This window comes from Streptomyces sp. SCPE 10, from assembly GCF_051980735.1.
In the GTDB taxonomy this organism is placed as follows: Bacteria; Actinomycetota; Actinomycetes; order Streptomycetales; family Streptomycetaceae; genus Streptomyces; species Streptomyces misionensis.
Genome location: NZ_CP197069.1, coordinates 674,823 through 1,127,777, shown reverse-complemented (window position 1 = coordinate 1,127,777; position 452,955 = coordinate 674,823). Strand labels below are relative to the sequence as shown.

The 452,955-nt window shown below is 73.4% G+C and carries 410 protein-coding genes, 1 tRNA gene and 9 pseudogenes (2 of these 420 running past the window's edge); 199 read left to right on the top strand and 221 right to left on the bottom strand.

The window, feature by feature from the left end; translation table 11 throughout:
- From ACSP97_RS05280 to ACSP97_RS05270, 3 genes are all read right to left on the bottom strand, one after another.
- Positions 1–934, bottom strand: partial view of an acyl-CoA synthetase gene (locus ACSP97_RS05280; RefSeq protein WP_440556501.1) — the 5' portion only. It extends 578 nt beyond the left edge of the window; 934 of the gene's 1,512 nt are visible here — the first part of the coding sequence; the start codon lies at positions 932–934; its stop codon lies off the left edge, out of view.
- A gap of 126 nt (positions 935–1,060) precedes the next feature.
- Positions 1,061–1,945, bottom strand: coding sequence for an amidohydrolase family protein (locus ACSP97_RS05275; RefSeq protein ID WP_355154956.1), 885 nt, complete (start codon positions 1,943–1,945; stop codon positions 1,061–1,063).
- A gap of 15 nt (positions 1,946–1,960) precedes the next feature.
- Complete coding sequence (locus ACSP97_RS05270) at positions 1,961–2,863, bottom strand: SDR family oxidoreductase (RefSeq protein ID WP_440556498.1); 903 nt, start codon at positions 2,861–2,863, stop codon at positions 1,961–1,963.
- Between the two features lie 317 nt (positions 2,864–3,180).
- Between ACSP97_RS05270 and ACSP97_RS05265 the strand changes: the two genes are divergently transcribed.
- The 8 genes and pseudogenes from ACSP97_RS05265 (at position 3,181) to ACSP97_RS05230 (ending at position 8,744) form a co-directional block, all read left to right on the top strand.
- Positions 3,181–3,969 carry a PaaX family transcriptional regulator gene (locus ACSP97_RS05265; protein WP_440558555.1) on the top strand — a complete coding sequence of 263 codons (789 nt, stop codon included), beginning with the start codon at positions 3,181–3,183 and terminating at the stop codon, positions 3,967–3,969.
- A gap of 141 nt (positions 3,970–4,110) precedes the next feature.
- Positions 4,111–4,242 carry a hypothetical protein gene (locus tag ACSP97_RS05260; protein WP_355329975.1) on the top strand — a complete coding sequence of 44 codons (132 nt, stop codon included), beginning with the start codon at positions 4,111–4,113 and terminating at the stop codon, positions 4,240–4,242.
- 65 nt (positions 4,243–4,307) lie between these two features.
- The gene (locus tag ACSP97_RS05255; protein WP_355330052.1) at positions 4,308–4,667 is read left to right on the top strand and encodes an SDR family NAD(P)-dependent oxidoreductase; all 360 of its coding nucleotides are present in this window, start codon (positions 4,308–4,310) and stop codon (positions 4,665–4,667) included.
- A pseudogene (locus ACSP97_RS05250) lies at positions 4,577–4,891 on the top strand (SDR family oxidoreductase); the annotation flags it as partial. The gene ACSP97_RS05255 and the pseudogene ACSP97_RS05250, both read left to right, overlap by 91 nt.
- A 373-nt stretch (positions 4,892–5,264) precedes the next feature.
- The gene (locus ACSP97_RS05245) at positions 5,265–6,329 is read left to right on the top strand and encodes a Rieske 2Fe-2S domain-containing protein (RefSeq protein WP_440556495.1); all 1,065 of its coding nucleotides are present in this window, start codon (positions 5,265–5,267) and stop codon (positions 6,327–6,329) included.
- A 17-nt stretch (positions 6,330–6,346) separates the two neighbouring features.
- Positions 6,347–6,580 (top strand): hypothetical protein, encoded by a 234-nt coding sequence (locus tag ACSP97_RS05240; RefSeq protein ID WP_440558554.1) that lies wholly within the window; start codon positions 6,347–6,349, stop codon positions 6,578–6,580.
- On the top strand, positions 6,580–7,548 hold the full coding sequence (locus ACSP97_RS05235; RefSeq protein WP_358276348.1) for a PDR/VanB family oxidoreductase: 969 nt from the start codon (positions 6,580–6,582) through the stop codon (positions 7,546–7,548). The genes ACSP97_RS05240 and ACSP97_RS05235 overlap by 1 nt, the downstream gene beginning before the upstream one ends.
- A 419-nt stretch (positions 7,549–7,967) precedes the next feature.
- The gene (locus tag ACSP97_RS05230) at positions 7,968–8,744 is read left to right on the top strand and encodes an IclR family transcriptional regulator (RefSeq protein ID WP_074995881.1); all 777 of its coding nucleotides are present in this window, start codon (positions 7,968–7,970) and stop codon (positions 8,742–8,744) included.
- A 655-nt stretch (positions 8,745–9,399) separates the two neighbouring features.
- Here the strand turns inward: ACSP97_RS05230 and ACSP97_RS05225 are convergent.
- A complete protein-coding gene (locus ACSP97_RS05225) occupies positions 9,400–10,386 on the bottom strand; it encodes a helix-turn-helix domain-containing protein (RefSeq protein ID WP_355154973.1) in 987 nt (328 codons plus the stop codon).
- 365 nt (positions 10,387–10,751) lie between these two features.
- On the opposite strand from ACSP97_RS05225, the pseudogene ACSP97_RS05220 reads away from it, so the two are divergent.
- Positions 10,752–10,886: pseudogene (locus ACSP97_RS05220) on the top strand (IS5-like element IS4811 family transposase); the annotation flags it as partial.
- A gap of 18 nt (positions 10,887–10,904) precedes the next feature.
- Here the strand turns inward: ACSP97_RS05220 and ACSP97_RS05215 are convergent.
- The 3 genes from ACSP97_RS05215 to ACSP97_RS05205 all read right to left on the bottom strand — a co-directional run bounded on the left by ACSP97_RS05215 (position 10,905) and on the right by ACSP97_RS05205 (position 13,651).
- Positions 10,905–11,405: a DUF6924 domain-containing protein gene (locus tag ACSP97_RS05215; RefSeq protein ID WP_355154975.1), complete on the bottom strand. Its 501-nt coding sequence runs from the start codon at positions 11,403–11,405 to the stop codon at positions 10,905–10,907.
- Between the two features lie 589 nt (positions 11,406–11,994).
- A protein-coding gene (locus ACSP97_RS05210; RefSeq protein ID WP_259332577.1) for an IS5 family transposase occupies positions 11,995–12,794 on the bottom strand; the annotation gives its coding sequence in 2 pieces (ribosomal slippage) (positions 11,995–12,456 and positions 12,459–12,794; 798 coding nt in all).
- A gap of 57 nt (positions 12,795–12,851) precedes the next feature.
- A protein-coding gene (locus ACSP97_RS05205; RefSeq protein WP_259332577.1) for an IS5 family transposase occupies positions 12,852–13,651 on the bottom strand; the annotation gives its coding sequence in 2 pieces (ribosomal slippage) (positions 12,852–13,313 and positions 13,316–13,651; 798 coding nt in all).
- Between the two features lie 163 nt (positions 13,652–13,814).
- On the opposite strand from ACSP97_RS05205, the gene ACSP97_RS05200 reads away from it, so the two are divergent.
- Together ACSP97_RS05200 and ACSP97_RS05195 are read left to right on the top strand one after the other, a co-directional pair.
- A complete protein-coding gene (locus ACSP97_RS05200; protein ID WP_440556493.1) occupies positions 13,815–14,663 on the top strand; it encodes an oxidoreductase in 849 nt (282 codons plus the stop codon).
- Complete coding sequence (locus ACSP97_RS05195; protein WP_355154981.1) at positions 14,663–15,277, top strand: TetR/AcrR family transcriptional regulator; 615 nt, start codon at positions 14,663–14,665, stop codon at positions 15,275–15,277. The genes ACSP97_RS05200 and ACSP97_RS05195 overlap by 1 nt, the downstream gene beginning before the upstream one ends.
- Positions 15,278–15,564: 287 nt before the next feature.
- On the opposite strand, the pseudogene ACSP97_RS05190 reads toward ACSP97_RS05195, so the two are convergent.
- From ACSP97_RS05190 to xylB, 9 genes and pseudogenes are all read right to left on the bottom strand, one after another.
- Positions 15,565–16,016: pseudogene (locus tag ACSP97_RS05190) on the bottom strand (transposase); the annotation flags it as partial.
- Between the two features lie 57 nt (positions 16,017–16,073).
- Positions 16,074–16,844, bottom strand: a complete 771-nt coding sequence (locus ACSP97_RS05185) for a transposase (protein WP_440556491.1) — start codon at positions 16,842–16,844, stop codon at positions 16,074–16,076.
- A gap of 105 nt (positions 16,845–16,949) precedes the next feature.
- The gene (gene adh, locus ACSP97_RS05180; protein WP_355154983.1) at positions 16,950–18,473 is read right to left on the bottom strand and encodes an aldehyde dehydrogenase; all 1,524 of its coding nucleotides are present in this window, start codon (positions 18,471–18,473) and stop codon (positions 16,950–16,952) included.
- Positions 18,474–18,529: 56 nt separating this feature from the next.
- Entirely contained in the window at positions 18,530–19,837 is a 1,308-nt protein-coding gene (locus ACSP97_RS05175) for a GAF domain-containing protein (RefSeq protein WP_355154985.1), read from the bottom strand.
- A 102-nt stretch (positions 19,838–19,939) separates the two neighbouring features.
- Positions 19,940–20,539, bottom strand: coding sequence for an N-acetylmuramoyl-L-alanine amidase (locus ACSP97_RS05170; RefSeq protein ID WP_358272543.1), 600 nt, complete (start codon positions 20,537–20,539; stop codon positions 19,940–19,942).
- A 147-nt stretch (positions 20,540–20,686) separates the two neighbouring features.
- Positions 20,687–21,700 (bottom strand): acetamidase/formamidase family protein, encoded by a 1,014-nt coding sequence (locus ACSP97_RS05165; protein ID WP_358674253.1) that lies wholly within the window; start codon positions 21,698–21,700, stop codon positions 20,687–20,689.
- Between the two features lie 112 nt (positions 21,701–21,812).
- Positions 21,813–23,297 (bottom strand): APC family permease, encoded by a 1,485-nt coding sequence (locus tag ACSP97_RS05160; RefSeq protein WP_440556488.1) that lies wholly within the window; start codon positions 23,295–23,297, stop codon positions 21,813–21,815.
- A gap of 279 nt (positions 23,298–23,576) precedes the next feature.
- On the bottom strand, positions 23,577–24,785 hold the full coding sequence (locus tag ACSP97_RS05155) for an ROK family transcriptional regulator (protein ID WP_355330004.1): 1,209 nt from the start codon (positions 24,783–24,785) through the stop codon (positions 23,577–23,579).
- 34 nt (positions 24,786–24,819) lie between these two features.
- Positions 24,820–26,265: a xylulokinase gene (gene xylB, locus ACSP97_RS05150; protein WP_355330007.1), complete on the bottom strand. Its 1,446-nt coding sequence runs from the start codon at positions 26,263–26,265 to the stop codon at positions 24,820–24,822.
- Positions 26,266–26,463: 198 nt separating this feature from the next.
- Between xylB and xylA the strand changes: the two genes are divergently transcribed.
- Positions 26,464–27,630 (top strand): xylose isomerase, encoded by a 1,167-nt coding sequence (gene xylA / locus ACSP97_RS05145; RefSeq protein WP_440556486.1) that lies wholly within the window; start codon positions 26,464–26,466, stop codon positions 27,628–27,630.
- Between the two features lie 197 nt (positions 27,631–27,827).
- A pseudogene (locus ACSP97_RS05140) lies at positions 27,828–28,031 on the top strand (IS481 family transposase); the annotation flags it as partial.
- Here the strand turns inward: ACSP97_RS05140 and ACSP97_RS05135 are convergent.
- A pseudogene (locus ACSP97_RS05135) lies at positions 28,011–28,361 on the bottom strand (IS5 family transposase); the annotation flags it as partial. The pseudogenes ACSP97_RS05140 and ACSP97_RS05135 sit on opposite strands and share 21 nt — an antisense overlap.
- Positions 28,362–28,439: 78 nt before the next feature.
- On the opposite strand from ACSP97_RS05135, the gene ACSP97_RS05130 reads away from it, so the two are divergent.
- The 3 genes and pseudogenes from ACSP97_RS05130 (at position 28,440) to ACSP97_RS05120 (ending at position 29,658) form a co-directional block, all read left to right on the top strand.
- On the top strand, positions 28,440–29,009 hold the full coding sequence (locus ACSP97_RS05130) for a hypothetical protein (protein WP_355330009.1): 570 nt from the start codon (positions 28,440–28,442) through the stop codon (positions 29,007–29,009).
- A 170-nt stretch (positions 29,010–29,179) separates the two neighbouring features.
- Positions 29,180–29,299: pseudogene (locus ACSP97_RS05125) on the top strand (IS5/IS1182 family transposase); the annotation flags it as partial.
- 176 nt (positions 29,300–29,475) lie between these two features.
- Positions 29,476–29,658 carry a hypothetical protein gene (locus tag ACSP97_RS05120; RefSeq protein WP_070026425.1) on the top strand — a complete coding sequence of 61 codons (183 nt, stop codon included), beginning with the start codon at positions 29,476–29,478 and terminating at the stop codon, positions 29,656–29,658.
- 34 nt (positions 29,659–29,692) lie between these two features.
- On the opposite strand, the gene ACSP97_RS05115 is transcribed toward ACSP97_RS05120, so the two are convergent.
- Positions 29,693–30,553: a hypothetical protein gene (locus ACSP97_RS05115; protein WP_355154697.1), complete on the bottom strand. Its 861-nt coding sequence runs from the start codon at positions 30,551–30,553 to the stop codon at positions 29,693–29,695.
- Between the two features lie 289 nt (positions 30,554–30,842).
- On the opposite strand from ACSP97_RS05115, the gene ACSP97_RS05110 reads away from it, so the two are divergent.
- Entirely contained in the window at positions 30,843–31,748 is a 906-nt protein-coding gene (locus ACSP97_RS05110; RefSeq protein WP_358674244.1) for an oxygenase MpaB family protein, read from the top strand.
- On the opposite strand, the gene ACSP97_RS05105 is transcribed toward ACSP97_RS05110, so the two are convergent.
- On the bottom strand, positions 31,725–32,258 hold the full coding sequence (locus ACSP97_RS05105) for a PadR family transcriptional regulator (RefSeq protein ID WP_355154700.1): 534 nt from the start codon (positions 32,256–32,258) through the stop codon (positions 31,725–31,727). The genes ACSP97_RS05110 and ACSP97_RS05105 overlap by 24 nt on opposite strands.
- 116 nt (positions 32,259–32,374) lie before the next feature.
- Here ACSP97_RS05105 and ACSP97_RS05100 point away from each other — a divergent pair, with 116 nt between their 5' ends.
- Positions 32,375–33,130, top strand: coding sequence for an alpha/beta fold hydrolase (locus ACSP97_RS05100; RefSeq protein WP_440558553.1), 756 nt, complete (start codon positions 32,375–32,377; stop codon positions 33,128–33,130).
- Positions 33,131–33,134: 4 nt separating this feature from the next.
- Here the strand turns inward: ACSP97_RS05100 and ACSP97_RS05095 are convergent, their stop codons facing one another.
- Both ACSP97_RS05095 and ACSP97_RS05090 read right to left on the bottom strand, forming a co-directional pair.
- The gene (locus ACSP97_RS05095; RefSeq protein WP_355154704.1) at positions 33,135–33,734 is read right to left on the bottom strand and encodes a class I SAM-dependent methyltransferase; all 600 of its coding nucleotides are present in this window, start codon (positions 33,732–33,734) and stop codon (positions 33,135–33,137) included.
- A gap of 118 nt (positions 33,735–33,852) precedes the next feature.
- Positions 33,853–34,281, bottom strand: a complete 429-nt coding sequence (locus ACSP97_RS05090; RefSeq protein ID WP_355154706.1) for a PPOX class F420-dependent oxidoreductase — start codon at positions 34,279–34,281, stop codon at positions 33,853–33,855.
- 91 nt (positions 34,282–34,372) lie between these two features.
- Between ACSP97_RS05090 and ACSP97_RS05085 the strand changes: the two genes are divergently transcribed.
- Positions 34,373–34,786: a roadblock/LC7 domain-containing protein gene (locus ACSP97_RS05085; RefSeq protein ID WP_070026431.1), complete on the top strand. Its 414-nt coding sequence runs from the start codon at positions 34,373–34,375 to the stop codon at positions 34,784–34,786.
- Between the two features lie 126 nt (positions 34,787–34,912).
- On the top strand, positions 34,913–35,992 hold the full coding sequence (locus ACSP97_RS05080; RefSeq protein WP_440556481.1) for a DUF6397 family protein: 1,080 nt from the start codon (positions 34,913–34,915) through the stop codon (positions 35,990–35,992).
- Between the two features lie 31 nt (positions 35,993–36,023).
- On the opposite strand, the gene ACSP97_RS05075 is transcribed toward ACSP97_RS05080, so the two are convergent.
- Together ACSP97_RS05075 and ACSP97_RS05070 are read right to left on the bottom strand one after the other, a co-directional pair.
- Entirely contained in the window at positions 36,024–36,893 is an 870-nt protein-coding gene (locus ACSP97_RS05075) for an acyl-CoA thioesterase (RefSeq protein ID WP_355154710.1), read from the bottom strand.
- 19 nt (positions 36,894–36,912) lie between these two features.
- Positions 36,913–39,426 (bottom strand): DEAD/DEAH box helicase, encoded by a 2,514-nt coding sequence (locus tag ACSP97_RS05070; RefSeq protein WP_355154712.1) that lies wholly within the window; start codon positions 39,424–39,426, stop codon positions 36,913–36,915.
- Between the two features lie 145 nt (positions 39,427–39,571).
- Between ACSP97_RS05070 and ACSP97_RS05065 the strand changes: the two genes are divergently transcribed.
- Positions 39,572–40,366 (top strand): metal-dependent hydrolase, encoded by a 795-nt coding sequence (locus ACSP97_RS05065; RefSeq protein WP_355154714.1) that lies wholly within the window; start codon positions 39,572–39,574, stop codon positions 40,364–40,366.
- 14 nt (positions 40,367–40,380) lie between these two features.
- Here ACSP97_RS05065 and ACSP97_RS05060 read toward each other — a convergent pair whose 3' ends face one another.
- The 6 genes from ACSP97_RS05060 to ACSP97_RS05035 form a co-directional block, all read right to left on the bottom strand.
- The gene (locus ACSP97_RS05060; RefSeq protein ID WP_355154716.1) at positions 40,381–40,644 is read right to left on the bottom strand and encodes a type B 50S ribosomal protein L31; all 264 of its coding nucleotides are present in this window, start codon (positions 40,642–40,644) and stop codon (positions 40,381–40,383) included.
- Positions 40,645–40,704: 60 nt separating this feature from the next.
- The gene (locus tag ACSP97_RS05055; protein WP_355154718.1) at positions 40,705–41,175 is read right to left on the bottom strand and encodes a DUF5709 domain-containing protein; all 471 of its coding nucleotides are present in this window, start codon (positions 41,173–41,175) and stop codon (positions 40,705–40,707) included.
- Positions 41,176–41,385: 210 nt separating this feature from the next.
- Complete coding sequence (locus tag ACSP97_RS05050) at positions 41,386–43,167, bottom strand: ABC transporter ATP-binding protein (RefSeq protein ID WP_440556479.1); 1,782 nt, start codon at positions 43,165–43,167, stop codon at positions 41,386–41,388.
- Positions 43,164–44,975: an ABC transporter ATP-binding protein gene (locus ACSP97_RS05045; RefSeq protein WP_440556476.1), complete on the bottom strand. Its 1,812-nt coding sequence runs from the start codon at positions 44,973–44,975 to the stop codon at positions 43,164–43,166. Before ACSP97_RS05045 ends, ACSP97_RS05050 begins: the two co-directional genes overlap by 4 nt.
- A 280-nt stretch (positions 44,976–45,255) precedes the next feature.
- A complete protein-coding gene (locus tag ACSP97_RS05040) occupies positions 45,256–47,289 on the bottom strand; it encodes an N-acetylmuramoyl-L-alanine amidase (RefSeq protein WP_440556474.1) in 2,034 nt (677 codons plus the stop codon).
- 229 nt (positions 47,290–47,518) lie between these two features.
- Positions 47,519–48,847, bottom strand: coding sequence for a M1 family metallopeptidase (locus ACSP97_RS05035; RefSeq protein ID WP_440556473.1), 1,329 nt, complete (start codon positions 48,845–48,847; stop codon positions 47,519–47,521).
- A gap of 561 nt (positions 48,848–49,408) precedes the next feature.
- On the opposite strand from ACSP97_RS05035, the gene ACSP97_RS05030 reads away from it, so the two are divergent.
- Positions 49,409–51,019: a peptide-N4-asparagine amidase gene (locus ACSP97_RS05030; RefSeq protein WP_440556472.1), complete on the top strand. Its 1,611-nt coding sequence runs from the start codon at positions 49,409–49,411 to the stop codon at positions 51,017–51,019.
- Between the two features lie 82 nt (positions 51,020–51,101).
- Here the strand turns inward: ACSP97_RS05030 and ACSP97_RS05025 are convergent, their stop codons facing one another.
- Positions 51,102–51,551, bottom strand: a complete 450-nt coding sequence (locus ACSP97_RS05025) for a MarR family winged helix-turn-helix transcriptional regulator (protein ID WP_355154729.1) — start codon at positions 51,549–51,551, stop codon at positions 51,102–51,104.
- Positions 51,552–51,665: 114 nt separating this feature from the next.
- On the opposite strand from ACSP97_RS05025, the gene ACSP97_RS05020 reads away from it, so the two are divergent.
- Both ACSP97_RS05020 and mltG read left to right on the top strand, forming a co-directional pair.
- Positions 51,666–53,471: an ABC transporter ATP-binding protein gene (locus ACSP97_RS05020; protein WP_355532743.1), complete on the top strand. Its 1,806-nt coding sequence runs from the start codon at positions 51,666–51,668 to the stop codon at positions 53,469–53,471.
- 70 nt (positions 53,472–53,541) lie between these two features.
- Positions 53,542–54,414, top strand: coding sequence for an endolytic transglycosylase MltG (gene mltG / locus ACSP97_RS05015; RefSeq protein WP_355154733.1), 873 nt, complete (start codon positions 53,542–53,544; stop codon positions 54,412–54,414).
- Between the two features lie 40 nt (positions 54,415–54,454).
- Here the strand turns inward: mltG and ACSP97_RS05010 are convergent, their stop codons facing one another.
- Entirely contained in the window at positions 54,455–55,534 is a 1,080-nt protein-coding gene (locus ACSP97_RS05010) for an NAD(P)-binding domain-containing protein (RefSeq protein ID WP_440556470.1), read from the bottom strand.
- A 71-nt stretch (positions 55,535–55,605) separates the two neighbouring features.
- Between ACSP97_RS05010 and ACSP97_RS05005 the strand changes: the two genes are divergently transcribed.
- A complete protein-coding gene (locus ACSP97_RS05005) occupies positions 55,606–56,028 on the top strand; it encodes a secondary thiamine-phosphate synthase enzyme YjbQ (protein WP_355154734.1) in 423 nt (140 codons plus the stop codon).
- Positions 56,029–56,233: 205 nt separating this feature from the next.
- Here ACSP97_RS05005 and ACSP97_RS05000 read toward each other — a convergent pair whose 3' ends face one another.
- The 3 genes from ACSP97_RS05000 to ACSP97_RS04990 all read right to left on the bottom strand — a co-directional run bounded on the left by ACSP97_RS05000 (position 56,234) and on the right by ACSP97_RS04990 (position 57,948).
- Positions 56,234–56,599 carry a DUF6221 family protein gene (locus tag ACSP97_RS05000; protein ID WP_382012770.1) on the bottom strand — a complete coding sequence of 122 codons (366 nt, stop codon included), beginning with the start codon at positions 56,597–56,599 and terminating at the stop codon, positions 56,234–56,236.
- 163 nt (positions 56,600–56,762) lie between these two features.
- Positions 56,763–57,275, bottom strand: coding sequence for a hypothetical protein (locus ACSP97_RS04995; RefSeq protein ID WP_355330046.1), 513 nt, complete (start codon positions 57,273–57,275; stop codon positions 56,763–56,765).
- Positions 57,276–57,348: 73 nt separating this feature from the next.
- Positions 57,349–57,948 carry a hypothetical protein gene (locus ACSP97_RS04990; RefSeq protein WP_355154739.1) on the bottom strand — a complete coding sequence of 200 codons (600 nt, stop codon included), beginning with the start codon at positions 57,946–57,948 and terminating at the stop codon, positions 57,349–57,351.
- A gap of 660 nt (positions 57,949–58,608) precedes the next feature.
- Here ACSP97_RS04990 and ACSP97_RS04985 point away from each other — a divergent pair.
- Positions 58,609–59,415: an ABC transporter ATP-binding protein gene (locus tag ACSP97_RS04985; protein ID WP_355154741.1), complete on the top strand. Its 807-nt coding sequence runs from the start codon at positions 58,609–58,611 to the stop codon at positions 59,413–59,415.
- 518 nt (positions 59,416–59,933) lie between these two features.
- Here ACSP97_RS04985 and ACSP97_RS04980 read toward each other — a convergent pair.
- Positions 59,934–60,326 (bottom strand): DUF5997 family protein, encoded by a 393-nt coding sequence (locus ACSP97_RS04980; protein WP_440556467.1) that lies wholly within the window; start codon positions 60,324–60,326, stop codon positions 59,934–59,936.
- A 328-nt stretch (positions 60,327–60,654) separates the two neighbouring features.
- On the opposite strand from ACSP97_RS04980, the gene ACSP97_RS04975 reads away from it, so the two are divergent.
- The gene (locus ACSP97_RS04975) at positions 60,655–61,479 is read left to right on the top strand and encodes a LysR substrate-binding domain-containing protein (RefSeq protein WP_364732765.1); all 825 of its coding nucleotides are present in this window, start codon (positions 60,655–60,657) and stop codon (positions 61,477–61,479) included.
- Between the two features lie 33 nt (positions 61,480–61,512).
- Here the strand turns inward: ACSP97_RS04975 and ACSP97_RS04970 are convergent, their stop codons facing one another.
- Together ACSP97_RS04970 and ACSP97_RS04965 are read right to left on the bottom strand one after the other, a co-directional pair.
- A complete protein-coding gene (locus ACSP97_RS04970) occupies positions 61,513–62,988 on the bottom strand; it encodes an MFS transporter (protein WP_440556465.1) in 1,476 nt (491 codons plus the stop codon).
- A gap of 228 nt (positions 62,989–63,216) precedes the next feature.
- The gene (locus ACSP97_RS04965) at positions 63,217–63,693 is read right to left on the bottom strand and encodes an Lrp/AsnC family transcriptional regulator (protein WP_355154750.1); all 477 of its coding nucleotides are present in this window, start codon (positions 63,691–63,693) and stop codon (positions 63,217–63,219) included.
- A gap of 239 nt (positions 63,694–63,932) precedes the next feature.
- Here ACSP97_RS04965 and ACSP97_RS04960 point away from each other — a divergent pair, with 239 nt between their 5' ends.
- Positions 63,933–65,414 (top strand): FUSC family protein, encoded by a 1,482-nt coding sequence (locus ACSP97_RS04960; RefSeq protein WP_355330729.1) that lies wholly within the window; start codon positions 63,933–63,935, stop codon positions 65,412–65,414.
- 158 nt (positions 65,415–65,572) lie between these two features.
- On the opposite strand, the gene ACSP97_RS04955 is transcribed toward ACSP97_RS04960, so the two are convergent.
- A complete protein-coding gene (locus ACSP97_RS04955; RefSeq protein WP_440556462.1) occupies positions 65,573–67,057 on the bottom strand; it encodes an MFS transporter in 1,485 nt (494 codons plus the stop codon).
- Positions 67,058–67,182: 125 nt separating this feature from the next.
- Between ACSP97_RS04955 and ACSP97_RS04950 the strand changes: the two genes are divergently transcribed.
- Both ACSP97_RS04950 and ACSP97_RS04945 read left to right on the top strand, forming a co-directional pair.
- Entirely contained in the window at positions 67,183–67,746 is a 564-nt protein-coding gene (locus ACSP97_RS04950) for a TetR/AcrR family transcriptional regulator (RefSeq protein ID WP_440556460.1), read from the top strand.
- Positions 67,747–67,848: 102 nt separating this feature from the next.
- Positions 67,849–68,889: a lactonase family protein gene (locus ACSP97_RS04945; protein WP_355154757.1), complete on the top strand. Its 1,041-nt coding sequence runs from the start codon at positions 67,849–67,851 to the stop codon at positions 68,887–68,889.
- 67 nt (positions 68,890–68,956) lie between these two features.
- Here the strand turns inward: ACSP97_RS04945 and ACSP97_RS04940 are convergent, their stop codons facing one another.
- The 4 genes from ACSP97_RS04940 to ACSP97_RS04925 all read right to left on the bottom strand — a co-directional run bounded on the left by ACSP97_RS04940 (position 68,957) and on the right by ACSP97_RS04925 (position 72,843).
- Entirely contained in the window at positions 68,957–69,883 is a 927-nt protein-coding gene (locus ACSP97_RS04940; protein ID WP_107409079.1) for a sirohydrochlorin chelatase, read from the bottom strand.
- Positions 69,884–69,894: 11 nt separating this feature from the next.
- Positions 69,895–70,938, bottom strand: coding sequence for an N-acetylglucosamine kinase (locus tag ACSP97_RS04935; RefSeq protein WP_440556458.1), 1,044 nt, complete (start codon positions 70,936–70,938; stop codon positions 69,895–69,897).
- The gene (locus ACSP97_RS04930) at positions 70,935–71,612 is read right to left on the bottom strand and encodes a uracil-DNA glycosylase (protein WP_355154761.1); all 678 of its coding nucleotides are present in this window, start codon (positions 71,610–71,612) and stop codon (positions 70,935–70,937) included. Before ACSP97_RS04930 ends, ACSP97_RS04935 begins: the two co-directional genes overlap by 4 nt.
- 142 nt (positions 71,613–71,754) lie before the next feature.
- Complete coding sequence (locus ACSP97_RS04925) at positions 71,755–72,843, bottom strand: WD40/YVTN/BNR-like repeat-containing protein (RefSeq protein WP_440556457.1); 1,089 nt, start codon at positions 72,841–72,843, stop codon at positions 71,755–71,757.
- A gap of 253 nt (positions 72,844–73,096) precedes the next feature.
- Between ACSP97_RS04925 and ACSP97_RS04920 the strand changes: the two genes are divergently transcribed.
- Positions 73,097–73,672 (top strand): Rv1733c family protein, encoded by a 576-nt coding sequence (locus tag ACSP97_RS04920; protein WP_440556455.1) that lies wholly within the window; start codon positions 73,097–73,099, stop codon positions 73,670–73,672.
- 390 nt (positions 73,673–74,062) lie between these two features.
- Here the strand turns inward: ACSP97_RS04920 and ACSP97_RS04915 are convergent, their stop codons facing one another.
- Positions 74,063–75,724, bottom strand: coding sequence for an acyl-CoA dehydrogenase family protein (locus ACSP97_RS04915; RefSeq protein WP_391869438.1), 1,662 nt, complete (start codon positions 75,722–75,724; stop codon positions 74,063–74,065).
- A 71-nt stretch (positions 75,725–75,795) separates the two neighbouring features.
- Here ACSP97_RS04915 and ACSP97_RS04910 point away from each other — a divergent pair, with 71 nt between their 5' ends.
- The 3 genes from ACSP97_RS04910 (at position 75,796) to ACSP97_RS04900 (ending at position 81,824) form a co-directional block, all read left to right on the top strand.
- The gene (locus ACSP97_RS04910) at positions 75,796–76,557 is read left to right on the top strand and encodes a PaaX family transcriptional regulator C-terminal domain-containing protein (protein ID WP_440556453.1); all 762 of its coding nucleotides are present in this window, start codon (positions 75,796–75,798) and stop codon (positions 76,555–76,557) included.
- Positions 76,558–76,735: 178 nt separating this feature from the next.
- Positions 76,736–77,251, top strand: a complete 516-nt coding sequence (locus ACSP97_RS04905) for a hypothetical protein (protein WP_364732739.1) — start codon at positions 76,736–76,738, stop codon at positions 77,249–77,251.
- 19 nt (positions 77,252–77,270) lie between these two features.
- Positions 77,271–81,824 (top strand): HAD-IC family P-type ATPase, encoded by a 4,554-nt coding sequence (locus ACSP97_RS04900; RefSeq protein ID WP_440558552.1) that lies wholly within the window; start codon positions 77,271–77,273, stop codon positions 81,822–81,824.
- 25 nt (positions 81,825–81,849) lie between these two features.
- Here the strand turns inward: ACSP97_RS04900 and ACSP97_RS04895 are convergent, their stop codons facing one another.
- Complete coding sequence (locus ACSP97_RS04895; protein ID WP_440556451.1) at positions 81,850–83,184, bottom strand: FAD-dependent oxidoreductase; 1,335 nt, start codon at positions 83,182–83,184, stop codon at positions 81,850–81,852.
- Between the two features lie 194 nt (positions 83,185–83,378).
- On the opposite strand from ACSP97_RS04895, the gene ACSP97_RS04890 reads away from it, so the two are divergent.
- A complete protein-coding gene (locus ACSP97_RS04890; RefSeq protein ID WP_382012429.1) occupies positions 83,379–83,876 on the top strand; it encodes a DUF6214 family protein in 498 nt (165 codons plus the stop codon).
- Positions 83,877–83,939: 63 nt separating this feature from the next.
- On the opposite strand, the gene ACSP97_RS04885 is transcribed toward ACSP97_RS04890, so the two are convergent.
- From ACSP97_RS04885 to ACSP97_RS04870, 4 genes are all read right to left on the bottom strand, one after another.
- On the bottom strand, positions 83,940–84,611 hold the full coding sequence (locus tag ACSP97_RS04885) for a TetR/AcrR family transcriptional regulator (protein ID WP_355154776.1): 672 nt from the start codon (positions 84,609–84,611) through the stop codon (positions 83,940–83,942).
- A gap of 147 nt (positions 84,612–84,758) precedes the next feature.
- Complete coding sequence (locus ACSP97_RS04880; RefSeq protein WP_358297229.1) at positions 84,759–85,445, bottom strand: HAD family hydrolase; 687 nt, start codon at positions 85,443–85,445, stop codon at positions 84,759–84,761.
- Between the two features lie 40 nt (positions 85,446–85,485).
- Positions 85,486–86,421 (bottom strand): M56 family metallopeptidase, encoded by a 936-nt coding sequence (locus tag ACSP97_RS04875; RefSeq protein WP_355154777.1) that lies wholly within the window; start codon positions 86,419–86,421, stop codon positions 85,486–85,488.
- Positions 86,422–86,505: 84 nt separating this feature from the next.
- The gene (locus ACSP97_RS04870; RefSeq protein WP_358272604.1) at positions 86,506–87,090 is read right to left on the bottom strand and encodes a DUF5134 domain-containing protein; all 585 of its coding nucleotides are present in this window, start codon (positions 87,088–87,090) and stop codon (positions 86,506–86,508) included.
- Between the two features lie 198 nt (positions 87,091–87,288).
- Between ACSP97_RS04870 and ACSP97_RS04865 the strand changes: the two genes are divergently transcribed.
- Positions 87,289–88,953: an FUSC family protein gene (locus ACSP97_RS04865; RefSeq protein WP_440556448.1), complete on the top strand. Its 1,665-nt coding sequence runs from the start codon at positions 87,289–87,291 to the stop codon at positions 88,951–88,953.
- The gene (locus tag ACSP97_RS04860) at positions 88,950–89,501 is read left to right on the top strand and encodes a MarR family winged helix-turn-helix transcriptional regulator (RefSeq protein WP_355330700.1); all 552 of its coding nucleotides are present in this window, start codon (positions 88,950–88,952) and stop codon (positions 89,499–89,501) included. The genes ACSP97_RS04865 and ACSP97_RS04860 overlap by 4 nt, the downstream gene beginning before the upstream one ends.
- 22 nt (positions 89,502–89,523) lie before the next feature.
- Here the strand turns inward: ACSP97_RS04860 and ACSP97_RS04855 are convergent, their stop codons facing one another.
- The gene (locus ACSP97_RS04855; protein WP_355154781.1) at positions 89,524–89,916 is read right to left on the bottom strand and encodes a VOC family protein; all 393 of its coding nucleotides are present in this window, start codon (positions 89,914–89,916) and stop codon (positions 89,524–89,526) included.
- Positions 89,917–89,988: 72 nt separating this feature from the next.
- Here ACSP97_RS04855 and ACSP97_RS04850 point away from each other — a divergent pair, with 72 nt between their 5' ends.
- The gene (locus tag ACSP97_RS04850; protein ID WP_355154782.1) at positions 89,989–90,531 is read left to right on the top strand and encodes a GNAT family N-acetyltransferase; all 543 of its coding nucleotides are present in this window, start codon (positions 89,989–89,991) and stop codon (positions 90,529–90,531) included.
- 14 nt (positions 90,532–90,545) lie between these two features.
- On the opposite strand, the gene ACSP97_RS04845 is transcribed toward ACSP97_RS04850, so the two are convergent.
- On the bottom strand, positions 90,546–91,229 hold the full coding sequence (locus tag ACSP97_RS04845) for a glycerophosphodiester phosphodiesterase (RefSeq protein WP_355154784.1): 684 nt from the start codon (positions 91,227–91,229) through the stop codon (positions 90,546–90,548).
- Between the two features lie 397 nt (positions 91,230–91,626).
- Between ACSP97_RS04845 and ACSP97_RS04840 the strand changes: the two genes are divergently transcribed.
- The 4 genes from ACSP97_RS04840 to ACSP97_RS04825 all read left to right on the top strand — a co-directional run bounded on the left by ACSP97_RS04840 (position 91,627) and on the right by ACSP97_RS04825 (position 95,572).
- On the top strand, positions 91,627–93,024 hold the full coding sequence (locus ACSP97_RS04840) for a DUF6421 family protein (RefSeq protein ID WP_355154786.1): 1,398 nt from the start codon (positions 91,627–91,629) through the stop codon (positions 93,022–93,024).
- Positions 93,025–93,068: 44 nt separating this feature from the next.
- Positions 93,069–93,833, top strand: a complete 765-nt coding sequence (locus ACSP97_RS04835) for an SDR family NAD(P)-dependent oxidoreductase (RefSeq protein WP_070026485.1) — start codon at positions 93,069–93,071, stop codon at positions 93,831–93,833.
- Complete coding sequence (locus ACSP97_RS04830; RefSeq protein WP_440556445.1) at positions 93,830–94,900, top strand: threonine aldolase family protein; 1,071 nt, start codon at positions 93,830–93,832, stop codon at positions 94,898–94,900. Before ACSP97_RS04835 ends, ACSP97_RS04830 begins: the two co-directional genes overlap by 4 nt.
- A gap of 78 nt (positions 94,901–94,978) precedes the next feature.
- Positions 94,979–95,572: a transglutaminase domain-containing protein gene (locus ACSP97_RS04825; RefSeq protein ID WP_355532633.1), complete on the top strand. Its 594-nt coding sequence runs from the start codon at positions 94,979–94,981 to the stop codon at positions 95,570–95,572.
- A gap of 314 nt (positions 95,573–95,886) precedes the next feature.
- Here the strand turns inward: ACSP97_RS04825 and ACSP97_RS04820 are convergent, their stop codons facing one another.
- Positions 95,887–96,615, bottom strand: a complete 729-nt coding sequence (locus tag ACSP97_RS04820) for a lysophospholipid acyltransferase family protein (protein WP_358272614.1) — start codon at positions 96,613–96,615, stop codon at positions 95,887–95,889.
- 226 nt (positions 96,616–96,841) lie between these two features.
- On the opposite strand from ACSP97_RS04820, the gene ACSP97_RS04815 reads away from it, so the two are divergent.
- From ACSP97_RS04815 to ACSP97_RS04790, 6 genes are all read left to right on the top strand, one after another.
- Positions 96,842–97,231 carry a thioredoxin family protein gene (locus ACSP97_RS04815; RefSeq protein ID WP_355532637.1) on the top strand — a complete coding sequence of 130 codons (390 nt, stop codon included), beginning with the start codon at positions 96,842–96,844 and terminating at the stop codon, positions 97,229–97,231.
- A gap of 83 nt (positions 97,232–97,314) precedes the next feature.
- On the top strand, positions 97,315–97,395 hold the full coding sequence (locus ACSP97_RS04810; protein ID WP_355154798.1) for a putative leader peptide: 81 nt from the start codon (positions 97,315–97,317) through the stop codon (positions 97,393–97,395).
- A gap of 44 nt (positions 97,396–97,439) precedes the next feature.
- A complete protein-coding gene (locus ACSP97_RS04805; protein ID WP_355154792.1) occupies positions 97,440–97,949 on the top strand; it encodes a flavin reductase family protein in 510 nt (169 codons plus the stop codon).
- A 228-nt stretch (positions 97,950–98,177) separates the two neighbouring features.
- Positions 98,178–98,963 carry an electron transfer flavoprotein subunit beta/FixA family protein gene (locus ACSP97_RS04800; RefSeq protein WP_070026491.1) on the top strand — a complete coding sequence of 262 codons (786 nt, stop codon included), beginning with the start codon at positions 98,178–98,180 and terminating at the stop codon, positions 98,961–98,963.
- A 54-nt stretch (positions 98,964–99,017) separates the two neighbouring features.
- Entirely contained in the window at positions 99,018–99,980 is a 963-nt protein-coding gene (locus ACSP97_RS04795) for an electron transfer flavoprotein subunit alpha/FixB family protein (protein WP_440556442.1), read from the top strand.
- Positions 99,981–100,138: 158 nt separating this feature from the next.
- Positions 100,139–101,437, top strand: coding sequence for a DUF6986 family protein (locus tag ACSP97_RS04790; RefSeq protein WP_440556440.1), 1,299 nt, complete (start codon positions 100,139–100,141; stop codon positions 101,435–101,437).
- 45 nt (positions 101,438–101,482) lie between these two features.
- Here the strand turns inward: ACSP97_RS04790 and ACSP97_RS04785 are convergent, their stop codons facing one another.
- Positions 101,483–102,217 carry a hypothetical protein gene (locus ACSP97_RS04785; RefSeq protein WP_355155628.1) on the bottom strand — a complete coding sequence of 245 codons (735 nt, stop codon included), beginning with the start codon at positions 102,215–102,217 and terminating at the stop codon, positions 101,483–101,485.
- Between the two features lie 7 nt (positions 102,218–102,224).
- Positions 102,225–103,310: a LacI family DNA-binding transcriptional regulator gene (locus tag ACSP97_RS04780; RefSeq protein ID WP_355155630.1), complete on the bottom strand. Its 1,086-nt coding sequence runs from the start codon at positions 103,308–103,310 to the stop codon at positions 102,225–102,227.
- A gap of 187 nt (positions 103,311–103,497) precedes the next feature.
- Here ACSP97_RS04780 and ACSP97_RS04775 point away from each other — a divergent pair, with 187 nt between their 5' ends.
- The gene (locus ACSP97_RS04775) at positions 103,498–104,445 is read left to right on the top strand and encodes an ROK family protein (protein WP_355532645.1); all 948 of its coding nucleotides are present in this window, start codon (positions 103,498–103,500) and stop codon (positions 104,443–104,445) included.
- 351 nt (positions 104,446–104,796) lie between these two features.
- Here the strand turns inward: ACSP97_RS04775 and ACSP97_RS04770 are convergent, their stop codons facing one another.
- A complete protein-coding gene (locus tag ACSP97_RS04770) occupies positions 104,797–105,147 on the bottom strand; it encodes a hypothetical protein (protein ID WP_440556438.1) in 351 nt (116 codons plus the stop codon).
- Between the two features lie 150 nt (positions 105,148–105,297).
- Here ACSP97_RS04770 and ACSP97_RS04765 point away from each other — a divergent pair, with 150 nt between their 5' ends.
- Together ACSP97_RS04765 and ACSP97_RS04760 are read left to right on the top strand one after the other, a co-directional pair.
- Positions 105,298–105,492, top strand: coding sequence for a hypothetical protein (locus ACSP97_RS04765; RefSeq protein WP_355155635.1), 195 nt, complete (start codon positions 105,298–105,300; stop codon positions 105,490–105,492).
- A 147-nt stretch (positions 105,493–105,639) separates the two neighbouring features.
- On the top strand, positions 105,640–106,683 hold the full coding sequence (locus ACSP97_RS04760; protein WP_355327122.1) for an NUDIX hydrolase: 1,044 nt from the start codon (positions 105,640–105,642) through the stop codon (positions 106,681–106,683).
- Between the two features lie 2 nt (positions 106,684–106,685).
- Here ACSP97_RS04760 and ACSP97_RS04755 read toward each other — a convergent pair whose 3' ends face one another.
- Both ACSP97_RS04755 and ACSP97_RS04750 read right to left on the bottom strand, forming a co-directional pair.
- Positions 106,686–107,435 (bottom strand): MBL fold metallo-hydrolase, encoded by a 750-nt coding sequence (locus ACSP97_RS04755; RefSeq protein WP_440556436.1) that lies wholly within the window; start codon positions 107,433–107,435, stop codon positions 106,686–106,688.
- 138 nt (positions 107,436–107,573) lie between these two features.
- Positions 107,574–108,191, bottom strand: a complete 618-nt coding sequence (locus tag ACSP97_RS04750) for a TetR/AcrR family transcriptional regulator (protein ID WP_355155641.1) — start codon at positions 108,189–108,191, stop codon at positions 107,574–107,576.
- Between the two features lie 110 nt (positions 108,192–108,301).
- Between ACSP97_RS04750 and ACSP97_RS04745 the strand changes: the two genes are divergently transcribed.
- Positions 108,302–109,210, top strand: a complete 909-nt coding sequence (locus ACSP97_RS04745) for a carbon-nitrogen hydrolase family protein (protein ID WP_440556434.1) — start codon at positions 108,302–108,304, stop codon at positions 109,208–109,210.
- Positions 109,207–110,562, top strand: coding sequence for an APC family permease (locus tag ACSP97_RS04740; RefSeq protein WP_440556432.1), 1,356 nt, complete (start codon positions 109,207–109,209; stop codon positions 110,560–110,562). Before ACSP97_RS04745 ends, ACSP97_RS04740 begins: the two co-directional genes overlap by 4 nt.
- 255 nt (positions 110,563–110,817) lie before the next feature.
- Here the strand turns inward: ACSP97_RS04740 and ACSP97_RS04735 are convergent, their stop codons facing one another.
- Complete coding sequence (locus ACSP97_RS04735; RefSeq protein WP_440556430.1) at positions 110,818–112,170, bottom strand: dipeptidase; 1,353 nt, start codon at positions 112,168–112,170, stop codon at positions 110,818–110,820.
- 170 nt (positions 112,171–112,340) lie between these two features.
- Here ACSP97_RS04735 and ACSP97_RS04730 point away from each other — a divergent pair, with 170 nt between their 5' ends.
- The gene (locus ACSP97_RS04730) at positions 112,341–113,609 is read left to right on the top strand and encodes a geranylgeranyl reductase family protein (protein ID WP_440556428.1); all 1,269 of its coding nucleotides are present in this window, start codon (positions 112,341–112,343) and stop codon (positions 113,607–113,609) included.
- On the opposite strand, the gene ACSP97_RS04725 is transcribed toward ACSP97_RS04730, so the two are convergent.
- The gene (locus tag ACSP97_RS04725) at positions 113,599–114,057 is read right to left on the bottom strand and encodes a nitroreductase family deazaflavin-dependent oxidoreductase (protein WP_355532649.1); all 459 of its coding nucleotides are present in this window, start codon (positions 114,055–114,057) and stop codon (positions 113,599–113,601) included. The two genes, ACSP97_RS04730 and ACSP97_RS04725, sit on opposite strands and share 11 nt — an antisense overlap.
- 150 nt (positions 114,058–114,207) lie before the next feature.
- Between ACSP97_RS04725 and ACSP97_RS04720 the strand changes: the two genes are divergently transcribed.
- Together ACSP97_RS04720 and ACSP97_RS04715 are read left to right on the top strand one after the other, a co-directional pair.
- Positions 114,208–114,894: a TetR/AcrR family transcriptional regulator gene (locus ACSP97_RS04720; RefSeq protein WP_440556426.1), complete on the top strand. Its 687-nt coding sequence runs from the start codon at positions 114,208–114,210 to the stop codon at positions 114,892–114,894.
- 286 nt (positions 114,895–115,180) lie between these two features.
- The gene (locus ACSP97_RS04715) at positions 115,181–115,576 is read left to right on the top strand and encodes a MarR family winged helix-turn-helix transcriptional regulator (protein WP_355155653.1); all 396 of its coding nucleotides are present in this window, start codon (positions 115,181–115,183) and stop codon (positions 115,574–115,576) included.
- A 7-nt stretch (positions 115,577–115,583) separates the two neighbouring features.
- Here ACSP97_RS04715 and ACSP97_RS04710 read toward each other — a convergent pair whose 3' ends face one another.
- The 3 genes from ACSP97_RS04710 to ACSP97_RS04700 all read right to left on the bottom strand — a co-directional run bounded on the left by ACSP97_RS04710 (position 115,584) and on the right by ACSP97_RS04700 (position 118,992).
- Positions 115,584–116,336, bottom strand: a complete 753-nt coding sequence (locus ACSP97_RS04710; RefSeq protein WP_440556424.1) for a maleylpyruvate isomerase family mycothiol-dependent enzyme — start codon at positions 116,334–116,336, stop codon at positions 115,584–115,586.
- A gap of 41 nt (positions 116,337–116,377) precedes the next feature.
- Positions 116,378–117,607 (bottom strand): tryptophan--tRNA ligase, encoded by a 1,230-nt coding sequence (gene trpS, locus ACSP97_RS04705; protein WP_440556423.1) that lies wholly within the window; start codon positions 117,605–117,607, stop codon positions 116,378–116,380.
- A gap of 221 nt (positions 117,608–117,828) precedes the next feature.
- On the bottom strand, positions 117,829–118,992 hold the full coding sequence (locus tag ACSP97_RS04700) for an MFS transporter (protein WP_440556421.1): 1,164 nt from the start codon (positions 118,990–118,992) through the stop codon (positions 117,829–117,831).
- Between the two features lie 152 nt (positions 118,993–119,144).
- On the opposite strand from ACSP97_RS04700, the gene ACSP97_RS04695 reads away from it, so the two are divergent.
- Entirely contained in the window at positions 119,145–119,579 is a 435-nt protein-coding gene (locus tag ACSP97_RS04695; protein ID WP_355327102.1) for a nuclear transport factor 2 family protein, read from the top strand.
- A 179-nt stretch (positions 119,580–119,758) separates the two neighbouring features.
- Here the strand turns inward: ACSP97_RS04695 and ACSP97_RS04690 are convergent, their stop codons facing one another.
- Entirely contained in the window at positions 119,759–120,706 is a 948-nt protein-coding gene (locus ACSP97_RS04690) for a TIGR03564 family F420-dependent LLM class oxidoreductase (RefSeq protein ID WP_355327099.1), read from the bottom strand.
- A gap of 145 nt (positions 120,707–120,851) precedes the next feature.
- Between ACSP97_RS04690 and ACSP97_RS04685 the strand changes: the two genes are divergently transcribed.
- Complete coding sequence (locus ACSP97_RS04685) at positions 120,852–121,418, top strand: TetR/AcrR family transcriptional regulator (protein ID WP_440556419.1); 567 nt, start codon at positions 120,852–120,854, stop codon at positions 121,416–121,418.
- A gap of 105 nt (positions 121,419–121,523) precedes the next feature.
- Here ACSP97_RS04685 and ACSP97_RS04680 read toward each other — a convergent pair whose 3' ends face one another.
- Positions 121,524–121,844: an MmyB family transcriptional regulator gene (locus ACSP97_RS04680; protein WP_440556417.1), complete on the bottom strand. Its 321-nt coding sequence runs from the start codon at positions 121,842–121,844 to the stop codon at positions 121,524–121,526.
- A 9-nt stretch (positions 121,845–121,853) separates the two neighbouring features.
- On the bottom strand, positions 121,854–122,597 hold the full coding sequence (locus tag ACSP97_RS04675) for an SDR family oxidoreductase (RefSeq protein WP_440556415.1): 744 nt from the start codon (positions 122,595–122,597) through the stop codon (positions 121,854–121,856).
- A 98-nt stretch (positions 122,598–122,695) separates the two neighbouring features.
- On the opposite strand from ACSP97_RS04675, the gene ACSP97_RS04670 reads away from it, so the two are divergent.
- Both ACSP97_RS04670 and ACSP97_RS04665 read left to right on the top strand, forming a co-directional pair.
- A complete protein-coding gene (locus ACSP97_RS04670; protein ID WP_440556414.1) occupies positions 122,696–123,598 on the top strand; it encodes a LysR family transcriptional regulator in 903 nt (300 codons plus the stop codon).
- 174 nt (positions 123,599–123,772) lie between these two features.
- Positions 123,773–124,168 (top strand): luciferase domain-containing protein, encoded by a 396-nt coding sequence (locus tag ACSP97_RS04665; RefSeq protein ID WP_355149099.1) that lies wholly within the window; start codon positions 123,773–123,775, stop codon positions 124,166–124,168.
- 23 nt (positions 124,169–124,191) lie between these two features.
- Here the strand turns inward: ACSP97_RS04665 and ACSP97_RS04660 are convergent, their stop codons facing one another.
- On the bottom strand, positions 124,192–124,971 hold the full coding sequence (locus ACSP97_RS04660) for a DeoR/GlpR family DNA-binding transcription regulator (RefSeq protein ID WP_355149097.1): 780 nt from the start codon (positions 124,969–124,971) through the stop codon (positions 124,192–124,194).
- 149 nt (positions 124,972–125,120) lie between these two features.
- Here ACSP97_RS04660 and ACSP97_RS04655 point away from each other — a divergent pair, with 149 nt between their 5' ends.
- Positions 125,121–126,023, top strand: a complete 903-nt coding sequence (locus ACSP97_RS04655; RefSeq protein WP_355327084.1) for an SIS domain-containing protein — start codon at positions 125,121–125,123, stop codon at positions 126,021–126,023.
- Positions 126,024–126,062: 39 nt separating this feature from the next.
- The gene (locus ACSP97_RS04650) at positions 126,063–126,923 is read left to right on the top strand and encodes a class II fructose-bisphosphate aldolase (protein WP_355149093.1); all 861 of its coding nucleotides are present in this window, start codon (positions 126,063–126,065) and stop codon (positions 126,921–126,923) included.
- A 144-nt stretch (positions 126,924–127,067) separates the two neighbouring features.
- Here the strand turns inward: ACSP97_RS04650 and ACSP97_RS04645 are convergent, their stop codons facing one another.
- Positions 127,068–128,201 (bottom strand): methyltransferase, encoded by a 1,134-nt coding sequence (locus tag ACSP97_RS04645; protein ID WP_440558551.1) that lies wholly within the window; start codon positions 128,199–128,201, stop codon positions 127,068–127,070.
- Positions 128,202–128,297: 96 nt separating this feature from the next.
- Here ACSP97_RS04645 and ACSP97_RS04640 point away from each other — a divergent pair, with 96 nt between their 5' ends.
- Both ACSP97_RS04640 and ACSP97_RS04635 read left to right on the top strand, forming a co-directional pair.
- Positions 128,298–129,020, top strand: a complete 723-nt coding sequence (locus ACSP97_RS04640; RefSeq protein WP_440556411.1) for an alpha-ketoglutarate-dependent dioxygenase AlkB family protein — start codon at positions 128,298–128,300, stop codon at positions 129,018–129,020.
- Between the two features lie 47 nt (positions 129,021–129,067).
- Entirely contained in the window at positions 129,068–130,303 is a 1,236-nt protein-coding gene (locus tag ACSP97_RS04635; RefSeq protein ID WP_355149089.1) for an ROK family protein, read from the top strand.
- A gap of 18 nt (positions 130,304–130,321) precedes the next feature.
- Here ACSP97_RS04635 and ACSP97_RS04630 read toward each other — a convergent pair whose 3' ends face one another.
- From ACSP97_RS04630 to ACSP97_RS04610, 5 genes are all read right to left on the bottom strand, one after another.
- Positions 130,322–131,230 carry a phosphotriesterase family protein gene (locus ACSP97_RS04630; RefSeq protein WP_358674119.1) on the bottom strand — a complete coding sequence of 303 codons (909 nt, stop codon included), beginning with the start codon at positions 131,228–131,230 and terminating at the stop codon, positions 130,322–130,324.
- Complete coding sequence (locus ACSP97_RS04625) at positions 131,227–131,436, bottom strand: hypothetical protein (RefSeq protein WP_355149085.1); 210 nt, start codon at positions 131,434–131,436, stop codon at positions 131,227–131,229. The genes ACSP97_RS04630 and ACSP97_RS04625 overlap by 4 nt, the downstream gene beginning before the upstream one ends.
- A 14-nt stretch (positions 131,437–131,450) precedes the next feature.
- A complete protein-coding gene (locus tag ACSP97_RS04620) occupies positions 131,451–132,029 on the bottom strand; it encodes a TetR/AcrR family transcriptional regulator (RefSeq protein ID WP_355149083.1) in 579 nt (192 codons plus the stop codon).
- Between the two features lie 81 nt (positions 132,030–132,110).
- Complete coding sequence (locus tag ACSP97_RS04615) at positions 132,111–132,755, bottom strand: ATP-binding protein (RefSeq protein ID WP_440556407.1); 645 nt, start codon at positions 132,753–132,755, stop codon at positions 132,111–132,113.
- Between the two features lie 327 nt (positions 132,756–133,082).
- Entirely contained in the window at positions 133,083–133,406 is a 324-nt protein-coding gene (locus ACSP97_RS04610) for a hypothetical protein (RefSeq protein ID WP_355149079.1), read from the bottom strand.
- Positions 133,407–133,717: 311 nt separating this feature from the next.
- Here ACSP97_RS04610 and ACSP97_RS04605 point away from each other — a divergent pair, with 311 nt between their 5' ends.
- Both ACSP97_RS04605 and ACSP97_RS04600 read left to right on the top strand, forming a co-directional pair.
- Entirely contained in the window at positions 133,718–134,842 is a 1,125-nt protein-coding gene (locus ACSP97_RS04605) for a PLP-dependent cysteine synthase family protein (RefSeq protein ID WP_355149077.1), read from the top strand.
- Positions 134,843–134,889: 47 nt separating this feature from the next.
- Complete coding sequence (locus ACSP97_RS04600; RefSeq protein ID WP_355527048.1) at positions 134,890–135,513, top strand: class I SAM-dependent methyltransferase; 624 nt, start codon at positions 134,890–134,892, stop codon at positions 135,511–135,513.
- Positions 135,514–135,604: 91 nt separating this feature from the next.
- Here the strand turns inward: ACSP97_RS04600 and ACSP97_RS04595 are convergent, their stop codons facing one another.
- The 12 genes from ACSP97_RS04595 to ACSP97_RS04540 form a co-directional block, all read right to left on the bottom strand.
- Positions 135,605–135,811: a hypothetical protein gene (locus tag ACSP97_RS04595; RefSeq protein WP_355149073.1), complete on the bottom strand. Its 207-nt coding sequence runs from the start codon at positions 135,809–135,811 to the stop codon at positions 135,605–135,607.
- Entirely contained in the window at positions 135,789–137,645 is a 1,857-nt protein-coding gene (locus ACSP97_RS04590) for a carbamoyltransferase family protein (protein WP_440556404.1), read from the bottom strand. Before ACSP97_RS04590 ends, ACSP97_RS04595 begins: the two co-directional genes overlap by 23 nt.
- Before the next feature lies 1 nt (position 137,646).
- The gene (locus tag ACSP97_RS04585) at positions 137,647–137,853 is read right to left on the bottom strand and encodes a hypothetical protein (RefSeq protein ID WP_355327060.1); all 207 of its coding nucleotides are present in this window, start codon (positions 137,851–137,853) and stop codon (positions 137,647–137,649) included.
- A gap of 11 nt (positions 137,854–137,864) precedes the next feature.
- Positions 137,865–138,782, bottom strand: coding sequence for an SGNH/GDSL hydrolase family protein (locus ACSP97_RS04580; RefSeq protein ID WP_388290405.1), 918 nt, complete (start codon positions 138,780–138,782; stop codon positions 137,865–137,867).
- Between the two features lie 40 nt (positions 138,783–138,822).
- Complete coding sequence (locus tag ACSP97_RS04575) at positions 138,823–139,758, bottom strand: NAD(P)/FAD-dependent oxidoreductase (protein WP_355149065.1); 936 nt, start codon at positions 139,756–139,758, stop codon at positions 138,823–138,825.
- Positions 139,759–139,761: 3 nt separating this feature from the next.
- A complete protein-coding gene (locus ACSP97_RS04570) occupies positions 139,762–141,054 on the bottom strand; it encodes an MFS transporter (protein WP_440556401.1) in 1,293 nt (430 codons plus the stop codon).
- On the bottom strand, positions 141,047–141,949 hold the full coding sequence (locus tag ACSP97_RS04565; RefSeq protein ID WP_358296861.1) for a phytanoyl-CoA dioxygenase family protein: 903 nt from the start codon (positions 141,947–141,949) through the stop codon (positions 141,047–141,049). The genes ACSP97_RS04570 and ACSP97_RS04565 overlap by 8 nt, the downstream gene beginning before the upstream one ends.
- Before the next feature lie 34 nt (positions 141,950–141,983).
- Complete coding sequence (locus ACSP97_RS04560) at positions 141,984–143,861, bottom strand: carbamoyltransferase C-terminal domain-containing protein (RefSeq protein ID WP_355149059.1); 1,878 nt, start codon at positions 143,859–143,861, stop codon at positions 141,984–141,986.
- A 109-nt stretch (positions 143,862–143,970) separates the two neighbouring features.
- Positions 143,971–145,557, bottom strand: a complete 1,587-nt coding sequence (locus tag ACSP97_RS04555) for a radical SAM/SPASM domain-containing protein (protein WP_355527063.1) — start codon at positions 145,555–145,557, stop codon at positions 143,971–143,973.
- A gap of 152 nt (positions 145,558–145,709) precedes the next feature.
- A complete protein-coding gene (locus ACSP97_RS04550; protein ID WP_180332364.1) occupies positions 145,710–145,877 on the bottom strand; it encodes a hypothetical protein in 168 nt (55 codons plus the stop codon).
- Positions 145,878–146,141: 264 nt separating this feature from the next.
- The gene (locus tag ACSP97_RS04545; protein ID WP_440556398.1) at positions 146,142–146,603 is read right to left on the bottom strand and encodes an SRPBCC family protein; all 462 of its coding nucleotides are present in this window, start codon (positions 146,601–146,603) and stop codon (positions 146,142–146,144) included.
- Positions 146,604–146,699: 96 nt separating this feature from the next.
- Positions 146,700–147,596 (bottom strand): DeoR/GlpR family DNA-binding transcription regulator, encoded by an 897-nt coding sequence (locus tag ACSP97_RS04540; protein ID WP_382012607.1) that lies wholly within the window; start codon positions 147,594–147,596, stop codon positions 146,700–146,702.
- Between the two features lie 275 nt (positions 147,597–147,871).
- Between ACSP97_RS04540 and ACSP97_RS04535 the strand changes: the two genes are divergently transcribed.
- On the top strand, positions 147,872–150,358 hold the full coding sequence (locus ACSP97_RS04535) for a hypothetical protein (protein ID WP_440556396.1): 2,487 nt from the start codon (positions 147,872–147,874) through the stop codon (positions 150,356–150,358).
- On the opposite strand, the gene ACSP97_RS04530 is transcribed toward ACSP97_RS04535, so the two are convergent.
- The 4 genes from ACSP97_RS04530 to ACSP97_RS04515 all read right to left on the bottom strand — a co-directional run bounded on the left by ACSP97_RS04530 (position 150,328) and on the right by ACSP97_RS04515 (position 155,079).
- A complete protein-coding gene (locus ACSP97_RS04530) occupies positions 150,328–152,766 on the bottom strand; it encodes a right-handed parallel beta-helix repeat-containing protein (protein WP_388290394.1) in 2,439 nt (812 codons plus the stop codon). The genes ACSP97_RS04535 and ACSP97_RS04530 overlap by 31 nt on opposite strands.
- Positions 152,767–152,987: 221 nt before the next feature.
- Complete coding sequence (locus tag ACSP97_RS04525; RefSeq protein WP_440556394.1) at positions 152,988–153,593, bottom strand: Rv1733c family protein; 606 nt, start codon at positions 153,591–153,593, stop codon at positions 152,988–152,990.
- Positions 153,594–153,756: 163 nt separating this feature from the next.
- Positions 153,757–154,596, bottom strand: a complete 840-nt coding sequence (locus ACSP97_RS04520) for an MOSC domain-containing protein (RefSeq protein ID WP_355527079.1) — start codon at positions 154,594–154,596, stop codon at positions 153,757–153,759.
- A gap of 42 nt (positions 154,597–154,638) precedes the next feature.
- The gene (locus ACSP97_RS04515; protein ID WP_355149045.1) at positions 154,639–155,079 is read right to left on the bottom strand and encodes a DUF6643 family protein; all 441 of its coding nucleotides are present in this window, start codon (positions 155,077–155,079) and stop codon (positions 154,639–154,641) included.
- Between the two features lie 305 nt (positions 155,080–155,384).
- Here ACSP97_RS04515 and ACSP97_RS04510 point away from each other — a divergent pair, with 305 nt between their 5' ends.
- Positions 155,385–156,557: a TerD family protein gene (locus tag ACSP97_RS04510; protein WP_388291010.1), complete on the top strand. Its 1,173-nt coding sequence runs from the start codon at positions 155,385–155,387 to the stop codon at positions 156,555–156,557.
- Positions 156,558–156,564: 7 nt separating this feature from the next.
- Here the strand turns inward: ACSP97_RS04510 and ACSP97_RS04505 are convergent, their stop codons facing one another.
- Positions 156,565–157,740 (bottom strand): glycosyltransferase, encoded by a 1,176-nt coding sequence (locus ACSP97_RS04505; RefSeq protein ID WP_358272676.1) that lies wholly within the window; start codon positions 157,738–157,740, stop codon positions 156,565–156,567.
- 57 nt (positions 157,741–157,797) lie between these two features.
- On the opposite strand from ACSP97_RS04505, the gene ACSP97_RS04500 reads away from it, so the two are divergent.
- The 5 genes from ACSP97_RS04500 (at position 157,798) to ACSP97_RS04480 (ending at position 162,247) form a co-directional block, all read left to right on the top strand.
- Positions 157,798–158,592: a glutamate racemase gene (locus ACSP97_RS04500; protein ID WP_388312673.1), complete on the top strand. Its 795-nt coding sequence runs from the start codon at positions 157,798–157,800 to the stop codon at positions 158,590–158,592.
- Positions 158,593–158,685: 93 nt separating this feature from the next.
- Complete coding sequence (locus ACSP97_RS04495; protein ID WP_355149039.1) at positions 158,686–159,231, top strand: hypothetical protein; 546 nt, start codon at positions 158,686–158,688, stop codon at positions 159,229–159,231.
- Positions 159,232–159,304: 73 nt separating this feature from the next.
- Positions 159,305–160,921 (top strand): apolipoprotein N-acyltransferase, encoded by a 1,617-nt coding sequence (lnt, locus tag ACSP97_RS04490; RefSeq protein ID WP_440556391.1) that lies wholly within the window; start codon positions 159,305–159,307, stop codon positions 160,919–160,921.
- A 10-nt stretch (positions 160,922–160,931) separates the two neighbouring features.
- A complete protein-coding gene (locus ACSP97_RS04485; protein WP_355149035.1) occupies positions 160,932–161,411 on the top strand; it encodes an NUDIX hydrolase in 480 nt (159 codons plus the stop codon).
- 41 nt (positions 161,412–161,452) lie between these two features.
- Positions 161,453–162,247, top strand: a complete 795-nt coding sequence (locus ACSP97_RS04480) for a 3-hydroxybutyrate dehydrogenase (RefSeq protein WP_355149033.1) — start codon at positions 161,453–161,455, stop codon at positions 162,245–162,247.
- A 33-nt stretch (positions 162,248–162,280) separates the two neighbouring features.
- Here the strand turns inward: ACSP97_RS04480 and ACSP97_RS04475 are convergent, their stop codons facing one another.
- Together ACSP97_RS04475 and ACSP97_RS04470 are read right to left on the bottom strand one after the other, a co-directional pair.
- On the bottom strand, positions 162,281–162,691 hold the full coding sequence (locus ACSP97_RS04475; RefSeq protein ID WP_355149031.1) for a pyridoxamine 5'-phosphate oxidase family protein: 411 nt from the start codon (positions 162,689–162,691) through the stop codon (positions 162,281–162,283).
- Between the two features lie 62 nt (positions 162,692–162,753).
- Positions 162,754–164,709, bottom strand: a complete 1,956-nt coding sequence (locus tag ACSP97_RS04470; RefSeq protein ID WP_388291007.1) for a PAS domain S-box protein — start codon at positions 164,707–164,709, stop codon at positions 162,754–162,756.
- Between the two features lie 512 nt (positions 164,710–165,221).
- On the opposite strand from ACSP97_RS04470, the gene ACSP97_RS04465 reads away from it, so the two are divergent.
- On the top strand, positions 165,222–165,935 hold the full coding sequence (locus tag ACSP97_RS04465; protein WP_440556389.1) for an FAD binding domain-containing protein: 714 nt from the start codon (positions 165,222–165,224) through the stop codon (positions 165,933–165,935).
- A gap of 28 nt (positions 165,936–165,963) precedes the next feature.
- Here the strand turns inward: ACSP97_RS04465 and ACSP97_RS04460 are convergent, their stop codons facing one another.
- The 3 genes from ACSP97_RS04460 to ACSP97_RS04450 all read right to left on the bottom strand — a co-directional run bounded on the left by ACSP97_RS04460 (position 165,964) and on the right by ACSP97_RS04450 (position 172,467).
- Positions 165,964–168,042 (bottom strand): SpoIIE family protein phosphatase, encoded by a 2,079-nt coding sequence (locus tag ACSP97_RS04460; RefSeq protein WP_355327033.1) that lies wholly within the window; start codon positions 168,040–168,042, stop codon positions 165,964–165,966.
- A gap of 105 nt (positions 168,043–168,147) precedes the next feature.
- On the bottom strand, positions 168,148–170,670 hold the full coding sequence (locus ACSP97_RS04455) for an FUSC family protein (protein ID WP_440556387.1): 2,523 nt from the start codon (positions 170,668–170,670) through the stop codon (positions 168,148–168,150).
- 69 nt (positions 170,671–170,739) lie between these two features.
- Positions 170,740–172,467 carry a carbohydrate binding domain-containing protein gene (locus ACSP97_RS04450; RefSeq protein ID WP_440556386.1) on the bottom strand — a complete coding sequence of 576 codons (1,728 nt, stop codon included), beginning with the start codon at positions 172,465–172,467 and terminating at the stop codon, positions 170,740–170,742.
- A gap of 290 nt (positions 172,468–172,757) precedes the next feature.
- On the opposite strand from ACSP97_RS04450, the gene ACSP97_RS04445 reads away from it, so the two are divergent.
- The 4 genes from ACSP97_RS04445 (at position 172,758) to ACSP97_RS04430 (ending at position 178,140) form a co-directional block, all read left to right on the top strand.
- A complete protein-coding gene (locus ACSP97_RS04445; RefSeq protein WP_440556385.1) occupies positions 172,758–174,416 on the top strand; it encodes a sigma-70 family RNA polymerase sigma factor in 1,659 nt (552 codons plus the stop codon).
- A 137-nt stretch (positions 174,417–174,553) separates the two neighbouring features.
- Positions 174,554–175,075, top strand: coding sequence for a peptide-methionine (S)-S-oxide reductase MsrA (msrA, locus tag ACSP97_RS04440; RefSeq protein WP_355149017.1), 522 nt, complete (start codon positions 174,554–174,556; stop codon positions 175,073–175,075).
- 91 nt (positions 175,076–175,166) lie between these two features.
- Complete coding sequence (locus ACSP97_RS04435; RefSeq protein ID WP_440556383.1) at positions 175,167–177,821, top strand: LuxR C-terminal-related transcriptional regulator; 2,655 nt, start codon at positions 175,167–175,169, stop codon at positions 177,819–177,821.
- A 121-nt stretch (positions 177,822–177,942) separates the two neighbouring features.
- Positions 177,943–178,140 (top strand): hypothetical protein, encoded by a 198-nt coding sequence (locus tag ACSP97_RS04430; protein ID WP_355149013.1) that lies wholly within the window; start codon positions 177,943–177,945, stop codon positions 178,138–178,140.
- Positions 178,141–178,150: 10 nt separating this feature from the next.
- Here the strand turns inward: ACSP97_RS04430 and ACSP97_RS04425 are convergent, their stop codons facing one another.
- Entirely contained in the window at positions 178,151–178,699 is a 549-nt protein-coding gene (locus tag ACSP97_RS04425; protein ID WP_382015068.1) for an ion channel, read from the bottom strand.
- Between the two features lie 233 nt (positions 178,700–178,932).
- On the opposite strand from ACSP97_RS04425, the gene ACSP97_RS04420 reads away from it, so the two are divergent.
- The 4 genes from ACSP97_RS04420 (at position 178,933) to ACSP97_RS04405 (ending at position 181,372) form a co-directional block, all read left to right on the top strand.
- Positions 178,933–179,685: an HdeD family acid-resistance protein gene (locus ACSP97_RS04420; protein WP_388312666.1), complete on the top strand. Its 753-nt coding sequence runs from the start codon at positions 178,933–178,935 to the stop codon at positions 179,683–179,685.
- Between the two features lie 98 nt (positions 179,686–179,783).
- Entirely contained in the window at positions 179,784–180,236 is a 453-nt protein-coding gene (locus tag ACSP97_RS04415; RefSeq protein WP_355149007.1) for an SHOCT domain-containing protein, read from the top strand.
- Positions 180,233–180,664 carry a DUF7144 family membrane protein gene (locus tag ACSP97_RS04410; RefSeq protein WP_180332387.1) on the top strand — a complete coding sequence of 144 codons (432 nt, stop codon included), beginning with the start codon at positions 180,233–180,235 and terminating at the stop codon, positions 180,662–180,664. The genes ACSP97_RS04415 and ACSP97_RS04410 overlap by 4 nt, the downstream gene beginning before the upstream one ends.
- 30 nt (positions 180,665–180,694) lie before the next feature.
- On the top strand, positions 180,695–181,372 hold the full coding sequence (locus ACSP97_RS04405; protein WP_440556380.1) for an ankyrin repeat domain-containing protein: 678 nt from the start codon (positions 180,695–180,697) through the stop codon (positions 181,370–181,372).
- A 72-nt stretch (positions 181,373–181,444) separates the two neighbouring features.
- Here the strand turns inward: ACSP97_RS04405 and ACSP97_RS04400 are convergent, their stop codons facing one another.
- Both ACSP97_RS04400 and ACSP97_RS04395 read right to left on the bottom strand, forming a co-directional pair.
- Positions 181,445–182,515: an NAD(+)/NADH kinase gene (locus ACSP97_RS04400; RefSeq protein WP_358296922.1), complete on the bottom strand. Its 1,071-nt coding sequence runs from the start codon at positions 182,513–182,515 to the stop codon at positions 181,445–181,447.
- 165 nt (positions 182,516–182,680) lie between these two features.
- On the bottom strand, positions 182,681–182,875 hold the full coding sequence (locus ACSP97_RS04395; RefSeq protein WP_355149003.1) for a DUF2795 domain-containing protein: 195 nt from the start codon (positions 182,873–182,875) through the stop codon (positions 182,681–182,683).
- Between the two features lie 183 nt (positions 182,876–183,058).
- On the opposite strand from ACSP97_RS04395, the gene ACSP97_RS04390 reads away from it, so the two are divergent.
- The 4 genes from ACSP97_RS04390 to ACSP97_RS04375 all read left to right on the top strand — a co-directional run bounded on the left by ACSP97_RS04390 (position 183,059) and on the right by ACSP97_RS04375 (position 186,589).
- The gene (locus ACSP97_RS04390; protein WP_440556378.1) at positions 183,059–183,220 is read left to right on the top strand and encodes a hypothetical protein; all 162 of its coding nucleotides are present in this window, start codon (positions 183,059–183,061) and stop codon (positions 183,218–183,220) included.
- Positions 183,221–183,352: 132 nt separating this feature from the next.
- Complete coding sequence (locus ACSP97_RS04385; protein WP_440556376.1) at positions 183,353–184,867, top strand: purine-cytosine permease family protein; 1,515 nt, start codon at positions 183,353–183,355, stop codon at positions 184,865–184,867.
- Positions 184,868–184,982: 115 nt separating this feature from the next.
- Positions 184,983–185,381, top strand: coding sequence for an SseB family protein (locus tag ACSP97_RS04380; protein WP_355327006.1), 399 nt, complete (start codon positions 184,983–184,985; stop codon positions 185,379–185,381).
- Between the two features lie 128 nt (positions 185,382–185,509).
- Positions 185,510–186,589 (top strand): hypothetical protein, encoded by a 1,080-nt coding sequence (locus ACSP97_RS04375; RefSeq protein ID WP_440556374.1) that lies wholly within the window; start codon positions 185,510–185,512, stop codon positions 186,587–186,589.
- Between the two features lie 116 nt (positions 186,590–186,705).
- On the opposite strand, the gene ACSP97_RS04370 is transcribed toward ACSP97_RS04375, so the two are convergent.
- On the bottom strand, positions 186,706–187,122 hold the full coding sequence (locus ACSP97_RS04370) for a MarR family winged helix-turn-helix transcriptional regulator (protein WP_355527125.1): 417 nt from the start codon (positions 187,120–187,122) through the stop codon (positions 186,706–186,708).
- A 43-nt stretch (positions 187,123–187,165) separates the two neighbouring features.
- Positions 187,166–187,522: a VOC family protein gene (locus ACSP97_RS04365; RefSeq protein WP_358297241.1), complete on the bottom strand. Its 357-nt coding sequence runs from the start codon at positions 187,520–187,522 to the stop codon at positions 187,166–187,168.
- A gap of 215 nt (positions 187,523–187,737) precedes the next feature.
- Between ACSP97_RS04365 and ACSP97_RS04360 the strand changes: the two are divergent.
- The 9 genes and pseudogenes from ACSP97_RS04360 to ACSP97_RS04320 form a co-directional block, all read left to right on the top strand.
- Positions 187,738–187,836 (top strand): annotated as a pseudogene (locus tag ACSP97_RS04360) (DNA-binding response regulator); the annotation flags it as partial.
- Between the two features lie 192 nt (positions 187,837–188,028).
- Positions 188,029–188,493 carry a fluoride efflux transporter CrcB gene (gene crcB, locus ACSP97_RS04355; RefSeq protein ID WP_440556372.1) on the top strand — a complete coding sequence of 155 codons (465 nt, stop codon included), beginning with the start codon at positions 188,029–188,031 and terminating at the stop codon, positions 188,491–188,493.
- Positions 188,490–188,870 (top strand): DUF190 domain-containing protein, encoded by a 381-nt coding sequence (locus tag ACSP97_RS04350; RefSeq protein ID WP_355148989.1) that lies wholly within the window; start codon positions 188,490–188,492, stop codon positions 188,868–188,870. The genes crcB (ACSP97_RS04355) and ACSP97_RS04350 overlap by 4 nt, the downstream gene beginning before the upstream one ends.
- A complete protein-coding gene (crcB, locus tag ACSP97_RS04345) occupies positions 188,867–189,235 on the top strand; it encodes a fluoride efflux transporter CrcB (protein WP_440556371.1) in 369 nt (122 codons plus the stop codon). Before ACSP97_RS04350 ends, crcB (ACSP97_RS04345) begins: the two co-directional genes overlap by 4 nt.
- 93 nt (positions 189,236–189,328) lie before the next feature.
- Positions 189,329–190,165 (top strand): undecaprenyl-diphosphate phosphatase, encoded by an 837-nt coding sequence (locus tag ACSP97_RS04340; protein WP_355527133.1) that lies wholly within the window; start codon positions 189,329–189,331, stop codon positions 190,163–190,165.
- A gap of 169 nt (positions 190,166–190,334) precedes the next feature.
- Positions 190,335–191,012: a FadR/GntR family transcriptional regulator gene (locus ACSP97_RS04335; protein ID WP_355527328.1), complete on the top strand. Its 678-nt coding sequence runs from the start codon at positions 190,335–190,337 to the stop codon at positions 191,010–191,012.
- Positions 191,013–191,373: 361 nt separating this feature from the next.
- The gene (locus tag ACSP97_RS04330) at positions 191,374–192,372 is read left to right on the top strand and encodes an asparaginase (protein ID WP_355527136.1); all 999 of its coding nucleotides are present in this window, start codon (positions 191,374–191,376) and stop codon (positions 192,370–192,372) included.
- 160 nt (positions 192,373–192,532) lie between these two features.
- On the top strand, positions 192,533–193,939 hold the full coding sequence (gene aspA / locus ACSP97_RS04325) for an aspartate ammonia-lyase (protein ID WP_074991286.1): 1,407 nt from the start codon (positions 192,533–192,535) through the stop codon (positions 193,937–193,939).
- Between the two features lie 63 nt (positions 193,940–194,002).
- Complete coding sequence (locus ACSP97_RS04320; protein ID WP_355148977.1) at positions 194,003–194,941, top strand: glutaminase; 939 nt, start codon at positions 194,003–194,005, stop codon at positions 194,939–194,941.
- Between the two features lie 524 nt (positions 194,942–195,465).
- Here ACSP97_RS04320 and ACSP97_RS04315 read toward each other — a convergent pair.
- On the bottom strand, positions 195,466–196,689 hold the full coding sequence (locus tag ACSP97_RS04315; protein WP_440556369.1) for a D-alanyl-D-alanine carboxypeptidase family protein: 1,224 nt from the start codon (positions 196,687–196,689) through the stop codon (positions 195,466–195,468).
- Positions 196,690–196,781: 92 nt separating this feature from the next.
- A complete protein-coding gene (rho, locus tag ACSP97_RS04310) occupies positions 196,782–197,930 on the bottom strand; it encodes a transcription termination factor Rho (RefSeq protein ID WP_440556368.1) in 1,149 nt (382 codons plus the stop codon).
- A gap of 361 nt (positions 197,931–198,291) precedes the next feature.
- On the opposite strand from rho, the gene ACSP97_RS04305 reads away from it, so the two are divergent.
- Positions 198,292–199,056, top strand: a complete 765-nt coding sequence (locus tag ACSP97_RS04305; protein ID WP_440556366.1) for a class I SAM-dependent methyltransferase — start codon at positions 198,292–198,294, stop codon at positions 199,054–199,056.
- On the opposite strand, the gene ACSP97_RS04300 is transcribed toward ACSP97_RS04305, so the two are convergent.
- From ACSP97_RS04300 to ACSP97_RS04280, 5 genes are all read right to left on the bottom strand, one after another.
- The gene (locus tag ACSP97_RS04300) at positions 199,041–200,240 is read right to left on the bottom strand and encodes a serine hydrolase domain-containing protein (protein WP_358272717.1); all 1,200 of its coding nucleotides are present in this window, start codon (positions 200,238–200,240) and stop codon (positions 199,041–199,043) included. The two genes, ACSP97_RS04305 and ACSP97_RS04300, sit on opposite strands and share 16 nt — an antisense overlap.
- Positions 200,241–200,353: 113 nt before the next feature.
- Positions 200,354–201,322, bottom strand: coding sequence for an acetylxylan esterase (locus ACSP97_RS04295; protein WP_355148966.1), 969 nt, complete (start codon positions 201,320–201,322; stop codon positions 200,354–200,356).
- Positions 201,323–201,409: 87 nt separating this feature from the next.
- Positions 201,410–201,994, bottom strand: a complete 585-nt coding sequence (locus tag ACSP97_RS04290) for an Rv1733c family protein (protein WP_364730592.1) — start codon at positions 201,992–201,994, stop codon at positions 201,410–201,412.
- Between the two features lie 180 nt (positions 201,995–202,174).
- A complete protein-coding gene (locus tag ACSP97_RS04285; RefSeq protein WP_355326981.1) occupies positions 202,175–202,939 on the bottom strand; it encodes a ferredoxin reductase in 765 nt (254 codons plus the stop codon).
- A complete protein-coding gene (locus ACSP97_RS04280) occupies positions 202,932–203,537 on the bottom strand; it encodes a sulfite oxidase-like oxidoreductase (protein ID WP_422128996.1) in 606 nt (201 codons plus the stop codon). Before ACSP97_RS04280 ends, ACSP97_RS04285 begins: the two co-directional genes overlap by 8 nt.
- A 233-nt stretch (positions 203,538–203,770) precedes the next feature.
- Here ACSP97_RS04280 and ACSP97_RS04275 point away from each other — a divergent pair, with 233 nt between their 5' ends.
- On the top strand, positions 203,771–204,499 hold the full coding sequence (locus tag ACSP97_RS04275; RefSeq protein ID WP_355527163.1) for a GNAT family N-acetyltransferase: 729 nt from the start codon (positions 203,771–203,773) through the stop codon (positions 204,497–204,499).
- Positions 204,500–204,555: 56 nt separating this feature from the next.
- Here ACSP97_RS04275 and ACSP97_RS04270 read toward each other — a convergent pair whose 3' ends face one another.
- The gene (locus ACSP97_RS04270; protein ID WP_440556361.1) at positions 204,556–204,996 is read right to left on the bottom strand and encodes a MarR family winged helix-turn-helix transcriptional regulator; all 441 of its coding nucleotides are present in this window, start codon (positions 204,994–204,996) and stop codon (positions 204,556–204,558) included.
- Positions 204,997–205,239: 243 nt separating this feature from the next.
- On the opposite strand from ACSP97_RS04270, the gene ACSP97_RS04265 reads away from it, so the two are divergent.
- Complete coding sequence (locus ACSP97_RS04265; RefSeq protein WP_440556359.1) at positions 205,240–206,025, top strand: putative protein N(5)-glutamine methyltransferase; 786 nt, start codon at positions 205,240–205,242, stop codon at positions 206,023–206,025.
- A 121-nt stretch (positions 206,026–206,146) separates the two neighbouring features.
- Here ACSP97_RS04265 and ACSP97_RS04260 read toward each other — a convergent pair whose 3' ends face one another.
- Positions 206,147–208,237: a SpoIIE family protein phosphatase gene (locus ACSP97_RS04260; RefSeq protein ID WP_440556357.1), complete on the bottom strand. Its 2,091-nt coding sequence runs from the start codon at positions 208,235–208,237 to the stop codon at positions 206,147–206,149.
- A 257-nt stretch (positions 208,238–208,494) separates the two neighbouring features.
- Here ACSP97_RS04260 and ACSP97_RS04255 point away from each other — a divergent pair, with 257 nt between their 5' ends.
- From ACSP97_RS04255 to ACSP97_RS04245, 3 genes are all read left to right on the top strand, one after another.
- Complete coding sequence (locus ACSP97_RS04255) at positions 208,495–209,370, top strand: hypothetical protein (protein ID WP_355148949.1); 876 nt, start codon at positions 208,495–208,497, stop codon at positions 209,368–209,370.
- 109 nt (positions 209,371–209,479) lie between these two features.
- On the top strand, positions 209,480–209,854 hold the full coding sequence (locus ACSP97_RS04250; RefSeq protein WP_355148947.1) for a hypothetical protein: 375 nt from the start codon (positions 209,480–209,482) through the stop codon (positions 209,852–209,854).
- Between the two features lie 226 nt (positions 209,855–210,080).
- A complete protein-coding gene (locus tag ACSP97_RS04245) occupies positions 210,081–212,096 on the top strand; it encodes an FAD-dependent oxidoreductase (RefSeq protein WP_440556355.1) in 2,016 nt (671 codons plus the stop codon).
- 136 nt (positions 212,097–212,232) lie between these two features.
- On the opposite strand, the gene ACSP97_RS04240 is transcribed toward ACSP97_RS04245, so the two are convergent.
- From ACSP97_RS04240 to ACSP97_RS04185, 12 genes are all read right to left on the bottom strand, one after another.
- Positions 212,233–213,288 (bottom strand): hypothetical protein, encoded by a 1,056-nt coding sequence (locus ACSP97_RS04240; protein WP_440556353.1) that lies wholly within the window; start codon positions 213,286–213,288, stop codon positions 212,233–212,235.
- Positions 213,278–214,525: an MFS transporter gene (locus tag ACSP97_RS04235; protein WP_355326963.1), complete on the bottom strand. Its 1,248-nt coding sequence runs from the start codon at positions 214,523–214,525 to the stop codon at positions 213,278–213,280. The genes ACSP97_RS04240 and ACSP97_RS04235 overlap by 11 nt, the downstream gene beginning before the upstream one ends.
- On the bottom strand, positions 214,522–215,691 hold the full coding sequence (locus ACSP97_RS04230) for an ATP-grasp domain-containing protein (protein ID WP_355527181.1): 1,170 nt from the start codon (positions 215,689–215,691) through the stop codon (positions 214,522–214,524). Before ACSP97_RS04230 ends, ACSP97_RS04235 begins: the two co-directional genes overlap by 4 nt.
- Positions 215,692–216,852 (bottom strand): ATP-grasp domain-containing protein, encoded by a 1,161-nt coding sequence (locus tag ACSP97_RS04225; RefSeq protein ID WP_355148937.1) that lies wholly within the window; start codon positions 216,850–216,852, stop codon positions 215,692–215,694.
- Positions 216,849–217,301 (bottom strand): GNAT family N-acetyltransferase, encoded by a 453-nt coding sequence (locus tag ACSP97_RS04220; RefSeq protein ID WP_382009741.1) that lies wholly within the window; start codon positions 217,299–217,301, stop codon positions 216,849–216,851. The genes ACSP97_RS04225 and ACSP97_RS04220 overlap by 4 nt, the downstream gene beginning before the upstream one ends.
- Entirely contained in the window at positions 217,298–218,062 is a 765-nt protein-coding gene (locus tag ACSP97_RS04215) for a class I SAM-dependent methyltransferase (protein WP_355148933.1), read from the bottom strand. The genes ACSP97_RS04220 and ACSP97_RS04215 overlap by 4 nt, the downstream gene beginning before the upstream one ends.
- Positions 218,063–218,067: 5 nt before the next feature.
- The gene (locus tag ACSP97_RS04210; protein ID WP_355148931.1) at positions 218,068–218,565 is read right to left on the bottom strand and encodes a LeuD/DmdB family oxidoreductase small subunit; all 498 of its coding nucleotides are present in this window, start codon (positions 218,563–218,565) and stop codon (positions 218,068–218,070) included.
- On the bottom strand, positions 218,562–219,797 hold the full coding sequence (locus tag ACSP97_RS04205) for a 3-isopropylmalate dehydratase large subunit (protein ID WP_355326954.1): 1,236 nt from the start codon (positions 219,795–219,797) through the stop codon (positions 218,562–218,564). Before ACSP97_RS04205 ends, ACSP97_RS04210 begins: the two co-directional genes overlap by 4 nt.
- An 8-nt stretch (positions 219,798–219,805) precedes the next feature.
- Positions 219,806–220,936 (bottom strand): homocitrate synthase/isopropylmalate synthase family protein, encoded by a 1,131-nt coding sequence (locus ACSP97_RS04200; RefSeq protein WP_355148927.1) that lies wholly within the window; start codon positions 220,934–220,936, stop codon positions 219,806–219,808.
- Between the two features lie 14 nt (positions 220,937–220,950).
- The gene (locus ACSP97_RS04195; protein ID WP_355326951.1) at positions 220,951–222,303 is read right to left on the bottom strand and encodes an LLM class flavin-dependent oxidoreductase; all 1,353 of its coding nucleotides are present in this window, start codon (positions 222,301–222,303) and stop codon (positions 220,951–220,953) included.
- Between the two features lie 17 nt (positions 222,304–222,320).
- A complete protein-coding gene (locus ACSP97_RS04190; protein WP_440556350.1) occupies positions 222,321–223,169 on the bottom strand; it encodes an isocitrate lyase/phosphoenolpyruvate mutase family protein in 849 nt (282 codons plus the stop codon).
- Between the two features lie 556 nt (positions 223,170–223,725).
- Complete coding sequence (locus tag ACSP97_RS04185) at positions 223,726–224,331, bottom strand: TetR/AcrR family transcriptional regulator (RefSeq protein ID WP_355527187.1); 606 nt, start codon at positions 224,329–224,331, stop codon at positions 223,726–223,728.
- A gap of 57 nt (positions 224,332–224,388) precedes the next feature.
- Between ACSP97_RS04185 and ACSP97_RS04180 the strand changes: the two genes are divergently transcribed.
- Entirely contained in the window at positions 224,389–225,288 is a 900-nt protein-coding gene (locus tag ACSP97_RS04180) for an alpha/beta fold hydrolase (protein ID WP_440556348.1), read from the top strand.
- 200 nt (positions 225,289–225,488) lie between these two features.
- On the opposite strand, the gene ACSP97_RS04175 is transcribed toward ACSP97_RS04180, so the two are convergent.
- Positions 225,489–225,986, bottom strand: coding sequence for a hypothetical protein (locus ACSP97_RS04175; RefSeq protein WP_440556346.1), 498 nt, complete (start codon positions 225,984–225,986; stop codon positions 225,489–225,491).
- 152 nt (positions 225,987–226,138) lie between these two features.
- Here ACSP97_RS04175 and ACSP97_RS04170 point away from each other — a divergent pair, with 152 nt between their 5' ends.
- Entirely contained in the window at positions 226,139–226,693 is a 555-nt protein-coding gene (locus ACSP97_RS04170) for a PadR family transcriptional regulator (RefSeq protein WP_355326942.1), read from the top strand.
- Between the two features lie 75 nt (positions 226,694–226,768).
- Here ACSP97_RS04170 and ACSP97_RS04165 read toward each other — a convergent pair whose 3' ends face one another.
- Both ACSP97_RS04165 and ACSP97_RS04160 read right to left on the bottom strand, forming a co-directional pair.
- A complete protein-coding gene (locus tag ACSP97_RS04165; protein WP_355148914.1) occupies positions 226,769–227,338 on the bottom strand; it encodes a hypothetical protein in 570 nt (189 codons plus the stop codon).
- A gap of 182 nt (positions 227,339–227,520) precedes the next feature.
- A complete protein-coding gene (locus tag ACSP97_RS04160; protein WP_355148912.1) occupies positions 227,521–228,495 on the bottom strand; it encodes a fibronectin type III domain-containing protein in 975 nt (324 codons plus the stop codon).
- A 454-nt stretch (positions 228,496–228,949) separates the two neighbouring features.
- On the opposite strand from ACSP97_RS04160, the gene ACSP97_RS04155 reads away from it, so the two are divergent.
- Positions 228,950–229,813, top strand: a complete 864-nt coding sequence (locus tag ACSP97_RS04155) for a glycoside hydrolase family 75 protein (protein ID WP_355527330.1) — start codon at positions 228,950–228,952, stop codon at positions 229,811–229,813.
- Positions 229,814–229,836: 23 nt separating this feature from the next.
- Here the strand turns inward: ACSP97_RS04155 and ACSP97_RS04150 are convergent, their stop codons facing one another.
- The 15 genes from ACSP97_RS04150 to eccCa all read right to left on the bottom strand — a co-directional run bounded on the left by ACSP97_RS04150 (position 229,837) and on the right by eccCa (position 267,964).
- Complete coding sequence (locus ACSP97_RS04150; protein WP_355148910.1) at positions 229,837–230,247, bottom strand: PTS-dependent dihydroxyacetone kinase phosphotransferase subunit DhaM; 411 nt, start codon at positions 230,245–230,247, stop codon at positions 229,837–229,839.
- Position 230,248: 1 nt separating this feature from the next.
- Positions 230,249–230,848 carry a dihydroxyacetone kinase subunit DhaL gene (gene dhaL / locus ACSP97_RS04145; protein WP_355326939.1) on the bottom strand — a complete coding sequence of 200 codons (600 nt, stop codon included), beginning with the start codon at positions 230,846–230,848 and terminating at the stop codon, positions 230,249–230,251.
- A gap of 46 nt (positions 230,849–230,894) precedes the next feature.
- Positions 230,895–231,887, bottom strand: coding sequence for a dihydroxyacetone kinase subunit DhaK (gene dhaK / locus ACSP97_RS04140; protein ID WP_355148906.1), 993 nt, complete (start codon positions 231,885–231,887; stop codon positions 230,895–230,897).
- Between the two features lie 208 nt (positions 231,888–232,095).
- Positions 232,096–248,145, bottom strand: coding sequence for a hypothetical protein (locus tag ACSP97_RS04135; protein ID WP_440556343.1), 16,050 nt, complete (start codon positions 248,143–248,145; stop codon positions 232,096–232,098).
- Positions 248,142–248,507, bottom strand: a complete 366-nt coding sequence (locus ACSP97_RS04130; RefSeq protein WP_355148902.1) for a WXG100 family type VII secretion target — start codon at positions 248,505–248,507, stop codon at positions 248,142–248,144. The genes ACSP97_RS04135 and ACSP97_RS04130 overlap by 4 nt, the downstream gene beginning before the upstream one ends.
- Before the next feature lie 45 nt (positions 248,508–248,552).
- A complete protein-coding gene (locus ACSP97_RS04125) occupies positions 248,553–248,993 on the bottom strand; it encodes a YbaB/EbfC family nucleoid-associated protein (RefSeq protein ID WP_355148900.1) in 441 nt (146 codons plus the stop codon).
- A 121-nt stretch (positions 248,994–249,114) separates the two neighbouring features.
- Positions 249,115–252,549 (bottom strand): WXG100 family type VII secretion target, encoded by a 3,435-nt coding sequence (locus ACSP97_RS04120; RefSeq protein ID WP_440556341.1) that lies wholly within the window; start codon positions 252,547–252,549, stop codon positions 249,115–249,117.
- A 92-nt stretch (positions 252,550–252,641) separates the two neighbouring features.
- Positions 252,642–253,196 carry a hypothetical protein gene (locus tag ACSP97_RS04115; protein WP_070026592.1) on the bottom strand — a complete coding sequence of 185 codons (555 nt, stop codon included), beginning with the start codon at positions 253,194–253,196 and terminating at the stop codon, positions 252,642–252,644.
- A gap of 3 nt (positions 253,197–253,199) precedes the next feature.
- Positions 253,200–253,487, bottom strand: coding sequence for a WXG100 family type VII secretion target (locus tag ACSP97_RS04110; RefSeq protein ID WP_355148896.1), 288 nt, complete (start codon positions 253,485–253,487; stop codon positions 253,200–253,202).
- Between the two features lie 61 nt (positions 253,488–253,548).
- The gene (locus ACSP97_RS04105; protein WP_355148894.1) at positions 253,549–253,890 is read right to left on the bottom strand and encodes a WXG100 family type VII secretion target; all 342 of its coding nucleotides are present in this window, start codon (positions 253,888–253,890) and stop codon (positions 253,549–253,551) included.
- A gap of 152 nt (positions 253,891–254,042) precedes the next feature.
- Positions 254,043–257,534, bottom strand: coding sequence for a right-handed parallel beta-helix repeat-containing protein (locus tag ACSP97_RS04100; RefSeq protein ID WP_440556339.1), 3,492 nt, complete (start codon positions 257,532–257,534; stop codon positions 254,043–254,045).
- On the bottom strand, positions 257,531–261,022 hold the full coding sequence (locus ACSP97_RS04095) for a hypothetical protein (RefSeq protein ID WP_440556338.1): 3,492 nt from the start codon (positions 261,020–261,022) through the stop codon (positions 257,531–257,533). Before ACSP97_RS04095 ends, ACSP97_RS04100 begins: the two co-directional genes overlap by 4 nt.
- Before the next feature lie 4 nt (positions 261,023–261,026).
- Entirely contained in the window at positions 261,027–262,493 is a 1,467-nt protein-coding gene (gene eccB / locus ACSP97_RS04090; protein WP_355326921.1) for a type VII secretion protein EccB, read from the bottom strand.
- 13 nt (positions 262,494–262,506) lie between these two features.
- Positions 262,507–263,901, bottom strand: a complete 1,395-nt coding sequence (gene eccD, locus ACSP97_RS04085) for a type VII secretion integral membrane protein EccD (RefSeq protein ID WP_440556337.1) — start codon at positions 263,899–263,901, stop codon at positions 262,507–262,509.
- A 79-nt stretch (positions 263,902–263,980) separates the two neighbouring features.
- Positions 263,981–267,964, bottom strand: a complete 3,984-nt coding sequence (gene eccCa / locus ACSP97_RS04080) for a type VII secretion protein EccCa (RefSeq protein ID WP_440558550.1) — start codon at positions 267,962–267,964, stop codon at positions 263,981–263,983.
- 429 nt (positions 267,965–268,393) lie between these two features.
- On the opposite strand from eccCa, the gene ACSP97_RS04075 reads away from it, so the two are divergent.
- Positions 268,394–268,795: a DUF3040 domain-containing protein gene (locus ACSP97_RS04075; RefSeq protein ID WP_355148882.1), complete on the top strand. Its 402-nt coding sequence runs from the start codon at positions 268,394–268,396 to the stop codon at positions 268,793–268,795.
- 320 nt (positions 268,796–269,115) lie between these two features.
- Here the strand turns inward: ACSP97_RS04075 and ACSP97_RS04070 are convergent, their stop codons facing one another.
- On the bottom strand, positions 269,116–269,997 hold the full coding sequence (locus ACSP97_RS04070; protein WP_355148880.1) for a polysaccharide pyruvyl transferase family protein: 882 nt from the start codon (positions 269,995–269,997) through the stop codon (positions 269,116–269,118).
- A 308-nt stretch (positions 269,998–270,305) separates the two neighbouring features.
- On the opposite strand from ACSP97_RS04070, the gene ACSP97_RS04065 reads away from it, so the two are divergent.
- The 15 genes from ACSP97_RS04065 to ACSP97_RS03995 all read left to right on the top strand — a co-directional run bounded on the left by ACSP97_RS04065 (position 270,306) and on the right by ACSP97_RS03995 (position 285,679).
- Entirely contained in the window at positions 270,306–271,319 is a 1,014-nt protein-coding gene (locus ACSP97_RS04065) for an NAD-dependent epimerase/dehydratase family protein (protein WP_358673969.1), read from the top strand.
- Between the two features lie 29 nt (positions 271,320–271,348).
- The gene (locus ACSP97_RS04060; protein WP_355148876.1) at positions 271,349–272,983 is read left to right on the top strand and encodes a carbamoyltransferase family protein; all 1,635 of its coding nucleotides are present in this window, start codon (positions 271,349–271,351) and stop codon (positions 272,981–272,983) included.
- Positions 272,980–273,972: a glycosyltransferase family 2 protein gene (locus tag ACSP97_RS04055; RefSeq protein ID WP_355148874.1), complete on the top strand. Its 993-nt coding sequence runs from the start codon at positions 272,980–272,982 to the stop codon at positions 273,970–273,972. The genes ACSP97_RS04060 and ACSP97_RS04055 overlap by 4 nt, the downstream gene beginning before the upstream one ends.
- Positions 273,973–274,468: 496 nt before the next feature.
- Positions 274,469–275,011, top strand: coding sequence for a D-glycero-alpha-D-manno-heptose-1,7-bisphosphate 7-phosphatase (locus ACSP97_RS04050; RefSeq protein ID WP_355148872.1), 543 nt, complete (start codon positions 274,469–274,471; stop codon positions 275,009–275,011).
- Positions 275,008–276,018 carry a glycosyltransferase family 9 protein gene (locus ACSP97_RS04045; protein WP_440556335.1) on the top strand — a complete coding sequence of 337 codons (1,011 nt, stop codon included), beginning with the start codon at positions 275,008–275,010 and terminating at the stop codon, positions 276,016–276,018. The genes ACSP97_RS04050 and ACSP97_RS04045 overlap by 4 nt, the downstream gene beginning before the upstream one ends.
- A complete protein-coding gene (locus tag ACSP97_RS04040; protein WP_388312640.1) occupies positions 276,015–276,977 on the top strand; it encodes a glycosyltransferase in 963 nt (320 codons plus the stop codon). The genes ACSP97_RS04045 and ACSP97_RS04040 overlap by 4 nt, the downstream gene beginning before the upstream one ends.
- Complete coding sequence (locus tag ACSP97_RS04035; protein ID WP_355326906.1) at positions 276,974–278,206, top strand: glycosyltransferase; 1,233 nt, start codon at positions 276,974–276,976, stop codon at positions 278,204–278,206. Before ACSP97_RS04040 ends, ACSP97_RS04035 begins: the two co-directional genes overlap by 4 nt.
- Positions 278,203–278,898: a D-sedoheptulose-7-phosphate isomerase gene (locus ACSP97_RS04030; protein WP_440556333.1), complete on the top strand. Its 696-nt coding sequence runs from the start codon at positions 278,203–278,205 to the stop codon at positions 278,896–278,898. Before ACSP97_RS04035 ends, ACSP97_RS04030 begins: the two co-directional genes overlap by 4 nt.
- The gene (rfaE2, locus tag ACSP97_RS04025; RefSeq protein WP_440556331.1) at positions 278,895–280,340 is read left to right on the top strand and encodes a D-glycero-beta-D-manno-heptose 1-phosphate adenylyltransferase; all 1,446 of its coding nucleotides are present in this window, start codon (positions 278,895–278,897) and stop codon (positions 280,338–280,340) included. Before ACSP97_RS04030 ends, rfaE2 begins: the two co-directional genes overlap by 4 nt.
- The gene (locus ACSP97_RS04020; protein ID WP_440556330.1) at positions 280,337–281,344 is read left to right on the top strand and encodes a glycosyltransferase family 9 protein; all 1,008 of its coding nucleotides are present in this window, start codon (positions 280,337–280,339) and stop codon (positions 281,342–281,344) included. Before rfaE2 ends, ACSP97_RS04020 begins: the two co-directional genes overlap by 4 nt.
- Positions 281,334–282,386 carry a glycosyltransferase family 2 protein gene (locus ACSP97_RS04015; RefSeq protein ID WP_440556328.1) on the top strand — a complete coding sequence of 351 codons (1,053 nt, stop codon included), beginning with the start codon at positions 281,334–281,336 and terminating at the stop codon, positions 282,384–282,386. Before ACSP97_RS04020 ends, ACSP97_RS04015 begins: the two co-directional genes overlap by 11 nt.
- Positions 282,383–283,279 carry a glycosyltransferase family 2 protein gene (locus tag ACSP97_RS04010; RefSeq protein ID WP_440556326.1) on the top strand — a complete coding sequence of 299 codons (897 nt, stop codon included), beginning with the start codon at positions 282,383–282,385 and terminating at the stop codon, positions 283,277–283,279. The genes ACSP97_RS04015 and ACSP97_RS04010 overlap by 4 nt, the downstream gene beginning before the upstream one ends.
- A 317-nt stretch (positions 283,280–283,596) precedes the next feature.
- Positions 283,597–284,841, top strand: a complete 1,245-nt coding sequence (locus ACSP97_RS04005) for an ANTAR domain-containing protein (RefSeq protein WP_355148854.1) — start codon at positions 283,597–283,599, stop codon at positions 284,839–284,841.
- A gap of 80 nt (positions 284,842–284,921) precedes the next feature.
- Positions 284,922–285,110: a hypothetical protein gene (locus ACSP97_RS04000; protein ID WP_355326889.1), complete on the top strand. Its 189-nt coding sequence runs from the start codon at positions 284,922–284,924 to the stop codon at positions 285,108–285,110.
- Between the two features lie 113 nt (positions 285,111–285,223).
- Positions 285,224–285,679 (top strand): RpiB/LacA/LacB family sugar-phosphate isomerase, encoded by a 456-nt coding sequence (locus ACSP97_RS03995; protein ID WP_358272781.1) that lies wholly within the window; start codon positions 285,224–285,226, stop codon positions 285,677–285,679.
- Between the two features lie 50 nt (positions 285,680–285,729).
- Here ACSP97_RS03995 and ACSP97_RS03990 read toward each other — a convergent pair whose 3' ends face one another.
- Positions 285,730–286,095: a DUF6479 family protein gene (locus tag ACSP97_RS03990; protein ID WP_355148848.1), complete on the bottom strand. Its 366-nt coding sequence runs from the start codon at positions 286,093–286,095 to the stop codon at positions 285,730–285,732.
- A gap of 115 nt (positions 286,096–286,210) precedes the next feature.
- Here ACSP97_RS03990 and ACSP97_RS03985 point away from each other — a divergent pair, with 115 nt between their 5' ends.
- Both ACSP97_RS03985 and ACSP97_RS03980 read left to right on the top strand, forming a co-directional pair.
- Positions 286,211–286,585: a ferredoxin gene (locus ACSP97_RS03985; protein WP_355148846.1), complete on the top strand. Its 375-nt coding sequence runs from the start codon at positions 286,211–286,213 to the stop codon at positions 286,583–286,585.
- 283 nt (positions 286,586–286,868) lie between these two features.
- A complete protein-coding gene (locus tag ACSP97_RS03980; protein ID WP_435644267.1) occupies positions 286,869–288,161 on the top strand; it encodes a PP2C family protein-serine/threonine phosphatase in 1,293 nt (430 codons plus the stop codon).
- Positions 288,162–288,245: 84 nt separating this feature from the next.
- Here the strand turns inward: ACSP97_RS03980 and ACSP97_RS03975 are convergent, their stop codons facing one another.
- A complete protein-coding gene (locus ACSP97_RS03975) occupies positions 288,246–289,169 on the bottom strand; it encodes an adenosine kinase (protein WP_355148842.1) in 924 nt (307 codons plus the stop codon).
- A 239-nt stretch (positions 289,170–289,408) separates the two neighbouring features.
- On the opposite strand from ACSP97_RS03975, the gene ACSP97_RS03970 reads away from it, so the two are divergent.
- Complete coding sequence (locus ACSP97_RS03970; RefSeq protein ID WP_355148840.1) at positions 289,409–290,974, top strand: phytoene desaturase family protein; 1,566 nt, start codon at positions 289,409–289,411, stop codon at positions 290,972–290,974.
- Positions 290,975–291,076: 102 nt separating this feature from the next.
- Positions 291,077–292,576, top strand: a complete 1,500-nt coding sequence (locus ACSP97_RS03965; RefSeq protein WP_440556323.1) for a fatty acyl-CoA synthetase — start codon at positions 291,077–291,079, stop codon at positions 292,574–292,576.
- Positions 292,577–292,597: 21 nt separating this feature from the next.
- Here ACSP97_RS03965 and paaK read toward each other — a convergent pair whose 3' ends face one another.
- Positions 292,598–293,908, bottom strand: coding sequence for a phenylacetate--CoA ligase PaaK (gene paaK / locus ACSP97_RS03960; protein WP_355148836.1), 1,311 nt, complete (start codon positions 293,906–293,908; stop codon positions 292,598–292,600).
- A 342-nt stretch (positions 293,909–294,250) separates the two neighbouring features.
- Between paaK and ACSP97_RS03955 the strand changes: the two genes are divergently transcribed.
- The 3 genes from ACSP97_RS03955 (at position 294,251) to ACSP97_RS03945 (ending at position 296,228) form a co-directional block, all read left to right on the top strand.
- A complete protein-coding gene (locus ACSP97_RS03955) occupies positions 294,251–294,493 on the top strand; it encodes a DUF397 domain-containing protein (protein ID WP_355148834.1) in 243 nt (80 codons plus the stop codon).
- 159 nt (positions 294,494–294,652) lie between these two features.
- Positions 294,653–295,552 carry a universal stress protein gene (locus ACSP97_RS03950; RefSeq protein WP_355148832.1) on the top strand — a complete coding sequence of 300 codons (900 nt, stop codon included), beginning with the start codon at positions 294,653–294,655 and terminating at the stop codon, positions 295,550–295,552.
- Positions 295,553–295,730: 178 nt separating this feature from the next.
- Entirely contained in the window at positions 295,731–296,228 is a 498-nt protein-coding gene (locus ACSP97_RS03945; protein ID WP_070026621.1) for a hypothetical protein, read from the top strand.
- Between the two features lie 7 nt (positions 296,229–296,235).
- Here ACSP97_RS03945 and ACSP97_RS03940 read toward each other — a convergent pair whose 3' ends face one another.
- Both ACSP97_RS03940 and ACSP97_RS03935 read right to left on the bottom strand, forming a co-directional pair.
- Positions 296,236–298,206: an N-acetylmuramoyl-L-alanine amidase gene (locus ACSP97_RS03940; RefSeq protein ID WP_440556321.1), complete on the bottom strand. Its 1,971-nt coding sequence runs from the start codon at positions 298,204–298,206 to the stop codon at positions 296,236–296,238.
- Between the two features lie 267 nt (positions 298,207–298,473).
- Positions 298,474–299,619, bottom strand: a complete 1,146-nt coding sequence (locus tag ACSP97_RS03935) for an aminoglycoside phosphotransferase family protein (RefSeq protein WP_364730501.1) — start codon at positions 299,617–299,619, stop codon at positions 298,474–298,476.
- A 247-nt stretch (positions 299,620–299,866) separates the two neighbouring features.
- Between ACSP97_RS03935 and ACSP97_RS03930 the strand changes: the two genes are divergently transcribed.
- Positions 299,867–301,360 (top strand): DNA-binding protein NsdB, encoded by a 1,494-nt coding sequence (locus ACSP97_RS03930; RefSeq protein WP_358673937.1) that lies wholly within the window; start codon positions 299,867–299,869, stop codon positions 301,358–301,360.
- An 86-nt stretch (positions 301,361–301,446) separates the two neighbouring features.
- Here the strand turns inward: ACSP97_RS03930 and ACSP97_RS03925 are convergent, their stop codons facing one another.
- Positions 301,447–302,874 (bottom strand): PP2C family protein-serine/threonine phosphatase, encoded by a 1,428-nt coding sequence (locus ACSP97_RS03925; protein WP_440556318.1) that lies wholly within the window; start codon positions 302,872–302,874, stop codon positions 301,447–301,449.
- 351 nt (positions 302,875–303,225) lie between these two features.
- Here ACSP97_RS03925 and ACSP97_RS03920 point away from each other — a divergent pair, with 351 nt between their 5' ends.
- Complete coding sequence (locus ACSP97_RS03920; protein ID WP_355148820.1) at positions 303,226–303,639, top strand: SsgA family sporulation/cell division regulator; 414 nt, start codon at positions 303,226–303,228, stop codon at positions 303,637–303,639.
- Between the two features lie 150 nt (positions 303,640–303,789).
- Complete coding sequence (locus ACSP97_RS03915; protein ID WP_440556316.1) at positions 303,790–305,814, top strand: phosphocholine-specific phospholipase C; 2,025 nt, start codon at positions 303,790–303,792, stop codon at positions 305,812–305,814.
- Here ACSP97_RS03915 and ACSP97_RS03910 read toward each other — a convergent pair.
- On the bottom strand, positions 305,804–306,829 hold the full coding sequence (locus ACSP97_RS03910; RefSeq protein ID WP_440556314.1) for a Gfo/Idh/MocA family protein: 1,026 nt from the start codon (positions 306,827–306,829) through the stop codon (positions 305,804–305,806). The two genes, ACSP97_RS03915 and ACSP97_RS03910, sit on opposite strands and share 11 nt — an antisense overlap.
- Positions 306,830–306,908: 79 nt before the next feature.
- Entirely contained in the window at positions 306,909–308,003 is a 1,095-nt protein-coding gene (locus ACSP97_RS03905) for a baeRF3 domain-containing protein (protein ID WP_440556312.1), read from the bottom strand.
- A gap of 416 nt (positions 308,004–308,419) precedes the next feature.
- Between ACSP97_RS03905 and asnB the strand changes: the two genes are divergently transcribed.
- On the top strand, positions 308,420–310,261 hold the full coding sequence (gene asnB / locus ACSP97_RS03900; protein ID WP_440556310.1) for an asparagine synthase (glutamine-hydrolyzing): 1,842 nt from the start codon (positions 308,420–308,422) through the stop codon (positions 310,259–310,261).
- Here the strand turns inward: asnB and ACSP97_RS03895 are convergent.
- Both ACSP97_RS03895 and ACSP97_RS03890 read right to left on the bottom strand, forming a co-directional pair.
- The gene (locus ACSP97_RS03895; protein ID WP_355148810.1) at positions 310,248–310,778 is read right to left on the bottom strand and encodes a DUF4232 domain-containing protein; all 531 of its coding nucleotides are present in this window, start codon (positions 310,776–310,778) and stop codon (positions 310,248–310,250) included. The genes asnB and ACSP97_RS03895 overlap by 14 nt on opposite strands.
- Positions 310,779–310,858: 80 nt before the next feature.
- Positions 310,859–312,478 carry an alpha/beta hydrolase gene (locus ACSP97_RS03890; RefSeq protein ID WP_440556308.1) on the bottom strand — a complete coding sequence of 540 codons (1,620 nt, stop codon included), beginning with the start codon at positions 312,476–312,478 and terminating at the stop codon, positions 310,859–310,861.
- 308 nt (positions 312,479–312,786) lie between these two features.
- On the opposite strand from ACSP97_RS03890, the gene ACSP97_RS03885 reads away from it, so the two are divergent.
- From ACSP97_RS03885 to ACSP97_RS03870, 4 genes are all read left to right on the top strand, one after another.
- The gene (locus ACSP97_RS03885) at positions 312,787–313,437 is read left to right on the top strand and encodes a chaplin (protein WP_355148806.1); all 651 of its coding nucleotides are present in this window, start codon (positions 312,787–312,789) and stop codon (positions 313,435–313,437) included.
- Between the two features lie 129 nt (positions 313,438–313,566).
- A complete protein-coding gene (locus tag ACSP97_RS03880; protein ID WP_355148804.1) occupies positions 313,567–314,088 on the top strand; it encodes a hypothetical protein in 522 nt (173 codons plus the stop codon).
- Positions 314,085–314,939 carry a GNAT family N-acetyltransferase gene (locus tag ACSP97_RS03875; protein WP_355148802.1) on the top strand — a complete coding sequence of 285 codons (855 nt, stop codon included), beginning with the start codon at positions 314,085–314,087 and terminating at the stop codon, positions 314,937–314,939. Before ACSP97_RS03880 ends, ACSP97_RS03875 begins: the two co-directional genes overlap by 4 nt.
- A gap of 49 nt (positions 314,940–314,988) precedes the next feature.
- Positions 314,989–315,774: a GNAT family N-acetyltransferase gene (locus ACSP97_RS03870; protein WP_355148800.1), complete on the top strand. Its 786-nt coding sequence runs from the start codon at positions 314,989–314,991 to the stop codon at positions 315,772–315,774.
- Positions 315,775–315,780: 6 nt separating this feature from the next.
- On the opposite strand, the gene ACSP97_RS03865 is transcribed toward ACSP97_RS03870, so the two are convergent.
- Entirely contained in the window at positions 315,781–316,038 is a 258-nt protein-coding gene (locus ACSP97_RS03865; protein WP_355148798.1) for a GlsB/YeaQ/YmgE family stress response membrane protein, read from the bottom strand.
- Between the two features lie 219 nt (positions 316,039–316,257).
- On the opposite strand from ACSP97_RS03865, the gene ACSP97_RS03860 reads away from it, so the two are divergent.
- A complete protein-coding gene (locus tag ACSP97_RS03860; protein ID WP_355326859.1) occupies positions 316,258–317,724 on the top strand; it encodes a hydrolase in 1,467 nt (488 codons plus the stop codon).
- Between the two features lie 46 nt (positions 317,725–317,770).
- On the opposite strand, the gene ACSP97_RS03855 is transcribed toward ACSP97_RS03860, so the two are convergent.
- A complete protein-coding gene (locus ACSP97_RS03855; RefSeq protein WP_440556306.1) occupies positions 317,771–320,512 on the bottom strand; it encodes a glycosyl hydrolase 2 galactose-binding domain-containing protein in 2,742 nt (913 codons plus the stop codon).
- A gap of 186 nt (positions 320,513–320,698) precedes the next feature.
- Here ACSP97_RS03855 and ACSP97_RS03850 point away from each other — a divergent pair, with 186 nt between their 5' ends.
- Positions 320,699–322,153, top strand: a complete 1,455-nt coding sequence (locus tag ACSP97_RS03850; RefSeq protein ID WP_440556304.1) for an APC family permease — start codon at positions 320,699–320,701, stop codon at positions 322,151–322,153.
- 78 nt (positions 322,154–322,231) lie between these two features.
- Positions 322,232–322,762 (top strand): GNAT family N-acetyltransferase, encoded by a 531-nt coding sequence (locus tag ACSP97_RS03845; RefSeq protein ID WP_355326851.1) that lies wholly within the window; start codon positions 322,232–322,234, stop codon positions 322,760–322,762.
- A gap of 126 nt (positions 322,763–322,888) precedes the next feature.
- Here the strand turns inward: ACSP97_RS03845 and ACSP97_RS03840 are convergent, their stop codons facing one another.
- The gene (locus ACSP97_RS03840) at positions 322,889–323,326 is read right to left on the bottom strand and encodes an SPW repeat protein (RefSeq protein ID WP_355148788.1); all 438 of its coding nucleotides are present in this window, start codon (positions 323,324–323,326) and stop codon (positions 322,889–322,891) included.
- Between the two features lie 268 nt (positions 323,327–323,594).
- Between ACSP97_RS03840 and ACSP97_RS03835 the strand changes: the two genes are divergently transcribed.
- The 4 genes from ACSP97_RS03835 to ACSP97_RS03820 all read left to right on the top strand — a co-directional run bounded on the left by ACSP97_RS03835 (position 323,595) and on the right by ACSP97_RS03820 (position 327,220).
- Entirely contained in the window at positions 323,595–324,503 is a 909-nt protein-coding gene (locus tag ACSP97_RS03835; protein WP_355326848.1) for an aldo/keto reductase, read from the top strand.
- A gap of 163 nt (positions 324,504–324,666) precedes the next feature.
- On the top strand, positions 324,667–325,047 hold the full coding sequence (locus ACSP97_RS03830; RefSeq protein ID WP_440556303.1) for a BlaI/MecI/CopY family transcriptional regulator: 381 nt from the start codon (positions 324,667–324,669) through the stop codon (positions 325,045–325,047).
- Positions 325,044–325,970 (top strand): M56 family metallopeptidase, encoded by a 927-nt coding sequence (locus tag ACSP97_RS03825; protein WP_440556302.1) that lies wholly within the window; start codon positions 325,044–325,046, stop codon positions 325,968–325,970. The genes ACSP97_RS03830 and ACSP97_RS03825 overlap by 4 nt, the downstream gene beginning before the upstream one ends.
- A gap of 179 nt (positions 325,971–326,149) precedes the next feature.
- Entirely contained in the window at positions 326,150–327,220 is a 1,071-nt protein-coding gene (locus ACSP97_RS03820; RefSeq protein WP_355148780.1) for an adenosine deaminase, read from the top strand.
- Here the strand turns inward: ACSP97_RS03820 and ACSP97_RS03815 are convergent.
- Both ACSP97_RS03815 and ACSP97_RS03810 read right to left on the bottom strand, forming a co-directional pair.
- Positions 327,202–327,717: a mycothiol transferase gene (locus tag ACSP97_RS03815; protein WP_355148778.1), complete on the bottom strand. Its 516-nt coding sequence runs from the start codon at positions 327,715–327,717 to the stop codon at positions 327,202–327,204. The two genes, ACSP97_RS03820 and ACSP97_RS03815, sit on opposite strands and share 19 nt — an antisense overlap.
- Before the next feature lie 43 nt (positions 327,718–327,760).
- On the bottom strand, positions 327,761–328,657 hold the full coding sequence (locus tag ACSP97_RS03810) for a LysR family transcriptional regulator (protein WP_355326836.1): 897 nt from the start codon (positions 328,655–328,657) through the stop codon (positions 327,761–327,763).
- Between the two features lie 109 nt (positions 328,658–328,766).
- Between ACSP97_RS03810 and mgrA (ACSP97_RS03805) the strand changes: the two genes are divergently transcribed.
- The gene (mgrA, locus tag ACSP97_RS03805; RefSeq protein WP_440556301.1) at positions 328,767–329,759 is read left to right on the top strand and encodes an L-glyceraldehyde 3-phosphate reductase; all 993 of its coding nucleotides are present in this window, start codon (positions 328,767–328,769) and stop codon (positions 329,757–329,759) included.
- A 106-nt stretch (positions 329,760–329,865) separates the two neighbouring features.
- Here mgrA (ACSP97_RS03805) and ACSP97_RS03800 read toward each other — a convergent pair whose 3' ends face one another.
- Positions 329,866–330,249: a nuclear transport factor 2 family protein gene (locus ACSP97_RS03800; RefSeq protein ID WP_355148772.1), complete on the bottom strand. Its 384-nt coding sequence runs from the start codon at positions 330,247–330,249 to the stop codon at positions 329,866–329,868.
- A gap of 316 nt (positions 330,250–330,565) precedes the next feature.
- Between ACSP97_RS03800 and ACSP97_RS03795 the strand changes: the two genes are divergently transcribed.
- Positions 330,566–330,976, top strand: a complete 411-nt coding sequence (locus ACSP97_RS03795) for a hypothetical protein (protein WP_355148770.1) — start codon at positions 330,566–330,568, stop codon at positions 330,974–330,976.
- Here ACSP97_RS03795 and ACSP97_RS03790 read toward each other — a convergent pair.
- A complete protein-coding gene (locus ACSP97_RS03790) occupies positions 330,929–332,242 on the bottom strand; it encodes a streptophobe family protein (RefSeq protein ID WP_440556300.1) in 1,314 nt (437 codons plus the stop codon). The two genes, ACSP97_RS03795 and ACSP97_RS03790, sit on opposite strands and share 48 nt — an antisense overlap.
- Positions 332,243–332,441: 199 nt before the next feature.
- On the opposite strand from ACSP97_RS03790, the gene ACSP97_RS03785 reads away from it, so the two are divergent.
- Positions 332,442–332,894: an ATP-binding protein gene (locus ACSP97_RS03785; protein WP_355148766.1), complete on the top strand. Its 453-nt coding sequence runs from the start codon at positions 332,442–332,444 to the stop codon at positions 332,892–332,894.
- Positions 332,895–332,954: 60 nt separating this feature from the next.
- Here ACSP97_RS03785 and ACSP97_RS03780 read toward each other — a convergent pair whose 3' ends face one another.
- Positions 332,955–333,842: an RNA polymerase sigma factor SigF gene (locus tag ACSP97_RS03780; protein ID WP_355148764.1), complete on the bottom strand. Its 888-nt coding sequence runs from the start codon at positions 333,840–333,842 to the stop codon at positions 332,955–332,957.
- 293 nt (positions 333,843–334,135) lie between these two features.
- Between ACSP97_RS03780 and ACSP97_RS03775 the strand changes: the two genes are divergently transcribed.
- The gene (locus ACSP97_RS03775; RefSeq protein ID WP_355148762.1) at positions 334,136–334,618 is read left to right on the top strand and encodes a VOC family protein; all 483 of its coding nucleotides are present in this window, start codon (positions 334,136–334,138) and stop codon (positions 334,616–334,618) included.
- 235 nt (positions 334,619–334,853) lie between these two features.
- On the opposite strand, the gene ACSP97_RS03770 is transcribed toward ACSP97_RS03775, so the two are convergent.
- The gene (locus ACSP97_RS03770; RefSeq protein ID WP_440558549.1) at positions 334,854–335,855 is read right to left on the bottom strand and encodes a zinc-binding alcohol dehydrogenase family protein; all 1,002 of its coding nucleotides are present in this window, start codon (positions 335,853–335,855) and stop codon (positions 334,854–334,856) included.
- Between the two features lie 146 nt (positions 335,856–336,001).
- Between ACSP97_RS03770 and ACSP97_RS03765 the strand changes: the two genes are divergently transcribed.
- The 4 genes from ACSP97_RS03765 to ACSP97_RS03750 all read left to right on the top strand — a co-directional run bounded on the left by ACSP97_RS03765 (position 336,002) and on the right by ACSP97_RS03750 (position 339,210).
- The gene (locus tag ACSP97_RS03765; RefSeq protein WP_358272833.1) at positions 336,002–336,796 is read left to right on the top strand and encodes a VOC family protein; all 795 of its coding nucleotides are present in this window, start codon (positions 336,002–336,004) and stop codon (positions 336,794–336,796) included.
- A gap of 33 nt (positions 336,797–336,829) precedes the next feature.
- Positions 336,830–337,525 carry a ribonuclease H family protein gene (locus ACSP97_RS03760; protein WP_355527295.1) on the top strand — a complete coding sequence of 232 codons (696 nt, stop codon included), beginning with the start codon at positions 336,830–336,832 and terminating at the stop codon, positions 337,523–337,525.
- Between the two features lie 151 nt (positions 337,526–337,676).
- Positions 337,677–338,660: an aldo/keto reductase gene (locus ACSP97_RS03755; RefSeq protein ID WP_355148756.1), complete on the top strand. Its 984-nt coding sequence runs from the start codon at positions 337,677–337,679 to the stop codon at positions 338,658–338,660.
- Positions 338,661–338,712: 52 nt separating this feature from the next.
- Positions 338,713–339,210: a DUF6328 family protein gene (locus ACSP97_RS03750; protein WP_355326824.1), complete on the top strand. Its 498-nt coding sequence runs from the start codon at positions 338,713–338,715 to the stop codon at positions 339,208–339,210.
- An 88-nt stretch (positions 339,211–339,298) separates the two neighbouring features.
- On the opposite strand, the gene ACSP97_RS03745 is transcribed toward ACSP97_RS03750, so the two are convergent.
- The 5 genes from ACSP97_RS03745 to ACSP97_RS03725 all read right to left on the bottom strand — a co-directional run bounded on the left by ACSP97_RS03745 (position 339,299) and on the right by ACSP97_RS03725 (position 343,783).
- Positions 339,299–339,724: an SsgA family sporulation/cell division regulator gene (locus ACSP97_RS03745; RefSeq protein ID WP_355148752.1), complete on the bottom strand. Its 426-nt coding sequence runs from the start codon at positions 339,722–339,724 to the stop codon at positions 339,299–339,301.
- Positions 339,725–339,805: 81 nt separating this feature from the next.
- A complete protein-coding gene (locus tag ACSP97_RS03740; protein ID WP_440556299.1) occupies positions 339,806–340,777 on the bottom strand; it encodes an LLM class F420-dependent oxidoreductase in 972 nt (323 codons plus the stop codon).
- 57 nt (positions 340,778–340,834) lie between these two features.
- Positions 340,835–341,797: a threonine/serine dehydratase gene (locus ACSP97_RS03735; RefSeq protein WP_440556298.1), complete on the bottom strand. Its 963-nt coding sequence runs from the start codon at positions 341,795–341,797 to the stop codon at positions 340,835–340,837.
- A gap of 88 nt (positions 341,798–341,885) precedes the next feature.
- On the bottom strand, positions 341,886–342,563 hold the full coding sequence (locus ACSP97_RS03730; RefSeq protein ID WP_355148746.1) for an AIM24 family protein: 678 nt from the start codon (positions 342,561–342,563) through the stop codon (positions 341,886–341,888).
- A 59-nt stretch (positions 342,564–342,622) separates the two neighbouring features.
- Positions 342,623–343,783 (bottom strand): serine hydrolase domain-containing protein, encoded by a 1,161-nt coding sequence (locus ACSP97_RS03725; RefSeq protein ID WP_355326816.1) that lies wholly within the window; start codon positions 343,781–343,783, stop codon positions 342,623–342,625.
- Between the two features lie 310 nt (positions 343,784–344,093).
- Here ACSP97_RS03725 and ACSP97_RS03720 point away from each other — a divergent pair, with 310 nt between their 5' ends.
- Together ACSP97_RS03720 and ACSP97_RS03715 are read left to right on the top strand one after the other, a co-directional pair.
- Entirely contained in the window at positions 344,094–345,884 is a 1,791-nt protein-coding gene (locus tag ACSP97_RS03720) for a M4 family metallopeptidase (protein ID WP_440556297.1), read from the top strand.
- A gap of 325 nt (positions 345,885–346,209) precedes the next feature.
- Positions 346,210–347,430 (top strand): SGNH/GDSL hydrolase family protein, encoded by a 1,221-nt coding sequence (locus ACSP97_RS03715; RefSeq protein WP_440556296.1) that lies wholly within the window; start codon positions 346,210–346,212, stop codon positions 347,428–347,430.
- 26 nt (positions 347,431–347,456) lie between these two features.
- Here ACSP97_RS03715 and ACSP97_RS03710 read toward each other — a convergent pair whose 3' ends face one another.
- Positions 347,457–347,807 (bottom strand): UBP-type zinc finger domain-containing protein, encoded by a 351-nt coding sequence (locus ACSP97_RS03710; protein ID WP_388290193.1) that lies wholly within the window; start codon positions 347,805–347,807, stop codon positions 347,457–347,459.
- A 237-nt stretch (positions 347,808–348,044) separates the two neighbouring features.
- Here ACSP97_RS03710 and ACSP97_RS03705 point away from each other — a divergent pair, with 237 nt between their 5' ends.
- A complete protein-coding gene (locus ACSP97_RS03705) occupies positions 348,045–348,911 on the top strand; it encodes a universal stress protein (RefSeq protein WP_355527303.1) in 867 nt (288 codons plus the stop codon).
- Positions 348,912–348,928: 17 nt separating this feature from the next.
- Here ACSP97_RS03705 and ACSP97_RS03700 read toward each other — a convergent pair whose 3' ends face one another.
- The gene (locus tag ACSP97_RS03700) at positions 348,929–349,696 is read right to left on the bottom strand and encodes an MBL fold metallo-hydrolase (protein ID WP_355148734.1); all 768 of its coding nucleotides are present in this window, start codon (positions 349,694–349,696) and stop codon (positions 348,929–348,931) included.
- Positions 349,697–349,783: 87 nt separating this feature from the next.
- Positions 349,784–350,413, bottom strand: a complete 630-nt coding sequence (locus tag ACSP97_RS03695) for an alpha-ketoglutarate-dependent dioxygenase AlkB (protein WP_358272847.1) — start codon at positions 350,411–350,413, stop codon at positions 349,784–349,786.
- 144 nt (positions 350,414–350,557) lie between these two features.
- Between ACSP97_RS03695 and ACSP97_RS03690 the strand changes: the two genes are divergently transcribed.
- Both ACSP97_RS03690 and ACSP97_RS03685 read left to right on the top strand, forming a co-directional pair.
- Positions 350,558–351,202 (top strand): TetR/AcrR family transcriptional regulator, encoded by a 645-nt coding sequence (locus ACSP97_RS03690; protein ID WP_358272849.1) that lies wholly within the window; start codon positions 350,558–350,560, stop codon positions 351,200–351,202.
- A gap of 17 nt (positions 351,203–351,219) precedes the next feature.
- Positions 351,220–352,893, top strand: a complete 1,674-nt coding sequence (locus ACSP97_RS03685; protein ID WP_440556295.1) for an FAD-binding dehydrogenase — start codon at positions 351,220–351,222, stop codon at positions 352,891–352,893.
- A gap of 36 nt (positions 352,894–352,929) precedes the next feature.
- On the opposite strand, the gene ACSP97_RS03680 is transcribed toward ACSP97_RS03685, so the two are convergent.
- Positions 352,930–353,277: a DUF488 domain-containing protein gene (locus tag ACSP97_RS03680; RefSeq protein WP_364730424.1), complete on the bottom strand. Its 348-nt coding sequence runs from the start codon at positions 353,275–353,277 to the stop codon at positions 352,930–352,932.
- Between the two features lie 211 nt (positions 353,278–353,488).
- Between ACSP97_RS03680 and ACSP97_RS03675 the strand changes: the two genes are divergently transcribed.
- The 5 genes from ACSP97_RS03675 to ACSP97_RS03655 are packed head-to-tail and all read left to right on the top strand — an operon-like array spanning position 353,489 to position 358,786.
- Positions 353,489–354,913, top strand: a complete 1,425-nt coding sequence (locus ACSP97_RS03675; protein WP_440556294.1) for a M1 family metallopeptidase — start codon at positions 353,489–353,491, stop codon at positions 354,911–354,913.
- A gap of 42 nt (positions 354,914–354,955) precedes the next feature.
- Positions 354,956–355,690, top strand: coding sequence for a L,D-transpeptidase family protein (locus ACSP97_RS03670; RefSeq protein ID WP_355148722.1), 735 nt, complete (start codon positions 354,956–354,958; stop codon positions 355,688–355,690).
- Positions 355,691–355,710: 20 nt separating this feature from the next.
- Entirely contained in the window at positions 355,711–356,409 is a 699-nt protein-coding gene (locus ACSP97_RS03665; RefSeq protein WP_388312623.1) for a response regulator transcription factor, read from the top strand.
- The gene (locus tag ACSP97_RS03660; RefSeq protein WP_440556293.1) at positions 356,406–358,280 is read left to right on the top strand and encodes a sensor histidine kinase; all 1,875 of its coding nucleotides are present in this window, start codon (positions 356,406–356,408) and stop codon (positions 358,278–358,280) included. Before ACSP97_RS03665 ends, ACSP97_RS03660 begins: the two co-directional genes overlap by 4 nt.
- Positions 358,281–358,336: 56 nt before the next feature.
- Positions 358,337–358,786: a DUF6098 family protein gene (locus tag ACSP97_RS03655; RefSeq protein WP_355148716.1), complete on the top strand. Its 450-nt coding sequence runs from the start codon at positions 358,337–358,339 to the stop codon at positions 358,784–358,786.
- Positions 358,787–358,798: 12 nt separating this feature from the next.
- Here the strand turns inward: ACSP97_RS03655 and ACSP97_RS03650 are convergent, their stop codons facing one another.
- The gene (locus ACSP97_RS03650; protein ID WP_355148714.1) at positions 358,799–359,050 is read right to left on the bottom strand and encodes a WhiB family transcriptional regulator; all 252 of its coding nucleotides are present in this window, start codon (positions 359,048–359,050) and stop codon (positions 358,799–358,801) included.
- Between the two features lie 149 nt (positions 359,051–359,199).
- The gene (locus ACSP97_RS03645; protein ID WP_355327146.1) at positions 359,200–360,081 is read right to left on the bottom strand and encodes a LysR family transcriptional regulator ArgP; all 882 of its coding nucleotides are present in this window, start codon (positions 360,079–360,081) and stop codon (positions 359,200–359,202) included.
- A gap of 69 nt (positions 360,082–360,150) precedes the next feature.
- Here ACSP97_RS03645 and ACSP97_RS03640 point away from each other — a divergent pair, with 69 nt between their 5' ends.
- A complete protein-coding gene (locus ACSP97_RS03640; protein WP_355326792.1) occupies positions 360,151–360,771 on the top strand; it encodes a LysE/ArgO family amino acid transporter in 621 nt (206 codons plus the stop codon).
- A 109-nt stretch (positions 360,772–360,880) separates the two neighbouring features.
- Positions 360,881–362,179 carry an MFS transporter gene (locus tag ACSP97_RS03635; RefSeq protein ID WP_358272862.1) on the top strand — a complete coding sequence of 433 codons (1,299 nt, stop codon included), beginning with the start codon at positions 360,881–360,883 and terminating at the stop codon, positions 362,177–362,179.
- Between the two features lie 57 nt (positions 362,180–362,236).
- Here ACSP97_RS03635 and ACSP97_RS03630 read toward each other — a convergent pair whose 3' ends face one another.
- A complete protein-coding gene (locus tag ACSP97_RS03630; RefSeq protein ID WP_355527318.1) occupies positions 362,237–362,692 on the bottom strand; it encodes a cyclic nucleotide-binding domain-containing protein in 456 nt (151 codons plus the stop codon).
- A gap of 275 nt (positions 362,693–362,967) precedes the next feature.
- Entirely contained in the window at positions 362,968–363,210 is a 243-nt protein-coding gene (locus ACSP97_RS03625) for a hypothetical protein (protein WP_358272864.1), read from the bottom strand.
- Between the two features lie 125 nt (positions 363,211–363,335).
- On the opposite strand from ACSP97_RS03625, the gene ACSP97_RS03620 reads away from it, so the two are divergent.
- Positions 363,336–363,770 (top strand): ATP-binding protein, encoded by a 435-nt coding sequence (locus ACSP97_RS03620; RefSeq protein ID WP_440556292.1) that lies wholly within the window; start codon positions 363,336–363,338, stop codon positions 363,768–363,770.
- 428 nt (positions 363,771–364,198) lie between these two features.
- Positions 364,199–365,041: a SigB/SigF/SigG family RNA polymerase sigma factor gene (locus tag ACSP97_RS03615; protein ID WP_355148702.1), complete on the top strand. Its 843-nt coding sequence runs from the start codon at positions 364,199–364,201 to the stop codon at positions 365,039–365,041.
- Between the two features lie 16 nt (positions 365,042–365,057).
- Here ACSP97_RS03615 and ACSP97_RS03610 read toward each other — a convergent pair whose 3' ends face one another.
- The 3 genes from ACSP97_RS03610 to ACSP97_RS03600 all read right to left on the bottom strand — a co-directional run bounded on the left by ACSP97_RS03610 (position 365,058) and on the right by ACSP97_RS03600 (position 369,506).
- Positions 365,058–367,280 carry an FUSC family protein gene (locus tag ACSP97_RS03610; protein ID WP_355527336.1) on the bottom strand — a complete coding sequence of 741 codons (2,223 nt, stop codon included), beginning with the start codon at positions 367,278–367,280 and terminating at the stop codon, positions 365,058–365,060.
- Positions 367,281–367,512: 232 nt separating this feature from the next.
- Positions 367,513–368,889 carry an NAD(P)/FAD-dependent oxidoreductase gene (locus ACSP97_RS03605; protein WP_355148700.1) on the bottom strand — a complete coding sequence of 459 codons (1,377 nt, stop codon included), beginning with the start codon at positions 368,887–368,889 and terminating at the stop codon, positions 367,513–367,515.
- 185 nt (positions 368,890–369,074) lie between these two features.
- Entirely contained in the window at positions 369,075–369,506 is a 432-nt protein-coding gene (locus ACSP97_RS03600) for an ATP-binding protein (protein WP_355148698.1), read from the bottom strand.
- 314 nt (positions 369,507–369,820) lie between these two features.
- Between ACSP97_RS03600 and ACSP97_RS03595 the strand changes: the two genes are divergently transcribed.
- Positions 369,821–370,054 carry a DUF6480 family protein gene (locus ACSP97_RS03595; protein WP_070026691.1) on the top strand — a complete coding sequence of 78 codons (234 nt, stop codon included), beginning with the start codon at positions 369,821–369,823 and terminating at the stop codon, positions 370,052–370,054.
- A gap of 144 nt (positions 370,055–370,198) precedes the next feature.
- Here the strand turns inward: ACSP97_RS03595 and ACSP97_RS03590 are convergent, their stop codons facing one another.
- The 6 genes from ACSP97_RS03590 to ACSP97_RS03565 all read right to left on the bottom strand — a co-directional run bounded on the left by ACSP97_RS03590 (position 370,199) and on the right by ACSP97_RS03565 (position 379,100).
- Complete coding sequence (locus tag ACSP97_RS03590; RefSeq protein ID WP_358272868.1) at positions 370,199–371,287, bottom strand: glutamate--cysteine ligase 2; 1,089 nt, start codon at positions 371,285–371,287, stop codon at positions 370,199–370,201.
- Positions 371,288–371,380: 93 nt separating this feature from the next.
- Positions 371,381–373,585, bottom strand: coding sequence for a 1,4-alpha-glucan branching enzyme (gene glgB, locus ACSP97_RS03585; protein ID WP_440556291.1), 2,205 nt, complete (start codon positions 373,583–373,585; stop codon positions 371,381–371,383).
- A 4-nt stretch (positions 373,586–373,589) separates the two neighbouring features.
- On the bottom strand, positions 373,590–374,954 hold the full coding sequence (locus ACSP97_RS03580) for a maltokinase N-terminal cap-like domain-containing protein (protein ID WP_355148692.1): 1,365 nt from the start codon (positions 374,952–374,954) through the stop codon (positions 373,590–373,592).
- Between the two features lie 31 nt (positions 374,955–374,985).
- Positions 374,986–376,704 (bottom strand): maltose alpha-D-glucosyltransferase, encoded by a 1,719-nt coding sequence (gene treS / locus ACSP97_RS03575; RefSeq protein WP_440556290.1) that lies wholly within the window; start codon positions 376,702–376,704, stop codon positions 374,986–374,988.
- Entirely contained in the window at positions 376,701–378,692 is a 1,992-nt protein-coding gene (locus ACSP97_RS03570; protein ID WP_440556289.1) for an alpha-1,4-glucan--maltose-1-phosphate maltosyltransferase, read from the bottom strand. Before ACSP97_RS03570 ends, treS begins: the two co-directional genes overlap by 4 nt.
- A gap of 108 nt (positions 378,693–378,800) precedes the next feature.
- Complete coding sequence (locus ACSP97_RS03565) at positions 378,801–379,100, bottom strand: DUF5133 domain-containing protein (RefSeq protein ID WP_355151176.1); 300 nt, start codon at positions 379,098–379,100, stop codon at positions 378,801–378,803.
- 303 nt (positions 379,101–379,403) lie between these two features.
- Between ACSP97_RS03565 and ACSP97_RS03560 the strand changes: the two genes are divergently transcribed.
- Positions 379,404–379,916, top strand: coding sequence for a pep a2 (locus ACSP97_RS03560; protein ID WP_355151178.1), 513 nt, complete (start codon positions 379,404–379,406; stop codon positions 379,914–379,916).
- Positions 379,913–382,060: a glycogen debranching protein GlgX gene (glgX, locus tag ACSP97_RS03555; protein ID WP_440556288.1), complete on the top strand. Its 2,148-nt coding sequence runs from the start codon at positions 379,913–379,915 to the stop codon at positions 382,058–382,060. The genes ACSP97_RS03560 and glgX overlap by 4 nt, the downstream gene beginning before the upstream one ends.
- A gap of 57 nt (positions 382,061–382,117) precedes the next feature.
- Here the strand turns inward: glgX and ACSP97_RS03550 are convergent, their stop codons facing one another.
- The gene (locus tag ACSP97_RS03550) at positions 382,118–382,948 is read right to left on the bottom strand and encodes a VOC family protein (protein ID WP_355151182.1); all 831 of its coding nucleotides are present in this window, start codon (positions 382,946–382,948) and stop codon (positions 382,118–382,120) included.
- 129 nt (positions 382,949–383,077) lie between these two features.
- Here ACSP97_RS03550 and ACSP97_RS03545 point away from each other — a divergent pair, with 129 nt between their 5' ends.
- On the top strand, positions 383,078–383,449 hold the full coding sequence (locus ACSP97_RS03545; RefSeq protein WP_355151184.1) for an ANTAR domain-containing protein: 372 nt from the start codon (positions 383,078–383,080) through the stop codon (positions 383,447–383,449).
- Here the strand turns inward: ACSP97_RS03545 and ACSP97_RS03540 are convergent.
- Positions 383,433–384,230: an RNA polymerase sigma factor SigF gene (locus tag ACSP97_RS03540; RefSeq protein WP_355328697.1), complete on the bottom strand. Its 798-nt coding sequence runs from the start codon at positions 384,228–384,230 to the stop codon at positions 383,433–383,435. The genes ACSP97_RS03545 and ACSP97_RS03540 overlap by 17 nt on opposite strands.
- A 297-nt stretch (positions 384,231–384,527) precedes the next feature.
- Here ACSP97_RS03540 and ACSP97_RS03535 point away from each other — a divergent pair, with 297 nt between their 5' ends.
- The 4 genes from ACSP97_RS03535 to ACSP97_RS03520 all read left to right on the top strand — a co-directional run bounded on the left by ACSP97_RS03535 (position 384,528) and on the right by ACSP97_RS03520 (position 387,506).
- Complete coding sequence (locus ACSP97_RS03535; RefSeq protein WP_382072053.1) at positions 384,528–385,082, top strand: MarR family winged helix-turn-helix transcriptional regulator; 555 nt, start codon at positions 384,528–384,530, stop codon at positions 385,080–385,082.
- On the top strand, positions 385,079–385,975 hold the full coding sequence (locus tag ACSP97_RS03530; RefSeq protein WP_382014240.1) for an ABC transporter ATP-binding protein: 897 nt from the start codon (positions 385,079–385,081) through the stop codon (positions 385,973–385,975). Before ACSP97_RS03535 ends, ACSP97_RS03530 begins: the two co-directional genes overlap by 4 nt.
- Positions 385,935–386,795 (top strand): ABC transporter permease, encoded by an 861-nt coding sequence (locus tag ACSP97_RS03525; RefSeq protein WP_355151192.1) that lies wholly within the window; start codon positions 385,935–385,937, stop codon positions 386,793–386,795. Before ACSP97_RS03530 ends, ACSP97_RS03525 begins: the two co-directional genes overlap by 41 nt.
- Before the next feature lie 183 nt (positions 386,796–386,978).
- On the top strand, positions 386,979–387,506 hold the full coding sequence (locus ACSP97_RS03520) for a hypothetical protein (RefSeq protein ID WP_355151194.1): 528 nt from the start codon (positions 386,979–386,981) through the stop codon (positions 387,504–387,506).
- Positions 387,507–387,527: 21 nt separating this feature from the next.
- On the opposite strand, the gene hemC is transcribed toward ACSP97_RS03520, so the two are convergent.
- The 4 genes from hemC to ACSP97_RS03500 all read right to left on the bottom strand — a co-directional run bounded on the left by hemC (position 387,528) and on the right by ACSP97_RS03500 (position 390,912).
- A complete protein-coding gene (gene hemC / locus ACSP97_RS03515; protein WP_355151196.1) occupies positions 387,528–388,469 on the bottom strand; it encodes a hydroxymethylbilane synthase in 942 nt (313 codons plus the stop codon).
- Positions 388,470–388,487: 18 nt separating this feature from the next.
- Positions 388,488–389,444, bottom strand: coding sequence for an ATP-dependent DNA ligase (locus tag ACSP97_RS03510; protein ID WP_440558548.1), 957 nt, complete (start codon positions 389,442–389,444; stop codon positions 388,488–388,490).
- 116 nt (positions 389,445–389,560) lie between these two features.
- Positions 389,561–390,340, bottom strand: coding sequence for a helix-turn-helix domain-containing protein (locus tag ACSP97_RS03505; protein ID WP_388290143.1), 780 nt, complete (start codon positions 390,338–390,340; stop codon positions 389,561–389,563).
- A 191-nt stretch (positions 390,341–390,531) separates the two neighbouring features.
- Positions 390,532–390,912, bottom strand: a complete 381-nt coding sequence (locus ACSP97_RS03500; RefSeq protein WP_355532930.1) for an SH3 domain-containing protein — start codon at positions 390,910–390,912, stop codon at positions 390,532–390,534.
- 261 nt (positions 390,913–391,173) lie between these two features.
- Between ACSP97_RS03500 and ACSP97_RS03495 the strand changes: the two genes are divergently transcribed.
- Both ACSP97_RS03495 and ACSP97_RS03490 read left to right on the top strand, forming a co-directional pair.
- A complete protein-coding gene (locus tag ACSP97_RS03495) occupies positions 391,174–391,695 on the top strand; it encodes a MarR family winged helix-turn-helix transcriptional regulator (RefSeq protein ID WP_355151202.1) in 522 nt (173 codons plus the stop codon).
- 148 nt (positions 391,696–391,843) lie between these two features.
- A complete protein-coding gene (locus ACSP97_RS03490) occupies positions 391,844–392,311 on the top strand; it encodes a peroxiredoxin (RefSeq protein WP_355532928.1) in 468 nt (155 codons plus the stop codon).
- A 21-nt stretch (positions 392,312–392,332) separates the two neighbouring features.
- Here ACSP97_RS03490 and ACSP97_RS03485 read toward each other — a convergent pair whose 3' ends face one another.
- The 8 genes and pseudogenes from ACSP97_RS03485 to ACSP97_RS03450 form a co-directional block, all read right to left on the bottom strand.
- Complete coding sequence (locus tag ACSP97_RS03485; protein ID WP_355532926.1) at positions 392,333–392,767, bottom strand: cupin domain-containing protein; 435 nt, start codon at positions 392,765–392,767, stop codon at positions 392,333–392,335.
- Positions 392,768–392,880: 113 nt separating this feature from the next.
- Positions 392,881–393,486 carry a DNA polymerase ligase N-terminal domain-containing protein gene (locus ACSP97_RS03480; protein ID WP_440556287.1) on the bottom strand — a complete coding sequence of 202 codons (606 nt, stop codon included), beginning with the start codon at positions 393,484–393,486 and terminating at the stop codon, positions 392,881–392,883.
- 61 nt (positions 393,487–393,547) lie between these two features.
- A complete protein-coding gene (locus ACSP97_RS03475; RefSeq protein ID WP_358302594.1) occupies positions 393,548–394,378 on the bottom strand; it encodes an aldo/keto reductase in 831 nt (276 codons plus the stop codon).
- Between the two features lie 142 nt (positions 394,379–394,520).
- Positions 394,521–395,549 (bottom strand): LLM class flavin-dependent oxidoreductase, encoded by a 1,029-nt coding sequence (locus tag ACSP97_RS03470; protein ID WP_440556286.1) that lies wholly within the window; start codon positions 395,547–395,549, stop codon positions 394,521–394,523.
- 213 nt (positions 395,550–395,762) lie between these two features.
- Positions 395,763–397,007 carry an oxygenase MpaB family protein gene (locus tag ACSP97_RS03465; protein WP_355151214.1) on the bottom strand — a complete coding sequence of 415 codons (1,245 nt, stop codon included), beginning with the start codon at positions 397,005–397,007 and terminating at the stop codon, positions 395,763–395,765.
- Positions 397,008–397,092: 85 nt separating this feature from the next.
- A pseudogene (locus ACSP97_RS03460) lies at positions 397,093–397,394 on the bottom strand (DUF5701 family protein); the annotation flags it as partial.
- A gap of 6 nt (positions 397,395–397,400) precedes the next feature.
- A complete protein-coding gene (locus ACSP97_RS03455) occupies positions 397,401–398,384 on the bottom strand; it encodes an alpha/beta fold hydrolase (protein ID WP_355151216.1) in 984 nt (327 codons plus the stop codon).
- 37 nt (positions 398,385–398,421) lie between these two features.
- A complete protein-coding gene (locus ACSP97_RS03450; protein WP_440556285.1) occupies positions 398,422–398,724 on the bottom strand; it encodes a hypothetical protein in 303 nt (100 codons plus the stop codon).
- 416 nt (positions 398,725–399,140) lie between these two features.
- Between ACSP97_RS03450 and ACSP97_RS03445 the strand changes: the two genes are divergently transcribed.
- Positions 399,141–401,462 (top strand): M4 family metallopeptidase, encoded by a 2,322-nt coding sequence (locus tag ACSP97_RS03445; RefSeq protein ID WP_355328860.1) that lies wholly within the window; start codon positions 399,141–399,143, stop codon positions 401,460–401,462.
- Between the two features lie 68 nt (positions 401,463–401,530).
- Here the strand turns inward: ACSP97_RS03445 and ACSP97_RS03440 are convergent, their stop codons facing one another.
- From ACSP97_RS03440 to ACSP97_RS03430, 3 genes are all read right to left on the bottom strand, one after another.
- The gene (locus ACSP97_RS03440) at positions 401,531–402,727 is read right to left on the bottom strand and encodes a glycoside hydrolase family 64 protein (protein WP_355532946.1); all 1,197 of its coding nucleotides are present in this window, start codon (positions 402,725–402,727) and stop codon (positions 401,531–401,533) included.
- Between the two features lie 199 nt (positions 402,728–402,926).
- The gene (locus tag ACSP97_RS03435; RefSeq protein WP_355532916.1) at positions 402,927–403,682 is read right to left on the bottom strand and encodes a dienelactone hydrolase family protein; all 756 of its coding nucleotides are present in this window, start codon (positions 403,680–403,682) and stop codon (positions 402,927–402,929) included.
- A 155-nt stretch (positions 403,683–403,837) separates the two neighbouring features.
- Positions 403,838–404,458 (bottom strand): L-threonylcarbamoyladenylate synthase, encoded by a 621-nt coding sequence (locus ACSP97_RS03430; protein ID WP_355151222.1) that lies wholly within the window; start codon positions 404,456–404,458, stop codon positions 403,838–403,840.
- A gap of 281 nt (positions 404,459–404,739) precedes the next feature.
- Here ACSP97_RS03430 and ACSP97_RS03425 point away from each other — a divergent pair, with 281 nt between their 5' ends.
- Both ACSP97_RS03425 and ACSP97_RS03420 read left to right on the top strand, forming a co-directional pair.
- Complete coding sequence (locus tag ACSP97_RS03425) at positions 404,740–406,269, top strand: helix-turn-helix domain-containing protein (RefSeq protein WP_391869357.1); 1,530 nt, start codon at positions 404,740–404,742, stop codon at positions 406,267–406,269.
- Between the two features lie 352 nt (positions 406,270–406,621).
- Positions 406,622–406,795 carry a hypothetical protein gene (locus ACSP97_RS03420; RefSeq protein ID WP_355151226.1) on the top strand — a complete coding sequence of 58 codons (174 nt, stop codon included), beginning with the start codon at positions 406,622–406,624 and terminating at the stop codon, positions 406,793–406,795.
- Between the two features lie 109 nt (positions 406,796–406,904).
- Here ACSP97_RS03420 and ACSP97_RS03415 read toward each other — a convergent pair whose 3' ends face one another.
- Both ACSP97_RS03415 and ACSP97_RS03410 read right to left on the bottom strand, forming a co-directional pair.
- Positions 406,905–407,399: a hypothetical protein gene (locus ACSP97_RS03415; protein ID WP_355151228.1), complete on the bottom strand. Its 495-nt coding sequence runs from the start codon at positions 407,397–407,399 to the stop codon at positions 406,905–406,907.
- Between the two features lie 346 nt (positions 407,400–407,745).
- Positions 407,746–408,858 (bottom strand): PP2C family protein-serine/threonine phosphatase, encoded by a 1,113-nt coding sequence (locus ACSP97_RS03410; protein ID WP_440556284.1) that lies wholly within the window; start codon positions 408,856–408,858, stop codon positions 407,746–407,748.
- 223 nt (positions 408,859–409,081) lie between these two features.
- On the opposite strand from ACSP97_RS03410, the gene ACSP97_RS03405 reads away from it, so the two are divergent.
- The 5 genes from ACSP97_RS03405 to ACSP97_RS03385 all read left to right on the top strand — a co-directional run bounded on the left by ACSP97_RS03405 (position 409,082) and on the right by ACSP97_RS03385 (position 413,494).
- The gene (locus ACSP97_RS03405) at positions 409,082–409,990 is read left to right on the top strand and encodes a GNAT family N-acetyltransferase (RefSeq protein ID WP_440556283.1); all 909 of its coding nucleotides are present in this window, start codon (positions 409,082–409,084) and stop codon (positions 409,988–409,990) included.
- A gap of 294 nt (positions 409,991–410,284) precedes the next feature.
- Complete coding sequence (locus tag ACSP97_RS03400) at positions 410,285–410,821, top strand: EF-hand domain-containing protein (RefSeq protein ID WP_440556282.1); 537 nt, start codon at positions 410,285–410,287, stop codon at positions 410,819–410,821.
- The gene (locus ACSP97_RS03395) at positions 410,818–411,921 is read left to right on the top strand and encodes an isocitrate/isopropylmalate family dehydrogenase (protein ID WP_440556281.1); all 1,104 of its coding nucleotides are present in this window, start codon (positions 410,818–410,820) and stop codon (positions 411,919–411,921) included. The genes ACSP97_RS03400 and ACSP97_RS03395 overlap by 4 nt, the downstream gene beginning before the upstream one ends.
- Positions 411,922–411,926: 5 nt before the next feature.
- Positions 411,927–412,568, top strand: coding sequence for a cysteine hydrolase family protein (locus tag ACSP97_RS03390; protein ID WP_440558547.1), 642 nt, complete (start codon positions 411,927–411,929; stop codon positions 412,566–412,568).
- Positions 412,547–413,494 carry a class I SAM-dependent methyltransferase gene (locus ACSP97_RS03385; RefSeq protein WP_440556280.1) on the top strand — a complete coding sequence of 316 codons (948 nt, stop codon included), beginning with the start codon at positions 412,547–412,549 and terminating at the stop codon, positions 413,492–413,494. The genes ACSP97_RS03390 and ACSP97_RS03385 overlap by 22 nt, the downstream gene beginning before the upstream one ends.
- Here the strand turns inward: ACSP97_RS03385 and ACSP97_RS03380 are convergent.
- From ACSP97_RS03380 to ACSP97_RS03360, 5 genes are all read right to left on the bottom strand, one after another.
- Complete coding sequence (locus ACSP97_RS03380) at positions 413,491–414,378, bottom strand: Gfo/Idh/MocA family protein (RefSeq protein WP_440556279.1); 888 nt, start codon at positions 414,376–414,378, stop codon at positions 413,491–413,493. The two genes, ACSP97_RS03385 and ACSP97_RS03380, sit on opposite strands and share 4 nt — an antisense overlap.
- Before the next feature lie 35 nt (positions 414,379–414,413).
- Entirely contained in the window at positions 414,414–415,397 is a 984-nt protein-coding gene (gene tgmB, locus ACSP97_RS03375) for an ATP-grasp ribosomal peptide maturase (protein ID WP_355532904.1), read from the bottom strand.
- A gap of 18 nt (positions 415,398–415,415) precedes the next feature.
- Positions 415,416–415,607 carry a putative ATP-grasp-modified RiPP gene (gene tgmA / locus ACSP97_RS03370; protein ID WP_146468184.1) on the bottom strand — a complete coding sequence of 64 codons (192 nt, stop codon included), beginning with the start codon at positions 415,605–415,607 and terminating at the stop codon, positions 415,416–415,418.
- A gap of 119 nt (positions 415,608–415,726) precedes the next feature.
- Positions 415,727–416,593, bottom strand: coding sequence for a fructosamine kinase family protein (locus ACSP97_RS03365; RefSeq protein ID WP_388290117.1), 867 nt, complete (start codon positions 416,591–416,593; stop codon positions 415,727–415,729).
- Between the two features lie 146 nt (positions 416,594–416,739).
- On the bottom strand, positions 416,740–417,618 hold the full coding sequence (locus ACSP97_RS03360; RefSeq protein WP_391869354.1) for an SCO6745 family protein: 879 nt from the start codon (positions 417,616–417,618) through the stop codon (positions 416,740–416,742).
- Positions 417,619–417,894: 276 nt separating this feature from the next.
- Here ACSP97_RS03360 and ACSP97_RS03355 point away from each other — a divergent pair, with 276 nt between their 5' ends.
- The gene (locus ACSP97_RS03355; protein WP_440556278.1) at positions 417,895–418,587 is read left to right on the top strand and encodes a hypothetical protein; all 693 of its coding nucleotides are present in this window, start codon (positions 417,895–417,897) and stop codon (positions 418,585–418,587) included.
- Between the two features lie 225 nt (positions 418,588–418,812).
- Positions 418,813–419,481, top strand: coding sequence for a class F sortase (locus tag ACSP97_RS03350; RefSeq protein ID WP_358677071.1), 669 nt, complete (start codon positions 418,813–418,815; stop codon positions 419,479–419,481).
- Here the strand turns inward: ACSP97_RS03350 and ACSP97_RS03345 are convergent, their stop codons facing one another.
- The 3 genes from ACSP97_RS03345 to ACSP97_RS03335 all read right to left on the bottom strand — a co-directional run bounded on the left by ACSP97_RS03345 (position 419,482) and on the right by ACSP97_RS03335 (position 422,839).
- Positions 419,482–420,669 (bottom strand): GDSL-type esterase/lipase family protein, encoded by a 1,188-nt coding sequence (locus ACSP97_RS03345; RefSeq protein WP_440556277.1) that lies wholly within the window; start codon positions 420,667–420,669, stop codon positions 419,482–419,484.
- 17 nt (positions 420,670–420,686) lie between these two features.
- Complete coding sequence (locus ACSP97_RS03340) at positions 420,687–421,256, bottom strand: TetR/AcrR family transcriptional regulator (RefSeq protein ID WP_355531015.1); 570 nt, start codon at positions 421,254–421,256, stop codon at positions 420,687–420,689.
- A 137-nt stretch (positions 421,257–421,393) separates the two neighbouring features.
- Positions 421,394–422,839, bottom strand: a complete 1,446-nt coding sequence (locus ACSP97_RS03335) for a glyceraldehyde-3-phosphate dehydrogenase (RefSeq protein ID WP_440556276.1) — start codon at positions 422,837–422,839, stop codon at positions 421,394–421,396.
- Positions 422,840–423,055: 216 nt separating this feature from the next.
- On the opposite strand from ACSP97_RS03335, the gene ACSP97_RS03330 reads away from it, so the two are divergent.
- The 4 genes from ACSP97_RS03330 (at position 423,056) to ACSP97_RS03315 (ending at position 426,776) form a co-directional block, all read left to right on the top strand.
- Positions 423,056–424,264 (top strand): hypothetical protein, encoded by a 1,209-nt coding sequence (locus ACSP97_RS03330; RefSeq protein ID WP_391869352.1) that lies wholly within the window; start codon positions 423,056–423,058, stop codon positions 424,262–424,264.
- Between the two features lie 142 nt (positions 424,265–424,406).
- Positions 424,407–424,727 carry a hypothetical protein gene (locus ACSP97_RS03325; RefSeq protein ID WP_355151261.1) on the top strand — a complete coding sequence of 107 codons (321 nt, stop codon included), beginning with the start codon at positions 424,407–424,409 and terminating at the stop codon, positions 424,725–424,727.
- Between the two features lie 121 nt (positions 424,728–424,848).
- A complete protein-coding gene (locus tag ACSP97_RS03320; RefSeq protein WP_355151263.1) occupies positions 424,849–425,679 on the top strand; it encodes a PP2C family protein-serine/threonine phosphatase in 831 nt (276 codons plus the stop codon).
- Between the two features lie 74 nt (positions 425,680–425,753).
- Positions 425,754–426,776: an MASE1 domain-containing protein gene (locus ACSP97_RS03315; protein ID WP_355531021.1), complete on the top strand. Its 1,023-nt coding sequence runs from the start codon at positions 425,754–425,756 to the stop codon at positions 426,774–426,776.
- Positions 426,777–426,790: 14 nt separating this feature from the next.
- Here ACSP97_RS03315 and ACSP97_RS03310 read toward each other — a convergent pair whose 3' ends face one another.
- Positions 426,791–426,997 (bottom strand): hypothetical protein, encoded by a 207-nt coding sequence (locus tag ACSP97_RS03310; RefSeq protein WP_355151267.1) that lies wholly within the window; start codon positions 426,995–426,997, stop codon positions 426,791–426,793.
- Positions 426,998–427,716: 719 nt separating this feature from the next.
- Between ACSP97_RS03310 and selA the strand changes: the two genes are divergently transcribed.
- On the top strand, positions 427,717–429,003 hold the full coding sequence (gene selA / locus ACSP97_RS03305) for an L-seryl-tRNA(Sec) selenium transferase (protein WP_440558546.1): 1,287 nt from the start codon (positions 427,717–427,719) through the stop codon (positions 429,001–429,003).
- Entirely contained in the window at positions 429,003–430,829 is a 1,827-nt protein-coding gene (locus ACSP97_RS03300; RefSeq protein ID WP_440558545.1) for a SelB domain-containing protein, read from the top strand. The genes selA and ACSP97_RS03300 overlap by 1 nt, the downstream gene beginning before the upstream one ends.
- Positions 430,830–430,832: 3 nt before the next feature.
- Here the strand turns inward: ACSP97_RS03300 and ACSP97_RS03295 are convergent.
- Positions 430,833–430,925 (bottom strand) — tRNA-Sec (locus tag ACSP97_RS03295).
- Between the two features lie 34 nt (positions 430,926–430,959).
- Here ACSP97_RS03295 and selD point away from each other — a divergent pair.
- Positions 430,960–431,976, top strand: a complete 1,017-nt coding sequence (gene selD / locus ACSP97_RS03290; protein ID WP_440556275.1) for a selenide, water dikinase SelD — start codon at positions 430,960–430,962, stop codon at positions 431,974–431,976.
- A gap of 157 nt (positions 431,977–432,133) precedes the next feature.
- On the opposite strand, the gene ACSP97_RS03285 is transcribed toward selD, so the two are convergent.
- Positions 432,134–432,763, bottom strand: coding sequence for a TetR/AcrR family transcriptional regulator (locus ACSP97_RS03285; protein ID WP_355531023.1), 630 nt, complete (start codon positions 432,761–432,763; stop codon positions 432,134–432,136).
- Between the two features lie 70 nt (positions 432,764–432,833).
- Between ACSP97_RS03285 and ACSP97_RS03280 the strand changes: the two genes are divergently transcribed.
- Positions 432,834–433,706: a ketopantoate reductase family protein gene (locus ACSP97_RS03280; protein ID WP_440556274.1), complete on the top strand. Its 873-nt coding sequence runs from the start codon at positions 432,834–432,836 to the stop codon at positions 433,704–433,706.
- Positions 433,707–433,721: 15 nt separating this feature from the next.
- Here ACSP97_RS03280 and ACSP97_RS03275 read toward each other — a convergent pair.
- From ACSP97_RS03275 to ACSP97_RS03265, 3 genes and pseudogenes are all read right to left on the bottom strand, one after another.
- Positions 433,722–434,485: pseudogene (locus tag ACSP97_RS03275) on the bottom strand (IS5 family transposase).
- 132 nt (positions 434,486–434,617) lie between these two features.
- The gene (fdh, locus tag ACSP97_RS03270; protein WP_440556273.1) at positions 434,618–437,878 is read right to left on the bottom strand and encodes a formate dehydrogenase; all 3,261 of its coding nucleotides are present in this window, start codon (positions 437,876–437,878) and stop codon (positions 434,618–434,620) included.
- Positions 437,879–438,277: 399 nt separating this feature from the next.
- Positions 438,278–439,135, bottom strand: coding sequence for a class I SAM-dependent methyltransferase (locus ACSP97_RS03265; RefSeq protein ID WP_358272918.1), 858 nt, complete (start codon positions 439,133–439,135; stop codon positions 438,278–438,280).
- Between the two features lie 117 nt (positions 439,136–439,252).
- On the opposite strand from ACSP97_RS03265, the gene ACSP97_RS03260 reads away from it, so the two are divergent.
- Positions 439,253–439,840 carry a TetR/AcrR family transcriptional regulator gene (locus tag ACSP97_RS03260; protein ID WP_440556272.1) on the top strand — a complete coding sequence of 196 codons (588 nt, stop codon included), beginning with the start codon at positions 439,253–439,255 and terminating at the stop codon, positions 439,838–439,840.
- A 4-nt stretch (positions 439,841–439,844) separates the two neighbouring features.
- Here the strand turns inward: ACSP97_RS03260 and nrfD are convergent, their stop codons facing one another.
- The 3 genes from nrfD to ACSP97_RS03245 are packed head-to-tail and all read right to left on the bottom strand — an operon-like array spanning position 439,845 to position 442,364.
- Complete coding sequence (nrfD, locus tag ACSP97_RS03255; RefSeq protein WP_440556271.1) at positions 439,845–440,906, bottom strand: NrfD/PsrC family molybdoenzyme membrane anchor subunit; 1,062 nt, start codon at positions 440,904–440,906, stop codon at positions 439,845–439,847.
- A gap of 60 nt (positions 440,907–440,966) precedes the next feature.
- Positions 440,967–441,995: a 4Fe-4S dicluster domain-containing protein gene (locus tag ACSP97_RS03250; RefSeq protein ID WP_364725607.1), complete on the bottom strand. Its 1,029-nt coding sequence runs from the start codon at positions 441,993–441,995 to the stop codon at positions 440,967–440,969.
- A gap of 15 nt (positions 441,996–442,010) precedes the next feature.
- Positions 442,011–442,364: a cytochrome b N-terminal domain-containing protein gene (locus ACSP97_RS03245; protein ID WP_440556270.1), complete on the bottom strand. Its 354-nt coding sequence runs from the start codon at positions 442,362–442,364 to the stop codon at positions 442,011–442,013.
- A 111-nt stretch (positions 442,365–442,475) separates the two neighbouring features.
- On the opposite strand from ACSP97_RS03245, the gene ACSP97_RS03240 reads away from it, so the two are divergent.
- Complete coding sequence (locus tag ACSP97_RS03240) at positions 442,476–442,757, top strand: hypothetical protein (RefSeq protein ID WP_440556269.1); 282 nt, start codon at positions 442,476–442,478, stop codon at positions 442,755–442,757.
- Between the two features lie 3 nt (positions 442,758–442,760).
- Here the strand turns inward: ACSP97_RS03240 and ACSP97_RS03235 are convergent, their stop codons facing one another.
- Both ACSP97_RS03235 and ACSP97_RS03230 read right to left on the bottom strand, forming a co-directional pair.
- Positions 442,761–443,198, bottom strand: coding sequence for an ATP-binding protein (locus tag ACSP97_RS03235; protein ID WP_440556268.1), 438 nt, complete (start codon positions 443,196–443,198; stop codon positions 442,761–442,763).
- A 256-nt stretch (positions 443,199–443,454) separates the two neighbouring features.
- A complete protein-coding gene (locus tag ACSP97_RS03230; protein WP_070024756.1) occupies positions 443,455–443,628 on the bottom strand; it encodes a CsbD family protein in 174 nt (57 codons plus the stop codon).
- Positions 443,629–443,754: 126 nt separating this feature from the next.
- On the opposite strand from ACSP97_RS03230, the gene ACSP97_RS03225 reads away from it, so the two are divergent.
- Both ACSP97_RS03225 and ACSP97_RS03220 read left to right on the top strand, forming a co-directional pair.
- Positions 443,755–444,237, top strand: a complete 483-nt coding sequence (locus tag ACSP97_RS03225) for a MarR family winged helix-turn-helix transcriptional regulator (protein WP_355151284.1) — start codon at positions 443,755–443,757, stop codon at positions 444,235–444,237.
- A gap of 134 nt (positions 444,238–444,371) precedes the next feature.
- Positions 444,372–446,027: an MFS transporter gene (locus ACSP97_RS03220; protein WP_355328868.1), complete on the top strand. Its 1,656-nt coding sequence runs from the start codon at positions 444,372–444,374 to the stop codon at positions 446,025–446,027.
- Between the two features lie 5 nt (positions 446,028–446,032).
- Here the strand turns inward: ACSP97_RS03220 and ACSP97_RS03215 are convergent, their stop codons facing one another.
- The 3 genes from ACSP97_RS03215 to mgrA (ACSP97_RS03205) form a co-directional block, all read right to left on the bottom strand.
- Positions 446,033–446,656, bottom strand: a complete 624-nt coding sequence (locus ACSP97_RS03215) for a DedA family protein (RefSeq protein WP_355151286.1) — start codon at positions 446,654–446,656, stop codon at positions 446,033–446,035.
- A gap of 74 nt (positions 446,657–446,730) precedes the next feature.
- Positions 446,731–446,904, bottom strand: coding sequence for a hypothetical protein (locus ACSP97_RS03210; protein WP_358272929.1), 174 nt, complete (start codon positions 446,902–446,904; stop codon positions 446,731–446,733).
- A gap of 116 nt (positions 446,905–447,020) precedes the next feature.
- Positions 447,021–448,064 (bottom strand): L-glyceraldehyde 3-phosphate reductase, encoded by a 1,044-nt coding sequence (mgrA, locus tag ACSP97_RS03205; RefSeq protein WP_355328753.1) that lies wholly within the window; start codon positions 448,062–448,064, stop codon positions 447,021–447,023.
- 188 nt (positions 448,065–448,252) lie between these two features.
- On the opposite strand from mgrA (ACSP97_RS03205), the gene proP reads away from it, so the two are divergent.
- The 3 genes from proP to pgm all read left to right on the top strand — a co-directional run bounded on the left by proP (position 448,253) and on the right by pgm (position 452,569).
- Positions 448,253–449,782, top strand: a complete 1,530-nt coding sequence (gene proP / locus ACSP97_RS03200; RefSeq protein ID WP_355531114.1) for a glycine betaine/L-proline transporter ProP — start codon at positions 448,253–448,255, stop codon at positions 449,780–449,782.
- A gap of 142 nt (positions 449,783–449,924) precedes the next feature.
- The gene (locus ACSP97_RS03195) at positions 449,925–450,770 is read left to right on the top strand and encodes a chitosanase (protein ID WP_382077675.1); all 846 of its coding nucleotides are present in this window, start codon (positions 449,925–449,927) and stop codon (positions 450,768–450,770) included.
- Between the two features lie 158 nt (positions 450,771–450,928).
- Positions 450,929–452,569, top strand: a complete 1,641-nt coding sequence (gene pgm, locus ACSP97_RS03190) for a phosphoglucomutase (alpha-D-glucose-1,6-bisphosphate-dependent) (protein ID WP_355151294.1) — start codon at positions 450,929–450,931, stop codon at positions 452,567–452,569.
- 64 nt (positions 452,570–452,633) lie between these two features.
- Here pgm and ACSP97_RS03185 read toward each other — a convergent pair whose 3' ends face one another.
- Positions 452,634–452,955, bottom strand: partial view of an SGNH/GDSL hydrolase family protein gene (locus ACSP97_RS03185; RefSeq protein WP_440556267.1) — the 3' portion only. The gene runs 599 nt beyond the window's last position; 322 of the gene's 921 nt are visible here — the last part of the coding sequence; the start codon falls outside the window, past its right edge; its stop codon occupies positions 452,634–452,636.

Sequence of the window (452,955 nt, the reverse complement as noted above, 5' to 3'; positions counted from 1 at the left end):
CGTTCTCCGCGTCCAGCAGGCACACGCCGGGGGAGGCCTCGGTCATGCCGTAGCCCTGGAGGAAGCGCAGGCCGCGCTGTTCGTACGTACGGATCAGCGCCCTCGGGACCGGTGCACCGCCGCACATCATCGTCCGTACGGACGACAGGTCGGCCTCGGCGAACCGCTCCTCCGCGGCGATCTGCTGGAACATGGTCGGCACGCCGAACATCACCGTCACGCCGTGCTCCTCGACCAGGTCGAGGGTGCGCGAGGGCGAGAACGACTCCTCGAGGATCAGCGTGCCGCCCTTGAGGAACGTCGGCAGGCACGTCATGTTGAGGGCCGCCGTGTGGAACATGGGTGCGGACAGCAGGGTCACCTCGTCGGAGGCGAAGTCGGCATCGACGAGTGTGTTGATGCTGTTCCAGGTGAGGTTGGCGTGGCTGAGCACGGCGCCCTTCGCGCGGCCCGTGGTCCCCGAGGTGTACATGATCATCATGAGGTCGTCGAGGGCGACGCTCTCGTCGACAGGGGAGTTCGGGGCCTGTGCCAGCGCCTTGTCGTATGTGTCGTCGACGGCGACGAGCCGGCCGACTCCGGAGGCGGCCGCGAACGCACCGAACGACGGGGAGTGGACGAGCACGGACGTACCCGAGTCGGTGAGGCAGTGCCTCAACTCGGCTTCGGCGAGGCGGATGTTGAGCGGGACGAAGACGGCGCCCAGCCGGCCCGCCGCGAACAGGGTCTCCAGGAACGCGGGGTGGTTCGGGCCGAGGAAGGCGACGCGGTCGCCGCGGCGGACACCGAGGGAGCGGAGGCGGTGGGCGAGGCGTGTGGTGCGATCGTGCAGCTGGGCGTAGGTGTACCGGGACCCCTGGTGGACGACGGCGAGGCGGTGGGGGGTCTTGCGGGCGCGTCGTGCGGTCCAGGAGCCGATGCCGTGGTTGCGCATGAGGGAGCTCCTTTGCGTCCCTGGGTGCTGCGAGAACGGGCGCGGACGGGTCCTTGGTGAGGCGGGCCGGTCGTAGGCGGTTCGGATCAGTCCTCGGTGAAGTGGATCCGTCCTTCGTGCGTCGGATCAGTCCTTGATGAAGCCGAACAGCCGGGCCGCGTTCTCCTTGAGGATCTTCGGCCTGACCTCGTCCTTGATCGGCAGCGCGGCGAAGTCCTTCAGCCAGCGGTCCGGGGTGAGGAGCGGGTAGTCGGTCCCGAACAGCACCTTGTCCTTGAGCAGGCTGTTGGCGTACTGGACGAGCTGCGGCGGGAAGTACTTCGGCGACCAGCCCGACAGGTCGATGTAGACCTGCGGCTTGTGCGTGGCCACCGACAGCGCCTCGTCCTGCCAGGGGAAGGACGGGTGGGCCATGATGATCGGCATGCCGGGGAAGTCGGCGGCCACGTCGTCGATGTACAGCGGGTTGGAGTACTTCAGGCGGATGCCGCCGCCGCCCGGTGCGCCCGCGCCGATGCCGGTCTGGCCGGTGTGGAAGACGGCGACGGCACCGGCCTCCTCGATCGCCTCGTACAGGACGTACGCGGACCGGTCGTTGGGGTAGAACGCCTGGACACTCGGGTGGAACTTGAAGCCGCGTATCCCGAAGTCCCGTACCAGGCGGACGACTTCACGGGCTCCCGCCCTTCCCTTGGCGGGGTCGATCGAGGCGAACGGGATGATGACGTCCGGGTTCTCGGCGGCGGCCTCGGCGATCTCCTCGTTGGGGACGGCCGGGACGCCGGTCGCGGCCTCCGCGTCGACGGTGAAGACGACGCACGCCATCTTCCGCTCGCGGTAGTACGCGGCGATCTCGGGGAGCGTCGGCTTGCGGTGGCCGTCCTCCACCTTGAAGTACTTGCTGGACGCCTCCTCCAGCTCGGAGGAGAGTGAGCCCCGTCCGCGTGAGGAGACCTCGGCGTGGGTGTGCACGTCGATTGCGGTGATCGCGTCGATGTCGATGCCGGCCATCTGGCGGTCGTCTCCTTACAGCTGCGGGGCGGGGATGCCGTACGTCTCCGGGCGCTGGCCCACCGAGGTCGGCCAGGCAGCGGCGATCGCGTCCGCCGACCAGCCGCCGTCGGTGTACGCGGCCGAGACCTCCTGGGGGTGCGACCACAGCGACAGCTTGTCTCCGCCGATGCCGACGCACTGGCCGGTGACGTCCTTCGCCGCGTCGGAGGCGAGGAAGACGACCAGGCCCGCGCAGTCCTCGGCGGTACCGAAGGCGATGCCCTTGCGCAGGGAGTCGGGGAAGGGCGTGCCGTCGTTCTCGTACGCCTCGATGTAGGGGGCGAACAGCGGCATGGTCTTCGTCATCTCGGTGGCCGCGTTGGGGACGACGGCGTTGGCGGTGATGCCGGCCTTCGCCAACTCCATGGCCCAGGTGCGGACCATCGCGGCGATGCCCGCCTTGGCGGCGGCGTAGTTGGTCTGGCCGAAGTTGCCGCGCTGTCCGGCGGGGGAGCCGGCGACGATGATGCGGCCGCCCTCGCCCTGCTCGCGCATCCGGATCGCGGCGGCGCGGGCGCAGGTGAAGGTGCCGCGCAGGTGCACCCGCTGGACGGTGTCGAAGTCGTCGTCGGACATCTTCCACAGCACGCGGTCGCGCAGCACGCCCGCGTTGGTGACCATGACGTCGAGCCGCCCGAACTCGGCCACGGCCCGGTTCACCAGGGCGTCGGCGGCCTCGCTGGTGCCGACGGCGACGACCTCGGCGACCGCACGCCCTCCGTCCTCGGCGATCTGCTTGGCGGCCGCCTCGGCCGCCTCGGCATCCACGTCGTTGACGAGGACCGAGGCGCCTGCGGCGGCGAGGGCGCGGGCGTAGGCGAGGCCGAGGCCGCGCCCGCTGCCGGTGACGACGGCAACCTTGCCGGAAAGGTCCATGGGTGAATCTCCTTGAGGGCGGAGAGATGAGGGAGCGCAGAGGAAGCGGCGGGGGGCATCGCCCCACGGGGTGTGCCCCGTCCCGTCCGCTCGTTCGATCTGCGCGCAACGCTAGGCATTCTCCTTGCAGCGGTCAATAGAGTGCGTAACATTGGGTGTACGGCGGTGGCGTGAGGCGGGAGGGCGACATGGCAGGCGGCAGAAGCGGTGCGGCGGGCGGAGACGCCGCGCGGGGCGAGGGCGCGGTGTACGAGGCCACGGGGGGCGAACTCCGGACGGGTCCGGGCTCCGAGGTGACCCTGCGCCCCCAGTCCCTCATGCTCACGTTCCTCGGCAACTTCGTGCTGGGCAGCGACGTCTGCGTCTACTCCGGCAGCATCATCGAGGTCTTCGGCCGCACTGGCGTGGGCGAGCACGCCACCCGTTCCACCCTGACCCGCATGGTGGGCCGCGGCCTGCTGCAGCGCCGCCGCGAGGGCCGCCGCATGTACTTCGGCCTCACCGACCGGGCGGCGGCAATCCTCCGCGACGGCGAGCACCGTATCTGGAAGCAGGGCGCCGTCAACGACGACTGGGACGGGACGTGGACGCTGCTCGCCTTCTCCCTGCCCGAGGCCAGCCAGCGGCAGCGCCACGACCTGCGCTCCCAGCTGACCTGGGCGGGCTTCGGCCCGCTCATCGGCGGCCTGTGGATCGCACCGGGCCAGGCGGACGTCACCGCGATCACAGAGGACACCGAACTCGGCCCCCACATCAGGGTGTTCCGCTCCACCGCGGACCCCGCCACCGACATCTCCCGCATGGTGCACGAGACCTGGGACCTCGCGACCCCGTCCGCCGGCTACACCGCCTTCCTCGACCGCTGGTTCGCGTTCGCGGACGGCCGCGATGCCTCGGACGTCGACGAACTCGCCGTCAAACTCCGTCTGCTGACGGAGTGGCTCCAGATCGTCCGCGCCGACCCGCACCTCCCGATCCAGCACCTCCCGGCAGACTGGCCCGCCGCCGCGGCGGAGGACGTCTTCCGCCGCGCCAACGCCCGCGTCGACGCGGCGTCCCGGGCGCTGGCGGAGGAGGTGCTGGAGACGGTGCCGCTGCGAGCGTGACGGATGTCGGCCGGCGCCTTGGCCGGCCCCCGCCTCGACGTACCCGCACCCGGGCCCGTTGCGGCACGGGCCTGCCGGCTGGGGCGATGATCCGCCTGGCGGTGTCCGGTCTGGCAGCCCCGTCCGCGGCGGTCGATCGACGTGACGTATCCCAACGACAGCCTCGGCCCGAGCGACCCGATCGGACCGAACGACGCCCTCGCTCCGGACGACGTCCTCGACTCGAACGACGTCCTCGGCCGGGCCGACATGCATGCGGAGACCTCCAGGTGACCGCAGACTTCGACGCCCCGGACGACCCGATCGCCGCCGCAGACCCCGTCGCCGACGGCCAGTGACTGCGCGGCCGCGCCGGAGCCGGACTCACCGGACCCGAGGGCGGCGTCGGCCACGCCATCGCCCGGGCCCTCGTCCGGCACGGAGCTGCCGTCGCCGTCCTGGACCGCGACGCGGAAGCCGCCAACCGCACCGTGGACGCGATCGTGAAGGACGGCGGCGAGGCCTTCCGCGTCGACGCCGAAGCCACCCGTGACGAGGACTGCCGGCGCGCCGTCACCGTATGCGCGCGGCGCTTCGGCGGACGCCTGGACGTCTCCTGGTCAACAACGTGGCCTCCGGCGAACGCTCCGGCCTCTTCGAGGTCGGCACGGACGACTGGGACCGCCTCATGGACGTCAACCTCAAGAGCGCCTGGCTGATGACCCGGCACGCGGAGCCGAGGATGGGGGAGGGTTCCGCGATCGTCACCATCTCTTCCGTGGGTGCCCGGAGGCCTGATCCCGGCGTGGTCTACAGCGTGGCCAAGGCCGGCCTCGATCACCTCACCAAGGGCACGGCGAGCACACTGGGACCGCGCGGCATCCGCGTCAACTGCGTACAGATCGGGGCGATATGGCCATCGATGGCGGCCCGTAACATCCCAGCGGAGGCCCGCGAGGCCGCCGCCGCGCCATCGTCCTCGGCACGGAGGGGACGCCCTGAGACCCTGCGTACGCGGCCTGTTCCCGGCCGGCGACAAGGCGCGCTGGATCTCCGGACACATCCTCACCGTCGAAGGTGGCGGCATGCGCCGCCCGCCCCGTTGAACGGCCCCTGCCTCGGCCTTCCGTTCAACGGAAGGCGCCCTGTTCACGGGCCCGTGTCCGCAGCACTCTGGAAACCGCCGACCCTCCACCCCGCCCCCTCGGGGCAACCGGCAACCGAAACCCGCGAACCCCCACCCTCACTCCCAAAACCCACTCCGCAGTCCCCGATCCGTCGATGCGGCGGGTCCGCCCGACGCAAGGGAGATGACGATGACGTCATACGCGCGCAACCAGTGGTACGTGGCCGCCTACGGCAGCGAGATCGGGCGGGAACTGTTCACCCGCACCATCTGCGGCGAGTCGATCCTTTTCTGGCGCACCGAGGCGGGGGAGGCCACCGCCATGGCAGACCGGTGCGTCCACCGCCGGTTCCCGCTCTCCGAGAAGCCGAGCCGACTGGACGGCGACACGGTTGTCTGCGGCTACCACGGCTTCACCTACGGCGCCGACGGTGTGTGCGTGAGCGTGCCCGGTCAGAAGCGCGTGCCGCGCACCGCCCGGCTCACCTCCTACCCCGTCAAGGAACGGGACTCCTTCGTGTGGGTGTGGATCGGCGACAAGGACAAGGCCGACGAGGCCCTGATCCCCCGCGCCCCCTGGCTGGACTCGCCCGCCTACACCACCGTCTGTGGCATGGAGCCGCTGGCGGCTCGCTACGGCCTCCTCGTCGACAACCTGCTCGACCTGTCCCACGAGACGTACCTCCACGGCGGCTACATCGGCACCCCCGAGGTCGCCGAGACCCCCATCACCACGGAGGTCGACGACAAGGCGGGCGTCGTACACGTCAGCCGGCACATGGACGACGCGGCCTGCCCGCCGTTCTACGCCAAGTCCACCGGCATCACCGGCCGCATCACGCGCTGGCAGGACATCGAGTACCACGCCCCCTGCCTGTACCTCCTGCACTCGCGCATCGCCCCGGTCGGCGCACCCGGCCCGGACGCGGACGGCGGCGACCCGGACGCCTTCCACGTCGAGGTCGTCTACGCCATCACTCCCGAGACGGAGACCAGCACTCACGACTTCTGGGCCGTGGCCCGCGACTTCGCCTTGGACGACCAGGAGGTCTCCGACTTCCTGCGGGAGAACAACCGCACCGTCGTCCTCCAAGACGTCGTCGCACTCAACAGGCTGGAGCAGGTCATCGCCTCCGAGCCGGCCGGGACGCAGGAGCTCAGCATCAACATCGACACCGGTGGCCTGGCCGCCCGCCGCATCCTCCAGCGGCTCGTCGAGGCCGCCACGACCACACCCACCGCGGCCGTCCGATGAGCCCGCAGCCCACGACGATGCTCGAGGGAGACACGGTCTACCGGATCGTGTGGGTCCCCGGCACGGACCGGCTGCGCGGCTGGTGCTGGTGCGGCGAGCCCCGGGAGTCCGAGGACCCGGTGGAGCTGTGGGAGTGGTTGCTCGCCCATCCCGACGGGCACCCGGGCCCGGGGACCGCCCCCGCCCCGCGCCCCGCCCCCACCGACTCGTCGGCGCCTGACCCGCGTACTCGCGTACTCAAGGACCTCTGATGACCACAAGCACCACCACACCCGAGGCCGAACTCGACCTCGTCGTGGCCCGCCGCACCGACGAGGCCGACGGTGTGGTCTCCCTCGACCTGCACCGGGCCGACCACGCCCCGTTGCCCGCCTGGACGCCCGGCGCGCACATCGACCTGGTGCTCGCCCCGGATCTCGTACGGCAGTACTCGCTGTGCTCCTCGCCGGACGACACCCACGTATGGCGCGTCGCCGTCCTGCGGGAGGACGACGGGCGCGGCGGATCCCTCCAGGTGCACGACAAGTTGGCCGAGGGGAACCCGGTCCGGGTGCGCGGCCCGCGCAACCACTTCCCCCTGGAGCGCGCCGAGCGGTACCTCTTCATCGCCGGCGGCATCGGCATCACCCCCATCATCCCGATGCTGGAGCAGGCGGAACGTCATGGATCCGCATGGGAGTTGGCGTACGGAGGGCGAACACTTTCGTCGATGGCCTTCCGCGGCGCACTCGTCACCCGGTACGGGGAGCGAGTGCGGGTCCGACCCGAGGACGCGTACGGGCTCCTCGATCTCGACGCGCTCCTGGGGACGCCGCGGCCCGGCACACTCGTCTACTGTTGCGGCCCGGAACCACTCCTCAAGGCCGTCGAGGAGCGGTGCGCCGACTGGCCGCCCGGCACCCTCCACGTCGAGCGGTTCGCGCCGAAGGAGCTTCAGGCGCCCGTACGGGACGGGGCGTTCGAGGTCGAGCTGGCGCAGACCGGCATCACGGTGACCGTCCCGCCGGACAAGTCCGTGCTGCAGGCGGTCGAGGAGGCCGGTGTGCAGGTTCTCTTCTCCTGCCAGGAGGGCACGTGCGGCACCTGCGAGACGGCCGTGCTGGAGGGCACGGTCGACCACCGCGACTCCCTCCTCACCCCCGCCGAACAGGAGGCGCACGACACGATGATGATCTGCGTCTCCCGGGCGGCGTGCCCGAGACTCGTCCTGGATCTTTGACGCTCGGTGTCGTACGGGACTCGTCCGGGATCTTCGACGATCGCGTGACGGTCCGGTGCGACGGCCGGGGCGTGCTGTCAGGACGGCCCGCACAGAAGGTTTTGCGTGGCGCCCCACCGCCGACGTAGCCCGGACACTCCGGTGACGGGCAGCCGCTCCCCACCCGACATCTGAGGAGGCCGAGAGAAGGGCGGGAGCCTGCTTGCGAGGGCCCGAGACGCCCGCCCGTGCCTCCGGGGACCGCCACGCTCGTGGCCGCAGGGGCATTCCGTTCATGCCGGACCGCTCGCCATTCGACCAGTATCCCGTCGTTTCGAATACTTGCCAGAGCATTGACGGCCGTCAGCGATTTGCCTAGCTTCTCGGTGACGTGCCCGAGCCCGCTGTGGAGCGGCGAGCACCCGGACAAGGAGGTCCGCATGCAGCGCCGAGCCCCGACCGAGAACTGTTCGGTGACGGCCAGGGCTCTGCAGGTGCTGGAAGCCTTCACTCCGGACCGGTCCGTCCTGCGGCTTGCCGAGATCTCCCGCCACACCGGCCTGCCCCTCACCACCACCCACCGGCTGGTGAAGGAACTGGCCGGCTGGGGCGCGCTCGAACGCGAGCCGGACGGCGGCTACCGCATAGGGCTGCGGCTGTGGGAGATCGCCTCCCTCGCTCCGCGCGGCCTCGGCCTGCGCGAGGCCGCCCTGCCCTACCTCTCCGACCTCGGGCACATCACCCGCGAGAACGTGCAGCTCGCCGTCCGCGAGGAGCTGTCCGTCGTCTACGTGGAGCGCCTCGCCGGCCGTGACGCGGTCCGAGTCCTGACCCGCGTTGGCGGGCGCTTCGACCTCGCGCCCACCGGCGTCGGCCTCGTCCTCCTCGCTCACGCACCCCGGGAGGTCCAGGAACAGGTGCTCTCCCGGCCGCTCGTCCGGCACACGGAGAAGACCCTGTGCACCCCGGACGAGGTCCGCCGCGCCCTCGCCGAAGTGCGCCGCACCGGGGTCGCCGTCAGCGACCGGCAGGTGACGATGGACGCCGTGTCGGTCGCCGCCCCCGTGTATGGTCCGGACCACACCGTCGTCGCGGCCGTCTCGGTCGTCGCCCACGCCGACACCGTGAACCCGCACGCCCTCGCCCCGTTGGTGCAGGTCGCGGCGCGCGGGATCTCACGGTCCCTCGGGGCACGGCTCAGGTCCTCGGTCGCGTGACGGATGGACACGGACCAGGCGGCAGGGCGGATGCGGCCGGATCGCCTCACCGGCACGGTGGGGAGGCCTGGCGGATATGTCCGAGTCGCCTGACCGGCGTACTCCGACGGCCGATGGGCCCCGACAGCAGCGGACCGGCTGAGCAAGGTCTCGATGGCCGGCCACGCGCGTGCTCGGCGCTCCTGCTCCGCCACGAAGCCGCCGTGGACGATCTCGTCGACCAGACCCTCGGCGTCGATCACGGCGTCGGCCAGACGGGAGAGGGCCGCGGCGTCGTCTGGCCACGGGCTGCTCGCCGGGCGGCACCGCTCCAGCAGCGCTGGGGCGTGGTCGACGACGGTCAGGAAACGGCGCCAGGCGTGGTTGAGGAACGACGCCGTCGCGGCGCTGAGGGCGGCGACGCTCATCCGAGCGCCGGATCAGGCGCTGCGTACGCGCTGAACCCAGCGTGGGGAAGTCGATGGCCGAAACCCGGATCTGGCCCGGGTTCGCTGACAGCAGGGTGGCCTTGAAGTCGTGTGCGTGCTTGGAGGCGATGGTATGGGGCGCCAGGTCCTGAGCCACGAGCTCACAGAACCAGTCGAAGCGACCGGCGGCTGGCAGGTCGCGGTTGCGCAGTGTCATCACAGCCGGGCGGGACACGCTGTCGTCGCCTTCATCGCGGATCGTCCTGTCCGCTGGTGGAGAGACCGTTTCGATATGCCCCCGGACTGATCCCGTAGCGCTTCTTGAACGCACGATTGAAGACGGCCGCGTCGTGAAAGCCCCACTGGGCCCCGATCTGCTGGATGCTCCGCTCCGCGAAACGTGGGTCCGCCAGGTCGGCACGGCAGCGCCGCAGCCGCTCCTCCCGGATGCAGGCGCCGACGGTGGTCTCCTCGTAATTCTGGAACAGCAGGTGAAGTTGGCGTATCGACATGTGGTGAGCCGCGGCTATCGCGGGAGGTGTCAGCCTCGTATCCGCAAGGTTGCGGACGATGAACTTCTTCACCGCCCGTACGAGGACGGCCTGCCGCGTCTCGACGGGCACTTCCTTCTGGACCCCGGCCACATCCGCCAGGAAAGCGGTGGCGAGGTCCACGACGGCCGGAGCCAAGCGTGCGCGGTGAGCTTCCGTGAGGGCTGCCGCCTGATCCACCAGCCCTCGCAGGAATCCTGTCAGCAAAGCCGCGGGGCCGCTGTCCGACGGCATCTGCCGCGCGGTGAGTTCCCGCAGCCGCTGCTCTCGGATCGGCACCGCGTGCCGGGGCAGATGCAGCAGAACCGCGCACGACGGGTCGTCGGGCACGCCGGAGAAGGCATCGAACGGACGTGAGGTGTCGTACAGCACGAGGTCGCCGGGGCGGAGTGACGTTCCGTTGTGCCCCTGCTCCAGGGCCATTCCTCCGCCGGTCACGAAGGCCAGCATCCACAGTTCCGGGTCGCTTCGCCGGATGAGGCGCTGGGTGCGTTCCGACCGCAGAGCCGGGAACTCCAGCGCCGAGACCTGGATCTGCCCCAACTGCATGTGCCTCATCGACGCTGGGAAGTCGGTGCTCCGGGCTCTTGTGAGCCGGGTGGGAACCAGGTCCTGAGCTGTGAGTGCGCACCACCAGTCGAATCGATCAGAGACCGGCAGGTCGGTACTGCGTACCTCGATCATGTAAGGAATTCCCCCGAATTGCTGTGCGAGGTCCGGAGCCTCGCTCGCCCACTCCGCCTGACGACGTTCGCTGGATGCACGTGCGAAGGTGCTTGCATCGAGCCTCGCGCAACATGACCAGGGGAGGCAACACACGTTTGTGGGAATCGGCCAGTCGCGAGCCGGACAATGGGTGGCGTGGCGACAGGACGCTTCACGTTTGACCATGTCATGGTCGAATTGTCCCGGTCCACGCGCACCTGATAGGCGGTGATCCGACCATCGGTCGGAGCGGTACCGGGTCTGGTCGGCGATTCCGTGGCCACGTCGTTCACGACACTCAGGGGGTCCGAGCCACGCGTGTGGGGAGCGATCGAGGGTGAGGCCGCAACGCTCGTGACTACGAGCGCCTTCTACAGCACTCGGAAGCACGCCTGAATTGGGCACTCATCACCATGGTGACCCGGCGGCTGACGCGCAAAAGCCCGCGCACGAGTCAGTGGACGCGGAAGACGCCGGCCCTCGGATGATCATGGGTCCTACTCGGTGAAGGAGCGGAAAACTCCTTCCGAGTCCTCGTGCGCGCGCGACGAGAACGCCTCGAAGTCCATGTTGGCCAGTTCAAGGTTGGCATGGATGGAGTGGATACCGCTCGGCACCGTGCGGAATTCCCGTCCGAACTCGACCGTGGCCTCGTAATCCTCGTCGGTGTCAAAGTCCTCCCGGGTCATGGTGGTGACCGCAAGCAGGGCGTGGTGGTCGGCACGCATCGTCGTGCTGTCGGCGACGAACACCACACTGAGCTGGTCCCACAGCTCCTCGTGAGCCGATATCGCCGCCAGGATCGCGTCTGTGTCCGCGCCGTCCAGCTCCGGCGCGTCGACCACGTCATAGGAATCCGCAGGGTCGCCGTCGTAGTGGGAGGACCTCTCCAGCTCCGCCGTCACCTCCCGCCACGCAGCCTCGTCCGTAAAGTCGGTCCTGATGATCACAGCTGAGAACTCGTTGCGCTCCGACAGCCCGGACAGCGCCACCATCATCACCACTCCTCGAAGAATTCTGTCTGTAGTCCTGATCCGGGCCAGAAGGTAGCGCACGGCACTGACATCGCCGTCGGCAGACACAATCGTCCGGGGGCCGGAAAGCTGTGAGGGAAGGTGACTTCAGCGCGCGGCTACGAACGCCTGCCCCAGCGCTCCGAAGCGCATCTGAACTGGGTACTCACCCCTTGGGGCTGTGACCCACTCGACTACGGCCCGGCTGGTGACATCATCAGCCGGGCCGCAGTCGCTGAAGACCCGCGTCCGCAGTGCCGGAGCGCCGTCCGGCTCGCCGACGCCGTCGGCGCGGGATGGCGTCCTGCCGCGTCTGCACCAGGCGGGTCACCGGGTGTACCGGCCGTATCTGCGCGGCTTCGGGGACACCCGGTTCCAGGATGCCGGGCGCCTGCGCAGCGGGCAGATCGGCGCGCTCGGCCAGGACCTGAGCGACTTTGTCGAGGCTCTGTACCTGCGCGACGTGGTGATCGCCGGGCACGACGGGGGGGCTCGCGCCGGATACGTCGTCGGCGCGCTCTTTCCGGTAGGCGAGCCCACCCAGCCCCGAGGCCGGATGGCCTTAGACGTCATCTCATTTGGTGAGTCTGCGGTAGCAGATGAGGGTGCAGGCGATGCTCGTGAAGGCGAGGAAGTGTTCGGCCTTGCGCTCGTAGCGGCGGTGGAGTCGGCGGCAGCCGGCGAGCCAGGCCATCGTGCGCTCGATGGTCCAGCGGTGTCGGCCGAGCCGTTGCGAGGTCTCGACTCCCTTGCGGGCTATGCGGTGCCGGATACCCCGCTGGGATAACCATCGCCGCAGGTGGGAGTAGTCGTAACCCTTGTCCGCGTGCAGTTTGCCGGGCTTACGCCTACGGGGGCCTCGCCGGGACCGGATCGGCGGTATGCCCTTCACGAGCGGGATCAGAGCCTGGCTGTCGTGGACGTTGGCACCGGAGATGCCGACAGACAGGGGCAGACCGGTCCGCTCGGTGATCAGGTGGATCTTCGAGCCGTACTTGCCCCGGTCGACAGGATTCGGACCCGTCAGCTCCCCTTTTTCAGGGCCCGCAAGTTCACCGAGTCGATCGCGCAGCGAGACCAGTCCAGGTCTCCGCGGGCTCCGAGTTCGTCCAGGACCAGGCGGTGCAGCTTGGCCCACACGCGAGCCTTCGTCCATTCGGTGAACCGTCGGTGAGCTGTCGCTCCGGACGGTCCGAACGACGACTTCGGCAGCTGCTGCCACGTGCAGCCCGACGTCGCCACGAACACAATCGCCGCCAGCACCTCACGGTCGCCGTGCCGGCGCCGGCCGCCACCTTGAGGCCGTGATGGTGCCTCCGGCGCGACCCGCTGGAACAGTTCCCACAGCTCGTCCGGCACCAGCCGCTCAATGATCCCCACCACAGCCGACAGCCTACTCAGCCAAATGAGATGAACTCTTAAGACGTCATCTCATTTGGTGAGTCTGCGGTAGCAGATGAGGGTGCAGGCGATGCTCGTGAAGGCGAGGAAGTGTTCGGCCTTGCGCTCGTAGCGGCGGTGGAGTCGGCGGCAGCCGGCGAGCCAGGCCATCGTGCGCTCGATGGTCCAGCGGTGCCGGCCGAGCCGTTGCGACGTCTCGACTCCCTTGCGGGCTATGCGGTGCCGGATACCCCGCTGGGATAACCATCGCCGCAGGTGGGAGTAGTCGTAACCCTTGTCGGCGTGCAGTTTGCCGGGCTTACGCCTACGGGGGCCTCGCCGGGACCGGATCGGCGGTATGCCCTTCACGAGCGGGATCAGAGCCTGGCTGTCGTGGACGTTGGCACCGGAGATGCCGACAGACAGGGGCAGACCGGTCCGCTCGGTGATCAGGTGGATCTTCGAGCCGTACTTGCCCCGGTCGACAGGATTCGGACCCGTCAGCTCCCCTTTTTCAGGGCCCGCAAGTTCACCGAGTCGATCGCGCAGCGAGACCAGTCCAGGTCTCCGCGGGCTCCGAGTTCGTCCAGGACCAGGCGGTGCAGCTTGGCCCACACGCGAGCCTTCGTCCATTCGGTGAACCGTCGGTGAGCTGTCGCTCCGGACGGTCCGAACGACGACTTCGGCAGCTGCTGCCACGTGCAGCCCGACGTCGCCACGAACACAATCGCCGCCAGCACCTCACGGTCGCCGTGCCGGCGCCGGCCGCCACCTTGAGGCCGTGATGGTGCCTCCGGCGCGACCCGCTGGAACAGTTCCCACAGCTCGTCCGGCACCAGCCGCTCAATGATCCCCACCACAGCCGACAGCCTACTCAGCCAAATGAGATGAACTCTAAGCCCTCCATCCCGTGAGCACTACCAGAATCTACGCTGTGACGGCAAAAATCGACACGGTGTAGACTTTCTGGTGGAGGAACGGTCCGGCTCCTCGCAAGACCTCTCTGGAGGAACAATGCACAAGCAGAACTGGCTCATCACCGGCGTCAGCACGGGCCTCGGACGTGCCTTCGCCGAGGCCGCCCTGGCCGCAGGTCACACCGTCGTCGGCACAGTCCGCTCCGAGGAGGACCTGCGGGCCTTCGAAGAACTCAGGCCCGGTAACGCTCACGGTCGCCTGCTGGACGTGACGGACGACGACGCCGTCCACGGTGTGGTCGCGGAGGTGGAGCAGAACGTCGGCCCTTTGGATGTCGTCGTCGCCAACGCCGGCTACGGCCTGGAGGGAACCTTCGAGGAAACCCCGCTGGCCGAGGTGCGGCGGCAGTTCGAGGTCAACGTGTTCGGAGCGGTGGCCACGCTGCAGGCGGCGCTGCCCCACATGCGCCGACGTCGCCGCGGACACCTGATGGCCGTCACCTCCATGGGCGGGCTCATGGCCGTGCCCGGCATGTCCGCCTACTGCGGCAGCAAGTTCGCCCTGGAAGGCATCCTCGAGGCGCTGGGCAAGGAAGTCGCGCAGTTCGGCATCCACGTGACGGCGATCGAGCCCGGCTCCTTCCGCACCGACTGGGCCGGACGGTCCATGACGCGCGCCGCGCGGACCGTCGACGACTACGACGAGTTGTTCACCCCCATCCGCGAAGCCCGGCAGAAGGCCAGCGGCAACCAGTTGGGCAATCCGGCCAAAGCCGGGGACGCCCTCGTGCACATCACTTCGGTCGAGCGTCCGCCGGCCCACCTCGTCCTGGGCTCGGACGCACTGCGACTGGTCACCGATGCCCGCGCGGCCGTGGACGAGGACATCCGCGCATGGGAGGCACTCTCCCGTACCACCGACTTCGCCGACGGCGCGCAGCTCTGATGCCCGGCCACCACCCCGCGCGGAGCCGTCGCGCCGCCGAACGCAAGGGCGACATCCGGGAGCGGGCCATCCTCGACACCTGCGAGGCCCTGCTGGCCCACAAGGGCTACGACGCCATGACCGTCGGCGACATCGCCCAGGGCGCCGGCATCACCCGCGGCGCGCTGTACTTCTACTACGGCTCCAAGCAAGAAGTGGTCACGGCACTCGTGGCCCGGACCGTCGAGCACCTGTGGGAGCGGTCGAAGGCCACCGCGGAGGCCGACGAGCCGCGCCGGGCCATCGCGGCGGCCATGCAGCGCACGGTCGAGCTGTGGAATGAGCACGGCCTGGTCATGCGCACGGCGATCGACCTGTCGTTGACCGTGCCGGAGATCGGCGAGCTGTGGAACCACACGGCTGACCTGTTCATCGCGGCTATCACCGCCGTACTGGAACGCGCCGGCATCCAGGCCGGCACCGCACCGGACCAGGCCCCGGCGATGGCACGGGCCCTGTGCTGGATGATCGAGCGGACCTTCTACCACGCCTCACAGGAATCCCGCGAGAAGCTCCAGGAAGCGTCGGCGACATGCGAACACATCTGGCTGACCAGCGCCGGTCTGACCACCTGAGCTATCTGCCAGGGACGCAGTGAGGCGCTCGACCTCAGTGAGACGCCGAGGCCCCGTCGAGGTTTGGTGGGGCCTCCCCGTCGCTGGCCCAGGGTGCCGACGGCATCAAATGCGGGCATCGTCGAAGTCCGGTTCTCCGCTTTCGAGCACACGGAGCAAGGACGCCGTGACGACGCGCGAGCTTCGCCCCATGCGAAGCACGCGGCACGGAAACCGCCCCCTGCGGATCAGGTCGTACCCCTTCGCTCGCCCAAGCGCCCTTGCGGCGCCCTCCACGCTCCCAGGGAGAGCGATGCGAACGCGGCGAGACAGAAGGCCCGTTTGAGCTGCTTGTTACCGCGCCGTGAAGGGTGCTCGCCGCGGATGGAGGAGCCTGAGTTCCGGGTCACGGGTGCCAGGCCGGCGTAGGCGGCGAGGTGGCCGGCGGTGGCGAAGCCGCTGCCGTCACCGACGTCGATGAGGATGCGGGCTGCGGTCCTGACCCCGATGCCGTGCATCGAGATCAGGACCTGGGAAAGAGGGTGGGCCAGTGGGCCTCCAGAAGCTTTTCGATCTTTGCAGCGAGGAGTTTGCGCTGGTCAAGGACGGACGTGAGGGAACTGGCGAGGCTGGGGACGATCAGCGTGGCCACGTCGGTGCCCGGGACGACGACGGTCTGTTCGTCGAGCGCGGTGAAGATGTCCTCCGCCAGCCGCTCGGCCATCCGCGGGGCCGCCTTCGGTCGTAGCTGGCTGGCTAAAGGGTGTTGCACAAGGCCGTGATCAAGCAACCTGAGGCGGGCTGTTGGTCTGGGCGATCATGCGGCGAGGGCGAGGTTGTGCATGCGGGCCACCGCCTGGACTGCGTGATGGAGGCCGTCGCCGTGCTGCCGGCAGTCGCGGAGGATCTTGTAGTTCTTCATCCGGGAGAAGACGTGCTCGACGCGTGCGCGGACCTTGCGGTGGGCGGCGTTGTCCTCTTCCTCGCCTTTCAGTAGTGCTCGTCCGGGGCGTTTGCGATGCGGGGCGACCAGACCCGTGCTGATATAGGCGCCGTCGCCGAGCACAGTCACGCCGCGGCAGTGCTCGGCCAGAGCCGAGTCCCGCCATGCCCTGGCATTGGCGGTGTTGCCGGGCACTGGCCGGGCTGCTGCCACCACGAGGCGGGTCTCGGCATCCACGATGACCTGCACGTTCGCCGAGAACCGGTAGTTACGGGAGGAGGCGCCCACGCCACGGTCGCGCACCGGGATGAGCGTGCCGTCCACGATCCACATCCGCTCTGGGGCGTCAGAGGGGCGGGAGACGGGCTCCAGGGCGAGCAACGGTCCCAGCCGCTGGATCACACGGCACACCGCGGAGGACGAGACGCCGAACAGCGGGCCCAGCTGCCGCATGGTCAGGTTCGTTCGGTAATACACCGCGACCATCAAGACCCGCTCGCCCAGCGGCAACGACCACGGCCGGCCCCGCAAAGTGCCGTTGCCGCCCCGCTCCCGCACCACCTTCAACAGACCCGAAAACTGCGTCATCCGCAGCCCCGTGAACGTCTCCACCCACACTCGTTCAGCACGTAACACCGCGGCCATACCTAAGAGATGCCCAGCTCACGGCCTTGTGCAACGCCCTTTAGGTGTGCGCCGAGAAGGGCGCCTGCCAGACATCTCCCCTGGTCAGGCGCCCTTCGCCGGCGTCTAGAAGAAGCCCAGCTTCTTCGGCGAGTACGACACCAGAAGGTTCTTCGTCTGCTGGTAGTGCTCCAGCATCATCTTGTGGGTCTCACGGCCGATGCCGGACTGCTTGTACCCGCCGAACGCGGCGTGCGCCGGGTACGCGTGGTAGCAGTTGGTCCACACACGGCCCGCCTGGATCGCGCGGCCCGCGCGGTAGGCGGTGTTGATGTCGCGGGTCCACACGCCGGCGCCGAGGCCGTACAGCGTGTCGTTGGCGATCTTGATGGCGTCGTCGAAGTCGTCGAAGGAGGCCACCGAGACGACCGGGCCGAAGATCTCCTCCTGGAAGATCCGCATCCGGTTGTCGCCCTCGAAGATGGTCGGCTGGACGTAGTAGCCGCCCTTCAGCTCACCGTCGTACTCGATCCGTTCACCACCGGTGAGGACCTTCGCGCCCTCCTGCCGGCCGATGTCCAGATAGGAGAGGATCTTCTCCAGCTGGTCGTTGGAGGCCTGGGCGCCGATCATCGTGTCCGTGTCGAGAGGGTGCCCGTGCTTGATCTGCCGGGTGCGCTCGACCGCGGCCTCCAGGAACTCCGCGTAGTTGCCGCGCTGGACGAGCGCCCGGGACGGGCAGGTGCACACCTCGCCCTGGTTGAGCGCGAACATGGTGAAGCCTTCCAGCGCCTTGTCGCGGAAGTCGTCGTCGTGCGCCCACACGTCGTCGAAGAAGATGTTCGGCGACTTGCCGCCGAGTTCGAGCGTGACCGGCTTGATGTTCTCGGAGGCGTACTGCATGATCAGCCGCCCGGTCGTGGTCTCCCCGGTGAACGCCACCTTCGCCACCCGCGGGCTCGACGCCAGCGGCTTGCCCGCCTCGACGCCGAAGCCGTTGACGATGTTCAGCACGCCAGGCGGCAGCAGATCGGCGATCAGGCTCACCCAGTAGTGGATGGAGGCCGGGGTCTGCTCGGCGGGCTTGAGCACCACCGCGTTGCCCGCGGCAAGCGCCGGCGCCAGCTTCCACGTGGCCATCAGGATCGGGAAGTTCCACGGAATGATCTGCGCGACCACCCCGAGCGGCTCGTGGAAGTGGTACGCCACCGTGTCGTCGTCGATCTCGCCCAGCGATCCCTCCTGCGCCCGGATCGCCCCGGCGAAGTACCGGAAGTGGTCGATCGCCAGCGGGATGTCTGCCGCCAGCGTCTCTCGCACCGGCTTGCCGTTCTCCCAGCTCTCCGCCACCGCCAGGGCTTCGAGGTTGGCCTCCATCCGGTCGGCGATCTTGCGCAGGATGTCGGAGCGCTCCGTCACCGACGTACGGCCCCACCCGGGGGCGGCGGCGTGCGCCGCGTCCAGTGCCCGCTCCACGTCCTCCGCGGTGCCGCGCGCGACCTCGGTGAACGGCAGCCCGTTGACCGGCGACGGGTTCTCGAAGTACTGCCCGCGCACCGGCGGCACGTACTCCCCGCCGATGAAGTGGTCGTAACGCGCCTGGTAGGAGACGATCGCGCCCTCGGTGCCCGGCGCCGCGTAACGAGTCATCCTGAAGTGCCTCCCGGTGCAGCGCTGCCCGCCCTTGGGCAGCTCTCGGCGCGAGGCTAGGCGGGCGGACGTTGCGAGTACGTTGCGCCGCAGCTTCGCGGCCGTGTCCGGACGACGGGCGCCGCCAACTCGGTCTCCAGCGCCGCCAGCCGCTCCCGCACCGAAGCCGACGGACGCAACGCGGCGAGCGCCCGCCACACCTCTATGTCGTCCTCGCCCCACCGTGCGTGCGCCCAGTCCGCCAGCAGGTCGGGATCGCGGTGCGCGATCAGAGCCGCCCGCAGCTCCCGCTCCAGACGCTCCCGCAGCCGTACGATCGCCGGCGCCTGCGAACCGGGCAGCAGCGGTCCGGCGTACATCTCCATCGCCGCGGTCAGCGCTCCCGAGCCCAGCCGCCGCTCCACCACGGTCGCGTCCGCGTCGACCGCCGCAGTCAGCCGGTACGGTCGCGAGGCCAGCAGCTCAGGCCCCAACAGCCGTCGCAGGCGAGCCAGTTCGGCCCGCAGAGTCACCGGCGTCACCGACTCGTCCGCGTACAGCGCGCAGAGCAGCTCGTCACCCGTCAGCCCCTCGGGGTGCCGGGACAGCAGCAGCACGATCTCGCTGTGCCGACGGCTCAGCCTGATCCGCCGACCGTCGAGGGTGAGTTCGGCCTCGTCCCGGCCCAGCGCGCCCAGCGTCGGCGTGTCCGCGGCGGGCCGCACCGGGGCGAGCAGCGCCAACTGGGCCTCCGCGGCCCGTGCCACCGCCTGTACGAAGCCCAGGCTGTGCGGATGCGCCAGCCGGTCCCCGCCGGTGACGTCCACCGCGCCCAGGACCCGCCCGGTGCGCGGATCGTGCACCGGAGCGGCAACACACGTCCAGGTCTGCACCCGCCGTGTGAAGTGCTCCGCCGCGAACACCTGCACCGGCCGGCCCAGGGCGACGGCCGTTCCCGGCGCGTTGGTCCCCACCGCGGTCTCCGACCAGCGCGCCCCGGGCACGAAGTTCATCCCGTCCGCCCGCCGCCGGGCCGCCGGGTGTCCCTCGACCCACAGCAGCCTGCCCTGCGCGTCGCACACCGCGAGCAGCTGCTCGTCGTCCGCGGCGAACGTGCCCATCAGCTCCCGGAACAGCGGCATCACCTGGGCCAGCGGATGCTCCGCCCGGTAGGCACCCAGATCACCGTCGGACAGCTCCACACTCGCGGTGCCGTCCGGTACCACGCCGGCCCGCGCGCTGCGCCGCCACGACTCCGCGACCACCGACCGCACCGGGCGCGGCACCGCCCCGACCGTGGTGAACGTCTCGTGCGCCCGGCGCAGCACCCGGACGCGCTCGGCGGGATCGGCGCCTGGCTCCAGGGCAACCCACGGATCGGTCAACTCGGCCTCCCCGGACGGTGATACTTCGATGATCCGGCCGGGTCCATCGTCACGTGCCGTGTCCGCTCAGACAACCGGTGTGACGTCGGTCGGGGAAACCTGTCAGGCGAAGTTGACCAGTCTGATGTAGCGCACCCAGTCCCAGTTGGGACCGGGATCGGTGTGGTCGGTGCCGGGTACCTCGTAGTGGCCGAGGATGTGGTCCCTGTTCTTGGGGATGCCGTACTTGTCGCAGATCGCCGCCGTCAGCTTCGCCGACTGCTCGTAGAGGGCGTTGGTGAAATAGGAGGGCTGGTCCACCCATCCCTCGTGCTCGATGCCGATGCTGCGGGTGTTGTAGTCCCAGTTGCCGGCGTGCCAGGCGATGTCGCTCTCGTGGACGCACTGCGCGATGTGCCCGTCCGCGGACCGGACCAGATAGTGGGCGGACACCTGCTTCTGCGGGTTCTGGAAGATGGACAGGGTGTTGGCGTACGTCTCCTGGGTGATGTGGATGATGACGCGGTCGATGGTGTAGCTGCCGGGCCGGCTGGAGGCCGTGTAGTTGGAGGTGCTGGCGGGCTGCCACTCGGCGGCCGGGTAGTCGACGGAACCGGTCTGCGCTCCGGCGTTCGGCTCGGGCAGCAGCGCGTACGGAACGGCGGCGAGCGCCGCGCCCTTCAGGAGCCACCGTCTGCTCAGACGCGGTCTTTCCCGGTCCATGTCCATCGTCGATGCCTTTCTGGAAGGGGAGTCGGTGGGGTTGGCGAGGTGACGGAAGTACGGGAGGGCGCCTTCCTTGTGTTCGTGTTCGTGTGTGCGGGGATGTGGGCGGGTGTGACCGGTGTGTGTCGGCGGCCGGGCGGGGCGTCAGCCGCGCAGGGACCGTGCGGTCTCCCGTAGCCGTGCGTGCATACCGCGGTAGGTGTCCCGTGCGGGCAGCCACTCCTTGCGGAGCTTGGCCACGCACGTGTAGTTGGTGTCGCACACGTTCGCCAGCGGAGACTCGACCGTCTGCGTGGCGAACTGGTACGCGTCCAGCTCGCTGAACCCGTAGTCGCGCACCAGCCACTGCACCAGGTCCAGCTGCGATATCCGGAACGCGTCCTCCAGCGGGCGCGCCGATCCGGTCGAGACGATGTGCGTGTCCGACTCCAGCCGGGGCCACGGGGTCGTGACGTCCTTGAGGAGGTCCACGATCACCACGGTGTTCATGGCGCACTCCACCGCCACACCGCAGGTTTCGCCCTCGCCCTGCCGTGCGTGCCCGTCACCGAGGCTGAGCAGCGCGCCCTCCACGTTGACACCGAGGTAGCAGGTGACCCCGGCACGCATCTCGGGGGTGTCCATGTTGCCGCCGTGCGCGTCCGGGACCAGCGCCGAGCGGACCTCCAGGTTGGCTGGGGCCACGCCCACCGTGCCGTGCATGGGCTCCAGCGGCAGTTCCACCTCGAAGTCGCTGTCGCGGGCGCGGAACAGGGCGGTGCGCCGGGTGCGGTCCAGCTGCCAGATCCAGACCCGCTCCGGCAGCGGCGGCTGGAGCGAGGCGGTGGTGTGGGTGGAGGTGAGCGCCCCGAAGAGGGGGACGGTGGTCGAGGCCGCCCAGTCGCGCGCCGGCTCCACCGAAACGAAGTGCACGGCCACCGTGTCGCCGGGCTCGGCGCCCTCGATGTAAAAGGGACCCGTCTGGGGATTGAGGAAGGGGAACTCGCAGACCTCGGAAACGAGGTCCTTCTCCGAGCGGACCCGGCCGGCGAAGCAGTCCTCCGTGAACAGGTCGAGCACCGTACCGGGCGCGATGCGTGCCACGGGTTCCGCACCGCCGAACGTCCAGGCGTACTCGTCCGGTCGCGGGCGCACGGTGAGGATCCGGGGGTCGGTCATCGTGACGTGGGTCCCTTCTGATGGGGTGGTCGTGCGCAGGGGAGAGAGAGGGAACGGGGCGGGGCGTGGGGTGTGGTCGCCCGGCGCCCGATCGGCCCGGTGCGGGCGCCGGTCAGCCGGGCACGGTGCCGTCCTGGCGGGGGATCGCCGGAGCGGGCTCCTCCAGGTGGACCCGCGCGGTCTCGGCTATGCGCTCGGGGTGGCGCCGGAGCAGGACCAGCAGCACCACCACACCGAGCACCAGCCAGACGCCGACCACGGGGCCGGCATAGGACACCGGGGCCCTCAGCTTGGTCACGAAGGTGAACACCGGAAGGCCGGCAGCCGTCAGCAGCGCGGGAACGAAGGCGGCGATGCCCAGTACCGGGAACAGCAGATGCCGCACCGGCTTGAGGGCGCCGCTGCCGGTCCGTATGAAGTGGCCCGCGCAGGCGAGGTTCACCACGATGTAGACGCCGATGACGACCGTCACGATCACGGTGGCGAGGAGCAGGAACGCCGTCTCGGGGCCGTAGCCGAGACCCAGCCCCAGCACGGCGGCGACGGCCACGACGGTTTGCACCGCGATGCCCGCCACGGGGGAGCGGTGCCGGGGATGGAGCGTGGCGAGCAGATGGGGCAGGACACGGACGCGGGCCAGGGCGAAGGCCGTACGGGTCGACACGTTGGCGCACGCGTTGGCGTTGGCGATCGTGGAGTTGACCACCGCGAGGAACAGCAGCACCCAGAACAGGCCGAACGAGGCCCGGGCGACCCCCTCCCAGGAAGCCCTGTCAGAGGCTCCGAATCCGGCGAACCGGTCCGGCCCGAAGTAGACGGTCATCGCATAGGTCGTGAGGACGTAGAACAGGCCGATGCCCAGGGCGGCGCCCAGCACCGCGCGGTGCATCGTCCGCCGGGGCTCGCGCGTCTCCTCGGCGAGCGGCGCCGCCGCCTCGAATCCGGCGAACGCCAGCACGGTGTACACGGACCCCGCGAAGACGCCGCCGACACCGCTGTATCCGTCGGCGGTGTGCGAAGTGCCGAAGACCGAGAGGGTGTTGGCGCTGCCCGCCCTGTCGATCAGCAGCACCGCGAAGACCAGGAAGACAAGGACCTCGAAGGCACCGAGGACGGTGCCGAAACGGGCCGAGGCCCGGACCCCGAAGTACCCTGCGACGGCGATCACGGCGGCGCCCACCAAGGGGTAGGGCCACCACAGATCCGCCGGGTACGAGGGCCACTCGTCATGCAGGGTGCCCGCCACCGTGAAGCCCAGTTGCAGGAGCAGCAGGGGAGGAACCAGCATCTCCACGAAGACGTAGCCCCAGCCGACGAGGAAGCCGACGGCCGGATGCAGTCCACGCGCCGCGTAGGTGGCGACCGAGCCCGCCGCGGGCAGCTCCCGCGCCAGCTCCGCGACGCAGGAGGCGGTGAACAGGCAGGCCGCCAGGGCGATGAGCACCGCCAGTGGCAGGCTGCCGCCCGCGAAGGCGGCGCCGGCCGGGATCGACGCGGCCACCGCGGCGGCCGGCGCCATCGCCGTGATGCTCTGGAACAGGACTTCGCGCAACCCGATGGCGTCTTGCCGCAAAGTCCCGCTGGTCTGCCCGCGCATGTGTCCCCCGGTTTCCGTCCGTCCGCTGCCGCCCGATCTGTGTGAATGCTGCGAAGTCACGAGGGCCGAGCGGGACCTGACAGGCTGGCAGCGGGCACCTCGCGTGATTCACGGTACGGCGCGGCCGGGTCCGGCAGAAGGGTGCGCCACGGTTCCGTGGACAAGCCGAAGCGTGTGGACAACTCGGCCACCCGTTCGGGTGAGTGCCGTGCGCCGACGGGGGCGTGGACGGCACCGGAGACGCTGTCAGAGCGTCCCCGGGGCAGGGGAAAGCGGGTGTCAGGAACGCTGCGCCACGGCGGCCGGATCGTCCAGCACGGCCCGGACGACGGAGTGCGCCGCGCCCATCAGGGGGCCCTCGGGGCCGAGCGGCGACACCGCAAGAGGACAGGCCGGGCCCGCCGAACGACCCGCCAGTTCCGCCTCCAGCGAGGGCAGCAGCCAGGGCGAGAGGCCCGCCAGGGCACCGCCCAGGACCACCGTCTCCGGGTCGAGCAGGTTCACCGCCCCGGTCAGGGCGATGCCGAGCGCCGTGCCGGCGTCCCGCAGGGCCGCGCGCACCCCTTCCTCGCCCTGCTCCGCGCGCTCCGCGAGCAGGCCGACGAGATCCTGGCGCGGTTCGAGTCCCGCCGCGCGCAGCACCGCCTCCTGGCCCGCGTACTGCTCGAGACAGCCACGCCCGCCACACGCACACGGGGGCCCGTCCGGCCGTACCGGCACATGACCCAGCTCGCCTGCGAAACCCCGTGTGCCACGCAGCAGTTGCCCGTCCACCACGACTGCGGCACCGATACCGATCTCCGCCGACACGTGCAGGAACTCGCGGGGGGTGCCGGCGCCGAGCCACAGCTCGGCCAGCGCGCCGAAGTTGGCCTCGTTGTCCACGATGAGCGGCCAGTCGCCGCCCAGCAGGGCGCCGAGGTCCGTGTCGCGCCAGTCGAGATTGGGGGCGCGGACGACCGTCCGTCCGTCACGCGCCACCAGTCCCGGTACGGCGACCGCGAGTCCCGCGGGCCACAGTTCCTCACGCCCGGCCTCGGCGACGACCTGGCGGACCAGTGACATCAGCTCCGCGGTCACGGCCTCGGGTGCCCGGCCGCGGTTGGCACCCCGGTGCACGGCCCGCGCGCGGACCGTGCCGCGCAGATCGACCGCGCACACCGCCAGGTGGTCGACCCCGATCTCCGCGCCGATCCCGGCCGGACCGCGGCCGCTCACCGCCAGCGCCGACCCGGGCCTGCCCACCCGGCCCGGCCGCTCGGGGCCGAGTTCCTCCAGCAGCCCGGTGCGGATCAGCTCGTCCACCAGGGTCGACACGGCGGCCCGCGTCAGACCGATGCGCGAGGCCACCGCGGCCCGCGACAGCGAGCCTTCGGCGCTGACCGCGTGCATCACCCGTGCGAGGTTGCGCCGGCGCATGCCCTGCTGGGTGTCCGGCAGGGCTGGGCCGATCCCCTGCGGGAGGGACTGGTTCAGCGGTGCGGTCATGCCGGCGTCATTCCTCGGTTCATGGGGGCAGGGCTCAGCGGTCCTCCGTCGCCCGTTCCAGCAGCGGAGCCGCGTCGGAGAGTACCCCGCTGATCCGGGCCAGCGTCTCCTCGTCCTGGGGCACGGCCTCCAGGACCGGCCCCGCGGTCGTGTTCCAGCGGCGCGCCACGGCCGCCGGATCCTCGCCGGTCAGCAGCCCGGCTGCCTGGGCGGCCGCGCCCAGGGCGACCAGCTCCCTCGCCTCCGGGATCCGCACGGGCCGCCCCGACAGCCGGCGCACGGTCTGCTGCCAGGCCCGGCCCCGCGCCCCGCCGCCGATCAGCAGCAGCGGGCTGTCACGGTCCGCGTCCTCGTCGAGGACCAGGTCGAGGGCGCCGAGCAGTGCGTGCACGGCGCCGTCGTACGCAGCCTGGAGCAACTGGCCCGGGGTCGTGTCGTGGCGCAGTCCGTGCAGCAGCCCGGAGGCGTTCGGCAGGTTCGGGGTCCGCTCGCCGTCCAGGTACGGCAGGAGCGTGACGGAGCCGCCGGGTGCGACGGCCTCGCGGTCCAGACCGAGCAGGGTCGCGACGCGGTCGACGGCGAGCGTGCAGTTCAGGGTGCAGGCCAGCGGCAGCCAGTCCCCGTGCGCATCGGCGAAACCCGCCACCGTGCCGGTCGGATCGGCCGGGCGGTGCCGGGAGACGGCGTACACCGTGCCGGACGTCCCCAGGCTCAGCACCGGGGTGCCCGGCCGCAGCCCGAGCCCCAGGGCCGCCGCCGCGTTGTCGCCGGTTCCGGCCGCCACCAGAGTGCCTCTGGAGAACGGCAGGTCGTGGCCGTCGCGTACGGTCCCGGCCACCTCGCCCGGCCGCACCACCCGGGGCAGCAGCGCCGGGTCGAGCCCGATGTGCGCCAGGGTCTCCTCGTCGTACCGCTCCGTGCCGGACGCCCACCAGCCGGTGCCGGAGGCGTCACCGCGGTCGGTGACGGCCTGCCCGGTCAGACGCTCGGTGAGGTAGTCGTGGGGGAGCCGTACGGCCTTGGTCGCGCGGACCGCCTCCGGCTCGTGCTCGGCCAGCCAGGCCCACTTCGTCGCCGTGAACGACGCGCCGGGCACACTGCCCGTGCGCTCCGCCCAGGCCTTCGGGCCGCCCAGTTCCGCCACCAGCCGACGGGCCTGCGGCGCCGAGCGGACGTCGTTCCACAGCAGGGCCGGGCGCACCGGATCGCCGTGCTCGTCCAGGGTGACCAGACCGTGCTGCTGGCCGCCGACCGACACCGCGGCGGCCTCGTGCGCCGCTTCACCGCACTGGCGCAACGCCTCGCACAGGGCGTCCCACCACTGGCGCGGATCACTCTCCCGGCCCGCGCCGGAGGAGACGGTGTGCGGGGCCTGGCCGCTCGCCACCACGCGCCCGGTGGACACGTCGACGACCAGGGCCTTCGTGGACTGGGTGGACGTGTCCACACCGACGACGAGCGGACCCTCGGCTGCTGACATGGCGCTCTCCCTACCTCCGCGGCTCGCGGGATGTGCTGTGGCGCGCTCCCCGGGGCACCCCTTGGCTGGGCGCTTGCGGGAGACACCGGTCGAAGTCACCTTGTGGTCGAAGACACGTTGTCTCTTCCCAGGGGTGCGTCCGCATACTAATTTGTAAACGGCGATGACGAAATAGCCGCACGACCAAGGAGCCGCGCCATGAGCTACCAGCCCACCCCCGATGACAGGTTCACCTTCGGCCTGTGGACCGTCGGATGGCAGGGGAGGGACCCGTTCGGCGACGCCACCCGCCGAGCCCTCGACCCCGTCGAGACAGTGCACCGCCTGGCCGAGCTCGGCGCCCACGGTGTGACCTTCCACGACGACGACCTGATCCCCTTCGGGTCCTCCGACACCGAGCGCGAGTCGCACATCAAGCGCTTCCGCGAGGCCCTGGACGCCACCGGCATGAAGGTGCCCATGGCCACCACGAACCTCTTCACCCACCCCGTCTTCAAGGACGGCGGTTTCACCGCCAACGACCGCGACGTGCGCCGGTACGCGCTGCGGAAGACGATCCGCAACATCGACCTTGCCGCCGAACTGGGCGCCGAGGTCTATGTCGCCTGGGGCGGTCGCGAGGGCGCCGAGTCCGGCGCCGCCAAGGACGTGCGCGCGGCCCTGGACCGGATGAAGGAGGCGTTCGACATCCTGGGCGAGTACGTCACCGCCCAGGGGTACAACCTCCGGTTCGCCATCGAGCCCAAGCCGAACGAGCCGCGCGGTGACATCCTGCTGCCCACCGTCGGTCACGCCCTGGCCTTCATCGAGCGCCTGGAGCGGCCCGAGCTGTACGGCGTCAACCCGGAGGTCGGCCACGAGCAGATGGCGGGCCTGAACTTCCCGCACGGCATCGCGCAGGCCCTGTGGGCGGGCAAGCTCTTCCACATCGACCTCAACGGTCAGTCCGGCATCAAGTACGACCAGGACCTGCGGTTCGGCGCCGGCGACCTGCGGGCGGCGTTCTGGCTGGTCGACCTGCTGGAGAGCGCCGGTTACGAGGGCCCGCGGCACTTCGACTTCAAGCCGCCGCGGACCGAGGACCTCGACGGTGTGTGGGCGTCGGCCGCCGGCTGCATGCGCAACTACCTGATCCTCAAGGAGCGCTCGGCCGCCTTCCGCGCCGACCCGGAGGTGCAGGAGGCGCTGCGTGCCGCCCGCCTGGACCAGCTCGCCGAGCCGACCGCGGCCGACGGCCTGCAGGCGCTGCTCGCCGACCGCACCGCGTTCGAGGACTTCGACGTCGAGGCGGCCGCCGCCCGGGGCATGGCGTTCGAGCGGCTCGACCAGATGGCCATGGACCACCTGCTGGGCGCGCGCGGCTGACCCCCACGGGCCGGAGAGTGCGGCGCCCCCACAGGCGCCGCACTCTCCGGCCCTCCCTTCGCATCGGCGCCCTTGACCCAGGTCAGGGCGCCGACTCCGCGCGTGCTGCCCGGGCGGCCGACCCGGATCGGCGGACTCGGCCGGTGGCGCCGAGCGGCCCACTGGTGTGTTGTCCCGGGACGTTGTGACACGCGTTCGTCCGCCACGGCCTGCCTGCTCTGGCCACGCTGGATCGGGCCACCGGGGAGCCGATCCGCCGGGGCGGCACCGGATACGCCTACCTGCACGCCGCCCTGGACGACCGCTCCCGCCTCGCCTACACCGAAGACCTGCCCGACGAGACAGCTGCGACCTGCGCGGCCCTCCTGCGACGAGTAACTGCCTGGTTTGCGAGCGCCGGCCGCGTGCTGATGTGCCAGGACGATCGTGGAGTCCACAGAGACGTCCCAGTCGATCTCACCGGCCGCGTCCGCCTCAGCCTGGATCTGCTGGAGCAGGCGCTCCCAGGTTCCGTCCGCGGACCACAGCCGGTGGCGCTCGTAGAACGTCTTCCACGGGCCGAACCGCTCGGGCAGGTCGCGCCAGTGCACGCCGGTCCGCACTCGATGAAGGATCCCGTCGATCACCTGCCGGTGGTCTCGCCACCGGCCACAACGCCTGTTGCTGACCGGCAGGAACGGCCGCAGGCATCTGTCAGGCCACCCCGCCCCATGCCCGAACCAACGAGCCACATCACCCGTTCGATCCGGTCTTCACCCCAAAGAAGCATCACCTCATCAGTCCTCCGGTCGTTTCAGATACTGCTGCGTATGCCGCGGCATCTGACGGACAGAGAGGACACCATGAGGGTCAAGCGTTTTACTCGCGCCATCGCCGCGACCGTCGCCCTGGCCGCCTTCGGTCTGGTTGCCCCCGCCGCCGCGTCGGCCGATGACGGGGACACCGCCGTGGTCGGCAGTCACTGCACCCCCTGGGAGGGGGTCTACGGCCACGGCGGCACCACGTACACCGATCTCCGCACCTGCGTCGATGTCCTCGACCGCCAGGGCGACTACCACTTCACCATCGAAACCAACAGGACCACCTACCGGTATGGAGGAATCTGGTACTCCGCCAGCGACGTCTACCCGGCCGGCGCGACTGCAACGGTCCGCATCGAGCCGACCCCAGGGCAGGAGGGTCCCTCAGAGGGACGCTTCAAAGCCTGGACGCTGGTGTCCCGCAGCTACCACACCAGCCTGGGCGCCATGAACGAAGCGATCACGTGCGGGACCTACCACCTTGACGTGAATTACGAGCAGACCGGCCCCTACTACGGGCACGACCGCGTGCTCACCGCCGAGCGTTCCTTCGACAACTTCGTCATCCCCTGCTCCTGAAACCGGGCAGCCGCCGACGCATCTGACCTCCGCGCCCGAAAGGGACCTGCGTGCCGGGCGTAGGCGCCCCCGGCTACCCCGGCTCGCCACGAGTGTCCGAGCGCAGGGCCGGCCGACTCGCCGGCCGGGCCCCGGCGACGTGCTGATGGGCACGGGCGATGGTGGACACCGTCGAACGGGCCATCGACAAGCTCAAGCACGCCCGAGCCGTCGCGACCCGCTACGACAAGCGCGGATACATCTACCTCGGCACCGTCACCGCAGCAGCACTCGTCATCTGGCTCCTGCCACCGACCCCACACCGGCATCGACGGCCAACCACCAGCCAGCCGCGTCACCAACCTGTCCGGACAGCACACCTAGGGGCACCTCTCAGGGATGTCTCAGGGGCGCGACCCGGAACCGCGGGGAGCGGCAGGCCGTTCTCACTGCAGAGACGGCAGCGGCCGGGAAGGAGGCGACGTTCATGTCCAAGAACGCGAAGATCGCCGCAGGGGGTGTGGCGGTCGGTCTGATCCTGCTGATATGGCTGCCCTGGTGGGTGGCGTTCCTGATCATCGTGGGCGTCCCGGCGGCCGCCTACCTGGCGCTGGACCCCTCCCAGCGCCGCAGGCTCCGCAGGGTCACACGCAAGGAACTCGGCCGCTGAGCCGGTCCTACAGGAAGCTGCCCGCCGTACCGGCTCACAAGGGCCGTACGGCCAGTTTGTCGAGCGCCTCCAGCAGTCCGGGCAACTCGGGGCCCCGGCCGACCGGCAACACCTCGCCCGGCTCGTCGTCGAGGAGGACGAAGGCGATGTCGTCGGTGCGGGCCACCATCGACCAGCCGGGACCGTCCGCGCGCAGGGTGCGGGCGTCCCCGGAGGCGAACGAGGAGCGCACGCGGCCCAGCGGCGGTGGCGAGTCGACGTAGGCGCGCGCCTCCGCGAGCACCCGCCGTACCCCTTGGTGGCCGCCCTTCGACGAGCCCGTCGCTCCCGCGCCGCTCTCCTCGGCCCGCGCCGAAGGCCCGGTGGTGGGGGCCCGGCCGGCCGGCGCGGCGAACTCGTCGTCGTTGATCTGCTGCCGCCACGCCGCCCACTGCGAGGCGATCTCGTCGGCGCCCAGACGCCGCTGAGCGGGGCCCCACACACTCGTGTCCGGCGGACTCAGCGGAGGGCGGTCGGCCGTCTCGGGCCCAGGATCGTGCGGCGCGGGGACACCGGGGGCCGCTACGGCGACCGCCAGCGGCCAGCCGGGCAGGGCGGTCACGATGGCGTGCTCGTCCGGCGACAGCTCGTACTCCAGGCCGCAGTCCCAGGACGCGATCGCCACGGCGACCAGTGAGACGTCGTCGATGACGACCGTCCAGCGGGCGCCGTCCCCGTCCTGCCCCAGTACGAGGCCGTACCCGTCGGCGCGGGGTGCGAGTCCCAGCGCGGCGCACGCCTCCGGATAGTCGTCGCCCAGCACGCTCGGAAACTGAGCCGGCGTCAGCAGTACCGCCGTCAGCACATACAGCGCATCGTCCGCGGCGGCGACGGTCCCATCGTCCGTCCCGGCCATGCCTGCCTCCCCAGTGGCTCGTCCAACCGCGCGCACCCTAAACCGGACGGAAGGGCCTTGTCACGACTCCTCACACCACCCGGACCTGCAGCTTTCCGCCTGGACGGGGGCGAAACGGCCACGGTCTCCACGGGACTTCCCCAGACCCCGCGCACCCGGGGGAGGCCCCGGGCGCGAAACCCGTCGAACACGCGCCCCGACCGCCCTCCGAAACGGGAAGCTCGACCAAGGCCCATCTCCTCCCGTGCCCCGTAGAGTTGGAGCCCGGCGGCAGAAGGAGGACGACGCGGTGAAACGCTTCGAGAGGCTGGAGCGGATCCGCCGGCTGGACCCGGTGGCGGACGCGCAGGAGATCTACCGGCTCAGCACCGCCTACGAATTCCCCTGGGACTACACCCGTGCCCTGGAACTGGCCCTCTACCGCACCTATGCCGTGCCGAGCATCGGCCGGCTCCTCGCGCAGACGGCCGAGCTGACCGAGCGCACCCAGAAGCGCTACGACGACACCGCCCTCCTCCTCGACACCGTCGTGGAGCACGGCTTCGCCGCCGAGCAGGGGCGGGCCGCGATCCGGCGCATCAACCAGATGCACCGCAGCTACGACATCAGCGACGACGACATGCGGTACGTGCTCAGCACCTTCGTCGTGGTGCCGCGGCGCTGGATCGACACCTACGGCTGGCGCCGGCTGTCGCGCCACGAGATCGTCGCCACGACGGAGTACTACCGGACCCTCGGCCGGCACATGGGCATCCCCGATCTCCCCAAGACGTACGAGGAGTTCGAGACCCTTCTCGACACCTACGAGGAGGCCAACTTCGGCTGGGACGAGGGGGCCCGGCGGGTCTCTGACGCCACCCTCCGCCTGATGTCGTCCTGGTATCCGCGCCCGCTGGCACCCCTGCTGCGCACCGGGGTGCTCGCCCTGCTGGACGAGCCGCTGCTGCGTGCGTTCCGCTATGAGAAGCCCGGTGCGGCCACCGTCGCGCTGGTGCGGCGTGCCGTCAGGGCGCGCGGCCGGGTGGTACGGCTGCTTCCGCCGCGCCGCGCCCCGCACTTCGCGCGTCAGAACTGGGAGATCAAGGGTTACCCGAACGGCTACCGCGTGGCCGATCTCGGTACTCGCCCGGTCCCAGGGCTGCGCGGCTGCCCGGTGCGGCACCTGGACACCTCAGCGGCCGACGTCGGCGAGTGACGCGAGGGTGTCGCGCAGCCAGGCGAGTTCGGCCCGGCTCGTGGCACGCGCGATGGTGAGGATGCCCTGCCGGAAGGGATCGTCCACCTCCTCGGCGCCGATCGGCCGATCACCGTCGTAGAAGAAGCTCGTCGGCTCCTCCAGGAAGGCGAGCCGCCGGCGCAGCACCGCGGCCTGGGCGACCGGGTCCTCCAGATGCCGCAGGAAGGCGAGCAGGACGAACCACTGGTTCTCGTCGGTGATCTCGCGCTGCGCGGGGTCGGCGAGCCGGCGCCGCAGCTCCCGCCGCCCCTCCTCGGTCGGGCGCAGCACATGGCGCGGCGCGGCCACGGCCCCCGGCTCGGTGGCCCGCACCAAAAGGCCCGCCTTCTCCAGCCGCTTGATCGCCGGATACAGGGTGCTCTCCGCGACGGGCCTGACATGGCCGGTGAGCGCCGCGATGTGCCGGCGCAGGACGTATCCGTGCAGCGGGGCCTCGTAGAGGAAGCCCAGGATGGCGAGTTCGAGCATGGCCGCATTCTTCCGTACGGCGACGGTGTACAACGATGCCTGGATACCCCATGGACGCTATACATCGGCCTCGATGTATAGTCCTGGCGGTGATCAGGACGGACGGGGAGGATGCGATGCGGCAGGCCGTGTTCGACGGTGAGGAAAGCCGGATCCGCTGGACGGAGGTACCCGGAGAGGAGCCCGCCCGGGTCTATCTCCACGGACTGGGATCGATGTCCACGGCCTATCACGCGCACATCGCCGCCCGCCCGGAACTCGCCGGCCGGCGCAGCCTCTTCATGGATCTGCCCGGCCATGGCCTCAGCGACAGGCCCCGGCACTTCAGCTACACCCTGGAGGAGCACGCCGATGCGGTCGCGGCGGCGCTGGACACGGCGGGGATCGCCGGCGCCGAGCTGATCGCGCACAGCATGGGCGGTGCCGTCGCGATCGTGCTCGCGCACCGACGGCCGGAACTCGTCTCCCGGCTGGTGCTCACCGAGGCCAACCTGGACGCCTTCCCGCCCCTGACGGCGGGCAGCAGCGCGATCGCCACCTACCAGGAGCAGGAATTCGTCGAGGAGGCGTTCTGGCGTGTGCTGGACGCCGTCGGCCCGGTGTGGGCGGCCACCATGCGGTTGGCGGACCCGCGCGCCCTGCATCGCAGCGCGGTCGGCTTGCGACGCGGCTGCGACCCCATGATGCGCACGATCCTGGAGGACCTGGACATCGACCGGGTCTATCTGCAAGGGGAGAAGAGCGGTGAACTCGCGGACCGTGCGGGGCTGGAAGCCGCCGGGGTGCGGGTGCTGACGGTGCCGGGCGCCGGGCACAACGTCATGTTCGACAACCCCGACGCCTTCGCCGCCGCCGTCGCCGGAACGATCTGACTCGTCAGTCCTCGCGTACGGCGAGGGCGAGGAAGCGGGCGTCCTCGTCGGTGTACGACGTCATGCGCCATCCCGAACCGGCGAGCAGCGGGCGGAGGTTGGGCTCCGCTCGCAGGTCGTCGGGCGTGAGTCGGCGGCCCTGGCGTGCCGCCAGCGCGGACCGGCCGATGGGGTGGAACAGGGCCAGCGTCCCACCGGGCCGCACCACCCGGGCGAGCTCCCGCAGGTTCTCCTCCGGGCGCGGCAGATGCGCGATGAGCCCCGCGGCGAACACCGCGTCCAGGGACCGTGAGCGCAACGGCAGGGCCGTCACATCCGCGAGCAGCAGCAGTCCCGCCCGGTCCCGGCCCGCCCGGGCGGCCTCCGTGAGCATCGCCGGAGTCAGATCGGCGCCGAGCACGATCCCGGTGGGGCCCACGGCGGCCCGCAGCGGGGGCAGCGCGCGCCCCGTTCCACAGCCCGCGTCCAGCACCCGGTCACCCGCCCGCAACCCAAGCTCGGCCACGGCGGCCGCGTACGCGGGTCCGTCGTCGGGGAATCTGCGGTCCCAGTCGGCGGCGCGGGCGGTGAAGAACTCCTGGACGTGCCTGTGATCGTCGCTCATGTCCCGCATGATGCCCCGCTCCGGCGCCGGTGCGCGGCCCGGGTCAGGTATCCGGCGGATCCACCGGGCAGGGCACCGGGGCCGGCGGGGGGTCCGGGCGGTGGCCGGTTGAGGCCGCTCAGGCCGCCAGGTCCCGCACCGCCACCGCCTCGTCGACGGTGACCCGGACCAGCAGCTCGCCCGGCACGCCGTTGCGGGCGCCGAACTCCTCGGCCCGGTCCTCACCCATGTACCGGGCGGCGACCTTCGCGGCCCAACGGCGCAGTTCCGCCGGGTCCTCGGACAGCCGGGCGCGACCGCTCAGCATGACGAAGTGGAACGGCGGCCGGTCGTCGTCCACACACAGGGCGATCCGCCCGTCACGGGCGAGATTGCGCCCTTTTACCGTGTCCCGGCCGGTCAGGAAGACCACTTCGTCCCCGTCCAGCAGAAACCACACCGGGGCCACATGAGGGCTCCCATCGGCGCGAACGGTGGACAGCTTGCCGGTGCGGGTGCCCTCCGAGACGAACGCCCGCCACTCCTCGTCGGTCATCTTCTGTGCCATGCGCCCATCCTGCTTGCCCGGACGCCGCACGTGGGGAAGGCTGGCTGATGGTTCCTCCAGCCAGGGGGAGACGTCACACGGGGAGACGGAAATGGCGCAGAACCAGGGACTCGGCTGGCTCCTGGACGATCTGACGGAGCGTGTGGACGACGTCCGGCACGCACTCGTCCTGTCGAACGACGGACTGGTCACCGGAGCGAGCACGGGCCTACGCCGCGAGGACGCGGAACACCTGGCGGCCGTGGCATCCGGACTGCACAGCCTCGCCAAGGGCTCCGGACGCCACTTCGGCGCCGGCGCGGTACGCCAGACGATGATCGAGTACGACGACGCCGTGCTGTTCGTGACCGCGGCCGGTGCCGGCAGCTGTCTGTGCGTGCTCAGCGGGGCGGCTGCCGACATCGGACAGATCGCCTACGAGATGACCCTGCTCGTCAACCGGGTCGGCGAACATCTCGGCGTCGATGCGAGAAAGCCCGAGCGAGCACCCAGCACAGACCTCTGACCTGCAAGTTCGCAAGGATCCATGGAGTTATCCACAGGCCCGCCACGAGAAAAGCGAATCCGGCTACGGTGTGTGCACGGCGAACGCACAAGGCGTGAGCCACTCACTCCACGGGGGAGTACGACCATGTCGGCGAACACCTTCGACCACACCCGCTCCGACACCTGCACGCCGAGCCGGGCCGCCCGGGAACTGGGACTCCAGCGCGGCGAGTTCGACCTGGCGGTCCAGCTCGGCCATGTGCGGACCCTGCCCGACGCGGGCGGCGGAGGGGGCCGGCTGGTGGAGCGCGCGGAGCTCGACCGGCTTCGGGCGCAGGACGGGTTCCCGGACTCCCTCAGCGATCGGGTACGGACCGTGGGAACGGTGGACGGTGCCGCACTCTTGGACGTCCCGGCCGGCCGCTTCACCCGGCTCGCACGGCTGGGTCTCCTCGTGCCCGTCGCGTTCTACGTCAACCGGTACCGGACCGTGGTCTGGCTGTATCTCGCGCAGGAACTGAAGCAGTTCGCAGCGGACGCCGACAACGCGCACCTGCTCAAGGGACGCACACCCGAGACGCTGCGCAGCCAGCTCGCGGACGGACTGGACCTGCGGGCCCGCAACTGGCGCACGCGCCTTGTCGGCTGTCTGCTTCGACAGACCGACGACCCGTGGGCGCGAGCCGGAGCAGTGGCTGCCTTTCTCGCACCGGTCGAGGTCGCCGACGTCGTGAAGGACCCGTACGAGCGGGCCCGGGTGAACCGCTGGCGGCCCGCGCTGCCCGGACAAGCCCTTCCCGGCGCCTCGTCCGGCCATCTCGCCGAGCGAATCACGACCGCGCAGGACGCGGACGAGATCGCGTGGCTGCGCAGCGAGCTCGCCACCTTCGTCGCGGAGGCACGCGCCCTTTCCCCCGCCACACGACCGGCCCCCCGCCGCGCCCGGCTGTCGAGGCGACCGACGGCCCGTCCCATCCCGCCCATGGCACGCACGATCACGGGCGCGGTGCGCCCGCCGGGCGGAGCGGCCGCGCCGCCGGACTGGGGCGCCGAACTGCGCCGGGCAGCCGCAGGGCACATGTTGCAGTGGCCCCGTACGTCGCCCGCACTGCCCGCCCTGCCCACGACCCTCCGGAACCACGGAACCGGACCTACTCCGCCACGCTCCACTCGGCGCCTGCGCGCGTGGCTGCGGCGCGGAAGTCCCCGGCCCGCCGAGGTGTGAGCCTCGCGGCCGAACCTCGGCGGGCGGCCCGCTACAGGGTCCTGAACAGGCCCTCCTGGACGACCGACACGAGCAGCCGCCCCTCCAGGTCGTAGATCCGTCCGCGGGCCAGGCCGCGGCCGCCGGTGGCGATCGGCGATTCCTGGTCGTACAGGAACCACTCGTCGGTGCGGAACGGCCGGTGGAACCACATGGCGTGGTCCAGCGAGGCCATGTCGAAGCTCCGGCGGCCCCACAGCGGTTCGATGGGGATGCGCACCGCGTCCAGGAGCGTCATGTCACTGGCGTAGGTCAGCGCGCAGGTGTGGACCAGCGGATCGTCGCCCAGCGGGCCCACCGCGCGCATCCACACGGCGCTGCGCGGTTCGGCACCCTCGACCTCCTCGGCGGTCCAGCGCAGCGGGTCTGCGTAACGGATGTCGAAGGGCTGGCGGCGCACCATCCGCTCCAACTGCTCCGGCAGTGAACCCAGATGCTTGCGTATCTCCTCGGCCACCGTCGGCAGCGACTCGGGATGCGGCAGCTCCCGGGCCGGCGGCAGCTGGTGCTCGAACGGTCCTTCCTCAGGCTTGTGAAAGGAGGCGGTCAGATTGAAGATCGTGCGTCCCTGCTGCACGGCGGTGACCCGGCGCGTGGTGAACGAGCGCCCGTCGCGGATCCGCTCCACCTGGTACACGATCGGCACGCCCGGACGGCCCGGGCGCAGGAAGTACGCGTGCAGCGAGTGCACCGGGCGGTCCCCGTCGGTGGTGCGGCCGGCGGCGACCAGGGCCTGGCCCGCCACCTGGCCGCCGAAGACACGCTGCAGCGACTCCTGCGGGCTTCGGCCGCGGAAGATGTTGACCTCGATCTGCTCCAGGTCGAGCAGATCGACCAGTCTTTCGGCCGGGTTCGTCGTCATGGGTGGGATTCTCCTGTGGTCACAGCTGGCCGACATCGGTGACGCGTACGACCGCGCGGCCCTCGGCGTCCGAGGCCGCGAGGTCGACCTCCGCGCTGATGCCCCAGTCGTGGTCTCCGTTGGGGTCGTCGAAGATCTGGCGGACCCGCCAGAGACCGTTCTCCGGCTCCTCCTTGATGACCAGCAGCTTGGGGCCGCGGGCGTCGGGTCCGGTGCCGAGGTCCTCGTACTCGTCCCAGTACTTGTCCATCGCCTCGCCCCACGCGTCCGCGTCCCAGCCGGACTCGGCGTCCATCTCGCCCAGTTCCTCGACCTGGTCCAGCGCGGCCAGCTCCACGCGGCGGAAGAGCGCGTTGCGGACCAGCACCCGGAAGGCGCGCGCGTTGGTGGTGACGGGCTTGACCTCGTCGGCCTTCTCCTGGGCCTGCTCGGCGGTCATCTCCTCGGGGTTCGCCAGCTGCTCCCACTCGTCCAGCAGGCTGGAGTCCACCTGGCGCACCATCTCGCCGAGCCACTCGATCAGGTCCTGCAGGTCCTCGGACTTCAGGTCGTCCGGGATGGTGTGGTCGAGGGTCTTGTAGGCGCTGGCGAGGTAGCGCAGCACGATGCCCTCGGTGCGCGCCAGCTCGTAGAAGGACACCAACTCGGTGAAGGACAGTGCCCGTTCGTACATGTCGCGGACGACCGACTTCGGCGACAGCGGGTGGTCGCCGACCCACGGGTGGCTCTTGCGGTAGGTGTTGTAGGCGTGGAAGAGCAGCTCTTCCAGGGGCTTGGGGTACGTGACGTCCTGGAGGCGCTCCATGCGCTCCTCGTACTCGACGCCGTCGGCCTTCATCGCGGCCACGGCCTCGCCGCGCGCCTTGTTCTGCTGGGCGACGAGGATCTGCCGCGGGTCGTCCAGGGTGGACTCGACCACGGAGACCATGTCGAGGGCGTACGACGGCGACTCGGGGTCGAGGAGTTCGAACGCGGCCAGCGCGAAGGTCGACAGCGGCTGGTTGAGCGCGAAGTCCTGCTGGAGGTCGACCGTGAGCCGGACGATGCGGCCCTCGGCGTCGGGCTTGTCGAGCTTCTCCACGATGCCGCCGTCGAGCAGCGAACGGTAGATCGCGATCGCCCGGCGGATGTGCCTCAGCTGCTGCTTGCGCGGCTCGTGGTTGTCCTCCAAGAGATGACGCATCGCCTCGAACGCGTTGCCCGGACGGGCGATCACCGACAGCAGCATGGTGTGCGTGACGCGGAAACGGGACGTCAGCGGCTCCGGTTCCGACTCGATCAGCTTCTGGAAGGTGTTCTCCGACCAGGCGACAAAGCCCTCCGGCGCCTTCTTGCGCACCACCTTGCGCCGCTTCTTCGGGTCGTCGCCCGCCTTCGCCAGCGCCTTCTCGTTCTCGATGACGTGCTCCGGCGCCTGCGCGACGACAAGGCCGGCCGTGTCGAAGCCCGCCCGGCCGGCGCGGCCCGCGATCTGGTGGAACTCGCGCGCCCGCAGGGTGCGTACACGGCTGCCGTCGTACTTGGTCAGCGCGGTGAACAGCACGGTGCGAATGGGCACGTTGACACCGACACCGAGCGTGTCCGTGCCGCAGATGACCTTCAGCAGACCGGCCTGGGCAAGCTTCTCCACCAGGCGCCGGTACTTGGGCAGCATGCCGGCGTGGTGCACACCGATGCCGTGCCGGACGTAGCGGGAGAGGTTGCGGCCGAACTTCGTGGTGAAGCGGAAGTTGCCGATCAGCTCGGCGATCTGGTCCTTCTCCTCACGCGAGCACATGTTGATGCTCATCAGCGCCTGGGCCCGCTCCACGGCCTGCGCCTGTGTGAAGTGGACGATGTACACCGGAGCCTGCTTGCTCTCCAGCAGTTCGGTGAGCGTCTCGGTGAGCGGGGTCAGCTTGTACTCGTAGGAGAGGGGCACCGGGCGGGTCGCCGAGCGGACCACCGAGGTGGGCCGCCCGGTGCGACGGGTGAGGTCCTTCTCGAAGAAGGACACATCGCCCAAAGTAGCGGACATCAGGATGAACTGCGCCTGGGGGAGCTCCAGCAGCGGGATCTGCCAGGCCCAGCCGCGGTCGCCCTCCGCGTAGAAATGGAACTCGTCCATGACGACCTGGCCCACATCCGCGTCCTTGCCGTCCCGCAGCGCGATCGAGGCCAGCACCTCCGCGGTGCAGCAGATCACCGGGGCGTCGGCGTTCACGGAGGCGTCGCCGGTGAGCATGCCGACGTTCTCGGTGCCGAACAGCTTGCACAGCTCGAAGAACTTCTCCGACACCAGCGCCTTGATCGGTGCCGTGTAGAAGGTGACCTCGTCCCGGGCCAGCGCGGCGAAGTGCGCGCCCGCGGCGATCATGCTCTTGCCGGAGCCCGTGGGGGTGGAGACGATCACGTTCGCCCCGGACACCGCTTCGATCAGCGCCTCTTCCTGGTGGGGATAGAGGGTGAGACCGCGCTCCTGGGCCCACGACTCGAAGGCTTCGTACAGGGCGTCGGGGTCGGCGGTCGGCGGCAGCTGATCGATGAGGGTCACGCTCCCATCTTGCCTGGCCTCCTCCCCGATCGGGGAATCGGCTGTGGTCGGCAAGATCACGACGGCTACGCTGTGTCGCCGACGAAGCGTCACGGCACCAGGTCAACTGGACAGCGGCAAAACAGGAATGGGGCGGGAAGCGGCCATGATGGGACCAGCACACTCACTGTCGGGGGCCGCGGCCTGGCTCGGGATCGGAGCGGCCGCCGCCGCGGCCGATCACCCGATGCCCTGGCCGGTCCTCCTGGTCGGCGCCCTGATATGCGCCGGCGCCGCCCTCGCTCCGGACCTCGACCACAAGGCGGCCACCATCTCGCGGGCCTTCGGGCCGATCTCGCACTGGCTCTGCGAGATCGTCGACAAGCTGTCCTACGCCGTGTACAAGGCGACCAGGAAGAAGGGCGACCCGCGCCGCTCCGGCGGCCATCGCACGCTGACCCACACCTGGGTGTGGGCGGTCCTGATCGGCGCCGGCTGCTCCGCGGTGGCGTACACCGGGGGACGCTGGGGCGTGCTGGCGATCCTGTTCGTGCACATGGTGCTGGCGATCGAGGGTCTGCTGTGGCGGGCCGCCCGGGGCTCCAGCAGCGACGTACTGGTGTGGCTGCTGGCGGCGGCCACCGCGTGGATCCTGGCGGGAATTCTCGACCAGCCCGGAAACGGCTCGGACTGGCTGTTCAGCGAGCCCGGGCAGCAGTACCTGTGGCTGGGGCTGCCGATCGTGCTGGGCGCGCTGGTGCACGACATCGGGGACGCGCTGACGGTGTCGGGCTGCCCGATCCTGTGGCCCATCCCGCTGGGCCGCAAGCGCTGGTACCCGGTGGGGCCGCCGAAGGCGATCCGGTTCCGGGCGGGCAGCTGGGTCGAGCTGAAGGTGCTGATGCCCGTGTTCATGGTGCTCGGCGGAGTGGGCTGCGCTGCGGCGCTCAACGTGATCTGAGCCGGCCCAGCGCGTCAGGTGGCGTCGCCCGCGTCCGTCCCGCCGTAGCGGCGCTCGAAGCGGGCGATGCGGCCCTCGGTGTCGACCGTGCGGGCCTTGCCGGTGTAGAAGGGATGGCTCTCCGAGGAGATCTCCACGTCGATCACCGGGTAGCTCTCGCCGTCGTCCCAGTCGATGGTCTGCTCGCTCTGCGCGGTGGACCTGGTCAGGAACGCGTACCCGGCGGCGCGGTCGCGGAAGACCACGGGGTGGTAGTCGGGGTGCTTGTCCTGCTGCATGGCGGCTCCTCGTACGGGGTGGTCGGGCGGGGCGCGGACGGACCGGCGGGGGCCCGCGGGTCAACCGGAGACGGAATCCTCGTCCACGATGTGCATCGCGGCCTCCTCGGCGGAGGCGGCGGCGCCGTCGATACCGACGTCGCTGGCCACGAGGGCGGCCTCCTCGTCCTCGTGCACCCCCTCGTCGGGGGCCACCAGCCGGCCGGAGCGAAGGTCGCCGACCTCGTTGTCGAGGAGTTCCCCATCCGTGCCCTCGCAGTCACCGATGCCGTCGCCGCCCGGGACGTCGCGGTCGGGTGTCTCCTCGGCGAGCCGCTGGTCGAGGGTCTCGCCCGCATGGCGCTCCGCCGCGGTCACACCGTTGTGCTCCACCGCCCACGGCCGTTCCGGGGGAGACCAGCCGCGGTCGAGGGGGTCGTCGACACCGTCGAAGTCCAGAGTGTCCTCGACGTCGAGCACCCCCGAGTCCTCCCGGATCTCCGAGGGATCGGGCTGGTAGACGTCGTCCCCCCAGCTGTCCGCGCTGTCCACGACTACCTCCAGGTGGTGAGGACGGCCGGATGCCGCCGAAACGGGCGGTGGGCCGTCGGCACGCACGGCATGGATGCCACCCGGCGCCCACCAGGTGGTTTTCGGGTGGAACCCGATGCGGTGCCCTTCTCCAGACTTCCACTGCTGCTGACCACCGCGCAACGGCACGCTTCCCGGGCGGCTGTCTTCGAGTCCGCCCGGGCCGGATGCTCAGCCGTGCCAGGAGCTCCACAGGGCCGCGTACGCGCCGTCCGCCGCGACAAGGTCGTCATGGCTGCCCAGCTCGGTGATGCGGCCGCCTTCCACGACGGCGATGGCGTCGGCGTCGTGGGCGGTGTGCAGGCGGTGGGCGATGGCGACGACCGTGCGCCCGTCGAGGACGCGGGCCAGGGAGCGCTCCAGGTGACGGGCCGCGCGTGGGTCGAGGAGAGAGGTCGCCTCGTCCAGGACCAGCGTGTGCGGATCGGCCAGCACCAGTCGGGCCAGCGCGACCTGCTGGGCCTGCGCCGGAGTCAGCGCGAGCCCGCCGGACCCGACCTCGGTGTCCAGACCCTCGTCCAGCGCCCGGGCCCAGCCGTCGGCGTCCACCGCCCCCAGGGCCGCCCACAGCTCGGCGTCGCCGGCACCGGTGCGGGCCAGCAGGAGGTTGTCGCGCAGGGAGCCGACGAAGACATGGTGCTCCTGGTTGACCAGGGCGACGTGCGAGCGCACGCGTTCGGCCGGCATCCGGGACAGTTCGGCACCACCGAGAGTGATCCGGCCGTCCCGGGGCGCGTAGATCCCGGCGAGCAGCCGGCCCAGGGTGGACTTGCCCGCACCCGAGGGGCCGACCAGGGCGAGCCGGGTGCCCGGCGCGACCCGCAGGGACACCTCGCGCAGTACGTCGACGCCCTCGCGGTAGCCGAAGCGCACCCGCTCGGCGTGCACCTCCCGCCCGTCGGGAGCCACCGAGGCGTCCCCCGCGTCCGGTTCGATCTCCCGGACACCGACCAGGCGGGCGAGCGACACCTGCGCCACCTGCACCTCGTCGTACCAGCGCAGGATCAGGTTCACCGGGTCGACGAGCATCTGCGCGATCAGCGCACCCGTGGTCAGCTGGCCCACCCCGAGCCAGCCGTGCAGCACGAGGACACCGCCGACCATCAGGACCGAGCCGAGGACGAGGACGTGGACGGTGTTGATCACCGGGAAGAGCACGGACCGCAGCCACAGTGTGTAGCGCTCCCATCCGGTCCACGCCTTGATCCGCTGCTCCGACAGGGCGACGCGGCGGGCGCCCAGACGGTGTGCCTCGATGGTGTGTCCCGCGTCCACGGTCTCGGCGAGCGCGGCGGCGACGGCGGCGTACCCGGCGGCCTCCGAGCGGTAGGCGGAGGGTGCCCGCTTGAAGTACCAGCGGCAGCCGACCACCAGCACCGGCGCGGCGATGAGTACCGCCGCCGCGAGCGGCGGTGCCGTCACCACGAGCCCGCCGAGCAGCAGCAGCGCCCAGACGACACCGATCGCCAGTTGGGGCACGGCCTCCCGCATGGCGTTGGCCAGCCGGTCGATGTCGGTGGTGATGCGGGAGAGCAGGTCGCCCGTGCCCGCTCGTTCCAGCACGCCGGGCGGCAGCCCGACCGAGCGGACGAGGAAGTCCTCGCGCAGATCGGCGAGCATCCGTTCACCGAGCATGGCACCTCGCAGCCGCACCTGCCGGACGAACCCCGCCTGCACGGCGAGCGCCAGCACGAACAGCGCGACGGTCGGGCCCAGACGCAGCTCCCGTGCCCCGTCCGACACCCGCTGGACCAGGTCACCGAGCAGGTACGGGCCCACCATGGACGCGATCACGGCCACCGTGTTCACGCCGATCAGCAGCAGGAAGGCCCGGCGGTGCCGGCGGAACAACTCGGCGACATAGGCGCGCACGGTCGAGGCCGCGCCGACGGGCAGGGTGGTGGCGGTGGTCGGGGCCGCCGGGTCGTACCCCGGTGGCGCGACGCCGATCATGCGCTCTCCTCGATCTCTTCCAGTTCCCTGAGGGCGTTCCGCAACACACCCTCGTCGTCCGTCTCCCGGGTCACCACGGCCCGGTACCGGGGCTCGCCGTCGAACAGTTCGCGGTGCGTGCCGCTCGCCACGGCCTCGCCCTCGTGGACCAGCACGACCCGGTCAGCGCGGTCGAGCAGCAGTGGCGAGGAGGTGAACACCACCGTGGTGCGCCCCGAGCGCAGCCGGCGCAGTCCGTCGGCGATCCGGGCCTCGGTGTGCGAATCGACCGCCGAGGTCGGCTCGTCCAGCACCAGCACCTCCGGATCGGTGATCAGCGACCGGGCCAGCGCGAGCCGCTGGCGCTGGCCGCCCGAGAGGGACCGGCCGCGCTCGGTGATATGGGCGTCCATCGGGTCGGCGACGTCCACGGATCCCTCCACCAGCGCGTCCAGGACGTCCTCGCACTGCGCGGCCGCGAGGGCCTCGTCGGCCGAGACGGCGCCGGACGCCGGGACGTCGAACAGTTCCCGCAGGGTGCCGGAGAGCAGCACCGGGTCCTTGTCCTGGACGAGGACGGCGGTCCGGGCGACGTGCAGCGGGAGCCGGTCCAGGGGCGTGCCGCCGAGCAGGACCGAGCGGCCCGGTTCCGTGGGGTGGCCGCCGAGCCGTTCCGCGAGACGCCCGGCCGCGTCCGGATCGCCGCACACCACGGCGGTGAGCCGGTCGGCCGGGGCGACCAGTCCGGTGGCGGGGTCGTGCAGTTCACCCCGGGGCACCTCCGTGAGATTGCCGTCCGCCGCGGTGGCGGTGCCGCCAGGGTCGGCCGTGGCGGGTCGGCGCAGTGACAGCACCCGTGCGGTGCGGGTGGCCGAGGGGCGGGAGAAGGAGTAGGACATGGCGATCTCCTCGAAGTGCTGCAGCGGGTAACTGAGCACCATCACCGCGCTGTAGACGGTGACCAGTTCACCGACGGCGATGCGGCCCTGGCGGGCCAGCTGGACGCCGTACCAGACGACCGCGATCAGCAGCAGGCCCGGCAGCAGCACCTGGACGGCGGAGATCAGCGACCACATCCGGGCGCTGCGCACCGCCGCGTGCCGCACCTCCTGGGAGGCGCGGCGGTAGCGGCCGAGGAACAGTTCCTCGCCGCCGATGCCGCGCAGCACGCGCAGTCCGGCGACGGTGTCCGAGGCGAGTTCGGTGGCCCGGCCCGCCTTCTCGCGCTGCACATCGGCGCGGCGGGTCGCGCGCGGCAGCAGCGGCAGTACCGCGAGTGCCACGACGGGCAGCCCGGCGGCGACGACCACGCCGAGCGAGGGCTGGTAGACGAGGAGGCCGATGCAGACGATGACCACGGTCAGCGCGGCGGCGGTGAAGCGGGACACCGCCTCCACGAACCAGCCGATCTTCTCCACGTCTCCGGTGGACACGGCGACCACTTCTCCGGCCGCGACCCGCCGGGTCAGCGTCGAGCCCAGCTCGGCCGCCTTACGGGCGAGCAACTGCTGGACGCGGGCGGCGGCGGTGATCCAGTTGGTGACGGCGGCCCGGTGCAGAAAGGTGTCGCCCACGGCAACGGCCGTCCCGCACGACAGCATCAGGGCACCGGCCAGCGCCAGCCGCCCGCCGGACCGGTCGACGACCGCCTGCACGGCGAGGCCCACGCAGAACGGCAGCGCGGAGACGGCGACGAAGTGGAGCAGCCCCCAGGCCAACGCCTTCAGCTGGCCGCCCAGCTGATTGCGCCAGAGCCACCACAGAAGTCGGGGACCCGAGCGCGCGTCGGGCACGCCCGGGTCGGGATAGGGAAGGTCTTGAATCTGCATGACGTCCAGACGGCTCGTGACGGCGTGTCAGGGAAGGGCGGCAGCCGGCAGGGGCTGCCCGGGACAAGCCGTGAAAGGTTCGCGTCGTGGAGTCGGGAATTTCAAACGGTTTTCGCGCCAAACGGGCGCCATATCGCCAAGAGCGGGCGCGGGCGCGCGGACCGACCGTGACCAGTGGGATGAGCGGAAGTGTTCGGCCCTCTCCGCCGTGGACGGCCCGCTCCCCGGCCCTGGAGCGGGCCGGGGAGAGCGGTGGAGAGCGGCTGACGATCCTGCGGCGTCACTGGTCCGATGAGCGGTCCTGTGTTTCCGTCGGCGTTTCCGCGGATGTTCCCGCCGACGGGCCCGCGGTCACGGGCGCGCCGACCACGTCCACGTCGCTGGAGCGGACATAGGCGATCCGGTTGTCGAACTGGATCTGGTAGTACGTCTCGTTGCCCCTGACCACCGGCTCGGGCGTGTCGACGAAGGACGACCTCGGGACGAACGAGCTGTCGATGGTGCCCTGAGCGACATACCGCTGACCGGCGCGGAAGTGGTAGGGCAGCGGCGCCTCGGGCTCTTCCTCCACGCCCTCGGGGTAAGCCTCCTCCTCCGGCAGCGCACGGCCGAACACCGGGATCTCGTCCACGCCCTCCTTGGGCGTCACCATCTTGCCGACCGCGCCGACCGCCGTCGGGTCCTTCTTCGGGTTCTCCAGCCAGGCCTTGCGCCCCTGGTACCAGATCGCCGTCCAGTCGCCGCGGCGTTCGGCGACCGCGAAGGTCTGACCGGCCGAGGCACGCGAGCCCAGGTCGTCGACGTCCATCGTGGAGGCTCCGCCGTCGGGGTGGCGGCCCGGGTCCTGGATCAGTGGCGCCTTCTCGTCCGGACGGGTGTACAGGCGGACGGCGCTGGAGCCGTGCTTCGCACACGGCGCCCCGGCGCTGCGGCACCCCGTGAACTTGGGCGTGTGGGTGGCGTAGTCCGGCAGGATCGTCACGATGTCGCTGTCCGGCCCGGCCGTGGGCTTCAGTGGCGCCCCGAGGAGGTCGAAGTAGTGCCGCCAGTCCCAGAAGGGGCCCGGGTCGTCGTGCATGTCGGGGATGGAGTCGCCGGTCGGCGAGGGCACGTTGTCATGGCCGAAGATGTGCTGCCGGTCGAGCGGAATCTCGTACTTCTTGGCGAGGTAGCGCACCAGACGGGCCGAGGAGCGGTACATCTGTTCCGTGAACCACGTGCCCGGCTGCCTGAGGAAACCCTCGTGCTCGATGCCGATGGATCGGGCGTTCACATACTGGTTGCCGGAGTGCCAGGCCTCGTCCTTGGTCTGGACGTGCTGGGTGATGTGGCCGTCGCTGGAACGGATCGAGTAGTGCCAGGACGCCTCGGTCGGGTCCTGCACCGTCTGGAACATGCTCGACAGCCTTGCCTCGGTGTCGTGGATGACGATGTACTGGATCTTCTGGTCCCGCGGCCGGTCGGCGAGGTCGTGGTTGCCGTAGTTGCCCTCGTCGTCGATCTCCTCGTACGGCGCCGCCAGCCAGTCGCAGGAGACCTCGGCCGGGCACTCCGTCCCCTTGGCGTGCCGAGGCTTCTCGGTGCGCACGGTGTGGGCGCGCACGCCGGGGTTCGCGGGCAGGGAGACGTCCTGGCCCTCGGCGGTGGTGCGGTGGGCGCCCTTGCGGATCACGGCGAAGACGTCGTTGGCGTAGGTGGCCGCCGAGGTGATGTCGGGCGTGCCGGGGAAACGTTCCACCGCCTCCCACCAGTCGGCCGGATTGTCGCTGAGCGGCTTGCCCAGCTGGCGCTGGGTGGCGGCCAGCAGGGCCGCGCCGCCGCGCACATTGGCCTCGGCGTCGGTGCGCAGGCGCCCGGCCGGGGCGCCGGTCAGCTTCGCGGCGCGCTGCAGGTCGGCGGGCTTGACGGAACGACCGGCCAGGACGCCCTCCGGCGCCGCGGCGGGCGCTCCCGCCGCCCCCGCGCTCGGCCGCAGCGCGCCGCCGCCCTGGCCACTCGGGGAGGGCGCCGTGGCCGGGAACTGGCTGGTGTCCACCAGGTGCATCGGCCCGTAGCCGCCCGCGACGCTGGGCGAGCCGGGATGGGCGTCCCAGCGGGTCTGCACGTAGGACACGCCCATGAGCACGCTGCGCGGCACATGGAAATCGTGGGCGGCGTCGGAGAAGGCGTACTGGAGGCGCTGCTCGGGTGCCTCGTCGTCGGTCATCGGGGTGAGCAGCAGCGGCGCCAGCAGGGCGGCCGCTCCGATGGCACATGCCGTCCTGCGGCACACGCGGATGCCGTTGGGGACACGTGGGGCGGTGGGTCTTTTCATGGCACGGGTCTCCAAACATGTTCATCGCGCTCTATGCAGCCAGGACAAAGGAGTTGCCCCTGACAACCACCCCTCGTACGTTTCCGTGCCCGGCGTGTCCCGTCGCGCCAACCGTCACCGGGGTGGACCAGCGGCCCGGCAGAGGCCACCCGGTCGGCGGCAGCGGCTGCGCCCCGACGACCCGTCAGCGCGGTGGCCCGCGAGGGGACGTGACGGCGGGCCATCCGGGTCAGTCCTGGACCGGGTCGATCCGCCAGTCGGGGTGGCCTGGCATGGGCGGGGTGTGCGGCCCGTAGAGCCAGTCGGTCAGAAAGGGCCCCAGGTCCTGTCGGGCGATCCGGGAGGCGAGGTCGATGAAGTCCCGGGTGCCGGCCGCCCGGCCCCGGTAGGTGCTCACCCAGGACCGTTCGATCCGCTCGAAGGTCTCGGTGCCGACCTTCTCCCGCAGGGCGTACAGCACCAGGGCCGAGCCGTCGTAGCGCATCACCTTGAAGAGCGTGTCGGCGGTGGGTTCGGCGGGCGCACCGTCGTCGTGCCGCCACTGGTCGTGCTGCGCGTAGGCGTCGCGCATCGCGTCCTCCAGGGCGATGCCGCCGTGCGAGGCGGAGTACAGCCGTTCGTAGAAGCGGGCGTGACCCTCGCTCAGCCACAGGTCGGACCAGCGCCGGATGGCGACGCTGTCCCCGGTCCAATGGTGTGTCAGCTCGTGCACGAGGTTGCGTTCGGCGTCGACCCGGTCGCCGAGCAGGTCGTCCTTGGGCAGCACGGACAGCGACTGCGTCTCCAGCGCCACCGGCAGCTCGGTGTCCCCGACCAGCACGCCGTAGCGGGGGAACGGGTACGGGCCGAGCCGCTGTTCGAGCCAGGCGATGTGCTCCGGGGTGAGCGAGCGGTACTCCTCGGTGTCGCCGACCAGGCCGTCCGGGACCACGTCGCGGACCGGCAGCCCGCGCGGGCCGCTGCTGCTGACGATGCGGAACTTCCCGATCGCCAGCTGGACCAGCTGCGCGGCGATCGGCTGCTCGGAGTCGTAGGTCCACTGGACGCGTCCGCCGGGCCGCCGGGCGGTGCTGACGAGGCGCCCGTTGGCGACGGCGCTGATGCCCGCGGGCGTGGTGACGCGGAAGGTGATCGGAGCGCGCAGGCTCGGGTGGTCGTCCGCCGGGAAGATCATGCGGGCGCCGTCGGGCTGGGCGCACACCACGGTGCCGTCGGGTGTGGGAACCCAGCCGTAGTCCCGGATCGCGTCGTGGCGGTGGCGTTGCTGGGTGGGGTCGGCGGTGTAGGCGACGTGGACGGTGAACGCGCGGCCGCGGGGGATCGGGCGGGCGGGTGTGACGACGAGTTCGTCGCCGTCGCGCACGGCCCGCGCGGGCGCGCCGTCGACCGTGACCCGGTGCAGGGTGTTGCCCGCGAAGTCGAGGTCGAAGCGGGACAGGGCCTGGGTGGCGGCGGCGCTGATGGTGGCGCCGGCCTCGAAGGGCGTGCCGGGCGCCTGCCAGTCGAAGTCGAGCGTGTAACGCCGGACCGTGTAGCCGCCGTTCCCGGCGCCGGGCATCAGCGGGTCGCCGATGCCCGGCGCGCCGGGGGACGGCGGTGCTCCCGGGCCGCCCGCCGGGCCGGACGCGGCGGCGCGCCCGGGTGCGGGGGCCGGACCGGGCGCGGATGAGCCGCTCCCTTCGCGGGGGAACAGACCGGTGCAGACGGCGGCGCCGGTGAGGGCGAGCGCGCCGACGACGGCGAGGGCCGCGCGGCGGGGGCGACGCCCCGCTTCGGGCCCCTTTGCCGGGCCTCTCGTCGGGTCCCCTTCGGAACATCCGCCGGGCCCCCTTCCCGGGCCCTCGGCGGGCATCCCCTTCGGCTCTCTCGTCGCTGCCAGCTCGGGGTTTTCCCGGGGGTTGCGTTCGGTTCCCTTTCGGTGTCCCTTCCCGGACCCCTCGCGCGGGGTGCCCGGCGGGTTGCCTGTGGGCGTGGTCTCCATGAGCGCACTATGTCAGTTTGTTACGGTTATAGCACTAAATGTTCGTCAGGGTGACGGGGTGCCAGATGCGCCGTCCGGTGCGGTCGCCCGGCGGCGGATCGTTGCGGCCACGCCCCAACTCGCCGTAGAAATCCGCCCATGAGACAACGGATAGTCATGTCCATGCTGGCGAGCGTGGTCCTCCTGGCGGGCGCGCTCCTCGGCGCCGGGGCCGGGACCGCCCGGGCCGCCGATGTCCCCGCCGAGTTCGGCACCGACTGGCACGACCCGGTCACCGCCGCCCCGCCCGTCGCACGGCCGCACGGCACGTCCTGCCAGGTCACCCTCGCGGACGCGCAGTTCCGCGACTTCACCCCCTACCGGGGCGCGTACACCCCGCCCACGGGCTGCGGCGACCGCTGGAGCAAGGTCGTGCTGCGCCTGGACGGCACGGTGAAGGGCCGTCAGTACGACCGGCTCGGCTATCTGCACGTCGGCGGGGTCGAGATCCTGCGCACTTCCACCCCGGAGCCCTCGCCCGACGGCATCGCCTGGCACGTCGAGAAGGACGTCACCCGCTACAGCGACACCTTCCGCGGCCGGCGGGACGTGGAGATGCTGATCGGCAACGTGGTCGACGACACCTACACCGGCGTCATCGACGTCCATGTCACCCTGACCTTCTACGCGGGCCGCCCCGCCGAGCGGACCCCGGACCGCGTGCTCACCCTCGCCGACACACCCGATGGCACGACGCTCACGACCCCGCGCAACAGCGAACGGATCGTCGCCGAGGTGTACGCCACCGGCTCGGGCGGCGGCTGCGAGGAGTTCTGGTACCTGACGGTGGCCGACCCGGCGTCGTACTCCTGCAAGGCCGACCACGGTCCCTACCGCGAGGTCCAGATCAAGGTCGACGGCCGGCCGGCCGGCATCGCCGCGCCGTACCCGAACGTGTGGACCGGCGGCTGGTCGGACCCCTTCCTCTGGTACGTGATCCCGGCGCCGGGCGCCTTCGACGTCCGGCCGATCGAGTACGACCTCACGCCCTTCGCCGGGCTGCTGGACGACGGCCGGCCGCACCGGGTGGAGGTCTCCGTCGTCGGCGTGCCCTCGGGGCAGGCCGGCTGGAGCGCCCCGGTGAACGTGCTGGTCTGGCAGGACGCGCACCGCGACCACCTCACCGGCGGACTCACCGAGGACAAGGCGGGCGACATCGCCAATTCCTCGGTGTACACGCCCGGTTCGGAGAACCGGGTGGACACCCGGGCGGGGCACCGGCTCACCGTCAGCGGATACCTCGACACCTCCCACGGACGGGTGACCACCACCGTCACCCGCACCCTCGCCAACACCTCCGTCCACCGCTGGACCGACGGCGAGAACACCGACGGCCTGGACGCCACCTGGACCGACGACCAGACCGTCGTCACCGCCGGGGCCGGGCCCGCGCGCTCGACGCGCACGCTGCGGACGTACACGATGAACGGCGCCACCACCATCGGCTCCGACAGCCGGTTGCGCACCGAGCTGACCCTCGGCGACCGCGCCTCGGTGAGTGAACGGCGCGACGGCCGGCGCACGGCGTGGTCACGGCTGGACGACACCTACCGCGGCGACGCGTCGTACCTCCTCGACGCCCCGCGCGACCAGCGGCACGCGGTCGGCACCTCCTCGGAGCGCTACCGGTCGTACGGCTCGGCCGGCTGCTACGACCACTCGCTGGCCACCGCCCAGGGAGTGCTGACGCGGGATCGCAGCGGCTGCTAGCCCGCCGCGAACAGGGCTGGGGCGGCGCGGGGCGAGGTCCTGCGCCGCCCGGACCGGCCGGACGGGCCCGCGCAGCCGCGGGTCAGCAGGGCTTCGCCGCGTCCCCGTCGATCAGGGCGTCGAGCAGGACACCGAACACCTGGCGCTCCTTCTCCGTCAGCGGGGCGAGTATCTCCTCGGCCGCCGAGCGGCGCGCGCCGTGCAGTTCGCGCAGGGTCGCGCGCCCCTCGTCGGTCAGCTCGATCCGGGTCACACGCCGGTTGGCCGGATCCGGTGCCCGGCGGACCTTGCCGCTCGCCTCCAGCCCGTCGACCAGCGTCGTCACCGCGCGCGGCACCACCTCCAGGCGCTCGGCGAGGTCCGCCATGCGCGGCGGCGAGCCGTAGTGCGCGAGGGTGCGCAGCAGCCGGGACTGGGCAGGGGTGACGCCCAGGTCGCGTCGTTCCAGATGGCGTTTCTGGATGCGGTGCACCCGGCGGGTGAGCCGTAGCAACTGCTCGGCGAGCAGTCCGTCGGGATCGGGGGTGGTCATGGCGGAACAATATCAGGATGCAATTCATTGTGAGTATAGGTAACAATGAGCTACGATCCGTTCCGTCATCGTCGGCCGTCCCCGGCCGGCGCCCGTTCACCTCCGTAGGAGCCCATGCATCCCGACCGTGAACTCTCCTCCTGGACTCCGCCCGCCGACGCCGGGGAGCGCCCCCGGCAGTGGCGGCGGATCCTGAAGCTGTTCCGCCCCTACCGCGGGCGGCTCGCGATCGTCGGCCTGCTGGTCGGCGCCGCCTCGCTGGTCTCGGTGGCCACGCCGTTCCTGCTCAGGGAGACCCTGGACGTCGCGATCCCGCGGGGCCGTACCGGTCTGCTGAGCCTGCTCGCGCTCGGCATGATCCTCAGCGCGGTGCTCTCCAGCGTCTTCGGCGTGCTGCAGACGCTGATCTCGACCACCGTCGGCCAGCGCGTCATGCACGACCTGCGCACCGCCGTCTACGGCCGGCTGCAACGCATGTCGCTCGCCTTCTTCACCCGCACCCGCACCGGCGAGGTGCAGTCCCGCATCGCCAACGACATCGGCGGCATGCAGGCGACCGTCACCTCCACGGCCACCTCCCTGGTCTCCAACGTCACCAGTGTGGTCGCCACCGTCGTCGCCATGGTCGCCCTCGACTGGCGGCTCACCATCGTCTCGCTGCTCCTGCTGCCGGCCTTCGTCTGGATCAGCCGCCGCGTGGGCAACGAGCGCAAGAAAATCACCACCGAGCGGCAGAAGCAGATGGCCGCGATGGCGGCAACGGTCACCGAGTCCCTCTCGGTCAGCGGCATCCTGCTCGGCCGCACCATGGGCCGCACCGACTCACTGACCGGTTCCTTCGCGGGGGAGTCCGAGCGGCTGGTCGACCTGGAAGTACGGTCCAACATGGCCGGGCGCTGGCGCATGGCCGTCATCACCATCGTCATGGCCGCCATGCCCGCCGTCATCTACTGGACGGCCGGACTGGCCCTCCGGTTCGGCGGCCCCGAAGCCTCGCTCGGCACCATCGTCGCCTTCGTCTCGCTCCAGCAGGGCCTGTTCCGCCCGGCCGTGAGCCTGCTCGCCACCGGTGTCCAGATCCAGACCTCGCTCGCGCTCTTCCAGCGCATCTTCGAGTACCTGGACCTGCCGATCGACATCACCGAGCGCCCGCACCCGGTCCACCTCGACCGGATCAAGGGTGAAGTCCGCTTCGAGGACGTCGAGTTCCGCTACGACGCCAAGGGCGGCCCCGTCCTCGACGGCGTCGACGTCACGGTCCCCGCCGGCGGCAGCCTGGCGGTCGTCGGCCCCACCGGCGCGGGCAAGTCCACGCTGGGCTATCTGGTGCCCCGGCTCTACGACGTCACCGGCGGACGGGTCACCCTGGACGGGGTCGACGTCCGCGACCTCGACTTCGACACCCTGGCCCGCGCGGTCGGCGTCGTCTCCCAGGAGACGTACCTCTTCCACGCGTCCGTCGCCGACAACCTGCGCTTCGCCAAGCCGGACGCCACCGACGAGGAGTTGCACGCGGCCGCCCGCGCGGCGCAGATCCACGACCACATAGCGGCGCTGCCCGACGGCTACGACACCGTCGTCGGCGAGCGCGGCCACCGCTTCTCCGGCGGCGAGAAGCAGCGCCTCGCCATCGCCCGCACCATCCTGCGCGATCCGCCGGTTCTCATACTCGACGAGGCGACCAGTGCCCTGGACACCAGGACCGAGGCCGCGGTGCAGCAGGCCATCGACGCCCTCTCGGCGAACCGCACGACGATCACCATCGCGCACCGGCTGTCCACCGTCCGCGGCGCCGACCAGATCGTGGTGCTGGACTCCGGGCGCGTCGCCGAACGAGGCACGCACGAGGAACTGCTGGAGCGCGACGGGCGGTACGCGGCCCTGGTGCGCCGGGACGCGCAACTGGAGCCGGCGGGCTGAGGCGCGGGGCGAGAACCGACAAGCTGACTATATGTCGTGATTGCGGTGCTCTGCGTATTACCGTTCCCGCATGCAGACGCTCATTCCGCCACGGAGCAGGATCCGACTGACACGCCGGGGCAGGCTCGTCCTCGTCGTGGCCGGCGCCGTCATGGCCGGCACCGCCGTGGCGGTGCCGCTGCTGACGATGGCCGACGGCCGTGCGGGGTCCCGGCCGGCCGCACTGGTTATCCCGGAGGGCTGGCGCGCCAGTCAGGTCTACGACGCGATCGACAAGGCGCTCGAACTGCCGCCCGGCAGCACCCGCAAGTCGCTCGGCAAGGCGGGACTGAAGCTGCCCAAGGACGCGGCGGGCAACCCGGAGGGCTACCTCTTCCCGGCGTCCTATCCGCTGCGCGAGGGAGCGACCCCCGAGTCCCTGCTGCGGTCCATGGTGGACACCGCCCACCAGAAGTTCGACGGGGCACCGGTCGCGGCCGGGGCACAGCGCAACTCGGTCAACGTCTACCAGGCCGTCACCATCGCCAGCATCGTCCAGGCCGAGGGCGTCGAGAAGGAGGACATGGGCAAGGCCGCCCGGGTCATCCTCAACCGGCTGGCGCGCGGCATGCCGCTGCAACTGGACGCCACCCTCACCTACGCCCTCGGCCGCGCCACCCCGCCCACCACCGAGGAGGACACCCGGGTCGAAAGCCCCTACAACACCTACCAGCGCACGGGCCTGCCGCCGACGCCCATCGGCAACCCCGGCGAGGACGCGATGCGCGCCGCGATCAACCCGACGCCCGGGGAATGGCTGTACTTCGTGACGGTCAAGCCCGGGGACACCCGCTTCACCGCCGACTACACGACCCATATGCGCAATGTGGACGAGTACAACTCCCTGCGCCGCAACGGCGGACAGCGGTCCCCGTCCGCCGCACCGTCCGGCGGGGCCGGCTGAACCGGGGGACCCCATGGAGAGCGGGGTCCTTGGCGGTTCGTCACGCGGCGACCGGGCGGCCCTCCGCCAGCAGCCGCTTGATGTCCCGTACCGCCGCGCGGCCGGCCCGGTTGGCGCCGATGGTGCTGGCCGAGGGGCCGTAACCGACGAGGTGGATCCTCGGGTCGGCCACCGCGCGGGTCCCCTCCACCCGGATCCCGCCGCCCGGCTCGCGCAGCCGCAGCGGCGCGAGATGGCCGAGCGCCGCGCGGAACCCGGTCGCCCACAGGATCACATCGGCCTCGACGTGCCTGCCGTCCTGCCACTCGACGCCGTCCGGGGTGATCCGGTCGAACATCGGCAGCCGGTCCAGCACGCCGTCCGCGAGCCCCTTGCGGATCGCGTCGTTGAGCGGCAGGCCGGTGACCGAGACCACGCTCCGCGGCGGCAGACCCTGACGGACCCGCTCCTCCACCAGCGCGACGGCTGCCCGGCCCGCGTCCGCGTCGAACGGGCCCTCGCGGAAGACGGGAGGGCGGCGGGTGACCCAGGTGGTCGCGGCCGCGTAAGGGGCGAGTTCCAGCAGATGCTGGGTGCCCGAGGCGCCGCCGCCCACGACCACCACCCGCTGCCCGGCGAACTCCTCGGGCCCGGCGTACTGCGCGGTGTGCAACTGACGCCCCCGGAAACCCTCCTGGCCCGGGTAGCGCGGCAGGAACGGCTGGTCCCAGGTGCCGGTCGCGTTGATCAGCGCCCGGGTGGACCAGGTGCCCGCGGACGTCTCCACGAGCAGCCGCCCGCCGTCTCCCTCGCGTACCGCCCGAACCGCCACCGGTCGCCGTACCCGCAGGTCGAAGGCGCGCTCGTACCGGTCGAAGTACTCCCCGATCACCTCGGCCGACGGCCGCGCCGGATCGGCGTCGGTCAGCTCCATCCCGGGCAGCGAGTGCATCCCGTGCACCTTGCCGTACGTCAGCGAGGGCCAGCGGAACTGCCAGGCACCGCCCGGGGCGGGGGAGCGGTCGAGCACCACGAAGTCGCGCTCCGGCTCGAAGCCGGAGCGGCGCAAGTGGTAGGCGCTGGACAGCCCGGCCTGACCGGCGCCCGTGACGACCACCTCGACCTCACGCATTTTGTTCACGCTTCTACCAACAGCGTGCCGTGCGCCCCTCTTCCCGACCGCCGGGCGAGGCATGCGTCAGGATGGAGGGCATGTCAGATGCCTTCACCACCCGAATCGTGAACGTCTCCACCGGCTCCCGCGAGCGCGTGGTCGATCTCACCGGGGACTGCGAGGACTTCCTGCGGGAGGCGGCGGGCGACCGCGACGGCCTGCTGAACATCTTCGTCCCGCACGCCACCGCCGGGATCGCCGTCATCGAGACCGGAGCCGGCAGCGACGACGACCTCCTCGCCACCCTGCACACCCTGCTCCCCGCCGACGACCGCTGGCAGCACCGCCACGGCAGCCCCGGCCACGGCCGCGACCACGTCCTCCCCGCCATCGTCCCGCCGCACGCCACCCTGCCGGTGATCGGCGGCCGCCTGGAACTCGGCACGTGGCAGTCGGTGTGCCTGGTGGACACCAACCGTGACAACCCCGAGCGGAAGGTGCGGCTGAGCTTCCTCGGCTGACCAGGACCGTTCAGCCGGGGGGTGTCGCCGATGCTCCGTACCATGCGCGCTCGAACGGAGAGAGGAAATGTGCGGTACGGACCTCAATGCGGTCGAACGTTCTTACGGCGGATGCGGCAAGTGCCTGCTCGGAGTGCGGCGGCTGTCGCGCGTGAAGCCGGCGACGTCTTCGATGCTTGCTCGATCCCCCCGGTGAGTCCGCGACCTATGCCCGGCCGGAACGACTGAACCTTGGGTCCGGCTCGACTTCCTCCTCGTTCGGCTCCCACTCAGGCCGGAAGTCGGGGTGTGCGGCGTAAGCCGCAACAAGGTGGCGGAGCGGGAGCACAGTCGCAGAGAGCGCAATCATGGCGGGACCGTGAACCATGAAGTCGTCGTGTGCTGCGTCCTGCTGCATCCGCTCCACGAAGCGCAGGACACCTCGTTTGGCGGCGACATCGGCGAGAACCCGGGCCTTCAGCCCTGCGGTGTCCTCGGCCGTGCCGGGCTTCACGGCCTGTGCCGCAGCTTCGTCCTCGTCAGTACGAGCCCGGAGGAAGTTCGCCAGGTCTGCAATGTCGTCATTTCTCATGGGTGGTGCCCCCTCGGTGCACAGCTGAAGGGAGCATCATGCCGGACAGGTCTGACAGGGCTGCTGAACAGCGTGACTGTCAGGGCCAGGAGAATGACGACGAACAGCATCCGTATCAGGAGGCTGACGAGCGGCCCCGGTGAGGGCGCCGGGGCCGTGTTGGCTAGCCGAGGCTGCCGGCGAACTGCCCGCTCTGCGCCTCCTGGGCGGTCAGTTGGAGCGTGCCGCGGTGCGAGACTTCCACCTTGTAGAACTTCTCGCCCTTGGGTACGTCCTCGACCTTGACGTCGAACGTGCAGGTGAGTCCCGAATAGTCAGGGTTCTGGATGGCGCCGGTGGCGATGACATCTCCGCCTGCCCCGTACACGGTGACTCCGGTTCCTTCGCGGATGTCGTCGTATCCGCCGGTGCCCATGCAGCCGCCGTTGTCGTCACTGGTGGCACCCTCGGTGAGCTCAAAGGTGCCTTCGAGGGTGAAGGTACCTGGATCACCGGGGCCGTTCTCGGCGGTGACGGCCCAGGCGGCTCCGACGATGGCGGCGCCGATGGCGAGGCCGAGCAGTCCCGCGGTGAGTGGGCGGACGGGTCTCTTCGCCGGCGACGGAAGTGCGGGTACGGCCGGCGGTTCGGCGGGTGGCGGCGGGGTCGTGGGCTGCGGCGGAAGCTGGTCGGTCATCATTCCCCCTCGGGTTTTGGAGTGCGGAAGGCCCGGCCGCACCCGGGGTGTGGCCGGGCCGGCCTGGACGGGATCAGTCCCAGCCGCCGAGGAGGCCGGCGTTGAGCTGGGTCTGGCAAATGTTGTATCCGCCGGAGGCGTGGCCCTTCTTGGTCTTGTCGCCGATGGTGACGGAGCACTGGATGTCGCCGGAGCCCTGGAGCTGGGCGGTGACGCTGTAGTACATGGCGTCCTTGCTCAGCGGCAGGGTCGCGGTGAACTCGCCGTCGGCGAACTTGCCCTTGCGGTTGTCGCTGTCGGAGCCGTAGGTGATGTCGAGCGGGCCGAGGGCGCCGGCGGGAGCGGTGCCCCACACCTTGAATACGACGGTCTTCTTGTCGCTCTTGCTGTCGCCGCTGTTCTTGGTGTCGTCGGTCTTGCCGCCGCCGGCCGGCTTGTCGTCCTTCTTGGTGCCGGTCTTGCTGCTGCCGTCGGCACTGCTGCTGCTCTTGTCGCTGCTGCTGCCGCCCCCGGCCAGGGCGGCGATGATGCCGATGACGACGAATAGGCCGACGATGCCGAGGCATCCGAACCCGATGATCTTGCCCGCGCCGCGCTTCTTCGGCGGCGGAGGCGGCGGCCCCCACGGTTGCTGCGGGTTGGGCTGGTACTGCGGATTCTGCGGCTGGCTCATGGTGTCCCCTGAGGTATCTGTGAGTTGCGTGTGTGACACGTGAAGACACCGTGTGGTTGCTGTGTCAGTGGGAAAGTGACCGGCTCGTGACAACCCGTCGAATCGGCGGCCGTCACCTGCCCAACGGTTCGAGAGCAGCCCCACGATCCCGACGGCAGGCGGCCACCCCCGCCGCCTCGTCGTGCACTTGGCGGACACCGTCCGCAGCCGTCGGTGCGAGCCCGCACGGCGGCCCGATGCCGCTCCTGCTCCAGCTCGCCGTCACCACGATGGTCGTGACGGCGCGGAGATCTGCCGCCGCACGGGCGGCACTCGTACTCGGTGCAGGGGAACTCAGGGTGCTTCGGCGGGCCTGGCCAGTCCGACCGGTTCCGGTCGGCTCATGGAACTCCATGTAGCCGGTGCGAGAGTTCGGGATGTGCCGTACGCCTGGGCGGGCGTCGGCGGTGCTGGTGGTGCACGGTGGCCGGGGGCAGGCCGATCACCGAATGCCTGTGCTTGTGGTCGTGGGAGGTGCCGGTCCGGTTGGTCGGTGCTGTCTCTCGCCGGGTAAGTGCCCGTCTACGCTGAGGGTTGCCCTAACTCGCGATGCGAGAAGCGGGACCGCGGGCAGCGTGGGCACCGGGCTCGCCGGGCCGCCCGATCGCCTACCCTGCCAGCGTGACCGAAACTCAGGAGCCCCGCGCCGTCGTCGCGGTGACGGACGTCGCCGTTCACCGCCGTACCACCGGACAGGAGATCGTCCTCGACGGGATCAACTGGACCGTTCGGCCAGGCGAGCACTGGGCGCTGCTAGGGGCCAACGGGGCCGGCAAGACCACCCTGCTCCGGCTCGTCGGGGCCGTCATGTACCCCACCGCCGGCACGGTCGAAGTCCTCGGTGACCGGCTCGGCCACGTCGACATGCGCGAGCTGCGAGCGCGCGTCGGCCTGGTGTCCGCCGCCCAGAAGGTCCCGCTGGACGCCACCGCCCACACCGTGGTCCTCACCGGGGCGACCGGCACCGTGCAGCCGCTGTGGCGGGAGTACGACACCGCGATCCGCGAACGCGCCCACGACCTGCTCGCCGAGCTCGGGTGCAAGGAGTTCGCCGACCGCCGATTCGCCGACTGCTCGGGCGGTCAGCGCGCCCGGGTCCTCATCTGCCGTGCCCTGATGGCGGATCCGTCACTGCTCCTGCTCGACGAGCCGTTCAACGCCCTCGACCTCCCGTCCCGCGAGGACCTCGTGGACGCACTGCACCGGCTGGCGGCCGACCGGCCCGACCTCGCCACGATCACGGTCACCCACCACCTGGAGGAGCTGCCGCCCAGCACCACCCACGCCTTCCTCCTCAAGGAAGGCCGCGAGCTGGCCTCCGGCCCGGTCGAGGGGGTGCTCACCCCGGACAACATGACGGCTTGCTTCGGGCGCCCCATTCACGTGGCCCGCCACGACGGCCGGTGGTACGCGCGCTCGGGCCGCTGATGCCGTGACTCCGCGCGCCGGGCGCATTGTCAGTGCCCCCGGCCGAGGTCGCGGACGCGCGGCCGGCTTCCGGGGTGTCCGGCACCGTAGGGCAGCTGCATCCCTGCCGCGTCGGCCGCGCAACGCCTGATCATCTGCCGATGCCGCCTGGTCGGGGGTCGGGTGGAGGCCGGGCGGAGGTTGGGCGGAGGGTTCCCTGGCGGGGGGCCCGTTCACTGGGTGTGTGGTGAATCGGGGGTGAGCGCGGTGGACGTCGGTGGTGCGGGCGCGCCGGTCGTGGCGATCGTCGGGGTGGCCGGGACCCTGTTGTCGGCGCTGCTCACCCAGCGTGCCGCGGAGCGCAGCAGACGGCACGAGCAGGAGCGGGCCGAGCGGGCGCGGGCCCGCGACAGCGCCCGCGCGGTGCCACACCTCGCCGAACGGCCGCACGGCGCGGCGCGGTTTGAACCGGCCACCGACAGCGCCCTCCGGCGGGGCGGAGGGCGCTGGGGAAAAGCAGTGGGCGGGGCCGGGAGGGGTCAGCCCTCGGCCGACTCCTGCTCCTGCTTGCGGGCCTTGAGACGCGCGGCCTCCTTGCGGACCTCGGCCTGGGTGGCCCGCTCCTTCTCCAGCCACTCGGGCCGCTCCTGCTTGAGCGCCTCGATCTGCTCCGTGGTGAGCGGCTCGGTCACGCCGCCGCGCGCCAGACCGGCGATGGACACGCCGAGCTTCGTGGCGACCACCGGACGCGGGTGGGGGCCGTTGCGCCGCAGCTCGCTCAGCCACTCCGGCGGCTCGGCCTGGAGCTGGTTCAGCTCGGCACGCGAGACCACGCCCTCCTGGAAGGAGGCGGGGGTGGCGGGGAGGTACACACCCAGCTTCTTCGCCGCGGTCGCGGGCTTCATCGTCTGGGTGCTCTGCTGCGACTTCATGAGACAAGGGTATCGGCCACGGACGCGGGGACCGACCACAGCCGGTGACCACCGGACCCGCGGCCCCGGCCGGTGACTCCGCACTCGCGTCCCCGGCGGCTGACCACCGCACTCGTGGCCCTGGCCGGTGGCCCCGCGCCCGCGGTCTTCGCCGGTGACCACCGCACTCGCGTCCCCGACCGCCGGCCCCCGTGCCTGCCCCCGGGCCGGTGATCACCGGTCCCGCCGCCCCGCCGGTGGCCTACACCCGCGGCCCCGCCCTCCGGCCACCGCACCCCCGCTCCCGGCCGGTGGCCGCCCGTCCTGCCACGGCCGGTAACCTGGCCTGGTGACAGGCTCGGAGGAATCACCGTCGTTCCGGCTCGCGTACGTCCCCGGAGTGACCCCCGCCAAGTGGGTGAAGGTCTGGCACGAACGCCTGCCGGACATCCCGCTCACCCTCGTCCAGGTCCCCGCCGCCGAGGCGCCGGAGCTGCTGCGCGCGGGCGAGGCCGACGCGGGACTTGTGCGGCTGCCCGTTGACCGCGACTTCTTCAGCGCGATCCCCCTCTACACCGAGACCAGCGTGGTCGTCGTCCCGAAGGACCACCTGATCACGGCCGCCGACGAGGTCACCCTCGCCGACCTCGCCGACGAGGTGCTCTTCCACCCCCTCGACGACGTCTTCGACTGGGCCGCCCCGCCCGGCGAGCCCGCGTTCGAACGCCCCGCGACGACCCCGGACGCGATCGAGCTGGTCGCCGCGAACGTCGGTCTCCTGGTCGTCCCGCAGTCCCTGGCCCGCCTCTACCACCGCCGCGACCTCACCTACCGCCCGGTCGTGGACGCGCCCCAGTCCAGCGTTGCCCTGTCCTGGCCGCAGGAGGCCACCACCGATCTGGTGGAGGACTTCATCGGCATCGTCCGGGGGCGCACGGTCAACAGCACGCGCGGGCGTACGACGTCGGCGCGCGCCGGGGACGGGCGCCCCGCGGACGGTCGCGCGGCGACGTCGGCGGGCAGGTCCCAGTCCGGCAAGAAGCCCCGGCGGGCCGAGCAGCAGGGCGGCGGCCGGCAGCAGCCCGCCGCCAAGTCGTCGGGCCGCGGCCGCCAGGCCCGCGCGGGCGGGTCCGGGCCGGCCGCCAAGCGGGGCAAGCCGCGCCGCCGCTCCTGAGGGGTCCCGAGCACCCTTCCGGGCCGGACGTGCTCACGCCGCCTGGTCGGGTTCCTCCGGCCGGACCGCGCTCGGCACCGGGCTCAGCGGTTCGACCTGCCGTTCCCGCAGGTCGGCCACCGCGAGGGCCAGCGCGACGACGATGATGCCGACGGCCGTCAGCAGCCCCAGCTGAAGGGCGGTCGCGGGGCTGCCGTGATTGGCGAGGTGGGCGAAGTACACGGCGCCGACGGCGGCGATCCCGGCGGCGGAGCCGATGCGCTGGGCCGTCACCAGGACCCCGCCCGCCGCCCCCGCGCGCTGCACGGGAACGCTCGCCAGGGTGAGCGTGGTGTTGGGGGAGATGGTCACGCCCGAGCCGAGGCCCGCGATCAGCAAGGGCAGGGCCGCCGCCCAGGCCACGCCCCGCCCCGGCACCAGCTGCACCGCCGCGATCACCGTGAGCAGGCCCAGCGCGACCACGCCGAGACCGGCGATCACCAGCTTGCGCCCGTGGCGCACGACCAGCCGGCCGCTCACGGCGGCGCCGATCGCCGAACCGCAGGCGAACGGCAGGGAGGAGAGGCCGGCCGCGAGCGCGGTGTAGCCGACGCCGTTCTGGAGGAACAGGGTGTAGACGAAGAACAGCGTGGTGAAGCCCGCGAAGTAGACCAGGTTCAGCAGCACGCCGAGCGAGAAGGACCGCTGGGCGAACAGCCGCAGGTCCAGCAGCGGCGCCCGCCCCCACCAGCCCTGCCAGCGCTCCCACGCCCAGAAACCCGCCAGCAGCAGCGCGGCCACCGGCAGCAGCGCCCACTTCAGCCGCCCCGTCCACTGCTGCTCCTGCACCAGGGGCAGCATCAGCGCGAGCACCCCCGCACCGAGGAGCAGCACCCCGGGCAGGTCCATGCCCTCCCGCCGGCCCGGCGCGGGCGGGGTGCGCGGCAGCAGCCGCAGCGCCGCGCAGAAGGCGGCGACCCCGATCGGCAGATTGACGTAGAACACCCAGCGCCAGCCGTCGTCGGTGCCGAAGAGATGGATCAGCAGCCCGCCGGCGGGTGGACCGATGGCCGTGGACAGCCCGACGACGCTGCCCAGCATCCCGAACGCGCGGGCCCGCTCGGTGCCCCGGAACATCTGCTGGATCAGCCCGGTGGTCTGCGGGGCCAGGATGCCCGAGGCCACGCCCTGCGACAGCCGGAAGAACACCAGCCAGCCGGCGTCGGAGGCCAGCCCGCACGCCGCCGAGGCCAGCGTGAACAGGGCCAGCCCGAACAGGAACACCGTCCGCCGCCCGCGCAGGTCACCGAGCCGTCCGGCGGGCACGAGGGCGAGCCCGAAGGTGAGCGCGTACCCCGAGACGACCCAGGACAGATCGGCCGTGTCGGCGCCCAGGCCGCGTTCCATCGAGGGGAGGGCGACGTTCACGATCGAGCTGTCGAGCAGCGTCATGAAGCCCGCCGTCAGACAGACCCAGAGCGCCTGCCAGCGCCGCTTGTCGGCGGCCGGCCCGGCCTTGTCCATGGTCATGGGGGCCACGCTAAGCAGCGACGGGGCGCTGAGCACGCAAGAGAGGAACGCCCGGCGCGTCGGTGTCCATCCGGGTACGAGATCGTATGTACGACTATGTCCTCTGTGCGGCCTTCTGCGGCCGGGCGTACGCCGACCGCGCCCTGAACTCCGACTGGCCGCCGCGCGGCAGCAGGGCCGCGGCGGCGAGGGCACCGAGATCGCTCAGGCGCCCTCGGCATGCCGGGGTCAGCCGCGGGCGGCGCGGCCCACCGACTCCACCAGGGGGCCCAGCCGGTAGGGGACGCGCTCGCGCAGCGCCACCTCGGTGCGGGTGCGCACCACGCCGGGCAGGCTGATCAGCTTCTGGATGACGTCCTCCAGATGGGCGTTGTCCCGGCCCACCACCCGGGCGAGCAGATCGCCGCCGCCCGTGATGGAGAAGGCCTCCACGATCTCCGGTACGGCCGCCAGCGCGTCCCCGACGTCGTCGAGGTGGCCCTGGGTGACCTCGATGTGCACGAAGGCCAGCACCGGGTGGTCCAGGGCGGCGGGGGAGAGGGAGGGGCCGGTGCCCGTGATCACGCCGTCCCGCTCCATCCGGTCCAGGCGGGCCTGGAGCGTGCCGCGGGCGATGCCGAGGATCCGCGCGTACTCGCGCACACTGGTGCGCGGCTGCTCCAGGAGCAGCCGCAGGATGCGGGTGTCGAGTTCGTCCACGGCCATGATGTACGACTGTACCAATGGCCCAGTGCGCCGGGTGCCACGCGCACCGCCCGACCTGGGCCGTTGGTCATCCTCGACGCCGACGAAAACGGCCGGTGATGGTCCATTGGCCCAGCTAATCGGACTTCACTTGAGCCACTGCGGTCGAGGATGCTGTGATGGACACGTCGATGGCGCTGCGGACCCTCCGCGGCGCCTTTTGTGTTCCGGAATTCCTTTGTTCCTCGGGGAGGGCAGCAGTGCTGAAGAAGGTGTTCGTGGCTCCGGACCCGGGCCGGGCGCGTTTGCGCTGGGCGTCGCGGGCCGTCCTCGGCATCGGGGTCGCCGTGGTGGTCTGTCTGCTGGCCGGGCAGTCCCTCGCCGGCGCGATCACCGGCGGTCTCGCCGCGCTGCTGGCCCTGTTCACCGTCGCCGACGCCACCGTGCGCGGCCAGGCGCTCACCACCGCGCTGCTGCCCGTCGTGGGCCTGCCGGTGCTCGCCGGGGCGGCCGCGCTGCACCCGTACCCCCTCGCGCGGGACCTCGCCTTCCTCGCCGTCGTCGGTGCCGGCGTGTACGCCCGCCGCTGGGGACCGCGCGGCCACAGCCTGGGCGTGTTCGCGTTCATGATGTTCTTCGCGGCGCAGTTCCTGCACGCCACCCCCGGCCGGCTGCCGGAGCTGTCCGCCGCCGTGCTGCTGTCCGTGCTCGGCGCGGCCGTGGTCCGCTTCGGGCTGTGGTGCTACGAGCGCGGGCTGCCCCCGGCCCCCGCCGCGCCCGCGCCGCCCGCCGGGACCGGGCTCGCCCGGGTGACCACGCGCCAGGCGGTCCAGGCGACCGCGGGCGCGGGCTTCGCCCTGCTCGTGGGCGAACTGGTGTCCGGGCAGCGCTGGTACTGGGCCGTCGGCGCCACCTGGTGGGTCTTCGTGGCCACCGCCTCGCGCGGCGAGACCCTGGTACGCGGCTTCCGCCGGGTCCTCGGCACACTCCTCGGCATCTGCCTGGGCTTCCTCCTCGCCGTACCCGTGCACGGTGCGCCCGTGCCGACCGCCGTCCTGCTCGCCGTCGCCGTCTTCGGGATCTTCTACTCCGCCCCCGTCTCCTACACCTGGATGATGCTCTGGGTGACCGTCCTCGCCGAGCTGCTCTACGGCCTCCTCGGCGTCCTCACCCCCGGCCTGCTGGCGCTGCGCCTCGGCGAGACCGCGGTGGGGGCGGTCGGCGCGGCGCTCGCGGTGCTGCTCGTGCTGCCGGTCACCACGCACGCCACCACGGACGCCTGGATCCAGCGCGCCCTGCGCTGTGTGCACGCCTGCACGGCCGAGGCCGCGGCCCGGCTCGCCGGCTCCCCGACGGCCGACCCGGCGCCCCGCGTGGCCGAACTGGAGCAGCTGCTCGGCCGCGTCCGGCTGTCGGTGGCCCCGCTGGTGCACCCGCTGAACCCGCTGCCGGCCCGCAAGCGGCGCGCCCGCCAGGTGCTCGCGCTGCTCGACGACTGCGCCCGGGAGATCCGCGGCCTGGTCGCGGTCGCCGCCGACCCCGAAGCCTCCCACGACGCCCGGCTGGCGACGGCCTGCGGCCGCGTGGAAGCGGCGGTGGAGGCGCTGACCGGGGGCGGCGCCACGACGACGGTCGCCCCGGCGGAGCCGCCGGCGTCCCCCGCGCTCGCGCATGTGCACGGCCTGGAGCGGGCCCTGGCCGCCCTCGCGGAGCAGCTGCGGGCGCCGGCGTACGGGGTGTGAGGGCCGCGCGTGTGTCCAGCCGCCCTGCGGGGCGGCGCGGCCGCTCCTGTGGGCGCCTGCGCTCGCGCACGGACATGGACCGGGGCGGGCACCGGCGGCGCCGCCCGACCAGGGTGCGTCTCCGACCGGTCTCGCCAGGAGGCCGGGCGGCGGGGGGATCACGCGGCGTCGGGTGCCCGCGTGCGACCCTCGTCGTCCTGGGCCGTTCTCAGCAGCAGGGCCAGGGCCGCGCCGAGCAGGCTGAGGGCGGCGAGGGCGTAGAAGGCGACGCGGTAGCCGTGCACGACGGCCGCGTCGCCCGGACCGCTGCTGTGGCGGGTGACGGTGGTGGCGACGGTGACCAGTGCGGACAGGCCGAGGGCCGCGCCGAGCTGGCGGCACATGTTGATCAGGCCGGAGGCCACGCCGGCGTCGCGGGGATCGATGCCGCTGGTGGCCGCGACGATGGCGGGCATCATGATCAGGCTGGTCCCGGCGCCGACCACCACGGTGGGCGGCAGAACATGGCCGACGTAGGCGGAGCGCACGGGCAGCCGCCCCAGCCAGGCCAGTCCCGCCGCGGCGACGATGCCACCGACGACCACCAGGCGCCGGGCCGAAAACAGCCGGATCAGCCGCTGGGAGACGAACACGCCGAGGCTGACGACCGCGACCATGGGCAGCAGGGACAGCCCGGTGCGCACCGCGCTCTGCCCCAGGACCTGTTGCAGGTAGAGGGAGAGGAAGAACAGGGGCGCGGTGATCACCGCGCCCAGGCACAGCGTGAGGACGTTGCCCATGCGCACGTTGGCGACGGAGAAGACGCCCGGCGGGATCAGCGGCTCGTCGCTGCGGCGCTCGACGACCACGAACACCGCGAGCAGGACGACGCCGGCCACCAGGGCGCCGACCACCCGCGCCGCTGCCCAGCCCGCCTCGGGAGCGGCCGAGACGCCGTAGACGACCGCCGCGGCCGACAGCGTCACCGCGACCGCGCCGGGCAGGTCGATCCGGGAGCGCCGCCGCCCGGTGGCGGTCGGGGCGAGGCACAGCAGCCCGGCGATCAGCAGGCCGACGCCGATGGGCACGTTCACCAGCATCACCCACCGCCAGCTCACCGAGGCCAGCAACCCCCCGACCACGATGCCCGCGGCCCCGGCACTGGACGCGGCCACGCCCCACCACGTCATGGCCCGGGTGCGCCGGGCGGGGTCCGTATGGCCGGCGGTGATCAGGCTGAGGCTGGACGGTGCCAGCGCCGCCGCCCCCGCGCCCTGCACGATGCGGGCGGCCAGCAGCACCCAGCCGTCCTGGGCCAGCCCGCCCACCAGCGAGGCCGCCGAGAAGACCACCAGACCGGTGTGGAACACACGGCGGCGCCCGAACAGGTCACCGGCCCGCGACGCGAACAGCAGCAGGCCGCCGAAGGCGACCAGGTAGCCGTTGACCACCCACTGCTGCGCGCCGGTCGACAACCCCAGGCCGGACTTCATGGACGGCAGGGCCACGTTCACGATGGAGGAGTCCAGCACCACCATGAACTGCGCCGCACAGGCCACCGCGGCGACGGCCGAGAGCGCGACACCGGGCTTGGCCACCCCGTGCGGGGGACCGGCGGGCGCGGATGTGCCGGTATTGCCGACAGGGTCTGATCGAGTGGGCACGGATCTGCTCCTCGCCGATGGCGGATAGGCTGTCCGGCAAGCGTAAGGCGATAGCGGATAGGCTGTCCACCACTTGGTGGCGTGCCGGCTGGACGACGGGCGGACACGGGACGGTGGAGGAGTTCATGGAGGCAGGCAAGCCGGCGTTTCCGAAGAGGCGTGCGGCCGCTCAGCGCAATCGCGACAAGATCCTCGACGCCGCGCGGGAGGCGTTCGCCGCACCCGCCCCGGAGGTGTCGATGGCCGAGATCGCGCGCCGGGCCCAGGTGGGCATGGCCACCCTCTACCGCAACTTTCCCGGCCGGCGCGAACTGCTGGAGGCGCTCTACGCCGACGAGGTGGACCAGATCTGCGACGCGGCCGCCATCGCACCCGGACAGAGTCCCGACGCGGCACTCATCGCCTGGCTGCGTCTGCTGATCGCCTTCCTCCCGCACAAGCGGTTGATCGTCTCCGAGCTGCTGGAACACACCGACGGCCACGGCGTCGCCGGCCACCGCGCCCGCGCCGTCGAAGCGGGCCGCCCCTTGCTGGCCGCGGCCCAGCGGACCGGGCGGATCCGCGGCGACCTCACACTGGAGCAGATCTTCGACCTGATCGTCGCCATCGCCAAGCTCAGCGAATCCCCCGACTACCTGCGACCCCTGTTCGAGACCGCACTGGCGGGCCTGCGCGCCCCCCAGACCTAGAGTCCCGAAGAACTCCCGCCCCACGCCGCCCTCTTGGTCTAGACCGGCGCCCGGGGGCTGCTACCGTCGGCGCGGGACTGGCTCGACCGAAAGGGGACAGCGGTGGTACAGGGCGGCGACAGGGCGGGTGGACGGCAGGCGTTCATCGGCTCGTTCACGGCGGCAGGCGGACCGGGACTGGTGACGGCCGAGGTCGCGCCGGGAGGCGGCGCCCTCACCCTCGTCTCCGCCGTCAACGACGTACCCGACCCCTCCTACCTGGCCCTCTCCCCGGACGGGGACATGCTCTACGCGGTCAGCGAGACGGCCGAGGGCGCCGTCGCCGCCTTCCGGGTGGACGGCGGCCGGCCGGAGCTCGCCGGGCCGCCCGTGCCGGTGGACGGCAGCGGCCCCACCCACCTCGGCCTGTACGCCGGGCACGTGCTCACCGCCAACTACGGCTGCGGCAGCGTCACCGCCGTGCCCCTGCGGCCCGACGGCACTCTGGCCGCGAAACCGTCCGGCCGGCTCCAGCACACCGGCTCCGGTCCGCACGACCGGCGCCAGCGGGGCCCGCACGCCCATCAGGTGCAGCCCGACCCGAGCGGCCGCTGGGCCGTCAGCGTCGACCTCGGCACCGACTCGGTGCGGGTGTGCACCCTGGAGGCGGGCACCCCCACCCTGCATCGCGAGTGCGCGCTGCGACCCGGCTCCGGGCCCCGCCACCTGGCCTTCCACCCCGACGGCGAACACGCCTACGTCGTCAACGAACTGACCCCCACGGTGACGGTGTGCCGCTGGGACGCCGCGAACGGCTCGCTGAAGCCGCTCAGCGAGGTCCCGCTGCTGCCGGGTGCCCCGGCCGGCGACGCCTACCCCTCCGGGATCGTCGCGTCGCCCGACGGCCGCTTCGTGTGGGCCGCGACGCGCGGCGAGGACGTCCTGTCGGTGCTCGCCGTCGAACCGGACGGTCTCCGCCCGCTCGCCACCGTGCCCTGCGGCGGGCACTGGCCCCGCGCCCTGGCCGAGCACGACGGCTTCCTGTATGTGGCCAACGAGCGCTCCGGCGACGTCAGCTGGTTCACCGTGGACCAGGCGACCGGACTGCCCCGGTACGACGGCTCGGTGCAGGTGGCCGCCGCCTCCTGCGTCGTCTTCCGGTAGACGCCCGGGACAGGCGAAAGGGCCCGTCCCCGAAGGGAGCGGGCCCCGCTCGTCGGGCCGGGCGCGGTCAGCGCACCGGGGTGCCCTGGGGCTGCTGGGGGGCGATGCCCAGGGCCGTCGTGTACTTGGCCAGGGCCAGCTTGCCGATCGCGGGGTACGCGCCCAGCGGCTCGGCCGTGGCGCAGCCCGCCTCCTCGGCGGCGGCCGTGAGCAGCGCCGCGTCGATCTCCGGGCCGACCAGGTACGGCGCGAGCGCCAGCTGCTGCGAACCGGCGGCGCGCAACTGCTCGGCCACGGAGGAGATGGAGCCCTCCTGGTCCAGGGCCGCCGCCATCACCGGCACGGCCAGCCGCGCGGCGAGCAGCATGCCGGTGATCCCGGCCGCCTGCACGGCCTCCTCGCCGCCCACGGAGGCCAGGACGATGCCGTCGGCGGCCGTGGCCACGGTGAACAGCCGGGCGCGGTCGGCGCGGGCCAGACCCGCCTCCGACAGCCGTACGTGCAGCGCCTCGGCGAGCAGCGGGTGCGGGCCGAGGGCATCGGTCAGCTCGGCGGCGACCCGGCTGTCCATCACCGACTGCCGGATCTGCCGCAGCAGCGCGTTGTCCGGGCCGGCCAGCAGCGGGACTACCACGGCGACCGGGCCGTCGGGCTCGCTGACGCCCTCGACCCCGGCGGCGACAGCCTGCTCGTAGCGGGCCGTGCGCTCCTCGGCGGCGCGTGCCAGCACCGAGCGCAGCGCGGGGAACTCGTTGTCGTCACCGTCCAGGTAGCCGATCCGGGCGTCCAGGCCGGGCAGCTCGGAACGGGCGATGCTCACGACCTCCTCGGCGAGGCCGCGGGTGGCGGCGCTGGGCACACCGGGCACCGCGAGGACGAGCGCGGGCGCACCCTCGGGAGCCACCAGCGGTTCCGGCCGGCGGTGCCGTCCGGGCTGGCGGGGTCGCGGCATTCGAACAGGCAGGCCGGACGCGGGTCCAGTGGAGGAGCTCATGGCGCCGCATGTTACTGGCTCACCGGGCCCTCCTGTTCGGGGAGGGGGCAGGTGAGCGGTATCCGTCCGGTTTTGTCTGATCGCGTACGGGTGGCGGTGACGACGTGCAGCATCGTCGGTTCACCCGGCAGCGTGAGCCGCCCGGCCGCCAGCTCGGTCGCGATCCGTACCGCGCCGTGCAGCGGGTCGCCCTCGGGGAGCACCTGCCGGGCATGCGGCAGCCGGCGCGCCAACTCCTCGCGCAGCGGGACCAGCAGGGGGCCGCCCATCTTGGACAGGCCACCCGTGAGCGCCACTTCCGGCCGGCCGTCCGGCGGGCAGACGGCCGCGGCGGAATCGGCCATGTGCCGGGCCGCCGCGCGCAGGATGCCCGCCGCGACCGGGTCGTGCGCGGCACACTCGGCCACCAGGGGCGCGAACGAGGCGAGCACGGCGGGCCGGTCGGTCCGCGGATAGAGCCGGCCCGGCAGTTCGCGCACCGGTCCGAACCGCTTCTCGGCGCACCGCAGCAGCGGGCCGGAGCCGCCGTCGCGGCCGTCGTGGGCGCGCAGCGCTGCCTCCAGGCCGGCCCGGCCGATCCAGGCGCCGCCGCCGCAGTCGCCCAGCAGATGCCCCCAGCCGTCGGCCCGCCGCCAGGCGGTGAGGTCGGTGCCGATGGCGATCAGTCCGGTGCCCCCGGCGAGCACCGCGCCCGGCCGGGTGCCGAGCGCGCCCGCATAGGCGGTGACGGCGTCGGCGGCCAGCGCCACCCGCGTCACTCCCAGCTCGCGGGCGAGGGCGCGCGGCAGTTCGGCGCGCAGCGCGTCGCCCAGGGTGGCGAATCCGGCGGCGCCGATGACGGCCGTACCCAGTTCGGTCACGCCCGCCCGCGCCGCCAGCTCCCGGGCCAGGGGCGCCAGTTGGATCATCAGATGGCCGGGGTCGATGCCCCGCGCGCCGGTGCGGACCGGCTCCCGGGTCTCCCGCTGTGCCGACGGCGCCCGGCCCGGAACGCCGACGGCGACCCGGAGGCCGGAACCGCCGGAGTCCACGGCGAGATACCCGGCGGCCGTCATGGCAGACGCCAGTCCACGGGCTGTCCGCCCTGCTGGATCAGCAGGTCGTTGGCCCGGCTGAAGGGCCGTGAGCCGAAGAACCCGCGGTCGGCCGACATGGGCGAGGGATGCGCGGACTCCACCGCCGGCAGATTCCCCAGCAGCGGGCGCAGATTGCGGGCGTCACGGCCCCACAGGATGGACACCAGCGGCTTGCCGCGGGCCGCCAGCGCCCGGATAGCCTGCTCGGTGACCTCCTCCCAGCCCTTGCCGCGATGGGCGCCCGGGCTGCGCGGCGCGGTGGTCAGCGCCCGGTTCAGCAGCAGGACGCCCTGCTCCGTCCAGGGCGTGAGGTCGCCGTTGGACGGCTGCGGCAGGCCCAGGTCCTGCTGCAGCTCGCGGTAGATGTTGATCAGGCTCGGCGGCAGCGGCCGTACCTCGGGAGCGACCGAGAACGACAGGCCCACCGCGTGCCCGGGGGTGGGGTAGGGGTCCTGACCGACGATCAGGACCCGTACCTCGTCGAAGGGTTGCTGGAAGGCCCGCAGGACGTTGGCCCCGGCCGGGAGGTAGGTGCGTCCCGCGGCGATCTCCGCGCGCAGGAAGTCGCCCATCTGGGCGATCCGTCCGGCCACGGGTTCCAGGGCCTTCGCCCAGCCCGGTTCGACGATTTCATGCAAGGGTCGTGGTGCCACGGGCGTCACCCTACTGCCGTGAACCGGTCGGTGATCAACCGATGACCGGAACACGGCCGGACACCCGGCCCCCGCCCCGTCCGTGGGCGCCGCACGTTCTCCCCCGTTCTGCGACTGTCCGCCGTCCGCTCCCCGCCCGCCGTCAGCCGACCACCGCGGCGCGCACGCACAGCACATCCGGCAGGTGCGCGGCCACCTGCCGCCAGCTGTCGCCGTCGTCGGCCGACGCGAACACCTCGCCGTTGCGATTGCCGAAGTACACGCCCGCCGGGTCGGCGTCGTCGGTGCACAGGGCGTCCCGCAGCACCGTGCCGTAGTGGTCCCCGGTCGGCAGGCCCCGGGTCAGGGGCTCCCAGGAGTCGCCGCCGTCGGCCGTGCGGAAGACCCGGCAGCGGCGGCCGGCGGGGACGCGGTCGCTGTCCGCGTTGATCGGGAAGACGTACGCCGTGCCGCCGCGGCGCGGGTGCGCGGCCGCCGCGAAGCCGAACGTGGACGGCAGGCCCGCGCCGATGTCGGTCCAGTGCGCGCCCGCGTCGTCGCTGCGGTACACCCCCCAGTGGTTCTGGAGGTACAGCCGGTCCGGGTCGGCCGCGTCCCGCGCGACCTTGTGCACACACTGGCCGAACTCGGGGTCCGGGTCCGGCAGGAACACCGCGGACACCCCCGCGTTGGACGGTGTCCAGCTCGCCCCGCCGTCGGTGGTGCGGAACACGCCCGCGGCGGAGACGGCGACCGTCAGCGCGGCCTTGTCGCGCGCGTCCGTGAGCACCGTGTGCAGCCCCTCACCGCCGCCGCCCGGCACCCAGCGGGAGCGGGTGGGGTGCTCCCACAGCGGCCGGACCAGTTCGAAGCTCTCGCCGCGGTCCACCGAGCGGTACAGCGCGGCCGGTTCCGTGCCCGCGTACACCACGTCGGATTCGGCGGCGGCCGGGTGCAGCTGCCAGACGCGCTCCAGGGAGGCACCGGTGTCCTTGGGGAACCTGACGGCCGGCCTCGGTGGCTCGGTCCAGGTGCGGCCCAGGTCGTCGGAGTGGAACACCGACGGCCCCCAGTGGGCGCTGTCGCCGCCCGCGAGCAGTCGCGGGGTGCCGGACCGGGTGTCGATCGCGACCGAACAGACGGCCTGCGCGTTGAAGTACGGGCTTTCGTCGAACTCCCAGGGACCCTGGCCCCGCCGCCGTCCGATGAACAGGCCTTTGCGGGTGCCCACCGCCAGCAGTACCTCGGTCATGCCGATCACCTCCGGGACGCCTTTGTCCCAGTAGTCGTCAGTTGTCCGCCAGTCTGCACCGCACCACTGACAGTCTCCTCTGGAGCGGGCGTCGCCCCAGCTCACAGGGGTGTCGGCGGCCCCGGACGGAGAGGCGCCGGTTCCGTTGCCGCATATGCCTGCGGGGATCGGGTGCCTCGTGCGACCGTCGGAGTGACGGTTTGTCACGGGCGGGCGGTCCGACCGGTAGGCGAGTTCGTGGGGGAGGACGGCGTTGCGCGGTCCGAGGGTGTGGCTGTGGCGCTGGCGGCGCAACCCGCTCCGGCGCCGGGCGGACGTCGTGGAGGGCTGGGTGGTGCTGGGCGTCTGGCTGCTCACCGTGCTGGCCGGGTCGCTCACCGGGGACACGGTGGCCCGCTCGCTGTCGCACGGACTGGCCCACCAGCGCGCGGGCCGGCACCCCGCCGTCGCGCACCTGGTCGCGAAGGCCCCCCGGGTGTCCGCGGCGCACCGGAACCCGTTGCCCGGCGAACGGGTCCGGGCCGAGGTCCGCTGGACGGCGGCCGACGGCTCGGCCCGCACCGGCCGGGTCCGGGTGGTGCCCGGCAGCGCGGCCGGCACCCCGGTCACCGTCTGGACCGATCGCCGCGGCCACCTCGTCGCCGGCCCCGTCACGCCCGGTCAGGCCGCCCTGCGGGCCGCCTTCCTCGGCGGCCTGGCGGGCGCCGCCACCGCGCTCGTCCCCTTCGGCGCCGGCCTGCTCCTCCGCGCCCACCTGGAACGCCGCCGGCTGACCGCCTGGGACACGGAATGGGCCCGGCTGGGCCCGCAGTGGGGGCGCAGGGTGTGACCGGGGGGCGCTTCGGGAGGTGACTCCGCCGCCGGCAGGCGGTACGGGGGCCTTTCCGCTTCCACGGGCCACAGGGCTCCGCCCCCCCCCGCACCGCACCCCTGTGCCGCGCGCCGAGTCGCCTGCCGTCTCGGAACGAGGGCGGGACCGGCGGGGATACCGGGCGAGCGCAGGCCGCGGTCCCGCACGCCGCCCCGTCCGCGATACTGCCGACGTACGCCCTGCCGCGCGTCGGGCGGCAGGGCGTACGTCGCGGGGCGGGGCGGCAGGCGGCTGAGCGTGCGGCGGCGCGGTGTCGGCACGGGGCGGCGTGCGGTGCCGAGAGGGGGCAGGCGGTTCAGCGCGCGGCGCGCAGGGGGCGCCGTCGAGCAGCCGCGGGCCCGGGGCCCGTCAGGCGAGGCCGGGTAGTGCCCGGTGCAGGATCGTGTCGAGGTCGGTGCCGGCCGGGAGGGTGCCGAAGGTGTGGCCCCAGTCGCCGCCCAGGCGGGACGCGCAGAAGGCGTCCGCGACCGGGTGCGGGGCGTGGCGGACCAGCAGGGCGGCCTGCAGGGCGAGCGCCGTCCGCTCGACCAGCCGGCGGGCGCCGAACTGATCGGCCCCGGCCAGCTCGGCCTTGAGAGAGGCCACGGCGGCGTCGAGGCGGGCGTCCGCACCGCGCGCGAGCGCGAGCTCGGCGAACAGCGCCTCCGCGCTGCCCGGTTCCCGGCCGAGGGCACGCAGTACGTCCAGCGCGTTGACGTTGCCCGAGCCCTCCCAGATCGACAGCAGCGGGGCCTCCCGGTAGTGCCGGGGCATACCGGAGTCCTCCACGTACCCGTTGCCGCCCAGGCACTCCAGGGCCTCCGCCGTGAAGGCCGGGCCCCGCTTGGTCACCCAGTACTTGCCGACGGCCGTGGCGATCCGCCGGAAGGCGCGCTCGCCGTCGTCCCCGCGCACCGCCCGGTCCGCCGCCCCGGCCAGCCGCAGCGTGAGCGTGGTCGCCGCCTCCGACTCCAGCGCGAGATCGGCCAGCACCTGGCGCATCAGCGGCTGTTCGAGCAGCCGGGCGCCGAACGCGGTGCGGTGCCGGGCGTGGTGACCGGCCTCCACCAGCGTCTTGCGCATCAGCGTCGCCGTGGCCATCACACAGTCCAGGCGGGTGCAGTTGACCATCTCGATGATGGTCTTCACCCCCCGCCCCTCGGGGCCCACCAGCCAGGCCACGGTCCGGTCGAACTCCGGCTCCGAGGAGGCGTTGGACCGGTTGCCCAGCTTGTCCTTGAGGCGCTGGATGCGGAAGGTGTTGCGGCTGCCGTCCGGCAGCACCCGGGGCACCAGGAAGCAGGACAGCCCGCCGGGGGCCTGCGCCAGCACCAGGAAGACGTCGCACATCGGCGCCGACGTGAACCACTTGTGCCCGCGCAGCGTGTACACGCCCGGCTCGCCGGTGGGCGTGGCCGTCGTGGTGTTGGTACGGACGTCCGAGCCGCCCTGCTTCTCGGTCATCCCCATCCCGGCGAGCAGCCCGCGCTTCTCGGTCGGCACCCGCAGCCCGGGCTCGTACTCCCGGCTGGTGAGCAGCGGCTCGTAGACCTCGGCCAGCTCCGGCTGCGCGCGCAGCGTGGGTACGGCGGCGTACGTCATCGACGTCGGGCAGCCGTGCCCCGTGTCCGTGTGGCCCCACACCAGCCCGCCCGCCGTACGGGCCACATGGGCGCCGGGCCGCTCGTCCGCCCAGGCCGATCCGGCCAGGCCCGCCGTCACCGCCGTGCGCAGCAGGTGGTGCCAGCCGGGATGGAACTCCACCTCGTCGACGCGGTGGCCGTAGCGGTCGTGGGTGCGCAGCACCGGCTCGTGGCGGTTGGCCTGTTCGCCCCACTCCTGGGCCTCGGCGCTGCCGGCCCGGGTGCCGAGGCGGCGGACGTCCTCCTCGGCCCACCCGGCGCCCTCCCGGCGCAGCCCCTCCAGGAGGGCGGCGTCGTCGGAGGCGTCGTAGGGGACCAGCGGCGGGGGCTGGTTGGTGACGTCGTGGGTGGCGGACCCTGCGGGCCTCTGTACGTCTGCGGCGACCATACGGCCATGTTGCGCTTTCCCTGCGGCTGTAGCAATAGTGCAACATGGCCGCGCACGTAAGGTACGTGCCCATGCGCGTGAACGAGTCGGCCGGGCCCCGGGCGGCCGGCCTGCGGTCCCTGTCCGCACGGTCGGCCGTGCTGAGCATGCTGCTCGCCGTGCACCCGCCGCAGTTGCCGGTGAAGGACCTCGTGCGGCTGGTCGGGCCCCTCGGCGTCGGCGGCTCCACGCTGCGGGCCGCGCTGAGCCGGATGGTGGCCGCGGGCGATCTGTGGCGCACCGACGCCGTCTACGGGCTCAGCGACCGGCTGCTCGCCCGTCAGCGCCGCCAGGACGACGCGATCCACCCCGGTACCCGCGCGTGGCACGGCGACTGGGAGATGGTGGTGATAACGGCGACCGGGCGCGGTCCCGCCGAACGCGCCGAGCTGCGCGCCCGGCTGACCGCCCTGCGCCTGGCCGAACTGCGCGAGGGCGTCTGGCTGCGCCCGGCCAACCTCGACCGGCCCCTGCCGGACGAACTGCGCCGGGTGGCGGCGACGTACACCGCCCGGCCCGACGAACCGGCGCGGGCCCTGGTCGCCCGCCTGTGGCCGCTGGACGGCTGGGCGGCCACCGCCCGCGCCCTGCTCGCCCACGCGGCCGCGGCACCCGGCCCCGCCGAACGCCTCACCGCCTTCGCCGCGATCGTGCGCCACCTCCTCGGCGACCCCGTCCTCCCGTCCGCCCTCCTGCCCTCCGACTGGCCGGGCCCCGCGCTGCGCACGGCGTACGCCGAGTACCGGCGGGAGGTGGCCGCCGCGGCGGGCTGGCGGGACCGGGGCGAGGCGTGACCGCCCACTGACCGCCGCGGCGGCCGACGGCGGCCCGGACCGCGCCGGGCGGGTGGCGCGGGCGGCGCGCAGGGCGTTTGCTGGGAGTCGGTGGGAGACAGCGGGAGTCAGGAGGATGACCAGGCCGGTCGCGGGCACTCGGTGGGGCGGAGGAGGACGATCTCACCCGAGGAGAGTCATGGCTGAGCGGAACGACTCGTCGGTCCTCACGGCGCCCCTGCGCGGTGCCGCCTCGGTGCTGCGCAAGGTGCCCGGCGCCACGGCGGTGGGCAGGGCCGCGGAGGAAACCCTGGACAAGGTGGGCGCGGTCTCACCACGCGGGCGGCGCATCGCGGTGTACGCCGGCGCGGGAGTGCTCGGCGCCGCGGGCGTGGTGGAGTGGCCGGTGGCCCTGACCGGCGCGGCGGTGGCCTGGCTCACCCAGCCCCGGCCCGGCCAGCGGGAAGCGGCGGAACCGCAGGAGGAGACGGCACAGCGCCCGCACGATCTCGGCACCGCCGCACTGCGGTCCGGTCCCGAGACCCACGAACACGGACCCGAACACGGACACGGGCACCGGCAGGAACACGGACACGGCAAGAAGCACGGGCACGGGCACGCCGGTGACGACCAGGCACCCGGCGCCGCCGAGACCCCCAGGAAGATGACCGGGCCCCTCGGTCCCACCGCACGCCCCGACCGCACCACCCGCTGAGGAGGGCCCCTTGCCCGGTCTGTTCACCGTGCCGCGAGCCACCCTCCGGCTGCTGCCCGCGGCACCGCGGCTGCTCGCCCGCGCCTCCGCGCCCGCCGTGGGGGTCGCCGCCGGAGCGGCCGCGGGGACGGCGCGCGCGGGCGTGCGCGGCATGGACGCCGCCGTGCGGGTCGCCCGCGTCGCCCGCAACACCCTGCCCGGCGGCGGCGACCACTGGCGCTCCGGTACCCGCGCACACCTCGCCCTGCGCCCCCTGCCGCCCGAGCGCGGCGGCGCGGAGCCGCCCCCGGCGCACGAACGCGCGGGCGCTACGGCACCCCCCGAGCCGGGCACGACACCCACCGAGCCGGAAAGCACGGCCGGCCCGACGCCCCCCGCCGGTGAGACCGAGCCCCCCTCGGCCCACGAGCACCCGGCGGACACCACGCCCACGCCCCCCGGGCCCCTCCGGGACACCGAACCCCCGTCCCCCGAGCCCCCTCGGGGAACGGAGCCCCCGACCACCGCACCTCCTCCCGGCACGGAACCCCGACCCGCCGCAGAACGCAGCCGCGCCCGCACCGCCCACCTGGCCCGCCGTGTCGCCGCCGCCCTCGCCGAGCGGCCCGACGTCCTCTTCGCCTACTGGGACGAGGGGCTGGGCCGGCTGGTCGTGAAGGCCACCGAGGCGGAGGTCGGCGACGAGGTCGTCGCACACGCCGCGGAACTCGCCGCCCGCCACGGGCTCGAACTGGCCGCCGCGGACGTGGAGGAGACCACTCATCCGGCCGATCCCGCCGGGGTGCGCACCGCCGTGGCCACCCTGTCGGCCGACGCGCTGGGCATCGCCGTCGCGGTCGCCGGGTACGCGCTGCGGCTGCCGCCCTCGCCCCGGATGGTGACCGCCGTGGTGACGCTGCTGCGGGAGAACCCGCGCTTTCGCGGCTGGCTGCGCACCCGCCTCGGCCCAGCCCGCATGGACCTCGTCCTGGCCGCCGCCAACGCCGCCGTGCACGGCGCGGGACAGACGCCGGCCTCGCTCCTGCTCGACGGCGCCCTGCGCACCTGCCAGGTCGCCGAGACCGTCGCCCGCGCGGCCGCCTTCGACGCCGTGCACGACGACCTGTGCGCCCCCGGCCGCGTCAGCCTCGCGCCCGGCGCCGAACCCCGCCCGCCGCTGCGGGAGTCGCCCGCCCAGGAGTACGCGGCCCACGCCTCCGCGGGCAGCGTGCTGGGCGCCGCCGCGACACTGCTGGTCAAGCACGACGCGGCGGAGGCCGCCGAGGCGGTGCTCGCCGGCTCGCCCAAGGCCGCCCGCTACGGCCCCGCCGCCTTCCACGCCATGCTCAGCGCCGCCCTCTCCCGCGTCGGGGTGCTGGTGCGCGACCCGGACCGGCTGCGCCAGCTGGAGATGGCCGGCACCGTCGTGCTGCACGCAGGCGCGCTGCGCGGCCCGGACGGCGAGGCCGACCCGTGGGCCGAGCCGGTGCTGGACGCGGCCCGCCGCGCCGGACTCAGGGTGGTCCTCGTGGACGACCCCGCCCTGGAGGACTTCACCGGCCTCGCCGACCAGGTCGTGGACGCCCGCCGCCCGCTGGACGACGTGGTCTACGAGGCGCGCCGCGAGGCGGACGCCGTCCTCACGGTGGCCCGTGTGCGCTCGGCCGACGAGAGCGACGTCCTGGCCGCGCTGCGCGGCAGCGATGTCGCCGTCGCCCTCACCGACCGGGACGGCGCCGTGGTGTGGGGCGCCGACATCCTGGCCCTGCACGGACTGCCCGACGTGTGGCGGGTGCTGACCGCGATACCGGCGGCCCGCGCGGTCGGCCGCCGCGCCCAGACCCTGGCCCGCTCCGGCGCCGCGCTGTCCGGACTGCTCGTGGCCGTCGGCGAGGCCAAGGGCGGCCGGGGGCGCCTCGCCATGCTGCCGGGGCTGCGGCACGCGCCCGTCGACGCCGGCGCCGCCACCGCCCTGTTCTCCGGGGCCCGCTCCGCGCTCGGCGTGGCACTGGCCCGCTCCCCGCACCCGAGGCCCCGGGTGCACTGGCACGAACTCGACCCGGACCAGGCCCGGGACCGCCTCGAACACCAACCCGCCGACGACGGCACCCCGTTGGGCGCCCTGGGCGCCCGGGTACGCACCGCGGCCGAGGGGGTCTACCAACACCCGCTGGTGGCCCCGGTCCGCTGGAGCTACCAGCTCGGCAGCGCCGTCCGCGGCGAGCTGCACGATCCGCTCACCCCGGTCCTCGCGGTCGGTTCGGCCGCCTCCGCGATCCTCGGCTCGGTTGTGGACGCCCTGCTCGTCGTCGGCGCCCTCGACCTGAACGCCCTCGTCGGCGGCGTCCAACGACTGCGCGCCGAACGGGCGTTGTCCGGTCTGGTCGCGGACCAGAAGCGCAAGGCCCGGGTGGTGCCGACCGAGGAGGAGGCCCCGGCCGGCGGCACCCGCACCGTGGAGGCGGGCAAGCTCGCGCCCGGCGACGTGATCCAGCTCAAGGGCGACGACGTGGTGCCCGCCGACGCCCGGCTGCTGTGGCAGGACGGCCTGGAGGTGGACGAGTCGGCGCTGACCGGCGAGTCCCTGCCGGTGGAGAAGGACACCGATCCCACCCCGCACGCCCCGGTCGCCGACCGCAGCTGCATGGTGTTCGAGGGCACGACCGTGGTGGCGGGCGAGGCGCGGGCCGTCGTGGTCGACACCGGCGAGCACACCGAGGCCGCCCGCGCCGTCCACCTCGCCGCGCGCACGCCCCCGGCGGCCGGGGTCCAGGCCCGCCTCCAGGAACTCACCCGCAAGGCACTGCCGTTGACGCTGGCGGGCGGCGCCGCCGTGACCGGCCTGGCGCTGCTGCGCGGCACCCCGATCCGCGAGGCGGTCAGCGGGGGAGTGGCGGTCGCCGTGGCCGCGGTCCCCGAGGGGCTGCCCCTGGTGGCCACGGTCGCCCAGCTGGCGGCCGCCCGCCGGCTCAGCCGCGACGGCGTCCTGGTGCGCACCCCGCGCACCCTGGAGGCGCTCGGCCGGATGGACACCATCTGCTTCGACAAGACCGGCACCCTCACCGAGAACCGGCTGCGCCTGGTGCGCGTCTCGGACGCGGAGGGCACCGTGCGCGCCGTCGCCGACACCGGCTCCGCGGACACCGTACGGGCCGCCGCGCGGGCCTGCCCCCGCACCAACGGCGGCTCCGACCGGCCGGTGCACGCCACCGACGAGGCCGTCCTGGACGCCGCCGGACCCGATCCCGCGTGGACCCAGCTCGCGGGCCTGCCCTTCGAGGCCGCCCGCGGTTACGCGGCCGCCGTCGGGCAGAGCGGCGACGGACCGCGCCTCCTCGTGGTCAAGGGCGCCCCGGAGACCGTGCTGCCCGCCTGCGCCGGACTCCCGGCCGGGGCCGCCAACGCGGCCCAGGAACTGGCCGGTTCGGGACTGCGCGTCCTCGCGGTGGCCGAACGGCGCCTCGACCCCGGCGACGACCCGTCCGAGGTACTCGAACAACCCCTCCAGGGGCTGGAGTTCACCGGAGTGCTGGCGCTGTCCGACGTACCCCGCGACACCTCGACGGCCCTGGTGAAGGGGTTGCACGAGGCGGGCGTACGACCCGTCGTGCTCACCGGTGACCACCCGCAGACCGCTCGCGCCATCGCCGCCGAACTGGGCTGGCCGGAGGACACCGTGGTGGTCACCGGCGACGAACTGGCCGCGGCCGACCGGGCGTCGCGGGCCCGGATGCTGCGCGACGCGGGCGTGGTGGCCCGGGTGGCGCCCGAGCAGAAGCTGCAGGTCGTGGAGGCGCTGCGGGACGCGGGCCGGGTGGTCGGCATGGTCGGCGACGGCGCCAACGACGCCGCGGCCATCCGCGCCGCCGACATCGGCGTCGGCATCAGCGCCCGGGGCTCGGCCGCCGCCCGCAACGCCGCCGACATCGTGCTCACCGACGACGACCTGACGGTGCTGATCGACGCCATCGGCGAGGGCCGCGCCCTGTGGCACAGCGTCGCCGACGCCATCGCCATCCTCATCGGCGGCAACGCGGGCGAGGTGGGCTTCGGCCTCATCGGCACGCTGCTGTCCGGCCGGGCGCCGCTGTCCACCCGGCAGATGCTCATGGTCAACCTGTTCACCGACCTGTTCCCGTCGATGGCGGTGGCCGTCACGGAGAAGGAGGGCGAGGCGGACCTCGCCCATGTCGAGGAGGCGGCCGGGGTACTGGGCGACCCGCTGCTGCGGCAGATCCGGCACAGGGCCACGACCACCTGCCTGGGCGCGCTCACGGCCTGGCTGATCGGCCGCTTCACCCCGGGCACCGCCCGCCGCTCCAGCACCATGGCGCTGTGCGGGGTGGTCGGCACCCAGCTGGTGCAGACCCTCCTCGACCGGCGCGACAGCCGGCTGGTGCAGCTCACCTCGCTGGGCTCCGCCGCGGCCCTCGTCGCCGTCGTCCAGACCCCCGTCCTCAGCCGCGCCTTCGGCTGCACCCCGCTCGGCCCCGTCGCCTGGGGCGGCGTGATCGCCGCCATCGGCCTGGCCCTGGCGGGACAGCGGGCGCTGCCCCGGCTGGAGGAGACGGTGGTGCGGCTGCTGCCGACCTGAGACGTCCGTCGCCGGGCCGCGGGGGTCACGAGGACCGGGCCACCGCCAGCAGCGTCTCCCAGTCGGCCAGCTTCACCACGCCCCGGCCAAGCCGCGCGCCCAGCTCGGCCTCCGCCCGCTCGATCGCCAGCCAGCCGTCCCAGAGCACCGGCTCGATCCCGGCCGCCCGCAGCGCCGGGACCGGGTCGGCCGGCACGTCGGCGCCCGCCAGCGCGGGCGCGTCCCGGAGCAGGGAGGCCACCGTCTCCTTGGCGCACGGCCGGTTGGTGCCGATCACCCCCGAGGGGCCCCGCTTGATCCAGCCGGCGACGTACTCCCCGGGCGACGGGGCACCGTCGCGCACCACCCGCCCGGCCGTGTGCGGCACCGTGCCGCTCGGCTCGTCGAACGGCAGCCCCTCCAGCAGCACCCCGCGATACCCCACCGAGCGCAGCACCAGCTGCGCCGGCACCTCCTCGTACCGTCCGGTGCCGGTCACTCCGCCCCGGCCGTCCGGTGCGGTGCGCTCGAAGCGGACCGCACCCACCCGGCCGCCGTCCGCCAGCAGTTCCACGGGACGCAGGAAGAACCGCAGCCGCACGTGCCGCCCGGCGCCGGACGACGGCCGTTCCGCCCAGCCGCGCAGTACGTCCAGATTGCGCCGCTGCACCGCGGGCAGCGCCTCGGGGTCGACCGGGTCGAGCGCCAAGTCGTCCTTCTCCACGACGACTTCGGTGCCGGGCAGGGTGCCGAGCTCGCGCAGCTCCTTGGTGGTGAATCGGGCCTGCGCCGGGCCGCGCCGCGCCACCATGCGCACCTCGGCGACCCCGCTCGCCGCCAGCGCGTCCAGCGCCGCCTGCGGCATGTCCGTCGGCCGCAGCTCCGCCGCCTCGCGCACCAGCATCCGGGTGACGTCCACCGCCACGTTGCCCGCGCCGACGACCACCGCCGAGCGCACACCGCGCAGGTAGTCGGCGCCTGCCGCGTCCGGGTGCGCGCTGTACCAGGCCACGAACTCGGTCGCCGACCAGCTGCCCGGCAGTTCCTCGCCGGGGATGCCGAGACGGCGGTCGGTGGCGGCGCCCACGCAGTACACCACCGCGTGGTACAGCCCGCGGAGCACCTTCACCGGCAGCCCGCCGGGGCCGCCCACCCGGACCCCGCCGAGGAAGCGCACCCGCTCGTGCTCCAGGACCGTACGCAGGCTCGCCTGGAGGGACTTGATCTTCTCGTGATCCGGGGCGACGCCGTACCGGACCAGGCCGTACGGGCACGGCAGCCGGTCCAGCACGTCCACGTACACCTCGTCGTCCTGCTGGACGAGGTGCTGGGCGGTGTAGCACCCGCTCGGTCCGGATCCGACGACGGCGACTCGCAGCACGGCGGTGCTCCTGACGCGAAAGGAGAGTGCGCGGACGGTTCCAGCATGGCACCCGGCAAGCCCCCGGCGGCAGGGCCCGCCGGGTGACGCGGACGCGTGTCCCACCGGATGGCGGGCGAGCGCGCGGTTACGTTGCGTGGGTGCTCGAGGCATCCTTTCTTGATCTTTCCGATCGGAACGCGGAGGACGGCGCGGTGTCCGTGTGGCCCGCGTGGGAGGTGCGGGAGCACGCCGGCGCCCTGTCCTGGCTGCATGTACGGCTGGACTTCCCGGACGGCGCCCACGTGGAGGCGCTGGCCGTGGTGAGCGGCACCGGGCGCGTCTGCGTGGAGGAGGTCCGGGCCCGCCCCGCCCTCTCCCTGGACGATCTCGCGCTGCTCGCGGACTGGATCGAGGAACCGCTGCTGGAGGCGTTCCGGGCGGGGGACCGGACCGGAGACGACCGGACCGCGGACGACGGCCCGCCGCCCGGCGTCCCGCGCCGTGGAGCCCGCCGTGCCCGCCGCGCCTGGCCCCGCGGCACCGAGGGCCGGTTGCTCCTCGCCCGCGAGTACCGCGCGGCCCAGGAGGCCGGCGCCGACCCGGTGCTCGCCCTGATGCAGGCGACCGGCCACAGCCGCCGCCGCACCCTCGGCCTGATCGCCCGGGCCAGGGACGCCGGCCTGCTGACGCCGAGGCACGTCCGGCGGTAGGGGGCGCCGGGAACGCGACCGGCGCGCGGGACGGCAGGGGACGCCCGTACCGGGCAGGTCCGATCAGGAGGCCCCCGGCGCGCGCTCCCCCGTGGCGAAGAAGCGTGACAGGTCGCGTTCCGGGGTTTCGGCGCCCGCCGTGCGCTCCGGTGGTACACCCAGCTCCCAGTCCAGCCCGTACCGCTGGAACAGTTCGGCGCGCAGGGCCGGGACGGGCATCGGTACGCCCGGGACCAGGGCCGCGTAGACCGCGCCCATCAGCAGGGCCCGCAGCATCGGGTAGTCGGCCGCCACGTCCTCGGAGCCGTACCGGGACACGGTGTCGCCGAGCAGTTCCGACAGCCGCCGCTGCTCCGGGCACTCCACGAAGCCCTCGGCCTGGAGCAGCCCCGCCATGTGCTGGCGCATCAGCACCGGCCGGTCGCGGGCGAGTCCGAGGATCGCGTCGATGGCGCGGGCCAGCCGTTCCCGGCCGTCCTCGGTGCGCGGCTGCCGCTCCAGCGCCTCCTCCAGCGTGCGGTGCATCAGCCGGTGCACGGCGGACTGCACCAGCTGGCGCTTGCCGGGGAAGTAGTACGACACCAGCCCGCGGGCCGAACCGGCCCGGTCCGCGATGGCGCCCAGGGTGGTGGCCTCGAAGCCGCGCTCGTCCACCAGCTCCACGGCCGCCTGGAGCAACCGCTCGCGGGAACGCCTTCGCAATTCTTCATTGACCGAGGCGCTGCGCGGGGACATGCTGGACTCCTGCGTTGACTGGCTGCCAGCCAACTATACTCAACGCACCGGACCCCGAGGGTCCGGCTACGGGCCGCCGGCCGCCCGGGGTGACGCGGGGGATCACCTCGGGCGGCCGGTGCCCGTCGGCTCGCGCGCGGGCGCGGATCAGACCAGGTCGAGGACCGGGAGCAGCGCGTCCGGGCGGAGCGCGACGGGCAGGTGGTCCACGAAGCGCACCCGGCAGCCGAGCGCCGCGGCGCCGCCGTCCGCCTCCCTGCTGTCGCCGACCATCAGCGCCGTGCCCGGGTCGGCGCCCAGCGCCCGGCAGGCGACCGCGAACAGCCGCGGGTCCGGCTTCTGCACCCCGTGCTCGTACGACAGCACATAGGCGTCCACGTACGCGTCCAGGCCGTGCGCGCGGAAGACCGGCCGGAGGTCCCAGCCGATGTTGCTGACCACGGCCACGCCGACGCCGCGCTCGCGCAGCGCGCTCAGTACCCGGTGGGCGTCCGGGTAGGGGGACCAGGCGGCGGGGGACATGTGCCGCTCGTACAGTGCGTCGTACAGCCCGGGCGCGGGCAGCGGCACCTGCCGGGACAGGCCCGTGAACGCGGCCCGGTGCAGCCGCGCGCTCTCGTCCCGGCGCGCCCACACCCCGGCCAGCTCCGGCGGCACCCGCTCCGGTGGCGCGCCGCCCGGCAGCGCCCCGGCGGCCTCCAACGCCGCGGCCGCCGCCCGCAGTTCGGCGTCGGGCAGGTCCGTCCCGGTCTCGTCCAGCGCCGCGCGCAGCCAGGACTCGGTGGTCTCGACGCGGAACAGCGTCCCGGAGAAGTCGAACAGCACGGCGTTCACGGCATTCATGGGCCGGACCCTACAAGGGAGTCGGCGGATCTCAGCCCAGCGCCCGCAGCCCCGGCACCAGGGTCAGCAGCACCGGGAGCGCCGGCACCAGCGCGGCCGTCGCGGTCAGGCGCAGCCGGTGCAGGGCCGGGAGGCGGTCGGGCGGGGTCAGCAGTCGGTGCACCCGCTGCGGGACATGGGCCTCGGGAGTGGGGTACGGCCCGAACACACCGCGTTCCTCGTTGAGTTCGACCAGGGCCAGCGCCGTCGTCAGCCGGCCGAAGCGCCGGGAGGCCATGTCGTCGGCGGCCAGCTCCACCAGCCGGTGCATCTCGTCCCGGAACGCCGCGAACACCGGTACCTGGGGGAACCCGTCCGCGAGCGCGGACGAGCAGTGCAGCAGCCAGTCGTGCCGGGCCCGCGCGTGCCCCTTCTCGTGCGCCAGCAGGGCGTCCAGCTGCCGCCCCTTCAGGCGCCGCAACGCGGCCGTGGTGACGACCAGCCGGGGCGCCGTCCCGGGCAGCCACCAGGCGTCCGGGCGCTCGCCCTCCAGCACCACCAACCGGCCGCCCTTCGGCTCCTCGCCCGGCAACAGCGGGGCGCGCACCAGGAGTTCGGCCCGCCGCGCGCGCCGCTGCGCCCGGGACCGTACGACCTCCCGCACCAGCATGGCCGCGCTCCACAGGCCCGCGCCGGCCAGCAGCACGGCGGTGGCCGCCGCCCAGGGGCTCGCCGTGCCGAGGGCGTAGGCGTCCACGACCGCGTGCGGGGCCCGCGCGAACACCTGCCCGCGCACCGGCCGCCAGGCCGCCGCGGCGCTCAGGGTCATCGACAGCGCACAGCACAGCAGTACGGCCGCCACCACGCACTGCCACGCCCAGAGGGCGACGACCGGTTCACGGTCCGGCCAGTCGGCGCGGGCGAGCAGACGCGGGGCCACGACGGCGGTCAGGACGCCGAGCAGCAGCAGGGCCACGGGGACCATCATGGGCAGCACCCTAAGAGCGCGGGGCCGCCCGGCGGTACGGTCCTTCACGCCGAAGTGACGCAGTCAACGCGCCACCCGCGCACGTCACATCGCCAGCAGCATCGCGATCATGCCGATTCCCATCGACAACTGGCAGGCGCGCGCCAGTTCCGGGCGGTCGCCCCAGCGCGCGGGTGCGGCACCGCCCGCGGTGCCGGCGGCAGGCACCAGACGGGCGCCGGTGAGCAGCACATAGCCCGTGAAGTAGAGCAGCAGGGCGCCGGTCACCAGGGGCACCCCGGCGCCACCGGACATGCCGGCCATCTCCATTCCGCCCATGCCGTCCATGTGGTGCACGGCCGGCGGGGCCGCGGCCATCGCCACCGCCATGTAGGCCATCGCCGTCGCGCCCACCAGATGGTGCAGGTGGTGCCGGTCGCGGCGGACCGCCCACAGCGCGCGCAGCGCCGCGAGACCGAAGACGGCCGCGTACACCGGCCAGGCCCACCGCGGCGGTGTGAACACCGCCGCCGGCACGGCCATCGCCGCCATGCCGAAACCCATCAGCGCCTCGGCGCCCGCGGAGCGCCGCTGCTCCTCGACGGCGCTGCGCAGCCGCAGCAGGCAGTAGGCGCCGGTCGCCGCGCACAGCGCGACCAGCAGCCAGGCAGCCGAAACCGGTGCGTGCACGCCCACCTCCACGGCTCGACGTTCGGTCGAGGATGCGATGCCCGGGCCGGGCCGGGCGCATACGAGCGCAAGGGTGTACACGGGGAGCGCTGACCGGGGCACGGTCGGTGAGCGCGCGGGCGCCGGGCCGGAGCCGGACGGGAACGGCCCTGGGCGCGGCATATGTTTCACAGATAAAACACATGCTAAATTTGATGCATGAGCAGCGCGACCCCCTTCCGTCTTCCCTTCGCCGGGGTGCTCCGCCTCGGCCGGCCCTCGGACATCTGGTTCAAGCCCGCGCTGAGCGTGGTCGCCTCGGTCGCCCCGCCCAACCTGATCCTGCTGGCGCTCGGGCGACTCGACCTCGCGATGTACACGATGGCCGGATCGCTGTGCGCCCTCTACGCCCACAACCGCCCCTACGCGGCCCGCGCCCGGGTCCTGGTCTGGGTGGTGCTCGGCATGGTCGCCGGCGTCGCGACGGCCCTGGTCACCGCGTCCCTCACCTCCGACGCCGTCATCCTCGTGACCGTCGGCGCGCTGCTGGCGGCCGTCCAGAAGACCCTGTGCGACGCCACCCGGGTCGGTCCGCCGGCCAACGTGGTCCTCACCTTCATCAGCTCCGCCTCCCTGTTCGCCCCGCAGACCCTCGGCCAGGTGCCGGGGCACGTCGGACTGGCCCTCGCCACCGGCGCCTGGTCCTGGCTGGTCGGCATGGCGCCCGGACTTCTGCGCCCGCACGGCCCCGAGCGCCGCGCCACCGCCCAGGCCCTGAACGCCACCGCCGCCTACGCCGACACCCACGGCACCGGCGACGGCCACACCCGGGCGCGGGCCGCGAGCGCCGCCGCCATCCACGCCGCCTGGCAGTCGCTGCTGTCCGCGGGCGCCCGCCAGGACCCCACCCGGCGCGCCCTGGAACGGCTCCTCGTGCGCGCCGAGGTGGCCCTCGCCGCCCCCGCCGACGCCGACCCCGCACGGCTGCGCGCCTGGGCCGGCGAGCTGCGCGGCGGCCGGCGCACCCTCCGCCTCGACATCCCGGGCGAGGACGCCGGGGAACTCCTCGGCGTGGACACCGAGCGGGCCCGGCCGCGCCCCTCGCTGCGCCACCGCCTCGCGCCGCTCGCCCCCATCGCCGCGCGTACCGCGATCGGCTGCGCCCTCGCCGGCTACGCCTCCCTCGCCCTCGGCGTGGGCCGCCCCTACTGGGCCCTGGTCACCGCGGCCTCCCTCTACCAGGTCAACGTCACCCTCACCTGGCACCGGGGCGTCCAGCGCGTCGTCGGCAACCTCGTCGGCGTCCTCGCCTTCGCCGTGCTCGCCCCGCTCGCCCACCTCAACGCCATGGCGCTCGTCCTGTGCTGCGTCGCCCTCAACTTCGGCGCGGAGGCGCTGATCGGCCGCAACTACTGGCTGGGCAGCGTCTGCGTCACCCCCATGGCGCTGCTCATCACCGAATTCGCCCGCTTCCAGGACCCGGCCACGCTGGCCACCGACCGGATCGTGGACACCCTCATCGGCGCGCTGGTCGGCTTCGTCGCGGCGATCGCCGTCACCAACCGGCGCGCGGGCGACCGCCTGGAACACGCGCTGACCGCGGCGGAACGCGCCCGCGAGAACGCCGCCCGGCTGCTCGCCGAACCGCACCCGGCGCCCCGCGCCCTGGACGACGCCCGCCGCGCCCTCGCCGCCGCCCTCGTCGATCTGCGCGCCACCGCGGACGCCGCGTCCGGCGAGTGGTGGCAGCGCGCCCTGCCCGAGGACCGGGTCGTGCTCGCCGAACAGGCCGGACACCGTACGCTCGCGGCGACGGTTCGACGCCAGGGGCTCGCACCGCGGCAGCAGGACTCGGGCACGACGACGGAGGACATACGGCCATGACGGCGACGAACGGCACACCACCGCGGCACGAGGCGTCCACGGCCGACACGGTCGCCGCCGTCGTACGGCAGTGGCGATCCGTCCACCCCGACCTGGACACCGGGCCGATGGAGGTCATCGGGCGGATCAACCGGTGCGCCGCGCTGCTCCAGCAGTCCGAGGACGCGCCGCTGCGCCGGGCCGGGCTCAACCGTGCCGAGTTCGACCTGCTGGGGGCGCTGCGGCGCACCGGCCACGAGCTGACCCCGGGGGAGCTGGCCCGGGAGACGTTCTCCTCCGGGGCCGCCGTCACCAAGCGGATCAAGCAGCTGACCGAGCGGGGTCTGGTCGAGCGGCGCGTCGACACCCGCGACCGCCGTGTCGCCCACGTCCGCCTCACCGACGCGGGCCGCGACCTGGTCGACGGCATCCTCCCCGAACAGCTCGCCTACGAGACCGCGGTCCTCTCGGTCCTCGCGCCGACGGGCCGCGACGACCTCGCCGCGCTGCTGGGCGAGTTGCTGACGCGCCTGGAGGGCCGGATGGGCGCGCTGCGCGCCGGGGGCTGAACAGAGCCCCCGCGCACCGCCCTCAGATGCCCGCCCGGTGCCGCAGCGGATGGTCCGCCGGCACCTCCACCAGGACGATCCGGGTGCCGTCCGGATCGGCGAGCCACATCTCGACGAGCCCCCACGGCTCCCGCACCGGCGGACGCGTGATCTCGACACCCTTCGCCCGCAGTTCCTCGTGCGCCGCCCCGACGTCCTCGACCTGCAACCAGAGCGCCACCTGCGGTGAGGGCGGCGCCGTCCCGCGGCCGGACACCTCCAGGAAGCCGCCGCCGAGGAAGTACACCGTGCCGCGGTCCGGGCCCGTGCCGAACTCGCGGTAGACGGGCAGCCCGAGCAGCTCGCCGTAGAAGACGCGGGAGCGCTCGGGGTCGGTGGGTCGCAGGAGTGTCCGGCTGCTGAGCACATGCACCATGCACGCGGAGCCTAGTGGCACAGTTACCCTCGTCCCTGGCTCAGCCACGCCCGAGATGGGAGAACCGCCCTCATGCACAGCGCCGCCGCCCCCGGCCTGACCTTCCGAGACGCCACCGACGCCGATGTGGACGCGCTGGTCGCGCTGATCGAGTCGGCGTACCGCGGGGACGACAGCCGGGCCGGGTGGACCACGGAGGCGGACATCCTGGAGGGGCAGCGCACCGACCCGGAGGGCGTCGTCGAGGTGATCGAGTCGCCCGGCAGCCGGCTGCTCACCGTCGAGCGGGACGGCCGGATCGTGGCCTGCTGCCAGCTCGAACACCGCGGCGAGTACGCCTACTTCGGCATGTTCGCGGTCAGCCCCACCCAGCAGGGCGCCGGGCTCGGCAAGACCGTCATCGCCGAGGCCGAGCGGCAGGCCCGCGAGACCTGGGGCGTCAGCGAGATGCGCATGACCGTGATCTCCGTGCGCGAGGATCTGATCGCCTGGTACGAGCGCCGCGGGTACCGCCGTACGGGACAGATGTCCCCGTTCCCGTACGGCGACGAGCGCTTCGGCATCCCGCAGCGCGACGACCTCCAGTTCGAGCTGCTGGTCAAGAAGCTCGGCTGAGTCCCGCTCCGGCCCTACGCGGTGAACCGGCCCGTGCGCTTGATCTCCGGGAAGTCGGTGGTCGCCCCGTCCAGTTCGAGCGCGCGGACCAGCCGCAGCTGCTCCTGTGTGTTGACCACCCAGCCGATGATCCTCAGCCCGGCCGCGCGCGCGTGCTCGACGGTCTCCAGGGTGAGCCGGCGGATGTTCAGACAGACCGTCGGCGCGCCCACGGCGACGGCGCGCTCCACCACCTCCGGGCCGTAACGCCCAGCGATGAGCGCCGTGCGCACGCCGGGCACCAGCCGTGCGATCTCGGCGACCGCCTCGTCGTGGAACGAGGACACCTCCACCCGCCCGACCAGGTCCCGCTCCAGCATCACCTTGGCCAGCGCCCGCGCCGCCGCCACATCCTTGATCTCGGCCTGCAACGGCGTCGCCACCGCGTCCAGGACCTCCTCGAACACCGGCACGCGCTCCCCGCGCCCCGCGTCCAGCGCGCGCAGCTCGGCGAGGGTCTTCTCGGCGATCGGCCCCGAGCCGTCGGTCGTGCGGTCCACCTCGGCGTCGTGCATGACGACCAGGGCGCCGTCCTTGCTCAGATGCAGATCGAGTTCGATCAGGTCGAGGCCGGCCCGCTGCGCGGCGGCGAAGGAACGGAGGGTGTTCTCGGGCTCCACACCCATGACCCCGCGGTGACCGATGGTAAGGAAGTTCAAGGTTCGACTCGCTTCCGTCGACGGCGGCTCGGCTCGCGCGCGGCGACGGGCGGACGCCGTCGTCCGCGCGGGCAGGCTCGCAGCCTAACGGCCACGACCCGCGATGAACCCGCATGTGCGCGGGCGATCGGGGGCGCGCCCCCGGTGGCGACTGGCCGGTACCCGTCCACGACGTCACACGCGCGTGGGCGAGTCCCCGCGTCCTTGACCGGCCGGATCGTGCCCCTGACAGCCGGCCCGGCTCCGCGCTCGAAGTGAGCGCCGTCACGGTTTACGGCAGGAAAAATGTCGGCGACAGGGTCACTGGACAGAAAAATTTCCTGCGCCTCCTCTTGATGGGGGAATCGGGGTATGCATACGGTGTCCGTACGCGAGGTTCTCCCGTGGAGGATGGAAAATGACGGAAATTCTTGTGCAGTCGGGTGCGGAGGGTCGCATTCCTTCGCAGACCAGGGTGGTTGAGCACCCCGCATGGCCCGTGCTCAAGGATGCCGTGGAAGAGATCCGGCCATGGCAGTCGAAGGACGGCTCGATCGACTTCGCCGCCGAGGGTGCGCCCACCAGGGCGGACGCCGAGGCCGCCGTCCGCCGGGTGGCCGACGCGGTCGAGCGGCTGTCGCCGCTGGTGCCGCATGACGCCGCCTACCACGAGGCCCTCGTCAAGGACCTGCACCGCTGGGCCGAGGACGGCTTCCAGGCGCCGGACTTCCTGGACTCGCTGCTGGCCTTCAACCCCGCCGCGAGCCGTGCCGACGGCCTCCAGCACCTGGTCGTCTTCCCGATGTACACGCAGAACGGCAACCCGGACCGCAACTTCGAGGCGCTGGTGCTGCGCATGGTCTGGCCCGACTGGCTGGCCGAGCTGGAGCGCACCCGCTACGACAACCCGCTGTACTGCGGCATCGCCTTCGAGGACTTCACCTCGGGCTACGACACCAACTCCGCCGTCCTCTTCCCGGAGACCATCGCCGTCCGTGAGGCGCCGGAACGATTCTCCTGGGGTGGCATCTTCTGCGACCGCGAGGCCGCGCGCTTCCGCCGGGTCACCGAGGCCGCCGTCGACATCCTGGGTCTGGAGCTGCCCGAGGACATCGCCGCGATGGTGCACGACCAGAAGCGCTGCGAAGAGGCCTTCGTGCTCTGGGACATGGTGCACGACCGCACCCACAGCCATGGCGACCTGCCGTTCGACCCGTTCATGATCAAGCAGCGCCAGCCGTTCTGGATGTACGGCCTGGAGGAGCTGCGCTGCGACCTCACCGCCTTCAAGGAGGCCGTCAAGCTCCAGGCGGACGGCCTCCCGCAGGCCCGCGACGTGCAGTACGCGGTGCTCTTCGACCGCATGTTCCGCTTCCCCGTCACCGGCGACCGCGTGCGCAACTACGACGGCGTCGGCGGCCAGCTGCTCTTCGCGTACCTGCACAAGCACGACGTCGTGCGCTGGACCGACAACAAGCTCTCCATCGACTGGGAGCGCGCCCCGCAGGTCACCAACCAGCTGTGCGCCGAGATCGAGAAGCTGTACCGGGACGGCATCGACCGACCCAAGCTCGTGCACTGGTTCGCCGGCTACGAGCTGGTCTCCACCTACCTCGCCCCGCACCCCGGTTCGAAGTGGGCCAAGGGCCCCGAAGCGCTGGACCTCTCGCTGCCGCCGCGCAAGCTGGTGGACGACGTGCTTCCGGACGAGTTTCCGCTGAGCATGTTCTTTGAGGCCCTGTCCAAGAAGCTGAAGAACGTGATCGCCTCCACCAAGGGCATCACCGCGGACAGCGCCGAGCGGATCGCCGCGTGAGCGACGGCGTAGCACCACACGACACGGCTGCAGAGGGGAAGATCATGGGGAACGGGTCGAACGGGGCGCTCAGTGGTGCGGTGATCGCGGTGGCCGGCGCGGGCGGACCCGCCGGCCGGGCGGCGCTGCTGCGCCTGGCCGAGGCCGGGGCGACCGTCGTCGGAGCGGACAACGACCCGCAGCGGCTGTCGGAGGCCGTGGACGCGGCGCGCTACGCCTCCGGGGGCGCCTCGGTCACGGGCGACACGGTCGATCTGCTCGACCTTCAGTCCACCCGCGACTGGGCCGACCACATCGAGAAGGACTTCGGCCGCGTCGACGGCCTGGTCCACCTGGTCGGCGGCTGGCGCGGCAGCGAGACCTTCACCAAGACCAGCCTGGACGACTGGGACTTCCTGGAGCTGCTGCTGGTGCGCACCGTGCAGCACACCTCGCTGGCCTTCCACGAGGCGCTGCAGCGCAGCGACCGCGGCCGCTACGTGCTGATCAGCGCGGCCGGCGCGTCCAAGCCCACCGCGGGCAACGCCGCCTACTCGGCCGCCAAGGCCGCCGCCGAGGCGTGGACGCTGGCCATGGCCGACTACTTCCGCAAGGCGGGCAAGGCCGAGGGCGCCGAGGGTCCGACGTCGGCGGCTACGATCCTGGTGGTCAAGGCGCTGGTGCACGACGCGATGCGCGCCGAACGCCCCAACGCGAAGTTCGCGGGCTTCACGGACGTCAAGGACCTGGCCGAGGCCATCGAGGGCGTCTGGAGCAAGTCCGCCGCCGAAGTGAACGGAAACCGTCTGTGGCTGACCGAGAAGCCGTGAACCCTCCCAGGACCGACGCGCGTCGCCACCACGACCCGGAGGTCCGCGGTTTCGCCAGTGACAACTACGCCGGAGCGCACCCCGAGGTGCTGGCCGCCCTGGCCCTGGCCAACGGCGGCCACCAGGTGGCGTACGGCGAGGACCAGTACACCGAGAACCTCCAGCGGATCATCCGCAGCCACTTCGGTGCCACCGCGGAGGCCTTCCCGGTCTTCAACGGCACCGGCGCGAACGTGGTCGCGCTCCAGGCGGTCACCGACCGCTGGGGCGCGGTGATCTGCGCCGAGAGCGCGCACATCAACGTGGACGAGGGCGGGGCGCCCGAGCGGATGGGCGGCCTCAAGCTGCTCACCGTGCCCACGCCGGACGGCAAGCTCACGCCCGAGCTGATCGACCGGCAGGCCTGGGGCTGGGAGGACGAGCACCGCGCGATGCCGCAGGTCGTCTCGATCACCCAGTCCACGGAGCTGGGCACGCTCTACACGCCCGGCGAGATCCGCGCGATCTGCGAGCACGCCCACGCCCACGGGATGCGGGTGCACCTCGACGGCTCCCGGATAGCCAACGCGGCCGCCTCCCTGGACATGCCGATGCGCACGTTCACCGACGCGGCCGGCGTCGACATCCTCTCGCTGGGCGGGACGAAGAACGGCGCCGTGTTCGGCGAGGCGGTCGTGGTCCTCAACCAGGACGCCGTGCGGCAGATGAAGCACCTGCGCAAGCTGTCCATGCAGCTCGCCTCCAAGATGCGCTTCGTCTCGGTGCAGCTGGAGGCCCTGCTGGCCAAGGACCTGTGGCTGCGCAACGCCCGGCGCGCCAACGAGATGGCCCAGCGGCTCGCCGAGGGCGTGCGCGCGGTGCACGGGGTGGAGATCCTCTACCCGGTGCAGGCCAACGGCGTCTTCGCCCGGCTCCCGCACGACGTCAGCGAGCGGCTGCAGAAGCGGTTCCGCTTCTACTTCTGGGACGAGGCGGCCGGCACCGTGCGCTGGATGTGCTCCTTCGACACCACGGAGGAGGACGTCGACACCTTCGTGGCGGCCGTCAAGGAGGAGATGGCGCGCTAGTCCGCGAGAATGCATAGATATGCGATCACCTGAAAAGTCATTGACTGTCGGGTGATCGCATTCCTATGCTCTGCGGGCATGCAGCTGATCCAGGAAACCGCCGACCTCTCCGCATATCTGGCCGCCGACGAGGCCATCGACCACCAGCACCCGATGGTGCGGGAGACGGCCGCCCGGCTGGCCGCCGATGCCGCCGACTCGTATGCCTATGCGCACCTCGCCTATGAGTTCGTGCGTGACGCCGTCCCGCACTCCGCGGACACCGGCGATCCGCGCGTCACCTGGCGCGCCTCCGACGTGCTGGCCCGGCGCACCGGCATCTGCCACGCCAAGGCGCACGCGCTCGCGGCCCTGCTGCGGGCCGAGGACATCCCCACCGCCCTGTGCTACCAGCGCCTGCTCGACGACGACGGCGACGGCCACGTCGTCCACGGCCTGGTCGCCGTCCGCTTCCACGGAGCGTGGCACCGCCAGGACCCGCGTGGCGGCAAACCCGGCGTGGACGCCCGTTTCTCCCTCGGCGCGGAGCGGCTGGCCTGGATCCCCGACGCGGCTCGCGGCGAACTGGACCACCCGGTCCTGTACGCCGCACCCCATCCGGCCGTCCTCGACGCCCTGCGCACCGCCCCCGACCGCGAAGCCCTCGGCAGGGCGCTGCCGAGCACCCTGTAACTCCCCGGCACGACCGAGGGAGAAACCTTCCCGCGCCGAACCGCCGTCGGCGGCACGGCCGTTGGCCGACGGCCCGGCGGCGGCGACCCGCGCCCTCGCCCCCCGGGACGACACGTCCGCTGCCCCGCCGTCCGCGCACAGCTGCCGACCGGCGCACGCTGCGGGGCGGCGGCCGGACGCTCGGCGAAGGCCCGCGGCACCGCCCGCCGTTCCGCGTCGCCGATCGACTTGGCCGCCCTGACCGCGAAGTCGCCGACCCCGCCCGCGGGTTCCCGCACCGCCCCCGGCGGCAGCGCGCCGTCGCGGCCGGGGTGTCAGTGGACCTCGGCGGCCCGCGGCGCGTCCGTCGTGGGTGCCGTGCCACCGAGGTGCGCGGGGAGCCACCAGGAGTCCTCGGCGCTCTTCGGACGGCCCGGATAGGCGCGCTGGGCGGCGTCCAGCAACTCCTGGACGCGCTCGCGCAGCCGGCGGGTGATCGCCCCGGCGTACTGGTCGCGAGGTGCCTCCACGGCCTCGCCCACCCGGATGGTGACGGGCAGGTGGCTGCGCCGGAAGTTGCGTGCCTGGCCCTTGGTCCACAGCCGCTGCGTGCCCCACACCGCCATCGGGATCAGCGGCACCCCGGCCTCCTGGGCGAGCCGGGCCGCGCCCGACTTGAAGCTCTTCAGGGTGAAGGACGGGGAGATGGTGGCCTCCGGGAACACCCCGATGACCTCCCCGGAGCGCAGCGAGTCCAGCGCGTGCGCGTAGGCGGCCTCGCCCTGTCCGCGGTCCACCGGGATGTGCTTCATGCCGCGCATCAGCGGCCCGGAGATCCTGTGCCGGAAGACGGACTCCTTCGCCATGAACCGCACCAGGCGCTTCTGCGGCAGGGCGGCCAGACCGCTGAAGATGAAGTCCAGATAGCTGATGTGATTGCTCACCAGCACGGCGCCGCCGGAGCGCGGGATGTTCGAGGACCCCTGGCAGTCGATCTTCAGGTCCCAGACCTTGAACAGTGTCTTGGCGAATCCGATGACGGGACGGTAGACCAGTTCTGCCATGGGTGGAACGAACCCTTTCTGCTCTGCTCGGGAAAGGGGGGCTCCCGGCGGGAAAGCTACGCAGCCGTAGGTTTACGGCGTCTCGCAGATCGTGCCCCAAGAACGTGCGGGTAGCCAGTTCTGGTGCCCCGCCACGGCGAGATCCTCGTCACGTCGGCCGACGGCCCGCTCCGGAGGGACGGCCGGCAGCCGGGAATCCCCGCGGCCCGCCGATCGTTGACACCGGATGGCGCCGGTGCCGGCCGGCGTCCGTCGGATGCCGCACGGGCGGCGGAGCGGGAGGGCAAGGGTGAGCGGGCGCGACGACGCCGGGCGGCTGAGCGCCGCCGAACTCGGCACGGGTCTCGGCGAACGGGCCACGCTCGTCCAGTTCTCCACCGCCTTCTGCGCGCCCTGCCGGGCCACCCGGCGCGTCCTCGGCGAGGTCGCGGCCATGGTGCCCGGCGTCGCCCACGTGGAGATCGACGCCGAGGCCCGGTTGGAACTCGTACGCGCCCTGGGCATCGTGAAGACCCCCACCGTGCTGGTCCTCGACGCACGAGGGGCGGTGGTGCGCCGCGCCGCGGGCCTGCCCCGCAAGGCCGATGTCATCGCGGCGCTGGGGGAGGCGGTTTGACGGGATTTCGGCACCAGGTGAGAGGCGTCCCAGTTCCCGGGCCGCACTTGACTGCGCCCACCACCTATCGTCAGCCTGACCGCATGCCGATCGAACTCCTTCTCCACGGGCGGCCCCACGTCGACCTGGCGCGTACCGCGAGCGCCTGCTGTCCGGGCCACTGAGCAGCCACGGACCCGCTCGTTCCCCCGAACAGAAGGACAACTCCATGACGGCCCTGCCCGGACTCGGCACCCACCAGCTCGCCTCTCCCGATCTGCTGCGCTCCACCTTCCGCCGGCACGCCGCCGGTGTCGCGGTGATCACCGCGCGCGGCGCCGCCGGACCGGTCGGCTTCACCGCCACCTCCCTCACCTCGGTCTCCGCCGAGCCGCCGATGATCTCCTTCGGGGTGGGCACCGGCGCCTCCAGCTGGCCCGCGATAGCCGAGGCGGACCACGTCGGCGTCCACATACTCGGCGAGCACCAGCACGAGCTGGCCGCCACCTTCGCCCGCAGCGGCGCCGACCGGTTCGGCGCGGCCACCGCCTGGCGGGAGGGCCCCGAGGGGGTGCCGGTGCTGGACGACGTGCTCGCCTGGCTGGTGTGCCGGATCGTCACCCGGGTCCCGGCGGGCGACCACCGGATCGTGCTCGCCGAGGTCGTCCTCGGCGATCCGACGGGCGCCGGGCGCCCCCTTCTCTACCACCAGGGCCGCTTCGCGGCGCTACGCGACTGATGCGGCATTGATCACGCCCTCTTCCCCTGCGCAGCCGTCGAGTTCCGGTTACGCTGCGTTGCGAACGTCACAGTTCAAAGCGCTTGCTTAGCGGGGACGAACTGGGTGTACTGACGAGTAATATCTCGGTCGGAGCGCGTTGTGGCCCCGACCGGGATCGGCCGCTTCGGGCGCCTATGCTGCCTGCAAGAGGCAGCCAGGAAATCACGATGCAGTAGGAGAGCCGGCGTGAGCTTGAGGATCGTTGTCACTGTGAAGTACGTGCCCGACGCCACTGGCGACCGGCACTTCGCCGATGACCTGACCGTCGACCGTGACGACGTGGACGGTCTGCTCTCCGAGCTGGACGAGTACGCGGTCGAGCAGGCGCTGCAGATCGCGGAGGACGCGGACGACGCCGAGGTCACGGTGCTGACGGTCGGCCCCGAGGACGCCAAGGACGCGCTCCGCAAGGCGCTGTCGATGGGTGCCGACAAGGCCATCCACGTCGAGGACGACGACCTGCACGGCACCGACGCCATCGGCACCTCGCTGGTGCTGGCCAAGGCCATCGAGAAGGCCGGCTTCGACCTGGTCGTCTCCGGCATGGCCTCCACCGACGGCACCATGGGCGTCGTGCCCGCGCTGGTCGCCGAGCGCCTGGGCGTTCCGCAGGTCACCCTGCTGTCGGAGGTCTCGGTCGAGGACGGCACCGTCAAGGGCCGCCGCGACGGCGACGCCGCCTCCGAGCAGCTGGAGGCGCAGCTGCCGGCCCTGGTCTCCGTGACCGACCAGTCCGGCGAGGCGCGCTACCCGTCATTCAAGGGCATCATGGCGGCCAAGAAGAAGCCGGTGGAGTCCTGGGACCTGTCCGACCTCGACATCGAGGCGGAAGAGGTCGGCCTGGACGGCGCGTTCACCAAGGTCGAGGCCGTGACCGAGCGTCCGGCCCGCACGGCCGGCACCATCGTCAAGGACGAGGGCGAGGGCGGCAAGCAGCTCGCTGAGTTCCTCGCGAGCCAGAAGTTCATCTAAGGGCTCGCCCCCGCTGACCGCCCCCTCAACTTCGTTACGCAGGAGTGCAATCCCATGGCTGAAGTCCTCGTCTACGTCGACCACGTGGACGGTGCCGTCCGCAAGCCCACCCTGGAGCTGCTGACCCTGGCGCGCCGCGTCGGCCAGCCGGTCGCCGTCGCTCTGGGCAACGGTGCCGCCGACACCGCCGCCATCCTCGCCGAGCACGGCGCGGTGAAGGTCCTCACCCACGACGCGTCCGAGTACGCCGAGTACCTGGTCGTGCCCAAGGTGGACGCCCTGCAGGCCGCCGTCGAGGCCGTCTCCCCGGCCGCCGTGCTGGTGCCGTCCTCCGCGGAGGGCAAGGAGATCGCCGCCCGCCTGGCGCTGCGCATCGGGTCCGGCATCATCACCGACGCCGTCGACCTGGAGGCCGGCGACGAGGGCCCGGTGGCCACCCAGTCGGTGTTCGCCGCGTCCTTCACCACCAAGTCCCGTGTCGTCAAGGGCACCCCGGTCATCACGGTCAAGCCGAACTCGGCCGCCGTGGAGGCCGCCCCGGCCGCGGGCGCCGTCGAGGCCCTGTCCGTGACCTTCTCCGACAAGGCCACCGGCACCAAGGTCACCGGGCGCACCCCGCGCGAGTCCACGGGCCGCCCGGAGCTGACCGAGGCCGCGATCGTGGTCTCCGGTGGCCGCGGTGTCAACGGTGCCGAGAACTTCGCGATCATCGAGGCCCTCGCCGACTCCCTGGGCGCGGCCGTCGGTGCCTCGCGTGCCGCGGTGGACGCCGGCTGGTACCCGCACACCAACCAGGTCGGCCAGACCGGCAAGTCGGTCTCGCCGCAGCTGTACATCGCCAACGGCATCTCCGGCGCCATCCAGCACCGCGCCGGCATGCAGACCTCGAAGACCATCGTGGCCGTCAACAAGGACGCCGAGGCCCCGATCTTCGAGCTGGTCGACTACGGCGTCGTCGGCGACCTGTTCGACGTCGTCCCGCAGCTGACCGACGAGATCAAGACCCGCAAGGGCTGATCCCCGCAAGGGCGTACGAGGCCCCCGTGACCCGCGCGGTCACGGGGGCCTCGGTGCATCCTGGAGACGCCACGGGGGTGTTGACCAGCGGGAACCACGCCGGATAACTTCATTCTACGGATTGTTGATTCCGTAAAGCGGAAATTGGAGGGTGTGGGATGGGTCAGCAGGAGAAGGTGGCGACAAGCCTCACCGGCGCCGTCGGCGAGGAGATCAGCGCCTTGCTCGCACCGGTCGACGCGGAGCTGGCGCGCCGCTACCCCGGGGACCCCGGCACCCGGCAGCCGGTCCACACCGTCTATGTACCCGGCGACGTCTTCGCCGCCGACACCGTCCGCTCCTGGGGCGACCGGGCGCTGGCCGCGCTGGACGAACACGCCCCGGACGCCGCCTCGTTCGCCTCCGTCCTCGGCCTCGCCGACGATCTCGCCGAGCCGGTCTACTCCCGCGTCCGCGCCAAGCTGGAGCGCGAACCGATCGAGGACCTGCGGGTCGACTTCGAGGACGGCTACGGCCCCCGCCCCGACGCCGAGGAGGACGCGGACGCGGCCCGGGCCGCCCGGCTGATCGCCGAGGCCGCCGCCGACGGCACGGCGGCGCCGTACACGGGCATCCGCATGAAGTGCATGGAGGCCGCGGTGCGCGCACGGGGCATCCGCACGCTCGACGTCTTCCTCACCGGCCTGATGGCGGCGGGCGGTCTGCCCGACGGCCTGGTGCTCACCCTGCCGAAGGTCACCTATCCCGAACAGGTGAGCGCCTTTGTACGGATCCTGGAGACCTTCGAGAAGACGCACGGCCTCGGCGCCGGACGGCTCGGCTTCGAGATCCAGATCGAGACCAGCCAGGCCATCCTCGCCTCCGACGGCACCGCCACCGTCGCCCGGATGATCCAGGCCGCCGAGGGCCGCGCCACCGGACTGCACTACGGCACCTTCGACTACAGCGCCTGCCTGGGCGTCTCCGCCGCCTACCAGGCCAGCGACCACCCGGCCGCCGACCACGCCAAGGCGGTCATGCAGGTCGCCGCCGCGGGCACCGGTGTACGCGTCTCGGACGGCTCCACCAACGTCCTCCCGGTGGGCCCCACCGACCGGGTGCACGACGCCTGGCGGCTGCACTACGGCCTCACCCGCCGCGCCCTCGCCCGCGCCTACTACCAGGGCTGGGACATGCACCCCGGCCACATCCCGACCCGCTACGCGGCCGTCTTCGCCTTCTACCGCGAGGGCTTCGAGCAGGCCGCGGACCGCCTCGCCCGCTACGCGAGCCGCACCGGCGGCGACGTCATGGACGAGCCCGCCACCGCCAAGGCCCTCGGCGGCTATCTGCTGCGCGGCCTGGACTGCGGTGCCCTCGACCCCGCCGAGGTCGAGGAGCGCACCGGGCTGGCCCGCGCCGCCCTCGAGGGCTTCGCGGCGCCCCGGCGCGGCGATCTGACCGCCTCCACGCGGTAGCGGAAGCGGGCCGGTCGCAGATGCGCAGTAGTGGAAGCGGGCCGGTCACAGATGGCGTTCCAGCCCGGACGCCGTCACCCAGTCCCGTTCGGCGAACAGCCGGGTGCCCCGCGCGCACAGCCCGGCATCCCGGCGCGCCCGCGCGCTGAACTCCTCCGGGGTGGCTCCGAACAGCTCCCGCAACTCGGCGCAGGCTCCGAGGAGTTCGGCGAGCAGCGGGCGCTGCCCCGGATGGGCGCGGGGCGCTCCGGTGCCGTCGCGCAGCACCCCGCGCCGGTTGACGTAGGCGTGCACGCCCGGCAGCGCGACCCCGTCGGCCAGTTCGACCCGCACGTCCGGCGCGGGCAGCCAGGCCCGCCGGAAGTTGCCGCCCGGCAGCGGCACCCCCTCGCCGGCGTCGATCACGTCCAGCTGCCGCCGGTCCAGCCAGAGGACGAACAGCCCCACCGCCTCGCCGGGCGACTCGACCGGCGAGGCCGAGACGTAGCCCATGCGGCTGACGTGCGCGGAGACCCCCACGCGGAGGCCGGTCACGGTGGCCAGCACCATCGGCACGGGGGCGGAGCCCAGCCCGAACTCGGCCAGTTTGTGCCGCAGTTGGCCAGGGCAGGCGTTGGAGCCGACCGCGAGCAGCGGCGACCGGTCCGCGTACACCAGCCGCTGTGGCGGCAGCCACCGGTCGCCGTGCAGCACCCCGGAGGCGGCGGGCCACGCGCCCGGGTACGTCAGCGGGTCCTCGCGCGGCACCCCGGCGAGTCCCAGCTCCTCCAGCGTGGCCATGGGCGCCTCAGCGGGCCGGGGGCAGCTCGCCCGAGCCGCGCTCGACCAGCCGGGTGGGCAGCTCGATCCGCTCCGGCGCGACGAACCCGCCGTCCAGCTGCCGGAAGAGCCGCTCGGCCGCCGTACGGCCGAGGGCCGCCGCGTCCTGCGCGACGACCGTGACGCCGGGCCGCAGCAGGTCGGCCAGCTCGAAGTCGTCGAACCCGACCAGCGCCACCTGCCGGGACTGCTCGGCGAGGACCCGGACCACGGTGACCGTCACCCGGTTGTTGCCCGTGAAGATCGCGGTGACCGGATCGGGCCCGGACAGCATCTCCAGCGCCGCCGTGCGCACCCGCTCCGGGACCGTCACCCCGAGCGACATCCAGCGGTCCTCGACCGGTATCCCGGCGTCCTCCATGGCCGCCCGGTACCCACGCAGCCGCTCCGCCGCGGTGTGGATGCGGGGCATGTCGCCGATGAACCCGATCCGGCGGTGGCCGTGCGCGATCAAGTGCGCCACGCCGTCGCGGGCCCCGCCGAAGTTGTCCGACAGCACCACGTCGGCGTCGATCCGCCCGGCCGGACGGTCCACGAACACCGTGGCCACGCCCGCCCGGATCTCCGGCTCCAGATAACGGTGGTCGCCGCCGGCCGGGATCACCACCAGACCGTCCACCCGCCGCGCGCACAGCGCCAGCGCCAACTCCCGCTCGCGCTCCGGGTCCTCGGCGCTGGAACCGTTGATCAGCAGCGCGCCGTGCGAGCGGGCGACCTCCTCCACCGCACGGCTCAGCGGGCCGTAGAAGGGGTCCGCCAGATCCTCCAGGACGAGTCCTATGCTCGCCGTGCGGCCCTTGCGCAGCACCCGCGCGCTGTCGTTGCGGCGGAAGCCCAGGGCGTCGATGGCCTCCTGCACGCGGCGCTCGGTGTCCGGGGTGACCCCGGGCTCGCCGTTGACCACCCGCGACACCGTCTTCAGCCCCACTCCGGCGCGCGCCGCCACGTCCTTCATCGTCGGGCGGTTGCCGTACCGGTTCCCGGGGAAGCGTTCTGCGCGGCGGGTCGTCTCGGGCACGATGCGCTGTCCTGTCCTGTCGTCCGTGTTCCCCATGGGGGTGATGCGACGGCCCATGGGCTGATATGAGGATGTGGCGTCGAGCATAGAGCCTGGACAACGTTGTCAGGTGCGCGAGAGACTGTGCACCGCTTTTCGCGGGCCCGCACCCCCACCCCCTCCGCCACGGCCGGCCCGCCCGACCTCAGCTCTTTCGATCGTTCAACGGGGAGATCCGACTCTGATGCGCACCGACCTCGTGGCAGCCCTGGACATCGGCGGCACCAAGATCGCCGGCGGACTGGTGGACGGCCGCGGACTGATCCTGGAGCGGGCGCAGCGCGCCACGCCCGCCCGGCAAGACGGCGAGACGGTGATGCGGGCCGTCGAGGAGGTGCTCGCCGACCTCGCCGCGTCGTCCGCGTGGGGGAACGTCCGCTCGGTCGGCATCGGCAGCGCGGGCCCGGTGGACGCCGCCGCGGGCACCGTCAGCCCCGTGAACGTGCCGGGCTGGCGGGGCTTCCCGCTGGTCGAGCGGGTACGCACGGCCACCGGCGGGCTGCCGGTCGAGCTGATCGGCGACGGGGTGGCGATCACCGCGGCCGAGCACTGGCAGGGCGCCGCCCGCGGCCACGACAACGCGCTGTGCATGGTGGTCTCCACGGGCGTGGGCGGCGGCCTGGTGCTCGACGGGCGGCTGCACCCGGGGCCGACCGGCAACGCCGGCCACATCGGCCACATCAGCGTCGACCTCGACGGCGATCCCTGCCCGTGCGGCTCGCGCGGCTGCGTGGAGCGCATCGCCAGCGGGCCCAACATCGCCCGCCGTGCCCTGGACCAGGGCTGGCTCCCGGGCCCGGACGGCGACGCCTCGGCCGCCGCGGTGGCCGCCGCCGCCCGGTCGGGCGACCCGGTCGCCACGGCCTCCTTCGAGCGGGCCGCGCGGGCCCTGGCCGCCGGCATCGCCGCCACCGCGACGCTGGTCGAGATCGACATCGCGGTGATCGGCGGCGGCGTCGGCAACGCGGGCGACGTCCTCTTCACGCCCCTGCGCAAGGCGCTCACCGACTACGCCACCCTGTCCTTCGTACGGCAACTGACGGTCGTACCCGCGCAGATGGGCACCGACGCGGGCCTGGTCGGCGCCGCGGCGGCCGCGCTGCTGCGGGGTCCGGGGGCGGCGCGGCTCTAGCTGTTCACCGGCGGCGGGGGCGGGGGCGGCGGGGCGGCGGCTCGGCCGGCGCCGGTCGAGCCGCGCGGCAGCACGCGGTCCTCTTGCTGCGGTCGGCTCGCCCGCTTCCGGGGCTCGTCGGCTTCGGTCGGTTCACCGTCGCCGTCGCAGACCCGGCCCCACCCGGCCAGGCGGGCGGGGCGGGCAGGGGGAGTGCGGGCCCGTCGGCGGGGAGCCGGCCGAGGAGGCGGTGGCCCTCGCCGGTGACCGCCGGGCACGCGGCCGACACCGTCCCCCCAGGGCCCAGGAGACGTACCGGTCCGGCCGCCGGCCGGTGTGCGACGAGTGTCCGGTCGCGCCCGCTCCGGTGGTTCACCGGAACTCGTGCACGACCTCGATCGGCCCCACGATGTGCCGGTTGAACTCCGCCAACTCGTCGGCGGGCACCCACAGTTCGAGGATGGTCTCGCCGCCGGCCCGGCGTACCGGGTAGCGGCGGAGGAACTCGGCGTCGACATCGAAGCGCGTCACGAATCCCGCGCCGTCGTGCCGCACGTTCCAGTCCCGGGCGATCCGGATCGCGTAGTCCTCGTTGAGCACCGGGTAGAAGATCGGCTGTTCCGGCAGCCGGGGCGGCCACGCCCGCCACTCCAGCTCGCGCACCAGCTCCAGTTCCTTGGGGCCGGTGGGGCGCCAGAGGGTGGTGGGGCGGGCGCGGGTCATGGTCTCCCTCTTCCGGTGGGCCGGCCCGGGCTCGGGCGCGCGGGTCGGGACCCCGGACGGTACCGGCGCACCCGGCACCGCGGCCAGGGGATTTCGGTGTTCCGGCGGTATCCGCGTGACCCCCGGGCGGTTCGCGCAGTTGATCGGCGTATGAAGAAGCGCAGCATCCTCGCCCTCGCCTCCCTCGCCACCGGTTTCGTCGTGGCCGCCGTCACCCCGTCCCACGCGGCGGACCGGGGCCCGCTCGACGACCTCAACGTCTCCGGCACCCTGCACTCGGCCGGCGACCTGGTCAGCCACGAGAGTTTCGCGCCCGCCGACGCCCCGGCCGCCGACCAGGAGTAGCGGGGCCGCCGTACCCCTTCGAGAGCGCGTGCCGGCGTCCTGTCACGGGGCCCCGGCACGCGCTTTACCGTGCCCTCACCGGGACGGGGTTTCCGTGGCAGGGTGGAACGGGCAAGCCTCAGGGGGCCAACAGAAGAGGGGGAGTCCGTGACCGTCGTCTGGATCAACGGCGCGTTCGGTGCGGGAAAGACCACGACCGCACGGGAACTGATCGAACTGATCCCGCACAGCACGCTCTTCGACCCCGAGGTCATCGGCGGGTCGCTCACGCACCTGCTGCCGCCCAAACACCTCGCCGAGGTCGGCGACTACCAGGACCTGCCGATCTGGCGCCGGCTCGTGGTCGACACGGCGGCCGCGATGCTCGCCGAGCTGGGCGGCACCCTCGTGGTGCCGATGACCCTGCTGCGCCAGGAGTACCGCGACGAGATCTTCGGCGGCCTCGCCGCCCGCCGCATCCCCGTACGGCACTTGCTCCTCGCCCCGGCCGAAACGATCCTGCGTGAACGGATAGCCGGGCGGGAGGTACCGCCCGACCCGCCCGACGGCGAGATACGGGTCCGCCAGTGGTCCTACGACCACATCGAGCCGTACCACGCCGCCCTCGCCTCCTGGCTCACCGCCGACGCCCATCTCGTCGACACCAGCGCGCTGACCCCCTACGAGACCGCCGTACGGATCGCGGCCGCCCTCGGCGGCGGGGACCTCGCCCCCTGTGACATCGTGCAGACCCCCGAGCCCACCGCGGAGACCCTCGCCGCCGGGGTGCTGCTCTTCGACGAGCGGGACCGGGTGCTGCTCGTGGACCCCACCTACAAGCCCGGCTGGGAGTTCCCCGGCGGTGTGGTGGAACGGGGCGAGGCCCCGGCCCGCGCGGGCATGCGGGAGGTCGCCGAGGAGACCGGGATACGGATGGGGGAGGTGCCCCGGCTGCTCGTGGTGGACTGGGAACGGCCCGTGCCGCCCGGCTACGGCGGGCTCCGGCTGCTGTTCGACGGCGGCCGGCTGACCTCCGACGAGGCCTCCGGGGTGCTGCTGCCGGGCCCGGAGCTACGGGCCTGGCGCTTCGCCACCGAACAGGAGGCCGCGAACATGCTGCCGCCGGTGCGCTACGAGCGCCTGCGCTGGGCCCTGCGCGCCCGCGAGCGCGGCACCGTGCTGTACCTGGAGGCAGGGGTGCCGGTCGGCTGACGTCAGGGGGCGGCCGTCGCACCGCGCAGCGCCGCGGCGGCGCCCCTCGGCACCGGGTCGCCATGGCCGAAGCAGGCCACCTCGGCACCCAGCTCCGCCAAGTGCCGTACGGAATCGAGGAGCCGGGACCCGTCGAGGTTGAACACGCCCGGAACCACCGGGGGGTTCACCGAGTCCGCGGTCACCGTGCCGCCGGCGGACAGGACGCCCTCAGGGGGCAGTGAGGCCGCGGTGTCGCCGGTGAACAGAACGCCCTCGGCGGGCAGGAAGAGCGCGATGCTGCCGTCCGTGTGCCCGGGGACGTGCACCACCCGGGCGCCGCCGCCGAAGTCGAGCACCTCGCCGTCCGTCACGTCCAGGACCGAGGGCGGCGGCAGCGGTGTGCCCTTCGGCAGGCGCCCGAGGACCTCGGCCCGGATCGGCCGCTCCCACTCCTCCAGGCGCGGGGGCGGCCCGGGGAGTTCGCCCCGCACGAACGGCGCGTCGAGCCGGTGGGCCAGCACCTGCGCGCCGCTCAGCTCGGCGAACTCGCCCGCGCCGCCCGCGTGGTCCTCGTGGAAGTGGGTCAGCACGATGCGCCGTACGTCCTCGGGCGCGTGCCCCAGTGCCCTGACCGCCTCGGCGATCAATGGCCCCGAGCCGATCGGGCCCGCGTCGACGAGCGTCAACTCCTCGCCGTCACGCCAGAGATAGGCCTGGCCGACCGGGAAGCGCAGCAGATGCAACCGGGGAAGAAGCTCGATCACGTCCATGCCCCGACCGTAGGCGGGGACAGGTGCGGGAGCGAGCCCACTCCGCCGTCGGCGGAAGGCGTCCGCCCAGGGCGGAAGCCACGCGGCGGGACTTGTCGGCGGTTCCGCCTTCCGGTCGGCCTGCCGACTGGCCGGTCCTCAGCCGGCCGCGTCCGCCCCGAAGGCCGGGTTGCCCGTCACCAGGCGGGCGTGGGCGAGCAGGCGCGCCTCGATCCGGGCCGCCGTCGTGGTGCGCACCAGCAGATCCATGGCATAGCCGTCCTCGAGCGCGACGAAGGACCGGCCCACCTCCCAGGCGTCCGCGGCGAGCTGGAACTCGCCGCGGTCCCGGCCGTGTTCGAGGACCTGCCGGTACAGGTCGGTCTGCTGCTCGAAGAAGAGCCGGTGCGCCTGGGCGGCCGCGTCGTTGCGCAGCGCGAGCGGGAAGAGTTCGAACAGCAGCCGGGTGCTCTCCTCGCCCTCTCCCGGCCAGGGCACCCCGCTGCGGATGCAGGCCCGTAGCTGCTCCACCGGCCCCTCGGCCGCCGCGATCGCCTCCCTGCGGGTGCCGAAATAGGTCGCGGCGCCGTGCTCGAACACCGCCGAGAAGAGTTCTTGCAGGTCGGGGTAGTAGTAGAGCACCGAGGCCGGGGTGATTCCCGCCTCGGCGGCCACGTCCCTCAGCTTGACCGTCGTCGCTCCGACACGGACGACGGCCCGCCCGGCGGCGTCGATCAGCTGGGCGCGCCGTTCCACCTGGTTCCTCGGTCGGGGCATGGTCCACATGCTCGCACACGCGGTTTTCCCCGCCTCCGACCCATTGACCCCCTCCAGATTCGTTAACTAAATTTCGTTTAACTAATCCGACCCACACAGCTTGGTGCTCCATGTCGCGTCCCCTCCCCCTCGTCCTCGCCCAGGCCGCCCAGCGCCCCGCCGACGATCTGGACGGCTTCGCCGCCGACGTCGCCCGGCGCGTCCGGGGCCTGCTCGCGCAGCCCCTGGTCGTCTATCCCGAGCTGCACCTCGGCGGCGGGCCGGGCGGCTCCGACCTGCCCCCCGCGGAACTGCCGGAGGCCACCGCCGAACCGCTCGACGGCCCCCGTGACACCGCCCTCGCCCGGATCGCCGCCGACCTCGGCGTGTGGCTGGCCCCGGGCAGCTTCTTCGAACGCGGCGCCGACGGCCGTATCCACAACACCGCCGCGGTGTACTCGCCGGGCGGCGAGCGCGTCGCCTCCTACCGGAAGATCTTCCCCTGGCGGCCGTACGAGACCGCGGTCCCCGGCGGCGAGTTCGTCGTCTTCGACATGCCCGGCACCGGCCGCGTCGGCCTGTCGATCTGCTACGACGCCTGGTTCCCGGAGACCAGCCGCCACCTGGCCTGGATGGGCGCCGAGCTGGTGCTCAACTTCGTGCAGACCGGCACCAGCGACCGGGCCCAGGAGATCGTCCTCGCCCGGGCCAACTCCATCGTCAACCAGGTGTTCACCGCCAGCGTCAACTGCGCCGCCCCGGTGGGCGCCGGGCGCAGCCTGCTGGTCGACCCCTCCGGCCAGGTACGCTCGCAGGCCCCGGCCGACGGCGACACCACCCTGACCGACGTGATCGACCTGGACGAGGTGACCAACATCCGGCGGTTCGGCACCGCCGCCCTGAACCGCCCCTGGGAGCAGTTCCGGCCGGACGACCGGCCCCTGGACCTGCCCCTCTACCAAGGGCGCATCGACCCCGCCACCTGGCGCGGCCGCACCCGTACCGGCTCCGGCCCCGTCCCCGCGGAGAGCACACCATGACCGATCAGCCCACCCGGATGAGAGGCGACCTCGGCCTCCTGTCCATCGTCCTGTTCGGCCTCGCCTACATGGCCCCGGCGGTCGTCACCTCCACCTTCGGCGTCATCGCGGTCACCAGCCGGGGCACCGCCCCCACCGCCTACCTGGTGGCCACCGGCGCCATGCTGCTGACCGGTCTGAGCTACGCCAAGATGGCCCGGATCATCCCGTCCTCGGGTTCCGTGTACACCTACGCGCGGCGCATGCTCGACTCCCGCGTCGGCTTCCTGGCCGGCTGGGCGATGCTCCTGGACTACCTCTTCCTGCCGATGGTCGCCTTCCTGGTACAGGCGATCTATCTGCACGCGCAGTACCCGTCGGTGCCGGAGTGGCTCTGGCTGGTGATCAACATCGTGCTCGCCACGGCGGTCAACGTCATCGGCCTCAAGGTGGCCGACAAGGTCAACAAGACCCTGCTGATCGCCGTCACCGGCTGTCTGCTCGTCCTCCTGGTGCTCTGCGTCCGCTACGGCCTCGGACACGGCGGCGGCGCGGCGGCCGGACACGCCCTCTGGAACAGCGCCGCCAGTGTCTCCGCGGTCACCGCGGCGGCGGCCGTGGCCGCCTACGCCTTCCTCGGCTTCGACGCCGTCAGCACGCTCAGCGAGGAGGCGAAGGACCCGCGGCGCACCATCCCGCGCGGCATCGTCCTCACCGTACTGGCGGGCGGCGTGATCTTCGTGACGCTCTCCTTCGTGATGCAGTGGGCCCATCCCGGGGGCGCCTTCGCGGACGAGTCCTCGGCCGGGTACGCGGTCTCCACGCTCGTCGGCGGCAAGAACTTCGCGGACGTCGCGAACATCGTCTCCATGCTCGGCGGGTTCGCCTCGTGCGTGGCCATCCAGGCCAGCACCAGCCGGCTGATGTTCGTCATGGGACGCGACAACGTCCTTCCCCGTCCCGTCTTCGGCCGCCTGCACGCCAAGCTGCTCACGCCGGTGCCGAACGTGCTGATCGTGGGCGCGGTCGCCCTGCTGGCGACGAGGCTGACGCTGGCCGACGCCACCTCCTTCATCAACTTCGGCGCCTTCCTCGGCTTCACCCTGGTCAACGTGTGCGTCATCGCCCACGCCGTACGCCAGTGGCGCTCCGCGAGCCGTCCCCCGCTGTTCGGTTTCCTGGTCCTGCCGCTGGCCGGGGCCGCCGTGGACGTCTATCTGATCACCCAGCTGGGGCCCACCGCGACCCGGCTGGGACTGGCCTGGCTCGTCCTCGGCGCCGTCTACCTGGCCGTCCTCACCAAGGGCTTCCGCCGCCCCGCGCCCGAACTCAGGCTCGGCGACAAGGAGCCGACAGCGGCCACCGCCCCCTAGCGCGCGCCGGACGCGCGCCGGAAGCCGGACGGTCTGCGGGCAAGGCCCACAAGGTCCCCTGCCCGCCCGCCGGAGCATGTTCTCCACGCGCTGCTGACCCGCCGCCACCTCGGCGGCGTCCCGGCCCTGTGCCCGGCGCCGTGCGCCGTACGGCCGAGCGGCGGCGCCGATACGGTCAGGCCGTAAGAGCCACAGGACTGCGGCCACCGGGCGGGGAGCTGTGCGCCCCCGCCGGCCCGGTGTTCCGCGGTCGGTTCAGCTCGAGTAGTTGCGCAGGAACAGGGCCTCGGCCACCGACAGCCGCTCCAGTTCCTCGGGCGAGACGCTCTCGTTCACCGCGTGGATCTGGGCCTCCGGCTCGCTCAGGCCGATCAGCAGGATCTCCGCCTGCGGGTAGAGCCCGGCGAGGGTGTTGCACAGCGGGATGGAGCCGCCCTGGCCCGCGTACTGCATGGTCTCGCCCGGGTAGGCGACGGCCATCGCCTCGGCCATCGCCCGGTAGGCCGGGCTGGTCGGGTCGGCGCGGAACGGCTGGCCCTGGCCGATCTGCTCCACCGTGACGCGGGCGCCCCACGGGGTGTGCGCCTCGATGTGCGCCGTCAGCAGCTTCGTCGCCTCCGTCGCGTCCACGCCCGGCGGCACCCGCAGGCTGATCAGCGCGCGGGCGGCGGCCTGCACCGAGGGGGTGGCGCCGACGACCGGCGGGCAGTCGATGCCCATGACGGTAACGGCAGGGCGGGCCCACAGCCGGTCGGCGACCGAACCGGAGCCGGTGAGCTCCACGCCCTCCAGTACCTTGGCGTCCGCGCGGAACTGCTCCTCGGTGTACTCCAGGCCGTTCCAGGTGGCCGACGCGTCGAGACCGTCGACGGTGGTGGAACCGTCCTCCGCGCGCAGCGAGTCCAGCACCCGGATCAGCGCGGCCAGCGCGTCCGGGGCGGCACCGCCGAACTGCCCCGAGTGCAGGTTGCCCGCGAGGGTGTCGACGCTCACCCGCACCAGGGTCATGCCGCGCAGGATCGTGGTGACCGTCGGCAGGCCCACCCGGAAGTTGCCCGCGTCACCGATCACGATGGTGTCGGCCGTCAGCAGGTCCGGGTGCTGCTCGGCGTAGCGCTCCAGGCCGCCGGTGCCCTGCTCCTCCGAGCCCTCCACGATCACCTTGACGTTCACCGGGACGCCGCCGTTCGCCTTGAGCGCGCGCAGCGCGAGCAGGTGCATGATCACACCGCCCTTGCAGTCCGCGGCCCCCCGGCCGTACCAACGGCCGTCGCGCTCGGTCAGCTCGAACGGCGGAGTGTCCCAGCCCGTCTCGTCCAGCGGCGGCTGGACGTCGTAGTGCGCATAGAGAAGAACCGTTTTGGCGCCCTCGGGGCCCGGCAGGTAGCCGTACACCGACTGGGTGCCGTCGGGGGTGTCGAGCAGGGCGACGTCGACGAAGCCCTCGGCACGCAACGCGTCGGCGACCCAGCTCGCGGCGGCCTCGCTCTCGCTCTTCGGGAACTGCTCGAAGTCCGCCACGGACCGGAAGGCGACCAGCTCGGTCAGCTCCGCCTTGGCCCGGGGCAGCAGAGAGGCGACGGTCTCGGCGACCGGATTCGACGACATGGGCACGCTCCTCGTAGGTGCGACGGTGTCCTGCTGAGTGCTCCGATCCTCCCACAGCGGCGCTCGCGGCCGACGGCCGTAGGATGCGGGATACATCGGGTTACCCCCCGCTCGCGGGATGTCGTGGGCGTGGGGGAGCGGCAGCGGCTTGATCGGAGCAGTAGACCATCGTGAGCGGCGAGAACTCTTCGGCGGACGACGTGCAGCATGTGTGGGACGTCGTCGTGGTGGGCGCGGGACCCGCGGGGGCCTCGGCCGCCTACGCGGCGGCGGTCGCGGGGCGGCGCGTCCTGTTGCTGGAGAAAGCCGAGTTGCCCCGTTACAAAACCTGCGGCGGCGGCATCATCGGCCCCTCGCGGGACGCCCTGCCGCCCGGCTTCGAGCTGCCGCTGCGGGACCGGGTGCACGCGGTCACCTTCTCCCACAACGGGCGCTTCACCCGCACCCGCCGCTCCAAGCAGATGCTGTTCGGGCTGATCAACCGGCCCGAGTTCGACCAGCAACTGGTCGAGCACGCCCAGAAGGCGGGCGCCGAACTGCGCACCGGCGTCACGGTGCAGCGCGTCGAGCAGCACGGCTCGGCGGTGCCCGACCGGCGTACGGTCGCCGTCGTGCTCCAGGGCGGGGAGACCGTGCTGGCCCACGCGGTCGTCGGCGCGGACGGCAGCGCCAGCCGGATAGGCGCCCACGTGGGCGTGAAGCTGGACCAGGTGGACCTCGGCCTGGAGGCGGAGATCCCGGTCCCCGAGCCGGTCGCCGAGGACTGGAAGGGCCGGGTGCTCATCGACTGGGGCCCCATGCCCGGCAGTTACGGCTGGGTGTTCCCCAAGGGCGACACCCTGACGGTCGGGGTGATCTCCGCCCGCGGCCAGGGCGCGGCGACCAAGCGCTACCTGGAGGACTTCATCGCCCGGCTGGGCCTGGCCGGCTTCGAACCGGCCGTCTCCTCGGGGCACTTGACCCGCTGCCGGGCCGACGACTCGCCGCTCTCCCGCGGCCGGGTCCTGGTCTGCGGTGACGCGGCCGGTCTGCTCGAACCGTGGACCCGCGAGGGCATCTCCTTCGCGCTGCGCTCGGGCCGGCTGGCCGGCGAGTGGGCGGTGCGCATCGCCGAGGCGCACGACGCGGTCGACACCCGCCGCCAGGCCCTGAACTACGCCTTCGCCGTCAAGGCCGGGCTCGGCGTCGAGATGAGCGTCGGCAAGCGCCTGCTGGCGGCGTTCGAGCGGCGGCCCGGCCTCTTCCACGCGGCCCTCACCGGCTTCCGCCCGGCGTGGAACGCGTTCCGGAACATCACCCGGGGCGCCACCACCCTCGGCGAGCTGGTCCGTTCCCACCCGCTCGCCCAGCGGGCCCTGACCGCGCTGGACCCGGGCCCGGCCCGGTCGGCGCGGGCCGCGGAGCCGGCCAAGGGCGAGGAGGAGTCCGTCACTTCGTGACGGTGATGCGGAAGACGGGGTGGTCGGGGGCGCAGGCGACGAGCTCCTCGTCCGACGACTTGGCGGTCACCCCGTCGAAGTACTGGTCGACCTCCCAGCCCCACTTCTCCAGGTAGGTCCGCAGGACCGGGAGCTTCTCGGCGTCGGGAAGCTCCACCGCGGTGAACGTGCGCACCTTGCGGCCGACACGCAGTTCACCGCCGCCCGCGGCGCGCATGTTGCGCACCCACTGCGAGTGGCCGCGCGCCGAGACCAGGTACTGCCCGCCGTCACAGGTGTGCGGGTTGACCGGGATGCGCTGCATCCTGCCGCTCTTGCGACCCCGCACGGACATCTCGGCGGTGCCCGCGAGGCTGAGCCCGTGCCGGGCGAGCCAGCCGATCACGCCGTTCAGGCGCACGTTCATCGGGCTGCCCTTGAGGTAGTACGGCGAAGACGAAGACGACATGGTGACCCCCACGGCCGGATTCCGGAGCAGTGCTCTTGCTTCGCCATCAGTCTGGGGCAGATCAGTGCTCCATTGCAAGAGCGGTGCTCTGCTTTTGGTTCGGTGCTCCTTTTTGTGTGCACCGATCTCGGTCGTGGCAGACTACGGAGCATGACCACTGCGCAGGGCGCCCGTGCACGGGCCAGGAACGAGGTAACCGCGGCCATCAAGGAGGAGGCTCGCAGGCAACTGGCGGCCGAGGGCGCCGCCAAGCTCTCCCTGCGGGCCGTCGCCCGCGAGCTGGGCATGGTGTCCAGCGCGCTCTACCGGTACTTCCCCAGCCGCGACGACCTGCTGACCGCCCTGATCATCGACGCGTACGACGCCCTCGGCGCCGCCGCGGAGAAGGCGCGCGACACCGCCGCGGACGCCGCTCCCACGGCCCGCTTCACGGCCGTCTGCGAGGCGGTGCGGCGCTGGGCGCTCGACCACCCGCACGAGTACGCGCTGATCTACGGCTCGCCCGTGCCCGGTTACGCCGCCCCCGAGACCACCATCCCGTCCGCCGCCCGCACCGGTCTGGTGCTCATCGGCATCGTCCGCGACGCCCACCAGGGCCCCGGCCTCGCCGACATCCGGCTGCCCGACGCGCTGCGTCCCGAGGCCGAGCGCATGGCCGCCGACCTCGCCCCCGATCTGCCCCCCGAGGCGGCCGCCGCCCTCATCGCCGCCTGGGCCCAGGTGTTCGGCCTGGTGAGCTTCGAACTGTTCGGCCAGTTCCACAAGGTGGTCGAGGACCGGGAGCGGTTCTTCCGGCACGCGGCGACGGAGCTGGCGCGGGGAGTGGGGCTGCGCTAGATGTATTGACCCGCAGCGTTGTTCACGCGGCTGATGGGTGGCTTGCCTCCGAGTGCGGTGTGGCAGCGGTGGTGGTTGTAGGTGTGCACACCGAGGCCATCGGCCGGCCGGAGGGCGCGGAGGACCGCGTCACCGACACCGTCGTCCGGCGCGTCACCGGCCGGCCCCGGGCTCCTTCCGGGCCCTCCCGGAGCGGGAGGCGCCGGGGACCGGCTGACGGGCCGGCGCACCGGGCGGGCCGGGGTCACGGGTTTTTACCCAACCATGGTGCTGCTACGGTGCGTTGATGGCGCCGAAGACGGACGAGCAGGCCCTTGTGGAACGGTGGCGGGACATTCGCGCCCTGCACGCCAGGACCCAGTGCGAACTGGACCGGACGCTACAGGCCCACGGCCTGTGCGCCAGCGACTTCGAGGTCCTCGACCTGCTGGCCCAGAGCGGGGGAGTGGCTCGCCGGGCCCACCGCATCCAGAAGATCTCCGAGCGCGTGCACCTCACCCAGAGCGCGCTGTCCCGGCTCATCGGCCGCCTGGAGAAAGAGGGGTTGGTGGAGCGGGCCATGTGCGCGGAGGACCGGCGGGGCGTGCGGGTGGCCCTCACCGCGAAGGGCCGCGCGCTGCACGCGGAGATACGGCCGGTGCAGCGCGCGGTGCTGGCCCGGATGCTGGCCGAGACCGACTGACGAGACGTCAGATACCGGACGTCTCCCGCCACCGGGCGGCGAGCGAACGGTCCCCGGTGACCCGCGGCACCGGTTCGCGGTTCCACAGCGCCAGGTACAACCGGTCGGCGGGGCCGCAGAGTTCGGCGTCCGCGTCGCCGGCCGTCCCCCGGGTCGCCACCGGCGCGGCGTGCGCGGTGAGCCGTACGGTCCACACCGCGTCCCGTGTTCCGTCGGCCGCGTCCGTCGCGCGGACCCGCAGCACCTTCGGCTCCGGCGTCCGCACCCGGCTCCGGGACCGGGCGTGGAAGCCGAGCAGCAACTCGTCGATGCCGTCCGCCGCGAAGCCCGCGTCGACCGGGGAGGGCGCCCCGCCCCGGGCCGCCTCGGCGTCGTACCGGTGCACGGTCGTCTCGTGCGCCTGCCGCCTCGTCCAGAACGCCAGGGGCGAGAGGCCCGGCAGCGGCAGGAAGGTCCAGCACTCCAGGTCGGCGGGGGCGGCGGCCAGGGTGTCCATCAAATGCCGGTGGCTGTCGGCGTACCAGGCGACCAGCTCGGCCCCGTCGAGGTCCGGCGCCTCGCTCATGGGCCGGGGCTCGCGCCGTCCCTCGGCGACGAAGGCCGCGGCCCACCGGTGGACGGCGCCCGTGTGCCGCAGCAGATCGCGCACCTGCCAGTCGGGGCAGGTCGGCACCTTGGCGTCGGTACCGGCCCGCGCGGCGGCCGCGGCGAGCGACCGGCCCTCGCGGTCGAGGGTTTCGAGGAAGTCGGCAGTCTCCATGGGGCGAGTGTGCCCGAGCGTGCCTCGCCGGGACCACGGTCTCAGTAGTCGCCGTTCATCGCGGCGCGCACCTCGGCGAGGGTGGCGTCGGCCACGGCGTTGGCCCGCTCGTTGCCCTCGCGCAGGATGCGGCGGATCTGGGCGCGGTCCCGGGCGTACTCGGCCCGGCGCGCGCGGATCGGCGCCAGGTACTCGTTGACCGCCTCCGTCACGGTCTTCTTCAGCGCCGCCGCGCCCGCGGAACCGATGTCGCCTGCCACCTCCTCGGGCGTCCGGCCCTGGCACAGCGCCGCGAGCAGCAGCAGCGAGGCGACCTCGGGGCGGCCCGCCGGGTCGTAGGTGATGTGCCGCTCGGAATCGGTCTTGGCGCCCTTGAGCAGCCGCGCGGTCTCGTCGGCGCCGGCGGCCAGGGTGATGGCGTTGCCCCGGCTCTTGCTCATCTTGGTGCCGTCCGTGCCGAGCAGCAGCGGGGCGCTCGACAGCAGGGCCTCGGGCCGGGGGAAGACCGAACCGCCTTGGCCGTAGCGGTCGTTGAAGCGGCGGGCGATGGTGCGGGTGATCTCCAGGTGGGGGAGCTGGTCCTGGCCGACGGGGACCAGGTTGGCCTTGCAGAAGAGGATGTCGGCGGCCTGGTGCACGGGATAGGTGAACATCAGCCCGCTGACGGCGGACTGGCGGGAGTGCGCGATCTCGTCCTTGACGGTGGGGTTGCGGTTGAGCTCGGCGACGGAGACGAGGCTGAGGAAGGGCAGCATCAGCTGGTTGAGCGCGGGGACGGCGCTGTGCGTGAAGATCGTGCTGCGCTCCGGGTCCACGCCGATGGCGAGGTGGTCGAGGACCAGTTCCTCGACGTGTCCCTTGAGGTCGTCCGCGACGTCCCGGTCGGTCAGCACCTGGTAGTCCGCGACGATCACGAACAGTTCCACGCCGAGGTTCTGCAACCGGACCCGGTTGTGCAGGGTGCCGAAGTAGTGGCCGAGGTGGAGTCTGCCGGTGGGCCGGTCGCCGGTCAGCACCCGGAACCGCCCCGGGGCCTCGACGATCAGCTTCTCCAGCTCCGCGCTGCGGATCCGCGCGGCGGACGCCCCGAGCGCGGCGGACGCCCCGAGCGCGGCGGACGCCCCGAGCGCGTCGGACGCCCCGAGCGCGTCGGACGCCCCGAGCGCGGCGGACGCCCCGAGCGCGTCGGACGCCTCGGGTGCCCCGGCGGGCCCGGGCACCGCGGCGGTCCCGGTGCGCGCGGCCGGTGCGGTCTGCGGGTGGGTGTTCATGCGGTCTCCTGGTGGTGGGTCGGCAGGGCCGTCGCGGACGGCCGGACCCCTGGCTCCCAGGGACACGGAAAAGGGCCGTCCATGACGAACGGCCCCGGTTCATGCCTGTGTGGCGGCCGCTCCTAGGAGGAGCGCCACCAGGACAGACACGACGAAAGATGCATGCGCGCAGTGTACCGGGGCTCGGCCGCGCCCTGCCAGGCGCGGTCCTCCCCGACGGCTCAGCCGTTCATCACGCGGCGCGTCGCGACCCCGATCGCGGCGGCCACGGCGGCCAGCGCGGCCACGCTGGTCAGCGCGGTGGGCAGGGAGAACCAGTCGGCCATGAAGCCGATCGTGGGCGGCCCCAGCAGCATGCCGCCGTACCCCAGGGTGGAGGCGACGGCGACCCCGGAGGGCCCGGCCAGGGCGCCCGCCCGCTCCACGGCGACCGGAAAGAGATTGGCGAGCCCCAGCCCGGTGACGGCGAAGCCGGCCAGCGCCGCCCAGACCGACGGCGCGAGCGAGCCGAGCAGCATGCCCGCGGTCGCCACGGAGCCCCCGGCGATCACCGTGCGGGCCCGGCCGAGGCGCGCCAGCAGCGCCGACCCGGTGAGCCGGCCGACGGTCATGGCCAGCGCGAAGCAGGCGTACCCGGCCGCCGCCGTGCCCGCGGACGCGGTCAGGTCCTGCTTGAGGTGGAGGGCGCCCCAGTCGGCCATGGCGCCCTCGCCGTACGCGGTGCACAGGGCGACCAGCCCGAAGACGACGACGAGCCCTCGCCGGCCGCCGCGCGGTGCCCGACCCTCCCCGGCCTCCGGCGGCCTCGCGCGGTCCGCCGCGGGAGGTTCGTGCCGCAGCAGGGCGCGTCCGGCGACGGCGGTGACCAGCAGTCCGACCACGGTGATCCCGAGCAGGTGCCGGGTGGGGGAGAGGTGTGCGGCGACCAGTCCGCCGAGCCCCGCGCCGACCATGCCGCCGAGGCTGAACGCGGCGTGGAAACTGGGCATGATGGGCCGGCGCACGGCGGCGACGAGATCGACGGCCGCGCTGTTGAACGCGACGTTCACGCCCCCGTAGGCCGCGCCGAAGAGCAGCAGGACGGCGCCGAGCGCGGCCACGGAACGGGTCAGCGGCGGCAGCGCGACGCTCAGCGCCAGGACGGTCATGCAGACCACGGTCACCGGATGGCTGCCGTAGCGCCGGCACAGGCGGCCGGTCACGGTCATGGTGAGCACGGCCCCCGCGGACACTCCGAGCAGGGCGAGCCCGAGGGCTCCGGCGGAGGCGTGGGTCTGGTGCTTGATGTCCGGGATGCGCACCACCCAGCCCGAGAAGATGAACCCGTCCAAGGCGAAGAACGCGGTGATCGCGACCCGCAGCCCGACGAGTTCCCGGCCCGGCACGGCACTGTGCGTTCGGGTTTTGTTTATTAGCGGCACAAAATCAGCGTAGGGTGGGCCGGGGAGCGGGGCAAGGGGGTAGGGCCGCCGACGGCCGGGATGGTCAGGACCCGCTCCTCGGTGTGCGGTGGACCCGGGTCGTACCCTCACGTGTCATGAGCGCAGCCGCGGACACGTCCGCAGTCACGAACCTGATCGCACGGTACGCGGAGTTGGTCGACGCCGGTGACTTCGCGGGGGTCGGGGCGTTGTTCGCCGACGCCGTGTTCATCGGGAGCGGTGGTCCGGTACGGGGGAGCGAGGGCGTCGAGAGGATGCTCCGGGACACCGTGATCCTGTACGAGGACGGCACGCCGCGTACCCACCACGCCACGACCAATGTCGCCGTGGAGGTGGACGCGGCGGCGGGCACCGCCGCCGCGCGCTCCTACGTCACCGTATTCCAGGCCCTGCCCGGTCTGCCGTTGCAGCCCATCGCCGCCGGCCGCTACGCCGACCGCTTCCAACTCCGGGACGGGCGATGGCGGTTCGTGGAGCGGCGGGTGCGCATCCATCTGGTGGGGGAGGTGAGCGGGCACCTGCGCGGTTAGGTCCAGCGTGCCGTGCGTCCCGGCCGCCGAACGGGCCGAACGCGCCCGCGTCCGCGGCGAGAAGCGCGTCCGCCGGGGTGCGCCCCCCTCGCCGCGGTCCGGCCCGGCGAACCTCCCGGGACAGCACACACCTACGGCTCGCCGGACCGGCCTGCCCGGGTGACCGGTCCGGTCCCGGCTCACAGGCGCCGGGCGATGTTCCAGGTCCGTACGCGCTCCTCCCGCTCGAAGAGGTCGGTGTGGGTGAGCATGACCTCGGTGGCCCCGGCGTCGAAATAGCGTTGCAACCCGGCGGCGACGACCTCCTCGTCACCGGCGATCAGCAGGTCCGCCGCGTGCGACAGGCCCTCGGCGGTGATCACCTTCCGGTAGGACGGGATGCTGTCGTAGAAACCGAGGGCGGCCGACACCCGGTCGCGGGCCGTCGCGGCATCGTCGGTGACCACCGCGGGCACCCCGGCCACGATCTGCGGGGCCGGCCGCCCGGCCGCGGCGGCGGCCTCGGTGACGGCCGGCACGATCCGTTCGGCGAGCGTGCGCGGCCCGGCGAGGAACGGAATCGTCCCGTCGGCCAACTCCCCGGCAGCCGCCAGGGCCCGCGGCCCCATCGCCGCCACCAGGACCGGGACCGCCGGGGAAGCCCCGGCCACAGCGGTCGAGCCGACCGGACGGGACACCAGCGTCTCCCCTTCGAAGACGGTGTCGTCGCCGTCCAGCAGCGGGCGCAGCGCGGTGAGGTACTCGCGCAGGTGCCGGATCTGCGGCGGGTACGCCAGGCCGAACTGCGGCTCGAGTACGCTGCGTGCCCCGAGCCCGACGCCGAGCCGGAACCGCCCCGCGGTGGCTGCCTGCGCCGTCTTCGCCGCCGCCGCGAGCAGCAGGGGATGGCGGGGGTACATCGGCACGACCGACGTGCCGACGTGCACCCGGGGCTCCGCCCGCCCCACCAGCGCGGCGAGTTGGGGCGCGTCGTAGTCCGACGCCTGCCCGAACCACACGGTGTGCAGGCCCGCGTCGGCGACCTCGTGCGCGAGGTCCACAGCCCGGTCCACGAGGTTGGTCGTTCCGGTTGCCTGCGCGAACGTGCCTCCCAGAAACACTCCGGCCCGCTGTCCGGCAGCGTCCATCACGAACTCCTCCGTCCGATTCCCGTCCGCGAGGCGCGTCCTCCGCCCGGGAGGCGGCCCTGCCCCGCGGCACCAGAGTCATTGCAGGTGCTCAAATCACCGTACACGTTGATTGCAGAGCCTGTAATCACTACTCTGCAGTGCCATGGGACGATGGCCGGGCGGTACGCAGGAACGGCTCCAGGAAGCCGCGATCGAGTTGTTCACCGAGCGCGGCTACGAACGTACGACGGTCGCCGAGATCGCGACGCGGGCCGGGCTGACCGAGCGCACCTTCTACAACCACTTCGCCGACAAACGCGAGGTGCTCTTCCCCGGTCAGGACGTGTTCGTCGCCGGGATCCGCGAAGCGGTGACCGCCGCGCCCCCCGAGCAGTCCCCGCTCGACGCGGTCCTCGCGGCCTTCACCGCCGGCAGTGACTGGTTCGACCGGCACCGGGAGGCGGCGCTGCGCCGCAGGCAGTTCCTCGACGCACATGCCGATCTGCGGGAACGCGAACGGGCGAAGGCGGCAGCCCTGGGCGAGGCGATCGCCGACGCCCTGCACGCGCGGGGTCTGCCCGATCCGGCGGCCACGCTGACCGCCGCCGTCTGTGTCGCCGCACACCAACTCGCCGCAGCCCGGTGGCTGGCCGACCCGGAGCAGGGCACGTTCGGGCACCACCTGCGCGCGGGTTTCGAGGACCTGCGCCGCACCGCACGCACCTGGTAGTGCCAACCGGCCGCGGATCGGCACGCCCCTGGTCGGCGGCGGTGTGCGCGGTGGCCGGCTGCGGCGCCACGGCAGGCCGTGGGCGGCCTGTGCTCCCAGGACGGGTCAGCAGGGCGAGGCCATCGGCGTCGAGGATCCCGGCGGCGCGCTGAACAGGGCGCGGTGCCGGTCACGGTCGGCGAGGCTGAGCGTGTCGCAGGCGACGGTCACCTCCCCCACGGCCGGATGGCGGAAGGCCTTCGTGAGCGTCGGTGCGGCCTCCCCGTCCTGCCGTTCCCAGAGCCGGGCGAAGTCCCGGCCGGCCGCGGCCAGTTCGCCGACGAGGCCGGTCACCGCGGGATCGGCGGGATAGCGGGCGAGAGCGGCGCGGAGCTGCGCCACGACGCCCGGCCGGAACTCGGCGGCGTCGGAGACCCCGTGGAGCACGCAAAGACCCTAGAGCTGCGAAGCCCCGCCGTCGACGGGGAACTCGGCGCCTGTCGAGAAGGTCGCGCCGAACGCCAGGTACGCCACCGCCGCGGCCACCTCCTCGGACGAACCCAGCCGCCCCATCGGGTTGTTGCTCCGGTAGGTGTCCTTCATCGTCTCGGCGACGTCGGCTGGCAGGGAGCGGTCCAGGATGCCCGTGTCGATCGGGCCGGGGCTCACGGCGTTGACCCGCACCCCGCGCGGCAGCAGCTCGCGGGCCAGGGTGCGCGTTATCGACCGCAGGGCCGCCTTGCTCGCCGAGTAGACGCTGAGCCCGTCGAGGCCCAGCACGTTCACCACCGAGGTGGTGAGGACCACGCCGCCACCCTCGCGCAACAGCGGCGCCAACGCCCGCACCGTGAAGTACGCGCCCTTGACGTTGATGTCGAAGACCGTGTCGTACATCTCCTCCGTCGTCGCGTCGAGCGGCGCGGACGCGGTGACGCCCGCGTTGACGAACAGCGCGTCCACCGAGCCGAACCGCTCCCCGACCGTGCCGGCCAGCGCCTCGACGTCCTTCAGGGACGCGGCGTCGCTGCGGACGGCGACCGCCCTGCCCCCCAACCGCTCCAGTGCGGCGTCCAGCGTGGACTGTGTGCGGCCGGTGATCAGAACGTGTGCCCCGCCGTCCGCGAACAGCCGGGCCGCGGCCAGGCCGATACCGCTGCCGCCGCCGGTGATCACGATCTTCTTGTCGTCGTAAGTGGTCATGCCCCAAGCCAAATGTCCGGCCGCACACCCTGTCCAAGACCTGTTCCGCATGCCGTCATGCCCCGGGTGCATGACGACGTGCGACGTACGCTGAGCGCATGGACCTCGATCTGCGGCTCGTGCGGTACTTCACGGTCGTGGCGGAGTACGGCAACTTCGGCCGGGCCGCCACCGGTCTGCACCTGGCGCAGCCGTCGCTGAGCCGTCAGATCCAGCGCCTGGAGACCCGGCTCGGGGTCCGGCTCTTCGACCGCTCGCCCCAGGGCACCAGCCTCACCGACGCGGGGCAGGCGTTCCTTCCCCGGGCCCGTAAGCTGCTGCGTGACGCCGAGGAAGCCGCTCGCACGGCCAGAGCCGCCGGCCGGCCCCGCACCGTCACCGTCGGCTGCGCCGAGGGACTGGTCGTCACCGCCTGTGTGCAGGAACTGCGCCGCCGGCACCCCGACGTCCACGTCCGCACCCGGCACCTCGACTGGCGGGACACGCGCGCCCTCGCCGAGGGGCGCGTCGACGCCCTCATCGGCTACCGGCCCCTGCCCTTCCCCGCGGACGGCCTGCGGGTGACCGGACTCCACCGGGAACCACGGGTGCTCGCCGCGTCGGTGGCCCACCGGCTGGCGCACGAGAAGACCGTCAGCCTGCGCGCCCTGGCGGGCGAGGGACTGGTGGCCTGCGCCAGCACCCCGGTGGTCTGGAGCACGCCCAAGCCGGTCGGCGACCGTCCGGCACCGCCCCCGCCCGCGATGGACGACAGCTTCGAGGACAAGCTGGAACTCATCGCCACCGGACACTGCGTCGCGCTCTTCCCCGCCGGCGATCGACGCGCCGCGGTGCGCGAGGACATCGCCCTGGTGCCCGTCACCGACATCGACCCCTGCGAGATCGTGCTCGTCACCCGCGCCGACGACGCCGACCCGCTGCTCGGGTCGCTGGAGGACGCCGCACGGACGTCGCTCGGCCCGGCCGCCCGGCGTGAGAGCGGTGAACGGCCCGTCACCTGACCTCGAAGTGGGTGCCGGCGGCGGGGATTTCGGCGGGCGACGGTCAAGTTCCGGATGATCTGGCCAGTTTGTGCTCGTACGTGTGTATGGGTGGATGAATCCGGCGCGGACACAGGTCGGTTAATGCTTGTTCACGCGCTGGTTGCAACGGGGTGAGCGCGTCATGATGGGCCCATGACGTTGGCCTCGCGCGCGCTCGCGCAATTGGCGACCTGGCCGGACCTGAGACAGGCCGTGCCGAGCTGCGGTCAGGGACAGGCGGTGAGCTCCGCCAAGGGTGAGATCGTCCACTTCCACTCCGAGCGCGATGTCGATCTGCGGCTGACCGACCGGGCGATCCGCCGGTTCGCGAAGGACCTCAGGCACACGGGTGCGATCAGGATCGTGCCCGGCTCGCAGTGGGTGACCCTGCGCCTCGACGCCGCGAGCGACGTGGATCTGCTGCTGACCCTGGTCAGCGTGGCGCTCCAGGCGCAGCAGACCCCGTCCGACCCGGCCGAACGGCCACTGGTCGGGTGCAACGACCAGCGAGGCGCCGGGTTCGTGAAGGCGGATCTCGGGGTGTTCTGAGGCCGGCCGGGCGCGGCGCGGTGTCAGACGGTGACGACCCGGATCCCGGCCTCCTCGAAACGGCGGACCGACTCCGGGTCCGCCGCCGCGTCCGTCACCAGCGTGTCCACCAGGTGCGCGGGGCAGATCCGGGCGAACGCCCGCTGGCCCAGCTTGCTGGAGTCCGCGGCGACCACCACGCGTTCGGCGCGCTCGCACAGCAGCCGGTTGATCGCCGCCTCGGCCTCGTCGTGCGCCGCCGCGCCGTGCGTCACGTCGAAGGCGACCACCCCGAGCACCGCCACGTCCAGCCTGATCTGCCCGAGCACCCCGTCCGCGAGCGGCCCGATCAGCTCGTACGACTGCGGCCGGGCCACCCCTCCGGTGACCACGATCTTGAACTGGGGCCGTACGGCCAGCTCGTTGGCGATGTTGAGCGCGTTGGTGACCACGGTCAGCGCCGGGGAACCGGAGGTCAGATCGCCGCGCACGGCCAGGGCGCGGGCCACCTCCGTGGTGGTCGTGCCGCCGGTCAGCCCCACCGCCTCGCCCGGTGCGACCAGTTCGGCCACCGCCCGGGCGATGCGCTGCTTCTCGGAGGCGCGGCGGGCCGTCTTGTAGCGCAGCGGCAGCTCGTAGGAGACCCCGTGCACCACCGCGCCGCCCCGGGTGCGGACCAGCATCTGCTGCTCGGCCAGCTGGTCGAAGTCCCGGCGGATCGTCGCCGCCGACACCGCCAGCTCCGCCGCCGCCTCCTCGACGTCCAGCCGGCCGCGCTCCACGAGCAGCTCCAGCAGCGCCTTCCAGCGGGCGTCCCGGGACATCCGCGGCCTCCGTCCTCCGGTCCTTCTCCGAGCCGTGACCCTAGCGCACCCCCCTGATGCGCCCCCGACCCCCCGGAAATGCTTGATTGTGCTTGAAAGGTCGCTATACCTTGCAGGAACAATCAGTCAGGTCAGGGGAGGGTGCGCAGATGACCCATGTCGAGGACGAGCTGACCAGCCAGCCCGCGTGCTGGACACGAGCGGCCGAGGAGGCGGGGCGGCACCGGGACGCGCTGCCGGCGCCGGGCGAACGGGTCGCCGTCGTGGGCTGCGGGACCTCGTACTTCATGGCGCAGTCGGTGGCCGCACTGCGCGAGGGCGCGGGACAGGGCGAGACCGACGCGTTCGCCGCCTCCGAGTTCCCGCACGGACGGTCGTACGACCGGGTGGTCGCCCTGACCCGCTCCGGCACCACCACCGAGGTGCTCGATCTGCTCGGCCGGCTGAAGGGGACGGGGGCCCGGACCACGGCCGTCACCGCCGACCCCGCGACACCCGTGACGACCGCCGCCGACGATCTCGTCGTCCTGGACTTCGCGGACGAGCGCTCCGTCGTGCAGACCCGGTTCGCCACCACCGCCCTCACCCTCCTGCGCGCCCATCTCGGCCTGCACTCGGACTCCGTCGTCGCCGACGCCCGCACCGCGCTCACCACCGACCTTCCCCGGGGACTGGTCGAATGCACCCAGTTCACCTTCCTGGGCCGCGGCTGGACGGTCGGGCTCGCCAACGAGGCCGGGCTGAAGATGCGCGAGGCCTCCCTCTCCTGGACCGAGGCCTACCCGGCGATGGAGTACCGGCACGGCCCGATCAGCATCACCACGGCGGGCACGGCCGCGTGGATGTTCGGCGAGGCACCCGACGGGCTCGCCGAACAGGTCCGCGCAACGGGCGGGTTGTGGGTCGGGGGCGTCCTCGACCCGCTCGCCGAACTCGTCCGCGCCCAGCGGCTCGCGGTCGCCGTCGCCGCCGCGCGGGGACTCGACCCCGACCGGCCCCGCCATCTCACCCGCTCGGTGATCCTGACCCCGGACGCCGCCGAGACCGTCTGACCCGTTCCCGCCGTACCGCGCCCCGGAAGGACACCCGAAGTGCCCCTCGCGTCCACCGGTGAACTGGTGACCCGTGCCGCCGAAGCCCGCAGCGCCGTCGCCGCGTTCAACGTCATCACACTGGAACACATCGAAGCCGTCATCGCCGGTGCCGAGGCGGCCGGCGCCCCCGTCGTCCTCCAGGTCAGCGAGAACGCGGTCAAGTTCCGGTACGGGCGGCTGCTGCCGCTGGCCCGTGCCGCCGGCGCCGCCGCCGAACGCGCCGCGGTCCCCGTGGCGTTGCACCTGGACCATGTGCAGAGCGACGACCTGCTGCGGCAGGCACCGGACGCCGGGTTCAGCTCGGTGATGTACGACGCGGCCCGGCTGCCCTACGCCGACAACCTCGCCGCGACCCGGGCCGCCGCGGACTGGGCGCACTCCCAAGGGCTGTACATCGAGGCCGAGTTGGGGGAGGTCGGCGGCAAGGACGGGCGGCCGCCGCTGGACGCCCATGCGCCCGGTGCCCGTACCGATCCCGCCCAGGCGCGGGACTTCGTCGCCGGGACCGGGGTCGACGCCCTCGCCGTCGCCGTCGGCAGCAGCCACGCCATGACGACCCGCACCGCCGCCCTCGACCACGCCCTGCTCAAACAGCTGTCCGCCGCGCTGTCCGTGCCGCTGGTGCTGCACGGGTCCTCCGGGGTGCCGGACGACGGCCTGGTGGCGGCGGTCGCGGGCGGCATCGCCAAGGTCAACGTGGGTACGGCGCTCAACATCGCCATGACCGGGGCGATCCGGGAGTTCCTCGCCGCGCATCCGGAGGCGGTCGACTCGCGCAAGTACCTCAGCGTGGGACGGGAGGCGATGGCCGAGGAGGTGCGGCGGATCATCGGGGTGCTCGCCGCGGACCGGGGCTGACACGACTCCTCGCCCTTGCGGGGCGGCTCGGCGGGTGCCGGGGCGGCGGCGACCCGCGCGGGTCGACGTGGCAGGCCCTGGTCGGGACGGCGCCCACCCCACCGAACCCCCGTTCCGTGCCAACGACCCTCCAGGCCGGTCCGGTCAGCCCCGCTTCACCGCCCTCAGCAGCACGAACTTCGGGTCGCTGGCGACGAGTTCGCAGTTCCCGAAGATCCGCTTCAGTGTCACGTGATAGCCCAGGTGGCGGTTGCCGATCACCCACAACTCGCCCCCGGCCCGCAGCACCCGCCGTGCTCCGGAGAACATGCGGCGGGCCGTCGCGTCGGTGGTCGCCTGGTGGGAGTGGAACGGGGGGTTGTTCAGCACGAGGTCCACGCTGTCGGGGGCCACCCCGGTGAGTCCGTCGCCGACGCGGAACTCGGCGTGTCCGGGCACCCCGTTGGCCTTGTAGGTGGCCTCCGCCGAGGCCACCGCCTGGAACGACTCGTCCACGAAGAGCACTTCGGCGGCCGGGTCGGCGAGCGCCACCGCCGTACCGACCACACCGTTGCCGCAGCCCAGGTCCACCACGCGGGCCGGGCCCGGGCCGGGCAGGTGCCGCAGGAGGAAGCGGGTGCCGATGTCCAGCCGTTCGGCGCAGAAGACGCCCGCGTGGTTGACGACCGGGCGCCCCGAGATCGCGCCGACGTCGTCCGGGAGGTCGTAGACGTGCGGCCACGGGTTGGCGGGCCGGCGCAGCGCCGGGTCGGGCGTGCAGAGGATCAGCCGGGCCTTCTGGCGGGCCAGCGAGGTCCGGGTGGGGCCGAGGATCCGCTCGAAGAGCCGGAGCGTGGAGGTGTGGATCTCCTTCACCATGCCGGTGCCGATCACCACCGTGCCCGCGTGCACGGCCGGCGCCAGCCGCAGCAACTGGTCCTCCAGCAGCGCGAGGCTCTTCGGCACCCGCACCAGCAGCACATCCACCCGCTCGGGCGGCCGGTCCCGGGTGGTCAGCAGCGGCACGGCGCCGGGTTCGACACCCGCCCGCGCCAGATTGGCACGGGTCGCCTCCTGGCCCAGGAACGAGTCGGTGATCTGGCTCGGCCGGTGCGCCGCCAGCGCCGTGGCCAGCGCGCCCCAGCGGTCCCCGAGCACCACCACCCGCCCGGTGAGCGGCACCCGCTCCTCGGCCAGGTGCCGCAGCAGATAGGCGTCGGAGGCGTCCCAGGCACGCAGCCGGTCGCGGGGATCCTCGGGGAAGCGGGACAGCTCGACCTCGCCCCACGGTGTCGTCATACGGTCGCTCATCGCGCTCCAGGCTAGCGGAACCGCAGCTCAGGCCCCCTTGGGGCGGGAGGGCCCCGGGGCGGCCCGGTGGGGCAGGATGGGGAGGTGGACGCGGAACTGTTCCCCCGTTTGCGCGCGGACCTCGCGCCCGGCGCCGTGCACCTGCCGGACTGGCTGCCCGCCGAGCGGCAGCGCGAGCTGCTGGCCGCCTGCCGGGACTGGGCGCGGCCCCCGGCCGGACTGCGCACCGTGCGCACCCCGGGCGGCGGCACCATGACCGCCCGCCAGGTCTGTCTCGGCCTGCACTGGGGCGTCGTACGCGCCTGCCCCGAGTGCCGGCGGGCCGTACGGGACAACCCCGAGTGCCCCGGACCGCACTCGTACCCGTACGCCTACACCCGCACGGCCCTCGACGGCGACGGCGCCCCCGTCAAGCCCTTCCCCGACCGGCTCGGCCGGCTGGCCCGGCGCGCGGTGGCCGAGACGCTCGGCCCGGACGCCGTGCCCCGCGACCCGTACGACATCGCCCTGATCAACTTCTACGACGGCGCCGCGCACATGGGCATGCACCGCGACAGCGACGAACGGGCGGACGCGCCCGTGGTCTCGCTGAGCCTCGGCGACGCCTGTGTCTTCCGCTTCGGCAACACCGCGACCCGGACCCGGCCCTACACCGACGTCGAGCTGCGCAGTGGCGACCTGTTCGTCTTCGGCGGGCCCGCCCGCACCGCCTACCACGGGGTGCCCCGCGTGCACCCGGGCACGGCGCCGCCCTGGCTGGGGCTGGCCGGGCGGCTGAACATCACGCTGCGGGTGAGCGGGCTGTGACGGCGGCGCGGGCCACCGGGGATGCGGATCATGGGAGACTCGCCCTCATGAGCGGCAAGGCGGAACCCCGGGCGGCGGGGGAGAGGACCACCAGGGCGCGGCTGGACCGGGGGCGGGGCGCGCTCGGTCCCGCGCTGGAACTGGTGCACACCGGGCGGGCACCGACCCGGGCCGTGCTCACCGCGGAACTCGGCGTCACCCGGGCCACGGCCGGTGCGGTCGCCGCCGAGCTGGAGGCCCTCGGCCTGATCCGGGTGGACGTCCGGCCGGCCGCGGCGGCCGGCTCCCAGGGCCGCCCCTCGCACCGGCTGGACGTCGCCGAGGACGGCCCGGTGGTGCTGGCCGCGCAGGTGCACGCCGACGGCTTCCGGGCCGCGCTGGTCGGCCTCGGCGGGCGGATCGTGGCCACCGCGCCCGGCCGCCAGACCGTGGACGCCGACCCGGCGAAGGTGCTCGGCGCGGTCGTCGAGGCGGGCGCCGAACTGCTGCGCGGCACCGGCCGCCGCTGTGTCGGCGCCGGACTCGCCGTGCCGTCCGCCGTCGCCGAACCCGACGGGCTCGCCCTCAACCCCCTGCACCTGGCCTGGGCCGTGGGCGCCCCGGTCCGCCGCATCTTCGCCGAGTGCGTGCGCGCGGCGGGCATCACCGTGCCCGCCTTCGCCGCCAACGACGTCAACCTCGCGGCGCTCGCCGAACACCGGCACGGCGCCGGCCGGGGCGCCCGCGACCTGCTGTGCGTGGCCACCGGGCATCGGGGCGTCGGCGGCGCCCTGGTCCTCGACGGCCGTCTGCACACCGGCAGTTCGGGGCTCGCCCTGGAGGTCGGGCACCTCACCGTCAACCCGGAGGGCCGCCCCTGCCACTGCGGCGGCCGGGGCTGTCTGGACGTCGAGGCGGACCCGCTGGCGCTGCTCGTGGAGGCGGGCCGCGCACCGGGCCCCGAGGTGTCCCTGCTCCAGCAGGCCAACGACCTGCTGCTCAACCAGTACGACGACCCCGCCGTGCGCAGGGCCGCCGAGGCCCTGATCGACCGGCTCGGGCTCGGGCTCGCCGGTCTCGTCAACATCCTGAACCCCGACCGCATCATCCTCGGCGGGCTGCACCGCACCCTGCTGGACGCCGACCCGGGCCGGCTGCGCGCGGTCGTCGCCGACCGCAGCCTGTGGGGGCAGAGCGGCGGCGTGCCGATCCTGCCCTGCACCCTCGACCACAACAGCCTGGTCGGCGCGGCCGAGCTGGCCTGGCAGCCGGTGCTGGACGACCCGTTGGGCGCGCTGCGCTGAACTCCCTGGCGGCGCGGCCTACTTCCAGTCGACCGCGAACGCCCGCGACGGGTGCTCGGTGAGGATCCGGTCCACCAGGTCCTGCCCCAACTCCTCCGCCAGCCGCGGCCGTACCCGCCGCAGCAGGTACGGCATGCCGGGCCCGCCGTCGACCGAGCGGGCCCCGGCGGTCACCGTGTCGCCGCCGAGCAGCAGCCGGTCGCCGTACCCGGCCTCGGCGAGGGACCGTACGACGGCCGGCATCCGCCAGTCGGTCGGGTGATGGGCGCGGGACGGCCCGTCGAAGGCGAGCCAGCAGCCGGACGCGGCGGCCTGCCGGTGCACCACCGGATCGGGAAAGCGGTTCAGATGGCCGAGGACCACCCGCTCCCCGGGAACCCCCAACTCGCCGCAGAGCAGGTCCAGTACGTCGAGCGCACCGGTGCCCAGCTCCAGATGGACGGCGATGGGCGCGCCGGTGGCGCGGTGTGCCTCGGCCGCCGCCGTCATCGTCCAGCGGGCGTGCTCGTCGAGGCCGTGGAAACCGCCCGCCACCTTGATCAGCCCGGCGCGCACCCCGGTGGTGCCGATGCCCTCGGTCAGTTCGGCGACGAACACCTCCGCCAGCCGGCCCCGCAGTCGTGCCACCCGCTCCGGTGCGGTGTGCGGTGCCTGGTGCAGCCCGGTCGCGCAGACCAGGTGCACCCCCGTCGCCCGGGACAGGCCGGGGAGATCCGCCGCCCGCCGCCCCATGCCGTGCGGCGTCCACTGCACGACGGCCGCGCCGCCCGCCGCCCGGAAGGCCTCCAGCTCCGCCCGCGCGGCGTCGGCGTCGTCCAGCTCCTGGCCGGGCAACTGCCTGCTGCGCAGGAAGAGATGGTCGTGTGCGTCGCAGACGCCCAGCCGCTCGGGAGCGATGTCGCCGAGGACCGTGCGGACCCGGCTCACCACTGCCGGCCGCGGGGGAGCAGGTCGCGCCCGGGGGCGGACGGATGCGGCGCGCGGAAGAGACCGCCCTCGGGCTCGGGGGCTGCGTGCTCCCGGGGGGAGAAGTGGACCAGCTCCCAGCGGTGCGGCTCGACGGCCGTCACGGCGAGCACGGCGCCGGTGTCGTGGTCCGCGGGGAGCGTCATCTCGTACCGCATCGCGTGCATCGAGTCGCCCTCCCTCAGACGGTGCGCGGTGCGAGCAGGGCGAGGAGGCCGTCGACGGCCGTGTCGAAGGCGGCCGGGGAACCGGCGGCGCGGGCGAGGACGTAGCCGCCCTGCACGGTCGCGAGGACGGTCGCGCCGATCCGCCCGCCGTCCAGCTCCGGCGCGAACTGCCCCTGCGCCTTGCCCTCTTCGACGATCCCCGCGATCCGTTCCCGGATCCAGGTGAGCGTCTCGTCCACCGGGGCGCGCAACTCGTCGCTCGCCATCACGTCCGGGTCCATGGTCAGCCGGCCGATCGGGCAGCCGCGCAGCACCGCACGCTCACGCCGCAGATACGCCACGATGCGCTCGTAGGGCGTGCCCGGCCCCCCGAGGGCGTCCTCGGCCGCGGCCCGCAGCTCCTCGGCGGTCCGCCGGATCGCCGTCAGGGCGAGGTCCGGCTTGCCCTTGAAGTGGTGGTACATGCTGCCCTGGCCGGCACCCGCGCGTTCCAGGATCGCCTTGGGACTGGTGCCCACGTACCCGCGCTCCCACAGCAGCTCGCGGGTGGACTCGATCAGTCGTTCGGAGGTGCTCATGGGAGCAGTGTACATACTGGTAGATACAGTGGTCGGCGTGGTCCACGGGCCCGGCGGGCGGGTGTGCCGCCCGCCCGCCGGGCGCCCGGAGGCCGGTCAGCGGGGCCCGCCGCCACCGGCCGCGGTGCTCGTGGCCGAGGCCGCCGCCGGGACCGGTGCCCGGGGCGCGGTGGCGGTCCCCGCCGAGGCGGCGACCGTCGTGGCGACGGACCCGGCGGTAGCGACGGCTCCCGCCGTGATGCTCGCCCGCACCGTGGCGACGGTCTCGACCGGCACCGGCGCCGGCTGGTGCTCCTGCGCGGGGCAGGGCGCGGGGGCCGGCCGGCCGGGGGTCGCCGGCAGCGTGAACCAGACGACCTTCCCGTTGTCGCCGTCCGGCCGCGCGCCCCAGCTCTCGCTCACCGCGGCCACCATCGCCAGGCCCCGCCCGCAGGTCGCGAGCGGTGTGGCGTCGGCCGGGTCGGCGTCGTCGGCCGGTACCGGCAGGCGCGGGTCGTGGTCGCGCACCGACACCGTGAGACGGTCCGGCTCGAACTCCAGCTCGACGGTGCACGACTTGTCGGGTCTTGCGTGCCGGTGGACGTTGCTGAGCAGCTCCGTCACGCCGAGCGCGGCCCGGTCTATCAACGGGTCGAGACGCCAGTAGCGCAATTGCGCAGATACGATTCTGCGGACCTGTCCGATCCGCGACGGCAGGGCTTGGAGCTCCACCGTGCAGTGCCTGCTTGGGTAACTGATCACGGCTGCGACTCCCCGATGTGAGGTCCGGAAGGGAACCGGCAAAACACGGAGAACAACGGATCCAGCAGGCCCCCCCGGGAAAGCGGCCGCCTGCTGTCGAGGCCGGCGGGCTGGTTCGCAGCGTTATCGCCGGTAAACCCAGAGTGACGTGAGACCAGCGTGGCGCAGGGGGCATCCACGCGCAACTCGCTGCATCCGTACGGACAGGGCGGGCACCACGCGGGCGTCGCGGCGGCACCGGGCACGCCCCGTCCCGGCCGGGACGGGCGGCACCGGTGCGGAGTGCGCCGGTCCCCGCCCGGGCGCCGACGACCGGCCGCGGCGCGCTCAGTCGCCGCGTCCCGCCGCCCGGCGGACCGCCTCGATGAACCTGCGGGCCGCCGGCGGCCCCGGCTCGCCGGGAGCCGGGTCCTGCTCACCCAGGGTCAGCAGATAGCGTTCGCCGTTCAGGTCGGCCAGTGCCTTGTCGTTCGGGGCGAACCACGGCTTGGAGGCGCGCACCGCCTGCACCGGCGCGCTGTCGATCTCGCTGCCGTAGCTGTTGAGCAGCTCCACCCTGCCGTCGCTTATCCGGACCTGTCCGGCCCGGGTGAGCGAACGCATACGTTTGCCGATCCGCACGCCCATGGCAGTGAACTCCGGCTCCGCCATCCCTCGCCGCCCCCTTGTGCGCGTGTTCCCGTGTTCCGGTGTGCGCCCCCGTTCGCGTGCGGGACCATCGTCCCGCACGCGAGCAGTCTGCCGCGCCGCGGCACGGAGCACCAGTGCGCGCGGGGGGCGCGCGGAACAGCGTCCCGGAGCACGCGCAGACCGCGCCGGCCCCCTTGTACGCCTGTGCCCCAGGGTCGCTTTGAGCCCTCCAAAGATGCGTTTATGCAGGTGGGAAGCGGTGTGAAAGATGCCTATGCTCAAGGTGCCGGCCGCCGGAGGCGCCGTCGGCGCAGAGCGTAAGGAGCCCCGCCGTGAGCACCACCCCACAGATCCGGACCGGCGCCACCCTCGACGTCGACCGCAGCGACCCCGCCTACCGCGGCTGGCTGAAAGAGGCCGTGCGCAAGGTGCAGGCCGACGCCAACCGCTCGGCGGACACGCACCTGCTGCGTTTCCCGCTGCCCGAGCGCTGGGGCATCGACCTCTATCTCAAGGACGAGTCGACGCACCCCACCGGCAGCCTCAAGCACCGTCTCGCCCGTTCCCTGTTCCTCTACGGCCTGTGCAATGGCTGGATCCGCCCCGGGCGCCCGGTGATCGAGGCCTCCAGCGGCTCCACCGCCGTCTCCGAGGCGTACTTCGCCAAGCTGATCGGGGTGCCCTTCATCGCGGTCATGCCCCGCACGACCAGTGCCGAGAAGTGCCGTCTGATCGAGTTCCACGGCGGGCGGTGCCACTTCGTGGACGACTCCCGGAAGATGTACGAGGAGTCGGCCCGCCTCGCGGTGGAGACCGGCGGCCACTACATGGACCAGTTCACCTACGCCGAGCGGGCCACCGACTGGCGCGGCAACAACAACATCGCCGAATCCATCTTCCGCCAGCTGGAGTTGGAGCGTTTCCCGGAGCCGGCCTGGATCGTGGCCACGGCGGGCACCGGCGGCACCTCGGCGACGCTCGCGCGCTATGTGCACTACATGCAGTACGACACCCGCATCTGCGTCGCCGACCCGGACAACTCCTGTTTCTTCGAGGGCTGGACCACCGGCGACCCGGACGTCACCTGCGACTGCGGCTCGCGGATCGAGGGCATCGGCCGGCCGCGCATGGAACCGAGCTTCGTGCCCGGCGCGATCGACCGGATGATGAAGGTCCCGGACGCGGCCAGCGTCGCCGCCGTACGCGCCCTGGAGCGGGTGATCGGCCGCAAGGCGGGCGGCTCCACCGGGACCGGGCTGTGGAGCGCGCTGAAGATCGTCTCCGAGATGGTGGCCGAGGGCCGCACCGGCAGCGTCGTCACCCTGCTGTGCGACCCGGGCGACCGGTACCTCGACAAGTACTACTCGGACGCCTGGCTCGCCCAGCAGGGCCTGGACATCGCGCCGTACGCGGCGGCGATCGACTCCCTGCTGGCCACGGGCGTGTGGCCGGACTGAGCGGTGCGCGCCCGGAAGGACCCGGGGCGTGCGGCTACGATCGGACGGTGATCCAGAGCGCAGAGCTGGCCGGTGTCTTCGACGAACTGGCCGACAGCTACGACCACGGGCACCACGAGGAGATCGCCCGGGCCCTGATCGGCCAGGTGGCGCCGGGCGCGGACGACACGGTCGCCGACGTGGCGTGCGGAGCCGGCGCCGTCGCCCTCCAGCTGGCCCGCGAACGGCCCGCCTCGGCGAAGCCCGTCCTGGCCGTCGACCTCTCCCCGGGCATGGTCGCGGTCGGCCGGGCCCGCGCCGCCGCCACCGCGAACGCCCGGATCGACTGGCGGGTGGGCGACGCCGTACCGCTGCCGGTCCCCGATCACTCGCTCGACGTCGTGTTCTGCGCCTCCTCGCTGCACTTCCTGGGCGCCCGGGCCCTGGCCGACTGGCGGCGCGCGCTGCGGCCGGGCGGCCGGGTGGGGTTCTCGCTGCCCCTGGCCACGCACTTCCGTCCCTCACCGCGCTTCGCCGAACTCCTCGCCGGGGACGTGCCGTTGCCCGCCGGCGCGCCGGAGGCGAGCGAGTGGACCGAGGCCCGCGGATTCACCGGGGCCACCTCCCGGGTACTGGCCCTGGGCACGCGGCGGGTGGTGCTGGTCTCGGCGAGCCGCCCCGACGGCGGATGACCCCTCGGCCGGACCCGGGACCGTCCCGCGTGCCGGTGCGCCGGCCGGCCGCGGGCCGCCCGGCCGGTGCGGGCGGACACCGGGCGCGGCGTCAGCCGTCCGCGCGGGTCCGGGGCGGCCGTGCGGGCGGCCGGATGCCGGGCGGGGGTTCCAGGTAGCTCGCGCGGTCGGGGTCCCAGGCACGCCGCAGCGGGTCCCGCACCGCCCGGACGCACAGCCCCGCCGGGGTGACCACCGCGAAGTACAGGGCGGCCAGGCCCAGTCGGAGCAGCCGTTCAGTCCCTCGGGATCGTGGCACGCCAGTCGCCCTCCTCCCGCCACGCGGGCTGGTCGCGCTTGTCCAGGAGACGGTCGCCGAGGACGAGGAGATCGATCCGGGTGCGCATGAAGCAGGCGTACGCCTCCGCAGGGTCGCGCACGATCGGCTCCCCGCGCACATTGAAGGACGTGTTCACCAGCACCGGGCAGCCCGTGCGCTCCCGGAAGGCGGTGAGCAGCGCGTGGAAACGCGGGTTGTGCCCGGCCGTCACCGTCTGCACCCGGGCCGAGCCGTCGACATGGGTGACCGCCGGGACCGTCGAGCGCGGCACGCGCAGCAGGTCCAGGCCCCGCACGCCGTCGGCCTCGGCCCCGCACTCCCGTCGCCGGGCCGCGGCCACCTGCGCCGTCAGCAGCATGTAGGGGCTCTCTCCCGGCAGATCGAACCAGTCCTTGGCGTCCTCGGCCGGCACGGCGGGGGCGAACGGGCGGAAGGACTCGCGGAACTTGGTCTTGAGGTTGAGGGTGGACTGCATGGCCGGGTCGCGCGGGTCGGCGAGGATCGACCGGTTGCCCAGCGCCCGCGGGCCGAACTCCATCCGCCCCTGGAACCAGCCCACCACCCGGCCCCGCGCCAGCTCCGCCGCCACCCGCTCGACCAGTTCCCGCTCCTGCAGCCGTACGGCGGGGTAGCCGCCGCGCTCCAGGAACTCCTCGATCTCGCGGTCGTGGAAGCCGGGGCCGAGCAGTGCGCCCGCCATCGCGTCCGCGCCCTTGCGCACGTGGGCGCGGGGCGCGCCCCGGCGGTGCGATTCGGCCAGGGCCGCGCCGAGCGCCCCGCCCGCGTCGCCGGCCGCCGGCTGGACCCAGAGTTCGTCGCACACGCCCTCGGCGAGCAGCCGGCCGTTGGCCACGCAGTTGAGCGCGACTCCGCCGGCCAGGCACAGCCGCCGTTCCCCGGTGCGGCGCAGGGCGGTGCGGGCCAGCCGCAGCAGCACCTCCTCGGTGACCTGCTGCACGGACGCCGCCAGGTCGAACTCCCGCTCCGTGAGGGGCCCTTCCGGTGTCCGGCGCGGCCCGTCGAACAGCTCCTCGAAGGCTCGGCCGACCATGGTCAGCCCGTACTGGAAGGTGAAGTACCGCAGGTCAAGGCGGAACGAGCCGTCCTCCTTCACATCGATCAGCCGCTGCCGGATCAGGGGTGCGTAACGGGGGGTGCCGTAGGGGGCGAGGCCCATCAGCTTGTACTCGCCCGAGTCGACCTTGAAGCCGCAGAAGTAGGTGAACGCGGAGTACAGCATGCCGAGCGAGTGCGGGAAGCGCAGCTCCGCGATTGGGACGAGCCGGGTGTCCCGGCCGTGCCACAGGGTCGTCGTCGCCCACTCGCCCACCCCGTCGACGCAGAGCACCGCGGCCGAGGGGTAGGGGCTCGGGTAGAAGGCCGACGCGGCGTGCGAGGCGTGGTGCCGGTAGGCCACCAGTGGGGGGAGCGGCCGCCCGGGCGCCAGTTCGCGCAGGCGGGCCCGCACGTCGTCCAGCGCCCTCCGCTTCCAGCCGGCCCACTGCGGGAACGACCGCCGGAACACGGGGTAGCCGTGCGGGGCGGTCGCCAGCCAGGTGGCCAGGACCCGGCGGAACTTCAGCGCCGGATCCTCGTAGAACGCGACGGCCGCCAGCTCGTCCAGGCGCAGTCCGCCCAGGTCCAGGCAGGAGCGGACGGCGTGGGCGGGGAAGCCGGGGTCGTGCCGGCGCCGGGTGAACCGCTCCTCCTGGGCCGCCGCCACCGGGACACCGTCCGCCACCAGGGCCGCCGCGCTGTCGTGGTAGTAGGCGGACACGCCCAGGACCGGGCCGCCGCCCATGCCGGTGCCCATGTCAGAACAGGGGGTAGACGGAGGCGTCGTCCTCGGGCTGCGGGCGCAGCCGGGACGGCGGCGGTGGCGCGGGCGGGTCCGCGGGCCGCTCCGGCGGGGCGGCGGGAGCGGACGGCCGGGGCCGGCCGCGGTGGCGCAGCCAGGCGGACAGGCGGCGGGCCGCCGAGGCGGGCGCCGTCCCGCCGTCCTCGCTCATCGCATCGCGCATCGAGGGGCTCCTCATGCCAGGTCGAGGTGGTGGGCGAGCTGCCGGGCCACCAGGTCGTAGCCGAGATCGGTGCCGTGCACACGGTCGATGAACAGCCAGTCCTCGGGGGCGGCGGCCTCGCCGAGCGCCACGTTCATGTCCAGGAAGGGCACACCGAGCCGGGCGCACCCCGAGGACAGCCGTTCGGCGTAGGCGCGGCCCACCTCCATGGTGGAGATGTCGTTGTGGAACCGGCGGAAGTTGGAGACCTCGTCCAGCTCGTCGAAGAGCAGCTTCTCCCGGGGCAGCGGTTCCTCGCGGACCCAGGGGGCGAGCGGCTGGAGCACGAAGGTCAGCCGGGCTCCGAGGCCGTCCGCGAGCGTCTTCCAGCCCGCGAGATGACGTAGCGTCAGTTCGGTGCTGTGCGCGACGCGTTGCTCGGGCGGCGGGACGACCTCGGGGGCGGGGCCGCAGTCGAAGAAGGCGCCGTGCCGGCCCTGCTTCTCCTCGGGCAGCCTGCTCAGCACCAGGTTGTTGACGCCGGACAGCAGCACGATGTCCTCGATGGGCGGCAGTTCGTGCTGGAAGAGGGTGAACAGCAGCAGTTCCTGGGCCGAGTTGTGGCTCTGGCCCGACAGGTTGAGCCAGGGCAGGCGGGGCGCGTGGGCGTTCCACAGGCGGGCGGTGATCGTGGCCGCGTCCCCGGTGGCGCCCACGCCGAAGACCGCGGAGCTGCCCGCGAGGACCCGCGCCGGGCCGTCCGGGCGGTCGTTGCCGACCGTGGCCCGCTGCCCGTCGGGGCCCGGGGTGACCCGGAAGCCGTGCCGGTCGGTGGTGTAGACGGGCGTCTTCTCGTTGCCGTACTGGAAGTAGCCCAGATACGGCTGGTCCTCCAGGACGAAGGTGTAGTGCTCCATGTGCGGGGCGAACTCGGCGCGGGGTGAGGTCATCGCGAAGGGGCTCCCTGGCGTGGGTGGGGTGGGCGGGTGCTCAGCGGGCCGGGGCCGGGGGCGGCGGCTCGGGCAGGGAACCGGGGCGGTCCTCGCGGATCAGGTCGGCGTTGATGGCCATGGCGGCCAGTCCGCCGCTGGCCGCGGCCATGGCGGCCTGCTGCATGTTCCGGCCGAGGTCCCCGGCGACGTACAGGCGGGGCAGGCTGGTGCGGCCCCGGTCGTCGGTCTGCACGGACTCCAGGTCCGGGGCCGTCAGCCAGGGGCGCAGCGGGGCCACCCGGGGCTCGATGTCCAGGTGCAGGAACATCGCCCCGTAGGAGGCGGTCCGGCCGTCGGCGAAGACGACCTCCAGGCCCTCCGGGTGCGGCCGCAGTTCGCGGACGCCTTCGGTGAGGACGGGCACCTTCGCGGCGGTGAGCCGGTCCTGTTCGTCCTCCGGCAGCGCGCGCCCGTCGGCGAGGTAGGTGATGTCGTCGGACCACACGGTCAGGGTCGAGGCCAGGCACTCGCTGGGCACCCCGCCGCCGTAGACGGCGAAGCGGCGCTCGCGCACCTCCCAGGCGTGGCAGTACGGGCACTCGAAGACGGCCTTGCCCCACAGCGGGGCGAGTCCCTGGAGCGGGGGCAGCACCGAGCGGACCCCGGCGGCGTACAGCAGGGTGCGGGCGCGGACGGTGCCGGACTCCTTGGCGGTGACCACCACGTGGTCGCCGCCGGACTCGGCGGACACCACCTCGTCGTCGCGGAACGTGACGTCGTAGGAGGCGAGTTGGGCGCGGGCGCGGGCCCGGAAGTCGGCGATGGCCGCGCCGTCGTTGGTGAGGACGTTGTGCATGACGCCCGCGGCCATGTTGCGGGCGTCGCCGGAGTCGACGAGCAGGACCCGGCGGCGTGACCGGCCCAGGTAGAGCGCGCCGTTCAGGCCGGCCGGCCCGCCGCCGACGATCACCGTGTCATAGAGCTGCGTGTCCAAAGGTCATCCCTTGTCGTCAGGTTCGCTGGACGGAAGTGGTGCGGCGGGCGCCGCGGGCGCGGGGGGTTCGTCGTGCAGACGGGCGAGCAGCAGCAGGGCGCCGAGGACCAGGACGCCGCCGCACACCACGAACACCGCGGGCACGCTGAGCGCGGCGGCGAGCAGGCCGCCCAGGGTCGCGCCGACGGGCATGCTGCCCCACGAGCACAGCCGGGACACGCTCATCACCCGGCCCTGGAGGTCCTCCGGGGTGAGCCGCTGGCGCAGGGACATCACGGGGATGTTCCAGCCCATCATGAAGACGCCGTTGACGGCGAGGGCGAGCGCGGTCAGTTCGGGCCGGCGGACCAGGCCGAGGATCACGTAGGCGGCCCCGGAGCCGGCCAGGGACCAGCGGGCCAGCCGTACGGTGGGCAGCCGGTCGGCGACGCGGGGGGCCAGCCAGCTGCCGGCGACGGCGCCGACCGACCCCGCGGCGAGCAGCAGTCCGTAACCGGTCTCGCCCAGCCGCAGGGTGCGCTCGCTCAGCAGCACCAGCATCGAGAAGGTCGCCGAGAACACCAGGCCGTACAGGGCGCTCGCGGCGAGCGTGCGGCGCAGGGTGCGGTGCCCGAGGACGAAGCGCAGGCCCTGGCGGATGTCGCGCAGCACCCCGGCGCGCGCGCCGGGCGGTGCCGGTGCCGGCCGGGTGCCGGCGAGCGGGGCGAGGCCCAGGAGCAGCAGCGCGGCCAGGGCGTACAGGGTGCCGCCGGTGGCGAGGGCGGCCGCGGCGGTCAGCCCGGCGAGCAGGCCCGCCACGGGCGGTCCGACCATCTCGTTGAGCAGGATCTGGGCCGCCGACAGCCATCCGTTGGCGCGTTCCAGATGCCGTGCCTCGACCAGGCGGGGCAGCATCGCGGGCGCCGCGGTGTCGGCGAGGGTCTCGGCGACACCGAGGAGGAACGCCAGCGCGTAGAGCAGCGGCAGCGGTCGGTCGGTGGCGAGCACCAGGGCCGCGCCGAGCAGGGCCGCGCCGCGGACCACGTTGCTGACGAGCACGATGCGCCGCCGGTCCACGCGGTCGGCGAGGACCCCGGCCGGCAGGGCGAACAGCAGCCAGGGCAGCATGTTGACCGTGGTCAGTCCGGCCACCGCCGCGGGGTCGGGGTGACGGGCGACGACCAGCAGCGGCAGCAGCGTACGGGTGATGCCGTCGCCCGCGTTGGAGGCGGCCGTGGACGCCCACAGCCAGCGGAACGGACGGCCCAGGTCCGCGCTCGCGCGGTGCGGGGCGAGGGGGCGGGTGGCGCTAGCCAACAACCCTCCCCTCGGCCCAGCTGCGCAGGCCCAGGAGACGCTCGCCGAGCGCGGTCAGCGTCGCGGGTCCGTACAGATCGGCCTCGGCCTTGCGGATTCCGCCCTCGGGCGGATGCGGCGGGACGCGGTCGCGCCAGAACCGCACCCGGGCCTCCCGCAGGTCGGCGTGGTCCTCCCAGGCGGGCGCCATGGTCAGGTACTGGGCCATGCGCACCCGGTCGGCGGAGACGTTGGGGTGCACGCCGTGCGGCAGCAGGCTGTTGAAGATGATGAGGTCGCCGGGCGCGACCTCCGGGGTGGTGATCGTGTACCCGGTGATGTCCGGGGTGTACGGGTCGCGGTCGGCGGGCTGGCCGCTCACCCACTTCTCCCACTGAGCGAAGATCTCCGGCACGCACTGGAAGCCGCCGATCTCCTCGTCGCCGTGGGTCAGCGAGAGCACCGCCTGGCAGCTCACGGGCAGCGGGTCGGTGGAGGTGTCCACGTCCCAGTGGATGAACCCGTCGAAGGCGCGCGGGCCCCGGTTGGGGGGATTGACGTTGGCGAAGTCGATGGTGACCCACAGGTCGGCGCGGTCCCAGATGTCGGCGAAGGCCTCGTACACCCGTGGGGTCTGCCGCGCGTCCCACTGCGCCTGGTGGTTGTACATCTCGACCAGTCCGCTGTGGCCCGGCAGGCGGTCGTTGCCGGTGTGCGGGGAGGTCCAGGTGGCGGGGTCGTCGGGCCGCATGTCGAGGAAGGAGCACAGCCCCTCCGTGAGGGCGGCGACGGTGTCCGGCGCCACCGCCTGACGGACGATCACATAGCCCTGGTCGGTCCAGTGTTCCCAGTCGGCGGGGGACAGGACGCGCAGGGGCCGGGTCTTTCGGATGTCTCGGAGTTGGGTGGCTGCCACGGACACTCTCCAGGGTGCGGTGCGGGGGCGGGGGTCACTCGGCGATCAGTCGGCGTTCGGGCAGCGCAACGGCGTCCAGCTCGGTCTCGGTGAGCAACTCCAGTGCCTCGTCGACGTGGTTGAGGATGGGGCGGCCGCCGCCGTTGGCGCTGGTGTTGATGAGCACGGGCAACCCGGTCCGGGCGGCGACCGCGTGGCACAGCCGGTGCAGCAGGGGCTGGGTGTCCGGCCGTACGGTCTGGAGGCGGGCCGTGCCGTCGATGTGCCGTGCCTCGGCGAGGAGTTCGGCCCGGTCGGGCCGTACCCGCACGGCGAACAGCATGGTCTCCGCGTGGTCCAGCGGACCGGTGAAGTACTGGTCGGCGACCTCCTCCGGGCAGATCGGGGCGACCGGCCGGAACCACTCCCGCTGCTTGATGGTCTCGGAGACGTACCGGCGGGCGCCGGGCCAGTGGGCGGAGACCAGCAGGGAGCGGTGGCCGAGGGCCCGCGGGCCGGTCTCCAGACCGCCCTCCAGCCAGGCCACGCAGCGCCGTTCGGCCAGCAGCCCGGCGACGGCCTCGACGAACTCCTCGTCGTCGGCCGCGCCGCGCACGGACAGTCCGAGGCCGCGCACGCGGGCCACGAGGTCGTCGGACGGGGGAGCGGGGTCGAGCGGGTCCAGACCGCCGAGGGACGGACCGGCGTAGGCCAGTGACGTCCAGCCCGAGCGGCCGATCAGGGCGGGCCGGTCGGCGGGGTCGGCCACGGCGAGCGCCGCGCCGAGGGCGATCCCCGAGTCGTCGCAGCAGGTGGGCACGGACACCCGGGTGAACTGGCCGCACTCGGCGAGCCGGCTGTTGGCGGTGATGTTGAGCGCGCAGCCGCCCGCGTAGCAGAGCGTGGCGTAGCTCGGGAAGCGCCGGCTGAGGCCGGTGACCAGCCGGGTGAGGTCCTGTTCGACGGCGGCCTGGAGGGTGGCCGCCAGGTCCCGGCAGACCCGGTCGTCCGGCGAGGTGCCGATCAGGGTGGTGGCGCCGTCGGCGGTGCGGATCTCGTCGGGGAAGACCGAGCCGAAGGAGTGCACGACGTCGTCGTCGCTGGAGTCGGCCAGGCCCGCGTCCAGATAGCCGCCGCTGTCCGGGTCGTACTCCCACCAGGAGTCGGCGTAGCGCAGCGCGGTGCCGGTCAGCAGGTCCTCGTCCAGCGGCTCGTACAGGTCCGGGGAGGCACGCCGGGTGGACTGCGGCAGCAGCATGGCGCGCAGTACGGGCAGCAGGGCGGCGTCGGTCTCGCCGGTGGCGGTCAGCCCGAGCAGTTTGCCGGTGTCGAACTGGCTGCCGTGGATCCGCCGGGCGAGCGCCTCGTAGACCAGGCCGAAGCGGGGGCCGGTGCGGTTGGTGAAGGACAGCACGGGCGTGAGCTGGTCGCCGTCGCCGAGGCAGACCATGCCGCACTCGGCGTAGTTGCCCGTGCCGTCCAGGGCCAGCACCAGCGCCTTGCGGGCGCCAGAGGTGTAGTAGGCGAGGGCGGCGTGGGCGTAGTGGTGGCGCACCGCGGTCAACGTGATGTCGCCGAAGCCCTTGGCCAGGGGCCAGTCGAGGGGTTTGAGCACGCGGGTCACGGCGTCCGCGAGGCCGGTGCCCCCGGTGGCCGTCCAGCGGGCGTCCTCGCCGACGAGTTCGACCAGCGCCGGGGGCAGCACCTGGCAGCGGGGGGTGTACCAGTCGGCCACCGCGATGCGGGTGACCGGGCTCGCCGCCCGTGCGCGCAGTTCGGCCAGCCATTCGGCGGCGGCCCGCGGGAAGTCGCCGTTGCCGCCGCACACATGGCGCAGGCCCAGGCGGCGCTCGGCCTCGATGACGCGGTAGCCGCCCGCGTCGGTGAGCGCGGCGCCCGCGTCGTGGCCGAAGTGCATGCCGATCGTTGCCATGGAACCAGTCACCCTTCCTGGGCCCGGACCTGGGTCGCGGGGCCGGATCGTGGATCGGCGGCCCGCCGCGCGTGCGGGCGGGCCGTTGCGGGGAGGGCCGGGGCCCGGGTCAGGACAGGGTGGCGAGGCTCTGGGTGTGGTGGCGCTCCAGGAGGCCCTGGACCACCTCGCGCATATAGGCGCAGTAGCCGGGCGACATCACCTGGATCGAGCCGTTCTCCTCCTCCAGCGCTCCGGCGGAGCCGCCCGAGCAGGTGCCCTGCAGTTCGCAGCCCTGGCAGCCGGGGCCGTTGGTGTAGGCGCGCATGCCGTAGTCCTGGTAGGCGGGTGAGGTGAAGATGCCGCGCCAGTCGTCGATGGTGCCCAGCTTGCGGGCGGTGGCCTTGCAGGCGAAGACGCTGCCGTTCGGCTCGATGGACAGCTGGCGGCCCACCGCGGGGCAGGTCTTGTAGTCGGCCTGCTCGGCCCACTTGGCGTCGTCGATGATCATCTGGAAGGTCTGGTACCAGTAGCCGCTGAGCTGGACGCCGCGCTCGCGCCCGTAGTCGACGGCGGCCAGCAGCCGCTGCGCCACGTCGTGCGGGCTGTGCTGCTGGAAGAACTCCTTGGCCTGGAAGGAGACGATGACGTCCAGGCTGTCCAGACCGGCCTCGGCGACGAAGTCGATGAGCGGGGTGCCCCACTTGTCCCAGGTGTACTGGGAGAGCACGGAGGTGATGCTCACGGGGACGCCGGCGGCCTTCATGTCGAGGATCGCCTTGCGGACCACCGGCCAGGGGGTGCGCTGCTGCTGGCCGCCGCGGAACTCGCCGGTCTCCGGGACCAGGTAGTCGATGGAGACGGTGGTGTCCACGCGGTGTTCGGCGAGGGCGGCGAGCAGTTCGTCGTCGATCCGGGAGCCGTTGCTGGTCAGGTCGTAGGAGAGCGAGACCCCGTCGTAGCGGTCGCCGAAGGTGCGCAGGACGTGCAGGATGGTGCCCCGGGCCAGGGTGGGCTCGCCGCCGAAGAACGACACCGTCAGATGGCCGCCGCCGTTGGCCTTGCGCAGCGCGATGGCCTCCTTGACGGTCTTCTCGGCCACCTCCCGCGACATGTGCATCGAGGGGTTGCGGCCCTCGTCGGAGCCGTGGTTCCAGTCGCCCCGGGCGAGCGTCGGGCCCGAGTCCTGGTGGGCCGCGGGGCCGCCGTCCTCGCGCGAGCGGCGCAGCTCGACCAGGACCGGCCCGGGTTTGACCGACTCGCCCGAGGTGTTGCGCTCCTCCACGCCGCCGTCGAAGTTGTAGGCGAAACAGCCCTGACAGGAGAAGTTGCAGGCGTTGGTGAGCACGAGCTGGATGGAGGAGTGGAACACACCGCTGCCGAGGGCGCCGCGCCGGCTCTCCAGCAGGGAGTCGATCTCCCTGGCCTCGTCGTGCCCCGCCTCCACCAGGAAGCGGGCCGCCACGAGGTCGCGCAGGGAGTCCTCGTCGACGCGCTCCCGCAGCCGGTCCCAGCTGACGCCCCCGGCGGCCTCTTTGAGGAGTTCCACGATGTCCCGGTCGATCAAGCGCGCATTTCCGAAGAGTGAATGAAAGGCCATGGTTCGCTCGTCGTCCCCGTAGGAATCGAGCCGGCCGCCGAAAGACGTGAAATCCTGGTCGCCTGCGGTGCGAAGAGTGCGGACGTAGCGCGAGGACTGGTACATCGAATTCTGCATGGCTGAGCCTTCTCCCTGCGTCTCACGACTTCCGAGGGGTCGTGCGGTGTGCGGCACGGAGCCGTTGGGGGGGCGAACCGGCCCGGTCCGGGGCCCGGTTCGCGCAAGACCGGGGCCCGGCCCGTGGACCGGGCCCCGGAAGACGTCAGCCGTCAGGCCGACGCACACTCTTTCCGCTGCTCAGCAGGGGCAGAGACGGGCTCGGCCTCCTTGCGGACGGGAGTGATGGTCGGGGCGTTGCCCTTGTCCGGCGAGACGAACGCGCAGGGGCGGGACGACGCGGTGATCGCGGGGCGGACGACCTTCTTGACTTCGGCCATGCGGCCTCCTCGGTAGGTGCGACACAACGCGTTCCAATGAAGCAGAAGAGGAGACCGCCAATAAGTCGTCATTCGGCCATGGTTGGGAAATAGCGTCTGTTGTGCAGGCGCTCGGAAGTATTGATCTTCCGGTCTGTTGAATTTGGTTCCGGTGCGCGCCCCGCGCACACCAATGCGCCCACCCGTGTCAGCCGAATACATCGGATATCGCGTCGGTGGTGGTTTGGTTCCCGGACCGGACGGCGCACGGCCGCCGCGGCCGGCTCAGGCCAGCCGCCGGTCCAGGGCCGCGATCGCCCGCCGGACGGCGCCGCCCACGCCCGGTGCGGCCAGCCGGCAGCCCAGCCGGAAGGCGGCCGTGCCGTCGAGCGCGTAGGTCACCCGGACCCGGGTCCCCGCACCGGCCGGGGTCAGCCGCCACTCCTCCACCCAGGCGCGGGCGCCCGGCGTGTTCGTGACGTCGACACGGTAGGCGTACACCCCGGGCCCCTCGGCCACCAGAACCGTCTCCCGGAAACGGAGGCCGCCGCGCAGCCGCACCTCGCGCCCGCCCTCCGTCGGCCGGGCGGCGGTCACGGCCGGGAACCACTGCGGCAGACCGGTCACGTCCTCGGCGAGGCCCCGGTACACCGACTCCGGTGCGGCGGCCATGTCCCGGCCGAACACCAGCCGTACCGGTGCCCGGTCGACGAAGTCCGGTCCGACCGGACGCAGACGCTGGGGCATGACGAAGCCTCCTCGGTCGCAACACCCGTGCGGGGAACGGGAACCGCTCGTCTTCGGCGCGCGTGTGCCGTGCGGGGGAGGGTAGTTGACGTCGGGTCAGTTGTCGTCGGTGTCGTCGGGATTCTCGGCGTCGTCGGCTTCGTCCTCCGGGCCCTCGTCGGCCACGCCCGCGTCCTCGGTGTCCTGCTCCCCGGCCACGATCAGCCGACGCAGACGCTCCGAGACCTCGGCGCGCGCCTCCTGCGGCAGGCCCGAGTCGGTCACCAGGGTGTCCACCTGCCCCAGTGTGGCGAACGAACTGAGGCCCACCGTGCCCCACTTGGTGTGGTCGGCGACGACCACCACCCGCCGCGCCGAGTGCACCAGACGGCGGTTGGTCTCGGCCTCCGCCAGGTTCGGCGTGGACAGCCCCGCCTCGACCGATATGCCGTGCACCCCGAGGAAGAGCAGATCGAAGTGGAGGGCGGCGATCGCCTGGTCGGCCACCGGCCCCACCAGCGAGTCCGAGGGGGTGCGCACCCCGCCGGTCAGCACCACCGTGGCCCCGCCCTGCCGCTGCCCCGACAGCCGCTGCGCCGCATGGAAGACGTCCGCGACCCGCACCGAGTTCGTCACCACGGTCAGCTCGGGCACCTCCAGCAGGTGCTGCGCGAGCGCGTAGGTCGTCGTACCGCCCGACAGGGCGATCGCGGTGCCGGGGCTGACCAGCCGGGCGGCGGCCCGCGCGATGTCCTCCTTGGCCGACAGCTCCAGACCCGACTTCGCCTCGAAGCCCGGCTCGTGGGTGCTCGCCTCGACCACCGGGACCGCGCCGCCGTGCACCTTCTCCAGCACGCCCTGCCGGGCCAGCGCGTCCAGGTCACGGCGTACGGTCATGTCCGACACGCCGAGCCTGCGGGTCAGCTCGTTGACCCGGGCACCACCGCGGCGCCGGACCTCGTCCAGGATCAGGGCGCGGCGCTGCTCCGCGAGCAGGTGGTGATTCTCGCTCACGTACGCTCCGGTCCTTTCGCCGCCAGCCGTTCGTCACACCCGGCGCACCCGTCCTCGACCAGTGCTTTCGTCGGTCCGAGGGATGCGCGGGCGTCCCATCTTTTCACGGGTGGGCGGCAGGTGCGCCACCGCCTGCCCGCCGCTCGCGGCGCGGCCGCTCGCACACGCCGTCGCACGGATCGGGGAGATTCGGTGACGAGGGGTGCGCGGCGCACCGTGACAGGACATCCTGGTCGGCGCGCGGACACAGGCGTTCACGGCATCGCGAGGGAACAGTGGAACGTGCTCACGAACGGCCCGTCGGCCGGGAACCGGTCACGGACGGACCCGGTCGCACGGCCGAGTCGGTGGCCGGACTGGAACTGCTGGTGCACGGGGTCGGCGGCACCACGCCGGAGAAGATGCTCGGCGACGCGCGCACCGTCCGGATCACCGGCGACGACACGGCCGCCGTCTTCCGGCGCGCCGAGGACGTGGCACCCGCCACCGGCCCGGACGGCGGGACACCGGCCCGCTCCCGCGGCGAACCGGTGCAGGAGGCGTACGTCTGGTGCAACCTCACCTCCGGTGACTCCGGGCGCGCGCTGTGGCTGCTGTTGCTGCCGTTCATGGTGGTCAACCTCGCCCACTGGATGCGGCCCGCCGCCCCGGACCGGCCGCGCACCGTGCGGCTCTACGGCCTCCTGGTGCGGCTGATCGCGTTCACCCTCACCCTGCTGCTGGTCGCCGCCGCCTGCGAGGTGGCCCTCGACCTCGCCGCCTGGCAGTGCGCCGGCGCCTCCGCCTGTGCCAGCCGCCACTTCTGGCTGGCCTTCCTCACCCCCGACACGGCCGAGGGGACGGGGGTGCGGCGGTGGGCCGAGCTGCTCGGCGCCTCGGGCGGCTGGTGGGCCCAGCCGGGACGGCGCCTCGCGCTCGCGGCGCTGGTGCCGGGCGCTCTGGTCGCCCTGCTCTGGTACCTCGCGCACCGCACCTGGAACGCGTACGAGTCCCACCGCCCCCTGGTCCAGGTCCCCGAATCGGCACCCGAACCGGGCGGCAGCGCCCTGGCCCGGCCCGGTTTCTGGTACGGGCGCCGGCTGGTCGCCCGGCTGCGCGCCGCGCACACCGCGGCCGGCCTGCTGACGGTCGCCGCCGCCCTCGTGACACCGGCGGCCCGCTTCGACCACCGGCCCGGCGGACCCGCGGCGCTGGACGCCCTGAGCTGGCTGCTGACCGCGCTGCTCCTCGCGGGGGCCCTCGCGGCGGTGGCGGTGGTGTGCCGCCGCGGCCGTGACGAGGACCAGCTCGACCAGCGGCTCGACCGGCACCTGGTACGCCTGCTGCCCCTCGCCACCCTGGTCCTGCTGGCGCTCGCCGTCCTCTACACCGGCTGGTCCCGCCCCGGGTGGCGGTCGGCGGGACGGTTACCGGGCGACCCGGTGTTCGGCGCCCTGATGCTGGCGCAGGGGATGCTGGTGGTGGCCCTGGGGGTGGTGGCGCGCGGGCTGTACCGCCGGACGGCCGACGGCCGCCGCCACCTCGCCCCGCAAGACCGGCGCCGCCCCGACGCCGCACGCACCTGCATGCGCGGCCTGGGCGGTCCCGCGACCGCGCTGCTCGCCTGCGCGCTGGGCGGGGTGATGTCCGGCGGGGTCGCCCAGCGGGTGGCCGACTGGCTGGACGGCGACGGGGGCTCGCTCGCGGGGCCACCGGTCCTGCTGACCTGGCAGGCGTCGGTGATCCCCCCGGTCATCGTGGTGCTGCTGGCGCTCGCCGGACGGCTCCTCGCCGGCGCCGGGCGCACGGCCCGGGCCGAGCGGGCCCGGGTGAACCGGGAGTACGCCGGGGAGCCCGAGGACCCGGCGCGCACCCGGGCCATCGCCCACACCCGGGCCATGGCGGCCCTCACCGATCGCGCACCCCTCGTCCTCGGGGTGCTTTCCGTCACCACCCTGGTACTGGGCGGCGCCGCGCTGGCCGGCGCCCTGCTCACCGGGAAGACCCCGGACGGCGCGGCCCGCGGCACAGCCGACGCCGTGCGGATCGCCGCCGCCGTCTGCCAGGGGCTGGGCTCCTGGCTGGTCGGGCTCGGCTTCCTGCTGTTCGTCACCTGGGGCCGGCGCGCCTACAAGGACGCCGGGGCCCGGCGCACCGTCGGCATCCTGTGGGACGTCGGCACCTTCTGGCCGCGCGCCGCGCACCCCTTCGCCCCGCCGTGCTACGCCGAGCGCGCGGTGCCCGATCTGACGTGGCGGATGGCGACCTGGACCCGGGCCACCGGGGGCCGGCTGGTGCTGTCCGGTCACTCGCAGGGCACCGTGCTCGCCGCCGCGGCGGCCTGGCAACTGTCCCCGGCCACCCGTGGACGGATCGCGCTGCTGACGTACGGTTCGCCGCTGGAACGCCTGTACGGCCGCTGGTTCCCGGCCCACTTCGGGCCCGCGGCGCTCGCCGGCCTGCACCGCGACATCGCCTGCTGGAGCAATCTGTACCGCCGTACGGACCCCATCGGCGGGCCGGTACGGATCGCGGACGACGGCCGCCCGCCCGTGGACCACGAACCGCTGCGCGACCCCCTCGCCTACGGCCGCACGCCCGAGCACCCGCTGCCGGGCCCGATCCTCGGCCACTCCGACTACCAGGCCGACCCGGTCTTCGCGCGCGTCCGGGCCGACCTGCTGGCCCGGCTGTCCGCGGACCTGCCCGCCCCCCGCCCGGAACCGGGGGCACGGTCCGACGGCAATGGCCGTCAGGGCAGTTCCGGCAGGTCCTCGGGATAGAGCAGGGTCAGGTCGTCCGTGCTGGGGTCCGGCAACTGGGCCACCCGGCCCGCGTGGCGCTCGACCATCGCCTCGAAGGTCTGCCGGGCGGTGCGGCCGTTGCCGAAGGCGGGGCCCTTCGGCAGGTCCGCGAAGTACTTCAGCAGGGCCTCGGCCGTGTCGGGGCCCAGGCGGTACTCGTGTTCGTCGGCCTGCTGCTCCACGATCCGCAGTAGTTCCTCCGGGCCGTAGTCGCCGAAGGTGATGGTGCGGGAGAAACGGGAGGCCACACCGGGGTTGACGGACAGGAAGCGCTCCATCTCCGCCGTGTAGCCCGCGACGATCACCACCACCGCGTCCCGCTGGTCCTCCATCAGCTTCACCAGCGTGTCGATGGCCTCCTTGCCGAAGTCGCGCCCGGCGTCCTGCGGCGACAGCGCGTACGCCTCGTCGATGAACAGCACCCCGCCACGCGCCCGTTCGAAGGCCTCCTGGGTGCGGATCGCGGTCGAGCCGATGTGCTCGCCGACCAGGTCCACCCGGGACACCTCGACCAGGTGGCCGTTCTCCAGCACGCCGAGGGAGGCGAGGATCTCGCCGTAGAGCCGGGCGACGGTCGTCTTGCCGGTGCCGGGGGAGCCCGTGAAGACCAGGTGCCGCTTGACGGAGGCCGCCTTGAGGCCCGCCCGCTGCCGGCGCCGGCCCACCTCGATCATGTCGGTCAGTGCCCGCACCTCGCGCTTGACGCTCTCCAGGCCCACCAGCGCGTCGAGTTCGCCGAGCACGTCCTTGGACGTCCGCGAGGGTCGCTCCGGCTCCGGCACGGGGGCGGGTGCCTGCGGCTCCGTGCCGCGCTGCCCGGGGACCGAACCGAGCAGCCCGGCCGAGGACGGCACCGTCTGCACGGCGGTCTCCCGCGCCGCGGGGGGCCGCAGGCCGCCGCTCTCGTCGCTGGTGCAGTCCTCCACGACCGGACCCGACCCGGATCCGGCGTCCGGGCCGCCGTCCGCGAACTCGTAGCCGCCGCGCGCGCACCGCTCGGTGCGGCACCGGCGCAGGGTGGTGCGGCAGCCGTCGATCACATGGAAGCCGTAGCCGCCGCTGCCGCTGACCCGGCAGTTCAGGAAGCTGCCCCGGCCGCCCGCGGAGACGTAGAAACCGGCCTCGGCGGGGGAGTCGACGGTGCAGCGCTCGATGGTCGGATCGGCGCCCTTGGTGACGATCACACCGGTCTGGGTGCCGTCCACGGTGCAGTTGTTCAGGGTGCCGCCGCTGCCGTGGTCCCGGAACCAGGCGCCGGTCGCCGCCTCGCGGATCCGGCAGTCGTCCAGCTGCGCGGTCGCCCCGTCGCTCACCGACACCGCCGTGTTGCGCACCTGCGACAGATCGCTGTCCACCACGTCCGCGCGCGAGCCGCGGTCCAGCACGAACAGCGCGTCCGGCACGTCGTGCACCCGGCAGGAGTCGAGCACCGCGGTGGCGCCGTCGCTCACCCACACCGCCGGGTAGTCGCCGGTGCTGTCGAAGATCTCGCACTGGTTGGCGTCCACCCGGGTGCCCGGGTCCCACACCGACAGCCCGTTGCGGCCGAACCGGCGGACCGTGGTCCGGGTCAGCGTGAGCACCGAGCGCGAGCGCAGGTCGACCGCGTTCTCCGGGATGTCGTGGATGCGGCAGTCGGCCAGGGTGAGCACCGCGTCCGTGTCCAGCGTGACGCCGTCGGCGGTGGTGCGGTGCACATCGCAGTCGGTCAGGTGCGCGGTGGCCCGCTGGGTGACCTGCACCCCGGAGCCGCGCACCTCGTAGATCTCGCAACCGACCGCCTCCAGTGCGGAGTTCTCGCCGGTCACGGTGCAGCCGGTGCCCGAGGCGTGGTGCACCCGGCAGCGGTCCAGGCGCGGATGGCCGCCGCCGCGGACCGCGACGCCGGCCTGTCCGGCGGCGACGACCTCGCACTCCTCGAACACCCCGCTGCCGCCGTCGAGTACGGCGATGCCGATGCCGGCCGGGTTGTCCACGGTGCAGCGGCGCACGGTCGGCCGGGCCGCGCCGCGCACCTCGATCCCGGTGGCGGAGCGGGTGACGATCCGCATGTCCGTCAGCTCGGGTGTGCCCTCCTCGACCAGCAGCGCGGGCGCGGCCGAGTCCTGGCCCTCCACATGCAGGTCGTGCACCACCGCCGAGGCCCGCACGGTCAGCGGCACCCCGTCCACCGGCGCGATCCGCACCGAGCCGGGCGAGCCCTCGGGCCCGCGCAGGGTCACCGCGCGCTGCACGACGAGGTTCTCCCGGTAGGTGCCGGGGGCGATGGTGAGGACGTCGCCGTCGGCGGCGGCCTCCAGGGCGGCGGCGAGCGAAGCGTACTCACCCGTGCGGCGCCGCCACCGCGACGTACCGGTGTGCGTCACCTGGACCGTGCCCTGTGCCATGGCGTTGCTGTGCCCCCACCTCGTCGTACTGATGGCCGACGCCCCGTGGGGGCGGCGGTGTTGGGACCGCGAGCGCGCTCGGCCCGGAGGCCTGCCCGTTCGTGCTCCCGCGTCGCTGCGCGCCCCTGCGGTGTGCCCGCCCGCGGGTTGTCGCCGAAAGCGCTTCGGCCGGTCCACCGTAGCGTGTGCGCTCGGGGTGGTTGACCACAGCCGGCGGCCGGTCAGCTGCCGGTGCCCGCCTTGCCCCAGTCCGGGCCCACCCGGTCCCAGTCCTGGTCCCAGCGTGCGTAGCGGCGGCGGACCAGGTGCCAGACGGCGATGTGCCGGATGGTCTCGACCAGGGCCGCGGTCAGCAGTGCCGCGCCGAATCCGGCCAGGACGGCGTGTGTCGTCGCCGTGGCCGAGTCCAGCGGTCGGGTCGTTATTCGGCCGTGCCGGTCCGTCCAGAGTCCGAAGTGGTCCCCCGGGTGCGGGGACTTGAGCTCCGCGAGGGCCGCGCCATGGTGCGGTGTGCCGTCCGGCGCGGTCCAGTCGGCGACGACGCGGGTCCGGGGCTCGCGCGCGCCGGAGCTTTCCGGGTCGGTCTCCAGCGGGGAGTCGCGCACCTCGCGCACCACGGTGGCGGTGACGAGACGGCGGGCGTGGTGCTGCTGCCGCGCGGCCTGTTGCAGCGAGCCGTCGGCGGCGGCGCCGACCAGGGCGCCGGTCACCGGCGCCACCACGGCGATCAGCACCAGTGCCACGAGCGCCACCCAGGCCTCGGCCAGATCGGTCGCGCGGCACAGCGGATTGCGTCTCCAGCGCCACAGACCGGTGACTGCCCGCATCGTCCCCACCCCCATGTCCGCCGCGGCCGGTCGGGGCCGCGGCGTCTCATGCCTTTCTCATGTCACCTCAACGACGAGGAAGGGCCGCAGGGTTCCCGGATCGGCGAACCGGTTTCGGGTACCTCGCCGCACCGGACGGTCCCCGCGGATCGCCGGCCGCCGGCTACCGGTCCGTCCGCCGTTCGAGCACGCGCACCGGGTCGCCGGTGCGTATGGTGCCGCCGGAGACGGGCACGAGGTACTGGCCGAAGACCAGGCTGCCGCCGAACTTGCGGTGGCGGGCCAGCGTCCGCAGCGGCTCCCGGCCGCGCTCGGTGGTGTCCTGGTCGGTGGTGGTCACCACACAGCGGCCGCAGGTCCGCGCGACGCGGAAGACCACCTCGCCGACCGAGACGCGCGCCCAGTCGTCCTCGGCCCAGGCCTCGGTCCCGGCCACCACGACGCCGGGCCGGAAGCGGTTCATCGGCAGCGGCCCCTCATGGGCGTGACTCCCCTCGGCTATCAGGGAGTTGAGGGCGTCCAGGGAGGCCGTCGTGGTGACGAGCAGCGGGTAGCCGTCGGCGAACGCGACCGTCTCGCCCGGCAGCGCGTAGTCCGGGTCGACCGGGCGGCGGGTGGCCGGGTCGTCCAGGTGGACCAGGCGTACGTCCTGGTCGAGGTAGGCGCTGTTCCAGGCGTGCGCCTCGGGGGCGGCCGGCACCGCCTCGACCTTCGTCCCGAATATGCTCACCGGCACGGTGGCCACCGGCTCCGGCACCTCGACCGTCAGCGGCTCCCGCCCGGGCGCGGACAGACGCACACCGCCGCCGGCCAGTGGCTCGGCGGCGGCGAGTGCGAGGCGCGGCTGCTCCCGCTGGGTGACGACCTTCCCCTCGGCGTCGACCAGTGTCCAGCGCCGGTCTCCGGCCAGGCCCCAGGGCTCCACCACGGCGGACGCGGACGCGAGGCCCCGGAAAGCCTTGACCGGGTAGAGGTGGATCGACTGCACTTCGGCGATATCCATGTCGCCATCGTGCCAGGTGTCACCGACAGCGGGTGGTGCCTGTCAGTAACCGCGCTGCTGCGGGTGGTTGTACGGGTCCTGGTAGGGAGGCTGCACCGGCCGTGGCGCGGCCGGACGCATCGCCTCGTACCCGGTGCCCGGCGCCATCGGACGCTGCTGCGGGGCCTGCGGGCCGGGATAGCCGCGCGGGGCGCTCGCCTGCTGCGGGATGTACGCCGTGGGCGCCTGCTGCATGGGCATGTGAGCCTGCTGCTGCGGGTAGCCGTAGACCGGCGCCTGGGGCTGCGGGGAGGGCGCCGCCGGGAGGGCGGGCAGGGCCGACGGCAGAGCGGGCAGGCTGCCGCCGGTGTCGTAGGCGGCGGGGACCCGGATCGGGGCGATCTGCGGGGTTCCCCGCTCGGCCACCAGCGAGTCGTAGATGGGAGTGTCCCGGAAGGAGGCGGAGTAATAGCCGCCACCATAAGTGGAGCGGGGGGAGGTCATGGCACATAAGTTAAGCCCACGATGTGCTGGTTGGGGAGACCGATAAGAGGGTTGTTTTCCGTGTCGGCGGTGACCGGCGATCCTCATTTCGGAAGAACCAGCCGAAAAGGTGTAGTGATCAACGTATGGATCGTGTAAGAGCCGGATGTTTCAGCGGGGTTACCGGCGGTTGACCGGCGATCTTCCACTGTCTTTCCCCGCCCCGCGCCGAGGAGTTGAGCATGGCCGGGAACAGGCTGGGCAGGAAGGGATGATCCGGACGTCCGCGGACAGCGCGGGCCGCAGCCGAGGGGGTCCCCATGTCCATGCTGAAGGGATCGAACACACCGGTTCCGGCCACCGCGCTGCGCGTCGAACTGGGCCGGCGTCACGGACCCGGCGTACCCGGTGCCCGCGCCTCGGCGCTGCTGCTCGCCGCGGGAAAGGTGCGCTCCGCCGCCGACTTCGTCCAGCGCGACCGGCCCGCGCACCCCTCCGGCGCGGTGCGCCACGAGGGGGAGCGGACGCGGGGCCCGCTCGTCGTGGACACCCTGTCCGTCGACCTCCCGCGCGTCGAGGGCGCGATCGACCGGATCGTCTTCGCCGTGTCGGCCGACGGCGGCGCCTTCGGACAGGTCCCGGACCTGTACATCGAGGTGAGCGACCCCGCGACCGGCCGGGTCGCCGCCCGCTTCGACGACGTGGGCGCGAGCGTGGAGACCGCCCTGCTGCTCGGGGAGTTCTACCGCCGCCAGGGCGGCTGGAAGTTCCGCGCCGTCGGCCAGGGGTACGACAACGGACTCGACGGCCTGGCCGCGGCCTTCGGCGTCACCGCAGAGGAGCCCCCCACGGGCCGCCCCGCGCCCCCGGCCCGCCCCTCCAGGGTCACCCTCACCAAATCCGCGCCCTCCGTCTCGCTCGCCAAGCAGGGCGGCACCTCCGGCGTGATGCGGGTGAACCTCAACTGGCAGGCGCGGCAAGGCTTTCCGGGATGGGGAGCGCGCCGGGGCGGCGGGCCGGGCGGCCTCGATCTCGACCTGTGCGCCCTGTACGAACTCGCGGACGGCCGCAAGGGGGTCGTACAGGCGCTCGGCAACGCCTTCGGATCGTTGCACCGGCCGCCGTACATCCACCTCGACGGCGACGACCGCACCGGAGCCGTCGAGAGCGGCGAGAACCTCACCCTCAACCTCGACCACCGGCGCGAACTCCGGCGTGTCCTGGTCTTCGTCACCATCTACGAGGGCGCGACCTCCTTCGCCGGACTGCACGCCACCGTCACCCTCCGGCCGCAGCACGGCGCCCCCGTCGACTTCGCCCTGGACGAGTGCACCGTCCCGTCCACGGTGTGCGCCCTCGCCCTGCTCACCAACGACGGCGGCGACCTCGTCGTGCGGCGCGAGGCCCGCTACCTCGTGCCCGAGCGCGGGGTGAGCCCGCAGCGGACCGTGGACCGCGCCTACGGCTGGGGCATGAACTGGACGCCCGGCCGCAAGTGAGACCGGTTCAGCCCTCGTCCGGCACGGCACCGGGCCGGGTGTACGTACGGCCCTTCCAGGCGGCCCCGCGCCCCCGGTAGTGCTGCACCGCCGAGTCCACCGTCATCAGCAGGTACAGGAACGCGGTGTACGGCAGCAGCGGGGCGAGCCACAGGGGCTGCCGGTAGTAGCGCAGCATCGGCGCGTACGTGCCCGCCATCACCGCCCACGCCAGCGCGCCGGCGAGTGCCGTCGTCGCGCTGCCGGCCACCGCGCCCCAGACGACGGCCACCGGCGGCACCAGGTACACCAGCGCCAGACCGGCCACCGTGCCCAGCAACACCAGTGGGTTGTGCCGCAGTTGGGCATAGGCGCTGCGCGAGACCATCCGCCACAGGTCGTGCAGCCGCGGATAGGGCCGCACGCTGTCCACCCGGTCGGCGAGCCCCAGCCAGACCCGCCCGCCCGCACCCTTCACCGCGCGGGCGAGGGAGACGTCGTCGATGACCGCGTGCCGGATGGCGTCCGGGATCCGGGCCCGCTCCGCCATGGCGGTCCGCAGCAGCACACAGCCGCCCGCCGCGGCCGCCGTGCGCGAACCCGTACGGCCGATCCACCGGAAGGGATACAGCTGCGCGAAGAAGTACACGAACGCCGGCACCACCAGCCGCTCCCACCGGCTTTCCACCCGCAGCCGCGCCATCTGCGACACCACGTCGAAGCCGCCGGTGCCGGCCGCCGCCACCAGCTCGCGCAGGCTGTCCGGGGCGTGCGCGATGTCCGCGTCGGTCAGCAGCAGGTACTCGGGCTCGCGCGCCCGCGCCAGCGCGATGCCGTGCCGCACCGCCCACAGCTTGCCCGTCCAGCCCGCGGGGGGCTCGCCCGGCGACGTCACCGTGAGCGGCAGCCCGCCGTGCCGCCCGGACAGCTCGCGGGCCAGCTCCCCGGTGCCGTCCGTGCTGCCGTCGTCCACCAGGAAGACCTCCGCCCGCCCCGGATAGTCCTGCGCCAGCAGCGACGGCAGGCTCGCGGGCAGTACGCCGGCCTCGTCCCGGGCCGGTACGACCACGCAGACGGAGGGCCATGACGCGGGCTCCCGGCGCGACGGCAGCCTCACGTCCGTGCGCCAGAAGAAGCCCTGGCCCAGCAGCAGCCAGCACCAGGCGGCCAGCGAGACGACGGTGATCCACAGGAAGGCACTCACGGCCGCAGTCTGCCCCACCCGAGCCGTTCACATGAGCGGATCGTCTATCGTGGCCGGGTGAAGATCGCGCTCATGGACTCCGGAATCGGCTTGCTCGCGGCCACCGCCGCGGTACGGCGCCTGCGGCCCGACGCGGATCTCGTTCTCTCCCTGGACCCCGACGGCATGCCCTGGGGACCGCGCACCCCCGAGGACCTCACCCGGCGCGCGCTGGACGTCGCCGAGGCCGCCGCGGCCCGCCGTCCCGACGCGCTGATCGTCGGCTGCAACACGGCCAGCGTGCACGCCCTGCCCGCGCTGCGCGCCCGGCTGGAGCCCGGCATCCCGGTGATCGGCACCGTGCCGGCGATCAAGCCGGCCGCGGCCGGCGGCGGGCCCTTCGCGATCTGGGCGACCCCCGCCACCACCGGCAGCGCCTACCAGCGCGGACTCATCGAGGACTTCGCCGCCGGGGTGCCGGTGACCGAGGTGCCGTGCTGGGGACTCGCCGAAGCCGTCGAACACGCCGACGAGGCGGCGATCGAGGCGGCCGTGACCGCGGCGGCCGCGCTGACCCCCGACGACGTCACGACCGTCGTCCTGGGCTGCACCCACTACGAACTGGTGGCCGAACGCATTCGCGCCGCCGTCCAGCGCCCCGGCGCCGCCCCGCTGGTCCTGCACGGCTCCGCCGGCGCGGTGGCCGCCCAGGCGCTGCGCCGCCTCGGCGAACAGCCCGCCACCGGCGCCCCCGCCGACGGCGGCCTGACGGTGCTGCTCAGCGGCCGCGAGGGCGAGCTGCCGGCGGCCGCGCTGCACTACGCCGAGGGCCGGCTGCTGCCGGCGGTGGGACGGTACGCCGACCGCGGGTGAGCCGGCGCCCGGCCGCGAGGCGGACCGCCGCACGGCGCAGTCACCCTCCGGGACCCGGTACCCACGCGGCGAAACCTGAGTAACCTCATAACCATGAGGGACCAGCCCCACGCCGAGGACACCCCCACCCCCGACATCTGGACCGGACGCGCCACCAACCGTGTGCAGTGGCTGCTCGCACTGGTCGGAGCGGCCTGCCTGGCCCTGGGGATCAAGCTGGCCGTGGACTCCGCCTGGACGTCCTCCGTCCCGGCGCTCGCGATGTCCGTGGTGGGCTGCATCGCCGCCGGTCTGCTCGTCCTCTTCGGCACGCTCGCCTTCGTCCACGTGGACCTCAGGCTGGACCGCGAGTGCGTCGAGGTGCGCTGCGGCCACATCGGGCTGCCGCGCCGGCGCATCCCCCTCTCCCATGTCGCGGGCGCCGACTTCACCGCCGTGGTGACCCCGCGCCAGTGGGGCGGCTGGGGCTACCGGTGGCGTCCCGAGAAGGGCACCGCGGTCGTCGTGCGCCGGGGCGAGGGCATCGTGCTGAACCTGTGGGACGGGCACACCTTCACCATCACCGTGGACAACGCGGAGTCCGCCGTGCGGATCATCAGGGCCCGACTGCGCTCGATCACGCCGGGCACCGCGGCCTGACCACCCGGTGCGGGCGTCCGGCCCCCGGACCGCGGCTGTCAACGCCGAGGTCAGCCGCCGTACACTCACCCGGGTGACCGTCACCGCTGCTTCCGTGGACCAGCCGGACCGGCTCCGGCCGTCCTCCGCGCCCGGCGCCCTGCGACGCCGGCTGCCGGGTCTGGTCCCGGCCGTCGTCTCCGCGCTCTGCGGAGTGCTCCTCTACGCGAGCTTCCCGCCGCGTCCCCTGTGGTGGCTGGCCCTGCCCGCGTTCGCCGGGTTCGGATGGGTGCTGCGCGGCCGTGGCTGGAAGGCGGCCCTCGGCCTCGGCTACCTGTTCGGCCTCGGCTTTCTACTGCCCCTGCTGGTGTGGACCGGCGTGGAGGTCGGCCCCGGCCCCTGGCTGGCCCTGGTCGCCGTGGAGGCGGTCTTCGTCGCGCTGGTCGGCGTGGGCGTCGCCGCCGTCGCCGAGCTGCCCGCCTGGCCGGTGTGGGCGGCGGCGGTGTGGATCGCGGGCGAGGCCGTACGGGCGCGCGTGCCCTTCCGGGGCTTCCCCTGGGGCAAGGTCGCGTTCGGGCAGGCGGACGGCGTCTTCCTGCCGCTGGCCGCGGTCGGCGGCACGCCCGTGCTGGGCTTCGCGGTCGTCCTGTGCGGGTTCGGGCTCTGCGAGGTGGTCCGCCTCCTCGCGCACCGGCGCCGGTCCCGGACCGTGCGGCGGGCCACGGCCGCGGCGGCGCTGCTGAGCGTGGCCGTACCGGTGGCGGGCGCGGTCGCCGCGCGCACCCTGGTGAGCGACAAGGCCGAGGACGGCACCCGCACGGTCGCCGTGATCCAGGGGAACGTGCCGCGCTCCGGGCTGGAGTTCAGCGCCCAGCGCCGGGCGGTGCTCGACCACCACGTGCGCGAGACCCTCAAGCTCGCCGCCGACGTCAGGGCGGGCAAGGTCCCCAGGCCCGATTTCGTGCTGTGGCCGGAGAACTCCTCCGACATCGACCCCTACGCCAACCCGGACGCCGCCGCCGTCATCGACGAGGCGGTCGACGCCATCGGGGTGCCCATCTCCGTCGGCGCCGTCGTCGAGAAGAACGGCAGGCTGCTCAACGAGCAGATCCTCTGGGACCCCGCCAAGGGCCCGACGCGGACGTACGACAAGCGCCAGATCCAGCCGTTCGGCGAGTACCTGCCGCTGCGCGGGCTCGTCGGGTCCGTCAACAAGGACTGGACCGGCATGGTCCGCCAGGACTTCAGCCGGGGCTCGAAGCCCGGCGTGTTCGACATGGACGGCGCCAAGGTCGGCCTCGCCACCTGCTACGAGGCCGCCTTCGACTGGGCCGTGCGGGACACCGTGACGCACGGCGCCGAGATGATCTCCGTGCCCAGCAACAACGCGACCTTCGACCGCAGCGAGATGACCTACCAGCAGCTCGCCATGTCCCGCATCCGCGCCGTCGAGCACAGCCGCACCGTGACCGTGCCGGTGACCAGCGGGGTCAGCGCGGTCATCATGCCGGACGGGAAGATCACCCAGAAGACCGGCATGTTCGTGCCCGCCTACCTGGAGCAGAAGGTGCCGCTGCGCACCTCCACCACGCCCGCCACCGAGCTGGGCATCCTGCCGGAGATGGCGCTGGTGGTGGTCGCCGTGGGCGGGCTCGGCCTGGCCGCCGGCAACCGGCTGCGGGCGCGGCGCGCGGGCGGGGCGGCCGGTTAGGGTCGCTCCCATGGCTACTCCCGATTTCATCCGCACGCTGCGGGCCACGGCCGGCCGGCAGCTGCTCTGGCTGCCCGGGGTCACCGCGATCGTCTTCGACGACGAGGGCAGGGTGCTGCTCGGCCGGCGCTCCGACACCCGCAGATGGTCGGTGATCGGCGGCATCCCGGAGCCGGGTGAGCAGCCCGCGGACTGCGCCGTGCGCGAGGTCCACGAGGAGACGGCGGTGCACTGCGTGCCCGAACGCGTCGTCCTGGTGCAGGCGCTGCAGCCGGTCACCTACGACAACGGCGACGTCTGCCAGTACATGGACATCACCTTCCGCTGCAAGGCGGTGGGCGGCGAGGCCCGGGTCAACGACGACGAGTCGCTGGAGGTCGGCTGGTTCGCGGTGGACGCGCTGCCCGACCTGCACGACTTCGCGTTGTTCCGGATCAAGCAGGCCCTGACGGAGGAGCCCACCTGGTTCGCTCCGGCGACGCCCGGCTGAGTCGGCGCCGCCCGGCCCGCCGCTTCGCCTAGGGTCGGCTCATGACCACCAGCACCCAGCCCCCCGCCCTTGATCTCGTCGGCCGAACGGCCCTGGTCACCGGTGCCGCGAGCGGTATCGGCCGCGCCTGCGCGCTGCGCCTGGCCGCCGCGGGCGCCCAGGTCAGAGCCGTCGACCGGGACGAGGAGGGGCTGGCCCGGCTGGCCGAGGAGGCCGGGGGCGCCGCGGACCTCGCGGGCGACGTGCTCCCGCACGTCCTCGACCTGACCGACCTCGACGCCGCCGAGGCGGTCGCCGCCGGCACCGATGTGCTGGTCAACAACGCGGGACTGCAACTGGTGCGGCCCATCGAGGAGTTCCCGCCGGACGTCTTCCACACGGTGCTGACCGTGATGCTGGAGGCACCCTTCCGGCTCGTCCGCGGCGCCCTGCCGCACATGTACGCGCGGGGCTGGGGCCGGATCGTCAACGTCTCCTCGGTGCACGGCCTGCGCGCCTCGGCGTTCAAGTCCGCCTATGTGGCCGCCAAGCACGGTCTGGAGGGGCTGTCCAAGACGGCCGCGCTGGAGGGCGCCGCGCACGGCGTCACCTCCAACTGCGTGAACCCGGCCTACGTCCGCACGCCGCTGGTGGAGAAGCAGATCGCCGACCAGGCGCGGGCGCACGGCATCCCGCCGGAGCGTGTGCTGTCCGAGGTGCTGCTGAAGGACAGCGCGGTGCGCCGGCTGATCGAACCCGAGGAGGTCGCCGAGGCGGTGGCCTACCTGTGCGGCCCGCGGGCGTCCTTCGTCACCGGCACGTCCCTGGTCCTGGACGGCGGCTGGACGGCCCACTGACCGGGGGCGGCCCGCCGGCCGGGGCGGACGCGGTCACGCACCCCCGAGTTCCCGGCCGGTGACCACCTCGGACTCGATCCGGACGAGCACGTCGTCGCGCACCGGCATCCAGGAGTCCGGTCCGCCGGCGGGGCACGGCGCGCGGGCGTCCGCGTCGGCCAGCAGACGGGCGCGGCCGGTGACGACCACGCTCCAGCCGGAGCGGGTCGCGGCGTCGAACTCGTCCGCCTCGAAGGCGACCACGGCGCCGTCGATGGCGCGCACCAGCTCCGAGCCGGCCGAGGTGCGCAGCAGCACCGAGGAATCCGCGTCGAGGCAGAAGTTGACCGGGAGGACCGCGGGAAGCGCCTGCTTGGTGTACACGACCCGGCCGACCGGCACCCTGGCCAGCAGGCGCAGGCACATCTGCCGGTCGAGTGCGCGAAAGCCGTCGTTCTGGAGCACCGGTCCATCGTCCCCACGGGGACCGGGTACGGCATAGGGCCGGTCGGCCCTGGTCCGCCCGCTCACACCTTCAGGGTGAACCAGGTGGTCTTCCCCTCGTCCGTCGGGCGCACGCCCCAGCTGTCGGCGAGGGTGCGGACCAGGAACAGGCCCCGGCCGGACTCGTCGTCCCCGGTGGCGTGCCGGGGCCGGGGGAGCTGCGGGCTGCGGTCGCCGACCTCCACGGTCAGCTCCGTGGCGGTACGGCACAGCCGCAGGCCCACCGGGCCCTCGGCGTGCCGCACCGCGTTGGTGAGGATCTCCGACAGCAGCAGGAGCGCGTCGTCGGCCGGTTCGGCGCACTCCCAGGAGACCAGCGTCCGGCGCAGAAAGGCACGGCCCTCCGGGACGGCGGCGGCGGTCGCCGGCAGCTCCGTGGTGACGGCGGCCAGCGGCGCCGCCGGGAGCTGGGCGAACAGCAGGGTCACGTCGTCGTCGTGACCGTCGGCGTCCGGCAGCAGCTGGGCCAGCACATGGTCGGCGGCCGCCTCCAGGTTGGTGGAGCGCGGGAAGAAGGCGTCCAGCACGGCGGTGAGTTCACCGACCCGGGCCTCGATGTCGCTGCCCGGCGTCTCGATCAGCCCGTCCGTGTACAGCACGAGCGTGGCGCCGGGGGCGATGTGCGAGCACGACTGCTCGTACAGCACCCCGCCGACCCCGAGCGGGGCGTTGACCGGCGCGGGCAGCGCGCGCACGCCCTCCCAGGGGCCGACGACGAGGGTCGGCAGGTGCCCGGCCGAACAGACCGTGACGGTGCCGTCGTCCGGCGCGACGACCAGGTAGCAGCAGGTGACCAGCTGGTCCGGCACGTCCAGGTCGGCGACCACCGAGTCCAGGGACTGCATCAGCTGGCGCGGCTGCATGCCCGTCTTGGCCAGCGCGTGCGCCGCCGAGCGTAACTGGCCCATCACGGCGGCGGCTTCGAGGCCGCGGCCCATCACATCGCCGATGAGGACACCGACCCGCCCGGCGCCCAGCGGTATCAGGTCGAACCAGTCGCCGCCGACACCGGCGCCCTGGGTGGCCGGCCGGTAGCGGCTCGCGGTGTCCAGGCCCGGCAGCGCGGGCGGCGTGCCCATCAGGCTGCGCTGCAGGGTCAGGGCGATGTGCCGCTGCTGCTCCAGCAGGGCCGTCAGCTCCGCCTCCACCTGCTTGCGGTCGCTGATGTCGCGGACGATGGCGCACGCCCCGACGACCGTGCCGCCGGCGTCCCGGGTCGGCCACAGCGTGACGTCGACGTCCAGCAGCGAGCCGTCCTTGGTGACCCGCAGCGTCTCGAAGTGCTCGACCTTCTCGCCCTTGCGCAGCCGTTCGAGCAACGCCCAGATGTCGTCCTGGAGTTCGGCGGGCGCGAGCATGGAGACATGGCGGCCCACGGCCTCCTCGGCGCAGTAGCCGTACAGCCGGGCGGCCGCGGCGTTCCAGTACGTGATCTCCCCGTCCAGGGTCTTGGCGAGGATGGCGTCCTGGGAGGACTCCACCAGGGCGGCGAGTTCGTTGATCCGGGCCTCGGCCGCCTTGCGGTCGCTGACGTCGCGCACGGCGGCGGAGACCAGCAGGCCGTCCGCCGTCTCCAGCGGGCTCAGGCTGATCTCCACGGGGAACTCGCTGCCGTCCTTGCGCAGTCCGTGCAGTTCGAGGCCCGCGCCCATGGGCCGCACCTGCCGGTTGGCGGCGTAGCCGGCGCGGTGCCGGGTGTGGTGCTCGCGGAAGCGGTGCGGTACCAGCAACTCCACCGGGCGGCCCAGCAGTTCCTCGCGGCGGTAGCCGAACAGGGCCTCGGTCTGGGCGTTGACCAGCCGGATCGTCCCGGTGTCGTCCACGATCACCATGGCGTCGGGTGCCGCCTCCAGCAGCCCGCGGAACCGCTCCTCGGCCGTCGACGGGCCGCCCCGCGGCGGCCGGGCGCCGCAGCCGCACGGCCGGGGGGCCGCCGCGGGGCCCGCCGCACAGGCCCGCTCGTCCACGCAAGCATTCATGTCCATCCCGCCAAGTCGCTCGTGCCGCTGTGGACATCCCAGCGCAATCGGCCCACCACCGTCGTGCGTTGTCGCGTCCTGGCCGGAACACGCGGTGGCGGCGGACGAACCCGTGCAGGACCGGTCGCCGGTCGAGCACAAGCGGTCGCGACCGTCATGGTGCCCGCCTCGGGGCCGGCCGGCCCCGCACCGGGACCCTCGGGCCCCTGCCCGCCGCGCGGCGCCGGAGCGAGGCTTCAGGGGTCCCGCGGGGGATGCCCGAGAACGGGGCTTCCGGTCCTTCCGGTCCTCACGGGCCGATCGTTCGGTGCAGCGCCCTCAGCCTCCCGCGTGCGCCGCCCCCGGCCCCAGGGCCGCCCGACCCGGTGACCGGGGCCGGTGGTCCCGACCACCCTCAAAGGCCCCCGCGCGCAACGGCGTTGGCGGCGCGCGGGCTGCCCGTGTGAGCCCTGTACGCGCCCCCGTCCGTGCGAGCAGACTGCGGGACCTGGAAGGAAGGCAGGTGGGTCACCGTGCTGTTGCGTCTGCCCGAGTCCGTGTCCGAAGCGCGGGAGTGTCTGGCCGAGGGGGCCGTCCCGGTGGGCGGCGCGACCCTGGCGTGGGCCGCCTGGCAGCGCGACGGATTCCCCGAACTCGCCATGTCCCTGCGGCGGTTGCCGGAGGCCAACGTCATCGGGCCCGAGACGCTCGGCGCCGCCGTGCTGCTCGGGGAGATCGACGGCCGGGTGCCCGACGTGCTGCGCCTCGCGGCCGTCGGCGTGGGCACCGGAGCCGTCCGCCGCACCGCCACGGTCGGCGGCAACCTCGTCGGCAGCGCCCTGCGCTGTCTGCTGCCCGCGGCGCTGGTCCTGGACGCCCGGGCCACGGTGCTGGAACCGGACGGCCGCCACGAGACGGACCTGGCCGAAGTGGTGGCCAAGCGCCCGCTGTTGCTCGCCCTGCGCTGGCGCACGCCGCTCGCCTGCGCGTACCGCAAGCTCCCCGCCGCGGCGGGCGGCCCGCCGCCCCTGGTCGTGGCCTGCGCCCTGCACCCCGGCGACGGCGCCGCGGCGCGCGTCCGGGTCGCCGTACGGGACGGCTACGACGTGCTCGACACCGAGGTCGCCGCGGGCGGCGGCCCGGAGGAGACCCTCCGCTTGCTGCGCGCCACCGCGCTCGACGGCCTGCCCGCCGCCGCGTGGGCCGTCGTCCGGCCCCAGGTGCTCGGCCTGCTCACGGGCCGCTGAGGCTCCTCGGCGGGATCCACCGAAAGGCTCAGTACTCCAGCGGCAGCACGGACGCGATGAGCAGGGCGACGTCGTCGTGGCCCGCCGGGTGCCGCAACTCGTGCAGCAGTCGGTCGCAGGTGTCCTCCACGGAGCGGTACGGCGGCGCCAGCAGCCGCAGCAGCTCCCCGAGCCGGGTGTCGATCGGGTCGTTGCGGGTCTCCACCAACCCGTCGGTGTAGAGCACCAGTTGGTCGCCGGGGCGCAGGTCGTGCGTGGTGGACTCGAAGGGCACCCCGCCGACGCCCAGCGGGGTGCCGGTGGGCAGGTCCAGCAGGCGCGGCGGCCCGCCGGAGGGGATCAGGACGGGCGGCAGATGACCGGCGGAGGCCACCTCCAGGCGGTACCGGCGGGGATCGTGCACCGCGTACACGCATGTGGCGATGTAGGGGTCCAGGCCGAGGGTGATCCGGTCGAGGTGGGTGAGGATCCGCGCCGGATCGAGATCGAGGTCGGCCAGTGTGGAGGTGGCGGTGCGCAGCCGGCCCATGGTGGTCGCGGCCGGGATGCCGCTGCCCATGACGTCGCCCACCGCGAGCGCGGTGCGGTCGCCCTCCAGCGGGATGACGTCGTACCAGTCGCCGCCGACCTCGCTCAGCGCCTGCGCGGGCCGGTACCGTGCGGCCACCTCCAGGCCCGGGTGGCAGGGCGAAAGCCGCGGCAGCAGGCTGCGTTGCAGGGCCTCGGCGGTGCGGCGGGTGTGGTGGTGCAGTACGGCGTTGTCGATGCTCAGCGCGGCGCGCGAGGCGAGTTCGCAGGCCAGGGCGAGGTCGTTCTCGTCGAAGGGCGCGGGGTTGCGGGCGCGGGCCAGGCTCATGACGCCGATGCACTGGCCGCGGGCGATCAGCGGGACGGTGATGTCGGTGTGCACCCCGGCCTGGGCGAGCAGCCGGGCGGCGTCGGGATCGGCGGCGACCCGGCTCACCTCGCGGCTCTCCAGGTGGGTGATCAGCAGCGGACGGCCGTTGCGGATGCACTGGGCCGCCGGATGGTCCGCGTGGTAGACGGTGAGCCTGCCGGGCGGCACGAACGCCCCGACGGCGTCCGTCGAGTAGGCGGTCTTCACCGCGAGCGCGCGGAACAGGGGCGGCCCCTCGTCCGGGTCCGTGCGGGCGGTGCGCAGCATGCTGTCCAGCAGGTCCACCGCGACCATGTCGGCCAGCTCGGGCACCAGGACGTCGGCCAGCTCGCGCGCCGTCCGCTCCACCTCCAGGGTGGTGCCGATGCGGGCCGAGCCGGTGGCCATCAGCCGCAGCCGCCGCTGGGCCCGTTCGACCTCCCGGGCGGCCCGGTACCGGTCGGTGTCGTCCACCGCCACCGTGGCGAGGCCCAGGGTGTGCCCCTGGTGGTCCTCCAGCCGGTACAGCGATATCGTCCACGCGTGGTCGTTGTCCGGGTCGGCGGCGGTGCGGCCCACCACCTGCCGGTTCACCACCGGCACACCGGTCTCCAGCACCTCGCGCATGGAGGCCTCGACCGCCCGGAACGCGGCTCCGGACAGCACCTCGTCGAAGCGCTTGCCCACATGGTCGGCCTCGGGGACGCCGTGCATGGCCGCCAGGGCCGGGTTGACGACGACGTAGCGCAGCGCCAGGTCGAGGACGGACAGCCCGATCGGGGCCTGCGTGAACAGGCGGGCGGACAGGGCCGTGTCGCGCTCCACCCGGCGCAGGGTGCACCGGTCGGTGGCCAGCCCGAGCGCGTAGTGGTCGCCGAGGTGGTCCGTGAGCCGCATGTTGCGGAACTCGACCGTTCTGGTGCTGCCGTCCTTGTGCCGGATGGGGAACGCCCCCGCCCAGCCCCGGCCGGTCTCCATCACCTCGCCGAACAGGTGCAGCGCCGCCTTGCGGTGCTCGGGGCGCAGCAGCAGCGGCGCCGCGTACTGCCCGACCGCCTCCGCGCGGGCGTAGCCGAACAGTTCCTCGGCCTGCGGACTCCACATGTCGATCCGGCCGTCCGCTTCCAGCAGCACCGCGGCGACGCCCAGCAGATCCATCAGCCCGGTCGGCTCCGACGCACCCTCCGGGCCGGGTTTCTGCCCGTCGGGCCGCCGCGTCCCTCCGCTCATCGCGCTCCCTCCTTCCGCCTGCTCCCTCTTTCCGTCGGCCCTCTCCCGGACCGGAGCCTCACCTACGTCTACCCGTGCGGGAGATCCGCAGCGGCCTGGACGGCGTCAGCGCGCCGGGGCCCCGCCGCCCGGCCCGGGGGCGGGGCCGGCGCGGGCGATCCGGGACAGATCGGCCATGAGGGAGTCCAGCCAGGACACGGTCGCGTAGTACAGCCCGGGCGCGCCGGGCGGCTCGGCGCCGGCCCCGGCGAGGGACCGGCCGAGCCGTGGCAGCGGCGCCTCGGGGGTGTCGCCGCCCGGGTCGAGGGCCGCCGAGATCAGCAGCATCCGCCCCGCGACGTGGTCCCCCAGCCGGCTGACGGTGCCGGCTGCGGGCGGGCCGAGCCCGGTGTGCGGCGGCTCCAGCAGCCGCTGCGAGCCCCACAGGGTGTGGTGCCCGGCCATCAGCGCCGCCTGCCAGTCCACGGCGGCCGGCGCCACCGTGCGGCCCCGGCCGCCGAACGGTGCCGGCTCGCTCTGGAACTGCACGTACGCGGACTCCGCCAGGATCACGGCGTGCCGCAGCGAACGGTGGCCGGGCGCCCCCGGCACCGCGGGCACGGGTTCCCGCCGGGCCACCGCGGCCCCGGTCGCCACGACGATCTCGGCGGCCTTGCGCAGCAGCTCCGCCGAGGCGAACCGCAGCTCGTCCTGGGCGCCGCGGGGCCAGGCCAGCAGCCCGAACACCGCGCCGATCGCGCTGCCCACCACCACGTCCAGCAGCCGTACCTCCGCCAGCTGCCAGGTCGGCGGCGCCAGCTGGGCGAAGACCAGGGCCACGAGCACCGTGAACAGGCCCTGGGCCCAGCCGACCCCCTTGACCGGTCCCACGGTGAAGGCGAACAGCATCCACAGGGGCAGGACGACGGCGTAGACGGTGGTGTGCGTGGTCGCCAGGGCCAGCGTGCCGCCGGCCACCAGGGCTCCGGCCAGGGTGCCGACGAGCGCCGACCGGATGGCGCTCCAGGTCTCCTCCACGGTGGTCCGGGTGAGGGTGAGTGTCGCCAGCAGCGCCCAGAAGCCGTGCGGCAGCGTGTCCACACCGGCCACCAGGCGCGCCGCCGTCAGCGCCAGGGCGATCCGCACCGCGTTCTGGAAGAACACCGAACGCCGCTCGGCGTGCCCGCGCACCCGGTGCCACCACAGGGCCGGGGCGCGGGGGCCGGCGTACCAGAAGCGCTCGGGCGGCCCCACGATCGCGGCCCGCCGGCCGTGCGCCGCCAGATCGGCCGCCGCCCCCATCGCCAGCGCGGCATCGGCCACCTCCAGCACCGCCGCGTGCCGCCGCAACACGTCCGGCGCCGCCGCGGAGGCCACCATGCCCCGGGCGACCAGCACGGCCCGCACCGCGGCCAGCTCCTTGTACTCGCCCACGGGCGAGGTCCCCACCCGCAGACACCCGGCGGTCCCGTCCGCGAGCCGGGCGACGGCGGTGAGCACGGCGGCGGCGATGTCGGGCGGGCCGGTGTCCTCGACCGCGGCGGGTGGGGCGGTGGTGGCGTGTGCGGGGGTGTCGGGTGTGGTTCCGGGACGGGTGGTGTGCTCGGTCGGGCTGTCGCCGGTGGTGGCCGGGTGCCGGGTGCCGGCGTCCGGCGGGTGCGGCGGCCGGGGGCGCTTCTCGGGGGGTGCGGCGGGTGCGGGTGATCGTTCCGTGTGGTCCGCCGGGGCGTCGGGCGGGCCGGTCGGTCGTTCGGTGGTGCCGGACGCGGCCGGCGGGTCGGTGGCGTCGTACGTGCCGGGCGTGGTCCGTGGTCGGGCAGGGCCGTTCGGGGCGGGCCGTGGGGGCTTCCCGGGCGCCGTCGGCCCTGAGGTGCCGGTCTGTGTGGGGGCGTCCGGTGGCGTGCACAGGCGGGGGAGTCTGCTGAGCAGGGTGCGCGCGGCCAGGCCCGTGTGGGCCAGCGCGCGGGGGCGGACCCCGGGGCCCGCCGGCCGGTCGGCCTCCGGCACGGACAGGGAGCGCAGCCGGTGCCCGGCCTCGCGGACCGTGCGGACGTCGGCGCGGGTCAGGGCGTACGGGGGCGTCGTGAGCAGTCTCGCGCAGCGCGCGGCGACCGACGCGGCGTGGGCGGCCCGCTCCCGGTACGGCGGCGGGTCCGGCTCCGGGAAGAGCAGCGCCTCGGTGACGACGAGCAGCGCCATGCCGGTGGTCGTGCCGAGCAGCCGCTCGCCGAGCGCGCCCGGGTGGTACGGCGGGAACGACGGCAGGATGTAGAGGAGTTGCAGTCCCGGGGCCGCCCCGGCCGGTCGCGGGCCGCCCACCGCGGAGAACGCCAGCGCGAACCCGATCACCAGCATCCCCGCCGCGGCGCTCCAGGTCCGCACCGACAGCCATGTCCCGGCGGTCACCAGCACCCAGCCCACCGGGATCAGCCGCAGCACCACCCCGGCCCGCTGCCGCCCGGTGCCCGGGATCCTGGACAGGCCGCCCAGCGCCACGGCGGCGAACAGGGCGTAGACCGCCGCGGCGGGGCGGTCGAGGCCGTAGCGGAAGAGATAGAACCCGGCCGCGGCGACAAGCGTCACCTGGAGCGCCCGGCGTCCCGGGGCGGCGTACGGCGCCGGGAGCCGGCCGGCTGGAACACCAGACACTCCTCCAGGCTCACGCATCACCGCCCGCCCGGCATCCGCGCGGCTGCCGGACGGGCGGTGAGCGGTCGGTCAGGACAGGGCGAGGTCGTCGGCGTAGACGCTGCCCTGGCCGTACCAGCCGTGGACGTACACGGTGACGGTCCCGCTGCTGCCGGTGGTGAAGGAGACCTTCAGCTGGTTCCAGCTCGATCCGCTGGACCAGGTGCTGGCGGTGGCGCCGCCGCTGACGCCGAGGTAGGCGTAGGGGCCCTGGACCCAGCCGGTGAGCGTGTAGGTGTGGTTGGGGGAGAGGGTGACGGTCTGGTCGCACTCTCCGGTGCTGCCGGAGTCCGGGGTGACCTGGAGGGCGTGCGCGCCGGAGTGGACCGGGCTGGAGACCAGGGTGCTGCCGCCGGTGCAGGTCCAGGGGCCGAGGCCGCCGTTCTCGAAGCCGGCGTTGGTCAGCGACCCCCCGTCGTTGCCGCCCCCGCCGCCGCTGCCGGTGACGGTGAGCGTGTACGTGGCGCTGTGCCTGCCGGCGGTGCCCGTGCCGGTGACGGTGATCGGGTAGGTGCCCGCGGCCACGGACGAGCCGACCTTCGCCGTCAGGGTCGAGGTGCCGCCGGAGGTCACCGAGGCGGGGCTGAAGGAGACCGTGACGCCGGAGGGCGCGCCGGACGCGGCGAGGGCGACGGATTCCGGGCTGCCGGAGGTGGTGGCCGTGGTGACGGTCGCGGTCCCGGTGCCGCCCTGGGCGACGGAGGCGGAGCCGGGGGCGAGGGACAGGGAGAAGTCGCTGGTCGTACCGCCGCCCCCGCCGCCGCCCGTGCTGCCCTCGTACGGCACGAAGGCGTCCGTGAACGCGAGGCTGCTCTGGCCGATCTCGCTGCACGTGGGCAGCGAGTTGGCGCTGCCGCCGCACGGCTGGTCGCGGTTGACGGACCAGAAGGACAGGCGCCCCACGCCGTTCTGCGCGGCGAAGTTCTCCACCGTCTGGGCGTCGGCCAGGGTGAACGTGGAGCCGTCGTCGTTCTTGCCGATCATCGGGGTGATGCCGAGGTTGGCGTAGCCGTAACCGGAGTCGACGGACTGCATCTGCGCCAGCGTGGACCGGGCGGCGTCGAGTGCGCCCTGGCCCATCTCGGTGCCCGTGCCGGCGTAGTAGTCCATGGCCATGATGTTGACCACGTCGATCCGGACGCCCGCGTTCTTGGCGGCCTTCAGGATGTTGACGCCGTCGTTGGTCAGCCCGCTGGTCAGCACCGGCAGGGTGACCGAGAACCGGAGGTCCGGGTTGGTCGCCTTGAGGTCCTTCATGGCCTGCATCTGGCGGGCCGCGGCCGCGGTGTCGGCGACGGCGGCGCCCTCCACGTCGAAGTCCAGCTGGGTGACGCCGTAGTCGTCGATGAGCGCCTGGTATCCGGCGTCGATGCTGCTCTGGGTGGTGCAGGTCCAGGCCAGGGGCAGTCCGCTGGCGCCGCCGGAGGAGATGATCACGGACGCGCCCTCGGCCTTGGCCCTGGCGATCTCGGGGTCGGTGTAGGAGTCGTTGCCGATGGGGAGGGTGTCGCCCCAGACCTGGTTGCAGCCCTCGCCGAGGACGAAGGCGGCGGTGTAGGCCTTGAGGTGGTGGCCGGTGACGGCGGTGTCGAGCAGCCCTTCCTGACCGTTCGACATGTCGACGTAGGGGGCGACGGAGTAGACGCTGCTCGCCGCGGCGCCGGTGGCCGCGTCGCTCGCGGGGGCGGCGGCGACGGCCGCGCCGGTGGCCGCGAGCGCGAGCGCGCAGGCGGAGGCCGCCAATCTTGCCAAGTGCATGACAGTGCCCCTTCCGGGGATGTCCCCAGGGCGTGGGGTGGTGGGGTGGTGATGCCGTGCACGGCCGGGATGTTGGTACATACCAAACAGCGCGCACCCCACCCCGTCAAGAGGACTAGACCAACTCCTTACCTGTGAACTCGGCGCCGGAAGACCCGAGTTGCCACCCCTTACGGCACCGCGTTCCGCCGTCGCGAAATCCGCGCCCGGAGAACTGTTATCCGGGGCGCCTCGAACGGTCTCCCAGATGTCGGGAACAATCGTTCGGCGTCAAGGACGGGAAACATCTGATGAGCACACGGCACACGGACGCGAGGGAGACGGCGGCCCTGGTGACCGCGGCCCGCGAGGGGGACGCGGCGGCCCAGGACGCCCTGGTCGGCGCCTACCTCCCGCTGGTCTACAACATCGTGGGGCGGGCGCTGAACGGCTCGGTGGACGTCGACGACGTGGTGCAGGAGACCATGCTGCGCGCCCTCGACGGCCTGGACGGACTGCGCACGCCCGAGCGCTTCCGCTCCTGGCTGGTCGCGATCGCGATGAACCAGGTGCGCACCCACTGGCAGGACCGGCGGTCCGCCCCCGCCGGCGTCGAGGAGGCCGAAGAACTGGCCGATCCCGGTGCCGACTTCGTGGATCTGACGGTGGTGCAGCTGCAACTCTCCGGCCAGCGCCAGGAGACCGCCCACGCCACCCGCTGGCTGGAGCCGGACGACCGGGGGCTGCTGTCCCTGTGGTGGCTGGAATGCGCCGGTGAACTGACCCGCGCCGAGGTCGCCGCCGCCCTCGAACTGACGCCCCAGCACACCGCCGTCCGGGTCCAGCGGATGAAGGCCCAGCTGGAGGCGGCCCGGGTGGTGGTACGGGCGCTGGACGCACGGCCGCGCTGCGAGGAGCTGCGGGTGGTGCTCGCCGCCTGGGACGGCAAACCCTCCGCGCTGTGGCGCAAACGCATCGCCCGGCACGCCCGCGGCTGCCCGCGCTGCTCCGGCCTGTGGAGCGGACTGATGCCCGCCGAGGGCCTGCTCGCCGGTCTCGCGCTGGTCGCCGCCTCGCCCGCGCTGCTCGTCGCCCTGCGCTCCGCCCCGGAAGGGCTGGCCCCCGTCGGCGCCGCGACCCCGCTCGGCGGCCCGGCGGGCAGCGGCGTTGCGGCCGGACCCGGTGGCACGACCGGACGCACCGGCACCGGCCGCCGCGCTGCCCGTGACCGCACGGGTGGCCGTGGCGCCTCCCGCCGCCGCAGGCGGCTGCGGCGCCGGGCCGTCGGCGGCGCCGTCGTCGCCGCCTGTCTCGCGGGCGGCGGCCTGTGGTACTTCGGCACGGGCTCCGGCTCCGGCGGCGGGGAGCCGGTCGCGGACCGCGGCGCGCACGCCTCCCCGGCGGACCTCTCCACGCCCAGCACCGTGCCCGCCTCGCCCTCGCCCTCCCCGTCCGCCTCGAAATCCGAGAAGCCGAAGAAACCCGGGAAGACGGCCAGCGCGACGCCCACGAGGAAGAGCACCCCGACGCCGCACCGCTCCACCCCGCCGCCCGCGCGCACCACGGCGCCGCGGCCCCCGGCGCCCAGCGGCACCGTCGGACAGGTGGTCGCGCTGGTCAACCAGGAACGGGCCAAGGCCGGTTGCTCCCCGCTCACCGAGGACCCGCGGCTGGACCGGGCGGCCCAGGCGCACTCCGACGACATGGCGGCCCGGCACTTCTTCGACCACGTCAACCCCGACGGCGCCGATCCCGGGCAGCGCATCACCGCCGCCGGATACCGGTGGTCCGCGTACGGCGAGAACATAGCCATGGGCCAGCAGACCCCGGCCTCCGTGATGAACTCCTGGATGAACAGCTCCGGCCACCGCGCCAACATCCTCGACTGCTCCTTCAAGAACATCGGCGTCGGGGTGCACAACGGCACGGGCGGACCCTGGTGGACCCAGGACTTCGGCACGAAGATGTGACCCCGGCCGTCCGCCGTCCCCGGTCGAGAGGACCGTCCAGGGCCGCCGCCCCGTTCGCGCGCGGCGGTATTACGCTGGATGACCGTGTCACCGCCACGTCAGCAGGGGTGCGGGGCCAGAGATTCAGGGAGCGACCGATGACAGCGGGAACCGAACGAGCCGTACTGGCGGGCGGTTGTTTCTGGGGCATGCAGGACTTGATCCGCAAGCAGCCGGGCGTGGTCTCCACCCGCGTCGGCTACAGCGGCGGCGACACCCCGAACGCCACCTACCGGAACCACGGCGACCACGCCGAGGCGATCGAGATCCTCTACGACCCCTCGGTCACCAGCTACCGCGACATCCTGGAATTCTTCTTCCAGATCCACGACCCGACCACCCGCGACCGCCAGGGCAACGACATCGGCCGCAGCTACCGTTCCGCCATCTTCTACGACGGCGAGGAGCAGCACCGCACCGCCGTGGACACCATCGCGGACGTCGAGGCGAGCGGACTGTGGCCGGGGAAGGTGGTCACGGAGGTCGAGCCGCTGGGCGACTTCTGGGAGGCCGAGCCGGAGCACCAGGACTACCTGGAGCGCTACCCCAACGGCTACACCTGCCACTTCCCGCGGCCGAACTGGAAGCTGCCGCGCCGCGCGGCGTCCACGACGGACTGAGCGGCCGCCCCGGCGGCCTCGTGTGGCGCGTCGTCGCCCAGGGGAGATCCTGGGAGAGGAACGGAAGTGAGCTGTCCGTGACCTGACGACGATGGTGGTGACCACCATGGGCGTGCCGGACGAGACCGGGGCGGACCCGCGCGGGCCCGCCGATCCCTGTGGGGATCCGTTCCTGCGGGCACGGTTCGCGATCCCCACCCTCCCGGCGACCTACCTGCGCCGCGGCCGGCTGCTCGGCCATCTGGACGAGGCCCCGGGCAGACCACTGACCGTGGTCGGCGGGGCCGCGGGCGCCGGCAAGACACTGCTGGTCGCCGACTGGGCCGCCGCGCACCCGGGACGCGTCGCCTGGCTCACCGCGCAGATGGCGGGCAAGGGCCGCGGCACGTTCTGGGCCTACCTCCTCCAGGCCCTGCGCCTGGCCGGGGTGACCCTGTCCGACGAGGTCGGCCTGCCCGCCGAGGCGGGACGCGTGGACGACGCGCTGCTCACCCGGCTCGCCGCGGAGCTCAGCGCCCGCGAGGCCCCGGTGACCGCCGTCATCGACGAGTACGACCGGGTCACCGACCCGGAGATCGCCGACCAACTGGAGTTCGTGCTGCGGCACGCGGGCCCGGGCGTGCGCCTGGTCCTCGTCACCCGCACCGAGCCGCTGCTGCCGCTGCACCGCTACCGGGCGGCCGGCGCGGTCACCGAGATCCGCAACGACGAGCTGGCGTTCACCCCCGGGGAGGCCGCCGACCTGCTGGCACTGCACGGCCTGCGGCTGCCCGCGGACGAGGTGACCGCCCTGGTGACCCGCACCCGGGGCTGGGCCGCCGGGCTGCGGCTGTGCGCGCTCGCCGCCCAGGGGACGCAGGACCCGCGGACGTACCTGAAGGAGTTCGAGGCCGACCGCACCACCATCGGTGACTTCCTGCTCGCCGAGGTGCTCAAGCGGCAGCGGGCCGAGACCCAGGACCTGCTGCTGCGGATCAGCGTCCTCGACCGCTTCTGCCCGGCCCTCGCCGACACCCTCACCGGGCGCGCGGACGCCGAGCTCATCCTCACCGGCCTGCACCGCGAGAACGCCTTCGTGGAAGACCTCGGGCACTCCTGGTTCCGGCTCCATCCGCTGTTCCGGGACATCCTGCGGGCCCATCTGCGGGCCCGCCACCCCGGTCTGGAGACCGAGCTGCACCGCCGGGCCGCGGGCTGGCTCCGGCACGCGGGCCCGCTCGGCGAGACGCTGGAGCACGCCGCCGCCGCGGGCGACTGGGAAGCCGCCGCCGACGCCCTCGTCGGCGACCTCGCCCTCGGTGAACTCCTCACCGGCCCGCGCGCCGAGTCCCTGGCCGAACTCTTCTCCGCCATGGGCCCCGAGCCGAGGACCCCGGCCACCGACCTCGTCCGCGCCGCCCTCGCCCTCTCCCGCGGCGACCTGGACCGCGGCCTGCCCCCACTGGAACGGGCCGCGCGGGCGCTGACCGCCGAACGGACCGGCGAGCCGGCCGCCCGGCTCGGCTGCACCCTCCTGCACACCCTGGCCGCCCGGCTGACGGGCTCCCCGGCCCGGGCCGAGAGCGCCGCCCGCCAGGCGGCGGAACTGCGCCGGGAGCTCCCGGCCCAGCTGCTCGACCAGCACCCCGAACCGACCGCCCTGCTGCGCACCCACCTCGGCGCGACCCGCCTGTGGGCCGGCCGGTACGCCGAGGCACGCGCCGCGCTGACCGCGGTGGCGGACACCGGCCGTACCGCACCGACGGCCCAGGCGCTCGCCCTCCTCGCCCTCCTCGACCATCTGGAGGGCCGCCCCGGGCGTGCCGAGCGCAGGGCGCTGGCCGCGCTGTCCGGGGCCGACCGTCCGGGCCCGGCCGTGCCGCCCGGCGCCGGACTCGCCACGCTGGTCCTGGCCGCCGTCGCCGCCGACCGCGACGAACCGGACCGCGCGGAGGCGTTCCTCGCCGCCCCGGCCGACGTCCGGGGCGACCCGGTGACGGAGGCCGAGCGCGCCATCGTCACCGGACGGGTCCGGCTGGCCCGGGGCGACACCGAGGGCGCGCTCGAAGCGGCCGACCGGATGGCCCGCACCGAGGAGACGTCCCCGTGGGCCGAGGCGCACACCGCGCTGGTGGCCGCCGGGGCCCACCTCGCCGAGGGACGGCCGGAGCTGGCGGTCAAGCTGCTGACGGAACCGCCCGGCGAGGAGCCCCTGTGCCTGGTGGGCGCGGCCCGGGCCGAACTGGCGGCCGGCCATCCCGCGAACGCCGCCGAACTGCTCGACCGGATCCCGCCGCACCACGGCCTCGGCCCCCTGGTCACCGTGCCGGCGGCCCTGGCCAGGGCGCAGTGGTACGGCGTCGAGGGCGACCTCGCCGCACGGCGCGGGCTCGTGGCCCAGGCGCTGCGCGAGGCCCGGCGCGAGCGACTGCGGCGCCCCTTTCGCGAGGCGGGACCGTGGCTGCCGCCGCTGCTCGCCACCATGCCGCTGCGGGCGCTCGCCGAGGGCTGGCTGCTGCCCGGCGCCGCGCACCCGGACGGCACCGGCCGTGTGGCCGAGCCGCCGCCGGTGGTGGAGGAGCTGAGCGGGCGCGAACGCGATGTGCTGGTGCGGCTGGCCGAGATGATGTCCACCGAGGAGATCGCCGCCGACCTCTACGTCTCCGTCAACACGGTCAAGACCCACCTCAAGAGCGCGTACCGGAAGCTGTCCGTGAACCGCCGGCACGACGCCGTGCGCCGCGCCCGCGAGCTGGGCCTGCTGTGAGCCCGTCCGCGGCGGGCGCCGACATCACCTGCGGCGGGTGAGGCCGGGCGGCGCGACCGGGGCGCAGGATCGCGGAAAGGGGGCCGGCACGCCCGTCCGCGGCACGCGGGGAAGGCACCTCATGCGGTACGAGATTCGCGTCGACGGAGAGCTGACGGAGACGCTGGCCAAGGCGTTCCCCGAGCTGGACCACGTCGTGGTGTCCGGTCACACCATCCTGTTCGGCCGGATCCTGGACGAGGCGCACCTGTACGGGCTGCTGGCCCGCTGCCAGTCGCTGGGCCTGCGGATCCTGGAGCTGCGTCAGGCACCCCAGTGAGCCGCGACCGCTACGGCTCCCGCCCCCGCCGCCGCAGCCCCGCCTCGACCGCCGCCGCGAGCAGCCGTACGGCCAGGCCCACCAGCAGCAGCCCGCCCGCCATCTGGCACATCACCGCGACCCGGCTCGCCTCCGAGCGCGCGGTGATGTCGCCGAACCCCACGGTGGTGAACGTGGTCAGCGTGAAGTACAGGGCGTCCGTCCTGGTCAGCGGCTCGGTGAAGGAGCCCGGTGTGTCGTGCTCCAGCACGTGGTAGACGCTGGCGAAGACGATCAGATAGAGGGCCACGGTGGTGGCCAGCGCCTCCGCCGCCCTGAGCCGGGGGTGCGGGGAACGCATGATCGTCCAGGCCTCCCAGCCGAAGACCACCACAACGGCGACGAGACCGCACACCAGCAGCACGACCGTCCCCGCGGTGCTGCGCGTGTCCAGCGGCACCAGGTAGTACGCGACGACGAGGGCGACCACGATGCCCACCGCCCGCGCGCAGGACGCGGCCGCGGCCCGCCGGTACGGGCCCCCGTACGGCCGGGAGTTCCCGGGGGCTGGATCGGTCATCGGTGCCCCTTCCCGCGCTGCCGGGCCGCTTCCGCCCTTCTGCCGCTTCGGCGCTCCGGTCGCGGACGGGACCGCCCGCGACCGCTACCACCTCAACCCCCCGGCCACCGGCACGGATCACCCGCCAGGGGTGATCCGTGCCGGGGCCGACCGGGGCGACGCTGACGGTGCGGTCCCCGCACAAGGCCCCGCCGGCCGGTCCGGAAGCGGCCTCGACCCCGTGAGGAGGAGCCATGACCACGTCACGCGGTACGAGTCCGCAGGGCCCCGACCGCCCGTCCCCCGGACCGGAACAGGATCCCGGCGGGGCCGCCACCACGACGCCTTCCACCCCGGCCTCCACGACGCCCTCCACCCCGGCCTCCACGACGCCCCCCGCCCCGGCCACCGCGACGGCCCCCGCCGGGGCCGCCCCCGACCCGGCGCGGGCGCTGGGCCGGCTCGGCGGCTCCTGGCTCTGGATCCTCGGATCCGCGCTCGCCTCCCTGGTGCCGGGCATCCTGATCCTGGTCTGGCCGCAGGAGACCCTGCACGTCCTCGCGGTGATCCTCGGCCTGTACCTGCTGGCGACCGGCGCGTTCCGCTTCGTGGCCGCCTTCGGCCGGACGGAGAGCGGCGAACGGCTGACCGGCCTCCTGGTCGCGCTGCTGTTCGTGCCGGCCGGAGTGCTGTGTCTGCGCAACCCCCTCCAGACCATCACGGCCCTGTCGCTGATCGTCGGGGTGGTCTGGCTGGTCTCCGGCATCCTCGTGCTCTACGCCGCCGTCGTCGCCGAGGACCTGCCGCACCGGGGCTTCGTGACCGGCGTCGCGGTGATCGCCATACTCGCCGGCGTCGTGGTGCTCGCCCTGCCGGCGCCCTCGGCCCGGGTGCTGACCCGGCTGCTGGGACTGTGGCTGATCCTGCTCGGCGTGTCCGAGGCCGTCGTGGCCCTCGCCTGGCGCGCCGCGCTGCGCCGGGCGGCCGCCCGCGGCCAAGCCGTCTGACCGCGTTCACCCGCCCAGGGTGAGGCGTGCCGATCTCCCGGAGCGCAGCCTGGACGCACGACCGACCACCGGGCGCGGCCCGGGACGGAGGAGGCGACATGAGTGCGCAGACCTACCTCGCCTATGACTACCCGGCGCTGAGCGTCTTCTGGTCCATGCTGGTGTTCTTCCTGTGGATCATGTGGTTCGTGCTGCTCTTCCGGGTGGTCATGGACATCTTCCGCGACGACGCGCTGGGCGGCGGGGGCAAGGCGGCGTGGCTGCTCTGCGTCGTGCTGCTGCCGTTCCTCGGCGTCTTCGTCTACCTGATCGCCCGCGGCAAGGGCATGGGCCGCCGCGAGGTCGAACAGGCCCGCGCCCAGCAGCGGGCCTTCGACGAGTACGTCCGCCAGACCGCCCGGGGCGGCGGCTCCCGCGCCGACGAACTCGCCCGGCTTTCCGAGATGAAGGCGCGCGGTGACATCACCGAGGACGAGTTCCGCCGGGCCAAGGAGATGGTGCTCGCCGACCACGCCCCGTCCGCACCCGAGAAGAACGAGGTGGCACGATGACCGCACCGCGCACCACGCACGAACACGAGCCGACCACCAGGGAACTGTGGGCGACCGGGCTGACCGCCTTCGCCGCGGTGATGCTCCTGCTCACCGGGATACTCGACATCTTCCGCGGCATCATGGGGATCGCCCGCGACGACGTCTTCCTCACCACCCGCAGCTACGTCTTCCAGTTCAGCCTCACCGGCTGGGGCTGGGTCCATCTGGTCCTGGGCGCCGTCGCCGTCGTCATCGGCCTGGGGCTGATGCGGGTGTCCGCCTGGGCGCGGGCCGGCGGCGTGGTCATCGCCGCGCTGATCATCATCGCCAACTTCCTGTCGCTGCCGTACTACCCGGTCTGGTCGATCGTGATGATCGCGCTGGCCGGATTCACCATCTGGGCGCTGTGCGTGGTCCGCAAGGACGGCCGGACCATCTTCGACTGACCCTCCCCGGCGGCGCGTACACTCGCCGCCGTGGGGGAGCAACGGGTCATGGAGTGGGACGGCGTCACCCTGCGGTCGTCGCTCAAGCCCCGATTCGCGCAGGCACGCGACCGGCTCGCCGACGCCGCCCGGGACGGGGACTGGGCGGCCGTGGACGACGTCCTGACCGAGCGGCCGGAGTGGGTCAACTGCCCGCGCCTGGAAGGCCGTAGCGGCTACACCCCGCTGCACCAGGCCGCCTGGCACGGAGCCGGCACCGCGACCGTCGAGGGGCTGCTCGCCCACGGCGCGCTGCGGACCCTGCGCACGGGCGACGGGGAACGCGCCACGGACATCGCCGCCCGCCGCGGCCACCACCGGCTCGCCCAACTGCTGCGCCCGGTCGTCAGACATCCCGTACCGCCCGCCGAGATCCCCTTGCTTCAGGAGCACTTGCACCGGCTGATCCGCCACCGGGCGGCCCTGGAGGGCGGCGCGGACCTGGCCACCCGGCACGCGCTGCGGCTGCCCGAGGTGGAGGCGCTCACCGAACTCGCCCACCCCGTCTGCTGGTTCCCCGTCCCGGGCATGTACGGCGGATTCCGGATCACGCTGGACGGCCGCGAACTGATCGTGGACAGCTGGATCCGGATCATCGGCGGCTCGGAACGCACGGACCGGGTCACACCGGCCGGCGTGCGCCTCCAGGAGGGCGAGCCACTGCTCTGAGGGCCTCCGAGGGTCCGGAACATCCGGGGCGGCGAGCCCGGAGGCCAAGGCGGCGCCAGGACGGCCCGGAGATCAGGCGGGGGGCGTGTCGCCCGGGGCGGACGGCAGGGCCAGATGGGCCAGGTCGTCCGGGGGCGGCGAGGTCACCGGCCACAGTGGGGCCGCCTGGCCGTCGGCGAGGGCGGCGGGGGCGTCGGTGAGGTTCATGCGCTCGCGCAGCCGCCCGTAGAAGTCCATCGGCCCCAGCCGGACCGCCTTCAGACGGCGGGGTGCCGCGTACACGCCGATCCAGTCCCCGGGGCTCAGCACCCCTCGCAACTGGCCGTCGATGCTGACCGCGGCCTGGCCCGAGCGTTCCAGCACCCGCAGGGCCACCGGCTCGTCCGGGGCGGCCACCACCGACCGGTTGAACACCATGTGCGGTGCCACCGGCGTGAAGACCAGGGCCTCCGTGCGGGGCGACACCACCGGGCCCCCGGCGGCGAAGCTGTACGCCGTGGATCCGGTCGGCGTCGCCACCAGCAGTGCGTCCGCGGAGTAGCAGGCCAGCAGCCGCCCGGCCAGATACACCGCCACCGACACCTGCCGGTCGCGGGCCAGCTTCTCCAGCACGATGTCGTTGAGCGCGGTGACGTTCAGCGCGACCCCCCAGTCACCGCCCGCCTCGCACTCCGCGCGTACCCGGGGCGGCGGCAGCATCGGCCCCCGGCCGTACCGCGTCAGCGCCTCCATCTGCGCGGGCACCTCCAGGCGGCAGGAGGCCCGCATGGTGAGCATCATCCGGTTCTCGACGGTGATCCGCCCCGCGCGCACCGCGTCCAGCGCGGAGCGCACCGCGGGAGCCGGCACCTCGGTCAGAAAGCCGACCCGCCCGAGGTCCACACCCAGCAGCAGCGCGTCGTTCTCCGCCGCGAGCCGCGCCCCGCGCAGGAAGGTGCCGTCACCGCCGAGCGTGACGACGAGGTCCGGATCGCCCGCCGCGTCCATCTCCTCCCGCGCGCTGTGCCGGGCGCCCTCCTGCCACACATCGATGTCCGCGCAGGCCACCGAATGCTCCGCGCACCACTCGCGCACCGTCCGCGCCGCGGCGCGCGCCTCCGCGCGCCCGCCGTGCACGACCAGGCCGACCCGGTCCAGCGTCATACCCGCACCACCCGCCTCCAGCCCGGTCCTGCCGAGCGCCATCCTCGCCGTTGCACCCACCGGCCCCGCGCAACGCCACGCCGCCGTACCCGCCCCCGTACTCCGCCCCGGCCGACGGGGCGCGCGGGACCGCGGCGGTCCCGCGCGCCGGGCCGTGAGGCGCGCTCACTCGTCCCGGAAGACGGCCTTGCTGACCTCCGCCGGGTTCTCGAACGTCCGCTTCCCGAGATGCGAGATGCGGTCCGTGACCTCCTTGGGCGCGTGATTGTGCTCCGCGGCCTGCCGCAACTGCTCGGAATCGGCCGGGTACTCCACGCCGGACAGGGCTTTCTGCAGATCAGGGGGGCTGATACCCGCCATGGCTCCTCCAGGCGGCGAGGGTGTCACTGCTTCTTTCGGTCCGGCGCCGCATGCTGTGCCGGACCGCCCAGGTACCCGTCCCGGGCCCGGGGGATTCACCCGTTCCGCCCGCTCTTCGCACATGCTCCGGATGGGTACCCGGAGGCACGACGGAGAGGTACGCACGGAGTCGGGGAGGTCACGATGAGCGAGTACACGACCCCGTCCCAGGCCGAAGGCGAGCGGGAACCGGACGACATAGGCGAGCAGCAGCCGACCCGCACCACACCCTCGCAGGCCGAGGGCGCGGCCGACGAGACACCCGTCGAGGTACCCGAGGAGAAGCCCGGCGGAGACGGCGTCTGACGGTGACCGGCCACGTGCCGGAGCGGGATCGGCGGGCGCGCCGACCCGCCCCGGCACCGGTGCCGCCTGCGTTGCGGCCCTCGACGTGCCGACCTAGCGTGAGCTGGACACGTTCAGGACAGGCAGGCCGTGATGACGCATTCGCACGACCCCCTCCGCATCACCCACGACAGAGCCGCCGCCCGCCCGATCCAGCTGGAGACGCACGGGCTCGACGTGATCGGGGACGCGGACCGCAGGGGCACCCCGCGCATGCTGTTCTGGCCCTGGTTCGGCGCGAACGTCTCCGTCCTCGGGCTCGGTTACGGCGCCTTCGCGTTCGGCTTCGGCATCTCCTTCTGGCAGGCGCTCCTCGCCGGCACGGTCGGCATCGTCGTCTCCTTCCTGCTGTGCGGCTTCGTCTCGGTCGCCGGCAAACGCGGCTCGGCGCCCACCATGGTGCTCAGCCGCGCCGCCTACGGGGTGCGCGGCAACCGGCTGCCCTCGGTGGTCTCCTGGATGCTCACGGTCGGCTGGGAGACCGCCCTCATCTCGCTCGCCACCCTGGCCACCGCTACCGTCTTCACCAGCCTCGGCTGGGGCGGCGGCGCGGAGACCAAGGCGGTCGCCCTGATGGTGGTGGCCGCGCTGACCGTCGTCGCCGGTGTCATGGGCTTCGACCTGATCATGCGGTTGCAGACCGCCATCACCGTGATCGCCGGCGTGCTGACCCTCGTCTACGTCGGCCTCGTCGCCCACCACGTCGACTGGGACGCCGTCAAGGCGGTGCCGGGCGGCTCGGCGCAGCAGATGATGGGCGCGCTGGTGTTCATGATGGCCGGCTTCGGCCTCGGCTGGATCAACGCCGCCGCCGACTACTCCCGCTATCTGCCCCGTGACTCCTCCAGCCTGGGCGTGATCGGCTGGACCGCTTTCGGCGGCTCGCTGGCCCCCGTGCTGCTGCTGGTGTTCGGCGCGCTGCTGGCCGGCTCCTCGCCACGGCTGAGCCGCGCCATCGCCGACGACCCGATCGGCGCGCTGACCACCATCCTGCCCACCTGGTTCCTGGTGCCGTTCGCCGTGGTGGCCGTGCTCAGCCTGGTCGGCGGCGCGGTCCTCGACATCTACTCCTCGGGTCTCGCGCTGCTCTCCGCCGGGCTGCGCGTGCCCCGCTATCTGGCCGCGCTGTGGGACGGCTGCCTGATGATCGCCGGCTCCGTCTACATCGTGTTCTTCGCCGGCGGCTTCCTCGGCCAGTTCATGGGCTTCCTGACCACGCTCGGCGTGCCCATCGCCGCCTGGTCCGGCGTGATGCTCGGGGACCTCGCGCTGCGCCGCCGGAACTACGACGACGGCGACCTCTACCGCCCGCACGGCCGCTACGGCGACATCCCCCTGGTGCCGCCGCTGCTCACCCTCGCCGCCACGGCCGTCGGCTGGGGCCTGGTCACCAACACCGCCGCGCACTGGCTGGGCTGGCAGGGCTATCTGCTCCGGCCGCTCGGCCTCGGCGGCCGTGCCGGCGCCTGGGCGTACGCCAACCTGGGCGTCGTGGTCGCCCTCGCGCTCTCCTTCCTCGGCACCCTGCTGCTCGGCCGGCGCCGGGTGCGTGCCCAGGAGGCCCTGGCGCCGAGTCCCGCGCCCGGCGAGGAGTTCCTCAACGCGTGAGCCGCCGACGATTCCCACGCATGCCCGGGGCGCGCACCGGGTACGCGAGGCGGGAGCCCGCCCGGGCAACTCCGCCCGGGTGGCCCGTACGACCACCGCTATCTGGGGATCTGCCATGGAGACACCCGCACACGAGGCCCAGCCGACGCCGGCCCAGCAGGCGCTGGACGCCCTGGCCGCCGATGCCGAGGACCAGAGGGCCCTGGACACCCTCGCCCACAGCGACGTGCTCGTCCCCGTGCCGGACGACGCGATCGACGGGGAGGGCGCCGACGCCACCACGGTGGCCCTGCCCGTCCTGGAACAGCCCGGAGGTGATCAGGTCGTCCCGGTGTTCACCACGGAGGGCGAGATGGCCGAACTGCTGCCCTTCGTCTCGCGCTACCGCCTCATCCCGCTGGGCGCGCTGGCCTCCCAGTGGCCGGACGAGGACCTCTCGCTGGCGATAGACGGCAGTTCCTCGCACGCCCTGACCCTCACCTCACAGGGAGTGCGCACCCTGCTGGCCCGCTGAGCGGGCCCCGCACGGCGCGCGAGCGGACCCGATCCGCGGCCGCGCCGCGTGGGGCGTGACCGGCGGCGACGCACCCGTGGCCGTCGGAGAAGCGGATCACCTCTCGCCGTGGGCGACAAAATGAGCCCATGGAATACATCGCCGGCACGGTAGGTGCCCTGCTGCTCGCCGTCGTGCTGAGCAGCGTCCTGCGCACCCTCGTGGTTCCCCGCGGCCTCTACTCCAGCCTGGTGTTCCGGCTGTGGTGGCTGCTGCGCAGGCTCCTGCGGCTGTCGGCGCTGCGCGGTGGCTACGAGGCCATCGACCGGGCCCAGACCTGGCTGGCCCCCCTGATGCTGATGGGCATGCTCGCCAGCTGGCTGGTCGGCGCCTTCTTCGGGTTCGGTCTGCTGCTGCTCGCGGTGTCCTCGCTGCCCTGGGACGTCGCGTTCCGGGAGGCCGGTTCCAGCCTGTTCACGCTCGGCTTCGCCAGCGGCGCCCGGCTGAAGCTGTCGCTGCTGGACTTCGTCGCCGCGGCCACCGGGCCCGTCCTGATCGCGCTCCAGATCGCCTACCTGCCCACCCTCTACGCGGCCTACAACCGCCGCGAAGTGGAGGTCACCCTGCTCCAGGCCCGGGCGGGGGAGCCCTCCTGGGGCCCGGAGATCCTGGCCCGGCAGTGGCTGGTCGACACCGAGACGGCGCTGCCCGAGCTGTACCGGGCGTGGGAGCGGCTGGCCTCGGACATGGGCGAGAGTCACTCGACCTATCCCGTGCTGCTGACCTTCCGCTCCCCGCGCCCGCACCGCAGCTGGCTGGTGGCGCTGGTCGCCGTGATGGACGCGGCCGCGCTCCAGCTCGCCCTGGACCCGAAGACCGCGCCACCGGAGGCCCGTCTGGTGCTGCGTGCCGGCTTCAGCGCCCTGCGCGACATCGCACGCGCGGTGCGCATCTCCTTCGACGCCGACCCCTCTCCCGAGGCGCCCGTCCGGCTCACCTACGCCGAGTTCGACGCGGCCGTGGAGATGCTGGACGCGGCCGGTTTCCGCGCCGAACGCACCCCGCGGGAGGCATGGCCCCACTTCCGCGGCTGGCGGGTCAACTACGAGGCCGTCGCCTACGAGCTGTGCCGCCGCTGCGACGCGGTACCGGCCCTGTGGACGGGTCCCCGTGACTTCCCGACGGCCTCGCTGCCGCCCAGACGCCCCGTGGACCGACGTCCGGGATGACCCCTACGGGGCCCGCACGCCTTCCACGGCCCGCACAGCCCCTGTGGTCCGCGCAACCCCTGTGGCCCGCGTCATGCCTGGGGCCCGCGTCATGCCTGGAGCCCGCACGACGACGCCTACGTCTCCGACGGCGCCTGGTTCCCCCGCTCCGACAGCATCCGCGTCAGCACGGCCCGTTGCAGCGGCAGCACCTCGGCGTACAGGGCGCGGCCCTTGGGGGTGAGGGCGACCCACACGCCGCGGCGGTCCTCCGTGCACACCGAGCGTTCCACCAGGCCGTCCTTCTCCAGACGGCCGATCAGCCGGGACAGCGCGCTCTGGCTGAGATGCACCCGGCCGACCAGGTTCTGCACCCGGCAGTGATCACCCTGGTGGGGCGACTCGGCGGCCAGGATGTCCAGCACCTCGAAGTCGCTGGCCCCCAGCCCGTAGGGGGCCAGTGCCCGGTCTATCTCGCACATCGTGCGCGCGTGCACGGCGAGGATGTCCCGCCACCGTTCCTCCAGCCGGGCGTCGGCCGTCTTCACTGCCATACCGGCACCGTAGCACCGGTCCAGCCAGTCGTTGAGTGTGCAACTACTTTTCGGTGGCCGGGTCCTGGAGGAGCCCGACCATGTTGCCGTCGGCGTCCTTCACCGAGGCCACGAGCCTGCCGTTGCCCACGTCCCGCACGTCCTGGACGATCTCCGCGCCCGCCGCCAGCAGGCCCGCGAGCCGCTCCCGCAGATCGCTCACGTGCCAGAAGGGCACCGGCCCGGTCAGCCCCTGCGCGTGCCCGTTCGGGTCGAGCCCGACGTCCTGCCCGGCGGCCTTGAAACCGATGTAGTAGGGCTCGTCCGCGTACGGCTCGACACCCAGCAACGCACTGAACAGGGCCTTGGCCCGCGCCGCGTCCTTGACGGGGTAGACGATCGTCCGCACGCCGGCGGTCAGGGAGTCGGTGGTCATGGGATCCACTCCTTGGGGAGGCTTCCGGAGTCTTCCGGACACGAGGCCCGACGGTCTGTCCGTCGGCGCTCCCACGCTAGGCCGGGGGAGCACGCCACGGCTTCTCCGATCCTGACCGGTTACCGCCTCACTCGCCGGGCGGCAGCACCGACTCCGCGCCGCACGCGCCCCAGCCCGGTCCGGACCACGCCCGGAGGCACCACATGTCCCGCGTCTTCGCCAAACTCGGCCTGCGCGACCGCGCCCAGGCGGTGGTCCTCGCCTGCGAGTCGGGTCCGGTCAGACCCGGAACGCGCTGAGCGCGGGCCGCTCCGAGGACCGACCGGGGAACGGTGGATGAACGGTTCGGCACGCGTGGATGAACGATTCCGCGCGGCCTGCGCAAGGCCCGCCCGCACGGTCCCAGCCTGGCCGGAACCCGCCCGTCGCGGCGGTACGCTGGTGCCGGCCGTGATCACCCACGGGGTCGGCCGAGCAGGAGACGTAGAGCAATGACAACCCCCGAAGCCGACACCCTTCACGTCCGGTCCGCGGCGCGCAGGCGCTCGCGGTGGCGCGCCCAGGCACCCGTCGTCGCGGTGGTCGCGGCCGGCGGCGCCCTCGGTGCGTGCGCCCGCTACGGGCTCGCCCTGGCCCTGCCCACCCCGCCGGGCGGCTTTCCCTGGGCGACCTTCTGGACCAACCTCATCGGCTGCGGCGTGATGGGCGTGTTCATGGTGTTCATCACCGAGGTGTGGGCCGCCCACCGCCTCGTCCGCCCGTTCTTCGGCACCGGCGTCCTCGGCGGCTTCACCACCTTCTCCACCTACACCGTCGACATCCGCAGGCTGGTCGACGTCGGCCGCCCCGGGGCCGGGCTCGTCTACCTCGTGGCGACGCCCTGCGCGGCCCTCGCGGCGGTGTGGCTCGCCTCGACCGTCGCCCGCAAGATGCTCATCGGAAGGCAGCAGCCATGACCTCACTCACCGGCCGCGCGCTCCGGCTGACCGTCTACATCGGCGAGGACGACACCTGGCACCACAAGCCCCTCTACAGCGAGATCGTGCACCGCGCGCACGCCGCCGGGCTCGCCGGGGCCAGCGTCTTCCGGGGCATCGAGGGCTTCGGCGCCTCCTCCCGCATCCACACCTCCCGCCTGCTCTCGCTCAGCGAGGACCTGCCGGTCGCGGTGGTCGTGGTGGACACCGAGGAGCGGGTCCGGGCCTTCCTGCCGGAGCTGGACGAGCTGGTCCGCGAGGGCCTGGTCACGCTGGACGAGTGCGAGGTCGTACGGTACGTCGGCCGCGCGGCGGATCAGGGCCCCGCGGCTCCGCATGGCGGGGGATCGCCGTGAACTGGCTGCTGGTCGTCCTCGGAGCGATGGTCGGCGCCCCCCTGCGCTACCTCACGGACCGCGCCGTACAGGCCCGGCACGACTCCGTCTTCCCCTGGGGCACCTACGTGGTGAACGTCGTCGGCAGCCTGGTCCTCGGGCTGGTCACCGGCCTCGCCGCCACCGGGGCCGCCGGGCCCCATGTGCAGCTCCTGCTCGGCACCGGCCTGTGCGGGGCGCTGACGACGTACTCGACCTTCTCCTACGAGACCCTGCGCCTGACCGAGGCCGGTTCCGGCCTCTACGCTTCGGTCAACGTCGTCGCGAGCGTGGCGGCCGGCCTCGCGGCGGCTTGCGCCGGGGTCTTCCTCGCCCGCGCTCTGTAGGCCCGGGCGCCACCCGCAGCACCGGACGCACCAAGCAACGCACCATCCACCGTCTACAGCACTGTCGACCTACTCTCCTCAGAACTGGATCCCATGACCGCCATCTCTGTCGGCCAGGCCGTCATCCTCGGTGTCGTCGAGGGGGTGACCGAGTTCCTCCCGGTGTCCTCCACCGGTCACCTCAAGATCGCCGAGGGACTTATGAGCATCCCCGTCGACGACAAGTCCGTCGTCGGGTTCTCCGCAGTCATCCAGGTCGGCGCCATCGCCGCCGTGCTCGTGTACTTCTTCAAGGACATCAAGCGGATCGTCTCCGCCTGGTTCCGCGGTCTGACCAACCGCGAGGAGCGCTACCACCACGACTACAAGTTCGCCTGGTGGGTGATCGCCGCCACCGTCCCGATCGTGCTGGTGGGCCTCGCCGCCAAGCCGCTGATCGACGGGCCGCTGGCCTCGCTGTGGGTGGTCGCCGGTTCGCTGATCGTCGGCTCCGGGGTGATGTGGTGCGCGGACCAGATGGGCCGCCACAAGCGCGGTGAGGACGACACGTCCTTCAAGGACGCGATGTGGGTGGGCTGCTCGCAGATCCTCGCCCTGCTCTTCCCCGGCTTCTCCCGCTCCGGCGCCACCATGTCCACCGCCCTCGTACTGGACCTGGACCGCGTCGCCGCCACCCGGCTCTCCTTCTTCCTCGGCATCCCCGCGCTCACCGGCGCCGGCATCTACGAGCTGAAGGACGCCCTCGGCGCGGGCGTCGGCGCCGCTCCGCTGGCCGTCGGCACCCTCGTCTCCTTCGTCGTCGCCTACGCGTCCATCGCCTGGCTGCTGAAATTCGTCGCCAAGCACTCCTTCAACGCCTTCGTGATCTACCGCATCGTCATCGGCGTGGCCCTGCTGGGCCTGCTCGGCACCGGTGTGCTCAACGCCTGAGCCGGTCCCCACCGCCCACCCACGGGGCGCGGACGCCCGCAGCCGGGCGCCGCGCCCCGTGCGCGTTCCCGGCCCGCCTTGACAGAGCGGCCGGGCAGGCCGGAGTATCGGCCTCGTGAACCTGTCAGACAGCCAGACAGGTGGTCGGGGTCCGCGGCGTGTGAGCGCCATGGAAGCGGTCCTCGGCCACCTCCGCGGCGCCATCGAACGCGGCGACTACGCCATCGGCGACAAGCTGCCCTCCGAGGCCGAGCTGGGACGCACCCTGGAGGTCTCCCGGCCGGTGCTGCGCGAGGCGCTGCGCGCGCTCCAGGTGATGGGCCTCACCGTCTCGCGCACCGGCAAGGGCACCTTCGTCGTCGCCAACGCGGTGGAGGACCCCACCTTCGGCGACTACGCGGCCAGCGATCTGCTGGAGGTGCGCCGGCACATCGAGATCCCGGTGGCCGGCTACGCGGCCCTGCGCCGCGCCCCGGACCACCTGGACCGGCTGGCCCACCTGCTGGACCGGATGGAACGGGAGACGGACACCACCGCCTGGGTCGCGATGGACACCCTCTTCCACCTCACCGTGGCCGAGGCCGCCCAGAACCCGGTCTTCCGCCGGGTCATCGAGGAGATCCGCGACGCCCTGGCGCGCCAGTCGGCCTTCCTCAACGAACTCGGCGGCCGCCGCGAGCAGTCCAACCGCGAACACCGCGCGATCGTCGAGGCCCTGGCCGACGGCTGCGAACCGGACGCGGTCGCGGCCATGAGCCACCACCTGGACCGTGTCGAGCGCACCCTCACCGAGATCGTCCGCACCCGGCCACCGGCCGCGGCCGTGAGCGGCGCGGTGGAGCCGTGAACGAGCGGTACTCCCGGCCGCCGTACACCGACGGCTGAATACCGAAGACCGGGTACGACTGACTGCCGGCTTCCGTCTGCCGGATGCGGTTCGCCGGATTCCGTAGATCGGGTCCTGTGTGCGGGCTTTTGTATACCGGCTTTTGTATACCGACCTCCGTATCCCGATTTCTGTACCCCGATTTCCGTAGGCCGATTTCCGTATGCCGACGACGGCGCCAGGAGCACCACCGTGCCCCGCCCGCCGACGGCCGGCATCGCGCCGACCGCGGCCGGTACCACCCCCGCACAGCGCACCTCCCCACCGGCGCCGCCGCGTGACCCGCGACCCGGCCGCCCCGACCCCCCCGATACAGGCAGTGATGTTCAGCACCTCCCTCGCCGACGCGCCCGTCGTCCGCGCGCCCCGCCACGCCCCCGTCGCCCAGCTCGTCCGCGGCGGCGTCATCGAGGGCGTCCACCACGGCTCCGTCGTCGTCCTCGGCGCCGACGGCACCGTCAAGCACCGGCTCGGCGACGCCGAGGCCGCGTTCTACCCCCGCTCGGCGGTCAAGCCCCTCCAGGCCGTCGCCATGCTGCGGGCCGGACTGCCGCTGGACGGCGAGCTGCTTTCCCTGGCCGCCGCCAGCCACTCCGGCGAGGAGCGCCACCTCGCCGGCACCCGGCGCATCCTCGAACTGGCCGGACTCGCCGAGGACGACCTGCGCAACGTTCCCGACCTGCCCTTCGACCCCACCGTCCGCGACAGCTGGGTCCGCGCGGGCCGGGCGCCCTCCCGGCTCGCCCAGAACTGCTCCGGCAAGCACGCGGCCATGCTGTGGACCGCGAAGCTCAACGGCTGGTCGCTGCCGGACTACCTGGACCCGGAGCACCCGTTGCAGCGGGCGATCCGCGAGACCGTCGAGGAGCTGACCGGGCAGCGGGTCGCGCGGGTCACCGTGGACGGCTGCGGCGCCCCCCTGTTCGCCATCTCCCTGACCGGCCTCGCCCGCGCCCTGTCCCGCGTCGTCACCGCCGCCCCCGGCACGCCCGAGGCCCGGGTCGCCGACGCGATGCGCGCCCACGCCGAGATGGCCTCCGGCGCCACCCGTGACGTCGCCGCGCTGATGCGGGCCGTGCCGGGGCTGCTCGCCAAGGACGGCTTCGAGGGCGTGCAGGTCGCCGCGCTGCCGGACGGACGGGCGGTGGCCGTGAAGATAGCGGACGGCGCGGACCGGGCGCGGGTGCCGGTCGCCGCGGCAGCGCTGGCGCTGGCCGGGGTGGACTCCGCGCTGCTGACCGGGTTCTCGGGAGCGCCGCTGCTGGGAGGCGGGGTGCCGGTGGGATCCGTGCGCGTCGTGGACGGCCTCGGCGCGGCCTGACCGGACCCGCCACCGAGCGCCGCCCGCGGCCGGCCGCGCCACACGGCGCCGGCCGCCCACCGGCCCCGCGCCCTCGCGCAGGGGCGCTCCCGGCCCCGCTGCCCCGCGCCCCCGCGCAAGGCGCCCTCACCTCCGTACCTCAGAAAGAGGCCCTTCTCCCATGACCGCCACCCGCCGCGAACACGATCTGCTCGGCGACCGGGACGTGCCCGCCGACGCCTACTGGGGTGTGCACACCCTGCGGGCGACCGAGAACTTCCCCATCACCGGGACGCCGATCTCGGCGTACCCGCACCTGATCGACGCCCTGGCCGCCGTCAAGGAGGCCGCCGCCCTCGCGAACGAGGAACTGGGGCTGCTGGAACCGGCGAAGGCCGCGGCGATCGTGGCCGCCTGCCGGGAGATCCGCCAGGGCGCCCTGCACGACCAGTTCGTGGTGGACGTCATCCAGGGCGGCGCCGGCACGTCGACCAACATGAACGCCAACGAGGTCGTCGCGAACCGGGCGCTGGAACTGCTCGGCCACGCCAAGGGCGAGTACATGTATGTACACCCCAACGAGGACGTCAACCTGAGCCAGTCAACCAATGACGTCTACCCGACCGCCGTCAAGATAGCGACGATCTTCGCGGTACGTGGACTGCTCAAGGCGATGGCCGTACTCCAGGACGCGTTCGCCGGCAAGTCCGTGGAGTTCCGTGACGTGCTCAAGATGGGCCGTACACAGTTGCAGGACGCGGTGCCCATGACGCTCGGTCAGGAGTTCTCCGCGTTCGCCGTCATGATCGAGGAGGACCGCAGCCGTCTCGCCGAGGCCGTCGAGCTGATCCACGAGATCAACCTGGGCGCCACCGCCATCGGTACCGGGATCAACGCGCCGTCCGGGTACGCCGAGGCCGCCCGCCGTCACCTGTCCGCGATCACCGGGCTGCCGCTGGTCACCGCCGCCAACCTGGTCGAGGCCACCCAGGACTGCGGGGCCTTCGTCCAGATGTCCGGCGTGCTCAAGCGGATCGCGGTCAAGCTCTCCAAGAGCTGCAACGACCTGCGGCTGCTGTCCTCCGGCCCGCGCGCCGGGCTCGGCGAGATCAACCTGCCGCCGGTGCAGGCCGGTTCGTCGATCATGCCGGGCAAGGTCAACCCGGTCATCCCCGAGGTGGTCAACCAGGTCGCTTTCGAGGTGATCGGCAACGACGTCGCCATCACCATGGCCGCGGAGGCCGGGCAGCTCCAGCTCAACGCCTTCGAGCCGATCATCCTGCACTCCCTGTCGGAGTCCGTCACGCATCTGCGGCGGGCCTGCCTGACGCTGGCCGAGCGCTGCGTGAACGGCATCACCGCGAACACCGAGCGGCTGCGCGCGAGCGTGGAGAACTCCATCGGACTGGTCACCGCGCTCAACCCGCACATCGGCTACACGGCCGCCACCGAGATCGCCAAGGAGGCCCTTGCCACCGGCCGCGGGGTGGCCGAACTGGTCCTGGAGAAGGGCCTGTTGCCGGCCGGGACGCTGGCCGGGCTGCTGCGCCCCGAGATCGTCGCGGGCAGCGGGGCACCGGCCGCCTGACCTGCGGTGACGTCCGGTCTCGGGGCATGGGCGAGTGGGCTCCGGGAGCGGCGGGGAGGCACAATGGTGATCATGACAACGACGTCGTCCCGTACCTTCTTGCCGGTCCTGGAGCGCATAGCCGAGGAGCTGGAGCACACCCCGGGCCGGGGCCGCGCCGCCGACTACATACCGGCGCTCGCCGCCCGCGACCCCCGCAGCTTCGGCATGGCCGTCGCCGAGCTGGACGGCACGGTGTACGGGGTGGGGGAGTGGCGGCAGCCGTTCTCCGCCCAGTCCATCACCAAGGTGTTCACCCTCGCCCTGGACCTGGCCCGCGAGGGCGACGAACTCTGGGAGCACGTCGGCCGGGAGCCCTCCGGCAACCCGTTCAACTCCCTGGTCCAGCTGGAGTACGAGAACGGCATCCCGCGCAACCCCTTCATCAACGCGGGCGCCCTCGTCGTCACCGACCGCCTCCAGACCCGCACCGGCGACGCGGCAGGCGAACTGCTGGCCTTTCTGCGGGCGGAGAGCGGCAACCCGGGACTGGACTTCGACCGGGAGGTCGCCGCCTCCGAGACCGCGCACGGCGACCGCAACGCCGCCCTCGCCCACTTCATGGCGTCCTACGGCAACGTCGACAACGAGGTGCCGGTCCTGCTCGACCAGTACTTCCGGCAGTGCTCCATCGCCGCCTCCTGCGCCGACCTCGCGCTCGCCACCGGCTTCCTCGCCCGGCACGGCATCCGCGCCGACGGCAGCAGGCTGCTCACCAAGAGCCAGGCCAAGCAGGTCAACGCGGTCATGCTGACCTGCGGCACCTATGACGCGGCCGGTGACTTCGCCTACCGGGTCGGGCTGCCCGGCAAGAGCGGGGTCGGCGGCGGGATCATCGCCGTCGTACCGGGCCGGTGCACGCTGTGCGTGTGGAGCCCGGGCCTGGACGAGCGCGGCAACTCGGTGGCGGGCGTGGCCGCCCTCGACCGGTTCACGACGCTGACCGGACTGTCGGTGTTCTGACCAATCCGACTCCGCGCCCCTTGGAGGCCCCGCCCCCAGGACCCGTCGGGCGGCCGGGCAAGTGGCCCCCCCGCCTCCCGGTTCTTACTGGACCGAGGCGCTGTGGGACACCGGCCGGGTGGGCCGTCTGGACTACGTCTCCAACCGGTCGCTCCAGGGCGTGCCGGCCCGGCTCGGCGAGACGGGCCGCCCGCTGTGGGCGACGGCGGTGCTGCCGACCCCGTGCGTCCGGGCGTGGCGGATCCGCCGGGCGGCGCCCGCGACCGGACGGCGGCCTTCGCCCTCTCCGGGGTGGCCGCCTGCCTGGTCAGCCCGATCACCCGGGTGCACCACCTGGTGTGGCCGCTGCCCTCCCGCCGTGCTGCTGCGCGCCGGGCGCCGGTGCCTCGCGGGCGTGCTGTACGCGGTGCTGTGCGGCAGCGTGGTGTGGCTGTGGGCCGACGACGCCCAGGGCCGGACGGCTTCCTCGGGCGCAACCTTCCCACCTGGGTCACCCCGGGGCGGCTGCTCGGCCTGCCGGTCGGTCAGCCGCGCGCGGCCCTGTCCCTGTCCCTGCCCCTGCCCCTGGCCCGCAGCGCCAGCGCCACCGCTCCCGCGCCGAGCCCGGCCAGCCCCACCCCGACGGCCGTGCCGGACCAGCCCGAGTCGTCGCCCGCCGCCGTGTTCACGGCGGCCGCCACCGGTGCCGCGGAGGCGGCCGGCCTGGATTTCGGCCGCAGCCCGTCCAGCGAACCGACCGGGTCCACCAGCCCGTTCGCGGCGAAACCCCAGTCGAGCAGCGCGCGGGCCTCCTCGTACACCGCGAAGCCGCCGCCGCTCTGCGGGTTCATCACCGTCACCACGAGGGTGTGTCCGCCCCGGCGGGCGGCGGCCACGAGGGTGTTGCCCGCGTTGCTGGTGTAGCCGTTCTTGATGCCGATCAGGCCCGGGTAGGGCGCGACGCCGTCCGCGCCGGTCAGCAGCCGGTTGGTGTTCTCGATGGCGTACGGCGAACCGTCACCCGGGAACTCCGCCTGGGCGGTGGAGCAGTACGTGGCGAAGTCGGGGTTGCGCAGGCCCTCCCGGCCGAAGACGGCGAGGTCGTAGGCGGAGGAGACCTGGCCGGGGGTGTCGTAGCCGTCCGGCGACAGCACATGGGTGTCCAGCGCGCCCATGGCGCGGGCGTTGGCCTGCATCCGGTGGGCGGTGGTCTCCCAGCCCCCGTCCAGGGAGGCGAGGACGTGCACGGCGTCGTTGCCGGAGCTGAGGAAGACCCCGCGCCACAGGTCCGCCACCCGGTAGCTGTGTCCCTCCTCGACCCCGACCAGGCTGCTGCCCTCGGCCACGTCGGCCAGTTCCCGGTAGCTCACCGTGTGCTGCATTCCGCTGGGCAGTTTCGGCAGCGCGGTGAGGGCGAACAGGGTCTTCAGGGTGCTGGCGGGCGGCAGCGGGCGGTGCGCCTCGCTCGCCGCCAGCACCTGGCCGCTGCCGGCGTCGGCGACCAGCCAGGACAGCGCCGACAGGTCCGGCACCTCGGGGGCTCCCCGGCGCGGGCGGACCTGGACGCCGGAGCGGTAGAGCAGGGACGGGGCGGGGACGGCGGCCCGGGGGGCGGGGGGCGCGGGCTCCCCGCCGCGGGGCCAGGCGGCGCTGTGGGGCCGGCCGGCGAGCGGCGCGGCGGCGGCCGTGGCGGGAGTGAACGCCAGCACGCCCGCCACGCACAGGGAGCAGGCCGGCGCGACCGCCCGGTATCTGAAGCTGGTGATCATATGATCAACGTACGAACGGGAGGGGCGTGCGCGCGCCGGCCGCGCCGTCCGGCCCAGCGGAGCAACCCGGATGACGCACCCGCGGGGCGCGGTCAGCCGGTGGGCAGGGTTGGCCGCACCTGCCGCAGGAAGGCCGCGTTGTCCGGGGTGGCGCGCAGTCGCGCCAGCAGGGTCTCCAGGGCCGCCGGCCCGCCCTCGCGGGAGCGCAGGGCCCGGCGCAGTCCGTGTGTGGCGCTCAACTCGGCGGGAGTGAGCAGCAGTTCCTCCCGGCGGGTGCCGGAGCCGTCGAGGTCCACGGCGGGGAAGACCCGCCGGCCGGCCAGTTCCCGGTCCAGCCGCAGCTCCATGTTGCCCGTGCTCTTCAGCTCCTCGAAGAAGTAGCCGTCGGCACGCGAGCCGGTGTCCACCAGGGCGGTGGCCAGGATGGTGAGCGAGCCGCCCTCCTCGGCCTCGCGGGCGGCGCCGAAGAACCGCTTGGGGCCGATCAGCGCGCCCGCGTCGACACCGCCGCTGAGGGTGCGGCCGCCGGCGCCGGAGGCGTTGTTGTGCGCCCGGCACAGCCGGGTCAGCGAGTCCAGCAGGACGACGACGTCCTCGCCCGCCTCGACCAGCCGCTTGGCCCGCTCGACGACGAGTTCGGCGAGGGCGATGTGCTCCTTGGCCGTGCGGTCGAAGGTGGAGGCGTACACCTCGCCGTGCACCGTGCGGCGCATCTCGGTGACCTCCTCGGGGCGCTCGTCCAGCAGCAGCACCATCAGCCGGCACTCGGGGTGGTTGCCGGCCACCGCGGCGGCCAGCTGCCTCAGCAGCACCGTCTTGCCGCTCTTGGGCGGGGCCACGAGGAGTCCGCGCTGGCCCTTGCCGACCGGCGTGAACAGATCGGCGATCCGGCCGGCGAGCCCGGCGTCCGGGTGCTCCAGCCGCAGGCGCCGGCGCGGGTGCAGCGGGGTGAGATCGCGGAAGTGCCGGCGCGAGGCGTTCCTCGTGGCCGCGCGCCCCTCGACCCGGGCGATGTCGCTCAGCGCGCGCCGGTCGCCGAGGACGCCCTCGACGAGGTCGCCCTTGCGCAGCCCGTACCGGCGGACCAGCGTGGCCGGCACCTGCGGGTCGGCGGGGGAGGGGAGGAGGGCGGCGGACCTCAGGTGCCCCTTCCCCTGTGCGTCGATGTCGAGCACGCCGGAGACGAGCCGGACGGTCGGGGCGTGGAGGTCCGCCGGGGGGTGTTCGAGTGTGGTGGTCATGGAGTGGGTCCTTTCGCGGACGAAGCGGGGAAGAGCGCGGGGGAGGGGGGAGCGGCCGCGAGCGGAGGCGGTTGCGACGGCCTTCGGCGGCGGAGACGACACCTCGGACAGCGCACGGAACACGCGCGTCGGAAGGTGGTGCTCGAAAGAAGCCCGGGCCGTTCGGAAGGAATCGGCCGAGGGGCTGGGAGAGAAGACGGCGACATCGGTGCCGATACGAGGGGCACGCACATGCGCTGTTTGCATTGTACCCATGCCGCCGCTCAGGTCAAGAGAGTCTCGCGGACGTCATCGCGGATTCGCCCGGTGTGGGCGCGGCCCCCGTGGTCCGGGGGCGGCGGGTTGCGGCAGGCTGAGGGGCATGTTCGGACCCGAAGGCCCCACGCTGCGCGAACTCGCCGTCCAGGCGCTGTCCTCCGTCGAGCACGGCTACGACCTGCTCGCCCCGAAGTTCGACCGCACCCCCTTCCGCACCCCCGACAGCGTGCTCGACGCCACGGCGAAGGCCCTCGTCCCGCTGGGCCCGTTCGCCGACGGCCTCGACCTGTGCTGCGGCACCGGCGCGGGCACGGCGGCGCTGACCGGAGTGTGCCGACGCACCGTCACCGGCGTGGACTTCAGCGCCGGGATGCTCGACGTCGCCCGGCGCGCGGCCGCCGACCGGGCGGCCGAGGGGCCCCGGGTCGCCTGGGTGCGCGGCGACGCCCGCGCCCTGCCGTTCACCGCCGCCTTCGATCTCGTCGTCAGCTTCGGGGCGTTCGGCCACTTCCTCCCCGGTGAGCTGCCCGGACTGTTCGCGCAGGTCCACTCGGTGCTGCGGCCCGGCGGCAGCTTCGCCTTCCCGGTGCTCGCCCCGCCCCGCCCGACCCGCCCCGCGTTCTGGACGCTGCTCGGCTTCGACGCGGTCATGCGGGTGCGCAACGCCCTGTGGCGGCCGCCGTTCGTCATGTACTACCGGGCCTTCCGGCTCGGCCGGGTGACGACCGAGCTGACCCGTGCCGGATTCTCCGTCGAGCTGCGCGCCCTGCCCGAGTTCGGGTGGCGCCCGGACGGCGCCCCACGGGCGCGGCTGGTGGTGGCCCGCAGGGGCGGCGGGGCGACGCAGGAGGGTCACAGGGCGCGGTAGACCGCCTCGACCAGCGCCCGCTTGCGGGGGTCGTCGGCGATGCGCGACCCCATGCGGTTCATGACGTAGCCCACCGACACCCCCGCCTCCGGGTCCGCGAGCCCGAAGGAGCCGCCGAACCCGTCGTGCCCGAAGGCCCGCGGATTGGGCCCGTAGGCGCCCTGGGGACCGCTGAGCCACAGGCCGAGACCGATCTCGGACTCGCTGCCGAGCCCCGCCCCCAGCACCAGATCGACGCAGCGGCCCTGTCCCTCGCGGGCCCGCTCCACCGCCTCCGGCGTGAGCAGCCGCCGCCCGCCGAAGAGACCGCGGCCGGCGAAGACGCCGTACAGTTGCGCGACCGCCCGCGCGGTGCCGTGCCCGTTCGCCGCCGGGACCTCCGCCGCCCGCCATTCGGGCGTGTTCGCCTGCGCGGCCCCGAGCGGGGGGTTGGCCATCGCGGCGATCAGCAGCGGGGTCACCTCCCGCAGGGACGCCCCCTGTTCACCGATCGCCCCGGCCGGCGCGTGCACCAGCTCGGCCGCCCGCCCGTGGTCCCGCGCCGGCAGGCCCACGCTGAAGTCGATGCCGAGCGGCCCGGTCACCTCCCGCTCCAGGAAGGCCCCCGGCTTCAGCCCGGAGACCCGCCGGACGACCTCGCCGACCAGGAAGCCGTACGTCACCGCGTGGTACCCGGACCGGGTGCCCGGCTCCCACCAGGGCTCCGTGGCCGCGAGCCGCGCGGTGGTCAACCCCCAGTCGTACAGGTCCTCCAGCGAGTGCGGCTCGCGCAGTCCGCACACTCCCGAGCGGTGCGACAGCAGATGCCGGACGAGCACCTTCTCCTTGCCGGCCGCCGCGAACTCGGGCCAGTAGCGGGCCACCGGCGCGTCCAGGTCGAGCAGCCCGCGGTCGGCGAGCAGATGCGCGCAGAGCGCCACCGGGCCCTTGGTGGTCGACCACACGTTCACCAGCGTGTCCCGTTCCCAGGGCCGGGTGCGGGCCGGGTCCGCCCAGCCGCCCCACAGGTCCACCACCGTCCTCCCGGCCACGGTGACCGCCACCGCCGCGCCCAGTTCGCCCCGTTCGCGGAAGTTCTCCTCGAACGCCTCCCGCACGGCCGTGAACCGCGGATCGCAGTGGCCGTCCACCCGTGTCGCCTCCGCTGCCGGCGGGGTCTGCTGGGCGTCGTGCGTGGCTGACATGGGCCCTCCGTGGTCGTGGGAACCGCCCGGGCCCCGCGGCGTCCGGGCCGGGCTTCTCAGAACCTAGCGACCGGGCGGGCCCGGAGGAAGAGGCCGTGCCCGGCACGCGGCCGTCACAGGCGGGAGCGCAGCCAGCGCAACTTCGCCGCCTCCTGGTAAGGGCCGCCGCCCTCGTGGTCGTTGAACTCGTACACCTCGATCGCCTTGTCCTCGTGCGCCCAGGCGTTGAACGCCGCGAACACGGTCGACGGCGGACAGGTCTCGTCCTCCAGGGCCGTCGAGAACAGGGCCGGCATCCGGCCGCGGGCCGCGAAGTGCACGCCGTCGAAGTAGGACAGGGTGCGCAGCACCTCGGCCGTGCGGCCCCGGTGCGTCTTGAGGAACAGACCCACCTCCCGGTACGGGTGACGGTCCGTCAGGGTCACCGCGCGCGGGAAGTCGCACAGGAACGGCACGTCCGGCGCCACCGCGACCAGGTCCGGGACCAGGGCGCCGACGGCGAGGGTGATGCCGCCGCCCTGGCTCTCGCCGAGCGCCACCGTGCGCGCCGCGTCGGTCAGCGGATGCGCGCGGGCCGCCTCCACGGCCCGTACGGCGTCCGTGAACACCCGCCGGTAGTAGTGGTTCTCGGGCGCGTCGATGCCCCGGGTCAGAAAGCCGGGGTGGGCGGGACCGGAGCCCACCGGGTCGGCGGTGCCGCCCCCGCCGCCCCAGTTGCTGCCCTGCCCCCGGGTGTCCATCACGAAGTGCGCCCGGCCCGTCGACGCCCACAGCAGATCCTGGTGCGGCAGCCCGCGTCCGCCGCCGTACCCGATGAACTCCACGATGAGCGGCAGGGGTTCGTCGGCGCCGGCGGGCAGCCGCAGCCAGCCCTTGACGGGGTGCCCGCCGAACCCGGCGAACGTCACGTCGTACACCTCCACGGTGGTGAGCCCCGCGTCCACCGGCTCGAAGCGGACGTCCAGTTCGTGTGCGCGCGCCTCCTTCAGGGTGTGCTCCCAGAAGGCGTCGAAGTCCTCGGGTTCGGTGGACCGGCCGCGGTAGGCGCGGAGTTCCGGCAGCGGGAGGTCGAACAGGGCCATGGCAACCGCCTTGATCAGGGCAGACAGTGAGGAGCTCACCGTACGAGGGCGGTCACCCGGCGGGCCAGTGGTGGGGGCGCGGTCCGCTCACGTTCTCGGCTGGGTCCACCTCGGGCCCGTCCGGGCCCACTCCCGTTCCCACTCGGCGAGCCGGTGGCGCAGCGCGATCCGCCGGGACACCGCGTGGCCGAGGAACACCACGCCGCCGACGCAGGCCGCCACGCCCACCCCGACGGCCACCGCGTGCTGGAGGACCGCCGTACCGGCCGGCGGCGCGCCGACGCCGTGACCCCGGGAGTCCACCCACACCTCGACCGGGTCACCCGGCCGGGTCCCGGCCGGCACCCGCGTCCAGGTGGTCCGGACGCCCTTGCCGGGCTCGGTCCAGCGGACCTCGGCGCGGTAGGGGTGCCCGTGGCCGGTGGGCACGGAGGGCGGCGACGCGGCCGGATCGCCGGTCACGGTGGCCCGCACCTGATGGCGCGCGGCACGTTGCGCCGCCGCGTCCGCCGCGCCCCGGTCGTGCGCGTACAGGCCCGCGGCCGCCCCGGCCAGCGGTGCCACCACGCACAGCAGCACGGCGACCGCCAGCACCGTCCACGCCTCCACGACATCGCAGCGGCGCCGCAGCGTGTTGCGCCGCCAGCGCCAGCCGCGTACCCGGGTCCGCATGTCCGCCTCCTCACCGAAGCCGACCGCTCACGCCCCGCGCCGCACGCGCCGAGGCGTCCACACCCGTCTCGTACCCCGTACGACGCACCCGGCCCACCCGTGGAACCGCGAGTTCAGGCCCACTTGGGACAGGGTTCGAGCCAAGTACCCCGCGTGGACGCCGTGAACGGGCGCCGGGGATCAGCCGAAGCGCTCGATGCGGATGCGGTCCACCGGCTGGCCGGCCCGCACCAGCAGCCGGGAGGCGTGCTCGGCGAACCCGTTGGAGCCGCACACGTACGCCTCCCACCCGCCGGGCGGCCGCTCGGCCATCAGCGGCGCCAGGTGCGCGGCCGTCACCCGGCCCACCGGCACCCCCGCGGGGGCGCTGCGGGTGAACACCGGCGTCGTCTCCGCGCCCAGCTCCCGCGCGTAGATCAGCTCCTCGGGGCTGCGCGCGGACACCAGCATCCGCAGCGGCACGTCGAGGCCGCGCGCCCGGTGGTGGCGGATCATCGACATCAGCGGTACGACCCCGGAACCCGCGCCGAGCAGCAGCGCGGGCCGGTCCCCCGGCCAGGCGAAGAAGCCGCTGAGCGGACCGCGCACCTCGAACGTGTCACCGGGCCGGGCCACGGTGTGGAACCAGCCGGAGACCTCGCCGTCCGGCACCCGGTCCAGGGTCAGCTCGATGTGCCCGGAATCGTCCGGCGCGGAGGCGATCGAGTAGTGGCGCTGCGCCGTGTAGCCGTCCGGGGCGGTCAGCCGCAGCATCAGGTGCTGGCCGGGCAGGTGCCCCGCCCAGCGCGGCACCGCAAGCCGGAACGTGGCCGCGTACGGCGTCTCCCGGCGGACCTGGGTCAGCGTGGCCGTCTGCCACACCGTCTCGGCCTGCTCGCTCACCGCGATCCGGCCGGGCACCGCGAACCGCGACGCGCCGCCGGGCATCGTCGTCGTCTCAGTCACCGGAGTACCGCTGCTCCTCCCAGGGGTTGCCGCGCGGATGGTAGCCGTTGCCCTCCCAGAAGCCCGGCTCGTCGTGGTCGAGGAGTGTGATGCCCGCGATCCACTTGGCGCTCTTCCAGAAGTAGAGGTGCGGCACCACCAGACGCGCCGGGCCGCCGTGCTCGGCCGGCAGCGGCTTGCCGTCGTACTCCCACACGATCCAGGCCCGGCCGCCGGTCAGATCGGCGAGCGGCAGGTTCGCGGTGTAGCCGGTGTGGGAGCGGGCGAGCGCGTGGGTGGCGCGGGCGTCGGGCCGTGCCACGTCGAGGAAGGCGTCCAGGGACACCCCGCCGAAGCGCACACCGAACTTCGACCACCCGGTCACACAGTGGATGTCGCCCTCGTACGCCGACGCGGGAAGCGCGTGCGCCGCCTCCCAGTCCCAGGTGTACGGCCGCCCGACCAGTCCGTCGATGCGGAAGGTCCAGTCGGCGGGTGCGAGGTCCGGGGTGACCTCGGCGGACAGGACGGGCCAGTCGTCGCGCGCGTCGTACTGTCCGGGCGGCAGTCCCGGGTTGTGCTCGCGCGCGCGGCCCGTGAAGCCTCGCGTGACGTTCATGCTTCAACCGTACGCTGTCGGGGCGGGTGCCCCGTCCCAGGTCACGGGCGCGGTGCTCGCGTGCGGGCCCGATCGTTGCGGCCGTATGAACTCTGACCGGAGGCGGGAATACCGGTGCGGGCCCGCTCCTTGGCGACCAGTGCCGGGCGTGGTGCGCCGGTGCCAGGGCGAGCGAAGCGAGGGATGAGGATGAGCGAGGCGTACGGTTCCAGCACGGGGAACGAGGTGGCCGCGTGAGCCGGACCGGTGCCCCGCACCCACTCGACAATCCCGCCCTCGCCTCCCTCACCGGCCCGCACGCCCGCTTCGCCGAGCGGCGCGGCCGGGTGCTGCGCTACCCGCTCGACGTCTCCCCGTGGCTGGCGCTGCCCGACGAGCCGGACGCCCGGGACTGGGCGGACCTCGCGGCGCTGGCCGGGCCCGGCGCCGAGGTCCCGCTGTCCGGTTACTGCGGCGACGTGCCCGAGGACTGGGAGATCACCTTCCACGTGGGCGGGGTGCAGCTCGTGGACGACGGGGTGGCCGCCGCGCCCGACCCGGAGGCGGTCCGCCTCGGCCCGGCCGACGTGCCCGAGATGCTGGACCTGGTGGCACGCACCCAGCCCGGGCCGTTCCTGCCGCGCACCGTGGAGCTCGGCACCTACCTGGGCATCCGCCGCGAGGGCGCGCTGGTCGCCATGGCGGGGGAGCGGCTGCACCCGCCTGGCTGGACCGAGATCAGCGCGGTCTGCACCGACGCCGCCGTCCGCGGCCAGGGCCTGGCCACCCGGCTGATCCACGCGGTCGCGCACGGCATCCGGGAACGCGGCGAGACCCCGTTCCTGCACACCAGCGCCAAGAACACCAACGCCATCCGGCTCTACGAGTCCCTCGGCTTCCGGCTGCGCCGGCACACCGCGTTCCTGTCGGCGCGGGTTCCCGAGCGGCTGGGGGAGGAGCGGGCGGCGGTGCCGGTGGGGTGAGCCGGGGCTCGGCGGGTGCCGTGGGGCCGAGCCGGTGCTTGTGACCGGGCCGGGTCTCAGCGGTCCGTGGTGTCGTCCGGTGCCGCGTTGTAGCGCTCCAGATAGGCCGCGAACCGCACCAGGTCCTCCTCCGGGAAGCCCTCCAGCCGCTCCCGGACGGCGGCCCGTCGGCGGAGGGTGACCTGGCCGAGGATCTCCTGTCCGGCCTCCGTCAGCTGGAGCACCTGGACCCGGTGGTCCTCCGGGTCCAGCCGGCGCTCGATCAGCCCGGCCCGCTCCAGCGCGGCCACCTGGCGGCTCACCGTGGACTTGTCCAGGGCGTAGTGCGCCGCGAGGTCGGTGGCCCGGCAGCCGCCGCTCTCCTCCAGATGCCCCAGCAGGGTGTAGGAGACCAGGGACAGCTCGGGGTGCATCCGCCCGGCCGAGGCGCGGGCCCGGCGGGCGAAGACCGTCATCTCGCGCTGGATCGTCTCCACAGCGGCCTCTGCCCTGCTCACGGGCCTCTCCCTCCTCCGGACTTCCCGTTGCAGAGTACAACTCGGGTCCGCGGGCCGAGTCCGGCGGTGGGGCCCTGGGGTATGGTGACCGTCCGGTCGCGGAGGTCCGCGGCCCCGAGAGCGAGGAGGTGAGACCCATATCCGCTGTGTCAGCCGGGGTGCTCTCTCCTCGTGACGGCGCGGTACGCCGGAGTCGGTGACCGCGGGGAGCGCCCTGTGGTTCCGCGCTCCCGAAAGGCATCCATGCCCTCCCGCCCCTCACTCTCCCCTGCCGCCGTCGTCTCCGCGTTGCGCGCCGCCGGGTGCGTCTTCGCCGAGGACGAGGCCGAGTTGCTCCTCGCCACCGCCCGCGACCCCGCCGAACTGGCCTCGATGGTGGACCGCCGCGCGGCCGGGCTGCCGCTCGAACACGTCCTGGGCTGGGCCGAGTTCCACGGACTGCGCGTCGCCGTGACGCCCGGGGTGTTCGTGCCCCGCCGCCGTACCGAGTTCCTGGTGGACCGGGCGCTGGCCGAGGCACCGGACGCGGCCGTCGTCGTGGACCTGTGCTGCGGCTCGGGCGCGCTCGGCGCCGCGCTCGCCGCCGCGCTGGACGGGGCGGAGGTGCACGCCGCCGACATCGACCCGGCCGCGGTGCGCTGCGCCCGGCGCAATCTCGCCCCCTACGGCGGCCGGGCCCACCAGGGCGACCTGTACGCCGCCCTGCCCACCGCGCTGCGCGGCCGGGTCGACCTGCTGACGGCCAACGTCCCCTACGTCCCCACCCCCGACATATCCCTCCTCCCCGCCGAGGCCCGCGACCACGAGCCCGCGGCCGCCCTCGACGGCGGCCCCGACGGCCTCGACGTCCTGCGCCGCGTCGCGGACGAGGCCGCCACCTGGCTGGCCCCCGGCGGCCGCCTCCTCTCGGAGACGAGCGAACGCCAGTCCCCGGCCGCGCTGGCCGCCTTCACCGAGGCGGGCCTGACCGCCCGGGTGGCGGTGTCACGGGAGTGGTCGGCGCATGTGGTGATCGGGGTGCGTCAGTAGGGCCTCTCGTCCGTGTCCCGCCGGGACATGCGCCGCGGCGGATCGGCCCGGGGTCGGGAACGCCGGTCGTGACCACGCGGGACGCGGCCCGCAGCGGAGCGCGGGGAACCGGCGGCCCGCCCTACTCGGGCGGCCGGTCCGGTTCCCGGGACCGTGCGATGAGGAGCGCGACGTCGTCGTGGTTGTCCGGGCGGTGCAGGGTGTTCAGGAGGGTGTCGCAGGTCTCGTCCAGGGGGCGGGCCGGGTCGGTCAGGAGGGAGAGCATCAGGTCGAGGCGTTCGTCGAGGGCGTCATGGCGGGTCTCGACCAGGCCGTCGGTGTAGAGGACCAGTTCGTCGCCGGGGGCGAAGTCGACGGTGACCGTGGAGAATGCGACCCCGCCGACGCCCAGCGGCACCCCGGTGGGCACGTCCAGGAGTTCCGGCGGCCGGCCGGGGCGGACGCGGACCGGCGGCAGATGGCCCGCGTTGGCGATGCGGCACTGACGCAGCCACGGGTCGTGGACGACGTACACACAGGTCGCGATGGAGTGGTCCAGCGCCGAGGTGGTCCGGTCCAGATGGCCGAGCAGCACCGCCGGGTCCAGGCCGAGCGCGGCCAGGGTGGCCGTCGCCGTGCGCAGCCGGCCCATGGTGGCGGCCGCGTCGATGCCGCTGCCCATGACGTCGCCGACCACCAGCGCGGTCCGGCCGCCCTCCAGCGGGATCACGTCGAACCAGTCGCCGCCCACCTCGCTGGTGACCCCCGCCGGCTGGTAGCGCGAGGCCACCTCAAGACCGGTCGTCACCGGAGGATCGCTCGGCAGCAGGCTGCGCTGGAGGGTGAGCGCGGCGTTGTGGGCGTTCTGGTACCAGCGGGCGTTGTCGATCTGCACCGCGGCCCGGGACGCCAGCTCCCGCGCGAGCAGCACGTCGTCCCGGTCGAACGGCCGCGGATTGCGGGTGCGTTTGAGATCGAGCGCCCCCAGCACCTCGCCGCGCGCGATCAGCGGCACCGCCAGATACGAGTGCAGGCCCGCCCGCGCCAGCAGCGCCGCCGCCCGCGGTGAGCGCGCGATGCGCGGCAGGTCCTCGTCCTTCACCCGGGGCACCAGCACCGGCTCGGCGGTGCGCACGCACTCGGTGACCAGCCGGTCGGGGGCGTACCGCGCGATCTCGCCCGGCCGGTCGGCGGCCCGTACGGCGTCCGAGTCGTCCTCCGGGCGCAGCGCGAGGGCCCGGATCACCGCGGGATCCGCGGGGCCGAGGGTGCTGGGCCGGCCTTCCACCACGGCGTCCAGCAGGTCGACCGCCGCCACATCGGCCAGTTCCGGCACCGCGACGTCGGCCAACTCCCGGGCGGTGCGCTCCAGTTCGAGCGTCGTACCGATCCGCGCCGAGGCGTCCGCGATCAGTGTGAGCCGGCGCCGTGCCGCCTCCGCCGTCACGGAGGCGCGGTGCTGCTCGGTGATGTCCACCATCGAGCAGGCCACGCCGAGCACATGCCCCATCGCGTCGTCCAGCCGGTACAGCGACACCGCCCAGGTGTGGTCCGCCTCCGGGTCGGCGGGCGTGCGGCCCACCACCACGTGGTCGATCAGCGGGGTGCCCGTCGCCAGCACCCGGTGGGCGGCGTCCGCCACCGGGCCGGTGTCCAGCCCGGGCAGGACGTCGCGGAGCGCGCGGCCCGTGTGCTCGGCGGCCGGCAGCCCGCTGATCCGCTCCAGGGCCGGGTTCACGGAGACGAACCGCAGCTCCGTGTCGAGCACCGCGAGCCCCATCGGGGACTGCTTCACCATCCGCTCGGACAGCGCCACGTCCTGTTCGAGCCGCTGTACGGTCGAGCGGTCGGCGGCGAGCCCGAGGGCGTACACCTCCCCGCGGTCGTCGAGCAGCCGCATGTTGCGGAACTCGACCAGCCGGGTGCTGCCGTCCTTGTGCCGGATCGGGAAGCCGCCGGCCCAGCTCTGCCCGGTGGTCATCACATCGGCGAAGAGCCGGGCGACCAGTTGCAGGTGCCGTTCGTCCACCATCAGCCGGGCGGCGTACCGGCCGAGGGCCTCCCGCGCGGTGTAGCCGAACAGCTCCTCCGCCTGCGGGCTCCACAGCACGATCCGGCCGTCGGCGTCCAGCACCACCGAGGCCACGCCGAGCATGTCGAGCAGGCCGCCCGGCGGCACCGGTCCGCGCGCGGGCTCGCCGCTCTCGGTCGCCGGAGCCCCGGCTGCACTCATGCCACGCACCGCCTTCGCCCGTCCGCACGGCGTGCCGTCCCCCGTGCCGGTTCCCCGTGTCGTGCCGCGCTCACATCCGACTCTCCGCAGCCTTCCGCGTCAACCTCCACCATCCCTCAACCCGGCGGCGGGCGTCCGCCGGAGGGAGCCGGGGCACTCCCGGCCACGATGGTCGACTTGGTCTGTACATGGCTATCGCGCGCACGCCAGACTGTGCGCCGTCCGAGTGCGCCCCACCGCCCTTCCAGGAGCCCGCCATGCCCGTGCCCGCCCGGTTACGCCGCCCCGGAGTACTCGCCGGACTCGTCACCCTCGCCGCCGCCCTGTCCCTCGCCGTGCCCGCACCCGCCTCGGCGGCCGGCACCTGGACCGAGACCGGCTCCGACCGCGCCGACCCGCTGACCGAGAGCCAGGGGCTGGCCTCGGTCGAGGTCCCGGCGAACAGTCCCAACCGCTACACCGGCATCGGCACCATCCCGCTCGGTGACTCCGCGCGCGGCTGGAACCACGTCGGCGACCCCGACGCGTCGTACGAGGGCTACTACATCGAGCCCTACCAGCGGGACTCCGGCAACTCGAAGATGTTCCGCGTGCAGTCGCCGGGCGGCGCCTGGTCGGAATACGTGCACACGCTGAGCCCCGGCGAGGCCATGAACAACTCGTGGGTGGCGATCTCGCCGGACGGCCAGTGGATGCTGTCCGGCGAATGGGGCACGATGGACCGGCTGCTGGTCTTCCCGACGCCGGGCGAGAACCCCTCCACCTCGCCCTCGGCGAACCTCCCGCAGGCGGCCACGGTCCATCTGGACCACGCCGTCAGAGACGTCCAGGGCTGTGACTTCTCCGGTCCGACGACCCTGCTGTGCTCCTCCGACGACCCCGACGGCAGCCTGTTCGGCATGACCAAGCCGCTGCTCCGGATCGACCTGTCGGCGCCGCCGAGCGGCTCCGCGGACGTGGCCGGGCACGTCACCGCGCTGCGCCAGCTGCCGCTGCGCAGCGCGTGCCAGGGCTCCTTCGAGGCGGAGGGCATCGACTACGACCGGCGCACGGGCACCCTGCGGGTGATCGTGGTCTCGCCGGGCGTCTGTGTGCTCACCGACAGCAAGACGTACAAGTTCTCCCTCGGCTGAGAGCGCGGGTGGCGGGCGGGGGGACGCGGTGTTTTGCTGAGCGGGGGATGGACGTGGTGCGAACGGGGTACCCCGTGCCACCGCAGCGCGGCCACGAAAGGAGCGATCAATGGAGAACAAGGACCGGTCGCATCCGGAATCCGTCATGGTGGAGATCAGCGGATGCTCCAAGGAGGACGCACGTCTCGTCTTCGAGGCGCTGAACTCCTGCTTCGCGTCCGACCGGGGCGAGGACGAGGTGCCCCGGCAACTCCACGAGACCCGCCCCATGGTGTGGCTCGGCACGTACGAGGTCGCGGACACCCCCCGTCAGGGCTGCCCGCCGGTTCACCTCCGCTCGTCCGTCCAGGCGGACGTCCAGGGCGGTTACTGGGCCGTCGACCGCTTCCGCCACACCCTGGACTCGATGTTCACCGTCGAGGAAACCTGCACGGCCTCCGGCGACCAGGAACGCGACCTGCACCTACGCCTGGAAAGCCGCTGACCCGGCGCGCCCGAGCGCCCCTGAACGCCCCGGCCGGTCCCGCACCGGCCGGGGCGTACCGGTTCATCGCACGCTTCACTCCGCAGCGCGCCCGGCACTTCTCCGTATCTACCAGTAGGTTCGGGGAAGTGGTGGTTCGGCCCACACGTTTATGCAACTAGTTGCACAAGCGGGTTCGGTTGCTCTACAACAAGAAGCGACCGCACCCGTGCACGGAGGGCCCGAGATGAGCCGTTACCCCCACTTGCTGACCCCGCTCGACCTGGGGTTCACCACGCTGCCGAACCGGGTGCTCATGGGATCCATGCACGTGGGGCTGGAGGAGGCCGAGCGCGGGTTCGAACGGATGGCGGCGTTCTACGCCGCCCGGGCGCGCGGCGGCGTCGGGCTCATCGTCACGGGCGGCATCGCGCCGAACGAGGAGGGGCGGCCCTACGAGGGCGGGGCCATGCTCACCACCGAGGCGGAGGCCGAGCGGCACCGGGTGGTCACCGACGCCGTGCACCGCGAGGGCGGCCGGATCGCCCTGCAGATCCTGCACTTCGGACGGTACGCCTACCACCGGGACCTGGTCGCCCCGAGCCCGCTCCAGGCGCCGATCAGCCCCTACGTGCCCCGCGAACTCTCCGACGCCGACGTCGAGCGGACCATCGACGACTACGCCCGCACCGCCCGCCTCGCACGGCACGCCGGATACGACGGCGTCGAGATCATGGGTTCCGAGGGCTACCTCGTCAACGAGTTCATCGCCGCCCGCACCAACCACCGCACCGACCGCTGGGGCGGCTCGTACGAGAACCGGATGCGGTTCCCGGTCGAGATCGTCCGCCGGGTGCGCGAGGCCGTCGGCGAGGACTTCATCATCGTCTACCGGCTGTCCATGCTGGACCTCGTCCCCGGCGGCTCCTCCCACGCGGAGGTCGTCACCCTCGCCAAGGCCGTCGAGGCGGCCGGCGCCACCATCATCAACACCGGCATCGGCTGGCACGAGGCCCGCATCCCCACCATCGCCACCTCCGTGCCGCGCGGCGCCTACACCTGGGTCACCAAGAAGCTGAGGGGCGAGGTGACCGTCCCGCTGGTCACCACCAACCGCATCAACACCCCCGAACTCGCCGAGGAGTTGCTGGCCGGCGGCTACGCCGACATGGTCTCCATGGCCCGGCCGATGCTCGCCGACCCCGACTTCGTCGCCAAGGCCGCCGCCGGTACCCCCGAGGCCATCAACACCTGCATCGGCTGCAACCAGGCCTGCCTGGACCACACCTTCAGCGGACAGCTCACCTCCTGCCTGGTCAACCCGCGCGCCTGCCACGAGACCGAGCTGGTGCTCGCGCCGACCAGGACCAGGAAGCGCGTCGCCGTCGTCGGCGCCGGACCGGCCGGGCTCGCCTGCGCCGTCAGCGCCGCCGAACGCGGCCACGACGTCACCCTGTTCGACGCCGGCAGCGAGATCGGCGGGCAGCTCAACGTCGCCCGCAAGGTGCCCGGCAAGCAGGAGTTCGAGGAGACCCTGCGCTACTTCCGCCACCAACTCGCCGCCCACGGCGTGGAGGTGCGCCTGAACACCTGGGTGAGCGCCGCGGACGTGGCCGACTACGACGAGGTGGTCGTCGCCACCGGCGTCACCCCGCGCACCCCCGACATCCCGGGCGTCGACCACCCGCGCGTGCTCGGCTACCTCGACGTGCTGCGCGACGGCGCCGACGTAGGCGAGCGCGTGGCCGTCCTGGGCGCTGGCGGGATCGGCTTCGACGTCGCCGAGTACCTCACCGACGGCGGGGACAAGGCGAGCGAGGACCCCGCGACGTACTTCCGCAACTGGGGCGTCGACATGGAGTACACGGCACCCGGCGGCCTCACCGAGCCGCGCCGCCCGGCCCCGCCCCGCCAGGTCCACCTGCTCCAGCGCAAGACCACCAAGGTCGGCGCCGGGCTCGGCAAGACCACCGGCTGGATCCACCGCACCGAACTGCGGCACCGCGGCGTCACCATGGTCCCGGGCGTGCGCTACGACCGCATCGACGACGCCGGTCTGCACATCACCGTCGGCGAGGAGAGCACCGTCCTGGAGGTCGACACCGTGGTGCTGTGCACCGGCCAGGAACCGCGCCGCGACCTGTACGAGGAACTGGTCGCCGCCGGACGCGGCGCACACCTGATCGGCGGTGCGGACGTCGCCGCGGAACTGGACGCCAAGCGGGCCATCAAGCAGGGCACCGAAGTGGCGGCGGCACTCTAGGCGTGCTGTCCGGGCAGGTCGGTGACGCGGCCGGCTGGTGGTTGGCCGTCGATGCCGGTGTGAGGTCGGTCGTCGCGGTGCCCGCCCACCGGCTCGTCACCGGCGTCCGCGCCACCGGCTCGGCCGGGCCCCCGGATCACCCGGCAACCGGCGCGGCCGCCTCGAACGGGTCGATCCGTCGCGCGAAGTCCCCGTGCTCGGCGACCGCCAGCCCCTGGCTGTACGGCACGCCCAGGCGCTCCAGTTGCGCCGCGACCGCCGGTGACGGCCCGGCGAACCGCAGCAGATCGGCATCCGGCACCAGCGCGACCCTCGGGTCGCGCATGTCCTCGGCGGCGCTCTGCCGCAGGGCGTCGAGGCGCTGCTGGACATGGGGCCAGTAGCCGGCCATCTTGGCGCCGCCCAGCACGCGGCAGTCGCCCAGCAGGGCGAGCGTCGCCAGATTGCTGTAGTTGTCGAACACGGTCGCCTGCCGCCCCGGGCATTCCACGAGCACCCCGTCGGGACCCGCCCGCCGCCCCTGCGCCCGGTCGGTGAGCAGACGGCACCACGCGGACAACGGCTCGTCACCCGCGGACGAGGGATCGGCCGCCTGTTCCCGCACGAAGGAGACGAGCAGGGAGAGCGGCAGGTAGGTCACCGTCCGCCCGGTCACCATGCCCGCCGCCCGTTCGACCACCGAGCCGAGCAGCATGTAGGAGACGGCCAGGTCCGCTCCCCACCGGGCGGCCCGGGACGCGTCCAGATCGGTCCGGGCCGCTTCCTCCGGCACGACGTCCATCGGCGGCCGGCTCCCGACGGTCACGTGCTTGCGCTTCTTGTTCCGGGTGAACTGCCGGTGGCAGCGCACCTGCCCGTCCGCTCCGAGGTACCACCAGGCGTACGGCCGCCAGCCGAGGTCGGAGAAGTTGGTGTGGGTGAGGACGACCCGGACATGGTGGGCCGGGTTCGCCTCCCGTCGCTGGACACTCCCCGCGTACCAGCAGACCCGGGTGCGCGGGTCGAAGACATTGGGACTGGCGTGCGGCAGCGACACCAGGACGGACTCGCTCGCCGCCCAGCGGGCCAGCGCGGCGTCGTCGAGCCCCAGCAGGGCCAGCGACTCGTCGACCGCCGCGGCCGGCGCGTCCGCGCGCACCAGATCCCCGCGCCTGCGCCGTACGTAGTCGATGAATGCCGTCTTAGTTCGCACCGACCAGTTCCTCCATCTCCCTGCTCCGTCCCACGCCCCACCAGCTGAACCCGGCCGCGCCCAGCACGAGGGCGAGCGCGAGCCAGGCGGCGGTGAGGCCGAGCGCTTCGACGAGCCAGCCGGCCACGAGCGCGGCACCGCACTTGGCGGCGCCCGCGACGGCGTTGCGCACCACCGTGAACCGACCCACCTGGTCCTCCGGAGGCGCCTGGTTGGTCAGCACCTGCATGACCATCACATGCGTGGTGATGACGGCACTGAGCACGAGGAAGAGCACGACGACGGCGGCCGGCCAGCGGGTGACGGCGATGCCGACGGCCAGCGCGGCGCCACCGAGAAACGCGGTCCGCAAGACGAGGTCCGACGAAAGCCGCCCGCTGGACAAGGCCGTGCCGGCGAGGAAGCCGCCGGCCATACCGGCCACGCTGAGCACCGCGTAGAAGTCCCCGGACCCGGGCGACACCGACTGCGCCAGCGGAACGGCGACGGTGGACATGAAGGGCAGCGCGCCGCTGCTGGGGAACGAGTACACGAGGATCGTGCGCAGGACCCGCGAGCCGGCCGACGGATTCCTCTCCCGCCTCTCCCCGCTCGTCGCCGCGGCCGGCCCGGCGCCCCGCGCCACCGGGGTGTCCTCGGCCTCGTGCGGTGAGGACGCGGCGCGCCGCACCGCCAGGAGGCCGGCCAGGTAGAGCAGGGCCGTGGTGGCGAAGCACCAGCCGACCGCGCCGATCCCCAGCAGTACGCCCGCGGCCCCGCCGCCGACCGCGCCGCCCGCCTGCGCCAACGAGGTGGAGCGCTGACGCAGCCGTACGGCGTCGGACGCCGAGTACCCCTGGCGGATGAACCGCCCCGCGTGCGCCTTGTTCATCGTCTTGACGAAGCTCAGGCTGCACTGCACGGCGGCGAACGCGGCCAGAGCCAGCCCCGGGGGCGAGTGGGCCATCCATACCAGGGTGAGCAGCGAGGACCCGGCGAACAGCACCCAGTTCGTCAGGGACAGCCGGTGGACCGCGTCTCCCGAGTCGGCCCTCTTGCGGACGATCAGCCCCAGCACGACGCCCGGCAGGTACGCCGCCGCGTTCATCGCCCCCGTCACCACCGCGTTGTGGCTCAGCCGGTAGGAGGCCCACATGATGGCGACCGCCTGCAGGATCTCGGCCACGCTGCTGGCGCAGAAGAAGGCGAGCAGCCACCTGCCGCTGCGCGCCGACCGAGCGGTTGCCTCGTGCTTCATCCGGCCGTGCCGATTTCCGCGGTCACCGGTCCGGCGCCTTCCCGGGCCGTGATGGCGGCACGCAGCCGGTCGGCCCCCTCGGGGGTCAGTCCCTCGAAGTAGGCGCGGTACTCGAAGTCGCAGGAGTTCGTCGGATCGGCACCACGGGCCCTGTTCCCCTCGCCGACGAGGACGACGCCGGGCAGCCGGCCGGCCTCGGGCGCGGGCAGCGGCAGACTGCCGTCGGGGTTGGGGCGGGCCCACAGCATCCCGCTGATCTCGGCCGCCGGACGCACCGGTGCGAACCCGAGGCCGTCCATGCCGAGCTGCGCGGCCACGAAAGCGCCCCAGATGTCCGCTCCGGTCGTGACCCGCAGCAGTTCCCCCCAGCCGGCACCGGCCGGACGCAGGCCGACCTCGCCGAAGGTCAGGCGGGCGCCGTCGTACAGGAACTCGACGTGGAAGACACCGTCCCCGGCACCGACCTCCTCGACCACCCGGTGCGAGAGTTCGGTCAGCCGGGGCCGCAGCGGATCGTCGCCGCGCAGGAACGACGTGCCCCAGGTGCCGGCGGTCTGCAGGGCCGGCCGGTCGTACTCGGAGATCACCAGCCAGGAGACCCGGCCGTCGTGGAAGGCGCCGTCGCAGTGGAACTCACGCTCGACCGCCACGGCCTCCTCCACCAGCCACAGGCCGTTCTGGTCCGCGAGCCAGGCGCGGGCCCGCTCGACCGGCATCCGGCGCACGTCGCGGGACGCCGACGAGGCGATCGGCTTCACCACCACCTCGGTGACGTCGGCCCCGTCCTCCGGCCCGTCGGCCAGGAACCGTCCGGACAGCCAGGCACGGGGGGAGGGCACCGCGGAGCCGAGCCTGCCGCGCATCCGCCACTTGTTCGTGACCAGCAGGGTCTGCGCGTAGTCGAGTCCGGGAAGGCCGTACTGGCTGCGCAGGAACCCGGCGGCGAGCATGGTGCTCTCGCTCGTCGCCACCACCGCGGCGAACGGCCGGCGGGCCATCAGCTCGTCGGCGGCGCTCAGCAGGTCCGGGCCCGGCAGCCCGCCGTGCCGCTCCGCCTCGGCGGGGAGACGGACGAACTCGTGGGTGTCCGAGAACCTGTCCATGGCCCGGCGGGCCCATTCCTTGTCGCGCCCGAGCACGAGCACGCGGGTCCTGGAATCCGACACTTAGGCGCTCCGGTTGAAGTCGGCTATCGCACGCAGTTCGTGCATCAGTTCCTTGTGGGTCGCCGCCTTGACGATGGCGTGTCCGCAGCGGCCGTAGATGCCCTGCCGGTCGTTCTCCGGCGCGGGGTAGTCCAGCTCGACCAGCTCGAAGCGGTCGCGGAAGGAGTCCTCCGTCAGCGCCGGGTCCGGGCTGCGGACGAGGTAGATCCAGCCGAACAGGTCGGCGGGCTCGCTGTCCTGGCCGGGTACCTCGGGCGCCCGGCCGAGGGCCACGTCGATCGTGGCACCGTACAGGTCGACCCCGTACGTCATGCGGAGTATCTCGGGCGTCAGGGCACCGGCCGGCCGCGCGCCCACCTCGCCCAGGACCAGCTCCCCGTCGGGCCGTACGAACGCCTCCAGGTGGAAGACGGTGTCGGGGGCGTCCAGCTCGCGCAGCACGTCTGACGCGAACCGGGTGGCGCGGTCGGCCAGTTCGCTCTCGGCCGGGCCGAGCGGTGCGTCGGCGACCGCCTTCCCCCGGGTCCAGCCCATCAGCGGGTCGAGGTAGCTGGACACCGCCGCCCACACGGGGCGGCCTTCCCGCCACACGCCGTCGACGTGGATCTCGCGCCCCTCGACGAACGATTCGGCCACCGTCCGGACGTCGGACACGAACGGATGGCGGCGCAGGTAGTCGTCGAGTTCGGCCTGGCTGTGCACGGCCTCGGTCGCCTGGGAACCGAAACCGTCCGCCGGCTTGACCACGAAGGTCGCGCCCAGACGCTCCGCCAGCGCCGCGTAATCGGGCTCGGAGGGTTTCAGGTACACACACGCGGCGGTGGGAATGGCCGGGGACACGGCGCGCTTCTGGATCCGCTTGTCGCGAAACCTCAGGGTCCGTGCCGGGTCGGTGTCCCCGGGCAGCCCGAACACCGAGCGCAGTACGGTCGCCGCGAACATGGGATGTTCGTGGCCGGTGACGACCGCGCTGATGTCGCCGCCCGGATACTCCGTCACGGCACGCAGGACCTCCTCGCCGTCGGCGAGGTCGGCGACCCTCGTGTAGGACAGGCCGTTCAGCCCGGGCTTGAGCTTGTCGACGACGAAGTGCAGATCCAGGTTCCGTCGCCGAGCCGCCTCGACGAACCCCGCCCGATACCCCAGACAGACAATAGTCACTCTCGTGCACCGATCTCTTTGACGTACAGGTGGTGGGCCGGGGGAAACGGTCCCGCCGGCCGGTACCCCAGGGAGGTGAAGAACGCGATGTTCGCGCCGAGGCTGTCGCGCAGGGCGATGGCCATACGGCGGGTGCCCAGGCCGAGGGCCCGTTCCTCGACGGCGGTGACCAGGCGCGTCCCCATACCGCGCCGGCGCCAGGGGGCGGCGACGGACAGGGCGTCCAGGGTGTGCCCCGCCGGATCCGGCGTGTGGTGCACCACGCCCACGAGTTCATCCTCCGTGTGCGCCATCAGCCAGGAGGAGGCGCAGGCGCGGACGGCGTCGGCGGACCATTTCAGGGCGGTCGGACGGAACCCCGCCGTGAAAGGCCGGTAGACCTCCTGGACGAGGTCCGCCACCGACGTCGCGTCCGCGGCACACGCCTGCCGGATCCGGACGGTGGTCACAGCGGTCGGACCGCGTAGAACGCCTCGCTGACGTAGGGAAGCTCCACTCGTCCGCCGACCTCGTGCAGCGCGCACAGCTTGCGCACCCGGGCGTAGAAGGCCGGGCCGACGGCGGCCACGGCCCGCTGGGCCTGGGTGGAGGAGGAACTCATGGTGACGAATTCGTCGACCGTCAGCGTCTGGTTCCAGTGGGCCGCCCGGCGCTCGACCCGCGTGAAGACCTTGCCCAGTTCGGCGGCGATGTCGAAGCTGCGGTAGGAGCGGCTGTAGCCCGGCGAGAGTTCCTCCAGCAGGTCCTCGTAGTCGGAGGCGAAGCCGCCGGCCGCGTGGTCCCGGTTGTTCTGGATGACCAGGCACACGCCGGCGGGGTCCAGGCACCTCGCGGCCTCCCGCAGGTAGGCGGCCCGGTCCATCCACTGGTAGGACTGGGCGGCGAGCACGAGGTCGAAGGAGGCGGGCGGGCACGAGGCGAGGTACTCCTCGGCCGTCCCTTCGTGCCATTCGACCTGCGGGAACTTCTCACGTCCGACGCGGATCATGTCCGTGGAGATGTCGACCGCGTGCACCGTGGCGTCGGCGGGCAGCCGCGGCAGCAGTCCCTCCAGGGCGATGCCGGTACCGGCTCCGGCGTCGAGGACCCTCAGCCGGCCCGCCGTCGGCAGGTACTCGCCGAGGTGCTGGAACAGTTCGGCGGGGTAGCGGGGCCGGGCCTGATCGTAGTTGTTGGCCAGTCCGTCGAACTTGGCTTCGGAAGTGGACAAGTGGCTTACTCTCCGGAGACTCGGGTCTTCACACGGGACAGGAGTCCGCCCTGGCTGATCATCTCCAGCAGGAGCGGCGGCGGTTTCGGAAAGGTGGAGAGCGTCGCTCCCTCACAACGGATCTCCCCCCGTCCGAGGTCGAGGGATATGGACATCCCCTCGGCCAGGCGGTCGGTGTCGGTCTCGATGGCCGGCAGGGCCAGGTTCCAGCAGTTGCGGAAGAGGATCCGCCCGAAGCGAGGGGCGATCACCAGGCCGATCCCGTTGGCCAGCAGCGTGGAGACGGCCTGCTCCCGGGAGCTGCCGATGCCGAAGACGGAGTCGCTGACGATCGCGTCCCCCGGCTCCAGGGTGTCGACGAACCCGGGGAGATACGCCTCGAACAGGTGCGGTGCGAGCAGCTTCGGGTCGGTGTGCATGTGCTTGTACCTGGCGGGGATGATGTCGTCGGTCGAGACCATACCCGTGACCCGGCGTACCCGGTGGGTCGATGTGTACGTCACGGCAGGTCCTCCACACGGGGAATCGCACCGGACAACGCGGTCGCGGCGGCCACGACGGGCGAGGAAAGATAGATGTCGGCCTCGGGATTGCCCATCCGGCCGCGGAAGTTGCGGTTCATCGTGGACAGCACGTTCTCCCCACGGGCCGGCAGCGGCCCCTGGGTGCCCACGCAGGCACCGCAGCCGGCCGGGGTGACCACGGCTCCCGCGGTCAGCAGGGTGTCGATGTAGCCGGCGCGCATGGCGTCCCGGTACACGGCGTTCGAGCCCGGGGTCACGACGAACTGGACTCCCGGGCGTACCCGGTGGCCCCGCACGACCGCGGCCGCCTCGGCGATGTCCTCCAGCCGGCTGTTGGTGCAACTGCCCACGAAGACGTACGAGATGGGGGTGCCCGCCGCCTCGTCGAGCGGCACGGTCCGGGCCGGGAGGTGCGGGAGCGCCACCGTCGGCTGGAGACCGCTGATGTCGAAGTCGACCCGGGTGAGCCCCGGCGCCGTGCCGGTGGGGATGGCTCCCTGCTCGTCGGGGACGAACACGCACTTCGCGCCGAGTTCGACGCCCAGGCTGGCCAGGCTGGCGGACGCGTCGGCGGAAAGCGCACGCGCCCACGCGCCGGTGAACTCCACCGACCGGTACAGGAACGGCTCCTGGCCCTTGTCCCGCAACAGGCTGAGGAGCACGTCCCGTGGCCGGGTGGCCCTGGCCGGCGTGCCGGTGAACCGCACCTCGACGGTCTCGGGGACCCGCAGCCAGGTCGTCCCCGTCACCATCGCGGCGACGATGTCGGAGGCGCCCATGCCGAGCCCGAGCGCCCCGAAGGCACCGCCCACACAGGTGTGCGAGTCGGAGCCCAGGACCAGGGCGCCCGGGGAGAACCAGCCGACCTCGGCGGCGAGCACGTGGCTGATCCCCTGCCCGCGTGCGCGTACGTCCACGCCGAGGCGTGCCGCGAACCTGTCCGCGTCCTTCATCCGGTCGGCCATGTCGACGTCGGCCACGAGGACCGAGTGGTCGAAGACGAAGCTGACCCGCTCCGGGTCGAAGACCGTCGTGAAGCCGTGCTGCTCGTACAGCCGGGCGACGGTGGGTGCGTTGCCGTCCTGCACATAGACCCGGTCGGGGCGGACGGTGACCAGCCGGCCCGGTGCGACCGGGCCCTCCTCGTCGACCAGGTGGCCGGCGATGATCTGCTCGGCCAGCGGGACGCCCTCTTGGAGTACGCCTGTCATCCCGGCCCTCAGTGCTGCGCGGCGCGGGCCTTGCCGGCCATCTCGCGAAGCCGGTGCGCGGGCACGGTCCCACCGGTGGCGATGGCCTCGGCCCGCACCTCCCGCAGCAGCTCGTCCAGCACGTCCGCCTCCAGGTCGGCCCCGTCCTCGCCGAGGGCGTGGGCGATCACGCCACGTCCGGAGTGCTTGCCCACGAGCAGCTTGCGCTCGCCGCCGACCCGCTCCGGGGGGAAGGGCTCGAACGTCGAGGTGTCCCGGAGCATGCCGGTGGTGTGGATGCCGGACTCGTGCGCGAAGACGTTGGGTCCCACGATCGGCTGCCACGGCGAGGAGGGGAAGCCGCAGGCCTGGGAGACCAGGCGGGACAGCGCGGTGAGCTGGCTGGTGTCGATGCCGAGGTCGACGTCGTACCACTGGAGCAGGCTCATCACCACCTGGGCGAGGTCGGCCATGCCGGCCCGCTCGCCGATGCCGTTGACCGTCACGTGGAAGTACCGCACCCCGGCCTCGATGGCGGCCAGTGTGTTGGCGACCGCCATCCCGAAGTCGTTGTGGCAGTGGGCCTGGAGGTCGATGTCGCAGACGTCCGTGATGGCGCGGACGCGTTCGGCGTACTGGCTGGGCGACAGGATGCCGATCGTGTCGGACAGCCGCAGCCGGTCCGCTCCCGCCTCGGCGACGGCGACGGCGTACTCCTTGAGGAACTCCAGCTCGGTCCGACCTATGTCCTCCGCGCTGATGCTGACGAAGCAGCCCTGGTCCTTGGCCATCTTGACCATGTCCTGCGCGGTGGCCAGCAGCCACGCCCGGTCCCTGCGCACCGAGTTCTTCAGGTGGTTGTCGGAGGTGGGCAGGCCGATGTGCACGGCCCGGAAGCCCAGGTCGATGCTCTTCTGCACGTCCTCGCGCACACCGCGGTTCCAGCCGATGAGGGTGACCTCGTCGCGACGCTCGAGCATTTCCTTGAGCGCCCTGACCTCCTCGCCGCCCATCGTGGGGATGCCGGGTTCGATCCAGCGCACGCCGGCGTCGACGAGCGCGTTGAAGATCTTGACCTTCTTCGCCGCGGACAGGGCGACCCCGGGAGTCTGCTCGCCGTCGCGCAGGGTGGTGTCCTCAAGGATCAGGTCATTGCGCATGATGCTGTTCCCTTTCAGGAGTGGCGATGTACTCGGTCGTGTGACTGGTTCTCCGGGCGCCTCAGGCCCAGTTTTTCCCGCAGTGTCCCGGGCTGGTACCGGGTCTTGAAGACCCCTTTGCGCTGAAGCCTGGGCAGAATGTTCTCGGAGAAGTCGACGAGGCTTTTCGGAAGCAGCGGTGGCATGATGTTGAATCCGTCGGCGGCGCCGTTCTCGAACCACCGGACGATTTCATCGGTGACCGTGTCGTAGCTGCCGATGAGAGTCATGTGGCCACGGGAGGTGGTCATCCTCTCGTACAACTGCCGTATGTTCAGGCCCTCGTCGTAGGCGAGTTTCTCGATGAGCGCGCGACGGCTCGTGTTGGCGTTGCTGGGCGGCAGCTGCGGCAGCGGCCCCTCGATGTCGCACCCGGACAGGTCGAATCCGCCGACGAGATCCGACAGCATGCTCAGGCCGAACTCCGGCCGGATGAGCGACTGCAACTCCTCGACCTTCTCCTGGGCCTCCTTCCCGGTCCTGCCCGCGTACACGGTGAGGCCGGGAAGGATGATGATGCCCGGGTTCAGTCTCGGGTGACGGGACGCGCGCCGGTCGAGGTCCTTCGCGAACGCGACGGCGGAATCCAGGTCCGACTGGGCCGTGAAGACCATCTCGGCGGTCCGGGCGGCCAGTTCGCGGCCCGCTTCCGACGATCCGGCCTGGACGATGACCGGGTGGCCCTGTGGCGGCCGTGAGACGTTGAGTTCCGCTTCCAGCGAGAAGACGCGGCCGTGGTGACGCAGCCTGTGCCGCTTGGCGGGGTCGTAGAACCGGCCGTTCTCCTTGTCGGCGGGAAACGCGTCGTCCTCCCAGGTGTCCCACAGTCCGCGGACGATGTCGACGAACTCGTCCGCCCGCTGGTACCGCTCGGCGTGTGCCGGGTGGGCCGGCATGCCGAAGTTCGCGGCTGCCGCGAGCTTGGACGTGGTCACCAGGTTCCAGGCGGCGCGCCCCCGCGAGATGATGTCGAGGCTGGCGTACTCGCGGGCGACGTTGTACGGCTCCTTGTACGTCGTCGAGGAGGTCGCCACCAGACCTATGTGACGGCTGACCATGGCCAGCGCGCCCATCAGCGTGAGCGGTTCGAAGAAGGTCACCCGTCCGCCGAAGCCGGCTCGGTCGTCGTTGAACACGGCCGGGGCATCGGACAGGAACAACGTGTCGAACAGGTGCTGCTCGGCGAGTCGGGTCACCTCGACGTAGTGGTCGAGGTTGCGCGTGGCCGTCGTGTCGCTTTCGGGGTGCCGCCACGAGGCGGCGTGGTGGCCGGTGCCGTATGACACGTAGGCACCCATGACCATCTGTTCCCTGCGCTGTGCGGGCATCTGGTCGGCTCCGTGGGTCAGTCGCGCGGGGCACGCACGATGGGCCTCTTGTCCTCCGACATCGACAGGAGCTTCGAGGTCTCGATGCACACCTCACCGGCTTCGAGGGCGCGTCCGTGGTCGAGGATGCGGTGGCTGACCTCCTCCATCGCCCTGGTCGCCGCGCGGAGCATCTGGTTGGCGTAGATGATCAGGCTGAAGCCGGCCGCGTGCAGCTCTTCCTCGGTCACGGAGGGGTAGGCCGTGGGGATCGCCACCAGGGGGGTGCCGGGGTGGCGCCTGCGCAGCTCGCGAGCGAGGTCGAGCAGGGGTGCCTCGTCCGAGCTGCGGCTGTGCAGCACCAGACCGTCCGCCCCGGCCGCCACGTAGGCGGCGGCACGGTCCAGGATCTCCTGCCTCGGCAGGCCGGTGATGAGCCCCTCCAGCCGCGCGATGATCATGAAGTCCGTGAAGGACTGCGCGGCCTTCCCGCGCGAGATCTTCTCGCAGAACTCGTCGACCGGGGCCATGGTGTGCAGTCCGTCACCCGGCAGCAGGGAGTTCCGCTTCTCTCCGCACTTGTCCTCGATGACCACGGCCGAGACACCACGCCGTTCCATCGCCTTGACCATGTGCTCGAAGTGGAGTGTCTGTCCTCCGGTGTCCCCGTCCATGACCAGCGGGAGCGTGCTCACGGAGAAGATCTGGTCGATCCAGGACAACCGCAGTTCCATGTCGAGCAGTTCGATGTCCGGAAGCCCACGCAGTGCCGAGTCGGTCAGCGAACTCGACCAGAATCCGTGGAACTCCCTTTTGTCCGGCCCTTTCCCCTGGGCGTGTTCCGCGATGACGGCCGCAAGCGGGCTGTGCACCTCGACGATGCGCACGGGCTTTTCTCGCGCGAGGGACTCCCGGAGCGACGCCAAACGGGTCTCGTTGCCTATGGTGGAAATACCCACACTTCCCCCTGTCGACGAATGCCCTTCATCTGTGGTCGGCAGTGAATGCTGACGGCGATGGAGGCACGGGTCACCGCGCGTGTGAGGAAGCGGAACTCCGCGCGGCGCACGACCCTTGTGCTTTACCTCCATCAGGAAGCGCCGCGCCCGGACCCGGCGAGGCAGATAAAGGAAAGGATCAGTTCCGCCTCTGCGTCAACACTCACCGCAGCCGCCGGCCAGGCGAGTGTAGGTTTTCGGCCATCTCCCGGTAGCCTCCGCGCCACGCGAAGTTTGGTTGCCGGACTTCTGGGCCGCGGCCACCGTCGACCGACAGTCATCGCGCAAACCCAACGGGAGTCGCGTAGATCACGTTTGATCGGCGAGGGGGCGCAGGGATCCCGGCCTGATGCTTGGTCAATGCACCTACGGTTCACTCTGCGTGTTTGCGCCGGTACTTGGCCGGTTGCAGCTCACCGCGGAACCGGTGAGCCGTTCCCGTCCGTCACGGTCCCGACGGCCCGGTCGGTCGGTTCGGTGGAGCCCCGGCGTTCTTGGCGGCGGCTGCCGCGACGGTTGCCAGGTCTTCGCCCGAGAAGCCGGCGCGGCTCAGCACCGCCAGGGATTTGTTCGTCGCCAGCGTGCACAACGCCAGCTCCGCCGCCTCCTGATCACCCGCCCCCGCTGCCAGCAAGGCTTGCTCCAGCCTCGTCCGCAGACCGTCGATCATGGCGCGGACCATCGCCCGGCCCTCCGGGTCGAGGGCCGGCAACTGTGTCGCCGACACCGTGAGCAGGCAGCCGTCGGGGACCGCCGGGTCGGCGATGCGCTTCAGGGAGACCCGCAGGAAGGCGGCCACGACACTGCTCGGGTTCGCGTGCGGGCCGGACAGCGCCTGCTCGTACAGCGGATGGTAGGTCTGCGCGTACCGCAGGAGGCTCTTGCGGAAGAGGGTGCTCTTGTCGCCGAAGGTGCCGTAGAGCGAGCCCCGGCCCAGACCCGTGCCCTCGGTCAGGCGGTCGATCGAGGCCTCCGAATACCCCCAGCGCCAGAAGACGTGCATCGCGCGTCGTAGCGCCTCGTCCACATCGAATTGCTTGCGGCCTGCCATGGTCCATCAGCCTACACATCTTGTACCGATCGTTCAAAGATGGGTAGGGTCACCGGCATGACGAACTTGAGTTCCCTGCGGCTGCCTGACGGGTTCCCCGACCTCTTCACCAGCCGGCTCGTGGAAGCGAACGGGGTGCGGCTGCACGCGGTCACCGGTGGGCACGGCCCGGCGCTGCTGCTGGTCGGCGGGTGGCCCCAGACCTGGTACGCCTGGCGCGAGGTGATGCCCGCGCTCGCCCGTGAGCACACCGTCGTCGCCGTCGACTCGCGCGGTTCCGGGCTCTCCGACAAACCCGACGACGGGTACGACGCCGGCACGCTGGCCGCCGATCTGGTCGCGTTGATGGCCGTGCTCGGGCACGACCGGTTCGACGTCGTCGGCCACGACATCGGCACATGGACCGCATACGCCCTCGCCGCCGATCACCCCGAGCGGGTGGGCCGGCTCGCCATCGTCGAAGCGATGATCCCCGGTCTCACGCCGTCCCCGCCGTTCTTCGGCCCGGCCGAACTCAACCTGAAGCTGTGGCAGTTCGGCTTCAACCGGCTCACCGACCTCAACGAGGAACTGGTCCGGGGGCGGGAGCGGCTCTTCTTCGGCTGGCAGTTCGCCACCAAGGCCGCCACACGGACCGCGATCCCCGCGTACGCCGTGGACGTCTACGTCGACGCGATCACCGCGGACCCCCGGGCGCTGCGGGCGAGTTTCGCGTACTACCGGGCGCTGGACGAGACGATCGCGCAGAACGAGCAGCGCAGCAAGGCCCGGCTGACGCTGCCGGTGCTCGCCGTCGGCGGCGCGCTGTGGAGCGGTGCGAATGCCGCCCAGACGATGCGGCTGGCGGCCGACGACGTCACGGAGGTCGTCCTCGACGACTGCGGTCATTACCCGGCAGAGGAGCAGCCGGCGCGGTTCACCGAGATCCTGGAGGGCTTCCTCGCCGCCCACCGGTAGCAGGCACGCCACGTGGCAGGAGACCTGCCGGGAAGTCGAGCCGAGCGGGGAAGGCCCCGGCCCGGACGCACGCCGGCTGCTCCGCGCGGCAGGCGGCTGCGTGTACGGTGCCGGGACCCTGACGGCCCCAGGCGACTTCGGCATCGCCCGGGACCGGCCGGAGTGACTCGCGGGTCTCGCCCGGCGCAGGCGCGTCGGCCTCAGCGCTGCGGGGCCGGCGGAAGGTCGGCGTGCCGGACGGTGTAGCCGCCTTTGACGACGGGAGCGTACGGGGCCGGAGCCATGCAGGTGCCGACCTCGGCCTCCGAGGGCGCGCCGGTGCCGCCCGGCAGCAGGTTCACCATCTCCCACGAGAACCCCACCCGGTCGCGGTAGTGGCCCTTGTCGTCGCCGCCGTCGTAGACGCTGAACCCGAGTCGTTTGCCCATCCAGGGTGGGCCGCCGGGGCCGACCTTGGTGATGACGGCCGTGAGGGTCGCGGTGCGCGGGCCGGTGACCAGGCAGTCCACGTGCCCTTCGGCGGTGTAGGTCACGTTGCGATCGGCGGAGTAGTGGGACACCTTCACCGTGCCCCGGGCATCGGTGGGCAGGCCGGTGGGAATTCCGGGCAGCGGACTGCTGTAAGGATCGGCGTGCGCGTCGAAGGTGAACGAGCGGACATCGGCGTCCGGGTGCTGACTGCCGGCCCGCTCCGTCATTCCCCGGTCGCCACCCGCGTCGCCCTCGGGTAGCACCGCGGCGGACCTTCGATCGAGCGGAGGCGAGCCGTCGATACGCCGCCTTGCCCACCTGCCGGCCGGGTCGCCGCCGGCCGGCCAGAGCGCTGCCGGGGCATCCCTAGGATGAGCCCATGTCACTCCCGCACGCGATCCTCACCGCCCTGCTGGAAAAGCCGTCGTCGGGCCTGGAGCTGACCCGCCGGTTCGACAAGTCGATCGGCTACTTCTGGTCCGCGACGCACCAGCAGATCTATCGCGAGCTGGGAAAACTGGAGGGCGACGGGCTCATCCGGGCGCTGCCGGCCGAGCAGCCGGCCCGTGGGCAGAAGAAGAGCTACGAGGTGCTGCCCGCGGGCCGCGCCGAACTGGCCCGCTGGACCGCCGCCGCGCAGGACCCCAAGCCGCTGCGGGACACGCTCCTGCTGCGGCTGCGCGCGGCGGCGGTGGTCGGCACGGCGGGCCTGGCGGCGGACCTGCGGCGCCATCTGGAGCTGCACCGGCGGCAGTTGGCCGAGTACGAGGAGATCGAACGCCGCGACTTCCCACCGGAGCGGAACGCCCCCGAGGACCGGCTGCGGCACCTGGTGCTGCGGGCGGGCATCGACCTGGAGACCTTCTGGACGCAGTGGCTGTCCCACGCCCTCGCGGAGTTCCCCGAACCGCCCGCCGACGGCGCGACGGACTGACCGGCTCCAGGACCGGCCCGCCGCCGAACGGCATGGCCGGCACCGGTCGGTGTCGACGGGCTGGGGGGCCCGGGGTCAGGGGCGTGTTGGTTTCGAACGACGGCGCAGGCACCACGCGGCGGTGACGGCGCCCGCGCCCACCAGGGCCGCCCCGATGCCGAGGGTGAGGGGGCCGTAGTCGCGGACGGTGCCGCCCAGGCCGCCGTTGACGCCCCGGGCGGGCGCCGGCTGGACCGGAACCGGGCGGGTGGGCAACGGCCTGGACGTGGTCGAGAGCGTCGGTGCGGACCCGGCGGAGACGATCACCGCCTGGCTGCCCGCCGTACTGCCGCTGGAGCAGACCACCACCACGGTGTAGGTGCCCGGGCTCACCCCGGACCAGGCCGCGGACTGGCTGACGGTGGTGCCCGACAGCGCCACCTGACGGCCCTGGGCGAAGCTGGCCTGACTACTGGTGAGCAGCGCCGCGGTGCCCCAACTGCCGTTGATCCGGGTGCACGCGCTGGTCACCACCGAGACGGAGGAGCCGGTGGTGCTGACGGAGATGCCGGAGACCGCGGCGGCCGGCGCCGCGAGCGCGACCGGGAGCGCGGCGGTGGCCGAGAGGGCGAGAACGGAGCGGAGCGGGGATATGGACTTGCGCATTGGCTGGCCTCCGGCGGCACGGCCGGCGGTACGTCCCATGCGCCGCCCAGGGTCGGGAATCATCCGTGCTGCCTGGTCAGCAGCCAACGCGGCCCGGCGGACCGCCGCACCCGGACGGCATCCGGCCGGGTGACACGGGCCCGCCCGCCGCGCCCCGGGATGCGGTCCTCGCCGGGCTGTGGTCAGCGCCCCGTGGTCACGGTCCGCTCCGGCGACCAGCCACCCCAGGTGCCGTCGGGCAGCCGGGCCCGCAGCCGCACCCGGTGCTCCTCCCCGGCCGTGCGGCCCAGGTAGAAGCTGTAGTGCGCCCGGCCGCGCGGCGGGGTGCCGCCCCACTCCAGCGAGGTGGCCGAGGTGCCGTCGAGCCGGATCGCGTACTCCGTGATCACCCCGTCCGTGCTCGGCGGATCCCAGGACAGGTCCAGGTAGTAGGCGCCGTCGGCGCGGTGGGTCGCGGCGGTGAAGCCGGCCGGCGCGGTGGCCCGGCCGTCGTCGGTGCCCGGGGTGGTGAGGCGCACCGGGGCGCTCGCTGGGGAGAGGTTGTCCGCCGCGTCCCGGGCCCGCACCGTGAACACGTACCGGGTGCCGGGGCGCAGCCCGGTGACGACCGCCGAGGTCAGATTCCCGCCGACGCTGTGGATCCGCGTGCCGCCCTGCTGGATGTCGTACGACACCACGCCCCGGTCGTCGTGGGAGGCGTCCCAGGACAGCCGGACCGCCCGGCTGCCGTCGGCCCGCCCGGTGGGCGCCCCGGGGCGGGTCGGCGCCGAGCGGTCGGCCGCGACCCGGGCGGGCGTCCGGGCCCGCACCGGGCGGCTCGGCGGTCCGAGCCGGCCGGCCTTGTCCCGGGCCCGCACGGTGAAGGCGTACTCGGTGGACGGCCTGAGCCTGACGACGTCCACCATGCGCTCCGAACCGGGTACCTCGGCCGTCCTGGTGCCGCCCCGGTACACCTCGTAGGAGCGGATGCCGGAGTCGTCCGGCACCGCGTTCCACATCACATGCACGGAGGTGGCGCTGCCGGCCTGCGCGGTGACCCCGGTCGGGGCGCCCGGCATCCGGCCCTCGTCGCCCGTGTCGGCCCGGCTCAGGCCGCAGGACGTGAGCAGCAGCAGGGTGCCGCAGACCAGCACGAGCGGAAGGGGAACGCGTCGCACGGCTCTGCCTCCACGGTCGGCTCAACGGCGGCCCGGCAATGGTCCGGACCAATATGGCCCGCTCGGCGCGCCCGCGGCAAGGGGCCGGTGCCGAGCACCCCGCGCGGTTACGTATGCTGAAGGTCCCTGCGGCATGAACTCCCCGAGAGGGCTGGGGAGTTCATGCCGTTGGCGCGGAAACGCTGTCGTCGCCGAACCCGCGCCGGCGCGGGCGGCCGGGGAGCCCGGATCGGAGGCGGTCCGGGCTCCCGGCCCCTGTTGTCCCCGTGGAGCCGCCCGTTCGGCGGTGGGACCATCACATCCTATGCCCCGAATGCCTGATTTGTTCCCTCACGGGTTGTCAGTAGCGTGCTCCATCCGGCCCCTTGGGGGCGGCCCCTGCGGCCGGGCGTCCGGACCGCGGCTCACAGTGGGCTCGAACATGTCCCCGAGGAGAGGGTTCCTCATCGTGCGTGTGCGTGTCCCGACGCTGACGCTGGCCGCGGTCGGCGCGGCCCTGATCGCCCCCGCCACGCTGCCCGGCCCCGCCGCGGCGCTCCCGCCCGAGGCGCGGGCGACGACCCACGGCAAGGGCGCGACCCCCGGCACAGGTCCGCGCAAAAACGTTGCCCCTCGGGCGAGCGCCCACGCCGGCGCGGCCCGCGAGCACCCGGCCGCCACCCCGGCCCGGAGCGCACCTCCGGCCCCCGCCCGCCACGAGGACGCCCCCGCCGGGGCCCGGGGCGAGGGCGCCGTCACCGCCGAGGACCTGCTGGCCCGGGTCGGCGCGTGCGACCAGATCTCCAAGGGCCTGTACCGCACCGACGAGGACAGCCCCGAGACCGTGCCCGTCTGCGGCACCCGGGACGCCGTCTTCTGGAAGGCCGACCTGGACATCGACTGCGACGGCCGGTCCTCCGTCCACTGCAACGCCCAAACCGACCCGCTGTACTCTCCGGAAACCGCCTTCCACCAGTCCGACGGACGGCCGCTCAGCGCCGAGGAACTGCCCTACATCGTCGTCCCGGCCGCCGGACCCCGCTGGGACCCCGGCGCGCACGGCGTGCGGGGCGGCTCGGTCGCCGCCGTCGTCTACCGGGACCGGGTGCAGTACGCGGTCGTCGGCGACACCGGCCCGGGCGACCTCATCGGCGAGGCCTCCTACGCCACCGCCAAGGGCCTCGGCATCAGTCCGGGCCCCACCGACGGCGGAGCGGCCTCCGGGGTCACCTACATCGTCTTCAAGGACTCGCGGGCGGAGCCCATCGAGGACCACGCGGCGACGGTGGCGACGGGGGAGCGGCTGGCCCGGCAGTTCGTGACCGGCACGGACGGCTGACCGGCCGCACCACCCTCATGGCGTCACACCTTGCGGTAGTCGTACGCCTCCTTCGCCGCCGCCTCCACCCCGTCCAGGTCGGCACCCGCGGCGGCCGTCACCACCGCGGCCACCGCACCCTCCAGGAACGGGGCGTCCACCAGTCGCGTGTTCTCCGGCAGTTCGTCGCCCTCGGCCAGCAGCGCCTTCACGGTGAGCACCGCGCTGCCGAGGTCGGTGAGGACCGCGACCCCGGCACCCCGGTCGGCCGAGGCCGCCGCGGCGGCGATCAGCTCGGCGCTGGTGCCGAGCCCGCCGCCCTCGGTGCCGCCCGCCGGGGCCACCGGCACCGCCTCGGCCCCGCCCGCGAGCCCCTTGGCCAGCGACGCCACCGAGGCGGCGACCTCGGCGCTGTGCGACACCAGCACGATCCCGACCGGCTTCTCCTCGCTCACGTCAGCCCTCCGCGGTCTCGGCCAGCGCCGCGATCAGCAGCGCCGACGACGTCGCCCCCGGATCCTGGTGGCCGATGCTGCGCTCACCCAGGTAGCTCGCCCGGCCCTTGCGCGCCAGCAGCGGAACGGTGTCCTTCGCCCCCTTCTCGGCGGCCTCCCGGGCGGCGCCGAACCCGTTCCCGAGCGCCTCCACGGCCGGCAGCAGGGCGTCGACCATGGTCTTGTCGCCGGGCGCCGCCCCGCCCAGCTTCATCACCCCCTGCACACCCGCCCGCAGCGCCTCGGCCAGCTGGTCCTCGCCGACCTCGGCGGCCTCTCCGAGCGCCTTGCCGGTCCGGCGCAGCAGCGTGCCGTACAGCGGCCCCGAGGCGCCGCCGACCGTCGAGATGAGCTGGCGTCCGGAGAGCATCAGGACGGCGCCCGGCGTGTCCGGCGCCTCGTTCTCCAGCGTCGTCCGCACGGCCGCGAACCCGCGCTGCATGTTGCTGCCGTGATCGGCGTCCCCGATGGCCGAGTCGAGAGCGGTGAGCCGCTCCGCCTCGCGGTCGACGGACGCGGCGGTCGCCGTCATCCAACGGCGGAAGAAGTCGGCGTCGAGCACTGGACCTCCAAACATAGTAAGGGCGTTGAGCGCTGTGTCCGCCGTATCACATCCCCCAGCGCAGCGCCGGGGTGCGCACCGGCGCGTCCCACAACCGCAGCATGTCCTCGTCGACCTGGCACAGGGTCACCGACGCGCCCGCCATGTCCAGGGAGGTGACGTAGTTGCCGACCAGGGTGCGCACCACGGCCACCCCGCGCTCGGCCAGCACCCGCTGCACCTCGGCGTTGAACCCGTACAGTTCCAGCAGCGGGGTGGCGCCCATGCCGTTGACCAGGACGAGCACGGGGTTGTGCGGGGACATGTCCTCCAGGATCGCGTTCACCGCGAAGTCGGCTATCTCCCCGGAGGTCATCATCGGCCGCCGCTCCCGGCCCGGCTCGCCGTGGATGCCGATGCCCAACTCCAGCTCGCCCGCCGGCAGGTCGAAGGTGGGGGAGCCCTTCGCCGGGGTGGTGACGGCGCTGAGCGCCACCCCGAAGCTGCGGGAGTTCTCGTTCACCCGGCGGGCTATCGACTCCACCTGCTCCAGCGGCCGCCCCTCGGCCGCGGCGGCCCCCGCCAGCTTCTCCACGAACAGCGTCGCCCCGGTGCCGCGCCGCCCGGCCGTGAAGAGGCTGTCGGTGACGGCCACATCGTCGTTCACCAGCACCTTGGCCACCTGGACGCCCTCGTCCTCGGCCAGCTCCGCCGCCATGTCGAAGTTGAGCACGTCGCCCGTGTAGTTCTTCACCACGAACAGCACCCCGGCACCGCTGTCCACGGCGGCCGCCGCGCGCACCATCTGGTCGGGCACCGGCGAGGTGAACACCTCACCCGGACAGGCGGCGGACAGCATGCCGGGACCCACGAACCCGCCGTGCAGCGGCTCGTGCCCGGACCCGCCGCCGGAGACCAGCGCGACCTGCCCGGCCACCGGGGCGTCCCGGCGGACGATCACCCGGTTCTCCACGTCCACCGCCAGGTCCGGATGCGCGGCCGCCATCCCGCGCAGCGCGTCCGCGACGACGGTCTCCGGCACGTTGATCAACATCTTCATGCCTGTCTCCCAGAAAGCTCGCAGGTGGTCCCTGACCGGTGTTTTTCCTGTTCAGGCCGGGTGGGGCCAGGTGGGTGGTCGGAGCCTTGCACCTCAGTATCGGCCTTGTGGCCCCGAAGGTCATGTGCGCTGCCGCATTCCGCGGCGCCGCCGCCCTGCCGAACGGGCCCCGGCGGCGCGTGCCGTGGCCGCCGCACCGCCGGGCCCATCAGGCCGCACCGTCGGCCGGTCGGGGCAGCTCGACCACGACGAACGCATGACGCAACGCGGTCGCCGGGTCCAGGCCCGCGGTGCCGTCGCCGGGCGGTGTGTTGCCCTCGGAACGGGCGGTGACCTCGATGTCCGCCAGGCGCGTGACGGCCTCCTCGCCGGCGCCCAGCCGCTCCAGGTGGACCGCGAGGGCCGAACGGAACAGGTCCGCCACGCCGTCCGCGCGCGCCTGCCCGCGTCGCAGCGCCTCGCCGAAGTGGGGGAGCCCGCCCCGCATCCCGTTCGCGTGGCCGACCACCGTGACCCTCGGCGGCGGGAAGCCCGCACGTACGTTCGCCAGGGACGCCCACGCCACCTCGGCGGCCAGCCGGTGCACCGTCTCCCGCTGCACCCCCGTCGGCTCGGACGAGCCGTCCGCGAACTCGACACCGCCGATGGTCAGCCGTTCACTGCGGTACGGCGCCGCCGACGGGGCGGTGTGCGGTACGACGGGGGAGGCGACCTCGGGTTGCGTCTGCGCCTGCGCCTGCGCCTGCGTCTGGGTTTGTGTCTGTGGCTGGTCCTGCGTCCGTGTCCGGGCCTGTGCCGGCGTCCGGCTCTCGGTGGGCGTCTGCTGCCGCCGCGGGGCCCGGGGCGACACCTCGGAGTGGTCCGAGCGGGCGTCGTGCACCGCGACCGTCGTACGGCGGCCCTGCTCCTGGTCGCCGCCCCTCGACGGGCGCTCGGTGGTGACCGTGACCGGGAAGTCGGCCGCGGTCAGCCGCTGCCGGGGAGAACCGTGCTGGTAGTTGATGAGATACCGGTCGAGCCGGTCCCGCAGCTCCCCGTGCACGGCCTGCGCCCGCTGCTGGGCGGCGTCGGGCAGGACACCGCCCAGCGTGGGACGGCGGGTGTTGCCGCGCCCGGTCACCGTGATCCGGGGCAGCGGCAGGCCGTTGTGGTGGTTCCACAACCCGGTACGGGTGGCCAGCTCGGCCACGTAGTTGAGCTTGCGCCCCTCGTCCTTGCCGATCTGCCGGGAGCCCTCACGGAACCCGATGTCGATCTTCGGAAGCCGGTGACCGTGCACGATCACCGCGGTCAGCGGGTTGGCCTCGGCCGAGCGGTCCGAGGTGAGCAGGTCGGCGCTGACCTCGTGCATGGTCTCGCCCGGCCGCTGGGAGAACATCCGGAAGTGCCACAGGTCGCTGCCCTTGGCCAGCTCCGAAGCCTGCTTCATGCGCGCCTCGGCGGCCTTGAGCGCCTTGTCGAACTCCGCCGCGGCGCTCGCGTGCTCGGGGGTGCCCGGAGCCGCCCCGTCGACCTTCTGCCGGGCGTCCGCCGTCCTGGTCAGCGCGTCCACGAGGGACAGATGCCGCTCCAGCCGCTTGATCTGCGCCTCGTCGGCGCCGCCCGACCGCACCCGGTCCAGCTCCGCGGTGACGGCCCGGTGCAGCTTCCGGAACCCGTCCGGGGTGCCGTGGCGCAGGGTCTCCGACACGGCCGTCTTCACGATGCTCGCGACGTGCGCGCGGCGGGCGAAGTTCTCCAGGGTGATCTGGTGCCTGCCGTCCTCGCTGGAGAGGACGACGGCGGCGAAGTGGTAGCCGAAGTGGCTGCCCTCCGGCTCGCCGGGCTTCGCGTAGTTGTGCGCCAGGCTCGGCAGGCCGTTCTCGTCCAGCGCGTTGATCGAGTGCACCAGATAGGCCTCGCCGACCTTCGCCCAGGCGTGCTCGTTGATACCGATCTGTCGCGCGGCGTCGGACAGCGCGTCGCGCCGCGGGTTGACCAGCGGGTCGTAACTGAGCGCACTGCCGTAGGACTTGCCCGGGGTCGGGCCGTCGCTCTCGGCGATGAGCCGGTCGTCCCGCCGCACCTGGTCGACGGCCCACGACGGGCCCAGCGGCCCGGTCGGCCGCTCGCCGTCCGCCACCAGGGAGAGGGACTCGGCGAGGTGGTGGATGCCGGTGACCTCGGTGCGGCCGAGGGCGTTGATCGGAGCCTTGTCCAGGCTCGAACCGTCGGGGCCGCGGAAGACCACGTGCGAGGCGGGGGCGCCGCCCGAGACCATCTGGGCGAAGTCCCGGCAGATCTCCTCCTCCGACTTACCGGAGCGGGTCAGGAACCGCGGTGTGACACGCACCAGTTCACGATGCCCACCCTGGCCGTCGGCAACCCGCAGCGTGAGGTCGCCGGCCTCCAGCCGTACCAGGGAGCCCGCGAGCGCCAGTTGGCGGTTGGACGCCTCGATCGCCTTCGGGGTGGCGAACACTTGCTGACCGTAGCCGCCCTCACGGTGCGCCAGCGACAGGTCCTGTGACACGTGGAGCGGCGGGTGGTTCCCGACCAGAGTCTGCTGGTGCCCCTGGGAGGGCACCCACAAGCGGGGCACGTCGCGGGAGCGGCCGTAGGTGAAGGTGGTGTAGTTCATGCCGGTGGGCTCTTCGAACAGCACCGTGTGGGGATCGGCCCCGATCACCTCGTAGTCGCTGGTCGTCAGCGGGCGGGCCCTCAGCCGGTCGAGCAGGTTCGCCGGTGCCAGGGCCGACTCGTGGCCGCCGGGGTGCGGGCGCAGCTTGCTCGCGTAGTCCGGGCCGGCGGGTTCGTGCTCCGGCGTCGGGGCTTCGTGTTCCGGCGTCGGGGAGCCGAAGTCGAAGTCGAACAGGTCCAACGGGCCGCGCGGGCCGCCCAGATGCAGCGCCCAGCCGCCGCTGCCGCCGGTCAGGTCGAGGAGTTCGTCACCGGTCCGCCAGTCGAGCACCGGGTGCACCCGCGAGTCGGTCGACCACACCGCCGCCCCGGCCCGGTCCGCGACCAGCCGCGCCAGCTCCCGGTCCTGCCCGTTCGAGACCACCAGCACGATGTCCTGGTCCGCGCCGCGCAGCGGGTCACGGGCCACCAGCTCGGCGAACTCGGCCTCGGACACATGGACCGTACGGTCGTTCAGCCGCAGCGCCAGCCCGTCCGGGGTCCGGTCGGCGGCCGCCACGTAGGGGCTGCGCCACGGCGCCGTGTGCTGCGTCTGCTCCCCGTCGGAGCCTGTCGTGGTGTAGCGCGTGAGGTCCGCCGGCACCGTGCGCGAGGCCGTCCAGTCGCGGCCCATGGCGTGCCCCGCGCCGTCGCCCAGCACGGTGTGCTGGTCCAGCGCCTGGTGCGTGGTGGCGAGGATGTGCGCGCCGAGCGCGGCGGCGTCCCGCCTCGCCTCGGGTCCGGCGAGCGCGGTGAGTTCCAGCAGGTCCCGGTAGTCCTGCGCGGTGGGCGTGCCGTCGAGACGGAGCATCCGTTCGGCGAGCACCTCGATGGGGGGCCGATGCTCCGCGTCCGGCGTGATGTGCGCCAGGTCCATCGACTGGAGGGTCAGCAGGGCGTTGTGGACCCGGTCGTACGCGTCCTGGTCGAGGCTGTCGCCGTACAGCTGGTCCAGCCAGTCGTACTCGCGCCGGCGTTCCTCGGTGTACTCGGCCAGGATCTCCGCGTAGTCGACGTCCTCCGAGTTCTCCTGCCCGGACCGCTCGTGGACGCCTTGCGGCATGCGCGGGTCCTGGGTCCGCTCCTCCCGCTCCCCGTCGTGCCGTCCGGGATCGGTCACCGGGTCGACCCAGACGTGCCGCCGGGTCACCGGCGGGGCGGTCGCACGGGCCTCCTGCCAGCGCGGGTCCTGCGGACCGAAGGCGCTGTGCGCCGCGTCGGTGCCGGGACGCACGACCGTCTCGGGTACGTCGCCGACGAGCGCCCCGAGCAGTTGGAGGTGCCGTCCGCGCAGCCCGCCCTGGGCGAGGCCGTCCGGCGCCGGCCGGTGGAAGTCGCCCAGCAGGCTGCCCGCCACCCCCGCCCGGCCCGGGCCCTCGCCGTCGTCCTGCCGGTACTCGTCGCGCAGCCCGAGCTGGTGGCCCAACTCGTGCGCGTACGCGACGGGTTCGGCGTCCGGCCACCAGGTGTGCTGGTCCATCGGACGGTCGTGGCCCGCGAGGTCCACCACCAGGTGGGGCCGGTCGTCCGCCGCCACGCGCTCCACCGTGACGTGCAGTCGGCTGCCGTCGGGGAGCCGGTGGCCGGGGGCGTTGTAGAACTCCTCGGTGCCCTGGACGAGCCGTTCCCAGGCGGTCTCGGGGTTGTGCTCCGAACCGCCCCGGAAGGCGACCCGGACCGTCAGATCGGTGACGGCGGTGTCGCCGGCGCGGAACACGCGCGCGTCGAAGGCGGAGCGCACCACGAAGCGGGGCGCCTGGTCGTGGGGACGGCGCGGAGCGGCGGTGCCGGTGGTGGATCCGGGTGCCTTCGGCGCCCGGGGGGCGACCTCGTCGTCGGCGGCCGTCGTGGTGGTGCGGCGCGGCGGCAGCTGGGCGGCGTCGTAGTGGCTGCGGCCGTCGTAGTGCACGTCGACCGTGCGGCCGGTGTGCCCGGGCCCGGTCGTCTCCATGCTGGTCGTGCCGTCGGGCAGCATCCGGAAGGTGCGCAGCCGGGTGCCGAGGGTGTGCGCCACCAGGGCGGGGAAGACCTCGCCCTCGTCGGTGTTCCAGGCGTCGTTGCCCGGCACCCAGTTCTCCACGGCCCGGACCAGTGCCTGGTGCTCGGCCGGCGTCAGCGGCTGGTGCAGCGAGGTGTCCACGACGGCGTCGACCAGGGCCTCCTTGCTGTCGATGTGGTCGAGGCTCAGCGGCCCACCGTGCGCGGTCAGATGGTCGAACTGGGCGTACGGTGCCAGGGCGTCGTCGTGCAGCACCCAGTGGCCGAGCTTGTTCGTCGTCTCCGGGACCTCGGCCGCGGCGGCCTCGGCGGCGTCCCGCGGGGAGAGGTGGTGCGGTTCGCCCGTCAACTCGCGGGTGCGCGCCTCGATGTAGAGGGCGCGCAGGGCCCGCGGGTGGAGCCAGTCGGGCGACATGACACGGTCGACGCCGTAGCGTCCCAGCCGTGCCCGCAGTTCCTCGGGGCTTTCGGTACGCAACTGCTGCTGGAGCCGGTCCACCTGGACGCGCCGGTACACCTCCGCGACCTCGCGCGGCAGTTCGTGCGGCGGCGTCGACCGCAGGCCGTCCAGCACCATCCGGTGCAGGTTCCCGGCGGCCCGGCCCAGGGGGCTGTGGGGGTCGACGGCCGTCTGCTGCCGGGTGCCGATCTGCTGGAGGACGGCCTCGTGCAGGGCGCGCGCATCCTGCGGGGTGCCGTTGTGCAGGGCGGTGGGCCAGTGCTCGGGCGGGGTGCTCGCGAGCACGGAGTACAGCAGACAGCGGCCGTCGCCGGGGACCCTGAGGCGGGGCGGGGCCGGGGGCGCGGAGGAGGTGACCTCGGACCCGTCGGCCTTCCGGTCCTGCTTCGGCCCCTCGGCCTGGTTCTCCTCGTGCTGCGGCTCCGGCTCGCGCTCCTGCTGTTTCTGCGCGGAGTCCTTGGGGGGCCGCTGCTCGTGCTCGGTCGTGTCCTTGGGGGTCTGCTTCTGCCCGTCGGTCGTGTCCTTGGGGGTCTGCTTCTGCCCGTCGGTCGTGTCCTTGGGGGTCTGCTTCTGCCCGTCGGTCGTGTCCTTGGGGGTCTGCTTCTGTCCCTCGGTCGTGTCCTTGGGGGTCTGCTTCTGCCCGTCGGTCGTGTCCTTGGGGGCCTGCTTCTGTCCCTCGGCCGTGTCCTTCGGGGACTGCTTCTCACCCCCGGCCGTGTCCTTGGGGGTCTGCTTCTCGGTCGCCTTCGGGTCCTTGGGAGTCTCCTTCTCCTCCCCGGAGGTCTTCGGGTCCTGCTGCTTCTCCTCGGTGGGCCGGGGGGACTCGTGCGGTGCGGTGGGCTTCGAGGTCTCCGTCTGCCGCTTGTCCTCCTCCGGCGTCTTCTCCGGCTCGGTGACCGCGTCCTCGGTCTTCTTGGCCGTCCAGTAGTAGACGTGCCCGTCCGTGTGCGCCGTGTTCCCGTAGGTGCCGTTCTCGTCGTACTTCTGCGTGGACAGCCTGACCGGCTGCCGCATCAGCACCTGGGGGCCCTTGAGCGTGGCCTTGCCCGGCTCGGCGGCCGTCTTGCCGTGCGGCATGGCCGGCGGGGGGAGAGTGCGGTTCGGCACACCCGGACCGCGGGTCACCGGGGACCCGCTCTCGAAGGTCTGGTCCCGGTCCAGCTTCATGGCGTTGGTCGGCACCGGGACGACGACGGTCGGGTTCTTGGTGATCACCGGGAACGCGAGGGGCGTCAGGTTCGCGTTGACGGCATTGCTCGCGCTCGTGGCCGACTCGTGCTCGGTGGCGATGGTGATCTCGTCGCTGCCGTCGTCCCGGGTGGAGATCTCCTCCGCCTCCCCGGTCGGCTGGAGGCGGATCTCCAGCCCGGTCCTCCCGTCACTGCCGAGCGGCACCGTGCGATAGCCGCCGGCGGGGTCCTTGAGCTGGTGGAAGACCGTGGGCAGGGTGCTCGGCCCCAGGGTGCGGCGCAGTGAGACCTGCTGCTCCAGCGGCAGGCGCTGCTCCTTCACCAGGGGGTTGGCGTCGTCCAGCCGGGGGTCGGAGACGAAGGAGGCGATCAGCTTCTGCGCCTCCTTGGGCGTCATGGCCCCGGCCCAGTGACCGAGGGTCGACGCGGCCGAGCCCAGACCCGAGGAGATGGCCGAGCCCGCCTTGCCCAGCATGCCGTCGCCCCAGGGCCGGGGCGTGGTGAGCACGGTCTGCGCCTGGTCGTACAGCCCGGTGTGGTTGTCGAAGCCGACCAGGTCGTGGGCCGAGTCCAGGGACGCCTGCCAGCGCTCCCGGTCCTCCTTGGAACCGGTGAGGGGCTGCAACTCGACGGTGTCGCCGCCGTCGTGCGTCGTGGGCTGCGGTGTCTGCTGCTGCGTCTGCTGCTGTGTCTGTTCCTGCGACGACTGCGGCGTCTGCTGCTGGGTGTGCGGCTTCTGCTGGTGTGCGGCGGCCTGTTCGGCGGTCTCCGTCAGCGACTCGGGCACGTAGACGTGGACCCGCCACGACGGCTTCACCGGGCGGGGCTCGGCGAGGTTCACGAAGCGGCCGTACTCGGTGCGCTGGGTCACCGTGACCTCGAAGCGCATCGAGTTGCCGAACTTCACCGTGTCGCCGAACTTCGACGTCTTGTGGTCGACCTTGGTGGTGACGCCGGTCTCGGCGCTCTTGGTCCGGGTGCCCTCGCCGCCCCCGGTCGGCGCCCAGGCCGCGCTGCCGAGTCCGCCCTTGCTCTCCTCCGCCTTGACGGCGGCGGCGTCCTGGCCGGGCTTCGGCTTGACGACCGGGGCGTAGGAGAGACGGAGGTTGCCGTCGGCGCCCAGCGACCAGTTGTGCCCCGCGCTGCCCTTGACGGTCTGCGCGATGCCGACCTTGCGGGTGGTGTCCCCGGTGGAGTGGTCGCCCTCGTCGGTCCACTTCCCCTCGGGGATGCCGCGGACCAGCACCTCGGTGATCACCCGCTGGGTGCGGGACTCGTGCACGTGGTAGTCGAGGATGCCCCGGCCCACCAGGTCCTCGTAGTTGGCCGACAGGTTCTCCGGGGAGAAGGTGTCCGCGAACGGCAGCGCCGCCTCCGGCACGGGGGCGACCTGGTCCAGTTTGCGGATCTGCCGGTCGATCTCGCCGAGGATCTCGTCCGACTTGGGGATCTCGGCGGTGGCGCCGCCCAGCAGCCCCTTGGCGAGCAGCGGTGCCTGCCGGGTCCCCGGCTGGGTCGTCCCGGTCCCGGTCCCCTCGCCGAGCTTGCGCACGTCGTCGTCGGACAGCAGCACCAGCACCCGGTGCTTGCCGGTCTGCGGCTCCCCGAGGAAGACGTTGCCCTTGGCGTCGGTGACCCTGCCCTGCACGATGACGTTCGCGTCGGCCTCGTACACGTGCCAGGTGCCCTTGTACGCGGCCTTGCGCGAGGTCGTCATCTTGTGCTTGACGTTCTCGCCGCTGTTCTGGCCGGCGCCGCCCTTGCCCTTGACGCCGCCGCGCGCCTGGAAGGACGCGTCGGGGCTGTCCTTGGACGGGAAGCGGCCGACGTCGAAGCCGAGTCCCGCCTTGAACGCGACCGTGTTCTTGTCCGCGACCTGGGTGGACACGCTGGTCTTGGTCTCGATCTCCAGCTTGCCCTCGCCGGGCAGCGTCTCGCGGAACTGGAAGTTGCTCAGCCCGGTGCGCGTGGACAGTCCCACGGTGTCCCGGTTGCGGCCCGAACCCACCTGTTCGTCACCGCTGTTGGCCCAGCCGCCGTGCGAGGCGGAGACCAGGGACCGCAGGTGCTCCGCGTCGGTGAGCCCGTCAAGGGCGTCCTTCAGCTCGGGCACCCGGGTGTTCCCCAAGGGGCCCGGCTTCTTCTGGAAGGCGCTGGTCAGGGACTTCTGCGCCTGGTCCCGGAAGTCCTCGGAGCCGCTGACGAACCGGACGGAGTGGCGCTGCGGCAGCGCGTCCAGGGTGGGGATGGTCCGCGGCGGCGGGGTGGTGTCGTCGGTCGTCTTCGGCGGGCGCGCGACCTCGACGGTGAGCGCGCCCTCGGGCCGCACCGGCTTGATCCGCTGCATGTGCGCCGAGGGTGCCTCGGTCGACAGCCGCGTGGTCGGCTGCTTGGGGTCCTCGACGCCGACCATCACCTTGAACGTCACCGGGTGCGCGTAGACGTCGGCGTCCGCCTCCAGGGAGAACTGCCGCTTCACCTCGGTCTCGGTGCCCATGGTGAGCCCGTGCGAGGGGTTGTGGGCGGTGATGTCGAGGCTGCCCATGGTGAAGCCGCGTGTGACGTCCGGGTGGTCCAGCGAACTGCGTACGTTCCCGGCGAGGTTGACGACGTGCTTGGAGCTGCGGGTGACGGACTTGTCGGCACCGGTGGTGCGGGTGCCGACCGTCTTCGTCGTCGACTTGCCGGAGCCCACGTGATCGCCCTTGGCCGGCTCGGCCTTGATCACGATCTCGTGGTTCTTGCCCGAGAGTCCCGGCAGATGGGAGCCCTTCAGGGTGATCCGGTAGGTGCCGTCCAGCAGCTTCGGCGCCGCGCCGCGCAGCCGGGAGGGGGCGAGCTGCCGGCGCAGGTCACGCAGGTTGTCCCAGGCCTCGGGGGTGACGCGCGGGTGGTTCGGGGCCGTGGGGTCCGCGTGGATCGCCTCGGGCGGCGGCAGCACGCCGGGGTGGTTCTGGTGCATTTCGTGCACGATGTGGTCCTCCAGCTCGGTCGAGCCGGGGACGTCGAGGAACGTGGTGCGCGGAGCCGCGACCGGGTCGGTGAGCCGGGTGGGTTCGAGGGGCGGCTGCCGGTCGGTCGTGGTCGGGGCGGTCAGGTCGTGCGGGACCGCCCGCAGCACCTCGCCGTGCTGCGGGTCGATGGTGAGGACGACATCGCCGTTCGGCCGGACCGGCGGCTGCTCGGACGGCGGCGGGGAGTGGTCGCCGATCGCCGTGGTGGTGGTGCCGTGCAGCCCGTCGCGGCCCGGCTGGAAGTGGTGCCGCACCAGCTGGACGCGCAACCGCGCCTGGGTGGCGACCAGGTCGGCCTTGCCGGTCTGCTCGTGGCTGAACTCGCTGCCGACGGCGTTCTTGCCCTTGGTGCCGTGGGCGAGGTTGCTGGAGCCGGTGTAGCCGGCGGTGCCGGTCAGCCAGGTGGACCGGGAGCTGTCCGGTGCCTTCCACACCTCCCCGGTGGCGCCGCCGCTGAGCCCCAGCGACCAGGAACTGTTCTCCGTGCGGTTCTGCCCGTGCTCGCCCGACGACTTCGAGCCCACGGTGGCCTTGTCGTCCACGGTGTGCAGGGCCTGGGAGCCGTCCGGCTCGACCGTCAGCAGCAGATGGGCCTTGCTGCCGTCGCTCAGCGTCAGCGTCTTCGACAGCAGCCCCTTCCCCGAGGCGTGCTCGAACTCGTTGAGGACGTTGGAGGGCTGGAAGAAGTCCTCGATGTCCTGGTGCGCGGTGCCGTCCGGGCGGGCCTCGCGCGGCAGCGCCTCGTACACGGCGTTGCGGGCCGAGTTCAGCCCGGTGATCGACACGGGGTGGCCGGAGGCGGGCCTCTTCGTACTCGTGCCGCTCCCAGTGCCGGTGGCGGTGGCGGTGGCGGTGCCGGATCCGGTGTCGGTGTCGTTCGTCCGGGTGGGGTCCCAGCCCTGCCAGGTGCGCGGCCGGTCCGTGGCCAGGTCCCCCGGGCGGGGCACGTCGGCGCGGACCTGCCCCTTGATGGCGTCGTCCGTGCCCGGGGCGTGCAGCGCGGTGCCCTCGTGGTCCGTGACCTTCACCGTGTAGGTGAACTCGGAGGTGTAGCTGTCGGTCTTGCCGGTGAAGGCGAACTGGTTCGCCGTCTGCGTCGAGGACTTGACCGTGGTCTCGCGGCCGTGGGTGGCGCCGCCCAGCTTCACCGAGGGGGTGACCAGGGCGGACAGCTGGGGGTTGACGGGCCGGATGATGGTCGGTCCCATCTCCAGACCCGCTTCGGAGGAGGTCATCTCCGTCTTGCGCGGGGTGGAGTCGTGCGTCGACTCGACGGGCACGTCGAAGCCCTCGCCGTCGTTGTCCTTGGCCGCGTCGGTCTTCGGGTCCAGCCGCCAGGCGGAGGCGGTCGCCCCCACCTCGACCTCGTACGGCCTGCCGCCCACGTGCACGGTGAACCGCCAGCCGCCGTTGACCATCTGGCCGTGCTGCTTGCGGAAGTTGGCGGGGTCCAGGGCCGCGTCCAGGCGCTGGGTGACGGAGGTGTCCCGGGCGTGGTCGCGCAGCAGGGCCTCGATCCGGGCGCGTACCGCGTCGGGGCCCGGCTCCTCGGTGATCTTCTTCCCGGCGAGGGTGTCCCGGTGCCGCCCGTCCAGCTCCGGGGCGGGCTCCTTGGCCGGGGGCTCGGGGGGCTTCTGCTCCTGCTCGTCCTTGGGGGTGACGGCGGGGTCCTTCCGGTCCTCTTGGCCCTTCCCGTCCTCCTGGCCGTCCTTGTCCTTGCGCTCCTCCTGCTCCTTCTGCCCCTCGTGCTCCTTCGGGTCCTTCTGCTCCTCCTGTTCCTCGTGCTTCTTCGGGTCCTTCTGCTCCTCCTGTTCCTCGTGCTTCTTCGGGTCCTGCTGCTTCTGCTCCTCCTGCTTCTGCTCCTTCTGGTCCTGCTCGTCATCCTGCTTCTGTTGCTGCTGTTCCTTGGGCTCCTGCGGCTCCTGCCGGACCTCCCCGTCGTCCTTCTGCTGGTGCTCGTCCTTCGGCTTGTCCTCCTGCTTCTGCTGAACCTCGTCCTTCTGCTGAACCTCGTCCTTCTGGCCGCCCTTGTCCCTGTCCTGGCCGGCCTGGTTGTCGTCCCCGCCCTGCTTCGGCGGCTCGGACGTCTGCGTGTCCTCGTGCGGGTGCGGAGTCACCGGTTCGGGCTGCCGGGTGGGGTCGGACACCGGGTCCACCCAGGTGTGCGTCCGCGGGACCGGCGGGGCCCCGGCGCGCGACTGCTGCCAGGCCGGGTCCTGCGTCGGGTCGTCGTACTGCTGCCGCGTGCCCTGCTGCCCGGTGGTGGACTCGGGGAGCTTCGGCGGGACCGACTCGCCGGTCAGGTCCTGGGGGTGCGGCGCGGTCAGGTGATCGCCGCCGTGGCCCTGCCGGGCGAGCAGGTCGTCGTGGCCGGCCGTGAGGGCGCCCAGCAGCCGCAGGTGGCGGTCGCGCAGCCCGCCGGGGGTCAGGCCCTCGTGCTCCGGGGCCTGGTGGACGTCGCCCAGCAGACTGCCGAGGACGTGCGGCCGCTGCGGCGCGGTCTCGTCGGCGTACTCGTCGCGCAGCCCCAACTGGTGCGAGATCTCGTGCGCGTACTCGACCGGCTTGGCCCCCGGCGTCCAGTTGCGCTGGTCCATGCCCTGGTCCGGGTCCACCAGGTTGACGGTCAGATGGGGCTTGTCGTCGGCGCCGACGCGTTCGACGGTGACGTGCAGCCGGTCACCGTTGGGCAGCGTGTACTTCGGGTCGTTGAAGTACTGCTTGACGCCCTCCTGCGCCCGGCGCCAGACGTCGTCGGCGTCGTGCGATCCCGAGCCGTCGTCCTTCAGCGCCACGCGCACCGTCAGCTCGGTGTACGGCGTGTCGCCGACGGTGAAGCGCCGCTGGTCGAAGCCGGAGCGCACCACGTAGCGCGGGGTCCGGTCCACCTGCATCCGGGGCGGCCCCGAGGGGCCGCCGGCACCGGCCGCGTGGCGCAGGTCGTCCAGGTCCCTGGTGCTGGGCACCGGGTGGTTGGCCGGGTGGTTCGGGTCCTCGACCGGGGTGTCCTCGTGGGCGACGAGCTGCTGGTCCTCCTGGACCTGCCCGTGGCTCCCGTGACTCTCCGAGGGGGGCTGCGTCGTGGCCTGCTCGTCGGAGTCGGCGCGGGGGACGTGGGTGTCGTCCTGCACCGGAACCCGGAGCGGCTCGCCACCGCCGGACGTCCCGTGCGGCACAGGCACGTCGTGCTGCGGGGGAGTGCTGTCCTCGACGACCGGCGTCTGCTCGTCGGACCCGGTGGTGATGCGGTCGAGGTGGCCGGGGGACTCGCCGATGGCGGTCGGCCGCGCCAGCTCCTGCCGCAGCCCGCCGGTGCGCTCGTCGTACGTCAGGTGCGAGGACAGCTCGTCGCGGGTGTCCTCGATCCGGCGAGCGGTGTCGTCGGGGTCACCGGAGCGCATGCCCAGCAGCTGCTCGGCATGCCGGTTTTGCAACTCCTCCAGCCGGTCGGTCAGTTCACGCACCCGGTCCTGGCGGTCCAGCTCGCGTTGCTGCAGATGGCGTTCGAGCTTGTCGAGGGCTTCCTTGGCCTCCGGTTCGGTGGCCGCGTCCCGGGCGTTGGCACGCAGCTCGGCGGCGCGCGGATCGTTCTCGCCGTCGTGCAGGGCGTCGAGGCGGTCGCGCAGTTCGCGCTCGGAGGGCCGGTCCTCGGCGTCGTCCGACTTGAGCCGGTCCAGGCGCTGTTGGAGCTGCTGGTCCACCCGGTACTCGTGCAGCTCGCGCAGCGCCTGGTCGGCCTCCTCCGGAGAGTCCGCCCGGTCCGCCCGGTCGCGCAGCTCGCGTTCGTGGTCGTCCGCGCCGTCGTTCAGGGCGTCCAGACGCCGGCGCAGATCCTCCTCGCTGCCGGGCTCCGGGCGCCGCTCCGCTGACGGCTCGTCCGACGCGAGCCGGTCGAGACGCTCTTGCAGTTCCTGGTCCCGGCGGTGCTCCTCCAGGTCCCGCAGGGCGAGGTCCGCCTCCTCGGGCGTCCTGGCGTGGTCGAGGCGCTCGTACAGCGCCGCCGTCTCGGGGTCCGGGTCCGTGGAGGTGCGCAACGCGGCGAGCCTGTCGCGCAGTTCGGCGTCCCGACGGGCCTCGTCCAGCTGGGTGCGCAGCCGGTCGGCGGTGGGCCCGTCGGTGGTCAGCGCGAGCCGCTGCCGCAGGTCCTCGACCTCCCCGTGGAAGGGGCGGGGGGCGTCCCGCCCGGTCAGCGCCTCCGTGGGAACGTGGCTCTCCACGTACGCCGAGTACTCGTTCAGCCGGCTGTCCAGCAGCTCGGAGTCGCCCGAGCGGTGGGCCTGTTCGACCGCGTCGACCTTGCTCTGCCACTCCTCCTTGGAACCGGTGAGGTTCGTCAGCCGGTCGAAGCCGCCCTGCGCGTGCTCGTGGAACGCGTCGTAGCGCTGCTGGACGGTGCGCGTCTCGACATGGTCGCGGAAGGCCGTCAGGTGCTCCCCGGCGCGCTCCCAGTCACCGGACGCGACGGCCTCCTGCACGGCCCGGTTGTACGCGGTGCGGTCGGCCTCGGACATCCCCGCCGTACGCGCGGCCCGGTCGAGGTCCGTCAGACGCTGCCGCACCCCGGCGTCCGGCGACACGGGCCGGGACGTCGGCGGCGTCGGCGCGTCGTGCAGCGGCCCCGGCGGGCCCGGGTCGTGCGTGGGCACCACGATGCCGTCCAACTGGTGCAGCTGCTCGGCGACATGGGCCGAGGAGCCGTCCTCCACGGTCTCCGGGTGCGGGGTCGTACCGGGCTGGTGCCGGGGGACCTCCGGGAAGGAGGGCAGGTGCTCGCCGTCGGCGGGGTGCGGGGCGGGAGGCGTCGCGGTCCGGTGCTGCTGGGGGGCCGCGGTGTTCTCGGTGACGGGCGCCTGGGCACGGGGTGCGCGGGGGGCGACCTCGTTCTGCGCGGGCTGGGTGGCGGTGGGGTGGCTGGTGGTGGTCGTCGGGCGTGTCTGGGGGGAGTCCTGGTGCGGGGTGGAGTCCTGGTGCGGACCGGACTCCGTCTCCGGACGCGGGGTGGACGACGACTGCACGCCGTGGACCGGGTTGGGCGTGCCCGTGGACTCGGTGGGCGGACGGCCGCCCGCCGCCACCGGCGTCTGCGACCGGCCCGGCCCCGTGCTCGGCTGCGGAGTGTCGCCGACGGCGTGGTTGCCGACGGGACGGGGGCTCTGCGGGCTCTGGGTGGTGGTGGGCGTGGGCGCCTTGGCCGTGGGCTGCGGCTGGTTGGCGGTGACGGGAGCGGTGGTCTGGGGATGCGACTGGTTCGTCGCGGTGGTCTGCGGTTGCGGCCGGCCGACGGTGGTGGTCGTGGGCTCGGGCTGATCGGTGGTGGTCCGGGTCTCGGGGTGCGGGCCCGTGGTGACCTGGGGTGCGGGGTGGTTGGTCGTGTCCGCGACCTGAGGCGCGGGGTGGTTCGTCGTCTCTGTGGTCTGGGGTGCGGGCTGATGGGTCGTGGTCTGGGGCGCGGGCTGGTTCGCTGTCCCCGTGACCTGCGGCGCGGTGTGGTTGGGCAGGTCCGTGACCTGGTGTTCGCCCGTCGTGACGTCCGAGGCCGTGGGCGTGCCGTGGCCGCCGTTGAGCGTGGTCTCGAAGCCGGGCAGCCCGCCGGAGTGCCCCGTTCGACCGGAGACGGCGGTGTGCGCGGGCGGCGCGGTCTCGGTGGAGACGTGCGGAGTCGTGACGCTCTTCTGGCCGCTGCCGGTGATGTGGTCCTCGGACTCGGTGACCGGGAGGTGAGTGGTGGAGCGCGAGGAGCCGCCGCCCAGGCCGGAGTTCTGCCCGGAGCTGTGCGCGGCAACGGCGCCGCCGGTACCCGTCGTGGCCGTACCGCTGCCGCCCGCCCGACCGTTGTTCGTGCTCCCGGTGCTCCCGGTGCTCCCGGTGCTCCCGGTGCTCCCGGTGCTCCCGGTGTTTCCGGTGCCCGTGTGGCTGGTGATGTCCCGGACCGTGCCGACGGTCCCGATGCCGTCGCCCTTGCCGGACCCGGACCCGGACCCGGAACCGGACCCGGAGCCCTTGCCCAGGTCACCGGTGCTCGGGTTCTCCGTGCTCGGCAGGTCCGGGCCGCCGTCCGAGGGGGGCAGCTTGGGGAGGTGGAGGTCGGGTGTGGAGGGCAGATGGAGGTCCGGGGTGTGGACCTCGGTGTGGTCACCGCCGCCGAACCTGCGCCTGCCCCCGCCGCCGCCCATCGCGCCGATGATCCCCGAGGTCAGCGCGGAGCCCATGTCGTTCTCGCCGCCGAAGATCTCGGACATCACCTCGGTGGTGACGAGGCCGGAGGCGCCGCCGATGAGGCCCTTGCCGATCAGCGTGGAGGCGAACTTCGGCGCCACCGCCGAACCCAGGCCCGAGAAGAGGCCGCCGATTCCGCCGCCGATGGCACCGCCCTCCAGGGCCTGGAGCGTGGCGTCGGTGTCCCACTTGGTGCGGTCGCCCTTGAGGAACTGGATCCCCTGGATCACCGCGTCCATGCCGACCATGAAGCCGACACCCATGGCGATCGAGGTCAGCAGCCGCTTCAGCAGCATCTTCACGATCGCCCGCACACCGGTGACCAGCGCCGGGATCGCCTCGGGCGCCCAGAAGGCCAGCTCGGCGATCTCCACCGCCAGCCAGATCAGCTGCGCGATGATCATGTACTTGGCGTACTCGACCTGCAACCCCGTGTTTCGGCCCAGGTCGCCCAACTGCCCGGCCGCCTCGGCCATGTCGGGGATGTTGGACTTCAGCTGCTGGGTGAAGTTGGCGAACTCGTCGGCCACCTCGCCGCCGATGCTGTTCAGCACACCACTGGTCGCGGGATCGATCTCGCGGCTGATGGCGGTGAGCTGGCGCGCGGCGTCGTCCCACGCCGCGCCCAGGCTGCGCAGCTTGTCCTCGTCGCCCTTCGGCCATTCCTGTCCGACGGCCAGCTTGGCGACCCAACCGAGTTCCGGGGGCAGTTCGATGCTCATGGCTTGGTGTTCTTCACCCGCATCTCGGGCTTGGCCTCGGTCGAGGTGCGCAGGCGCCGGGTGGCCTCGATGTTCTGGTCCTCCATGCGTTCGAGATTGACGGCCATGGTCCGGATTCCGTCGTGCATGCTGTCGACCAACTCGCCCATCTGCCCGGCGCTTTCGATGATCTGCGTCCTGGGCGTGGCGTACTGCGAGTAGAACTGCCTGCCGGTGGCGTCGTCGCCCCAGCACTCGCCCAGCTCGCCGAGCCTGCCCTCCAGGCTCGTGCCGATGTCCCGGAACCGCGCCGCCAGTTGCTGCACATACGGCAGCTGGTTGCGCAGCCCGTCGGTGTCGACGTAGAACTCGCCGTCAGCCATGTGTTCCTCCAGAGATCCCGTGGTGGTGGGGTGCGCCGTCCGGCGTCACCGGGTGTCCCCGCGTCGTACGTCCGGACGCCCCTCGGCGATGTAGTCGCGCACCTCGGGGGGCATGCCCGGCTCCTCGGCCAGCAGCTCCGTGGCGTCGACCCGGCCCTCCAGCAGATCGGTGATCCTGACCCCGGCGGGCAGGCCCTGCGAGCTGACCTCCGCCACCGCCTCCAGCGCGTTGGCGCGGGCCTGGCGGATGGTGGTGAGCAGCGCCTCGGACAGCTCCTTCGGGGCCATGCGGTGGTACGCGCCGGTGGGGAACTCGATCGCGGTGACCTCGCCCTGCGCGTTCACGGTCGCCTTGACGGTCTGCCGGGGCGCGGTCGCCGTGCCGGTCACCTCGTTGATCCGGCGCCGCGCCTCGGTGGCCTCCTGGCGCTGTTTGCGGTACAGCGCCAGCAGGTCCTCTATCTCCTGGTCGTAGGGGCTGCTCACGTGAGTCTCCTTGCGTCGTGCGCGGGTGCGGCGGTGGGCGCGGCACCCGGGTGGGGGCGCCGCGTGCCGGGACGGAGCCGCGCGGGGGGTGGCTGCCGGGTGGCGGACGGCCGCGGCGGCGTCACAGCACCGCCCCGGAGCCGTCGGGCCTCGTCGAGCCCCAGGTGTCGCTGTCCTGGACCAGCAGGTCGGCGATGCCCCGGCTCGGCGGCTCCGCCTCCGCCTCGTCCTCCGGCTCCTCCACCGGCTCCTGCGGGGGGAGTTCGGCGGTCAGCTCCGAGGGGTCGCCGGTGAACGAGCGCAGTGGCACGGCCGGGACGACGGCCTCCCCCGGGGCCGAGGTCGCCGACCGGTTGGGGCGCCACGTGGACAGCCGGGGACCGTCCGCCTCCCGCGCCGCCTCGGCTGCCCCGCCGGACCAGGTGCTCGCGTCCTCCGTCGCGTAGCCGGGCGCCTGGACCTCCTGCTCGTCCTCGGCCGGCACCGACCACAGCAGCGGCACGAACGACGCCCCCGCGCTGTCCCAGGCCGCCGTGTCCTCCGCGTCCGACTCGGCGGCGGGCGCCAACGCCACATGGTCGGCGGGGAGTTCCGCGTCGTAGGAGTCGTCGGAGAGTTCGGCGTCGTAGGTGTCGTCGGCGACGAGATGCCCCGGTGCCGCCGGCTCCTCGCCGCCCCCGTCCTCCGGGGTCTCGGCGGCAGGCCGCTCCTCGTCCCGGCCGCCGCCCGTCGGCAGCACGACCAGCGCAGCCCCGTCGTCCTCGTCCCGATGCCGGTGCCGGCGTTCGCCGGACTGCTCCGCACCCGCGCCGAGCGCCGTCCCGGCCACGGCCGCCGCGGTGGCGCCCGCCGCCACGCCCAGCAGCGACGCGGGCAACGCGCCCTCGCCCAGGCCCTCCTGGGCTCCTACGACCGGACGCTCGCCGTCGGTCTCCGCCTCCGGCGTCCACGGCAGCGTGTCGGGGGCCAGCAGGCCCGAGGAGTCGGACCGCTCCTCCTGCGCCCCCGTGGGAGCGGCACCGGTACCGGGCATCATGCCGGGCACCCCCGGACCGGCCTGACCCGCCACGGCCTCGCCCGCCACGGCGGCGGCCGGCTCCGCGGCCTCCGCGGCCGCGACCTCCGCGGCGGGGGCCAGAGGCGCCGCCGTCGGCTCCGGAGCGATGGGCAACCCGTCCGATCCGATCATCACACCCTCGGGGAGACCGGGCGCCGCCGCCTCCGCGGACCCGGGAGCCACGGGCAGACCGGCGAGACCCTCGCCGCCCGCGGCGGCACCCCCGAGAACCTCCTCGGAGACGTCCGGCTCGCCGCTCCACGCCTCGGCGTCGGGCTCCAGCAGCCCCGAGGAGTCGCTCCGGTCGGCACCCGCCTGGGCGGCCGGGCCGCCCTGGGCCATGCCCGGCATCATCGGCATGCCGCCCGGGCCCAGGGCCGCACCCGCTCCGGCCCCCTCGGCACCCGGCGCCGCCGCCTCCTCGTCCAGCGGCAGGCCGAGGCCCTCGCCGCCCGCCGACGCACCGGCACCGCCGATCTCCTGCTCGACGTCGGGATCGCCGAGCCACGGCTCGGCCTCGCTGTCCAGGAGGCCGCGGGCGTCGCTGGGGTCCGGGGTGCCGTTCTGCTGGGCGCCGGCGCCGCCCATGGCGGCCGGGGACATGGGCATGCCGCCCATGCCGAGGCCGCCGGGGTACGCCTGTGCGTGCTGTTCGTCCAGTGGCAGGCCGAGGCCTTCGCCGCCCGCGTCGGCGCCGTGGCCGCCGACCTCGTCGCCCACGGTGGGGTCGCCCGTCCAGGGTGCGACCTCGTTGTCGAGGAGGCCGCGGGCGTCGCTGGGGTCCGGGGTGCCGTTCTGCTGGGCGCCGGCGCCGCCCATGGCGGCCGGGGACATGGGCATGCCGCCCATGCCGAGGCCGCCGGGGTACGCCTGTGCGTGCTGTTCGTCGAGCGGGAGGCCGAGGCCTTCGCCGCCCGCGTCGGCGCCGTGGCCGCCGATCTCGTCGCGCACCGAGGGGTCGCCCGTCCAGGGCTCGGCCTCGTTGTCGAGGAGGCCGCGGGCGTCGCTGGGATCGAGGGCACCGGCCTGGGGCATGCCACCCGCGCCGCCCAGGCTGGGCATCATCGGCATGCCGCCCGCGCCGATAGCCGCGCGGTCCTGCGTCGTGCCGGAAGAGGGCGACGACTCCAGCGCGTCGTTCAGCGTCGAGGGCGAGTCGAGGCCGTCCGGCAGACCCGTCTCCAGGCTGCCCGGGTACTGCGCCGGGGAGACGTCCGCGAGTCCCTCGCCCGCGTTCAGACCGCCGGGGGCGCCGACGTCGGTGCTGCCCGGGAACTTCAGCGGAGCGCCGCCGCTGTCGTTCCACGTGGACGGGTCCTCGGCCAGGTCGGAGAGGGACGGGATCTTCCCGCTGCCGTTGCTCGTGACGGAGTTCGGGTTGAGGCCGGGGAACGCGGTCGGCGAGAACGTCGGAGCGCCGCCGCCGAGGTCGCTGCCGCCCGGGAACGCGGTCGGCGAGAACGTCGGGGCGCCGCCGCCGAGGTCGCTGCCGCCCGGGAACGCGGTCGGGTTGAGCGCATGGTCCAGGGCGCTCGGGTCGAGGGTGTCGTTGCCGACGAGGTCGCTCGGCAGACCGTCCAGCCCGGGCCCGCTGCCGTCCAGCCCGGGCCCGCTGCCGTCCACGCCGGTGCCGAAGGAGTACGGCGACGGCGAGGCGAGGGCGTCCATCGGGTCCATGACCGGCATCGCGGGCATCTCGGTGCCCGAGACGTCCGGGGCGGCGAACTGCTGCGGGTCCAGCGCGTTGACGTCGGGCAGGTTGCCGGGGTCGGTGAGATCGGGCTCGGTCAGGTCCGGGATGTCGTCCGGCACATCCGGGCTGTCGGTGGGGCTGGTCACCGGGGGAGGGGTGTGCACCGAGTCGATGGTGACCTGGTACTCGCCCGCGAGACTCTTGAGCACCGCCCGCATGTCGTTGGTCATCATCTCGACCAGCTCGGGCTTCTCGTGGATCGGGATCAGACCGTTGCTCATCGGCTTGACGCCCATCTTCACGGCCTGGTTGGCGTACCAGCTGTCGATGTCCGCGATCTTGACCTGCGCGTTGTGCAGGTTGATCGAGTTGTCGGCGAGCTGCTGCGGCACCGAGTTGCCCGCCTCGCCGCCGGAGAGCACGTCCGCGGTCGCCTTCACCTGGTTGGAGAAGGTGTTGATCATGTCGAGGAAGGCGTCCGCGGCGGCCCCCTTCCAGGGGCCGTTCTCCCCGGCCAGCGCGGTCGCCTGGTCGGCGAGGCTCTTGGCGATCCCGGCGAGCACCACCTGCGCGTTGAGGAAGTGACCGGCCGCGTCCATCAGGGACTGGGGATCGGAGACGCCCTTGGCCCGCTCCACGTTGGAGTCGGAGGAGGTGCCGGCGGCCATGCCGTTGATCGCCGCCATGATCTGTTTCCAGTCCCACGAGTTGTAGTCCTGGATGGAGCCCGGATCGCTTCCGGGATCACCGAAGACACCGTCGTCGCTGTCCTTGAACCCGCCGGTGTTGTAGTCCGGGCTGGCCATGTGTGCCCCAGTCTCCTGCTCGCGCCGCTGTCAGGTCCCCGCCGTTCCCCGGCCGCCGGCGTACGGCGCCGGGGAACGGCGGGGACCATCCGTCAACTTGCTCCGCCGCCGGACCCGCCGGCGTCGGTCACCAGGCTGGTGAAGTCGCTGGATGTGCTCTGCATGGCGCTCTGCAGATCCGTCGCCTTCATCTTCCCGGCGTCTTCCAACGTGGTGTAGTGCTGCGCCAACTGCTTGATGCCGTCACGCAGATCACCCAGGCCCTGGGCCAGGTCCTGGAACACCTTGATGTACTGGTCCTTCAGTCCGGAGTCGGCGTTCGGGCCGTTGACCTTCGTCCGGATCTGGTTCGCGTGGTAGAACGCCCCGGGTTCGACCTGCACCTTCTGCAGCTCGGTGGCGGCGTCCCGCGCGGGTTTGATCAACTTGTCGATGTTGTCCGCGAACAGCAGCATCGACGGCGTGTCCACACTGGTGCCGCTGCCCGGCTTGCCCGAGCCGCCCGGCACGTTCGGCGGGTCGAAGCTCTTGGCCGGGGGCGGGGTGCCGTGCCCGGCGTCGATCGTCGTCTGGCCGTCGTAGTGCTCGGGTTTCGGCGGTGGCGGTGTCTTGTGCGGTTTTATCGGCGGTGGGGGAGTGTCGTACACAGGTCACCCCCAGAGTCGAACGCCCTGGCGCTCGCCGCTGACGTAGTACTCGTTGATCTCGCCGAGCATCTGGGTGGCGGAGGCCGCCTTCTGCGTCATGTCCGCGGCGGCCGCGTCCCACTGCGCCTTGACCTGCTGGTAGGTCTGCTGCGCGTCGCTGGTCCACTCGCTCAGGTGCATCTTCGCCGCGTTGTCCAGGTCGGCGAGGGTCTGGTTGATCTTCTGGGTGATGGAGGTCATCTCGCCGACGATGTAGTCGACCTGCTCCATCTGGACGGTGTACGTGGCCATCTGCTGTCCGGCTCCTTGAGTACGGATGCGTGTACGGAGGGGGGTGTCGGTCGGGGACGGGTCAGGAAGGGAAGCCCGGCAGACCGACGTGGCCGCTGCCGACCTGCTGTGCGACCTGGGTGGCCCGCTGCTGGGTGTCCTCGTGGGTGTTGGCGTAGACGTTGGTGTTCTCCGCCAGCTTCTCCAGCATGGTGCGCAGCGCCTGGTTGACCTTGTCGAAGTCCTCCAGCCAGGACTGCATGGCGGCGGTGTAGATGTTGGCCGCGTCGCCGGTCCAGCTCGCCTTGAGGCCCTCGATCTGCCCGTCCATCTGCGCGTACGAGCCGGTCGTCTCGTCCAGGGCGGTCTGGAAGCTGCCCTGGGCGGCGGTCATTCCCTGTAGTTCGACTGACGTCAGTGCCATCGTCTGGTCCTCTCTCGTCCTGCGGCGCCCGGCCGGAGCCGGTGTCAGCGATGACACACCGGGTTCGGATGCGCATCGGCGCCTGATGGTGGGGGGTCACCCGCCGGCCGCCGGGGCACGGAAGGCCGTGCCGCCGACGGGGCGGACGTCTGTTAGGTCTGCACCAGCGACCTCGGCTGCTGCGGTGGTTCCACCGGGCCCGGACGGCCCTCGGCCGGTGCCGCGCCGTTCGCCGGCGGCGGGGGCGCGGCGGGTACGGCGTTCACGGCCGGTGCCGGTGTCTGTGGTGCGGGCGCGGTCGTCGCCGGAGCATCGGGGGCCTGCGGCCGCGGGAGGTCGGAGGCGGCGACGGTGCGGGTGCGCGCGGACGCGGCGAGCCGTTCCGCCAGCCGGTGCGCCTCCCAGGCGCCCCCGCGCGGCGGCGCGGCCTCGAAGGCGGCGGCCAGCATCTGCACCGCATCGTCGGCCAGTTGGAAGCCGAACGCCCACAACCGGCGGCGCACCAGCTCGATGGCCTGCTCCACGGTGTACGGGTCGAGCCGCAGATACTCGGCGAACTCCCCGGCCACGTCAGCCCGTTCGCCGACCAGCGCGCGCAGCTCGGCGGGCGAGCCGCACAGCGCGAGGACCGAGTCGCACGGCGTGGCGGCCAGCCGGGCCAGCCCGTCGAGCACCGCCGCGCGCTCGGCGGGCGCACGCCGGCCGAGGGCGTCGTCGAGGTGCAGCACGAGCAGACCGCCCTCGGCCTCCTCCAGCGCGGCCGCCAGCCGGTGGGCGGGCTGCTTCGGGAAACGCGCCGGGAGCGCGGACAGCCGTACCTCGTGCACGGCGCCCGAGGTCAGCAGCCCCGCCTCGGTCAGACACCGCCCGTACGCCCGGGCCAGCGCCCGCCGACCGCTGCCCAGCGGCCCCTCCAGCACGATGTTGGCCTGCGCCGACACCGGTGCGCCGGGCTGCCGTCCGGCCCCGGCCAGCGCCTCCACCCGGGTGCGCAGCGCGGTCCGGGCCGCGTCGAGCCCGGTCATCGCCGCGAGCCTGCGCAGCCCGGCGGAGGAGGCGGCCGTGCCGGACGGCGTCGTCGCGGGCGCCGTGCCGGTGGGCGCCGTGCGGGCGGACGTCGGGGGCGGCTCGGGCGCGGTGCCCGTGCCACCGTGCGCCGCGGCCGCGGTGTCGGCCGTGCCACCCGGCACCGTGATGACGTCCGCGCTGGTGAGACGGGACAACTCGGCGTCGTCGCCCGGCGGTTCGGCGGCCAGCCGGGAGGCCTGCCGGCTGATCATCTCCTCGAACACCTGGCGGGCGACACGGCCGTTGCCGAAGGTGGCGCCCTTGGGCACCTCCTGGAAGTACCGGTCCAGCGCCTCCAGCGCGGAGTCCGACAGCTCGTAGTAGTGCTTGCCGCACAACCCCCGCACGATGGTGACCAGTTCCTCGGCGCTGTAGTTGGGGAACTCCACCGTGCGGGCGAAACGGGAGGCCATACCCGGGTTGGAGGCGAGGAACTGCTCCATCTGCGCGGAGTAGCCGGCCACGATCACCACGACCTCGTCGCGGTGGTCCTCCATCAGCTTCATCAGCGTGTCGACGGCCTCCTGCCCGAAGTCGGGGCCGGAGCCGCGCGACTGGGCGGTGAGCGTGTACGCCTCGTCGATGAACAGGACGCCGCCCAGTGCCTTGTTGAAGACCTCCGTGGTCTTGATGGCCGTACCGCCGATGATCTGCGCGACCAGGTCGGCGCGGGCCACCTCCACGATGTGGCCCTGGCTGAGGATGCCCAGCTCCGCGAGGACCGCGCCGTACAGCCGGGCCACCGTCGTCTTGCCGGTGCCGGGCGGCCCCGCGAAGACCAGGTGCCGGCTCATGGGCGGCATCGGCAGGCCCATCTCCTGGCGGCGCTGGGCCATCTTGTTCACGTTGATCAGCCCGGTGACCTCGCGCTTCACGCTCTCCAGGCCGACCAGCGCCTCCAGCTCCGCCAGCGGGCCGGTGCCGAGGTGCGCGGCCCGCCCCGTCCCCGGGCCGTCGTCCGCCGGGGCGGCCCCCTCGCTGCCGCCCGCGCTGTCCAGCGTGCGGCCGGACGGGTCGGTGCCGGTGTCGACGCGCTCCACCGACACCTGGCCCGACTTCAGCTGGCGGACCGGCATGCCGCCGTTGTCGCGGATCTCGCAGTCGTGCACCCGCACCGGCTCGTCGGTGTTGCAGCGCACCCCGTCGCCGCCGTTGTCGAAGACCGCGCAGTTGGTCAACTCGGCCCGCGAGGACGCCTGGACGTTCACGCCGTGCCCGCGCGCGCCGTTGACCCGGCAGCCGACGGCGGTGACGGCGCCGCCCGCGCTGACCCGGATGCCGTCGCCGTCCGCGCCCGTGAACTCGCTGTCCCGGGCGGTCAGTTCGCCCTCCGCGCCGACGACCGTCGAACAGCCGGAGAACGCCGAGCCGGCCACCTCCGCGCGGGCGCCCGAGGCGAGCGCGAGGCCCGTGCCACCGCCGGAGCGCAGCCGCAGCGCCGACAGCGTCGCGAAGGCGCCGTCCGACAACTCCACCCCGGACGTCCCGCCGACGTTCAACTCGGCCTCGCGAACCGTCAACCGGGCCTTGGCTCCGGCGGCCCGCAGCGCGGTGCCGGCACCGCCCTCGGTCGTCAGCCGCTCCAGCACCACCTCGCCGTCGGCCGCGTGGACGGCCGTGGTCGTGGCGCCCTCGACGGTCAGCCCCGCGCACTCGGCCCGCCCGCCGGCCTCCACCAGCAGACCGGTCGGGGTGCCGGTGATCCGGCAGTCCTCCAGCCGGGGCCGCCCGCCCGGCGCGACATGGACGCCCTCGCGCTGCGCACCGGAGACCACACAGGAGCGCAGCACCGGAGCGCTGCCCTCGCCGACCCGCACCGCCTGGCCGCCGGACCCGGTGAACGAGCAGCCGGTGAGGACGACTTCGGCGGCACTGGTCAGATACGCGTCCAGTGCCGCGCTGCCGCTCACCTCCACTCCGGTCAGCGTGGCCCGCGCGTGCTGTTCCACGGCGAGCGCGGGCTTGCCGCTGCCGCTGATCCGGGTGGCCTCCACCACCGCCGTGGCCTGGCCGTTGACGCAGACACCGTTGCCGCGGGCCCGGTCCAGGCGGCAGTCGCGCAGCGTCAGCCGGCCGTGCTCGGCCACCACGACCGCCGACGAGCCGACCTCCTGGATCTGCGAGCGCTCCACGGCGTTGCCGCCGCCGGAGGTGACCACGATGCCCGCGCCCTGGGCGTTGGTGACCTGGCAGTCGCGCAGCGCGACCACGCCGTCCTGCCAGGCCAGCACGGCCGCCCAGGCCTCGCCGGAGATCCGGCAGCCGTCCAGCGCGGCCTGCCCCCGCCGCACGTCCAGCACCGGGGCCTCGCGGTCGGTGCCGGTCAGCTGGAGGCCGGTGAGCTGCACGGCCTCCGCGTCCAGCACCACGGTGCTGCCCGAGGCCGACGCGATCTCCACGGTGCCGCCCGCGCCCTCGGCGGCCAGGGTCAGCGGACGGTTCAGGTACAGCGCCTCGTCGTACCGGCCGGGGGCGACGGTGATGAGCGCGCCGTCGGTGGCGTCCGCCAGGGCGTCCGCGATGGTCCGGTAGGCCCCGGGGCGGTCCGGGGACACCAGTAGCACGGGCCGGGTCACAGTTTCGCTCCCTCGTCAGGCGCACTCGGGGCGCCGCCGTTGCCGCGGGGGCGCTGCCGCGGCGTTCCACCGATGAGGCCCGGGGGCGTCCCGAAGCGTTCCTTCGCCCGGGCGCCGCCCCGCTGGTCCTGTTCCGCCGCGTCATCGGCACGCAGCGCACTCGCCGCCCGGTCGAGGCCGTCCAGGGCGATCTCGTCCAACGGCACTCGCTGGACGTCCACCTTGCCGTCGGAGGCGATCTCCGACGGCGACAACTCCCGTAGCAGCACCGGGCCTTCGCCGTCCGAGGGGCGCAGCACCTTGAAGGTGGTGCCGGGCAGGAACACCACCCGGTCCGGTTCGGCGGGGTCGATCAGATTGGTGCGGCGGGCGGTGATCGACCAGATGAGGAAGTCGGTGCCGCCCGGCGGGCCCGGGTGCGGGGCGCTGTACGCCGTGCAGAACGACCACTCGGACACCAGCCGGCCCTCGCGGAACCACGCGCGCTCGGCCGCCGTGGCGCGGGCCCGCAGCAGGGCCGCGCCCCGGTAGGAGGGAAGCCTGCGCAGCCCGGAGGCCACGCAGCGGGCCAACGGCACGTGCGGGCCGACCGCGGCCGTCCGCACGGCCTCGCTGACCTGCGCGTTGTCGCCGGACAGGAAGAGCCGCACGGCCACCAGGTCGGTGAGCGCGTCACCCTCCCCCCGTGCGCCGCCGCGCAGCCCCGGCGACTCCGACATCACCCGCGAGACCGTGCCCGCGACGGCGTTGTACTGCGTGCTCAACGTCCGCCGCACCCAGTCCCGTTCCTTCGCGATGCCCCGCTCCGGCGGCACGGCGCAGGCGGACGCCTTGGGCACGGGCTGAACCCGGACGCCGGGCGCCGCGGGGGCGCCGGCTTTCGTCGCGGGACCTTCGGGAACGGCGGACGGCGCCGGTCCCTCGGCCCGGCCCCCGTCGGCGGGCCCCGCAGGCTCGGCGGGGGCGGCGGGAGCGGCGGCCGGGGAGTCGGACTCCAGCCGGATCAGCCGCGCGGGCGCCGGTGCGGGACGTACGGCGGGGGCCGGCGCCGGGGTCTGGGCGCGCGGCGCCTCGGCGTCCGGCGCGAGCGGCACGCCCGGGGCGGGCGGCGCCTGGGGGACGCCCTGCGGCCCGGGGACGGCGGGCGTCGGCGACGGGGGGTGCGGTATGCCGGCGGCGGGCGGTGTGGGCCCGTGGGGCGCTGGGCCGCCGGATATCGGCGCGGGTGCTCCAGAGGCTCCGGCGGGTGTGTCGACCGGGGCGTGCCGCGGCCCGGTGCCGGTGACCGTCGGCGGGTGTGCCTGCGGCCCTTCGGAGCTGGACGCGGGCGGAGCCGGAGGCGTGGGCGCCGGGGCGCCGGGTGCCGGCGTGGGTGCGAGGGCGCCGGGAGTCTCCGGCGACCCGGTGGGCACGCCGGCCGGGCCGCGCCGCGTTTCGGGGGCGGGCGGCTGCGGCGGGGCGTCGGTCCGACGCGTTTCCGGTGCGGATGGCGCCGACGGGGTGTCACCCCGCACCGGCTCGGGCGTGGGCGGCTGCGGCGGCACGTCGGTCCGCCGCGTGGCCGGAGTGGTCGGGCGTGTGGGGACGTCCTCGTGCTGAGGGGTGTGCGCCTGCGGCCTCGGGCCGTTCGGCTCTGCCGCGCCCCCCGGCTCCGACACGGCCGGCAGGTTCGGCAGGGGAACCCGCGCGGGCGCGGCGGGACGGGCCGCCTGCGGGGCCGCCGGAACCGGGACCGGCGGGACCGGTCCCGGCGGGACGGGACCGGCAGGGTCCTGAACCGTGGACGCGGGTGCCGGGCCGCCACTCGGCGACGGCGCGGCGGCCGGCGCGTCCGGCAGCCGCTGCGGCGCCACGCTCCCGGCCGCCGCCGAGGCGACCGTCCCGGCGTCCCCGGTCGCGGGCCCGCCGTCGGTCTCGACCCTCGGCAGCACCGCCGACGGCACCTCGGACTCGGTCCTGGCCGCGGGCGGCGCCACCACGGCAGGCGCCGCCGGGGCGGCATCGCCCCGGCCCGCCGCGGCCGGCGGCGCGTCGACGTCCAGGTGTGCCAAGGCGGACGACGAACCCGCTGCCGCGGCCCGTGCCTCCGTCCTGGGCGGCTGCGCCGGGGTCCACGGCGCGGCCCCCGCCGGGCGGACCGGGCCGCGCGGCGCGACCGCGGCCGCTGCCTGCGGGCCGGTCGCGGCGGGCGTCTGCGCCGACCACAGATGGGCGTCGTCCGTGGTGACGGCCACCTGGCCCGGCTCGTCGGCGGGGGCGACCGTGAAGCCCTCGCGGCGCTCCGGGTCGAGCCGCCACAGCATGTCCTCGGCGAGGGAGCGCATGCGTTCCTCCACGCCGGGCGTGCTGCGGTCGTAGAGGATGGCGGCGTAACCGGGCGCCGCCGGTATCCGGCGCACCGCGTCGCCGCCCTCGGGCTCGGCCAGCGGGCGCATCCACAGCCCGCTCTGCACCACTTCGAGCACCGCGTCGGCGGCGTACTCGTACACCCCCGTGGTGATCTCCGGCACCCCGAACAGGGGCCCGCGCAGCCCGAAGAGCGCGGGCGGCGCCGGGACCTCCCCGGTGCGCGGGAAGTACATCAGCTCGCTGACGAACGGGCGGTGGCCCAGCGTGCCGTCCGGCCGTACCGCCGCCACCTCGGGGGAGTCCAGACCGACCCGCGCCTCGACGGGCACGCCCGCGTACAGCACCACCTGCTGGCCGAGCGCGTCGGCGAGTTCCTGCCCCAGCGCCTCGGCGCCCTCCGGCAGCGCGACCGGGCCGAGGTGCAGGAACCGCACCCAGGAACGCGCGGAGGGCAGCACCGTCTCCCACAGCCGGGTCACGTCGGCCAGGGTCACCGGCGGTCCGCCCGGGCTGCCGAGCACCACGGTGAGGATGTCCGGGTGGCTCGGCAGCCGGTCCACCAGCCGCCGGCCGCTCTCGGCGGCGGCGTGGTCGTGCGGGCTGCGCACCCACACCCCGCTGGGCACCGGCTCGGCGACCCCGTGCCCGCTGGTGGGCCAGGGGCGGTCGAAGGTGGAGAACTCCCAGCGCGGCTTGGGGAAGCGCCGCGAGTCCCGTTCCGCCGCCCGGCCCGGCCGGAACCGCAGCCAGCCCGCGCCGTGGTCGCTCGGGATGAACAGGCCGCCGCCAACGGTCGGCAGCACCTCGCCGTCCGGCGCGAGCACCAGCCGGTCCAGCCGGTCGGCGATGCGCTGGGCCACGGCCCGCGCCTCCTGGGGCGTACCGCGGCCGAAGACCAGGCGCAGGCTGTCGCCCCGGCCCGCCAGCAGGCGTGCCACCGCGTCCGCCGAGCCCTCCAGCGCCCCGTGCGGGAGGTCCACCACGGCCACGGTGTGCTGGGGGTCCGGCGCGAGCCCCGCGGCGAACGCGGCGGCGTGCGGGTCGGGTTCGCCCTTGGGGTGCACGAGCAGTGCCCGGCCCTCGGCCCGGCACTGCAACGCGGTCCCGCCCAGCCGGGCGGCGCCCAGTCCTCTGCGCATCCGCTCACCCCACCCGGGCCGAGGAGCCGGTCGGGGACGGTTCGCCGGAGACCGAGGAGACGGGCCCGCGGCCCGAGGCCCGGCCGGCGGCGGAGGCACCGGAGCCGGCGGACGCGGCGGCCGAAGCCCCGCCGTCCTGGCCGGACTTCACGGTCAGCGCGGCCGCCGTACGGTCCAGCACCGGCCCGCGCGGCAGCGCCGCCAGCAGGCTCCCCGGCAGCGCGGTCGGGGTGCCGCCGATGCCGAGGGACGGCGCGGCGGAGCTGCCCAGCGGGTAGAGGACGCCCTGGTCGGTGACGAGGTAGGTGTGCGGGTTCGGCGTCCGCAGCGCCAGCTCGGCCTGGTCCACGGCGTACACGCCGTGCGACGGCGGCACCAGCACCCGCTGGTTCCCGGTCGCCGCCGGGCCGCCCTCCATGACCACGCTCACGCTCAGCCGGGCGCCCCGGGAGGTCTCGCGCAGGCACACCGCCTGCCGGGAGGTGTCGGCGGCCGGGGCGCCGAGGAGGTCCGGCACCCCGCTGTCCAGGGAGTGGCCGGGGGCGACCCGGGCGGACGCGATGTCGGTGACCGAGACCTGGCGCGGCGCCGGAGCGCCCGGCTCGGCCGCGAGCAACGCCGCCTCACTGGCGCTGACCTGGGCGATCCCGTCGCTGGTCATCACATAGCTGTGCTTGGCGCCCGCCGCGCTGGTGGTGAACAACTGGCCCACGGTGACCGGCCGTCCGGCGATCGTCCCGGCCGCGCCGCCCTTCCCGGCGAGCTTCGCCGGGGCGAGCGCCGCCCCGGTCGGCACGGCGGCCAGCCAGGCGGCGGACGCGGCCACGGGCCGGTCGCCGTCGAGCCCGAGCGCGATCAGCGCGGACTGCGCGGGGACCGGGTACTTGACGCCCCCGAACAGCACGAACCGCTTGCCGCCGGCGGCCTTCAGCAGCAGCTGCCGGCCGGCCGGGAACGCGGCGGTCCTGCCGCCCGGCGCGAAGTCGATCACATGGCCGGACGGCAGGTCCGGGCGCAGGCAGTCGGTCCAGGGCTGCGCCAGCAGGTCGGCCCGGGTGGGCAGGGAGTCCGGCGCGCCGTCGATCCCGACCGGCGCGCCGTGCGGTACACCGCTGAGCGCCTTCGCCGCGACGGTGCGCACGGCGCCGCCCTTGCCGGTCAGCAGCAGCGCGGAGGCGTAGTTGCGCACCGGCCGCAGCCGGCCGTCGAGGAAGAGGTAGCGGGTGCCGGTCTCCTTCTCCACGATGATCGAGCCGGGCTCCCGCCAGGCCGCCGTGGTCACCGGCGACAGCTTCCCGTAGACGAGGAACCCCAGGCACAGCAGGACGACGAGTCCCGCGCCGAAGAAGCTGCCCAGCGCGGCCCGTTTGGTCGGGCTGTCGCCCCGGCCGGGGTCGCCGGTGACCAGGGCGGTCGCCAGCCGGCCCATGGCGAACTGGTACGCCTGCATGTGGTCGCGTCGGGTCTGCATGCTCCGGCCCCTCTCAGCTCGTCAGGGAGCGGAAGTAGGCGTACGCGTGCAGGACCTGGAGCAGCAGGGGCAGCAGCGCGATCGCGGTGACGGTCTCCAGCAGGTCGCCGCTGTGCCCCCACACCGGCAGCAGCCGCCCGCCGGGCAGCCGCCACGCCGCCACCAGCAGCCCCACGACCGCGGCGAGCAGGACGGCGACGACGATCACCCGGGCGCCGCCGCCCGCCGGGGCGCACCGCGTGAGCGCCACCGTGACCAGCCCGGCGGCCCCGGCGAGCACGGTGGGCACGCGCTGCGCCGCCCGGTTCAGGCCGCGGGCCCGCAGCAGCACCGCGCCCGCGAACACCAGCGGCAGCACCCAGCCGATCCAGCCGGTCACGCGCGTCATGTACCAGAAGCCGACCGCGTACACGAGGGCGGAGGAGACGCTGAGCGTGTCCAGGTAGGCGCTGGCCGCCTTGACCCGGTGCTCCACCCGCTCCTGCGACTCGGGCTCGATGTCCTCCTGGAGTTCGGCCGCGTTGTGCGGCAGCCGGGGCACCCGCAGCCGGGCCATGCGCAGGGTGAGCCGGGGCCCGAAGTGGCCGAGGACGAACATCGCGACCGCGACGACGGCGACCGCCTGTCCGCCGTGCCAGTGCGCGGCCCGCATCAGACCGGTGCCCACGGCGGCCGCGAGCGCGGTCACCAGCAGGGTGCCGGGGACCACCAGCGGCAGCGCGCGCAGTGCCAGCAGGGCGATGGCCACCACCGCGACACAGCCCGCCGCGGCCAGCACCCCGGGCAGTCCCGGCGCGTAGCCGCCGTGCGGACCCTGACGGAACGTCAGCCCGGCCAGCCCGCCGAACGCGAGCGCGCCCAGCCCGGCCACCAGCACACTGCCCTCGTCGGCGCCCAGCCGCGCGGCGGCCACACACCCGGCCGCCAGCAGTACGGCGATCACCCCGGCGCCGGCCGAGGCCGCGGGACCCGGCCCGAAGCCCAGCAGCGCGTACCCCAGGGCGGGCAGCGTCAGCACCGCCATGACCAGCGCGAGCGTCCGGGTCAGCTTGGGGTGCCAGCCGCCTGGCAACGCTGTCACGACGTGCGCGACACCGTCGGAGACGTCGTCGAAGTGCAGGGCGGGCAGCGGATCGTCGGCGGGCCGCAGATGCAGCTCCTCGCCGTGGCGCAGGCCGGCGGTGGCCGGGGTGGCGTCGGCGTCGAACGGGTCCTCGCCGAGCCGTTGCAGCACCCAGGGCCTGCCCCGGTCGGCCGGGTCCGTCGTCACATGGCGGACCAGTACGGGCAGCAGCGCGGAGACCGGGGTGGTGAGCGGGATCGCGAGATCGGCGCGGCCGGTGGGGCCCACCACCGTGACCCGGCAGACCTCCGAGGCGGGTGCGGTGACCGCGGGCGCGGTGGTCATCGGACTGCTCCTGGGATGGGGACGTGGGGGAGGGGGACGGGCCGGCCGGGCGAGCGGCGGGCTTCGGGCGCGGCGCGGCTCACGGGGTCACCAGTCCGGTCTGTACGAGCCTCACCGAGCGGCGGGTGACGAGCTGGGCGCGGCCCGCGGGGAGGGTGCGCGGCTTGGCCTCGCCGAGGAACTTGCCCTCCTCCTTGGGGTAGGAGAAGAGCAGTCCGGGGTTGCCCAGTTCCCACAGCCGGCGCAGCACCGGGTCCATCATGGCGCGCACCGAGCCGGAGGTGCTGCGGGCGATGACCATGTGCATGCCGATGTGCAGACCCTGGGCGAGCAGCGGCACCAGCGGCGCCATCGGCGGCGGGGTGCCGGGGGTGCCGGAGAACAGGTCGTAGTCGTCGATCAGGACGAACAGCCGCGGCCCCTCCCACCAGTCACGGCGGGCCAGTTGCTCCGGGCTGATGTCCGGGCCCGGCACCCGCTTGCCCACCGACACCGAGGCGCTGTTGGCGAGCTGGGTGAGGGCGTCGCTGTCCACGACGTACCCGACCCGGTACTCCTCGGGCACCGCGTTGAGCAGTCCGCGGCCCGGGTCGGCGACCATGATGCGGGCCTCGTCCGAGGTGTAGCGGGAGGTGATCGCGCGGACCATCAGGCGCAGCGCGTTGGTCTTGCCGGTCTCCCCGTCGCCGAACACCATCAGGTGCGGGTTGGTGGTGAAGTCGTGCCAGACGGGTTCCAGGCGCTGTTCGTCCCAGCCGAGGCAGACCCGCAGATCGCCCTCGGCGTCCGGGAGCTGGGTGACCGGCAGGCGGGTCGGCAGCAGCCGGACGCCCGGCGCGGGGCGGCCCGTCCAGAAGGTGTCGATCTCCGCGACGGCCGACTTGGTGGCGGCGGTCAGGTCGCCGGTCTCGCCGGAGCCGTCCAGCCGGGGCAGCGCGGACAGGAAGTGGTGGCCGCCCGCCGTCAGACCGCGGCCGGGCTGGTGCGGCACGGCCGCGGCGATCCGGGAGCCGACCTCGGACTCCATCGAATCACCGAGGCGCAGCTCGAACTTGGTGCCCAGCAGGTCGCGCAGCCGGGGCCGGAACTCCGACCAGCGCACGGCGGAACCGATCACATGCAGACCGAACGACAGCCCGCGCGCGGCCATCTCGATGACCCGGGGCTCCAGCTCCTCGTAGTCCTGGCGCAGCGTGCCCCAGCCGTCGACCACCAGGAACACGTCGCCGTACGGGTCGTCGATCTCCCCGGCGGCCTTCAGCCGCCGGTACGCCGCCATCGACTCCAGGCCGCGCGAGGTGAACTCCTCCTCGCGCTTCTCCAGGAGCTGCGTCAGCTCGGCCACGGTGCGCAGGACCCGGTCGCGTTCCAGACGGGTGGCGACCGAGCCGACGTGCGGCAGACCGGCCGTGGAGACCAGACCGCCACCGCCGAAGTCCAGGCAGTAAAACTGGACTTCCTCCGGCGTGTGGGTCAGCGCCAGGGACAGCATCAGGGTGCGCAGCAGGGTCGACTTGCCGGTCTGCGGGGCGCCCGCCACGCCGATGTGACCGTCGGCGCCGGACAGGTCGGCGACCAGCAGCTCGCGCAGCTGCTCGAAGGGCCGGTCGACGATGCCCAGCGGCACCCGCAGCGAACCCGGCGAGGGGTGGTCCGCCGCGCTCATGCCGCGCACCGGGTCCGGGACGATGCCCGGCAGCAGCTGGTCCAGGCTGGGGGACTCGGTCAGCGGGGGCAGCCACACCTGCCGGGCGGGCGGCCCGCTCTCCTCCAGGCGCCCGATCAGCACCTCCAGCAGGCTCTCCTCGTTCTGCTCGTCGCCCGCGGACCCGGCGGCCGCCCGGCGCTCGGCGGCGGCGGACGCCTGCAGCGCGGCCGTCTCCGCCGCCAGCTCGGCGGCGCGCTCGGAGCGCAGGGTGCCCTGCTGCTCCAGGCCGAACACGGTGATCTCCTCGGCGGCGGCCAGCCGGGCGCTGTGCTCCGCCTCGCTCACCGGCTCCGGCGCGGGACCGGAGACGTAGGCCGCCTTGAACCGGACCAGGTTGGTGGTGTCCACCTTCAGGTAGCCGTTGCCCGGCGCCGAGGGCAGTTCGTAGGCGTGCGAGACACCGATGACGCTGCGCGACTCCATCGCGGAGAACGTGCGCAGGGCGATCCGGTACGACAGATGTCCCTCGACCTTGTGGATCCGGCTCTCGTCCAACCGCTGGGAGGCCAGCAGCAGATGCACGCCGAGGCTGCGGCCCAGCCGGCCGATGGAGACGAACAGGTCCACGAACTCCGGTTTGCTGGCGAGCAGTTCGGAGAACTCGTCCACGATGATCAGCAGCGAGGGCAGCGGCGTCAGGTTCGCTCCGGCGCCCCGCGCCTTCTCGTAGTCGAACAGCGAGGAGTACCCGGACTCGCGCAGCAGCTCCTGCCGGCGGATCATCTCGCCGTTGATGGAGTCCCGCATGCGGTCCACGAGGTGGATCTCGTCGGCCAGGTTGGTGATGACCGCCGAGGTGTGCGGCAGCCGGTCCATGCCGAGGAAGGTGGCGCCGCCCTTGAAGTCGACCAGCACCAGGTTGAGGATCTCGGAGGAGTGCGTGGCGACCAGGCCCATCACCAGGGTGCGCAGCAGCTCGCTCTTGCCGGAGCCGGTGGCGCCGATGAGCAGTCCGTGCGGGCCCATGCCGCCCTGCGCCGACTCCTTGATGTCCAGTTCGACGACCTCGCCCTCCTCGGTGACGCCGAGCGGCACCAGCAGACGGGCGGACTGGGTGGCCCGGGGGCGCCACTTGGCGGACACGTCGAAGGTGCGCGGGTCGCGGATGCCGAGCAGCGCGGTGAGGTCGAAGTCCGACTCCAGCGGCCGGTCCACCAGGTCGACGCTGCCGCTGGTGCGCATCGGCGCCAGCAGCCGGGCGAGCGTGTCGGCCTCGGTCCGGCTCACCGCGTCGGCCTCGGCGGTCACCGTGTCGTCACCGGCCGGGAAGGCGACATGGGTGCCGCGCGTGGTCAGCCGCAGCACCTTCGGGCCGCCGGTCATCGCGCCGGTCGCGTCCAGCAGGACGACGTTGCGCAGCCCGCCGTTGAGCAGCCGCGAACCCTCGGGCAGCCGTACGCCCTGCGCCAGGACCACCACGAACGGCTCGGCCACGCTGGGGGAGGCGTCCGGGTCGTGGTCGGGACGGTCGCGCACCTCGGTGCCGAGCAGGTCCATCAGCGCGTCGTGGTCCTCGGCGGCGAGCCGGACCTGGCCGGCGTCGTCCTCCTCGTGCGGATGCGCGTTGTGCGGCAGCCACTTGAGCCAGTCCCACTCCTCGCGCGCCGACTCCCCGCCCAGCAGGGCGATCCGCAGTTCGTCGGGGGAGTGGAACACGGCGAGCTGCGCCACCATCGCGCGCAGCAGCGCGAGCGCGGGCTCCGGCTCGCCGGCCAGCTCGACGCTGGTGAAGCGGCGCAGCGCGACCGGGATCGGCAGCCGGGGCACGGTCTGGTGCGCCTTGGTGAAGCGGCGCAGCGAGATGGCGGTCAGCGGCTCCAGGTCCTCCACCGGCTTGGTCTGCGGCGGCAGGAACTCCAGCGCCGCGCGCCGGATGCCCTGTCCGATGCGGACCCGGCCGAAGTCCTCGTGCGCCGGGCGGCGTTCCCACAGCCGGGGGCCCATCGCCAGCGCCCACAGCCGGCCCGGATCGGGGTTGTCCCACAGCAGGGCGGCCCGCTGCTGTTCGGCGGCCTGCCGGGCCTGCCGGCGCTTCTGCGCGAGGTAGCGCAGATAGTCACGCCGCTCGGCCCGCATCCGGCGCCTGCGCTCGGCACCGGCCCGGCCGATCTGGGTCAGCGTCATGCTGACCATGGCGACGCCCATCATCCCGGACATCATGTACGTCGCGGGTCCGGCGCTGCGCATGGAGAACATCAGCACCATGGCGCCGGTGCCCAGCGCCATGGGCAGGTACATCAGCGCCGATCCGAAATCGGCGCTGGCCGGCTCGCCCAGAACCGGTGGCTCCGCCAGCTCTACCTGTCCCTCGGGGAGCTGCGGGCCCTCGGCGCGCGGTGATCGCTTGGCCACCACGGTGCTCAATGGCGCGGACCTTTCTGAGGCGCTCAAGTGGATGTGACTGGTCAACCACTGCTGCGGTGACGCGCATGGTGCGCCGACGTGCGGAAGGCAGTGATCCACTAGTGGCCCGATGATAAGCATGGGAAGTCCGTGGCGGGTGAACGCATCTCAAGCCGAGACGCGCCAACGACCAAATTTTGCTTGTCTTTTGAACGTTCGGGATGGTCATCGTCGACTGAACAAGCGTCAATTCGGCTCAATGTCGGACATGTTGATGGCCGCAGAAATGCGTCCGCCCCACGCGATGTGAAAATGAAGCTCTGGTAACCATCGCGTGAACGCGGCGCACGGATCGAGCGACCTCACTGTGGGTGGCCGAATCCTGACGTCAGGTGCCGCTCCGCTTCGGCCCGGCCGCCCCGGGGAACTCGGGGCCCGGAGATGGCCGAGCGCGGAGGAGGTGCCGTCGCCGTGGACGACTGGGAGATGTGGGACAGGCGCGAGGAGACACGGCTGTCGCCGCGCGAGCGGCTCGCGCTGCTGGAGATCGAGGCGCGTCTGCGCCGGGACCGGGGCTTCGCCCGCCGCATGGGCGAGGAGCCACGGGGACGCCGGGGCGGTGCCCGCCGGGGCCGGACGCACCGGCGGCTGTGGCTGCCGCTGGGAGTGCTGCTGCTGGGTGTGGCGTCGGTGTTCTCGGCGGTCATGGGCATCCGCACCGAGGACCCCGGACTGCTGTGGTGCTTCGCGGTGCTGTGGCCGCTCACCCTCTTCCAGGCCTTCCGCCTGCTGTGCCGGGTGGCCCGCCGCCGGAGCAGGGGCGGGGTGAACTCCTGGCTCTGAGGAACCCGAGATCCAGGGCGCTCCGTCCGGTACCGAGGCGGGTTCGGCGCCTGATCCGCCGCCGCGTCCCGCGCGACGGCGCGTACCCGGCTGTCCGGGCGGCACCTCGCCGGGTTACCCGGGACCCCGGACCGGCCCTCCTGCCGCCCCGGGCGTGACGACGGCGCCCGCCCGCACGTCCGGCCCCGCGCCCCCTGACGCGGCCTCGCCGGTCCCGGGCACCGCGCCCCGCCCGGCGCCGTGCCGCCCCCGGAGCGTCCCGTCGACACCCCGCCTCCGACCCGCGGCGGCCCGGAACTCACGCCTGCGCGCCGCGCCCCTCACCCCACCACGAACGTCCCCGCCGTCCCTCGCCCCCGCTCCGACAGCGCCCACTCCCACCAGTGGTCCAGGGCCGCCGGGGTCAGGGTGCCGGGGTGGAGGAGGGCCGGCCAGGAGAGGGCGCGGGCCTGGGCGGTGAGTTTGGCGCCGCCCGCCACCGGGTCCACGGCGATCACCGGGGTGCCCGTGCGCAGGGACAGGACCAGGCCGTGCAGCCGCGTGGTGACGACCAGGTCGAGGCGGGAGACGAGGGACAGGAACTGCTCGCCCGTGGCACACAGCCGCCAGTCGTCCGTCGCCAGGCGCGTGTCCACCGGCACCCGTGCGCAGTCCTTGCCGGCCAGCCAGTCGGTGATCCGGGCGGTCACCTCCTCGTGCCGCCGGCGCCGGCCGTACTCGCCCTGGCCGTGGGTGAGGATCACTCCCGCCACGGGCGGCGGCGGTCCCGCCGGAGCCCCGGCCGCCAGGTCCGGGCGGGCGGGCGCGTCCGTGCCGTCGCGGGGGACGATCTCGTGGAAGCCGGTGGCCGCCGGGTCGGCGGGGTCGACCACCGACACCCCGACCGCGAGTCGCCGACAACTCCCGAACCGTGCATGCAGGCTCGCCACTTGGGGCCCGTGCACCGGCCCGCACACGAAGAGGAGGGTGTCGTACTCCTCGGGCCGCACCGCGTCCAGGGACAGCGCCCCGGGACGGAAACCGGGGCTCCACGCCGTGTCATGGCGGACGCCCGCCGCGGTGAGGGCCGCCGCCACCTGCCGCTCGGCGAGCACGTCCCCGGCCGTCGCCTCCCCGTGCCGCAGGCTGAACCAGCCCGCTATCAGCGTCCGCCGGGGCCGCCCCAGGGTGCGCAGCAGCGCTGCCACCAGCTCGTCCCGCATGGCTCCCACCTGCACTCTCGGTGACCGGAGTCGCGCGAGTACCCGGCCCACCGGACAATAAGAGTCCAACGTGTGAAACCAACTGGCAGGGGAACTCAGCTGCCAGTGCCGTCCAGACAGCGGCGGCCGAGCAGGGCGGTCCTCCACATCCGCGGGACCCGAGCCCTGTCCTCTCCCCGTACGACGGGCCGGTGCCACCGGTCCGCGGCCACGGCCCCGGCCGTGCGCCCCCGCGGGAACGTCCCCGGTACACGCGCGACATCGACGTCGTCGAGGTACGCGGACGAAGGACGACGAAGGAATGCCCCATGACCGGTGACACACCTTTTTTCTGGCGGCGCGCCCTCGTGACCGGCGGCGCCGGATTCCTCGGCTCGCACCTGTGCGAGCGGCTGCTGGATTCGGGGGTCGAAGTCGACTGCGCCGACAACCTGGCCTGCGGTCGCCGGGAGAACGTGGCCCACCTGGAGGACCGGCCCGGCTTCCGGTACGTGCACTGCGACGTCTCCGAGCCCGGCTGCGCCGAGCGGCTGCCGGGCCCGTACGACCTCGTGCTGCACTTCGCCTGCCCGGCCTCGCCCGCCGACTACCTGCGCATGCCCCTGGAGACCCTGGACGTGGGCAGCCTCGGCACCCGCAACGTCCTCGGCATCGCCGAGCGCGACGGCGCCCGCCTGCTGCTGGCCTCCACCTCCGAGGTGTACGGCGATCCCCAGGTGCACCCCCAGCACGAGGGCTACTGGGGCAACGTCAACCCGGTCGGCCCGCGCAGCGTCTACGACGAGTCCAAACGGTTCGCCGAGGCCCTGGTCACCGCGCACGCCGGCACCCGGGGCACCAACGCCGGGATCGTCCGCCTGTTCAACACCTACGGGCCCCGGATGCGCGCCCACGACGGCCGCGCCGTGCCCACCTTCATCTGCCAGGCCCTGTCCGGGGAACCGGTCACCGTGACCGGCGACGGCAGCCAGACCCGCTCGCTGTGCTACGTGGACGACACCGTCGACGGCGTGCTGCGGGTGGCCATGAGCAGGTCCGTACGGCCGGTGAACATCGGCGGCAGCGACGAGATCACCGTCGCCGACCTGGCCCGCCGCGTCGTCGCCCTCACCGGCTCCCGCTCGCCCATCGCCTTCATCGACCGGCCCGTCGACGACCCCGGCAGGCGCCGGCCCGACACCACCCTCGCGCGTGAACTGCTCGGCTGGTCGCCGCAGATCCCCTGGGAGGAGGGCCTGAAGCAGACCATCGCCTACTTCGCGGCCCGGTCCCCGCAGCCGGTGACGAGCGAACCGCGGCCGGCCCCGCACCCGCAGACCTGAGCGTCCCCCCGCGGCCCTGGAGGCAGCGCATGCACGTCCTCGGAATCAACGCACTCTTCCACGACCCCGCAGCCGCCCTGCTCACCGACGGCAGGGTCGTGGCGGCCGCCGAGGAGGAACGGTTCTCCCGCCGCAAGCACGGCAAGCGGCCCGTCCCCTTCTCCGCCTGGGAACTGCCCGAGCGGTCGGCCCGCTGGTGCCTGGCCGAGGCCGGCCTCACCCCGTCCGACCTGGACGCGGTCGCCTACTCCTACGACCCGTCCCTGGCCCGCCCCGCCGACCGGATGGGCCTCGACGACCCCTGGGACCACCTGCGCCAGGAATACGCGCGCCGGGCACCGGAGTTCCTCGCCGAGGCCCTGCCCGGACTCGACCCGGCCAAGGTCCGGTTCGTCCCGCACCACATCGCGCACGCCGCCTCCGCCGGACCCGTGTCGCCGTACCCGGACTGCGCCGTCCTCGTGCTGGACGGCCGCGGCGAGTGCGGCTCCCACCTCGCCGGCCGCTACACCAACCGCGAACTCACCGTCCTCGGCACCCAGGAACTGCCCGACTCCCTCGGCCTGTTCTACGAGGACCTCACCCAGCACCTCGGATTCCTGCGCAGCAGCGACGAGTTCAAGGTGATGGCCCTCGCCTCCTACGGCACCCCCCGCTTCGCCGACCGCCTGCGCGCGTACGTCCACGCCGACGACCGGGGCGGCTTCCGGGCCCGCCCCGTGCCCTGGTCCGAACTGGTCCCCCCGCGCCCGGCCGGCGGCGCCTGGAGCCAGGACCACGCCGACCTCGCCGCGAGCGCCCAACTCTGCCTGGAGGAGGCCATGCTGAGCCTCGCCCGGTGGCTGCGCGAACGCACCGGCGAGGACGCGCTCACCATGGCCGGCGGTGTCGCCCTCAACTGCGTGGCCAACACCCGGCTGTGGCGCGAGAGCGGCTTCACGCACGTGTGGGTGCAGCCCGCCGCCGGGGACGCCGGCACCGCCCTGGGCGCCGCCGCGCACGTCGCAGGCCAGAAGGACACCGTGGAGCCGATGCCCACCGCCGCCCTCGGCCGCGGCTGGAGCGACGCCGAGCTGCGCGCATGGCTGGAGCGGGCGGCCGTGCCGTACGAGGAGCCCGCCGACATCGCCGAGACGGCCGCCGAGGCACTGGCCGCCGACGGGATCGTGGCCTGGTTCCAGGGCCGCAGCGAGTACGGGCCGCGCGCGCTCGGCCACCGCTCGCTGCTCGCCCACCCCGGCCGGGCGGAGAACCTGGAACGGCTCAACGCGGTCAAGGGCCGCGAGGAGTTCCGGCCGGTCGCCCCCATGGTGCTCGCCGAACGCGCCGCCGAGATCTTCGACGGGCCGCTGCCCAGCCCGCACATGCTGTTCGTGCACGACGTGGCCGCCGACTGGCGCGACCGCGTGCCCGCCGTCGTCCACGTCGACGGCACCGCCCGCATCCAGACCGTCGACCGGGACCAGGAACCCCTGGTCGCGCGGCTGATCGACGGCTTCGAACGCCGCACCGGACTACCCGTCGTGGTCAACACCAGCCTGAACACCGCGGGCCGGCCCATGGTGGACGATCCCCGCGACGCCCTGGAGTGCTTCGGCTCCGCGCCCGTGGACCTGCTGGTGCTCGGCCCGTTCGCGATCCGCCGCAAGGGGGTCTTCCAATGAGCGCCCCCGCCTACACCGTCGTCGTGCCGACCGTCGGCCGCCCCTGCCTCGCCGAGTGCCTGCGCGCCCTCGCGGAGGCCGAGGGACACGTCCCGCACGAGGTGATCGTCGTGGACGACCGGCCCGAGACCGACGGCGAACTGCCGCTGACCGCCTCCGGGTTGCTGCTGGACCGGGTGCGCACCCTGCGCACCGGGGGCAAGGGGCCGGCCGCCGCCCGCAACGCCGGCTGGCGCACCGTCGAGACCCCCTGGACCGTCTTCCTCGACGACGACGTCCAGGTACTGCCCGACTGGTCCCGGCTGCTCGCCCAGGACCTGAGCGAGGCCGGCGAGGGCATCGGCGGCATCCAGGGACAACTGCGGGTACCGCTGCCCACGGACCGCCGGCCCACCGACTGGGAACGCACCACCAAGGGCCTGGAGAACGCCGCCTGGGCGACCGCCGACATGGCCTACCGCACCGAGGCGCTCGACCGCGTCGGCGGCTTCGACGAACGCTTCCCGCGCGCCTTCCGCGAGGACGCCGACCTCGCCCTGCGGGTGCGGCGGGCCGGCTGGGCGCTGGTGCGCGGCCGGCGCGTCACCCGGCACCCGGTCCGCCCGGCCCACTGGTGGGCCTCGCTGCCCGCACAGCGCGGCAACGCCGACGACGCGCTGATGAACCGGCTGCACGGCCCCGACTGGTGGGCCCGCGCCCAGGCGCCCCGCGGCCGGCTGCGCCGCCACGCGCTGGTGACCGGCGCCGCGCTCGCCGGGGCCGGCTGCGCCCTGGCCGGCCGCCGGCGCGCCGCCGCCGTCTGCGCGGCCCTGTGGACCCTGGGCACCGCCGAGTTCGCCCTCGCCCGCATCCTGCCCGGCCCCCGTACCGCCCGCGAGATCGCGGGCATGGTCGGCACCAGCGTCCTCATCCCCCCGCTCGCCGTCCGGCACTGGCTGCGCGGCACGGTCCGGCACCGCCACGTACGGCCCCTGGGAGGCACCGGATGACCACCCTCCCGCCGCCCGGAAGCGGCGCACCACGCGACGCCGCTGCCACGGGTGCTCCGGCCGCCGTCCCGCCCGGCCGTGGCGTGCCGTGCGGCGGCGATCCCGCCGGAACTCCGCCGGCGCGCCACGCGGCGTCGGCCGCACGGGGCGGCGCGACCTCGGCGCGGGCCGAGGGGCGCCGGACGGCTGCCGTCCTGCCTGGTCGTGGACGGCCGTCCGGCGGCGGTCGTGCGGCGGTCCCGCTCACCGTCCTGCCCGGCCGTGACGCGCCCTTCGGCGGCGCTCGCGCAGAAGCCTCGGCCACCGTCCTGCCCGTTCCCGGCGCGCCCTTCGGCGGCGGTCGTGCGCAGGCCCCGGCCTTCGTCCCGCCCCCGCCCCGTCACGGCATGCCGTGCGGCGGCGCTGCCGGCGGAGCCTCGGCCGCCGTCCCGCCCGGTCGCGGCCCCGGTGGCCGGCCCCGGCGCGTGCGGCAGGGCCGTGCCCCGGGAGGTGGCCGATGAGTGCCGTCTCCGCCGTGCTGTTCGACCGTGACGGCACCCTCGTGGTCGACGTGCCCTACAACGGCGACCCCGAACGGGTGCGGACGCTGCCCGGCGCCGCCGAGGCCGTCGCGTTCGTCCGGGCCGCCGGGCTCCCCACCGGGGTGGTCAGCAACCAGTCCGGCATCGGGCGCGGGCTGCTCACCACCGAGGACGTCGCCCGGGTCAACCGGCGCGCCGACGAACTGCTGGGCGGTTTGGACACCTGGCTGTACTGCCCGCACGCGCCGGACACCGGCTGCCCCTGCCGCAAGCCCCGGCCCGGTCTGATCCTCGCCGCCGCCGAACGCCTCGGCGTCCCGGCCGCCGAGTGCCTGGTCGTCGGCGACATCGCCGCCGACATGCTGGCCGCGCGGGCGGCCGGCGCCCGCGGCGTCCTCGTCCCCAACGCGGCCACCGCACCGGACGAGGTGCGGCGCTTCGCCCGGCACAGCGCCCCCGACACGCTCACCGCCGTGCGCGACGCCCTCGGCGCCCGCCCGGGGAGGTGGCCGCGGTGACGGCGCTCGTGGTCCGGCTCGACAGCTTCGGCGACGTCCTGCTCGCGGGGCCCGCCGTACGCGCCGTCGGCGAGCACCACGGCCCCGTGACCATGCTGTGCGGCCCGCGCGGCGCCGACGCCGCCCGGATGCTCCCCGGCGTCGAGGACGTCCTCATCTGGGAGGCCCCCTGGGAGGGTTTCGCACCGCCCCCGGTGGACCCGGCGGACATCGGCGACCTGGTCGCCCGCCTGCGCCGGGGTGCCTACGACACCGCCCTGATCCTCACCTCCTTCCACCAGAGCCCGCTGCCCACCGCGCTGCTGCTGCGCCTCGCCGGGATCGGCCGGATCGGCGCCGACAGCGTCGACCACCCCGGCCGGCTGCTCGACGTCCGCCACCGCAGGCTGCCCGGCCGGCACGAGGCCGAGGCCGCCCTCGACACCGCCGCCGCCATGGGCTGCACCCTCCCGCCCGGCGACGACGGCCGACTGCGCGTCCTGCCGCCCCCCGACACCGGCGGCCTGACCGGCAACGGCCCCTACGTCGTCCTGCACCCCGGCGCCAGCGCGCCCGCCCGCGCCTGGAGCCCGGACCGCTGCGCCGAGGCGGTCGCGCTGCTCGCCGACGCCGGGCACCGCGTGGTCGTCACCGGCGGCCCGCACGAGAAGGCGCTCACCCGGAGGGTGAGCGGCGACGCGGCCGTGGACCTCGGCGGCCGCACCAGCCCCCGCACCCTCGCCGGAGTGCTGCGCATGGCCGACGTGGTGGTCAGCGCCAACACCGGCCCCGCCCACCTCGCCGCGGCCGTCGGCACCCCCGTCGTCTCCCTGTTCGCCCCCGTGGTCCCCGCCGACCGCTGGGCCCCCTACGGCGTCCCCGCCATCCTGCTCGGCGACCAGTCGGCGCCGTGCGCGGACACCCGGGCGCTCGTCTGCCCGGTGCCCGGCCACCCCTGCCTGGACGAGGTCACCGGGCAGGACGTGGTGCGCGCGGTGCACAAGCTCATCCAGGAGCGCTCCTCATGAACATCCTCGTCTGGCACGTGCACGGATCCTGGCTCACCGCCTTCGTGCAGGGCCCGCACACCTATCTGGTCCCGGTCACCGAGGACCGGGGACCAGACGGCCTCGGCCGCGCCGCCACCTGGGACTGGCCGTCCGCCGTCGAAGAGCACACCCCCGCGAGCCTGAGGGACGCCGACATCGACCTGATGGTCCTGCAACGCCCGCACGAAGTCGCCCTGGCCGAACGCTGGACCGGGCGCCGCCCCGGCCGCGACGTGCCCGCCGTCTACGTCGAGCACAACAGCCCCGACGCCTCCCCGGAGCGCCAACTCCACCCGCTGGCCGGGCAGTCGGCGATCCCCGTCGTACACGTCACCCACTTCAACCGGCTGATGTGGGACAACGGGCGGGCCCCCACCGAAGTCGTCGAGCACGGCATCGTGGACCCCGGCCGACTGTGGACCGGCACCGAGCGGCGCGCCGCCGTCGTCGTCAACGAGCCCGTGCGCAGGGGCCGTACGACCGGCACCGACCTGCTGCCCCGGTTCGCCCGCTGCGCCCCCCTGGACGTCTTCGGGATGCGCACCGAAGGACTCGCCGGCCACCTCGGGCTGCCGCCCGAACGCTGCCGCACCCGCGACCTGCCCCAGCACCGGCTCCACCGCGAGATGGCCAAGTGCCGCGTCTATCTGCACCCCGTGCGCTGGACCTCGCTCGGCCTGTCCCTGCTGGAGGCCATGTTCCTCGGGATGCCGGTGGTCGCCCTGGACACCACCGAGGTCCGGGAAGCCGTACCCGAGGGCGCCGGGGTGGTCTCCAACCGCCTCGACGTCCTGGAGGACGCCGTGCGGGCGTTCCTCGCCGACCCCGAGGACGCGCGCCTGACCGGCGACGCGGCGCGGGCCGCGGCCCAGGCCCGCTACGGAGAGCGGCGCTTCCTGGACGACTGGGAGCGCCTGATCAAGGAGGTCACCCGATGAGCCGTACCGCCCACACGGCCGGGCGCGTCGCCATGGTCTCCGAGCACGCCAGCCCGCTGGCCGCGCTCGGCGGACCGGACGCGGGCGGCCAGAACGTCTACGTGGCCCAGGTCGCCCGGCAACTCGCCAGAAAGGGCTACCGGGTCACCGTCTACACCCGGCGGGACTCGACGGGCCTGCCGGACCGGGTGACCCTCATCGACGGTGTCCAGGTGGTGCATGTGCCCGCCGGGCCGCCCGAACCCGTGCCCAAGGACGAACTCCTGCCGCACATGGTGGAGTTCGGAGAGTTCCTGGCCGGGCAGTGGGCGGCGAGCCCGCCCGACGTGGTGCACGCCCACTTCTGGATGTCGGGCCTGGCCGCCCTGTCCGGCGCCCGCGGCCTCGGCGTCCCCGTCGTGCAGACCTACCACGCCCTCGGCACCGTCAAGCGGCGCTACCAGGGCGCCGCCGACACCAGCCCGCCGCAACGCCTGGCCATAGAGGAGGCCATCGGCCACGAGTGCGCCCGGATCATCGCCACGTGCAGCGACGAGGTCGCCGAACTGAAGGCCATGGGGCTGCCCGAGGACCGGCTGAGCGTGGTGCCCTGCGGGGTGGACCCCGTCCAGTTCGCGCCGCTGCCGCTGTCCCGGCCGCCGGGCGCCCGCAAGCGGCTGCTGGCCGTCGGCCGGCTCGTGCCCCGCAAGGGCTTCGACCGCGCCATCCGCGCCCTGGCCGGCGTCCCCGACGCCGAACTCCTCGTCGCCGGCGGCCCCGAGGCCGAACTCCTCGGCGCCGACCCCGAGGCCCGGCGCCTCAAGGCCCTGGCCGGCGAGTACGGCGTCGCCGACCGCGTCACCCTGCTCGGCGGGGTCAGCCGGACCCGGATGCCCCGGCTGATGGCCGGCGCCGACCTCGTCCTGTCCCTGCCCCGATACGAGCCCTTCGGGATCGTCCCGCTGGAGGCCATGGCCTGCGCCACCCCCGTCGTGGCCACCGCGGTCGGCGGTCAGCTCGACACCGTCGTGGACGGCGCCACCGGCGTCCTCGTCCCGGCCGACGACGACCACGACCTCGGCGCGGTCGTCCGCGCCCTGCTCGCCGACCCCGGCCGGCTCGACCGGTACGGCGCGGCCGGCCGCCGCCGCGTGCTGGCCCACTACACCTGGGACCGCGTGGCCGACGGCGTCGCCGGGGCGTACGGCGCCGTGTCCGCCCTCCCCTCGCTCTCCGGAGTCGTCCGATGAAGACCGTCATCGACACCACGCACTGCGACGACCTGATGAAGGCCCTGGAGACGTTCCGCGACCGGGGTCCCCTCATCGGGCGCTGGGGCACCGAACTGGCCCGCCGACTGGGCGCCGGCTCGCGGCTGCTGGTCGCGGGCAACGGCGGCAGCGCGGCCCAGGCCCAGCACCTGACCGCCGAACTGGTCGGCCGCTACCGCGACGACCGGCCGCCGTTCTCCGCCTTCGCCCTGCACGCCGACACCTCCTCCACCACCGCCATCGCCAACGACTACGGCGTGCAGGAGGTGTTCGCCCGGCAGACCGCCGCCCACGGCCGCCCCGGCGACGTGCTGATGCTGCTGTCCACCAGCGGCGCCAGCGCCAACCTGCTGTCCGCCGCCGACCGCGCCCACCGCCTGGGCATGACCGTGTGGGCGCTGACCGGACGGGCCCCCAACCCGCTCCAGCTCGGCGCCGACGAGGCCCTGTGCGTGGACGCGCCGCTCTCCGCCACCGTGCAGGAACTCCATCTGGTCGCCGTGCACATGCTGTGCGAGGCGTTCGACCGGGCCGTCGAGCGCGGCGAGGCCGACCGGGGCGGCGGCGCCCGCGCCGACGGCGACACCCCCGGCCGCCCCCCGGCCCCGGCCCGCACCGCCGCCCGGCCCGTGGACGGCACGCCGGTGACCCGCGGAAAGGAACAGGCATGACGCACCCCGGTACGACCACCCCGGGCACCCCGCTGGTCGTCGTCGGCGACGCCCTCCTCGACCACGACCTGTGCGGGCACGCCGAGCGGCTGGCCCCCGACGCGCCCGTGCCCGTCGTCCACGGCACCCGGCGCAGCTCCCGCCCCGGCGGCGCCGCCCTCGCGGCCTGCCTGGCCGCCGCCGACGGCCGCCCGGTCACCCTCGTCACCGCCCTCGGCGCCGACCCCGCCAGCGACACCCTGCGGCGACTGCTCGCGGGCCGCGTCGAACTGGTGGAGGTGCCCCTCGACGGCAGCCTCAGCAGCAAGACCCGGGTGCTGGCCGGGGACCGCCCCCTGCTGCGCCTGGACGACGGCGAGGGCCGGGCCCGCGAGGCGACCCGCGAGGCGGTCGCCGCGATCACCGCGGCGAGGGGCGTCCTGGTCGCCGACTACGGCCGGGGCACCGCCGACGTCCTGCGCGACGCGCTGTCCCGCACCACCGCCTCCGTGGTCTGGGACCCCCATCTGCGCGGCCGGCCCCCGGTCCCCGGAGCCCGTCTGGTCACGCCCTCCGCCCAGGAGGCGCGGGTGTTCGTCCGCCAACTGGACGACGACGAGGGGCAGTCAGGGGACGGGGCCGGGCTGCGCACCGCCGCCCGGGACGCCCGCGCCCTGGTCCGCGCCTGGCAGGTGCAGGCGGTCGCCGTCACCCTGGGCGAGCGCGGCGCACTGCTGTCGCACGGCGAGACCCCGCTGCTCGTGCCGACCCCGGCCGCCGCCTCCGGCGATCCCTGCGGCGCGGGCGACCGGTTCGCCGCGACCGCCGCCGGACTGCTCGCCGACGGCGCCTTCACCGAGGCCGCCGTCCAGGCCGCCGTCCACGCGGCCACCCGGTACGTCGCCGAGGGCGGCGCCCGCGCGATGGTGACGGCCGAGGACCAGCGCACCCGGCGGCCCGAACAGCCGCTGCCCGACGGGGACACCACCGCGGACGCCCTGCGCACCGCCGCCCGGGTGCGCACCGCGGGCCGCACCGTCGTCGCCGCGGGCGGCTGCTTCGACCTGCTGCACGCCGGCCATGTCGCCCTGCTCCAGGCCGCCCGCCGGGCCGGTGACTGCCTGATCGTCTGCGTCAACTCCGACGACTCGGTGCGCCGCCGCAAGGGCGACGGCCGCCCCCTCGTGCCGGTCGCCGACCGCGTCCGGGTGCTGCGCGCCCTGGAATGCGTGGACGCGGTCGCCGTCTTCGACGAGGACACCCCCGAACGCCTGCTCGCCGAACTGCGCCCGCACATCTGGGCCAAGGGCGGCGACTACGCCCGCACCCCCCTGCCCGAACAGCCCCTCGTGGAGAGCTGGGGCGGCCAGGTCCTCCTCCTGCCCTACCTGGACGGCCGTTCGACCACCGGCCTGGCCCGCCGGGCGGCGTCCTCGCCGGTGCGGTCGGGAGGGCGGCGGTGACGGCGACGTCCGACACGACTCCCGCGGCCGGGGCCCCGTGCGTCCTGGTGCTGCGCGCGCTGGGCCTCGGTGACCTGCTGGCCGGCGTGCCCGCGCTGCGCGGCGTCCGGCGCGGCTTCCCCGGACACCGGATCGTGCTCGCACAGCCCGCCTCGCTCGCCGGACTCGCCCTGGCCACCGGCGCGTTGGACGCCGTGTTCCCGGCCGAGGCGCCCGGCCGGGCGGTCCCGGCGCTCGCGCACTGGCCGGGCCCGCCGCCCGACGTGGCGATCGACCTGCACGGCAACGGCCCCGAAAGCCGCGACGCCCTCGCCGCCCTGCGCCCGCGCCGGCTGCTCGCCCACGCCTGCCCGGACGGCCCCGGCTGGCGGGCCCAGGCACACGAACGGGACCGCTGGTGCGGCTTCCTGGACGACTACGGCATCGCGGCCGACCCGCTCGACCTGCGGCTGCCCGCGCCCGGCACACCCTCCCCGGCGCCGGGCGCGGTCCTCGTCCACCCCGGCGCCGCCTCCGGCTCCCGCCGCTGGCCGGCCGAGCGGTTCGCCGCCGTCGTGCGCTGCCTGCGGGCGGCCGGGTACCGGGTGGTGCTCACCGGCGGCCCGGGGGAGGAGGCCCTGGTGCGGTCCGTCGCCGAGCGCAGCGGCGCGCACGACGAGGACCTGCTGGCCGGCGGCCTGCCCCTCGCCGAACTGTCCGCGCTGGTGGCCGGGGCGGCCCTGGTGCTCAGCGGCGACACCGGCCTTGCCCACCTCGCGTACGCGCACGCCACCCCCACCGTCACCCTCTTCGGCCCGGTCTCCCCGCGTCTGTGGGGACCGCCGCCGAGCCCCCGCCACCTCGCCCTGTGGAAGCCCGGCCCGCCCGGCGACCCGCACGGCCGCACCCCCGACGCCCGGCTGCTGCGCATCGACTCCGGCGAGGTCGCCGCGGCCTGTCTGACACTGCTGCGCCAGGGCCGGACCCGGCCGGCCCCGCGCCCGGAGGTGGCCCGTGCCAACTGAGCCCGCGCCCGGCCGGGCCGGCCGCCGCGCGCCGGCCCCGGCCGACGGCCGCGTCACGGTCGCCGTCATCACCCGCGACCGCGCCGCCAGCCTGCTGCGCACCCTGGACGCGCTGGCCGCGCTGCCCGAACGGCCACCGGTCATCGTGGTCGACAACTCCCGTGACGACGGCACTCGTCGGGCGGTGGCCGGCCACCCCGCCCCCGTACGGCTGCTGCGCGCCACGGCCAACACCGGGGCGCTCGGCCGCAATCTGGCCGTACGGCACGCCCGCACCCCCTATGTGGCGTTCAGCGACGACGACTCCTGGTGGGAGCCGGGCAGCCTCGCCCGCGCCGCCGACCTCCTCGACCGTCACCCCCGGCTCGGCCTGCTCGCCGCCCGCACCCTCGTCGGCGACGAGGCCGCCGAGGACCCCCTCAACGCCGTACTCGCCGCCTCGCCCCTGCCGCCCGAACCGGATCTGCCCGGCCGCCCGGTCCTCGGCTTCCTCGGCTGCGCCAGCGTGGTGCGCCGGGAGGCCTTCCTGTCGGCGGGCGGCTTCCACCCGCTGCTGTTCTTCGGCGGCGAGGAGACCCTGCTCGCCTACGACCTGGCCGCCCGGGACTGGGGCGTGGCCTACGAACCCACGCTGTGCGCACGCCACCACCCCGAGGACCACGGCCGCACCGGACGCTCCTTCCTCGTCCGGCGCAACCACGTCCTCACCACCTGTCTGCGCCGCCCCTGGCCCGTCGCCCTGCGCGCGGGCGCCGCGCTCGCCCGTGCCGCGGCGGCCGACGCCCCCGGCGCCCGCCGGGCCCTGCGGGAGACCCTGACCCGCCTCCCCGCCACCCTGGCCCGCCGGGACCCGCTGCCCCCGCACGTCGAACACGCGGCCCGTCTGCTGGACCGCCAGTGGGCCGAAGGACGCGCACCGGCCGCCGCGGCACCACCGGCCGGCCAGGCCGGCCAGGCCGGCCAGGCCGGCCAGGCCGACCGGCCCGAGCAGGACGGGCGGGACGACCGGGACGACCGGGACGAGGAGAACGCCGCGCCATGACCTGCGCCCGTACGACCGTCGTCGTCATCACCCACAACAGGCGCGCCGAACTGCTGCGCACCCTCGCCGAGTTGCGGCGCCTGCCCGAACGCCCCCGGATCGTCGTCACCGACAACGCCTCGACCGACGGCACCGCCGAGGCCGTCGCCCGCGACTTCCCGGAGGCGACCCTGCTGCGTCCCGGCCGCAATCTCGGGGCCGTCGGCCGCAACCTGGCCGTCCGGCACGTCCGCACGCCCTACGTGGCGTTCTGCGACGACGACTCCTGGTGGGAGCCGGGCAGCCTCGCCCGCGCCGCCGACCTGCTCGACACCCGGCCCCGGCTCGCGGCCGTCACCGCGCGGATCGTCGTGGAGCCGGACGGCACCGAGGACCCGGTGGTGCGCGAACTGCGCGAGTCGCCCCTGTCCGGCCCCGACTGGCTCCCCGGACCGGCCCTCGGCTCCTTCCTCGCCGCCGCCACGGTGATGCGCACCGACGCCTTCCGCGCGGGCGGCGGCTTCCACCCCGGGCTGTGGCTCGGCGGCGAGGAGGAACTGCTCGCCTGCGATCTGCTGCGCCAGGGCTGGTGGTTCGCCTACGCCGAGGAACTCACCGTGCACCACCAGGCCTCCCGGCTGCGCGACAGCACGGCCCGCCGCGTCCTCGGCCTGCGCAACACCCTCTGGTTCACCTGGCTGCGCCGCCCGCTGCTGCCCGCGCTGCGCCGCACCGGGCACCTGATCCGCACGGTGCCCCACGACGCCGCCTCCGCCCGCGCCTTCGCCCACGCCACCGCCGGACTGCCCTGGGTGCTGCGCCAGCGCGACCCGGTACCCCCGGACCTGGAACACCGCCTGGCCACCCTGGAACGCGCCCGCCAGACCTCCCCGGCCCGCCGGTACATCGGCTGACGCCCCGCCGCGCCCACCGCCGCCCGCCCCGGTCCGACACGCCCGGCCCGCAGTCGTTGCGCGGCGGACCGGGGCGCGGGCACAGTGAGGGACCGGTCATGACGCGGCCGGCGGCGCGCACGGACGGCCTCCGGCTGCACGCGACCCGGCATCCGCCCCCGCACACCCCACGGCCCACCGGCCCCCGCCGGATCGGCGCCCGCCCGAGTGCGGTTGAGAGTCCGGCGTCCGCCGTGCAAGGTGGTGGTGGTTCAAGGTCAGATTCATGGCCAGGAAGCGGCCGTACCGGCCCTTACTCGACCTGCCCGGGTGATGCCATGAAAGCTTCCTCCCCGCGGCCGGGCGCACCGGCCCCCCTCGTGATCGAGTCCTCCGTCGTGGAGGGACTGCCCGCCGAGGGAGCCCTGCTGCTGCGCATGTCCGGCACCCTGGACGCGCACGGCGCGCACGCCTGGTCCGAGGAACTGCGCGGCCACCTGGCCCGGGCGGACGGCGCCGGACTGCGGCCGGTCCTCGACATGGCCCACGTACAGCTCGGCGGCGCCGCCGTCCTGCGCACGCTCAGCGAGACGACCCGGGGCCGGGCCGGCCGCCCGGACCTGATCATCGTCCGGGCCCGGCCGGGCGTACGCGAGGCGGTGCACCTGGCCCGCCTGGAGGGCGTCCAGCTGTACGCCACCCTGGACGAGGCCCTGCGCGAACTGGCCCGCGCCGCCTCCCGGGTGGAGGAACTGCCCGCCTGGCGCTCGCAGATGGCGGACCCGCTGCGGCCGTCGTACCAGGACCTGCACCAGGAGGTGCGCGCCCTGCGCGCCCGGGTGCGCACCGCCCCCGTGATCGGCATGGCCCAGGGCATGCTCATGGCCCGCTACCTGCTGCCCGACACCGGCAGCGCCTTCCGGGTGCTGCGCGAGACCTCCCAGCGGTTCAACGTGCCCTTGCGGGTCCTCGCCGCCGCCGTGGTCGTGGCCCGCCCGCCCGACGGCCCGACCTGGTTCCCCGGCCGCCGCCCGCTGCCCCTGCCCCAGCTGCGGATCCTCGCCCGCGCGGGGCGCGACCCCCGCTACCGGGGCCAGATGATCGAGGCCGTGCTGCACGAGGCGCTGGCCATCGTGCGCGCCCCGGCCGGACACGTGCTGTCCGTCGACCCCGCCGTGAACGCGCTCGCGCTGGAGACCCGGTACGGCGGCGCGGACGCCTATCTGGACCACCTCGTGCGCGGCCGGATCGACGGCACGGCCGAGGCGGTCGCCCGCACCCGGGGCCGGCGGGTGAGCATGCCCGACGTGGCCACCGACGCGCTGCTGTCCGAGGACGGGCGGCGCGCCCTGCTCGCCGCGGACGCCCGGGCGCTCCAGTGCGTCCCGGTCCTGTCCTCGGCCGGCTGCTGCACCGGTCTGATCACCGTGCACTGGCCCGACGCCGGTCACCGGCCGGCCTCCCCCCAGGCCGAGGCGCTGGACCTGCTCGCCGCCGACACCGCGGCCTGGCTCGCCTGGTACCACCGCACGGTCCTGCTCGACGCCCTCGAACACCTCCACCAGCGGCTGACCCGCCCCTGAGCGGCATGCGTCACGTGCGCGCCCCTGGGAACCCGGACCGCGCACGAGAGATCACGCACCACCCGGAGGGAGTCCGGCGCATGTCCAATCCGCAGCAGCCCGAACAGCGGCGCAGTGACAAGGGAGGCGCCACCCCGCAGGACAGCGGCGAGCTCAAGGCCCGCCAGGCGCGCGGCGCGGAAACCCGCCCGCACGGCTCGGACAAGGGCGACAAGGGCGGAGGCGAGGGCGGCGGAGTGCCTCCGGCGCAGCGACCCGAGCACCCCTGAGCAGCCCTTTTCCCGGCCCGCCCGTCCACGGACCCCGGCAGCGGCTTCGGTGCGCGTGCCGGGGTCCCGCCCTGTCCGCCCCGGGAGCGGGGCCCGGGCGCTACCCTCCCGGTATGCGGATCTCCGTCTCCTCCGACATGGACGAACCCGTCGCCCGCCGGCTCGTGGCCGAGCTGCGCCGGCGCGGGCACGAGGTGCGGACGCACGGCGCGCTGCGCGAGGGCGCCGACCCGCAGTGGGCGGTCTGCTCGCAGGCGGCGGCGCAGGACGTGGCCGACGGGACGGCCGATCAGGCGGTGGTGTGCTGCTGGACCGGCACCGGCGCGTCCATCGCGGCGAACAAGGTGCCCGGCGTGCGCGCCGCCCTGTGCCCGGACGCCGCCACGGCGGACGGCGCGCGCCGCTGGAACGACGCCAACGTCCTGGCCCTGAGCCTGCGCCTGACCTCGGAACCGCTGCTGACGGAGATCCTGGACGCCTGGTTCACGGCCGAGCCCAGCCAGGAACCGGAGGACCTACGGAACGTGGCCCGCGTCCGCCGTCTGGACGCCGCCCGGCAGGAGATCTGAACGGCGTACGACGGCCCGGCGCGGGCCAGGGTGTCGAGGGCCCCGTGGGTTCAGTGGGCGCCCAGCCCGCCGCCCCCGAAGGATCCGCTGGAACCGCTGCTCCAGCGCGGCCGTTTCTGGTCCTCGCTCGTCTTGGAGTCCACGTTGCCCAGCTCGTAGGGGGTGAGCGGACGACCGCCCTTGGGTGTCTTGGGAACCTCCCGGTAGTCCCGGTTCTCCCGGACCTCGTGCACCGCTCCCTCGGGCGGCAGCTTCGGCTGCTCCTCGGGACGGGGACGGGCCGACTCGCGATACTTCACCCGTGAGGTCATCCAGAAGCCTCCGGCGAGCAGTGCCAGCAGGCCGACGGCCACGACGAAGAACACGAGGCCAATCAGGCCGCTCGGCGCGGCGAGCTGCATCGGTGCGCTGTTCATAGCACTGGGATACCCATCCCATAAGCGTATGAACCGGTTAAATCGGGCATCATTCACGCCCGGTGGTGGTACGTGGCTGTGGTTTGCCGCCCGCCGCCGGGGCTACCCGCACGGCGTGACCCCGCAGACCTCGCAGCAGCAGCTCTACCGGTTCCTCGAGGACCGCTTCACCTGTGCCCAGGCGTGCACGGAGTGCGCCCGGGCCTGCTCGGTGCGGGTGAGCCTCGTCGACCCAGGCGGGCCCGAGAGCCACGAGCGGGTGCGCAGGCTCGGCATCATGTGCGCCGAGGTGTGCGACACCACCTGCCGGCTGCTGTGCGAGGAGAACCACCAGGACGAGGAGGGCCTGCGGGGCCGCGTCGACCGGTGCCGACGGGTCTGCCTCGAATGCGCCGGCGCTTTCGAGGACCACCCCGGCGCGGAATCCGCCGCGGCGGCCTGCCGGGCGTGCGCCGCGGCGTGCTCCGACTTCCTGGAGACGCTGGCCTGATCCCCGGAGATCCGGGTGACACGCTCCACGGCGTGCGCCCTGGGCGCCGCCCACAGGAGCCTGCCGACGAGAACGGCATCCTCACCCCGCAGGACACCTCCGCCGTCCAGGTCCACGGCCGGGGCCCGCCGTGACACCACGTCGTCTCGTGGACGCCGGGGCCGCCCGCCACGGTCAGCCGCCCGGCCCGTGTACCGCGCCGACGGCCGCCGTCGGTGATGGAATCTGCGGAGGGGACGCGGCCACGGGGCGCGCGACCGGTCCTGCGCGCGGGAGGAGAACGATGAGGCAAGAGCCGCCGCCTCCGGCGGCCACCCCCGGGGAGCTGTCGCCGGAGGTGGCCGCCGCCCGGCTGCGGCTGCTCGCCGACGTGAGCCGCGCACTGGCGTCGGGGCTGGACGCGGAGGAGTCGCTGCGGCGCCTCGCCCGGCTCGTCGTGCCGCAGCTCGCCGACGCCTGCGTCGTCGACGTGATCGAGGGCGAAGGCGTGCGCCGGCTCACGGTCACGGACCGTGACGCCGACCGGGCGCTGCGGGTGCTGTCCGGTGGTGTCCTCCCCGGACCGGACGACTCGGCCTGCGCCCTGGCGAAGGTGCTGCGCGGAGCGGGACCCGTACTGGTGACCGACTTCGGCACGACCGACCCGAACGATCCGCTCCGCTCCGCGCAGTGGTCCCTGTACCGCACCCTGGGCGCCCGCAGCGCCCTGATCGTGCCCATGCGGGTACGGCGCCAGGAACTGGGCGCGCTCACCTTCGTCCGCCGTACGCGGACTCCGTTCGACGAGCAGGAGCAGGCACTCGCCGCCGACCTCGGCCACCGCGCGGCCCTCGCACTGGACAACGCCCGCCTGTACGCCATGCAGGAGCACACCGCCGAACAGCTCCAGCTGTCCCTGCTGCCCGACCTGACCGGCCTCGCCCACCTCCGGCTCGCCACCAGCTATCTCGCCGCGCGGGAGCGGGCCGAGGTGGGCGGCGACTGGTACGACGCCTTCCCGCTGCCCGACGGCTCGGCCGTCCTCGCCATCGGGGACGTCGTCGGCCACGATCTGGCGGCCGCCGTCCGCATGGGCCAACTGCGCAACATGCTGCGCGCCCTCGCCTACGACAGGGGCGACGACCCGGCGGGGGTCATGTGCCGCCTGGACCGAGTCATGCAGGGCCTGACCGGCATCGAGCTGGTCACGGCCGTCATCGCCCGCATCGAGACACCGGACGCCGGGCCGTGGCGGCTGACCTGGACCAACGCCGGCCACCTCCCGCCGCTGCTGGCCCGGCCCGACGGCCACACCGTGCTCCTGGAGGAAGGCCACGCCCCCATCCTGGGCGTCGACCCGGAACTGCCCCGCGAGACGGCGAGCGTCGTCCTCCCGGCCGGCTCCACCCTGCTGCTGTACACCGACGGCCTCGTCGAGCGGCCCGGCGAGGACATCGGCCGCGGACTGACCCGGTTGCGTCAGCACGCGGCCGCGCTGGCCGGTGAGCCGCTGCCCGTCTTCCGCGACGAACTCCTGGACCGGATGAGCGACGTCCAGCACGACGACGTGGCGGTGCTGGCGCTGCGCGTCCCGTGAGACGCCCCGCCGGGGAACCGTGCGGGTGGTGAGGACACGGCCTGCCGCCGGGCACGACCGGTGCCGGTGGCCGGGCGACAGGGTTCAACCGGCCACCCTGTCGGCGTCCGACTCGGCGCAGCGGGCGAGAAGTTCGTCGCGCCCGATGGCGTCGGCCCGGGTCGAGGGCACGGTGCACGCGTGGGCGCCCGCGACGGCGCCGTAACGCGCGCAGCGCAGCGGGTCCGCGCCCTCCAGCCAGCCCAGCAGGAACGCGGCGGCGAAGGCGTCGCCCGCGCCGTTGGAGTCCACGACGGGCGCAGGCGGTTCCACCGCGGGCACATGGGTGAGGTCGCCGTCCACCAGCAGGTACGCACCCTCGGCCCCGGCGGTGGCCACCACGATCCTGGCCCGGCCGCGCGCCGCGATCTCTCGCATGGTGCGCTCGTGGTCGGCCAGCGCGGTGGTCGACAGGAAGACCAGGTCCGCGCCGAGCGCGAACGGCTCGTGGTACGGGTTCACGCCGTCCCAGTCGTGCAGGTCCGTCGAGATGGTCGGCCCGGCCTCGCGCAGCACCGGCAGGGCGTGCGCGCACGGGTGGGTGATCACCACATGGGCGTGCCGGCTCGCGGCGGCCAGGGCGCGCAGGGTGTCCTCCGGCAGCCGGTCGGACTCCCGCGCGCGGGTGTCGTCGTACAAGGACAGCCGCCGCCCGTCCGGGCCGACCAGGTTGACGGCGCGCTTGGTGCCCGCGGCCGAGGGCACCGCGGTGAGCGGGATGCCCCGGTCCCGGTGCAGCGCGCGCACCAGGTCGCCCTCGGGATCGGCGCCGAGCAGGTCGATGTGGTGGGTGCGCAGACCCAGGGCGCGCACACCGAGCGCGACGAAGTCCCCGCTCTGTCCGGCGCGGGTCACGATGCCCGGCCGGATCATGTAGCTGTCGGCGTAGGGGAGCGGCAGCTCGGGGACATGGACGACGGTGTCCACGCCCGCACCGCCCAGGACGAGTACGTCGGTCTCGGTGGTCATGTGGTCGGCTCGTTCCTCTCGGGTCGGGTCACCGTCCGCGCGGCTCGGGCCGGTTGGCCGGTCGACCGGGTTGGTGAGTCAAGCAGCCGCCCGCACCGCTGGCAAGAACTTGCTGAAACTTTCGGCAAGTTGCTTCGGTTGCCGGCTCCGGCCGACGGGCGGCCGGCGCACAGCCGTGGAAGGGCACGCGGGCGGGACCGCCTCTGGCCGCCGTGGATCAACGCGTGTTACGAAGGACCATGTCCGCGAACGAGGGAACCCGCGCGTACGACGCCGTCATCGTGGGCGGCGGCCACAACGGCCTGGTCGCCGCCGCCTATCTGGCCCGGGCCGGGCGCTCCGTGCTGGTGCTGGAGCGGCTCGGCCACACCGGCGGGGCCGCCGTCTCCAGCCGGCCGTTCACCGGGATGGACGCCCGTCTGTCGCGCTACTCCTACCTGGTCAGCCTGCTGCCGCCGAAGATCGTCGCCGACCTCGGCCTGGACTTCCGCGTCCGCACCCGCACCATCTCCTCGTACACCCCCGTCGAACGCGCGGGCCGGCCCACCGGACTGCTGGTCGGCGGCGGCGAGGAACGCACCCGGGCGGCCTTCGCCCGGCTGACCGGCGGGGAGCGCGAACACGCCGCCTGGCAGCGTTTCTACGGCATGACCGGTCGCGTCGCCCGGCGCGTCTTCCCGACCCTCACCGAGCCCCTGCCCACCCGGGACGAACTGCGCCGCCGCGTCGACGACGAGACCGCCTGGCGGGCCCTGTTCGAGGAGCCGATCGGGGTCGCGGTGGAGGAGCACTTCGAGGACGACCTGGTCCGGGGCGTGGCGCTCACCGACGCCCTGATCGGCACCTTCGCCGACGCCCACGACCCCTCCCTGGCCCAGAACCGCTGCTTCCTCTACCACGTCATCGGCGGCGGCACCGGCGCCTGGGACGTGCCCGTGGGCGGCATGGGCGCCCTCACCGACGCCCTCGCCAGGGCGGCCCGCGCGGCCGGCGCGGTGCTCGCGACCGGACACGAGGCGGTCCGCATCGACACCGGCGCCGACGGCGTCGAGGTCGCCTACCGCACCACCGACGGCGAGGGCGTCGCGGCCGCCCGGCACGTCCTGGTCGGCGCCTCCCCGCGGGAACTGGCCGCCCTCACCGGCGAGGCGCCCCCCGAGCCCGCCGAGGGCGCCCAGCTCAAGGTCAACATGCTGCTCACCCGGCTGCCCAAGCTCCGCGATCCGGCCGTCGACCCCCGCGAAGCCTTCTCGGGCACCTTCCACATCGCCGAGGGATACGGCCAGTTGGCCGCCGCCCACGCCCAGGCCGCCGCCGGTGAACTCCCCGCCGCCCCGCCCTCCGAGATCTATTGCCACTCCCTGACCGACCCCACCATCCTCGGTCCCGAACTCGCCGCGGCCGGCTACCAGACACTCACCCTGTTCGGACTGCACACCCCGGCCCGGCTCTTCGCCGAGGACAACGACACGGCACGCGAGCGCCTGCTGGCGGCCACCCTCGCCCAGCTCGACGCCCACCTCGCCGAACCCCTCGCCGACTGCCTGGCCACCGACGCCGACGGCCGCCCCTGCATCGAGGCCAAGACCCCGCTCGACCTGGAACGGGACCTGCGGCTGCCCGGCGGCAACATCTTCCACCGCGCGCTGTCCTGGCCCTACGCCCAGGAGCACACGGGCCGTTGGGGCGTGGAGACCGCACACCCGCGCGTCCTGCTGTGCGGCGCGGGCGCCGTGCGCGGGGGCGGAGTGAGCGGCGTACCCGGGCACAACGCGGCGATGGCCGTGCTGGAGCGGCGCGACTGACGCACTGCGCGACCCCGGCCGGCAGGGGCGGACCCGGCAGCTCCGGTCCGCCCACGTCACGCTCCTTGACCCGGCCGCCCGGCGCACCGAGGATCGGCGGTCATGAGGCACGGAAACGGCAGCACGGTCGACGCGATGCTGCGGCGCAGCGCCCGCCGCACCCCCACCCGGGTCGCGGTGGAGTACGGCACGCGGAGCTGGACGTACGGGGAACTGGACGACGCGGTCTCCCGCGCGGCCGCGCTGCTGCTGGCCGAGGGCCTCGCCCCCGGCGATCGGGTCGGCGCCTACGGCCACAACTCCGACGCCTATCTGATCGCCTTCCTCGGCTGCGCCCGCGCGGGACTCGTCCACGTCCCGGTCAACCACCACCTCACCGGCGACGACCTGGCCTACATCGTCGGCCAGTCCGGCAGCGCCCTGGTGCTCGCCGACCCCGGCCTCGCCGGACAACTCCCGCCCGGCGTACGGGTCATGGCGCTGCGCGACAGCGACGACTCGTTCCTGACCCGGCTCGCCGGCACCCCGCCGTACGACGGCCCCGGACCGTCCGCCGAGGACCTGGCGCAGCTGCTCTACACCTCCGGTACGACGGCGCTGCCCAAGGGCGCGATGATGACGCACCGGGCCCTGGTGCACGAGTACCTGAGCGCCATCACCGCCCTCGACCTGCGGCCCGGCGACCGCCCCGCGCACGCGCTGCCGCTGTACCACTCCGCGCAGCTGCACGTCTTCCTGCTGCCCTGCCTCGCGGTCGGCGCGACCAACGTCATCCTGGACGCGCCGGACGGGGACCTGCTGTTCGACCTGATCGAGACCGGCCGCGTGGACAGCCTGTTCGCGCCGCCCACCGTGTGGATCGCCCTGGCCAACCGCCCCGACTTCGCCACCCGGGACCTCGGCGGGCTGCGCAAGGCGTACTACGGCGCCTCCGTCATGCCCGTGCCCGTCCTGGAGCGGCTGCGCGAGCGCCTGCCCGACCTCGCCCTCTACAACTGCTTCGGGCAGAGCGAGATCGGCCCGCTCGCCACGGTCCTCGGCCCCGCCGAACACGAGGGCCGGCTGGACTCCTGCGGCCGGCCCGTGCTGTTCGTGGAGGCGCGGGTGGTCGACGAACTCGGGCAAGAGGTGCCCGACGGCACCACGGGCGAGATCGTCTACCGCTCGCCGCAGTTGTGCGAGGGCTACTGGGGCAAGCCCGAGGAGACCGAAGAGGCCTTCCGCGACGGCTGGTTCCACTCCGGGGACCTCGCCGTCCGGGACGCCGACGGCTGCTTCACCATCGTCGACCGGGTGAAGGACGTCATCAACTCCGGCGGCGTGCTGGTCGCTTCACGCCAGGTCGAGGACGCCCTGTACACCCATGAGGCGGTGGCGGAGGCCGCCGTGATCGGCCTGCCCGACGAACGGTGGATCGAGGCCGTCACGGCGGTCGTCGTCCCGCGCGGGGAGGTGACGGAGGACCAACTCGTCGCGCACGTACGGGAGACGCTGCCGTCCTTCAAGGCGCCCAAGCGGATCCTGTTCGTGACCGAGCTGCCCCGCAACGCCAGCGGGAAGATCCTCAAGCGGGACCTGCGGGACCGCTTCGGGCGGAACTGAGACCCGCCCGCCGGCCCCGCCTCAGCCCTGCCCGGGGTCGCGCGGGCGCAGGTCCACGATGCGGCGGATCTTGCCGACCGACCGCTCCAGCGACTCCGGCTCCACGATCTCCACGTCCACCGAGACACCGATGCCGTTCTTCACCTCGGTCGCGATGGACCGGACGGCGGCCTCCCGCGCCTCCGGGGTGGCGCCCGGGCGGGCCTCGGCGCGCACGGTGAGCGCGTCCATGCGGCCCTCCCGGGTCAGCCGCAGCTGGAAGTGCGGCGCGACCCCGGGGGTGCGCAGCACGATCTCCTCGATCTGCGTGGGGAACAGATTGACCCCGCGCAGGATCACCAGGTCGTCGCTGCGCCCCGAGATCTTCTCCATCCGCCGGAACACCCGGGCCGTACCGGGCAGCAGCCGGGTCAGGTCCCGGGTCCGGTACCGGACGATCGGCATGGCCTCCTTGGTCAGCGAGGTGAACACCAGCTCGCCCCGCTCGCCCTCCGGCAGCACCTCGCCGGTGATCGGGTCGACCACCTCCGGGTAGAAGTGGTCCTCCCAGACGGTCAGCCCGTCCTTGGTCTCCACGCACTCCTGGGCCACCCCCGGGCCGACCACCTCGGACAGCCCGTAGATGTCGACGGCGTCGATCGCGAACCGCTCCTCGATCTCCCGCCGCATCTGCTCGGTCCAGGGCTCCGCCCCGAAGATCCCCACCCGCAGCGCGGTCTCGCGCGGGTCCACGCCCTGGCGCTCGAACTCGTCCAGCAGCGTCAGCATGTAGGAGGGCGTCACCATGATCACGCCCGGTTCCAGGTCCTGGATCAGGCGCACCTGCCGGGCGGTCATGCCGCCGGACGCCGGGACGACCGTACAGCCCAGGCGCTCCGCCCCGTAGTGGGCGCCCAGGCCCCCGGTGAACAGCCCGTACCCGTACGCCACGTGCACCACGTCACCGGGGCGCCCGCCGGCGGCCCGGATGGAGCGGGCCACCATGTCGGCCCACATGGACAGATCGTTGTCGGTGTACCCGACCAGGGTGGGCAGCCCGGTCGTCCCGCTGGAGGCGTGCAGCCGGCGGATCCGCTCCCGGGGCACCGCGAACATCCCGTAGGGGTAGTGCGCCCGCAGGTCCGCCTTGGTGGTGAAAGGGAAGCGGGCGAGATCCGCGAGCGACCGGCAGTCCTCCGGGCGGACCCCCGCCTTGTCGAAGGACTCCCGGTAGAACGGCACGTGCTCGTACGCATGCCGCAGCGAGGCGCGCAGCCGCTCCAGCTGGAGCGTCCGCAACTCCTCGGGGCCGAGCCGTTCGCCCGCGTCGAGCAGATCCCTCGCATCCGCCATCGGCACGTCTCCTTACCAACCGCACATTACGGACGACCGATCATTCGGTCGAACTGTTCGGGGCCAGTAATTCAGGACCAGGGGGTTTTGGACAAGGGGGCTGCGGAGATTTTCCGCGCCGGACACGGGACGCGACGCCGACCGGCCCACCGCGAACGCGTTGCGGCGGACCACCGGCCGGGACACCCCGCCGGCTGTGGTGATCACGAGCGCCCTCGCGGCCGTCCGGTCGGCTGGCGCCGCGCCGCCGGAGCGGCGAAAGTCCTCCCCACGATGGCTGTTGGGCACCGGGAGCGGTCGCTAGGCTGAGCCGCGGACGACGACACCGGGAGGAGCACGGACGTGGCCGACAGCACCACCCAGCAGCAGCCGCTCGTGGGCTGGGACAAGCCGGACCTGGACCTCAGCAAGGCCGAGTGGCAGTCCAGCAGCCGAGGCCTGGGCGATGTCCAGATCGCCTTCGTCGAGGGCTTCATCGCGATGCGCAACAGCGACCGCCCGGAGAGCCCCTCCCTGATCTTCACCCCCGCCGAGTGGGGCGCCTTCGTCTCCGGCGCACGCGAGGGCGAGTTCGACCTCACCTGATCCCCCGCAACGGGGCCGGACCGCGGGGTGCGCGGGCCGGCGCACCCGACCTGCGGTCACACGGCGTGCCTGACACGCGATCCGGAGCGCCCCGCCGGGGCCGCCGCCTGAGAGGGTGGTCCCAGCAACGGGAAGATCGCATTCCGGAGGTGGGGAAGCATGAGCACCGAGCCGGTCGTCGCCGCCGTCGACGGTTCCGAGGACAGCCTGCGTGCCCTGGAGTGGGCCGCGGACGCCGCCCGGCGCCGCGCGGCACCGCTGCGGGTGGTCCATGTGCGCCAGTACGCCGCCTGGGGCCAGACCGACGTCCTGGTGGCCGGACCGCCCGAGGAGGAGACCGACCCCGTCCTCGACGCGGCGCGCGCGGGGCTCGGCGACCGGGCACCCGAGGCCGTCGAGTACGTCGCCCTGGAGGGCGCCCCCGGCGCGGTGCTGCCCGAACTCGGCGGCGAGGCCCAGCTGCTGGTGCTCGGCTCCCGCGGGCGGGGCGGCTTCGCCAGCCTGCTGCTCGGCTCCAGCAGCCTCGCCGCCGCGCGGGACGCGCGCTGCCCGGTGGTCGTCGTACCCCGGCCCGGCCGGGAGGTGCACGGCGAGGGCCCGGCCGAGCCCGGGCCCCGGGTGGTCGTCGGCCTGAACGTCGACAGCCCCGACGACGCGACACTCGCCTTCGCCTTCACCGAGGCGTCCCTGCGCGGTGCCCGCCTCCAGGTGCTCGCCGCCTACCCGTGGCCCCTCCAGACGTGGTCCGCGCCGGGCCAACTGGTGCCGCCCATGCCCGACCAGGAAACCATCGAGAGCGAGACCCGCAGCCTCGCCGAGGGCTTCCTCGCCCCGCACCGCGAACGCCACCCCGGCGTCCGCGCCGACACCGATGCCGTCCCCGGCGACGCGGCCGGCAACCTCGTCGCCGCCTCCCGCGACGCCGACCTGGTCGTCGTCGGCCGCCACCGCCGCCGGCTGCTGGCCCCGGCCCGGATGATGGGCTCCGTCACCCAGGCCGTCCTGCTCCACGCGGCGAGCCCCGTCGCGGTCCTGCCCCCGGCCCCCGAGGGCGACTGACCGGAACGGGACCGGCCGCGCGGCGGGGCTTGCCGGGGCGTCGCGGCGGCGGGGGCCGCGGTGGCACGTACCCGCCGCAACCGGCCGCCCCTCGCCGCCCGGCCGGTACCGTCGCACCCCACCCCCCTGTGGGCGCCCACAGGTCACCCGCCCCGGTCCGGGCACGTACCATGGCCGCATGTCGTTCCTCCGCCGCCGCAGTGCCACTCCCGCCGGGCCCGACTTCGACGTGCTGGCCATGGACCCGGGCGACTGGCCGGGCAATCTCGGTGCGGGACTGCTGCCCGCGCCCGACGGCACCTGCCAGGGTGTCTTCCTGCGCTACGACCTCTTCGGCGGCCGCGGCCCCGCGATGATCATCGGCAATCTGCCGGAGGGCTCCCCGGCCCGCGAGGTCGCCGAGGGGGAGATCCCCTTCGAGGTGGGCCAGCTGCTGCTGGCGCTGGAGAACGACGAGGAGGTCACCGTCGTCGGCACCGAGGACACCCCCGTCCTCCAGGGCGACAACCTGCTCATCGTGCGCCGCCTCAAGCTCTCCGAGAGCCGGATCTCCTGTGTGCAGTTCGACCGCAGCGACGGCGTGCTCGTGACCATCGCCGCCTGGGACCGGCCCATCACGGACGACCTGTACGCCCTGCTGAAGCCGCTCCCGGCGGAGCTTTTCCAGCAGGGCTGAGGCCCCGCTAGCCGGCGGAGTTCTCCACCGTCACATCGGCCGCGCGCACGAAGCCGACCCGGTGCCCGTACTGGATCTCGTAGTACAGGTCCTTGCCCTGCACGACCTGGTGCGACTCGGGCGTGAAGGTCACCGAGTAGAAGTACTCGCCCGGCATCTCGTCACCGACCACGTACTTCTGCCCCGCCGGGATCGTGTACGGCAGGGACACCACCGACTGGACGGGCACCCCCGCCGGGTACGCGGCCTTCTCCGGGTAGGCGCGGCCGTACACCGGAATGCCGGTCAGCCCGTCCTTCGGGGTGATCACCAGCCCCTTGGCGGGCACCGCCGCCGGATGCTTGGCCGGGTTCTGGAACCAGGCCTTCTGCCCCAGGTACCAGATGGCCGTCCAGTCGCCCCAGTGGTCGGCGACCGCGTACTGCTGGCCGGTGGAGACCCGCGAGGACAGATCGTTGACGTCGGCCGTCGGCGCCTTGCCGAGCCCGATGTCCTTGATCAGCGGCGCGTCGACGTCGTGGTCCGAGTACAGCCGCACCTCGCTGGACGCGTGCGCCGCGCAGGGCTCGCCCGCCGTCTCGCAGCCCGTGTAGACCGGCTGGTTGGCGGCGTAGTCGGGCCGGATCGTCACCAGGCCGCCCCGCTTGCCCGCGGTCTTCTTGAACGGGTGCCCGAGCAGCTGGAAGTAGTGCGCCCAGTCCCAGTACGGCCCCGGGTCGGTGTGCATCCCCGGGACGCTGGACGCCGTCGGCCCCGGCACGTTGTCGTGCCCCAGGATGTGCTGCCGGTCCAGCGGGATGCCGTACCTCGTGGACAGGTACTTCACCAGCCGCGCCGAGGACCGGTACATCGCCTCCGTGAACCAGGCGTCCGGGTCGGTGAGGAACCCCTCGTGCTCGATGCCGATCGAGCGGGCGTTGACGTCCCAGTTGCCCGCGTGCCAGGCCACGTCCTTCGCCTTGACGTGCTGGGCGATCAGTCCGTCGGTGGAACGGATGGTGTAGTTCCAGGACACGTAGGTCGGGTCCTGGATCAGGTTCAGCACCCCGTCCCAGGCGCCCTCGGTGTCATGGATGACGATGTACTTGATCCGCTGCGACGCCGGCCGGTCGCCGAGGTCGTGGTTGCCGTAGTCGTTGTCGCCGAACTGCGCGTACGCCGCCGGGAGCCACTCGCAGGACACCGACTTCGGGCACTCGGCGCCGTCGTCCCCGGCCGTGCGCAGACCGGTCCGCGCCAGCTGCGCGGTGTCCGGGGCGACCGAGGGCTCGGCGGTGAGGGAGACCCGCTGGCCGGCGTCCGTGGTGCGCCGCTCACCGCTGCGCAGCACGTCGTACACGTCGTTCGCGTACGCCGCCGCGGTCGCCGTGTCGTCGGCACCGGAGAAGCGGGCCACCGCGCCGTACCAGTCGGCCGGGTCGGCGCTGAGCGGCTCGCCCAGCTGCCGCTGCGCGGCGGCCAGCAGGGCGGCGCCGCCGGACACGTTGGCCGCCGGGTCGGTGCGCAGCCGCGCGGCCGGGATGCCGGTCAGCTCCGCCGCCCGGGGCAGCGTCTTCAGCCGGGCCGGCAGCGCGGAGTCGGCCGGCACCGTCGCCCGGGGGGCCAGGGCGGGGCGGGCGTCGTCGCCGCGGGCGTCCTCGGTGCCGTCGGCGAAGTGCTCGGTGGTGGCGATCGCGGTCCGGGCGTCGGTGAGGTGCATCGGGCCGTAGCCGCCGGAGACGCTGGGCGCGCCGCCGTGGGAGTCCCAGCGGGACTGGAGGTAGGAGACGGCCAGCAGAACGCTCTGCGGCACGTGGTACTCGGTGGACGCGGCGGCGAACGCGGACTGGAGCCGGTCCGGGGCGGAGTCCGGGGCGCTCTGGGCGGGGGCCGCGCCGAAGAGCGGCAGCAGCAGGGCGGCCGCGGCGAGCGGTACGGCGGCCCTGCGCAGATGTCTGTGGCCGGGGGCGGACGGTGAGTCAGTGGCGGAACCTCGCAATGCGGCCTCCTGTGACGGGTGGGCGTGGCGGGGCGTGCGGCGCCGAGCTGGGTCAGTGGTATCGGCTCGCCGACGATCCGTCAATGATGCCTTCGCCGCCGAGATTTCCCATGTCACGAAGGGTTTCGGCGAGTTTCGCCACGATGGTGGCCGGGCCTGCGGGGCGTCAGTGGAGTAGACCACTAAGGGGCCCTCGGGACGGAACCCGCACAGCGGAGGGTCCGCGGTGCGCCGTCGCTCCCGGCGCACCGCGGACCCTTGTCCCCGTCAGCGGGTGCCGACCGCCGCGCGCACCGCCTTGCGGGCCATCTGACAGTCGTCGTGCAGCCGCCTGAGCAGCAGCCGCTGCTCCTCGCCGGACGGCACGGCACCCGGGCGCGCGGTGCCCGCCGCCACCGGGGCCGGGTCCTGCATCGAACGCTGTACGGCCGTCTCGTACCGGCGGATCTCCCGGGTCAGCAGCAGCATCAGGTTCACCAGGAAGGCGTCCCGGGAGGCGGGGCCCGCCGACTGGGCGATCTGGCTGATCTGCCGCCGGGCCGCCGGGGCCTGACCGAGCACCAGCCACAGCGTGGCCAGGTCGTAGCCCGGCAGGTACCAGCCCGCGTGCTCCCAGTCGACCAGCACCGGGCCGGTCGGGGAGAGCAGCATGTTCGACAGCAGCGCGTCGCCGTGGCAGAACTGGAGCATGCCCTGGCGGCCCACCTCGTGCGCGATGCCGTGCAGCAGCTTCTGCAGGTCGCCGAGGTCCCGGTCGGTGAGCAGGCCCAGCTCGTGGTCCCGCGAGATCCGGGCGGCGTAGTCCAGCGGCATGTCGAACAGGCCGGCCGGGGGCCGCCAGGCGTTCACCCGGCAGATCGCGCCGAGCGCCGTCCGGATGTCCGCACGCGGGGGCGCCTCCATCGGATGCCGCTGGAGCGCCGCCACCCGGCCCGGCATCCGCTCGATGACCAGGGTGCAGTTGTCCGGGTCCGCCGCGATCAGCCGGGGCACCCGGACCGGAGGCCGGTGCCGGACGAACGAGCGGTATACGGCTATTTCGTGCCTGCTGCGCTCCGCCCATGCGGGCGAGTGGTCCAGCAGGCACTTGGCGACGGCCGTGGCGCGTCCCGTCGTACCGACGAAGAGTACGGACCGGCCGCTGCGCCGCAGGACCTGGACCGGCGCGAACTCCGGGCAGATCCGCTGCACCGCGGCGATCGCCGCGCGCAGCGGGGCGCCCTGGGGGCCGGACAAGTCGAGTCTCCCGCTCAGCGGTTGCGTGCCGGGCTGGCCCGGGATCCGCCGCGGCCGGGGCGCACCCAGCACGGGGCCGCCCGGACGCACCGCCGGGTCGAGATACGGCCCGCCGCCCGCCGGGCGGGGGCGCAACGGCCTGGGCGGGGCGGACACGGAGGACGTTGCCGCGTACATGGGAGATACAGATCCCTTCGTTGCCTGCGGTGCCTGCCTGTGGGGTCCTCGCGCCGGCCCGGCCCGGGCTCCCGGGCACACCCTGGGGAATGTCCCCGGGGGGACCGGGTCGGGGTGGCGCTTTCCTACCTGACACCCGATGGCCCCTGGCACACCATCTGGCGCACCCTGGCGAACCCTGGCGAATAGTCGCCCGGCAACCCTCACCCGGCTACTGTCAACTCAGCCGAGAACCTGGGGGCTTGACGTGAGCGGACGACCCAACACCCGCCTTTCGGACCTGTTCGGCCTGACCGGCTGGTCCAAGGGCGAACTCGCGAGGCTGGTCAACAAACAGGCGGCGGCCATGGGCCACCCCCAGTTGGCGACCGACACCTCCCGGGTCCGGCGGTGGATCGACAAGGGAGAGATCCCGCGCGATCCCGTGCCGCGGGTGCTGGCCGCCCTGTTCACCGAGCGTCTCGGCCGTGTCGTGACCATCGAGGACCTCGGTCTGGTGCGCCACGGGCGGGCAGGGAAACGGCAGGGCGACGGGATCGAGGAACATCCCGACGGAGTGCCGTGGGCGCCCGAGCGGACCGCCGCGGTCCTCACCGAATTCACGGGAATGGACCTCATGCTCAACCGACGCGGCTTGGTGGGCGCGGGCGCCGCGCTCGCCGCGGGATCCACACTCAGCAGCGCCATGCACGACTGGCTGCACACCGACCCGGTCCTCAGGGCCGACGCCCCTGCCCTCGACGACCCCCTGCACCCCGACCCCGCCGGATTCGACCGCTACGAGGCCGCCCCCATCGGGTCTCAGGAGATCGAGGAACTGGAGCGTTCCGTCGAGGTGTTCCGCGCCTGGGACGCGGCCCGCGGCGGCGGGCTCCAGCGCAAGGCGGTGGTGGGCCAGCTCAACGAGGTGGGCGGCATGCTCGCCTACCGCCATCCCCCCCACCTCCAGCGGCGCCTGTGGGGCGTCGCCGCCAACCTCGCGGTGCTCGCGGGCTGGATGTCGCACGACGTCGGCCTGGAGCCCACCGCCCAGAAGTACTTCGTCATCGCGGCGCACGCCGCCCGGGAGGGCGGGGACCGGCCGCGCGCCGGCGAGGCGCTGTCCCGCGCGGCCCGTCAGATGGTCCACCTGGGCCGTCCGGACGACGCGCTGGACCTGATGAAGCTCGCCCAGTCCGGCGCGGGCGACCGCCTCCAGCCGCGCACCAAGGCGATGTTCCACACCATCGAGGCCTGGGCGCAGGCGTCCATGGGCAAGGGCCAGGCGATGCGCCGCACCCTCGGCCAGGCGGAGGACATGTTCGTCGCCGACCGGGGCGACGGCGAGCCGCTGGACTGGATGCAGACCTTCAAGGCCGAGGACCTGTACGGCATGCAGGCCCTGGCCTACCGCACCCTGGCGGAGTTCGACCCGGACGCGGCCGTGCACGCCCAGCACTACGCGGACAAGGCCCTGGCGCTGCGCGTCGACGGCCGGGAGCGCTCGAAGATCTTCGACCATCTCTCCATGGCCTCGGCCTGCTTCATCGCCGACGACCCGGAGCAGGCCGACCGCTACGCGCGCCTCGCCCTGATGTCGATGGGGGCGAACTCCTCCCGCCGCACCTGGGACCGGCTGCGCGAGATGTACCGGCTCACCGCCCAGTACGCGGGCTACCCGAAGATCCACGAGCTGCGGGAGGAGATCAGGCTCGCCCTGCCCAAGCCGAGGGCGAAGAGCCGGAACCGCGCCCAGGCGTAGGGGAGTGGCACCGCTTCCGCCCCGCGGAGCGGACCGTACGCGCTGACGCCCTCAGGGCCGGCCCACCCGGCCGGCAAGGTGACGGTTCACGCCGTGACCCGGGCGACGAGCACGCACGCGTCCTCCTCGCGTCCGGCCCCGCCGAACTCCTCGACCAGCGCCCGCACACAGTCCTGCGCCGTGCGCGCCGCGCCGAACCGGGGGGCGAGGCCCAGCAGCCGGTTCTCGGCCGCCGCCCTGTCCTGCCCGGGCACCAGTCCCTCGGTGTGCAGCAGGAGCAGGTCGCCCGGTACGAGGGTCACCTCGGCCTGCTCGTAGACGGCACTCCTGGTGGCGCCGAGCAGTACGCCCCGCGGTGCGCCGAGCGCGCGCCCCGTCCCGTCGCGGTACAGCAGCGGGGCGGGGTGTCCCGCCTGCCCCCAGACCAGGGTCCGGGTGGCGGGCCGGTAGCGGCAGCAGACGGCGCTGCCCAGCGCGGGCTGCACCGTGGCGTCGAGCAACTGGTTGAGCAGTGATAGGAGCCGACCGGGCTGGGTGCCCGTCATCGCCATGCCCCGCACGGCGCCGAGCAGGGTCGCCATGCCCGACGCGACGGCCACCCCGTGCCCGGTGAGGTCGCCGACGCTGAGCAGCGTCTCGCCGTCGGCCAGCTCCAGCGCGTCGTACCAGTCCCCGCCGATCGGGTCGCCGCCGTCCGAGGACAGCCGGTGGGCGGCGAGGTCCAAGGTGGCCGGGCCCCGGTGCGGGGGCCGCAGGGAACCGCGCCAGGGCGGCACCACGGCCTCCTGCAACTCGGCCGCGACCCGCTGTTCGGCCCGCTCCCGGTGCCGGTGCTGCCGCAGCGAGTCCCGGGTCTCGCGCACGGCCCGCTGGCTGCGGCGCAGGGCGCTGACGTCCCGCAGCACGGCCCACATCGAGGCGGTGCCGCCGTCGGGACCGAGCACCGGCTCGCCCATCATGTGCACGGTCCGCACCGAGCCGTCGGGCCGGCGCACCCGGAACTCGCCGTCGATCGGCCTGCCGTCGATCAGACAGCCCGTGACCAGCGCGGTCAGCTTCGCGCGGTCCTCCTCCAGGACCAGCGAGGGCAGTTCGTCCAGGGTGAGGGCGGGCAGTTCGGGGTCGAGGCCGAGGATGCGGTACAGCTCGGCGGACCAGGTCGCCTCGTCCGTCAGCAGGTTCCACTCCGCGCTGCCGACCCGGCTGAGCAGCGAGCCGCGCGGGGCGCGGGCGGCCGGTGCCGGGCTCGGGGCCGGTGCGGGGCCCGTGGGCAGGGGGGCGGGGCCGTCCCGCAGCTGGGCCAAGTGGGCGTCCACGTCGTCCAGTTGGTGGAGCGCGAGGTCGTACAGGGCGCGCTGCCAGCGCTCCTCGGGGTCCGGGCCGTCGGCGCGGGCGTCCCGTCGTACCGCGTCCACCTCGCCCTTGAGCCGCCGCGCCTGCCTGATCAACGCCTCGACCGGGTCGTGCCCGGGCGGCTGGGCGGCTGAGCGGTCCGCGGAGACCGGTGACGGCATGTCGCACTCCGAGAAGAGGGGGGACGGCAAGGACTGCGGGACGGGGACCGCAACGACTGTCGCACAGCGCGCGACGCCCCGTAAGCGATTTGGCAACACACGATACGGTGGTGCTTCCGGCATATGCCAGAGTCTTCCCCCGGTGACTCCTGCACGGTGCCGACGCGCCCGATGAGGCGGTCAATTCGTAGAAAAGATACGAGAGTTGGTGGACGGCCCGGCCCTCCGAAGACGCAGTCAACCGTTTGTTCGACGGCGCGGTGCTCCCCGGTGACCGGGTCCGGCCTGTACCCATCGAACTCTGACCGGATTTGACGCCATGCGGAAGGCCCCGGCGGACTCCTTAAAGGCATGGAGACCACCATCGAACTACCCGCGCTCGCCCGGCTGATCACCGCGGAGGACCGGGAGATCCCCGTCACGGCCACCCTGCGCTACACCGCGCGCGACCCCCTCGCCGTCTTCGTGGACTTCCCGGCGGAGGCCGCTCTGGACGGCGAGGAGGTCAGCTGGACCTTCGCGCGTTCCCTGCTGGACCAGGGGCTGCGCAGCCCGGCCGGGCGCGGTGACGTCCAGATCTGGCCGTACGGCCGCACCCGGACCGTACTGGAGTTCCATTCGCCCTACGGTCTCGCCCTGCTCCAGTTCCCCACCACGACCCTGCGCCGCTTCCTGGTGCGCAGCTACGGGGTGGTGGCGGCCGGGCAGGAGGACATGGCGGCGGTGGTGGAGCGGGGGCTGACGGCCCTGTTCGGCGGGGTGTGAGCGGCTTTCCGTGCTCCCCGCCCGGCGGGCCGGCATCTTTGAACGTTGTTCACCTTCGCCTCACCGCACGGGTATGGACGCTGCCGGCCGGCACGGGCAGCCTGGCCCGCGGTGTGCCGCTGGGGCACTCCCGTGACCGAGGACGGGCGAATGACACCGATCAGCCGAAGGGGATTCGTGGGGCTGGGCGCTTCCGTGGCGGCGGGGATGGCGCTGGGCGCCACCGCACGCCCGGCCGCGGCGGCCGCCACCACGGCGACCGGCACGATCAAGGACGTCAGGCACGTGGTGATCCTCATGCAGGAGAACCGCAGTTTCGACCACTACTTCGGCCGCCTGAAGGGCGTACGCGGCTTCGGCGACCGCAGCGGCATCACCCTCTCCGGCGGCCACTCGGTCTTCGACCAGCCGAACCAGGTGGGCCGCCAGTACCCGTGGAAGCTCAGCTCCACCCCGTCGGCGGCCGGCAAGGACGGCGAGACCCTCGCCCAGTGCAACGGCGACCTGCCGCACTCCTGGTCCTCGCAGCACTCCGCGTGGAACAAGGGCCGCCTGGACAACTGGGTCGCGGGCGTCGGCAACGTCCGCTCGCTCGGCTACCTGGACCGCTCGGACATCCCGTTCCACTACGCGCTCGCCGACAACTACACCATCTGCGACGCCTACTTCTGCTCCACGCTGAGTGCCACCGGCCCCAACCGCACCTACCTGTGGAGCGGCAAGGTCGACTCCTCCAGCAACGACGGCGGCGACGAGTCCGGTCTGACCTGGCAGACCTACGCGGAGTCGCTCCAGGCCGCCGGCGTGAGCTGGAAGGTCTACCAGAACGCCGCCGACAACTACGGCGACAACGCCTGCGCGTACTTCAGCAGGTTCGCGGGCGCGGGACCGGGCGACCCGCTGTACGACCGGGGCATGTCCTCGGTGCCGAAGGCGACCGGCTCCACCCCGGACGACATCGCCGCCGCCATCAAGGCCGACGTGCTGGCGGGCACCCTGCCGCGGGTCTCCTGGGTGGTGGCCAACCAGGCCTTCTCCGAGCACCCCTACGCCCCGCCCGGCGACGGCGCCCACTTCGTCAATCTCGTCTACCAGGCCCTCGCCGCCGACGAGGACGTCTTCGACTCCACCGTGCTGTTCCTCAACTACGACGAGAACGACGGCTACTTCGACCACGTACCCCCGCCGTCCCCGCCCGCCGGCACGGCCGGCGAGTTCCTGGGCGGGGTGCCGTACGGCTTCGGCTTCCGCGTCCCGATGATCGTCATCTCGCCCTGGACGCGCGGCGGCTGGGTCTCCTCGGAGGTCTTCGAGCACACCTCGGTGCTGCGCTTCCTGGAGACCTGGACGGCAGCCCTCGGCACGCCCGCCACCTGCCCCAACATCAGCGACTGGCGGCGCAAGGTGAGCGGCGACCTCACCGGCGTGTTCGACTTCGCCCACCCGGTGAACGGCCCGGTGTCCCTGCCCGCGACCAGCGTCATCGGCATCGGCAACTGCGCCTCGCTGCCCAACCCGGTGCCCACCGACAACGCCCTGCCCGCCCAGGAGCCCGGCACCCGGCCGGCCCGCGCGCTGCCGTACCAGCCGGGCGGGTACCTGGACCGGCTGGAGTTCGGCTCGGGCGGCAAGATCCTCGCCTGGTTCGTGATGACCAACCAGGGCGCGCCCGCCACCCGAGCGGCCCACTTCTCCATCCACCCCAACGCCTACCGCGACACCACGCCCTGGCAGTACACGGTCGACGCGGGCGGCACCGCCTCCGACTACTTCAACATCGGCTCCGGGTACGGCGACGGCAAGTACGACCTGACCATGGTCGGCCCCAACCGCTTCCTGCGCCGCTTTTCCGGAGATGCCACCAAGGCGGGCAAGTCCGCGGAGGTGAGCACCCGTTACGCGGTCGAGCCGGGCACCGGGAAGCTCGCCGTCTACTTCCGGATGGCCAACTCCGGCAGCGCGCCGGTGACGTTCACCATCACCTCGGGCCACTACCGCGGGGACGGCCCCTGGACCTACACCGTCGCCGCCGGAGCCACGGCGGAGGACTTCTTCAACGCCGTCGCGTACACCGAGGGCTGGTACGACTTCACGGTGACCGTCGACTCGGACCCGACCTGGTCGCGCCGGTTCACCGGGCACCTGGAGACCGGCGCCCCCAGCGTCAGCGGCTGACCGCGGCGTACAGGTCCGGGCGCGGCGCGAGTTCGACGGCCACCCGGTCGCCGCTCTCCAGCGCCCGGACCCCCGCCTCCGCGACGACGGAGGCGGCGTAGCCGTCCCAGGCGCCGGGCCCGGTGACCCGGCCGGCCCGGGTGGCGTCGACCCAGTCCTGCACCTCGCGGTCGTAGGCGTCGGCGAAGCGCACGAGATAGTCCCGCGCCACCTCCCGGCGGGCGCTCGCGGCCGCGGTGACCAGCATGGAGTGGTCCTCGCCGATCCGCGCGGCGCCCGCCTCGCACACCGCCTCGCAGCGCACCTGGTAGCCGAAGCCGCAGTTGACGAAGACCTCGACGTCGGCCAGGGCACCCCGCTCGGTCTCGAACAGCACGAACTGCGGATCGATCAGCCCCTCGGGCGCGGCATGGGAGGACGCCGGGCGGCGCACGGTCACCGCGGTCAGTTCCTCGCCGAGCAGCCAGCGGGCCGCGTCGATCTCGTGCGAGACGGAGCTGTCGATCAGCTGGGCGCTGGTGAAGCCGGGCGGCGAGGACACGTTGCGGTGGACACAGTGCAGCATCAGCGGGCGGCCGAGCGTACCCCCGTCCAGCAGCGCCTTCAGCCGCCGGTACTCGGCGTCGTAGCGGCGCATGAACCCGATCTGCGCCAGCCGCCGCCCGAGCCGGGCCTCCGCCTCCACGACCCGCAGCGCGCCGGCCGAGTCCGGCACCATGGGCTTCTCGCACAGCACCGGCAGGTTCCGCGCGAACGCGCCGAGCAGCGCGGCCTCGTGCGCGGGGCCGGGGGAGGCGATCAGCACGGCGTCCACGCCGGGCGCGTCGAGGGCGGCCTCGGGATCGGTGTGCACGGTGACGTCGGCGAGCCCCGCCACCGCCGCCGCGGCCCGCTCCGCGTCGGGGTCGGCGACGGCCGCGACCCGGGCGCCGCTGACCACCCGGTCCAGGCGCCGTATGTGATCGGCCCCCATGTGCCCGGCCCCCAGCACCGCCACACCCAGCGGCTCACCCATGCGCGCGCTCCCTCGCCTCGACGATCACGCGTAGCGTACGTCGAGGGGGGAGCGCGCTCTCAAGCCCCGGCCCGGGAGGTCAGAACCGCAGCACCCCCGCGATCCCGTCCTCCTCGCCCAGCGTGCCGTCGGGCACGAAGCGGACCTCGGCGCCGGTCTCCAGGCACTGCTCCACGATCTCGTCCACGACGTCGTCGCGGGCGTCCAGGTCGCCGGGCTCGGCCGGCACCAGGTGCTCGCCGTCGTCGCGGGCCACCGCGCGGAAGCCCTCCTCCACGGCGAGCAGCCGCACCCGGCCCTCCCGGGCGCTCTGCCACAGCTCGTCCAGGCCGGCCGCGAAGGTGCGGTGGCCGCGTGCGGAGGTCAGCTCCCGGACCACGCTGTCGGTGTCCTTCGCGGCCTCCTCCTCCAGGACCGGGCGGATGGCCTGCCACACGGCGTCCGGACCGGAGTGGGCGAGCCCGCCGTGCGCCACGTGCACGGCGTTCTTGGCGACGCTGCCCACCTCGTCCAGGAAGGAGAGTGCCGCCCGTTCCCCGGTGACGTAGAGCCGGCGCGGCTGCTCGCGCAGCACCGAGGCCATCGCGGTGTCCACCTCGCGCAGGAACTGGCGGGTGCCCTCGTCGCGGAAGGTGCTCGGCAGATCGCCGATGCGTTCCTGCCGCTCGGCGTCGAAGTTCTCCCGGCTGCGGATCAGCGGGAAGCCCCCGGAGTGGTCCTCCACCACCCGGTCCACGCCGCCGCTCCACAGGGTGACCCGGTCGGCCGAGACCGACAGCACCCAGAAGGGCCGCTCGGACACCTGGGCGGCGACCAGGTTGCGGGTGAGGAAGGTGTCCGCGAGCACCACGCGCTCGGGGACGCTGCGGGCCAGCGACCAGACCTGGTGCTCGCCCGGCGCCGCGAAGATCACCAGGCCGTCCTCGGCATGGGTGAGGTCCACCTCGGCGAGCGCCCGGTCGAGCTGGGCGTCGACGTCCGCGCGCCGCTCGCGGGTCACGGACGGATCGGCCTCCAGGCGCTTCCTGGCCTTGGCCACCACATTGCGCAGCCGGACCGGATCCTGGTCGCTCCCGGCGCCCCGGCGATGCGTCGGGGTCAGCACGGACACTGCCGGATAGGGCCGCGGGCGCCGCAGCTCGGCAAGGGTTGCGGGACTCAGTGCGTGCTCCATGACAGCACCATAGGACCGATTCACATGTACGGCATTCGGGGTATTCGGGGCTTCTGGTGCCATCGTCCGCGGCCGTCGGCGGCGAGCGGTGGCCGGTCCGTGGAGGTGCCGGGACGGTTTCTGAATGCGAAGCACTGAGCGAACGCGCGCTTGGGGAAATTTTTGCCTGTGGCCGGTTCCTGTCGGCTGCGGCGCGAGAGTATGGCCGTTCTCGCATTTCGCGGAGGCAAAAAGCGGCCGAAATCATCGGCCGGGAGGTTCCGGCCGTGTTACGGCCACGTTGACCGACGGCGGCCGGTGACGGACGCTCGTTATATAGGTGCTCGATACAACTGGTTCGCCGGCCGGCCCCCCGGCCCCCGCGAAAGCACAGGTGAGCGGGGTACCGGAGGCCGTCCGGAGGCAGGAGGTAGCGCATGTGCGGCATCACCGGGTGGGTTTCCTTCGATCGTGACCTGACCGCCGAGGCCACCACATTGCATGCGATGACCGGGACGATGGCCTGCCGCGGCCCGGACGACCGCGGCGTCTGGGCCGAAGGCCCCGCCGCCCTGGGTCACCGCCGGCTCGCCATCATCGATCTGCCCGGCGGCCGGCAGCCGATGTCCCTCGACACACCCGAGGGCACCGTCGCGCTGGTCTACTCCGGGGAGACCTACAACTTCACCGAGCTGCGCCGGGAACTGACGGACCGCGGCCACCGGTTCACCACCGACTCCGACACCGAGGTGGTGCTGCACGCCTACGTGGAGTGGGGCGACGCGCTCGCCGAACGCCTCAACGGCATGTACGCGTTCGCCATCTGGGACGGCCGCCGCGACAAGCTCGTCATGATCCGCGACCGCATGGGCATCAAGCCGTTCTACTACTACCGGACCGCCGACGGCGTGCTGTTCGGCTCCGAGCCCAAGGTGATCCTCGCCAACCCGCTGGTCCGCCCCCGCGTCACCCTCGACGGCCTGCGCGAACTGCTCGTGATGATCAAGACGCCGGGACACGCCGTCTGGGACGGCATGCGCGAGGTGGAGCCCGGCACGGTCGTCACCGTCGACCGCTCCGGACTGTCCACCCGCGTCTACTGGCGCCTGGAGACCCGCCCGCACGAGGACGACCGGGACACCACCATCGCCACCGTGCGCACCCTCCTCGACGACATCGTGCGCCGCCAGCTGGTCGCCGACGTGCCCCGCTGCACCCTGCTCTCCGGCGGCCTCGACTCGTCCGCGATGACCGCGCTCGCCGCCCGGCAACTGGCCGACCAGGGCGAGAAGGTGCGCAGCTTCGCCGTCGACTTCGTCGGCCAGGCCGAGAACTTCGTCGCCGACGAACTGCGCGGCACCCCGGACACCCCCTTCGTGCACGACGTGGCCCGGCTCGCCGGCACGGACCACCAGGACATCGTGCTCGACGTGCAGGCCCTCGCCGACCCCGCCGTGCGCGAGCAGGTCATCCGCGCCCGCGACCTGCCGGCCGGCTTCGGCGACATGGACGCCTCGTTGCTGCTCCTGTTCCGCGCCATCCGGCAGAAGTCCACGGTGGCCCTGTCCGGCGAGTCCGCCGACGAGGTCTTCGGCGGCTACCTCCAGTTCTTCGACGAGGACGCCCGCCGCGCCGACACCTTCCCCTGGCTGGTGCGCTTCGGCCGGCACTTCGGCGACGACTCCGACATGCTCCGCACCGACGTGGGCAAGTCCCTGGACCTGGAGGGATACATAGCCGACGGCTACCGCACGGCCATCGCCGGCATCGAACGGCTCGCGGGCGAAAGCGACTTCGAGTTCCGCATGCGGCAGATCTGCCACCTGCACCTGACCCGCTTCGTGCGCATACTCCTCGACCGCAAGGACCGGATGAGCATGCGCACCGGCCTGGAGGTACGGGTGCCGTTCTGCGACCACCGCCTGGTCGAGTACGTGTTCAACACCCCGTGGGCCCTGAAGTCCTTCGACGGCCGGGAGAAGAGCCTGCTGCGCGAGGCCAGCAAGGACGTCCTGCCGCAGTCGGTGTACGACCGGGTCAAGAGTCCCTACCCGTCCACCCAGGACCCGCAGTACGCGCGCGCCCTCCAGGACCAGGCCAAGGACCTGCTCGCCCGGCCCTCCCACCGGGTCTTCGACCTGGTGGACCGGGACCGGCTCAAGCGGGCCGCCGAACGCGAGGCCCCGGTCAGCAGCCAGGCCGCCCGGCGCGGCCTGGAACGGACCCTGGACCTCGCGCAGTGGCTGGACATCTACCAGCCGGAGCTCATCCTCGGCTGAGGCCCAGCGCCCGGTCGGCGGCCGCCGGCGAGGGCTGCCACCACGTCGTCACCGGCTCCCAGACCGACACCTGGGGGCCGGTGCCGAGCCGGGCCGGGGTGAAGACGCGGCCCCAGCGGCCCGCCCAGTCGCCGACGGTGACCGACCGCGCCCGGCGGGCCTGTGGATCGGACGTGCGCACGATGGTGCGCACGTCGGCGTGGACGGTCTCGCCCGCCGCCAGCCGCAGCCGCCCCGTGCCGCCGGCCGGCAGCGGCAGCGCCGCCCCGTCCAGGCCGCCGAAGGTCACCAGCGGCACCCGGTCGACGGCGCAGGCGCGCCCGCCGACGTTGGTGGCGCTGACGCGCACCACGGTCGGCCGGCCCGGCACGGTGCTCGCCCGCAGCTTCAGCGCGCCCTGGACGCAGGGCGCGGGTTGCGGGCCCGCGGTGGCCGCGTGGGCCGGCGGCGCGGTCAGCAGCAGGGCCGCCGCGGCGGCCGAGGCGGCGGGTACGGCGATGGCGGCGCGGATGCGCATGATGGTGTCCCTCCGTCGCGGTCACGGCCACCGGGCGGCGGCCGCTTCCGTCATGGGTCGGTGCGTTCGGTCGGTACGGTTCAGCCGGTGCGGCCCGGGATGGCGCTCCACTCCTTCCCGTCCGCCGGGCAGGAGCTGCCGTTCGCGGGCAGGGAGCCGTAGAGCAGGAAGTCGTCGACCCTGCGGTGCACGCACACCGAGGAGCCGTACCCGGTGTGGCCGTCTCCCTTGTTGTCGAGCACCACGGCCGACGGGCCGAGGCGCCGGGCGGTCTCCACCGTCCACGGGTACGGCGTCGCCGGGTCGCCGCGGGTGCCCACGAGCAGCATCCGCGCCGTGTCCACGTCCTTCACCCGGTCGCGGATGAAGGAGGTGCCCTTGGGGCGGCCGTAGCACATCAGCAGCTGGGTGAGCCGGTAGCGGCCGAAGACCGGGGACGCCTCCTCGTAGGCGGCGCCGAGCCGCCTGAGGTCCCCGGCGATCCGTGCGGCCCCGGGCCGGTCCGGGTCGTCCGCGCAGTTGATCGCCATCAGCGCGGCCCGCAGATTGTCGGGCGGCACGTCCTCGGGGGCGACCAGACCGCCGGCGGCCGGCCCCCGGCCGCGGCCCGCGCTCCTCGTCAGGCCCGCGCCGGGCGTGGCGAAGGCCATGATGCCCCGGGGATCGCCGTCCCGCGTCACCGAGGTCAGCGCCCGCTCCAGCGTCGGCCACGAGGTCCTGCTGTACAGGCCCTGCACCAGGGCGGCCACCAGGTCCTGGCCGGAGAACGGGTCGCCGCCCTCCGTGGTGACCGGGCGCCGGTCCAGCGAGCGCACCAGCCGGACCACCTCGTCACCGGCCGCGCGCCGGTCCTGCCCGAACGGGCAGCCGGTGTTCGCCGCACACCAGTCCAGGAAGTCGTCCAGCGCCGCCTGCTGCCCCTGCGCGCCCGCGATCCCCTGCTCCGCGAGCGACTCGGTCAGGGTGTCCACGCCGTCCAGGGCCATCCGGCCCACCTGGTGCGGGAACTGGGCGGCGTAGACCGCGCCCAGCCGCGTCCCGTAGGAGAAGCCCAGGTAATTCAGCTTCTTCTCGCCGAGGGCCTGACGGATGACGTCCAGGTCCCGGGAGGCGTTCACCGTCCCTATGTACGGCAGCACCGCACCGGAACTGCGGGCGCACGCGGCGGCGGCCCGCCGCAACTGCCGCAGCAGCGCCTGGGGGTGCGCGAGGTCCGCGCCGGACCCGGTGACGCCCGCCGCCTGGTCGTCGTCGCCGCAGCTGACGGGGGAGGAGCGGCCGACGCCGCGGGGGTCGAAGGTGACCACGTCGTAGCCGTTGGTCAGGTCCATGAACTGCCTGCCGTCGTACGCCAGTTCGTCGACGCCCGCACCGCCGGGGCCGCCGAAGTTCAGCACCACGGAATGGTGCGAGGCGCCCGTGGCGCGGTAGCGGGCCAGTGCGATGTCGAGCGTGCCGACGTCCGGCCTGGCGTAGTCGAGCGGGACCGTCACCTTCCCGCACTGGAGGTCCTTCGGCATCTCCGGGCCCGCGCACGCGCCCCAGGCCACCTTCTGCCGGTAGAACCGGGTGAGGTCGGGGCCCTTGGGCGCGGCAGGCGCCGCGGTCGCGGGCAGGGCGGAGCCGAGCAGCGCCAGGGCGAGGGCTCCGGTACCCGCACAGCGCCGCACGGCGGACCGCGAGCACAGCTTGGCCAGCATCGATAGCCTCCCGGGGCGCCCGCAGCGGACCGGGACGGCGCCCTTTCGCTCACCATAAGCGGGCCCCGGGCGGCCCGCCTCCGGACGGGCGGAACGCCGTGCGGTGCCGTATGCTCCCGCGCCGGCGGGCTCCCTTTTGTTGATCATTGATCGCTTTACCGGTAGTTCGACGGTCCTGCCACTCGATGGGGTGAAAGACCGTTGAGCCATAACTCGGCCGGTTCGTCTGCGTTTTACGTGGTGCGGGTGAGTACTCGCGAACATGTCTGGAAGGCAGGGAACCAATGAGACGGGCTACCCGAAACGGTGTGATCGCCGCCGTCGCCGCCTCCGGCGCGATGGCCCTGGCGTGGCCGGCGTCCGCCGCGTTCGCGGCCGACGGCGCGAGCGCCGACGGTGTCGCGGCCGGCTCGCCCGGACTGATCTCCGGCAACGGCATCCAGCTGCCGGTGGACGTCCCGGTGAACGTGTGCGGCAACACGGTCGACGTCGTGGGACTGCTCAACCCCACCGCGGGCAACGCGTGCGCGAACAACGCGGGCGGCAGCGGGGGCGGATCCCGCACCTCCGGCGGGGCCACGGCCCACGGCACCGCCGCGCACTCCCCGGGAGTGATCTCCGGCAACGGCGTCCAGCTGCCCGTCGACCTGCCGGTCAACATCAGCGGCAACAGCGTCAACGTGGTGGGACTGCTCAACCCGGCCATGGGCAACACCTCCGTGAACGGCGGTGAGATCCCGCGGCACCCGGTCACCCCCACGCCCGAGCCGCCGGCCCCCGTCCGGCACCACCCGGCCCGGCCGGCCCCGCACACCCCGCGTCCCGCACCGGAGCCGGTCACCGGCACGCTGGCCCACACCGGCGCCGACCTGACCGCCCCCGCGGCGGCCGCCAGCGCGGCGCTCCTGCTCACGGGCGCGATCCTCTACCGCCGCTGCCGTCCGGCCCGCGGCCGCTGACCCCCACCACGTCCCAGGCCTCCACCGGCCACCGGGCCCCCACCGTCCACCTCCCGACCGGACGCCGGCCCGGTGGAGCCTCGCGGCGACAGCCAACTCCTTGAACCCCGGGGGCAGTAGAATGACCGGGTGACGGACGGCGTACGACTGCGGTGGCGAGTGCTGCCACCCCGGACCCGCGTACTCCTCCTCGTCCACGCCGCCGGATTCCTGGAGGGCACCGGCTGGCACGCCGCCGACCTGGCCCGGCGCGGCCCGCACGCCTACTCCTCCTTCCCGCCCGCGATCCAGGTGTTCTTCCTCGCGCTGGTCGTCCTCGATCCGCTGGTCGCCGTCCTGGCGCTGGGTGCCCGCCGGGTGGCTGCGCCGTCGGCCGGCGCGGTGGCGGCGGCGGACGCGTTCGCCAACTGGTTCGGCAACTGGCCCTGGATCAGCGCTGATTGGACGCGGCTGCTGCGGCCCGTGGGCCTGCTCCCGATCACCCTCTTCGCGCTGTTCGTCCTCGCCTCGTCCCGCCCCCTGTGGCGTGCGTTGTCGGCTGATCCCGGCGTGGCGTGGGCCGCGCCGATCCGGGAGGATGCTCCGGGCGGCCCGGCCGAGGGCCGCACCGACCACGGCAGTCAGCCCCGACGGAACGGAGCGCACCGATGACCTCTTCCGCCCCCCAGGACCTCGTCGTCACCCAGGCCGGCCCCGCCGACTGGCCGGTGATCAGCGGGTGGGCGGCCGCGGAGGGCTGGAACCCCGGGCTGTCCGACGGGCCCGCCTTCTTCGCCCAGGACCCCGAGGGCTTCTTCCTCGGCCGGATCGACGGGGAGCCGGTCTCGGCCATCTCCGTCGTCAACTACGGCGCGGACTACGCCTTTCTCGGCTGCTACCTCGTCCGCCCCGACCTGCGCGGCCACGGCCACGGCCTCACCACCTGGAAGACCGCCCTGGCCCACGCCGGGAACCGCACCGTGGGCCTGGACGGGGTCGTCGCCCAGCAGGACAACTACCGCCAGTCCGGCTTCCGGCTCGCCTACCGCACCATCCGGTTCACCGGCACAGCCCCCGAGGCCGCCGTACCCGCAGGCGTCCGCCCGGCCGCCCCCGCCGACCTGCCCGCGATCACCGCCTACGACGCCGCCTGCCACCCCGCCGACCGGCCTCGCTTCCTCGCCCAGTGGCTCACCACCCCCGGCCACCGCGCCTTCGTCCGCCACGACGACGGCCGCCTCACCGGTTACGCCGTCCTGCGCCCCGGCCGCGATGCCCTGCGCGTCGGCCCGCTCCTCGCCGACACCACCGAGGACGCCCGTGCCCTGTTCGGCGCGCTGACCGCCGAGGCCGCGGGCCGGGAACTCGCCGTCGACGTCCCCGAACCCAACGCCGACGGCGTGGCCCTCGCCGAGGCGGCCGGTCTCGCCCCGTCCTTCGAGACGGCCCGCATGTACACCGGCCCGGTCCGCCCCCACGCCCAGGAACGGGTGTTCGGCGTGACCACCCTCGAACTGGGCTGAACCGCAATTCCGTTGCCGCGCCCGCTTCCGCGTGATCGAGTGTTCCGCCATGGAGAGAGACGAGATCCTCGCCCTGTACGACCGCGACCTGCGTGAGCACGCCGCGCCCGACGGTCCCGGCGCCCGCGTCGAGCGCGCCGGGGACGTGGTGCGGCAGATCGCGGACGCGCACGGCTGGAACGGGGTGCTCTGGTCCGCCCTCGACGAGAGGGGCGCGGACGAGGCGATCCGGGAACAGATCGCCCGCTTCACCGCCCTCGGTCACGACTTCGAGTGGAAGCTGCACGGCCACGACCGGCCCCTGGACCTCGGTGCCCGGCTGATCGCGGCCGGGTTCCGGGCCGAGCCCGTCGAGACGCTGATGATCGGCGAGATCGAACGGCTCCATCTGGACGCCCGACTCCCCGACGGGGTACGGCTGATGGAGGCCACCGACGCGGCAGGGGCCGACCTCGCCGTGGCCGTGCACCAGCGGGCCTTCGGCACCGACGGCAGCGGTCTGCGCCGGCGCCTGCTCGACCGGCTGGCGGCCGACCCCGGCACGGTGGTCGCCGTCGTCGCGCTGGCGGGCGAGGAACCCGTTGCCGCCGCCCGGCTGGAACTCGTCCCCGGCACCCCGTTCGCCGGGCTGTGGGGCGGCGGCACCGTCGAGGCGTGGCGGGGACGGGGCCTGTACCGCGCTCTCGTCGCCCACCGCGCCCGCGTCGCCGCCGCCCACGGCCGCCGCTACCTCCAGGTCGACGCCTCGCCCATGAGCCGTCCGATCCTGGAACGCCTCGGCTTCCTCCCGCTCACCACCACGACCCCGTACCTGTACGAACAGCCCGGCCGCTGACGGCGGTCAGCGGCGCGCCCGGTCGAGTGCGCTCACCCCCACCGCCGCAAGGGCGATCTGGATGAGCCACTCGATCCAGTCCGGCCCCTTGGTGTCCGCGACCCCGATCCCCGCGGCGATCGCCGAGCCGACCAGCGCGGCCACGATGCCGACGACGATGGTCCACAGGATCCCGATGTGCTGCCGCCCCGGCACGACGAGCCGGCCCAGCACACCGATGATCAAACCGATGACAATGGCGCTGATGAGACCTGATATCTCCATCTTCACCCCTCCGCACGGGATACCCCTCCCTGGTGAAGATGCCCGCCGGCGGCCCGGACACTCCGGTCCGGTTTATTGCCCGGACTTTCTGTTCACCGGCGCTTCATGCCATGTACCTTTCAAGCCGTCGACGCGTGTAGAACCCTCAAGCCGGTTCTACGCGCGCAGATTTGGCGCCGCTACTCCTCTTCCCCACACCCCACGACGGAGGTTCGCCGGATGCTCGGATCCAGGAGATCCCGACGCAGACTCACCACCGCACTCGCCGGCTTCGGCCTGCTCCTGACCGGAGCCGCCGTACAGGCCGGTGCGAGCACGCCCGCCCGGGCGGCGACCGCGACCACCCATCGCGTGCTGTTCGACAACGCCCACGCCGAGACCGCAGGCAACGCCGACTGGGTCATCTCCACCAGCCAGCCCGACCCGCTCGCCCAGGATCCCTCCCCGTCGGCCGAGACGGACTGGACCGGCGCCCTGTCCTCCTGGGGCGTGGCACTGCAGAAGACCGGCAGCTACAGCCTGAAGACGCTGCCGTCCGGCCAGAGCCTGAGCTACGGCGGCTCGTCCGCGCTGGACCTGTCCCACTTCGACACCCTGGTGCTGCCGGAGCCGAACACGCTGTTCACGACCGCCGAGAAGACGGCGATCATGACCTTCGTGAAGAACGGCGGCGGCCTGTTCATGATCTCCGACCACACCGGCGCCGACCGCAACAACGACGGCGCCGACGCGGTCAAGATCCTCAACGACCTGATGACCAACAACAGCGTCGACTCCTCCGACCCGTTCGGCTTCTCGATCGACGCCCTCGACATCAGCTCCGGCTACCCGGCCGCCATCAACGACAGCACCGACCCGGTGCTGAACGGCTCCTTCGGCAAGGTCACCAAGAGCCTGTTCGCCGACGGGACGACCGCCACCCTCAAGCCCTCCGACAACTCCTCCGTCAAGGGCCTGGTCTACCGCAGCGGTTACTCGGGCAACACCGGGGCGTTCTTCCTGACCAGCACCTTCGGCAGCGGCCGCGTCGCCTTCTGGGGTGACAGCTCGCCGATCGACGACGGCACCGGCAGCTCCGGCAACACCCTGTACGACGGCTGGAACGACTCCGGCGCCACCAACGCGCCCCTCGCCCTCAACGCCACCGCGTGGCTGGCCGGGGACGGCGGCACCAGCGGCGGCGGTGGCGGTGGCGGCACGGGCGGCGGCACCTGCACCGCGGGTCAGCTCCTGGGCAACAGCGGCTTCGAGTCCGGCAACACCGTCTGGAGCGGGTCCAGCGGCGTCATCTCCAACTCGACCAGCGAGCCCGCGCATTCGGGCTCGTACGACGCCTGGCTCGACGGCTACGGCACCGCCACCACCGACACGCTCTCCCAGACGGTGACCATCCCGGCCGGCTGCACCTCGGCCAAGCTGAGCTTCTATCTGCACGTCGACACGGCCGAGACCTCGACCAGCACCGCCTACGACACCCTCAAGGCGCAGGTGCTCAACGGCTCCGGCACGGTCCTCGGCACCCTGGCGACGTACTCGAACCTGGACGCCGCCTCCGGCTACACCCAGCGCAGCTTCGACCTCAGCGGCTACGCCGGGCAGACCGTCACCCTGAAGTTCACCGGCACCGAGGGCTCCAAGTACCAGACCTCGTTCGTCCTGGACGACACCGCGCTCAACGTCGCCTGACCCGGGGAACGCGCAGGGGGTGGGCCCGGCCGGGCCCACCCCCTCGTCATGCCGCGGGCACGGTCCGCTCCGGGGTGTTCCAGCCGGAGACGCGCACCCGGGGCGCCGCGCCGCGCAGGTCGGCCGTGCGGTAGACGGCGGTCAGCGTCACCGACTCGCCCGGCCAGAGTCCGACCTCGTTGTCCGACCAGCGCACCGGCAGCACGGGCGCCCCGCGCCCGTCCACCAGGTGCACGTCCGTCAGCAGCGACGGGGTCGCGCCGTCCGTGGTGTTCCGCAGCGTCACGGTCGTGGTCGACACACCGCCCGCGGACCGGGTACCGGCCGTCACCGCCACCGGGACCCGCGCCATCGAGGCCAGGCCGGTGAGGTCGGCGTAGCCGCTCGTCGGGGTGTACCACCAGGTGGTGCGGTCCCAGTCGAGGACGTCGGGCCGGGTGGACAGCCAGTACACGTTCCGGCTCACCTCCCGGCCGTCCGCGTCGGTGAGCACCAGCCGCAGCAGATACGTCCGGGCCAGGCCGGGCGCCGACCGCGGCAGGGTCAGCGCGGTGGCGTGGGCGCCGTCCCCGGCCACCGACACATCGCCGGCCGTGCCGTCGTAGCGCAGGGTGCCGTCGGGGTCGAAGAGCGTGGCCCGCGCGGTGAGACCGTGGGCGGCCGCGTGCCGGTTGTTCACCACCGCCACCGACCGGTCGTCGTAGGAGTACTGGATGTGCAGCGGCTCGTTGGCCTTCTTCGCGCCGAAGTAGGCGCCGCCCTGGTCGAGGTAACGGTCGGTCAGCTGCCAGTGCAGGGACGTCCAGCCGCTGTTGAACATCCAGTGCACGACCCCGGTCGCGGGCGCCTCGGGGTCGGTCGCGTTGCGTCCGTACGCCTCGAACTGGGCACGCACGTTCTCGTACTGGGCCAGTTGCGCCTTGCGGACGTAGTCGGCGAGGCCGGTGGGGGAGCCGTAGCGGGCGGCGAGGGCGTCGTCGTACAGCGCCAGCGTGCCGAAGGTGGCGGAGGGCGAGCGGTGGTACTGCTTCGCCTTCGGGTCCTTCCAGAGGGTGTCGAGTTCGGCCGGGGTGAGCATCCGGCGCAGGGTGTCCAGGGTGGGGACGCTCGGGCCCGCGCTGGTCTCGGAGTTGAAGCCGGTGGCGCCGCCCTCGCGCTTGGCGTACCAGTAGCCGGGCGGCACCCAGTCGTAGGGTCCGGTCATCTTCATGCCCGAACGGCCGAGCCGCGGTGAGGACTTGTCGGAGGCGGCGGGGATCACCGGGAGGTTCCAGTCGGCGTCGCGCAGGGCGTCCAGGTAGTTCCGCTCGATCCTGGCGTCGGGCGCGAAGTCACTGCCGATCAGGAAGGACAGCACGCTCGGGTGGTCCCGCAGCCGGGCGGCCTCGGCGGCCATCGACGCCTTCGCCACCGGATAGTCGCCCGGGGTCCACCGCTCCCCGTTCTCCGTGCCGTTGACCTGGCCCTCCCACTTGTCGCAGCACTCCCAGCCGGGCAGCGTCAGCACGCCGTACCGGTCCGCCAGCGCGAAGAACTCGTCCGGCTCCAGGTGCCCTTCCAGGCGCAGGGTGTTGAGGCCGAGGTCGACGGCGTACCGCAGCCGGTCCTCGACGTAGCGGGGGTCCCAGCGCAGGAACTCGTCCGGTGACCAGCCGCCGCCCTTGACCAGCAGGGGGCGCCCGTTGATCCGGTACTGGCGGGCTCCGGCGGCGTTCAGCGGCGCCTGGACGTCGCGGATGCCGAAGGTCTCGTGCGCGGTGTCCGACGGCGTGCCGGACACCCGCGCGGTGAGGTCGAGGGAGTACAGCGGCTGCCCGCCCATCCCGGCCGGCCACCACACCCTCGGCGCGGTCAGGCGCAGCCCGGGGACGTCGGCGGGGGAGAAGGCGACGGTCCTCGTCTCGTGCGCGGCGAGCCGTACGGTCGTGCGCAGACGCGTTCCGGCGACCCGGCCGGCGACCTCCGCGGTGACCGGGGAACCCGTGTCGTTGCGCACCTTCGCCCGGACCGTCAGGTCGGCGGTGGCCAGGGACGGCACGGCCAGCCTGGTGATCACGTGCGCGTCGCGCAGCGCCACCGGGCCGCCCCGGCGCACCAGGACGTCCCGGACGATGCCCATGTTCCGGTCCGGCGGCGGCTGGAGCCAGTCGAGCCACCCCATGGTCAGGTCCTTGCTCGGCTGGTTGGGCCGGATCCGGAAGGCGACCGTGTTGCGGCCGGCCCGGACCAGCTCGGTGACGTCCAGCTCGTGCCGGGTGTACGCGCCGGTCACGTCCGCGGCCCGGGCCACCCGGTGGCCGTTGACGTAGACGTCGGCCGCCGAGACGACGCCGCTGAAGTCGAGGAAGGTGCGCCGGGCGGTGTCGCGCAGGAGGAAGTCGGCGCGGTACCACCAGGGCACCTCGAAGTCGGCCTTCGGGATCTTCTCCAGGTTGGTGGAGCGGAACGGGTCGGGGTACTTCCCGGCGGCGAGCAGCGCGGCCAGCACGGTGGAGCGCGGGCCCGCCGGGTACCAGCCCCGCGCCGGGTAGCCGGGGGAGGAGACCGCGGCCGGGGAGTCGGCCGTGCGCGCCGTGGACTGGACGGCGTACCCGGCGAGCGGGGTGGCGGCGCCTGCGGCCGAGGCGACCTCGGTGGTGCGGGCGGGGCCCATCGGTGCCGCGACCGGCCGCAGCGAGGGCCCGGGGGAGCGGGGGTCCACCCAGGCGCCGGTGGCGAGGGAGCCGAGCAGGGCGAGGAGGCCGGTGGCCGCGGCGAGCCTCAGGCCGGGGGCGGGGCGAGGGAACACAGACGGTCTCCAGGCTCGCAAAGTTAGGAAACTTTACTAACCGGGCTTAAGCTAGGCGGCCCCCCGGGCACTGTCAACGACCGTAGCCCCGGCTTCCGCTGAATCTCCGTCACCTTCCTTCTCCCGGCGCGCGGATTCTCGTAAGGTCCCCTACCCGACGCCTCCCCGACGGTTCCAGGAGTCCCCATGTCCGGTAGCCCGCCGCCCCCGGGCGGCTTCGTGCGACGGGTCGGGCTGTTCCAGGCCACGGCCATCAACATGAGCCAGATGTGCGGCATCGGCCCCTTCGTCACCATCCCCCTGATGGTCGCCGCGTTCGGCGGCCCGCAGGCGGTCGTCGGCTTCGTCGCGGGCGCGGTGCTGGCGCTGTGCGACGGGCTGGTCTGGGCCGAGCTGGGCGCCTCCATGCCCGGCTCCGGCGGCAGTTACGTCTATCTGCGCCAGGCCTTCCAGTACCGCACCGGCCGGCTGATGCCGTTCCTGTTCGTGTGGACGGCGATGCTCTTCATCCCGCTGATCATGTCCACCGGCGTGGTCGGCTTCGTCCAGTACCTCGGCTACCTCGCCCCCGGCCTCGGCCGGACGGCCGGCGATCTGATCGGGCTGGGTGTCATCGCCCTGGTGGTGCTCCTGCTGTGGCGCGGCATCGAGCACATCGCCCGGATCACCGCCGTGATGTGGACCGTGATGATTGCCTCGGTGGTCCTGGTGATCGCCGCCGCCGCCTCGGACTTCAGCCCGCACCTCGCCTTCGCCTACCCGGCGCACGCCTTCGACCTGACCGACGGCGCCTTCTGGACCGGGTTCGCCGCGGGCCTGACCATCGGCGTCTACGACTACCTCGGCTACAACACCACCGCCTACATGGGCGCCGAGATCAAGGACCCCGGCCGGGTCCTGCCACGCTCCATCCTGCTCTCGATCGCCGGCATCATGACGATCTACCTGCTGCTCCAGATCGGCACCCTCGGCGTCGTCGACTGGCACCGCATGACGGACCCGCACGACATCGCCGCCACCTCGGTTGCCTCCGCGGTGCTGGAGAAGACCTGGGGCCGGGGGGCCGCCGACACGGTCACCGTGCTCATCCTGATCACCGCGTTCGCCTCGGTGTTCACGGGCCTGCTGGGCGGCTCCCGGGTGCCGTACGACGCGGCGCGCGACCGGGTCTTCTTCCGGCCGTACGAGCGGCTGCACCCCCGCCACCGCTTTCCGACCCTGGGCCTGGCCACCATGGGCGTGATCACCGCCGTCGGCTTCCTGATCGGCCGGCACACCGATCTCGCCACCCTGATCCAGCTGCTCACCACGGTGATGGTGATCGTCCAGGCGCTCGCCCAGATCGTCGCGCTCACGGTGCTGCGCGCCCGGCAGCCGGAGCTGCACCGGCCGTACCGGATGTGGCTCTACCCGGTGCCCGGCCTCGTGGCCTTCGTCGGCTGGTGCGTGATCTACGGCTACGCCGACCGCAACTCCCCGGGCCGCCACCCCATCGAATGGTCCCTGGCCTGGCTCGTCCTCGGCTGCGCGGCCTTCCTGGTGTGGGCCGGGCTGGAGCGGGTGTGGCCGTTCGGGGCGAAGGAGATCGGAGAGGAGTTCCTCGCGAAGGCATCGGCGGAGGCGGAGGCGGAGGCGGTCTGAGACTCGATGTGCTAAGATCCCCGCTCTGCGTGAAAGCCTCCCCGGCACGGACGAAGTCCGCCGGGGAGGCTTTCGTTCATGACCGAAAACCAGATCCGCACCACCAGCGACGACTCGGACGTCCGCGTCCGTCCCGCGACCCCGGAGGACCGGCCCGCCGTCGAGCGGCTGTGGCTGATGTTCCGCCACGACCTGTCCGAGTTCCAGGGCGACCTGCCCGCCGCCGACGGCACCTTCCGCAGCGAGCGCGTCGACGCCGCCTTCTCCGCGCCCGGCTGGGCGCCCTACCTGCTCACCCGTGGTGACCGCGCCGCCGGGCTCGCCTTCGTGCGCGGGCTCGACGGTCCGGTGCGGGTGCTCAACAGCTTCTTCGTGGCGCGCGGGGCGCGACGCGCCGGGGTCGGTCTGCGGGCCGCGCGGGAGGTGCTGCGACGACACCCCGGGCGCTGGGAGATCGCGTTCCAGGAGAACAACCCGGGGGCGGTCGCGTTCTGGCCCCGCCTCGCCGAGGACCTCGCCCCGGGCGCCTGGATCCGCGAGGCCCGGCCGGTGCCGGGCCGCCCGGAGCTGCCGCCGGACCTGTGGATCTCCCTGACCGTGCGGCCCTGACCGGACAGGCGGGAGGGCCGGTCCGCACGGGGCGCGCCGGCCCTCCGTCGTTCTTCCTTCCTTGCGCTTCTTCCCTTGCTCGACGGTCTCTCCTTCCCGTGCTCTCCCGTTGTGCTTCCTTCCCCACTAGGGCTTGGGGGTGCTCTTCGCCGCCGTGGCGGCGCACACGAGTCCGAGGGCGAGCGTCAGCGCTCCGATGACGATGTTGTTGACGATCACGCCGGTGTCCGGGGCGCTGCCCACGATCCAGGGCGCGATGATCATCCAGATGCCCAGCGCGCACATGGCCCAGCTGAGGCCGTACATCCGCTCGGGCGCCCTGGTGAAGCCGAGTGCCAGCAGTCCTATGGCGATGCCCATGATCAGGTTGTGGGTCATTAGCGCCGGCTGGCTGGTGGTGTAGTGCACGATCCAGGGGGACGCCGCGCAGTACAGGCCGAGCAGGAACACCGGCCCGTCCACGAGCGCCACATCATGACCGCCGAGCATACGGGCGTAGCGTTCCCGCATCTCGCCGACATCGGGATGGGTCGACATGTCGCCCCTGTGCGAGACGTTGGCCATGACTCTCGTCTCCTTCGGCTGTGCGGACCGGACCGCTTCCGCCGCGTCGTTCGCAAACGCGGCACTGCCCATTTTGCTCTTATTCATGGCTTATGTGTAGAGCGGGGCTGATTGTCATGTACGGGGGTCGAGGAGCGGCTGCCGCCGTGGGCGCGTCGGCGTTCACCGGGCCGGTGCCCGCAGGGGAAGAGGCGGGGCGATCGACCGGCGGGGCACGGCGGTTCGCCGGGCAAAGAACGAAGGCGGTGCCTGTGGCACACTCCGCCGAATGATCTCCGAAACAGTCACCGCGCAGGCCTCCGGCAGCTTCCGGATGGGCGATCTGACCGTGCACCGCGTCGGCCTCGGGGCCATGCGGCTCACCGGCAGCGCCGCCTTCCACCTGGGCACGCCCAGCGACCGGGAGCGCTCGATCACCGTGCTGCGCCGGGCCGTCGAACTCGGCGTGAACCACATCGACACCGCCGCGTTCTACTTCTCCGCCCGCCGCTCCGCCAACGAACTGATCAACACGGCCCTCGCCCCGTACGCCGACGACCTGGTGATCGCCGTCAAGGTGGGCCCCTTCCGCGACTGGTCCGGCGAGTGGGGCACCTCCGCACGCCCCGACCGGCTGCGCGGCCATGTCGAGGAGAACCTGCGCCAGCTCGGCCGCGACCACCTCGACCTGGTCTATCTGCGCCGGATGAGCCAGGACTCCATCGCCGAGCACTTCGGCGCCCTCGCCGAACTGCGCGAGGAGGGGCTGATCCGGCACCTGGGCATCTCGTGCGTCTCGCCCCGGCACCTGACCGAGGCGCTGGACATAGCCCCCGTCGTCGCCGTGCAGAACCGGTACGGCCTCGGCACCCCCGACCCCGAGGCCGACGAGCTGCTGCGGATGTGCGGCGAGCGCGGCATCGCCTTCGTGCCGTACTACGCCATGGCAGGCAAGGGCGCCGAGGCCGGTGCCGTCGAGCCGGGCCCGGACGACGAGGTGCGGGCCGTGGCCCGCGCGCACGGGGCGAGCCCCGCCCAGGTCCAGCTCGCCTGGACCCTCCAGCAGGGCCCGCACGTCCTCGCCATCCCCGGCACCGGGAACCCCGACCACCTCGTCGAGAACATCGCCGCCGGCGCCCTGCGCCTCACCCCCGGCGAGCTGGGCCGGCTCCGCGCGGCGGCGGCGCCCCAGGCGTAAGCGTTTCCGTCGTACCCCGGCGGCCCCGTCCGTGGCGCCGCCAGGTGGGTACGGCGTCTTGCCGCGTAGCCCGCGCCCGACGGTGCGGGCGGTACCGCAGGCCCGTATGACTACCATCGTGTAGACGGTCCGCACACGACGAGGATGGGGTGAGCACGTATCCATGACCGACGGCAAGGACGAACGCCGGCCGGCCGGTGAACTGGAGGCGAGCGTCTTGGCCGCGCTCTGGGCCGCCGGTGGGCCCCGCACCCCCGGACAGGTCCAGGCCGTCCTGGGCGCGGACCTGGCCCGCACGACGGTGACGACGATCCTCAGCAGGCTGTACGACAAGGGTGTCGTCGAGCGGCAGCGCAACGGGCGCGGTTACGTGTACTTCCCGGTCCAGGAGGTCCAGGACGCCCACGGCCTCACCGCCCGCCGGATGCACAGCGAACTGGACCGTGACAGCGACCGGGAGACGGTGCTCGCCCGCTTCGTCGCCCAGCTCAGCCCGGCCGACGAGCGCATCCTGCGGGACCTGCTGGAATCCGACGGCCGATGACCGCGCTGCTGTTGCTGCCCCTGCTGCTGCCCTGTGTGCTGCCGGCGCTGGCCCGGCGGGCGCTGGCCCGGCTGGCCCCGGCCGTCGCGCTGTGGGCGGTCACCGGCTGCGCGGTCGCGCTCGCGGGCTGCTCGCTCGCCGCGCTGGGCGCCTTCGTGCTGATCGGGCTGCTCAAGCTCCCCCTCTTCGCCGCGTTCGGCGAGCTGACCCACCCGCTGCACACCGCCCCGGCCCTGATCGTCGTACCGGCCGCCGCCACCTCCGTCGGCGCCCTCGCGGTCTGCTCCTGGACCCTCGTGCGGTCGGTGCTGCGGCAGAGCCGCGCCTTCCGGGCGGCCCGCACCGAGGCCGGCAGCGGCCCCGCCGCCGGCGACCTGTGCGTGGTGGACTCGCCCCGCCCCGACGCCTACGCCCTGCCCGGCCGCCCGCACCGCATCGTCGTCACCACCGCCATGCTGCGCAGCCTCGACGGCGCGGAGCGGGAGGCGCTGTTCGCACACGAACGGGCCCACAACGAGGGCGGCCACCACTACTTCCTCGCCGCCGCCGAACTCGCCGCGCACTGCCACCCGGCCCTGCGCCCGGTCCGCGAGACCATCCGGCTCGCCGTGGAGCGGACCGCCGACGAGGCTGCGGCCGCCTCGGTGGGCGACCGGCGGCTGACCGCCCGGGCCATCGCCCGTGCCGCGCTGGCCGGGCACGCGGGCGGCATCCCGCGCCCCGACTTCGCCGCCGCCGCGACCGCCGGACCCGTGCCCCAGCGGGTCCAGGCCCTCCTGGGCACCCCTCGGGCACCCCGCGCCGGGCGCGCCGTCGCCGCCCTGCTCGTCGCCTGCACCGCCCTGTCCGGCGTGACCGCCGCCGCGGGGCTGGCGGACTTCCATCACCGGGTGGAGGTGGCGCAGGGCGAGGCGACGCCCTGACGCACCGAGACCCCGGTCACCGCTCCGGGCAGACCCCGGTCACCGCCCCGGGTAACGCGCGTAGACAAGGGAGTGGCGCCCGCGTCGTTTTACGTATAACCTCACCGGCTAACCACCCCCGTCGGCACCGTCGGCCGCCTTGATCGACCCCGGTACAACCCGCTGAGGAACGCCCTGCCATGACCGCCCCCCGCATCGACACCGACACCATCGCCCGCCTGCCCAAGGCCGTGCTGCACGACCACCTCGACGGCGGCCTGCGGCCCGCCACCGTCGTGGAGCTCGCCGCCGAGGTGGGCCACCGGCTGCCCACCACCGACCCGGACGAGCTGGCCGCCTGGTACGTCGAGGCCGCCAACTCCGGCGACCTGGTGCGCTACATAGCCACCTTCGAGCACACCCTCGCCGTCATGCAGACCCGCGAGGGCCTGCTGCGCACCGCCGAGGAGTACGTGCTCGACCTCGCCGCCGACGGCGTGGTCTACGGCGAGGTGCGCTACGCCCCCGAGCTGAACACCCGCGGCGGGCTGGGCCTCGCCGAGGTGGTGGAGGCCGTGCAGGAGGGCCTGGCCGCCGGCATGGCGAAGGCGGCGGCCGCCGGCACCCCGGTCCGGGTCGGCACACTGCTGTGCGGCATGCGGATGTTCGACCGCGTACGGGAGGCCGCCGACCTCGCCGTCGCCTACCGGGACGCCGGGGTCGTCGGCTTCGACATCGCCGGCGCCGAGGACGGCTTCCCGCCCGCCGACCACCTGGCCGCCTTCGAGCACCTGCGCCGCGAGAGCGTCCCGTTCACCATCCACGCCGGGGAGGCGTACGGGCTGCCCAGCATCCACCAGGCCGTCCAGGTGTGCGGTGCCCAGCGCATCGGGCACGGAGTGCGCCTGACCGAGGACATCGTGGACGGCAAGCTCGGCCGGCTCGCCTCCTGGGTGCGCGACCGCCGGATCGCCCTGGAGATGTGCCCCACCTCCAACCTTCAGACCGGCTGCGCCACCTCGATCGCCGAGCACCCCGTCACGGCGCTGAAGGACCTCGGCTTCCGGGTCACCCTGAACACCGACAACCGGCTGGTGTCGGGGACGACGATGACCCGGGAGATGGGGCTGCTGGTCGAGGAGGCCGGCTGGACGGCCGAGGACCTGCGCACCGTCACGGTGAACGCCGTCAAGAGCGCGTTCATCCCGTTCGACGAGCGCAAGGCCCTCATCGAGGACGTGATCCTGCCCGGTTACGCGCCCGTGCTCTGAATCAGCCCCTTGAGGTAGGCGGCCTGTCCGATGTGCTGGAGATCGTCGGACAGGACGCTCACCAGGCGCACGCCCAGGGTGACCGGCGGGTCCCAGCCCTCGTCCACGACGCGTTCGAGGTCCTTGGCGGCCAGCGAGCGCAGGGCGCCGAGCGTCTGCTCGTGCACGGCGTCGTAGTACCCGGTCAGCAGCTCGGCGCTGTCGACCCGCACCTTGGCGACCTTGGCGGGGGTGTGCCCGTAACCGGTGTCCTGCCGGGGCAGGTCGAGGCCGAACCGTTTCTCCCAGCCCTGTTCGAGCCATACCTGGCCGAGCCCGAAGGCGTCGGCGACATGGTCGTCCTGCACCCGCGTGAGGTGCCAGACCAGCCAGGCGACGCTGTTGGCGCCGGGGGCCGGACGGTGGTTCAGCTCGTCCGGTCCGAGGCCGTCGAGGGTGCCGTGGACTTCTTCCTGGATGCGGCCGTAGCCGTCGATGAGGATGTCCTTCGCATGCATACCGTCCACCATCACAGATCGGCGGCGCTCCCGCGTGCGGAATTCAGGACGCGGGCGCCGGGCCCTCCGCCTCCAGCAGGGCGACCAGCGCGCGGGCGGCGGGGCTGGTGGAGCGCTCGGGCGGCAGCAGGGCCACCGTCTCGTACTCCGCCTCGCCCGTGCCCTTCAGCGGCAGCGCGGTGAGCGTGGGCCGCTTGTGCCGGAAGTGGCGGGGGACGACCGCGATCCCGAGGTTCTCGTCCACCAGGTCCAGCAGGCTGTGCACGTCGTTGACCTCCAGCGCGACCGTGCGCCGTACCCCGGCCGCGGCGAAGGCGGCGTCGGTGGCGCGGCGCGGACCCCAGTCCGGGTGGAAGTCGACGAACACCTCCCCGGCGAGGTCGTCCGGGGCGAGCAGCGCCTCGTTCGCGGCCAGCCGGTGGCTCGGATGGCACAGCACCGTCATCGGTTCACTGGTCAGCGCCACCGAGCGCAACTGGTCGCCGTCGGCCCGGGTGCGGTAGGCGAAGGCCAGATCGAGGCGTCCGGCCGCGACCTCCTCGGCCAGTGCGACCGAGCCCGCCTGGCGCAGCCGGATCTCCACGTCCGGGTGCCGGCCCCGGAAGGCCGCGAGCAGCCGGGCCACGTGCACCCCGGCGATGCACTGCTCGGTACCCAGCGCCAGCGTGCCGCGCAGCACGCCCTGCACCGCGGCCACCGCCTCGTGCGCCGCGCGCACCTGCGCGAGCACCCGCTCGGCCTCCACCAGCAGCGCCCGCCCCGCCTCCGTCAGCGTCACCCGCCGGGTGGTGCGCACGAACAGAGGCGCCCGCAGTTCCCGCTCCAGCGCCCGGATGGACGCGGACAGGCCCGACTGGGACACCATCAGCCGCTCGGCGGCCCGGGTGAAGTGCTGGTCCTCGGCGACCGCGACGAAGTGCTCAAGATGGCGCAGTTCCATGATTGTGCAGCCTAGTCGCTCAATTCCATCCGATTCTCCGGTTGGACCGCTGGCCTCCGTCCGGGGAATCCTGGGGTCCGTAGATCAGTGCCCATCCCCTGGAGTCGCGTTGTACACCGCATCCCCCGACCGTTACGCCGAGATGCCCTACCGGCGCACCGGGCGCAGCGGGCTGAAGCTCCCCGCGCTGTCGCTCGGCCTGTGGCACAACTTCGGCCCCGACCGTCCGGTGGAGACCCAACGGGCCATCCTGCGCCGGGCGTTCGACCTGGGCATCACCCACTTCGACCTGGCCAACAACTACGGCCCGCCGCCCGGCGCCGCCGAGTCCGCGTTCGGTGCCGCCCTCGCCGCCGACCTGGCCCCGTACCGCGACGAACTGGTGATCTCCACCAAGGCCGGCTATCTGATGTGGCCGGGCCCGTACGGGGAGTTCGGCTCGCGCAAGTACCTGCTGGCCTCCCTGGACCAGAGCCTGCGGCGGATGGGCCTGGAGTACGTCGACATCTTCTACTCCCACCGCCCCGACCCGGAGACTCCGCTGGAGGAGACGATGGGCGCCCTGCACACGGCGGTGCAGCAGGGCAAGGCGCTCTACGTCGGCATCTCCAACTACTCCGCCGAGCAGACTCGGGAGGCCGCCCGCATCCTCGCCGGACTCGGCACCCCGCTCCTGATCCACCAGCCGCGCTACTCCCTGCTCGACCGGCGCCCCGAGGACGAGGGCCTGCTCGACGCCCTGGACGAGGTCGGCACCGGCTCCATCGTCTACTCCCCGCTGGAGCAGGGCCTGCTCACCGGCCGCTACCTCGACGGCATCCCGGCGGGCTCCCGCGCCGCGGGCGACAGCCCCTTCCTGAAGCCGGAGGCGGTCACCGAGGACCTGCTCGGACGGCTGCGCGCGCTGGCGGAGATCGCCGCCGCCCGCGGCCAGAGCCTCGCCCAGCTGGCCCTGGCCTGGGTGCTGCGCGGCGGCCGGGTCACCTCCGCCCTGGTCGGTGCGAGCAGCCCCGAGCAGCTGGCGGACAGCGTGGGCGCGCTGCGCAACCTGGACTTCGACGCCGAGGAACTCGAGCGGATCGACGCGATCGTACGTTCGTAAGCCCGTCAGGGCCTCGCCGTGCCCGCCGGACCCCGGCCGGCACGGCGCCCCCACCAGGGCCCGGCTTCCGCCCCGTCCGGGGTGCGCAAGCCGGGCCCCGGTGCTGTCACGCACCCGCCGGCACCCGGTCCAGGAAGCCCAGCACCTGCCGGATACGGCCCTCGGCGTCCAGCGTGACCACGTCGAACCCGGCGACCGGCGCCGAGCCGTCGGCCTCGTTCACCAGCTCCCAGCCGAAGCGCGCGGTGTCGTGGTGGCCGTCCACCGCGCCCAGCGGACGGAAGACGAACCCCGGGAACTGCTCGTGCGCGGCGGTGATCACGGCGGCGATGCCCTCGTGCCCGCGGACGTCGGCGAGCGGGTCGGTGTAGCCGCCGTCCGGGGTCCACGCGGCGGCGACCGCCTTGCTCAGCGCCTCCGGCTCGGTGGCGTTCCAGGCCTCGAAGTAACGGGCGGCAGCGCTCTCGTAGCGGTCGGTGTTCTCGGACATGGTGAATCAGCCTCCGTCGAAGGTCGTCGTTGCTGGTCGGAACCCGGATCGCGGTCTTGCCGACCCGGTGTGAACACCTTGCCGCACCGCCGCCCGGCCCGTCGATTACCTCCGGGGTCATGCCCGGAGGCCCCTCTGTCACCGGGGCATACAACCCAAAACGGGTGGGAGGAATGCCGACAGACTGGCCGGAAAAGCGTGGTGACAGTGTTTCGGCCGTGGCGATACTCGACAACGAGGGGCACTTCACCGCACGGAGCCGCACCGAGAGCGAGGTCCGCCCGGCACACCCGGACGAGGCGACGGGGAGTGATACGTGCACGACGAGTTCCTGTGCCATGTCACGGCGTACGGGATGTGCGACGGCCGGCGCATCGGCGTACCGCTCGGCACCTACCGCGCGCCGACCCTGGCACTGGCCCTGTGGTGGCTGCGCGACCGCGCGTCCTGGATCGCCGAGCGGCTGGACCCGAGCCCGGAGGCGGTCCCCTTCCCGGCCGGCGCGCTGGTACCGGTCGCGGACACCGTGGCCGACGTCCCCGCCCTGCTGCGCGCCTGGTGCGCCGACGACGGCCAGCAGGAGCGCGTGGCCGACGAGCTGGCGGGCGGACGGCTGGTCAGGATCGCCGCCAGTGACGACACCACCGAGTACGAACTGCTCGCCGAGTCCGTCGACGCGCTACGGATGCAGCGCACCGTGCCCGCGCTCGTCGTGCCCATCGGCTGACCGGCCCGGTGCGCGGTGGCGGCGGCGCGGCGGGCGGGCGAGCAGGGCGCCCAGGAAACCGGCGACCAGCCCCCACAGCGCGCCCAGCCCCACCGCCTGCCACAGCACCGGCCTGAGCAGCAGCTCCCCGGACAGACCGCCCCCGAGATCACCGATGCCCAGCAGGGACAGCCCGTAGTGGGCGGAGATCCGGCACAGCGGACAGATCACCAGCACCGTCAGGGCCAGCGCGACCCCCAGCCGTACGGCGGCCGACCACGGCGGGGTGCCGGCCGGCGAGCGCAGCGCCGCCCGGACCGCCGCGGCCAGCAGCAGCGCCCCGGCGGCCACCGGCAGCCACCACATCCGCCCGTCGTACCCGGTCAGCGTGGACAGGTTCAGCTCGGAGACGTCGGGGGTGCGCAGAGCCAGATCCAGGACGTGCGGCACCGGCAGCCCGAACGGGCCGTCCACCCGGCCGTGCCAGGTCGCCCCGAGTCCGACGGTCAGCGCCGGCCACACCAGATTGGGCAGGCCGAGCAGGATCAGCGCGACGGTCGTCCGGGCGTGCCCCCGGGTGCCCGCCGTGACCAGCGCGACGACGAGGCCCACGACGACGGCGGCCAGCAGCAGCTCCACCATCGCGCGGGCCGCGGGCCGCACCCGTGCGCGCCGGTGCGGCAGCCGCCCCGGCAGCGGCACCCGGCCGGCGACCAGCAACGCGATCACCAGCACCCCGGCCAGCCACAGCAGCGCGAACAGCACACTCGACGGCACGTCCGCGGCGAACCCGATCCGCGGCTCCGCCTCGAACAGCTGTGTGAGATCGCTGAGGGTCCCACTGCCCACGTCCACCGCGAACGTCTGCCGGGCCGCGAAGGCGAGCCCGGTCAGCGCGAGCAGCCACGGCACCACGATCCGGGCGGCCCAGCGGGCCAGTTCCCCGGCCGTGGCGACCGTCCGGTGCCGCAGCGGACGCAGGAAGCCCGCACCGATCACCAGGGCACCGGCGAGCGCCACCGACAGGGGGAGTACGGTGATACCGGCCTCGGTCCTGGCCAGGGCACCCGCGTTCCCGGTGAGCCGGACGCTGCCGCCGACCGCCGTGACCACGGTGGCGGCCAGCACCCGTGGGAACGCGCCGTCCGGCAGCGCCGCCGCACCCGCCGCCCACAGCCCGGCCGCGGCCACCAGCACCATCACCGCGAGCCCGGTCAGCACCACGGCCAGGGCCTCGGGCAGGCCGTGCCGGGCGGCGGGCTGCGCGGAGACGGTCACAGGGCTCACGCCTGCCACGCTAGGCAGCGACCGGGAACCCCGCCCGCCGGGAGGTCCGTCCGCGCCGCCGACCGGGGCCGGTACCGTGACGCGTGCCACTGTGCGCGGTGGGCGAACGCCTGGACTGGACCGCACGGCTCGGGGTAGGAGGACAGGTGCGACGTATACGACCGAACGGACGGGGCCCGTGGCCCGCGAGGAAGACAGCATGACCGAGCATCGGGGCGGGGCAGTGATACCGACCGGTTTCGACGTACCCGTCGAGCCGCTGAGACGCACGACGCACTTCACGGGCGAGCCCGGCTGCATCGCCGAGGCACGGGCGTTCGCGGCCCAGTTCCTCGAACAGCTGCGGACCGAGTGGTGCGCACCGGTCGACCGCGGTGTGGAGGGCGAGCTGCTCCTGCTGGTCAGCGAGCTGATCACCAACGCCGATCGGCACAGCGACGGTCCCTACATCCTGGAACTGGAGGGCACGGACACCGCTGTCGTGATCTCCGTCTGCGACAGCAGTACGGCCCTGCCGCACCTGTTCCCGAAGAACCCGCAGCGCGTCGGACGGCACGGCCTGGAGATCGTGCACGCCCTCGCCACCGAGGTCGTCGTCGAGCGGATCCCGGTCGGCAAGCGCGTGATCGCCCGCCTCGAACTGCGGCGCTGACCCTCCGCGAACGTCACAGGAGCCCGGAACCGCCCCAGCGGTCCCGGGCAGTCGTTCTGCTCAGGCGCAGCCGAGTTCGCCCAGCATCCCCTGGCGCAGCCGGGCGATGATCCGCTTGATCAGCCGCGAGACGTGCATCTGGGAGCAGCCGAGCCGTTCCCCTATCTCCGCCTGGGTGGCCTCCTCCACGAACCGCAGATGGATGATCTGCCGGTCCCGCTCGCTCAGCTCCGCCATCAGCGGCGCCAGCGCGTGGAAGTCCTCCACCAGCCGCAGCCCCTCCTCCTCCACACCGATGAAGTCGGCGAGCACCGCCTCGCCGTTCTCGGGGCCGTCGCCGGTCAGCGCCGCGTCCAGGGAGGAGGAGTTGTAGCCGTTGGCGGCCAGCTGGCCCTCGATCACCTCGTCCTCGGACAGGTTCATCAAGGTGGCCAGCTCGGCGACCGTCGGCTCACGGTCGAGCCGGCTGGACAGCTCCTCGCGGGCCTTGGCCAGCTCCACCCGCAGCTCCTGGAGCCGCCGCGGGACGTGCACCGCCCAGGTGGTGTCCCGGAAGAAACGCTTGATCTCGCCGACGATGTACGGCAGCGCGAAGGAGGTGAACTCCACCTCCCGGGACAGGTCGAACCGGTCGATGGCCTTGATCAGGCCGATCATGCCGGTCTGGACGATGTCCTCCATGTCGTCGCCGCGGCCCCGGAACCGGCCGGCCGCGAACCGCACGAGCGACATGTTCATCTCGATGAGGGTGTTGCGCGCGTACTGGTACTCGTGGGTGCCCTCCTCCAGCTCGGTCAGCCGGCGGAAGAACTGGCGGGACAGCGAGCGTGCGTCCAGCGGCGCCACGGAGGAGGGGTCGGCGATGCCGGGCAGCGCCTCCTCACCCGTCCGCTCCTGCCCGGTCTTCTCGATGACCGCTGTGTGCGCCCGCTTCCCGGCGGTGTCCATTACCCCTCCCACGAAGTCACGGTCCGGCGCCGTTCGGCTCGCGCGCCGGTCCTGCGCTGCTGTCCCTCCGCGCGTACCCCGCGGACGGCGTCTCATGCCCGCCTACGGGGTCGCTCACCGGGCGGGTACCCCCCCGTCACACGGCGCATGCGCCCGCGGTCGGGCACTGACGGAAAACCGCCGGTGCGCCCCGGCGCCGCCCGGCGTGGGGCACCGATGAGTTCCGGCCCGCGGGGGAGTCTGTACCGCCGAACCTGTTTCCCCCGCCCCCTTCCCCACTCCGGGAGCCGCTCATGACCACCGACGGTTTCACCACATGCCTCTGGTTCGACGGCCAGGCCGAGGAGGCCGCGCACTACTACGTCTCGATCTTCGAAAACTCCCGCGTCGACCGCGTCACCCGTCACACCGCGGCCGGCCCCGGCGCGGAGGGCTCCGTGCTGGCCGTCGAGTTCACGGCCAACGGCCAGCGGTTCACGGCGCTCAACGGCGGCCCGCAGTTCACCTTCAACGAGTCGATCTCCTTCCAGATCCTCTGCTCCGACCAGCGGGAGATCGACCACTACTGGACCGCCCTCACCGCGGACGGCGGAGAGGGCGGCCCCTGCGGCTGGCTCAAGGACCGCTACGGCGTCTCCTGGCAGGTCGTCTACGACCGCCTGCTCACCCTGATGACCGACCCCGACCCGGAGAAGGCCACGCGCACCGCCCGCGCCATGATGAGCATGGGCCGACTGGACGCGGCCGCGCTGGAACGGGCGCACGCGGGGCGGTGAGCGCTCAGCGCGGTGACCGCGGCCGCGTCGAGCCGCCCGCCCGGTTCGGCGACGGACGCACGGACACCAGACGCCGCACCGGCGGCCCGGTCCACCCGGGAAAGCGGCGGGCGATCAGTCGTCGGACCAGCGGGGCGTCGATGCCGAGTTCGCCGGCGTGCATGCGCTGCGCGTTCACGGTCCCCGTCGGGGCGCCCCGACGCCCCTCGCGTCGAGGGGATTTCACCGGGGGCCGTCACCCGGGCACCAGCACCGCCGCCCCGTCGAAGCGGCCCGCCTTCAGGTCGCGCAGGGCCTCGGGGGCCCGGTCGAGCGGATAGGGGTGGGTGGTCGCGCGGACACCGTAGCGGGCCGCCAGCGCCAGGAACTCCCGGCCGTCCGCACGGGTGTTGGCGGTGACGCTGCGCAGCTCCTTCTCGTAGAACAGGTCGGTCTCGTAGTGCAGCGGCGGCACGTCGGTGAGGTGGATGCCCGCCAGGGCCAGCACCCCGCCCCGGTCCAGGGCGCGCAGCGCGACCGGCACCAGCTCACCGGCCGGGGCGAAGAGGATCGCCGCGTCCAGCGGTTCCGGCGGCGGCTCGGCCAGGTCCCGCGCGGAGGCCGCGCCCAGCTCCAGGGCGAGGGCGCGCGACACCTCGTCCCGGGTGATCACATGCACGGTCGCGCCCTCGGCGAGCGCGACCTGCGCGCACAGATGGGCGCTGCCCCCGAAGCCGTACAGCCCGAGGCGGCCACCGCGCGGCAGCCCGGAGCGGCGCAGCGCGCGGAACCCGATGATCCCGGCGCACAGCAGCGGCGCCGCCGACACGTCGTCCAGCGCCTCGGGCAGCCGGTAGGCGAAAGGAGCCGGGACGGTGGTGTACTCGGCGTAACCGCCGTCCGCGTCCCAGCCGGTGTACCGCGACCGCGGGCACAGGTTCTCGTCACCGCGGGCGCAGTAGGCGCACACCCCGTCGGTGCGGCGCAGCCAGGCCACGCCCACCCGGTCGCCGGGGGCGAAGCCGAAGACCTGCGATCCGATGCCGGCCACGTCGCCGACGACCTCGTGGCCGGGCGTCACCCCCGGCCGGTGCACCGGCAGGTCGCCCTCGGTGACGTGCAGATCGGTCCGGCACACTCCGCACGCGCGCACCCGCACCAGCAGTTCGTCCGGCCCCGGCTCGGGCACCGGCCGCTCCAGCGGCCGCAGCGGCTCGCCCTCCACCGGGCCCTGCTCCACCACCGACCACGCCCGCATCATCGCTGCCGTCATCGCCCGTGCCCTTCCGCGAGGTCCGGTCCCCTCCCCAGTGTCCGGCAGGCCCCCGCTCGGCGCGCGGCCCGGCCGGGCGCTGGCTAGCGTGAGCAGACGGGGGCCGGCACGACACCAGGAGGGCGGCGGGCATGGCCGTACAACCGGAAGGAACCCCCTGCTGGGCCGATGCGATGTTCACCGACCTGGAGGGCGCCAAGAAGTTCTACGGCGACGTCCTCGGCTGGACCTTCGGCGAGTCCACGTCCGAGTACGGCAACTACACCCAGGCCTGTGTGGACGGCAAGGCCGTGGCCGCCGTGGTCCCGCCCATGCCCGGTCAAGAGGGGCAGTCGCAGTGGTGCCTGTACTTCGCCTCGCCGGACGCCGCCGCCACGGCGGAGAAGATCAGGAGGAGCGGGGGCGACGTGCTGATGGAGCCGATGCAGATCGCCGACGTCGGCACCATGTGCCTGGCCCGGGAGCCCGGCGGGGCCGTCTTCGGGGTGTGGCAGGCGGGCACCCACGAGGGCTTCGAGGAGACGGCCGCTCCCGGCGCCTACTGCTGGGCCGAGGTCTTCACCCGCGACCCCGAGCGGACGGACGCCTTCCTCACCGCGGTCTTCCCGTACCGCGCGAGGGACCTGGCCGACGACACGGTGGACTTCCGGGTGTTCGACGTCGGCGAGGAGACCGTGCTCGGCCGGATGCGGATGACCGACGACTTCCCGCCCGAGGTGCCCTCGTACATCAACGTCTACTTCGCCGTCGCCGACTGCGACGCGGCCGTCGCCGCGGCGGGAAAGCTCGGCGGCACCGTCCGCTTCGGGCCGATGGACAGCCCCTTCGGCCGGTTCGCGGCCCTGAGCGATCCGCAGGGCGCCGACTTCTCGGTGATCGACATCGCGGCCGCCGAGGGCGAGCCGCCCCGGATCGAGGACGCCTGACCGGCCCGGACCGGGCACCCGCCCGGCCGTGGGATGATCGTGCGCATGCGTGAACGAGTGGTGGCCGCGTGCGACGGGGCTTCGAAGGGAAACCCCGGACCGGCCGGATGGGCGTGGGTGGTCTCGGACGACGACGAGCGGACGCCCGCTCGCTGGGAGGCGGGCCCGCTCGGCCGGGCCACCAACAACGTCGCCGAACTCACCGCCCTGGAGCGGCTGTTGACCGCGGTCGACCCCGAGGTGCCGCTGGAGGTCCGGATGGACTCCCAGTACGCCATGAAGGCCGTCACCACCTGGCTGCCGGGCTGGAAGCGCAACGGCTGGAAGACGTCCGCCGGCAAGCCGGTCGCCAACCAGGAACTGGTGGTGCGCATCGACGCCCTCCTGGACGGCAGGTCGGTGGAGTTCCGCTACGTCCCGGCCCACCAGGTCGACGGCGACCCGCTCAACGACTTCGCCGACCGCGCCGCCAGCCAGGCCGCCTCGGTGCAGGAGGCGGCGGGCAGCGCACTCGGCTCGCCGGTGCCGCCGCCCTCGCCCGACACCCCCAAGTCCTCCGCCCCGCGCAAGAAGACGGCCCGCCGCTCCGGCGGCGCGTCCTCCTCGCGCACCCTCAAGGCGAAGTTCCCCGGGCGCTGTGTCTGCGGCCGCTCCTACGCGGCCGGCGAGTCCATCGCCAAGAACGCGCAGGGCTGGGGCCACCCGGAGTGCCGCACCGCCGAGGCCTGATCCGGCGGCGGGCGCGGTGGCGGGCGCTCACCCGGCCGCCCGCCACCCCGCTCCCGCCCCGTGCCGAACCGCCCCCGGCCGCCCGCCGCCCCTGCTCCGGCTCCACCGGGCCCCCGCCGCGAGGCCGGGCACCGGGTGACAGACTGTCGGCATGGACGAACGTGAAATCCGCAGGTCGGGTCAGAAGATGTCGGTGGTCGGTCTCGGCACGTGGCAGCTGGGCGCGGACTGGGGCGACGTGGACGAGAAGGACGCCCTGGCCGTCCTGGAGGCGGCGGCCGAATCCGGGGTCACCTTCTTCGACACCGCCGACGTCTACGGCGACGGGCGCAGCGAGCAGACCATCGCCGCCTTCCTGCGCGGCCGCCCCGATCTGCGTGTGCTGGTGGCCACCAAGATGGGCCGCCGCGTCGAACAGCTCCCCGAGAACTACGTCCTCGACAACTTCCGTGCCTGGAACGACCGTTCGCGCCGCAACCTCGGCGTCGACCGGATCGACCTGGTGCAACTGCACTGCCCGCCCACCGAGGTGTTCACCTCCGACGAGGTGTACGACGCCCTGGACACCCTGGTCGAGGAGGAGCGCATCGCCGCGTACGGCGTGAGCGTGGAGACCTGCGCACAGGCGCTGGCCGCGATCGCCCGGCCGCATGTGGCGAGCGTGCAGATCATCCTCAACCCGTTCCGGATGAAGCCGCTGCACGAGGTGCTGCCCGCCGCCCGCGAGGCCGGCGTCGGCATCATCGCCCGGGTGCCGCTCGCCTCCGGGCTGCTGTCCGGCAAGTACACCAAGGACACCGTCTTCGCGGCGAACGACCACCGCACCTTCAACCGGCACGGCGAGGCCTTCGACCAGGGCGAGACCTTCTCCGGCGTCGACTACGAGACCGGTGTCGAGGCCGCCGCCGAGTTCGCGGCCCTGGCCCCCGAGGGGTACACCCCGGCCCAGCTGGCGCTGCGCTGGATCATCGAGCAGGAGGGCGTCACCACGGTGATCCCCGGCGCCCGCAACCCGGAGCAGGCCCGCGCCAACGCGGCCGCCGCCGCGCTGCCGCCGCTGTCGCCGGACACCCTCGCCGCGATCCGGGACCTGTACGACAAGCGGATCCGGGAGCAGGTCGAGCACCGCTGGTGACGGCCCGGAAGCCCGCCGTTTGAAGAAACGGCCGGCCGGTTACCTGCATCGCATGACCGAGGACGGACGTCGCAGAGGACGCAACGAGACGGAGGAGGAGCGGGCCGACCGGATGTGGGGTGAACTCATCCAGGAGGTCCGGGTCGCCCAGACGGGCGTGCAGATCCTGTTCGGCTTCCTGCTGACGGTCGTCTTCTACCCGAAGTACACCCGGCTGCCCGTCGACGACCAGCGCATCTACATCATCACGGTGATCCTCGGCGCGTGCACCACCGGCGCCCTGATCGGACCGGTCTCCCTGCACCGGCTGGTCTCCGGGCGCCGGGTCAAACCCCGGGCGGTGCGGCTCGCCGCCCGGCTGACCTTCGTCGGCCTGGTCCTGCTGCTCGCCACCATGGCCTCGGCCCTGCTGCTCATCCTCCGGGTGGCCATGCACGACAGCTATGTGCCCTGGCTGGTCACCGGGGTCGTCGCCTGGTACCTGGTGTGCTGGTTCGGCCTCCCGCTGTGGGCCCGCCGCCGGCACACCACCCCCGCGGACGAGGCCTGAACGGCCGCCACGGGCGGGATCCTCGGCCGGGTCGATCGCGTCGGCCCGGCCGAGGACCTCGCCCCACAGCGCGGAACACCCCGGCCGCTCAGCCGGTGGCGAGGATGTCCGCCAACAGCTCGTCCACCGGGGCCTGTTCACAGCCGGGCGGCACGACCGCGTGGGTCTCGCGCAGGAACCCGGCGACGGCCGGTGCCCACGCGTAGACCACCGCGCGCTGCCGGCCGCCGTCGGGACGGATGTCGCCGAGGAACTCCATGCGCAGCTCGTGCCCCGGCCCGGTGCCGGCCGGACGCAGCCGTACGTCGCCGATGCCGACCGGCCCGGACAGCCCCGCGGCCAGCATCTCCCGGTCCAGGCGCCAGTGGGCCAGCACCCGGCCGTCGTGGGCGAAGACGGCCGTGACGGCGAACGGGTCGGCGGCGTCGTAGCCGAGATGGACGAACACCGGGCACCGGCCGGTGCCCGGTGTGTGGAGCTGCACCACCAGGGACGTGTGCACGGACGTGTTCACGCGAGGACCTCCGCGACGATCGGCGTGGATCTTCCGGGTACCCCGGTTCCGGCGGAAGTTGTCACGCGTGGTGGGCGGGCGTCAGCCGAACGCCTCGCGCAGCGCGGGCAGCAGGGTCTTCGCCGACCAGTCCAGGAACTCCGGCTGGGTCTCCCCGCCGATCTGCACCAGGGCGATCTCGTCGAACCCCGCCTCGGCGTACGGGCGTACGGCCGCCACGAAGTCCTCCGGGTCGTCGCCGCACGGGATGGAGGAGGACACGTCGTCGGGGGTGACGAACTGCGTCGCGGCCGCGAAGGAGTCCGGGTGCGGCAGTTCGGAGTTCACCTTCCAGCCCAGCCCGAACCAGCGGAACTGGCTGTGCGCGCGCTCGACGGCCGCGTCCCGGTCGGTGCCGTAGCTCACCGGCAGCTGGCCGACCCGGGGTTTGCCCTCGCCGCCGTGCCGGTCGAAGGCCTCCAGCAGGTTCGCCTTCGGCTCGGTCGCGATCACCAGGTCGGCGAGGTGTCCGGCGAGCCGGCAGGACTGCTCCCCGGAGACCGCGACGCCGATCGGCGGCGGCTGGTCCGGCAGGTCCCACAGCCGGGCCGACTCCACGTCGAAGTGCTCCCCGTGGTAGGTGACGTGATCGCCCCGGAACAGCGCCTGGATGATCTCCAGCGCCTCCTCCAGCATCTCGTGCCGCACGTCCACCGGGGGCCAGCCGCCGCCCACCACATGCTCGTTGAGGTTCTCGCCGGAGCCGAGCCCGAGCCGGAACCTGCCCTCGGACAGCAGCTGCATGGTGGCCGCCTTCTGTGCCACCACGGCCGGGTGGTAGCGCCGGGTGGGGCAGGTCACGTAGGTCATCAGCGGAATCCGCGAGGTGGCCTGGGCTGCGGCGCCGAGCACGCTCCACGCGTACGGGGAGTGGCCCTGCGAGCGCAGCCACGGAAAGTAGTGGTCCGAGGTCACCGAGAAGTCGAACCCGGCCTCCTCGGCGCGCACCAGGTGGTCCACCAGCTCCCGGGGACCGGCCTGCTCGGTCATCATCGTGTATCCGATTTGCACCATGCGGACCGAGTCCCCGGGCTTGCCGCCGGAAAACGGCCTCGGGCGGACTGGCGGGAGTTATCGCAGGCCGAAGCGGTCCGCCCAGCCGGTCAGCTCGCCGAGCGCGGTGTTGCCGCCGCAGACCACCAGCCCGAGCCGGGCGCCGGGGCCGACCCGGGAGACGACCTCGCGGGCGGCGGGCAGCAGACAGCCCGCGGCGGGCTCCGCCCACACCTTGGCGTGGTCGGCCAGCTCCAGGCAGCCCCGCACGGCCTCCTGGTCCGGCACCACCAGCACCTCCTCGACCAGCTCGCGGACATGGTCGTAGGTCAGCCGGGAGACGGAGGGCGCGCTGAGCGTGGTGACCACCGAGGACAGCGGCACCGGCACCGGACCGCCCGCCTTCAGCGCGGCGGACATCGCCTCGGCGCCCTCGGTCTCCACGCCCCACACCCGGACGCCGGGGCGGCGGGCCCGGAGCGCGGCCGCGACGCCCGCGATCAGGCCGCCCCCGCCGATGCTGACGACGACGTCGGTCGGCTCGTCGGCCGCGTCCTCGGCCAGTTCGAGACCGACCGTGCCCTGCCCGGCGATCACCGTCGGGTCGTCGAACGGGTGGACGAGGGTCAGCCCCTCGTCCCTGAGCCTGGTCACCAGTTCGAAGGCGCTGTCCATGCCGTCGGTCGGCCGCAGCGTCGCCCCGGCCGCCTCGGCGAGCGCGAGGGAGCGGGCGGGCGCGGTGCGGGGCATCACCACCGTCGCCTTCACATCGAGGGCCGCCGCCATCACCGCGAGCGCGATGCCGTGGTTGCCGCCGCTGACCGCGACCACGCCGGCCGCCCGCTCGGCCTCGCCCAGCGACAGCAGCTTCGCCGCGGCCCCGCGGGCCTTGAACGAGCCGGTGCGCTGGAGGAGTTCGAGCTTGGCGGTGACGGGGACGCCGAGCAGCGCGCTGAGCCCGGGGCTCGCCACGGTCGGCGTCCGCACCACGTGCGGGGCGATCAGCCGGGCGGCGGCTTCGATGTCCGAGATGCCGATCAAGGTGCTTCACCCTTCCGGCGCGGGGGTGGGAACCGCGCCGCACGCACCTTGACGCGTGCGGCGATCCCAGGTCAACGGCGCCCGCCCGTCAGTGCTGTTGCGGCTTGTGCTGGGTCAGCTCGCTCGGCCGCACGACGACGAAGCCCTCGCCGCGCAGCATCAGCTGGACGGCCTCCCCGGAGCCGCCCCGCAGCATCGACCCCATCGACTGCGAGCGGTGCAGCGAGGTCTCCAGACGCTCGGTCCAGCCGACCACCGCGTCGGTGTCGACGTACACCGGCTGCTCGGCCGACACCGGGATGACCAGCGGGTTGCCCTCGCACACCAGGCCGAGCCGGCCGTGTCCGGTGAACACGCTGTTGAACAGGCCGCCCGCGGTGATGCCGGTGCCCTTCACCGTCTTGATCTCGTACGACAACGTCGGGTCGAAGCACAGGACGTTGCGGCCGTTCACGGTGAAGCTGTCGCCGGGCTCCAGCTCCAGGACGAAGCAGTTCTGCGCCTCGTGCGCGAGCCAGACCTCGCCCTGCCCGCGCACCGCCATCAGCGGCAGCCCCTCGCCGGTGACGGCGCGCTTGAGCATGCCGCCGACGCCCTGGCCCTTGCGCTCGAAGCGGAGGCTGCCGCGGTGGGCGACCATCGCGCCCTGGCGGGCGTACATCTCACCGTCCACCGTGTACTTGAGGCACTTGGCGTTCTCGACGGACATGCCCGGTTCGGCGGCGGGGCGCACCACGTGCCGGCTGGAGAAAAGATCACCCTTCATGGGGGAATCCTGACCCGGAAGGGGGCATTCCGCCAAGATCGTGATCCGCCCGCCGGGAGTCAGCCCTTCTTCGGCTTGCCGCAGAACGCCGACTCCAGGGTCCCCGCGAGGGTGTCGAGCACCTTGCCGTTGTTCGAGGTGGTGGCGACGGCGGTCATCCGGCGGCCGCCGTCCTTGGTGGCGAACGCGTACGTGTAGTAGCCCTGCACCGTGCCCGTGTGCCCGTAGACCGAGACCCCGCAGGACAGATCGCGCCGGCGCAGCCCGAGCCCGTACGCGGTCGTGGCGTTCACCCGCGTCGTCTTCTCCATCTCGGCGAGCCGTGCCGGGGACAGCAGCCTGCCGCCCAGCAGCGCGCCGTAGAACGTGTCGAGGTCCCGCGCGCTGGAGATGACGGCGCCCGCGCTCTGCGCCCAGGACACCGTCTGGTCGGTGGCGTCCACCAGGGGGTCGCCCGCCTTGTCGGGGGTGAGGTAGCCGTGGGCGTGGGCGCCCGGGATACGGGTGTCGGGGTGGACGTAGAAGGTGTCGGCGAGCTTCAGCGGCTCGAAGACGCGCTTGCGGTACTCGGTGGCCACGGAGTGCCCGGTGAGCTTCTCGATGAGCATGCCCGCGACGACGAAGTTGGTGTTGGAGTAGGAGTAGGCGGCGCCGGGCGCGTTGGTGCGCGGGTGCTTCAGGGACAGCGCGACCAGTTCGCGGTAGGTGAAGACCTTGTTCCGCACCGCCTCGAAGCCGGGGACGCTGTTCGCGAACATGTCGTTGGTGTAGTCGTACAGTCCGCTGCGGTGGCTCAGCAGATGGCGGACGGTGATCCGGTCGTCCGGCAGCAGCCCGGGCAGATACCGGTTGACGGGCGCGTCCAGCGACAGCTTGTGCTCGTCGACGAGTTGCAGCAGCACGACGGCCGAGAAGGTCTTGGTGACGCTGCCGACGCGGAACCGGTCGCCGGCCGCCATGGCCCGCCGGGTGCCGCGGTCGGCGAACCCGTGCGTGGCCGTGTACGTCGTGCCGTGGTCGTCGATCCGGGCGAGCGCGCCGGGCGCGCCCTGGTCCACCGCCGAGCGCAGCACCCGGGCCAGGCCCGCCGGGTCGGGCTTCGGAAGTCCGGCCGCGGCCGGGGACTTCACCTGAGCGGTCGCGGCCTGCGCCGGGACCGCCAGCAGGGCCAGCGTGACCGCACCGAGCACCGCGCCCCTGCCCACCGTGGCTGACACCATCGGGCATCCACTCCCATCCGTACGTCTGTTGATGCGACGTCAGTCACATTCCGGCCTGGGAACCTAGGGGATCGGGGCGGCATCTCCACAGTCGACACACAGCTGGTCAACCAGCGATCACTCTCTGGCCTTTGTTTGCAAAGGATTGCCATAGAAGATCGCGAAATGGATCATTCCAGCTTTACGTGCACATGACTGATCCGTAAGGGTGACCCTCCGGGGCCCGACCAGCCCCCGTGGCGCGCGATCGCGCCATGTCACAGGGCGGTCGACGATCCCGCCGCCCTTCACAGAAGGAACCCTGATCAGATTGCGTAAACCGCACATACGCTCGGTGGCGGTCGCCGTCGCGGTGACGACGGCTGCCACGGGCCTGGCCGGTACGGCCTTCGCGGGACCCACCACCACGGGGGAGGCGCGCTCCGTCGCGTCCGCCACCAACGCCGACACCGCCGTGGTGAGCGCGGCGCGCACCGCGGCCTTCGCGCACGCCACCGCGACCGGGGTCACGCCGGGCGACGAACTGCGGGCCCAGGACGTCATGCTGGACCCGGAGGGCGCCCGGCACGTCCGCTTCGAGCGCACCCACGACGGCATGCCGGTGCTCGGCGGCGACCTCGTGGTCCACCTCGACCACGCGCTTGGCTACACGGGCGTGACCCGCGCCGCCGACCACACCGTCGAGCCGGCCGCCGCCACGCGGGCCAGGCTCACCGCGGGCCAGGCCGCCGCCAAGGCCGCCAAGGCCGCCCAGGGAGAGGCGGGCACCGCCCGGCTCGTCGTGGACGCCCGGGGCGGCGCCTCCGCGCTCGCCTACCAGGTGACCGTGACCGCCCAGGACGGCACCAACACCGTCGTCGTGGACGCCGTCACCGGCAAGGTACGCAGCAACACCCCCGACAGCGACCAGTTCCTGTCGCCCAAGCTGCTCGCCTCCCTGCGCGAGAAGGGCGTGACGCTCGACCCGGCCGTCGGTGCCGCGCGCAGCGCCGCCCTGGCCGGCTCGGGCACCACCACCGGTGCCAGGACGTCGTACCCGTCGGCCGCGAGCGGCACCGGCAAGACGCTCTTCGTCGGCAGCGTCGGCCTCACCACCACGCAGACCTCGCGCGGCCACTACCAGCTCGCCGACCCCACCCGGTACGGCACCGAGGTGCGCGACGCCAAGGGCAGGAGCCCCGAAAGCTTCGGCGCCGGCGCGAAGTTCACCAGCACCGTCAACGTGTGGGGCAACGGCACGACCGCCAACCGTGCCAGCGCCGCCGCCGACGCCCAGTACGGCATCACCAAGACCCTGGACTTCTACAAGAAGACGTTCGGGCGCAAGGGGATCGCCGGCAACGGCAAGGCCGCCCACGGCATGGTCCACTGGGGCAACAAGGTCGCCAACGCGTTCTGGGACCCCACCTGCGACTGCATGCTGTACGGCGACGGCGACGGGCGGACCTTCAGGAAGCCGCTGGTCGTCCTGGACGTCACCGGTCACGAACTGACCCACGGCGTGGTGGACTCCACCGCGAAGCTGGAGCCGACCTACGTCGACCCCGACGGCAACCAGTACGGCGAGCCGGGCGCGCTCAACGAGTCGCTGGCGGACATCTTCGGCTCCGACGTCGAGTTCTTCGCGGCCAACAAGAGCGACACGCCCGACTACCTGATCGGCGAGAAGCTGGGCATCGGGCAGAAGTTCCTGCGCCGCCTGGACCACCCCTCGCTCGACAAGCTCGAAGGCACGATCGACTACTGGACGCCGGACACGTACGGCACCGAGGTGCACGCCGGTTCCGGCGTCTCGTCGCACGCCTACTACCTCCTCGCGGAGGGCAGCGGCAAGAAGACGATCAACGGTGTCGCGTACGACTCGCCGACGTACGACAAGTCCACGGTGAAGGGCATCGGCCGCACCAAGGCCACCGCCATCTTCTACCGGGCGCTCACCCGTTACATGGTCTCCACGACCGACTTCCACGACGCGCGCGTCGCGACGCTGAAGGCGGCCAAGGACCTGTACGGCGCGAGCAGCACCGAGTACAAGACGGTGGACAAGGCGTGGGCCGCGGTCGACGTCACCGCCGCCAACACGCCGGCCGCCAGGCACTGACGGCCCCTCGCACCACCGGATGCCCCGCCCCGCGCGGGGCATCCGCGGGTCCGCCGCCGAACCGCCGAACGCGCGTGACGACGCCCCGGACGGGCCCGGCTCCGGGGCGCGGGTCACGCGCGGCACCCGCATCGCGGCGCCGCTCCCGGGCACCCGCCCCGGCGGCGAGACCGGGACCGTACGGCGAGAGGGACAGCGGATGGGCACCCCCGGCGAGAGCGCCCACCGAGGTGCGCGGCCGGCGTGGCGGCGCGACCATGACGAGCGTGGGACACGCCGACACGTCCCCCGGGGCCCGGCCGGGACCCGGCGGACCGGGCACCCCGTGACCGGCCGGTGCGGGCGCGGCTGCCGCGTCGCCGCCGCCCTGCTGACGGCCGTCGCCTGCCAGGCCGGCCCGGCCCGCGCGGCACCCCACCCGCCCGGCGCCACCGGGCACCCCTCCGGTGTGGTCACCTGGGCGGCGAGCGCCGAGCGGCTGGGCCCGGGTGCGGCGGGCCGGGACTACCGGATGATCGTGCACACCAGCGTGGGCGGCAGCGCGCCCCGCGTCCGCTTCACCAACGCCTTCGGCGACCGCCCGCTGACCCTCGACCACGTCTACGCCGGACCGCGCCTGCGCGGTGCCACCCTGCGCCCCGGCGACAACCGCCCGCTGACCTTCCGCGGCGCCCGCCGGATCACCCTGCCCGTCGGCGCCATGGCCTGGAGCGACCCGCTGCCCGGCCGGCTGCCGGCCGGCACGGACCTCGCCGTCAGCCTGCACACCCCGCACGCCGCCGGGCCGGCCAGCGGCCACCGGATGGCGCTGCGGACGTCGTACACCGGGCAGGGCGCGCACACCGCCGAGCCGGACGCCGCGCACTGGACGGGCACCACCGGCTCATGGTGGTACCTCGACGCCGTCTCCGTACGGCCGGACCGCCCGGCGACCGGCGCCGTGGCCGTGCTCGGCGACTCCCTCACCGACGGCGAGAGGTCCACCCCGGACACCGACCGCCGCTGGCCCGACCACCTCGCCCGGCGCCTGCGCGCGGCCCGCGCCGCCGTCGAGGGCGTGGCCGACGAAGGCATCTCCGGCAACAAGGTGCTCGCGGACGACGCCGGGCCCAGCGCCCTGCACCGACTGGACCGGGACGTGCTGTCGCTGCCGGGGGTGCGCACCGTCTTCCTCTTCGAGGGCGTCAACGACCTCAAGGCCCGCCCCGGCGCCACCGCGGCCGACCTGATCGCCGGGTACCGGCGGATCGTGCGGCGGGCGCACGCCGCCCACCTGTGCGTGGTCGCCGCGACCATCGGCCCGTTCAAGGGCCGGCCGGAATGGAACCCCGGCATCGAGGCCGTACGCCGGGACGTCAACCGGTTCGTCCGCGAAAGCGGGGAGTTCGACGCCGTCGCCGACTTCGACCGGGTGCTGCGCGACCCCCGCGACCCCGAGCGGCTGCGGCCGGACCTCGACGGCGGCGACCGTCTGCACCCCGGCGACCGGGGCATGCGGGCCCTCGCCGACGGCGTCGACCTGGACCGCCTGGAGTGCGGGCGCTGAGCCGGGCGCCCCGCGCGCGCCGGGGCTCACCCCGACCCGCGCGCCCAGTCCTTCGGCACCCGCCCCGCGGGACCCGGCACCGGCTGGTCGGCGGGATGACCGGCGGGCGGGGCGAGTTCGGGCCCCGAGGTGTACAACTCCTCGGTGGTGTAGTCCCAGAACCACTGCTCGCCCGGCTCGAAGCTGCGGATGACCGGGTGCCCGGTGGCCCGGTGGTGCGCGGTGGCGTGCCGGGCGGGGGAGTCGTCGCAGCAGCCGATGTGCCCGCACTGGGCGCAGCGGCGCAGATGGAACCACCAGCCGCCCGCGGCCTCGCACTCCACGCAGCCGGTGCCGCTCGGCGGGACGTTCGGATCGATGCCCTCGGGGGTGCTCATGCGGATTCCTCCGTGTCGGCCGCGGGATGCCGTGGTGAGCGCCGCCGGACCGTCACCGGATGTCCCGGGGCCCGTCGCCGCGCTGCCATCGCACCGGTACGCGCCCATCGTATGGTCGATCGCCCGCCTTCGCCCTGGTTCGTCCGGGCGGGCGCGGGGCCGGGCGCGGGGAGCGCCGCGCGGTGCCCGATAGTGGGCACCGGCAGCACGCACCCCGGGACGACGAGGAGACCAGGCATGACACGGCCGATCACGGCAGGGACCGACGGCACGGAGGAGAGCCGGGCCGCGCTCGACTGGGCGGCCCGGGAGGCCGTGCGCCGGGACCTGCCCCTGCGGGTGCTGCACGCGTGGCACCACGCCGACAGGCTCGCCGGGGCCGACCGGGAGACCCAGCGGGGCTGGGCGGAGCAGGGCGTGGCCGAGACGGTGCGCGCGCTCGCCGAGCGGCACCCGACGCTCACGGTGAGCGTCGACGTGGTCGAGGAGGGCGCCGTGGCGGCGCTGGGCCGCGCGGCCTCGCGGGACGAGATGCTGGTGCTCGGCTCGCGCGGGCACGGACCGGTCGTCGGCTTCCTGCTCGGCTCCGTCGGGCAGCAGGTCATCGCCGAGGCCACCCGGCCCGTGGTGCTGGTGCGCGCCGGGGACCGCCCGGCATCGGAGGCGGCCGGGCGGGAGGTGGTGGTCGGCCAGCACGGCGACCCGGAGGACAGCGCGGCCACGCTGCGCTTCGCCTTCGAGACGGCGGCGGCCCGCGGCGCCACCGTACGGGCCGTGCGGGCGTGGACCCTGCCGCCGGTCTTCGCCTACAGCCCCGGTTCGCTCAGGCTGCTGGACGAGGCCGGCGGTCTCGAACCGTACGAGAAGCAGGCCCTGGCCGACGCGCTGCGGCCCTGGCGCGAGCGGTTCCCCGGGGTCCCGGTGGCCGAGCAGGTGGAGATGGGCAGCGCCGGGCAGGTGCTGCTGTCACTGGCCGGCCGGGCCCAGCTGATGGTCGTCGGCCGGCGGGCCCGGCGCACCGCCGTGGGGGCCCGCATCGGCTCGGTCGCCCACGGCGTGCTGCACCACGCGGACTGCCCGGTGGCGGTGGTCCCGCACCCGTAGGGCCCGGGACCCGGATCTCAGGCCCGGCCCCGGGACCTGCGGGTGGCCCGGTCCCGGGCCTGTTCGGCGGCGGCGCGCACCGCGCCCCGGTGGACCGGGCCGTGGCCGGGCAGCAGGGTGTCGCCGTCGAGCGCCGCGATCACGTCCAGGGAGTCCAGCACCTGGCCGCCGTCGTGGTGGAAGAAGCCGTGCAGCAGCTGCGGTCCCTTGACCCGCGAGGTGGCGTGCCCGCTGACCAGGGCGTCGCCGGAGATCACGATGCCCGCCTCGGGCAGGTGGTAGACACAGTGGCCGTCGGTGTGGCCGGGGGTGTGCACGGGCACCGGGCGGCCCGGCAGGTCCAGCGGGCCCTCGGCGGGGAACGGCTCGGGCGCGGTGACCGGGTTGTGCTCGATGCCGCCGACCTTGATGACGTGCGCCGCCCAGGGCAGCAGGCCCGGCCGCCAGGCGTTGCGGACCACGTCGCCGATGGTGGCCTGGTGCAGGAAGTCCCGGCGGGCGTGCGGGACTTCGGCCGGGTGGAGGTAGACGGGCGTGCCGTGGGTGGTGCGCAGGTACTCGGCCGAGCCCAGATGGTCGTTGTGCGCGTGGGTGATCAGCACCGCGGCGACCGCCTCGGGTGAACCGCCCACCGCCGCGAGGGATTCCAGGACTCCCGGCCGGTCCCCGGGGTAGCCGGTGTCGATCAGTGTGATGGCGTCCCCGTCCTTGAGGATCACCCAGTTGACGTTGTTGCCGTGCACCAGATAGGTGCCGTCGGCGACTTGGTGTACCTGTGCCCGCATGCTGTCTCCGCCCCCGGGGTCGTTGATCGTCGGAAGGACAGCCAACCAGACCGGGTACCACGCGCCGCAAAGGGGTCGGCCGGAGTCTCAGCGCACGCCGTGCGGCCGGAACTGGATGCTGATCCGCGGTCCCGCCGCCCGAGCCGTCTTCGGCACGCAGTGCTCCCAGGTGCGCTGGCAGGAGCCGCCCATCACGATCAGATCGCCGTGCCCGAGCGGCCGCCGCACCGTCGCGCCGCCCCCGCCGGCGGGGCGCAGCAGCAGATCGCGGGGCTCGCCCACGGAGAGGATCGCCACCATGGTGTCCTCGTGCGAGCCCCGGCCGACCCGGTCGCCGTGCCAGGCCACGCTGTCCCGCCCGTCGCGGTAGAAGCACAGCCCGGCGGTGGTGAACGGCTCGCCCAGCTCCTCGGCGTAGTGCCGGGACAGCGCGGCGCGGGCCTCGTCCAGGACGGGGTGGGGGAGGGGGTCCGCCGCACCGTAGAAGGCCAGCAGGCGGGGCACGGCGACCACGTTGTCGTACATCTTGCGGCGCTCGGCGCGCCAGGGCACCTCCGCCGCGAGTTTCTCGAACAGGGTGTCGGCGCCGCCGAGCCAGCCCGGCAGCACGTCGATCCAGGCGCCGGCGCCCAGCACGGTGCGGCGCAGTCCGTCCAGCGGGCCGAGTCCCAGCTCGTCGGTCTGGTCGAACAGGGAGCCCTGGAGGTGCGTGGCCATGGGGCCAGCATACTCCTTAATCGAAAATACGTTCCATTTTGATCACTCGCCGCCCCGCCACGCCCCGCGCGGCCAGCACTTCCCACCCCCTTTCGATACATGGATGTATTGGATACATTCCTGTATCGAAAGCGAGGTGCCACCATGCAGGAGACCGCCGAGCGCGTCCCCCGGCGCCGGGCGCACACCCGTGCCCGGCTGCTCGACGCCGCGTTCCGGGTGTTCGCCGCCAAGGGCTTCGGGCGGGTCTCCATCGAGGAGGTCTGCGAGGCGGCCGGGTACAGCCGCGGCGCCTTCTACTCCAACTTCGCCACCCTGGACGAGCTGTTCTTCGCCCTCTACCAGGAGCGCGCCGACCTCATCGCCGACCAGGTCGCGGGCGCCCTCGCCGAGGACGGCCCCGGCCTCGACGTACCGGCCGCCGTGGACCGCGTCACCGAGGTGCTGCTGCTCGACGTGGACTGGCTGCTGGTGAAGACCGACTTCCTGGTGCACGCCGCGCGCGACCCGGCCGTCGCCGGGGCCCTCCTCGACCACCGGACCCGGCTGCGCGAGGCCGTCGCCGACCGCCTCTTCCGGGCCCGGGGCCACACCGCGCTGCCCGCCGTGCTCGGCGACGTGGCGGGCGCCGCGCACGCCGTGGTCGCCGCGTACGACGGCGTCACCGTCCAGCTGCTGCTGGACAAGGACGTCGATCGCGCCCGGACCTGGCTCAAGCAACTGCTCACCGCCCTGCTCACCGACGGCGGCACCGCGCCGCCCGCCGCCACCCCCTCATCCACGCACTGAGGAAGGAACCCCACGTCATGGACGCGGACGTCATCGTCGTCGGAGCGGGCCTCGCCGGCCTGGTCGCCGCCCACGAACTCACCAGCCGGGGACGCTCGGTGGCCCTGGTCGACCAGGAGAACGCCGCCAACCTGGGCGGCCAGGCGTACTGGTCCTTCGGCGGGCTCTTCCTCGTCGATTCCCCGGAACAGCGCCGCATCGGCATCAAGGACTCCTTCGAACTGGCGTGGAACGACTGGCGCGGCAGCGCGCAGTTCGACCGGATCGAGGACGAGGACTCCTGGGCGGTCCGATGGGCCCGCGCCTACGTGGAGTTCGCGGCCGGCGAGAAGCGGTCCTGGCTCCGGGGCCACGGCATCGAACTGCTGCCCACCGTCGGCTGGGCCGAGCGCGGCGACCTCAGGGCCGACGGACACGGCAACTCCGTGCCCCGCTTCCACATCGCCTGGGGCACCGGCACCGGAGTGGTCGGCCCCTTCGTCGAACACGCCCGGCAGGCCGCCCGCGACGGGCTGCTGACCTTCCACCACCGCCACCAGGTGGACGAACTGGTCATCGAGGACGGCACGGCCCGCGGCGTACGCGGCACCGTCCTCGCCCCCGACGACGCACCGCGCGGCGTCGCCAGCAACCGCGAGCGCGTCGGCGACTTCGAACTCACCGCCCAGGCCGTCGTCGTCACCACCGGCGGGATCGGCGCCGACCACGACATCGTGCGCCGCCACTGGCCCGCCCGCCTCGGCACGCCCCCCGCCGAGATGGTCACCGGCGTGCCCGCCCACGTCGACGGCCGCATGCTCGACATCAGCGCGGCGGCCGGCGTCCGGCTGGTCAACCGGGACCGGATGTGGCACTACACCGAGGGCCTGCGGAACTGGGATCCGGTCTGGCCCGGACACGGCATCCGCATCCTGCCCGGCCCGTCCTCCATCTGGCTGGACGCCCTCGGCCGCCGGCTGCCCGACCCCTGCCTGCCCGGCTACGACACCCTCAACACCCTCAAGTATCTGCGCACCACCGAGGACATCGCGGGCTACGACCACTCCTGGTTCATCCTCACCCGGAAGATCGTCGAGAAGGAGTTCGCCCTCTCCGGCTCCGAGCAGAACCCCGACATCACCGCCAAGGACCGCAAGGCGGTGCTGCGCGACCGGGTCCTCGGCAAGGGGGCACCCGGCCCGGTGCAGGCCTTCCTCGACAAGGGCGCCGACTTCGTCACCGCCGGCTCCCTGGAGCACCTGGTCGAGAAGATGAACGGCCTCACCGGAAAGCCGCTGCTCGACGCCGCCGGGGTGCGCCGCCAGATCGAGGCCCGCGACCTCCAGATGGCCAACCCGTACAGCAAGGACTCCCAGGTCCAGGGCATCCGCAACGCCCGCCGCTACCTCGGCGACCGCCTCGGCCGGGTCGCCGCTCCGCACCGCCTGCTGGACCCGGCCGCGGGCCCGCTGATCGGCGTACGGCTGCACGTGCTCACCCGCAAGACGCTCGGCGGCATCCAGACCGACCTCGACTCGCGGGCCCTCGGTACCGACGGCAGCCCGATCGAGGGGCTGTACGCGGCGGGCGAGGTGGCCGGCTTCGGCGGCGGCGGGGTGCACGGCTACAACTCCCTGGAGGGCACCTTCCTCGGCGGCTGCCTCTTCTCCGGCCGCGCCGCGGGCCGGCACGCCGCCCGCCAGACGGGCTGAGCCCGGCCGTCCGGCGCCTGGCCGGTTCGCGCGGGGTCAGCCGCCGAGCCGCTCCAGCAGGACCTGCGCGTGGCTGCGCTCCGGTGTCCTCGACGCCGTCAGCAGGGTCACACGGCCCTCGCGGACGGACGTGCGCAGGCCGTCGAGGAGCTCGGCGGCCTCGGGGGCGTCCAGTTCCGCCTCGTAGCGGCGGCGGAACTCCTCGTACGAGCCGCCGCCGTGGAACCAGGTGCGCAGCTCGGGCGACGGGGTGAGCCCCTTGGGCCATTCGTCCACGTGCGCCTCCTCCTTGGCCACCCCGCGCGGCCAGAGCCGGTCGACCAGGACCCGCAGGCCGTCGTCGGCATCGGGTTCCTCGTAGATCCGGCGTACCCGCACGCTCATGGCCAGGACCCTCCTTCACACCAGGGGCCGTTCCCGCGAGCGTACTGCGCCGGGCCGGCACGCGCCGTTCGGCGCCACGTGGCCAGAATGAGACGGAGCCCGGGCCGCCGGGAGGCCCAGGGTCTTTCGTTCGGATCGGGCCCGGCACGATCCGAACGAGAGGCCCTAGTCTGTGGGCCAGCCGAGCACCAGCCCTCGACAAGGAGCGCACGTGACGCCACCCCGCAGACAGCCCGCACGCCGCCGTGGCACGGCATTCGGCCGCCGGGCGGTCCTCGCCACCGTCCCCGTCGCCGTCGCCGCCCTCGTCGGCGCCGCCGCACCGGCCGGGACGGGCACCGCCGGGGCGGCCGGCGCGGGCGACCCGTACTTCCCGCTCAGCGGCAACGGCGGCTACCACGTGCGCCACTACGACCTGACGCTGCGCTACCGAAGCGGCGGCCGGCTGACCGGCACCGCGGTCCTCACCGCCCGCGCCACCCAGCCGCTCACCCGCTTCGACCTCGACCTGAAGGGGCTGACGGTCGACGGCGTCACCGTCGACCGCACCGCGGCCACCGCCGTCGAACGCTCCGGACAGGAACTCGTCGTCACCCCGCGCCACGCCCTGCGCGCGGGCCACGACTTCACGGTCACCGTCAGGTACCACGGCACCCCGAAGCCGGTCACCGACCCGGACGGCTCGGCGGACGGCTGGATCCCCACCGACGACGGCGCGTTCGTCGCCAACGAACCGCAGGGCGCCATGACCTGGTTCCCGGCGAACGCCCACCCCAAGGACAAGTCGTCGTACGACTTCACGATCACCGTGCCCAGGGGCCGCACCGCCGTCGCCAACGGCGTCCTGCTCGGGCAGCGCACCGCCGGGGGCGAGACCACCTTCCGCTGGCGCGAGACCCAGCCGATGGCCGCCTACCTGGCCACCGCCACCATCGGCACCTTCCAGGTCCACCGGTACACCACCCGCGACGGCATCCAGGTCTACGACGCCGTCGACCCCCGCGAGGCCGAGACCGCCGCCCCGGTGCTCGCCAAGCTGCCCTCCGTCCTGGAGTGGGAGAGCAAGCTGTTCGGGCCCTACCCGTTCACGTCCGCCGGGTCCATCGTCGACCACGCGGACGTCGGCTACGCCCTGGAGACCCAGACCCGCCCGCTCTACGACTCCGCGCCCGGCCTCCTCACCCTCGTGCACGAGAGCGCCCACCAGTGGTACGGCGACTCGGTGTCGCTGACCTCCTGGAAGGACATCTGGCTCAACGAGGGCTTCGCCACCTACGCGGAGTGGCTCTACTCGGAACAGCACGGCGGCGCCAGTGCCCAGAAGACCTTCGACGCCCTCTACGCCCGCCCGGCGGACGACGGACTGTGGGCCTACCCGCCCGGCGACCCGGGCAGCGGCGAGAACATCTTCGGCACCCCCGTCTACGACCGCGGCGCCATGGCCCTGCACGAGCTGCGCAAGACGGTCGGCGACCCGGCCTTCTTCCGCATCCTGCGCGCCTGGGCCACCGGGCACCGCGACGGGCACGGCACCACCGCGCAGTTCGTCCGGCTCGCGGAGAAGGAGTCGGGCAAGCGGCTGGATCCCCTCTTCCACACCTGGCTGTTCACGAAGGGCAAGCCGAACAGAGGCTGAATTCTTACCAATTCCACATAACCGTCGGCGAAGCTCGACAGCATGATCAACCGCAGAACCGCCGTCGGCCTCCTCGCCTCCCCGCTGCTGCTCACCGGATGCGGCGGCGGGGCCGGGGGGACCGGGCGCCGCACGCCGCCCACCCGGCCGGCACCCGCGACGGCCACCACCTCCCAGGCCGAACAGGCCCACCAGGGCATACCCGGGCTCGGACCCACCCGCTCGGCGGCGATACCGGAGCAGTGCAGCCAGGTCGTCGTCGCCACCGGGCGCGGCCGCAACTCCCCGCAGTGCACGGTCGTCCTGCACCAGCGCACCGCCGACGGCTGGCAGGCGGGCCCCAGTTGGCCCGCGCACAACGCCCTGCGCGGCTGGAGCGCCCACCACATGCTGAACGACCTGCGCTCCCCGCTCGGCGTCTACACCCTCTCGGACGCCGGGGGGCTGCTGCCCGACCCCGGCAGCAAGCTGCCGTACCACCAGTCCCTCCGGTTCCACTCGCCCGGCACCGGCTTCGAGGGCGAACCCCTGGACGGCTGCTTCGACTACGTCATCGCCATCGACTACAACCGCAAGCCCGGCACCTCCCCGCTGGACTGGACCCGCCCGCTGGGCGAGAACCGCGGCGGGGGCGTCTGGCTGCACGTCGACCACGGCGGCCCCACCCACGGCTGCGTCAGCGTCTCCAAGGGACACATGAAGGAACTGCTGCGCACCCTCGACCCGGCGCGGCACCCGATCGTCGCGATGGGGTACGCCGACTGGCTCGCCGCTTGAGCCGCTTAGGATCCGCACTTGTGTGCGCACATGTGCTGGTCGCCGAGGACGACGAGAAACAGGCCGAACTGATCCGCCGCTCCCTGCTGGCCGAGGGACACACCGCGACGGTGGTGCACGACGGCGCGGCCGCGCTCGACGCGGCCCGCCGCCTGCGGCCCGACCTGCTCGTCCTCGACCTGATGCTGCCGGTCCTCGACGGCTTCGACGTCTGCCGCCGACTGCGGCGGGACGACGGCGAGTCGGCGGTACCCGTGGTGATGCTCACGGCCCGCTCCGGCGAGGACGACCTGCTGCTCGGCCTCGACCTGGGCGCCGACGACTACCTCACCAAGCCGTACAGCCCGCGCGAACTGATGGCCCGCATCCGCACCGTGCTGCGGCGCAGCGGCAGCACGCGCGGCGACGACCCGGCCGTGCGGGCCGCCGGGCTCAGCGTCGACCCCGTGCGGCACGAGGTGCGCTGCGACGGTGCGTTGGTGGAGTGCACCCCGGCCGAGTTCCAGATCCTGCTGGCCATGGCGGCCGAGCCCGAGCGGGTGTTCACCCGGCACCAACTCCTCCAGTGCGCCCGCGGGTTCGACCGGGCCTCCACCGAACGGGCCATCGACGTGCACATCATGAACCTGCGCCGCAAGATCGAGGCCGATCCCCGGCGTCCCGTCCGGCTGCTCACCGTGTTCGGCGTCGGCTACAAGCTCAGCGGGGGCCGGATGTGAGATTCCGGACACGGCGGGGGAGCCGGCCCCCGGCGGCACGGCGCCGGATCCCGCTGCGCAAGCGGCTCCTCGTCCGTCTGCTGTCCGTCTCCGCGCTGATCGCCGTCTGCTCGGTGGCGGCCACCGCCTGGCTCGCGGTGACCACCACCACCAGCGCCCTGAAGGAGGAGCAGGGCCAGGACCTCGCCGTCGACAACAGCATCCTCGCCGAACTCAGCGGATACGCGGCCACGCACCCCGACTGGTCCGGCGTCCACCGCACCGTGCGCGATCTGGCCGACCGCACCGGCCGCCGGATCGCGCTCACCACCCCCGACCGCGCCCTGCTGGCCGACTCCGCGCCCCGCGGCACCCCGCTGCCGCCGCGGCCCGCCGCGGGCGTCGACCCGCTGCGCACCGACACCTACAGCGAGACCGGCGCCCAGCTCAGCGGCATCGACCCGCGCGCGGTCGGCCCGTACCTGCTGCCCGCGGGGGAACGCGCCGAACTGGCCGCGCTCGCCGACCGGGACCAGCGGTGCTACGCCCGCTACGGCATCCGGGTCACCGTGACCCGCACCCCCAGCGGACGCCCCGTGCTCGCCGACACCGACGGCGGCGACCCCGCCGGCCACGGCCTCACCGGCTGCGACGACGGACGGCTGAGCGCTCCCACGCCGACCGAGAGCAGGGCCCTGGACGCGCTGTCCGGCCTCGCCCGCCCCTGCCTGCGGCAGGCGGGCCTGGCGATCGGCGACCGGCCGCTGTTCCCCCGCTACGAGCCCGGCGCCAAGGACCACTTCGGCGGCGGCCCGCTGCTCGCCAAGCTCGCCGCCGCCCAGGGCGGCACCGTGCGGGCGGCCCAGGGCTGTGTGCTCACCGCCCGCCGCACCCAGCTGGAGCCCTATGTCGCCCCGGCCGCCGAGCTGTTCCTCGGCATCGGCGACCGCAACCCCTCCCGTTTCGACATGTCCCCGGCCAACAAGGCCAAGGTGGTCTCCGCCGCCGGGCTGGTCCTCGCGGTCACCGTCGCGGTGACCGCCGCCGTCGCGGTCCGGCTGGTCCGGCCGCTGCGCGCGCTGACCGAGGCCGCGCAGGCGCCGCCCGAGCGGCATGTGCGGGTGCCGGTGACCACCCGGGACGAGACCGGCATCCTCGCGGAGGCGTTCAACGCCCTCACCGAGCGCCGCGAACGCCTGGAGGCCCAGCGCAAGGCCATGGTCAGCGACATCGCGCACGAACTGCGCAGCCCGCTGACCAACATCCGCGGCTGGCTGGAGGTGATGCGCGACGGCGTGGTGGAGCCCGACCCGGGTCTGCTGGACTCGCTGCACGAGGAGGCGGTCGTCCTCCAGCGGATCATCGACGACCTCCAGGACCTCGCCGCCGCCGACGCGGGCACGCTGCGTCTGCGCCGCGAGCCGCTGCCGGTGCCGGAGCTGCTGGCCCAGGTCGCCGCCGCGCACCGGGTGGCCGCGGACGCCGCCCGGGTCACGCTGGTGACCGAGGCCGACCCCGCCGTCTGGCTGGACGCCGACCCGGTGCGGATGCGGCAGGTGCTCGGCAACCTCGTCTCCAACGCGCTGCGGCACACCCCGGCCGACGGCACGGTCACGCTGACCGCCCGCCGCGACGGCGCGGACGCGGTGCTCACCGTCGCCGACACCGGCTCCGGGATCGCCCCCGAGGATCTGCCGCGGGTCTTCGAACGGTTCTGGCGCGCGGAGAAGTCCCGCAGCCGCCGCACCGGGGGCAGCGGGCTCGGGCTGTCCATCGTCCGCCAGCTGGTCGCCGCGCACGGCGGCACCGCGCGGGCGGCGAGCGAGCCCGGTACGGGTTCGGTGTTCACCCTGCGGCTGCCGGCCGGGGAAGCGCCGGGCGAGGAGCCGTGAGCGGGGCCACGTGGAGCGCCCGGTTCCCCACGATTCCCGGGGGTACCCCGGACCTCATGAGCGCATCGGACGATCTGCCCACCGTGTCCACGCTCGCCGAGGCGGCCGAGCTGGTGGCCCGGCACCGCGGCCTGTACGTGCGTTGGTCCAAGGGGCCCGGCGTCGACCTCCGGTCCGCCTCCAGCATCGACGAGCTGACCGGCGTCCCGATGCCCGGGCTGTCCGCCAACTCCCTTGACGTGGAGGGGTGGTGGGGCGACCGCTCGCTCCAGCTGTGGACGGCCCGCCGCCTGTACGACTACGCGCATCTGCCCCACGACAAGGGGCCCGGCGTGCGCCCGTGGGTCCTCACGGGCCGGGAGATCGCCCGGGGCCCCGACAACGAGCCCTTGGTGACCGAGGTCGAGCCGCTGTGCTGGATCGCCGACGAGGTGATCGAGGCGGCCCGCGCGGAGGTGAGCCGGCAGGAGCGGGAGTGGGGCACCCTGCGCCGCGGCGGCGGCTGAACCGGCACCCGGTCAGCCCGAGCGCGGGTGGGAGCGGGCCCGGCGGCGCAGCGCCCGGCGCTCCACCTCGGTGGTACCGCCCCAGACGCCGATGCCCTGGCCGGTGTCCAGCGCCCAGTCGAGGCACTGCTGCCGGACCGGGCAGCGCCCGCACACCTCCTTGGCCCGCTCGGCCTGCACCTGGGCGGGCCCGGTGGTGCCTATGGGGAAGAAGAGATCGGGGTCCTCATGACGGCACGCGGCATGATCGCGCCAGTTCTCCATGGAAGTCTCCTGGATCGGATCGGGAACTGTCCGTGTCCTGTCGAAGGCGTTCCGGATGCGGGTGACCGGTCGTCGCGGAGTGAAACGGCGGCGGCCGCATCGGGCCGTGGATCCTCGCCCGACCGATGTTTTTCGGCCACTTCTGGCTCTCAGCGTCGCAGGGCCTCGGCGGCCGTGGCCGTCACCGCGTCGGCCAGTGCCGCCAGCGCGGGGGAGTCGAGCTTCCACTGCTGCCAGTACAGGGTGACGTCCATCCACTCGCCGGGGGCGAGCAGGGTCAGCCGGCCCTCGTCCAGCAGGGGGTACGCCTGGACCTCGGGCACCATGCCCCAGCCGAGGCCCGCGGCGACCGCGTCGAGGAAGCCCTCCGAGGTGGGCACGTGGTGCCGGAGCGGACCGGCCGAGGCACCGCCCAGCCGGCGGACATAGGCGTCCTGGAAGTCGTCCTTGCGGTCGAAGACCACCACGGGCGCCGTGGTCAGGCCGTCCACCAGGGGCCGGCCGGCGAGCCGGGTGCGGGCGAACTCCGGTTCGGCGACCGGGAGATAGCGCATCCGGCCGAGCGGGCGCGCCGTGCAGCCGGGCACCGGATCGGGCGACGAGGTCACCGCGGCCATCACCAGCCCCTCGCGCAGCAGCACCGCCGTGTGCCCCTCGTCCTCGCGGTGCAGCTCGAAGCAGAGCCCCGGTGCGCGGCTCAGCGCGGGCAGGAACCAGGTCGCCAGCGAGTCCGCGTTCACCGCGACCGACACCCGGGTGGGCTCCCCGGCGCCGCTGAGCCCCAGCTCGCCCCACGCGTCGCGTTCGAGCCGGGCGAGCTGGCGGGCGTAGCGCACCAGCACCGCGCCGGACTCCGTGGGCCGCACCGGCTTGGTCCGTTGCAGCAGCACCCGCCCGGTGCGCTGTTCGAGGGCCTTGACCCGCTGGCTGACCGCCGACGGCGTCACGTGCAGGGCCGCAGCCGCCGCGTCGAAGGTGCCCTCGTCGACCACCGCGAGCAGCGTCCGTACCTGGTCCAGAGGAAGGTCCATCACGAGCGCTAAGGATACGTAAGAATCTTTAGCTGTACTTGAGCCCCTGGCGTCCTTAGTTTCGAGCGCATGAATGACACCACCCTGACCGCCGCGGTCGCCGGGTTCGGCACCGGCATGTCCCTGATCGTCGCCATCGGCGCCCAGAACGCCTTCGTCCTGCGGCAGGGGGTGCGCCGGGACGCCGTCCTCGCCGTGGTCGGGATCTGCGCCCTGTCCGACGCGGTGCTCATATCCCTCGGCGTCGGCGGTGTCGGGGCCCTGGTGGTGGCCTGGCCGGGCGCGGTCCGCGCGGTGGGGATCGTCGGCGGCGTCTTCCTGCTCTGCTACGGGCTGCTCGCCGCGCGCCGGGTGGTGCGCCCGGCCGCCACCGGCCTGACCGCGGCGGGCGAGGCGGCCGGTTCCCGGCGCCGGGCGGTGCTCACCTGTCTGGCGATGACCTGGCTCAATCCCCACGTCTATCTGGACACCGTGTTCCTGCTGGGGTCCCTCGCCGCCGACCGGGGCCCGCTGCGCTGGACCTTCGGGCTCGGCGCCGCGCTCGCCAGCCTGTGCTGGTTCACCGCGCTCGGCTTCGGCGCCCGGCTGCTCGGCCGGTATCTGGCCCGGCCCGGCGCCTGGCGGATCCTGGACGGCCTGGTCGCCGCCACCATGCTGGTGCTGGGCGGCTCCCTGCTCCTCGGGGGCTGAGCGCGGGGCGTCCCGCCGCCCACCGAAGGCCGAGACGGGTCTCCCGGTCGGACGGATGCGATAGTTAGGCTCTCGAACTGAAAAGATGTAACGAGCAACCAGGACATCCGTGAACACGAGCGAGAGCACGACCGAGACCGGCGACGACGCCCCGACGGCCGACAACCCACCCCGCCGGGGCTGGCGGCGCTGGGCGATGGACACCCGCCCGCTGCGCATCCCCGCCTACCGGCGTCTGTGGTCCTCGACCATCGTCACCTCCGTGGGCAGTCAGCTCACCGCGGTCGCCGTACCCAAGCAGATCTACGACATCACCCACTCCTCGGCCTGGGTCGGCTACGCCAGCCTCGCCGGTCTGGTGCCCATGGTGGTGTTCGCGCTGTGGGGCGGGGCGGTCGCCGACACCGTGGACCGCCGCAAGCTGCTGCTGGTGACCAACATCGGCATCGCGGTGACCTCCCTGCTGTTCTGGGCGCAGGCCGCCGGCGGACTGGACTCGGTCGTCGTCCTCATGGTGCTGCTCGCGCTCCAGCAGGCCTTCTTCGGCCTCAACTCCCCGGCCCGCAACGCCTCCATCGCCCGGCTGGTCCCGGCCCGGGAACTGCCCGCGGCCAACGCGCTCAGCTCCACCGTGATGCAGACCGGACTGGTGGCCGGTCCGCTGCTCGCCGGGGTGCTCATCCCGGTGATCGGGCTGCCCGAGCTGTACCTGATCGACGCCCTCGCGCTGTGCGTCACCGTGTGGGCCGTCTTCCGGCTGCCCGCGCTGCCCCCGCTCGGCGACGGCCCCGCCCGCCGTGCCGGGGTGCGCGAGATAGCCGACGGGTTCCGCTACATATCCGGGCACAAGGTGCTGCTGCTGTCCTTCCTCGCCGACATCGTCGCCATGGTGTTCGGCATGCCCCGCGCCCTGTTCCCGCAGCTGGCCGCGCAGACCTACGACGGGTGGGGCGAGGGGCTCGCGCTCGGCGTGCTGTTCGCCGGCATCCCGGTCGGCGCGGTGCTCGGCGGGCTGTTCTCGGGCGTCTTCTCCCGGGCCCGCCGGCACGGCTGGATGGTCATCGGCGCGGTCGTCGGCTGGGGCGTGGCCATCGCCGGGTTCGGGCTCAGCGGCAATCTGTGGGTCGCGCTGGCCTTCCTCGCCGCGGCCGGTGTCGCGGACATGATCTCGATGGTGTTCCGGGGCGCGATCCTGCTGTCCGCCGCGACCGACGAGATGCGCGGCCGGATGCAGGGCGTGTTCACCGTCGTGGTGGCGGGCGGCCCGCGGCTGGCCGACGTGCTGCACGGCACCGCCGGCTCCCTGCTCGGCCCGCGCGCGGCCGTCGCGGGCGGCGGCGCCCTGGTCGTCGTGCTGATGCTGGCCCTGGCCGCGGCCGTTCCGGCGCTGCGCCGCTACCGGATCTGAGGACCGGGGCCTTCCTTCCGGGCCGGGTCCGCTCGGCGAGACCCGGCCCGGAAGGCCCTACAGCGGGCTGCGGCGGCTCACCGCGTACTGCTCCATCAGCTTGCCGCGGGTGATCTCCAGCCGGTGGGCGAGGATCTCGGCCACCGAGCGCACCAGCGACAGCCCGAGCAGCGGGTCCTCCACGCACAGCGCGAGCACCGAGGGCCCGTCGAACTCGTAGGCGCGCACATTGCTGAAGGCCACCGAGCCGAAGTCCCACCGGTACGGCGGGAAGAGCCAGGACCAGCCGAGCAGGTCGCCCGCGCCGAGCGTGCCCACGGTCACCCGCTTCCGCGCGGTGACCTCCTGCTCCAGATGGACCGCGCCCGAACGGATCACCCAGAACCGGTCGGCCGTGCCGCCCGCCTCGAAGATACGGGTGTCCTCCGGGAAGGACACCTCCTTGGCCAGCTCCATCAGACGTTCACGCTGCGCCTGGGGCAGGGCGGTCAGCAGTTTTATCGCTTTGGTCATGGCGCGGGCTCCTCGCCGGCGGCGGTTCGGGTGCTGCGGGGCTCTGTACGGGCCGGGTGCGTTCGTCACACCCATTTCAGCCGCTGGCGCCGCCCAGGGCACCTCGAAGGACGCGGTTTTCTTCCCGGCTGTCGGCGCGCGGGCAGAAAAAAGCCCTGGCTGGACGGGGGAGGCCAGCCAGGGCAGTTCAGGGTGAGGCGGAGGTTCGGTGAGCCGCTCCGCATCACTTATGGATGAACGATAAACCACTCGGGGGCGATTCACACAACCGGACCCTAGGTGAGCCGTCTCACGCCCTCCGCCGTCAGCGGGGGCCCGCCCGGCCGGACGATCTCGTCCAGCACCCGCAGCACCGCCTCGTACGCCCGTGCCCGCGCCGCAGCGTCCCGCGCGCCGTTCGGATCGCCGGCCGTCAGGGCCTGGGCGCGGTCCGCCCAGAGCCGTGCCCCTTCGGCCGCGCGGTCCCTGCCCCGCTGGATGCGCCGCAGCAACTCGTCCGCGTCCACCACGTCGGTCATGGGGCACGGGTACCCCGTCCGGGCGTGGTGATGACACCGGCACCCAGCGTGTTTGAGGGGGCCGTCAAGGGTGAGCCGGACAGGGAGAGAGCGTGTATTCCCGGCAGTGCCCAGGGAGGGAAGGGATGCCAGAGATACACCGGACCGGCCGCTTTGCCCCGACGGACGAACCCGCGCGCCGGCCACCGTGCCGCCCGGCCGACGCCCGCAGAACCGTTCAGCGCGTGGTCACCGAGCGGTGCCGGGCGCGGCATCTGCCGCTTCGACCGCAGGTCATGGACGACGCACTCCTGGTCACTTCCGAACTCGCCACCAACGCCATCGTGCACGGCGGCGGCATCACCGGTTTCGACGTGGACGTGGACTCCGGCGGCGTCCGGGTCTCGGTCAGCGACCGCAGCGACGAACTCCCGGTCGCCACCGCCCCCGCCGACGACCACACCCTCACCCGCCGCCACGGCCGGGGCTGGCCCATCGTCTGCGACCTCGCCCGGGACGTCCGTGTCTGCGAGCTGCCATGCGGAGGCAAGCGGATCACGGCGGTGGTACCGCTGGGCTGAGCGCCCCGGGCACCGCCCCGAGGCCCCGCCCGGCCCCGGGGGCCCCGCTCGCCGCGCCCTGCGGACGCCCCCATGTCCCGTATCCACGTTCGCTTCCGTGAAGCGTGCGCCGACGACCGGCGCTCCGTGCCGCGCATCGTTCCCGCCCCTGGATCACCCCCGTTCCCCCACGCCACACCCCTGCCACCGCACGCCTCTCACCAGCGCCCCGCGATTCCTTCCGGCGCGGGTGTTTGCCCCCGGGGCCGGGGGGCAGACGGAATCTCGTGCTTCGGACCGGAGGCGCGCGCCCGGCGGGAACGTCAGGACCGGGCCCCCTCTCGGTGGGCCCTGGGCGTTCCCGCGGCGAACCCTGACAGCACCGTTCGGGCCAGAACCGGAATCACGTTCCGGCAGCGCCCAGACACCACGTTCAGGAGCGAATCCGCATGCTGACCGATATGTCGACAAGCCGTCCCGGCACGCCCGCCACCACCGCCGCGACCGCACGACGGAGCCACGACGACGCTCCCGACACCGTGGAGCTGTTCACCCGGCTTGCGGCCCTGGACGACGGTCCCGAGCGGGACGCCGTACGCGATGAACTGGTCGCCGCCTGGCTGCCCATGGCGCACCGCATCGCCGGCCGGTTCCGCGACCGCGGCGAGTCCGTGGAGGACCTGCGCCAAGTGGCGGCGCTGGGCCTGGTGAAGGCCGTCGACCGGTACGACCCCTCGCGCGGCGCGTTCGAGAGTTACGCCGTGCCGACCATCACCGGCGAGGTCAAGCGCCACTTCCGCGACCGGATGTGGGCCCTGCGGGTCCCGCGCCGGGTGCAGGAACTGCGCAACCGCGTACGCGTGGCCCGCCGGGAACTCACCCAGAACCCCGGCAGCCCGGAACCCACCGTCGCCGACATCGCCGCCCACACCGGGCTCAGCGAGGAGGACGTCGCCGCCGGCCTGGAGGCGCTGGAGAGCTTCAGCACCCTCTCCCTGGACGCCGAGATGTCCAGCGGCGACGACGGCTACAGTCTCGCCGACACCCTCGGCGCCGCCGACGGCTCGTACGACGTGGTGATCGACCGCGAGGCCGCGAAGGAGGGGCTGCGCCGGCTGCCGGAGCGTGAGCGGGCCATCCTCTACATGCGCTTCTTCGAGGACATGACGCAGAGCCGGATCGCGGACCGGCTCGGCATCTCCCAGATGCACGTCTCCCGGCTGATCAGCCGCAGCTGCGCCCGGGTCCGCGACGAGGCGCTGGGCGGCCGCCGCACGGGCGGCACCGCCTGAAGGGCGCTCGGAGGCGTCACCGCTTGGCGGGCGACGCCTCCGAGCGCAGGCCCAGCGGGCGGGCGAGACCGGACACCGCCTCGTCCATCCGCTGAAGATGGCGCAGCACCCGGTCGGTCACCCGGCCGTAGCGAGGGGTGCGCAGGGTTCCCGGCTCCAGCATCGACGCGATGCTGGGGCCGGTTTCGATCTCGCCGTCCGACCGCGGGTCCGCCACATGCGCGGCGATCGTCTCGATGTTGTGCACGATCCGCGCGCCGGCCCCGCGCAGCCGGGGGTCCGCGGCTATCGCCGGGTGCGTCGGCAGCAGTTCGGCCGTCGCCGCGAGCGAACGCCCGTGGTACGCGCAGGTCTCCAGCAGCGCCACCACATAGCGGGCGGTGTTGCGGCGGGTGCGCATCGGGGTGATCGGGTGCGTCAGCGGCTGGGTGGCCGAGCGCAGGTCCGCCAGCGCCTGGTCCAGCTCGCGCGCCTGCTCCACCAGATCGCCGCCGCTCCCGCCGCTGAGCTGGTCGACGGCGGCCCGGGTCACCTCGGCCAGCCGGTCCAGCACCTCGACGAGCAGTTCGTTGGTACGGCGGTCGGTGTGGATGGGCAGCACCACCGCGGCCGCGATCACCCCGCAGGCCGCGCCCAGCGCCGTCTCCTCGATCCGCAGCACCAGGACGGCCGCGCTGTAGGTGTTCAGCAGCGTGTACAGCAGGCCCAGCGCGGCGGTGACGAAGAACGACATCAGCGTGTACGACAGCGGCGCCGTGTAGAACATGGCGAACACGAACAGCAGCACCAGCGCGAACGCGGTCCAGGTGTGGTGTCCGACCAGCCCGGCGAGCCCGATACCGGCGACCACGCCGAGCACCGTGCCGACCAGCCGCCGGTAGCCCTTGACCAGGATCTCCCCGGTGGATGCGGTGTTGATGAACACGATCCAGCAGGTCAGCACCGCCCAGTACCAGCGCTGGCTGGAGAGCAGTTCGCCGCCGAGGATGGCCAGCGAGGAGCCGACGGCGATCTGCACCGCGGCCCGGGTGGTGGGCCGGCGCAGCCCGCCCGGCTCGGCGGCCTCGGGCTCCGTCTCCTCGCTGACCTCGATCGCGGCGTCCTCCGCGTCCAGCTCCTCGCGGGAGCGGGCGGTGGCGGGGGAGTCGTCGGACTCGTCCTGCGGCCCGTCGAGGGCGATCCGCAGCCCCAGCGCGGCGCGGGCCGTCTCGCCGAGCCCGCGGAAGACGTCCTGCACGGCGGGCGAGGCCTGCGGCAGGTTCTCCTCCTCGCGGTAGCCGAGCAGCCGGTTGCGCACGTGCGCCAGGGCGGTTCCGGCGGCCTCGTGGGCCGGCCGCAGCGCCAGCAGCCGCAGCGCCCTGAGGTCCCGGCGCAGCGCGGCCGTCGCCTCGTCCCGCACCGGCAGTTCGCCACCGGAGGGCAGCGGGGCGCCCGGCAGGTGCAGGGTGAGGGTGTCGGTGCGCTCGGCGCTGCGCGCGGTGAGCAGCAGCAGTCCGAGCCGCTCGGCGGCGATCTCGGCGTCCGCGACGCGGCGTTGCAGCAGCCGGGCCACCGACTTCTCGGAGGTGCCGTCCTCCAGCCGGCCCTGGATCAGCAGCGCCGTCTCGTGCAGCCGCGCGGTGCCGTTGCGCAGCTCCTCCAGGACCTTCTCCACCTCCTCCGGCCCCGCGTCCAGCAGCTCGATCTGGATGTCGATCAGCTGGGCGAGGCGGGCCCGGAAGGCCTGCCGGAGCCGCTCCAGGGTGCCCGCCGGGGTCTGCGGCAGCAGCACGAACCGGACCAGGGCACCGCACACGAACGCGGTCAGCACGACGCCGTAGAGCTTCGGCAGCAGTGCCGGTGTGGCGTGCACGAACAGGGAGAGGAAGTAGGTCTGGAAGCCGATCAGACCGAGCGCGGTGCCGCGGTCGCCGAACCGGCGGCCGTAGACGGCGCAGGCGATGAGCACGACGAAGAACAGGTCACCCGCGATCACGTACCGGCTCAGCAGGGTGCCGAGGGTGACGGAGACGAGGGCCACCGGGAGCCCGAGGGCGAGGGTGACGGCTTGTGGGCCGCGCTGCTTCTCCCGGATCGCGAAGGTGGCCACCATCGCCGCGATGGCCCCGGCGACCAGCAACGGCACCGGGGCGCGCAGGGCGGCGAGCACCGCGAGGGTGAGGGCGATCGAGGCGACCGTGCGCAACCCCGCGGTGAGCCGGAGCAGTCCGGGATCCCATGCCGCGAGCCGGTCCCACATCCGTACCCGCCCCGACCGTCCCACTGCCCTCACGCCGCCGCGCTCTCCCGTGTCCGTGAACCCGTGCCAGAAATCGATCTACGCCCCAGCATCGCACGAGTGACCGGATCGGCTGCTTTCGGCCGGCGTGCGGCCACCAGGTGCGCTCCTTCGATGCGACGTTCCCCGGGCACCGGAGAAGACCGCCGACCGGTGGCGAACTGGTCGGCGGCCCGTGGTGACCTGTGTCGCCTCACTGGCTGCCGACGGCGCCGCCCTCCACCCGGGCCCGCACCTGTTCCGGCGTCAGGTAGGAGTCGGTGAACTCGAAGTCCTTCAGCCGGGCGGGCTTGCGGGCCTGGAAACCGGTGCGGACGAAATCGTCGCCCGCCGCCGCGTTGAGCAGCCAGTTGGTCATTACCCGGGCCTTGGCGACACCCGTGCGCAGCGCCGACCAGTGGTAGCCGCGGGCCACCAGCTGCGCGGGCACCCCGCGCAGCTCGACGCCGAGCGGCTTGGACACCGCGTCCTTGCCACCGAGGTCCACGACCAGGCCGAGGTCCTTGTGGACGTAGGGCTGCAGCGGCTCCCCGCGCAGCGTCGCGATGACGTTCTCGGCGACCCGCTTGCCCTGGCGCGAGGCGTGCTGCGCGGTCGGCGGGCAGATCGCCCCCTCCTGGCCCTTGGCGAGGTCGGGCACCGCGGCCGAGTCGCCGAGCGCGAACACCCCGTCCTGGCCCGGCACGGTCAGCTCGGGGTCCACGAGCAGCCGGCCGCGGACCGTCTCCGCGCCCAGCGTGGCGATCAGCGGACTGGCGACCACGCCGGCGGTCCAGATCAGGGTGTGCGTGGGCACCACCCGTCCGTCGGTGAAGGTGACCTCGTCCGCCCCGGCCTTGTCGAGCGAGACCCCGAGGGAGACGTCGATGCCGCGGCGCCGCAGGATCTCCTGCGCGCTGCGGCCGAGCTTCTCGCCCAGCTCCGGCATCAGCCGGGGCGCGATGTCGATCAGGTGCCACCTGATCAGACTCGGGTCGAGCCGCGGATAGCGCCGTACGGCGGCGTGCGTCAGCCGTTGCAGACACGCCGCGGTCTCGGTGCCGGCGTACCCGCCGCCGACCACCACGAACTGGAGCCGCGCGGCCCGCTCGGCGGGGTCGTCGCTGGCGTCGGCCAGGTCCAGCTGGGAGATGACGTGGTCGCGGACGTAGGCCGCCTCGGCGAGCGTCTTCATGCCGAAGGCGTGCTCGGTCAGCCCCGGGATGTCGAAGGTGCGGGTCACACTGCCGGGGGCGAGCACGATGTAGTCGTACGGCTCGTTGACGATCTTGTCGGTGATGGTCCGGACCACACAGACCTTGGCCTTCAGGTCCACGCCGATCGCGCCGCCCGGCAGGATCCGGGTGCGGTACCGCCTGCTGCGGCGCAGCGAGAGCGCGATCGACTGCGGTGTGAGCACACCGGAGGCGACCTGGGGCAGCAGTGGCAGATAGAGCTGGTAGGAGACGGGCGTCACCAGGGTGACGTCGGCCTCGTCGGGGGCGAGTTTCCGCTCCAGGCGGCGGACGCACTCGACTCCGGCGAAGCCGGCGCCCACCACCAGGATCCTGGGTCGTGTCACGGTGTCCATCCCTTTCTGCGTGCTCCGGGCGGCGGTCCGACTCGTCGCCGTTCGCATGCCCTGGATCGATGCGCACCGACTCCGATCCCACCGCGCCCCGGGCCGTTGTGCCAGCCGGGTGCGGCAGGCAGACGAATGCGGGCCCCCGCACGCGGTGGAGTAACCGGCTGACGCGTGGTTACACGTCGGCCCGCTCACCAGGGCAGGAAGACGTGGATGTCCTTGCCCTCGTCGTGCACCACCACACTGACCTGGGTGCACAGCGTGTGCACCAGATGCCAGCCGATACCGCCGCCGCCCGTGCGCGGATGGAAGGGCCGCGGCTCCGGCCGGGCGGTGCTGCTGTCGCGCATCGTCACGTGCACGCCGTCGAAGGTGCGCCGCATCCGCAGGTCGAACGGTCCGGGCGCGTACTGGATCACGTTGGCGGCGAGTTCGGTCACCACCAGCAGGATGTCGTCCCAGTACTCGTCCTCGCCCGGCGGTGCGGCGCGGGCCAGCGCGCCCAGGAAGTCCTCCGCGGCGAGCCGCGCCTCGGTGACGTTGCGCAGTTCGCCCGCGAAGGAGAACGTGCGCTCGTACGTCTCCTCGGAGGGCGGGGTCTCGTCCCAACGCGGCTCGGTCACGGTCTCGCATTCCCCTGGCCTCGGCCGTACGGAGCCCCTGTGCTGCCCCGTGCGGCCAGGACGGTCGTCGTCGCTGATCTTTCGCTGCGGTGCGGGTTCCCACAGCCGGGCCGGATATCCGTCCGTGTGGCCGTCTGCGGGTTGCGGCTCCGCGGACGGCGCGGGCGGCCCGTGCGGGCCCGGACGGTTTCCGCAGGACACGGTAGACCCTGCGGCCCCCGGTGCGGCACACCGCCTCCGGGCCGCGGCGGGGGTCCGTGCGGTATCGGCCGGTGAGGCGGGCGCGTGCGGGGGACTCGGCAGACATGAGTGACATGAGCCATGTGAACCCCGACCCGGAACCCGAGCGCACCACCGGCCTGGAGCCGGGCGGCTCGGTGCCACCCGGCGAGACCCCGCCCGCCGAGAGCAGCATGCCCCAGGCCGCGACGCGGGAGCCGCACGCGAACCAGCGCGGCTGGGCCAAGGCGCCGCTGGCGCTGATCCTGGCCGTCGTCGTGCTGATCGCCGCGTTCTTCCTGGTCTACGCCCTCGTCCTGATCCGCTGACCAGCACGCCCCGCACCGCGCGTGTCCAGCCACGGGGTGGGCACGCGGGACGGGGCCGGCGGCCCGAGGCGAACCGGCGAGGGCCGTGTCACGGGCGGCGCGGGGCCGGACGGCAGGTACGGTCCTGTCGGCCGACGGGGCTGGTCAGCCCTGGGTGTGGCGGACGCACTCCGTGACGACGTCGCGCAGGCTGCCCGACTGTTCCAGCAGGCGGCGCTGCTCGCGGGCGCCGGTGCCGCGCCGCAGCAGTTCCTCGACGCCCTTCTCGGCGCGGGCGCCGTCGCCGCTGTCGTCGAGGGCGTCCCCGATGTGGTCGAGCAGCGAGCGCAGCACCTGCCCGGCGGGCCGGGGCCGCATGGTGTGGGGGTCCAGCAGATCGCCGTCGAGTCCCGAGCGGGCGGCCTGCCAGGACGCCAGCCGCAGCAGGCTCACACTGTGGTCGGGGGCCGGCCGGTCCGCGCGCCAGTCCCGGGCGGCCGTCTCCACCAGGCCCCGGGCGAGGGTGGCGACCAGCAGGGCGTCCTCCGCGTACAGGCACACGTCCGCGACCCGCAGCTCCACCGTCGGATAGCTGGCCGACAGCCGTGCGTCGAAGTACGCCATCGCCTCGTCCAGGATGACCCCGGTGGCCACCATGTCCGCCACCCGCCGGTGATACCGCTCGGGCGAACCGAACAGCTCGGTGGGCCCGGCGGACGGCCAGCGCGACCACACCCGGCTGCGGTAGCTGCGGTAGTTGGTGTCATGCCCTTGCCAGAAAGGGGAGTTGCCGCTGATCGCGGTGAGCGCCGGCAGCCAGGGCCGCAGCCGGTCCAGGACCGCCACGCCCTCCTCGTCGGACTCCACCGACACATGCACATGGCAGCCGCAGACCAGTTGGTCACGGGTGCCGACGCCGTACCGGTCGGCCAGCCACAGATACCGGTCGTTCACCGTGAGCGAGGGGCTGACCGGCAGCGGCGAGGTGGCGAGCGCGGCGACCGCGGAGCCGATCTGCCCGGCGTGCCGGGCCGCCTCCTTGCGGCAGCGCACGATCTCCTCGCCGAGGTCCGTCATCTCGGCCTGCGGATGGGTGGCGAACTCCAGCATCTGTCCGAACAGTTCCGGCTCGAACACGTCCTGTCCGGGATCGTCGTGCGCGGCCCGCGCCAGCACGGCAGCCGCCAGCGCCTTCGGGTCGCCGCTGTCCGGATCGACCAGGAGGAGTTCCTCCTCCACTCCCACCGTGCGCACTCGGTGCCGCCTTCCTCCCCGTCACCGGGGACAGCCAGGGGTCTTTCTGTACGACCCCGACTGCCCCGGTGACGGCCGCCGACACCTGCGCCCTCAGCGCATGGGCGCCAGGAACACCGTGGCCAGCGGCGGCAGCGTGAGGGCGAGCGAACCATCGGCCGGCTTCAGCGCCCCCGGCGGGCCGACGGCGACCCCGCCGCCCCCGTAGCGGGCGTCGTCCGTGTTCAGCTCCTTCTGCCAGGCCGGGACCTCCGGCGGGACCCACAGCCGGTAGTCGTGGCGGACCACGGGGGAGAAGTTCGACACCGCCAGCAGCGGGGAGCCGTCCGCGGCGAACCGCAGGAACGCGAAGACGTTGTCGTCCGCCGCGTCGCACTGCACCCAGCGGAAGCCTCCCGGGTCGGTGTCCCGCTGCCACAGCGCCGGCCGCGCCCGGTACAGCGCGTTCAGGTCCCGGACCAGCGCCTGCACGCCCCGGTGATCGCCCGCGGAGTGGTAGTCGTCGTCCAGCAGCCACCACTCGGGCCCCTGCGCCTCGGACCACTCGGCGCCCTGCGCGAACTCCTGCCCCATGAAGAGCAGCTGCTTGCCCGGGTGGGCCCACATGAAGCCCAGGTACGCGCGGTGGTTGGCACGCCGCTGCCACCAGTCGCCCGGCATCTTCGACACCAGTGCCTGCTTGCCGTGCACCACCTCGTCGTGGGAGATCGGCAGGACGTAGTTCTCGCTGTACGCGTACACCATCGAGAACGTCATCTCGTGATGGTGGTACTTGCGGTGCACGGGCTCCTTCTGGATGTACTGGAGCGAGTCGTGCATCCAGCCCATGTTCCACTTCAGCCCGAAGCCCAGCCCGCCGCTGTCGGTCGGCCGGGTCACCCCGTCCCAGGCGGTGGACTCCTCGGCGATGGTCACCACGCCCGGGCAGCGCCGGTACACCGTGGCGTTCATCTCCTGGAGGAACGCGACCGCGTCCAGGTCCTCCCGGCCGCCGAACACGTTGGGCTCCCACTGCCCGGAGTCCCGTGAGTAGTCCAGGTAGAGCATGGAGGCGACCGCGTCCACCCGCAGTCCGTCGACATGGAACTCCTCGCACCAGTAGACGGCGTTGGCGACGAGGAAGTTGCGCACCTCGGTGCGGCCGTAGTCGAACTCGTACGTCCCCCAGTCCGGGTGCTCGGCGCGCGAGGCGTTCCCGGGCTCGTACAGCGGATCGCCGTCGAACCGGGCCAGCGCCCAGTCGTCCTTGGGGAAGTGCGCCGGCACCCAGTCCACGATCACGCCGATGCCCGCCCGGTGCAGCGCGTCCACCAGGTACCGGAAGTCGTCCGGGGAGCCGAGCCGGGGCGTGGGGGCGTAGTACGAGGTGACCTGGTAGCCCCAGGAGCCGCTGAACGGATGCCCGGCGACCGGCATCAGCTCCACATGCGTGAAGCCCATCTCCTTGACGTAGGCGGGCAGTTCGTCCGCCAGCTGACGATACGTCAGACCAGGCCGCCAGGACGGCAGATGCACCTCGTACACGGAGAACGGCGCCTCGTGCACCGGGGTGTCGCCGCGGTGCGCCATCCACTCCGCGTCGCCCCACTCGTGGTGCGAGGCCGCCACCACCGACGCCGTGTCCGGCGGCACCTCGGTGCACCGCGCCATCGGGTCCGCCTTGAGGAACCGGTGGCCGTGGCGGGAGGTGATCTCGAACTTGTAGCGGTCGCCCTCGCCGATCCCGGGCAGGAACAGCTCCCACACCCCCGACGCGCCCAGCGAGCGCATCGGATACTGGGTGCCGTCCCAGTAGGTGAAGTCCCCGGCCACCCGCACCCCCTGGGCATTGGGCGCCCACACGGTGAACCGGGTGCCGGCCACGCCCTGGTGGACCATCGGCTCGGCGCCGAGCGCCCGCCACAGCTGCTCGTGCCGGCCCTCGCGGATCAGATGCAGGTCCAGCTCGCCCAGCGTGGGCAGGAAGCGGTACGGGTCGTGAACCTCCCGCTCGTCCTCGTCGTACGTCACCAGCAGCGTGTACGCCGGGATCCGCGGGTAGGGCAGCACGGCCGAGAACAGCCCGCCGCCCTCCGACACGAGCGGGTTGCGCATCCCGTCGACCAGGACGCTCACCGCCCGCGCGTGGGGGCGCAGCGCCCGGAACAGGGTGCCGCCCGGCACCGGATGGGCGCCCAGCAGGGCGTGCGGGTCGTGGTGCGCCCCGCCGAGCAGCCGGTCCCGGTCCGCCGGGTCCAGGACGGCCGTGGCCGCAACCGGACCCGCGGCCTCGGGACGCGAGGTGTCGCGCAGTGCCATGCCGTCAGCCTCCCCACACCGCGAGTCGTTTGATCGCGGCCATCGGTACCGGCAGCCAGTCCGGCCGGTGTCTCGCCTCGTACAGCACCTCGTACACCGCCCTGTCCGTCTCGTGCGCGCGCAGCAGCGCGTGCTTCTTGCGTGGATCCCAGCCCGCGCGGGCCGCGTAGCCCGCGCAGAACGCCTCCCGGCAGCGGCGCGCCCACTCGGGTCGCCAGGGGCGGCGCTGCCGGGCCGCGTAGTCGAAGGAGCGCAGCATCCCGGCCACGTCCCGCACCGGGGACTGCGGGGCCCGCCGCTCGGTCAGCGGCCGGGACGGCTCGCCCTCGAAGTCGATGACGAACCAGTCGCGGCCGGCCCGCAGCACCTGCCCGAGGTGCAGATCGCCGTGGATGCGCTGGGCGGGCGGCCCGGTGTCGCAGGTGGCCAGCGCCCCGAACGCGGCCCGCAGTCCGGGCACGAACGGCTTCAGCCCCGGCACCGCGTGGGCGGCCGCGTCCAGGCGCGCGCACATCTCCTCGGCGGTACGGCCGTTCTCGCCGGGGCCGGCCGGCGGGAACGCCTCGGCCAGCGCCAGGTGCACCTCGGCCATCGCCCGGCCCAGCGCCCGGGCCTCGGCGGCGAAGTCGTCGCCCGCCGCGAGCGCGGCCAGCGCCAGCGTCCAGCCGTCGGCGGCGTCCGGCAGGAACGGCTGGAGCACCCCCAGCGTGGCCGGGCGCGGCGCGGTGGTGGTGAACCAGGCCACCGGCGCGGGTACCCGGGTGCAGCCCTGCGCGGCCAGCGCCGCCGACACCTCCAGGTCCGGGTTGACGCCCGGCTGGATGCGGCGGAACAGCTTCAGGATGTACGCGTCGCCGTACACCAGCGAGGTGTTGGACTGCTCGGCGTCCAGCAGCCGCGGTGGCAGACCCCCGGGCACGGGGGCGGCGGGGTCCGCCTCGAAACGCAGCGGGCCCGCGGTGCCCGGCCGGCGCAGCCGCTCCAGGAGCAGGCTCGCCGAGCGCGGGTCGTACAGCGCGTCGTACACCGCGAGCCCGGCCAGCGGACCCGTCGTGGCGCGCCCGATGAACGCCCGCTCCAGGCGTGGCGCGAGCCGCTCGCGCAGCCCGAGCAGCAACTGGTAGCAGTCGCCGGGCGGGGCGGTGCCGCCGGGTGCGGGCACCGGTGCGTGCGAGGCGTGCACCAGCAGATGCAGGCACCCGGGGAACAGCTCGGTCACGCTCAGCACCGACAGCTCGGTCACGGGCCGGTCCTTGCCCGCGAACCAGCGCTGCCGTGGCAGCCATTGGCGCAGCAGTCCGCCGAGCGAGGCGAGGGGGCCGTCGACGCCGGCCGCGGTTCTCGGCCGGAGGGTGATGGTCTTCGGCATGGTGACGCGTCCTTTCCTCGGCGCCGCGCGCTCAGCGGCGGCGGCCGATGCGGGATGCGACTCGGGTGAGCCGGAACCAGTAGAAGCCGTGGCCCTGCAAGGTGAGCAGATAGGGCAGTTCACCGATGGCGGGGAAGCGCACCCCGCCGATCAGCTCGACCGGGTGCCGGCCGTCGTAGGCCCGCAGGTCCAGTTCGGTGGGCTGGGCGAAGCGGGAGAAGTTGTGCACGCACAGCACCAGGTCGTCCTCGTACTCGCGCAGGAAGGCGAGCACGGCGGGATTGCTCGACTGGAGTTCGGTGTACGTGCCGAGGCCGAAGGCGGGGTTCTGCTTGCGGATCTCGATCATGCGCCGGGTCCAGTGCAGCAGGGAGGACGGCGAGGACATGGCGGCTTCCACGTTGGTGACCTGGTAGCCGTAGACCGGGTCCATGATCGTGGGCAGGGACAGCCGGCCCGGATCGCACGTCGAGAAGCCGGCGTTGCGGTCGGGGGTCCACTGCATGGGGGTGCGTACGGCGTCGCGGTCGCCGAGCCAGATGTTGTCGCCCATGCCGATCTCGTCGCCGTAGTAGAGGATCGGCGAGCCGGGCAGGGACAGCAGCAGGGCGGTGAACAGCTCGATCTGGTTGCGGTCGTTGTCGAGCAGCGGGGCGAGCCGGCGCCGGATGCCGATGTTGGCGCGCATGCGGGGGTCCTTGGCGTACTCGGCCCACATGTAGTCGCGTTCCTCGTCGGTGACCATCTCCAGGGTCAGCTCGTCGTGGTTGCGCAGGAAGATGCCCCACTGGCAGCCCGACGGGATCTCCGGGGTCTTGGCGAGGATTTCCGAGACGGGGTGGCGGGACTCGCGCCGTACGGCCATGAAGATGCGCGGCATCACCGGGAAGTGGAAGGCCATGTGGCACTCGTCGCCGCCGCGCTCGTAGTCGCCGAAGTAGTCGACGACGTCCTCGGGCCACTGGTTGGCCTCCGCCAGCAGCACGGTGTCCGGGTACATCGCGTCGATCTCCCGCCGGACCCGCTTGAGGAAGGCGTGGGTCGCGGGCAGGTTCTCGCAGTTGGTGCCCTCCTCCGCGTAGAGGTAGGGGACCGCGTCCAGCCGGTAGCCGTCGATGCCCAGGTCCAGCCAGAAGCGCAGGGCGGCCAGGATCTCCTCCTGCACCGCCGGGTTCTCGTAGTTCAGGTCGGGCTGGTGGGAGAAGAAGCGGTGGAAGTAGTACTGGCCGCGCACGGGGTCGTACGTCCAGTTGGAGGCCTCGGTGTCGACGAAGATGATCCGCGCGTCCTCGTACCGCTTGTCGTCGTCGGCCCACACGTAGTAGTCCCCGTACGGCCCGTCGGGGTCCTTGCGGGACTCCTGGAACCAGGGGTGCTGGTCGCTGGTGTGGTTCATGACGAAGTCGATGATCACGCGCATGCCGCGCTGGTGGGCGGCGTCCACGAACTCCACGAAGTCGGCGAGGTCGCCGAACTCCGGCAGCACCGCGGTGTAGTCGGCGACATCGTAACCGCCGTCTCTGAGCGGTGACTTGAAGAACGGTGGCAGCCACAGGCAGTCCACGCCGAGCCACTGGAGGTAGTCGAGCTTGGCGGTCAGGCCCTTGAGGTCGCCGACGCCGTCGCCGTTGCTGTCGTGGAAGGAGCGGACCAGCACCTCGTAGAAGACGGCGCGCTTGAACCACTGCGGGTCGCGGTCCCGGGCAGGGGTGTCCTCGAAGGTGTCCGGTACGGGTTCGTTGACGGTCATGACGCTGCGGGCCCTCCGTTCTCGGGCGTCGATCGCCGGACGTGGAGCACGTGCGCGGGCACCCGACCGGGCGTCAGACGCACGTAGTTGGTGCTGCCCCAGTGGTACGTCTCGCCCGTCAGTTCATCGTGTACGGACAGGTCGGCGTGCCAGTCCAGGCCGAGTTGCGGCATGTCCAACGAGACCGTGGCCTCCTGGGCGTGATGCGGGTCGAGATTGACGACCACGAGGACCGTGTCCGTCCCCGTGCTCTTGCTGTAGGCGAGCACGGCGTCGTTGTCGGTCCGATGGAAGCGGAGATTCCGCAGGCGCTGCAGCGCGGGATGGCGGCGCCGGATGTGGTTGAGCTTGGTGATCAGCGGGGCGATGGTGCGGCCCTCGCGTGCGGCGGTGTCCCAGTCGCGTGGTGTGAGCTGGTATTTCTCGGAGTCGAGGTATTCCTCGCTGCCTTCGCGCAGGGGGGTGTTCTCGCACAGTTCGTAGCCGCTGTAGATGCCCCAGCTGGGGGAGAGGGTGGCGGCGAGGACGGCGCGGACCTCGAAGGCGGGGCGGCCGCCGTGCTGGAGGTAGGCGTGGAGGATGTCGGGGGTGTTGGGGAAGAGGTTGGGCCGCATGTAGGCGGCTGCTTCGCCCGTCAACTCGGTGAGATATGCGGTGAGTTCGTCTTTGGTGGTGCGCCAGGTGAAGTAGGTGTAGGACTGCTGGAAGCCGATCTGCGCCAGGGTGTGCATCATGGCGGGGCGGGTGAAGGCCTCGGCCAGGAAGATCACGTCGGGGTCTTGGTCGTTGATCTCGGCGATGACGCGTTCCCAGAAGACCACGGGTTTGGTGTGGGGGTTGTCGACGCGGAAGATCCGTACCCCGTGGTCCATCCAGTGCCGCAGCACCCGCACGGTCTCGGTGACGAGGCCGTCCATGTCCGTGTCGAAGGCGATCGGGTAGATGTCCTGGTACTTCTTGGGCGGGTTCTCGGCGTGGGCGATGGTGCCGTCGGGCCGGTGGTGGAACCACTCGGGGTGTTTGTGCACCCAGGGGTGGTCGGGGGAGCACTGGAGGGCGAAGTCCAGGGCGATCTCCAGGCCCAGTGCGCGGGCCCGGTCGACGAAGTGGTCGAAGTCCTCGATCGTGCCGAGCCGGGGGTGGACGGTGTCGTGTCCGCCTTCGGGGGAGCCGATGGCCCAGGGGACGCCGACGTCGTCGGGGGTGGCGGTGAGGCTGTTGTTGCGGCCCTTGCGGAAGGTGTGGCCGATCGGGTGGATCGGGGGCAGGTAGACGACGTCGAAGCCCATGTCGGCGATCGGCTTCAGCCGCCGTTCGGCGGTGCGGAAGGTGCCGTGGGGGTGTTCGGCGGTGCCCTCGCTGCGGGGGAAGAACTCGTACCAGGAGCCGTAGAGCGCGCGCTCGCGCTCGACCAGCAGCGGCATCGGGTCCGACGCGGTCACCAACTCCCGCAACGGATACCGCGCGAGCACCTCCTGGACCTGTGCGCAGAGCGCGGGCCGGAGGCGGTCGTGGACCGAGCGGGAGTCGTCGCCGAGGGCACGCGCGGCGGCGGCCACCAGGTCCCGCTCGGGGCCTTTGGGGACCCCGGCCGCGGCGCGCTCGTACAGCTCCGCGCCCTCCTCCAGGACCAGCCCCGTGTCGATCCCGGCCGGCATCTTCACCGAGGCGGTGTGCCGCCAGGTCGCCAGCGGATGGCTCCAGGCCTCCACCCGGAAGGTCCAGCGGCCCGTCACGTCCGGGGTGACCTCGGCGCCCCACACATCGCTGCCCGGCGACAGTTCGCGCATCGGGGTCCAAGGACCGCGCCGGCCCCTCGGATCACGCAGGACCACATTGGCGCCGACGGCGTCGTGCCCCTCCCGGAACACGGTGGCGGTGACCTGGAACGTCTCCCCGGTCACCGCCTTCGCCGGGCGCCTGCCGCACTCCACGGCCGGCCGGACGTCGCGTACCGGTACACGGCCGATGGCCGGGGTCCTGCGCATGTATCTCACCTCCGCCGTGCGCGGAGCCGGGCACCGGCCCGGCTCCGCGATCCGAGAGCGGGGCCGGCCCCAGCCGGTCCCCGGGGGAACGCCTTGTACGGTGCCAGCTCAGGAGCTCGGCGCCGTGGAACGCCGCTCCGATGTCGGCGTCCTTCGTGTCGAACGGCGCGCCTTCGGCCGTCCGTCCTGCTCGCGCAGGTAGGTGACCAGACTCGTGCGCAGATAGCGCTCCGCCGCGTCCGCGGCCTCGCGGGCGCAGCGTTTGCCCATCAGCACGCACAGGGTGTACCCCGAGTCCTCGAACGTGGCCCGGACCCTGCGGTCGTACGGCGAGGCGAGCATCACGCGCTCCCACGCCCGGTAACGCCGCAACTGCCGGGCCACTTCGGCCTTGGCGGGTAGCAGCATGGCCCTCTTCACCTTCCACGCTCTCGACTGGGCGCGTTCCCGACGGTCGGGTGGCGACCGCGCGTGGGTGGGCGCGGCACCGTTACGGCGATCGAGGCTTTCACTCATGGTGCACGGGCGGCGACGCAGCGTCTTGTTGGAGCTTCAATCAACTGGGGCGGTGGGCGTTCGTGTTGCACGAATGGCGTAGTGCCCTCACCGTGGAGGTGACTCAGAAGCGATCAACGCTCACGCTGTGTGTCCGGGATCCCTCCCGGACAGGGCGAGGGGAGCGAGAGCCGCGCCGGTGAGGAGCAAGCGACGATGAAGACCGCAGTGCCCTGCTACTACCACCTCGACGTGGAAGTCAGCCCGGAACGGGTGGGACAGGTCAGCCGCATCCTGGCCGCCCACCTCCGCTACTGGGACCTCGACAATCTCGTGGACCCCGTCTGCCGCGGCGCGGAACTGCTGCTGCACGCGATCGACCAGCACGCGACGGACAAGCACACCTCCATCGAGATGTGGTGGAACGGGCAGCACCTCATCACCGCCTTCGGTGACGACGACCCGGACCTGCGCCCGGACCAGGACCTGCGGTCCGCCCTCGCGGACATCGCCGCCATGAGCGACGGCTGGGGCTGCTGTGCCCCCGACACCGGCAGCAAGATCATCTGGTTCTCGCAGCGGGCCCGCGCCGGCGAGCGCGTCCCGCTGGTGCCGCTGCCGCCCGAGCCCTTCCTGAGCACCGGCCTGACCGAGCCGCGCCGGCACCGCGTGGCCGTCCTGGCCGCCCCCGTGCCCGCAGGCGAGACCACCTTGGAGGGCCGCCGGTGAGCCCCCGCACCACCCGGAAGGGGCTGCCCGTGTGGAGCGGGCAGCCCTACCCGTTGGGTGCCGCCTTCGACGGACAGGGCACCAACTTCGCGCTGTTCAGCGAGGTGGCCGAGCGGGTCGACCTGATCCTCGTGGACGACGACGGCCGGGAGACACCCGTACGGCTGCACGAGGTCGACGGCTTCGTCTGGCACGCCTATCTGCCCGGCGTCGGACCCGGCATGCGCTACGGCTACCGGGTGCACGGCCCCTGGCAGCCCGCGCTCGGCCACCGCTGCAACCCGGCGAAGCTGCTGCTCGACCCGTACGCCCGCGCCGTGGACGGCCAGATCGACAACCACGCCTCCCTGTACGAGCGTTCACCGGACGGCCCGGCCCCCGCCGACAGCGCCGGGCACTCCATGCTGGGCGTGGTCACCGACCCGTACTTCGACTGGGGCGACGACCGGCCGCCGCGCACGCCGTACGCGGACTCGGTGATCTACGAGGCCCATGTGCGCGGGCTGACCCGGGTGCACCCCGAGGTCCCCGCCCGGCTGCGCGGCACCTACGCCGGACTCGCCCACCCCGCCGTCATCGAGCACCTGACCTCGCTCGGGGTGACGGCGGTCGAGCTGATGCCGGTGCACCAGTTCGTCCAGGACGGGGTGCTCCAGGACCGCGGACTGTCCAACTACTGGGGCTACAACACCATCGGCTTCTTCGCCCCGCACAACGCGTACGCCGCCTTCGGCAGCCGGGGCCAGCAGGTCAACGAGTTCAAGGCGATGGTGAAGGCGCTGCACGCGGCCGGCCTGGAGGTCATCCTCGACGTGGTCTACAACCACACGGCCGAGGGCAACGAACGCGGTCCCACGCTGTCCTTCCGGGGCATCGACAACGCCTCCTACTACCGTCTGGTGGACGGCGACTGGGCGCACTACTACGACACCACGGGCACCGGCAACAGCCTGCTGATGCGGCACCCCTACGTGCTCCAGCTGATCATGGACTCGCTGCGGTACTGGGTCACCGAGATGCACGTCGACGGCTTCCGCTTCGACCTCGCGGCCACCCTGGCCCGGCAGTTCCACGAGGTGGACCGGCTGTCCGCGTTCTTCGACCTGATCCAGCAGGACCCGGTGATCAGCCGCGTCAAGCTGATCGCCGAACCCTGGGACGTGGGGGAGGGCGGCTACCAGGTGGGCAACTTCCCGCCGCTGTGGTCGGAGTGGAACGGCCGCTACCGGGACGCCGTACGGGACTTCTGGCGCGCCGAGCCCGGCTCGCTGGGCGAGTTCGCCTCCCGGCTGACCGGCTCCTCCGACCTGTACCAGCACAGCAGGCGCCGGCCCCGCGCGAGCGTCAACTTCGTCACCGCGCACGACGGGTTCACGCTGCGGGACCTGGTGTCGTACAACGAGAAGCACAACGAGGCCAACGGCGAGGACAACCGGGACGGGGAGAGCCACAACCGGTCCTGGAACTGCGGGGCGGAGGGCGACACCGACGATCCCGCCGTGCTCGAACTGCGGGGCCGCCAGCAGCGCAACCTCCTCGCCACGCTGCTGCTGTCGCAGGGCATCCCCATGCTGTGCCACGGCGACGAACTCGGGCGCAGCCAGCGGGGCAACAACAACGCCTACTGCCAGGACAACGAGATCTCCTGGATCGACTGGCAGCTCACCGACGAGCAGCGCGGCCTCGTCGACTTCACCCGGCACCTGATCGCGCTGCGCGCCGCGCACCCGGTGCTGCGCCGGCGCCGCTTCTTCCGGGGCGAGACCGCGACGAACGCCGCGCAGCCGCTGCCCGACCTGATGTGGCTGCGGCCCGACGCGCGCGAGATGACCGGGCGGGACTGGCAGCGCGCGGACGCGCACTCCGTCGGCGTCTTCCTCAACGGCGACGCGATCGCCGAACGGGACGCGTACGGACGGAGGCTGACCGACGACTCCTTCCTGCTGCTGCTCAACGGCTACTGGGAGCCGGTCGACTTCCGCCTGCCCGACCACACGTTCGCGGAACGCTGGACGACCCTCGTCGACACGGCCGACCCGGAGGGCGTCCCGGACGAACGGGAGCACAAGGCGGGGACGCGGCTGCGGGTGGAGGCCCGGAGCCTGGTGCTGCTGACCCGTCCGTCGCGCACGAAGGGGGCGTGACGCACCCGGGCCCGCCGAACCGGACCGGCCCGGCAGGTCCGGTCCGGCCGGGCCGGTTCAGTGCGGGCGCCGGGATGTCACCGTGAACTGGGCGCCGTCCGCGTCCCGCAGGATCGCCTCCGTCTCGTCCTCCCTGAGGACGCTCCCGCCGTGTTTCTCGGCGGCCCGCGCACAGCCCGGGACATCGGCGACGGCGAAGTGGATCTGCCAGTGCGGTCGCACGGTGGGGTCCGGGGCGGCTTCCACCGCGCCGGAGTCGATGCGCGCCACGACGTCGCCCTGGCTGAGCAGGACGACCTCGTCGCCGTCGTACTCGACCTCGCAGCACCCCGGCTTCCCGGAGGCCCAGTCGAGGATCTCGCCGTAGAAGATCGCGGAGTCGAAGGCGTCGCGGGTGTGCAGCCGGATGAAGGTGGGGGCCGCGCGCCGCCACGCCTCCCAGTTGGAGACCAGCTCGCCCTGCCAGATCCCGAAGGTCGCCCCGTCCCGGTCGGCGAGCAGCGCGGCCCGCCCCGGCGGGAAGGACAGCGGGCCCACGGCCGCGGTGCCGCCCCGCTCCCGCGCCCGGGCCGCGGCCACGTCGGCGTCCGGCACCGCGAAGTACGGCGTCCACGCCACCGCCATCTGCCACATCGCGGCGACGGCGGCGATCCCGGCCACCGGCACGCCGTCGGCCAGCGCGATCCGGAAGTGCTCGCCGAGCTTGGCCCCGCGCCAGCGCCAGCCGAGCACGGCCGAGTAGAAGTCCTGGGTGGCCTGGAGATCACGGCTGGTCAGGCTCACCCAGCACGGTGCGCCGAAGACGGACTGGGTGGAGACGACGTCCCTTCGGCGCGGCCCGTGCCCCGCGCCGTTCGTGCCGCCGCTGACAGGGGTGTCTTGGTTCATGGCAGTCGCGTCCTGCTTTCGTGGACCGGCCGGACACCGGTCTGGCTCCAGTGTCCAACCGGAAGCGGGTGGAACGCCTGTCGAGTACCCCCGCTGGCATGCGGGCAGGCAGCTGCGCAGGATGGAGAGATGGCAGACAGCGAGCGGGACAGGATCGCCGCGATGCGGGCCGAGATCGAGCAGCTGCGGCAGGCGGTGTCCTCGCACGCCGTCGTCGACCAGGCGATCGGGATGGTGGTGGCCCTCGGCCGGGTCACCCCGGAGCAGGGCTGGGAAGTGCTGCGGGAGGTCTCCCAGCACACCAACATCAAGCTGCGCAACGTCGCCGAGCTGGTCCTGATCTGGGGCCGTCTGGGCGAGATGCCACCCGAGATCGCCGCGGCGCTGGAGAACGCCCTGGACCGGCACGGTCCCACGCGGATACCCGGCGGCGGCCCGGACCCGGCACCCGTGCTCGGCCGCCGGGGCACCGCCCGGGCCCGCCTCAGCGGACCTCCGTGAGCAGTTCCTCGCGCAGCCGGTCGAAGCAGCCGCTGAGCAGCCGGGACACGTGCATCTGCGAGATGCCGAGCTGCTGGGCGATCCGGCTCTGAGTCATCCCGCGGAAGAACCGCAGGTAGAGAATGGTGCGCTCGCGCTCGGGCAGTGCCGCGAGGAACGGCTTGACGGCCGCCCGGTCCACGACCAGGTCGTATCCGGGGTCGGGGCCGCCCAGCGAGTCCCCGAGGGCGTAGCCGTCCGTGCCGGCCACCTCCGCGTCCAGCGACAGCGCGGAGAAGCACTCCAGCGCCTCCATCCCGGTGCGCACCTCGTCCTCGTCCAGCTCGGTGAACGCGGCGATCTCGGCCACGGTCGGCGCCCGGCCCGGGGCGGACTGGGACAGCTCCTTCACGGCGGAGCGGACCCGGTTGCGCAGGTCCTGGACCCGGCGCGGCACGTGCAGGGTCCACATGTGGTCCCGGAAGTGCCGCTTGATCTCACCGGTGATGGTGGGCACCGCATATGCCTCGAAGGCGCGCCCGCGCGCGGGGTCGTAGTGGTCGACGGCCTTGACCAGCCCCAGTGCGGCCACCTGGTAGAGGTCCTCCAGGGACTCCCCGCGGCCCCGGAACCGCACGGCGATCCGTTCGGCCATGGGCAGCCACAGCCGGACCAGTTCGTCCCGCAGCGCTCGACGCTCGGGGCCGTCGGACAGCTTCGCGAGCCGCTCGAAGGACTCGCCCGTGTCGGGCGCGTCGTCGTGCGGGTGGGGGCGGGGCTTGGTGCTGGCAGCGACACGCATGGCGCGCACCTCTCTCGGCCGGTGCTGGCTGGACAGACACCGTGGGAGGCGCGCTTGGTCATGAAAGGGACACTGGGGCGTCCGGCCGCGGCCGGCTCCCACGGAAGTGCCTCCTGTCCGAAGCACATAGGTGCCTTTTCCCGCAGCCGGACATCAACAAACAATTCGCCCTATATCAGGCAAATCGATTTCGTCGGCGCATCGGTTTGTCGTCTGTACGTCGTCTGCTCGTCGTCTTGACCTCCTCTTGGATCCGCCCGGAGGGTAATACCTCTGTAACAGAGGTAATCTTCAGACGTGGAAGACGAAGCGATACAGGGCCCCGGCGGCCACGCACCGCCCGGGACCTTCGAGACCGAGCTGACCGACGCGCTCGTCGGCATCCAGCGGCTGATCCGGCGCCGGCTGCGCGGCGGCCTGACCGGGCCCCGGCTGCGCGGCGCCGAGGTGGAACTGCTGCGGCTGGTGGAGTCCCGGCCGGGGATCGGCGTCTCGGAGGCGGCCAAGGAACTGCACCTGGCGAGCAACTCCGTCTCGACCCTGGTCAACCAGCTGGTACGGGACGCGTACCTGATCCGGGAGACCGACCCGGCGGACCGGCGGGCCGCGCGGCTGCGGCTGACCGAGGCCGCGGAGAAGCGCCTGGAGGACTGGCACCGCCGCCGCGCCGACCTGGTCGGGCGGCAGCTGACCCGGCTGGACGAGGCCGACCGGGACGCCCTGCAGGCGGCCCTGCCCGCCCTGCGCAGGCTGGCCGGTCGGCTGCGCGAGGACATCGAGGAGCCCACGAGCACGCCGGCCGGGGCGACGGCGGCCCCGCGGGCACCCTGGACGGAGGGCACGCCATCATGACGACCGACCCGGCGGACCCGCCCGCCACCCCGGCACCGACCGAGGCCACCCCGGCGGAGCCGGCCGGCGCCCCGGTGGAGGCCGTCAGCTGCACCGGCCTCACCCACACCTTCGGCGACACCAAGGCCGTCGACGGGCTCGACCTCGCCGTCCGCCAGGGCGAGGTGTTCGGGCTGCTCGGGCCGAACGGCGCGGGCAAGACCACCGCCATCCGCTGCATCACCACCCTGCTGCCAGTCCCCGCCGGCATGGTGCGCGTCTTCGGGCACGACGCCGCCAAGGAGCGCATGGGGGTGCGCCGCCTGCTCGGCTACGTCCCCCAGCAGCTGTCCGCCGACAGCGGGCTCACCGGGCGCGAGAACGTCGCCCTGTTCGCCCGCGTGTTCGACGTACCGCGCCGGGAGCGCGCCGCACGCGTCGACCAGGCCCTCGCCGCCGTCGACCTCGCCGACGCCGCCGACCGGCTCGCCGGCACCTACTCCGGCGGCATGGTCCGCCGCCTCGAACTCGCCCAGGCCCTGGTCAGCGCGCCCCGGCTGCTGATCCTCGACGAGCCGACCATCGGCCTCGACCCGATCGCCCGCACCGGCGTGTGGGAGCACATCAACGCGGTGCGCGAGGCGACCGGCATGACCGTCCTCGTCACCACCCACTACATGGACGAGGCCGACCAGTACTGCGACCGGGTCGGGCTGATGCACCGCGGCCGCGTCCGCGCCCTCGGCACCCCGGTCGAACTGCGCCGCGGCCTCGCCGAACGCCAGGGCACCGAGACCCTGCCCACGCTGGAGGACGTCTTCCGGGACATCGCCGGCAGCGGCCTCGACGACAACACCGGAGGAGGTTTCCGCGATGTCCGAAGCACCCGCCGCACCGCGCGCCGCGTCGGCTGACCGCACCGCCGCGAAGGACGCCGCGCTGCTGCTCACGCCCCCGGTGCCGCGCGCCGGCTGGCGGCTGCTGCCCGCCCGGGTCCTCGCCATGTGCGCGGTGGAGCTCCAGAAGCTGCGCCACGACCGCACCGAGCTGTACACCCGCGCGGTCCAGCCCGCCCTGTGGCTGCTGATCTTCGGCCAGACCTTCACCCGGATCCGGGCGATACCCACCGGCGGCATCCCGTACATCGACTACATGGCGCCCGGCATCATCGCCCAGTCCGCCATGTTCATCGCTATCTTCTACGGCATCCAGATCATCTGGGAACGGGACGCGGGCATCCTCAACAAGCTCCTCGTCACCCCGACCCCGCGCTCGGCGCTGATCACCGGCAAGGCGTTCGCGGCCGGCGTGAAGTCGCTGGTGCAGGCGATCGTCGTGATCGTCATCGCCGCCCTGCTCGGCGTCGCCCTGACCTGGAACCCGCTGAGGCTGCTCGGCGTCGCGGTGGCCGTGGTGCTGGCCTCGGTGTTCTTCTCCTGCCTCTCGATGACCATCGCGGGCATCGTGCTCAGCCGCGACCGGCTGATGGGCTTCGGGCAGGCGATCACCATGCCGCTGTTCTTCGGCTCCAACGCCCTGTACCCGGTCTCGGTGATGCCGGGCTGGCTGCAGGCCGTCAGCAAGGTCAACCCGCTGAGCTATCAAGTGGACGCGCTGCGCGGGCTGCTGCTCGGCACGCCCGCGCACCTCGGCGCCGACTTCGGGGTGCTGGTGATCGCCGCGGCGCTCGGCATCACGGCGGCCTCCTCACTGCTCGGCCGGCTGGCTCGGTGAGCTCGCTCCGAACGTGATGTGCGGCACGCGCCGGGACCGCGCCCGAAGCCGCCCCGAGGGATTTCTCCTGGGCAGCGCTTGATCGACGATCAAAGGGGGCGAACCCCCTGGGCCCGGCGCATTCCGCTCGTTTGACAGTGCGCTGAGCCCACAGATAGACACTCCGGGGTCGAGAGGGGCAGTGTGTACGAGCCGAACGTGGTCGGTGACTGGCAGGAGTACGAGGAGCACGCCGGTCTGCGGGTCCGCGTCCACCGCCTGGAGGCGGGCGAACCGCCGCGCGGACGCGACGACGCCGCGGCCGGGCTGACGTACTTCAGTGTCCGGGTGACGGTCGAGAACCGCGGCGTGCGGCACTTCGGGGTCCACCTGGAGGACGGGCAGGTCGACATCCGCGTCGGCCCGGACGGCGAGGGCGCGTTCATCGACTGGCGCAACTCGCAGTTCATCGAGGGCTTCGACGTCTATCCGCTGCGCCGGGCCACCGCCGTGCTCTACGCCGCCGCCCCCGAGGCCGCCCTCACCCAGGTGGACGTGCAGGTGCAGCTCCGGGTGGACGAGGAGTGGACCGACCGCAGGCTGTGGGCCGGCGGCAGCGGACTGGCGGAACCGGCCGCGACGGCCGCCCCCGCGGGCTGCGGGCCGGCCGCCGACCTGGCGCACCAGGTGAGCGCCTTCCTGAAGGAGCAGACGGAACCGGGCGCCGCGTAACCGGCGCCCGTCGCCCGCCGCTCAGTGCGCGATGCCGTCGATGATCTCCCGCGCGCCCTGCCGCAGCAGCGCCACCGCGACCGAGGTGCCGAGCGTCGCCGGGTCGAGCCGGCCCGCCCACTCGTGGGCGTTCAGCCGGGTCTTGCCGTCGGGGGTGAACACACAGGCCCGCAGGGAGAGTTCACCGCTGCGGTCGACCCGCGCGTACCCGGCGATCGGGCTGTTGCAGTGCCCCTGGAGCACATGCAGGAACATCCGCTCGGCCGTCGCCTCCCGGTGGGTGTCCGGGTCGCCGAGCCCGCTGACGGCGTCGATCAGCGCCGTGTCGTCCTCCCGGCACTGAAGGGCGAGGATGCCCGCGCCGATCGGCGGCATCATCGTCTCCGTGGACAGCACCTCGGTGATCACGTCCGCCCGGCCGATCCGCTCCAGACCGGACACCGCGAGCAGCAGCGCGTCGGCCTCGCCCTCGGCCAGCTTCCGCAGCCGGCGGTTGGCGTTGCCGCGGAACGGCACGCACTCCAGATGGGGGTGGGTGGCGGCCAGCTGGGCGATCCGGCGCACCGCGGAGGTGCCGATCCGGGTGCCGGCCGGCAACTCGTCCAGGGTCAGTCCGCCCGGGTGCACCAGCGCGTCGCGGATGTCGTCCCGCTTCAGGAACGCGGCGAACACCGTCCCGGCGGGCAGCGGCCGGTCCGCGGGCACGTCCTTCACGCAGTGCACCGCGAGATCCGCCTCACCGGCCAGCAGGGCCGCGTCCACCTCCTTGGTGAACGCCCCCTTGCCCTCGACCTGGGACAGATCGCCGAGCCACTTGTCCCCGGTGGTCTTCACGGGGACGACCTCGGTGCGCACCCCCGGGTGCAGGGCGGCCAACTCGGCGCGTACCCGCTCCACTTGGGCCAGCGCCATGGGCGAGTCACGGGAGACGATTCGGATCAGTTCGGGAACCGGCATGCGCACACGATAGACCCATGGCCCTCACCCGGCGTCCGCGGGCAGGTCCGCGGCCGACTCCTCGGGGGTGAGGTCGGGGCGCAGCCGCAGCCAGGACGGCTGGCGCAGCATCCCCGAGCGGGTACGGGTGCTGTAGGAGACCTCGCCCACCAGGCGGGGCAGCACCCAGCGGGCCTGGGGGACGCGGGGCACCGGTGCGAACGGGCACCGCTCGCTCGCCGCGTCCCGCAGCAGCTCCGCCAGCGCGGACCGTTCCGCCCCGCTCCAGCCGGTGCCCACCCCGCCGACGTAGCGCAGCCGGCCCGCCGTGTCCCGCTGGCCCACCAGCACGGCGCCCGGCAGCCCGGACAGCCGCCCCTTGCCGGGCAGCCAGCCGCCCACGATCACGTCCTCCGCCCGCATGTTGCGGATCTTGATCCAGGCGCGGGAGCGCACCCCGGGTTCGTACACGGAATCGAGCCGCTTGCACACCAGGCCCTCCAGGCCGTGCTCCCGGGTGGCCGCGAGCGCCTCGGCGCCGTGCCCGGTCAGCGCGCCCGGCGTCGACCAGTGCGGCCCGGCGAGGCCCAGCTCCATCAGCCGGGCCCGGCGCCGCGCGTACGGCTGCCGCAGCAGCGGCTCGACCAGATAGGGGACGTCGAACAGCACCAGGTGCACCGGCACCCGAGCGGCCCGGCGGGCGGCCCGGGCGGGCGCGTGGGCCAGCCCCATCCGGCTCTGCAGGAGCTGGAAGTCGGCCCGGCCGCGCGCGTCCAGGGCCAGCACCTCGCCGTCGAGGATCGCGGGCGTCCCGCCGAGCGCGCCGCCCAGCGGCCGCAGCTCCGGGTACGCCCCGGTGATCTCCTCGCCCGAGCGGGCGCGCAGCACCACACGGCCGTCCCCGGGCAGGTAGACCATCACCCGCTGCCCGTCCTGCTTGGTCTCGTAGGCCCACCGCGCGTCCTGCGTGGCGGGCGGCAGCGAGCCGGGGGTGGCGAGCATGGGCGCGATGAGCGGCAGGGCTACGGCGGTCACGGCAGAAGATGTCGACCGTTCCCGCCCCCCTCACGCGCCTTCGGCCGCCGGTTCCCCTGAACGGGCCGCGCGGGCCGCCGGGCTCAGTCCCGGTCGCCCGGCGGCCCGTCCGCCTCCAGGCCCGTGCACACCACCTCCCCGTCCACCTCCGCGCAGGCCGCCACACCCCGGGGTGAAGTCACCGGCAGCATCGGGCTGTTGACCCCCGCCGTGTCGTCCGCCGGATAGCTCGCGGTGAGGACGTTCTCGCCCGCCCGTACCGACACCTCCCGGGCGTGACGGATGCGCATCCGCACCTCCGACCAGGCGGTGCCGCAGGACGGCGAGTAGCGCAGCCGTACCGCATAGGCCGGGTCGGTGACCTCGCTGCGGGTCTGGGCGTCCCGGGCGCAGAAGGAGGCGTCGGGCAACACTCCCTGGCAGGAGGCGCCGTGGCAGCGCGGCACCGAGGTCAGGGGCCTGGCCGCGGGCGCGGACCCCGGGCGCCCGGACAGGGCCACGGTGGCGGCCACCGCCGTGGCCGCGCCGAACAGCGCGAGCGCGGACACCGGGAGCCACAGCGGCAGCCAGGAGAGCCGCCTGCCGCGGGGCGCCTCGGCGGGCGGGTCCGGGGGAGCGGGTGCGCCGGCCGCCTCCCACAGCGCCAGTATGCTCGCGGGATCGGCGTCGGCCAGTCGGCACAGGGCCTCCACCGCGGGCCTGGGCGGGCGCTTGCCGCCCGAAAGATAGCGGTGCCAGGCGGACTTGCTGTAGGGGGTGCGCGCGGCCAGCGCCGCCAGGCTCAGCCCCGTACGGTCCTTCAGCTCGCGCAGTCTCACCACCAGCGACTCGTCCGGCGCGGTCGATCCTTGGGGGTGCCGCATCGTGCGTTCCTCGACTCCCATTCCTGTATGGGCGTTTCGCCCCTGTTGCCGGAATGGCTTCCCTGCCGTGCGGCGGCTGCAACACCGGACGAGGTATGGGCGAGGTCAAGCACCCCCGTGCCGAAGGCCTGTTCGGGACGCGGTTCCCGGACAGGCCCTCGGCGGTCAGTGGTCGATGCGGCGTTCGGGCATCAGCACCAGGGGATGTACCGGCCGGTGCGCACGTAGTGGGCGGAGACGTAGCCCCGGTGGTTCGGGAGCCGGTACCACAGGCGGTTGCCGTGCACCCGGGAGCCCTCGGACTTGCAGCTCACGGAGATGAGCCGGCGGGCGTCCCGGTGGCCGACGACCCGGTAGCGGGTGCCCGGTCCGGAGCGGACGTTGAGCCGGGCGCGCTGGGTGGCGACCCGGCCGGTGAGGTAGTGGTGCGTGCGGGCGGGGTGCGGGGCGGCGACCGCGGCCACCGGGTGCGCGGCCACCGTGCTCGCCGCGGCGGCACCGGCCGTCACGGGCAGCAGGGCGAGCACCGCGGCCGCGGCCGGCAGGACGCTCTTGAGGGCCCGTCGGATCATGGAAACCTCCGGCTTTCGTTCTCGTGACCACGAGCAGCGATCACGCCGCCCAGCCTTGCCGTGACGAACCGTCACCATGCCGGTCCGGCGTCCCCTGGGACGGCCTGGGACGTCCCGGCACACGGGCGCGAGGCCCTCGGAGCGCCCCGCCTGCCGGGGTGCGCGAGGTCCGGCGGACGTGCCGGGCGGGAGAGGGGCGTGCCGTCCGGCGTACCGGGACGAAAAGGTCGAGCCGGGCAAGATCCGCGTACACTCGGAGGCATGCCCGCGCCCCCGCCGTCCGGCCCGCCCGCGGCCTCCCCGGAGGTCGCCGAGATCGAGCGCGCCCTCACCCGCATCACCTACCTCGGCACGCGCACCCGGCACCACGAACGGATGCGCGCGCTGACCGGCGTCTCGCTGGACCGGGCCGCCGTGGCGCTGCTGCGGCAGATCGCCGACTGCGAACCGCTGCGGCCGGGGGAGGTCGCCCACCGGCTCGGCGTGGAGGCGTCGCACGTGACACGGACGGTGCAGCAGCTCCAGCGGGCCGGATACGTCACCCGGATCCCCGATCCCCAGGACCGGCGTGCCCAGCGCATCCGGCTCACCGACGCCGGCCGGCGGGCCGTCGGCCGGATCCGGGAGGCCGGGGCCCACGAGATGCAGCTCGCCCTCGCCGGCTGGCGGCCCGAGGAGCTGCGGGAGCTGGCCACGCTCTTCCACCGCATGGTCGACGACTTCCTGGCGTACTCCGCGCAGGTCGGCGCGGGGCCGGAGGCCGCCGGGGAGGGCGCGGGCTGAGCGGCCCCGGCGCGGCCGGTCGCGCGAACGGCCGCGCCGGGGCCGTACCGTCCCGTAATATCCGGCGGCAGGCCATCCGAGGAGGAACCGTGCCCCGCTGTGCACACCCGCCCCTGCCGTCCGCCGCCGCACCCGCGAGGGCGCGGTCATGAGCGGGCGGATCGAAGTGGGGGACCGGGTCGAGGACTTCGCCCTGCCCGACGAGACCGGCACCGTCCGCAGGCTCGCCGACCTGCTGGCCGACGGCCCCGTGGTGCTCTTCTTCTACCCCGCCGCCCTCACCCCGGGCTGCACCGCCGAGGCCTGCCACTTCCGCGACCTCGCCGCCGAGTTCGCGGCGCTCGGCGCCAAGCCCGTCGGCGTCAGCGGCGACGAGGTCGGCAAACAGCGGGAGTTCGCCGGGCGCCACACCCTCGGCATGCCGCTGCTGTCCGACACCGACGGCGCCGTCCGCGAACGGTTCGGGGTCCGGCGCGGCTTCACCCTCGCCCCCACCAAGCGCGTCACCTTCGTCATCGCCCCGGACCGCACCGTCGTCGAGATCGTCCGCAGCGAGCTGCGCATGAACACCCACGCCGACAAGGCCCTCGCGGCCCTGCGCGCCCACCGGGGCTGACGGGCCACCCGACCGTCCGCCCTACTGGAAGGCGCAGCCCGGGTTCGGGGCGTCCTCGGAGAACGGCGAGCCGTGCGGCAGCACGTACCACACGTCGAGCACGACCGGCGTGTCACCGAGGTTGCGGCCTATGTGCACATGCCCGGGCCCGGCGGGCTCCTTGACCGGCGAGCCCGTCCGGTACACGCCGTCCGAGGAGCAGGAGGAGTCGAAGTGGCTCAGCGTGCCCTGCCTGACCACGCCGTACAGCGGGCCGTCGTGGTAGTGCCAGCCGGTGCTCTGGCCCGGCGGGATGGTGATCTCGCGCAGGGTGTAGTCGGTGCCGTCGACGGTCCGCTCGGTGATCGTGCGGGCCGTCACCCCGGGACCCGGCGGGGTCGCCCCGGCCGTGCCGCAGGTCAGTACGGTGGCGGCGGTCACGGCGCCGATCAGGGCGCCGCGCAGTGCTGTGCGCATACGGATGCCTCCCGGGAAGCGAGGGATATCGGCGCGAACATAGGCGCAAGGCGATGAGGTTGTGGCCGGAACCGATCAATCCCCTTCAGGATGTACTGCGTTGACACCACTCGTCACCCCTCGCCGCCGTCCGCCGCGACCTGCGCGAGGGTGCGTCCGGTGCGCACCGAGCGGGCCCGCCGGGGGTCGGGGGTGCCGTGCCCCGCGCCCGCCGGCCCCTTGCGCACCAGCAGCCAGGCGTCCTCCCCGTCCCTGCCCCGGAAGCGGGTCAGGGCGTACTCGCCGCGCAGCTTGGCGCCGTGCAGCCGGAACGTGGCGTGTCCGCGCTCCAGCGACTCGGCGAAGTCCACCGGCCGCCCCCGTCGGTCGTGGCTCAACGGCTCGTACGTCCCGCGGTCCCACACGATCACCGTGCCCCCGCCGTACTCGCCCTTCGGGATCACGCCCTCGAAGTCCTCGTACGCCGGCGGATGGTCCTCGGTGGGCACGGCGAGCCGCTTGTCCCCGGGGTCGGCGGACGGCCCCCTCGGCACCGACCAGGACTTCAGGACGTCGCCGACCTGGAGCCGGAAGTCGAAGTGCATCCGGCGCGCGTCGTGGATCTGCACCACGAACCGCGGCCGGCCGCCGCCCTCGGACGCCTGCCCGCCCGAGGGCTCCCGGGTACGCTCGAAGTCTCGCTTGCCGCGGTACGTCCGCAGCCGGTCCTCCGCTGCCACGTGCGGCTCCTTCCGTGTGTCCGCCTCACGGGCCCCGGGTACCCCCTCGCCGGCGGAAGGCTCAGAACTCCTCGTGGGTCTCCGGGTCCCCGCCGAGCCGGCGCGCGGCGTGCCGGGCGATCGCCGCCATCTGGTCCGAGTCCAGCTCGAACCCGAAGACGTCCAGGTTGGCGCGCTGCCGCTCGGGGTCGGCCGACTTGGGGATGGGCAGCGCGCCCAGCTGGAGGTGCCAGCGCAGCAGCACCTGCCCGGGGCTCACGCCGTGCGCCGCGGCGATCCGGGTGACCTCCGGGTCGGTCAGCAGATGGCCGCCCCGGCCCAGCGGGCTCCAGCTCTCGGTGAGGATGCCCTGGTCCGCGTGGAAGGCGCGCAGTGCCTCCTGCGGGAACAGCGGATGCAGCTCGATCTGGTTCACCGAGGGCAGCACCCCGGTCTCCTTCTCCAGGCGCACGATGTGCTCCGGGGTGAAGTTGGAGACGCCGATCGAACGGACCAGGCCCTCCTCCCGCAGCCTGATCATCGCCTTCCAGGAGTCGACGTACCTGCCGACCCGGGGATTGGGCCAGTGGATCAGGTACAGGTCCACGTACTCCAGGCCGAGGCGCCGCCGGGACTCCTCGAAGGAGGCCAGGGTCTCCTCGTAGCCGTGGTCGCGGCCCGGGAGCTTGGTCGTCACCACCACGTCCGCGCGGGGCACCCCGCTGCCGGCCAGGGCCCGGCCGACACCGGTCTCGTTGCGGTAGTTCGCCGCGGTGTCCACCAGCCGGTAGCCCAGGCCGAGGGCGTCGCGTACGGCCCGCTCGGCCGCCGTGTCGTCCAGCGGCCAGGTACCGAGGCCGATGGCGGGGATCACCGTGCCGTCGTTGAGCGTGTGCGCCGGTATGCCGTTCACGTTGGGACCTTCCCTCGACAGTGTCGTACCTCCCAGCCTCACGGATAGGTCCAGTGGTGATCAACCGCACGGGCGTACCGGGCCGGGAGCCGGGCGGCTCGTACGGCACGCACCACGAGGAGGGGCGGGCCCGCCCGGGGAGTCAGCCGGCCGGCCGCCAGCCGAGCGCGGGACCCAGCTTCGTCGCCATGTCGGTGAGGATCTGCACGTAGTCCTCGTGGTCGAAGGTGAACGGCAGCGCGAAGGCGACCTCGTCCACCTCGCGGAACGCGGCGTCCGCGCGCAGCCGTTCGGCCAGTTCCGCGGAGGGGCCGACCAGGTCCGGCGCGAACAGCAGCCGGGCCGGGCCCTGCGGCGCACCGGTGCGGGGCAGCCGCCGGGCCGCGTACTCGGCGTACTTGGCGCGCTGCGCGGGGGTCGCCGAGTCGGTGGGGATCACCACCAGGCCCTGCGAGACCCGGGCCGCCGCCCCGTCGGGGTGGTGCGCCCGGAACTCTCGGACGAGGGACTGCTGGATCCGCGCGAAGTCGTACGGCCCCTGCGGGTCCTCGGCCTTGACGACGTTGCTGGTCAGGAAGTTCATCCCGTGCTCGCCCGCCCAGCGCGCGGAGCGGAGGCCGCCGCCGCCGTACCACAGCCGCCGGGCGAGCCCGGGGGCGTGCGGCTGCACCACGTCGCTGAACACCTCGAAGCCCTCCACCCCGGCGACGTCGCCGGCCGGCTCGCCCCGGACCAGGTCGAGCAGCCGCCGCACCCGCGCGTATCCGAAGTCCTCGGCGCCGCCGGTGTCCGGGTACAGGGCGTCCCGCACCCGGTCGTAGTGCGTCGGCGTGCCCACGCTGACGCCCGGGTTCAGCCGGCCGCCGGACAGCACGTCGACGGTCGCCAGGTCCTCGGCGAGCCGCAGCGGGTTCTCCCAGCCCAGCGGGATCACCGCCGTACCGAGTTCGATACGGCGGGTGCGCTGGGAGGCGGCGGCGAGGACGGCGACCGGGGACGAGATGCCGTACTGGAGATGGCGCTGGCGGACCCAGGCGCTGTCGAAGCCGAGCCGCTCGCCCAGTTCGATGATCTCCAGCGTGGACTCGTGGCCCCGCCCCGGGTCCGCCGGGTCGAACAGGCCGATGGTGAGGAAGCCCAGTCTGCGCAGGGGACGGGGGACGGACGGCACGGGCTCCTCCGGCGGTCGTACATCGGTTCGGTTCCGTTCCGAGTCTGACAGCCGAATGTGACAACCGTGTGATCGGTTTTCCGGCGTCGGCGCCCGATCACTTCAGCGGGATGGTCATCTCGTCCTCGACCGGCGGGTCCGGCTCCCGCGGATGGCAGGAGTCGGACCCGCGCGGGCCGACGCCCGTCCTCGCAGACCGGTTCAGAGCCCGGTTCAGAGCGGCAGCGGGCCGACCCGGGGCCGGGCCCCGGCGAAGAGCAGGGCGCTTCGCCGCTCGCGGAACCTGTCGCCGGCGCGCTCCAGGACCTGGCGGCCGCGCTCGGTGCGCCCGAGCAGCAGCGAGGCGGCGAGGTTCTTGACCAGCACGGGCGGCACCGCCCAGGGCGGCGTCACCGGGATACGGAGCCCTTCGAGACTCTCCCTGCCCAGGAAGCACCTCAGCATGCCGAGCAGCCGCGCCCGCGCGTAGGCCGCCCGCAGCGGGTTCGACCGGGCCTCGGTCAGCCGCCGCTGTCCCTTCAGGATCGCCTCGGTGAGGTCGGCGCCCGCCATGGTCTGCCCGTCCTGCGCCAGCAGCACGTGGTAGTTGAAGACGTTCTGCTCGCGTTCGGTGTCGAACAGCCAGTCCTCGTCCACCCCGAGCAGCAGGCCGACGTACTTCCACAGATGCATCACGGCCCGCGCGTCCGCCGCGCTCACCCACCAGCCGAGCGCGCGGGCGCCGAGCAGCAGGGTGCTGTTGAACAGGCCCAGCGTGCCGGCCCGGTCGGACTGGTTGACGGGCAGCCCCCATTCGTGGACGTCCCAGCGGCCGTTGTGCTCGAACCGGTCGTTGACGAGCGCGTGCATCACCCGCACATGGACCGTGAGCCGGAAGCCCTCCCCGTCGCGCCGCAGCCCGCCCGGCCGGGCGACGGCGTGGCTCCACGTCTCCGTCTCGCCGAGCCGGCGCATGGCCGTCGCGCCCGACAGACCGCCCGTGGCGACAAGCAGTTCGGCGGGTCCGCCGAACCGGTAGCCGCCGATCAGGGACAGCTGCAGCAGCACGTCGTTCGCGGTGCGGCCGAGCCGCCGGAGCACCCCGGCACCCCGCTCGATCAGGTCGAAGTCCACCCATGCGGGCACGGCGTCCACCAGCGCGAAGAACCGCACCAGCTCCGGCGGGGCGTCGGGGACGGCCTGGATCCCCTCCCGCAGCGCCCGATCGAACTGGGCCATGGTGACGCGTTCGGCGCCGGGGCGGCCGTCCCGGCGCATGGCGCGCACCAGCGCCGCCCCCGGCTCGTCGCGGGCGTACATGCGGCGCCCGATCCGGTCGAGCAGCTCCTCGTCCACGTGCCGGACCCCGGCCACCCGGCGCAGGATCCGGCCGATGCGTCGGCCCCGCTCCTCGGCCCGGCGGAAGCGGCGCGGATACGGAGACGCCGCGGTCGCCTCCTGCGCACGGGGTGTCGTCACGTCTCGATGCTGACACGGAGGACGCGGCGCGTTCAATCGGCCCCGGGCCCGGGGACCGGTCCGGTGCCCGCGGGGCACGGCGGTGTCACCGAGCCGCCGGGGCCTCGCGGCCCGTCGCCGAGGCGAAGCCCAGCCCGGTGTGCCGGTTGCCCCACCGGCACCAGCCCGCCTGGGGGCGTCGCGGCGCTCCCGGCCGTCGCGCTCGGTGCCGTTGCCGATCCAGCGCGCCGGACTCCGGTCGGCCAGGTGGTCGCCGCGGACGAGACCGGTGACGAGGCGGAGCGGCGCCGCGGGCAGGGTGCCGGGGTCGAGCGGGGCGAAGCGGACGACGTCGGTCATGCCGGTGATGACGAAGCCCGGTTCGCCGTCGCGGCGGAGCGGTGGCGCGCGGTGTCAGCGGGGCAGTGCGCCGAGCCACTCCACGAGCAACCGGTTGGTCTCGTCGGGGCGTTCCTGCTGGATCCAGTGGCCGCAGCCGTCCAGGACGTGGGAGGACACCAGGCCGGGCAGCGTGACCGGGAACGCCTTGATGGCGCGGCCCAGCCATGACGTGGTGGCGTCCAGGGCGCCGCCGAGGAACAGGGACGGCTGGGTGAGCGGCGCGCCGTCGTAGTCGGCGAGGTCCTCCCAGTCGCGGTCCATGCTGCGGTAGCGGTTGAGCGCGCCGGTCATCCCGGTCCGCTCGAACTCCCCGGCGTAGTAGTCGAGTTCCTCCTCGCCCAGCCACGCGGGCAGCCGGCCGGCGGGGAAGCGGTCGCGCAGCGTGCCGCCCCGGCTCGCGAAGTACGGCGCGGGGGCGTCGGGTCCGGGCATGGTGTCGGCGGAAAAGGCGGCGTAGAAGCCGGCGAGCCAGCCGCGCACATCGGGTTCGATCTCGGCCTCGGCGCGGCCCGGCTCCTGGAAGTAGGAGATGTAGAACTCCTCGTCGCCGCCGCTCATCGAGGCGAAGACCTCGGTGGGGCGGCGCCCGCTGCGCGGGGAGTACGGCACGCTGAGCATGCCCACCGCCGGGAAGACGTCCGGCCGGACCAGGGCGGAGCCCGTGGCGATGGCCGAGCCCCAGTCGTGGCCGACGATCACCGCCGACTCCTCGCCCAGCGCGTGCACCACCGCGACGTTGTCCTCGACCAGGTCGAGCAGCCGGTACGCGTCCGTCGCGGCGGGCTTGGAGGAGCGGCCGTACCCGCGCACATCGATGGCGACCGCCCGGTATCCGGCCGCGGCGAGCGCCGGCAGCTGGTGGCGCCAGGAGTACCAGGACTCCGGGAAGCCGTGCACGAGCAGCACCAGCGGTCCGCTGCCCTGCTCCACGAGATGGATCCGGCCGCCCGGCGAGGGGACCAGCCGGTGTGTGAACCCGGTGGGGTGGTGAGACATGCGCCCTCCTGTGGGCAGGTCGAAATCGGCGTGTTCGTCAGGTGGTCCGGTGCGCCGTCGAGGAGATGGCGCGCGTGGTCGCGGCTCCGATGGCGGGGCGTTGACGGCGGCGTCGTCCGAGCCCGGCCGGGACCTGGCGAAGACCGCGGCGGCGTACCGGCGGCCGTCCGGTAAGGAGACGCCGCCGACCTCGTTGCGTACAGCACTTGACGACCGGGGCGGGCACCACGGGTTCGTCGGCGGCGAGCCCGAACTCCGCGTCCCCGCCCAGGGAACGGACCAGCGGGGAGCCCGTGCACCCCGCGCGCTCGAAGACCGCCCGCACCTTGTCGTCCACCATGCGGTCGATCATGCCAGGGCGGGGCCGGGGTGACGGGTCCGGTCTGGCGCCGCCAACGAGTGTTTCGTGAACGTGAATTGGCGGCCCGGGAAGCACACAGCGACATCATAGGGAAAACCCTCGATTGCCCTCCGACCTGGTGACATGGACGGGTCAAGGCTGTCATTCTCCCTGCGCACGCTGATCCCCCACGGTCGGATCACGCACCACGGTCCCCGCACAGCGCAACCCTCCGGACAGCAGACCCGGCTGCCCGGTCCCTCACCGGCCGCGACCCGGCGGCCTTTGCAGGAGGAGTAAGAGTGAGACCCCACAGACCCCTTTCTCACGGACGTCTGCCCCAAGGGAGTCCCTCCCGCAAGCGGGCCACGGTCGGAGCCGCCCTGCTCTCCACCGCGGCCTTTCTCGCGCTCGGCATGCAGGCCGTCCCGGCCACCGCGACGCCCGCCGCGCACCACCTCAGCCCCCTGCGCACCGGTGCGCTGGAGGCCAAGCTCAGCCCGGCGCAGCACAAGGCCCTGATCCAGAGCGCCCAGGACAAGACGGCCGACACCGCCCGCACCCTCGGCCTCGGCGCCAAGGAGAAGCTGGTCGTCCGGGATGTCGTCAAGGACGCCGACGGCACGCTGCACACGCGCTACGAGCGCACCTACGACGGTCTGCCCGTCCTCGGCGGCGACCTCGTGGTGCACACCCCGCCCGCCTCGCTGGCCGCCGGGACCGTGACCACGACCTGGAACAACAAGAACAAGATCGCGGTGTCCTCCACGACCGCGACCGTCGCCAAGTCGGCCGCCGAGAGCAAGGCGCTGAAGACCGCCAAGGCCCTGGACGCCGCCAAGCCCGCGGCCGACAGCGCCCGCAAGGTGATCTGGGCCGGCAGCGGTACCCCGAAGCTCGCCTGGGAGACCGTGATCGGCGGCTTCCAGGACGACGGCACGCCCAGCAAGCTGCACGTCATCACCGACGCCACCACCGGCAAGGAGCTGTACCGGTACCAGGGCATCGAGACCGGCGTGGGCAACACCCGCTACAGCGGCCAGGTCTCGCTGACCACGACCCAGTCGGGTTCGTCGTACACCCTGACCGACGGTGCGCGCGGCGGCCACAAGACGTACAACCTGAACCACGGTTCCTCCGGCACCGGCACCCTGTTCTCGCAGTCCAACGACACCTGGGGTGACGGCACCAACTCCAACGCCGCCACGGCCGGCGCGGACGCCGCCTACGGCGCCCAGGAGACCTGGGACTTCTACAAGAACACCTTCGGGCGCAGCGGCATCAAGAACGACGGCGTCGGCGCCTACTCCCGCGTCCACTACGGCAACGCGTACGTGAACGCGTTCTGGGACGACAGCTGCTTCTGCATGACGTACGGCGACGGCAGCGGCAACAACGACCCGCTGACCGCGCTGGACGTGGCGGGGCACGAGATGAGCCACGGTGTCACCTCCAACACCGCGGGCCTCAACTACAGCGGCGAGTCCGGCGGCCTGAACGAGGCCACCTCGGACATCTTCGGCACCGGCGTGGAGTTCTACGCCAACAACAGCTCCGACCCCGGTGACTACCTCATCGGCGAGAAGATCGACATCAACGGCGACGGCACCCCGCTGCGCTACATGGACAAGCCGAGCAAGGACGGCGGCTCGGCGGACAGCTGGTACTCGGGCGTCGGCAACCTCGACGTGCACTACTCCTCGGGTCCGGCCAACCACATGTTCTACCTGCTGGCCGAGGGCAGCGGCACCAAGACCATCAACGGTGTCACCTACAACAGCCCGACCTCCGACGGCGTCGCCGTCACCGGCATCGGCCGCGCCGCCGCCCTGCAGATCTGGTACAAGGCGCTGACGACGTACATGACGTCCAGCACCAACTACGCCGGTGCCCGCACCGCCGCCCTCAACGCCGCCTCCGCCCTGTACGGCGCCAACTCGGCGCAGTACGCGGGCGTCGGCAACGCCTTCGCGGGCATCAACGTCGGCAGCCACATCACCCCGCCCAGCAGCGGCGTGACGGTCACCAACCCGGGCAGCCAGTCCTCCACCGTGGGCACCGCGGTCAGCCTCCAGGTCCAGGCGTCCAGCACCAACAGCGGCGCGCTCACCTACAGCGCCTCCGGCCTGCCCACCGGCCTGTCCATCAACAGCTCCACCGGTGTGATCTCCGGTACGCCCACCACGGCCGGGACCTACAGCACCACCGTCACCGTGAAGGACTCCACCGGCGCGACCGGTACCGCGACCTTCACGTGGACCGTCAGCACCGGCGGCGGTGGCGGCGGCTGCACCTCGGCCCAGTTGCTGGCCAACCCGGGCTTCGAGTCCGGCAACACCGGCTGGACCGCGAGCAGCGGCGTGATCACCACCGACAGCGGTGAGGCGGCGCACGGCGGCTCCTACAAGGCGTGGATGGACGGGTACGGCACCTCGCACACCGACACGCTGTCCCAGTCGGTGACCATCCCCGCGGGCTGCAAGGCGACCCTCTCCTTCTACCTGCACATCGACACCGCGGAGAGCGGCAGCACCGCCTACGACAAGCTGACGGTCACCGCCGGTTCGAAGACCCTGGCGACGTACTCGAACGTCAACGCGGCCTCCGGCTACGCCCTGAAGACCTTCGACCTGTCCTCGCTGGCGGGCCAGACGGTCACCCTGAAGTTCAACGGCGTCGAGGACACCTCGCTGCAGACCAGCTTCGTCGTGGACGACACGTCCCTGACCACCGGCTGATCCGCGCCACCGAACACGAGGGTCCCGCTCCCCGGCACCGGCCGGGCAGCGGGACCCTTTCGGCGTGCTCAGCTCATCGGATCCAGCGTGAGGTACGCCTGCTGCGGAGCGCCGTCGTTCACCAGGGACTCCTGGTTGCCGACGTCGTCGAAGGCGAACGCGTAGGCCTTGCCGTCCGCCATCTGACCGTGGACCGCCCGCGCGTACTGGTTGGTCACCGCGTCCTGGTAGAAGTCACCGGGCGTGGTGTCCGGCTGGTTCGGGTCGGTCAGCAGGGTGGAGCGGTTGAAACCGGCGCACAGCGTACGGGAGATGGGCCCGCGGACGTCGTCGTTGGGCGCGTCCAGCAGCTTGTGGCAGCCGAACACGCTGTCCGCGTCCGGTTTCTGGAAGGTGGTGACGACCGCGCCCGAGGAGTCGGTGAAGTTCATGACGCCGCCCGAGACCCGGCCGTAGAACTTCTTGGCGGGCTGGTCGGCGAACGGCGTGACGGTCAGCGTCGACGTCGTGTACTTCTGCCAGACCCGGTTGACGTAGTCGTCCATCACGTTCGCGGGCAGCGCCCCGGTCTCCACGCCGTACAGCGGCGAGAGGGCCCGCAGGACCGTGCCGTCCGACCGCGTCTGGACGAGCCCGGACCAGCCGCCCGACTGGGCGCGCAGGGCGCTGAAGAAGCCCGACCAGCCGCCCGATTTCAGCCGGCCGGTGGTGCTCACGGTGCCGTCGGAGCGCCGCACGCCGACGGAGTACGGTGCCGAGAACATGTCCACCTGGGTGCTGTTGAGCCACAGCCCGGAGTCGTTGAGCGTGTACTCGGACCAGTTGAAGAGGATGTCGCGGTTGGGGTCGGAGGGGTTCTGCACGGCAGGCTGCACCAACCCGCCGGTGGCGAGCCGGAAATCCAGCTTCCGGCCGTAGGAGAAGTAGATCCGCCCCGAGAACTTCGGGATGCGGATGGTCAGCGACTGGCCGGCGGCCGGGCCGGTGATCGCCGCGTCCGGCGCGGGGACGGGCGGATTGCCGCCCGCGGGCCAGGCGTGGAAGGTACCGCTCGCGTCGGCCCAGCCCTGCCGCCCCGAGGACAGCTGGGTGCCGAGGTCGTAGAGGTACACGGGTTCGGCGCGGCCCGAGTTGTTGGTGACGGTCAGCGCGATGGTGTCCGGTACGGCGGCCGCGGCCCGGTCCGGGGCACCGAACGCGAGCGCTCCGCCGAGGAGTGCCGCCGTGGCAACCAGCGCTGCCGCGGGGCGAGTCGGAGTCGATATGTACGGCACTCTCCACCTCCGTGTGGGGTCGGGGTCGTACGGACCTCCGGTTCTTGGTCCGTACCTGCATGAGAGCGCTCTCAGACTGGTGCTGAAGTTGCGTGCATGTCAATGATCGGGCCGCAAACGGTGGTTGGCCGCGGCCCGGCGCCCGCCGGGAGACGGGCGCCACGGGCCGGTGCCGCGCGGTGCGGAAGGCTCAGAAGGCCCGGTCGAGCAGGGCCAGCAGCGCCGCCCAGTGCCGCTCGTCGGCCTGCTGGTCGTAGGCCGGGGTGTCCGCCTGGGTGTAGCCGTGCTGCGCGCCCCGGTACACCTCGGACGTGTAGCGCACACCGGCCGCGTCCAGCGCCGCTTCCAGCTCGCGGATCTGCTCCTCGGGCATGGAGGCGTCCTGGTCGGCGAAGCCGAAGTACAGCTCGGCGGTGATGTCCCCGGCGCCGCGGTGCGGGCTGTCGGGGGCGTCGGTGACCAGCCTGCCGCCGTGGAACCCGGCCGCCGCGGCCACCCGGTCCGGATGGGTGGCGGCCGTGCGCAGGGCGAGCCGGGCGCCCATGCAGTAGCCGGTCAGCGCGACCGGACCGTCGGTGACGAACGGGCTGTCCGCGAGGAAGCCCAGGTACGCGTCCGCGTCGCGCCGGGACTGCTCGGGGGTGAGGGAGCCCATCACCGGACCGATCCGCTGCCAGATGGTCGGGTCGGCCGACGGGTCGATGAACTCCGGCAGCTCGCCGATCGGGGTGCGGCCGTGCCGGTAGAAGACGTTCGGCACCAGCACCGTGTACCCGGCGGCCGCGAGCCGGTCGGCCATCGACCTCAGCTGCGGGCGCAGCCCGTAGGCGTCCTGGTAGAGCAGCACGCCCGGGTGCGGCTCGCCGTCCGCGGGACGGGCGAGGTAGGCGTCGGCGGTGCCGTCCTCGGTGGTGATGTCGACGGATGTTCCCTGTACGTCGGTCATGCTGACGGGCCTCCTGGGGAGTCGGTGGCGGACGGCGGGTGCCCCCGCGCCCCGCGGGCACACGGGGGCGTGCGGCCGCGTGGGGCGCGCCGGGCACGTCTCATGCTGCCACGCAAGATCCACGCGCTCGCGGCCGGTCCGCCGTACCGCCGCGGTCACTCGAACCGCGAGGTGTCCCCGGCGCCCCGCCGGACGATCTCCGCCTCCCCGCCGGAGAAGTCGACCACCGTCGTCGGCTCGGTCCCGCAGTCCCCGGAGTCGACGACCGCGTCCACCACGTGGTCGAGGCGGTCCTTGATCTCCCAGCCCTGCGTCAGCGGCTCCTCCTCGTCGGGCAGCAGCAGCGTGCTGGACAGCAGCGGCTCGCCCAGCTCGGCCAGCAGCGCCTGGGTGACCACGTGGTCCGGGATGCGCACGCCGACGGTCTTCTTCTTCGGGTGCATCAGCTTGCGCGGCACCTCGCGGGTGGCCGGCAGGATGAAGGTGTAGCTGCCGGGCGTGGCCGCCTTCACTGCCCGGAACACATCGTTGTCCACCCGCACGAACTGACCGAGCTGCGCGAAGTCCCGGCACATCAGGGTGAAGTGATGCCGGTCGTCCAGATGACGGATCGCCCGGATCCGGTCCATCCCGTCGCGACTGCCCAGCCGGCAGCCCAGCGCGTAGCAGGAGTCCGTCGGATACGCGATGAGCGCCCCCGAACGCACCGCGTCGGCGATCTGCCCGATGCTGCGGGCCTGCGGGTTCTCGGGGTGCACGTCGAAGTACTTCGCCATCCGTCGAGCTTATGCGGTGGCGGGCGGCGCGGCCGGCAGCCGGGGGCGTGGCCCGCCCGGCGCCGGCGAAGCGGACCGGGACGCCCTGGTGTACACCCCCGATTCCCGGGCACCCGAGGGTGGAGTCGCCCGGAGTCCCCCGTCCGGGCACGGCGCCTCCGCCGGCGGTCCGCCCTCCAGGCCGCCGGCGGAGCCATGTCCGCGGGGGACGGGGCATGAACTCTCGGGTAACGTCCCGCTGCGGACATCGAGGCCGACCGGGACGACAGGGAGAGGGGCACGTGGCTCGCCGAGCGGAGGAGGGGCCGCAGCCGTACGGGACCGACGGCTGGGCGCGGGAACTGCTCGCCCAACTGCGCCCCGCCGGACGCGACCTGCACCGGCTGGTGGCCTGGCTCGCCCGCGCCGCCGGGGCGTCGGTGTGCCTGCGGGACGCGCGCGGCACCCTGCTCGCCGAAGCGGGGGAGCGGCTGTCCCTCGACCCCTCCGTCGTCGCCGATGTGGCCGCCGGCCGGGTCTCCGCCGCGGCGCTGGACGACGGCACCCGCCATGCCCGCCTGGTCGGGATACGGCGCCCCGGACCGGACCCGGCCGCCTCCGCGGTGCTGGCCGTGGCCCGCCGGGACCCCTTCGACCGGCACACCACGGAGATCCTCGGCCACACCGTTGGCGTACTCGAACTGCTGCTGCGCGAACGCGAGTTGGTCCATGCCGACTACCGGCTGCGGCGGGCCACCGCCGATCTGCGGCTCGCCATCCTGCAACTGCTGATGGTGGAGGACACCGTCTCCGCCCGCCGCGTCGCCGCGGGCCTGTGGCCGGGACTGCTGGAGAACGACACCGCGCGCGTCTACGTCATCGAGGGCTCCGCCGCCGAACGCGACCGGATCGCGGACGAGTGCGGCGTGGCCACCAGCGGCGGCGCGCTCGTCGTGCGCTGCCCCGCGATGGACGGACACGTCATCGTGCTCGGCCCGGCCACCGAAGTGGAGGAGCGGCTGCGCTCCCTGGTCGCCGGCCGGCCCGGCACCTACCTCGGCGGCAGCCCCCGCCAGCGCCTCGCCCTGACCGCCACCGCCTACGGACAGGCGGTCACCGCCCTCGCCGTGGCCCGCTTCCGCCCGGAGCGGGCCGCCGTGTACGCCGAACGCACCCGCCCCGCCCGCCTGATGGACCCCGCCGCGCTGCGCGCCTGGTCGGCCGCCGTGCTGCGCCCGCTCGACACCCTGGCCCACCACGTCCGCGCCGAACTCCTCGCCACCACCCGTCTCGGCCTGGAGTTCACCGCGGTGAGCGCGGCCAAGGTGCTCGGCGTCAGCCGCAACACGGTCCGCGCCCGGATGGACCGGGTCGCCGCGCTGATCGGCGCCGACTTCTCCGCCCTCACCGTCCGCGCGGTGGCGCACGTAGCGCTGAACACCGAGGCGGCGCAGGGACCGTACGACCCCGACGGCACGGCCCCGCCCCCGCCGGCGCGCTTCGCCGACCTGCTCGGCTCCGCCGCGCTGCGCTCGTGGGCCGAGGGCCTGCTCGGCCGTCTCGACCACGACGGCCGCGACCTGCGCGGCACCCTGCGCGCCTGGCTGGCCGCCGACGCCAATGCCGGGCCCGCGGCCGACGCGCGGGGCGTGCACGCCCAGACCGTGCGGGAACACGTACGGGCCGCCGAGCCCGTCCTGGAACGCCGGCTGCTGACCGGCGGCACCGATCTCTACGAGGTCGTCCTCGCCCACCTCGTCACCGGTGAACTGCCCGTACCCGTCCTGGGACCGGCGAATGCGGACCAAGCGGACGCGGCTGTGCACAGGTGAGTGCCGGACGCCGCGCGCCGGGCACCGGTGCGCTGGTCCGGACCGCGCATCGCACGTAGGTTCAGTTTCCGCGGGGCACGACCGGAGCGGGGGGCCGGTCGGGGCCCCGCTCCGCGCGCTCTCGGACCCCGTCCGACGGGCTGTTTGTCGGACGGGCGGAAGACCCCGTTCGAGCGATCCCCTCACCCGACCCGGTGAGCCCGCCGCGCCGGGCGTACCGGCGGGGGGCGACGGACGTTGCCCCGGCAGGAACCACTGGAACCGGATCGGCCGGACGGATCGAATGGACCGGGTGGACCCGATGGACCGGATGCCACGGGGGGATCGGATGGACCGCGTCGAAGGAGCCCGGGTGCCGCGGAGCCGGGAGCCCATCTACGCTCGGCTCGTCGCCGAGTGGCGGGCGCAGGGCAGGGCCGTGCCCACCGACCCCGACCTGCCGTGGACCTCCCTGGCCGGCCTCGCCGATCTCGCCGATCTCGCCCTCCGCGCGGGCTCGGCTGCCGAGCCGTCCGGGCGTCCCTGACTCTCCGTCGCTCCGGAGTCCCGTCACCGCCGGGCGTTCCTGATTCTCCGTCGCTGTCGGGTCCCGTCACCGCCGGGCGCCCGTGAGCCTCCGGCGCGCCCCGGCACCGTCACCGCTCGCGCCCGCCCGGCGCCCGGTCGCCGCCGGTCTGCGCGGCGAGGACCGCCAGCGTGCCGTTGGCCTGCCGCAGCGCGTCCTCGAGGGTGCCCGGGGAGTGCAGGGTGCCGGTGCCGTCCGGTGGCACCAGCCACTCCAGGGAGCGGGCGGGCCGGTACGGCGGCGGCACCGCCACCCAGGAGCCCCTGGTCGCATGGCGCAGCCCCGCCCCCACCCAGCCCCCCGAGGGGTCCGGCGGCAGGAAGAAGCCGACCCGGCCCGCCGTGAAGTCCACCAGGGTCGGGCCCGGCACCGGCAGGGCGGGCTGCCACAGCAGATCCAGGGTGAGCAGCCCGAGCCGCTCGGGGACGCTGAGCACGTCCCAGAAGCGCCCCGCCTCCAGCAGCGCGATCCCCTCGCCGTGGTCCCACTCCCACTTGCACGCCCGTGGATCGGCCGCGGCTGCCGCCAGCCATTCCACGCCCCGCGTCCACATCGTGTTCGTCATGCACTGCTCCGCATGTTCTCGCTCGCCTGCCATGGGCGCAGGAAACGGCCGTGTCCGGGCACTCCGTGCTTTCGCACAGCATCCCGGCATATGCATGCTCGTAGATATTTCTACGTGGCGGAAGGGGTGGCGTGGCGTGGCGTTTGAGTCGGGACGTTCGAACTCCGTGTACCGGTTCGTCAGTTGGACGAGGGGGGAGGCGTCACCCGCGCGAGGGGCGCACCCCGGCGCGGCGCTCGATCCGAGCGGTGCGGCAACCGATCCATGCGTGAATCCGGGAGGGGCCCGGCTGTTCCGGTCGCCCTCTCGCGCCGTTCCGTCGCCGGCTCCCGTGGTCCTGTGGGGCTCATGCCTCGGGGCCGCCGGAATCCGGGGCCAGCACCAGCATGGTCGCGTCGTCACGGACCTCGTAGCGCAGCCGCGCGAGGTCGGCCCACACCGCCTCGGGCAGTTCGGGGGGTGCGATGCCCGCGAGGGCCGCGAGCCGGTCCGGCAACGGATAGAAGCTCCCGGAGCGCGACCGCGCCTCCCAGACGCCGTCGGAGGCCAGCAGCAGCCGGTCGCCCGGCTCCAGCGGCACCGTGACCTCCTTCGGTGGATCGGTCCCGACCAGGCCGAGCCCCAGCGGGGTGCCCGGCATGACGGTGATCTCCCGGGCGTCGCCCTCGCGCAGCAGCACCGGTGCCGGGTGACCGCGGGCCACCACCCGCATCGTGCGCGCGTCGTCCTGGAACTCCATGAGCACGGCGGTCGCGAACATCTCCCCGTCCGGCGATCCCGCCGCGTCCACGTCGAGCCGGCGGTCCATCCGCGCCGCCACCTGTTCCAGGTCCGGCTGGTCCAGCACCGTCTCCCGGAACGCCCCCAGCAGCGACACCACGGTCGCGACCGCCGCGAGCCCGTGCCCGCGGACATCGCCCATCACCGCCCGTACGCCGTACGGCCCTTCGCGCACGTCGAAGAAGTCCCCGCCCACCAGCGTGCCGTTCTCGGCGGCCCGGTAGAAGCCCGTGCAGCCGATGCGCCCGACCCGCGCCGGCAGCGGCGGCATCACGGCCCGCTGCACCGCCTCCCCGATGGCGCGCTCCACTCGCAGCTGGGCGTCGCGGCGCCTGCTCACGAACGCCACCACCACGCTGAGCAGGGCGACGAACGCGATGGTGAGCAGATCGGTGTTGCCGGGCCGGTTCAGATGGGTGCCCGGCACGTTCAGCACCAGGACCACCAGGGCGCCCAGCACGGCGGTGCCGACGGGGCCGTACGACAGCACGGCCAGCGGCGGGATCGCGCCGAGGAGGAAACCGAGATCACCGGCGTGCGGCGTGACGGTCGCGGCGACGGTCACCGCGACCAGCAGCAGCACCGGCAGCAGCCGTATCCACCACGGCGGTGGCGCACCCCGCAACCAGCCGCGATCCTCCTGGCTCCCGCGCGACGACCACCCGCGCACCGATCGCACAAGCCCACGCTACGCCGCCCCCGCGAGCGGGGCCCGCCGATGGACGGCACGGAAAAACCGGTGGACACCGAAGCCGCGACCCGCCTAACGTGTGGCCGCACGCCCGAGACCGACGGAAGGAGTGAGTGTCATGGCCACTGTCATCATGCGCTCCCCCTTTCCCGTCGCCCGGGTGTGCCAGGCCTGACCGGGAGCGCGCCCCGCATCCCGGAGGAATCCGTTCATGACCGATCTGGTCATCCGCACGCTCGACGCGAGTAGTGCACATCTGTTCGACACCATGCCCGATCCGTTGGCCTTCGCCGAGCGGCACCGGCTGATCGGCTTCCGCCCCGAGTGGCAGCGCATCGCCCTGCGCGACGGCTGCACCGTCGCCCGAGCCGCCTGGTGGGCGCGGCCGGAGGACACCGAGCCGCTGCTGATCAACTGGTTCGACGTCGCCGAGGGCGAGGAGGCGGCCGGGGCCGAACTGCTGCGGACCGCGCCCTGGCACCCCGACGAACTCGAACTCGACCTGCCCACCGGCTGGCGCGACGACCCCCGGCTGCGGGCCGCCGCCGAGACCCGCGCCGCCGCCGCCCGCTCGGCCGGCTACGAACCCCTGGTGGAGCGCTTCCTCTACCGCTGGACCCCGCAGTGCGGCCTGCCCGAACGCCCCGGCCGCCTGGTCTTCACCCCCGAGCCGGACGACGCCGTCTTCCACCACCTCCTGCGCCGCATCCACTCCGTCACCCTCGACGCCCACGCCCGCCGGGCCGTCGCCGAGGGCGGGGTGGAGCGGGCCGCCCAGGAGGAGATGGACTTCTTCCACTGGATGCCCTCGCCCCGCTCCTGGTGGCAGATCGCCCGCACCCGCGCCGGCGAACCGGTCGGCATCCACATCCCCGGCCGCAACCCCGCCGGCCCCTGCGTCGGCTTCATCGGCGTCCTCCCCGAGCACCGCGGCCACGGCTACGCCTACGACCTCCTCGCCGAGTGCACCCATCTCCTCGCCGCGCACGACGCCGAGTTCATCGCCGCCGCCACCGACCGGGGCAACTTCCCGATGGCGGCCCACTTCGCGACGGCCGGCTACCCGGTGGTGCGGGAGCGGGTGAACTTCTGGGCCGACCACGCGGGCGGCGCGGGGTGACACGCTGACCGCGCCGTGACCGGCGGCGAAGCGGGGGAGGGGCCATGGGGGACGACGCCGGCGCTCCGGCGGCCCCGCCCCGGCCCCCGGCTTCGCCACCGGACCGCCGCGTGCCCCAACCCACCGTACTTTCCAGCGTGTTGGGGCTTCATGCCTTCCCGCGGGGAATTCCTCCCTTCGGGGTCAGGTGGTGGTCTTTCCCCGTCCCGGTGCCGGTGGCGAGCCGATAGTGGAGCGGCCACCGGGCCCGGGTCCGGCGGCGTTCTGGTGAACCGCGTGACCGGAGGAAGAACCATGCCCACCAGCGAGGCGAACAACCGTGTCGAACTCGTCTTCTCCCTGTTCGACGCCAACGGCAACGGCGTGCTCGACCCGGGGGACTTCGAGCTGATGGGCAGGCGGGTGGTGGAGGCCGTGCCCGAGGCCGACGACAGCGCGAAGAGCAGGATGCTCCAGGCGTTCCAGGGCTACTGGGACACCCTGCGCACCGAGCTGGACGCCGACGGCGACGGGCAGGTCAGCCCCGAGGAGTTCAACGCCATCGTGCTCGACCCCCAGCGGTTCGACGTCACCGTCGACGAGTTCGCCGAGGCGCTCGCCGCCCTGGGCGACCCGGACGGCGACGGCTACGTCGAACGCCCCCACTTCGTCGCCCTGATGACGGCCATCGGATTCCAACGCCCCAACATCGAGGCCCTGTTCGACGCCTTCGAACCGGTCCACGGCGACCGCATCCCCGTGGTCACCTGGGCCGACGGCATCCGCGACTACTACCGTCCCGAGAAGTCCGGCATCCCCGGCGACCACCTCGTCACGGACGTCACCCGGTGACCGGCGCCCAGCACGCCCCCGTCGTCGGGCTGGCCGTGGGCCGGGGCACGGGACCCGAACTCGCCGACGTCTTCGAGCGGGTGCTCGGCGCGCTGACCGCCGGCCATCCGCACGGCGTGACGGTCGAGCGCTCCCCGCGCCTCTACCACTCCTACGTCTCGCTGCGCGCCGAACGGGACATCGCCCGGATACGCGCGCTGACCGCCGACGACGCCGACCACTACGAGCGGTTCTGCCGCACCCGCGCCGAACAGGGCACCACCGCGGTGTTCCGCACCGCGATCAACGCCCAGTCCCTGTACCTCGTCCGCGAGCGGCTGCGCGCCGTCAAGGTGGACCTGCTCGGCACCCGCGAACGCTCCCTGCTGCTGGTGCGGGACCAGGCCCAGGGCTTCTACACCGGAGGGAACCGGCACACGCCCGGCGAGGTCACCCGCACCATGACCTTCAGCCGGGAGGCCACCGAAGCGGTCGTCGCCTACGCCCTGCGCCGGGCCCGGCAGGAGTGGCCGGACGGGCGGATCGGCCGCGTCGTGATGGCCTACAAGTTCCATCTGCTGGACGGCGCGCTCGACGCCTGGGTGAGCGCCCTCGCGGACCGGCTCGGCGTCGAGATCGGGCTGTTCCAGCCGGACACCGTCAACCGCGACCTGATCACCCACGGCCTGCCCGACCGCACCCTGCTGATCGCCGGGAACGAGTGGGCCGACATCATGCACGTCGTACTGCTGGACCGGTTCGACTCCGAGCGGCAGGAGAACCGCTGCACCGAGAACGTCTTCCTCGACCCCGCGCTTTCGGGCCTGACCGAGTACCAGACGGTGCACGGCTCCGCCGACGACCTCGCCGGACGGGACCTCGTCAACCCGGTGGCCACGATCCGCGCGGCGGCGCTCGTCGCGGAGCGGCACGCCGGACGCACCGGCGCGGTGGCGGCCGTGGAGAAGGCCCTGCGGACCCTCGGCGAACAGGGCGTGTGCACCCCCGACCTCGGCGGACGGCACTCCACCAGTGCCGTGACCGACGCCCTGCTCGCCGCCCTCGACGCGCCCGGGACCGGTGGCACACCGGCGGACGCCGCCCTGGTCGGCGGGCTGTGACCGGCGTGACGGGGGAGGGGACGGCCCTGGTCGTCGTGGACGTGCAGAACGACTTCTGCGCGAGCCCGGCGGCCCTGGCCCGCTTCCCCGGCGACCCCGCCGTGCTGGAGGCGGCCGTCGCCGGCACCGTCCGTGCGGTGGCCGAGGCCCGCGCCCGGAACGTGGAGGTGATCTTCGTACGCTTCATCGGCGACCCCGCGCACCAGGGCCCCGCCTGGCGGCGGCGGGACCACGCCCTCGGCAAACGGCCCAAGTGCCTGGAGGGCTCCTGGGGCGCCGAGTTCCACGCGGTTGCCCCGGCCCCGGGCGAGCGCGTCTTCACCAAACGGGCCCGCTTCGACGCCTTCCTCGGCGACGGCTTCGAGGCCCACCTCACCGCCCGGGGCACCGGCCACCTGGTCCTCGCCGGGCTGTACGCCGACGTGTGCGTGGACACCACCGCCCGCACCGCGTTCCAGAAGGGCTTCCACGTCACCGTGCTGACGGACTGCACCACCTCCCTGCACCTGCCGTACGACGCCGCCTTGCGGTTCATGCGCGTGGTGTACGGCGCCCGGACCACCACCGCGGCGGATCCGGCGGCCTGGACCGCGCCCGCGCCCGCGTATCGGAGCGAGGAGGAGCCGTGCCTGCGGCCGTCGGGGTGACCGCCGGGGTGGCCCGGGGAGTGGGGCGCACCGCCCTGCTGGTGGCCGCGGCCCGCGCCATCGAGACCCACCGTCCCGACGCCCTGGCCCGGGACCCGCTCGCCGAGCACTTCGTGCGGGCCGCCCCGGTCTCGGCCGGCTGGCCGGTCCGCCCGGGGCAGGTGCCCGGCGGGGAGGCCGACCCGCTGTGGGGCCGGCTGGGCCGGTACTTCGCCCTGCGCACCCGCGTCCTGGACGACCATCTGCTCCGCTCGGCGCACCTGGGCGTCCGTCAGGTGGTGCTGCTCGGCGCGGGCCTGGACTCCCGGGCGTACCGGCTCGACTGGCCAGCGGGGTGCACGGTGTACGAGGTGGACACCCCCGAGGTGCTGGCGTTCAAGCAGTCGGTGCTCGACCGCGTCCGGGCGACCCCGTCGGCCGACCGCCGCCCGCTCGCGGCCGACCTGCGGCACGAGTGGACCGGGGCACTGCGGGACGCGGGCTTCGACCCCGGCGCGCCCACCGCCTGGCTCGCCGAGGGGCTGCTGCTCTACCTGCCCGCGGCGGCCGAGCGGCGCCTCGTCGCCGCGGTCGACCGGCTCAGCGCCGCGGGCAGCACCCTGGCCTACGAGATCAAGACGATCGCGGAGTCACCGGAGGTGCGGTCCAGCCCCGTCTACGCCCACGCGCGCCGGCGGGTCGGCATAGACCTGCTCGCCCTCTTCGACGGCGAGCCGCGCCCCGACTCGGCGGGCGAACTCGCGGGCCGGGGCTGGACGGTGACCGTCCGCACCCCCTACGAGTTCACCCGCCGCCACGGCCGCGGCCCGCTGCCGGAACCCCATGACGCCCTGGCCGCCAACCGCTGGATCTTCGCGGCCGCCTCCCGCGCCGGCGAGGGCTCCGCCGGCGCACCGGCAGCGGAGAAGTGTCGGACGGACCCTTAATCGCCTGTGCCCGTCAGACGTGCCTCCGCCCTTGTCAGGATCTCGGTGACCCGGAGGCCGAAGGCCGCGTCGCAGGGGTGCGGGCGGCCCGTGGCGGCGGCGGTCAGGAGGGCGTCGGCGGCCCGGGTGAGCGCGGTGGTCGCGTCCTCCGTGCCGGGCGGCAGGGCGGCCACCCCGGCCTCGCCGCGCAGCTCCACCTCCGCCCCGGCCGCCGCGGGCGGGGCCGTCAGGCTCAGGGTGAGGGTGCTGGACGCCCCGGCGGCATGGTCGAGGACCACGTGCACGGTGTCGCCCTGGCCCTGCCCGGCGGCCACCACCCGGGTGACATCGCCGAGGACCGGCAGCAGCAAGGACAGCGCGTGCGGGCCCACGTCCCACAGCGCGCCCTTCTCCCGCCGCCACGGGGAGGCCGCGAACGGGCTGTCGGTGGTGAACACCGCGCCCAGCCACTGGGCCCGCGCGGTGTACCAGCCCGCGACCGCGGCCTGTTCCTCGATCCAGGCCTCCGGCTCCTTCTGGAACCGCGCGGTGAAGAACACCACCGACGCCACCCGGGCGCGCTCCGCGGCCTCCGCCACCGCCCGCGCGTCGGCGACCGTGAGCGCGAGCGGCTTGTCCAGCAGCAGATGCCGCCCCGCCCGCGCCGCGCGCACCGCCAACGGGGCCTGCACGGACGGCGGCAGGGCGACGGCGACCGCGTCCACATCGGCGAGCAGCGCGTCCACCTCGTCGTACGCCGCGACGTCGTACCGCCGCGCGAGCGCGTCGGCCGCCTCCGGCCTGCGGCCCCACACCCCGGCGAACTCCAGGCCGGGGTGCCCGGCGAGGGCGGGGGCGTACGCCGCCCGGGCCCACGGGCCCGTTCCCAGCAGTCCGATGCGCATATGACGTTCCTTTCGGCGGGCCGCGGCCCGCGTGCTCAAGAACCCGAGAACTGTTCGTCGTTCAGGAGCCCGTCGTCCGGGCTCCCGCTGCCCGCGAGCCAGCCGGCGATGGTGGCGGCGATCGGCTGCCCGGTGTCCATCTCCACGAATCCGAACTGGCCGGACTGGTTGCACTCCAGGAACCACCAGACCCCGTCGGTGTCCTCCGCGAAGTCGAATGCTCCATAGGCCAGTTCGGCGCCCCGCAGATACCGCAGCACCCCCTCGGCGACCGGCGGGGGCACCTCCGCCGGGGCCCACGGCGCGACCGACGGGGCGAACCGGACGTCCACGTCGTCCGGATGTGCGTCCGGGGCGACCGGCTTGCGGGCCGCCAGCAGGGTGCCGCCGACGGCGGTCAGCCGGACGTCGGCCCGCTTGGGCACGCGTCGTTGCAGCAGCGTCGGCCCGTAGGCCACCGCCGTGAAGTCCGTGTCCGGCGCGACCCGGCTGGTCGGCACCGCCCGGGGCGGCTCCTGCGGATGCGCCCCGGAGACCGGCTTGACCACCAGGTCCGGATGGCGGCCCGCGAACTCCCGCGCCGCCTCCGGGAACATGGTGATCAGCGTCTCCGGCACCGGCAGCCCGGCGCGTTGCGCGAGGTGCAGCTGCCAGGGCTTGTACCGGGCGCGGCGGGCGGCGTCCGGATGGTTCATCCAGCGTGCGCCGGTACAGCGGAGCATGCCGTACAGCGCCTGTGCGGACTCCTCGGTCAGCCAGGCGGACGGCTGGGTGGCATGGGCCGCCGCGGTCCCGGGCCTGCGCAGCCAGACGGAGCGCAGGCCGTCCATGTCCACCAGGCGCCCGCCGACGGACAGCTGCCCGTGGCGGGCGCCCCGCCCGTACTCGCCCGACAGCGCCACCCCGTTCGTCAGATCGGCGGGATCGAGCCGGACGACGGGCACGCCGGCCTCGCCGAGCCGGAGGACCACCATGTCCGCCGTCACGTCCTCTTCACTGGTCAGGATGAGCACGGTCATCGTCTGCGGGTCCGCGGCTCAGTCGTCGAAGTGCGTCTTGGAACCGGCGGTCGAGGTCGTGGTTCCCAGGGCGCGCAAGGTCGCGTGGTCGGTCGCGGCGATCCGCCCGTCCGGGAGGACGTTCAACTGCAGTCCGGAGTCGTACGCGTACGGAACGGTGACATCCAACTGCACAGCCGGGCGCGCGTAGTTGAGCGTGAACGGTTGCATGGTCTCTCCCTGGTTCGGCTTTCACGTCCTTATACGAATCGAACGGGTGAATGGTTTCCTTACGCTGCGTGACGGCGGCACGGAGGGAGGCGTTCCACCAGTCCGGCGTGCGCCGGTGTTCACGCCGTGAGCGCCCCGCGCGCCACCGCCAGCGCTTGCTCCGCGTATCCGCGTCCGAACAGCACCGCGTGCACCAGGAGCGGGAACAACTGGTGCACCCCGACGCGGGCGCGCCAGCCGTCGGCGAGCGGCGCCGCCTCCTCGTACCCCGCCAGGATCCGGTCCAGATGGGGGCAGCCGAAGAGCTGGAGCATCGCCAGATCGGTCTCCCGGTGCCCGCCGTGCGCGGCCGGGTCGATGAGCCGTACCTCGCCGTCCGCGCCCCACAGCACATTGCCGCTCCACAGGTCGCCGTGCAGCCGGGCGGGCGGCTCCGCGGGCCCCGCCAGCTCCGGCAGCCGGGCGCAGAGCCGCTCGAACACCGCCGCCTCGCCCGGCCGCAGCGTCCCCCGCTCGATCGCGACGCGCACATACGGCAGCACGCGCTGCTCGGCGTACCAGCCGCTCCACTCGGCGCCGGGAACGTTGCGCATGGGGGCGAGCCCGATGTACGCGTCCGCGGGGCCACCGGGCGGTGCCGCCCCGAAACCGGGCGCGCCCGCCGCGTGCAGGGCGGCCAGCGCCTGACCGAAACGGAACGCCGCCTCCGCGTCCGGCCGGCCGGTCGCCACCCGCTCGGTCACCAGCCAGCGCTCGTCGCAGCCGAGCACCGCGGGCAGCCGCACCGCCCCCGCCGCGGCCAGCCAGCGCAGCCCCGCCGCCTCGGCGCGCACCGCCCCGGGGGCGTCGGCGCGCTTGACCACCACCGGTGTCCCGTCGTCCAGCCGCACCTCGGCGGGCGAGGCGGACACCGCACACGTGCCGCTGACCGCGCGCCCGGTGAGCCGGGCCGCGGCCTGTCCAGGATCCTCGTCTCGCGTGACCACGGCTTCAGAGTACGGCTCGCAACACCTGGCCAGGAGAGGGTACTTCGACCGTTGATACGACACTTTTCGGCCGATCGGTGGCGGTCGCCGGCCCGCCCCGGCGGCACGAGTGCGCCGAAGGGTCACACGAGGCGCGGGCCGTACCGTCAGTCGCCGGCCGGCGGCCTACGCGGCGTCAGGCCCACCGGGTTGCCCGGCGGCAGCAGACCCGCCTTCTCCACCGCGTCGGCCAGCGGATCCAGCAGGGCGGCCAGGCGCGCGGTGCGGTCCGGGCCGAGCGCGGCCCACGGGCCCTCGGCCGCCGCGTCGGTCAGCGCCTCGACCTCCGCGCGCGCCGCCGCCCCGGCCGCGGTGAGCGAACCGTCCGCCGCGAGCAGCCCCCGGGCGCGCAGCCGGTCCCCGGCCGCCGCCCAGTCGCTCTGCTCCCACTTGCGCGTCTCCCGCAGGAGGGCCCCGTCCGACTCGCCGGCGGCCGCCTTGAGCAGCATGGCCTCGACCGGTCCGAGCCGCCGGCTCACCAGCGCCGCGACGTGCCCGTCGCCCCGGTGCTCGCGCAGGGTCGTCACCGCCTGCCACAACCGGGCCGTGGGCCGCTCCGGGCGATCCAGCGCCTGGTTGGCGGCGGCCAGCACCCGGCCCGCGGTGTCCGCGGCCGACGCGGCCGCCCAGGCGAGGTCGGCGGCCTCCGCGAACCAGGCGGAGCCGGTGACGTCCGCCCCGAACAGCTCGGTCATCGCCGCGTCCATGGCGTCCGCGCGGGCCGCCAGCACCTTCGCGGGCGCCGCGTACGTCCACGCGTCCGGCAGCGCCCGGGCCACGCGGGCGGGGTGGAAGATGTAGAAACCGCTGGTCACGACGGCGGGGGAGACCTCGCCGAGCGGGGCCGCGCGCAGCGCGAAGTAGCCCATCCAGAACCCGCGCATCCCGAGCGCGTCCGCCGCGCGGCGGGCCTGCGGCGCGAAGTACACGAGATCGTGCACCGGCTCGTAGCGCTGCCACAGGGCCCGCGCCGTCGTGTCCACCACTGCCGCCTCCCACCGCGTGTCGTGCCGTCCGGCACCAGAGTGCGCTATGACGGCTGTCATAACAAGAGGGGTGGCTGATTCCCCGTGGCCGCCGGGACGGGGCCGTACGGGGGGTCGCGGGGCGGGTGCACTGGGGCAGACGGGTGGGCCGGGTGACCCGGCTGGGCGGCCCGGATGGTGGGAGCCGGTGCCCTCACTGACGGTGGTTCATGTCGAGACCGGGTCCACCGAGCTGATGAGGTATCCGCTGCCCGGTCCCGGCGGAAGGACAACACGATGCGTTCTGCCCGTACCCTCCTGGCCACGGCAGCCGCCGCGGCCGCCCTCGCCTTCGCCACGCCCGGCGCCGCGTTCGCGGTCCCGGCGGGGCACGACTCGGGCGGTGGGGACTCCTCCTCGCACAGCAGTGACTCCGGCGGCGACCGCGGCAAGGGTTCCGACCGGGAACAAGACAACGGCAGCGGCGGCGGCGACGAGCGCGGACACGACCGGCCCCGCGGCGGAATGCACACGGGTGGCGGAGCGCTCGCCACCGTGCTGCGCGGCGACAGCTGGGCGTCCGGCACCGGCGAGAGCAAGTTCAACCCCGAGACCTACCGGGAGGACAAGGGCGGCGACGACGAGGGCGGCAGCGGCGGCCGGGGCAAGGGCGGCGGCGACGACGAAGGCGGCAGCAGCGGCCGGAGCAACGGCGGCGGCGACGAGGGCGGCAGCGGCGGCCGGGGCAAGGGCGGCGGCGACGACGAGGGCGGCAGCGGCGGTCGCGGCAAGGGCGGCGGCGACGAGGGCGGCGACGACTGGGGCGGCGGCTCCGGCAGCGGCCGCGACAAGCCGCGCGGCGGCATGCACACCGGCGGTGGGGCGCTCGCCGATCCCGGTGTCACCACGGGTGGCCTGGCGGTGCTCGGCGTGGCCGCGGCGGGCGTGTACGCGCTGCGCCGCAAGAAGGCCGGCCAGCCGGCCTCCTGACCACCCGCCCGCCCCGGAAGAACGCGGACGCCGCCGGCCGAGGGAGTGCCGGCGGCCCGTGCGGGGCGGGACCCGGGTGCCCGGCGCCCGCGCGGGCCGCCCGCCGCGCTTCGACGCCGTGTCCGCCGCGGTCCCCGTGCCCCGGCCCCGCGGGCCGTCCGCCGCCCCGGCGCCCGGCCCCGCTTCGATCCCCGTGCTGCCCTGCCCGAGTTGAGGTGGTGTCCGATGGTGGCAGAACCGTCCTCCTCCCCGTCCGGCGAACCGGGGGCGGACCCGGGAGCCGCCGGCCGCGGTGGGCGGCTGGTGCTGTGGGGGGTGGCGATCCTCTTCCTGGCCGTCAGCGTGTTCGGCGGTCATCACGGAACGCTCCCCGCACCGCGGGCGACCCCGGCCTCGGGCGCCAGCTCCACCGGCCGGTCCGACCCCCGGGTCGGCGCCGCGCTGCCCCGCTCCGCGCCGACCCGCCTGCTCATCCCGAAGATCGGGGTCGACGCCCCGTTCACCCAGCTGTCGCTCGCGGCCACGGGCCAGCTGGAACCGCCGCCCGCGGCCGACACCAATCTCGTCGGGTGGTACGCCAAGGGCGCGGCTCCCGGGGAGAAGGGCACGGCGATCATCGCCGGGCACGTGGACACCAAGATCTCCGCGGCCGTCTTCGTCGATCTCGACCGGCTGACGGCCGGCGACCGGTTCTCCGTGGAGCGCGCCGACGGCCGGACCGCGAACTTCGTGGTGGACAGCGCCGAGACCTTCGCCAAGGACGACTTCCCCAGCGAACGGGTCTACGCCGACGCCGCCCGCCCCGAGGCCCGCCTCATCACCTGCGCCGGCGACTACGACCACACGGTGAAGGACTACACCGACAACCTGGTGGTCTTCGCCCACCTCGTGTGATCAGCCCCGGTCGGCCGCGAAGGGCCCGCCCGCGCCGAACACCCGCGCCGCGAACCGCTCGCCGATCCGGCGGTGCGCGGCGGCGTCCGGGTGCAGGCCGTCGGGCAGCGGCAGCTCGGCGAAGTCGGCCTCGCCGTACAGCTCACGGCCGTCGAGGTGGAACAGCAGGCCGTCCTCGGCCGCCCGCTCGCGCACGATCCGGGCCAGCTCCGCCCGGACGACGGCGAGCGTCAGCTTCCCGGCCGCCGTCTCCGCCGGGTCTCCGGCCGCCCGGAACCCGAGCCGGCCCTCGCCGAGCGCGGCGAGGTCCCAGGCGGTGGGGCCGGGCGTGTCCTCGTGGATCGGGCACAGGATCGGCGAGACGACGAGCAGCGGGGTGTCGGGGTGCCCCTCGCGGATGGTGTCCAGGAAGCCGTGCACCGCCGGGCCGAAGGCGCGCAGCCGCATCAGGTCGGAGTTGACGACGTTGATGCCGAGCTTGACGCTGATCAGGTCGGCCGGGGTGTCGCGCAGCGCGCGGGCGGTGAAGGGGTCGAGCAGCGCACTGCCGCCGAGGCCCAGGTTGATCAGCTCCGCGCCGCCGAGGGCGGCGGCGAGCGCCGGCCAGGTGGTGGTGGGGCTCGCGGCGTCGGAACCGTGGCTGATCGAGCTGCCGTGGTGCAGCCAGACCCTGCGGCCCCGGTCCGGTACCGGCTCCACCGGCGCGTCGGTGCGCAGCGCGACCAGTTCGGTGGTCTCGTTGTGCGGCAGCCAGATCTCCACGTCCTTCGGCGCGTTCGGCAACCCGGTGAAGCGTACGGTGCCGACCGGGCCCGGCGTGTAGTCGGTGCTCCCGGTGGCCAGGTCGATGGTGAGGGTGTCGCCGCCGTCGGCCCGGCCGCTGCCCGCCGGGTGGCCGTCGACCAGCAGGTCGTACACCCCGTCGGGGCGCGGGGGAGCGCCGGTGTAGACCCGCTTGGTGGGCAGCGTGTCCAGCTCGACCGTGGTGGCGCGGGTGCGGAACACCAGTCGTACGCCGGAGGGCTGGGACTCCGCCAGGGCCAGCTGCGGGTCGGCGCACTGGGCGCGGGCCCGGGCCGGCAGCCGGTGCGGCAGCAGCCCCCGCTCGGTGCGTTCCAGGTCGAGGGCGCCGCGTATCAGGTCGGCGGTGAGTGGGGTGGTGTGCATCATCCGGGTCTGCTTTTCCATGGGTTCGGGGGCGCGGCTCAGCGAGCCGGCCAGTTGCGCAGCAGGGAGTCCAGCGCCTCCACGATCCGGGTCCAGGACTCCTGCGAGTCGGGCGCGCTGTGGCTGAAGCCGCCGGCCGCCTCCAGGCTGACGTAGCCGTGGAACACGCTGCCCAGCAGCCGTACCGCGTGGGTCTGGTCGGGTTCGGTCAGGTCGTAGCCGCGCAGGATCGCCCGCATCAGCTGGGCGTGCCGGACCCCCGCGCTGGCGGCGGCCGTCTCGTGGTCCAGCGGATACCGGGCCGCCGTGTAGCGGCCGGGGTGGGCGAGGGCGTAGTCGCGGTAGACGTCGGCGAAGGCGACGAGCGCGTCCTTGCCGGCCCGTCCGGCGAGCGCCTCGGCGGCGCGGTCGGCCAGCTCCGCCAGGGCGAGCAGCGCGATCCGCGTCTTCAGGTCCTGGGAGCTCTTCAGGTGCGAGTACAGGCTCGCCGTCTTGACGTCGAACCGGCGGGCCAGCGCCGACACCGTCACCTGGTCGAAGCCCACCTCGTCGGCCAGCTCCGCGCCGGCGCGGACCAGCCGCTCGGTGGTCAGTCCGGCACGCACCATCAGATTCCTCCCTGTTTCCGAAAGAGATTATGCGGCTTCCTAAAGCCTTTAGGCAAATTCCGGTACCGTCATGGAGAACGCGAACGGCCGCCGACCGGAACTCCGGTCGGCGGCCGCTGGGAGCCGTGGGCCAGGCGTCAGACCGCCGTGGCCGGGTACGTCGGGTACTCCACGCCCGACACGTACTGCACGACCCGGACCACCTGGCACGAGTAGCCGAACTCGTTGTCGTACCACAGGTAGAGGATCGCGTTGTCCCCGTCGACCTTTAGTGCGCCGGCGTCCACGATCGAGGCGTGGCGCGAGCCGATGAAGTCGCTGGAGACCGCGTCCGGCGCCGTGGTGAAGTCGATCTGGCGCTTGAGCGGCGAGGTCAGCGACACCTCGCGCAGGTAGTCGTGGACCTCCTCGCGGGTGGTCTCGCGGGACAGCTGGAGGTTGAGGATCGCGATGGAGACGTCCGGCACCGGGACGCGGATCGAGCTGCCGGAGATCTTCGCCTTGAGGTCGGGCAGCGCCTTCGCCACGGCGGAGGCGGCACCGGTCTCGGTGATCACCATGTTGAGCGGCGCGGAGCGGCCACGGCGCTCGGCCTTGTGGTAATTGTCCAGCAGGTTCTGGTCATTGGTGAACGAGTGCACCGTCTCCACGTGCCCGCGCAGCACGCCGTACTCGTCGTCCATGGCCTTCAGCGGCGGGACGATCGCGTTGGTGGTGCAGGAGGCGCAGGACAGGATCTGCTCGTCCGGCTTGATCGTGTCGTGGTTGACGCCGTGCACGATGTTCGGGACGTCGCCCTTGCCGGGCGCGGTCAGTACGACCTTGTCGATGCCCGGGCGCAGGTGCTTGGACAGGCCCTCGCGGTCGCGCCACTTGCCCGTGTTGTCGATGAGGATGGCGTCCCGGATGCCGTACTGCGTGTAGTCCACGGACGAGGGGTCGTCGGCGTAGATCACCTTGATGGCGTTGCCGTTGGCGACGATCGTGCTGCTGTCCTCGTCCACCGTGATGGTGCCCTGGAACTGGCCGTGGATGGAGTCGCGGCGCAGCAGCGAGGCGCGCTTGACGATGTCCTGGGCGCCGCCGCCGCGCACCACGACGGCCCGCAGGCGCAGCCCGTTGCCGGAGCCGGCCTTCTCGATCAGCAGGCGGGCGACGAGCCGGCCGATGCGACCGAAGCCGTAGAGCACGACATCGCGCGGCTCACGCCGGTCGATCTTGTTGGCGCCGGTGGCCCCGGCGACCGCCTCCGCGGTGAACTCCTCGACGCTCAGGCCGCGTTCGTCGGCCTTGTACGTCGTGGCGAGCATGCCGAGATCGATCTGGGAGGGCCCGAGATCCAGGGTGGTCAGGGCCTTGAGGAAGGGCATGGTCTCGGTGACGGACAGCTCCGCGCCGGCGATCTGCCGGGCGAAGCGGTGCGTCTTGAGGATGCTGACCACCGACTTGTTCACCAGGGAGCGGCTGTGCAGCAGGACGGTGACGTCCCGCTCGCGGTGCAGCTTCCCGATGAGCGGGATCATCGACTCCGCGATCTCCTCGCGGTTCTTCCAGTTGGTGAACGAGTCGTCGTTGACAGTCACAACATCTATCTTTCGAGCTAGGCAGCGCTCATATGGTAATCACACCCTACTGGGGGCCCCGGACGGGCCCGCACGGGGGTGGCCGAAGCGGCGACGACCTGCGGGAGTAAGGGATTTACACCCATTGCTTGCCTAATTCCTGATTCAGGGTGGAAGTGCGTAAGAAACCCGAGTCGTGAATTGCACGTCTTACCCGGCGTGCCCAAGGTCAGCAGAGTGAGCACCTCCTCCGTTCCCCGGCCCGAACCGGCCGCGCCGTCCCACCTCGCCGGCCCCTTCGACCTGCCCCGGATCGCCCGGCGCGGGACCCCGGAGGGGGCGGTGCCGGCCCTCGCCCTGTTCGCGGCCGTCCGGCTCACCGGGATCCTCGCGGTGGTCCTGACCAACGCCCTGCGCGGGCGCCCGCTGCTGAGGACGCTGGCCCACTCCTGGGACTCGCGCTGGTACCTGCACATCGCCGCCGAGGGGTACGGCCACAAGATCTGGCTCACCTCGCAGGGCGCCGTCCAGACCGACTGGGCGTTCTTCCCGCTCTACCCGGCGCTGATCAGGGCGCTCGGCACCGTCCTGCCGCTCACCCCCGGCCAGGCCGCGCTGCTCGTCGCCTGGCTCGCGGCCGGGGTGGCCGCGTACGGCGTCTACGCCGTCGGCCACCTGCTCTACGGCCGGGGCGTCGCCACCGCGCTGGTCGGCCTGTGGGCCGTCATGCCGCACGCCGTCGAACTGACCATCGCCTACACCGAGTCGCTGTTCGCGGCACTCGCCGTCTGGTCGCTGTACTGCGTGCTCAAGGGCCGCTGGCTGTGGGCCGGGGCACTGGCCGCGCTCGCCGGCCTCGCCCGGCCCAGCGGCTTCGCGGTGGCCGGTGCCGTGGTGCTCGCCGCCGGGTACGAGGCGTGGCGCCGGCGCGGCCGGGTGACCTGGCGCCTGTGGGCCGGCGCCGTCCTCGCCCCGCTGGGCTTCCTCGGCTATGTGCTGTGGGTGGGCACCCAGGTCGGCGATCTGTTCGGCGGCTACGTCACGGTGCAGAGCGCCTGGGCCTCCCGCTTCGACTTCGGCGTCGGCTCGGCCCGCTTCGTCAAGGCGCTGCTGCTGCACGGCGGCGGTGTCGTCTACACCGTCGCCCTGCTCGTCGTCGCGGCCGGGGTGCTGCTGTTCGCACTGCTGTGCCTGGACCGCGCCCCGCTGGTGCTGGTGGCCTTCGCCGGGATCCTGATCCTGCTCGTGGTGGCGAGCTCCGGCTCCTTCTCCTCCAAGCCGCGCTTCCTGCTGCCCGCCTTCCCCCTCCTCGTCCCCATGGCCCGCGCCCTCGCCCGGACCTGGCGGGTGCGCCCCGCCCAGGCGGTGCTCGTCTACGGCGCCCTGACCCTGGTGTCCCTGACGTTCGGCGCCTATGTGACGGCGGTGGCGCACTCCCCGCTGTGAACCGGTGACGCCGGTGACCTCGGTGACCTCGGTGACGCCGGTGACGTGGGTGAGGAGTCCGTGAGGAGCCGGCCCGGACGGAACCGCCGTGCGAAGGGCGGGAAACGGGGTAGTCGAGCAGACGCCCGAGGAAAGGACCGTCATGACGACCTACCTGATCAGCGTCCCCGGCACGTTCACCACCGGGATCGGGGCGGACACCCGCACCCGCCTGACCAGGGCACTGCGCCCGGCCGACCCGCACGGCACCAGGATGGGCAGCAGCGAGGACCTGGACGTGCTCAACGTCAACGAGGACAACACCTTCACCCTCCGGCTGTCCGTCGAGGCCGACACCGGCCCGCACGCCGAGGAGGAGGCCCGCCGGCTCGCGGACTCCGCGCTGCGCGGCGCCGGCCTGGACGAGAGCAGCGCACCACTGGGGCCCGCGGTGATCACCGGCATCGACTCGGACGCCGACTGAGGCGGTCCCGGCCGATCCCTCCGGCGCGCGCCGAGTTCGTGTGATTTGAGTAAAATTTAGGCGTTTGGCCGATATCCAAGGAGGGCGTCCGCCGAGGTCACCTCCCGCCGGAAGTGAGTCGATGCCCCGCAAGCGCTCCACCGACGACGGCGACGAGCTGCTGGCCAGGCTCGGTTCGCTCACCGCCCAGGCGCGCGAGCGCGCGGAACTCCAGCGCACCCAGGTCGAACTGGCCATCGCCCTCCAGCGGGGGATGCTGCCCCGGGACCTGCCGAGCGCCCCCGGGCTGCACCTCGCGGTCCGGTACGCGCCCGCCTGCCACGGCCTCAACGTGGGCGGCGACTGGTACGACGCCTTCCCGCTGCCCGACGGGCGGATCGGGCTGTCCATCGGTGACGTGCAGGGGCACAACATCGAGGCCGCCGCCTTCATGGGCCAGGTCCGCGCCGGGCTGCGTGCCCTCGCGTTCGCCACCGGCGAGCCGGGAGAGCTGCTCGCCCGCACCAATGACCTGCTCCTCTCCCTCGGCAGCGAACTCTTCGCCACCTGCACCTTCGTGCGGGTCGATCCCGCCACGGGGGTGCTGGAGAGTGCCCGGGCCGGGCACATCCCCTTCGTGTGGGCCACGGCGGACGGAAAGTCCGGCGTCGTCGACGACGAGGGCGGGCCGCCGCTCGGCATCCAGCGGGGCGTGGAGTACCCGGTGGCCCGGCACCGGCTGACCACGGGCGGGCTGTGCGTGCTGCTCACCGACGGTGTGGTGGAGGGGCCCTCCCTGGCCGTCGAGGACGGCCTCGACCAGGTGGTGCGTCTCGCGGGCATAGCCGCGGTCGCCGGTCTGGAGAGCCAGGCGCTGGCCGCCGCCGTGATCAAGGGCGCCGAAAGCGTGGGGCACGAGGACGACGCCGCCGTACTCGTCGTGGGCCTCGACGGGCCAGGACCGCGGCTGTGACGACGTCCCGGACTTCAGCCGGAGGGGCGGACGCGCCCGCTCTCGCCTCGCCGACCCGCGCCGGCCGGTGTGAGATGGCTGCTGTGGTGGGTATCGCGGAACTGCGCCGGCCGGGCGGCTATGCCGTCCGGGTACTGGCCGTCGCGGCCTGCTACTACGGCGCCGGGCGGCTCGGGCTGCTGCGCGAGCTGTCCGTGGAGAGTGCCGTCGTCACCCCGATCTACCCGCCGACCGGCGTCGCCGTCGCCGCCCTGCTGATCCTCGGCATCGGCTGCTGGCCCGGCATCACACTCGGCGCCCTCGCCATCATCCTGAGCCTCGCGCCGCCCGGACCCGATCTGGTCGGCATCCTCTTCGGCAACACCGCCGCCCCCGTGTGCGCGGCGATCCTGCTGCACCTGGCCCGCTTCCGCATGGACCTCAGCCGCTTCCGCGACGGCCTCGCCCTGGTGTTCCTCGGCGCGCTGGGCGCCATGGCGATCAGCGCGACCGTCGGCGTCGGCATGCTCGTCCTCACCGGAAAACTGGCCGCGCAGGCGTTCTGGCCCGTGTGGCTCGCCTGGTGGGTGGGCGACGCGGTGGGGGTGCTGCTGGTCACCCCGCTGCTGCTGTTGCTGCGCGGGGCGCGCCTGCCCCCGTCCTTCGCGCGGTGGAAGGAGGCGACCGCGCTCGCCGCCATCGCCTGCCTGCTCGTCCCGGTGGCCGTCTACAGCTCGCTCAGCCTGCTGTTCCTCGTGTATCCGCTGATCATCTGGGCAGCCCTGCGCTTCCAGCTCGCGGGCAGCGTGCTGTGCGCGCTGTTCACGTCCGTGCTCGCCGCCCTCGCGGCCACGGAAGCCCGCGGGGCGTTCGAGGGCCTGAGCGCGATCGAGGTCATGGCCAAGCTCCAGGCGTTCAACGGCGCGATGGCGCTCACCGCGCTGCTGATGTCCGCCCTGATCACCGAACAGCGCAACACCCGGCGCTCGGTGGAACTCGCCTGCCAGGAACTGGTGGAGGTGCTCGAAAACCTGACGGCGGGCGACGTCCCCGCGCCCAGGCCGCGCCCCGGCGCCGACGAAGCGGGCGGCGACGGCGGCGACCGGTCACGGCGATGAGGCGGCGGGGACGGTCACCGGTGTCCGGGCCCCTCGCCATGGGTGTCTTGCCGCGGGGCGCCGCGGCCCCTGGCGCTGCGTTCCGCGACATCGCGCGGGGTGGGGGTCGGCGTCGGCGAGTCGCCGGCCTCCTCGGCGGCGTGCCGGCGCTCTTCCTCGTGCCGGCGGTTCACGTCCCGCTGGTCGGGTCGGTCGTGGCGGTGGTCATTGCGTTCGCTCATACGGCGCCGGGTACCCGCACCCCCGGCCGCCGCAACGTCCGCCGCCCGGCGTGTCGAACGGCCCGCCGGGGGCACTGGGAGACGATGGCCGGAGCCCGTCGGCGAGGGCGAGGGCCGGACCGGAGGGAAAGGGCGGCATGGAACAGCGGGTGACACCGCGCGCGGCGGACGCGGGGTGCGCGCGGGCAGCGACGGCCGACGAGGCGGCGGTGACCAGGGAGGCTCAGGGAGTCACGGCCGGAAGGGCCGAGTCTGCCGGGGTGGCGGGAGTGAGCGGCGCGGCCGCGGGGGCCACGACCGAGCGGCCCGGGTCCGCCGAGGCGGCGGGCCTGAGGGGTGAGGCAGCCGAGGCCGCGGGGACCGCGCGCGCGAAGGCCGCGTCGGCCGCGGTGGCGGCTGCGAGCGGCGAGGCGACCGGAGCGAGCCGCGCGCGTGGCGAGGCCGCGAGGACCGCGGCCGGCGACCCCGAGACCGCCGGGGCGACGACGGCGAGAGCGGAGGCGGTCGAAGCGGGGGACCCGAAGGACGAAGATGCGGCTGCCGCTGCGGCGGGCGTCGACGGCGCCGCTGCCGGGGCGACGGCCGCGAAGGCCGAGGCCGCCGAAGCGGAGGACCCGCGCCGTGGGCTCGGTGCCGTGACGGGCGCGCGGGCCGTCGGCGGGGCGCACCGGGCGGGCGGCTCCGGTGACGGCCAGGACGGCGGGGACGTCCGTCGACGGGTGCCCCGTACCGACGTCCTCCTGCGTGACCCCCGGCTGGCCGCCGCCGTGGAGCGGCTCGGGCAGGCCGTGGTGAAGGCCGCCGTGCGCGAGGCGCAGCAGTGGGCCCGGGACGGGCGGGTGCCGCCGGAACGAGTGCCGGAGACCGTGCTCGGCCTGCTGCCCGGCACCGCGAGCGGACTGCGGCCGGTGATCAACGCGACCGGCGTGCTGCTGCACACCAACCTCGGGCGGGCCCCGCTGTCGGACGCCGCCCGGCAGGCGATGACGGAGGCCGCCGGGCCCACCGACGTGGAGCTCGACCTGGCCACCGGGGTACGGGCCCGCCGGGGCCGCTCCGCGCTGGCCGCGCTGCGGGAGAGGGTGCCGGCCGCCGGGGACGTCCATGTCGTCAACAACGGCGCCGCCGCCCTCGTACTGGCCGCCACCGCGCTCGCGGTCGGCAAGGAGATCGTCGTCAGCCGGGGCGAGATGGTGGAGATCGGCGACGGCTTCCGCCTGCCCGACCTGCTCGTCTCCACCGGCGCCCGGCTCCGCGAGGTGGGGACCACCAACCGGACGACCGCCGCCGACTACGCCGACGCCATCGGCCCCGGCACCGGGTTCGTGCTGAAGGTGCACCCCTCCAACTTCCGCATCACCGGCTTCACCCGCGCGGCCGAGGTCGGCGAACTCACCGGCCTCGGCGTCCCCGTGGTCGTGGACATCGGCTCCGGACTGCTCACCCCCCATCCGGCACTGCCCGAGGAACCCGACGCCGCCACCCAGCTGCGGGCGGGCGCCGCCCTCGTCACCGCGAGCGGCGACAAACTGCTCGGCGGCCCCCAGTGCGGACTGCTGCTCGGCGACCGGGACCTCGTGCGCACCCTCGCCCGGCATCCGCTGGCCCGCGCCCTGCGCGTGGACAAGCTGACCCTGGCCGCGCTGGAGGCCACCCTGAGCGGACCGCCCACCCCGACCGCCCGCGCGCTGACCGCCGACCCCGCCGGGCTGCGGGCCCGCGCCGACCGGCTCGCCGCCGAACTCGGCGCCCACGGCATCGACGTACGGGCCGTGGACAGCACCGCCACGGTCGGCGGGGGAGGAGCGCCCGGCGTCGAGCTGCCCAGCGCGGCGCTCTCCCTGCCCGAGCCGTACGCCGCCGCGCTGCGCACCGGGCGGCTCCCGGTCGTCGGACGCCTGGAGGCCGGCCGCTGCCTGCTGGACCTGCGGGCGGTGCCGCCCGCGGACGACGAGCGGCTCGCCCGGGCCGTGCGCTCGGCGGGCACCGAAGGGAGGCAGGCGTGATGCGCGTCCTCGCCACCGCCGGCCATGTCGACCACGGCAAGTCCGCCCTGGTGAGGGCCCTGACCGGGATGGAGCCCGACCGGTACGAGGAGGAGCGCCGCCGGGGCCTCACCCTCGACCTCGGCTTCGTGTGGACACGGCTCGGACCGGACGGCGACCACCTCGCCTTCGTGGACGTGCCCGGGCACGAGCGCTTCGTGCCGACCATGCTCGCCGGCGCCGGACCCGTGCCCGCCGTGCTGTTCGTGGTCGCCGCCGACCAGGGCTGGCAGCCCCAGTCCCAGGAGCACCTGGCCGTCCTCGACGCGCTCGGCGTCCGGCACGCCGTCCTCGCGGTGACCCGCAGCGACCTCGCCGACCCCGAACCGGTGCGCGTGGATGCCATGGCACGCCTGGCCGAGACCTCCCTCGGCAAGGTCGCCTCGGTCGCCGTGAGTTCCGTCACCGGCGCGGGACTCGACGAACTGCGCGCCGAACTCGCCCGGATGACAGCGGAGTTGCCCGACCCCGATCCCGAGGCCGACGTACGGCTGTGGCTGGACCGGGCGTTCACCGTGCGCGGCCACGGCACCGTGGTCACCGGCACGCTCGGCGCGGGCACCCTGCGCGTCGGCGACCGGCTGGTGACCGGCGACGGCTCGGCGGTGCTGCGGGTGCGCGGACTCCAGAGCCTGCACGAGAACCGCGAGTCCGTGAGCGGGGTCGCCCGCGTCGCGGTCAACGTGCACGGCCAGGGGGACGCGGGGCTGCGCCGGGGGCAGGTGCTGCTCACCCCCGAGCGCTGGCTCACCACCGAGGTGATCGACGTCCGGGTGGGCGGCGAGCCGGTGGCCGAACTGCCCCGCCAGGCCACCCTGCACATCGGGACCGCCGCCGTCCCGGTGACCCTGCGCCCCCTCGGGGAGGACACCGCCCGGCTCACCCTCGGCCGGAGCCTGCCCCTGCGCATCGGTGACCGCGCGGTGCTGCGCGAGCCCGGCGGCGGCCGGGTCCCGTGCGGGGTCACCGTCCTCGACGTACGGCCGCCGCGGCTCGCCCGGCGCGGCGCGGGGCGCGCCCGCGCCGCCGAACTGGCCGCCCTGACCGGCCGGCCGGACGGCGCCGCCGAACTGCGCCGCCGCAAACTGATCCGCCGCGCCGACCTGGCCGCGATGGGTGCCCCGGCCCCCGCCGCCCCCGTCATCGGCGACTGGCTGGCCGACGAGACGTACTGGGACGGACTGCGTGCCCGGCTGGCCGCCGAGACCGACCGGCACGCCCACGCCCACCCCCTGGACCCCGGCCTGCCCACCGAGGCCGCCCGCCGACTCCTCGGCCTGCCCGACCGGGCTCTCGTCGACGCGCTGGCCGAGGCGTCCCCCCGGCTCCGCGTCGACAACGGCCGCCTGTACGGCCCCGACACGCCCGGCCTGCCCGCCCCCGTCCGCGCCGCCGTGGACGCCGTACGCCGCGACCTGGCCCGGACGCCGTTCCGCGCGCCCGAGGCCGGGCGGCTCGAAGAACTCGGCCTGCACCGCAGGACGCTGGCCGCCGCTGTCACCGCCGGGGCCCTGCTGCGCATCGCCGACGGGATCGTCCTGCTGCCCGGCGCGGACACCGAGGCCGCCGCCGTCCTGCGCACCCTGCCTCAGCCCTTCACCCTCAGCGAGGCCCGCCGCGCGCTCGACACCACCCGCCGGGTGGCCGTACCGCTGCTGGAGTTCCTGGACACCCGGGGCCTTACGGAACGCGTCGACGACCAGCGCAGACGCTGCCGGACCGGACCTGCGGCCGAGGGCGGCCGACCGACCGCGGCGTTTGGCCCCGACGGCGATCGGTACAGGTAGGAGCGGAGGCGGACGGGAATCGAACCCGCCTGCCCGAGATCCTCGGACACCTCGGTTTTGAAGACCGGGAGGGCCACCAGGCACCCACACGCCTCCACCGCTCGTCAGGCTAGTGCCCCAGGAGACCGGAATGACACCGACCCGCCAAGCGACCGTCCGACTCACGCAGTTCGCCCACGGTGGCGGCTGCGCCTGCAAGATCCCACCCGGTGAGCTGGAGGACGTGGTCAGCGGGCTGACCGTGCCGCGGCTTGCCGGCGGCGACACCCCGCTGCTGGTCGGCCTGTCCACCGGCGACGACGCGGCCGTGGTCACCCTGCCCGGCCGGCCGGACACGGCCATGGTGTGCACGGCCGACTTCTTCACCCCGGTGGTGGACGACCCCTACGACTGGGGGCGCATCGCCGCCGCCAACGCGCTGTCCGACGTGTACGCCATGGGCGGCCGTCCGGTGCTCGCCGTCAACCTGCTGGCCTGGCCGCGCGACCGGCTCCCCTTCGACCTGGCCCGCGAGGTGCTGCGCGGCGGGCTCGACATCGCCACCGAGGCCGGCTGCCACGTCGGAGGCGGACACAGCGTGGACGATCCGGAACCCAAGTACGGCATGGCCGTCACCGGCATCGCCGACCCGGAACGGCTGCTGCGCAACGACACCGGCCGGCCCGGGACCCCGCTGTCCCTGACCAAGCCGCTCGGCCTCGGCGTGCTCAACAACCGGCACAAGGTCACCGGCGAGCGGTTCGAGCAGGCCGTCGCCACCATGACGGCGCTGAACCGGGAGGCGTCCGAGGCCGCGCTGGCCGCCGGGGCCACCTGCGCCACCGATGTCACGGGCTTCGGCTTCCTCGGCCATCTGCACAAGCTCGCCAAGGCCTCCGGAGTGACCGCCGTGGTCGACACCGCCGCCGTGCCGTATCTGGACGGTGCCCGCGAGGCCGTCCGCGACGGCTTCGTCAGCGGCGGCACCCGGCGCAACCTCGAATGGGTCGCCCCGCACACCGAGTTCGGCACCACGGACGCCGACACCCGGCTGCTGCTCGCCGACGCCCAGACCTCCGGCGGACTGCTGGTCGCCGGGGAGGTCCCCGGAGCGCCGGTGGTGGGGGAACTGGTGCCGCGCGGCTCCCACACCGTCGTGCTCCGCTAGTGCCGTGGCAGTGAACGTTTGCCCTGTTGTGACGTGACGCGCCGTCCGGGGTCCTGAGCTGGATGCGGAACAAGAACGCCGCCGACCAGTGCCTCACTGCCCTCGTCCACAGGGTGAACGCCGCCTGACCCGCGCCGCCGGCGTCTGTCTCGGGTCGTCAGGTCCGGGTCGGTGGCGCACTCATCGCTGCCGTCAGGAACGTGATCGCCCATCGCCGGGCCGCCTCGCCCGCTACCGGGGTCGTGCAGCCTGGAGAGGGCTGCTGGTGGACCTCGAGGCGGTCGACGGCCGCCACGGCAAGGATTCCCCGTAGCCGGAACCGCAGCTCCTCCGGGGAAAGGCCGGGCAGTACGCGCGCGAAGGCTGCGAGGTAGCGCTCGCGGACCGTGTCCTCGTCCGGGCCGGTCCAGCTGCGCGCCTCCTCGGCCGGGTCGCTGAGGATCGTCATGATCAGCCGGGACGTCCGGGCGCCGCCCTCGTCGCCGGCCGACATCTCGTCGAACAGCGGCCCCGCGAATGCCTCCACCAGTTCGCTGACCAATGGGTCGGGGGTCCGGGCGAGCAATTTGTCGAGCCCTGCGCACTGGGCCGCGTTGATGGGCTCGATCACGCGGCGGGCGACCGCGGCCATCAGCTCCGCCTTCGACCCGAAGTGGTAGCCGACGGCGGCCAGGTTCGCTCCGGCGAGTTTGGTGATCGCGCGGACCGAGGTGCCGCGGTATCCGTGCTCGGCGAAGAGGTGCTCGGCCGCGTCGAGGAGCTGGGTGCGGGTGTCTGAGGTCGCCACACAAAGGACTCTACATATGTTTGAATAAAACGAACGTATGATTTAATCGAACGTATGAAAGAAGGCTGCCATGAAGCTGCTCGTGTACGGTGCCGGGGTTTGCGGCAGCCTGTTCGCCGCCCGCATGCATGAGGCCGGCCACGACGTCTCGCTCCTCGCCCGGGGTGGGCGCCTGACCGCTCTGCGCCGGCACGGCGTGCAACTCGCCGAGGGAGACAGCCCAGCTGCCAGGCGGGTACCGGTACCGGTGATCGAGCACCCGGGCAGCGAGTACGACCTGATCACCGTCTTCGTCCGCGCCCACCAGGTGGACGCGGTGCTGGAATCGCTCGCCGGCGTCCAAGGTGATGTGCTGTTCCTGCTCAACTGGGCAGCCGGCCCGGAAACGCTGGGCGCGGTGATCGGCCACGAACGGGTGCTGCTCGGCTTCCCCATGACGGGCGGCACGATGGACGGCGACCTGATCCGCTACCGCAAGAGCGGTTTCATCACCCGTCGGGTCGCGATGCCGATCGGCGAACCCGACGGCCGCACCACCCCGCGACTGGAACGGATCGTGGAGACGTTCCGTACTGCCGGGATCAACGCCAAGGCCGAGCTGCGGATGGACGCCTGGCTCAGGACGCACGCCGCATTCGAGGTGCCGCTCGGACAGGCGGTACACGCGGCGGGCGGCCCGGTGGCGCTGGCCGACGACCCGGACGCGGTCTGCGGCACGCTCCACCTCATGCGGCAGAACCTCGCCGCGATGGGGACGCCGCCGGTACCTCGCGCGTTCGCCGCGTTGCGGGCTCTGCCGCGAGGGCTTCTCGTGGCCGTGCTCCGGCGCTTCCTGAAGAGCCCGACGGCCGTGCACAGCGGACTCAACGACCCCTCGCCTGCCATGGCGGCCGAACTCGAGCAGCTGACCGAACAGCTCCGCGCCCGTGCGAGAGCCCGCTAGGTCGTGTCCGTAAAGTCAGGGCAGCCAGAGCAGGAGGCAGGCGATGGTGACCATGGCCTGGTAGTGGCGGGCGCGTTTGTCGTAGCGGGTGGCCAGGGCCTTGTGGTGTTTGAGCTTGTTGAAGCAGCGCTCGACGACGTTGCGGCGCCGGTAGGCGGCCCGGTCGAGTCGGCAGAGGCTCTCGCCGCGGCGGAGGCGGCCGTTGATCTGGTCGATCCGTTCGGGGATCACGGCCTTGATGCCTCGGCGGCGGAGGTAGGAGCGGATCTTCGCGGACGAGTAGCCCTTGTCGGCGGCGACCCGCTCGGGCCGGGTCCTGGGCCGGCCGGGACCGCACCGCTGGACGCGGATGCGGGCCATGACCTGCTCGAACTGGGTGCAGTCGTTGACGTTCCCGGCCGTGACCGTGAAGGCGAGGGGCCGGCCCTGGCCGTCGCAGGCGAGGTGGATCTTCGTGGTCAGCCCGCCGCGGGACCGGCCGATCGCCTCGCCCGGCCAGGGCCCCCTTTTCGGGCCCCGGCCGCGTGCTGGTGGGCCCGCACGGTGGTGGAGTCGACGCACACGATGGTCCAGTCGACCGTGCCGACGGCATCCGAGTGCTGCTGGACGTGGGCCAGGAGCCGGTCCCAGGTTCCGTCGGCCGACCAGCGGCGGAAGCGCTCGTAGACCGTCTTCCACGGCCCGTACCGCTCGGGCAGGTCCCGCCAGGCCGCACCCGTGGACAGCTTCCACAGAATCCCGTTCACCACCTGACGGCGGTCCCGCACCGGCCTGCCCATCCGCGACGGAGCCAGCAACGGCTCGATCACCGCCCACGACTCATCAGTCAGCTCATGACGACGCACCACGAACAGACCAACGAGCCCACCACTTTACGGACACGGCCTAGAGACTCCTGCTCCGCCCGCGGACTACGGCTCCGTGCCCGTGTGCTCGTCGATGCCCGCCCGGGCCCGGTACGCCCGCACCAGCTCCAACGAGGCCGGGCCGCGCGGCCGGCGCCCCGGGCGGATGTCCACCGCGATCGCTTTGGCCTCCTGGATATGGGTGTTGGGGTCCAGGGAGAGGTGCAGCAGCTCGTTCGCCGCGTCGCCGGTGGTGTAGCCGTTGGGGCCCCAGTGGTAGGGCAGCCCCACCTGGTGCAGCCGCCGGCCGTGCACGGTCAGCGGGGCCATCCGGTCGGTCACCAGCACCCGCGCCTCGATCACCCCGCGGGCGCTGACGATCGTCGCCCAGCCGGTGTGCTCCAGGTTCCGCTCGGCGGCCAGCTCCGGGGAGACCTCGCAGAAGAACGCCGGTTGCAGCTCGGCCAGATACGGCTGCCAGCGGGACATGCCGCCCGCCGTGTGGTGCTCGGTGAGCCGGTAGGTCGTCGCCACGTACGGGTAGACCTGCGAGCCGCGCTCGTCACCGCTCGGCTGGTAGCGGTTGTCCGGCACCGCCGGCATCAGCTGCCGCACCGGGTTGCGCTGCTGGTCGTAGAGCAGGTTCGGGAACGGCGAGTCCTGCGGCTCGTAGTGCGTGGGCAGCGGCCCGTCCGTGAGCCCGGACGGCACGTACAGCCACGCCTTGCCGTCGGCCTGCATGATGAACGCGTCCCGGCCGGTCAGCGCCGCGGGCCCGGTCGCCTCCTGGTCCGGCTCGTAGTCCGGCGCCTTGTCCTTCTTGAAGTCGGGCACGTCGTGCCCGGCCCACTCGCCCTTGTCCGCGTCCCACCACACCAGCGCCTTGCGCTCGCTCCACGGCCTGCCCTCGGGGTCGGCGGAGGCGCGGTTGTACAGCACCCGGCGGTTGGCGGGCCACGCCCACGCCCACTCGGCGGCCACCCAGTCCTGCTCCCGGCCGGGCTTGCGGCGGGCGGCCTGGTTGACGCCGTCGGCGCGCACCCCGCAGTAGATCCAGCAGCCGCAGGTGGTCGAGCCGTCCGGCTTCAGCTGCTCGTACGAGGAGAGCGGCTTGCCCTCGGCGTCGTAACCGTTGATCTCCGCGAGCACGGCCTCCGCGTCGGGTTCGGCCAGCGGGCCCTTCGTCGGGTAGTCCCAGGCGAGGTCCAGCACCGGCCGGTCCATCTCGTCGGTCGACCCGGCGAGCTTCTCCCGGATGATCCGCCCCAGATGGAACGTGAACCACAGATCGCTGCGCGACTCGCCGGGCGGCTCGATCGCCTGGTGGTGCCACTGGAGCAGCCGCTGGGTGTTGGTGAAGCTGCCGTCCTTCTCGGTGTGCGCCGCGGCCGGCAGGAAGAACACCTCGGTACGGATGTCCTCCGTGCGCATCTCCCCGGTCTCGATCTCCGGCCCGTCCTGCCACCAGGTCGCCGACTCGATCAGCGAGAAGTCGCGCACCACCAGCCAGTCCAGGTTGGCCATGCCGAGCCGCATCAGCTTGGAGTTGGCGTTGCCCACCGCCGGGTTCTCGCCCAGCAGGAAGTAGCCCTTGCAGACGCCCTCCAGCTGCGCCATCGTCGTCTCGTACGTCGAGTGCGAACCGGTCAGCCGCGGCAGGTAGTCGAAGCAGAAGTCGTTCTGCGCCGTCGCCTTGTCGCCCCAGTACGCCTTGAGCAGGCTCACCAGGTACGAGCGCATGTTGCCCCAGTAGCCCTTGTGCGCCGCCTCCGCCTCGACGAAGGCGTCCAGGTCCTGGTTCTGGTGCGCGTGCGGCATCGGGATGTAGCCGGGCAGCAGGTTGAACAGGGTCGGGATGTCCGTCGACCCCTGGATGGAGGCGTGTCCGCGCAGCGCGAGGATGCCGCCGCCCGGTCGGCCGATGTTGCCCAGCAGCAGTTGCAGGATGCAGGCCGTGCGGATGTACTGCACGCCCACCGTGTGCTGTGTCCAGCCCACCGCGTAGGCGAAGGCCGTCGTCCGGTCCCGGCCGGAGTTCTCCGTGACCAGTTCGCACACCTGCCGGAACAGGTCCTGCGGCACCCCGCACACCTGCTCCACCATCTCCGGGGTGTAGCGGGAGAAGTGCCGCTTGAGCACCTGGAAGACACAGCGCGGATGCGTCAGCGTCTCGTCCCGCTCGGGCTCGCCCTCGCCGATCACCGCGCCGCCGGCGCCGTGCGCCTCGCCGCGCGCCGCCTCGGTCACCGACGCGCCGCCACCGGTGCGCTTGTCGTACTCCTGGTCGCGTTCGCCCGAGGGGGCCTGCACCTCGGTGCCCTCGTACTGCCAGCTGGAGTTGTCGTACGAGCGGTTCTCGCTGTTCAGGCCGGAGAAGACGCCGGACAGGTCCTCGGTGTCACAGAAGTCCTCCCGCAGGATCACCGGCGCGTTGGTGTACGCCAGGATGTAGTCGCGGAAGTACTTGTCGTGCTCCAGCACGTACCGGACGATCCCGCCGAGGAACGCGATGTCCGAGCCCGCGCGCAGCGGCACGTGCAGATCGGCGAGCGCGCTGGTGCGGGTGAACCGCGGGTCGACGTGGATCACCTTCGCGCCCCGCGCCTTGGCCTCCATCACCCACTGGAACCCGACCGGATGGCACTCGGCCATGTTCGAGCCCTCGATGACGATGCAGTCCGAGTTCTGCAGGTCCTGCTGGAAGGTGGTCGCGCCGCCGCGTCCGAACGAGGTTCCCAGACTGGGAACGGTGGAGGAGTGTCAAACGCGCGCCTGGTTCTCGATCTGGATCGCGCCGAGCGCCGTGAACAACTTCTTGATCAGGTAGTTCTCTTCGTTGTCCAGGGTGGCCCCGCCAAGGCTCGCGAAGCCCAGCGTGCGCCGGGTGCGGGTCTGGTCGACCTCCCACTCCCAGCCCGCCCGGCGGGCCGCGATCACCCGGTCGGCGATCATGTCCATCGCGGTGTCGAGGTCGAGGCGCTCCCACTCGGTGCCGTGCGGGCGCCGGTAGAGCACCTCGTGGCGGCGGGCCTCGCCGGTGGTCAGCTGGAGGCTCGCCGAGCCCTTGGGGCACAACCGGCCGCGCGACACGGGGGAGTCGGGGTCGCCCTCGATCTGGGTGACCTTCTCGTCCTGGACGTACACGTTCTGGCCGCAGCCCACCGCGCAGTACGGGCAGACCGACTTGACCACCCGGTCGGCTGAGGCCACCCGGGGCGTGAGCCGCTCGCTGCGGCCGCTCTTGGCGGCGGCGCCCCGGCCCAGCGGGTCCGTCCCGGTGAGCTGGCGGTACACCGGCCACGAGTCGATCCAGGTACGCACGCCCACGGCCACTCCTCCCACTCGTGTCCCGATTCTCCCGCGGCGCCGCCGCTTCGGCATCTCCTGCGGCGCTGAAGTACCCCGGCCCGCCGGGGGCAAACGGCGTGCCGGGCGTACTCCCGCGGAGCGGGCGGACGGGCCCCGGCGGGTGCGCATCCGCGGTGTCGGAGCAGACCGCCCCGCCCGCTGGAAACCGGCCCCCGAGAGGTACGCGCACGCCCTGCCCGCTCGCCGTCCCCGCGTCCGCGGCCCTGCCGATCGCCGTGCACACCTGGGACGTGGACGGCGCGTCCCGCGCGGGACCGCGCACCGCGTGGCGGTGCCGGACGCCGCGGCCGTACCCCGCCACCCACCGGCCGGCCGATGTGACGGCCGCCTCCCTGCCGGAGCCGGCCGACCGTCCGCTCACCTGGCGTCCGCCGGGCGCTCCGCCGTGACCAGCCAGGACGTGCCGGGCAGCCGGACCGTGCCGTCGTCCGCCTCGTGGGCGCGCAGCCGGTCCGTCAGGGCGCGGCGGGCGCGATCCTGTTGCGCCGCGCCGACCTGTGCCATCAGATGGCGGCCGGGGCCCGTGCCGAGCATGAACTCCGCGGCGTCCTCGGCTCCGTGCCCCCAGGTCTCGTACGCCCGCACCCGGCCCGCGGCCACCTCGGTGAAACCGGCCGCGGTGAGGACGGCGCGGACGCGGTCCGGGTCGGCCAGGGAGAACATGCCGGGCAGCCCCGGAGCGCCGAAGCCGCCGAGCGGCAGCACGTCGGCCAGCGAGGCCAGCGCCGCCGCCCCGCCGCTGAGCGAGACGTCGGCCGGGCAGACGAACGCCAGGCGCCCGCCGGGGCGCAGCGCCCGGCCGATGTTGCGGAAGGCCGCCACCGGGTCGGCGAAGAACATCACCCCGTAACGGCTGATCGCCGCGTCGAAGACGCCCGGCTCGAAGGGGTGGACCTGCGCGTCGCCCTGGACGAAGGAGACGTTGGCGACTCCCTCCCGCCGCGCGCGGGCCCGCGCCTCGGCCAGCATCGGGCCGGACAGGTCGAGGCCCAGCGCGCCGCCCCCGGGGGCGCGGAGCGCGGCGAGCCGGGTGGTCTGCCCGGAGCCGCAGCCGAGGTCGAGCACCCGGTGGGTCGAGGCGATCGCGGCGGCGTCGAGCAGCGGTGCGTCGAAGCCTTCGTTCACGGCGTTCCAGCGGTCCTGGTGGCGCGCCCAGTGAGCGCCCTCCGGACCGTTCCACGCCTTTTCCTGCTGGGAGTTGACGATGTGCGGCACGGCGGCCTCCTGTGCGCGACGGAGAATGGGCGCTTGCCCAAACAGTATGGGCACACGCCCATACTGACAATCCCCGTTACCATCCGGGTCGTTGGCGCGAGGACGGAGGGCAGGGCCATGGCACCGCGTGGAGTTGCGACGCCGGACGTGCGCGAGCGGCTGTTCGCGGCCGCCGAGCGTGTCGTGGAACGGGCCGGCCCAGGCGCCCTCACCAGCCGTTCCGTCACCACCGAGGCGGGCTGCGCCAAGGGGCTGCTGCACGCCCACTTCGCCGGGTTCGACGAGTTCGTCGCCGAGCTCTGCCTCGACCGGTTCGCGCGGACGGCGGCGCGGGCGCGGGCGCTGTCGGGACTCGCCGGGCAGGGCACGGTGGCGGGGAACCTCGGCTCCGTCGTCCTCGCCCTGTTCGATTCCGGCGGCCCCGCCCTGTCGGGCCTGGCGATGGCCCGCCCCGCCGCCCTGGCGCGCGTCCGCGCGGCCCTGGAGGGCGGGGCGCCGGGCTTCGCCGCGATCCAGGAGGCCGTGACCGGCTATCTGACGGCCGAGCAGGGGCTCGGCCGGGTGGCGGAGACCGTCGATCCGGGCACCGCGGCCCTCGCGATCGTCGGCACCGCCCACCATCTGCTGATGACCGGCTGGCCCGGCGCCCCCGACCCGCGGCCCGCGATGAGACGCCTGGTGGCCGCGCTGGTGGACGGCGGGTAGCCGCTCAGCCGCCCTTCGCCGCCAGCCTCTCCCGCTGTGGCACCACCGTGTACCGGGGGTCCTCCGCCGACGCCACCCCCGCCTGGAAGACGCCGAAGCGCAGCGCCGCCGAGCCGGTGAGCAGGGCGGTGCCCGCGGCGAGGGCGAGCCGGCGGTCGGGTACGCGGGCGCAGAGCAGGGCGAGGGCCGCACCGCCCGCGGTCAGCGCCTCCGCCGCGCGCAGCAGCGCCCGCGGCCTGCCCTGGTCGAAGGGCTCGGCGGTCAGGCCCATGCGGCGCTTCATCAGTCGGAACGCGCCCAGCTCCAGCGCGGCGCCGAGCACCGCCGTCCGGCGGGCCGGACCGGCCTGCGCGGTCGGGGCGGTGACCAGGCCGAGGCCGGACGCGGCGGTCGCGGCCGAACCCGCGAAGACGAACGGCAGTTCACGGTAGCCCTCGTGCCAGGACGGCACCGCGGTGTCCGCGATCAGCACCGCCGTGTACGTCGCCACACCGGGGCCGAGGACGGCCGCCGCCGCGGTGGCGGCCGAGCCCACCGGCCGCAGACGGTCCGCCAGGTCCGCCGCGGCAGCCCCCAACAGCCGGTAGCGGCCCGCCACTTCGATGGCCGCGGCGGCCATGGTCAGCGGCGCGTACCCCATCAGCAGCCAGGAGCCCACGCTCATCGGCGAGGTCGGTTTGAAGACGCGCAGCATGTTCAGGAAGCGGGCCGGCCGGCCCAGATCGTGCACCAGGGCGGCGAGCGAGAGGGAGATCGCGCCGGCCGCGCCGATCTTCGCCGGAGCCGCGAGCCCCGGCCGCCCGGTGACGTGGGCCCCCGCCGCCAGCAGCGAGGACGCCCCGGCCAGCCCGCCGAGGTACAGGTACCCGGCGATGTCCAGCGCCTTCCACGTCGGCTTGTTCAGCACGGGCTTGCCGTAGTACGACGAGAACGACGCGTCCGGCACCATCGGCTGTTCGCCCCGCCCGCGCCGACGCCGCCTGCGCCCCGCGTACGCGCCGGTCGGCGCCTCCCGGCCGGGCCGTGAGCCCTTCTCGCCGCCCCGGGTGACATCCCTCTCGCTCATCGCACGCTCCTCGCAGAACCGGCGCGGTTCACCGCACGCTCCTCGCGGCACCGACGGACCTCACCGTGACCTCCGTCCAAAACCGCCCGCGAAACCGCCCACCGCGAGCCCCACCAGCGTCACCGCCGCCAGCGCCGCGTGCCGCCACATGTCCGGCAGATCCCGGGTGGTGACCACGGGGTCCGGGGGCAGGCCGTACACCTCGGGCTCGTCCAGCAGCAGGAAGAACGCGCCGTCGCCGCCGACCCCGTCGTCCGGACTCTCCCCGTACAGGCGGGCGTCGGTGACCCCGGCCGCGTGCAGCTGCGCCACCCGGCCCTGTGCCCGCTCCCGCAGTTCGTCCAGCGGCCCGAACTGGATGGAGTCCGTCGGACAGGCCTTGGCGCAGGCGGGTTCCATGCCCGCGCCCAGCCGGTCGTAGCACAGGGTGCACTTCCACACCCGGCCGTCGTCCTTGCGCTGGTCGATGACGCCGTACGGACAGGCCGGCACGCAGTACCCGCAGCCGTTGCAGATGTCCTCCTGGACGACGACCGTGCCGAACTCGGTGCGGAACAGCGCCCCGGTGGGACACACGTCCAGACAGGCCGCGTGCGTGCAGTGCTTGCACACGTCGGAGGCCATCAGCCAGCGCAGCTCGGTGCGGCCGTCGGGGGAGAGGGGGGAGATCCGCCCGGCGGGCGCGCCCTCGGGGGCCTGCCCGGGCGGGGGAGCGGTGGCGCCGGGGCCGGGTGAAGCGGCGTCGGTGCCGAGCCGGGCCGCCGCCTCGAACACATCGGCGTCCTCGTGGACGACCCCGGGCTCCTGCCCGCCGAACGGCTTGCGCTGCTCGATGAAGGCCACGTGCCGCCAGGTGTCGGCGCCCAGGCCCTGCGTGTTGTCGTAGGACATGCCGGTCAGTTCCAGGCCGTCCTCCGGGACCGCGTTCCACTCCTTGCAGGCCACCTCGCAGGCCTTGCAGCCGATGCACACCGAGGTGTCGGTGAAGAACCCCATCCTCGGCGGGGCGTCCGGATAGCCGGCCGCCCCGGCCACGTCCGGCTGCGGGCCGAACCACTGGTTTCCATGGACGTCAGGGCCGTCGCTCATGGAGTGCCTCCTCGCTCACGACTCGCTCACGACTCCTCGCCCGGCGCCGCTCCTCCCACCGCGTGGCCGAAGTGCGTTCCGGGTGCTGCGGCCGGGCCGCGCCCACCGGGTGCGCTTGTGCACCACCACGTACGTCAGGTGCACCCCGACCAGCACCGGCAGCAGCCCCGGCACCAGCAGGACGTGCGCCAGGTACAGCCGGGGGATGACGGCGCGCCCCGGGAACCGGCCGCCGAGGACGAAGTACGACACCAGCGGGCTGAACGGCGCCGACTCGCCCAGCAGGAACGACCAGTGCTCTGGGAACGCCTTGAGCAGGAACTCCTCGCCGGAGGCCGACACGGGAAGCCGCCGGTCGAGCGAGCGCACCAGACGCTCGCCCCGTTCCCGGGGGCCGTTCCTCGGACGCCGCCACTCGTCGCTCGCCTTCCGCCGGTGCTGGGTCGTGCACGTTGCGTGCCCCCTTCGAGCGTGGCACGGGTGCCCTCGCTCCGCGCGCCCGAAACGACGGCGGCACGGCGCTGCGGGGGCCGCCGGGCCGGGGCACGCCACTTGGCGGAGGTCTCGGTGTGCTGCGAGCCGGTCTTCCGGCCGGAGCGCTGGGGCGACGCCCTGGACCGGGCCGCCCGGGCGGCGCTCACCGGCCGGGTGCGCGAGTCCGGTCGTACCCCGCGATGTGCCGGGGACCCGGCGGCGCCGGACCGGGCGGCGGCCGACGGCGGTCGGGAGCGGCCCGGGAGGAAGCCGCTGCCGCGGCCGTGAGGCTCAGGAACCGTCCTCGCGGACGAGCGGCACGATCACGGTGACCCGCTTGCCCTCGGGCAGCATCGTCACCTCCAGGTCGCGCGCGAGCATGGTCACCAGGTGCAGACCGTGGCCTCCGACGCGTGCGGGGTCGGGTGGACGCGTGCGTGGCGGTTCGCGGGAGGTGTCCGTCACCGAGACGCGCAGCGCGCGGGCGCCGGGCAGCAGATCCAGGCCGAGGGCGCAGGGCCCCGGCGCGTGCTTGGCCGCGTTGGTCACCAGTTCACTCACCACGAGCTGCGCGTCCTGTACCGAGCGCGGCGCCGGGACCGGGTGTGCCCTGCCCAGCAGGGCGGTCACGGCGGCACGCGCGTCCGCGCTGCTGCACATGCCGCTCGCCCAGTCGCGGCGGTAGCGCGCGTCCTGTGTCCTCGCCTGCGTCCTCACCGGGATGTCCATACCTCGTCGCCCTTTTCCCTCCGGGATTCGGGGTCCCTTCCGACGTTTGTGAAGAAACGTGCCGTCCTCTTCCGGCTACCCGCTGGCCCGTCGATCAAGGGGACGGCCACCGGGATTCCTCCGGTTGCGCACGAACCCCTGGTGGAGCGGTCCGCGCACACGGCGGCGGGTCCCGGGAATCCGCTTCGGAGGATTCCCGGGACCCGCCGCGAATCGGTCGTACGGACCGGCGCCGTGTCCGACACCCACCGGGTCCTCAGTGTTTGAAGGTGTCCTTGGCCTTCTCCTTGGCCTGCCGGGCGTCCCCGCGCGCGCCTTCCGCGCGGCCCTCGGCCTCCATCCGCTCGTTGCCGACGGCGCGGCCCACAGCCTCCTTGGCCTTGCCCTTGGCCTGCTCCGCCTTGCCCTTCGCCTTCTGGTCGCCAGCCATCGCGGTCTCACATCCCAACGTGTCGTGATGTCCGTTCGCTGTTCGGTTTGCCCCTGCGACGCCCCTCAAACCGATTACCCGCCCTTGGTTGAACAGTCCAGACTGATAAACCTACTGTTACTAATCATGGATGTGGCAGACATGAGCGATGCGGTGGACGGGGGCGGGACGGCCGCCGACCGGGGCCGGGACACGCCCGCGCTCGCCGGAGCCCTCCGGCTGGCCATGGGCCGGATCGTGCGCCGGCTGCGCCAGGCGCACGCGGTGGGCGACATCTCCCTGTCCGAGGTGTCGGTGCTGGCCAGGCTGTCGGGCGGCGGCCCCGACTCGCCGGGCTCGCTCGCCGAGGCGGAACGGGTGCGGCCCCAGGCGATGGCCGGCACCCTCGCCGGGCTCGAACGGCGCGGCTGGGTGAGCCGTACGCCCGACACGGCCGATCGGCGCCGGGTCGTCGTCGCGATCACGGAGGAGGGCAGGACCGTGCTGGAGCAGCGCCGCTCCGAGTCCGTCGGCCGCCTCGCCCACGCCCTGGAGGGGTTCACCCCGCGAGAACGGCAGGCCCTGCACGACGTCCTGCCCCTGCTCGACCGACTGGCGGAGCGACTGTGAACGGCAACGCGCCCGGCGCGGGCACACGCGCCCGCCTCCTCGCCCGCTCGGCCGGCCGACGGGCCACGCCCCCCGGCCCCGGCTACAAGTGGGTCGCCCTGTCCAACACCACGCTCGGCGTGCTGATCGCCACGATGGACGCCTCCATCGTGATCATCTCGCTGCCCGCGATCTTCCGCGGCATCGGGCTGGACCCGCTCGCCGCGGGCAACATCGGCTATCTGCTGTGGATGATCCTCGGCTATCTGCTGGTCTCGGCCGTCCTGGTGGTGGTGCTCGGCCGACTGGGCGACATGTTCGGCCGGGTGCGGATCTACAACCTGGGCTTCCTGGTCTTCGCCGTCGCCTCCATCGCCCTGTCCCTGGACCCGTTCCGGGCCGGCGCGGGCGCGCTGTGGCTCATCCTGTGGCGCATCGTGCAGGCCTTCGGCGGCTCCATGCTCACCGCCAACTCGGCCGCGATCCTCACCGACGCCTTCCCGGCCCGGCAGCGCGGCATGGCCCTCGGCATCAACCAGATCACCGCGCTCGCCGGGCAGTTCCTCGGCCTGCTCGCGGGCGGACTGCTGGCCGCCGTCGACTGGCGGGCCGTGTTCTGGGTGAGCGTCCCGGTCAGCGTCACCGGCACCATCTGGTCGTACCTGAGCCTGCGCGAGACCGCGGCCGGCGGGCGCGGCCGCGTCGACTGGCTCGGCAACCTCACCTTCGCCTCGGGCGCCGGCATCCTGCTCGCGGGCATCACCTACGGCATCCAGCCCTACGGCGGCCACGCCACCGGCTGGACCAACCCCTGGGTCCTCACCGGGCTGATCGGCGGGGTGGTCCTGCTGCTGGTGTTCTGCGTGGTGGAGACCAGGGTCGCGGAGCCGATGTTCCGGCTGTCGCTGTTCCGGGTGCGGGCGTTCGCGGCCGGCAACCTGGCCGCCCTGCTGACCGCGATCGCGCGCGGCGGGCTCCAGTTCATGCTGATCATCTGGTTGCAGGGCATCTGGCTGCCGCTGCACGGCTACGACTTCGAGGACACCCCGCTGTGGGCGGGCATCTTCATGCTGCCGCTCACCGTCGGGTTCCTGCTCGCCGGTCCCGTCTCCGGCTATCTCTCCGACCGGTTCGGCGCACGGATCTTCTCCACCGCCGGGCTGATCGTGGTGGCCGGTTCCTTCTTCGGCCTGCTCGCCCTGCCGGTGGACTTCGACTACGGCCTGTTCGCCGCGCTGCTGCTGCTCAACGGGCTGGGCCAGGGCATGTTCTCCTCGCCCAACACCTCCTCGATCATGGGCAGTGTGCCGGCGAAGTACCGGGGCGTGGCCTCCGGGATGCGCTCCACCTTCCAGAACTCGGGTACGGCCCTGTCCATCGGCGTGTTCTTCTCACTGATGGTCTCCGGCCTCGCCGCCTCCCTGCCGAAGACCCTCGGCAGCGGGCTCCAGGCGCACGGCGTGCCCGCCGCGACCGCCCACCAGGTGGCCTCGCTGCCCCCGGTCAGCACCCTGTTCGCGACCTTCCTCGGCAACAACCCGATCGGTCATCTGCTGGGTTCCGGCGGCACGTTGGACCGGCTGACCGCCGCCCAGCGCGCCACCCTGACCGGCCACCGGTTCTTCCCCGAACTGGTCTCCGGCCCCTTCCACCACGGCCTGACCATCGTCTTCAGCGTGGCCGCCGGCATGGCCCTGGTCTCCGCGGTGGCCTCCGCGCTGCGCGGCGGCCACGAGCGCGCCGACGACCCGGCGCCGACCGGAACCGGGCCGGGTGCGCCGAAGGAGTCCCGGGCGGCCCGCTCCTCGTGAACCGCTCAGCGCTCGTGGCGCCGCCGCAGGACATGGCGGACCACGAGCGCCACGACCAGGACCGCGAGGGCCACGAGGACGTAGATCTCGTAGCGCTTGATCTCGTCGTAGACCTCGGTGATGTGGCTGCCCGTCAGATAGGCGAGGGAGGTCCACAAGCCGACCCACAGAGCCGCGCCGAGGGCGTTGAAGACCAGGAAGCGGCGCCAGCGCATGCCCGAGGTGCCCGCGATGATGCCGTTGACCTGGCGCAGCCCCTCCACGAACCGGGCCACGGTCACGATCTTGCCGCCGTGCCGGTGGAAGAACTCCTCGGCGGTGGCGAACCGCTTCGGGGTGAGGAAGACGTACCGGCCCCAGCGGTGCACGAAGGCCCGGCCCCCGTAGTGGCCGATCAGATAGCCGATGTTGTCGCCGACGACGGCCGCGGCGAAGGCGATCAGGGCCACCTTCACGACGTCCAGTTCGCCCGCGCCCGCGTACACCCCGGCCGCGAGCAGGATCGTCTCACCCGGTGCCGGGACGCCGAAGTCCTCCACGAGGATCACGGCGCCCACGGCCCAGTAGCCGTAGTGGGCGAGCAGGGGCGCCAGATGGGCCAGCGGTCCCGGAAGCGGAGGGGCGGCCATGTCTCCACGGTACGACCCCGGCGCGCCGCTCGGTGTCCGGCCCGCTGCGCTGGGCCACCCCCGGGGCGCTCGCCTCAGTGGCCGGAGTCCTCCTCGGCGGCGGTGTGCGGCTGGCAGCCGGGGCACAGTTCGTGGTCGCCGTCGCGGGTGACGACGGTCCCCCAGCCGAGGCAGCGTTCGCAGTCACGGGCGAGATCCAGATCGGGATGCGGCGGCGGGAACTGGCCGGGGCGGGGTCCGTGCACCATGCGGCGAGCGGCTCCTTGAGGTGAGGATCACTGGACTGTTCGAGTGACCAGAATAAGTCCTATTTATCCCATTTTTCTGTGACGTACGTCACATACTCGTCGCCGATCGGGAGCGATCAGTCGAGAGCGCCCAGCCGGGCCTCGCGCCACAGGTCCACGCCGCCGTCGGTGGCGTACGTGTCGATCTCCGCCAGTTCCTCGTCGGTGAAGTCCAGGTTGTCCAGGGCGGCCACGTTCTGCTCCAGCTGCTCGGTGCGGGAGGCGCCGATGACCAGGGACGTCACCCGCTGGTCGCGCAGCGCCCAGGCGAGCGCCAGCTGGGCCAGCGTCTGCCCGCGCCGGGCCGCGATCTCGTTCAGGGCGCGCAGCCGGCGCAGCATGTCCTCGGTCAGCCAGGAGCGGTCGAACGACGTGCCCCGCGCGGCCCGCGAGTCCTGCGGCACGCCCTCCAGGTACCGGCCGGTCAGCAGGCCCTGGGCGAGCGCCGTGAAGCCGATGACCCCGAAGCCCTCCTCCTGCGCCACGTCCAGCAGGCCCTCGGTCTCGATCCAGCGGTTGAGCATGCTGTACGACGGCTGGTGGATCAGCAGCGGGGTGCCGAGGTCGCGCAGGATCGCCGCGGCCTGCCGGGTGCGCTCGGCGTCGTAGGAGGAGATGCCGACGTAGAGCGCCTTGCCCTGGCGGACGGCCGTGTCCAGGGCGCCCATCGTCTCCTCCAGCGGCGTGCTCGCGTCCAGCCGGTGGGAGTAGAAGATGTCGACGTAGTCCACGCCCATCCGGCGCAGCGACTGGTCCAGCGAGGCCAGCAGGTACTTGCGCGAGCCCCCGCCCTGTCCGTAGGGGCCAGGCCACATGTCCCAGCCCGCCTTGGTGGAGATCACCAGCTCGTCCCGGTAGGGGGCGAGGTCGCCCCGCATCAGCCGGCCGAAGTTCTCCTCCGCCGAGCCGTAGGGCGGGCCGTAGTTGTTCGCCAGGTCGTGATGGGTGATCCCGAGGTCGAAGGCGCGCAGGGCGATCTCGCGCTGCGTCTCGAACGGGCGGTCGTCGCCGAAGTTGTGCCAGTAGCCCAGGGACAGGACCGGCAGGTCGAGCCCCGAGCGGCCGGTGCGCCGGTAGCGCATGGTGCCGTCGTAACGAGCGGGGTCCGCGACGTGGGTCATCGGGTGTTCTCCGGGTGGTGGGTAGGGGCGTCCCCACGGTGTCAGGGGACCCGTCCACCCTGCTCCGCGGTGATCCGCAAGTCCAACCGAGCACCCGGATGGGATTGAGCGGTTCCGTTTCTGAATCGGGCACAGGGGCAGGCGGTCACCGGTACGGAGTACGGAAGGAGGCGCTCGTGAGCGAGGCGATGTCCCCGGGCGACCGGCAGGACGGAAACGGAGTGGCGACGGCCCCGCCGGCGGTGGCCCGGCTGCCGCGTCAGGTGCGTGCGGATCTGACCCGCAGGCTGCGCCGCAACCGGCGCGCGTTCCGCCAGGACGACGTGCAGGTCGTGGAGCGCCCGCTGCTGCGGCGCGCCGTCGGCGCCTCGGCGCTCGGCAACTGCATGGAGTGGTTCGACTTCGGCGTCTACAGCTACCTCGCCGCCACCATCGGCAAGGTCTTCTTCCCGGGCGCCTCCCCGGCCGCCCAGGTGGTCTCCTCGTTCGCGACCTTCGCCGCCGCCTTCGTGGTGCGACCCCTCGGCGGACTGTTCTTCGGGCCGCTCGGCGACCGGGTCGGCCGGCAGAAGGTGCTCGCCACCACCATGATCATGATGTCGGTGGGCACCTTCGCCATCGGGGTCATCCCGGGCTACGCCACCATCGGCATCGCCGCCCCGCTGCTGCTCCTGCTGGCGCGGATGGTCCAGGGCTTCTCCACCGGCGGCGAGTACGGCGGCGCCACCACCTTCGTCGCCGAGTACGCGCCCGACCGCAGGCGCGGCTTCCTGTCCAGCTGGCTCGACTTCGGCACCTTCGTCGGCTACGCCCTCGGCTCGGCCCTCGTCACGGTGCTCGGCCTGCTGCTGACCGACGCCCAGATGCTCTCCTGGGGCTGGCGCGTGCCCTTCCTGATCGCCGGGCCGCTCGGTGTGATCGGCCTGTACATGCGGCTCAAGCTGGAGGAGTCCCCGGCCTTCCAGCAGCAGCTGGACGCGCACGAGAAGGCGCTGGCGCAGGAGTCGACGGGCAGCGAGCTGAAGGACATCGTCCGCAACCACTGGCGGCCGCTGCTCATCTGCATGGGCCTGGTGCTGCTGTACAACGTCACCAACTACATGGTCACCGGCTACCTGCCCACCTACCAGACCGAGACACTGCACCGCTCCGCAGGCTTCGCGGACCTCCTGGTGCTCATCGGCATGGTGTGGATCGTCGTCCTGATCACCTTCCTCGGCCGGCTCAGCGACCGGATCGGACGGCGGCCGGTGTACGGCGTCGCCGCGGTCGCGATGATCGTCCTGGCCGTGCCCTCCTTCCTGCTGCTCAAGGCACAGGGCACCTGGCCGCCGGTGCTCGGGGTGCTGATCCTGTCCACGCTGCTGGCCTGCTTCGCCGCGCCGAGCGCCGCCACCCTGCCGGCGCTGTTCCCGACGGCGGTGCGCTACGCGGCCATGGGCATCGGCTTCAACATCGCGGTCGCGGCCTTCGGCGGCACCACCCCGCTGGTCACCGCCGCACTCGTCGAGGCGACCGGGGACAAGCTGATGCCCGCCTATTACCTGATGCTGGCCGGAGTCATCGGACTGCTCACCGTCAGGTTCCTGCCCGAGAGTGCCCAGGTGCCGTTGAAGGGGTCGCGGCCGATGGTCGGCTCGCGCGCCGAGCGGCGCGAACTGATCACCGTCTCCCGGGAGTTGTACGAACGCGCGGGAGAGCGCACACCGCGCGGCTGAACCGGGCGGGGCGCCGGGCTGTTCGATCCTACGAAGTTCACGCGGGCCGGGTTTCCGGCCTCCGCGGCCTCTGATAGGAAACTTTCCTACCAGTGCTCGTGCTGGTCCGAACCGCCACCCCCCACTCCCACTTGGAGCTCCCGTGGTGCACGAAGACCGCGAAACCGCAGCCCTCGCCCGCCTGTCCCGCCGCTCCCTCGTCGCCGCGCTCGGCGCCGTGGCGGCCGGCGCCGTCCTCGGGGCCCAGCGCGCCGGCGCGGCCCCGGCGCCGGCCGCCGCGACCGGCCTCGACGACCCCGCGAAGAAGGAGATCGCGATGAAGCTGGTGTCGAGCGCGGAGAACTCCTCGCTCGACTGGAAGGCCCAGTACAAGTACATCGAGGACATCGGCGACGGCCGCGGCTACACGGCGGGCATCATCGGCTTCTGCTCCGGCACCGGCGACATGCTGGAGGTCGTCCAGCTCTACGCCGACCGCGAGCCCGGCAACGTCCTCGCCCGCTATCTGCCCGCCCTGCGCAAGGTCAACGGCAGCGACTCGCACTCCGGCCTCGACCCGGACTTCCCGGCGGACTGGCGCAAGGCCGCCCAGGACACGGTGTTCCAGCAGTGCCAGAACGACGAGCGCGACCGCGTCTACTTCGACCCCGCGGTGTCCCGGGGCAAGAGCGACGGACTGCGCGCCCTCGGCCAGTTCTGCTACTACGACGCCATCGTCATGCACGGCGACGGCGACGACCCCACCAGCTTCGGCAGCATCCGCGAGCGCGCCCTGCGCAGCGCCCGCACCCCGGCGCAGGGCGGCGACGAGACGGCGTACCTCAACGCCTTCCTCGACGCCCGGGTGTGGGCCATGAAGCAGGAGGAGGCCCACAGCGACACCAGCCGCGTCGACACCGAGCAGCGGGTCTTCCTGCGCAAGGGCAACCTCGACCTGAAGACCCCGCTCGACTGGAAGGTCTACGGAGACAGCTACCACATCGGCTGAGCCCGGCCCGTGGTCTCCCGCCGTGCCGCGCGCTCCGGCCGCGCGGCACGGCGGCCCGAAAGTCGTCGGCCACGCGGCGGCCAAACTCGCATACGAACGCCCTGACGAGGAAAGATGGCGGAAGCGAGCGACCGACACCGACGTGGAGGAACGTACTCATGGCGCACGAGCGAGCCGGCCGGCCTGCCGGCCCCGAGGACCTGGTCGACGTGGCGCGGCTGGTCACGGCGTACTACGCGCTGCACCCGGACCCGGCCGACCCGGCCCAGCGCGTGGCGTTCGGCACCTCGGGGCACCGCGGCTCGTCCCTGGCGAGCGCCTTCAACGAGGACCACATCGCCGCCACCAGCCAGGCCATCTGCGAGTACCGCGCCGGCCGGGGCATCGACGGCCCGCTCTTCCTGGGCGCCGACACCCACGCCCTGTCGGAGCCCGCGAAGGTCACCGCGCTGGAGGTGTTCGCCGCCAACGGGGTGAGCGTGCTGATCGACAGCGCGGACGGCTACACGCCCACCCCCGCCGTCTCGCACGCCATCCTCGGCCACAACCGGGGCCGCACCACGCACCTCGCCGACGGTGTGGTCGTCACCCCCTCGCACAACCCGCCCGCCGACGGCGGCTTCAAGTACAACCCGCCCAGCGGCGGCCCGGCCGCCTCGGACGCCACCTCCTGGATCCAGGACCGTGCCAACGAGATCATCACCGGAGGGCTGAAGGACGTACGACGGCTGCCCTACGCCCGCGCGCTCGCCGCCGACACCACCGGGCGCCACGACTTCCTCGGCACCTACGTCGACGACCTGCCCGCCGTGCTGGACCTCGACGCCGTCCGCGCGGCCGGGGTGCGCATCGGCGCCGACCCGCTCGGCGGCGCCTCCGTCGCCTACTGGGGCCGGATCGCCGAACAGCACCGCCTCGACCTCACGGTGGTCAACCCGCACACCGACCCCACCTGGCGCTTCATGACGCTGGACTGGGACGGGCAGATCCGGATGGACTGCTCCTCGCCCTACGCCATGGCCTCGCTGATCGAGCAGCGCGCGACCTACCGCATCGCCACCGGCAACGACGCCGACGCCGACCGGCACGGCATCGTCACCCCGGACGCGGGCCTGATGAACCCCAACCACTACCTCGCCGTCGCCATCGACTACCTCTACCGGCACCGCGCGCAGTGGCCCGCCGGCACGGGCATCGGCAAGACCCTGGTCTCCTCCACCATGATCGACCGGGTCGCCGCCGACCTCGGGCGCCGCCTGGTCGAGGTCCCCGTCGGCTTCAAGTGGTTCGTGGACGGACTGATCGGCGGCGACCTCGGCTTCGGCGGCGAGGAGTCGGCCGGCGCGTCCTTCCTGCGTCGCGACGGCTCGGTGTGGACCACCGACAAGGACGGCATCATCCTCGCGCTGCTCGCCTCCGAGATCACCGCCGTCACCGACCGGACCCCCTCCGAGCACTACGCGACCCTCACCGAGCGCTTCGGCGAACCCGCCTACGCCCGCATCGACGCGCCCGCGACCCGGGAACAGAAGGCGTTGCTGGGCAGGTTGTCACCGGCCCAGGTCACCGCGGACACCCTCGCGGGCGAGCCGGTCACGGCCGTGCTCACCGAGGCGCCCGGCAACGGCGCCGCCATCGGCGGCATCAAGGTCACCACGGAGAACGCCTGGTTCGCGGCCCGCCCCTCGGGCACCGAGGACGTGTACAAGGTCTATGCCGAGTCGTTCCTCGGGCCGGACCACCTGGCCCGGGTGCAGGAGGAGGCGCAGGCGGTGGTGCGGGGCGCGCTCGGCGGCTGACCGCGGCGCCCCGGCCTGTCGGGGGACGGCCCGCGACCCGTGGTCGAAGGCCGCCCCGGCGCGCTCAGCGGTGCCCGTGGTCTCGCGCCGGCCCGTTCAGGACCGCGCCCGCCATGGCCTGCTCGCCGAGGGCGTTGGGGTGGGCCGGGGCCGCGGGCGCGGCCGGCTGGAGCGGCTCGATCCAGCGCTCCGCGGGCGCCTTGCACATGTCGTGGCCGACCGTGGGCCCGTACGTGTCCACGTACTGCGCCCGGTTGCGGGCCGCCTCCGTGCGCAGCATCAGGTTCAGCCGCTTCTCGGTGTCCCGGAGGTAGGGGAAGTCACCCTGTGCGAAGGGAACTTGCGGGAAGCAGCCCACGCCGTCGTCGGGCAGCAGATCGGGGTAG

Bases quoted from the DNA above. Each gene is read 5' to 3' on its own strand.
- ACSP97_RS03350 (WP_358677071.1), top strand. From the start codon at position 418,813: ATGGTGGCAGAACCGTCCTCCTCCCCGTCCGGCGAACCGGGGGCGGAC.
- ACSP97_RS04820 (WP_358272614.1), bottom strand. From the start codon at position 96,615: ATGGCAGAACTGGTCTACCGTCCCGTCATCGGATTCGCCAAGACACTG.
- ACSP97_RS03670 (WP_355148722.1), top strand. From the start codon at position 354,956: ATGATCAACCGCAGAACCGCCGTCGGCCTCCTCGCCTCCCCGCTGCTG.
- ACSP97_RS04245 (WP_440556355.1), top strand. From the start codon at position 210,081: ATGAGCCGTTACCCCCACTTGCTGACCCCGCTCGACCTGGGGTTCACC.
- ACSP97_RS03500 (WP_355532930.1), bottom strand. From the start codon at position 390,912: ATGATCCGACGGGCCCTCAAGAGCGTCCTGCCGGCCGCGGCCGCGGTG.
- ACSP97_RS03870 (WP_355148800.1), top strand. From the start codon at position 314,989: ATGGAGAGAGACGAGATCCTCGCCCTGTACGACCGCGACCTGCGTGAG.
- ACSP97_RS04430 (WP_355149013.1), top strand. From the start codon at position 177,943: ATGCGGTACGAGATTCGCGTCGACGGAGAGCTGACGGAGACGCTGGCC.
- ACSP97_RS04035 (WP_355326906.1), top strand. From the start codon at position 276,974: ATGAGCCGTACCGCCCACACGGCCGGGCGCGTCGCCATGGTCTCCGAG.
- ACSP97_RS05085 (WP_070026431.1), top strand. From the start codon at position 34,373: ATGGCGCAGAACCAGGGACTCGGCTGGCTCCTGGACGATCTGACGGAG.
- ACSP97_RS04755 (WP_440556436.1), bottom strand. From the start codon at position 107,435: ATGGACGTGATCGAGCTTCTTCCCCGGTTGCATCTGCTGCGCTTCCCG.
- ACSP97_RS04260 (WP_440556357.1), bottom strand. From the start codon at position 208,237: ATGAGTGCAGCCGGGGCTCCGGCGACCGAGAGCGGCGAGCCCGCGCGC.
- ACSP97_RS04040 (WP_388312640.1), top strand. From the start codon at position 276,015: ATGAACATCCTCGTCTGGCACGTGCACGGATCCTGGCTCACCGCCTTC.
- ACSP97_RS03310 (WP_355151267.1), bottom strand. From the start codon at position 426,997: ATGAGCGAACGCAATGACCACCGCCACGACCGACCCGACCAGCGGGAC.
- ACSP97_RS05050 (WP_440556479.1), bottom strand. From the start codon at position 43,167: ATGATCGGCGTCGCGCCACCGGGGTACGACCCGGCGGCCCCGACCACC.
- ACSP97_RS04515 (WP_355149045.1), bottom strand. From the start codon at position 155,079: ATGACCTCCCCCCGCTCCACTTATGGTGGCGGCTATTACTCCGCCTCC.
- ACSP97_RS04110 (WP_355148896.1), bottom strand. From the start codon at position 253,487: ATGGCCACGTACACCGTCCAGATGGAGCAGGTCGACTACATCGTCGGC.
- ACSP97_RS04865 (WP_440556448.1), top strand. From the start codon at position 87,289: ATGAGCAGCGCGACCCCCTTCCGTCTTCCCTTCGCCGGGGTGCTCCGC.
- ACSP97_RS03400 (WP_440556282.1), top strand. From the start codon at position 410,285: ATGCCCACCAGCGAGGCGAACAACCGTGTCGAACTCGTCTTCTCCCTG.
- ACSP97_RS03730 (WP_355148746.1), bottom strand. From the start codon at position 342,563: ATGAAGGGTGATCTTTTCTCCAGCCGGCACGTGGTGCGCCCCGCCGCC.
- proP (WP_355531114.1), top strand. From the start codon at position 448,253: ATGTCCCCGGGCGACCGGCAGGACGGAAACGGAGTGGCGACGGCCCCG.
- ACSP97_RS03450 (WP_440556285.1), bottom strand. From the start codon at position 398,724: ATGGTGGACGACAAGGTGCGGGCGGTCTTCGAGCGCGCGGGGTGCACG.
- ACSP97_RS03990 (WP_355148848.1), bottom strand. From the start codon at position 286,095: ATGAACAGCGCACCGATGCAGCTCGCCGCGCCGAGCGGCCTGATTGGC.
- ACSP97_RS04435 (WP_440556383.1), top strand. From the start codon at position 175,167: ATGGTGGTGACCACCATGGGCGTGCCGGACGAGACCGGGGCGGACCCG.
- ACSP97_RS04770 (WP_440556438.1), bottom strand. From the start codon at position 105,147: ATGACCCGCGCCCGCCCCACCACCCTCTGGCGCCCCACCGGCCCCAAG.
- ACSP97_RS04835 (WP_070026485.1), top strand. From the start codon at position 93,069: ATGGGGAACGGGTCGAACGGGGCGCTCAGTGGTGCGGTGATCGCGGTG.
- ACSP97_RS04910 (WP_440556453.1), top strand. From the start codon at position 75,796: ATGCGCGTGAACGAGTCGGCCGGGCCCCGGGCGGCCGGCCTGCGGTCC.
- ACSP97_RS05240 (WP_440558554.1), top strand. From the start codon at position 6,347: ATGCTCGAGGGAGACACGGTCTACCGGATCGTGTGGGTCCCCGGCACG.
- ACSP97_RS04105 (WP_355148894.1), bottom strand. From the start codon at position 253,890: ATGGCACTGACGTCAGTCGAACTACAGGGAATGACCGCCGCCCAGGGC.
- ACSP97_RS05265 (WP_440558555.1), top strand. From the start codon at position 3,181: ATGCTCACGTTCCTCGGCAACTTCGTGCTGGGCAGCGACGTCTGCGTC.
- ACSP97_RS04185 (WP_355527187.1), bottom strand. From the start codon at position 224,331: ATGGCAGGCCGCAAGCAATTCGATGTGGACGAGGCGCTACGACGCGCG.
- ACSP97_RS03755 (WP_355148756.1), top strand. From the start codon at position 337,677: ATGGACGAACGTGAAATCCGCAGGTCGGGTCAGAAGATGTCGGTGGTC.
- ACSP97_RS04300 (WP_358272717.1), bottom strand. From the start codon at position 200,240: ATGTCAGCCACGCACGACGCCCAGCAGACCCCGCCGGCAGCGGAGGCG.
- ACSP97_RS04280 (WP_422128996.1), bottom strand. From the start codon at position 203,537: ATGAACGTCACGCGAGGCTTCACGGGCCGCGCGCGCGAGCACAACCCG.
- ACSP97_RS04855 (WP_355154781.1), bottom strand. From the start codon at position 89,916: ATGGTGCATGTGCTCAGCAGCCGGACACTCCTGCGACCCACCGACCCC.
- ACSP97_RS03820 (WP_355148780.1), top strand. From the start codon at position 326,150: ATGACCGCCCCCCGCATCGACACCGACACCATCGCCCGCCTGCCCAAG.
- ACSP97_RS04950 (WP_440556460.1), top strand. From the start codon at position 67,183: ATGGAGGCAGGCAAGCCGGCGTTTCCGAAGAGGCGTGCGGCCGCTCAG.
- ACSP97_RS04970 (WP_440556465.1), bottom strand. From the start codon at position 62,988: ATGACCATGGACAAGGCCGGGCCGGCCGCCGACAAGCGGCGCTGGCAG.
- ACSP97_RS04320 (WP_355148977.1), top strand. From the start codon at position 194,003: ATGGTGATCATGACAACGACGTCGTCCCGTACCTTCTTGCCGGTCCTG.
- ACSP97_RS04580 (WP_388290405.1), bottom strand. From the start codon at position 138,782: ATGACCTCACCCCGCGCCGAGTTCGCCCCGCACATGGAGCACTACACC.
- ACSP97_RS05090 (WP_355154706.1), bottom strand. From the start codon at position 34,281: ATGGCACAGAAGATGACCGACGAGGAGTGGCGGGCGTTCGTCTCGGAG.
- ACSP97_RS03435 (WP_355532916.1), bottom strand. From the start codon at position 403,682: ATGACCGACGTACAGGGAACATCCGTCGACATCACCACCGAGGACGGC.
- ACSP97_RS03605 (WP_355148700.1), bottom strand. From the start codon at position 368,889: ATGGACACCGTGACACGACCCAGGATCCTGGTGGTGGGCGCCGGCTTC.
- ACSP97_RS03225 (WP_355151284.1), top strand. From the start codon at position 443,755: ATGGATGTGGCAGACATGAGCGATGCGGTGGACGGGGGCGGGACGGCC.
- ACSP97_RS04495 (WP_355149039.1), top strand. From the start codon at position 158,686: ATGAGGGACCAGCCCCACGCCGAGGACACCCCCACCCCCGACATCTGG.
- ACSP97_RS04135 (WP_440556343.1), bottom strand. From the start codon at position 248,145: ATGAGCATCGAACTGCCCCCGGAACTCGGTTGGGTCGCCAAGCTGGCC.
- ACSP97_RS04695 (WP_355327102.1), top strand. From the start codon at position 119,145: ATGAGCGCAGCCGCGGACACGTCCGCAGTCACGAACCTGATCGCACGG.
- ACSP97_RS03560 (WP_355151178.1), top strand. From the start codon at position 379,404: ATGAAGACCGCAGTGCCCTGCTACTACCACCTCGACGTGGAAGTCAGC.
- xylB (WP_355330007.1), bottom strand. From the start codon at position 26,265: ATGTCAGCAGCCGAGGGTCCGCTCGTCGTCGGTGTGGACACGTCCACC.
- ACSP97_RS04005 (WP_355148854.1), top strand. From the start codon at position 283,597: ATGAAAGCTTCCTCCCCGCGGCCGGGCGCACCGGCCCCCCTCGTGATC.
- ACSP97_RS04545 (WP_440556398.1), bottom strand. From the start codon at position 146,603: ATGCCCCAGCGTCTGCGTCCGGTCGGACCGGACTTCGTCGACCGGGCA.
- ACSP97_RS03785 (WP_355148766.1), top strand. From the start codon at position 332,442: ATGACCGAGCATCGGGGCGGGGCAGTGATACCGACCGGTTTCGACGTA.
- ACSP97_RS04765 (WP_355155635.1), top strand. From the start codon at position 105,298: ATGAAGAAGCGCAGCATCCTCGCCCTCGCCTCCCTCGCCACCGGTTTC.
- ACSP97_RS04790 (WP_440556440.1), top strand. From the start codon at position 100,139: ATGGGTCAGCAGGAGAAGGTGGCGACAAGCCTCACCGGCGCCGTCGGC.
- ACSP97_RS04815 (WP_355532637.1), top strand. From the start codon at position 96,842: ATGGCGCCGGTGCCGGCCGGCGTCCGTCGGATGCCGCACGGGCGGCGG.
- ACSP97_RS03995 (WP_358272781.1), top strand. From the start codon at position 285,224: ATGCGGATCTCCGTCTCCTCCGACATGGACGAACCCGTCGCCCGCCGG.
- ACSP97_RS04750 (WP_355155641.1), bottom strand. From the start codon at position 108,191: ATGCCCCGACCGAGGAACCAGGTGGAACGGCGCGCCCAGCTGATCGAC.
- ACSP97_RS03250 (WP_364725607.1), bottom strand. From the start codon at position 441,995: ATGAGCGACGGCCCTGACGTCCATGGAAACCAGTGGTTCGGCCCGCAG.
- ACSP97_RS03220 (WP_355328868.1), top strand. From the start codon at position 444,372: ATGGACGCCTCCATCGTGATCATCTCGCTGCCCGCGATCTTCCGCGGC.
- ACSP97_RS03380 (WP_440556279.1), bottom strand. From the start codon at position 414,378: ATGCGCATCGGACTGCTGGGAACGGGCCCGTGGGCCCGGGCGGCGTAC.
- ACSP97_RS03260 (WP_440556272.1), top strand. From the start codon at position 439,253: ATGGCACCGCGTGGAGTTGCGACGCCGGACGTGCGCGAGCGGCTGTTC.
- ACSP97_RS04315 (WP_440556369.1), bottom strand. From the start codon at position 196,689: ATGATCACCAGCTTCAGATACCGGGCGGTCGCGCCGGCCTGCTCCCTG.
- ACSP97_RS04710 (WP_440556424.1), bottom strand. From the start codon at position 116,336: ATGGAGACTGCCGACTTCCTCGAAACCCTCGACCGCGAGGGCCGGTCG.
- ACSP97_RS04995 (WP_355330046.1), bottom strand. From the start codon at position 57,275: ATGACCGACCAGCTTCCGCCGCAGCCCACGACCCCGCCGCCACCCGCC.
- ACSP97_RS04850 (WP_355154782.1), top strand. From the start codon at position 89,989: ATGCACAGCGCCGCCGCCCCCGGCCTGACCTTCCGAGACGCCACCGAC.
- ACSP97_RS04130 (WP_355148902.1), bottom strand. From the start codon at position 248,507: ATGGCTGACGGCGAGTTCTACGTCGACACCGACGGGCTGCGCAACCAG.
- ACSP97_RS05275 (WP_355154956.1), bottom strand. From the start codon at position 1,945: ATGGCCGGCATCGACATCGACGCGATCACCGCAATCGACGTGCACACC.
- ACSP97_RS04195 (WP_355326951.1), bottom strand. From the start codon at position 222,303: ATGCCCGCACAGCGCAGGGAACAGATGGTCATGGGTGCCTACGTGTCA.
- ACSP97_RS03915 (WP_440556316.1), top strand. From the start codon at position 303,790: ATGACACCGATCAGCCGAAGGGGATTCGTGGGGCTGGGCGCTTCCGTG.
- ACSP97_RS03355 (WP_440556278.1), top strand. From the start codon at position 417,895: ATGCGTTCTGCCCGTACCCTCCTGGCCACGGCAGCCGCCGCGGCCGCC.
- ACSP97_RS03840 (WP_355148788.1), bottom strand. From the start codon at position 323,326: ATGGCCAACGTCTCGCACAGGGGCGACATGTCGACCCATCCCGATGTC.
- ACSP97_RS05235 (WP_358276348.1), top strand. From the start codon at position 6,580: ATGACCACAAGCACCACCACACCCGAGGCCGAACTCGACCTCGTCGTG.
- ACSP97_RS03445 (WP_355328860.1), top strand. From the start codon at position 399,141: ATGCAGGCCGTCCCGGCCACCGCGACGCCCGCCGCGCACCACCTCAGC.
- ACSP97_RS05185 (WP_440556491.1), bottom strand. From the start codon at position 16,844: ATGGCCGCGGTGTTACGTGCTGAACGAGTGTGGGTGGAGACGTTCACG.
- ACSP97_RS05270 (WP_440556498.1), bottom strand. From the start codon at position 2,863: ATGGACCTTTCCGGCAAGGTTGCCGTCGTCACCGGCAGCGGGCGCGGC.
- ACSP97_RS05105 (WP_355154700.1), bottom strand. From the start codon at position 32,258: ATGCTCGAACTCGCCATCCTGGGCTTCCTCTACGAGGCCCCGCTGCAC.
- ACSP97_RS04740 (WP_440556432.1), top strand. From the start codon at position 109,207: ATGACCGATCAGCCCACCCGGATGAGAGGCGACCTCGGCCTCCTGTCC.
- ACSP97_RS04070 (WP_355148880.1), bottom strand. From the start codon at position 269,997: ATGCGGGACGAGCTGGTGGCAGCGCTGCTGCGCACCCTGGGGCGGCCC.
- ACSP97_RS04340 (WP_355527133.1), top strand. From the start codon at position 189,329: ATGACCGCCATCTCTGTCGGCCAGGCCGTCATCCTCGGTGTCGTCGAG.
- ACSP97_RS04390 (WP_440556378.1), top strand. From the start codon at position 183,059: ATGAGCGAGTACACGACCCCGTCCCAGGCCGAAGGCGAGCGGGAACCG.
- ACSP97_RS05005 (WP_355154734.1), top strand. From the start codon at position 55,606: ATGTCAGATGCCTTCACCACCCGAATCGTGAACGTCTCCACCGGCTCC.
- ACSP97_RS04980 (WP_440556467.1), bottom strand. From the start codon at position 60,326: ATGAAGTCGCAGCAGAGCACCCAGACGATGAAGCCCGCGACCGCGGCG.
- ACSP97_RS03620 (WP_440556292.1), top strand. From the start codon at position 363,336: ATGCCAGAGATACACCGGACCGGCCGCTTTGCCCCGACGGACGAACCC.
- ACSP97_RS03315 (WP_355531021.1), top strand. From the start codon at position 425,754: ATGGCTGCTGTGGTGGGTATCGCGGAACTGCGCCGGCCGGGCGGCTAT.
- ACSP97_RS03965 (WP_440556323.1), top strand. From the start codon at position 291,077: ATGAGGCACGGAAACGGCAGCACGGTCGACGCGATGCTGCGGCGCAGC.
- ACSP97_RS03980 (WP_435644267.1), top strand. From the start codon at position 286,869: ATGAGGCAAGAGCCGCCGCCTCCGGCGGCCACCCCCGGGGAGCTGTCG.
- ACSP97_RS04825 (WP_355532633.1), top strand. From the start codon at position 94,979: ATGCAGCTGATCCAGGAAACCGCCGACCTCTCCGCATATCTGGCCGCC.
- ACSP97_RS04745 (WP_440556434.1), top strand. From the start codon at position 108,302: ATGTCGCGTCCCCTCCCCCTCGTCCTCGCCCAGGCCGCCCAGCGCCCC.
- ACSP97_RS04420 (WP_388312666.1), top strand. From the start codon at position 178,933: ATGACCACGTCACGCGGTACGAGTCCGCAGGGCCCCGACCGCCCGTCC.
- ACSP97_RS04250 (WP_355148947.1), top strand. From the start codon at position 209,480: ATGGAGAACAAGGACCGGTCGCATCCGGAATCCGTCATGGTGGAGATC.
- ACSP97_RS03235 (WP_440556268.1), bottom strand. From the start codon at position 443,198: ATGGACATCCCGGTGAGGACGCAGGCGAGGACACAGGACGCGCGCTAC.
- ACSP97_RS04165 (WP_355148914.1), bottom strand. From the start codon at position 227,338: ATGCGCAAGTCCATATCCCCGCTCCGCTCCGTTCTCGCCCTCTCGGCC.
- ACSP97_RS04445 (WP_440556385.1), top strand. From the start codon at position 172,758: ATGAGCACACGGCACACGGACGCGAGGGAGACGGCGGCCCTGGTGACC.
- ACSP97_RS04450 (WP_440556386.1), bottom strand. From the start codon at position 172,467: ATGCACTTGGCAAGATTGGCGGCCTCCGCCTGCGCGCTCGCGCTCGCG.
- ACSP97_RS03300 (WP_440558545.1), top strand. From the start codon at position 429,003: ATGCGCGTCCTCGCCACCGCCGGCCATGTCGACCACGGCAAGTCCGCC.
- ACSP97_RS03630 (WP_355527318.1), bottom strand. From the start codon at position 362,692: ATGACCAAAGCGATAAAACTGCTGACCGCCCTGCCCCAGGCGCAGCGT.
- ACSP97_RS04885 (WP_355154776.1), bottom strand. From the start codon at position 84,611: ATGTCCCCGCGCAGCGCCTCGGTCAATGAAGAATTGCGAAGGCGTTCC.
- ACSP97_RS03950 (WP_355148832.1), top strand. From the start codon at position 294,653: ATGAGCACCGAGCCGGTCGTCGCCGCCGTCGACGGTTCCGAGGACAGC.
- eccD (WP_440556337.1), bottom strand. From the start codon at position 263,901: ATGACCACCGCGCCCGCGGTCACCGCACCCGCCTCGGAGGTCTGCCGG.
- ACSP97_RS03545 (WP_355151184.1), top strand. From the start codon at position 383,078: ATGGCAGACAGCGAGCGGGACAGGATCGCCGCGATGCGGGCCGAGATC.
- ACSP97_RS03595 (WP_070026691.1), top strand. From the start codon at position 369,821: ATGAGCCATGTGAACCCCGACCCGGAACCCGAGCGCACCACCGGCCTG.
- ACSP97_RS05200 (WP_440556493.1), top strand. From the start codon at position 13,815: ATGCACAAGCAGAACTGGCTCATCACCGGCGTCAGCACGGGCCTCGGA.
- ACSP97_RS05165 (WP_358674253.1), bottom strand. From the start codon at position 21,700: ATGACCGACCCCCGGATCCTCACCGTGCGCCCGCGACCGGACGAGTAC.
- ACSP97_RS04805 (WP_355154792.1), top strand. From the start codon at position 97,440: ATGACGGCCCTGCCCGGACTCGGCACCCACCAGCTCGCCTCTCCCGAT.
- ACSP97_RS04795 (WP_440556442.1), top strand. From the start codon at position 99,018: ATGGCTGAAGTCCTCGTCTACGTCGACCACGTGGACGGTGCCGTCCGC.
- ACSP97_RS05245 (WP_440556495.1), top strand. From the start codon at position 5,265: ATGACGTCATACGCGCGCAACCAGTGGTACGTGGCCGCCTACGGCAGC.
- ACSP97_RS03340 (WP_355531015.1), bottom strand. From the start codon at position 421,256: ATGGTGCGTGCCGGACTGACCACCGAGCGGCTGGTCCGCGCCGGCGCG.
- ACSP97_RS04725 (WP_355532649.1), bottom strand. From the start codon at position 114,057: ATGTCGTCTTCGTCTTCGCCGTACTACCTCAAGGGCAGCCCGATGAAC.
- ACSP97_RS04785 (WP_355155628.1), bottom strand. From the start codon at position 102,217: ATGGCCACGCTGGAGGAGCTGGGACTCGCCGGGGTGCCGCGCGAGGAC.
- ACSP97_RS03835 (WP_355326848.1), top strand. From the start codon at position 323,595: ATGATCTCCGAAACAGTCACCGCGCAGGCCTCCGGCAGCTTCCGGATG.
- ACSP97_RS04965 (WP_355154750.1), bottom strand. From the start codon at position 63,693: ATGGCCGTGGACGAACTCGACACCCGCATCCTGCGGCTGCTCCTGGAG.
- ACSP97_RS03530 (WP_382014240.1), top strand. From the start codon at position 385,079: ATGACGACCGACCCGGCGGACCCGCCCGCCACCCCGGCACCGACCGAG.
- ACSP97_RS04690 (WP_355327099.1), bottom strand. From the start codon at position 120,706: ATGGACGCTGCCGGACAGCGGGCCGGAGTGTTTCTGGGAGGCACGTTC.
- ACSP97_RS04305 (WP_440556366.1), top strand. From the start codon at position 198,292: ATGTTCGGACCCGAAGGCCCCACGCTGCGCGAACTCGCCGTCCAGGCG.
- ACSP97_RS05115 (WP_355154697.1), bottom strand. From the start codon at position 30,553: ATGGCCGGGACGGACGATGGGACCGTCGCCGCCGCGGACGATGCGCTG.
- ACSP97_RS04205 (WP_355326954.1), bottom strand. From the start codon at position 219,797: ATGACAGGCGTACTCCAAGAGGGCGTCCCGCTGGCCGAGCAGATCATC.
- ACSP97_RS05215 (WP_355154975.1), bottom strand. From the start codon at position 11,405: ATGATGGTGGCGCTGTCCGGGCTGTCGGAGCGCAACGAGTTCTCAGCT.
- ACSP97_RS03320 (WP_355151263.1), top strand. From the start codon at position 424,849: ATGCCCCGCAAGCGCTCCACCGACGACGGCGACGAGCTGCTGGCCAGG.
- ACSP97_RS04255 (WP_355148949.1), top strand. From the start codon at position 208,495: ATGCCCGTGCCCGCCCGGTTACGCCGCCCCGGAGTACTCGCCGGACTC.
- ACSP97_RS03970 (WP_355148840.1), top strand. From the start codon at position 289,409: ATGTCCGCGAACGAGGGAACCCGCGCGTACGACGCCGTCATCGTGGGC.
- ACSP97_RS03830 (WP_440556303.1), top strand. From the start codon at position 324,667: ATGACCGACGGCAAGGACGAACGCCGGCCGGCCGGTGAACTGGAGGCG.
- ACSP97_RS04525 (WP_440556394.1), bottom strand. From the start codon at position 153,593: ATGCGGGCAGTCACCGGTCTGTGGCGCTGGAGACGCAATCCGCTGTGC.
- ACSP97_RS03765 (WP_358272833.1), top strand. From the start codon at position 336,002: ATGGCCGTACAACCGGAAGGAACCCCCTGCTGGGCCGATGCGATGTTC.
- ACSP97_RS03895 (WP_355148810.1), bottom strand. From the start codon at position 310,778: ATGCGCATCCGCGCCGCCATCGCCGTACCCGCCGCCTCGGCCGCCGCG.
- ACSP97_RS03975 (WP_355148842.1), bottom strand. From the start codon at position 289,169: ATGACCACCGAGACCGACGTACTCGTCCTGGGCGGTGCGGGCGTGGAC.
- ACSP97_RS03580 (WP_355148692.1), bottom strand. From the start codon at position 374,954: ATGCCGAAGACCATCACCCTCCGGCCGAGAACCGCGGCCGGCGTCGAC.
- ACSP97_RS04550 (WP_180332364.1), bottom strand. From the start codon at position 145,877: ATGGCCGAAGTCAAGAAGGTCGTCCGCCCCGCGATCACCGCGTCGTCC.
- ACSP97_RS03505 (WP_388290143.1), bottom strand. From the start codon at position 390,340: ATGCGGCACCCCCAAGGATCGACCGCGCCGGACGAGTCGCTGGTGGTG.
- tgmB (WP_355532904.1), bottom strand. From the start codon at position 415,397: ATGACCGTGCTCATCCTGACCAGTGAAGAGGACGTGACGGCGGACATG.
- ACSP97_RS03725 (WP_355326816.1), bottom strand. From the start codon at position 343,783: ATGGTGTCAGCCACGGTGGGCAGGGGCGCGGTGCTCGGTGCGGTCACG.
- ACSP97_RS04120 (WP_440556341.1), bottom strand. From the start codon at position 252,549: ATGGCCAGCCCGGACTACAACACCGGCGGGTTCAAGGACAGCGACGAC.
- aspA (WP_074991286.1), top strand. From the start codon at position 192,533: ATGACCGCCACCCGCCGCGAACACGATCTGCTCGGCGACCGGGACGTG.
- ACSP97_RS03750 (WP_355326824.1), top strand. From the start codon at position 338,713: ATGACCGAGGACGGACGTCGCAGAGGACGCAACGAGACGGAGGAGGAG.
- ACSP97_RS03455 (WP_355151216.1), bottom strand. From the start codon at position 398,384: ATGTCTCACCACCCCACCGGGTTCACACACCGGCTGGTCCCCTCGCCG.
- ACSP97_RS03610 (WP_355527336.1), bottom strand. From the start codon at position 367,280: ATGTGGGACCGGCTCGCGGCATGGGATCCCGGACTGCTCCGGCTCACC.
- ACSP97_RS04645 (WP_440558551.1), bottom strand. From the start codon at position 128,201: ATGACGACACCGTGGGGCGAGGTCGAGCTGTCCCGCTTCCCCGAGGAT.
- ACSP97_RS04935 (WP_440556458.1), bottom strand. From the start codon at position 70,938: ATGACGGCCGCCGGGTATCTCGCCGTGGACTCCGGCGGTTCCGGCCTC.
- ACSP97_RS04065 (WP_358673969.1), top strand. From the start codon at position 270,306: ATGACCGGTGACACACCTTTTTTCTGGCGGCGCGCCCTCGTGACCGGC.
- msrA (WP_355149017.1), top strand. From the start codon at position 174,554: ATGACAGCGGGAACCGAACGAGCCGTACTGGCGGGCGGTTGTTTCTGG.
- adh (WP_355154983.1), bottom strand. From the start codon at position 18,473: ATGACTCGTTACGCGGCGCCGGGCACCGAGGGCGCGATCGTCTCCTAC.
- ACSP97_RS05155 (WP_355330004.1), bottom strand. From the start codon at position 24,785: ATGACCGCACCGCTGAACCAGTCCCTCCCGCAGGGGATCGGCCCAGCC.
- ACSP97_RS03570 (WP_440556289.1), bottom strand. From the start codon at position 378,692: ATGCGCAGGACCCCGGCCATCGGCCGTGTACCGGTACGCGACGTCCGG.
- ACSP97_RS03430 (WP_355151222.1), bottom strand. From the start codon at position 404,458: ATGGCGAAGTACTTCGACGTGCACCCCGAGAACCCGCAGGCCCGCAGC.
- ACSP97_RS04295 (WP_355148966.1), bottom strand. From the start codon at position 201,322: ATGGCCCTGTTCGACCTCCCGCTGCCGGAACTCCGCGCCTACCGCGGC.
- ACSP97_RS03925 (WP_440556318.1), bottom strand. From the start codon at position 302,874: ATGCCGTCACCGGTCTCCGCGGACCGCTCAGCCGCCCAGCCGCCCGGG.
- ACSP97_RS03645 (WP_355327146.1), bottom strand. From the start codon at position 360,081: ATGGACCTTCCTCTGGACCAGGTACGGACGCTGCTCGCGGTGGTCGAC.
- ACSP97_RS05040 (WP_440556474.1), bottom strand. From the start codon at position 47,289: ATGAAAAGACCCACCGCCCCACGTGTCCCCAACGGCATCCGCGTGTGC.
- ACSP97_RS03945 (WP_070026621.1), top strand. From the start codon at position 295,731: ATGTCGTTCCTCCGCCGCCGCAGTGCCACTCCCGCCGGGCCCGACTTC.
- ACSP97_RS03700 (WP_355148734.1), bottom strand. From the start codon at position 349,696: ATGCGGGCACAGGTACACCAAGTCGCCGACGGCACCTATCTGGTGCAC.
- ACSP97_RS03910 (WP_440556314.1), bottom strand. From the start codon at position 306,829: ATGGGTGAGCCGCTGGGTGTGGCGGTGCTGGGGGCCGGGCACATGGGG.
- ACSP97_RS04585 (WP_355327060.1), bottom strand. From the start codon at position 137,853: ATGCGCGATGCGATGAGCGAGGACGGCGGGACGGCGCCCGCCTCGGCG.
- ACSP97_RS04425 (WP_382015068.1), bottom strand. From the start codon at position 178,699: ATGACCGATCCAGCCCCCGGGAACTCCCGGCCGTACGGGGGCCCGTAC.
- ACSP97_RS03935 (WP_364730501.1), bottom strand. From the start codon at position 299,619: ATGTACGCGGCAACGTCCTCCGTGTCCGCCCCGCCCAGGCCGTTGCGC.
- ACSP97_RS04350 (WP_355148989.1), top strand. From the start codon at position 188,490: ATGACCTCACTCACCGGCCGCGCGCTCCGGCTGACCGTCTACATCGGC.
- ACSP97_RS03325 (WP_355151261.1), top strand. From the start codon at position 424,407: ATGACGACCTACCTGATCAGCGTCCCCGGCACGTTCACCACCGGGATC.
- ACSP97_RS04925 (WP_440556457.1), bottom strand. From the start codon at position 72,843: ATGACCGAGGTACTGCTGGCGGTGGGCACCCGCAAAGGCCTGTTCATC.
- ACSP97_RS04735 (WP_440556430.1), bottom strand. From the start codon at position 112,170: ATGTCGTCGAATCCGGTCGCCGAGACCGTCGCCTCTCTGCTGCCCCGG.
- mgrA (WP_355328753.1), bottom strand. From the start codon at position 448,064: ATGACCCACGTCGCGGACCCCGCTCGTTACGACGGCACCATGCGCTAC.
- ACSP97_RS03215 (WP_355151286.1), bottom strand. From the start codon at position 446,656: ATGGCCGCCCCTCCGCTTCCGGGACCGCTGGCCCATCTGGCGCCCCTG.
- crcB (WP_440556372.1), top strand. From the start codon at position 188,029: ATGACAACCCCCGAAGCCGACACCCTTCACGTCCGGTCCGCGGCGCGC.
- ACSP97_RS04370 (WP_355527125.1), bottom strand. From the start codon at position 187,122: ATGGCAGTGAAGACGGCCGACGCCCGGCTGGAGGAACGGTGGCGGGAC.
- ACSP97_RS03850 (WP_440556304.1), top strand. From the start codon at position 320,699: ATGTCCGGTAGCCCGCCGCCCCCGGGCGGCTTCGTGCGACGGGTCGGG.
- ACSP97_RS04060 (WP_355148876.1), top strand. From the start codon at position 271,349: ATGCACGTCCTCGGAATCAACGCACTCTTCCACGACCCCGCAGCCGCC.
- treS (WP_440556290.1), bottom strand. From the start codon at position 376,704: ATGACCGTCAACGAACCCGTACCGGACACCTTCGAGGACACCCCTGCC.
- ACSP97_RS04050 (WP_355148872.1), top strand. From the start codon at position 274,469: ATGAGTGCCGTCTCCGCCGTGCTGTTCGACCGTGACGGCACCCTCGTG.
- ACSP97_RS03685 (WP_440556295.1), top strand. From the start codon at position 351,220: ATGGACGCGGACGTCATCGTCGTCGGAGCGGGCCTCGCCGGCCTGGTC.
- ACSP97_RS05045 (WP_440556476.1), bottom strand. From the start codon at position 44,975: ATGCAGATTCAAGACCTTCCCTATCCCGACCCGGGCGTGCCCGACGCG.
- ACSP97_RS03640 (WP_355326792.1), top strand. From the start codon at position 360,151: ATGAATGACACCACCCTGACCGCCGCGGTCGCCGGGTTCGGCACCGGC.
- ACSP97_RS03705 (WP_355527303.1), top strand. From the start codon at position 348,045: ATGACACGGCCGATCACGGCAGGGACCGACGGCACGGAGGAGAGCCGG.
- ACSP97_RS04415 (WP_355149007.1), top strand. From the start codon at position 179,784: ATGAGTGCGCAGACCTACCTCGCCTATGACTACCCGGCGCTGAGCGTC.
- ACSP97_RS04860 (WP_355330700.1), top strand. From the start codon at position 88,950: ATGACGGCGACGAACGGCACACCACCGCGGCACGAGGCGTCCACGGCC.
- ACSP97_RS04235 (WP_355326963.1), bottom strand. From the start codon at position 214,525: ATGAAGCACGAGGCAACCGCTCGGTCGGCGCGCAGCGGCAGGTGGCTG.
- ACSP97_RS05130 (WP_355330009.1), top strand. From the start codon at position 28,440: ATGCCGCGGCATCTGACGGACAGAGAGGACACCATGAGGGTCAAGCGT.
- ACSP97_RS03825 (WP_440556302.1), top strand. From the start codon at position 325,044: ATGACCGCGCTGCTGTTGCTGCCCCTGCTGCTGCCCTGTGTGCTGCCG.
- ACSP97_RS03890 (WP_440556308.1), bottom strand. From the start codon at position 312,478: ATGCTGGCCAAGCTGTGCTCGCGGTCCGCCGTGCGGCGCTGTGCGGGT.
- ACSP97_RS03540 (WP_355328697.1), bottom strand. From the start codon at position 384,230: ATGCGTGTCGCTGCCAGCACCAAGCCCCGCCCCCACCCGCACGACGAC.
- ACSP97_RS05095 (WP_355154704.1), bottom strand. From the start codon at position 33,734: ATGAGCGACGATCACAGGCACGTCCAGGAGTTCTTCACCGCCCGCGCC.
- ACSP97_RS03280 (WP_440556274.1), top strand. From the start codon at position 432,834: ATGAAGCTGCTCGTGTACGGTGCCGGGGTTTGCGGCAGCCTGTTCGCC.
- ACSP97_RS05120 (WP_070026425.1), top strand. From the start codon at position 29,476: ATGTCCAAGAACGCGAAGATCGCCGCAGGGGGTGTGGCGGTCGGTCTG.
- ACSP97_RS03655 (WP_355148716.1), top strand. From the start codon at position 358,337: ATGAGCGCATCGGACGATCTGCCCACCGTGTCCACGCTCGCCGAGGCG.
- ACSP97_RS05225 (WP_355154973.1), bottom strand. From the start codon at position 10,386: ATGATCGAGGTACGCAGTACCGACCTGCCGGTCTCTGATCGATTCGAC.
- ACSP97_RS03760 (WP_355527295.1), top strand. From the start codon at position 336,830: ATGATCGTGCGCATGCGTGAACGAGTGGTGGCCGCGTGCGACGGGGCT.
- ACSP97_RS04170 (WP_355326942.1), top strand. From the start codon at position 226,139: ATGTCACTCCCGCACGCGATCCTCACCGCCCTGCTGGAAAAGCCGTCG.
- ACSP97_RS04480 (WP_355149033.1), top strand. From the start codon at position 161,453: ATGACCACCAGCACCCAGCCCCCCGCCCTTGATCTCGTCGGCCGAACG.
- ACSP97_RS04200 (WP_355148927.1), bottom strand. From the start codon at position 220,936: ATGCGCAATGACCTGATCCTTGAGGACACCACCCTGCGCGACGGCGAG.
- ACSP97_RS03800 (WP_355148772.1), bottom strand. From the start codon at position 330,249: ATGTCCGAGAACACCGACCGCTACGAGAGCGCTGCCGCCCGTTACTTC.
- dhaK (WP_355148906.1), bottom strand. From the start codon at position 231,887: ATGAAGATGTTGATCAACGTGCCGGAGACCGTCGTCGCGGACGCGCTG.
- ACSP97_RS03625 (WP_358272864.1), bottom strand. From the start codon at position 363,210: ATGACCGACGTGGTGGACGCGGACGAGTTGCTGCGGCGCATCCAGCGG.
- ACSP97_RS05020 (WP_355532743.1), top strand. From the start codon at position 51,666: ATGCATCCCGACCGTGAACTCTCCTCCTGGACTCCGCCCGCCGACGCC.
- ACSP97_RS05000 (WP_382012770.1), bottom strand. From the start codon at position 56,599: ATGAGAAATGACGACATTGCAGACCTGGCGAACTTCCTCCGGGCTCGT.
- ACSP97_RS03920 (WP_355148820.1), top strand. From the start codon at position 303,226: ATGGAGACCACCATCGAACTACCCGCGCTCGCCCGGCTGATCACCGCG.
- ACSP97_RS04780 (WP_355155630.1), bottom strand. From the start codon at position 103,310: ATGGGGAACACGGACGACAGGACAGGACAGCGCATCGTGCCCGAGACG.
- ACSP97_RS04375 (WP_440556374.1), top strand. From the start codon at position 185,510: ATGGAATACATCGCCGGCACGGTAGGTGCCCTGCTGCTCGCCGTCGTG.
- ACSP97_RS04875 (WP_355154777.1), bottom strand. From the start codon at position 86,421: ATGATGGTCCCCGTGGCCCTGCTGCTGCTCGGCGTCCTGACCGCCGTC.
- ACSP97_RS03770 (WP_440558549.1), bottom strand. From the start codon at position 335,855: ATGCGGGCGTGGTCGGTGGTGGAGCAGGGCCCGGTGGAGGGCGAGCCG.
- ACSP97_RS04530 (WP_388290394.1), bottom strand. From the start codon at position 152,766: ATGGCACAGGGCACGGTCCAGGTGACGCACACCGGTACGTCGCGGTGG.
- ACSP97_RS05160 (WP_440556488.1), bottom strand. From the start codon at position 23,297: ATGCGCGGGCAGACCAGCGGGACTTTGCGGCAAGACGCCATCGGGTTG.
- ACSP97_RS04670 (WP_440556414.1), top strand. From the start codon at position 122,696: ATGGACCTCGATCTGCGGCTCGTGCGGTACTTCACGGTCGTGGCGGAG.
- ACSP97_RS04055 (WP_355148874.1), top strand. From the start codon at position 272,980: ATGAGCGCCCCCGCCTACACCGTCGTCGTGCCGACCGTCGGCCGCCCC.
- ACSP97_RS05170 (WP_358272543.1), bottom strand. From the start codon at position 20,539: ATGGACCGGGAAAGACCGCGTCTGAGCAGACGGTGGCTCCTGAAGGGC.
- ACSP97_RS03345 (WP_440556277.1), bottom strand. From the start codon at position 420,669: ATGGAAAAGCAGACCCGGATGATGCACACCACCCCACTCACCGCCGAC.
- ACSP97_RS04720 (WP_440556426.1), top strand. From the start codon at position 114,208: ATGACCACTGCGCAGGGCGCCCGTGCACGGGCCAGGAACGAGGTAACC.
- ACSP97_RS04675 (WP_440556415.1), bottom strand. From the start codon at position 122,597: ATGACCACTTACGACGACAAGAAGATCGTGATCACCGGCGGCGGCAGC.
- ACSP97_RS04075 (WP_355148882.1), top strand. From the start codon at position 268,394: ATGGCCGAGCGCGGAGGAGGTGCCGTCGCCGTGGACGACTGGGAGATG.
- ACSP97_RS04810 (WP_355154798.1), top strand. From the start codon at position 97,315: ATGCCGATCGAACTCCTTCTCCACGGGCGGCCCCACGTCGACCTGGCG.
- ACSP97_RS04395 (WP_355149003.1), bottom strand. From the start codon at position 182,875: ATGGCGGGTATCAGCCCCCCTGATCTGCAGAAAGCCCTGTCCGGCGTG.
- ACSP97_RS03875 (WP_355148802.1), top strand. From the start codon at position 314,085: ATGACCTCTTCCGCCCCCCAGGACCTCGTCGTCACCCAGGCCGGCCCC.
- ACSP97_RS05195 (WP_355154981.1), top strand. From the start codon at position 14,663: ATGCCCGGCCACCACCCCGCGCGGAGCCGTCGCGCCGCCGAACGCAAG.
- ACSP97_RS03565 (WP_355151176.1), bottom strand. From the start codon at position 379,100: ATGCTGCTACCCGCCAAGGCCGAAGTGGCCCGGCAGTTGCGGCGTTAC.
- ACSP97_RS05065 (WP_355154714.1), top strand. From the start codon at position 39,572: ATGATGGGACCAGCACACTCACTGTCGGGGGCCGCGGCCTGGCTCGGG.
- ACSP97_RS04775 (WP_355532645.1), top strand. From the start codon at position 103,498: ATGCGCACCGACCTCGTGGCAGCCCTGGACATCGGCGGCACCAAGATC.
- mltG (WP_355154733.1), top strand. From the start codon at position 53,542: ATGCAGACGCTCATTCCGCCACGGAGCAGGATCCGACTGACACGCCGG.
- ACSP97_RS04510 (WP_388291010.1), top strand. From the start codon at position 155,385: ATGCTGAAGGGATCGAACACACCGGTTCCGGCCACCGCGCTGCGCGTC.
- ACSP97_RS03210 (WP_358272929.1), bottom strand. From the start codon at position 446,904: ATGGTGCACGGACCCCGCCCCGGCCAGTTCCCGCCGCCGCATCCCGAT.
- ACSP97_RS04940 (WP_107409079.1), bottom strand. From the start codon at position 69,883: ATGAGCTCCTCCACTGGACCCGCGTCCGGCCTGCCTGTTCGAATGCCG.
- ACSP97_RS03740 (WP_440556299.1), bottom strand. From the start codon at position 340,777: ATGGTGCAAATCGGATACACGATGATGACCGAGCAGGCCGGTCCCCGG.
- tgmA (WP_146468184.1), bottom strand. From the start codon at position 415,607: ATGCAACCGTTCACGCTCAACTACGCGCGCCCGGCTGTGCAGTTGGAT.
- ACSP97_RS04265 (WP_440556359.1), top strand. From the start codon at position 205,240: ATGCCCTCCCGCCCCTCACTCTCCCCTGCCGCCGTCGTCTCCGCGTTG.
- ACSP97_RS05080 (WP_440556481.1), top strand. From the start codon at position 34,913: ATGTCGGCGAACACCTTCGACCACACCCGCTCCGACACCTGCACGCCG.
- ACSP97_RS04635 (WP_355149089.1), top strand. From the start codon at position 129,068: ATGAGCGGCAAGGCGGAACCCCGGGCGGCGGGGGAGAGGACCACCAGG.
- ACSP97_RS03495 (WP_355151202.1), top strand. From the start codon at position 391,174: ATGCCCGCGCCCCCGCCGTCCGGCCCGCCCGCGGCCTCCCCGGAGGTC.
- ACSP97_RS04175 (WP_440556346.1), bottom strand. From the start codon at position 225,986: ATGACGGAGCGGGCCGGCAGTCAGCACCCGGACGCCGATGTCCGCTCG.
- rfaE2 (WP_440556331.1), top strand. From the start codon at position 278,895: ATGACGCACCCCGGTACGACCACCCCGGGCACCCCGCTGGTCGTCGTC.
- ACSP97_RS03815 (WP_355148778.1), bottom strand. From the start codon at position 327,717: ATGCATGCGAAGGACATCCTCATCGACGGCTACGGCCGCATCCAGGAA.
- ACSP97_RS03775 (WP_355148762.1), top strand. From the start codon at position 334,136: ATGACCACCGACGGTTTCACCACATGCCTCTGGTTCGACGGCCAGGCC.
- ACSP97_RS04410 (WP_180332387.1), top strand. From the start codon at position 180,233: ATGACCGCACCGCGCACCACGCACGAACACGAGCCGACCACCAGGGAA.
- ACSP97_RS03845 (WP_355326851.1), top strand. From the start codon at position 322,232: ATGACCGAAAACCAGATCCGCACCACCAGCGACGACTCGGACGTCCGC.
- ACSP97_RS03490 (WP_355532928.1), top strand. From the start codon at position 391,844: ATGAGCGGGCGGATCGAAGTGGGGGACCGGGTCGAGGACTTCGCCCTG.
- ACSP97_RS03860 (WP_355326859.1), top strand. From the start codon at position 316,258: ATGCTCGGATCCAGGAGATCCCGACGCAGACTCACCACCGCACTCGCC.
- ACSP97_RS05025 (WP_355154729.1), bottom strand. From the start codon at position 51,551: ATGACCACCCCCGATCCCGACGGACTGCTCGCCGAGCAGTTGCTACGG.
- eccB (WP_355326921.1), bottom strand. From the start codon at position 262,493: ATGCAGACCCGACGCGACCACATGCAGGCGTACCAGTTCGCCATGGGC.
- ACSP97_RS03615 (WP_355148702.1), top strand. From the start codon at position 364,199: ATGCTGACCGATATGTCGACAAGCCGTCCCGGCACGCCCGCCACCACC.
- ACSP97_RS04400 (WP_358296922.1), bottom strand. From the start codon at position 182,515: ATGACGCTGGACCGGGTCGGCCTGGTCGTGCACGGCGGGCGCGCGGAG.
- ACSP97_RS04470 (WP_388291007.1), bottom strand. From the start codon at position 164,709: ATGAATGCTTGCGTGGACGAGCGGGCCTGTGCGGCGGGCCCCGCGGCG.
- ACSP97_RS04610 (WP_355149079.1), bottom strand. From the start codon at position 133,406: ATGGCGGAGCCGGAGTTCACTGCCATGGGCGTGCGGATCGGCAAACGT.
- ACSP97_RS04685 (WP_440556419.1), top strand. From the start codon at position 120,852: ATGGGACGATGGCCGGGCGGTACGCAGGAACGGCTCCAGGAAGCCGCG.
- ACSP97_RS04335 (WP_355527328.1), top strand. From the start codon at position 190,335: ATGGAAGCGGTCCTCGGCCACCTCCGCGGCGCCATCGAACGCGGCGAC.
- ACSP97_RS03510 (WP_440558548.1), bottom strand. From the start codon at position 389,444: ATGCTCGCCACCCCCGGCTCGCTGCCGCCCGCCACGCAGGACGCGCGG.
- ACSP97_RS04840 (WP_355154786.1), top strand. From the start codon at position 91,627: ATGACGGAAATTCTTGTGCAGTCGGGTGCGGAGGGTCGCATTCCTTCG.
- ACSP97_RS04330 (WP_355527136.1), top strand. From the start codon at position 191,374: ATGTTCAGCACCTCCCTCGCCGACGCGCCCGTCGTCCGCGCGCCCCGC.
- ACSP97_RS03485 (WP_355532926.1), bottom strand. From the start codon at position 392,767: ATGCGCACAGCACTGCGCGGCGCCCTGATCGGCGCCGTGACCGCCGCC.
- xylA (WP_440556486.1), top strand. From the start codon at position 26,464: ATGAGCTACCAGCCCACCCCCGATGACAGGTTCACCTTCGGCCTGTGG.
- ACSP97_RS04010 (WP_440556326.1), top strand. From the start codon at position 282,383: ATGACCTGCGCCCGTACGACCGTCGTCGTCATCACCCACAACAGGCGC.
- ACSP97_RS04290 (WP_364730592.1), bottom strand. From the start codon at position 201,994: ATGCGGACCCGGGTACGCGGCTGGCGCTGGCGGCGCAACACGCTGCGG.
- ACSP97_RS03695 (WP_358272847.1), bottom strand. From the start codon at position 350,413: ATGGCCACGCACCTCCAGGGCTCCCTGTTCGACCAGACCGACGAGCTG.
- pgm (WP_355151294.1), top strand. From the start codon at position 450,929: ATGGCGCACGAGCGAGCCGGCCGGCCTGCCGGCCCCGAGGACCTGGTC.
- ACSP97_RS04030 (WP_440556333.1), top strand. From the start codon at position 278,203: ATGAAGACCGTCATCGACACCACGCACTGCGACGACCTGATGAAGGCC.
- ACSP97_RS03865 (WP_355148798.1), bottom strand. From the start codon at position 316,038: ATGGAGATATCAGGTCTCATCAGCGCCATTGTCATCGGTTTGATCATC.
- nrfD (WP_440556271.1), bottom strand. From the start codon at position 440,906: ATGAGCGAGAGGGATGTCACCCGGGGCGGCGAGAAGGGCTCACGGCCC.
- ACSP97_RS04620 (WP_355149083.1), bottom strand. From the start codon at position 132,029: ATGTACACTGCTCCCATGAGCACCTCCGAACGACTGATCGAGTCCACC.
- asnB (WP_440556310.1), top strand. From the start codon at position 308,420: ATGTGCGGCATCACCGGGTGGGTTTCCTTCGATCGTGACCTGACCGCC.
- ACSP97_RS03525 (WP_355151192.1), top strand. From the start codon at position 385,935: ATGTCCGAAGCACCCGCCGCACCGCGCGCCGCGTCGGCTGACCGCACC.
- ACSP97_RS05035 (WP_440556473.1), bottom strand. From the start codon at position 48,847: ATGCCCGGCGCCGGGAACGGCGGCTACACGGTCCGGCGTTACACGCTC.
- ACSP97_RS03810 (WP_355326836.1), bottom strand. From the start codon at position 328,657: ATGGAACTGCGCCATCTTGAGCACTTCGTCGCGGTCGCCGAGGACCAG.
- ACSP97_RS04560 (WP_355149059.1), bottom strand. From the start codon at position 143,861: ATGGCAACGATCGGCATGCACTTCGGCCACGACGCGGGCGCCGCGCTC.
- ACSP97_RS05075 (WP_355154710.1), bottom strand. From the start codon at position 36,893: ATGACGACGAACCCGGCCGAAAGACTGGTCGATCTGCTCGACCTGGAG.
- ACSP97_RS03550 (WP_355151182.1), bottom strand. From the start codon at position 382,948: ATGAACCAAGACACCCCTGTCAGCGGCGGCACGAACGGCGCGGGGCAC.
- ACSP97_RS04095 (WP_440556338.1), bottom strand. From the start codon at position 261,022: ATGCGCAGAGGACTGGGCGCCGCCCGGCTGGGCGGGACCGCGTTGCAG.
- ACSP97_RS05030 (WP_440556472.1), top strand. From the start codon at position 49,409: ATGAGACAACGGATAGTCATGTCCATGCTGGCGAGCGTGGTCCTCCTG.
- ACSP97_RS04385 (WP_440556376.1), top strand. From the start codon at position 183,353: ATGACGCATTCGCACGACCCCCTCCGCATCACCCACGACAGAGCCGCC.
- paaK (WP_355148836.1), bottom strand. From the start codon at position 293,908: ATGGCGGATGCGAGGGATCTGCTCGACGCGGGCGAACGGCTCGGCCCC.
- ACSP97_RS04000 (WP_355326889.1), top strand. From the start codon at position 284,922: ATGTCCAATCCGCAGCAGCCCGAACAGCGGCGCAGTGACAAGGGAGGC.
- ACSP97_RS03690 (WP_358272849.1), top strand. From the start codon at position 350,558: ATGCAGGAGACCGCCGAGCGCGTCCCCCGGCGCCGGGCGCACACCCGT.
- ACSP97_RS03905 (WP_440556312.1), bottom strand. From the start codon at position 308,003: ATGGAGCACGCACTGAGTCCCGCAACCCTTGCCGAGCTGCGGCGCCCG.
- ACSP97_RS05100 (WP_440558553.1), top strand. From the start codon at position 32,375: ATGCGGCAGGCCGTGTTCGACGGTGAGGAAAGCCGGATCCGCTGGACG.
- ACSP97_RS04905 (WP_364732739.1), top strand. From the start codon at position 76,736: ATGGCTGAGCGGAACGACTCGTCGGTCCTCACGGCGCCCCTGCGCGGT.
- ACSP97_RS04660 (WP_355149097.1), bottom strand. From the start codon at position 124,971: ATGTCCCGGGACGCCCGCTGGAAGGCGCTGCTGGAGCTGCTCGTGGAG.
- ACSP97_RS03780 (WP_355148764.1), bottom strand. From the start codon at position 333,842: ATGGACACCGCCGGGAAGCGGGCGCACACAGCGGTCATCGAGAAGACC.
- ACSP97_RS05060 (WP_355154716.1), bottom strand. From the start codon at position 40,644: ATGCAGCAGGACAAGCACCCCGACTACCACCCCGTGGTCTTCCGCGAC.
- ACSP97_RS04485 (WP_355149035.1), top strand. From the start codon at position 160,932: ATGGCTACTCCCGATTTCATCCGCACGCTGCGGGCCACGGCCGGCCGG.
- ACSP97_RS03710 (WP_388290193.1), bottom strand. From the start codon at position 347,807: ATGAGCACCCCCGAGGGCATCGATCCGAACGTCCCGCCGAGCGGCACC.
- rho (WP_440556368.1), bottom strand. From the start codon at position 197,930: ATGACCACCACACTCGAACACCCCCCGGCGGACCTCCACGCCCCGACC.
- ACSP97_RS04520 (WP_355527079.1), bottom strand. From the start codon at position 154,596: ATGGATATCGCCGAAGTGCAGTCGATCCACCTCTACCCGGTCAAGGCT.
- ACSP97_RS04555 (WP_355527063.1), bottom strand. From the start codon at position 145,557: ATGCAGAATTCGATGTACCAGTCCTCGCGCTACGTCCGCACTCTTCGC.
- ACSP97_RS04715 (WP_355155653.1), top strand. From the start codon at position 115,181: ATGGCGCCGAAGACGGACGAGCAGGCCCTTGTGGAACGGTGGCGGGAC.
- ACSP97_RS04460 (WP_355327033.1), bottom strand. From the start codon at position 168,042: ATGAGCGGAGGGACGCGGCGGCCCGACGGGCAGAAACCCGGCCCGGAG.
- ACSP97_RS03650 (WP_355148714.1), bottom strand. From the start codon at position 359,050: ATGGAGAACTGGCGCGATCATGCCGCGTGCCGTCATGAGGACCCCGAT.
- ACSP97_RS04590 (WP_440556404.1), bottom strand. From the start codon at position 137,645: ATGGGCACCGGCATGGGCGGCGGCCCGGTCCTGGGCGTGTCCGCCTAC.
- selD (WP_440556275.1), top strand. From the start codon at position 430,960: ATGACACCGACCCGCCAAGCGACCGTCCGACTCACGCAGTTCGCCCAC.
- ACSP97_RS03230 (WP_070024756.1), bottom strand. From the start codon at position 443,628: ATGGCTGGCGACCAGAAGGCGAAGGGCAAGGCGGAGCAGGCCAAGGGC.
- ACSP97_RS05230 (WP_074995881.1), top strand. From the start codon at position 7,968: ATGCAGCGCCGAGCCCCGACCGAGAACTGTTCGGTGACGGCCAGGGCT.
- ACSP97_RS04625 (WP_355149085.1), bottom strand. From the start codon at position 131,436: ATGCACGCGATGCGGTACGAGATGACGCTCCCCGCGGACCACGACACC.
- ACSP97_RS03415 (WP_355151228.1), bottom strand. From the start codon at position 407,399: ATGACGAACACGATGTGGACGCGGGGCGTGGAATGGCTGGCGGCAGCC.
- ACSP97_RS03405 (WP_440556283.1), top strand. From the start codon at position 409,082: ATGACCGATCTGGTCATCCGCACGCTCGACGCGAGTAGTGCACATCTG.
- ACSP97_RS04380 (WP_355327006.1), top strand. From the start codon at position 184,983: ATGGAGACACCCGCACACGAGGCCCAGCCGACGCCGGCCCAGCAGGCG.
- trpS (WP_440556423.1), bottom strand. From the start codon at position 117,607: ATGAACACCCACCCGCAGACCGCACCGGCCGCGCGCACCGGGACCGCC.
- ACSP97_RS04915 (WP_391869438.1), bottom strand. From the start codon at position 75,724: ATGGTCGCCGCAGACGTACAGAGGCCCGCAGGGTCCGCCACCCACGAC.
- ACSP97_RS04655 (WP_355327084.1), top strand. From the start codon at position 125,121: ATGACCCATGTCGAGGACGAGCTGACCAGCCAGCCCGCGTGCTGGACA.
- ACSP97_RS04990 (WP_355154739.1), bottom strand. From the start codon at position 57,948: ATGAGCCAGCCGCAGAATCCGCAGTACCAGCCCAACCCGCAGCAACCG.
- glgB (WP_440556291.1), bottom strand. From the start codon at position 373,585: ATGGCACTGCGCGACACCTCGCGTCCCGAGGCCGCGGGTCCGGTTGCG.
- ACSP97_RS03680 (WP_364730424.1), bottom strand. From the start codon at position 353,277: ATGAGCGTGCGGGTACGCCGGATCTACGAGGAACCCGATGCCGACGAC.
- ACSP97_RS04665 (WP_355149099.1), top strand. From the start codon at position 123,773: ATGACGTTGGCCTCGCGCGCGCTCGCGCAATTGGCGACCTGGCCGGAC.
- ACSP97_RS04180 (WP_440556348.1), top strand. From the start codon at position 224,389: ATGACGAACTTGAGTTCCCTGCGGCTGCCTGACGGGTTCCCCGACCTC.